The organism is Variovorax sp. GW823-FHT04B03, assembly GCF_058796495.1.
Genome location: NZ_JBXAIT010000006.1, coordinates 1 through 446,703, shown reverse-complemented (window position 1 = coordinate 446,703; position 446,703 = coordinate 1). Strand labels below are relative to the sequence as shown.

Genomic DNA, 446,703 nt, shown 5'->3' with positions numbered 1-446,703 from the left:
AGGCACCGAGCACCAAGGCCACGACGGTGCCGAAGCACATTGCTAGTACACGAAACGCCATTCCCACTCCTATCTGATTGCGAAAAACTCTAAGCAATAAATCCTAAATTGGGATATTCTAAAACGGGATGTACGTTCGGTCGCGTGTCGCGCGGCCTGCAATCTCCACCGTACAAGAAGCTTCGACGGCTTCTCGCGCAGTCGCGTGCCGATGCAGGGCTAACGCAGCTTCAAGTGGCCGAGCGAGTGAAGCGCCCGCAATCCTTCGTGTCGAAGTATGAGAACGGCGAGCGGCAGTTGGACGTGATCGAATTCGTCGCCGTGTGCAAAGCACTGGGAGTGTCTGCAGCTGAGCTCGTAGCGGATCTAAGCTAGTCTGATGACCTCACCGAGATCACGAGACTTGCCGCCATCATTCCAAGCCTAGGAACCAGCGCCCCTCAGCTGACAAGCTATCAACCTTGATGCCGAGCTGCTGTGCAACTTTCCTCAACACCGCCTTAGACCAGTCGGTGACACACGAGATGAGGTGATCCTGGTTAGCACAGAACTCATAGGCAGCACCATAGGCAGCCCGACGAGAAGCGAGTGAATTACCCAACCGCGTGATATCTAGGTTGCGTCTCTTGAGTTCATCCAGCGAACTCAAGGTGTAGAACCGATCCTTAATGGCATCCAACTGCTTCTGGCCAATTCGCACTTCATAGCGCCCGTTGGTAATCGGTGCAAGTTCGACACCCAAGAATTCGGCCGGCGCGGAAGGCGAGTAGATATGAGTCTTGGTGGCATCGGCGAGCTTGGGTATTGCCAGATTCAGCTTGGACAGCTCTGCGATGCAAAACTCTTCATAGCCCTTCGCTTCCGATTCGGTAGTCGCGAGGCATAACAAATCGTCGGCATAGCGAAGGACATGCAACCCCTTCTTCACACAAGCCCGATCAAAGTCGGCGAGAAAAAGGTTGGCGAAGAAAGGTGATAGCGGCATCCCTTGGCGAACTCCTCGCCCTTCGATGATGCCCATCTTCTTAATGCGCTCGACGTGACTGCTTCGTCTTGGCTTGATCTCACATGAGATAGCGGCGAGCAGCAAAGGGTGCACAGACTTCTGCCTGACCAATCTGGCAACACGCTCGCTCAAGAGTTGCCGATCAACTTGATCAAAAAATTTGGTGATGTCAGTCTTAAAAACCCAAGGTCTTAACCTTCTGAGCTTGACGGCCGCATCAGCCGCTCGCTCTACGCCGCCTTCCGCAACAAAGCCAAAGCTCACCGGGTTCGCCATCCAACGCTGACGAGCGGTGATGCTGTCCAACACAGCTCTCTGCACAACCCGATCAGCCACCGTCGGAACGCATATCACGCGGTACTTTCCATCCTGCTTGGGGATGAAGTACGGATCAAGCGGTGAAAACTGAAATGTTCCTTGGCTCAGCCGCCGCTCCAGGACGGCGAGTTCGTCATCAAGGCGACGCTGAAAACTCGCCAACGAATGGCCGTCTCCGCCGACGCGCTCGGCACTCAGCTTGCCAAGCTTCCCGCGCGAAACCTTGTTCCACGCGGCCTTAAGTGCCGAAAATCGGGCAATGTCACCGAGGGTGCTGCTACTCATACCCTGCGCATGCGAGTCGCTAAAAAGTCCCTGAACCTGCTCGCCTAGACAGTGCCACCAATGGCCATGACAGCGTCGAAACGCACATCAAGATTGCCGTTGAAGGTCCATGTGCTCGCCGCCGCGGGGCACGTAGCACATTGTGGCCGAGGTTCGCCGTTCTGCAACCGCCACGGGAACACCATGGAAGCCGCAATCGCGACCAAAACCGTAATGATTCGCATCCGCACTGTTCCGACTCCATTCTGAGTAATAGCAGGCGGCCGCGAGCTCAAAACCTCGGCCTGGGCGGCCTGGCTCTTCGAACCAGACCGCACCGTAGTCCCGCGACCTGCACCCCCGCTCTGGCGGACCACATCACAGCTTCTATCAGCCCGCCTAGCAATATCAGGGACGGAGGGCTGCACCTCAGTGCCACCAATGGCCATGACAGCGTCGAAACGCACATCAAGATTGCCGTTGAAGGTCCATGTGCTCGCCGCCGCGGCGGGGCACGTAGCACATTCGGGCCGAGGTTCGCCGTTCTGCAACCGCCACGGGAACACCATGGAAGCCGAACACTAGATATGGTACATGAACCCCCTACCGGACGCTACATGTGGTGTGTCAAGCCGCCTAGCAAACGCAATGCGTGCACGTAGCACCACATGTCACCCAGTCGCATATCAGAAGGATGGGTAAGCGGATGGGGGAAATATTCAGACTGCCCGAGAGCCCTTGGAAGACAAGGTTGGGCGGCGGAGAGTGTGAGATTCGAACTCACGGACGCTTTCACGTCGGCAGTTTTCAAGACTGCTGGTTTAAACCACTCACCCAACTCTCCGGAATCGTCGATTTTAAGCCGACAGCGCGGCCTTACTCGTCATCGGGCAGGAACAGCGTCTGCAGGTCGCTCAGGAAGTCGAGCCCTCGCTCGGTGGGCCACACGCGGAACAGGTCGCGCGCGACGAGCCCCTTGCGCTCGGCCTCTTCCAGGCCGCGTTGGATCGACGTCATCGCCAGGCCCGTGCGTTCGCTGAACTGGGGCAGCGTGAAGCCCTGCTTCAGCCGCAGCGCATTGAGCATGAATTCGAACGGCAGGTCGGCCAGCGCAACTTCGTCGCTCTGCGACACGGCCATGCCGGCGCGCGCGTTCTCCATGTACAGGCGCGGTTCGCGATAGCGCACCTGCCGCACGATGCGGTGCGCGAAGCTCAGCTTGCTGTGCGCGCCGGAGCCAATGCCGAGGTAGTCGCCGAACTGCCAGTAGTTGAGGTTGTGCGCGCACTGGTGCCCGTCGCGTGCATAGGCCGAGACCTCGTAGCGCGACATGCCGTTCGCGCCCGTGCGCTCGGTGATGCGGTCGAGCATCGCGTAGGCGATGTCGTCCTCGGGCAGCGTGGGCGGGAACTTGGCGAACCAGGTGTTGGGCTCGATGGTGAGGTGGTAGATCGAGATGTGCGGCGGCGCAAGCGCCAAAGCCTGGGTCAGGTCGGCGTCGAGGCCTTCCATGGTCTGGCCCGGCAGGGCGTACATCAGGTCGAGGTTGAAGGTGTCGAAGGCGCTCGCGGCCTCCTCCACCGCGGCGATGGCCTGGGCGCGGTCGTGCACGCGGCCCAGCGCCGTCAGGTGCTCGTCGTTGAAGCTCTGCACGCCCACCGACAGACGCGTGACGCCGGCTGCGCGGTAGGCGCGGAAGCGGTTGCGCTCGAAGGTGCCGGGGTTGGCCTCGAGCGTGATCTCGCACTCGGGCGCGAGCTTCAGGCGCGCGCGCACGTCGCCGAGCAACCGGTCGATGGCTTGCGGCGAGAACAGGCTGGGCGTGCCGCCGCCGATGAAGATGGTGTGGACGGTGCGGCCCCAGATCAACGGCAGCGCGGCGTCGAGGTCGGCGATCAACGCGTCGATGTAGGCGGCTTCGGGAAGGCCGTCGATGTCGGCCTCGCTCGTGGCGCGCCACTCGTGCGAGTTGAAGTCGCAGTAGGGGCACTTGCGCAGGCACCACGGCAGGTGGATGTACAGCGACAGCGGCGGCAGCGCGGCGAGTTGCAGCGGGCCGGGGCGCATCCAGTGCAGCACGTCATTGGCCTGGGGAGCGCCGCCGGCTTGGGCGGGCTGGATCGGGAAGACGGTGGCCATGGGTCAGAACCAGCGCTCGCGCATCAGGGCGAGCATGGCCTGCGCGGCGCGGCCGCGGTGGCTGTTGGCGTTCTTCACGTCGGGCGGCAACTGGGCGAAGGTCTTGCCGAAGGTCGGCAGGTACATGACGGGGTCGAAGCCGAAGCCGTTGTCGCCGATGGGCGCGGGCGCGATCTCGCCGACCACGCGGCCAACGGCAATGAGCGGCTCGGGGTCGTCGTGGCTGCGCAGCGCGACGAGCGTGCTGACGAGCGCGGCGCGGCGGTTGACCACGCCGTCGAGCTGTTCGAGCAGCGCCTTCACGTTGTTGGCGTCGCCCTTGGCGTAGCCGAACTGCGTGGCGTAATAGGCGGTGTCGACGCCCGGCAGGCCGCCGAAGGCATCGACGCACAGGCCCGCGTCGTCGGCAATGGCCGGCAGGCCGGTGGCGGCGCTGGCGTGGCGCGCCTTGGTGAGCGCGTTCTCGACGAAGGTGCGGAAGGGTTCTTCAGCCTCGCCCACGCCGAGTGCCGACTGCGGCACCAGGGTGACGGACAGCTCGGCAAACAGCTGCTGGAGTTCGGCGAGCTTGCCCGCGTTGTTGGAAGCCAGAACCAGTTTCATGGAAAGTCAAAGATGGCTGTGGCGCTCGATGAATGAACGGGCGCCAGTAGCTAGTGGTTGTGGTCGTCGTTCGTTCAGTTCGAAAGCAGAGCCTGCTGCTGCAGGCTCACGAGCTCGCCGATGCCCTTCTCGGCCAGGCCGAGCAGGAGGTTCATTTCTTCGCGCGTGAAGGCCACGCCTTCGGCCGTGCCCTGCACTTCGACGAAGTGGCCGGCGCCGGTCATGACGACGTTCATGTCGGTGTCGCAGGCAGAGTCTTCGGTGTACTCGAGGTCGAGCAGCGGCGTGCCTTCGACGATGCCCACCGAGATGGCGGCCACCTGGCCCTTGATGGGCGAGGTCTTGAGCGCGCCGGAGGCCAGCAGCTTGTCGACGGCGTCCTGTGCGGCCACGAAGGCGCCGGTGATGGCCGCAGTGCGCGTGCCGCCGTCGGCCTGCAGCACGTCGCAGTCGAGGTGGATGGTGCGTTCGCCCAGCGCGGCGAGGTCGAACACGGCGCGCATCGAGCGGCCGATGAGGCGCTGGATTTCCTGCGTGCGGCCGGTCTGCTTGCCCTTGGCGGCCTCGCGGCTGCTGCGGGTGTGGGTGGCGCGCGGCAGCATGCCGTATTCGGCCGTGACCCAGCCTTCGCCGCTGCCCTTCTTGTGCGGCGGCACCTTTTCTTCGACCGAGGCGGTGCACAGCACGCGGGTCTGGCCGAACTCGATGAGCACGGAGCCCTCGGCGTGGATGGTGAAACCGCGGGTGATGCGCACGGGGCGCAGCTGGTCGGCGGCGCGGCCGCCGCTTCGTGTGAAAGCAGTCATGTGTCTGGAGGAAACCGAAAAAGAAAAAGAAAAACCGCGAGACCCGATCAGGAGATCAGGTCTTGCGGGCGGCTGAGCGGCGGATGGCTTCGTTGATCTCGGCGATGGAGCGCTCGATGGCGTCTTCGTCGAGGTCGTCGATCTCGCTGTCGGACGGCATGCCGGCCTGGATGGTCGAGGCGAACACGCCGTCGTCGATGGTTTCGGTGGACACGCCCCGGTCGTCGCCGGGCGTCTCGGGCATTTCCCACTCGAGCGCGATCAGCGTCACGTTGTCGCTGTGGGCGCCGCCCTTGCGCAGCGCCATCTCGGCGAGGTCGGGCGCGGCGTCGGACACGGGCTTGCCTGACGACAGGGTGTGCACGATGACGGCGTCGTCGAGCACGCCCCAGACGCCGTCGGAGCACAGCATGAGGCGGTCACCGCGCTGCAGCGGCAGCGGCGCCGACACGTCGAACAGCGGCGTGGTCGGCGAGCCCAGGCAGGTCAGCAGCAGGTTGCGGTTGACCGGTGCGTCGGTGGCGCCGTGGGGCTTGGGGCGCTCGGCATGCGAGTGGTCGCGCGTGCGGGTCAGCAGGCGGCCGTCGCGCACGACGTACAGGCGCGAATCGCCGCAATGCAGCCAGGTGGCGGTGGCGTTCTGCAGCACGGCCGCGACGACGGTGGTGCGGGGCGTGTCGAGCATCGCCTTGTGGCTCGCGTACCGCATGATCTGCTGGTGCGCCGACATGGCCGATTCGGCCAGGAAGGCCTTCACGTCCTTCACGGTGGGGCGGGCCTCGCGCTGGTACAGCGCGGCGATGGTCTGCAGCGCCAGCTGGGCTGCCACTTCGCCTTCAGGATGGCCGCCCATGCCGTCGGCGAGCACGAACAGACCCGACTCCCGCGTGTAGCAGTAGCCCATGCGGTCTTCGTTCTTGAGACGGCCACCCTTGCGGCTGACCTGGAACACGGAGAACTTCATGTCGATCAGGCCGGACGGGTGGTGGGCGCGGCGGCGCGCGGCAGGCTCTTCTTGTCGAAGGAGCGGATGTTGTCGATCGACAGGCGCACCTTTTCGCCGACCGTGAGCTTGGTGTAGCGGCGCTCGCCTTCGCGGCTGAGTTCCTTTTGCAGCGCAAACACCGACTGCGGACGCGAGAGCGGGTCGAGCGACATGCACCACTCGACCACCTCGATGAGGTTGTCGGAATACACGCCGCGCAGGCGCGACAGCGACAGGCTCAGGCGGTCTTTCTCGATGCGCCGGGGCGCGTCGTTGGGCGGATAGCCCTGCATGCAGGCGTAGATGCAGGCGCCGATGGCGTAGATGTCGGTCCAGGGGCCCATCGACGAATCGCGCCGGTACATCTCGGGCGCGGCGAAGCCGGGCGTGTACATGGGGCGGATGAAGATGCCCTCTTTGCTGAGCACTTCGCGCGCGGCGCCGAAGTCGATCAACACGGCACGGTCGTCGTCGGTGACGAAGATGTTGGCGGGCTTGATGTCCAGGTGCAGCATCTTGTACTGGTGGACGATGCGCAGGCCGCGCAGGATTTCGTCGAACAGCGAACGGATGGTCGATTCGCGGAACACCTTCTGCCGCTTGAGGTCTCGTGCCGTGACCACGAAATCCTGCAGGGTCGCGCCCTCCAGGTAGTTCATGACCATGTAGACGGTCTCGTTTTCGCGGAAGAAATTGAGCACGCTGACAACCGACGCATGCGAAATCTGCGCGAGCGAGCGGCCTTCTTCGAAAAAGCTCTTGAGCCCCAGGCGGTACAGGGACAGCTTCTCGGGCGGCACCTGCGGCGCCAGCTCGCCGGGGCCCCGGGTGGCGAGCGACGAAGGCAGGTATTCCTTGACGGCGACCTGCTGGCCGTTCGGGTCGATCGCGAGGTAGACCACGCCGAAACCGCCCGCGGAAAGCCGGCGAACAACGCGATATCCGCCAATGACCGTATCGGGCAACAGGGGCGTAGGCTTGACCTTTGACATAATCCGGGAGTTTCGCCCGAAGGCGATGGTGCGGCAAGCGAACGCTGTACCGACGCCTCGGTGCTTGCAAGCAAAACCACAGTGAGGCGCAATGCCAGTTTACAGCATGACCGGCTACGCCAGCGGCCAGAACGGCCCCGCAGGCAGCCACTCCGAAGCCGATGCACGGCCCTCCGCCGCGGGCCGACTCGGGGTCGAAATCCGCTCGGTCAACAGCCGCTTTCTCGACCTCACCTTCAAGCTCCCCGAGGAGCTGCGCCAGCATGAGACTGCGCTGCGCGAGCTGCTCACGGGCAAGCTCAAGCGCGGCAAGGTCGAGGTGCGCGCAGCCATCGAGAACACGTCCCAGGCGGGCGTGGTCGAGCCCTCCGTCAAGCTGCTTCAGCGGCTGAACGGCGTGCAGGACGGCATCCGCGCCTGGCTGCCCGGCGCCCGCGAGCTCAGCGTGGCCGACGTGCTGCGCCTGGCCGGCAGCGACGGCGCCGCCCGCGGCGACTGGGGCCCCGACCTGCTCGACGTGGCAGGCAAGGCCCTGGAGGCCCTGATCTCCGCCCGCCAGCGCGAAGGCGCCCGGCTGGCCAAGATGCTAGAGGCGCACCTGGCGCAGCTGCGCACGCTGGTGCAGCAGGCCGGTCCGCTGGTGCCGCAGCTGGTCGAACAGCAGCGCACCCGTTTCCTGGAGCGCTGGCAGGAGGCCATGGGCCTGACCGCCGGCACGGGCGGCACGCTGCCCGAAGCCGCCCAGGACCGCGCCCTGACCGAAGCCACCGCCTTCGCGATCCGCATCGACGTGGCGGAAGAGCTCACGCGGCTGAATTCGCACCTCGACGAGATCGAGCGGCTGCTCAAGAAGGGCGGCGAGATCGGCAAGCGGCTGGATTTCCTGATCCAGGAACTGCACCGCGAAGCCAACACCCTGGGCTCCAAGTCGGCAGCCTTGGAACTCACGCGCATCGGCGTGGACATGAAGGTCCTCATCGAGCAGATGCGCGAGCAGGTGCAGAACATCGAATGACGACGAGCCTCCCCATGGACTACCCCGGCAATATCTTCGTGGTCGCTGCGCCCAGCGGCGCTGGCAAATCGAGCCTGGTCAAGGCGCTCATGGAGCTCGACTCGGCCGTTCAGCCCTCGGTCTCCCACACCACGCGCCCCCCGCGCGGACAGGAAAAGCACGGTCGGGAGTACTTTTTCGCCTCCCCGACCGAGTTCGACGCCCTCATCGCAGCCGACGGCTTCGTCGAATGGGCCCATGTGCACGGCCACCGCTACGGCACGTCGAAGAAGGCGGTCGAGGAGCGGGTGGCCCTGGGCACCGACGTGATCCTCGAAATCGACTTCCAGGGCGCGCTGCAGATCCGCAAGACCTTTGCCAATGCGGTCATGATCTTCATCCTCCCGCCCAGCTGGGAAGAGCTGCGCTCCCGCCTCGAGCGGCGCGGCGAAGACAGCGCGGCGGTGATCGAACTGCGCCTGAAGAACGCGGCCGAAGAGATGGCCCAGGCCGGAAAATTCGATTTCGTTATAATCAACGAGTTATTTGAGCGCGCGCTTTTCGATCTCAAGGCGATCGTCCACGCGCAGCGGCTGCGGTATTCCGCACAGCGCAGAGCCCGTGCCGATACGTTCGCCGCACTGAACATCCCTTGAAATCCCCGCTCACCGACCGAAAGAATTCATCATGGCCCGCATCACCGTCGAAGATTGTCTCGTTCAGATCCCGAACCGTTTCCAGCTCGTTCTCGCCGCCACATACCGTGCGCGCATGCTGAGCCAAGGCCACGCACCCAAGATCGAGAGCAAGAACAAGCCCGCCGTCACGGCCCTGCGCGAAATCGCCGAAGGCAAGATCGGCATCGAGATGCTCAAGAAAGTGCCGGGCTGATCTGACGCAGCCCCGCAACGAAAAGGCACCGCATTGCGGTGCTTTTTTTACGTCTGGACGCGTCCACAGAGCGGTCACGCTAAAGTGGTAGCCATGAGCGCGGTCGCCAAACCTCCGTCCCCCACGCCGAAACCGAGTCCGGCGGCGCTGAACGCGGCCGCCGCGAGTTTTGCCGCGCTGACGGCCCGCCTCGACTACCTCAGCCCCGAAGACACCGAGCTGGTTCGCCGGGCCTACCGCTTCGCCGACGAGGCCCACCTCGGGCAGTTGCGCAACAGCGGCGAGCCGTACATCACCCACCCCATCGCCGTGGCGGCGCAGTGCGCCGAATGGAAGCTCGACGCCCAGGCGCTCATGGCCGCGCTGCTGCACGACGCCATCGAGGATTGCGGGGTCACCAAGCCGGAACTCATCGAGCGCTTCGGCGCCCCGGTTGCCGAGCTGGTCGACGGGCTCACCAAGCTCGACAAGCTGCAGTTCAACACGCGCGAAGAAAACCAGGCCGAGTCCTTCCGCAAGATGCTGCTGGCCATGGCGCGCGACGTGCGCGTCATCCTGGTCAAGCTGGCCGACCGCACGCACAACATGCGCACGCTGGCCGATGCGCCGCGCGAGAAGTGGGCCCGCATCTCGCGCGAAACGCTGGAGATCTACGCCCCCATCGCGCACCGACTGGGCCTGAACCAGACCTACCGCGAACTGCAGGACCTGTCGTTCCGCCACCTCAAGCCCTGGCGCTACGCCACGCTGGCCAAGGCCGTCGCCAAGGCGCGCGGACGACGACGCGACCTGATCCAGAAGGTGCAGAAAGAGGTCGAGACGGCCTTCTCCGCCGCCGGCATGACGCTGCGCATCGCGGGCCGCGAGAAAACGCTCTATTCCATCTACCGCAAGATGGAAGAAAAACACCTGAGCTTCGCGCAGGTCACCGACATCTACGGCTTCCGGCTCATCGTGCCGAACGTGATCGCCTGCTACACCGGCCTGGGCATCCTGCACCAGATGTACAAGCCGCTGCCGGGCAAGTTCAAGGACCACATCGCGATCGCCAAGCTCAACGGCTACCAGTCGCTGCACACCACGCTGGTGGGCCCTGCGGGCGTGAGCGTGGAGTTCCAGCTGCGCACCGAGGCCATGCACGTCGTGGCCGAATCGGGCGTGGCAGCGCACTGGCTCTACAAGGCTGCCGAGCCCAATGCCGCGAGCAACGACCGGCTGGGCACCAAGTGGCTGCAGTCGCTGCTCGACATCCAGGATGAGACACGCGACGCCGCCGAGTTCTGGGACCACGTCAAGGTCGACCTGTTCCCCGACGCCGTCTACGTCTTCACGCCCAAGAGCCAGATCATGGCGCTGCCGCGCGGCGCCACGGTGGTCGACTTCGCGTACGCCATCCACAGCAACATCGGCGACCACACCTCGGCCGCGCGCATCAACGGCGACCAGGTCCCGCTGCGCACCGAGCTGAAGAACGGCGACGTGGTCGAAGTGATCACCGCCCCCGTGTCCACGCCCAATCCCGCGTGGCTGGGCTTCGTGCGCACCGGCCGGGCACGCTCCAAGATCCGCCACTACCTGAAGACGCTGGCGCATGCCGAGTCCGAAGGCCTGGGCGAGAAGCTGCTGGCGCAGGCGCTGCGCGCCGAAGGCCTGGGCAAGCTGCCCGAGGAAGACGACGAACACCAGGCGCTGTGGGAAAAGCTGCTGCGCTTCACCGGCAACCGCACCCGCGCCGAGCTGCTGACCGACATCGGCCTGGGCAAGCGCATCGCGAGCATCGTCGCCAAGCGGCTCATGGCGCTGCTGGCCGAGATCGGCGAGCGCCCCGACGCCCTGCTGCTCAGCCGCGAGCGCTTCACCTCGCACGAGGCGGTGTCGCAAGGCGCCGTCACGCTCGACGGCAGCGAGAACTCTTCCGTGCGCTTTGCGCAGTGCTGCCGACCCATTCCCGGTGACCAGATCGTCGGCTATCTCGGACACGGCGAAGGGCTGGTGGTGCACACCGACGACTGCGGCGTGGGCCAGCGCCTGCGCAACAAGGACAGCGAACGCTTCTTCGCCGTCGAATGGGCCGACGAGCCCACGCGTGCCTTCGAGACCGGCGTGGTCATCACCGTGCGCAACGACAAGGGCGTGCTGGCCCGCGTGGCGGCCACCCTGGCCGACGCCGAGGCCGACATCACGCACGTGGAAATGGCCGACGAGACCCCGCAGGATTCGACCGACCTGCGCTTCGTGATCGCGGTGCGCGACCGCACGCACCTCGATGCCGTGCTGCGCGCCGCGCGCCGGACCGCGTCGGTGCTGACCGCGGCGCGGACGATTCCGGCGCCCTGAGCTCGCTCGCCCGTCAGTTCGCCGGCGTGCGCGGCGCCGGATAGCTCACCGACAGAATCTCCACCTCGTGCGCCCCGCCGGGCGTCACGAGCTTCACCACGTCGCCTTCGCGCGCTTTCAGCAGCGCACGCGCGATCGGTGAAATCCAGCTGACCTCCGACTTGGCGCTCTCGGCCTCGTCGATGCCGAGGATCGTGACGCTGCGCTCCTCGCCGGTTTCGTCGGCGTAGCGGACCGTGGCGCCGAAGAAGACCTGGTCGCGGCCATGGTGCACCGACGGATCGGTGATCTCCGCGATCTCGAGCCGCTTGCCGAGGAAACGGATGCGCCGGTCGATCTCGCGCAGGCGCTTCTTGCCGTAGAGGTAGTCGCCGTTCTCGGAGCGGTCACCGTTCTTCGCGGCCCAGTGCACGGCCTCGACGACCTTGGGGCGCTCCTCGTCCATCAGCTGCAGCAGTTCGTCGCGCAGGCGCGCGTAGCCCTCGGGCGTGATGTAGTTCTTGCTGCCCGCCGGCAGCGCGGGTGCGGCGCCGCCTGCGCCGTCATCGTCGTCGTCCGCATCGGCGTCCGACTCCTTGGTGAATGCCTTGTTCAATGCAGAGCCCTTCAAATCGGAAATACTGGGCGCCCTTGCCGCGCCCTACAAGCCGGTGAGTTTGCCGCAACCGCAATGCCCAGGAGACAGGAGCCCCCGTGATCGCCACCGGACATTTCCCATACCGTCGCCATGTCTCGGCGGGGCTTCATTTGTACGCTCTCGCGGTCCTTGCTGCCGCACTGGGCTTTCTTCCCGTGGACACCCACGCCAGGACGCAGACCTGCTTCGTCGTGAGCATCCACAGCGGCGACACCCTCACCGCCCGCTGCGGCGACGCGGCCAGCGCCAGTGCGTGGCGCCGCGTGCGCCTGCAGGGCATCGAGGCGCCAAAGCCGGGGCAGCCCTTCGCCGAGCAGGCCCGACAGAAGATGCACGACATGGTCCGCCTGAAGCCAGCGAACGTCGACTGCGACGCGTCCACATCCCATGCCCGCGAGCGCATCTGCCGCGTGATGGTGACGCCGGACTCGGCACCCAACGGCCCGAGGACGCTCGACGCAGGCTTGGCATTGCTGACCGTCGGATTGGCGCGCTGGCAGCCCGCACAGGCGCAACGCCTGTCGCCCCAGGAGCGCGGGCAGTATGAATTCGCGGAGGAAGAAGCCAGGGCCAAGCGGGCCGGCCTCTGGAAGGACGTGCGACCGGCGCGTCCTTGATGCGGGCACGGTGCAATGACCGGCCAAAGAAAAAGGGTTAGCTCGAAAAACGAGCTAACCCTTGAAGAGTGGTGCGGCTGGCAGGAATTGAACCCACGACCCCTTGGTTCGTAGCCAAGTACTCTATCCAACTGAGCTACAGCCGCACAGCTTTCGATTATAGCGTGTTTTTTCGCCCGTCCCAACCTTTGTGATCGAAAGCTGAAAATACGGACAACGGCCGCCCGCAATGGGGCTTGTTGCAACGCATCCGGCCCGCGCCGCTCCAAAGTGACCCTTCCGACCCGGTACACTCCGCCCCGCCCGGAATAAGCCTGGGCCGCCGTAGGCAACACGGCGCCATACCATCCAAGGAATACTGAATGAACCGCATCGAACTGGTCGAGAAGATCGCCACCACCCACAACCTGAGCAAGGCCGAGGCCGCACGCGTCCTCGAAACGATCACCAGCAGCGTCGTCGCTGCCGTGAAGAAGGGCGATTCGGTCCAGCTGGTCGGCTTCGGTACTTTCAAGCAAGTCGCACGCGCTGCACGCTCGGGCTTCAACCCCCAGGCCGGCACCAAGATCAAGATCGCCGCCACCAAGGTGCCGAAGTTCGTCGCCGGCGCTGCCTTCAAGGCCGCCATCGACCCCAAGGCCGCCAAGCGCAAGGCTGAAAAGGCCGCTGCTGCACCCGCTGCCAAGAAGGCCGCCGCTCCGAAGAAGGCCGCCGTCACCAAGGCTGCTGTCACGAAGGCAGTCGTCGCCAAGGCTCCCGCCAAGAAGGCCGTCGCCAAGAAGAAGTAAGACGCATGGTGCGACGCTGCGCAGGCCCGGCCTGGCAGCTGTCCGTATCGACGTCAAAAAGCCGCCCTCGGGCGGCTTTTTTGTGGGCGCTTGCCGCGCAGCGAATGCGGGCAGCAAAACCCTCTGTGCGAGGGCCCCAAACGAAAATAGCCTGGAAGAGAAACTCTTCCAGGCTATTCGAGAGATGGTGCGGCTGGCAGGAATTGAACCCACGACCCCTTGGTTCGTAGCCAAGTACTCTATCCAACTGAGCTACAGCCGCGCAGCCTTGAATTCTACCCCGCCGAAAGCGCTGTTCCGGCGAGGCCTTCAAAAAAGCTTCACGGCCTTGTGATGCGACGGCCTCAGGCCACCTGTTCGCCGCCCTCCTGCGCCTTGCGCCCCATCAACCTTGCGGCCACGCGCTTCACCAGCAGGTAGAACAGCGGCACGAAGAAGATGCCCAGTGCCGTCGCCGCGAGCACGCCGCCGAACACGCCGGTGCCGATCGCGACCTGGCTGCCCGAGCCCGCGCCGGTGGCCACGGCCAGCGGGATCACGCCCGCCAGGAAGGCCAGAGAGGTCATCAGGATCGGCCGCAGCCGCAGGCGCGCGCCTTCGGCCACCGCTTCGAGCAGCGGCACGCCACGGCGCAGCGCGGCCTCCGCGAACTCGATGATCAGGATCGCGTTCTTGGCCGACAGCCCGATGGTCGCGAGCAGGCCGACCTGGAAGTAGATGTCGTTCGACAGCCCGCGCAGCGCTGCCGCGATCACCGCGCCGAGCACGCCCAGCGGAATCACCAGCATCACCGACACCGGCACCGACCAGCTCTCGTACAGCGCCGCCAGGCACAGGAAGACCACGAGGATCGACAGCGCGAACAGCAGCGGCGCCTGCCCGCCCGACAGCCGCTCCTGGTACGACAGGCCGCTCCAGGCCTGGCCCGTGCCGCTCTGCTTCTTCGCGAGGGTCTCGATGGCCGCCATGGCCGTGCCCGAGCTGGTGCCCTGCGCGGCCGCGCCCTGGATCTGCACCGCGGGCAGGCCGTTGTAGCGCTCGAGCTGCGACGCGCCCTGCGACCAGCGCGTGGTGGCGAAGGCCGAGAACGGCGTCATCGCGCCCGTGCTGCCGCGCACGAACCACTGGCCGATGTCGTCCGGCGCCGAGCGGTACGGTGCATCAGCCTGCACGTACACGCGCTTCACGCGGCCGCGGTCGATGAAGTCGTTGACGTAGCTGCCGCCCCAGGCAATGCCCAGCGTGGTGTTCACGTCGTCCAGCGACAGCCGCAGGGCCGAGGCCTTCAGCTGGTCGATGTCGACCTGCAGCTGCGGCGTGCCCGCCACGCTGTTGGCGCGCACCGACTGCAGGCGCGGGTCCTTGTTGGCCTCGCGCACCAGTTTTTCGCGTGCCTGCAACAGCCGCTCGGCGCCCATGCCCGAGGTGTCCTGCAGCCAGAACTCGAAGCCGTTCGATTCGCCCAGCCCTTCGATGGGCGGCGGCACCATGCCGAAGACCTCGGCGTCGCGCTGCTGCTTGGCCAGCGCCTTGCCGGCACGCTCGACGATGGCGTGCGCACGCTTGTCGGCGCTGGCGCGTTCGGACCAGTCCTTCAGCGAGACAAACGCCATGCCCATGTTCTGCCCCGAGCCGCTGTAGCTCCAGCCGGTGAGCGTGAAGATGGTGTCGGTCGTGTCCTTCTCGGTCTCGAGAAAATGCTTTTCGATGGCGCGGTTCACTTCGTCGGTGCGGCCCGAGGTGGCGCCGGCCGGCAGCGTCGCGATCACCATCACGCTGCCCTGGTCCTCTTCCGGCAGGAAGCCGCCGGGCAGGCTCAGGTACAGCAGGCCCATGCCGGCCACGATGGCGACGTACACGGCCGTGAAGCGCAGCGGCTTGCGCAGGATGCGGCCCAGCACGCCCACGTAGCGACCCTGCGCGGCGTCGAAGCGGCGGTTGAAGGCGCCCAGGAAGCCGCGCGTGCGCGGCGGCACACCGGCCTTCAGGAAGCGCGCGCACAGCGCCGGGATGAGCACGATGGCCACCACCACCGACAGCACCATCGACGCGATGATGGTCACCGAGAACTGCCGGTAGATCACGCCCACCGAGCCGCCGAAGAAGGCCATGGGCAGGAACACCGCCGATACCACCACCGCGATGCCGACCAGCGCGCCGGTGATCTCCTTCATCGATTTGATCGTGGCGGCCTTCGCATCGAGCCCCTCTTCGTGCATGACGCGCTCGACGTTCTCCACCACCACGATGGCGTCGTCCACCAGCAGGCCGATGGCCAGCACCATGCCGAACAGCGTGAGCACGTTGATCGAATAGCCGAAGGCCGCCAGCACGCCGAAGGTGCCCAGCAGCACCACCGGCACGGTGATCGCGGGGATCACCGTGGCGCGCCAGTTCTGCAGGAAGAGGAACATCACGACCACCACCAGCGCGATGGCCTCCAGCAGCGTCCGGATGACCGACTGGATCGAGATCTTGACGAAGCGGGTCGTGTCTTCCGCGTAGGCCACGCGCAGGCCCGCAGGCAGCGAGCGCTCGAGCTCGGCGATGCGCGCCTTCACCGCGCGGGCGGTGGTCAGCGCGTTGGCGCCGGGCGCCAGCATCACGGCCGAGCCCGCGGCCGGGTGCCCGTTCAGGCGTGTGGTCTCGGCATACGACTCGCTGCCGATCTCCACGCGCGCCACGTCGCCCAGCCGCACCACGGCGCCGTCGGCCTGCGTCTTGAGCACGATGGCCTTGAACTGGTCGGGCGTCTGCAGCCGCGACATCGCGGTGACAGTGGCGTTCAGGTGCTGCGTCGGCGCCGACGGCCGCGCGCCGATCTCGCCCACCGACACCTGCGTGTTCTGCGCGGTGATGGCGGCCGTGACGTCGGACGGCATCAGCTGGTAGCTGGCCAACCGGTGCGGGTCGAGCCAGATGCGCATGGCGTACGCCGCGCCGAAGGCCTGCACCGAGCCCACGCCGTCGACGCGGCTGATCGGGTCGCGCAGGTTGCTGGCCATCCAGTCGGCGATGTCGGTGTCGGTGCGCTGGCCGGTCTCGTCGTAGAGCGCCACGATCAGCAGGAAGTTGTTCTGCGACTTCGCGACCGTCACGCCCTGCTGCTGCACCGCCTGCGGCAGCCGGCTGGTGGCCTGGCTGACCTTGTTCTGCACCTGCACCTGCGCGGTGTCGGGGTCGATGCCCTGGCGGAAGGTGACGTTGATCTCGGCCCAGCCGGCGGCGCTGCTGGTCGACTTGAAATACATCAGGCCGTCGATGCCCTTGAGCTGCTGCTCGAGCACCTGCGTGACGCTGTTTTCCACCGCCTGCGCCGAGGCGCCGGGGTAGTTGGCCGACACGACCACGGTCGGCGGCGCGATGTCCGGGTACTGCGACACCGGCAGCGTGCGAATGGCCACGCCGCCGGCCAGCATGATGAGGATGGCAATGACCCAGGCGAAGACGGGCCGCTGGATGAAGAAATGAGCGATCACGGGAGGTTGCGATTTCTCGTCAATCGGCCGGGGAAGGCGCGGCGGCGGACGATGCGCCCGCCGTGGACACCGGCACCGGCTTCACTTTTTCGCCGGGGCGCGCGCGCTGCAGGCCGTCGACCACCAGGCGGTCGCCCTCGCGCAGGCCCCGGGTCACGACCCAGTGCTCGCCCTCGGTGCTGCGCACTTCGAGCGCGCGCAGCTCGACCTTGTTGTCGGCCGCCACCACCAGCGCGGTCGGCTCGCCCTTCTCGTTGCGGGCCACGCCGCGCTGCGGCGCCAGGATGGCCTGGCGCTCCACGCCAGACTCGACCTGCGCGCGCACGTACATGCCGGGCAGCAGCAGCCCTTGCGGGTTCGGGAATTCCGCGCGCAACGTGACCGAGCCGGTGGCCTCGTCGACGGCCACTTCAGAGAACTTCAGCGTGCCGGCATGCGGGTAAGGCAGGCCGTCTTCCATGCGCAGGCGGACCTGGGTGCTGGCGGGCGCCATGTCGCCCGAGATGAAGCGACGCTTGAGCTTCGTCAGTTCCAGGCTCGACTGCACCACGTCGACATAGATCGGGTCGAGCCGCTGGATCGTGGCCAGCGCCATCGCCTGGCCCGGCGCCACGAGCGCGCCTTCAGTCACGGCGGAGCGGCCGATGCGTCCCGCGATGGGCGCGGTGATGCGCGTGAAGTCGAGGTTGATGCGCGCCGCCTTCACGGCCGCCTGCGCGGCCGTCACGCCGGCTTGCGCCTGCACCAGCGTCGCCTGCGCCTCTTCGTGTTCCTGCCTGCTCACGGCATTGGCCTTGACCAGTTCGCCAAAGCGATCGGCCTTGCCGCGCAGGCTGGCGATGGTGGCCTGCGAGGTGGCCAGCGTGGCCTGCGCCTGCTCGTGCGCGGCCTCGAACGGGCCGGGCTCGATCTCGTACAGCACCTGGCCCGCGCGGACCATGCCGCCCTCTTCGAACAGCCGCTTGCGCACGATGCCGTTGACCTGTGGCCTCACCTCGGAGACGCGGTAGGCGGCCGTGCGGCCCGCGAGCTCGGTGTGCACAGCCACGTCGCTGGCGTGCAGCGCCACCACGCCGACTTCGGGCGGCGCGTCATCGGTGGTGGAAGCCTGCTTGGCGCCGCATGCAGCGAGCGCGAGCAGGGACATCGGAAGCAGGAGCTTGAAAAGCGGGGTCATGGCCATCGGGAATCGCAGTGCGGCGTGCGCAGGGATCACCCGGCTCGTTACATTTGCACTCAAATGGTGCATTCTGCCTTCGATGTTGCATTGCAACCTGAAGGAATCCTGTGTTTGCCGTAGGTGAAATCGGCGGCGGCCGGGAGCCTCACCTGCCCACGACACCGACAAAGAAAAAGGCCGCGCAATGCGGCCTTCGTCGGGGTGTCTACAGAGGGGGAATGTGTGGTGGTAGGCCGTGAGTGGCTTGAACACTCGACCAACGGATTATGAGTCCGCTGCTCTAACCAACTGAGCTAACGGCCCACGCGGGCCCGATTCTATGCGCCGCGCGCGGCCGCTTACTTGCGGTGGCTCAGCGCGTTACTCACCAGCCGCGACGTGATGTCCACGATCTGGATCATGCGGTCGTACGGCATGCGCGTCGGGCCGATCACGCCCAGCGTACCCACCACCTGGCCGTCGACCTCGTAGTTGGCGCTGACGATGGACAGCTCCTCGAACGGCACGACCTGGCTTTCGCCGCCGATGAAGATGCGCACGCCCTCGGCCTTGCTCGACACGTCGAGCAGCCGCATCAGCTGCGCCTTCTCCTCGAAGAGGTCGAACGCGCGCCGCAGCTGCCCCATGTCGCTGGAAAAATCGGTCACCGACAGCAGGTTGCGCTCGCCCGAAATCACGACGTCATCGGCCTGCGCATCGGTGAGCACTTCGGAGCTGACCTGCACCGCGGCCTGCATCAGCGCGGCGATTTCACCGCGCAGCTTCTCGACCTCGGACTGCAGCCGGTCGCGCACCTGCTCGATCGTCAGGCCCGCGAAATGCGCGTTGATGTAGTTCGAGGCTTCCACCAGCTGCGACTGCGAGTAGTCGGACTCGGGGAAGATCACGCGGTTCTGCACGTCGCCATCGGGCGACACGATGATCACCAGCAGCCGCCGCTCCGACAGGCGCAAGAATTCGATCTGCTTGAACACCGAGACGCGCCGCGGCGCCATCACGACGCCCACGAACTGCGACAGGTTCGACAGCAGGTGCGCGGCGTTGGCGATCACCTTCTGCGGCTGGTCGGCCGCCAGGCTCGGCGTGCTCATCTGCTCGCGCTGCGCGGTCAGCATGGTGTCGACGAAGAGCCGGTAGCCGCGCGTGGTCGGCACGCGTCCGGCCGAGGTGTGGGGGCTGGCGATGAGCCCCAGCGCCTCGAGGTCGGACATGACGTTGCGGATGGTCGCAGGCGAGAGATCCAGCCCTGCCGAACGCGAGAGCGTGCGCGATCCGACGGGTTGCCCATCGGCGATGTAACGCTCGACCAGCGTCTTCAACAGCAACTTGGCACGGTCGTCCAGCATTGCAAGATTTTAGTGTTGTAATTTGTGAGCTATGACCTCACGCTTTCGTCACGTCGCCCTGATCGGCAAATACCAGGCTTCCGGCGCCCGGGCGCAAGCCGATGCACGCGACGGCGTGATGGAAGGCATCGGCGCCTTCCTCGAATCGCAGGGTTGCACGGTGTTCGTGGAGCGTTCGTCCTGCGAGGACACCGACGCCCCGCCGCACCCGCGCTACCAGGCGCTGTCGGTCGAGGAAATCGGCCAGCGCTGCGACCTCGGCCTCGTGGTCGGCGGTGACGGCACCATGCTCGGCATCGGCCGGCAGCTCGCGTGCTACGGCATCCCGCTCATCGGCATCAACCGCGGGCGGCTCGGCTTCATCACCGACATCCCGCTGGACAACTACCAGGCCACGCTGATCCCGATGCTGGCCGGCGAATACGAAGAAGACCACCGCAGCCTGATGCATGCGCAGGTGCTCCGCGACGAGGCCGTGGTGTTCGACGCGCTCGCGATGAACGACGTGGTGGTCAACCGCGGCGCCACCTCGGGCATGGTCGAGATGCGCGTGTCGGTGGGCCGCCATTTCGTGGCCAACCAGCGCGCCGACGGGCTGATCATCGCCTCGCCCACGGGCTCGACGGCCTACGCGCTGTCGGCCGGCGGGCCGCTGCTGCATCCGGCGGTGCCGGGCTGGGTGATGGTGCCGATCGCGCCGCACACGCTGTCCAACCGCCCCGTGCTGCTGCCCGACGCCGACGAGATCGTGATCGAGCTGGTGAGCGGTCGCGACGCCAGCGCCAATTTCGACATGCAGTCGCTCGCCTCGCTCGCCATCGGCGACCGCGTGGTGGTGCGCCGCTCCGACTTCCGGGTGCGCTTCCTGCACCCGCGCGGCTGGAGCTACTTCGACACGCTGCGGAAAAAACTCCATTGGAACGAAGGGGGCTCCTGAATGAAGGACCACGCCCCCAGCTTGAGGACGAACTGAGATGGCTTTGCGACGCATCGCACTGCGCGACTTCGTGATCGTGCGGTCCCTTGAACTCGACCTGTCCGCCGGCTTCACGGTGCTGACCGGGGAAACCGGCGCCGGCAAGTCCATCCTGATCGACGCACTGCAGCTGGCGCTGGGCAACCGCGCCGACGCCGGCGCCGTGCGCGAAGGCGCCGAGCGGCTCGACGTGAGCGCCGAGTTCGACGCCGACCCGGCCTTGGCCGGCTGGCTCGACGAAGGCGGCTTCGAGGCGGGCGACGGCCTGCTGCTGCGCCGCACGGTCGACCTGCAGGGACGCAGCCGCGGCTGGATCAACGGCAGCCCCGCCACCGCCACGCAATTGCGCGAACTGGGCGACCGCCTGCTCGACATCCACGGCCAGCACGCCTGGCAGAGCCTGACCCGCCCCGAGGCCGTGCGCGGCCTGCTCGACGCCTACGCCGGCGCGCGCACCGACGCGCTCGACGCCGCCTGGCAGAGCTGGCGCCAGGCGCTCTCGGCGCTCGACCACGCACGCTCGGCGCAAGACTCGCTGCAGCGCGAGCGCGAGCGGCTGCAGTGGCAGATTTCCGAAGTCGCCAAGCTCGCGCCGGGCGCCGACGAGTGGGACGAGCTCTCGACCCACCATTCGCGCATCTCGAACGCGCAGGCCCTCATCGACGCCGCCCAGGGCGCGAGCCAGGCGCTCGAAGACGACGACAACGGCGCCCTCGCCGCCCTCACGCGCGCCGCGACGCTGCTGCAGAACTGCGAACACATCGAGCCTGAATTCCGCACGCTGGGCGAGGTGCTCGCCTCCTGCGTGGCGCAGGCCTCGGACGCGGCCCACTCGCTGCACGGCTACCTGCGCGACACCGACACCGATCCCAAGACCCTCGCCGAACTCGATGAACGCATGGGCCTGTGGATGTCGCTCGCGCGCCGCTACAAGCGCACGCCGGCCGAGCTGCCCGTGCTGCTGGCCGGCTGGCAGGCAGAGCTGCAGGCGCTCGATGCGCAAAGCGACCTCGAAGGTCTGGAGCGCGCCGAGCAGAACACGCAGCAGGCCTACATGAAGGAAGCCAAGGCCCTCGGCAAGATTCGCAAGCAGGCCGCGCCGCGCCTTGCGCAGGCCGTCACGCAGGCGATGCAGGGCCTGGGCATGCAGGGCGGGCGTTTCGACGTCGAACTGCAGCCGCTGGCACAGCCCGGCCGCGCCGGCCTCGAAGAAATTTCGTTCCTGGTGGCCGGCCACGCCGGCAGCACGCCGCGCGCCATCGGCAAGGTGGCCTCGGGCGGCGAGCTCTCTCGCATCGCGCTGGCCATCGCCGTGACGACCAGCGAACTGGGCGCCGCGCAGACGCTGATCTTCGACGAGGTCGATGCAGGCGTGGGCGGAGCGGTGGCCGAAACCGTCGGCCGCCTCATGAAGCAACTCGGCCGCGACCGCCAGGTGCTCGCCGTGACCCATCTTCCCCAGGTGGCAGCCTGTGCCGACCAGCACCTCGTGGTCGCCAAGCGCCAGACGACGGCGGCCGGCACGGACGGCCCGCGCACCGAAAGCGGCGTGTCGCGCCTGGCCGCCGACGACCGCGCCCGCGAAATCGCCCGCATGCTGGGCGGCGAAAAGGTGTCGGCCACCTCGCTGGCCCACGCGCGCGAAATGCTGGGCCACAAGACGCCGGCGACCGCCCCATGAACATGAATCTCGACCTCGTCCTCATCACCGGCATGTCGGGCTCCGGCAAGTCGGTGGCGCTGCACGCGCTGGAAGACGCTGGCTACTACTGCGTCGACAACCTGCCGCCCGAGCTGCTCACGGCCTTCATCGCGCTGCAGCACGAACAGCAGGCCACGCGCGTGGCGATCGCGATGGACGTGCGCAGCGGCGTGTCGCTGCCGATCGTGCCGCAGCAACTCGAGGCGCTGCGCGCCGACGGCGTCTCGCTGCGCTCGCTGTTCCTCGACGCGACCACTGACGCGCTGCTGCGTCGCTATTCGGAAACCCGCCGGCGCCACCCGCTCTCGCGCCAGGAAAGCCGCACCGATGTGCCCGAACAGCACCGCGTGCTGGTGCAAGCCATCGAACTCGAACGCGAACTGCTGGCCGACCTGCGCGATGGCGCCGACGTGATCGACACCAGCCTCATCCGCCCCGCGCAGCTGCAGAGCTACATCAAGGGGCTGATCTCGGCGCCGCAGAACGCGCTGACGCTGGTGTTCGAGTCGTTCGCCTTCAAGCGCGGCGTGCCGCTCGATGCCGACTACGTGTTCGACGTGCGCATGCTGCCCAACCCGCACTACGTGCCGGCGCTGCGTGCGCTGACGGGCCGCGACGAGCCGGTGATCGAATGGCTGCGCGAGCACGACGATGTGGCGCGCATGTTCGACGACATCGAGCAGTTCCTGACGCACTGGCTCGACGCACTGGCGCGCGACCACCGCAGCTACGTGACGGTGGCCATCGGCTGCACGGGCGGGCAGCACCGGTCGGTGTTCCTGGTCGAGCAACTGGCACGCGCCTTCGGTGCCCGCTGGGGCGCGCTCAAGCGCCACCGCGAACTCGACGCCTGACGGCGGCGAAGCCGGCCTACCGCCGGGAGCCGTTCAGGCCTCGGCGGTTTCCAGCAGCTTGCGCATCGGGGCAGGCAGCCCCAGCCGGCTCCACTCCTGCGCCTCGACCCAGCGCGCGCCCTCGCCTTGCGGCTGGACGCCCTGCAGCAGCACAGGGTGCAGGTGCAGGTCCTTGTGGGTCAGCACGTGCACGAAGGGCGGCAGTTCCTGCGTGTCGTGCGCCGCGCCCGACGGCAGGGCCGCGAGCAGGTCGTCGTGGCTGTCGAACACCGGCAGGCAATGCAGCCCCGCCCAGATGCCCTTGGCGGGCCGCTTCTCCAGCCACACGCGCCCTTGCGCGTCGCGCGCCAGCAGCACCCACAGCGACTGGGCGCTGCGCTTGAGCTTGCGCGTCTTCACCGGGTAGCGCTCGGGCGTGCCCTGGCGCAGGCCCACGCAGCTGGCGTTCACCGGGCAGATCATGCAGCTGGGCTTGCGCGGCAGGCAGACCGTGGCGCCCAGGTCCATCAGGCCCTGCGTGTAGTGCGCCACCGCCTCGCGCTGGCCGTCCGGCGGCAGCAGTTGCGTGGCGAGGTCCCACAGCGCGCGCTCCTGCGCCGCCGACGACATGTCGCCGTCGAAGCCGAGCACGCGCGTCAGCACGCGCTTCACGTTGCCGTCGAGGATGGCCACGCGCTCGCCGAAACAGAAGGCCGCGATGGCGGCCGCCGTCGAACGACCGATGCCGGGCAGGGTCACGAGTTCGGCGGCGGTGTGCGGAAAGGCGCCGCCGAAGCGCGCGACCACCTCCTGCGCGCAACGATGCATGTTGCGCGCGCGGCTGTAGTAGCCCAGCCCGCTCCACAGGCCGAACACCTCGTCCTCGGTGCCGGCGGCCAGCGCCGCCACGTCGGGAAAACGTTCGAGAAAGCGTGCGAAGTAGCCCAACACGGTCGTGACCTGGGTCTGCTGGAGCATCACTTCCGAGAGCCAGACGCGGTACGGATCGCGCGTGTTCTGCCACGGAAGCTCACTGCGCCCGTGGCTGCGCTGCCAGCGCACGATCTGTGCGGCGAAATCGGGAGGCAGCGACGGGGAAGTGGAAACAGCCGCCCGCGCGGCGGTGCGCTCAGGCCGCACGCAGTTGCTCGCCCGCGATGGCGGCGGCCGCGCCAGGCGGCTGGCTGCCGTGCTGCGCGATCAGCGAGGTGAACTCGTGCAGCCGCTCCTGCAGCGCGGCCAGGTGGCTTTCTTGCGCGGCGATCTCGGCCAGCCGGTCGTCGAGGCTGCCCGCGGCATTCTGGATGCGTTCGATCGCCTCGATGCGCTTGCTGAAATTGCGGCGGCGCTCCTTGAGCTGCGCATCGATCTGCGCGCTGGCGCCCTTGCTCCAGCGCTCGACCTCGGTCATGGCGGCTTCGTTGACAAGCCGCAACCGGCTGGCCAGCGCACGCACCAGCTTGTCGCAGAAGTCGGCCTGCGCGAGCTTGATCAGGTTGCCCACGCCCAGGTAGTGGATGTGGCTGCGCTCGATTTGGCCCAGCTCCTGCTCAAAGCCGCTCAGGTCGGGCTCGGCCGGCGCCTGCAGCGTGAAGCCCTGCTCGGCATTGAGCTGGCGGAAGGTGGCGTGCAGCATCGACTGGATCTCGGCCGTCGTCGCCTGCACTTCGCGCAGGTTGTTGCGCAGCGCATCGAAGGTTTCGCCGTACACCTTGCGCACGTTGAACTTGACGCCGGGGCGCTTGAGCGCCGCGGCCAGCTTGACCATGTCGGCCTTGAGCGCCGTGCGCCCGAGCACCGCGTACACCTCGCGCAGCAGCTTGCCCTGCACCGAGCGCAGCGCCAGGATGCGGGTGTTGCTGCCCTCGAATTCAGCGTGTTCCTGGTCGATGCGCGCGCGCATGTGGCGAATCACCGACACGTTCTTGCCGCGCAGGCCCTGCAGCTCCAGCGCCTGCTCCGACAGGTCGCGCTGGCGCACCTTCAGCAGGCGCTCGGCCTCGGTGCGCAGCGCGGTCATGCCGGCATCGACGGCGAGCCGCAGCATGGTCTCTCGCTTGCCGAGCACGCCTTCGCCGAGCAGCGCCTCGAGCGCCGGCAGCCGGCTGGCGTCGAGCAGGGCCGCGTCGTGACCGATCTTGGCCTGCAGGCCCTTCTGCGCGGACACCGGCAGCACCTGCGCCAGCGGCACTTCGAGCAGCCGGGCCGCGCCTTCGCGCTGGCGTTCGATCTGCTGCGCGATCTGCGTCGGGGTGCTCAGCGTGTCCCACAGCGTGTCGATCTTGTTGAGCACCACGAAGCGCGTGTCGTGGCTGTCGTCGCCGGTGATCAGGTGCTCGCGCCAGATGGACAGGTCGGAGCGGGTCACGCCGGTTTCGGCGCCCAGGATGAAGACAACGGCATGCGCCTGCGGGATCAGGCTCACGGTGAGTTCGGGCTCGGCGCCGATCGCGTTCAGGCCGGGCGTGTCGAGGATCACCAGCCCCTGCTCGAGCAGCGGGTGCGGCATGTTGAGCACCGCGTGGCGCCAGCGCGGAATCTCGACGCGGCCTTCGGCGTCCTGCACCGGGTTGTCGTCGGGCGTCTCGGGGTTCCAGAAGCCGAGCGCGCGGGCCTCGTCCTTGCTCACCCAGCGGACTTCGGCCACCTTGCCCATGGCCCGGGCCAGTTGCTCGGCGTCGCCCACCTCGATGGGCAATTCGGTCCAGCGCGTGGGCCGCTCGCGCCAGTGGGCGAGCGAATGCGGCTCCAGGCGGGTTTCGATGGGCAGCAGGCGCAGCTTGGGCGCCAGTGCGGCGTCGTAGCCCAGCTCGGTCGGGCACATCGTGGTGCGCCCGGCGCTGGCCGGCATGATCCGTCGCCCGTAGCCGGCGAAGAAGATCGCGTTGATCAGCTCCGACTTGCCGCGCGAGAACTCGGCCACGAAGGCCACCATGACCTTGCTGGTGCGGATCTGGTCTTCGAGGGCGCGCAGCCGTTCGGCCACGGCCTGGTCGAGCAGCTCGTTGTCGGTCAGCCAACGGGACAGCCACTGAAGGCGGCGGGCGAAGTTGCTCCGCCAGGCGCCATGCTGATCGAGCTGTTGGTTGAAAGAGCGGCTCAAGGGGAAGATGTAAGTAAGAATTTACAAATATAACATCGCCACATGGCGAACGGGGTACCGGCAGGAGTTTGCCCCGAAGCAGCCGCCATCGGGCGCACCGTCCCTAGGATTTCTGGCAATGAGGACAGTAATAAGTAGAGCGCTGCCCCTGTTTCAACAGCCGGATCGGCGTGCCGCACACCCGGCACGGCTCGCCCGCGCGGCCGTAGACGGTCGCTTCGAGCTGGAAATAGCCGCTCTGCCCATCCACGTTCGAGAAGTCGCGCAATGTGCTGCCGCCCTTCTCCACCGCCCGCGCCAGGATGTCGCGCACCGCCGCATGCAGCTTGGCCGCGCGCGGCCGGCTGATGCGCGCCGCCGACAGGGTCGGGCGGATGCCGGCCATGAACAGCGCCTCCGACGCGTAGATGTTGCCCACGCCCACCACCACGTCGCCCGCGAGCAGCACCTGCTTGATGGCCGTGCGGCGTTTCTTCAGCCCGGCATGGAAGGCGTCGAGGTCGAAGGCATCGCCCAGCGGCTCCATGCCCAGCCCGCCGAGCAGCTTGAGGGCCCAGGGCGCCTCTTCGTCGTCCACGTAGACCACGGCACCGAAGCGGCGCGGGTCGTTCAGCCGCAGCGTGCCAAGCTCGGTGACGAGGTCGAAGTGGTCGTGCACGCCGGGTTCGGGCAGATGGATGTCGAAACGCAGGCTGCCCGACATGCCCAGGTGCAGCAGCAGCAGCCCGCGGTCCAGGTCGATGAGCAGGTACTTGCCGCGGCGGCGCACCTCGCGCACGCGGCGCCCAACCAGCGCCTGCGGCACCACCATCAGCGCCCAGCGCAGCGGCTTGCCGATGCGCACGGACTCGATGCGCGCGCCGGCGATGCGGTCGGCAAAGCCGCGCCGGGTGACTTCGACTTCGGGTAGTTCAGGCATGAAAAGTAAAACTCCGGCAGCGACGAAGCCCCATGCGGCGCTCGTTCAAATGGCTGGATTATTATGGTCAGATGAACCCATCGCCCCGCCGTCACCGCCTTGCGGCGGCCGCGTCTCTCGTGCTGCTTGCCTACACAACGCACGCACAGTCTCTCGAACCCACCGCCGCCGGCAACCCGCCTCCCGCCATCGAGCGCACGGCACCGCCGAAGCCGCCGGTGCGCCCCCGGACGACCCCTGCGGCCGCCAAGCCGGCCGCCGAAGCCGCGCAGCCGTCGGCGCTGACCGCCGACCTGTTCTACGAAATCCTCATGGGCGAGATCACCGCCCGCTCGGGTGACCCCGGCTCCGGCTATTCGCTGGTGCTCGACGCCGCCCGGCGCCTGCGCGACGGCAAGCTGTTCCAGCGCGCGGTCGAAATCGCGCTGCAGTCGCGCTCCGGCGACGCCGCCATTTCCGCGGCACGCGCCTGGCAGGAAGCGCTGCCCAATTCGCGCGATGCCCGGCGCATCGAGTTGCAGATCCTGATCGCACTGAACCGCATCAGCGAAACCGTCGAACCGCTGCGCGCCGAAGTGGCCGCCACCTCGCAGATCGAACGGCCCCTGCTGATGGCGGTGATCGCGCGCACCTACGGCCGCGCCGCCGACAAGAAGCTGGCCGCCTCGGTGGTCGAACAGGCGCTGGTCGATGAACTCAAGAGCCCGACCACCGGCGGACTGGCCTGGGCCACCGTAGGCCGGCTGCGCCTGAACGCCGGCGACCCCTCGGGGGCGCTGGACGCCGCGCGCAAGGGGCAGGCCATCGATCCGTCGTCCGAGGCACCCTCGGCGCTGGCGCTCGAGCTCATCGACCCGGGCCAGCCGCTGGCCGAGCCGATCGTCACGCGCTACCTCGCCAACAACCCCAAGGCCTCGCCCGACCTGCGCATCGCCTATGCGCGCACGCTGGTCGAGAACCGCCGCTTCAGCGACGCCAGCACGCAGCTGCAGACCCTGACCGCCGCGCGCCCCGAGCTGGCGGAGCCCTGGCTGCTGCTCGGCAGCCTGCAGATGCAGGCCCGCCAGGAGGCGGCGGCCGAAACTTCGCTCAAGCGCTACGTCGACCTGATGACGGCACCAGGCCAGAGCCAGGACGCCGGTGACGTCGCCGACCGCAAGCGCGGGCTGACGCAGGCGTACCTCGTGCTGTCGCAGCTGGCGGAACGGCGCAAGGATTTCCAGGCGGCCGACCGCTGGATCACGCGCATCGACAGCACTGACAACCAGAGCGCCATCCAGGGCCGCCGCGCCAGCCTGCTCGCGAAGCAGGGCAAGCTGCCCCAGGCCCGCGAGCTGCTGCGCGCGCTGCCCGAGCGCACGGCGGAGGAGCGCAAGCAGAAACTGCTGGCCGAAACCCAGCTGCTGCGCGAAGCCAAGCAATACCAGGCCGCCTACGACCTGCTGGCTCAGGCCTCGGCCGCCGCGCCGGACGACGGCGACCTTGTCTACGACCAGGCCATGATGGCCGAGAAGCTCAATCGCCTGGACGACATGGAGCGGCTGCTGCGCCGCCTCATGACGCTCAAGCCCGAGAGCCAGAACGCGTACAACGCGCTGGGCTACTCCTTTGCCGATCGCAAGATCCGGCTCGACGAGGCCCGCACACTCATCCAGAAGGCCGTGCAGCTCGCGCCCGAAGACCCGTTCATCGCCGACAGCCTGGGCTGGGTCGAGTTCCGGCTCGGCAACACGGCGGAGGCGATCCGCATCCTCGAGGCGGCCTACAAGTCGCGGCCCGACCCCGAGATCGGCGCGCATTTCGGCGAAGTCCTGTGGTCGGTCGGCCAGAAGGACCGCGCGGTCGCGATCTGGAAAGAATCGCTGCTGACCGACGCCGAGAACGAGACGCTGCAGGAAACCCTCAAGCGCCTGCGCGTCAAACCCTGAATGGCATCGATCACGCACACGGCTCCCGCGCGGGGCGATGGGTCCTTCACCCGCCGCGCGGCGCTTGGCGCGGGCGGCGGCGCACTGCTGCTGTGGCTCTCGGGCTGCGCCCAGCTCTCGGGCGGCACCGCTGCCGCGCCCGGACGTTCGGCCAGCTGGAGCGGGCGCATGTCGCTGCGCATCGACAGCGAACCGGTCCAGACCTTTGCCGCACTGTTCGAGCTGCGCGGCTCGGCCGAAACCGGCGACCTGACGCTGACCACGCCCATCGGCAGCACGCTGGCCCAGTTGCACTGGGCGCCGGGTGAAGCCCTGCTGAAGAACGGCAGCGAGACCCGCCGCTACGACTCCGTCGACGCACTGATCGAAGCCGCCACCGGCGCCGCCATTCCGGTGGGCGCCCTGTTCGGCTGGCTCGACGGCCGCGCCGACCCCGTGCCCGGCTGGCGCGCCGACCTGGGCCAGCTGTCGAACGGCCGCCTGCAGGCCACCCGCGAATCCCCGGCACCTCGGGCCGACCTGCGCATCGTGTTCGAACGCTCATGAAGGCGATCTACGACCTTCCCGCGCCGGCCAAGCTGAATCTGTTCCTGCACATCACCGGGCGGCGCGACGACGGCTACCACCTGCTGCAGTCGGTCTTCATGCTGATCGACTGGTGCGACACGCTCCACGTCGAACTGCGCAACGATGGCCAGCTCAGCCGCGAAGACCTCACCACGCCGCTGCCGGCCGACGACCTCGTGCTGCGTGCTGCCCGTGCGCTGCAGACGCATGCCGCGCCCGGCCAGGGCGCGCACATCGGCATCGCCAAGCATGTGCCGGCGCAGGCGGGCATGGGCGGCGGGTCGTCGGATGCGGCCACTTGCCTGCTCGCGCTCAACCGCCTCTGGAACCTGAACCTGCCGCTGTCGCGTCTGGCGCAGATCGGGCTGAAGCTGGGTGCGGACGTGCCTTTCTTCCTCGGCGGACGCAACGCCTGGGTCGAAGGCATCGGCGAAGAAATCACACCGGTAAACTTGCCGCCGGCACGCTTCGTGGTGGCCAAGCCCCCCGAGGGACTTGATACCCGATTAATTTTTTCTGCGGATGATCTGGAACGGGCAACTCCTGTTGCTATAATCTCAGGCTTTGCTGCAGATAGCGAACAGCTAGAAGCCACAAACCTCGGCAACGGGGTTTACGACTTCGGTCACAACGACCTGCAGCCGGTTGCCCAACGGCTTTGCCCCGCAGTCACCGACGCCATCGAATGGCTCGGACTGCAAGGATTGAAGGCCCGGATGACCGGCTCCGGAAGTTCGGTGTTCGCGAAGATGCCGCAATTGCCGCAGGAAGCGGAACTGCTCGAAGCCCCCCGGGGATGGCAGGTTCGACAATGCGACAATCTGGCAGTTCATCCACTCTGGGGATGGGCAGCCTGAAGAGATAATCGGAACGCTCTGCGGTTCGATGCGACATATATCGGTGGGTGGTGCAAACCATCAACCTGTGTAGGGGAGTCGCCAAGCTGGTTAAGGCACTGGATTTTGATTCCAGCATGCAAAGGTTCGAATCCTTTCTCCCCTGCCAAATCTCTCAAACTGCGGCCTGATGGCCGCAGTGCTTCTTTTGCAGTCCACCGGCTGCAATAATCGGCGGCCCACACAGGCCGCCACGACTCGAAACCTTGGCGGCTTTCCCGCAAGCCCATTTGCACTGCCCGGACGCGCTCATGCAGGCCAATCACCCTGATTTCTTGGTTTTCACCGGCAACGCCAATCCCGGCCTTGCAGCGGAAATCGCGCACAACCTCGGCACCTCGCTGGGCGCCGCACGCGTCGGTCGCTTCTCCGACGGTGAAGTCACCGTCGAGATCAACCAGAACGTCCGTGCCCGCGACGTGTTCGTGGTGCAGTCGACCTGCGCGCCGACCAACGAAAACCTGATGGAACTGCTGATCATGGTCGACGCGCTCAAGCGCGCTTCGGCCGAGCGGATCAGCGCCGTGATTCCCTACTTCGGCTACGCCCGCCAGGACCGCCGCCCGCGCTCGAGCCGCGTGCCGATCTCGGCCAAGGTGGTGGCCAACCTGCTGGAAACCGTGGGCGTCGAACGCGTGCTCACCATGGACCTGCACGCTGACCAGATCCAGGGCTTCTTCGACATTCCGGTCGACAACATCTACGCCTCGCCCGTGCTGCTGGGCGACCTGCGCCAGAAGAACTACGAAGACCTGATCGTGGTCTCGCCCGACGTCGGCGGCGTGGTGCGTGCCCGTGCGCTGGCCAAGCAACTGAACTGCGACCTCGCCATCATCGACAAGCGCCGCCCGAAGGCCAACGTCAGCGAAGTCATGAACGTGATCGGCGAGATCGACGGCCGCAACTGCGTGATCATGGACGACATGATCGACACGGCCGGCACGCTGGTCAAAGCGGCCGAAGTGCTGAAGGAGCGCGGCGCCAAGAGCGTGTACGCCTACTGCACGCACCCGATCTTCTCGGGCCCGGCCATCGAACGCCTCTCCAAGGGCACGGCCCTGGACGAAGTGGTCGTCACCAACACCATCCCTCTTTCCGACGCGGCCGTCGCGTGCGGAAAGATCCGCCAGCTCTCCGTGGCACCGCTGATCGCCGAAACGATCCAGCGCATTGCCAAGGGCGAGTCGGTGATGAGTTTGTTCTCGGACCAGGACAACCTGTTCTGAGCTGAGAGCGAAAAAGCGGGCCTCCTACGGAGGCCTTTTTGAATCGGAGTCTCACTGGTCGCGGTGGACTCTCACAGGAGCTAGTTATGAAATTCGTCGCTTATGAGCGCGCAAAGCAGGGCACGGGTGCGAGCCGCCGTCTCCGCATCACGGGCAAGACCCCGGGCATCGTCTACGGTGGTGACACCCAGCCGCAACTGATCGAAATCGATCACAACGCGCTGTGGCACGCCCTGAAGAAGGAAGCCTTCCACTCGTCGATCCTCGAAATGGACCTCGCCGGCGCCGTCACCAAGGTGCTGCTGCGCGACGTGCAATACCACCCGTTCCGCCAGCTGGTGCAACACATCGACTTCCAACGCGTCGATGCCAAGACCCGCATGAACATGAAGGTGCCGCTTCACTTCAAGGGTGAAGAAGAGTCCGACGCCGTCAAGCTGGATCACAACCTCGTGAACCACGTGATGACCGAGCTGGAAATCAACTGCCTGCCCAGCGATCTGCCTGAATTCATCGAGATCGATCTCTCGGGCCTGAAGAAGAACGCCACGCTGCACGTCAACGACATCAAGCTGCCCAAGGGCGTGAAGTTCGTGAGCCACGGCAAGACCAACCCCGTCATCGTGTCGGCCGTGCCGCCGCTGGTCTCGGAAGAGCCCGCACCGGCCGCCGAAGGCGCTGCTGCCGAAGGCGCTGCTGCTGCCGCTGGCAAGCCCGCCGCCAAGACGGCCAAGAAGAAGTAATCCTCTTTCTTTCCGTCCGCGAACAGAAGGCCCGCCTCGTGCGGGCCTTTTGCTTTGTGGGGCGGCGAGATAATTCCCGCCATGATCAAGCTGTTTGTCGGCCTCGGAAACCCGGGCCCTGAGTACGAAGCCACGCGCCACAACGCCGGCTTCTGGTGGATCGACGCCCTCGCGCGCGACTGGAAGCTCAACCTCGTGCCCGAGCGCGGCTACCATGGCCTCGCGGCGCGCGCGAACATCGGCGGCCAGAGCATCTGGCTGCTGGAACCGCAGACCTTCATGAACCTGTCGGGCAAGTCGGTGGCCTCGCTGGCGCGCTTCTTCAAGATCGCCCCCGAGGAAATCCTCGTGGTGCACGACGAGCTCGACGTGGTGCCCGGCCAGGCCAAGCTCAAGTTCGGCGGCAGCCATGCGGGCCACAACGGCCTGCGCGACATCCACGCCCAGCTCGGCACCGGCGACTACTGGCGCCTGCGCCTGGGCATCGGCCATCCCGGCGTGAAGTCGGAGGTGGTCAACTGGGTGCTCAAGAAGCCGCTCAAGGAACAACGTGAAGCGATCGAAGACGCCATCGTGCGCACCTTGCATGCCGCCCCCGCGCTGGTGGCCGGCGAGATGGAAAAAGCCACGCTGATGATTCACACGAGCAAACCGCCGCGGCCCAAGCCGCCGAGGCGGGAGCCCGGCGACGGAGGCACAACGCCTGCCGCCACCTAGCCGGCCACGGGAGTGCAGGGAGGGAGAGCAAACAAGAAATGAGAAAAAGAAGAACGACGACAAAGAACAAGAAGACGGCTGGAACAGCGGCAATCGCTATATTTTCAATAGCACTGGCCGCCGCCTCCATGGGCGCTTCAGCCCAGACCTGGCGATGCGGCAACACCTACTCCGACCAGCCGTGCGAAGGCGGGCGGACCGTGAAGGTGGACGACCGGCGCAGCGATGCGGACCGCAAGGCGTCGGAAGACGCCACGCGCCGCAACGAGCACAGCGCGGGTCGGCTGGCACGCAACCGGGAGTCGCAGGAGCGGGAGGCGCTCGGCCGGCGCAGTCCCACGACCTTCGATGCCGGGCGCTTCGCCACGAACGCGCAACCACTCACGCCCGCCGAACAGGCCGCCCAGGCCCGTCAGCGCAAGCACACGGCCGAGCCCCGCCCGACGAGTGCGCGCTTCAACAGTCCTTCGACCGGCGACGAGGCGCCGAAGGACACAGGCAAGAAGAAAAAGAAGAAGAAACCCGGCTCAGAGGGCGCCGGCTGACGACGACGGCGAGGCGGCATCCGAAGCTGGCGCTGCCGCCTTGTCCGCCGTGAGGCGCACGTACTTCTGCATCAGCGTCTCGCGGGTCTCCACATGGTCCGGATTCACCGGGATGCAAGCCACCGGGCAGATCTGCACGCACTGCGGCTCGTCAAAGTGGCCGACGCACTCGGTGCACTTGTGCGGATCGATCTCGTAGAACTCGGCGCCCATGTAGATCGCATCGTTCGGGCACTCGGGCTCGCAGACATCGCAGTTGATGCATTCGTCGGTGATCATGAGGGCCATCCCCCGATTATCGGCGGACCGGGCGAAGGCCTCCCAGCAGACCCTGCGGAGCCCCCGCCGGCGTCAGGGCGGTCCGGCGAGGAGCGACAAAGTTCACAGCCAAGGCACGGTTGTTGCACCAGTCAGTTATGCTGCGGCCCGCCCCATGAGTCTGTTTCTATTCAAGCGCATCGCCACGCTGATCGGCACCCTGATCGGCGCCTCGGTCATCGTTTTCCTCGTCCTCGAGATCCTGCCCGGCAATGCCGCGCAGATGCTCATGGGCCCCGACGCCTCGCCCGACGCCGTCGCCGCCCTGGCCACCAAGCTCGGCCTCGACCAGCCCGCGTGGACCCGCTACTGGCACTGGATCGGCGGCCTGCTCACCGGCAACCTGGGCGACAGCTATGCCTACAGCTCGCCCGTCATCGACCTGATCCTGGAACGCTTAGCGCTCACCGTGCCACTGGCCGTGATGGCCATGGCCCTCACCGTCGTCATCGCATTGCTCGTGGGCGTGACGGCCGCGGCACGCCACAACAAGCTCGGCGACGTCGGCCTCATGGGCATGGCCCAGGTCGGCATCGCCATTCCCAACTTCTGGTTCGCGATCCTGCTGATCCTCGTGTTCTCGGTGCAGCTGCAGTGGTTCTCCGCCGGCGGCTTCGAGGGCTGGGGTGAAGGCATCTTGGCGGGATTGAAATCGCTGCTGCTGCCGGCGCTCTCGCTCGCAGTGGTGCAGGCCGCGATCCTCGCCCGCATCACGCGCTCGGCCGTGCTCGAGGTGATGCGCGAAGACTTCGTGCGCACCGCGCGCGCCAAGGGCGTGTCGCAGCGCATGGTGCTGTGGACCCACGTGCTGCGCAACGCGATGATCCCGGTCATCACCGTCATGGGCATGCAGTTCTCCGAACTGCTGGCCGGCACCATCGTGGTGGAGAACGTGTTCTACCTGCCGGGCCTGGGCCGGCTGATCTTCCAGGCCATCAGCAACCGCGACCTGATCGTGGTGCGCAACTGCGTGATGCTGCTCGCGGCCATGGTCGTCATCGTGAACTTCGTGGTCGACGTGCTGTACGCCGTGATCGATCCGCGCATCAAGGCGAGCGACGTATGAGCACGACCACCGTTACCAGCGCCGTCGTGCTCAAGGTGCCGGGCTTCTGGCGCCGCGCCCTGCACCACCGCAGCTTCGCGATCGGCGGCGTGCTAAGCCTGCTGCTGTTGATCGCTGCCGTGCTCTCCCTGGTCTGGACGCCGTGGTCGCCCTACGCGATGGACATGGCGAACAAGATGCAGGGCCCTTCGGCCACGCACTGGCTCGGCACCGACGCCTTCGGGCGCGACGTGGCCTCGCTGCTGCTGGTGGGCGCACGCGCCTCCATCCTCGTCGGCGTGATCGCCGTGGGCATCGGCCTCGTGGTCGGCACCGCGCTGGGCCTGCTCGCTGCTGCGAGACGCGGCTGGGTCGAAGAAGCGGTGATGCGCCTGTCGGACTTCACGCTCGCCTTCCCCGCGATCCTCTCGGCCATCATGATGACGGCCGTGTTCGGCGCCGGCATCGTCAACGCCATCATCGCGATCGGCATCTACAACATCCCGACGTTTGCACGCATCACGCGCGCCTCGGCCAACGCGATCTGGTCACGCGAGTACGTGGCCGCAGCACGCGCCTGCGGCAAGGGATCGCTCGCGATCACCATGCAGCACGTGCTGCCCAACATCTCGGCCGTGCTGATCGTGCAGATCACCATCCGCTTCGCCATCGCCATCCTGGCCGAGGCCGCCCTCTCCTACCTCGGCCTCGGCACGCAACCGCCGCAGCCCTCGTGGGGCCGCATGCTCAGCGAAGCCCAGACCCTCATGTTCCAACAGCCGCTGCTCGCGGTGTTCCCCGGCATGGCCATCGCCCTGGCGGTGCTCGGCCTGAACCTGATGGGCGACGGCCTGCGCGACCTGCTCGATCCGCGCCTGGCGCGCGCGAGGTAAACAAGCACGCCATGGCGCTTCTCGAAGTCAACGACCTCCACATCGGCCTGCAGACGCAACGCGGGCCGGCCGAAGCCGTGCGCGGCATTTCCTTCTCTCTGGAGCGCGGCGAAACGCTGGGCATCGTCGGCGAGTCGGGCTGTGGCAAGTCGATCACCGTCATGTCGCTCATGGGCCTGCTGCCGTCTACCGCGAAGGTCACGGGCAGCATCCGCTTCGACGGCACCGAGCTGGTCGGGCGCGACGAAAAGGACATGTGCCAGATCCGCGGCAACCGCATCGGCATGATCTTCCAGGAGCCGATGACGGCGCTGAACCCCGTGCACACCATCGCGCGCCAGGTCGGCGAGCCGCTGCGGCTGCACCGCGGCCTGTCGAAGGCCGAGGCGCGCAAGGAAGTGCTCGCGCTGCTCGACCGCGTCGGCATTCCCGACGCCGCCTCGCGCCTCGATGCCTACCCGCACCAGTTCTCGGGCGGGCAGCGCCAGCGCATCGGCATCGCGATGGCGCTGGCCTGCGGGCCCGACCTGCTGATCGCCGACGAGCCCACCACCGCGCTCGACGTGACGATCCAGAAGCAGATCCTCGAGCTCATCCAGGGCCTCGTGGCCGAGCGCGGCATGGCGCTGATCCTGATCTCGCACGACCTCGGCGTGATCTCGCAGACGGTCTCGAAGATGCTCGTGATGTACGGCGGCAGCGTGGTCGAGAGCGGCCCCACCGACGCCGTGTTCGCCAAGCGCGCCCACCCCTACACGCAAGGCCTGTTCGCCGCGCGCCCCGCCATCGGTGCGCCGCGCGGCCTGCGCCTGGCGACCATCCGCGGCAGCGTGCCCGAGCTGGTCGACCTGCCACCGGGCTGCCCGTTCGCGGGCCGCTGCGCGTACACGGTCGACGCCTGCCACACCACGCGGCCGTCCGCCACGGTGCTGCCGCCGGACCACGCGGTGCGCTGCATGCGTCTCGAAGAAATTGCAGCCGCGCAGGCTGTTGCGCCATGAATCCATCGACCCCGCTGCTGCAGGTGACCGACCTCGTGCGGCACTACGCATTGCCGCGCGAAAAGCTCTTCGGCCCGCCGCCCACCGTGAAGGCGCTCAACGGCGTGAGCTTCGAGGTGCAGGCCGGCAAGAGCGTGGGCATCGTCGGCGAATCGGGTTCGGGCAAGTCGACCATCGCGCGCCTCGTGATGGCGCTGGACACGCCCACCTCGGGCAGCGTCGCGCTCGAAGGCCGCAACCTGCACGCGCTCTCGAAGGCCGAGCTGCGCACCGCGCGGCGCGATTTCCAGATGGTGTTCCAGGACCCGTACGGCTCGCTCGACCCGCGCCAGACCGTCGCGCGCATCGTCGCCGAGCCGCTCGAAGCGCTGGCCGAAACGCGCCGCGCCGAGCAGCGCGAACGCGCCGCCGAAGCCCTCGCCGCCGTCGGCCTGCGCACCACCGACCTCGACAAGTACCCGCACGAGTTCTCCGGCGGCCAGCGCCAGCGCATCGCGATCGCACGCGCGCTCATCACGCGCCCCAAGCTCATCGTGGCCGACGAGCCCGTGAGCGCGCTCGACGTCTCGGTGCAGGCCCAGGTGCTCAACCTCATGCAGGACCTGCAGCAGCAGTTCGGCGTCAGCTACCTGCTCATCAGCCACGACCTCGCCGTGGTCAATCACCTGTGCGACGAGGTGTGCGTGGTGTTCAAAGGCCAGATCGTGGAGCAGGGGCCGCCGGCCGAGCTGTTCCATCACGCGCAGCATCCGTACACCCGCACCCTGCTGTCGGCGGTGCTGCACACGCCGCCCGGCGGCACGCTGCGCGCGGCCTGAAGTCCCCGGGGCGCGGCCTCGGACACATCGGTCATGAGCATCTGGTGGCGCAAGCGGTGGGCTTCGCGCAAGATCGCTCGCCCATCCGGGAACGTCCCGAGGAAAAACCGCCCGCGCTGGCGCGCACCGGAGGGCCTGCTGCGAGAGAATGATCCGCTGCACGTGGCATCTTTCGTGCTGTGTGTCTTTCTTTCGTGGCGCTGCGCTTCCCCCTGGGGCACGGTGCGCGCCGAAGCAGTCATTCGACACTGACCGTTTTCCGGAGATCACCCCGTATGTTGAACCGTCGCACGCTCCTTACCACCGCCGGCGCCACCGTCGCCCTGGCCACCCCGCTGGCCGGCATGGCGCAGGGCCGCAAGGACGCCATCGTGATCGGCATGGCCCTGGAGCCGCCGGGCCTGGACCCGACCACCGGCGCCGCCGCCGCCATCGCCGAGGTCGTGCAGTACAACATCCTGGAAACGCTGACCAAGATCAACGTCGACGGCAGCGTCACGCCGCTGCTGGCCGAGAGCTGGGAAATCTCGCCCGACCTGAAGACCTACACCTTCAAGCTGCGCAAGGGCGTCAAGTTCCAGAACGGCGAGCCCTTCAACGCCTCCACCGTCAAGTTCGCGTTCGACCGCGCCGGCGGCGAGAAGAGCACCAACAAGGACAAGCGCACCTTCGCCAACCTCGCCACGCAGGTGGTCGACGAGCACACGGTCGTGGTCATCAACAAGGAGATCGACCCCGACCTGCCCTTCGTGCTGGGCCAGGCCACGGCCGCCATCGTCGAGCCCAAGAGCGCCGAGGGCAACGCTACCAAGCCGATTGGCACCGGCCCCTACAAGCTGGACAACTGGGCCAAGGGCTCGTCGATCACGCTGAGCAAGTGGGAGGGCTTCCGCGCCCCCGCCGTCGCGAAGATCAACAAGGTCACCTTCCGCTTCATCTCGGACACCGCCGCGCAGGCCGCCGCCGTGCTCTCGGGCGATGTGGACGTGTTCACGCGCATCGGCACGCGCGCCGTGCCGCAGTTCCGCAACAACCCGCAGTTCCAGACCATCCTGGCCGGTTCGCGCGCCAAGACCATCCTCTCGATCAACAACAAGAAGAAGCCGCTCGACGACGTGCGCGTGCGCCGCGCCATCCTCGCGGCCATCGACCGCAAGGCCTTCATCGAGGGTGCGGCCGACGGCCTGGGCGTGCCGATCGGCAGCCACTACGTGCCGGGCGCTGCGGGCTATGTCGACACCACGGGCATCAACCCCTTCGACATCGAGAAGGCCAAGAAGCTGCTCGCCGAGGCCGGCGTGAAGACCCCGCTCGAACTGCGCATGACCCTGCCCCCGCCGCCGTATGCGCGCCAGGGCGGCGAAGTCATCGTGGCCCAGCTCGCCAAGATCGGCATCAACGTGAAAATCCAGAACGTCGAGTGGGCGCAGTGGCTCAGCGGCACCTACGGCAACAAGGACTACGACCTGTCGATCATTTCGCACGTCGAGCCCTTCGACCTGGGCAACTACGCCAAGCCCGACTACTACTGGGGCTACCAGTCGAAAGCCTTCGACACGCTGTTCGACAAGATCAAGTCCACCGGCAACGCGGCCGAGCGCAACAAGCTGCTGGGCGAGGCGCAGAAGCTGCTGGCCACCGACGCGGCCAACGGCTTCCTCTACCAGCCGCAGTTCCCCACCGTGGCCAAGAAGAACGTCAAGGGCCTCTGGAAAGAGAACCCGATCTTCGTGAACGACCTGTCGGCCCTGTCGTGGGGATGAGCCCCGCAGTGCCTGACGCTTCCCTGCCTTCGTTGAGCGACCTGTCGGCGCAGGAGCTCTCTGCGGCCTACCGCGAGAAGCGCCTGTCGCCGGTCGAGGTGACGCGCGCCGTCATCGCGCGCATCGAGCACTGCGAGCCCCGGCTGCAGGCCACATGGCTGTTCCGGCCCGAGGCCGCGCTGGAGCAGGCGCGTGCCTCGGAGCAGCGCTGGCAGCGCGGCGATGCGCGCGGTCCGCTCGACGGCGTGCCGACCACGATCAAGGAAAACATCGCCACGCGCGGCGACCCGCTGCCCGCGGGCACCGCCGCCATCGACCTCATGCCCGCCGCCGCCGACGCCCCGCCAGCCGCACGCCTGAAGGAGGCCGGCGCGGTCATCGTCAGCAAGACCACCATGCCCGACTACGGCATGCTGTCGTCGGGGCTGTCGAGCTTTCACACGCTGGCGCGCAACCCCTGGGACTTGAGCCGCACGCCGGGCGGTTCCAGCGCCGGCGCCAGCGCGGCTGCCGCCGCAGGCTACGGCCCGCTGCACCTGGGCACCGACATCGGCGGCTCGCTGCGGCTGCCTGCCAGCTGGTGCGGCATCTTCACGCTCAAGCCCAGTCTGGGACGCATCCCGATCGACCCGCCCTACATGGGCCGTGCCGCCGGCCCCATGACGCGCACCGTCGGCGACGCCGCGCTCATGATGCAGGCGCTGGCCCGGCCCGACGCGCGCGACAGCATGAGCCTGCCCGCGCAGGACATCGACTGGGCCGCGTTCGACGTCGCGCCCGACCACCTGCGCGGCCTGCGCATCGGGCTGCTGCTGGACGCCGGCTGCGGCCTCGCGGTCGAACCCGAGATCCAGGCCGCGGTCGAGCAGGCGGCGCGCCTGTTCGAAAAGGCCGGCGCCACCGTCGAGCCCATGCAGCCCTTCATGTCGCAGGCCCTGCTCGACGGCATGGACCACCTGTGGCGCATGCGCTCGCTCGTGGACCTGAAGGCCCTGCGCCCCGACCAGCGCGCCAAGGTGCTGCCCTACATCCGCGAATGGGCCGAGAGCGCCGCCGAGTTCAGCGGCGAGCACGTGTTCCGCAGCTTCAGCCAGTTCCACGCGACGCGCGTCACCACGGTGAACGCCTGCGCCCGCTTCGACTACGTGATCTCGCCGGTGTCGCCCAACATGCCGGCGGCGGCCGAGGCGCCCTCGCCCACCAACGACCCGCTGCGACCGCTGGAGCACATCGGTTTCACGGTGCCGTTCAACATGTCGGAGCAGCCTGCAGCGTCGGTGAACTGCGGGTACTCGGCCGGCGGTTTGCCGATCGGGCTGCAGATTGCGGGGCAGCGCTTCGACGACCTCGGCGTGCTGCGCGTGGCGCGCGCGTTCGAGCAGATCCGAGAAGTACAACGGCCCTGGCCGCAGCTCTGAGCACGGCCTTCAGGCCAGCTGCAACGACAGCATCTCCCGCGCCCGCGTCACGAACGCGGTCTCGCCCCGCCGCGCAGGCAACCACTGGAACGCCACGCGCGGCAGCGCCGGCAGCCCATGCGGCGGTGCGAGCCGTGCAATGCCTTCCCCGATCGCCGATTCGTTGAGGCAGGCCACGCCCAGGCCCGCGGCCAGGGCCGACTGCAGGCCCGCCACGCCTGACGCCACGTGCGCCAGCACATAGGGCACGCGGCGGCGGCGCAGCAGGGACACGGTGAACTGGTGCAGCGAACAGGTGTCGGGCAGCGCCAGCAGCCGCACCGGCTCGCCGCGCACCACGCGCAGGCCGGTCGCGCCGAGCCACGCCAGCGATTCGCGCCGCAGCACGGCACCGCTGCCGGCCGCTGCTGCATTGGCGCCCGCGATGTTCATCGCCAACCCCACGTCGAAATCGCCATGCGCATAGGCGGTGCGCAGCGCGTCGCTCTTCAGGATGGTCACGTGCAGCCGCACCTGCGGATAGCGCTCGCCGAGCCGGCCCAGCAGGCGGGTGAGGTCGCCGGGGCGGAAGTAGTCGGTCACGGCCAGCCGCAACTCGCCCTGCAGGGTTTCGCCGCGCAGGTCGCGAAAGGCCTCGTCGCTCAGCGCGAGGATGCGCCGCGCGTGCCCCAGCAATCGCAGGCCCGCCTCGGTGGGCGCCACGCCGGCCTTGCTGCGCGTCAGCAGCGACTGGCCGGCGCGCTCCTCGAGCTTGCGGATCTGCTCGCTCACCGAGGACTGCGACAGGTACACGCGCGGCGCCGCGGCCGTGAGGCTGCCGGCGTCGGCCACCGCCACCAGGGTGCGCAACTGTTCGAGGTCGAAGCCTTGCATGGTGCCTGCCTATCCATTCGCTGATCCGATGGATTCCATCATATCTTCCCGCTTTTCCGATGGCTAGGCGACGCCCACAATCACCCCATCGACCACCCGTTCTTCAACGCAAAAAGGAGTCCACCATGCCCCACATCGTCGTCCACCTCTCCGGCCAGCCTGACGCCGCCCTCACCCGCAAGACCGTCGACACGGTCGCCGATCTCACGCAGAGCGTGCTGGGCAAGGCGCTGCCGGTCATCGCCGTCACGGTGCAGTACATCGCCGCCGACAGCTGGTTCATCGGCGGCCAATCGCTGGCCGAACTCGGCAAGTCGGCCTTCCACCTGGACATCAGCGTGACCGACGAGACCAACACCAAGGCCGAGAAGGCGCGCTACCTGCGCGAGGTGCACGCGGCCATGGCGCGGCTGCGGCCCGACCTGCACGAGGTCTCGTACGTCCACGTGATCGACGCGCGCGCCGCGGCCTACGGCTACGGCGGCCAGACGCAGGAGTACCGCCACCAGCAAGCGGGTGTCTAGGGCGTCTCACAGGGACTTGAAAGACGCCGGGGGCGTGGCACCATGCCGCCATGCCCTCCCATGGAACCCCGCACGCCGCCGACAGCCTCGGCAATCCGCTCACGCTCGACGACGCCGCCAGCCTCGCTTTGGTCGACGACTTCGTCATGGGCTTCCTCTCGACCGAGGCGCGCGCCGTGAACCTGCTGGCGCTGGCCGAACGCGATGCCAGCCCCATCGTGCAGGCCTACTGCGCGACGCTGCACCTGTTCGCCGAATCGCGCGAGGCCGCGGCCAACGCCCGACCCTTCCTCGACAAGGCCCGCGCCGGTGCGGCGCGCGCCACGCCGCGCGAGCAGCGCTACATCGCCGCCGTCCAGGCCTGGGCCGACGGCGACATCGCGCGCGCCATCGCGCTGCATGCCGAGCAGGCGCGCGAGCATCCGCGCGACCTGGTGTCGGTGAAACTGGGCCAGTACCACTGCTTCAACACCGGCGACTGCCCCGGCATGCTGCGGCTCGCGCTCGCGGCGCTGCCGGCCGCGGCCGAGGTGCCCTACGTGCACGGCATGGCGGCCTTCGGCTACGAGCAGTGCCACCTGCTGCGCGAAGCCGAGGCCAGCGCGCGCCGCGCCATCGGCCTGTGCCGCAAGGAGCCCTGGGCGCACCATGCGCTGGCGCACGTGATGCTCACCGAAGGCCGGCTGGCCGAGGGGCTGGCGTTCATGCAGGGTGTGAGCGACACCTGGACCGGGCTCAACTCCTTCATGGTCACGCACAACTGGTGGCACGTGGCGCTGTTCCTCATCGACCTGGGCCGCGACGCCGAGGCGCTCGCGGTGTACGACGAGCACGCCTGGGGCGTGGTGAAGGACTACTCGCAGGACCAGATCGGCGCCGTGTCGCTGCTCGCGCGGCTCGAGCTGGCGGGCATCGACGTCGGCGCGCGCTGGGACGACGTGGCCGACCACCTGCGGCAGCGCCAGGCCGACCATGTGCTGCCCTTTCTCGACCTGCAGTACCTCTACGGCCTGGCGCGCGCCGGCCGGCCCGAGGCGCAGGTGCTGCTGCACAACATCGAGGCCTTCGCGCCCGTGGCGCCAGCGTCCACGCGCGCCGCCTGGCAGCGCGTGTGCGTGCCGGCCGCGCGCGGCCTCGTGGCCCATGCGCGCGGCGACGTGGCGGGCGCGGTCGAGGGCCTGGGCGTCGCGCTGCCGCGCATGATCGAAATCGGCGGCAGCCATGCGCAGCGCGACCTGTTCGAGCAGCTGTACCTCGATGCGCTGGTGCGCACCGGCACCGAGTCTGCGCTCGCGGGCGCGCAGGGCCTGCTGCAGCAGCAGCTCAACGGCCAGCCCGAATCGCTGCGGCTGCGGCGGCAGACGGATGCGGTCTACGCGCGACTGGGGCTCGGGCAGATCACGGCGCGCTGAGCGGCGCACGGCACCACCCATGCCTTCCGGTCATGGGGCGTGCCGCAAAAGGAATTAACGGCTGCGCGGGAGCGACTCCTAAACTGGCCGCTCCTCCCGCTCTCCTCCCGTTCGCCCATGCAGCGCTCCCTCGTCACGCTGGCCGTTCTCGCGGCCCTCGCCTCGCCCTTCCACGCCACCGCCGCTGAAGCCCCCGTCGCGCTCGACCTGCTGCTGCGCGGCGGCACCATCTACACGGGCGACAGCGACACGCCCGTGGTCGGCGACGTCGGCATCGCGGGCGACCGCATCGTGTTCGCGGGCCGCGCCATGCCGGCGCAGTTCAGCGCACGGCGCACCATCGACGCCACCGGCCTCGTGGTGGCGCCCGGCTTCATCGACGCCCACACGCACGCCGACGCCGACCTGCTCTCGAGCGACGCGCGCAAGCGCCTGAACATTCCTTTTCTCACGCAGGGCGTGACCACGGCCGTGATCGGCAACGACGGCTTCGGCGGCTACGACATCGCGGCGCAGACGCAGAAGCTGCGCGCCGTGCCGGTCGGCACCAACATCGCGATGTACGCGGGCTTCGGGCCGCTGCGCATCAGCCAGCTCGGCGAGGCCAACCGCGCCCCCACGCCCGCGCAGATGGACACGATGAAGCAGCACCTGAGCCGCGCGATGTGCGACGGCGCGCTCGGGCTGTCGACGGGCCTGTTCTACCCGCCGCAGAATTTCTCGAAAACCGAGGAAGTCATCGAACTGGCCAAGGTGGCGGCCGCGCACGGCGGCCTGTACGACAGCCACATCCGCGACGAGGCCATGTACAACGTCGGCCTCAAGGGCTCGATCGACGAGGTGATCCGCATCGGCCACGAGGCGAAGCTGCCGGTGCACGTGGCGCACATCAAGGCGTTGGGCGTGGCGGTGCAGGGCCAGAGCGGCGACATCATCCGGCGCATCGAGAAGGAGCGCGCCGCGGGCCTGGACATCACGGCCGACCACTACCCCTGGACCGCGTCGAGCACGCGCTTCTCGGCCGCGCTGCTGCCGCCCTGGGCCAACGAAGGCGGTCGCGCCGCGACGCTGCAGCGCTTCGACGACGCGGCGCAGCAGGAGCGCCTGCGCAAGGACATGCGCGAGAACCTGCGCTTGCGCGGCGGGCCCGAGGCCATCCTGTTCTCGGCCGGCAGCACGAAGTACGTGGGCAAGACGCTGGCCGACGTGGCCAAGGCCTCGAACGCCGACCCGGTCGACGCCGCCATCGCCGTGCTGCGCGACGGCGACCTGATGATCGCCTCGTTCAACATGAGCGACGACGACGTGCGCGCCTTCATGAAGCGGCCGTGGGTCATGACCTCGTCCGACTCGTCGCTGGGCCATCCGCGCGCCTACGGCACCTTCGCGCGCAAGTACGACCAGTACGTGGTGAAGGAGCGCGCGATCTCGCTGGCGCAGTTCATCCGCAGCAGCAGCGCGTACACGGCCGACACGCTGGGCCTCGTGCAGCGCGGCCACCTGCGCCCCGGCTACCACGCCGACGTGGTGGTGTTCGATCCGAAGCGCTTCGCGGCCAAGGCCACCTACACGCAGCCCACGCTGCTGTCCGAAGGCGTGGTCACGGTGCTGGTGAACGGCCGCCTCGCGGTGGACGGCGGCCAGCCCACGGGCGTGGGCGCCGGCGTGCCGCTGCTGCGCACGCCGAAGCCGGGCAGCTGCCCGGCCTGAACCGGAAGATCAGTCTTTCTTCAGGTGCCGCCGCTGGTCGTAGGTCGGCTGCGGCGGCAGGTCGGCGAGGTGGCGCGTGTCGGCCCACTCGACGATCTCGATGGCGTCCGGCGCGGCCGGGTCGGCGATGCGGATGCGGTTGAAGCCCGCGTTCGGGATCTCGCTCTGGCGCGGGCCGCTGAGGCTCAGGCCGCGCGCGGTGCGCCACACCATGTCGAGCACGCCGCCGTGCGTGACGACGATCAAGCGTTGCCCGCGATGTGCAGCGGCCACGGCGCCGAGCGCGCCGATCACGCGCGCATGGAACTCGCGCGCGCTCTCGCCCTGCGGCATGGCGTGGTCTTCGCGGAACTCCAGCCACTCTTCCCAGGCGCGCGGATGCTGGCTCTGAATCTCGTCGGCCCGCATGCCCTCGACCACGCCGAAATGCTGCTCGCGCAGCGCCACCGAGGTGACGACCGGCAGCGCCAGCTGCTGCGCCGCGGGCGCCGCGGTCTGCTGGGCGCGCATGAGGTCGCTGCTGATGAGGTGCCGTGCCGTCTCGCCCGCGAGCCGCAGGCCGAGGCGGCGCGCCTGCTCGTGGCCGATGTCGTTGAGCGGGACGTCCGCATGGCCCTGGAAACGCAACTCGCGGTTCCAGGCGGTTTCGCCGTGGCGGATCAGGATGAGGTCGGTGGGGGCGGAGTCGGGGGTGGTGGTGGACATTGCATGCATTGTCCCCCGAGTGCATGACACGGCGGCTTCGTGCCAACCCGCTGTTGCACGGTCGCCACCGCGTACGGGCCGTGCGCCGGGCGCGTCCGATCGCGCAAAATCGGCGCATGCCTCATCTTGTCCTGCTGCCCGGCCTTGCCTGCGACGAACGCCTCTGGGAGGCCCAGTTGCCCGCACTTCCCGCCGCCTTCGGCGCCCGCGTGAGCGACGTCCAGACGCGCCACGACACCATCGAAGGCATGGCCAGCGCCGTGCTGCGCGAGCACGACGGCCCGCTGGTGCTGTGCGGTGCCTCGATGGGCGGCATGGTCGCGATGGAGGCGGCGCGCCAGGCGCCCGAGCGCATCGCCGGGTTGATGCTGCTGGGCACCAGCGCGCGGCCCGAGACGCCCGACATGTTCGCGCTGCGCGAAGGCGCCATCGAGTGGTTCGAGCGCGGCGAGGTGCGCGAGATCATCGAGCCCAACGTCGCCTTCGCCTTCCATCCCGCGCAGGCCGCCAATCCGGCGCTGGTGCAGCGCTACCTGGACATCGTGCTCGGCGCCGGCGCGGCCCAGCTCATCCGCCAGAACCACGCCGTGATGCGCCGCCCCGATGCGCGCACGCACCTGGCCCTGCTGCGCGCGCCGGTGCTGCTGATGTGCGGCGACGACGACCGCCTCGCACCACCCGAATGCACGCGCGAGATGGCGGCGCTGCTGCCGCGCGCCGAGGTGGTGTGGGTGCCGCAATGCGGCCACATGCTGACGATGGAGAAGCCTGCGTTCGTCAACACGGCGCTCAACGCCTGGCTGGGCAAGCACTTCCCCCGCGCTTGAGAACCCCGGTCAGTGCAGCTGGCCGCCGGTTTCCGCGACGTCCTGCTTCACGGCCAGCGCGGTCTTCACGGTGATGCGCAGCGCATCGACCAGCGTCTCGAGCGACATGCTCGGCGCGCCCGGAAAGCGCGCCGCCTGCGCGGGCAGGTAGGGAATGTGGATGAAGCCCCCGCGCGCGCCCTTCGCCGTCGCGTGCGTCGCGATGCGGTGCATCAGCCCGTAGAAGAGGTGGTTGCACACGAAGGTGCCCGCGCTGTTCGACACCGAGGCCGGCACACCGCCCGCGCGCAGTTCGCGCACGATGGCCTTCACGGGCAGGCTCGAGAAGTAGGCCGCCGGCGCGCCGGGCACCACGGGCACGTCGATCGGCTGACGCCCAAGGTTGTCGGGCACACGGGCGTCGTCGACGTTGATGGCGATGCGCTCCGGCGTGAACTCGGCGCGGCCACCGGCCTGGCCGATGCAGATCACCAGCGTCGGCTGGAGTTCGTCCATCGCGCGGTCGAGCGCGGCGAGCGCCTCGCCGAAGACGCAGGGCACGAGGCGCGCATGCACGGTGGCGCGGCCGCACTTCCAACCGTCGAGTGAACGCACCGCTTCCCACGACGGGTTGAGCAGTTCCTGCTCGAAGGGCTCGAAGCCCGTCAGCAGAACCGTGGGAGAAGCGCGCTTTGCCGGCATCGCGTGGCCTGCGTTCAAGCCATCGCGCGAACGTCGATGCCTTCCTGCTGCAGCCGCTCGCGGATGCGCCGCGCGAAAGCCAGCGCATGCGCGCCGTCGCCGTGCAGGCACACGCTCTGGGCGTTGACGGGCACGGTGCTGCCGTCGATGGCGACCACGCGGTGGTCGCGCACCAGCGACAGGGTCTGCGCCAGCGACTGTTCTTCGCTCTCGATGAGCGCGCCGGGCTGGCTGCGCGGCACGAGGCTGCCGTCGGGCATGTAGCCGCGGTCGGCGAACACCTCTTCCACAGGCTGCAGGCCGGCGCGGCGGGCCGCATCGATCATGTTGCTGCCGGCCAGGCCGAAGAACTTGAGCGAGGGGTCGAAGCGACGCACCGCCTCGCACAGCGCCTCGGCCAACTCGGGCTCTTTCACCGCCTGGTTGTAGAGCTGGCCGTGCGGCTTCACGTGCGCGAGCCGGCCGCCCTCGGCCTTGACGATCGCGGCCAGTGCGCCGACCTGGTAGAGCACGTTCGCGACGATCTCCTCGGGCGGCAGGTGCATGGTGCTGCGGCCGAAATTCTCGCGATCGGGAAAGCTCGGGTGCGCGCCGATCGCCACGCCGTGCGCCATGGCCCAGCGCACGCACTGCTGCATGGTCCTGGCGTCGCCCGCGTGCCAGCCGCAGGCGATGTTGGCGGAACTCACGAGGCCGAGCAGCGCTTCGTCGCTGCCGGCGCCTTCGCCGAGGTCGGCGTTGAGGTCGATCTGCATGGGGTGTTCTCCGTCTCGGGGGCAGGTGCGGGAGCCACCTGCTTCAGGCCACAGTCTAGGCCGCGCCGGGCCAGCCCGCAGCGGCGAGCCCCTGCGCCACCTGCGCCAGGTAGCGCTGCTGCGCGGCCCAGGCCGCGAGCGCGTGCGACAGGTCGGTGCGCACCAGCCGCAGCCGGCCGCCGAGCGGCGCCTGCGCGAGCTTCCAGAGGTCAGCGCGGATCACCACGCCGATGCGCGGGTAGCCGCCGGTGGTCTGCGCGTCGCCCATGAGGATGATCGGCTGGCCCGAAGGCGGCACCTGGATCGTGCCGGGGATCACGCCCGAAGACAGCATGTCGCCGCCCGCCTTGCGCTGCAGCTCGGCGCCGGCGAGCCGGCTGCCCATGCGGTTGCTTTGCGGCGTGATGCGCCAGCGCTCGCTCCACAGCAGCGCCTGCGCGTCGGGCGTGAACAGGTCGAACTCGGGGCCGGGCAGCACGCGCAGCGCGAGCGCGCCGTCGGGCTCGGCCATGCCCCAGTCGGGCGCGCGCAGGCCGAAAGGACGGCGCGCGTTCTGGTCTGCACCGAGGCGCGAAGCCCCCAGCACGAGCCGGTCGCCCTTGCGCAGCGCGCGGCCCTCGTGGCCGCCGAAGCCGGCCTTGAGGTCGGTGCTGCGCGAGCCGAGCACGGGCGCCACGTCGATGCCGCCGGCCACCGCGAGCCAGCTGCGCAGGCCGGCCTTCGGCGTGCCAGGCGCGTTGGCACCGGCCAGGCGCAAGGTCTGGCCGGCGCGCACGGGCACGCTCCAGCAGGGCCACAGCGGCACGCCGTCGAGCGTGGCGCCGAAGTCGTCGCCGGTGAGCGCGATGCGGGTGTCGACTTCGAACTGCAGCTCGCAGCCGCCCATGGTGAATTCGATGCCCGCCGCCGCGTCGGCGTTGCCGGCCAGCCGGTTCGCCAGCGTGAGCGCGAGCATGTCGAGCGCGCCGCCCGGGCAGATGCCGAGCTGGCGCAGGCCGGGCCGCCCGAGGTCCTGCACCGAGGCATGCACGCCGGGTTTGCGCACGAGGATCATGTCTGCAGGCTTTCGACGACGAAGCGCACGCGGTCGCCCGGACGCAGCAAGGTGGGCGACTCGGCCGACGGGTCGAACAGTTCGAGCGGCGTGCGCCCGATGAGCTGCCAGCCGCCCGGCGACACCAGCGGATAGATGCCGGTCTGCTCGCCGCCGATGCCCACCGAGCGCGCGGGCACGGCGGTGCGCGGTTCGGCGCGGCGCGGTGTCGCGAGTTCAGGCGCCAGCCCGCCCATGAAGGCGAAGCCCGGCAGGAACCCAAGCAGGTAGACCACGTAGTCGCCGCCGCTGTGGCGGCGCACCACCTCGGCCGCCGACAGCCCGGTGTGGGCCACCACGTCGGCGAGGTCAGGGCCGTGCTCGCCACCGTAGGCCACGGGAATCTCGATGCGCCGACCCTCGGCGGCATGGGCCGCGAGCCCCGGCCAGGCCTGGAGCACGCGCGCCGCAAGTTCCTCGAACGCCACGGCGGTCGGGTCGAAGGTCAGCGTGAGGTTGTTCATGCCCGGCAGCGCCTCGCCGACGCCGGGCCAGGCCAGCACCTCGGCGGCCAGCGCCCAGATGCGCTGCTGCTGCGCCAGCGTGGCGGGCGCGGGCAGGTCGCACACCAACGCCGCATCGCCCAGCGGATGCAGGCGGGGCAAGGGGGTGGCGCTCACCTCAGCGCGAAGCCTGGGAGCGGGCTCATTCCCTACCGAGGCTGCGGACCTTGGCGGTCAGCTGCTGCTCGACGTTCGGCGAGACGAACTTGTTGACCTCGCCACCGAGCATGGCGATCTCGCGCACGAAGGTGCTGGAGATGAACTGGTACTTGTCGCTCGGGGTCAGGAACACGGTCTCGACGTCGGGCATCAGCGAGCGGTTCATGCCGGCGAGCTGGAACTCGTAGTCGAAGTCGGTCACGGCGCGCAGGCCGCGCACCATGGCCTTGCCGCCGCGCGCGACGACGAAGTCGCGCAGCAGGCCCGAGAAGCTCTCGACCGTCACCTGGTCGCTGTAGGGCTTCACCGCCTCGCGGGCCATGTCCATGCGCTCGGAGAGCGTGAACAGCGCCTTCTTGTGGTGGCCCGCCGCGACGGCGACGATCACCTTGGAGAAGAGTTGGGTTGCACGCCGCACCACGTCCTCGTGACCGAGGGTGATGGGGTCGAAAGTGCCGGGATAAACCGCGATCACGTTGCTGGCCATGGTTGCTTCTTCCTCATGCTGCCGGTGCGGCTTGTCCGGCGGATTATGCAGGCACGGACACGGCGCGGCGCAGCAGATGGGCATGCACGGCGCCGGCCTTCAGGTAGCGGAATTCGGCCAGGCCCAGCGCGGCGAGCTCCTCGGCGGCCCAGCGGCGCGGCGCCTCCAGGTAGATCGCGCCGTCGGCATGCAGCGCGCGCGCGGCGGCGCGCAGGGCCGGCTCGTACAGCGCGAGGTTGTCGAAGGGCGGGTCGAGAAACACCGCCTGCAGGCTGCCCGCTGCCGCGCGTTCGAGCGCGGTGACGCCGTTGCCGCGCTCCACGCGCACGGCCTCGGCCGAGAGCTTGGCCTTGGCGGCCTGCAGCTGGGCGACCAGCGCGGCGTCCTGCTCGCACAGCAGCACGTGGGCCGCGCCGCGCGAGGCGGCTTCGAGGCCGAGCGCGCCGGTGCCCGCGAAGGCATCGATGCAGTGCCAGCCCGGCAAGGCACCGCCGCCCACGCCGGCCAGGCTCGCGAGCCAGTTAAACAGCGTTTCGCGCACGCGGTCGGGCGTGGGGCGCAGGCCGGGCTTGTCGGCCACGGCCAGGCGGGTGCGCTTCCACTCGCCGCCGATGATGCGGACCTCGCTGGGCCGCGACGGGCGCTTGGCGGCGGGGGCACGCGAGACGGGCGCGGCGACGTTCTTCTTCGGGGGCTTCTGGGGCATGCGGCGAGCTTAACGCCGCAGCTGGCCCCCCTTCACTCAGTAGCCCATGAACGCGCGGCGGGCCAGCAGCGCGGCCAGCACGAGCATCGTGCCGCCGATGAGCGCATCGAGCATCTGCCAGGCGCGCGGGCGTGCAAACACCGGCGCCAGCAGCCGCGCGCCGAAGCCCAGCGCGGTGAACCACAGCACGCTGGCCAGCGTCGACCCGACCACGAACCAGGCCTTGAGCAGGCCCGGGTACTGCGCCCCGGCCGTGCCCACGAGCAGCACGGTGTCCAGGTAGACGTGCGGGTTCAGCAGCGTGAAGCCGGCGGCCTGCGCGACCACCGCGGCGCGCGAGCGCGAGGCGCCCTGCGACACCGTCTGCAACGCGCCCGGCTGGCGCGAGCGCCACAGCGCGCGCAGGCCGTAGCCGCAGAGAAAGGCCGCGCCGAAGCCCGCGAGCAGCGTTGCCAGCATCGGCCGCCCCTTCAGCGCCTGCGCCATGCCGGCCACGCCGGCGGCGACCAGCACCGCGTCGCAGACGGCGCAGAACAGCACCACCGCGCTCACGTGCTCGCGGCGCAAGCCCTGGCGCAGCACGTAGGCGTTCTGGGCGCCGATGGCGACGATGAGCACCAGGCTCATGAAGAGCCCGTTGAGGAAAGCGGTGGAGGCGTGAACGGCGGTCATGGTCCGAGCTTGCCGTCCGCAGCCGATTCAATCAAACTAAACTTTCTAACGCCGATTCAGTTTTACTTCATTCACAACCATGCTCGACTACGCCGCCCTGCACGCCCTTGCCGCCGTGGTGCGCGAAGGCAGTTTCGAGCGCGCCGCCCGCGCGCTGCATGTCACGCCCTCGGCGGTGTCGCAGCGCGTGAAGCTGCTCGAGGAACGCACCGGCGGCGCGCTGCTGGTGCGCGGCCAGCCCTGCGTGGCGACCGAGGCTGGCCTGCAGCTGTGCCGGCACGTCGAGCGCGTGGGCATGCTGGAGCACGAACTGCGCGAGGCCCTGCCCGCGCTGGGCATGGGCAGCGGCGAGGCGCACGAGCGGGTCACGGTGCGGGTGGCGGTCAACGCCGACAGCCTCGCGACCTGGTTCATGGCGGGTGCCGCGGCCTTCGCCGCGCAGGCGCCCGACGCCCTGCTCGACCTCACGGCCGACGACCAGGACCACACGGCCGAACGGCTGCGCAGCGGCGCCGTGCTGGCGGCCGTGACCGCGCTGGCCCAGCCGGTCACGGGCTGCAACAGCGAGGCGCTGGGCACGGTGCACTACGTGGCGGCCGCGAGCCCCGGTTTCGTGGAACGGTATTTCGCCAAGGGCGTGGGCGCACGCACGCTGGCCGCCGCGCCGAACCTGGTGTTCGACCGCAAGGACCGGCTGCAGGCGCGCTGGGTGCGCCGCATCTGCCACCGCAACGTGGAGACGCCGCGCCACTGGGTGCCCTCGCCCGCCGCCTTCGTCGAGGCGGCCTGCCGCGGCATCGGCTGGGGCATGCACCCGACCAGCATGGTGGCCGATGCGCTGCGCGACGGCACGCTGGTCGAACTGGTGCCCGGCGCGACGCTGCCGGTGCCGCTGTACTGGCAGCACGCCCGCGCGGCGCCGCGTCTGCTGGCGCAACTCGGTGCCGCGGTGCGCGAGGCCGCGCGCAGCGGGCCGCACGCGCTGGCCTGAGCTTTTCTTTTCTTCTTACTGCGCCGCGGCGGCCTGCTTGCCGCCCACGACCACCGTCACCATGCGCTGCGGCTGCAGCTTGCGGGCGAACGCGGCCTGGATGTCGGCGGCCGTGACCGCGTTCATGCGCGCGGTCCAAGTGTCGAGGTAGTCCAGCGGCAGGTCGTACCAGGCGATGTTGGCGACGTTGCCGATCAGCTTGCGGTTGCTGTCCAGGAGCAGCGGGAAGCCGCCGATCAGGTTGTCCTTGGCGGCCTTCAGTTCCTTCTCGGTCGGGCCTTCGGCCACGAACTTCGCGAGCACGTCGCGCGAGACCTTCGTCGCCGCCTCGGCCTGGTCGGGCCGGGTCTGGAAGCCGATGCGGAAGGCGCCCGCCTCGAGCCCCGGCGCAAAGCCGCTGTACACGCTGTAGGCCAGGCCGCGCTTCTCGCGCACCTCTTCGGTCAGCCGCGAGACAAAGCCGCCGCCGCCGAGCACGTAGTTGCCGAGCGTGAGCGCGAAGTGATCGGGGTCCTGGCGCGGGTAGCCGGGCTGGCCGATGAAGACGTGGGCCTGGGCCGAGTCGAACGCGATGCGCTCGTCCTTCGGTGCCGTGAGCGCCGCCACCGGCGCGATGCCCGGCAGCGGTGCGCAGGCGCCGGGACTGGGCAGGCGCGACAGCAGCGTGGTCGCCAGCGCCTCGGCCTCGGCGCGCGTGACCGCGCCCACGATGCTGAGCTTGGCGCGGCACGGCAGGATCAGCTGCTCGTAGCGCTGGCGCATGGCGGCGGTGTCGATGCGCGCCAGCGTGGCTTCGGTCACTTCCTGGCCGTAGGGGTGCGTGCCGTACACGGCCTGCGCGAAGGCGCGGCCGACGACGGTGGCGGGCTTGGTGTTGGCTTCCTTGATGGCGGCGTTGATGCGCTCGCGCTCGCGCGGCCAGATGTCGTCGGGGAACGAGGGCTCGCCGATCTCGCGCGCGGCCAGCGCCACGGCCTTGGTCAGCAGCGCCGGGTCGGACAGCGTGCGCAGCGTGTAGCTGGTGCGGTCGGTGCCGGCGCTCACGTCGAAGCTGGCGCCCAGGTCGGCCCAGGCCTCGCCCAGCGCATTCTGGTCGAGCGCGGGCTCGCCGTTGCGCCCGGCGCGCACGCCCTTCTCGACCATCGCGGCGCTGGTGCTGGCCAGCCCGGCCTGCGCGGCCGGGTCGCGCCGGCTGCCGGCGTCGAAGTCGATCTGCACGTCGACGATCGGCAATGCGTTGGTCGACACCAGGTACACCTTGGCGCCGTTGGCCAGCGTCCAGTGCTGGATGGGCAGCGCGGCCTGCGCGCTGCCCATGCCGAACAGCGCGGTGATGCCCGCCAGGAGGGCGGTGCTTGCAAATTTCTTGAGGTTCTTCATGAGGGGAATCCGGTGCCTTTCAGCGCATCTCGCCCACAGGGGCTGCGAAGCCGCGGCCGCGCTTGGGTTCGGGCGGCAGGGGCCGCAGCGTGGCGACCGTGAGCTGGTCATCGCCGAAGTACTTGGCGGCCACGGCCTGCACCTGCGCCGCCGTCACGGCCTGCAGCCGGGCGACGATGCGCTCGCTGGCGTCCAGCGGCAGGCCCTGGATCCAGTTGCTGCCGAGTTCGCGCGCCTGCGCCATCACCGAGTCGCGCTTGTAGGTCTCGCTCGCCACCCACTGCGTCTTGACGCGGGCCAGCTCGGCCTCGCCGACGCCCTCTTTCGCCACGCGCGCCACCTGGGCGCGCAGCGCGGCCTCGACGGTCTCGGCGGTCTTGCCGGCGGCCGGCACGCCGTCGAGCATGAACAACTGCGGACCGCGGCCGATGAAGCCCGCGTACGCGCCGGCCGAATCGGCCACGCGGCCGGGGCCCTGCGTGAGTGCGCGGTCGAGCCGCGCGCCGGCGTAGCCGTCGAGCACGGCCGAGAGCACCACCAGCGCCCAGGCGTCGCTGTTGGCGTCGTCGATGTTCGTGAGCTGCGGCACGCGGAAGGCGAGCGACACGTATGCCTGCTCGGCCGGGGCCTTGAATTCGAGGCGGCGGATGCCGCGCTGCGTGGGCTCGGTGCGCGGCTTGCGCTCCGGCACGGCGCGCGCGGGGATGCTGCCGTAGTACTTCTCGGCCAGCGCGCGCACGCGCGCCACGTCGACGTCACCGGCCACCACGAGCACGGCGTTGGCCGGCACGTACCAGCGCTGGAAGAAGGCGCGCGCGTCGGCGGGCGTCATCGATTCGAGGTCGCTCATCCAGCCCACCACCGGGCGGCGGTACGGCGACGCGGTGAAGACGGCCGCGCTCTGCTGCTCGCCGAGCAGGGCGCGCGGCTGGTCGTCGGTGCGCAGGCGGCGCTCTTCCTTGACCACCTCGATCTCGCGCTTGAACTCGTCGTCGGGCCACTGGTTGTTGGCGAAGCGGTCCGATTCGAGCTTCATCACCTGCTCGAGGCTGCCGACCGGGATCTGCTGGTAGTAGCCCGTGGCGTCGCGCATGGTGAAGGCGTTTTCCTGGCCGCCCAGCGCCGCCACGCGGCGCGAGAACTCGCCAGCCGGCACGCTCTTCGTGCCCTTGAACAGCATGTGCTCCAGCACGTGCGCCACGCCCGTGGTGCCATCGACCTCGTCCATGGAGCCGACCCGCACCCAGACCATCTGCACCGCCGTCGGCGAGCGCCGGTCGGTCTGCACGATCACGGTCATGCCGTTGGCGAGGGTGAATTGCTGGGGGCCCGGGGCCGCGGCGGCAGGGGTCGACGCGGCGGGAGCGGGGGTGGACTGGGCCTGCGCGGGCACGGTCCACAGCGCCGAAAGCGCCAGGGCCAGCACCGCACCAGACGCAGCGCGGCGTGGCGAGAGGTGTTTCATAGAATGGGTCGGATTGTAAAAAGCTCCCGATGTTCAGTTTCTTCAAGAAAAAACCACCTGCCGATGCCCCGGTGACACCGGCCCCGCCGCCGACCGCCGAACCCGCGCCCTCCCCGGCCGCGGAACCCGCACCGGCACGCTCGGTGTTCTCGCCGTCGAGCTGGTTCGGGTCGAAGCCTGCGGCGGAAGCGCCTGTTCCCGCACCCGCACCCACCCCTGCGCCGCCCCCCGAGCCGACACCGGCCGCGCCCGTGGTGGCGCCGGCGCCCGCGCCAGTTCCGGTCGCTGCACCAGCGCCGATCCCTGCGCCAGCGCCCGCCCCCATTCCCGCACCCGCTCCCGTCATCGCGCCACCGCCGCCCCCTCCGGCGCCCGTGCCCGCACCGCCTCCCGCGCCTGTCGCCGTCGTCGAGCCGGCCCCCATCGCCACCGAGCGCAAGAGCTGGTTCGACAAGCTCAAGACCGGCCTGCGCAAGACCGGCACCGGCATCCAGGCCGTGTTCGTCAACGCGCAGATCGACGACGCGCTGTATGAAGAGCTCGAATCGGCGCTGCTCATGGCCGACACCGGCGTCAAGGCCACCGAGTTCCTGCTCGACGACCTGAAGGTGCGCGTCAAGCGCCAGATGGCCACCGACGCCTCGCAGGTCAAGCGCCTGCTGGCCGACGCCGTCACCGACCTGCTCAAGCCGCTGGAGAAGCCGCTGGTCATCGGCGAATACACGCCCACCGTGATCATGGTGGCCGGCGTCAACGGCGCGGGCAAGACCACCTCCATCGGCAAGCTCACCAAGCACCTGGCCACCGAAGGCGCCTCGGTGCTGCTGGCCGCGGCCGACACCTTCCGGGCGGCGGCGCGCGAGCAACTGCTGGTCTGGGCCGACCGCAACACCGTCGAGATCGTCAGCAACGAAGGCGGCGACCCTTCGGCCGTGAGCTTCGACGCGGTGAACGCCGGCAAGGCGCGCGGCAAGGACGTGGTGCTGGTCGACACGGCGGGCCGCCTGCCGACGCAGCTGCACCTGATGGACGAGCTCAAGAAGATCAAGCGCGTCGTCACCAAGGCCGACGCCACCGCGCCGCACGAAGTGCTGCTGGTGATCGACGGCAACACCGGCCAGAACGCGCTGGCACAGGTCAGGGCCTTCGACGAGACGCTAGGCCTCACGGGCCTCATCGTCACCAAGCTCGACGGCACCGCCAAGGGCGGCGTGCTGTGCGCCATCGCGCGCGAGCGGCCGATTCCGGTGTACTTCATCGGCGTGGGCGAAAAGCTCGAAGACCTCGAGACCTTCAACGCCCGCGAGTTCGCGCAGGCGCTCCTTGGCTGACCGGCGCTTTCGTCGCCGTTCGCTTCGGTCAAAAAAAACGGTCCCCGACTCGCGCCGGGGACCGTCAGCTCCCTGTCTTTCTTTTTTCTCCCTTTGTATTTCCCCCTGCGTGTGTGCCTCTTCGGGAATCAGAAACCGAACAGTGACGTCGGGCCGCACACCGGGCTGGCGTTGCAGTTGGTCGACGTGAAGTAGTAGGCCTTCTGCTCGCTGGTGCCCAGCGCCAGGTGACCGAGCAGCGCCGCCTTCTTGGCCCCTTCGGCGTTCGCCTGCTGGATGAGGGCCGTGGTGTTGGTGCTCGGTGCGAGCGAATAGAAGTTGAAGGTCGCCGACTGCGACAGGTCCTTGGTGTAGACCACGCCGCCACCGTCCGAGAAGCCGAACTCCGTGCGGAAGCGGAAGCCGCGAGCGCCGCGCTCGTTGAACTGCGCGAGGTAGCCGGCGTGGTCGCCGATGGGATCGCCCAGTTCGTAGCCGAAGGTCGAGTTGCCCACCGAGCTCTTTTCGTAGACGGCCGCCGTGCCCGCCGAGTCGCCGGTCAGGAACGCGATGGTGCGGTTGTAGAAGCCGCTCGCGCCCTGGCTGTTCGCCTGCGCCAGGTAAGCCGCCTTGCTGGCGGGCTGCAGCTCGACACGGTAGCTGTAGGTGGCACTGTCGGCGCTGCTCTTGCGATAGACATTGAACATCTCGCCACCGATCGACTGGGCGCCCACCCACTGGAAGCCCCGCGCGCCGGCTTCGTTCAGCTGGTTCTGCAAGTCCGCGTTGGACGTGGCCGGGGCCTTCTTCTCGTAGCTGTAGGTGGCGTCGATCGTCTTCACGAACCCATCGATGTGCTCGAAGGTGGTGGGGCCGGTCGTGAAAGAGAAACCGCTCAGGAAACGGAACCCGCGCGCACCCTGCGCAGCGAGGCTGTCGAAGAAGGCCGACGCGGTGGTCGCAGCCGGCAGGCCCTCGTACAGGAAAGTGGTGGCACCCGGATTCGGTGCTGGTGCCGGGGCCGGTGCTGGTGTGGGCGCAGGCGCCGGGGCTGGCGCCGGTGCGGGCGGCGGCAACACGAAGCCACCGCCACCGCCACCACCGCCGCCTCCACCTCCGCACGCCGTCAGGGCCAGCAGCGCGGCCGTCGCGGCGGCCACTGCAGCAGGTTTGAAATTCATGGTCACTCCCTTGTCGATTCTTGTTCGGTGGCGACGCGGACCGCTGTCCGTCGACGCCGTGGAAACCCGAAATTACGACGGGGCCGATGTTCCCGGCAGTGCCAAAAGTCATTGCATGTGCGCCCATCCGGATCGATCGGCACGCAATGAACTACAACGTATTCACTTTCGATCGCAAGCTGTGTGCGAGACGCTACGGTGCCGTCGCGAGCCCCGCCATGGCCTGCAGCAGCGCATCGGGCGCCACGGGCTTGAACAGCACGGGCACGCCCGACTCGCGCACGCGCTGCAGGCGGTCGGGCGAGGTCTCGCCGGTGATCAGCAGCAGCGGCAGCTCGGTGCCCAGGTGCCGACTCAGGCGCAGGCCCACGTCGAGGCCGTCGACGCCGTCGGCCAGGCGGTAGTCGCACATCAGCAGGCCGAAGGGCCGGCCTTCGGCGCGGGCCTGGTGCAGCGCCTCGGCTGCGGCGGCCTCGTCGGCGACGGCGTGCGCATCGATCGCGTGCGAGCGCAGCAGGCCGGTCATGGCTTCGCGAATTTCAAGTTCGTCGTCCATCAACAGCACGCGACCGGGCAGCGTGGCCGCGCGCCGACGTGCAGCCAGTTCGACACTGCCGGCCGGAAACGGGCCCACGAGCGCGCTGACCTGCGGCGGCACGGTCGGCAGCACGACGCGGAAGTGCGTGCCGCGGCCCGGGCGCGAATGCATCTGCACCGGATGGCCCAGCAGGCGCGACAGGCGACGCACGATCGACAGGCCGATGCCCAGCCCGCGCGCGCGGTCCCGGCCGGGGTTATCGATCTGGTAGAACTCTTCGAAGATGCGGTGCGACTGCTCGGGCGCGATGCCGATGCCGGTGTCGCGCACCTCGATCCAGACGGTGTCGCCGCGGTCGCGCGCCGTCACGGTCACACCGCCTTGCACGGTGTACTTGAGGGCGTTGTCCATCAGGTTGGACAGCATGCGGTGCAGCAGCTGCGGATCGCTGCGCACCCACAGGCCGCTGGCGCGCACGCGCAGCTGCAGCTCCTTCTGCTCCGCCTGCGCCGAGAAGGTGTGGTTGAGCGGCAGGAACAGCGCATCGAGCTCCACCGGCTGCGGCGACGGCGTGATGACGCCGGCGTCGAGCCGGGACACGTCGAGCATGGTGTCGAGCGAGGCCCCCAGCGCGTTCACGGCGCGCATCAGGCGCTCGGCGTTGCGGCTCTCGGGACGGCCGCGCAGTTCGTTCTCGAGCGCAGCGCCGAACAGCGCGATGGCGTGCAGCGGCTGGCGCAGGTCGTGGCTGGCGGCGCCGAGGAAGCGGGTCTTTTCTTCGCTGGCACGCTCGGTGGCGGCGATCTGCTCGCCCAGGCGTGCGGCCAGCGCTTCGTTCTCGAAACGCAGCATGAGCGAGTCGGTCAGCAGCCGGTGCTGGCGCACGCCGGCGTGCAGGGTAAGCATCAGGTAGGCCGAGCCGGCCGCGGCCAGGAACAGGTGCAGGCCGTCGCCCTGCCAGGCCAGCGCGATGATCATGCCCAGCGACATGGGCAGCGTGTAGCCGAACAGCGCGGGCTTGAGCGGCCACAGCGACTGCGCGGCGCGCGCGCAGCTGCCGACGATCACGGCCATCAGCAGCGAGGTCATGGGCAGGTTCTCGTGCGGCACGATGAACCAGGGCACCACCGCCGTGATCATGCTCACCAGCGTGACCATGCGCGAGATCTTGCGCGCCCAGTACGGGCTCTCGGAGGCCGGCTTGTCGGGCGTCCAGCGCGGCGTGAAGAACACGTAGATGTCGACCGCCACCAGCGCCGCCATCCAGAACAGCAGGCGCGCATCGCTGAGCTGCGAGTAGATGATGCAGCCGAACACGATCACGAAGCCCAGGTGGGTCAGCGTGGAGATGCCGTAGGTGTCGTAGACCGAGCCGACGTGCTCGCGCAGCACGCGCTGGCCCAGCAGCTGGCCGGCGGCGGCGTCGCCGCGGCCCGCCAGCGTGGCGCCGCTCAACGCAGCATGCTGATCAGCTGGGCGCGCGAGCGCATGCCGAACAGCAGCAGGATGGTCGAGACATGGTTCTTCACCGTGCCCTCGCTCAGGTTGGCCAGTTGCGCGATCTCCTTGTTCGCCTTGCCTTCGAGCACCCACTGCAGCACCTGCATCTGGCGCGGCGTGAGCTCCTGCCAGGCACTGGCGTGCGCGAACTCCGCGTACCCCGACAGCGACTTGGGCAGCGACGCGGGCGGCAGCGGCTGCTGCGGCGTGCCGTCGGCCTCGAACAGGCCGCAGGCGCGGATGAAGCCCACCATCTCCTTCAGGTCGGCGGACTTGGGCAGGAAGGCGCTGGCCCCGAGTGCGAGCGCGCCCTGCGCCAGCGTGCTGTTGGCGGTGCCCGAGAGCACCACGACGCGCGCCGCCGGAAAGCGCAGCCGGAACTCGGCCAGGCCGCTGAGCCCGTGCGTGTCGGGCAGCGCGAGGTCGAGCAGCACGAGGCCGATGGCCGCCTCGTTCGCCGCGTAGAGCGCGAGCGCGTCGGCGATGTTGCCGGCCTCGAACACCGAGATGCGCGCGCCCGAGGTGGCGGCCTGGGCCTGCACCAGCGCGCTCACGCCCAGGCGCAGCAGGTCATGGTCGTCGACCACCAGGATCGCGCCGGACACGCCGGCGGGCACACCGATGTCGGTGGTGGGCGGCAGGGGTGCGGAGGGGGAGTCGAAAGAGGCCACGGATTTGATCTTAGCGGCGCAAGCCCCGCGCGACAGTGCCCTAAGTCATGGCGCCCGGCCCTCGTCCGCCCCCGGGACGACGCCACTTGCCATCGCCTGGCGCCGTGGGCACCATGAGACTCTTGCCGCAACGCACGGCGCCCCGGAGACCTGCCATGACCCACACTGCCGCCGCCCCGCTCGCCACCAGCGAGCGCAAGGTCGACCGCCTGCTCGCCCACTACGAGGAGAGCCACCGCCATCCGACCAACGAGCTGATCCACTTCGTGGCCATTCCCGCGATCATGCTGAGCATCGTCGGGTTGCTGTTCGCGATCCATCCGTGGGTGGCCTACGCCTTCGTGGCGGCCAGCCTCGTGTACTACGCCCTGCTGCGCTCGCCGGCCTTCCTCGTCACGATGCTGGCGCTCACGGTGCTGGCGCTGGTGGCGGTGCATGCGATGGGCACCGCGGTGGCGCCGGTGTCGGCGGCGATCTTCGTGGTGGCGTGGATCTTCCAGTTCGTCGGCCACAAGATCGAAGGCAAGAAGCCTTCGTTCTTCGAGGACATCCAGTACCTCTGGGTCGGCCCGCTGTTCGTGCTGTCGAAGCTGTTCGTCAAGCTCGGCATTCGCTGGTAGCCCCGCAGGCCCGGCCACGCCGGTGCGCAGCGTCCGCGCGCGGGGGTTCCTTCAAGGCGACACGAGCGGCTCGGCCTCATGGGCCCGGTGCAGCAGTTCCACGAAAGCCGGCGCTGGCGGCAACACCACGTCGCCGATGCGGTGCACCGCCACGCCCGGCGTCCACGAGTTCATGACCACGGCGCCGGCCAGCGCGGGCAGGTCGGCCATCCGCAGCACCTGGCTGCGCTGCGGGACACCGAGGCGTTCGAGCTGCCGGCGCACGATGCCCATCGTGGTGCCGACCAGGATCTCGGCCTCGGGCCACACCACCGCCTCGCCGTCCCAGAACGCCAGGTTCCAGATTGACGCCTCGCCGAGCCGCCCGTGCCGGTCGAGAAAGGCCGCGTCGTCGAAACCCTGCACAACGGCCTGGCGCAGCAGCTGGGTCTTGGCACCTTCGCCGACGTGCTTCACGGCCGGCAGGAAGCGCTCGTGCTCGATCGCGGCCAGGGTCAGCGGGCCGGCGGGGCCGTTGGAAGGCGGGCCGGTGCGGATCAGCACCTCGGGCACCGCGTCGGCCGCGGTGAACTCGCCGGCCGGGGAGTAGACGGTGGCCGTCAGCGACAGGTCCGTCGGACTGGCCGCGAGCGCCGCCCGCAGGTGGGCGCGCACCGTGTCGTCGGGCAGCGCCTGGCCGAACAGGGTCTGCGAGGCGAAGCGCAGCCGCGCCAGATGGAGGTCGAGGCCCCGCACCCGGCCGCCGCGCACCTGCATGGCCGTGAAATGCGCGTGGCCGGCGAAGGCGAGCGACGCCAGGTCCGCGCCGGGCACCGGCTGGCCGTTGCGCTGCACGACGAAGGAAGAGGGAGAAGGGACGCTGGCGGACATGGTTTCGTTGCTCCTGGAAGGGATCGATCATCAAGTTCCTGAACTATCCCGCGTTGACTTTTCCAAGAGAAACGAATAGTTTTTGGAAAATAATCAAAAACCATTTGAAGATCGATGCACCCCAAACTGCTCCCCGGCACCCGCGCCCTGCGCACCTTCGAGGCCGCCGGGCGGCACCTGAACTTCACGCGGGCCGCCGAAGAAGTCGGGCTGACGCCGGCGGCCGTGAGCCACCAGATCAAGGAGATCGAAGAGCAGCTCGGCGTGGTGCTGTTCACGCGCACCAGCCGCAGCATCCGCCTCACGCCAGCCGGCGCCGTGTGGTTCGAGGCCACCGCCGACGCGCTCGACACCCTGCGCCGCGCCGCCGGCCGCGCCCGGCGCATGGCGCGCGGGGCGGCGACGCTGCGCGTGTCGACCAGCGCCCGTTTCGCGACCAACTGGCTGCTGCCCCGGCTGCCGCAGTTCCGGGCCGCGAACCCAGGGCTGGAACTGGGTTTCGATATTTCCGACGCGCTGCGGGATTTCGACGCCGACGACATCGACGTGGCGATCCGCTTCGGCAACGGACAAGACCCGGGCACACGCGCGCAGCGGCTGTTCGACACCGTCATCGTGCCGGTCTGCAGCCCCAGGCTGCTGGCCAGCGGGCCCCCGCTGGCAACGCCGCGCGACCTGCTCCAGCACACGCTGTGCTACGTCGACTGGAAGACCGACGGCATGGTCTGGCCGAACTGGCCGATGTGGATGGCCGCGGCGGGCATCGAGGGCTTCGACGACAGCCGCTGCATCGGCTTCGCCGACTCGAGCGACGTGGTGCGCGCCGTCACCGAGAGCGGCATGGTCGGACTGGCCGACCTGGACATGATCGGCGCCGACCTCGCCCAGGGCCGGCTGGTGCGGCTGTTCGACATCGGCGTGCCCATGGCGGCGGGCTACGCCTACCACCTGGTCTACCCGGAAGGCAGCGCTGGGGACCCGCGCATCCTGGCGTTCCAGGACTGGCTGCTCGGGCAAGCGGCACGGACTTGAAAAACGCCAAACGGCATACAAATATCCAACAAATCGCGACAAAAGCTATCGCAACGATAGAAACCCAAGGGAACCCTTGGCTTAGCACTCCCTCTAACCGAGTGCTAATATGGCCAACACAAAGGAGTTTCCCCTGATGACAACGCTGTCTGGAGTCTCTGCCAACCAGCTGGCCGTCGCCAACCCCTGGTCGATGGTCCCCCCGCTGGGCAACCTGGATGCCTACATTTCGGCCGCCAACCGCCTGCCGCTGCTCACGCTCGAAGAAGAGCAGGGCTTCGCACGCAAGTTGCGCGACCAGAACGACCTCGAAGCCGCCGGTGCGCTGATCCTGTCGCACCTGCGCCTGGTCGTGTCCATTTCCCGCCAGTACCTGGGCTACGGGCTGCCGCACGGCGACCTGATCCAGGAAGGCAACGTCGGTCTCATGAAGGCCGTGAAGCGTTTCGACCCCGACCAGGGCGTGCGGCTGGTGAGCTACGCCATGCACTGGATCAAGGCCGAGATCCACGAGTACATCCTGAAGAACTGGCGCATGGTCAAGGTCGCGACGACCAAGGCCCAGCGCAAGCTGTTCTTCAATCTGCGCTCGATGAAGCAGGGTTTCAAGGCCGACTCGGCCGCGGCCGACAACGGCACGCACCGTGAGACGCTGAGCCCCGACGAGGTCTCGCAGATGGCCACGCGCCTGAACGTGAAGCCCGAGGAAGTGCTCGAGATGGAAACCCGCCTGTCGGGCGGCGACGTGCTGCTCGATCCGGGTCCGTCCGATGACGGCGACGAAGGCTTCGGCCCCATCGCCTACCTGGCCGACGCCACGCAGGAACCGACCGCCCTGCTCGAATCGCAGCAGCGCGACCGCCTGTCGAGCGACGGCATCGCCACCGCCCTGGAGGCGCTGGACGACCGCAGCCGCCGCATCGTCGAAGAGCGCTGGCTCAAGGTGAACGACGACGGCTCGGGCGGCATGACGCTGCACGACCTGGCCGCGGTGTACGGCGTGAGCGCCGAGCGCATCCGCCAGATCGAAGTGGCGGCGATGAAGAAGATGAAGAAGGCGCTGGCCGAGTACGCGTAAGCGTCACGACCGCCCTCCTCCACGAAAAAGCCCGGCAGCGCCGGGCTTTTTTCGTTCGGGGGCGCTTCAGGGCGTCGACTTGGTCAGCGTGCGCAGCGCCCGCTTCGCGATGTAGCGGGTCTCGGCGACCGGCGACTCGGCCACCCAGCGCGTGCACAGCGTCTCGACCCACTCGGGCTGCGTCTTGCTGGCGTCGTTGAGCCAGTTGGCGACCGAGTTCTGCACGTAGCGATGCGCGTCGGCGCGCAGCGGCTCCAGCAGCGGCAGCGCCAGCCAGGGCTCGGCCTTCAGCGCCTCGATCTGCGCGCACCACACGCCGCGCGGGCGCGTGAGCTCGCTGGCGAAGCGGCGCACGTTCGGATCGGCATCGGTCACCCAGGGCTGCAGCAGCGCCAGCGCTTCGTCGAGCGAATCGATGACGCTGTCGCGCACCGCCATCCAGGCGAACTCGCGCACGCCGAAATGCGGGTCGGCGGCGAAGCGGCGCACGGCGTTGAGCTGGGCCGCCAGCGGCAGGCCCGACAGCGTGATCCACTGCACCGCCCAGCAGCGCGCCACGTCGCTCGCGTGCGTGGCCAGCCGGTGTGCCACGGCGTCGCGCTCGGCGTGTTCGGCCGTCATGTCGTACAGCGCCCGCGCGATGTGGCTGTGGCGCTGCATGGGCTTGAAGGCGGCCAGCATGGCGAACGTGTCGTCCAGCCGTTCGTGCGTCGCGTCGAGGCCGACATGGCCCGCCACGCTGCGCGCGAGCAGCGGCAGTTCGAGCGCGAGGAATTCGTTGAGGTTGACGGTCTCGAGCAGCCCGCCGTTCAGCGCGCCCAGCACTTCCGGCGGAATGAGCGCGATGCGGAACGCGCCCTTGCGCGACTTCAGGTGCGCGACCGATGCGGCGTCCATGCCCCGGGCGCCCGGCTCAGGACGCAAGCAGCGTCTTCAGGTCCGACACCATCGCGGGCACGCCCGCGCCGTAGCGCGCGTAGAGCCGCAGGCGGCCCTGCGGGTCGTAGATGTAGCTGGCGGCCGAGTGGTCCATGGCGTAGCTGGTCGGCGTCTTGCCATCGACCTTCTTGTAATAGACCTTGAAGTCCTTCGCGACGGCGGCCAGCTGCTCGGGCGTGGGGATGAGCGCCACGAAGCTCGGGTCGAACGCGCCCATGTAGGCCTTGAGCACCTCGGGCGTGTCGCGCGCCGGATCGACGGTGACGAACAGCACCTGCAGCTTGCTGCCGTCGGCGCCGAGCTGCTGCTTGACCTGCGCCATCTCGGTCATGGTGGTCGGGCAGACGTCGGGGCACTGCACATAGCCGAAGAACAGCACGACCGCCTTGCCCTTGAAGTCGGCCAGCGTGCGCACCTTGCCGTCGGCGTCGGTGAGCGAGAAGTCTTTGGCGTAGTCGGCGCCCGTGATGTCGACCGCCTGGAAGCTCTGCTTCGGCTGCTCGCTGCAGGCCGAAAGGCCCAGGCCCAGCGTGGCCGAGGCGGCCACCCAGCCGGCCGTGGCGGCGATCGATTTCAGGGCATTGCGCTTGTTCATGGGCAGGTCAGGTCCGGTCAGCGGAGGTAATGGTCGACGAGCAGCGCCGCGAACAGCACGCTCAGGTGGATGAGCGAAAACCGGAAGGTCTTGCGCGCCAACGCGTCGGAGTAGTTGCGCCACAGCGCGAAGGCATAGCCGGTGAAGCCGATGCTCACGCCGATGGCCACCACGAGGTAGAGCCAGCCGCTCATGCCGTAGATGAAGGGCATCAGGCAGGCGGCGAACAGGATGAAGGTGTACAGCAGCACCTGCAGCCGCGTGAACTCGTTGCCGTGCGTCACGGGCAGCATCGGCAGGCCGGCCTTGCGGTAGTCCTCGACGCGGTACAGCGCCAGTGCCCAGAAGTGCGGCGGGGTCCACAGGAAGATGATGAGGAACAGGATCAGCGCCTCGGGACCGACGTCGCCCGTCATGGCCGACCAGCCCAGCACCGGCGGCATGGCACCCGAGGCGCCGCCGATCACGATGTTCTGCGGCGTCAGCGGCTTCAGGATGACGGTGTAGATCACCGCGTAGCCGACGAAGGTCGCGAAGGTGAGCCACATGGTCAGCGGGTTGACCGTGAACCACAGCAGCGCCGAGCCGGCCGCGCACAGCAGCGCCGAGAACACCAGCGCCTGCATGTCGCTGAGCTGCCCACGGGCCGTGGGGCGCCAGGCGGTGCGCTTCATCTTGGCGTCGATGCCCTTCTCGACCAGGCAGTTGAATGCGGCGGCCGCACCGGCCACGAGCCAGATGCCGATGCAGGCCAGCACGCCGCGCTGCACGTCGGCCCACGATGGCAGGCCGGGCACGGCCAGCACCATGCCGATGAGCGCGCAGAACACGATCAGCTGCACCACGCGCGGCTTGGTGAGCGCGTAGAACTGGCGCAGCACGTTGGCGGTGCTGGCGTGCTGAACAGGAATCGGGGTGCTCACGCGGTGGCTTTCTTCGGGTTGGGGGTGCCGCGCGCATTGTCGACGGCGCGCGGAATCGGTGCAGCGGCGGCGCTTTCGCGGCGGCTCTCGCACAGCGCCCAGGTCAGGACCACCGCCAGCGCCGCGGCGCCGCCGGTGTGGAGCACGGCGGCAGCCAGCGGCCAGCCGAGCAGCACGTTGCCCAGGCCGGTGGCCAGCTGCAGCAGCGCCAGGCCAGCCAGCCAGTGCGCCTGCGAACGCAGCGCTTCGAGGCGGCGCAGGCGCCAGGCCAGCAGGCCGAGCGCGACGAACACGGCATACGCCATGAGGCGGTGCGCGTAGTGGATGGCGGTGAGGGCGGAAAAGTCGAGCGGCTGGCCGTCGCCGGTCACGCCGAGGTGGCGCCAGATCTCGAAGCCCTGCGCGAAGTTCATCGGCGGCCACCAGCTGTCCTGGCAGGTCGGGAACTGCGTGCAGGCCAGCACCGCATAGTTGGTGCTGACCCAGCCGCCGAGCGCGATCTGCAGCACCAGCAGCACCGCCGTGGCGATCAGCCCGTTGCGCAGGGCCGGCGACACGGCCGTGGGCAGGCGCTGCGCCGCCACCTGGCGGTAGCGCACGGCCTGGATGCACAGCAGCGCGAGCAGCACGATGGCGCCCATCAGGTGCATCGTGACGATGGCGGGGAACAGCTTCCAGGTGACGGTCATGGCGCCGAAAGCGCCCTGCAGGCAGACCCAGACCAGCGTGGCCGCGGGCCACCAGGCGCTGAGCACGACGTGGTGGTGCGCGCTGTCGACCGGCGGCGCGGGCTGGCGCCGCTGGCGGCGGCGCACGATCCAGGTCGCGCCGGCCAGCGTGAGGATCAGCACCCCGACGCCGGTCGCGAGGTAGCGGTGGACCATCTCGATCCAGGCCTTGCTGTGCGTCACGGGGCCGGTCGGCTGGGCCGCCTGCGCCATCGCGATCTCGTGGCGTGCGCCGGCCGGGCTGGCGTTGCCGTAGCAGCCGGGCCAGTCGGGGCAACCCAGGCCCGAATCGGTGAGCCGCGTGAAAGCACCGAACAGCGTGAGGTCGAAGGTGAGGAACAGCGTGAGCACGGTCAGCGCATGCAGCCGCCGCGCGGGGCCGGAGCCGGCGTTGCGGCGCCACACCCAGACCAGCGGGCCGAGCGCGAGCAGCACGCCGGCGCCCATCATCCAGGCGATCGGCGTGAGGTCGTAGAGGGAGCTCGTGTCCATGAGGCGGTGGTGGTTCGCGCGGGCTCAGCGGCCCGCTTCGTCCCACGATGACGAGGCGCGCAGCAGGCGGTCGATGTCGCGCTTGGCGCGGCTCGCACCGGCGGCGTCCATGCGGGCCGGGAAACGCATCATCCAGTTGCCCATCGGATCGACCACGTAGAGGTGCTCGGACAGCGCGTGCCCTTGCACGGGCGCGAGCCAGCGGGCCAGCTGGTCGGCCGGCACGCGCAGCACGGTCGCGCCGTGCAGGCCGTTGGTCAGCCGCTCGGGCACGGGCGCCGCGTCGCTCACGAGCCAGACGCGGTCCAGGCGGTCTTTCTCGCGGCCCAGGCTCTCGCGCAGCTGGCGCTGCAGGTACAGCTGCTGCTCGCACAGCGCGTCGCAAGCCGCGTCGGCCACTGCCACCAGCAGCCACTGGCCCTTGAGCGTGGTCAGCTCGACCGGCGCGCCGTTGCGGTCGGTTGCCGTGAGGCGGGGCATCTCGTGCTGCGGATCGATCAGCTCGCCGTACACGCTGCGGCCCTCGGGCCGGATCACGTAGTAGGTGAAGTAGGAGGCGATCACGGGTGCCGCGCACATCAGCAGCACGGCGATCATCTTCCAGCGCCCGTGAACCGTGCGTCGGCTCTCGGCCTCGTCCAGCGCCTGGCCCGGCGACGGCATCGAGTGCACGGTCAGGCCCAGCGGCTCGTCAGAGGCTGCGGCCATCGCGTGCGCGGCGCCGCGCGCGCCGGAAGGGGGAGATGAATTGGAACCAGACATAGAGGATGACAACGAGGGCCGACAGGCCGAACCACTGGAATGCGTAACCGTAGTGCCTCTCGAGGCCCAACGCCGGGGCCGGCCAGTCGCGCTGCAGGCCCTCGGACGCCGGCCCGCTCTGCTGCAGCGACACGTCGGTGCGCAGCGGCAGTTGGGTCTCGGCGCGGAATGCCTCCAGGTCGAGATTTTGCCGGATGGGGGAAGACCCCTGAATGCCCGGTGCCGGAGCGCTGGCGCCGGCAGCCGAAGGGGCCGGTGCGGCGGCCGATGCCGCGGGTGCCGGTGCGGCCGCAGTCTTCGCGCCGAGTTCGAACAGATGGCTCGGCGGCGGCTCGATCAGCGCCGTGAGCTCGACGATGCCGGGCGGCGTCTCGACCACGCCGAGCTGCGTGCGGTCGACGAAATTGCGCTGCACCCAGCCGCGCTGGACCATCACGGTCTGCTCGCTGCCTTCGAGCGCGAACGGCGTCAGCACGTAGAAGCCCGGCGTGCCGTGCATCTGGCGATTGTCCAGGTAGACCGTCTGCGCCGTGAGCCACAGGCCGCGCAGGCGCACCGGCCGGTGCATCTCGCCGGCGGCTTCGCCCAGCGCCAGGAACTCGGCCTGCGACAGCGGGGCTTTCAGCTTCTGCGCATCGATGCGGGCCTGCAGCGCCTCTTTCTGCGCGGCGCGCGACAGCTGCCAGCGGCCCAGCGACACGGTGGCGGCCAACGCCAGCACGGCGGCCAGCGTGACGATCAGGAAACGGCCCCGGCCCGCGCGGCGGCGCGGCGTGGCAGAGGAAACGAGAGGCTCGGAAGGCTCGGGGGTCACTGGAGCGGACGGGGCGTGCGGCCGATAATGCGGGTCATGAAATATTTCGTCGCCCTGATCTTTCTGGGCATCTTCGCGAGCCTCGCTTTCGCGCTCTACTTCATGCTGAAGGACGGTCGCGACGGGCAGAACAAGCGCGGCGGCATGGCCCGCGCCCTCACCTTTCGGATCGGCCTGTCGGTCTTTTTGTTCCTGTGCATGCTGCTGGCCTGGAAACTCGGCTACATCCAGCCCACCGGGCTCCCGCTCGGGAAGTAACAGATGGTGCTCGTTCCACGAGAACCATGAAAAAGGCGCCTTACGGCGCCTTTTTTCTGGAATGCCGTGAGGTTCTTCGCTCAAAGCCAATAGACCAGCACGTACAGGCCCAGCCAGACCACGTCCACGAAGTGCCAGTACCAGGCGGCGCCTTCGAAGCCGAAGTGACGCTCGGCGGTGAAGTGGCCCTTCTGCAAGCGCAGCGTGATGAACAGCAGCATCAGCATGCCGATGAACACGTGCAGGCCGTGGAAGCCGGTCAGCATGAAGAAGGTCGAACCGTAGGTGCCCGAGCTGAGCTTGAGGTTCAGTTCGGTGTACAGGTGGAAGTACTCGTAGCCCTGCACGCCCAGGAAGATCACGCCCAGCAGCACGGTGAGCCACATGAAGCGGATGCACTGTGCGCGGTGGTCGGCGCGCAGCGCGTGGTGGGCGATGGTCAGCGTCACGCCCGAGCTCAGCAGCAGCGCGGTGTTGATGGTCGGCAGCCAGAACGGGCCGACGGTCTGGAAGGGCTCGATGATGCCGGCCGGCGAACCGGTGACACCGGCCGCAACGCTGGGCCACACGGCCTTGAAGTCGGGCCAGAGGATCGCGTTGTCCAGGCTGCCGAGCGTCGGCAGCGCGTGGGTGCGGGCCCACCACAGCGCCGTGAAGAAGGCGCCGAAGAACATCACTTCCGAGAAGATGAACCAGCTCATGCTCCAGCGGTACGAGAGATCGATCTTGTGACCGTACTGGCCGCTCTCGCTCTCGCCGACGGCAGCGCGGAACCACACGAAGAGCGTGCCGAGCCAGATCACCATGCCCAGCAGCAGCGACCAGGCGCCCCACTGGTGGCTGTTGATCCATTGCCCCGCGCCGAGGATCACGAAGAACAAGCCGATCGCGGACACGACCGGGTAGGCCGAGGGTCCGGGCACGAAGTAGTAGGGCGTGGTGCCGTGGGTGGTTGAACTCATATCAGCTCCTGGCTTTCTTTCTTCTCTCGATTCAATGATTCTGGAGATCGTGGTTTTTTGTCTTTGGCTCAGCAGGCAACGCTCAGGCGGCCGCGACCACATGCCGCACCAGCAGCACCAGCCCGACCACGAAGACGATCACTGCGGCAAACGCCACCACGATGACGTGCAGCGGATTGAGCTTGCCCAGGTCTTCCTTGTAGGCGCTGTTGCGACGCACCCCGAAGAACGACCAGCCCACCGCCTTCATCGTGTCCCACAGCGTGGGCTTGCGGCGCGGGGCTTCGGGCGGCAACGACGAGGTCACGAGCGCGGCTCATCGGCGACAGCATGCGAAACGGCGGCCACCGGGGCCGGAGGCGTCTTGCCGCCCACCTCGAAGAAGGTGTACGACAGCGTGATGGTCTTGACGTCCTTCGAGATCTTCGGATCGATCACGAAGGCGACCGGCCACTGCTTCTTCTCGCCCGCGTCGAGCGTGTACTGGTTGAAGCAGAAGCACTCGAGCTTGTTGAAATGCGCCGCGGCCTGCTGCGGCGCGTAGCTCGGGATGGCCTGCGCGGCCATGCGGCGGTTCTGCGTGTTCTGGAACTCGTACATCACCGTGTTCAGCTGGCCCGGGTGCACTTCGATGAAGCGCTCGGCCGGCTTGAAGTCCCACAGGCCGCCGCGCACGTTGGAGTCGAACTCGACCTTGATCGTGCGGGTCATGTCGACCTGCGTGTTGTCCGGCACGCGCACGTTCTTGGCGCCGCTGGCGCCGCCCGGCACCTGGAGTTCGGAGAGCGCGAGGATGTTGATGCCGGTCATCTCGCAGATGGCGCGGTACATCGGCACCAGCGCATAGCCGAAGGCGAACATGCCGCAGGTCACGACGGCCAGCTTGCCGACCATGCGGACATTGGCGCGGCGAATGCGTTGACCGAGGCTCATGCTGTTGCTTCCGTTCGGGGGTGCGATGCGGCGCGGTCAGCGACCGCTGAACCAGACCATGCGGACGATGAAGCCGATGAAGAAGATCACCGCGATGGAGGCCAGCGTGAGCCCCATGCGTCGGTTGTTCTTTCTTTGTTCGGGCGTCGTCATCGTCGTGCAGTCGTTGTGCTTGTGCGGCGTGCGCGGGTGATCAGCCGATCACCTTGGTGGCGGTCACGTCGAGCTTGGGCGGGTTCTCGAAGGTGTGGAACGGGGCCGGCGACGGCACTTCCCACTCGAGGCCTTCGGCCGCTTCCCAGGGCTTCTGGGCCGCTGCTTCACCCTTGCCGCGCATCGAAGGCAGCACGATGAACAGGAAGAAGTAGACCTGGGCGAAGCCGAAGAAGAACGCACCCACCGAGGCGATGGCGTTGAAGTCGGCGAACTGCATGGGGTAGTCGGCGTAGCGACGCGGCATGCCGGCCAGACCCAGGAAGTGCATCGGGAAGAAGGTGACGTTGAACGAGATCAGCGACCACCAGAAGTGAACCTTGCCGCGCGTTTCGTTGTACATCACGCCGGTCCACTTGGGCGCCCAGTAGTAGAAGCCCGAGAACATGGCGAACAGCGAGCCGGCCACCAGCACGTAGTGGAAGTGGGCCACCACGTAGTACGTGTCCTGCAGCTGCGTGTCGATCGGTGCGACCGCGAGGATCAGGCCGGTGAAGCCGCCCATCGTGAACACGAAGATGAAGCCGACCGCGAACAGCATGGGCGTCTCGAAGGTCATCGAGCCCTGCCACATCGTGGCGATCCAGTTGAAGATCTTCACGGCCGTGGGCACGGCGATCAGCATGGTCGCGTACATGAAGAACAGCTGGCCCGTGAGCGGCATGCCGGTCGTGAACATGTGGTGGGCCCACACGATGAACGACAGGATGGCGATCGACGAGGTGGCGTACACCATCGAGGCGTAGCCGAAGAGCTTCTTGCGGGCGAAGGCCGGGACCACCTGGCTGATGATGCCGAAGGCCGGCAAGATCATGATGTAGACCTCGGGATGGCCGAAGAACCAGAAGATGTGCTGGTACATCACCGGGTCGCCGCCGCCGGCGGGGTTGAAGAAGCTGGTGCCGAAGTGGCGGTCGGTCAGCGTCATCGTGATGGCGCCTGCGAGCACGGGCATCACGGCGATCAGCAGGTAGGCGGTGATGAGCCAGGTCCAGCAGAACATCGGCATCTTCATCAGCGTCATGCCGGGGGCGCGCATGTTGAGGATGGTGACGATGATGTTGATCGAGCCCATGATCGACGAGGCGCCCATGATGTGCATCGCGAAGATGCCGGCGTCCATCGAGGGGCCCATCTGCAGCGTGAGCGGGGCGTACAGCGTCCAGCCGGCCGCGGGCGCGCCGCCGGGCATGAAGAACGAACCGGCCAGCATGATGGCCGCCGGGATCAGCAGCCAGAAGCTGAAGTTGTTCATGCGCGCGAACGCCATGTCGGATGCGCCGATCTGCAGCGGGATCATCCAGTTCGCGAAGCCCACGAAGGCCGGCATGATCGCGCCGAACACCATGATCAGGCCGTGCATGGTGGTGAACTGGTTGAACAGCTCGGGGTTCACCATCTGCAGGCCGGGCTGGAACAGCTCGGCGCGGATCAGCAGGGCCAACACGCCGCCGATCATCAGCATCGTGAAGCTGAACAGCAGGTAGAGCGTGCCGATGTCCTTGTGGTTGGTCGCGAACACCCAGCGGCGCCAGCCGGTGGGCGCGTGGTGATCGTGATGGTCGTCGTGTGCGTGGCCGCCGGGGGCGTGACCGTGGGGGTCGAGGACTGCGCTCATGTCGTTGTTCCTTGCAATTTCTTCTTCGCGGGGCGCCGTCGGATCACTTGCCGCGCAGGGCCAGCACTTCGGCCGGTTGCACCAGCTGGCCCGTCTTGTTCGACCAGCTGTTCTTGGTGTACGTGGCCACGGCCGCGAGGTCGGTGTCGCTAAGCTGCTTCCAGGCAGGCATGGCACCGTTGTTCTGGCCATTGAGCAGCACCAGCAGCTGCACCTTGTGGTCGGAATCGGTCACCTTGGCTGCGCCGTCGAGCGGCTTGATCGGGCCTGCGCCCTTGCCGTTGGCCTGGTGGCAGGCCGCGCAGTTGGCGGCGTAGACCTTCTCGCCGCGTGCCAGCATGTCGGGCAGCGTCCAGACCTTGGTCGGGTCGTCGAGCTTGGCTGCGGCTTCCTTGCGCTTGGTGGCGACCCAGGCGGTGTAGTCGGCAGCCGACAGCACCTTCACGTGGATCGGCATGTAGGCGTGTTCCTTGCCGCACAGTTCCTGGCACTGGCCGTAGTAGTCGCCCACGGTCTCGGCGCGGAACCAGGTGTCGCGCACGAAGCCGGGAATGGCGTCCTGCTTGAGGCCCAGCTGCGGCACGGCGAAGGCGTGGATCACGTCGTTCGCGGTGGTGATGATGCGGACCTTCTTCTGCACCGGCACGACCATCGGGTTGTCGACCTTGAGCAGGTAGTCGTCGGGCATGGCGCCCTTGGCACCGGCGTCGGACATGGCGCGCTGCGAGCTGTCGAGCGTCGAGATGAAGGCCAGGCCCTCGCCTTCGCCGTTCAGGTAGTCGTAGCCCCACTTCCACTGGTAGCCCGTGGTCTTGATCGTGAGGTCGGCGTTCGTGGTGTCCTTCTGGGCCACGAGCACCTTGGTGGCGGGCAGCGCCATCACGATCACGATGAGGAAGGGCACGATGGTCCAGATGACCTCGACCACCACCGATTCATGGAAGTTGGCGGCCTTGTGGCCCACCGACTTGCGGTGCTTCCAGATGGAATAGAACATCACCGCGAACACGGCGACGAAGATGACCGTGCAGATGATCATCATGATCGTGTGGAGCAGATGCTGCTCCTGCGCGATCTTGGTCACGCCGACCGGAAGATTCAGCTGGCGCACCGCGGGGCCGCCGGGCAGATCGTTGACTGCGTGCGCCGCGTTGCTGAACGCCGCGCCGGCCGCCAGCAACAGATTCGCCGGCCTGTACTTATTGCGCCAAATGCTCTTCATCGTGTTCACGTTTCTTCAATTTTTCGAAAACCCAACCGTGCAGCACCGCGCGAGCCCCCTCAGGCGCCACGCAACGCCATGCGAATCTCGCGCGCCAGTGCGGCTCGCAACTCCGGGCGTACATAGCGCCCCACCCTGACCGATCGACCTTGCCCCGAGACCTCGATCAGCGAACGATCGCCGGTCTGCGGTTCGATCCGCACCTGGTGCGGAAGAAATTCCGTGCGTTCGTAGTGCCCACCGTTCTCGAGCTCCACGACGAGGCGTCCGCCCTGCAGCGCGATCCGTTCGCCATCGGTGGCATGCCGCGCGTACATCATGAACGCAAAGCCCACCGCGGCCAGTTCGAGCCAGGCGAATGGCAATACCAGCGGCGCACCGTGCAGCCAGAACACCATGCCCGTTCCCAGAGATACCACGCACAGCGAGGCGTAGAGCCAGCCCAGCTGGCTCGGCGTCACCGAGCAATTGCGTTTCAGGAACCAGTGGATGTTCTGGCCTGAGACGGTGGCAAAACGAAACACGGAATTCGACACGGGCGAGTTCAGCAAATCGGTGCGTCGATGGTGGCCAAACCCCTCGTACAAACAGGATCCGACACCCCTCGATCACGGGACAATACCCGCGAGTTTCACGCAACGGCGGATTGTAGCGGGTAGAGCGCGGGCCCCGCGCACCGAATGAGGGCTGCCGGGTCGCTCAGGCGCCAGGGCGGCCGCGCTGGAGCATCGATCGCATCTCGCGCAGCGAGACCGCGCTCTCGGGCGACAGCGCGACGCGCGGCGTCGGCTTGAAGGCGTGACCGTAGATGACCTCGAAGGTCAGCGCGATGCGGCCCTCGCCTTCCGCGGCCGGCGCCAGCTCGGGCAGGGCCTGCTTGAGCGCGCGGTGCCAGGCCTTGCCGCGCAGTGCGGGAAAGCGCGCCGGATGCAGGTTGCGCCCCAAGGTGCGCAGCTCGGCCAGGGCGGCCTCGGGGGTGGCCCAGGTGAGCACGATGCGCTCCATGTCCATCACGGGCTCGGCGAAGCCGGCGTGCACGAGCATGTCGCCCCAGTCGTGCATGTCGGTGTATTCATGGCCGGCGGCGGGCCAGCCGAGCCGGGCGTGCAGGGCGCGCAGCTCGCGCACCGTGTCCGGGCCGAGGCAGGAGAACATCAGGAAGCCGTTGGTCGCGACCAGCCGGTGCCACTGCGCGATCAGCGCCTCGGGGTCGGCCGCCATGTGCAGCGACATGTTGGCCCACAGCAGGTCCACGCCGTCTTCGGGCGTTGCGTCGAAGCGGGCCTTGCCGCCCTGCCAGCGGCGCGCGCTCCACCAGGGCGCGGTCAGCGCCTCGCCGGTCCGGTCGGCCAATGCGGGTTCGGATTCGATGACGAAGGCTTCGGCGTCGCGGTAGCGGCGGGCCAGCAGCGCGTGCGCTTCGAGGCCGCCGCGCAGCGGCGACCAGTCGGCCCAGGTGCGGGGCTGGGCCTTGATCCATTGCAGCCGGTCTTCCATCCGGCGGCCGATTTCCTCGTGCAGCCAGGGCGAGCCCTCGGCGGGCGCGAGCCGGCGCCAGCGGTCGGCCGCCGTGGGATCGATGGTCGGCGGTCTTCTTGCGGGGTCGGTGGCCATGGGGCCGTGAGTATATTGAGGCATGTACAACCGCCGGGCCCTGAGGCCTTTCACCTCGCTGCTCGCGCGGCTGCCCAGCCAGTGCGAGGTCTGCCGCGCCTGGCCGGCGCAGCGCGTGTGCGACGCCTGCGTGGCCCGCTTCGCGCCGCCGACCCCGCGCTGCGGCGGCTGCGCCCTGCCGATGCCCGAGGGCGTGGCGCGCTGCGGCGAATGCATCAAGCACCCGCCACCGCTCGACGCCTGCCTCGCCGCCTGCACCTACGCGTGGCCGTGGCCCGACTGCATCGCCCAGTTCAAGTTTCGCGGCGAGGCGGGCTGGGCCAGCCCGCTGGCCACCCTGCTGCGCAGTGCGCCGTGGGTGGAGCCGGCGCTGGAACAGTGCGACCTCGTGCTGCCGATGCCGCTGGCGCCCGGCCGCCTGGCCGAGCGCGGCTTCAACCAGGCGCACGAGCTCGCGCGCCGGCTGGCACCGGCCAAGACCGACGCCAGCCTGCTGCTGCGCACGCGCGACACGCCGGCGCAAAGCGGCCTGCCGCGCGCCGACCGGCTGCGCAACCTGCGCGGCGCCTTCGCCGTGGAGCCGCTGCGCGCCGACGGCCTGCGGGGGCGGCGCGTGGTGCTGGTGGACGACGTGATGACCAGCGGCGCCTCGCTGTTCGCCGCGGCCGCCACCTTGCGCCTGGCGGGCGCGGCGCACATCACCGGCGTGGTGCTGGCGCGGACCGACCCGCCGCGCTGAACCCGCCGGCGGCGCCCGCGACAATCGGCGCATGTTCCATATCGTCCTGGTCCACCCTGAAATTCCGCCGAACACCGGCAACGTGATCCGGCTCGCGGCCAACACCGGCTGCACGCTGCACCTGGTGGAGCCTCTCGGCTTTTCGATGGACGACCGCCTGCTGCGCCGCGCCGGGCTCGACTACCACGAGTACGCTGAGGTCAAGCGCCACGCCGACTGGGCCGCGCTGCTGGCCACGCAGCAGCCGCCGGCCGAGCGCATGTTCGCGCTGACCACGCGCGGCACCCGCCCGGTGCACGACGTGCGCTTCCAGCCCGGCGACTGGCTGGTGTTCGGCTCGGAAACCGCCGGCCTGCCGCCCGCGATCCGCGACGGCTTTGCCGAGCCGCAGCGCCTGCGGCTGCCGATGCGCACCGGCCAGCGCAGCCTGAATTTGTCGAACGCGGTGGCGGTCACGGTGTTCGAAGCCTGGCGGCAGAACGACTTCGCCTGACGGCCCTTCGCGCGGCAGGGGCACATCCGATCGGTGCTGCGCGGCGTATGGGAAGGCATGCCGGTGATTCACACCGGCATCCGCCCCTCAACGCCAACTGCCAAGGAGTCCCGCCATGCACACCACCCTGCACCTCATCACGATCGCCGCCCTCGCCTTCGCCGGCGGCGCCCATGCCTTCCAGGGCGAGCAGAACCCGCTGCCGCCCGCGCCCTTCCAGTCCTCGCTGACGCGCGCCCAGGTCCAGCAGCAAGCCCTGCAGCCGCTGCAGATCAGCAACGGCGGCACCGGCGTGGCCCGCCCGACCGCGGGCAATGTCGACCGCGCGGCGGTGCGTGCGAGCGCCATCGGCATCACCCGGCAGGGCGCCGCCACCTACGGCGAAGTCACCGACCGCCGGATGTAAAGAGAAGAAGAAAAAGTCCGCTCAGGGAAAACGGCGCACCACCGACTCGGCGACGCACGCCGGCTTGGCGGCGCCTTCGAGTTCGATGGTGGTTTCCCAGGTCATCTGCAGGCCGTTGTTGGGAATCGGCTCGGCGCTCAGCAGCTTCATGCGGGCGCGCAGGCGCTGGCCCACCGGCACCGGCGACATGAAGCGCACGCGGTTCAGGCCGTAGTTCACGCCCATGCGCGACTCGACCACGTCGATGGCCGTCTCGAAGAACTTCGGCAGCAGCGACAAGGTGAGAAACCCGTGCGCGATCGGCGCGCCGAAGGGGCCGGACTTGGCCCGCTCCACATCGACGTGGATCCACTGGTGGTCGCCCGTCGCCTCGGCGAACTGGTTGACCTGCTGCTGCGTCACGCTGATCCAGTCGCTCACGGCGACTTCCTGGCCGACGCAGGCGGCGAGATCCTGAAGGGTCTGGAATGTCTTTTTGGTCATGCGGGGCATTCTGGTGCCAAGGGCACAAGGCTGGCTGTCGGACTTGCGACAACCGGGATTCAGGGAAATCCGGGGGATCAGTTCAGGCGTCGAGCCATTCGCAGATCGGCGCCCACTGCTCCAGGTCGCGCTGCACGCGCCCCGGCGCGATGTCGAACAGCGTGAGGCCGCGCGCGGCCAGCTGCACGTAGTTCTGCGTGTCGCGCAGCTCGCCCAGCACCGGCACGCCCAGGCCGGCGATGAACTCGTGCAGCCGGTCGGCCGCCAGCGTGCGGGCGTTCACGCGCATGCCGACCAGGCCGATGCGGGTCTTTTCGGCGCGGCGGCTTTCCAGCAGGCGGTCGAGGAAATCGCGCGTGGCATAGATGTCGAAGATGCTCGGCTGCAGCGGCACGATCACGCGGTCGGCCAGCGCCAGCACCTCCTTGAAGCGCCAGCCGTGCAGGCCGGCTGGCGTGTCGAGCACCGCGTGGGTGGTGCCGCGCGGCGGGCGCACCACGGTGCTGTCGCCGGTGGCTTCCCAGGTGGCGATGGGGCGGGCCTGCGGCGGGCGCAGGCCGAGCCACAGCCGCGAGGACTGCTGGCGGTCCACGTCGCCGAGCATCACGGCATGGCCGCGGCTCGCGAAATAGCCCGCAATGTTCGTTGCAATCGTCGACTTGCCCACGCCCCCCTTGGGATTGGCGACCAGAACCACCGGCATGAGGATCTCCTCCAGAACGGGAACAGGGCTGGATGGTAGTCGCCCCGGGTTGCGCGTCGGCGACGGCGGGCCGTCTGCGTTATGTTCGCCACATGACGACAACAACATCCGCGGAGAACCCCGCCAGCAGCATCTATGTGCTGGCGGCCCACCCCCACTGGCGCGATTCGCGCGTGAACCGCCGGCTGTTCGCCGCGGCCCAGCGCGTGCCCGGCGCCGACGTGAACGACCTGTACGGCAGCTACCCCGATTTCGCCATCGACGTCGAGGTCGAACGCGAGCGGCTGGCGCGCGCGGACCTGGTGGTGCTGCTGCACCCGATCCAGTGGTATTCGATGCCGCCGCTGCAAAAGCTCTGGGTCGACGACGTGCTGGGCTACGGCTGGGCCTATGGCCCCGGCGGCACGGCCCTACAGGGCAAGGACTGCTGGCTGGTCGCCACCACCGGCGGCCCCGAGCCGAGCTACCACCCGCAAAGCTACAACCGCTACTTCTTCGACGCCTTCCTGCCGCCCTACGAGCAGACCGCCGCGCTGTGCGGCATGCGCTTTTTGCCGCCGCTGCTGCTGCACGGCGCGCGCCGCGCCAGCGAGGCCGAGGTGGCCGCGCATGTCGAGGTGTTCGTGCAGCGCCTGGAAAGCTACCCGGTGTGGCCGGAAATGGACGAGCTCGATGCCTGCATCGCCTGCCCGGTGCCCGAGACCGACCGCCCCGCGGAATCCGACGACGTGGGCCAGGTGATGGCCGGCGCGTTCCACAGCGCGATGACGCACGGCCTGGCCGTCGCCAACGGCAGCAGCAGCACCCACAAGGCGGCCTGAGCATGGAACACGCACCCGCCTGGCTGACCAGCAGCCTGATCTACCTGAGCGCCGCCGTGCTGGTGGTGCCGCTGTCCAAGGCCCTGGGCCTGGGTTCGATCATCGGCTACCTCGTGGCCGGCATCGCCATCGGCCCCTGGGGCCTGGGCCTCGTGTCCAGTGTCGAAGACGTGCTGCATTTCGCCGAGTTCGGCGTGGTGCTGATGCTCTTCCTCGTGGGCCTCGAACTCGAGCCCAAGCGCCTGTGGAGCCTGCGCCGCCCGATCTTCGGCTGGGGGTCTGCGCAGGTGCTCAGCTGCGCGGCGGTGCTGTTCGCCGTGGGCTGGGCCGTGGGCGCGCCGTGGCGCGTGGCGCTGGTGGCGGCGCTCGGGCTGGCGCTGTCGTCGACCGCCATCGCGCTGCAGGTGTTCGGCGAACGCAACCTGCTGAAGACGCCCAGCGGCCAGGCCGGTTTCTCGATCCTGCTGTTCCAGGACGTGGCGGCGATCCCGATCCTTGCGCTGCTGCCGCTGCTGGCCGGCGCCACCGCGGCCGAGCAGGCCGTGAGCGGGCTGGACCGCGCGCTCGAGGCGCTGAAGATCGTCGGCGTGATCGCCGGCATCATCCTCGGCGGCCGGCTGCTGCTGCGCCCGATCCTGCGCTGGATCGCGCGCAGCGACACGCCCGAGATCTTCACCGCCGCCGCGCTGCTGCTGGTGGTGGCCATCGCGGCGCTGATGCAGTTCGTCGGCCTGTCGATGGCGCTGGGCGCCTTCCTTGCCGGCGTGCTGCTGGCCGAGAGCGAGTACCGGCGCGAGCTCGAGACCGACATCGAGCCCTTCAAGGGCCTGCTGCTCGGGCTGTTCTTCATCGCGGTGGGCATGTCGATCAACTTCGGCGTGCTGCTGGCCAACCCAGGGGTCATGGCGTTGCTGGTGGTGAGCTTCCTGGTCATCAAGCTGGTCGTGATCTACGCGCTGGCCAAGGCCATGGGCCTGGCCTACCAGGAGCGGCCGGTGTTCACGCTGCTGCTGGCGCAGGGCGGCGAGTTCGCCTTCGTGGTGTTCCAGGCCGCCGGGCCCGACGTGCTGCCGCCGCAGACCACCTCGCTGCTGATCGGCGCGGTGGCGCTGTCGATGCTGCTGTCGCCGCTCTTGCTGGTGCTGCTCGACAAGTTCGTGCTGCCGCGCTACAGCCACGCCGGTGGGCCGCAGCTCGAAGAGATTTCGGAGCAGCAGGACGCCAAGGTGCTGATCTGCGGCTTCGGCCGCTACGGCCAGATCGTCGGGCGCCTGCTGATGTCGCAGGGCCTGCGCGTGACGGTGCTCGACCACGACGCCGACACCGTCGAAGGCCTGCGCCAGTTCGGCTTCCGGGTGTTCTACGGCGACGCCACGCGGCTGGACCTGCTGCGCACCGCGGGCGCCGGCACGGCGCGCGCCATCGTGGTGGCGGTGGACGACATCGAGCAGTCGCTGGACATCGTCGACCTGGTGCGCGAGAACTTCCCGCAGGCGCGCATCATTGCGCGCGCACGCAACGTGACCCATCTGTTCCAGCTGCGCGACCGCGGCGTGCAGGACATCGAGCGCGAGGTGTTCGAGTCGTCGCTGCGCAGCGCGCGCTCGGCGCTGGAGGCACTGGGCTGGCCGGCGGCCGAGGCGCGCGAGGCGTCGATGCGTTTCCGCCAGCGAAACCTCAAGCTCAGCGACGAGATCTACCCGCACTACAAGGACCGCGCCAAGCTGATCGCCGCCAACAAGGCGGGCCGCCAGCAGTTCGAGGAGCAGATGGCGCGCGAGCGCGAGGAGCGCAAGCTGCGTTCGGGCCAGGACTGGGACCGGCTCGGCGAGGACGAACCAGCAGGCGACGCGAAGGCGTCCTGAGGCCCCAGGTCAGACCGGCACGGTCAGGTACACGCCCTCGCGGCCGATCACTGGTGCGCGGGTCGGCATGAAGATCGTGCAGCCGTCGCAGGGCGAGCGGATCTCGCGCCCGGCCTGCACCGCGATCAGCTCACCCTGGTCGAAGGTCTCGAAGCCGAGCACGGGCCGCACGAAGGCGAAGTCGTCCGACGTGACCATGTGGACCTCGAGCAGCCGGAAGCGGCGCGCGACCACCGGCACGCGCGGCACCGGGTCGACGAGCCCGAGGTGGGCCAAAAAACGCAGCGACACGTCGGTGGCCAGGTCGGCCGCTGACTGCGCGAAGTGCTGGCCGCACTCGACCACCACCGCGCCGCCGTCGATGCCCGGCTCGCCGTGGCGGCTGTAGGCCGTGACGCCCGTGCCGGGCGCGGCGCCCACGGGCATCACGAGGTGCACCGCCGGGCCGCCGACGGCCTGCGCCAACCCTGCATTGCGTTCGAACTCCGGGTAGACCCAGAAGGGCTGCACGGGGGCGCGCGTCGAATGGATGTCCAGCACGTAGTCGGCCGCGTCGAGCACCGGCCGCAGCTCGCGCGCGCGGCGCAGCTCGGGGCTGTCTCCGGTGCCGTCGAGCAGCTCGGGCGACCAGATGCGGTTCAGGTTGTGCACCAGCTGGCGGTTCTCGTAGGGCCGGCCGATGTCGAAGGCCTCGTAGGCCTCGACGTTCGCGAAGCTCACGGTGAGCGTGCCGATCTTCGGGCGCACGCCGGTGTCGAGCAGGTGCGTGGCCGCGACCATGCCGCAGATCTCGTTGCCGTGCGTGAGCGCGTTGACGAGCACGTGCGGGCCCGGCTTGCCGGACGCGAAGCGGTGCACGTAGTCGATGCCGGTGTTGCCCTGGCGGTAGGCCGAGAGGTCGCGCGGCAGCACCTCCAAGGGTGCGGTGTCGGGAGCGAAAGTCGGCAGTGTCTGCGTCATGAAACCAGCCGCCCGCTCACTCGCCGCGGATGCCGGCGCGCTTGACCATCTCGCCGTACAGCGCGAGCCGCTCCGACATCATGGCCGTGAACTGCGCGGGCGACTGCGCCTCGGGCGCGAGCGAGCCGCGCGCCAGCAGCGCCTCGACCATCGTCGGCTGGTCGGCCACCGTGCGCACGGCCTTGTGCAGCGCGGCGATGACCTCGGGCGGCGTCTTCGCGGGCGCGGCCAGGCCGATCCACGAGGTGGTGTTCAGCACCGGATAGCCCAGCTCCGTGAAGGTCGGCACGTCGGGCAGCGCCGCGACGCGCGTGGGCGAGGCCACGGCCAGCGCACGCAGCTTGCCGGCCTGGATGTGCGGCAAAAAGGGCGCGAGGTTGTCCAAGCCGAACTGCACTTCGTTGGAGATCAGCGCGGTCACCAGCGGGCCGCCGCCGCGGTAGGGCACGTGCGTGGCGTTGAGCTGCAGCTGCGACTTCATCAGCTCCACGTTGAGCTGGCCCATGCTGCCCGGCCCGGCGCTGCAGAAGTTGAGCTCGCCCGGGCGCGACTTCACCAGCGCCACGAACTCCTTGAAGGTCTTGGCGGGCACGGCCGGGTTCACCAGCAACACGTTGATGGAGCGCGCGAGCTGGCTGATGGACAGGAAATCCTTGATCGGGTCGTAGCCCGGGTTGGCCTGCGTCAGCGGGTTGGCCAGGTGCGAGCTCTGCGACGACACCACGAGCGTGTAGCCGTCGGGCTTGGCGCGCGCCACCTGGGCGCTGGCGATGGAGCCGCCCGCGCCGGCGCGGTTGTCGATGACCACCGGCGTGCCCAGCGCCTTCGACAGCGGCTCGGCATACAGCCGCGCGATCAGGTCGACCGAGCCGCCGGCCGGGAACGGCACCACCAGCGTGACCGGGCGGGCCGGAAAGGCCTGGGCGCGCGCGGACAGGGGCAGCAGCGCCGCCGTCAGGCCGGCGCCGAGGATCTCGCGCCGACGCAGGGCGGGCACGGCGGGGGTGGTGGAACGCATGGCAAGGTCTTTCTGCAGAAGAAGCGGGCAATCGGGCGGACAGGTCCGGCCGAAATCGTGCATTCATTTTTGCAAGGAGGCCCTATTTTTGCAATACTCGTTGCAAACATGAGGTTTCTCCGATGCCGCACGCAGACACCCCCGCCGCCCCCAGCCTGAACCAGCGCATCTCGGGCTATGGCAAGAAGCTCACGAAAAGCGAGCGACGCCTGATCGAGGAATTGCAGGCGCACCACCCGCAGGGGCTGCTCGAATCTGCAACGAGCCTTGCAAGAAAGGTGGGCACCAGCGCCTCGACCGTGGTGCGGCTGCTCGCCAAGCTGGGCTACGAGAGCTACGCGCAGGCGCAGATGGAGGCGCGCGCCGAAGTCACCGCCCTGCTCGCCTCGCCCGCCACGCGCGCCGACGCGGTCATCGGCGACGACACCTCCGTGCGCAGCTGCCTGGACAACGCGCTGCTGCACGACCAGCACAACCTGGCCGCCACCTTCGCGGCGCTCGACGTGGGCGCGTTCGAGGCGGCGGTGAAGCTGCTCACGCAGCGCAAGGTGCGCGTGCACGTGCTCGGCCAGCGCAACGGCCTGCCGCTGGCCAGCCACCTCGCGCTGAACCTGAACCTGTGCCTGCCCGACGTGCGGCTGCTGGGCGGCGCGGGCGCGCTGCCGCTCGAAGACCAGCTGCTGCGCATCGACGACAACGACCTGCTGCTCACGCTCACCTTCCGCCGCCACTCGCTCGCGATCGCGCGCACGGCGGCCTACTTCCGCGAGAAGGGCGCGAAGGTCGTCATGGTCACCGACAGCCCCACGGCGCCCGCGGCGGCCTCGGCCGATCACCTGCTGCTGGTGCGCACCTCCAGCGCCTCGCCCTTCGATTCGTACACGGCAGCGCTGTCGGTCTGCAATGCATTGATCACGGCGGTGGCGCAGCGCCGCAAGAAGGAGCTGGCCGCCGTGTTCGAACGCGGCGCGGCGCTGTGGGAGCCGCACTGGAACGAAGCGGCGCCGCGCGCCGCCTGAGCCTCAGGCCGCCGGGGTTCCGAGCCCCAGCAAGCGCACCGCGTTGTCCTTGAGGATGCCGGGCATCACCTCGGGCTTGAAGCCGGCGGCCTCGAAGTCCTTCATCCAGCGGTCGGGCGTGATCAGCGGGTAGTCGCTGCCGAACAGCACGCGGTCCTTGAGCAGCGTGTTGGCGTACTGCACCAGCTGCTTCGGAAAGTACTTGGGGCTCCAGCCCGACAGGTCGATCCACACGTTGGGCTTGTGCGTGGCCACGCTCAGCGCCTCGTCCTGCCAGGGAAAGCTGGGGTGGGCCATGACGATCTGCATGTCGGGGAAGTCGATGGCCACGTCGTCCAGGTGCATCGGGTTGCTGTATTCGAGCCGCAGGCCACCGCCGCAGCGCATGCCCGAGCCGATGCCGCTGTGGCCGGTGTGGAAGATGGCCGGCAGCTTGTACTCGGCGATCACCTCGTAGATCGGCCAGGCCATGCGGTCGTAGGGGTGGTAGCCCTGCACGGTGGGGTGGAACTTGAAGCCCTTCACGCCGTGTTCCTCGATGAGCCGGCGCGCCTCGCGCGCGCCCATCTTTCCCTTGTGCGGATCGACGCTGCCGAAGGCAATCATGATGTCGCTGTTCTGCGCCGCGGCCTCGGCGATCTCCTCGTTCGGGATGCGGCGGCGGCCCATGTTCGACTCGGCGTCGACCATGAACATCACCAGCCCGATCTTCCTTTCACGGTAGTACGCCACGCTCTCGGCGATGGTGGGGCGGCGGTTCGAGCCGAAGAACTTGTCGGCCGCGCGGTCGTATTCCTCGCCGTAGTTGTCGAAAGGGTTCCAACAGCTCACTTCGGCGTGGGTGTGGATGTCGATCGCGATCAGGTTCCGTGGGTCCATGTCGTTGTCTCCGGTTCGGGTAAGTCCCTAGGTTTCGGGAGGCTCCAATGCCTTGAATTGATTATTTCTCATAACCATAATCCAACGCAACCCCGCACACCATCATGACCAATCCAGACCTCCACCTCGACATCCGCGACGACGTCGCCATCGTTCGTCTCACGCGCGGCGCCAAGCGCAACGCGCTGTCCGACGGCCTGATCCTCGCGCTGCGCGACACCTTCGAGACGCTGCCCGCCACGGTGCGCGCGGCCGTGCTCGACGGCGAGGGCCCGCATTTCTGCGCCGGCCTGGACCTGAGCGAGCTCAAGGAACGCGACGCCGGCCAGGGCATGCAGCACTCGCGCCTGTGGCACAGCGCGCTCGACCTGATCCAGCACGGCCCGGTGCCGGTGGTGGCGGCGCTGCACGGCGCGGTGGTCGGCGGCGGGCTCGAGCTGGCCAGCGCCTGCCACATCCGCGTGGCCGACCGCTCCACCTTCTACGCACTGCCCGAAGGCTCGCGCGGCATCTTCGTGGGTGGCGGCGGCTCGGTGCGCATCCCCAAGCTGATCGGCGTGGCCCGCATGACCGACATGATGATGACCGGCCGCGTCTACAACGCCGAAGACGGCGAGCGCGCCAACTTCGCGCAGTACCTGGTCGACGAGGGCACCGCCTTCGACAAGGCCCTGGAGCTCGCCAAGCGCATCGCCACCAACGCGCCGCTCACCAACTACGCGCTGATGCACGCCCTGCCGCGCATCTCCGAGCAGTCGGCCGACCACGGCTTCTTCACCGAGGCGCTGATGTCGGGCATCGTCCAGGCCGCGCCCGAAGCGAAGGCACGCGTGCGCGACTTCCTCGAAGGCCGCGGCGCGAAGGTGAGCAAGGGATGACCGCCGTCCGCTACCGCCCGCTGGCCTTCGGCGTGACGCGCGCGGTGCTGCGCGACGGCGCGCCGGGCACGCGCTACCTCACGGCCGAGACGCCGCTGCAGGCCTACCGCGAGCGCATGACCGACCGGCTCGCGCACTGGGCGCAGGTGGCGCCCGATCGCACCTTCATCGCGCGCCGCGAGCGCCTGCCCGACGGCCGCACCGGCGACTGGCTGCGCGTGAGCTACGCGCAGGCGCTGGAAGAAGCGCGCGGCATCGGACAGGCCCTGCTCGATCGCGGCCTGAACGCCGAGCGCCCGGTCGTGATCCTCAGCGAGAACGGCATCGAGCACGCGCTGCTCGCGCTGGGCTGCCTCTACGCCGGCGTGCCCTACTGCCCCGTGTCGCCGCCCTATGCGATCGTGAGTCAGGACTACGACAAGCTGCGCCACGTCATCGACACGCTCACGCCCGGCCTGGTGTTCGCGGCCGACGCCGCGCGCTTCGCCAAGGCCATTGCAGCCACCGTGCCGGCCGGCACCGAGGTCGTGCTCGCCGAAGGCACGCTCGAAGGCCGCGCCACCACGCGCTTCGACGTGCTCGCCGCCACGCCGGCCACGCCCGCCATCGACGCGGCGATGCAGGCCACCGGCCCCGACACCATCACCAAGTTTCTTTTCACCTCGGGCTCGACCAAGATGCCCAAGGCGGTGATCAACACGCACCGCATGTGGTGCGCCAACCAGCAGCAGCTGCGCCAGTCGATTCCCGCGCTGGGCGACGAGCCGCCCGTGCTGGTCGACTGGCTGCCCTGGAACCACACCTTCGGCGGCAACCACAACGTGGGCATCGTGCTGGACAACGGCGGCACGCTGTTCATCGACGACGGCAAGCCCACGCCCGCCGGCATGGCCGAGACGCTGCGCAACCTGCGCGAGATCGCGCCCACCATCTACTTCAACGTGCCCACCGGCTTCGAGGCGATTGCCAACGCGATGGAGAGCGACGCCGTGCTGCGCCGCAACCTGCTGTCGCGCGTGAAGATGTTCTTCTACTCGGGCGCGGCGCTTGCGCAGCCCGTGTGGGACAGCCTGCACCGCACGCAGGAATCGGAAGTCGGCGAGCGCATCGTGATGGGCACCGGCCTGGGCATGACCGAGTCGGGCCCCTTCGCGCTGTACGTGACCGGCCCCGACGTGAAGTCGGGCGACGTGGGCCTGCCGGCCGCCGGCATCGAGCTCAAGCTGATCGAGGTCGACGGCAAGACCGAGGTGCGCTACCGCGGCCCCAACATCACGCCCGGCTACTGGCGCGCGCCCGAAGCCACCGCCGAGGCCTTCGACGACGAAGGCTTCTTCTCCACCGGCGACGCGGTGAAGTGGATCGACGACCACGACATCCACCGCGGCCTGCGCTTCGACGGCCGCATCGCCGAAGACTTCAAGCTCGCCACCGGCACCTTTGTGAGCGTGGGCCCGCTGCGCGCGAAGATCATCGCGGCCGGCTCGCCCTATGTGCAGGACGCGGTGCTCACGGGCATCAACCTGAAGGAAGTCGGCGCGCTGATCTTCACTACGCAGAAGGTGCGTCAGCTCGCCGACCTGCCCGCCGACGCCCCGCTGCAGCAGGTGCTCGAAAGCGCTCCCGTGCAGGCGCACTTCCAGCAGGTGGTGGACACGCTCGCGGCCGGCGCCACCGGCAGCGCCAACCGCATCGCGCGGCTGCACCTGATGGCCGAGCCGCCGTCGATCGACAAGGGCGAAGTGACCGACAAGGGCTCCATCAACCAGCGCGCCGTGCTCAAGCACCGCGCCGCGCTGGCCGATGCGCTGCACGGCGACACGCTGCCTTTCACGCTCAAGCCCCGCTAACCCCATCCAGGAGACACACCCATGAAGATCGAAGGACAAGCCGCACTCGTCACCGGCGGCGCCTCGGGCCTCGGCGAGGCCACCGCGCGCGAACTCGCACGCCTGGGCGCCAAGGTCGCGGTGCTCGACCGCAACGCCGCACTCGCAGAGAAAGTGGCCGCCGAGATCGGCGGCGTCGCCTGCACCTGCGACATCACCGACACCGACAGCGTGAACGCCGCGCTCGACAAGGCGCAGGCCGCACACGGCCCCGCGCGCATCCTGATGAACGTCGCCGGCATCGGCAGCGCCAAGCGCATCGTCGGCAAGGACGGCAACCCCGCGCCGCTCGAAGACTTCGTGCGCGTGGTCAACATCAACCTGATCGGCGGCTACAACATGGCGCGCCTCTTTGCCGCGCGCTGCGCCAAGCTCGACGCGCTCGACAACGGCGAAAAGGGCGTGATGCTCTTCACCGCCTCGGTCGCAGCCTTCGACGGCCAGGTGGGCCAGCAGGCCTACAGCGCCTCGAAGGGCGGCCTCGTCGGCATGACCCTGCCGATGGCGCGCGACCTCGCGCAGCACGCCATCCGCGTGTGCACCGTGGCGCCCGGCCTCTTCGCCACGCCGCTGCTGCTGGAGCTGCCCGAGCCGGTGCAGCACTCGCTGGCCGCGTCGATCCCGTTCCCGCCGCGCCTGGGCAAGCCGTCGGAGTTCGCCGAGCTGGCCTGCCACATCGTGACCAACGGCCATTTGAACGGCGAAGTGATTCGCCTCGACGGCGCCCTCCGAATGGCGCCGCGCTGATTCCCGCCCCCGCAGACAACCAGGAGACAAGACCATGACCACCCGACGCCAATTCACGGCGGCGCTCGGCGGCACCGCCGCGCTCGCCGCATTGCATCCCCTTGCCGCACTCGCCCAGGCGGTGCAGCAGCAGGTGAAGATCTACTACGGCTTTCCCGCTGGCAGCGCGGGCGACAGCGTGGCACGCCGCGTGGCCGACAAGCTGGGCAACACGCCCTTCACCGCCACCAACCCGGTGGTCGAGAACAAGCCCGGCGCGGGCGGACGCATCGCGCTCGACACGCTCAAGACCTCGCCGGCCGACGGTTCGGTGCTGTGCCTCGCGCAGGCCTCGGCGCTGTCGATCTACCCGCACATCTACACCAAGCTCAGCTACGCCATCTCCGACTTCGCGCCCATCTCCATCGGCGCCGTCATGACGCACGGCCTGGCCGTCGGGCCGATGGTGCCGGCCAGCGTGAAGACGCTGAAGGACTACATCGCCTGGGCCAAGGCCAACCCCGGCCAGGCCAGCTACGGCTCGCCGGGCGCGGGCTCCACGCCGCACTTCCTGGGCGCGCTGCTGGGCCTGAGCACCGGCACCGACCTGCGCCACGTGCCCTACCGCGGCTCGCTGCCCGGCATCAACGACGTGGTGGGCGGCCAGATCGCCTCGTGCCTGACGCCCGCCGGCGACTGCCTGCCCTTCGCCAAGGCCGGCAAGCTGCGCGTGCTCGCCACCTCGGGTGCGCAGCGCCCGGCCTACCTGCCCGACGTGCCGACCTTCACCGAGCAGGGCTTCCCCGAGATCGTGGCCGACGAGTGGTTCGGCTTCTTCGCACCCGCGAAGACGCCGGCCGCGACCATCGCCGTCGCGAGCACCGCGATCCAGGCCGCGCTGAAGGACAAGGCCGTGGCCGACGGCCTGCTGTCGGTCGGCCTGATCGCGCACGGCTCCTCGCCCGAGGAGATGAAGAAGTCGCTGCAGTCCGAGTACGAACGCTGGGGCCCGCTGGTCAAGAAGATCGGCTTCACCGCCGAGTCCTGAACCCCATGCATTACCAGCCCCGCCCCGAAGACGTCTGCTTCCTGTTGAACGCGGTGCTCGATGCACCCACGCGCCTGCGCGCACTCGCGCCCTTCGCGGAGGTCGACGAGCCGCTGCAGTCGCAGGTGCTCGAAGAAGCCGCGCGCTTCGTCGGCGAGGTGATCGCGCCGCTGAACCGCGAGGGCGACGAGGTCGGCTGCCGCTTCGACAACGGCGAGGTCGTCACGCCACCGGGCTTTCGCGCGGCCTACCAGGCCTTCGTGGAAGGCGGCTGGCCTGCCCTTTCAGCCGCCACCGAAGACGGCGGCCAGGGCCTGCCCGCGGTGCTCGAGACCATCCTCTACGAATGGCTCAGCGCCGCGAACCACGGCTTCACCATGGCGCCGGGGCTGCTGCACGGCGCATACGCCTGCCTCAAGCACCACGGCAGCGACGAGCTGAAGAGCCGCTACCTGCAGAAGATCGCGACCGGCGAATGGCTCGCGACCATGTGCCTCACCGAAGCGCATGCCGGCAGCGACCTCGGCCAGGTGCGCACGCGCGCCACGGCGCAGGCCGACGGCAGCGTGCGCGTGAACGGCAGCAAGATCTTCATTTCAGGCGGCGAGCACGACCTCACGCCGAACATCGTGCACCTCGTGCTGTGCCGCCTGCCCGATGCACCGGCAGGGCCCAAGGGCCTGTCGCTGGCGCTCGTGCCCAAGGTGTTGCCCGACGGCGCACGCAACGCGGTGCACTGCGAGCGCATCGAGGAAAAGATGGGCCTGCACGGCAGCCCGACCTGCACCATGCGCTTCGACGACGCCACCGGCTGGCTGGTCGGCGAACCCGGTCGCGGGCTGGCCGCGATGTTCGTGATGATGAATGCGGCGCGCCTGCATGTGGCGCTGCAGGGCATCGGCCTGCTCGACGCCGCCTGGCAGAAGGCCGACGCCTACGCCGCCGAGCGCCGCCAGATGCGCGCACCCGGCGCCGCGCCCGCCAGCCGCGGCACGGAAGCGGCCGACCTGATCGCCGAGCATCCGGCCGTGCGCCGCATCCTCGACACCCAGCGCGCCTGGATCGAGGGCTCGCGCGCGCTGGCCTACCGCAGCGCGCTGATGCTCGACATCGCCACGCACGACAGCGACGCCAAGGCCCGCGAGCGCGCGCAGCGCTGGTGCTCGCTGGTCACGCCGGTGCTCAAGGCCGCCTGCACGCACCAGGCCTTCCACGGCGCGAGCGACTGCCTGCAGGTGCTCGGCGGCCACGGCTACGTGCGCGAATGGGGCGTGGAGCAGGTGGTGCGCGACGCGCGCGTGACCATGATCTACGAGGGCACCAATGAGATCCAGGCCATCGACCTGCTGGTGCGCAAGGTGCTGCCCGACGGCGGCGCGGCGCTGTCGGCCGTGCTGCTTGAGCTGCGCGACACGCTCGACGCCTCGCGCGAGGCCGATGCCGACGTGCAGCGCCGGCTGGCGCAGCTGCGTTACCTCGGCACCACGGTGGCGATGGCGGCGCATGCCAACCCCGTGCTGCCTTACGAGGTGGCGGACGACTTCCTGCGCGTGACCGCCCTCACGCTGATGGCATGGGCCTGGGCCCGCATCGAGGTGGCCGCGCCCGACGATGCGGATCGCCTTCGCGCCGCGGCGGCCTTCCGGCGCTGGGTGCTGCCCGAGTTCGAGATGCGCCTGGGCATCGTCAAGCGGGCTTGTGAGGGTGTCGCACTGGCGCATTCCGCACAAGAGGCGTCACGCTAGTTGTTCGAGAAAGCAACGCGCGGTTACGCTCGCCGCATGCCTCCTCCCGCGAAAACACCGTCCGCCAAAACCGAATCCGCCGCTGCGCCGTCGCCCCGCACGGACCGGCTCGACGCCCGCGTGCTCGAAGGGCTGGTCGGCTACAACGCCCGGCGCGCCTGGCTGATCGTGAGCACCGTGTTCGCCGACCGCATGGCGCCCTACGGCCTCAAGCAGATCGACTTCTCGGTGCTCTCGCTGCTGGCGCACAACCCGGGCGCCACCTCGCGGCAGCTGTGCAACACGCTGGACATCCTGCCGCCCAACCTCGTGAGCCTGGTGGCCACGCTGGATGGCCGCGGCCTCATTGAACGCCGCCCGCATCCGCACGACGGCCGCGCCGTCGGCCTGCACCTCACGCCGGCCGGCGAGACGCTGATCCGCGAGGCAGAGCAGGCCGTGGTGCAACTGGAAACCGAAGCCAGCAGCCGCCTGAGCACGCGCGAGCGCGAGACGCTCATCAAGCTGCTGCAGAAGATCTATCTCTGAGCACTGAGCGCCGCCGTTACAGGCCGCGTTCCACCATGTCGATCAGGCGCTGCCCCAGCGCGTGCGTGGCCGCCGCGTCGACGCCGCGCAGCGGGCCGTCGATGATGAGCAACGCCAGCCCGTGCACCGCCGACCACGCGAGGTATTCGGCGCCCGGGCGCCGCGCCGGGTCGAGCAGGCCCGCGTCCACGAGCCGGTCGACGGCCGCGCCCAGCAACTCGAACGGGTTCATGCCGCTGGCGCCCGCGCCGTCGGGACCGACGTCGCCCTGCGCGTCTTCCGACACCACGAAGGCCGTGCGAAACAGCCCCGGCTGCGCCTGCGCAAAGCGCAGATAAGCGGTGCCGATGGCGCGCACCTGGGCGCGCGCGAAGTCGGCGGGCGGCTGGTCGCAGGGCAGCACGGCGAGCTCGCCCTCCATCGCCTTGGCCGCCTCCGACAGCGCCGCGGCGCGCACCGCCAGCAGCAGGTCGTGCCGGCTCGCGAAGTGGCGATACGCCGCGTTCGGCACCACGCCCACGCGGCGCGTGGCCTCGCGCAGCACCACGGCACTGGGGCCCCCGTCCCGCGCCAGTTCGATGCCCGCATCCAGCAGCGCACGGCGCAGGTCGCCGTGGCGGTAGGTGCTGCGCGCGGGCGGCAGGCTTTCGGGAACGTTGTTGAGCTTCATCGCGACTCCATGTGGACACTGTCCATTATCTCTGCTATTCTTTGTGGACGGTGTACACAAAGTAATTCCATTGTTTTCGCGCAGACCCGTTGTGCCCGTGAACCAACCAAAAGGAAACGCCATGAAAGTCCAGTCTTACCTGTCCTTCGAAGGTCGTTGCGACGAAGCGATTGCCTTCTACAAGAAGGCGCTTGGCGCCGAAGTCGTGCAGCTGATGCGCTACAGCGAGGCGCCGGCCACCGGCGGCCCCGAGGGCAACCCCGACGCCGGCTGCGCCGGCGGCATGCCCGGCCCTGACAAAGTGATGCATTCGGTCTTGCGCATCGGCCAGACCGAGCTCATGCTGTCCGACGGACGCTGCTCCGGCCAAGCCGAGTTCAAGGGAATCATGCTGTCGCTGTCGGCCGACAGCGACGCCGACGCCCGCAAGTGGTTCGACGCACTGGCCGACGGCGGCCAGGTGATGCAACCGCTGATCCCGACCTTCTTCACCACCAGCTTCGGCATGCTCAGCGACCGCTTCGGCGTGGGCTGGCTGCTGGTGGCGGACCCGGCCGCCGCGTGATGCGCGAGGGCCTGCTCTTCACTCTTCCCACACGCTTTTTTTCATCATGCTCAAGACCATCGTCCTCGCCGTCCTCGCGCTGATTGCCGCGCTGCTCATCTACGGCGCCACACGGCCCGACAGCTTTCGCGTCGAGCGCACCACGCGCATCGAGGCGCCGGCCGAAAAAATCTTTCCGCTGATCGACGACTTCCACCGCTGGAGCGCGTGGTCGCCCTACGAGAAGCTCGACCCGGCCATGAAGCGCAGCTACGGCGGCGCCGCCAGCGGCAAGGGCGCCACCTACGCCTGGGAAGGCAACAGCAAGGCGGGCGCGGGCACGATGGAAATCACCGAGTCGCAGCCCTCGTCGAAGGTCGCGATCAAGCTCGACTTCGTGAAGCCCTTCGAAGGCCACAACACGGCCGAGTTCACGCTGCAGCCGCAGGGCGGCGCCACGCAGGTCACCTGGGCCATGTACGGCCCGAGCCCCTACATGGCCAAGCTCATGGGCATCTTCTTCGACATGGACCAGATGATCGGCAAGGACTTCGAGGCGGGCCTGGCCAATCTGAAGAGCGCAACCGAAAAGTAAACGCCTCCTTCCCTCATCGACTCACCTCACTCATTCAAGGAACTCTCATGTCCCCCATCAACGCTTACCTCACGTTCGACGGCAACGCCGCCGAGGCCATGCGCTTTTACGAGAAGACGCTGCGCGGCACCATGCAGATGATGATGACCGTCGGCGAAGCGCCCGACACCGAGCAGATGCCGGCCGAGGCCAAGAAGCGGATCATGCATGCGTCGCTCACCTACGGCGACGGCATCCTCATGGCCTCCGACACCATGCCGGGCCAGCCCTTCGAAGGCATGAAGGGCTTCGGCGTGGCGCTCACGCTCGACACCGTGGCCGAGGCGCGGCGCATCTTCGACGCCTTCGCCGACGGCGGCTCGATCGGCATGCCTTTCGAGAAGACCTTCTGGGTCGAAGGCTTCGGCATGGTGACCGACCGCTTCGGCACGCCGTGGCTCATCAACGGCGGCAAGGCGCTGGTCTGAGCACGGAGCCGCCTCTCTCTACTTTTCCCTTCTTCGCAGGAAGCACCTTCCATGACCGAAACCCTCGACAACCGAAAGCGCTGGCTCGCCCTGATGGTGCTGTGCCTGGGCGTGCTGATGATCGTGCTGGACACCACGATCGTGAACGTGGCGTTGCCTTCGATCCGCACCGACCTCGGCTTTTCCGAGACGTCTCTGGTCTGGGTGGTGAACGCCTACATGCTGACCTTCGGCGGCTTCCTGCTGCTGGGCGGTCGGCTGGGCGACCTGTACGGCCACCGCCGCGTGTTCCTCGCGGGCCTGGTGCTGTTCACGCTGGCCTCGCTGGCCTGCGGGGTCTCGACCTCGCAGGGCCTGCTGGTGGCGGCGCGCGCGGTGCAGGGCCTGGGCGGCGCGGTGGTGTCGGCCGTGGCGCTCTCGCTCATCATGAACCTGTTCACCGAGCCGGCCGACCGCGCCAAGGCGATGGGCGTGTACGGCTTCGTGTGCGCGGGCGGCGGCAGCATCGGCGTGCTGCTGGGCGGGCTGCTCACGAGCACGCTGAGCTGGCACTGGATCTTCCTGGTCAACCTGCCGATCGGCGTGGCGGTGTATGCGCTGTGCGTGGCGCTGCTGCCCAATGCACGCGGCCATGCGCACGGCGAGAAGCTCGACGTGGCTGGCGCCATCACCGTCACCTCGTCGCTGATGCTCGCGGTGTACGGCGTGGTCAACGGCAACGAAGCGGGCTGGGGCTCCACGCAGACGATGGGCCTGCTCGGCGCGGCCGTGGTGCTGCTGGCCGTCTTCATCGCCATCGAGGCGCGCGTGCAGCATCCGCTGATGCCGCTGGGCCTCTTCAAACTGCGCAGCGTGTCGGTGGCCAACGTGGTCGGCGTGCTGTGGGCCGCGGCCATGTTCGCGTGGTTCTTCATCTCGGCGCTGTACATGCAGCTGGTGCTGCAGTACACGCCGATGCAGATCGGGCTGGCCTTCCTGCCGGCCAACGTGATCATGGCGGTGTTCTCGCTGGGCCTGTCGGCCAAGATCGTGATGCGCTTCGGCATCCGCAAGCCGCTGGCGGCGGGGCTGTGGCTCGCGGCCCTCGGGCTGGCGCTGTTCGCGCGCGCGCCGGTCAACGGCAGCTTCGTGCTCGACGTGCTGCCCGGCATGGTGCTGCTCGGCCTGGGCGCGGGCATGGCCTTCAACCCGGTGCTGCTGGCGGCCATGAGCGAGGTCGACCCGGCCGACTCGGGCCTGGCCTCGGGCGTGGTCAACACCGCCTTCATGATGGGCGGCGCCCTGGGCCTGGCCGTGCTGGCCAGCGCCGCGGCGGCACGCACCACCGCCATGGCCACCGCCGGCGCGCAGATGCCGCTGGCGCTCACCGGTGGCTACAACCTGGCATTCCTGGTCGGCGCCGTGTTCGCGGCGGCGGCGGGTCTGATCGGGGTCTTGCTGCTTCGCCCGGCCTCGCCGGGACACACCCAAAACAACAACAACGAAGCAGCGTCGGCCCCGGGCGCGGCGGGCGAGACGGCGTCGCCGTGAACGCGACGGCGCCATGCAGCCCCCGCTTTTTCTTTTTCAACGTTTCTATCCCCTATTCAGGAGAACAGACATGGCTCGTTATGTAGACGGATTCATCGTCGCCATTCCCACCAAGAACGTCGAGGCCTACCGCAAGCTCGCGCGCAAGGCCGGCAAGGTCTGGATGGAGTACGGCGCGCTCGAGTACGTGGAGTGCATCGCCGACGACGTGAAGCCCGGCAAGCTCACGTCGTTCCCTCAAAGCGTGAAGCTCAAGGCCGACGAGACCGTGGCCTTCTCGTGGATCACCTACAAGTCGCGCAAGCACCGCGACACGATCAACAAGAAGGTCATGGCCGACCCGCGCCTGGAGGCCATGATGGACATGAAGAACCTGCCGTTCGACGGCAAACGCATGATCTTCGGCGGCTTCAAAAGTATTGTGGAACTCTGAACATGCTCAGGCCAGGAAGCCGTCGTAGACGAGCTTGAGGCCTGTCAGCAGCATGCCCAGATAGACGAAGCGATAGAACCACGTCGCATCGATGCGGCGTGCGATGCGGATGCCGATCCACACGCCCAGCGGTGCGATCGGCATCAGCACGAGCGAGGTGGCCAGCGTGCGAAAGTCGAGCAGGCCGAGCCACGCATAGGGAATCCACTTGCTGAGATTCACCACGAAGAAGAAGTAGGCCATCGTCGCCGTGAACACCACCGGCTTGAGCTTCAGCGGGATCACATAGGCATTGATCGGCGGCCCGCCCGCATGCGCGATGAAGCTGGTGAAGCCCGACACGGTCGTCAGCACCGCGCCCACCGCGCGCGACGGCAGCGGGTCGTTGGGCTTGGGCGGAAACAGCAGGCGCTGCGCCAGAAACACCAGCGTGAACACGCCCACGATGCCCGCCACCGTGTGGGCCGACAGCACGCGAAACAGCAGCGTGCCGATCACCGTGCCGACCAGCCCGAACGGAATCAGAAATTTGAGCAGCGAGCGGTCGAAGTCGCGCCGGAACGCGGCCAGGCCGAGCAGGTCCATGAGCAGCAGCAGCGGCATCAGGATGGCCGCCGCCTGCGGCACGGTGACGGCCAGCGCCATCATCGGCACGGCCAGCGACCCGAAACCGGCGCCGAAGCCGCTCTTGCTGATGCCGAGCAGCAGCACGGCGGGGACGGCGACCGCGTAGAACGACGGGTCGGTGATGAGGGGAAAAACCATGGGAAAACCAGCAGCGCAGAAAAAAGCCCGCCAGGGGCAGGCGGGCCGTCGGGGAGCGTAGCAGGAAGCCCGGATTCCTGCCGGCGGCCCGCCCGGCACACGCCTCACGGGACAACCCGCTTGACAGCGTTTTCGAGATTTATGACATTTATGATCATAAATAGACGGAACGCAGATGCCCCCTTCCCAACCCAAGCCTTCGCTCACGCGCGACAAGCGCGTGAAGCGCTCCGACCAGGTGGTCGACAACATCAAGCGCTGGGTCGTGCAGACCCAGCAGCAGGTCGGCAACAAGCTGCCGCAGGAGAAAGAGCTGATCGAGCAGCTCGGCGTGTCGCGCGGCACGGTGCGCGAGGCACTGGCCGCGCTGCAGGTGCAGGGGCTGGTCGCGATCAGCACCGGCCCCAACGGCGGCGCCACGCTCACGCAGGCCTCGTACGAGCAGTGCCTGCAGGCGGTGTCGAACTTCCTGTACTTCCAGCCCGTCGACATCACGATGCTGTACGCGCTGCGCCGCGTGGTCGAGCCCGAGCTGGCCGCCAACGTGGCCACGCGCCTCACCGAGGCCGACCTGGCCGCGCTGGAGGCGCTGATCGGCCACAGCCACCCGGCGCACGGCGGCAGCGCCGACTGGAACGAGCGCCGCGAGGCCGACCTGCTGTTCCATGACCGCCTGGCCGAGGCCTGCAGCAGTCCCTTCCTGGCGCTGGTGTGCCGCCTGCTCAACGACGTGATCCGCCGCGTGATCATCGTGCGCAACGCGCTCACCGAGTTCGACCAGTTCGACGAGGAGATCGTCGACAGCCACACCGAACTGCTCGACGCGCTGCGCGCCCGCGACCCCGCGCGTGCGCGCGAGGTCATGCGCGTGCACATGGAACACGCCGAAGCCCTGGCCCTGGAGGCCGAATCCCGCGTCGACCGCGGCAGCCTGCTCATGAAGAAACCGACCGGCTGACGCCCGCGCGGCGCGGGCTGACCCGCCGCTGCCCTCTTCTCCTGCTCTCTCTTGCCTTCACCCCGGTCGCGCCGGGGTGCGGGGTTTCCTTTGCCTGAACTTTCCTCGAGACCTCCCATGACTGCATCCCCCGCCCTCTGGCAGCGCAGCGCCACCGACCTCGCCGACGCCGTGCGCCGCCGCGAGCTGTCCTGCCGCGAAGTGACGACCAGCGTGCTCGCGCGCATCGCCGAACTCAACCCGCGCCTCAATGCCCTGGCCGAGGTGCTGGCCGACGAAGCCCTGGCCAGCGCCGACGCCGCCGACGCGCGCACCCTGCGCGGCGAGCCGCTGGGCCCGCTGCACGGCGTGCCGGTGAGCATCAAGGTCAACGTCGACCAGGCCGGCCACGCCACCACCAACGGCGTGATCCCGCTGAAGGACCACATCGCCCGCGAAGACGCGCCGGTGGTGGCGCACTGGCGCAGCGCGGGCGCCGTCATCGTGGGGCGCAGCAACACCGCGACCTACTCCTCGCGCTGGTTCACCGACAACGGCGTGCACGGCCGCACGCTGAACCCGTGGGACGCGGCCATCACCCCCGGCGGCTCCAGCGGCGGCGCGGCCGCGGCGGTGGCCGCCGGCATGGGCGCGCTGGCGCACGGCAACGACATCGGCGGCTCGATCCGCTACCCCGCGTACGCCTGCGGCGTGGCCGGCCTGCGCCCCACGGCCGGCCGCGTGCCGGCCTTCAACCCGAGCGCGACGAGCGAGCGCGGCATCACGCCGCAGCTCATGTCGGTGCAGGGGCCGCTGGCGCGCAGCATCGCCGACCTGCGACTGGGCTACGAGGCCATGGCGCGCCCCGACGCGCGCGACCCGAACTGGGTGCCGATGCCGCACGAGCTGCCGCGCTCCGCCGGCCCGATCCGCGTGGCGCTGTTCAAGCGCACGCCGGGCATCCCGGTGGACCCGGCCGTCACGCAGGCCCTGGACGACGCCGCGCGCTGGCTGCAGCAGGCGGGCTACGCGGTCGACGAAGCCGAGCTGCCCTTCTTCGGCGAAGCTGCGGCCCTGTGGCGCACGCTGATCGTGGACGACACCCGCCGCAACATCATCGCGGGCGTCGAGCAGCACGGCGACGACCTCATGCGGCGCAGCCAGCGCTACCTGCTCGAAGGCATGGCCGAGACCGACCGCGACGGTTTTCTCGACGCACTCGCGCGGCGCCAGGCGCTGCTGCGCAGCTGGTCGGTGTTCATGCAGACCCATCCGCTGGTGCTGATGCCCGTGTCGTGGCAGCGCCCCTGCCCGCAGGACGAAGACGTCGCCAGCCTGGAGCGCGCCCGCGCCCTCATCGACGCCCAGAGCCCGCTGCTCGCGACCGCCGCGCTGGGCATGCCCGGCCTCGCGGTGCCCACCGGCATGGCCGGCGGCGCGCCCATGGGCGTGCAGCTGCTGGCCTGGCGCTTCCGCGAAGACCTGCTGCTGGAGGCCGGCCAGGCGATCGAGGACGCGGCCCGCTTCACGCCACTGGTCGCGCAGTGACCTTTCCTTTCCTGTTCTTCCAACGATTCCAACCACCCGGAGACTTTCGATGACCCCCTTCACTTTCCCCACCGGCCCCGCGCTCTCGCGGCGCGGCCTCATCCGCGCGGCAGCGGCCACGGGCCTGGGCGGCCTGCTGCCGTACGGCGCGAACGCGCAGCCGGCGGTCAACCGCCTGATCGTGCCCTTCCCGGCCGGCGGGCCGGCCGACTTCATGGGCCGGCTGCTGTCCGAAAAACTCAAGGACGAGCTCGGCCGCCCGGTCATGGTCGACAACCGCCCCGGCGCCGGCACGCGGCTGGCGGCCGAGGTGCTGAAGAACAGCCCCGCCGACGGCACCACCATGCTGCTGGCGCCGGTCGACCCGATGTTCATCGGCCCCGCCATCTACGCCAACATGCGCTTCAACCCGGCCACCGACTTCAAGCCCGTGACCGACGTGAGCGGCATCCAGTTCGGCCTGGCCGTGAGCGCCGCCTCGCCGGTGAAGACGCTGGCCCAGTTCGTCCAGGCCGCCAAGGCCCACCCCGACCAGGGCTCGATCGGCATCACCACCGTGGGCTCGCTGCTGCACTTCCTGGCGATGGACTTCGTGGCCCTGTCGCGCAGCGGCGCCACCCTGGTGCCCTACCGCGGCGGTGCGGCCATGGTCACCGAGCTGATCGGCGGCCAGGTGGCCTCGGGCATGGACGCCACCACCACCCTCACCGAGTACCACCGCGCGGGCAAGCTGCGCGTGCTGGCCGTGGCCGGCGACAAGCGCGCCGACGGCCTGCCCGACGTGCCGACCTTCGCCGAGTCGGGCTACCCGACGCTGGTGGCCTCGTCGCGCTACGTGCTGTACGCCCACGCCAACACCGCGCCCGCCACGCTGGCGCAGTGGAACCGGGCCGTGCGCAAGGTGCTGGCCCTGCCCGACGTGCGCGAAAAGCTGGGCCGCGTGGGCTACGACCTGCTGCCCGGCGCGTCGACCGAAGAGGTGGTGCGCTACACCGACGCGCTGGCCGCACGCTGGCTGCCGGTGATCAAAGCCTCGGGCTACAAGGGCGACTGACGCCCGGCGGCGACCCAACCGCCGAAAAGTGTGCGTAAACGCACCGACCGGCGACGGCGGGGCTCTCACACTGGCATGGCAACCGCCGCAGTCCGCGGCGGCCTTCTTCCTTTTTTCTTCCACTCAAGGATTCGCCATGAACACCCAGGCTGCCCCGATCGCCTCCGCCGCTTCGGCGTCTTCCTCCTCGTCGTTCCTTGCCACGCCCGCCGCCCGCGACGACGCCGGCAAGCTGGTGCTGCGCGTGTCGGTCGGCGTGCTGATGCTGCTGCACGGCATCTTCAAGCTCTCGGCCGGCGTCGGCTTCATCAGCGGCATGCTGGCCAAGGCCGGCCTGCCGGGCGGGCTGGCCTACCTCGTGTTCGTGGGCGAGATCGTCGCGCCGCTCTTGATGATCGCGGGCCTGTGGACGCGCGCCGCCGCCGCCGTGGTGGTGATCAACATGCTCTTCGCCTTCGGCCTCGTGCACATGGCCGACCTGTTCGCGCTGACCAAGCAGGGCGGCTGGGCCCTGGAACTGCAGGGCCTGTACCTGTTCGGCGCGCTGAGCGTGGCGCTGATGGGCGCGGGCCGCTACAGCGTGGCCGGCTCCAACGGCCGCTGGAACTGATCTAGTCCCCGCGCACCTGCGACACCATCTGCGCCAGGCGCTCGGCGTCGGCCACCACCAGCGCCTTGCCGTCCTTGCGCAGCACGCCGCCGCGCACCAGCGTGTTGAGTTCGCGGGTCACCTGCTCGCGGTTGGTGCTGATCTGGCTGGCCAGCGCCGCGTGCTTGGGCGCGGGCTCCAGCCGGGCCTCGTTGCCGTCGATGCCCGCCTCGCGCGCCAGGCGCAGCAGCTCGGCATGCAGGCGGTTCTGCACGCCCAGCGTGCTCAGGTCGATCACCCGCTCCGACAGCTGCCGCACCAGCGCGGCCAGCCGTTGCATCACGCGCTCGGCCACCAGCGGCTCCTCGCGCAGCAGCGCCAGGAAGGCCGCACGGTCCAGGCTGGCGACCACGCAGGGTTCGAGCGTGACCACGTCGGCCGAACGCGGCCCGCCGTCCAAAGCGGCGATGTCGCCGAAATGCGCGCCGGCCTCCGAATCGCGGAACGTCACCTGCCGGCCGTTGGCCGCGTAGGTCGTCACCCGCACGCGGCCCGACACCAGCAGGAACACCTCGCCCTGCAGGTCGGCACGCAGCATCAGCGGCTTGCCGGCCGCCACGCTGTGCCACAGGCACTGTCGCGCCAGATGGTCGAAGCGGTCGTCGGAGAGGCCTTCGAGCAGCGCGATGCGGCGCAGCGCGAGGCTGGAGCGGGGGGTGGGTTCGGGTAGGGCCATGCCGGTGGTCATCGAGGCGCGCGCATTATGCTCGGGTGCCGCTTCGAACCCGTTCATGGACAGACGTTCCCCTCCTTCCCCTTTTTTGCTGAGAACGCCGACACGGCGCAACCTCCGCTGGGCGAGCGGGCTGGTGCTGATGGCCTACATCACGGCGCACCTGCTGAACCATTCGCTGGGCATCGTCTCCTTCGCCGCGGCCGAGACCGTGCTGCGCGGCGTGCAGAAGTTCTGGCACAGCCTGCCCGGCACCCTGCTGCTGTACGGCGCCGCCCTCACCCACCTCGTGCTCGCCGTAGCCGCCCTGTGGGACCGCCGCACCCTGCGCATGCCGCCGCTCGAAGCCCTGCGCGTGCTGCTGGGCTTTGCGCTGCCGCTGCTGCTGGCCACGCACCTCACCGCCATGCGCGGCGCCTGGCTGGCCTACGGCGTCGAGGGCTCGTACGTGCGCGTGGTCTGGGGCCTGTGGGACCTGGCCGGCGCGGGCGCGCAGCTGGGCATGATGCTCGCCGCCTGGGCCCACGGCTGCCTCGGCCTGCACTTCGCGCTGCGCGTGCGCCCGCTCTACCGGCGCCTGTTCGCGCCGCTGCTCGCGGTGGCCGTGCTGCTGCCGGTGACCGCCGCGATGGGCTTCGTGTCGATGGGGCGCGAGTTCCAGTGGACCGGCGTGCCGCCCGTCGTGCTGCCGACGCCCGAACAGGGCCGCGCGCTCAACACCGCCGAGACCAACATCAAGCTCTACTACGCCTTGGCGCTGCTGGCCCTGCTCGCGGCCTACGCGGCGCGCAGCCGCCTGGCCCGGCGCGCGCGCGGTGCCACCGTCGCGCTGCGCTACCCCGACCGCACGGTGCACGTGCCGCCCGGCTGGAGCGTGCTCGAAGCCAGCCGCTCGCACGGCATCGCGCACGTGTCGATCTGCGGCGGGCGCGCGCGCTGCTCCACCTGCCGCGTGCGCGTGAGCGGCGCACCCGAACACATCGGCACGCCCGGCCGTGACGAGCAGCGCACGCTCGAACGCGTGCGCGCCCCGCACGACGTGCGGCTGGCTTGCCAGCTGCGCCCGCGTGGCAGCATCGAGGTGACGCCGCTGTTCGCGCCGCTGCCGCGCGAGGGCCGGCCCGCGCCGGTCGGCCGCTTCGGGCACGAGCGCGACGTGGCGATCCTGTTCGTCGACCTGCGGCGCTGGTCGGGCCTCTCGGAGCGGCAGTGGCCCTTCGACCTGGCCTACGTGCTCGACCGCTACTTCGCCATCGTGGGCGCCGCCGTGCGCGAGAGCGGCGGCGTGCCCAACCAGTTCATCGGCGACAGCGTGATGGCCATCTTCGGCCTCGAGAGCGACCTGCCCACCGCCTGCCGTCAGGCCCTGCATGCCACCCAACTCATCGGCGAGCGCATGGACGCATGGAACGTCGACTTCCAGGCCCAGTTCGGCCAGCAGCTGGACTTCGGCATGGGCCTGCACGCCGGGCGCGCGGCCGTCGGCGAGGTCGGCTACCTCGAGACCACCACCTTCACCGCCATCGGCGAAGTGGTCAACACCGCGAGCCGCCTGCAGGACCATTCCAAGACGGCCTCGGCGCGGCTCGTGGTCTCGCAGTTCGCGGCGCAGCAGGCCGGCGCCGAAGCAACGCTGGGCCCGGTCGACACGCTGAACGTGCGCGGGCGCTCCGAACCACTGGCCGTGATGTATTCACGTGCCGGGAAAGCGCCCTGAGCATCACCTGCCGGATTCGGTGCGCAAACGCACAGCGCCTTCCGTGATGCGGTTTCACACTGCAGCTTGTGGCAACGACGACTGTCCGCCGCCCACAGACTCAAGGGAAATCTCATCATGAACAGCAAGCAACTCCTCGCCATTTCCGCCGCCGCCTTCGCCCTGCTGGGCACCGTGGGCGCGGCCCACGCCGAAACGTATGAAGGCGTGCACGCCATCACCTCGGCCGCCAGCCGTGCCGACGTGCGCACCCAGGCCGTCGCCGCCGCGCGCAATGGCAACGAATACTCCGACGCCGCCGCCGAAGGCACCGTCGCCGTGACCTCCACGCTCGACCGCCAGGCCGTGCGCGACCAGGCCGTGGCCGCTGCCCACAACCCGCTGCAAAGCCTGGACCGCCGCGCCTTCTACCGCGACGAAGTGCCCGCCGCCTACAAGAAGCCGGCCGTGAGCTTCACGCGCCAGGCCGGCCTGTAATCACGACGCCACCTGCACCCGCGCCGCGCGCGGGCCTGCGGCCTCGGTGATCGTGAAGCGCACCGGCAGGAAGCGCTCGATCACCGCGCAGTTCGTGCGCGTGTGCGGCGTCACTTCGCTGCAGGTGAACGCGCCCGACTGCCCCGGTTGCCGGAACACCGCCAGCGCCAGCAGCAGCGCCAGCTGATCGGCCAGGTGCGGCCCCACGGCCGCATCTTCATGCTTCTGGAACGCGCGCACCTCCTTCACGAGGCCGTGCGCCACCTGCTCCGCGCTCAGCGTCTTCTCGCCGAAGGCCGTGAACACCTCGGTGAGGTGGGCGTAGGCGAGCGTCACCAGCAGCGCATTGCCCGGCCCTTCGTTCTGGCGCGTCGGCACCGTGCGCAGCTGCTCGGCTTCCACCGACCAGCCCATCGCCGCCCCCACCGTCTCGAGTTCGCGCGCCGCCACATGGCGCGGCAGTCCGGGCGCCAGGCACTCGGCATGGCCCGCCAGCAGATGGCCGCGCGACAGCAGGTCGAAGGCCTGCAGCCGCGCGCCTTCCGCCGCCGGCACGATCGTCGCGTCCACCTCGCCGCCGCCGGCCGGATAGAAGCCGCAGCGGCGCAGCACCAGCTGCAGGTCGCCGCCAAGGCGACGCACCAGCGGCGCGAACGCACGCTCCAGGAAGTGGAACGGCGGCGCCATCGGGTTGTGCGTGCCACCGCTCAGCCGCAGCCGGCTCACCTGGCCCGCGGGTTGCAGCAGCAGCGGCGGCAGCACCGTCTGCAGCACCAGCATGCAGCTGCCCGCACCGGCGATCGCAAAACGGTAGTCGCCCGCGCGCACCGGCCCCGGCACGAAGCGCAGCGACTGCGAGCCCAGCTCGGCGCCTTCGACCTGCGCGCCGCTGATCTCCGCGGCCGCATGCACGCACGCCAGGTGCTGGCGCATCAGGCCCGGCTTGGCCCGGCCCGCGCGGATCTTCGCGATGGCCAGCGGCCGGCCCGTGACCATCGACAGCGCGAGGCCGGTGCGCAGGATCTGGCCGCCGCCTTCGCCTTGGGAGCCGTCGAGTTCGACGGCATCGAGTGCTCGTTGTTCTTCTTGTGCTTCCGTCATCGGGAAAGTCTTTCTCTCTTGTTCAGTCGTTTGTCGTTGTTCTTGTTCGCGTGGTTCCGAGCCGGCACGCGCGGCAGCGCACCGCCGTGCTGTGGATGCTGCCGAGCGCCACCTCGTACCACCACTTCTGCTGCTTGGCCGTCCACACTTCTTGTACCCCGCAATCGCGGCAGGTGAACGCCTTGTCGACGTAGAAGGTGGGCAACGGTCCGTAGGTGTTGTTGTGCGCGGCCAGCAAGGCCGTGTCGGCAGCAACCATGCCTTCGGCGCGAAGCAGGCGCGCATCGGCCTGGCGCTGCTGCAGTGCCACGGCACGCGCAGCGCGTTCGAGGCGGTGCGCCTTGATTTCGGCACGCCGTTGCTTGTTGCTCTTCATTTTTCTTTGAACCTCCGCAATACGTCGCTACGAAGGCAGGTCGGTCTTCCGATCCCCTCCTATAGCTCTTCCACTGTCACGATACCTTCGCCCGCAGCGAGTTGAACGATGCTGCCCAACACCTGTCGTGCAAAGTCGGTGTTCGCAAGCAGGCAGACCACAAAGCCATCGGCCTCGATGCTGACCACGGCCTGCGCCCATTCCGAAGGCGTCGACGGCGGCGCCAGATAGAAATCCGCGCGCTCGCCCTCGACGTTCAGATGGCCACCGATGCCTGCCTTCCTGCAGATGCCTTGCGCGACTTCGCGCGACGGCAATGCGACCTTGACGCGGTACTCGATGCCCACGGTCAACCCTTCACACACACCACCTGCTTGAGCGTGTAAACCACCTCCACCAGGTCCTTCTGCGCCTCCATCACCGCGTCGATGTCCTTGTAGGCCATCGGAATTTCGTCGATCACGTCGGCGTCCTTGCGGCATTCGACGCCTTCGGTCGCGGCGATCTGGTCGGCGACGGTGAAGAGCTTCTTGGCCTTGGTCCGGCTCATCTTCCGGCCCGCGCCGTGGCTGCAGCTCATGAAGCTCTCTGGGTTGCCCTTGCCGCGCACGATGTAGCTCTTGGCGCCCATGCTGCCGGGGATGATCCCCAGCTCGCCGAGCTTCGCGCTCACCGCGCCCTTGCGGGTCACGAGCACGTCTTGCCCGAAGTGCGTCTCGCGGCTCACGTAGTTGTGGTGGCAGTTCACCGCTTCCACGTGCGCCTCGAAGGGCTTGGTGATGACCTTGCGCGCGGCCGCGACCACGCGCTGCATCATCACTTCGCGGTTCGCACGCGCGAACTTCTGGGCCCAGCCCACCGCGCGCACGTAGTCGCCGAAGTACTGGGCGCCTTCCTCGAAGTACGCCAGGTCCTGATCGGGCAGGTTGCGCTGGTGCAGTTCGGCATCCTTCTTCGCGAGTTCGATGAAGTGCGTGCCGATGGCGTTACCCACCCCGCGCGAACCCGAGTGCAGCATGAACCACACGGCGCCCGCTTCGTCCAGGCACACCTCGATGAAGTGGTTGCCGGTACCCAGCGTTCCCAGGTGCTTGTGGTTGTTCGTGTTCTTGATGCGCGGGTGGTCCTCGCAGATCAGCTCGAACTCGTCCACCAGCTTGGCCCAGGCGGCATCGGTTTCGTCGGGCGGGGTTTCCCACGAACCCTTGTCGCGGCCCATGCGCTTAGGGTTCGATCCGTGGGGCACGGCCTTCTCGATCGCCGAACGCAGCGGGCCCAGGTTGTCGGGCAGGTCGCGCGCGTTGAGCGTGGTCTTGCAGGCCATCATTCCGCAGCCGATGTCCACGCCGACGGCGGCGGGAATGATGGCCTTGAAGGTCGGGATCACCGAACCCACGGTCGCGCCGATGCCGTAGTGCACGTCGGGCATGGCCGCGATGTGCTTGAACACGATGGGCAGGCGCGCGGCGTTCTCGAGCTGCTTTTGCGCTTCGTCTTCCACGGGCACGCCGTTCGTCCACATCTTCACGGGGACGCCGTTGGCCACTTCGTGCAGCTTGTAGTTCGTCTTCGTTTCCATAATTTCTTTCGTTTTCTTCTTCAATCGGCAATCAAATCAAACACCGAATCGAGTATTTCCTTGGGACCCATTCCTGCACCGCACCCGCAAGCGGAGTGCTGTTCGATCGTCGACATGTCCAAGGCCAGCATCTTCTTGGCAAAGAGATCGCGATGATGTGCATCCAAAAGCCATGACTTCATGGTTTCGCGAAATACGGGCCGGTCGTCGGCAAAGGCATTCTCAATTTCCCGAGCCTTCCAAAAGTCCCAGTAGCCGGCATTGGCGTAGTGCAACGTGGCACCGGGACTCTCTGCTTCTAGCCAATGCGCCAGCAAGGGTTCCAATCCGATGCCACCCAGATGGAACATCAGCAGGATGTCAAAGGCATTGCCTCCCATGAAGTGGTTGGATGCCTGTTCTTGCCAATGGTGCCGCCGCAGTCCTTCGGAAAAGAACACCAATGCGAATGCATCGATGACCGCACGCTCCTGCACTGAAAATGTTCCCGCCTCGCAGCGTCCCAGACGGTCCAGATAAAGCTCCGTCGAGTGGTGCAGCTCGGCGCCTTGACTCAACAAGTCGAACATTCGTGGCAAGAAGTACTTGATTTCGTTGCCGGGCTGCACTTCGCTTTTGGCAGAAGTGTTGTACTCATAAAAGTGTCTGGCTGTGAGTTGCAATAACGGCAGGCAACGCATCTCTTTCTCCAGCGCGTCGTCCATGCAACAGGAGATGCAGACGTCCAGCATGTAACTTGGCGCCCGGTACTTCTTGAACACGGCGTAGGCCTGCTCTACCGCTTGGCTCATCGCAAATGAAGGCTTCAACAGTTTTTTGTTCATTTTTTCCTGCTCCAACTTCAAGTTGGTGGACACGGCGGGATTCGAACCCGCATCAATACGGCGACCGTGGTGTTTGAATCCAGCGGCCCAGTCGACGATTGGAAACGCGCGCCAGTGACAGACCCGTCATCGGAGCCAGCACCTGCATCCTCAACCTTGCTCGTCAACCGACTTGCCCGCCGTACCTGGTCTTACCCAGGCTGCCGGCAATTTCAAACATTTTTGGCAGTGGCGCTCCCTTCTGTGCCTGCGTGCCCGTGTCTCTTTCTTTTCTCTACCGCTCAGGACCCGTTCGGCCGCAGCGTCACGAGCCCGTTGAGCACCTGGTCCAGACCGCCGACCACCGAGATCTTGTCGATGCGCTCGGCCACGCGTTCCAGCGTCTCGAGTTCCTTCATGCGCAAGGCGACGGGGTTGCCCTCCATCACCTTGGCGGTGTTCAGCAGCGAGCGCGTGGCCGCGGTTTCCTCGCGGCGGCGGATCACGTTGGCCTGGGCCGACTTCTCGGCCTCCACCACCTGCGCGAGGATGGTCTTCATCTCGCCCGGCAGGATGATGTCCTTCACACCCACGCTCTCCAGCACCAGGCCCGAACCCTCGAGCCGCTCACGCACCTGCGCCAGCACCGTCTGGTCGATGGCCGACTTGTTCTCCAGCAGGGCGTCGAGCGTCTGCTCGCCCACCGCCGCGCGCAGGCCGAACTGCAGCTCGCGGTACACATGCTCGGCCGGCTTGGGCATCTGCGCCAGGGCCTGGCGCACATCGGCAAAGCGCCACACCGCCGACAGGTTCAGCCGCAGCCCCACCTTGTCGCGGGTCAGGATTTCCTGGCCGCTCACTTCGGCGATCTGCGAACGCAGGTCCACGCTGGTCACGGCCACCTGCCGGTTGAAGCGCCAGAAGCCGTGGTTGCCCGGCGGCAGCAGCGCCTGCATCTGGCCTTCGAGGGTCAGCACGCCGGCGTGGAACTCGGGCACCTGCACCAGCAGCACGCCTTCGAGCCCCTGCACCGCACGCGGACGCAGCGCCACGCTCTGCAGCTTGGTCAGCAGCTCGGCCGGCAGGCGTGCATCGGCGGCCACGTCGATCACGTCGACGCGCTGCTCGCGCAGGCCGCGCCAGTAGAGCTTGCGGGTGGCGGGCGGCAGCACCTGCACCAGCACGCCGTCTTCATGGCGCAGGCCGACCTCGGTCTCGCCCAGCGACACCTGCACGAACTCGCGCTGCACCAGCTGCGGCTCGCGCGCCAGGAAGTAGTCGGCCAGCTCGTGGTCGAAGGCCGGCTCGGCCAGCGAGAAGCGCTCGAGCTGCACGGTGTCGAAGCCCGTGAACACACGGTACTTGCCGGCGGCGTACAGGCCCTCGAAATCGCCGTTGCGCAGCAGCAGCACGCGTTCGTTCTTCTTGACGGTGAATTGGGTGAATCCCAGCATTTTTTCTTCCTCTCTCTTCTTCTTCGTTGCGGTTGTCGTTTTGTTGTTCGTCTGTGTTTCGTATCGGGGCCCACGAAGGGCAGGCGGCGGGCACCGTGGCTTGCGAGGTCAGCAGTACAGCGGTCGACGGGTCGGTGCGGTGGCTGCGCCATCGCCTCCTTCTGCGTCGATGGCTGCATGCGGTTCCTTGCAGAACGCGCGATGCGCAAGCCGCCTGCACTGGCACGGTGTCGCTCGGCCGGGCCCTGCCCTGCGCCTCGCTCCGGTGTGCCGGGGCGGTGGGGCTTTCGCCCCCATCAAAGCGGCGGTGCGAACACCGCCGAAGGTTGTTTGCGGGAATCGAACCCGCCACGCCGTGTGGTTAGCACGGTGCTCCACCATGAGCAGACTGGAACAAGTCCAGTGACCAAAGCAGTTCAACAGCGGCATACCGCGGACCCAAGAACAGGTCTGGCCTGCGGCACCGGGCCGCTTTCATGCGGCACCTGGGAGCGGATGAACTGCATCCGGACCCTTTCTTTATTGCAGCGAGCGTGCCAACTTGCGCGCACGGCGCCCAAAAACAGGGCGATGGCGATGCAAGTCATTGACCGGCAAGGGAAATTTCTTCTTCGCCCTGTGTGACACGGTGCCGATCCCTTGCTAGCATTCGGATAATTTCTAGAAATTCAGCTAGTCTTTTATCCATGAAGCCCATCGTCGTCATCGGTTTCCTCGGCACCCAGCTCGATGCCGGCCAGGGCGCGGGCCGCTGGAACAAGTGGCGCCCCACGGTCTCGCTCGCGCAGCACGACGACATGGTGGTGGCGCGCATCGAGCTGCTGCACACGCGCAAGCACACGGCGCTGGCAGAGCTGGTGAAGGCCGACATCGCCGCCGTGTCGCCCGAGACACTCGTCAACCTCGTGCCCTTCGACCTCGAAGACCCGTGGGACTTCGGCGAGGTCTACACGCGCCTGTACGACTGGGCGCGCGCCTACCCCTTCCAGCCCGAGCGCGAGCAGTACTGGACGCACATCACCACGGGCACGCACGTGGCGCAGATCTGCATGTTCCTGCTGTCGGAATCGCGCGTGGTGCCCGGCGTGCTGGCGCAGACCTCGCCGCCGCGCAAGCAGCGCCAGGGCGACGCCGGCAAGGTCGCGCTCATCGACCTCGACCTGTCGCGCTACGACCCGATTGCGCGCCGCTTCGACGCCGACCAGCGCGACGCGGTCGCCTTCCTGAAGAGCGGCATCGCCACGCGCAACGCGCGCTTCAACGCACTCATCGACGAGATCGAGCGCGTGGCCGTGCGCTCGCGCGCGCCCATCCTGCTGGTGGGGCCGACGGGCGCGGGCAAGTCGTTCCTGGCGCGCCGCATGTTCGAGCTGAAGCAGGCGCGCCACCAGGTGACGGGGCCGTTCGTCGAAGTGAACTGCGCCACGCTGCGCGGCGACGGCGCGGCCTCCACGCTGTTCGGGCACAAGAAGGGCTCGTTCACCGGCGCGGCGAGCGACCGCGCGGGGCTGCTGCGCACCGCGCACCAGGGCGCGCTGTTCCTCGACGAGATCGGCGAGCTCGGCCTGGACGAGCAAGCGATGCTGCTCAAGGCCATCGAGGAAAAGCGCTTCTTCCCCGTGGGCGCCGACAAGGAAGTGGAGAGCGACTTCCAGCTCATCGCCGGCACCCACCGCGACCTGCGCCGCGACGTGGCGCAGGGGCGCTTTCGCGAAGACCTGTTCGCGCGCATCAACCTCTGGACCTACGACCTGCCCGGCCTCGCACAGCGACCCGAGGACATCGAGCCCAACCTCGACCACCTGCTGGCCCTGCACGCGGCCGAGAACCACCGCGTGGTGCGCTTCAACGCCGAGGCGCGCACGGCCTACCTGCGCTTTGCGCAGAGCAGCGAGGCGATCTGGCGCGGCAACTTCCGCGACCTGTCGGCGAGCGTGACGCGGCTTGCCACGCTGGCCGATGGCGGGCGCATTGCCGTCGCGCTGGTCGAGGCGGAGATCGCGCGGCTGCGCTGGCTGTGGAAGCACGAGGGCGTTGGCACATCGGCGGCGACAGGCGACGACATCGACCTGGAAGCCCTGCTCGGCGAAGAAAAGTTCGCCGCGCTCGACCTGTTCGATCGTCTGCAGCTCGAAGCGGTGGTGCGCGTGTGCCGGCCGGCACGCAGCTTGTCGGAGGCGGGGCGGCAGCTGTTCCAGGCCTCACGGACGCAGCGCAGCGTGGTGAACGATGCGGACCGGCTGCGCAAGTACCTGGCCAAGATGGGGCTGGACTGGGCGCGCGTTTCAGCCGATGCGCGCCCCTGAGGGCGTGGGCTATCCTCCGCCCGATGCCCATCTCCGCATTCGCCGTGAAGGTTCCCGCGGCTGAAACCATCGCCGCAGACCTTCGCCGCCGCTTCGATCCCACCGTGGCGCTCGGCGTGCCCGCGCACATCACGCTGCTCGTGCCCTTCATGGACCCCGCGCTGATCACCGAGGAGGTGCTCGCCCGCGCGCAGCGCGTGCTGCAACGCACGGTGCCGTTCTCGTTCGTGCTCGGCAAGGTCGGGCGCTTTCCCGAGACCGCCTACCTCGCACCGGAGCCCGCTGCGCCGTTCATCGAAATGACGCGCGCGCTGGTGAAAGAGTTTCCCGACTTCCCGCCGTACGACGGCGCGCATGACGACATCGTTCCGCATCTGTCGGTGGCGCACGGCAACGCGCTGCACGCGGAAGAAGCGGCCATCGAGTTGCAGGCCCGGCTGCTCGCATCGGGCGCGGTGCATGCAAATTGCATCGAGGTCGCGCTCATCGAAAACTCATCCGGCCGCTGGCAAGACTTCCATGTCTTCCCGTTGCCCCACAACGCCGCGGCCTGATTCACTCATTCATTCATGCGCAACGTCCTTTTCATCTGCAGCCGCAACCAATGGCGCAGCCCCACCGCGGAACAGCTCTGGCGACGGCATCCGCTGATTGCGGCGCGCTCTGCGGGCACCAGCCCCAATGCGCGGCACCGCGTGTCCGTCGACGACATCGACTGGGCCGACGTGATCCTCGTGATGGAAGAGAAACACAAGTCGCGGCTCGTGGCCGAGTTCACGCGGATGCTGGAGGGCAAGCCGATCCACGTGCTCGACATTACCGACGACTACAAGTACATGGACGCTGAACTGGTCGAAGAGCTCCAGCGATCGGTTCCGTCGATTCTCGGCATCGACTGACACCCACACCCATGAGCCTGCCGACCGACTTCTCTTCGCTCGACGATGCGGTCAGCTGGCTGCAGTCTCAGGGTCTTCATGCGTTCCGCAGGCATTGGAGCCTGGGTGATTCCGTGGGCGTTGCCGCATCGGTCTCGGACCATGAAGGCGTCACGGTGCTCAACCGGCTGGTGTTCATCTACCTCGACCAGAACCGCTGGTCCATGATGGACCTCGACGACCACAGCGCCACGCGATCGACGCATTTCGGTTCCATGGCGGAAGCCGTACGGGCGGCCAGAGACCGCACGCAAGAGAACGCCCAAACACAGACATTGAAGAATCAATGACCGAGATCTACATCAGCACCGACGTCGAAACCGACGGCCCCATCCCCGGCCCGCACTCGATGCTCAGCTTCGGCTCGGCCGCCTACACGGCCGACAAGCAGCTCGTGTCTACCTTCAGCGCCAACCTGCACACGCTGCCCGGCGCCGAGGCCGACCCCAAGACGGCTGCCTGGTGGCAGACGCAGCCCGAGGCCTGGGCCGCGTGCCGCAACGACCTGCAGGACCCGACGCACGCCATGAAGAACTACGTCGCGTGGCTCAAGGGCCTGAAGGCGCGGCCGGTGTTCGTGGCGTACCCGGCGGGCTTCGACTTCCTGTTCGTCTACTGGTACCTGATGCGCTTCGCGGGCGAGAGCCCCTTCAGCCATTCGGCGCTCGACATGAAGAGCTTCGCGATGGCCCTGCTGAAGATCGGCTACCGCGACAGCACCAAGCGCGCGATGCCGCGTCGCTGGTTCGACGCCGGGTTGCCGCACACGCACGTGGCGCTGGACGACGCCATCGAGCAAGGCGCCCTCTTTTGCAACATGCTCGCCGAAAGCCGGCGGGCCGGCGGACCGCAGGCATGACGACCACCACCACCGCACCCGCTCGCCGCTGGTGGATGTCGCTCGCCGCCCTGCCCCTCTTCCTGCTCGGCGGCTGCGTGCAGTCGATGTTCTATTACCCCGACCGCGTGCGCTACGAAACGCCCGACGCGCTGGGCCTGCGTTACGAGAACGTGCGCTTCACCAGCGCCGACGGCACGCGCCTGAGCGGCTGGTTCATTCCCGCCGCGGGCCGGACGGACCCGAAGGCGGCCAAGGGCACGGTGGTGCACTTCCACGGCAACGCGCAGAACATGAGCAGCCACTGGCGCTTCGTGGCGTGGCTGCCGGCGCAGGACTACAACGTCTTCGTTTTCGACTACCGCGGCTATGGCGAATCGGACGGCGAGCCCGAACCCCGCGGCGTGTTCGAGGATTCGAACGCCGCGCTCGACCATGTGCGCGCCCGCGCGGACGTCGATGCGTCGCGGCTGTTCGTCTTCGGGCAGAGCCTGGGCGGCACGAACGCGATCGCGGCCGTGGGCTCGGGCAACCGGGCCGGCGTGAAGGCGGTGGCGATCGAGTCGACCTTCTATTCGTACCGCTCGATCGCCAACGACAAGCTGCCGGGCGCCGGCCTGCTGGTGCGCGACGACTACGGGGCCTCGAAGTTCGTCGCGGCCATCGCGCCGATCCCGCTGCTGCTGATCCACGGCACGGCCGATGCGGTGATTCCGCACCACCACTCGCAGCGCCTGCTGGCCGATGCGAAAGAACCCAAGCAGCTGATCGAGGTGCCGGGCGCCGGCCACCTCGAACCGATGGCGGCGCCGCGCTTCGGCACCACCTACCGGCAAGCCCTCACCACCTTCTTCGACAGCGCCCCGGCGCTGCCTTCCCGCCCATGAAACACTTCGACGAAGCCGCCACCGCCGCACCCCTGGGTTTCGATCGGCTGGTGCCCGCGCTGCGCGCCGCCTTCGCGGCCGAGGCGCAGGTGCCGCCGCGCCACGTGCACAGCATCGAGACCGGCGGCGACGCGGCCACGCGCGGCACGGTGCTGATCATGCCGGCGTGGAGCGACGCGGGCTTCCTGGGCATCAAGACGATCAACATCTTTCCGGGCAACGGCGCGCGCGGCCTGCCGGGGCTGCACGCGACCTACGTGCTGTACGACGCGCGCACCGGCGTGCCGCTGGCGATGATGGACGGCAACGAGATCACGGCCCGCCGCACGGCGGCCGCCTCGGCGCTGGGCGCCTCGTTCCTGGCCCGCGCCGACGCGCGCAAGCTGCTGGTGCTGGGCACCGGCCGCATCGCGCGCATGCTGCCCGCCGCGCACGCGAGCGTGCGGCCCATCGACGAGGTGTGGGTGTGGAACCACCGGCCCGAGGGCGCCGAGGCGCTGGCCGAGCAATGGCGCAGTGACGGATGGAACGCGCAGGCGGCCGGCACCGACCTCGAAGCGGCCGTGCGCAATGCCGACATCGTGAGCTGCGCCACGCTGGCGACCACGCCGCTGGTGCGCGGCGAATGGCTGGCACCGGGCGCGCACCTCGACCTGATCGGCAGCTTCACGCCCGCGATGCGCGAAGCCGATGTGCAGTGTTTCGACGGCACGCGCACCTTCATCGACACGCCCGAGGCGCTGCAGAAGGCCGGCGACCTGCTCGACGCGATCGCGGCCGGCACCTTGCGCGCCGACGCGGTGCAGGGCACGCTCGCCGAGCTGTGCAGTGGCGCGCGGCCCGGGCGCACGGGCGATGCCGAGCGCACGGTGTTCAAGGCCGTGGGCAGCGCGCTCGAAGACCTGAGCGCGGCCACGCTGGTGTGGCAGGCGCGCACGGCCCCCTGAGGCCCACGCCGCCCGCCGTCAGCGTCAGAACGTCACGTTCGCCGACAGCCAGATCGTGCGTCCGGCCGGCGTGGTGCCCGCCACCGACGCACCGCCCTGGAAGTACTCGTTGACCCAGGCCGAGGTGCCCGCCAGGTTCACCTGCTGGAACTTGCGGAAGTCCTTGTTGAACAGGTTGTTGATGTTGGCGTTCAGGCGCACGTTCTTCGACACCTGGTAGGAGCCACCGAGGTGGAACAGGTGGTAGGCCTTGATGTCGCCCACCGCGCGGTAGATCGCCAGGTTGTTGCCCGTGAGGCGCGCCGGGTCGCCGGTGAAGCGCGGGCTCTTGCCGCGGTACTCGCCGCGCAGCCAGAAGCGCCACTTGGCGTCGGGGTTCCAGTCGAGCTGCGCATGCAGCAGGTGGCGCGCGGTGTCGGCCAGCTTGCCGTTCTTCACGCCGCCCTCGATCACTTCGCTGTCGGTCCAGGTGTAGCCCGCCTTCAGGCCCCAGGCCTTGGTCAGCTGCACGCGGCTGCTCAGTTCCATGCCCCAGGTCTTGGCCTGGTCGACGTTGACCGAGTAGTTGGCGGTCGGGTCGACCACGCAGCTGGAGATGCGCGCCACGCTGCAGTCGCCGCCGCTGGCGATCTTGTCCTTCACCTTGTTGTGGAACAGGGTCGCCGAGGCGGTCAGGCCCTTCTGGTTGTTGAACAGCGCCGACAGCTCGGTGCTGGTGCTGGTCTCGGGCTTGAGGTTCGGGTTGCCGATGTTGAGCGTGGCGCCCTGGCCGCTCACGCCGCTGATGCCGTCGATCAGCTGGTTCAGGCGCGGCGCGCGAAAGCCCTTGCTCACGCCGCCCTTGAAGGTCCACTGCGGCGTGGCGTCCCAGACCAGGTAGCCGCGCGGGCTCACGTGGCCGCCGAAGGCGCTGTGGTGGTCGTAGCGCCCGCCCAGCGTGGCGGTGAGGCCGGGCGCGAGGCGCCATTCGTCTTCGGCGAACAGCGCCCACATGGTCTGGCTCTGCGAGCGCGGCAGCAGGCCGTCGACCAGCTTGGCGTCCCACCACTGGCCGCCGACGGTGAGCACGTGGGCATCGCCCACGGGCGCGACGAGCTTGCTGTCGAGCACGAGGTTGGTGGTCTTGAGTTCGCGCGCGCGGCCGCGGTCGGCTTCGTTCAGCCAGTACACGGTGCGGCGGGCCGCGGCATTGCGCGGGATGGCACCGCCGGGAATCGTGCGGCCGACGGTCTCGGTGGTGGTGTGCATCAGGCTGCTTTCCACCGTGCCGAAGCCCAGGCGCCCGGTGTGGCCGATGGCGACCTGGTCGCGGTTGAAGCGCAGCGCGTCCAGGTAGCCCGGCGGGTTGTTGCCGGTGCGGTTGGGCGCGGCGGCGTCGCGCGTGCCCAGGCGGCCGTCTTCGTTGTCGTACCAGCTGCGGCCCGATTCCACGTCGAGCCAGATGTCGTGCTGGCGGTTGGGCGTGAGCATCAGGCGCCCGCCCACGCTGTGCTGGCGGCTCTCGGCGGGCGCCGGGTTGCGCGCCGTCGCGGGCTGCGCCTGGCCGGGGGCCAGCACCCAGTCGGCGGCTTCGCGGCGATAGATGTTGCCGCGCAGGGTCAGGCCCAACAGGTCGGTGGCCACGGGGCCGCTCAGGTAGACGCTGGAGCGCGTCTGCGAACCCCACTCGCTGTCCTGCGGGATGCCGGTTTCCATCGTGACCTGGCCACCCCATTCGCGCGCCACCTTGCGCGTGATGATGTTGACCACGCCGCCCATGGCGTCGGAGCCGTACAGCGTGGACATCGGGCCGCGGATGACCTCGATGCGCTCGATGGCCGCCAGCGGCGGCATGAAGCTGGTGTGCGCGGCGCCGAAGCCGTTGGGCGTGACGTCGCCGGCCACGTTCTGGCGGCGGCCGTCGATGAGGATCAGCGTGTAGTCGCTGGGCATGCCGCGGATCGAGATGTCCAGGCCCCCGGTCTTGCCGGTGGCGCCGCCCACGTCGATGCCTTCGACGTTCTGCAGCGCCTCGGCCAGGTCGCGGAACTGGCGCGTTTCCAGCTCCTGGCGCGTGATGACCGAAATGGAAGCGGGCGCGTCCTTGAGTTCCTGCTCGAAGCCGGTCGCGCTGACGACGACCTCGCGCAGTTGTTGTTCAGCGGGCGTCTGGGCGAACAGGGCGGGAGAAAAAAAAGATGCGGCGGCCAGCGCCAGCACCGACGGACGCGGCCGACGGCCGCAACGCGAAAACAACATGCAAAAACTCCACGGGAAACGGCAGGAAAAACAGGGCCGCTCTCGGGATGCGTTGTTGTTGCGTACCAACTGATCAGCATCAATTCTATTGAGAATGAAAACAAATATTATTTGCATCCAGAACCAACGAAGGGACATTGCGAGAGGCCGATGGCGCTTCGTGTAGGCCCTGCTTCCGGCCACTGTGACAAACCCCATGTCAGCTGAAAGTTCATCTTGAATTCGAGGGCGGATACGTCATCTGGCGAATGGCAGCCCGCGAAGGGCGCTGTTACTCTGGAACAAGAAAAAAGAGAGGTCCGCCATGCTCACCATCCTTCAGAAAGCCGTGATCCTCGGGAAGGCCGGCGTCGACGTACCGGCCCGTCCGATCGACGACCTGTCGACGCCGATGGCCACCGGCTCGCCGGTCAAGGCGGAAGGCGTGTCGCAGAAGGCGCACGAGTGGGCGCGGGCCGTCGAGACCCTGTACGTCAGCTACGTTGCGGCGCGCGCCGCGAAGAGCCTGCGCGACGCCGAAGAGGCGCGGCAGTCGGCCATGCTGCGGCAACTGTCGGCCGCGGTGCAGGCCTGAGCACCATGGGACTGTTCGATTTCCTGAAGAAGAAAAAGCAGCCGGAAGCGGACATGCCGTCGACGCTCGAGGCCGGCATGGCCTCGCAGGCGGAAGACTTCATCGGCGCCTTCTCGCAACCCGGCGCGCCCATCGACAGCGCGGCGCTCGACTACTCCGAAGCCTCGCTGGTCCTGGTCGACCAGGTGCTCGAAGACTTCTTCCAGCAGCAGGCGCCCTTGCCCGACGACCTGCACTTTCTGGCGTCGGCCTATGTTTTCGAAACCGCACGCCGCGAGTTCGGTGGACGCTACCTGCGCGGCGACGACGACAACCCCTTCGTGCTCGTGATCGGCCCCGACAGCGCACAGGTCGGCGTCTGTGCCATGGCCAAGGTGCGCGGGCGCGCCGTCAATGGCCCGGAAGACAGCCTGGCGTTCTTCTACGCCGGCATTGCGCCCGTGGTGCAGCGCGGCGTGAGCGCCACGCTGATCTGACACAGCGGCAGCAGCGGGCGCATCACGGCCCACTGCCGCCCTCTGCCACCTCCCCTTCAGTCGAACTGCGTGGCGACCTGCCGCTGGGTGCCCAACCCTTCGATGCCCAGCGTGACGACATCGCCGGGCTTCAGGTAGACCGGCGGCTTGAACCCCATACCCACGCCGGGCGGGGTTCCGGTGGAAATGATGTCCCCCGGGCGCAGGCTCATGAACTGCGAGAGGTAGGCAATCAGGTAACGCACGCCGTAGACCATGGTGGCCGTGGAGCCGCTCTGGCGCCGCACGCCGTTGACCTCCAGCCACATGTCCAGCTGCTGCGGGTCGGGCACTTCATCGGGCGTCACGAGCCAGGGCCCGATCGGTCCGAAGGTGTCGGCCGACTTGCCCTTGGTCCACTGGCCCTGGCGTTCGGTTTGAAACGCGCGCTCCGACACGTCGTTGATCAGGCAATAGCCCGCAACGTGGTCCATCGCGTCCGCTTCGCTGACGTACTTCGCGGTCTTGCCGATCACCACGCCCAGCTCCACCTCCCAATCGGTCTTGGTGGAACCACGCGGAATCTCGAGCACGTCGTTCGGTCCGCCGATCGCCGAGGTCGCCTTCAGGAAAACGATGGGCTCGGGCGGCACCGTGGCGCCCGTCTCGGCCGCGTGGTCCGAGTAGTTGAGCCCGATGCAGATGAACTTGCCCGAGCCGGCCACGCAGGCGCCGATCCGCGGGGCGCCTTCCACCAGCGGAAGGCTCTGCGGGTCCAGCGCGGCGAGGCGCGCCAGACCGGAAGGCAGCAGCACCTCGTGTGCGATGTCGTTCACGTGCATGGAGAGGTCGCGCAAGCGGCCTTCTGCGTCGAGCATCGCCGGCTTTTCCTGGCCGACGGCCCCGTAACGCAACAGCTTCATTCGTCATTCCTTGGTGGTTGGTTGGCTGGCTATCTGGCGGCGCTGCTGCGCGCCTTGCCGAGCTCGGAGAACAGTTCCTGGGTCAGCGCCGGATCGATCTGCCTGACATGCTTGTCCGTGACCGGCGCGAGCTTCTCGCGCAGGCGCTCGCGCTCGGCGGCGGGGAACTCGGTCAACACCATGCCCTGGCCCTTCAGGAACTCGGCGGCCCTGGCGTTGACGTCGCGGTTGGCGGCGCGCTGGAAGGGCTGCGTCTCCCGGGCCGCATCGAGAAGGATCTTGCGTTCGTCGTCCGACAGCTGCTCCCACCGCTTCTTGCTGAACAGCAGCACGACAGGGTTGAACACATGCCGCGTGTTGGAGCCGTACTTCTGGATCTCGTAGTACTTCGAGGCTTCCACCAGCGAGTACGGATTTTCCTGGCCGTCGACGGCCTTCTGCTCCAGCGCGGTGTAGACCTCGGGCAGCGGCAGCGGCGACGGGTTGGCGCCCAGCGCGCGGAAGGCATCGATCATCACGGGGATCTGCATCACGCGCAGCTTCAGGCCCTGCAGGTCTTCCATCTTCGCCACCGGCCGCCGGCTGTTGGTGACGTTGCGAAAGCCGTGCTCGAAGTAGGTGAGGCCGATCAGCCCCTTCTCGGGCAGCTTGTCCAGCAGCTTGCGGCCGACCGGACCATCGAGCACGAAGTCGGCCTCCCTCTCGTTGTTGAACAGGAACGGCAGGTCGAACAGCGAGAACTCCCTGGCCATGCCCGAGAGCAGGCCCGGAATCGCCATCGTCATTTCCACCGTGCCGCCCTGCAGCGAGGCAATGACCGAGGCATCGCCGCCCAGCACGCCCGAAGGAAAGAGCTTCACCTTCATCTTGCCGCCGCTCTTCTTCTCGACGATCTCCGAGAAGCGCTGCGCCCCCATGCCCTGCGGATGCTCCTTCTGGTTCACGAAGGCGAACTTGAAGGTGCGCTCCTGGATGTTCTGCGCAGCGGCGAGGCCGGCGGCCAGGAACGCGCTCAGGACGAGGCAGGTGGCGGCCAGGCGATGCGGCAATTTCTTGGGCATGGGCGTCTCGGTGAAAGGGTGTGGCGACCCGCGTGCGATCAGACCGCGACGCGTTCGAACTGGACGCTGCGGCAATCCATCTCGTACTCGAGATCGACCACCGGCGGGCGGTTGTAGTGCCAGGTCAGCCCGTGCCGCGCGGCACCGCGCTTGACGATCTCGTCGGCGATGAAGGGATGGATGTCGTGCACCGTGTACAGCTGCGAGCCCGTGGTGCTGGCCCAGGTGAAGCCCAGCGACGCCAGGCGGCGTTCCATTTCGTCGAGCACCCACTGCGCCTTCTTCAGGATGGCGGGCGGCGAGGTGTCGCCCAGGCGCACGGCATGGTCGCGGTAGTGCCCCTTGCCTTCCGGCGCTTCGGCGCTGCCCGCCACCACGAACGACGCCGCCGCCTCGGCGTCGGGCACGGTGTAGCTGAAGGCATGGAACGAGGGCTCCGACGGCGGCGACAGCGCGGGGCACACGTTGCTTCGCGCCACCGGATTCAGGTCGCCGATGAAGATCCCCCACTCCTTCAACGTGCCCACGTAGAGGTTGTTGAACTCGACGAAGCCCTGTTCGGTGAACGGTGCCGGGGACCGCAGTTCGCACGCGCAGAAGGCGGCCAGCGGACGCGAGGCCTCCTCCAGGATTTCCTTGATGCGACGAAAGCCCTGCTTCAGGGGCAGGGGCTCCAGGAAGCGCACGCGCTCGATGCGAAACCCAGGTTCGGCGGCCACGCCAGCCGAGTACTGCTGCACGCCCGGAATGAACCGATAGCCGCCTGGGAGGGAGAGTTGGAGTGCCGACACGTGATTTCCTTTTTTGGAGAGCGAGAGAAACAGAGAGAGAGAAAGAGCAGAGGAGCTCAGGGAATCTGGCTCCAGCGCTGGTTGGCCCCGCCATGGCAGGCGTAGGTGGACAGCGCCGTGCCCTGCGTGGTGGTCGAGCCGGGCACATCGAGGCACGCCCCCGAAGACACCCGGTTGCGCAGCGTCGCCCCGACCACGCTCCACTGCGTGGCCGCGCCCGCCGTGCACGCCAGCTGCACCACCGGGCCGCCGCCGACGTTGGTGTTGCCCTGCGCCAGGCACAGGCCGCTGTGCTTCGCGACGAACTGGCTGTAGCCGCCGCTGCTGTTGACGGTGAAGGTCTCGTTGGCGCCGTTGCCGCAGGCCCACTGCACCACCGTGGCGCCGCTGGCCGTCGAGCCGCCCGACACGTTGACGCACAGGTTGTTGACCTCCGAGCGGATGCGCGTGTCGATGGCCGGGGCGGTGTCGAACGACTTCACGTACTCGCCCAGCGCCAGCAGGTCGGCCGCCGGCAGGCCCGAGGCATTGCCGTGGCCGCTCGCGAGCACGTCCTGCAGCGTGGCCTTCTGGCCGTTGTGGAAGAAGCCCGGGTTGCTCCAGGTGCCGTAGAGCGTCGGGGTGTCGAAGCCCACGCCGGCCAGCGGCTGGTTGCTGCCCTTGCCCGACGAGAGCTGGATGGTGCCCACGTCGTGCCGCAGCCCGTCGCGCAGGCTGCCGGCCGTGTGGCAGGTCGCGCACTGCGCCGTGTTGAACACGGTCTGTCCGCGCACCGCGTCCACGCTGAGGTTGCCGTCCGCCGCGCGGGCCGGGCTGCGCATGTACTTGTTCAGCGAGTTCAGGTAGGCCGCGAGATCGTCGAGCTGCGCGTTGCGGCCGGCCTTCGGCACGCCGAGCGGGTCGCCCGTGGCCGAGAAGTCGGCGTTGGTCAGGAAGCCCGTGCCGCCGAATTCGTTGCGGATGTCGTGCTCGAAGTCCTGCACCTCGTCGAAGTTGGCGGTCCAGTGCAGCTTGCCGTGGCCCGTGCCGCGCCGCCCTTGCAGGCTGATGGTGCGGCGCAGGCCTTCGCCGCGCTGCGTGAAGTCCCACACCATGCCGTCGTCGCTGCCATCGGCATGGCAACTCGCGCAGGACATGTAGTTGTTCATGCTCATGCGCCGGTCGGACGCGTTGTAGAACACCTGCTTGCCGCGCAGTGCCGCGGCGGCCATCGGCTCCTGCGCGACCGTGGTGATGTTCTGCAGGAAGGCCGGAGCGGCCGACTCCGAAGACAGCACCTGCGCCACGTCGTGCACCGACACCGAGCGCGCCAGGAAGTTGTTGACGTACAGGCGCTTACGCGCCGCATCGAGGTACAGGCCGTGCGGCGCGCTGCTGGCGTTGATCTCGCCACGCACCGAGCGGTTGTAGGCATCGACGATGGCGATGCGGTTGCCTTCCATCTGCGCCACGAAGATGTAGTCGCCGGCCGGCGAGTACAGCGCGGCGCGCGCGGGGGCGCGGTCGTTGAAGTCGAGCTGTTCGCTGAACACTTCCGCGGCCGTCTGCAGGTTCACCTGCGACAGGATGGAGCGCACGGTCTTGTCGTGCTCCAGCGGCAGGCCGTCACGGAAGGTGCCGCGCACGATGTTGTCCTTCTTCGAAGGCAGGAGCGCACGCGCGCCGTCGGGCGAGATCACCACCTGGCTCAGGTAGTTGGGCACGCCGCGCGAGGCGGCCTCGGTGTCGACCGTGGTCGTGTCGACCGCCAGCGCGATCGGGGTGGCGGCGCTGAAGCTCTGCAGGTTCACCTTGTGCAGCTGGCCGCCCGTCATCTTCGACTTGAAGCGCGTCACGTAGGCCGACTGCGAGCTCGCATCGACCGCGATGCCGCGCACGCTGCCTTCCAGGGCGAGCGTGCCCGTGGCGGCGCCGGTGGTCGGGTCGAAGCTGACCAGGGCCGACTTGCTCTCGAGCGTCAGCAGGCCCTTCGCGCCATTGGGCGTGAAGACGACGCCGTACGGGCCGCTGCCGTAGGCCAGCGGCACCGTCGTCGACAGCGTGCCGTCGGCCGCGTTGAGCGCCACCAGCTTGTCCTCGCCCTGCACCGTGACCCAGATGCGACCGTCGGGGCCCACGGCCAGCGTCTTCGGTTCATCGCCCACGCGCACTTCCCAGCGCTTGGCGAAGGTCTGCGCGTCGATGGCGGCCACCGTGCCGCTGTCGGGGTTCACCGAGTACACCGCGTTCGCATCGCCCGCGATGTTGGTCGTGTGCGTCGGCGCCGCCGCCGTGACGGGTGCGATCACCGTGAGGTTGTAGGTGTAGAAGGTCTCCTGGCCGTTCGCGGCCTTCACCGTCAGCGTCACCGTGTAGTGGCCGGGGCTGCTGTAGGTGTGCGTGACGCCGGGCTGCGAGGCGTACGCGCTCTGCGTGCCGTCGCCGAAGTTCCAGCGGAACTGCGCGCCTGTGGCACCCAGCGTGGCCGGGTTGAAGTTCAGCTGGCCGTTGACGATCTTCGGTGCGCCCACGATGCCGGGATCGCCGATCACGGCCTGCGCCCGCAGCGCCGCCACGTCGGTGTCACCGAGCACACGGGCGTACACGCGCACCTCGGCCAGCGTGCCCTTGAAGAGCGCGGTGTTGCCCTGGATCTGCCCCATGAGCTGGAACTTGTTCGTCAGGCCCTTGGTGCCGGTGGGGCCGGTCGACGTGGTCTTCACGCCATCGACGTACACCGCCTGTGCGCCCGAAGCCGCGTCGCGCGTGAGCACCACGTGGTGCCAGTTGCCGTCGTTCACGGCGCTTTGCGAGCGCGTGCCTGCGTGGTCGCCCACCGACAGCTTGATGTTGCCGGTGCTGTCGAGCCAGCCCCAGAACACGTCGTCGACGCCCGGCGACTGGTCACGACCGAAGATGCCGGGCGCGGTCCACGAGTTCGCAGCGCCGGCCTGCGTGGTCTTCATGTAGAAGCTCAGCGAGGCGGTGCCGCCCAGCGTGGTGGACACGCTGTCGTTCTTCAGCTGCACGCCCGCGGTGCGGTTCGCGAAGTTCAGGCCGATGCTCTCGAAGGCATCGCCGGTGGCGGGCGTGCCGTTGTTGGCGCTGATCTGGTCACCCAGGTTGCCGGTCAGCGCCCAGTGGTGCATCAGATTGATGTCGTTGGCATTGCCGGTGTTGAAGGTCGAGCGGTAGTCGGCCGCGATGGCGTTGCCCGCATAGTCCTTCAGGCCGTTGGCGGGCAGGAACACCTCGTAGGCGGTGCCCGGCTGCAGCGGCTGTGCGGGGTGGAAGTTGACGATGCCCAGCTGCACGCTGTAGGTGCCCGCCAGCGTGTTGCCGCCCACCGGACGCACGATGAAGGTGTTGGCGTTCACGCTCTCCGGGCGGATGCTGTCGGTCATGCCCAGACCGATGCGCGAGGTGAGGGCCTGCTGCTTCGCACCGTTCACGGGCGAGACCTGCTTCACTTCGGGCTTGGTGGTGTCGGGGTCCACCGCATGCACGATGAAACCGCTGCCCGAGCCGTGGTCGTTGCCCACGTAGATCAGGTTGCCGAACGGCGACACCTGGCCATGGTCGGAGCTCGAGAAATCGGGATGCGTCGTTGCGAACAGTCCGCCGCGCCCGACCTCGACGTGGTTGAGCGGGTTGCTCACATCGACCTTGTGGATGTAGTTCTGCGCGCCCTGGAACACGAAGTTGTCCTGCGTGCTGCAGTACAGCTGCTGGTTGATCACCAGCCGGTTGTCCTCGGCCACGAAGCGCGAGCGGTCGCTCAGGTCGTAGCCGTACATCTTGCCGCCGCTCTCCTGCGCCGAGGCGTAGACCTTCTTGCCGTCGAAGCAGGTGGAGTAGTAGCTGGCGGTGGACCCGGAGACGGTGTCGAGCACCTTGGGATTCAGCGGGTCCGAGATGTCTAGGCTGGCGAAGCCGCTGGTGTTGGTCATGGACGTCAGCACCATGTGGTTGCCCATGGTGAAGATCGGCCCCACGCGAAAGCCGCCGAGCTCGCCGGTCGGTATCGGGTTGGGCTTGCCGGCGCCACGGTTCGCGAGCACTGCGTTCGCGGGGTCCGTGGCGTCGATGACGAACACGCCCTGCTCCGCCGCCGCCACGTACAGGTAGGGCGCCTGCCACCACAGCTGCCAGCTCACGTTGTTGTAGTCGCCCTTGTTGACGTTGGGCAGCACCAGCTTCTTCACCTGCTTGACGTCGTTGATGTCGGTGAAGTCCCAGAACTCCACGCCGAAGACGCTGGGCACGGCGACGTACTGCTTGCCGCCGATGCTGGCGATGCCGATGGAGTGCGGCTCCCTCAGTTCCTTGGTGCGGCCGTCCGGCTCGTAGATGCGCTTGACGAGCCGCAGGTTGCGCGGATCGGAGACGTCGTAGAGCAGGAAGCCACCGGGGCCCAGGCCGCCGTCGGGCGTGAACGTCGTCAGGAAGTAGCCGTTGATCATGAGGCCCACGTTCTGGCCGTAGTGGTACTTGGTGTACCCGGCGGTGGGGTGCGTCACGCTGCCCCCGGGGATCTTCGGCACGTCGGCGCCGGTGCCTGCGCCGACGCCGGTGTCGACCTCCTCCTTGATCATCGAGATGGGCTTGAACAGCTCGGCCTGCGTGTAGGTCAGGTTGCCCAGTCCGGGTCCTTGCAGCGGCAAGGGATCGGCCACCAGGTCAGCGGCCGCGGAGGCCATGCTGGTGGCGGCCTTCCTGATCGTGTCCAGGGGGTTCACCCCGGTGATCGCCGCATGCGTCAGCAGCGCACAGCCGAACAGAAAACCTACCGCAAGAACTTTCTTGGTGCTCATTTTCATCCTCGCAAATTCGATCGGACGCCATCTTTCGGTGGGAAAAGATTCGACCGGAATCTAGCAGCGGATGCGTGCGCGAACGGCATTGAATTTCGAAGGGAGAGTTCGAATATTTAGATCATTGCTCAGGGTAAATGGTGATGTTTTGGCATAGGTTGTGCTTCAAAGTTCGGGCCTGAAAAAGTGAATTCATTGCCCACCGATCGCCCATGAAGGAACACCCCATGTCTCACGCCGGTCTTGTTGTCCAGCGCCTGCCTCGTCTGTCGAAGCGCAGCCTGCTGGGCGCTTCGCTGCTCGCGATGCTGTGCACCACGCTGCCCCACCATGAAGCGCATGCGCAGGGCCCGCGCAACTTCGCCACGCTGGCGATGGTGGCCGAGCCGCAGACGCTCGACCCGATGGCCTCCACGGCCGACCTGGTCGGAACCATCATGCAGCACGTGTACGAGACGCTGTACACCTTCGACGCCAAGTGGAACGTGGTGCCGATGCTGGCCGAGGGCATGCCCAAGATCTCGGCCGACGGCAAGACCTACGCCATCACGCTGCGCAAGGGCGTGGCGCTGCACAACGGGCGCGAGCTCACGGCCGACGACGTGGTCGCCAGCCTGCAGCGCTGGATGGATCAGTCGCCGCGCGGCAAGGCCGTGGGCAAGGAAATCGAGAGTCTCAAGGCCAAGGGCCCGCTGGGCGTGGAGATCGTGCTGAAGGCGCCCTATGCACCGCTGCTGTCGCAACTGGCTTTGCCCAGCAATGGCACCGCCGCGATGATGGCCAAGGAATCGATGGCCTCGCCGCTGAAGGACTTCGTCGGCACCGGCCCCTACAAGTTCAAGGAGCGCCGTCCCGACCAGTTCGTGCTGCTCACGCGCTTCGACAAGTACAGCCCACGCAAGGAACCCGCGAGCGGCTACGGCGGCAAGCGCGAAGCGGTCATCGAAGAGCTGCGCTTCGTGCCCGTGCCCAACGCGAGCACGCGTGTCGAAGGTGCACTCGCGGGCCAGTACGACTTTGCCGACCTGCTGCCGGTGGAAGCCTTGCCGCGCCTGGAGAAGGCCAGTGGCAAGACGCTGCCGATCATCACGCCCGCCTTCGGTTTTCCGCTGGTGGTCTTCAACACCAAGGAAGGCCCGCTCGCCAGCCAGGCCGTGCGCCAGGCCTTGCAGACGGCGATGGGCCAGGGCGAGATGCTCGCGGCCGGCTTCGGCGACACGCGCTTCTTCATCGCGGAAGCGAACCACTTTCCCAAGAGTTCGCCGTTCTACTCGGCCGCGGGCACCGACCAGTACAACCAGCGCAACGCCACCAAGGCCAAGGACGCCGCCGCCAAGGCCGGCTACAAGGGCGAGCCGGTCCGCGTGCTCACCAGCCGCCAGTACGACTTCCACTACAACATGTCGCTCTTGATGGCCGAGCAGCTCAAGCGCGCCGGCTTCAAGGTCGACCTCAACGTGGTCGACTGGGCCACGCTCACCCAGCGCCGTAACGACCCGCGGCTGTGGGAAATCTTCATCACCCATTCGGGGCTGTTCCCCGAGCCGATGCTGTCGCCACCGCAACTGGGCGACGGTGCACCAGGCTGGTGGGATTCGCCCGCCAAGAAGGCCTCGCTCAGTGCGTTCAACACCGAGAGCGATCCGGCCAAGCGCGGCGCGCTGTGGGGCAAGGTGCAGCAGGTGGTGTACGACGAGGTGCCGTACATCAGCGTCGGCAAGTTCAACGCGCTCTCGGCCAAGAGCCCGGCACTGGACAACTACCAACCCACGAACTGGCCCTTCTTCTGGAATGTGAAGATCAAGTAGGAGGCGCGCTTGTTCCGTTTCATTGCCTCGCGCTTCGCCGGCATGCTCATCGTGCTGGCGCTGGTGGCCGTGCTGGTCTTCGTGCTCACACGCGCCGCCTCGGGCGACCCCATCTCCGTGCTGCTGGGCGACCAGGCCACCGCCGCCGACATCGCCCGCGTGCAGAAGGACTACGGCCTCGATAAACCCCTGCCCGTGCAGTTCGGCTACTGGCTGCGCGAAGTGCTGCAGGGCAACCTGGGCACCTCGATCTTCCTGCAGCGCCCGGTCACGCAGGCGCTGTGGGAGCGCGCCGAGCCCACCACCTTGCTCGCGCTGCTGGCCGTGGCCATCGCGGCGCTCATCGGCGTGCCCTGCGGCATCGTCTCGGCGGTGTTCCGCGGCCGCGCGGTCGACCAGTTCTTCACCGGCATCGCGATGCTGGGCGCCAGCATCCCCAGCTTCTGGCTGGGCATCGTGCTGATCCAGATCTTCGCGGTGTCCTTCGGGTGGTTCCCGGTGTCGGGCTACGGCGCGCCCGATGCGCCGTTTGCCGAGCGGCTGCACGCGCTGGTGCTGCCCGCCACCGTGCTGGGCCTGCTGAACTCCGCGCTCATCATCCGTTTCACGCGCGCCTCGATGCTCGACGTGCTCGGTGAAGACTACGTGCGCACCGCGCGCTCCAAGGGCCTGAGCGAGAAGGTCGTCGTCTTGAAGCATGCGCTGCGCAATGCCTTGGTGCCCATCGTCACGGTGATCGGCCTGACCGTCGCGCTCATGATCGGCGGCGCCGTCATCACCGAGACCGTGTTCGGCCTGCCCGGCGTGGGCAATTTGGTGGTCAACGCCGTGCTGCGGCGCGACTACCCGGTCATCCAGGGCGCGCTGCTTGTCATTGCCGCGATCTACGTGCTCATCAATTTCTCGATCGACCTGCTGTACGCGGTGGTCGATCCGCGCGTGAAGGTCTGAACGATGCGCATGCCTCGAATGCTCCGCCAGCTGATGCACCGCCGCATCGTGATGGTGTCCGCCCTGGTACTGCTGGTGATCGCCATCATGGCCATCGGCGCGCCACTGGTCGCCTCGGCCGACCCCAACGACACGGCCGTGCTGCAGCGCCTGAAGGCGCCCAGCGCCGAACACCTGCTGGGCACCGACGAACTCGGGCGCGACATGTATTCGCGCATCGTGCACGGCGCGCGCTACTCGCTGGCCATTGCGGCGCTCACCGCGCTGGGCGCGGTCATCGCCGGCACGGTGCTGGGTTTGATGGCGGGCTTCTTCCGCCGGCTCGACGCGCCGCTGATGCGCGTGGTCGACGCCATGATGTCCTTCCCCGACATCCTCTTGGCCATCGCGCTGGTGGCGATTCTCGGACCGTCGCTGATGAACACCGTGCTCGCACTGGTGCTGGTCTACACACCCCGCGTGGCACGCGTGGTCCGGGCCTCGACGCTGGTGGTGCGCGAACTGCTGTTCGTGGAGGCTGTGCGCGCCCTGGGCGTGCGCACCTCGCGCATCCTGTGGCGCCACATCCTGCCGAACCTGATGTCGCCGATCCTCGTGCAGGTGTCGTTCATCTTCGCCTACGCGATCCTGGCGGAAGCGGGCCTGTCGTTCCTCGGTGTCGGCGTACCGCCCGAGATCCCCACCTGGGGCACCATGGTCGCGGGCAGCCAGCAGTACGCGCACCAGGCCTTCTGGGTCGTGCTGTTCCCGGGGCTGGCGATCATCTTCACGGCGCTGTCGCTGCAGTTGCTGGGTGATGGCGTGCGCGACCTGCTCGATCCGAAGCTGAAGAAGACCTCGTGATGAACACCGCGAACACCACCCCACGCCTCACGGTCACCAACCTGAGCACCAGCTTCCCCACCGAGGACGGCCTGATCCGCTCGGTGGCCGATGTGAGCTTCTCGATTCAACCGGGCAAGACCACCGCGCTGGTGGGCGAATCGGGCTCGGGCAAGTCGGTCACCAGCCTCACGCTGATGCGCCTTCTGCCCAAGACCGCCAACGCGCAGGTCAGCGGATCAGCTTCCTTCGTCACGCGCGAAGGCAAGACACTCGACCTGCTGCAGATCGGCGAACGCGAGATGCGCTCGCTGCGCGGCAACCAGCTGTCGATGATCTTCCAGGAGCCCATGACCAGCCTGAACCCGGTCTTCACCATCGGCGAGCAGATTGCCGAGAGCGTGCGCCTGCACAAGGGGCTCGACCGCAAGGCGGCCTTGGCCCATGCGCTGCGCATGCTGGAGCTGGTGGAGATCCCGGCCGCCGCCCAGCGCATCCACGAGTACCCGCACCAGCTGTCGGGCGGCATGCGCCAGCGGGTGATGATCGCGCTGGCCATGGCCTGCGACCCGACGCTCTTGATCGCCGACGAACCCACCACCGCGCTGGACGTGACCATCCAGGCGCAGATCCTGGAGCTGATGCGCCGGCTGCAGGCCGAGACCGGCATGAGCATCCTGTTCATCACGCACAACCTGGGCGTGGTGGCGCACCATGCCGACGACGTGGTGGTCATGTACTCGGGCCGCGTGGTCGAGCGTGCGCCGGTGCGCCCGCTGTTCGCGCAGCCCGAGCACCCGTACACGCAGGGCCTCTTGGCCTGCCTGCCGGGCAAGGCACGGGTTCCTGGGCAACCCAAGCCCAAGCGCTTGTTTGCGATCCGCGGGCAGGTGTCGAGTCCATTGGCGCCGCCGCCGGGCTGTGCTTTCGAGCCGCGCTGCGACCAGGCGTTGCCCGAATGCCGAAGCGCTATGCCGCCGCTGATCGACATCCGGCAAGACCGCCAGGCGCGCTGTGTGCGCGTGCAGCCCGACCAACCGCTCGCGAGCGGCTGCATGATGACCACCGCTGTTTCTTCCTCGCCCCTCATCGAAGTCCGCGGGCTAAAAAAATACTTCGGCAGCAGCGAGCGCCCCGTGCGCGCGGTGGACGACGTGTCCTTCGCGATCCACCCCGGTGAGACCCTCGGCCTGGTCGGCGAGTCAGGCTCGGGCAAGAGCACCATCGGACGCACCGTGCTGCGCCTGGTCGAGCGCACCGAGGGCCAGGTGCTGTACCGGGGCGACGACATCGGCGGCCTCTCAGGCGAGCGCATGCGCAAGCTGCGCAGCAAGCTGCAGATCATCTTCCAGGACCCGTACGCCAGCCTGAACCCGAAGATGCGCATCAGCGCCATCCTGGGCGAGGCGCTGTCCACGCACGGCCTGCACAAGGGCGCGGCAGCGCGCGACAAGCGCATCGCCGAGCTGCTGGAGACCGTGGGCCTGCGCCCCGAGCACGCCAGCCGCTTTCCGCACGAGTTCTCGGGCGGCCAGCGCCAGCGCATCGGCGTGGCGCGCGCGCTGGCCGTGGAGCCCGAGTTCATCGTGGCCGACGAGCCGCTCTCGGCGCTCGATGTGTCGATCCAGTCGCAGGTCATCAATCTGCTGGCGGACCTGCGCGAGCGGCTGGGGCTGACCATGCTCTTCATCTCGCACGACCTCGATGTGGTCGAGTATTTGTGCGACCGCGTGGTGGTGCTGTACTTGGGCAAGGTGATGGAAGTGGCCACCACCGAGGAGCTGTTCGCGAACCCCTCGCACCCCTACACCCAGGCGCTGCTGGCCGCGAGCCCGAAGCCCGATCCCGAGATGGCCACCGAGCGCATCGCCTTGAAGGGCGACATTCCCAGCCCGATCTCGCCGCCCTCGGGCTGCGTGTTCCGCACGCGCTGCCCGCATGCCATCGAGGCCTGTGCGCAGACGGTACCCAGCCTGGATGAGATTTCCCCCGCACACTACAGCGCCTGCATCCGCAAAGAACTGCTCTCCCACATCGCCGTTGCACGACCATGACCGACATTTCCTCCTCGACACACGATTTCATCGACCCGCTGCTGAGCGACCGTTTCAAGGGCTACCCGCGCACCCAGCCGCCGCGCCTGCGCAGCGAAGTCGGCGCCGCCGGCTGGAACGTGCTGGCCGGCGACCTGCCACTGCCGCTGGCCGTGCTCAAGCGCGAGGCGCTCGAACACAACCTGGCGTGGATGCAATCGCGCGTGCGCGAATGGGGCATCGACCTGGCGCCGCACGGCAAGACCACCATGTCGCCGCAGCTGTTCCAGCGCCAGCTCGACGCCGGCGCCTGGGGCCTGACCTTTGCCACCGTCACGCAACTGGCCGTGGGCGTGGCCGCCGGCGCGCGCCGCACGCTGATCGCCAACCAGGTCGTGAGCGACGAAGACCTCGCGGGCATCCAGCTGCTGCTGGCAGACCATGCGGACCTGCGCGTCGTGTTCCTGGTCGATTCGATCGCACAGCTTGCGCTGATTGAAGACTGGTCGAAGCGCCATCCTGCGAGCGTGCCTTTCGAGGTCATGCTCGAGATCGGCATCGACGGCGGACGCACCGGTTGCCGCACACATGCGGAAGCGGTCGCCGTGGCGAGCGCGGTGCGTGCCAGCGGTGCCGCGAAGCTGGTAGGCATCGAGAGCTACGAAGGCCTGAATGCCACCGGGTCCACCGAACAGGACACCGCCTTTGCCACGGCACTGATGGACCGCATCGAAGCCGTGGCGCGCCACTGCGACACGCAGCAGTTCTTCGAGACCGACGAGGTGCTGGTCTCGGCCGGCGGCTCGGCCATCTTCGATCTCGTGGCCGGGCGCCTGAAGCCCGCACTGGGCTCGCCGGTGCGCGGCCTGCTGCGTTCGGGCTGCTATGTCACGCACGACCATGGCTTCTACAAGCGCATGGTGAACGTGGTCGACGAGCGCATGGGTTGCGAGTGCGGCGAAGGGCTGACGCCGGCGATGGAAGTTTGGGCCAACGTGCAGTCGCGGCCCGAGCCGGGCCTGGCGATCCTTTCAGTCGGCAAGCGCGACATCTCCTTCGACATGTCGATGCCCATTCCCATTGCGCACGCAGCACGCGGTGCATTGCAGTCGCATGCGGTGCCCGCCAGCTGGAAGGTCACGGCACTGAACGACCAGCATGCCTACCTGCGCTGGGACGCGAATGACGAAGCGCAGGCACCGGTCGTCGGCGACCGTGTGGGCCTGGGCATCTCGCACCCCTGCACGACCTTCGACAAGTGGCACTGGATGCCCGTGGTCGAGAACGACTACCGCGTGAGCGATGCGGTCGTGATCCATTTCTGAGCAAGGCAACGCATCCATCCATGAACACACAGAAGAACAGCGCGACGCTGCTCGAAGGCGGCCTCGTGGTCGACGGCTCGGGCGGCCCTTCGTGGCCCGGTGACGTGCTGCTGCAAGGCGACCGCATCGTGGCGCTCGGCGAAGGCCTGCGCGCGCGGCTGCCCGAAGGGCTAAACATCGCCGACGTCGACGTGGTCGACTGCCGAGGCAAGGTGATCGCGCCCGGCTTCATCGACGCGCACACGCACGACGACGCCATCGTGCTGCGCGATCCGCTGTGCCTGCCCAAGGTGTCGCAGGGCATCACCACCGTGGTCACGGGCAACTGCGGCATCTCGCTCGCGCCGTACCGCACGCCGCAGTCGAAGCCGCCGCTCACGCTGCTGGGCGCGGACTCGTTCAAGCACGCAACCATGGCCGAGTACCGCGCCGCCGTCGATGCGACGCAGCCCGCGCTCAACGTGGCCGCGCTCGTAGGCCACACCACGCTGCGCTTCGCGGCGATGCAGGCGCTCGACCGGCCCGCGAACAGCGATGAACTGGCACACATGGCCGCGTTGCTCGACGACTGCATGGCCGCAGGCGCGCACGGCCTGTCATCGGGCCTGTTCTACGAAGAGGCTTTTGCGGCGCCGGCCGAAGAGGTCACCGCGCTCGCGCGCGTCGTGGCGCGCCATGGCGGCGTGTACGCCACGCACCTGCGCAGCGAGATGCAGCAGATCATCGAGGCGATGCACGAGGCCGGCGACTCGGCGTTCGAGGCCGGCGTGCCCTTGATCATCTCGCACCACAAATGCGCAAGCCCCGCCAACTGGGGCCGCACCAAGGAGACGCTGCCGCTGATCGACGCCCTGTCGCAGCGCCAAGAGATCGCGATGGACGTGTATCCCTACGTGGCCGGTTCCACCGTGCTGCGCGAAGACATGGTGGACGGCGTCATCGACGTGCTGCTGACCTGGTCCGAGCCCCACCCGGAGATGACCGGCCGCCTGATCTCCGATATCGCACGCGAATGGGGCACGACGGAGAAGGAGGCCAGCCTGCGCCTGAAGCCCGGCGGTGCGTGCTATTTCCTGATGCAGGAAGAAGACGTGGAGCGCGTCATCGCGCATCCGCGCAGCATGATCGGCAGCGACGGCCTGCCGCACGACCGCCATCCGCACCCGCGGCTGTGGGGTGCGTTCCCCCGCGTGTTCGCGCGTTACTGGCGCCAGCGCAAGCTCTTCACGCTGGAGCAGGCGGTGCACAAGATGACGGGCATGACGGCGCGCAACCTGCGCATCGCCGATCGCGGCCTGCTGCGCGTCGGCACCATGGCCGACGTGGTGGTGTTCGACCCCGAGACCATCACCGACACCGCCACCTACGACCAGCCGCTGGGCGTGAGCGAAGGGATCGAGCGGGTGTTCGTGAACGGCGTGCTCGCGTACCGTGGTGCGAACGAGGCGCGCGTGCTCGCGCGCGCGGGGCGCATGCTGACACGGCAGCCACGCGCCGCGAACTGAGCGTCGCCGCGCCCCTTCCCCGCCATCCCGTAGAGTGCACGCATGATCGAATCCACCACCCTTCGGTACTTCTACGAGGTCGCGGCCTTCGGCTCCGTGCGCGTGGCGGCGGAAAAGCTCTTCGTCGCCCAGAGCGCCGTGAGCCGGCAGATCGCGCTGCTGGAAGACGAACTGGGCGTGCCCGTCTTCGAGCGCCACGCACGGGGCATGGCGCTGACCGCGGCCGGCGAACTGCTGCTGCGCTATGCGCAGGACAACAAGACGCAGCTGGCCGACCTGAAGGGCCAGATCCACGAGTACGAGACGCTGGCCAAAGGCCACGTGCGGGTGGGGTGCGTGGAAGGCATCCTGCACGGCCTGCTCACCAGCTTCATGCCGAGCTTCATCCGCACGCACCCGGGCATCACCTTCTCGCTCGATCTCATGGGCTCGCATGCGGTGGGCGAGTCGGTGGCGGAGCACAAGTACGACCTGGGCATTCTGTTCGGCGCCTCGCCGCGCCCCGACCTCATCGAGCTGCAGAAGATCGAGCAGCCGCTGTGCGTGATCGCTTCGACACAGCATCCCCTGGCACAACAGCGCAGCTGCACGCTCGCGGAAGTCGCCGACGCGCCGCTGGCGCTGCCCGACCGCTCCTTCGGCCTGCGCCAGCTGGTCGACCGCGTCAGCTCCAAAGGCAAGTTCAAGCTGAACATCGCGGTCGAGACGAATTCGCTGTCCTTTGCAAGCCGGCTGGTCGCGGAGTCGGACCTCATCACCTTCCAGCCGAGCGACGTGGTCGCGCCGCTGATCGAGGCCGGCAAGGTGGTGGCCATTCCGCTCACCGATGCGTCGCTGCGCTCGGCGCGCGCCACGCTGGTCGCGAGCTATTCCCGGCGGCTGTCGCTCGCGGCCAATCACCTGTCGCAGTCACTGATCGCCTACATGCAGGGGTGGCAGCGGCCCGTGAAGCCGGGGCGCGCCACCGCCGCTCGCACGCCCGCCAGGGGAAAGCCGGAATAGTTCCGGCGCGCGGGATCGTCGGCATCGAAAGGTTCAACCCGGCAGCGTGACCGTGATCATCTTGATCTCGGTCATCGCCTCCAGCGTGTGCATGCCGCCCAGCCGGCCGATGCCGCTTTTCTTGCCAGAGCCGCCGCCGAAGGGCAGGTGGATTTCCCACCAGGTGGTGCCCGCGTTGATGTTGACGATGCCGGCGGGGATCGCCTTGGCGAGGGCGATGCCGCGGCCGATGTCTTGGGTGAAGACGCCCACCGAGAGTCCGTAGTCGTTCTGCAAGGCCAGCGCCAGGGCCTGCGCTTCGTCCTGGAAGGCGATGACCGGCACGACGGGGCCGAAGGTTTCTTCGCGGCACAGCCGCATGGCGGGCGTGACGTCGCGCACCACGGTGGGCTCGAAGAAGAGGTCGCTGCCCAGGTCCGGCCGCGCGCGGCCGCCACACAGCACGCGTGCCCCCTGTTCAACGGCATCGTCCACATGCGCGCGCACCTTGGCCGCCACCTTGGCGTTGTTGAGCGGCCCCATGGTCGTGGCGGGATGCAAGGGATCGCCCAGCACCTGCTCCGCAGCCTTGGCGACCAGCTTGTCGCAGAGGCGGTCCACCACGCTGGCATGGGCCAGCACGCACCCTGTCGCCGCGCACACCTGCCCTGCATTGAAGAACGCGCCGCCTGCCGCTGCAGCGGCTGCCGCATCGAGGTCGGCATCTTCAAAGACGATCACAGGCCCATTGCCCCCAAGCTCGAGCAGCAGGGGCTTTCCGGCACCTCGCTCGGCGATGCGCTGGCCCGTCGCGGTGCTGCCGGTGAAGGCGATGGCGGTCACGTCCGGGTGCACGACCACCGCATCGCCCACGGTCGCGCCCTCGCCGATCACCAGGTTGAGAACGCCTGCGGGCAGGCCGGCCTTTTCGATGACTGCCATCAGCGCGCAGGCCACGAGCGCGGTGGACGGCGCAGGCACCCAGACGAGGGTGTTGCCGGTGGCGATGCCGGGGGCGATGTATTCCACCGGGATGTTGACCGGGAAGTTCCAGGGCGTGATGACGCCATACACGCCGCGCGGCTGCCGCAGCGTCATGACGAGCTTGCCCGGGTCTTCCGCCGGCAGCGTCTTGCCGCCCATCTGCTTGACGAGTTCGGCGGCGAGCCGGAAGCCGTCGGCGGCCTTGGCGACCTCGCCCAGCGCCTCGGCCAGGACCTTGCCCTGCTCGCACGACAGCGTGTGCGCGAGGGCCTCGCGCGCGGCATCGATCTCGGCCGCGATCGCCATGCACATCGCGGCGCGCTCGAACACGGGCGTGGCGGCCCACGCGTTGGCCGCGGCCTTGGCGGCGGCCACCGCCTCGCCCGCCGTCTCGCGGCCCGAACGGGGCACGGTGGCGAGGGTGTCGCCGTTGGCCGGGTTCACCACCGGCAGGGTGTCGACGGGGGTCGACCAGCGCCCGCCGATGTGGTTGCCCGTTTCGACTTCGGATATGCAGTGGTTGCGCATGGCCTAGCCGTACGAATACGCGATCGACGCGGCGTGGCGCTGGCCTTCGCTGCCGCCGGCACGCGCGTCCACGCTGGACGCGGACGGCCTGTACCCGGCCGGCGCCGGAGCTGCAACGCCCACATGGCGTTCGGTCTGCGCATCGAAGCAATGGGTCGATGCGGCCTCGCGGACCTGCAGGTGCACGAGGTCACCGGGCTTGAGGGCCACGCGATCGTGCACGGACACGCACCAGGGCGTCTCGCTGCCCGCCACGGTGCCGTAGATCTGCGTCTTGTCGCCCGTCGACTCCGTGAGGATCACGCGCAACGCCAGGCCTTCCGGGGCCAGCTGCAGGTGCTCGGGCCGCAGCCCCAGCAGCACGTGCTGTCCATCGGCCAGCAGGGGTGTGCACCCGGACGTGGGCAGGTCCCAGGCCTGGCCGTCGGGCAGCGCGAGCCAGGTGCGGCCGTGTGCGCGATGCACCTGTCCCTGCGTGAAGTTCATGGCGGGCGAGCCGATGAAGCCCGCCACGAAGCGGTTGACCGGGCGGTCGTAGAGCTCGAGCGGCGCACCGACCTGCTCCACCCGGCCCGCGCGCATCACGACGATGCGGTCGGCCATGGTCATGGCTTCCACCTGGTCGTGCGTGACGTAGACCATGGTGTTGCCCAGGCGCTGGTGCAGGGCCTTGATCTCGGCGCGCATCTGCACGCGCAGCTGCGCATCCAGGTTGGACAGCGGCTCGTCGAAGAGGAACAGCGCGGGCTCGCGCACCACGGCGCGGCCCATGGCGACGCGCTGGCGCTGTCCGCCCGAGAGCGCGCGCGGCAAGCGGTCCAGGTACGGGGTGAGGTTGAGCAGGCCGGCGGCTTTTTCGATGCGCGGGCGGAAGTCGCTTTCTGCCTCGCCGCGCGTGCGCGGGCCGAAGGCGATGTTCTCGTAGACCGACAGGTGCGGGTAGAGCGCATAGCTCTGGAACACCATCGAGATGTTGCGCTTTTGCGGCGACAGGTCGTTGGCCCGCGCACCGCCGATGCGCAGCTCACCGCCGCTGATGGGCTCCAGCCCCGCGATCATGCGCAGCAGCGTCGACTTGCCGCAGCCCGAAGGGCCGACGAGCACGACGAACTCGCCGTGGGCAATGTCCAGGTCGATGCCGTGCACGACGGGCACGCCGGCGAAATCCTTGCGCAGTTGCTTGAGTTGAACCTGAGCCATGGGGTCTCCTTGTCTTTGTGGAAGTGAGTCGCTGGCTCAGTAGTCTTCGACCGTGATCTCACGGGCCATGGGCAGGATGCCCGCCATGAGGCCCGCGTCCACCGGCAACGCCACGCCCGTGATGACACGCGCGGCGGGCGACGCCAGGAAGAGCACGGCATCGGCCACGTCGTCGGGTGTCGCGAAGTCGCCCAAGGGGTACCACTTCTTCAGCTGCTCGAACACCTGCGGGTTCTTGTCGGCGCGCGCCTGCCAGGCGGGCGTCTTGACGGTGCCCGGCAGCACGATGTTGGCGCGGATGCCATAGGCGCCCAGCTCCATGGCGAGCGAGCGGGTGTAGCTGACGAGCGCCGCCTTGGCCGCGCTGTAGGCCGGGTGGCCGAGCGTGGTCAGCGCGTTGACCGAGCCGATGAGCACCAGCTGCCCGCTGCGGCGCTCGACCATGGCGTGGCGCACCGCCTCCACGCAATGGAACGCGCCATTCAGGTTGAGCTGGATGTCGGCCTGCCAGTCCTGCGGCGTGGTCTTGCGCACCGTCGGCCCGCGCGCGGCGCCCACGTTCGACACCAGCACGTCCACCGGGCCGACAGCCGCAACGGCCGTGGCCACCTTGTCGCACAGGCCTGCGCAGTCGGTGACGTCCGCGACCAGGGGATGCAGCCGCGCCAGATCGTCGGCACTCACGCCCTGCCCGGCCAACACGGCCGCCAGGCGTTCCAGTGCGCCCGCGTCGTGGTCCAGCGCGATCAGCCGGTCGCCCGCCTGCAGCACGCGGCGGCACAGGGCCTGGCCGATGCCGCCCGCAGCGCCCGTGACCAGCGTCACGCGCCGGGACGGCGCGTGGGGATGAACCGAAGACGGAGTCGAAATTGATGTGTCCACGCAATGCGCCCTGTGAATTGCCAATACCTCTCCCGACCGGGCGGCAATGAATTACCGCGCGCAATTCGAGCTCGAATTTTGAAGCGTACAGGACGTCGCGGGAATTTGTCCTTCAATATTTCGCAGGCAGGGTTCTGTTTTTTAGAAATCGAGGGTTAGCTCTATCTATGGCGCCATTCGACCGACTCGTAAGATGAAAAAGCGCAAGCATTGACCACAGCAGATCCCGACGTGTATTCAATTAATTTTCAATCACTTCACGAGGAATTAAATATGAAAAAACAAAATACAACTCTATTGGCAGGCGCAATTCTTCTGGGTCTTTCCTCCCTCACGGCCCAGGCGGGAAATATCCGCATCGCCATGTCCAGCTACAGCGACAACACGCGCCCCTGGCTGGAGGCGCTGGCCCGGGACTACGAAAAGGCCAACCCGGGAGACAAGGTCAAGGTCGAGGTGGGAAGCTGGGAGAACATGCAGCAGAAACTGCAGGCGGAAATCGCCAGCAACAACCCGCCCGACCTGGCCCACGTCGCGACCCGCTGGGTGGGCGATTTCGTGAACGACGGCCTGGTGGAGCCGGTCGACAATTACGCCAATGCGGCGTTCAAGGACCAATTCATTCCGGCATTTTTGAAAGCCGGCAATATCAATGGCAAGCCTTATGCGCTGCCTATTGCAGCCAGCGTGCGCGCCATGTTCTATAACAAGGACATGCTGAGCAAGGCAGGCTTTCCCAATGGCCCCAAGACCTGGGACGACGTGATTGCCGCCGCGAAAAAGATCAAGGCCACGGGGGCCTACGGCTATGGCATCCAGGGCAAGGACCTGGATACCGACACTTATTTCTACTACGCGCTGTGGAGCATGGGGGGCGACGTGCTGGATGCGGGCAACAAGGCCGCCTTCAATTCGCCGACCGGTGTGAAAGCCGCCACGCTCTACAAGAGCATGATCGACCAGGGCCTGACCGAGCCCGGCGTGGCCGGCAACACGCGCTACGACCTGCACAACCTGTTCAAGCAGGGGCGTTTGGGCATGGTCATTTCACTGCCGCCGCTGGCCAAGGAAATCGCCAAGGACGCCCCGCAACTGAAATACGGCATCACCGGCGTGCCCAATGGCGGCAAGGACATCACCTTCGGCGTGACCGACTCGATCATGATGTTCAAGACCTCGAAGAACAAGGAAACCGCCCAGAAATTCCTGAGCTTCATGTTCTCGAAAACCGCGCGGCTGAAGTTCGACCAGGGCGAAGGCTTCATGCCCGTGACGCGCGAGGTGGCCAACGACCCCGTGTTCAAGGACGACCCGGTGCTCTCCGAGTTCGTGACCCTGCTGCCCAACGCGCGCTTCGCCCCGCTGGTCGCCGGCTGGGAAGACTCGGCGCAGGCCGTCACCAACGCGTTGCAGGCCATCTACCAGGGCAAGGCGGAACCGAAGGCGGCGCTGGACAAGGCCGCGGCCGAAGCCAACACCAAGCTCAACAAGAAGTAAGCAAGCAAGCCCCGGGGCGCAGCCGCTGGGCTGCGCCGGCTTTCCGCGTGTCGCACCACGCCTATCCGATCGAATTGCCCTATGCAGAATCCCGTTCGAGGCCCTGCCCTGGCTTGGGGGCTGATTGCGCCGAGCCTGTTGCTCACCCTCTTCATCCTGGCCTACCCGCTGTCCACCCTGGTGTTCCAGTCGGTGCACGACATCTCGCGCTTCGGCCTGCTGCGGGCCTTCAACGGCCTGGACAACTTTCGCACCGTGTTCACCGATCCGGTGTTCGTCCACGTGGTGTGGCGCACGGTGCAATGGACGGTGTGCGTGGTCGGCGGCGCGGTGCTGTGCGCTGTGCCGATCGCGCTCATCCTGCAGCAGGATTTCTATGGTCGGGGCGTGGCGCGCACGATCGTGATGCTGCCCTGGGCGGTGTCGCTGACCATGACGGCCATCGTCTGGACCTGGTCCTTCAACGGCCAGTACGGCATGGTCAATGCGAGCCTTGCCATGGTCGGGATCATCCGGGAGCCGATCAACTGGCTGGCCGACGGACAGCTCGCATTCTGGGTCGAGGTGGGCGTGGGCATCCTGGTGTCCATTCCCTTCACCGTCACCATCTTCCTGGGCGGGCTGTCGTCGGTGTCGCAGGACATCTACGAGGCGGCCGGCATCGAAGGCGCGTCGCGCTGGCAGCAGTTTCGCCGGCTCACGCTGCCGCTGCTCAAGCCCTTCATCCACATGGCGATCGTGCTGAACGTGATCTACGTCTTCAACTCGTTCCCCATCATCTGGATCATGACGCAGGGCGGGCCGGACAACGCCACGCACATCCTCGTCACCTGGCTGTACCAGCTGGGCTTCCGCCTGGGCCGCCCCGGCGAGGCAGCCGCCATTTCGCTCGTGATGCTGGCCTTGCTGCTGGCCTTCACCGTGTTCTACCTGCGCCTGCAAAAGCGCCAGTCCGCGAAGGCCGCCGCATGATCCGCCCCGACAAACTCGTGCGCAGCCTCTGGTGCTGGCTGCTGCTCGCGCCGCTGGTGGCCGTGGTCGTCTTTCCGCTCGCGGTGATGTTCTTCACGGCGCTCAAGCCCGCCTCGGAGATCTACGTCTATCCGGCCCGCTGGTTGCCGCAGCAGTGGCAGTGGAGCAACTTCTCCGCCATGTGGACCCAGACCGGGTTCGGGCGCGCGCTGCTGAACAGCCTGCTGGTGTCGCTCTCCGCCACGGTGCTGACGATTGCCGTCAGCGTGCCTTCCGCCTACGCGCTGGCGCGCCTGAAATTTCGCGGCCAGGGTGGCTACCGGCAGTTTTTGCTCATCACGCAGATGATCTCGCCCGTGCTGCTGGTGGTGGGCCTGTTCAAGATGGCGGCCAGCCTGCCGTGGTTCGAGGGCGGCAACATGACCGACTCGCGCCTGTCCGTGGTGATCGCTTATGGCGCCTTCGGCATTGCCTTTGCCGTCTGGATGATGACCTCGTACTTCGAGACCATTCCGCGCGACCTGGAGGAGTCGGCCTGGCTCGAGGGATCGGGCCCGGTGCGCACGGTCTGCAAGGTGTTCCTGCCGCTGGCACTGCCGGCGATGGCGGTCACGGCGCTGGTCACCTTCGTCAATGCCTGGAACGAGTTCGCGGTGGTCTACACGCTGATCCGCTCCACGGAAAAGCAGACGCTGACCGTGCTCGTCACCAACATGGTCGCGGGCCAGTACGTGGTGCAGTGGGAGCTGGTGATGGCCGCCGCCATCTGCGCCGTGGTCCCGGTCGCCATCCTGTTCGCGTGGATGCAGCGCTACATGGTGCAGGGCCTGACCGCGGGCTCGGTCAAATAGCGACCGCAGCGGCATCACAGCCCGCTGCTACCCGCTGCGCCCGCCCCCTTCGAATAATGCGGCGACGGCCGGCGCGCCCCCTGCGCTGGCCGGTTTCGCTACACCTCATCCGAAGGAGACAAACCCGATGGCTCGCAAGATCCTGATGCTCTGCGGCGACTACGCCGAAGACTACGAAACCATGGTGCCGTTCCAGACCCTGCTGGCCGTCGGCCACACCGTGCATGCGGTGGCGCCCGACAAGAAGGCCGGTGACTGGGTGCACACCGCCATCCACGACTTCGAGGGCGCGCAGACCTACAGCGAGAAGCCGGGCCACCGCTTCACGCTGAACGCAACCTTCGACGAGGTGCGTCCCGAGGCCTACGACGCGCTCGTGATCCCCGGCGGCCGCGCGCCCGAGTACCTGCGCATGCACCCCCGCGTGGTCGAGATCGCGCGCCACTTCCTGGCCACCGACAAGCCGGTGGCCGCCGTCTGCCACGGCGCGCAGCTGCTCGCGGCCACGGGCCTCATCAAGGGCCGCAAGGTGTCGGCCTACCCGGCCTGCCAGGTCGAGGTGGAACTGGCCGGCGCCGAGTACATGGGCATTCCAGTCGACCAGGCCGTGACCGACCGCAACCTCGTCACGGCACCGGCCTGGCCGGCGCATCCGGCGTGGCTGTCGCAGTTCCTCGTGGTGCTGGGCACCCGCATCGAACACTGATCGGACGGAAGTGCGTGGGCGGCGCTACAGTGCCGCGTCGCCCCGATTCATTCCGCCTCTCAAGGAGATGGCCCATGTGCGAAGTCTTCATCAGCGCCGATCCGCAAAGCTACGACGCGCGCACGCGCTCGGTGCGGCTGCACGGCGTGGTCACCAGCATCCGGCTCGAGAACCTGTTCTGGCAGGTGCTCGAAGAGATCGCGCAGCGCGACGGCATGGCCGTGGTGCAGCTCATCGAGCGGCTGTACGACGAGCTGGTGGCGGCACGCGGCGAGGTCGGCAACTTCGCGTCGTTCCTGCGCGTGTGCGCGCTGCGCTACGAGGCAATGGTGGCGCAGGGGCGGATTCCGGCCGACACCTCGGTCGCGATCCGCTCGCTCGATGCGAACGCCGTGCTGCATGAACTGCCGCAGGGATGGGGACGGCCATCGCCCGTGCCGCAGCCGGGCGAGGCCCGCGTGCACACGCTCCACACCGCCGCGCGGCGGCATGCGTAGACGCCGCCCTTGCGCGCCCCTTCACGAGATCACCAGCGCATCTTCACGCCGACGCTCGCGTTCACCCCGCTCTTGATGCGCGAGTCGCCGCCGGAGCCCGACCACAGCTTGCCCAGCTCCACATACACGCTCGTGTTCTCGGCCACCTGCAGCGTGGCCCCTGCCGCCAGCTCGGTGCTGCTGCCGCCGGTGCGCGTCGCGATGTCGGTGAAGCCGGCCGGGCCGACGAAGCGGGTGACGTCGGTGCCGCGGCTGCTGCGGTGGAAATTGACCCGCACATAAGGCTGCAGCACCCCGGCGCTGGTGACGAACTCGCCCTTCACGCGCACGCCGGCGCGTGCCCGCCAGCCGTTGTGGCTGTTCTGCTGCACGAGCGCGCCGGAGATGCCCGTGTCGCCCAGGCTCACCCGCTGGTGCACCAGCTGCACCTGCGGCTCGAGGGTCCAGTTCTGCGCGATGGGAATCGACTTCCCCACCTCGATGGACGCCAGCAGGCTGTTGCCCTTGCCGCCCCTGGAGAAGCCCAGCGTGGGCCTGGCGGTGTAGCGGTGGCGCCCGGCCTGCAGCACGCCGTCGACGTACACGCCGCTGGCGTGCTTCCAGGTGGCATAGGCGCCCAGGTACTCGCTCTTCTGGTTGTTGGTGCCCACGCCGAGGTTCGCCAGGCCGCTGGCAAAGCCGTTCACGCGCATGTCGCCGTCGAGCTGGCCGACGTACACGCCCGCGTGCCAGTCGGGGTTGGCCCACAGGTCGGTGCCGGCCTGGAAGCCCGTGAGGCGCCCCTTGCTCGTGGGGCTCACGGTGCCGCCCTGCGCGATGGTGCGCTCGGTGCTGATGATGCGCCCCCACGCCTCGCGGTAACCCTGCGTGGGCTTGGCCGGGTTTGCGCCCGCTACAAGGTCCTCACCCATGCGCAGGCGCCTGTTGCCGAGCATCGCGAAGCTGGACTGGCGCAGCTGCTCGGGCAGCGCGGCGTACAGCGGCACTTCGGCGCGGTAGGTGGGCACGGCAAGCACGGGCACGACGCCGGTGCCGCCAGTGCCCGAGCCGCCACCGCCGGCAGGCGGCGTGCCGGGCGGGACAGGCGTCACGGGCGTCACGGGTGCAGTGGTCGAGCGCAGGTACCAGTTCTCGCCCGCGCCGGCGGCGTCGGCCGCATGCAGCCGGTACTCGTAGGCGCCCGCATCGACGTGCGTGCCGGCCAGCACGAACGCGCTCTTGGTCGTCTGCGCGGTGGTGGTCGCGCCGTTGAGGGCGCTGATCACCTCGATGCCGTTGCCGGTGGTGAGCGCACCCAGGCCGCCCAGGTTGGTGATCTGCACATTCGTCGTGCCGCTGGCGACGGCGGTGGCGCCGCTCAGGACGAGCCGGTCGCTCGCGCTCGCGCTGCCGCCCAGCGCGGTCCCCAGTCGCAACGTGCCGCCGTTGCCCACCCAGGGGCCGTTGACGGTGAGCGTGGTGCCGGGCACCGCGCCCACCAGCGAGACGGTGCCGCTGTGGGCCATCGACGCGAGGGTCTGGCTGTTGCCGGCCAGGTCGAGCGTCGCGCCAGTAGCCACGGTGAAGGGGCTCACGCTGCTGAGCACGCTGGCGGCGCCCGCGCGCAGGGTGCCCGCCGCGACGTTGGTGGCGCCCGAGTGGGTGTCGGCACCGCTCAGCGTCAGCACGCCCGCGCCGATCTTCACGAGATCGCTGGCGCCGGAGATTGCGCCCGTCCACGTCAGGGCGTTCCCGTTGGTGTCGATGGTGCCCGTGCCGCCCAGCAGCAGGGCGTTGCTGACGGTGAGGCCGCCGGCGCCCGCGATGACGCTGGCGGTGGCGCCCGCGCCGATCGAAATCGCGCCCGTCATCGACGAGCCGGTGTTCAGCGTGAGGCTGTTGGTGCCGCCCGTGAATGCGACCGCCGCAGCGCGCGTGACGCCGTCGCCGCCCAGGCCGCCCGAGATGGTTCCGCCGTTGGTCAGCGCGAAGTTGGCGCCCGTCACCCCGACGCCGCCCACCCCGTTGGCACCGCTCGGTCCGCCGTTGCTGTTGGCCCCGCCAGCGCCGCCCGCCCCACCGGCGATGGTGCCGGTGTTGGTGAGGGTTGCGCCGGCGCCGGTCGATGCGAGGCCCGCCCCACCGGCGATGGTGCCGGTGTTGGTGAGGGTTGCGCCGGCGCCGGTCGATGCGAGGCCCGCCCCGCCGTCGCCGCCGCCGCCCGGTGAACCGGTGCCGCCCGCACCGCCGCCGGCCGCACCGCCCGCGCCCCCGGCACCGCCCGTGATCGCGCCGGAGTTGCTGACCGTGACCGCGACACCCGCCAGCGTTGCGCCGATGCCCCCTGCGCCGCCGCCGCCGCCCGAGGCGTTGGAACGGGCGGGCGCCAATTCGGCCCCGCCGGCGCCGCCCGCCCCGCCCGTGAGGGGACCGGTGTTGGTGAAGCTGAGCCCCGGGTTGGTCGCGTTCAGGTAGAAGCCGCCGCCCCCGCTGCCGCCGCCACCGCCCTGCGAGAAGGCGTCGCCGCCCTTGCCGCCGGCGCCGCCCGTGGAAGATCCCGTGGCCGTGTAGCTGCCGAGCGGGCCGCTGAGGATCGAACCGTAGCCGCCCGCACCACCGCCGCCCGCCGCCCAGTACCCGTTGCCGCCCGCGCCACCGATGCCGCCGGTGTAGCTGTCGGACGAATTGGCCACGTTGTTGGCGATCGACATCCCCTGGAAGCCGCCGCCGCCCCCACCGCCATAGCCGTTGCCGTTGCCCGGGTCGCCGGTCTGCGCCTGGCCCGCGCCGCCGGCATCGCCCTGGAACGCACCGGGGCCGGTGGGCGTGCTGGCCGCGCCGGCCGCGCCACCGGTGCCCGGCGTGGCACCGCCGAAGCCGCCGATGCTGGCGTTGGCCCCCGCCGTGACGCCGCCTGGCGTCGACGATCCGCCCGCGCCGCCGAAGGCATTGACCGTGGTGTCGTTGAGCCCGCCGCTGCCGCCCGTACCGTCGCTGCCGCCCGTGCCCGCGTTCAGCGACGCGTCACCGACCGGCTGGCCACCCGCACCGCCGGCCGCGAGCACCGGCACGACGCAGACCCACAGCGCCGCCGTTGCCGCCGCTGCAGCCACCGCGCGCACGCCGCCCCCGCTGCACGATCGCGCGTGGCCGCGCGCGATTTCCGGCGCGGCCACCCAGGTGCCGGCGGTGGGACTCCACAGGGTTCGGAAGATCTTGTTCATGACTCAACTCCCTCTTCGTTCACTGACTGGGCAGGTGGACCTCCGTGTGCAGCAGCAATGGCTTGCTCCTCCCCACGGCGACGATTTCGGATGTGCAAGTCAAAAATGTAAGAACGGGTGCCGGTTACGCGTATCCCTGCAAGGGGCTACCCTGAAACGGGAGCGACCGGCCCCATGCGGGGCCACTCCGCCTCTGTCAGGCCCTTCGGTAGACGGTCTACCCTGTCGCGTATCTATACGTAACATGTGACTTTTGGACAGCACAATCTCTCGCCCTGGGCGCGGCGCCCAAAAGAAAAGGCACCCTCGCGGGTGCCTTGTTCATTGCGGATGCGCCCTGGGCGCGCGCTGTCAGTCCAGCGACACGTTCGCCTTGCGGATCACGTCGGTGAAGCGCTTCGTTTCCGTTGCCACGAACTGGTCGAACTGCGGGCGCGTGGTCGGGAACGGCTCGTAGCCGAAGCTCTTGAACTTCTCCAGCACGTCGGGTTCGGCCAGGCCCTTTTCGATGTCGCGCTTGATCTTGTCGGTCACCGAAGCCGGCAGGCCCTTGGGCACGGCGATGGCGTTCCAGCCGATGACCTCGAAGCCCTTCGGGCCGCCCGATTCGCTCACGGTGGGCACGTCGGGGAAGGCGGCCACGCGCTGGGGCGCGGCAGCCGCCAGGAAGCGCAGCTTGTTGGCGCGCTGCAGCGGGCCGGCGGTGGCGCTGCTGCCCAGCGCAAAGGCCAGCTCGCCGGTGGCGACCGAGGTGTACAGCTGCGTGGTTTCCTTGTAGATCACGTGCTCCATCTGCGTACCGGTGGCCGACTCGAACAGTTCCGAGCCCAGGTGCACCGGGTTGCCGACCGACCACGAGCCGTAGTCGAGCTTGCCGGGGTTGGCCTTGGCGTCGGCGATGAGGTCGCCCACGGTCTTGTACTTGCTGTTGGTCGCGACGGTGAAGAAGAAATACGTCTTGAACAGCGGCAGCAGTGCGTCGAAGTCCTTCGATGCGTCGTAGGGCAGCTTCTTGAACAGCGCCGGATACGCGGCCAGGTGCACGTTGTCGAGCACGATGATGTCGTGGCCGTCTTTCGCACCGCGCTTGAAGGCGTCGATGGCGATGAAGCCGTTGCCGCCCGGGCGGTTCTCGACCACCACCGGCTGGCCCCAGGCGCGCGAGAGCTTGTCGGCCACGAGGCGGGCCACGCCGTCCGGACCACCGCCGACCGGGAACGGCGTGATGATGCGCACGGGCTTGGTCGGGAAGGCCGCAGGCTGCTGTGCCGAAGCGGTCAACGGCAGCAGGCCGCCGGCGGTCAGGGCCAGCACGGCCGCTGCGATGGCGCGGCGCGAAAGCGACGAACGGAAGAAGGACATGAGGGAAGTCTCCGGTTTGATGAATCGTTGATGGGTGGGAAGCGGTGCGTCGCCGCTCAGTCGACCGACGCGCCCGAGGCCTTGACGATGCCGGCCCACAGCGCGCTTTCCTTCGCGATGAGCGCGGCGTAGTCGGCCGGCCCGCCGAGCAGCGGCACGGCGCCTTCCACGTCCAGGCGCGACTGGAACTCGGCGCCGCCCGCCACCTGCAGCATCTGCGCCGACAGCGTCTTCACGAACGCATCGGGCGTGCCGCGCGGCGCGAGGATGCCGTAGGTGAGCGTGCTCTCGAAGCCCGCGAGTTCGCGCAGGCCCGACTCGGCCACGGTGGGCACGTCGGGCAGCGACGGCAGGCGCTTCGCACCCGTGACGGCAATGGCGCGCAGACGCCCACCCTTGACCAGCGCGAGCGCGGGCGGGATGACGCTGAACATCATCTGCACCTGGCCGCCCGCGAGGTCGGTGAGCGCGGGGTTGGTGCCCTTGTAGGGAATGTGATTGATCTTCGTGCCGGTGCGCTGCGCGAAGAGTTCGCCCGTGAGGTGGCCGCCGGTGCCGCTGCCACTCGACGCGTAGTCGAGCAGGCCCGGGCGCACCTTGGCCTCCTTGACGAGGTCGGCCACGCTGCGCACCTTCGAGGCCGCGGGCACCACGAGCACGAGCGCGGACGAGGCGAACATGGCCACGGGCACGAGGTCCTTGCGGGCGTCGAACTTCAGGCCCTTGTACAGCGCCGGGTTGATCGACACGGTGCCCGTGTGGCCCAGCAGCAGCGTGCTGCCGTCGGGCGTGCTGCGCACCACCTGCTCGGTGCCGAGGTTGCCGCCCGCACCGGGCTTGTTGTCGACGATGACGCCCGACTTGCGCACCTCGCCCAGGCCCTTGGCCATCTGGCGTGCGAACACGTCGTTGCCGCCGCCGGCCGCGAAGGGCACGACGATGCGGATCGGCTTGCCGTCGGCCTGCTGCGCGTGCGCAGGCAAACCTGCTGCCGCCAGCAGACCCAGCAGCAGCTCGCGTCGGGCGAGACCCATCAGACGCGTTCCAGGATCACGGCAATGCCCTGCCCCACGCCGATGCACATCGTGCACAGCGCGTAGCGGCCGCCGCCCTTGTGCAGCTGGTTCACCGCGGTGGTGGCCAGGCGTGCGCCGCTGGCGCCGAGCGGGTGGCCCAGTGCGATGGCGCCGCCGTTGATGTTCACGCGCGCGTCGTCGTCCTTCAGGCCCAAGAGGCGCAGCACGGCGAGGCCTTGTGCGGCGAAGGCTTCGTTGAGTTCGATGACGTCGATCTGGTCGAGCGTGAGGCCGGTGAGCGCCAGCACCTTCTGCGTGGCGGGCGCCGGGCCGATGCCCATGATGCGCGGCGCGACGCCGGCCGTGGCCATGCCGACCACGCGGGCGCGCGGCGTGAGGCCGTGCTTGGCGGCGCTGGCTTCATCGGCCAGCAGCAGCGCGCAGGCGCCGTCGTTCACGCCGCTGGCATTGCCGGCGGTGACGGTGCCGTCGGGGCGCACGATGGGCTTGAGCTTGGCCAGCGCCTCCAGCGTGGTGTCGCGCGGATGCTCGTCCTTGTTGACGATGAGGGCGTCGCCCTTCTTCTGGGGCACGCTCACGGGCACGATCTCGGCGTCGAAGAAGCCGGACTTCTGCGAAGCCACGGCGCGCAGCTGCGAGTTGAGCGCCATCAGGTCTTGCGCTTCGCGCTCGATCTTGTAGTCGGTGGCCACGTTCTCGGCCGTCTCGGGCATCGAGTCGACGCCGTACTGCGCCTTCATGAGCTTGTTGACGAAGCGCCAGCCGATGGTGGTGTCGTACACCGCGTTGTTGCGGCTGAAGGCGCTCTCGGCCTTGGGCATGACGAAGGGCGCGCGGCTCATGCTTTCCACACCGCCGGCGATCATGAGGCCGGCTTCACCGGCGCGGATGGCGCGCGCGGCGGTGCCCAGTGCATCGAGGCCCGAACCGCACAGGCGGTTGATGGTGCCGCCGCCCACTTCGATCGGCAGGCCCGCGAGCAGCGCCGACATGCGCGCGACGTTGCGGTTGTCTTCGCCGGCCTGGTTGGCGCAGCCGTAGAGCACGTCGCTCACGGCCTGCCAGTCGACGTTCTTGTTGCGCTCGATGAGTGCGCGCAGCGGCACGGCGCCGAGGTCGTCGGTGCGCACGCTGCTGAGCGAACCGCCGTAGCGGCCGAAGGGAGTGCGCACGGCGTCGCAGATGAAGGCTTGATTGGTCATGTGATGTGTCTCTCTCTGATTACTTGGATGGGATCAGGCGGCGATCGGAAGGCCGACCAGCGTCTCGAGCTCTTCGCGGCTCAGGCCCTCGACGGTGTCGACGAGCTTCAGGCCCTGCGGCGTGCATTCGAGCGTGGCGAGGTCGGAGTACACGCGCTTGACGCAGCCGATGCCGGTCAGCGGATAGGTGCACTGCTGCACCAGCTTGCTCGCGCCCTGCTTGGTGAGCAGATCCATCATGACCCACGTCTGCTTGGCGCCGATGGCCAGGTCCATCGCGCCGCCGACCGCGGGAATGGCGTCTTTCTCGCCCGTGTGCCAGTTGGCGAGGTCGCCGGTGGCCGACACCTGGAACGCGCCGAGCACGCAGATGTCGAGGTGGCCGCCGCGCATCATCGCGAAGCTGTCCGAATGGTGGAAGAACGAACCGCCCGGCAGCAGCGTGACGGGCTGCTTGCCGGCGTTGATGAGGTCGTAGTCTTCTTCGCCGGCCTCCGGCGCGGGGCCCATGCCGAGGATGCCGTTCTCGCTTTGCAGGATGACCTCGCGGCCCTGCGGCAGGTGGTTGGCCACCAGCGTGGGCTGGCCGATGCCGAGGTTGACGACGGCGCCGTCGAAGATGTCCTGTGCGACGCGGGCTGCCAGTTGGTCTTTGGTGCGACGTGTGTATGCCATGGTCATGCTGCCTTCTTGAAGCCACCCGCTTGCGTGGCGACACGTTCGATGCGCACCACCTGATGCACGAAGATGCCCGGGGTCACGATGGTCTCGGGGTCGAGGGTGCCGAGCTCGGCGATGTCGTGCACGGTGGCGATGGTCTTCTTCGCGGCCATGGCCATCACGGGGCCGAAGTTGCGCGCGGCCTTGCGGTAGACCAGGTTGCCCCAGCGGTCGCCGCGCTCGGCCTTGATGAGCGCCACGTCGCCGTGGATGGGGTACTCGAGCACGTACTGCACGCCGTCGATCTCGCGCGTTTCGCGGTTGCCGGCCAGTTGCGTGCCGTAGCCCGTGGGGCAAAAGAAGGCGCCGATGCCGGCACCCGCCGCGCGGATGCGCTCGGCGAGGTTGCCCTGGGGCACGAGTTCGAGTTCGATCTTGCCGCTGCGGTAGAGCCCGTCGAACACCTGGCTGTCGGCCTGGCGCGGAAAGCTGCAGATGATCTTGCGCACGCGCCCGGCCTTGAGCAGCGCCGCCAGGCCCGTCTCTCCGTTGCCGGCGTTGTTGTTGACGACCGTGAGGTCCTTGGCGCCCTGCTCGACGAGGCCGTCGATGAGTTCGCCTGGAATGCCGGCGGTGCCGAAACCGCCGATGAGCACCGTGGCGCCGTCTTGGATGCCTGCCAGGGCATCGGCGACCGAGCGCGCGATCTTGTTGATCATGAAGCCTGTCTCCGGGAGTGAAGAAAGAAACCGAACGGTGCGAACACCCTGCCGAATTCACGAACCCTCGCGAATCGCAATTTGTTCGCCTAAAGAACTTTTGTTCGTATAATGAATTTTAGAGAGGATCGCTCGCCATGGCAACCCACCCCGTTTCCGCTACGTCCACCGCCGACACGCCCGCTCCCGGCGACAGCTACGTGCAGTCTTTTGCGCGCGGCCTGCAGGTGATCCGTTCGTTCAGCGCGAGCGCACCGCACCAGACCCTGAGCGAAGTGGCGGCCGGCAGCGGCCTCACGCGTGCGGGGGCGCGGCGCATTCTTCTCACGCTGCAGACGCTGGGTTATGTGGTGACCGACGGCAAGCTCTTCACGCTCACGCCGCGCATCCTCGACCTGGGCTTTGCCTACCTGTCGTCGATGCCGATCTGGAACCGCGCCGAGCCCGTGATGGAGGCGCTGGTGCAGCAGGTGCAGGAGTCGTGCTCGGCCGCCGTGCTCGACGCGACCGACATCGTCTACGTGCTGCGCGTGCCGACGCAGAAGATCATGCGCATCAGCCTGGGCGTGGGCTCGCGGCTGCCGGCGTACTGCACCTCGCTGGGCCGCCTGCTGCTGGCCGACTTGAGCGACGACGAGGTGCGCGCGCGCCTCGAGGCCTCGAACCTCGAAGCGCTGACCAAGCACACCGTGACCGACATCGACGCGCTCATGGCCAAGGTGGCCCAGGCGCGCAAGCAGCAGTGGTGCCTGGTGAACCAGGAACTGGAAGAAGGCCTGATCTCCGTGGCCGCGCCCATCGTGAACCGGCAGGGCCGCATGGTGGCCGCACTGAACATCAGCGGGCAGGCGAACCGCACGAGTGCGAAGGTGATGCAGGAGACGATGCTGCCGGCGCTGATCGATGCGGCACGGCAGGTGTCGGCGCTGCTGTAGCCGCAGCGCGGTCGCCCTCGCGAAGGCTCAAGCCTCGGAGCGAATGCCCTTCATGAGGATCACGCCACCAAGGCGCGTGGTGTCGGCGCGCATGCGCTTGGCCAGCGTGTCGGGCGAACCGGGCTGCGCCTGCCAGCCGGTCTTGAGCAGCTCGCCGCTCACCTCGGGCGAACTGATCACCTCGACCAGCGCGGCGTTGAGCTTGGTCACAGCCGCCGGCTTCATGCTCGCGGGCGCGGCGAGCGCGGTCCAGATCTCGAGGTCGGCGCCACGCACGTCGGCGTCGCGGATCGTCGGCAGCTCGTTGACCAGCGGGCTGCGCTCGGGCGAGGTCACGCCGATGGCCTTGAGCTTGCCCGACTTCACGTGCGGCATCGCCAGGCCCGGCGGCAGCAGCGCCAGTTGGATCTCGCCCGCGAGGATGCCGGCGATCACCTGCGGGTTGCCGGTGTAGGGCTTGTGCTGCGCGGTGATGGCCGCGCGGCTCTTGAGCAGCTCCATGCCCAGGTGGCCCACGGTGCCCACGCCCGGCGTGCCGTACTTGCCGGCGCCGCCCAGGTTGCGCACCCACAGCAGCAGGTCGGCCGCAGACTTGCCCGTGGCGCTGCCCGACACCACCAGCACCAGCGGCGCGGTGCCGATCAGGCCGATGGGGGCGAAGTCTTTCTCGGGGTCGAAGTCGAGCGAGGGGTTCAGCAGCTTGGCGATCGTGAGGTTCCCGTTGATCAGCGCGCCGACGGTGTGGTCGTCCGTGGCCTTGGCCACTTCGGCGGCCACGAGGTTGCCGCTGGCGCCGGGCTTGTTCTCCACCGTCACCGGCTGGCGCAGGAGCTTCGAGAGCGGCTCCGCGATGGCGCGCGCCGCCAGGTCGGGCGAGGCACCGGCCGGAAAGCCCACAAGGATGCGCACGGGCTTGGTTGGCCAGGCGGCATCGCCGCCTGCTGCGCGCTGGGCCCACGAGGCCGGCGTGAACAGCGAGGTGGCAATGGCTGCAGCGCCGCCTTCGAGCAGGCGGCGTTTGGTGATCTTCAAAACGGACTCCGGAGGGTTGGAAAAATCAGGGTAAACACGTGCATTTTGCTTACGAGACGTTACATGATGATGCTGCAGCGCACAAGTTCGGCACAACTGTGAATAGGGCCATCGCAGGGCTCCGTCAGCTTGGTATCCAGAGGTGACGGGCGCATTTACAATGCCTGCCGCATTCCCCTTCCCCACCAACGAGGTCTTGTCCGCAATGCCCAAGAGCCCCCGGCCTCGCGCCCGCTTCAGCTTCTCTCCCACCGTGCGCGCCCTGTTCCTGGCCGTTGCGGCCTGCGGCGCCGCGCTTCCCGCGCTGGCCGCGACCGAGCACGAAGAGGTCGACCGCCTGATGCAGTCCGGCAAGCTCGACGAGGCCATGACCAAGGCCGAGGCCTTCCTCAAGGACAAGCCGCGCGATCCGCAGATGCGCTTCCTGAAGGGCGTGATCCAGCTCGACACCGGCAAGCGCGCCGAGGCCATCGCCGCCTTCACCCAGCTCACGCAGGATGCGCCCGAGCTGCCCGAGCCGTTCAACAACCTCGCCGTCATCTACGCGAGCCAGAACCAGTTCGACAAGGCCCGCAACGCCCTCGAAAGCGCGATTCGCACCAACCCCAGCTACGCCACCGCCCAGGAAAACCTCGGCGACGTGTACGCGCGGCTGGCCAGCCAGGCCTACAGCAAGGCGCTGCAGCTCGACCAGAACAACACCGCGGTGCAGCCCAAGCTGGCCGTGATCCGCACGCTCTTCACCGCACCGCCGGCGGCCGGCTCGAAGGGCTCGACCCTCGTGGCTTCGGCCACGACGACGCCCGCGCCGGCACCGGCTGCGAAGCCCGCCCCGGCGCCTGCGCCCGCACCGGTTGCCAAGGCACCTGCTCCGGCCCCCGTGCCCGCACCTGCGCCCGTCGCCAAGGCACCGCCTGCGCCCGCGCCGGCACCCGCCGCCGCGCCTGTCGCACCGCCCGTCAAGGTGGCCGCAGCGCCCGCGCCGGTTGCCAAGACGCCTGAGCCAGCACCAGCGCCTGCTGCAGCCCCGGCTTCCAACGCCGAGATCGAATCCGTCGTGCGCGGCTGGGCCTCGGCCTGGGCCAGCCAGGACATGGACCGCTACCTCGCCGCCTACGGCAGCGACTTCGTGCCCGCCGGCGGCCAGAGCCGCAAGGCCTGGGAAGAAGACCGCCGCGCGCGCATCGTCGGCAAGTCCAGCATCAGCGTGAACCTCGAGAACCTCGCGATCAAGGTCGACGGACAGACCGCCACCGCCAAGTTCCGCCAGGTCTACCGCGCCGACAACCTCAACATCGCGAGCCGTAAGACGCTCGAGCTGCAACGCTCCGGCAACCAGTGGCACATTCGCAAGGAAAGCGTCGGCGGCTAGTGGCAGACATCGTCCGGCACGGCCGGCTTCAGACCCTCCCGTTCCCGCTGCGGAGCGGGAAGCTGCTCGCGGCCTTGATGGCCGCTTCTGCGCTCCTGCTGGCCACGCCCGGCGCCGCGCTCGCAGCCAACAACAGCAACAGTTCCAGCAGCAAGTCGGCCAGCGCCAAAACCAGCGGCACCAAGGCCGCCAAGGCGGGCGGCAGCCGTGCGTCCGCCAAGGAAACCCGAGGCGCCAAAGCCGGCAGCGGCGCCAGCAAGACGCAGCTGCAAGCCAAGGGCAAGCGGTCCGCCGTCGCGGCAGACAACGCGGGCGCCACGCGCCCGGCGCGCAAGACCGCCAGAACCGCCGCGCCGCTGCAGGAAGCCAGCGGCGCCGAGGCCCGCCTGATCGGCGTCTACGAACTGTTCGGCCGCGGCAAGACCCGCGAGGCCTTGGCCAAGGCCCAGACCCTCGTGCGCGACCACCCGAACTTCCAGCTCGCGCAGCTCGTGTACGGCGACCTGCTCGCGGCGCAGGTGCCGCCGTCGAACGCCATGCCCGACACCGCCGGCATCGCGCGCCTGCGCGGCAACCCGGCCATGGTCGAACTGCACGAGGAATCGCGCCGCCGCCTGCAGGCCCTGCGCGAACGCCCGCCCGCCGGCACCGTGCCCTCGCAGTTCCTCGCTCTCTCGACCCGCAGCCGCTTCGCCATTGCCGTCGACGCTTCGCGCTCGCGGCTGTACCTGTTCGAGAACTCCGACAAGGGCTTGAAGCTCGTCGCCGACTACTACATCTCCGTCGGCAAGTCGGGCACCGACAAGGCCGTCGAAGGCGACGCGCGCACCCCGCTGGGCGTGTACTACATCACCAGCAGCCTCGACCCGCGCTCGCTGAAAGACTTCTACGGCGCCGGCGCCCTGCCCATCAACTACCCCAACCCGTACGACGTGCGGCGCGGCAAGACCGGCAGCGGCATCTGGCTGCATGGCACCCCGCCCCAGCAGTTCGCACGGGCGCCGCTGGCCAGCGACGGCTGCGTCGTCATGGCCAACCCCGACCTCAAGCAGTTGCTGCGCAAGGTCCAGATCGGCGCCACCCCCGTCGTCACCGCGCGCAGCCTGCAATGGATTTCGCAGCCGCAGGCCGAAAAAGAAACAAAGAAATTCGCCGATTCAATTGCCGCCTGGAAAGACGCGCGCGCCAGCGGCAATGAAGCGCAATTGAAAAAATTCTATTTGCCGGATTTCCAGCGCGCCAGCCGCAAGCCCGTCGACGCCGATGCGGTACTCCGCGACGAATTGACCTACGCACAAGGTAAACGAGTGCAAATCAAGGACACGTCGTACCTGCACTGGCGCGACACCGAGGACACCATGGTCGCCACCTTCGGCGAGGTGTTCGAGGGCGAGAAGAACGGCCGCACCCGCCGCCAGTACTGGCTCCGCCAGGGCGGCGAGTGGAAGCTCTTCCACGAAGAAATCCTCGGCTGAGCCCACATCACCGAAGGGGTCTCGGCCCCAAAAGTGTGATTTATTGCCCAAACGGAGCCGCCTTGTCGAGTGTTACAAATTGAACTCCTAGGTACCGCGCTACGTAACACGTAACGGGCATGTTCCCGTAACGCTCAACGTCCGGACGTTCCCACGCCCGTAACGTGTTCCCCTCGTCCGTGCAAGGCTGCATGCGGTTTACAGAGGGAAACGAACATCTCCAGACTGTGAATAAGTGACCTTTTCTGCCCCGTTGTGGGGGCCGAACGAGGCTGGCCGCCTTCCTGCTTTACCCCTCCGAGTAGCACATCCGGGACTCGATCCGGTGTGTTTCTCCTGTTGATACACGGAGTTACGCTGTATAACATCCACCGTGCCAGCCTTTGTTAACACTTCCTTTCAGGAGATCACCATGCTTAGTTCTATTACTCGTTTTCTGCGCGATGAAGAAGGTGCTACTGCAATTGAATACGGCCTTATTGCAGGTCTTATTTCCGTTGTAATCCTTGTATCCCTCACAGACATCGGAACTAATTTGAACGCTATTTTTGTAAAAGTCGCAGGCAAACTCGATATCACGCCATAACACGCGCCTTCTGGGAAATGGCATGGCGATAGCTTGTCTGTTCTGGTTGGTGCTTGTTGCGGTCTATGACTGCCGGCAGCGTCGCGTTCCCAACTGGCTTGTGCTTGCAGGGGCCCTCACAGCTCTTGCAGCGCTTGTGTTAGGAACCCAGCCTTTCGGAACTGACTGGCGGGCCGCGCTGCTCGGCATGCTGGCTGGCTTTCTGCTCCTCGCTTTCTACGCAACTGGACTGATGGGAGCAGGCGACGTGAAATTCGCTGGCGCCCTGGGACTATGGGTCGGCCTGTCGGCCCTGATACCGATCTGGATCGGCGCCAGCCTACTGGCCAGCGCCCACAGCGTCCTCTGGCTCGCGCTCAAGCGCTGGCCCTTTTTCCCGCGACTCGCCTTGATGCTTGCCGGCCCGTCGCGAACACCCGAATCCGGCGTTCCGACACGCCGGCTTCGCATCATTCCTTATGCGGCTTACCTAGCCCTAACCGCTGCGGCGTGGATGGTTTGGGGCCGACAGAGTTAGCAGCCAACTCTGCTTCGTCTCGCAGGCCCTTCATTTCTTTCCCTTGATCGCTTGCCCCCTTCCTTCAGTTCGCCGCCCATGATCAACCTCCCCAAAATCATCGCCGCCATCCTCGTGCTTCTGGCCCTCGCGCTCGGAGGCTATGCATGGGTTCTCAGCCGCAAGGCGCCGCCTCCGCCGCCAGCAGCAGCAAGCTCCGGCACAGCGACTGTCAAAACTTCACAGGCGCAGACCTTTCCCGTGGTCGTCGCTACCAAGGCACTGCTGGCCGGCCAAGCGATCCCCGCAGACGCGCTGCGTGTGGAACAACTGACGATCAATCCGACAGGGGCCTTCAAGGACACCGCGCCGCTCGCCGGCCGCGTTCCGGTGATTGATCTGAGCGAAGGTTCGCCCCTGCTCGAAGGCCAGTTGGTTTCCGGTCTCGCTTTGCGCGTTGCCGAAGGCGAGCGCGCTGTGGCGATCAAGGCCGACGAGGTCATGGGCGTGGGCAACAAGGTCCAGCCCGGCGACTTCGTCGACGTGTTCCTGATGCTGAAGTCCGACAGCAAGGACATCGACCGCAGCCAGGCGCGCCTGCTGCTGTCGCGCAAGCGCGTGCTGGCGTTCGGCAGTGCATCCGTCGACGGCCTGGCGTCTAAAGCCGACAAGAACGGCAACTCCCAATCACAGCAGCGCGCCGAAGCCGCGCGCACAGCCGTGCTTGCGGTACCGGTCGACGATGTCAATCGACTGGCGCTCGCAGAGAACAGCGGCCGCCTGCTGCTGGCCCTGCGCAATCCCACCGACATGTCGGAGCCCGATCCGAAGTTGTTTGCCGAATTGCCCACGGCCCTGCAGCCAGCACCACCGAAGCGCGGCGAACCGCCGCGCGCGCCGCTCGAAGGCCTGGACCGCGCCCAGGCCGGCCTGACGGCCGCCGACTTCGTGACCGGCGGCAAACCCGGCGCCCTTCGCGCCCCCACAGCCGCGGTGCGCGCCCCCGCAGCTACCGGCACCGGCGCCAGCCGCGGTGGACTCCAGGTCGAAGTCATCCGCGGCGATCGCAGCGAAACCATCCGTTATTGATCGGCGCCACGCCATGCATGCCCCGCACGAAAAACACACCACCATGACGCTCCCTCCCCGCACGAAGCCCAGCGCTCCGGCTCATGCCCTGCGTCCGACCCTCGTGGCGCTGTGCCTCCTGACGCCGAGCGCTTGGCCCATTGCGTCCTCGGTCGCCAATGCACAAGCCGTCGCTCCGGGCGCGTCGATCCCATTCCGCGTCGACGCTGGCACACAAAAGGAGCTGCTGATCCCGAAGGGCATCGAGCGCATGGCCATTGCCGACGAAGCGGTGGCTGGGGTGGCGCTCACCCGCCAAACGCCGAACTCCCCGGCTGCACGTCTGCTCGTGACCGGCAAGGCTGCAGGCCGCACCACACTGATGCTCTGGGAAAAGGGCCAGTCGACCGCCACGGTGTACACGCTCGAAGTACGCCGGCGCGCCTCCACACTCACCGGCTCGCTTGACAGCATGACTGCGCACCAGGACGCGCGAGACACGGCGCTTGCCGCTGGCGGAGAGAAATCCCCGCTGGTCGATCGCTCCGTCGTCAACGTGCGCAGCAACACTGTGCAGGTCGAAGTCAAGGTTGTCGAGTTCAACCGCAGCGTGCTCAAGCAGGCAGGCCTCAACATCTTCAGCACGCGCGCCAATTCCAACGGATTCAGCTTCGGCTCCTTCACGCCGTCGTCGCTGAAGTCCGCGTCTTTCGCGTCGGATGGAAGCATCAGCGGCGAATACAACAATCCCCTCGCCCAAGCCTTCAGCCTGTTGTTCAACTTCGGCAAGGCCGGCATCGGACTGAACGTCGGGTTTCTCGAAGGCAACGGCATGGCACGCGTGCTCGCCGAGCCCACGCTGGTGGCGCTGTCGGGCCAGAGTGCTAGCTTTCTGGCCGGCGGCGAATTACCGGTACCCGTGCCGCAGGGGCTGGGCACGACAAGCATCGAATACAAGCCTTTCGGCATCGGCCTCACGGTCACACCCACAGTGCTATCGAACGAGCGCATCGTGCTCAAGGTGGCACCGGAAGCCAGCGATCTCGATTACACCAACTCGCTGAGCATCAACGGCGTGGCCGTGCCGGCCATCACCACGCGCCGCGCCGACACCACGGTCGAACTCGGCGATGGCGAGAGCTTCATCATCGGCGGCCTCGTGAGCCGCACCACCACTTCGAATGCGGACAAGGTGCCGCTGCTCGGCGACATTCCGGTGCTCGGTACTTTCTTCAAACAGAACAGGTACCAGATGAACGAAAAAGAACTGGTAATTCTGGTCACGCCCCACCTAGTGAAGCCGATCGCGCGCAACACCGACCTCGCCCCGTACCTGCCCGGCGGCGCCGAGCAGCGCGATGGCCCTGTGTGGCGCGCCCATCTCCTAGGGCCGGCCTCTGGCACGACGGTGCCAGGCTTCTCCCGTTGATGGACACCAGCTACCGAACACCCGTGGCCGACGCCATGAATGCCCCACGCGACCCGCTTCCAGAGACTGGCGCAGAGACCTACCTCTTCGCCTCGCCTCACGACGGCCACATCACCTGGCTGACCGATGCGCTCGGCAGACAGGGTGCCGTGGTGGTTCTGCCGCCCGACACCAAGTTGGTCGGCGAGCGCATCGCCCTGCTCAGCCCCGCAGCCGTCTTTCTCGACTTCTCCGGCGACCACGCCCAGGCGGCGAGCGAGCTGCATCAACACCTCAAGCGAGACTGGCCCGAGCTGCCGGTATTGGCAACGGGCGTCTCGGTTGAGCCGGCCTCGATGCTGGCCGCGCTGCGTGCCGGTGTGGACGACTTCATCGACATGGCCGCACCGCAGACCGATGCGGCCAATACGCTGCGCAAGCTGCTCGACCGCCGCAGCACTCTGTCGAGCGGCACGCGCGGAAACACCATCGCGCTGCTCGGTGCCCGGCCGGGCATCGGCGTGACCACGCTTGCGGCCAGCTTGTCGATCGTGCTCCAAGACCAACTGGCACTGCCGACGCAAGCGGCAGCAAAGGCCCCGGGTCGCAGCGCGCGACACGGTGTGGCCCTGCTCGACCTGGGCCTGCCTGCACGCGACGGCTTGCTCTACCTCGACACGCAGAGCAGCTTCAGCTTCGTCGACGGCGTGCGCAACCTGCGCCGCCTCGACCAGACACTGCTGCACACCGCCCTCGCGCATCACGCCAGCGGCATCGCGGTGCTGCCGCTGCCGGCAAGCCTCGCCCAGGTGCGCGAGATATCGCACGCCGACTCGGTCGCCTTGATCAAGCGGTTGGGCGAGTTCTTCGACTATCAGATTGCCGACCTCGGCGGCTTCTCGACCATCGACTTCGTGGCGCAGACGGTAAAGGAATCCCAACGCGCCTGGGTCGTGTGCGACCAGAGTATCGGCGCGATCGTGTCCACCGCAACCATGCTCAAGGAATTGCGCACGCGCGGCATCGAGACCGGTCAGCTGTCGCTCGTGGTCAATAAGTTCGACAGCCATGTGGGGCTGTCGGCCAAGGACATCGCCGAGCGGCTCGAATTGCCGCTTCGCCACGTGTTGCCGGCGCGCAGCGCCCCATTGCTCGGCGCCGCGAGCCGCGGCGAGATGCTGGTGCGTATCGCACGCAACGACCCCTATTCGCAAGCCGTGGCCGGCCTCGCGCGCAGCCTGCAAGAGGAATGCACGACAGGCTCGGTGCCCACGCCAGCCGGCGCCACGCGCTGGACCTCGACGCTGATGTCGAAGATCACCGGCCTCCGGAAGAGCTCTACCCAAGGTTGAACAGCCCATGTCCACCGATATCGAATTCGCCGACGACGACCAGGCGTTCATCAACTCCCAGCAGTTCCAGGACATCAAGAGCTGGACGCACGACCATCTGCTGAGCCGCATCGAAGAGTTGGGCGCGGAGTTCGGCCGCTGGTCCCGTGCGTCGATCCAGCAGTTCGTCGAACTCGAAGTCGATAGCTTTGTGCGCCTTCGCCGCGTGCCGATCAACGACCGCGAGATGCAGCTCATCTCCAATGCGCTGACCAAGGAACTGGCCGGCTTCGGCCCGCTGGAAGATCTGTTGAACGATCCGGCCGTCGAAGACATCCTGATCAACGGCTACCAGAACGTCTATGTGTCGCGGCACGGCATGCTGGAGCGCGAGACGCTGCGCTTCGCCGATTCCGAGCACGTCATGCGCATCGTGCGTCGCATCCTCGCGCCGCTGGGCCGCCGGCTTGACGAGGCTAACCCGATGGTCGATGCACGGTTGCCCGATGGCGGCCGCATCAACGTGATCATCGAACCACTGGCGATTGACGGACTCTCCGTTTCGATTCGAAAGTTCCGCAAGGAGCCGCTCACACCGGCTGACTTGGTGAAGCTCGGCACTTTCGATGCCGGCATGGCCCAGTTGCTCGAGATCGCGGTACGCGCACGCTGCAACGTGCTCGTAAGCGGCGGCACCAGCTCGGGCAAGACCTCTCTGCTCAATGCACTGGCCAGCTTCATCCCCTCGCGCGAGCGCGTGATCACCATCGAAGACACAGCCGAACTCTCGCTGAGCACCAGCCACGTGGTGCGACTCGAAAGCCGCCCCGGCGGCTTCGATGGCACGGGTGTGGTCTCGATCCGGGACCTCCTGCGCAACAGTCTGCGCATGCGACCGGACCGAATCATCGTGGGCGAAGTGCGCGGCGCCGAAGTCATCGAGATGTTGCAGGCCATGAACACCGGCCACGAAGGCTCGATGGGGACAATCCACGCAAGCTCGCCGCGCGAATGTCTCTATCGCCTCGAAATGCTTGCGGGCTTTGCCGGCTACCAGGGCAGTGAAGTGAGCCTGCGGCGCCAAATCGCCAGCGCCATCGACTTCATCGTGCAGATCGGACGGATGTCGAATGGCCAGCGCCGCATCATTTCGCTGAGCGAAGTGACTGGCGTGAACGACAACGTGGTGGCGATGCAGGAGTTGTATCGCTACGAGCCGATTGTTTCGCCCGACGGCGAAGAACGCGACCGCTGGGTGTCGCTCGGCATCGCACCGCATTCGCCGAAGATCACGCGGTTCCGCCAATCGCTCGCACGCTCGCAGCAGGGAGAGCCCCGTGCGTGAGGTCGTGCTGCTCGGCATTGCAGTGGTCGCGCTGCTGCTGGCGGCGTGCGGGTTGTTCCTGTGGCAATGGGCAAAGAAGCGCCAGACGCAACACGCCGTGGGACGGCATCTCGACCAACAGATCCGGGCGGGTACGGGCGCGCCAGCACCAGCGGCCTTCTCCGCAGTGCCACCCGCGCGGGTGGCCGAGCCAATGAGCAGCGGCGTCTCCGGACTGACCGACCCGTGGCTCGAAACCGAGGCCACGGCTGCAGCGGCCGCTCGGCCTAAACGCTGGCTTGACCGGGCGATGCCCGGATGGCTGGTGGGCGTGGTCGAAGCTCGGGTGCTCGTTCTCGGCTTGATTGCCGCTGTGGCGCTGTCGCTCGTGGCCGGCTTGTTCGGTGGTTGGCTCGCCGCGTTCGCCGCGCTTCTGCTGCTCGCGCTGGCCGGCACTTTCGGTGTCTGGCTTCGATTGCAAAAGATGCGTCAGAAGCTGGTGAGCCAATTGCCCGGATACATCGACGCCATGGTTCGCCTGATCACCATCGGCAATTCGACGCAGGCTGCCTTCCAGCTTGCCATCGGCAGCACACAGGAGCCGCTGCGCGGCCATCTGGAACGCTCGGCCGCCTTGGTGCGTGCGGGTGTGGACCTGGACAAGGCACTGCACCAGACCGCCGCCACGGTGCGCGTCGAAGAGATGTTTCTTCTGGCCGCGATCCTTGGGCTGGGCGTGCGCTACGGCGGACGCGCCGACCTGTTGCTCGAACGCGTGAGCAACTTCATGCGCGATCGCGAACAAGCCGAGCACGAGCTGGTGGCGATGTCCTCGGAAACGCGGCTATCGGCTTGGATTCTCGGTTTGCTTCCGATAGCGGTGTGCGCCTTCATGATCATGAAAAACCCCGCCTACTTCCTGGGGATGTGGAACGATGACAGTGGCCGGATGCTCGTCCTCACGGGCGTTGGGCTTCAAGCGCTGGGTGGCCTGCTGCTGTACCGGCTTGCGAGGATCGCATGATGCTGACGTCCAGTGTATTGACGGTCATCAGCCTGGGACTGCTTGCGCTCGGCCTGCTTGTAGCGGCTGGTACGTTGATTGCGTCGGAACTGCGCCGTGCACGCAGCGGCCAGGCGATCGGCAAGGCGATTCACCAAGGCACGATGCCATCGGCCATGGGCACCACTGAAGTCGACACGGAGTTCGGGGGGCAATACAACCCCGACGTCGAGTTGCCATTTCATTGGCTGGATTCGCGCCTCGGACGGGCCTTCGTTGCCGACGAGGACCGCAACCTCATCGACCAATGTGGGCTGCCTTCTCAACGGGCCCAGTTGGTTTTTCTCGTCACTCGTGTACTGCTGGCGATCTTGCTGCCCTTGCTGGCCTTTACCTTCTGGAGCGAAGGGCACAAACAAAGCACGGTCATCCTCGTGCTTGCCATCCTCTTCGTGATCGGTTTCATGGGGCCGAAATGGGCGCTGAGCCGAATCGCCGCGGGTCGACGAGCGCAAGTCGCCAGAGAACTGCCGCTTTTCGTGGATCTTTTGAAATTGCTGCAAGGCGTAGGCATGAGCCTGGACCAGGGTTTGCAGGTCATGGCGAATGACTTCTCGCATGTACTGCGCGTTCTTGGGAACGAATTGACGTTGGCCAATCGGCAATACGCCCAAGGCCGCACCCGAGAACATTCGCTGCACCGCCTCGCCACGCTGCACAAGAATGAAAACCTGAGCAGCCTGGTCGCACTGCTGGTGCAGATTGACCGCCATGGCGGCGCGGTCCAGGAGCCGCTGCGCGTTTTCAGTGATCGCCTTCGCGAGCATCGTCGTTCGGAAATGAAGGAACGCATCGGAAAGATCACGGTAAAGATGACAGCGGTCATGGTCACCACGCTGCTTCCCGCACTGGTGATAGTGACGGCGGGCCCTGGTGTTATGGCCATCATTCGTGCCTTGGGGAGCGTCGGCAAATGAAAGCATCCTTCAATCCACTTGTACGCGTCGCATGGACCTCCGTGACTGCGGGGTTGGTTCTCGCAGTTTCCGGCTGTGCAACCACCAAGGACCACTATGCCGCCGGCGAGGACGCCCAGCAGCGGCAAGCCTTCGAGGCCGCCAGCGAAATGAAGACTGGCGCCAATATCGACACCCAGGCGACCTATCTCAAGGTCGTCGGCCAGATGCAGCAGCAGGGCCTGTGGTTCGCGTCGCTTGCGCACATCGACGCCCTGGAGCAGCGCTGGGGCATCACGCCCGACTCCACCCGTGTACGCGCCGACGCGCTGCGCCAGACTGGCCAGGCTGAGCCTTCCGAAGCCGCCTACAAACGCTTGCTGAACACGCCGCAGGAGAGCGCGGGCTACAGGGGCTTGGGCCTGCTGGCCGGTGCACGCGGCCACTACGCGGAGGCAGTGCAATTGTTCAAGCAGGCACAGCGCCGAACGCCGACCGACGCGTTGCTGCTGAGCGATCTGGGTTATGCGAGCCTGCGCGCCGGCCAGCTTGAGGAAGCACGGCTGCCCCTGATGCAGGCCCTGCAATTGCAGCCCGACAGCAAGCAGGCACAGGCCAATGTGACGCTCTACCTTGAGGCCACGCATCAGCCGGAACAAGCCACGGCCCTGATGGATGCGAACCGCATGCCTGAAGCCACGCGCGCCGCCGTGCGCGCGGCTGCATTGCAGATGCGCGCCACAGCAGGAAACTCCGCCGCCTCGGCACCTGCGTCCGCGAAGCTGCCGCGCGATGAGCCGATGGCGCCCTTGCCACTCGCACTCAAGCCCACCCGCTGGGCTGGCATGGGTGGCGTGCGCACCGCCACACAGCTGAACCCGTCCGTCTCGGCCGCAGACACACCTCTTTCACCGAACCCGACTTCACCACGAGGGACACCATGAACCACAACGAGCTTGCCCACCGGCTTTCCACACTGTCCGCCTGCACGCTGGCCGCGGCCTTTTGTTTCGTGACGGCGGCAGCCTCTGCGCAGACAGCCAGCGCAGGCGCCGCGCAAGGCGGCACCAGCAGCACCGCAGCAGCGGCCGCGGATGCTGCCGCCGCCGCTGCGAAGCCGGCCATGGAGGCCCCGGCCGTTGTGGCAGAGGAAGAAGAAACCTACAGCCTCCCGCTTCAGGTTGGCGATGCGACGTCGGGCCTTTTCGCCTGGCAGCGAAGCGGAGAGATCGCGTCGAAAACGCCCCGGCCTATCGCGGGAAGTGTCGCCAGCCGCAGCTACGAGCGCTACCTGAAGAGCTTCGAGCATCCCATTCCAGAGCACATGAGTTCGACGGTCAAGACGTCGACCGGCGGCGGCAGCAAGTAAGACGAGAAACAGCCGCTTTCGACACATCGCGCCGACGCACACCACACCATGCGGACGACCCGTGCACTCCCTTCGCCGCGCTGCCAGCGCGGTGTGTATGCGATCGAGTTCGCCATGGTGTTCCTGATTTTTTTCACCCTCCTCTACGCGGTCATCTGCTACGGCATGCTGTTCGCGTTTCGGCTGGGGTTGCAGAACGCGGCGGAAGATGGGGCGCGGGCGGCGCTGCAGTACCAGAGCAACCTCGGCGCTCGCGTACTCCGCGCACAGGATGTCACAAGAAATCGAAGCGAATGGATGCCTCAAGTGAAACTGCCGGCAGATGTTTCCATCTGCCGGGTAGAGGGCGCAGCGGGAGTTCCGCTGTGTCCAGCAGTCAGCTGTGGCCCCGCATGGAGCCAACGGTGCCAGGTCCACGTCGTCGTTGAAGCCGAGAACCTTGGATCGCTGTTGCCCCCCTTGCCGGGCTTTGCCGTTCCCGACCAGATCGCCGGCAAGGCAAGCATGCTGCTGGAACTGAGGTAGGAACCATGTTCGTCCTCAACACCCAGCCGCGGCGCCCCCCCCATGCAGGCAGACGTCAACGCGGCATTGCCGCCATTGAGTTCGCTTTTGTCTTCTTGCTGCTGTTCATTGCGATGTACGGCGTGGTGACCTTCGGTGCAGTTTTTTATGCGCAGCAAGCCATCTCGCGTGCGGCAGAGGATGGGGCTCGGGCGGCCAGGTTGCTGCCGCAACCGCCGTCGCTGGCCAGCGTGTGCCAAGCCGTTTCAAACTCGCTGGCAAGCTCGGTTGTGCCACCGCTCACCTGCCCAAGCAGCGCCTCAGACCTGACCTCCGTCTCGCTCACCGGATGCTCACCGGCTGACGCAAGTTGCGCAGTGACCGTCACCTATCGCTACGGGGACAACCCCATCCTACCTTTGGTGTCGTTGTTCGATACCAGTTGGGTTCCGCCCAAGTTGCAAAGCCGCGCAACTGTGGCGCTCAAGGCTTCATGAAATGGCTCTCGGCATGAACACGACACCGACACGCCCCATTCGATCCCCCGCGCGACGGCTTGCGCGCGGGTCGATCGTCATCAATACGGCCATTGCGCTAAGCCTCATCGTGATCACGCTTGTGGGCGCGGAACTGGGATACCAGTTCTACCTGAAGCGAGAGCTTCAGAAAACCGCAGACCTCGCCGCCCTTGCTGGAGCGCAGAAGCTGGGGCAGCCAGGGGGAACCAGTGCATGCGACTCTGCAGAGCTAGCCGCGCGCGCAAACGCAGTAAAGAACTTCGCCGGCATTGTTCTTACAGAAGCAATATGCGGGCACTGGGACCCGACGAAAGTCACGCCAGCCAGCACGGACTGCTTTGCTGGCACCGATGACCACTTTTCTCCCCTTGCCCCGCCAGAGAACGCATTTCGCGTGCGAATCAAGCCCCCGTCTTCTACTTTGCTTCCTTTCTTTGCAGGCAATCGGACGATATGTGTTCAAGCAGTTGCGGCTCAACGGCAGCCCCTAGCGTCACTGACGATACGCAGCACTCTGCTGACAGTCGACCCGACCCAGGTGTCCCTGCTGAATGCTGTCTTTGGCGGGCTGCTCGGCGGCTCGCTGTCGCTCGATATCGCGGGCTGGCAGGGGCTCGTCAACACCAACATCAAGCTGCTCAGCTTCCTCGACCAGCTCGGCATCGACCTGGGGATAGGGGCCGGGAAGTACGACCAGGTGCTGGGAACCGACGTCAGTGTCGGGGTATTGATCCAAGCCATGATCAACGCGCTGCAGAAAAGCGGGGCGACTGCCACCGCCGCCATCCAGGCACTGGGCTTGATACAGGCGGCCGCGGAGATCTCGCCGACCGTCGTGAAGCTGGGCGATCTGCTCGGTGTCCAGACCGGATCGGATGCGGCGGGGCTGAACCTCGATCTTCAGCTGTTCCAGCTGCTACAGGGCGTGGTCCAGGTAGCGAACGGCAAGAACGCACTGGTCGCTAGCGTCCCGCTCACGGTTCCCGGCGCGCTGTCGGTCACGGCGAACATCCAGGTCATCGAGCCTCCGCAGATTTCCGCCGTCGGCGATCCGAGGCTGGCCAAGCTCGATCCGACCGGGCCCAACCAGATCTACGTGCGCACCGCGCAGATCCGGACCTTGATCTCCGTGGAACTGCCTGCGTTGAACGGGGTGACTAGCCTGCTCAATGCCGTAACAACACTGCTGTCGCCGGTGACCACTCTTCTCAACGATCTGCTGAGCTTCAAGCTGAATCTTCTCAGCGACGTTCTGGGTTGCTTGATCGCCTGTACGAAGGATGTCACCGACGTGGACATCCTGCCCGCCCCGATTCGTCTCGACATCAACCTCGATGCGGGCGGCGGCGAATCGCGCGTGAACAACTTCAGTTGCCCGGCGGACGCGAAGACCCTGTCGGTACAGACCTCCACGGCAGCCGCTCAACTGCGAATCGGCAAGATGGGGACCTCCACGGCCGATGCGAAGAGCAAGGTGTTCGCCTCGAACGCGCCACCTGCGGTTGCTCCCGTCCCCGTGATCGACATCGGTTTACTCAAATGCACGCGCCTGCTGCTCGGACTGATCCCCGTCGAGTGCGACGAGGCGCATCGCAAGGCCTTCTACGGTGGCGGCTTGGGCCTCAAGGCCGACGTGCCGGTCGCCAAGTCCAGCGCATCGCAGACCTTCGTCAATCCGCCCGATCTTGCCGACCTTGAACAGGAAACACCCTTCCTGCCCGTCACTTCGCTGAACATCATCAATAGCCTGACTTCGACGCTCGACGGACTCAACATGCTGAGCGTCATCACGCCGACGGGCAGTCCCAACGGAGGACTGCAGAACGTGCTCACCGCCCTGACGAATACCCTGGGCACCGTCATCGGCGTCCTCCAGGACGTTGTCGGCGGCGTTCTCGCGCCGCTGCTCGACCCTCTCGTGAACACTTTGATCCGCGACGTGCTCGGTGCCAATCTCGCTCAGACGGAAGTCGGCGGGCGACTCACATGCGACGGGAGCGCGGAGCTTGTTTATTGAAATGCTGATTCCCTAGATGAGCGCCCCCTCCAACTTCGACGAACTCGACCTCTTTGTCTGGGAAGGCAAAGCCGACATCCTCGACCGCATTGCGCGGTGCATGGCGAGCTTCGACGTGGAAGTCATCCGGGCCGATGGCCTGCCGCCGCCCCAGCAGGACCGCGGTGTCGCGCTGCGCCCTTCCGTCGCGATCATCAGCGTCACCGTGATCGACGGCGGCGGGCTTCCTCATGCCACCGAGCTGCTGCAAGGCATGCCCGTGATCTGGGTCGCTGCGGCCTCGCGCGAGCGCGATTCGCGCACGTATCCGCCCGAGTACCTGCACGTTCTTCCCTACGACTTCACCTGCGCCGAGTTGCGCACGATGGTGGCCAAGCTGGTGCGCCAGCTGCGTGCGCGCGATGTCGCGCCGCAGGCGCCCGACGTGCTGGTGGCGCATTCCGATGCAATGAAAGGGCTGCTCGCCGAAGTGGGCGCCTTTGCGGACTGCAACCATCCGGTGCTGGTGCGCGGCGAGACCGGCGTGGGCAAGGAGCGCATTGCGCAGCAACTTCACATCGGGCACCAGCAGTACGGCAAGGGCGCGTTCGTGGCGGTGAACTGCGGTGCGATTCCCGATGGGCTGTTCGAGTCGCTGTTCTTCGGCCACACGAAGGGCTCGTTCACGGGCGCGGTGCACGCGCACCGCGGGTACTTCGAGCAGGCCACGGGCGGCACGTTGTTTCTCGATGAGATCGGTGACTTGCCTCGCTATCAGCAGGTGAAGCTGCTGCGCGTGCTTGAAGACAGCGCGGTCACGCGGCTGGGTGCAACGTCGCCGATCCGTGTCGACTTCCGGCTCGTGGCGGCGACGAACCGCAACCTGCGCGAGATGGTGGCGAGCGGCGAGTTCCGGGCCGACCTGTTCTACCGGCTCGCGGTGATCGAGCTGCATGTGCCGAGCCTCGAAGAGCGCGGCGAGATCGACAAGATCGCGATCTTCAAGGCACTGCTGGCGAACGTGCTCGGCGACGAGCTCGAGGCCTTGGGCGAAACACCGCACTGGCTCAGTGATGCGGTGGCCGAAACCTATTTCCCCGGCAACGTGCGGCAGCTGCGCAACCTCGCGGAGCGCGTGGGCGTGATCGCGCGGCAGTTGCACAGCTGGGACCAGAACCTGATCCAGCGCGCGATCGCGCTCACGCGCGGCACGCCGGCGCCCGCGGCGCTGGCCACCGACCGCAACGGCACGGGGGTCCCGCTCGACGCGAACGGCGATCGCAAAGGCTGGAACAGCAGCGAGCGCAACCGCATCATCGCGGCGCTCGAGATCAACGACTGGAAGCGCCAGGACACGGCGCAGCACCTGGGCATCAGCCGCAAGGTGCTGTGGGAAAAGATGCGCAAGTACCAGATCCTCGACGGCGAGCCTGGCATCCCCGAAGAGACTTAGCTCGCCCCCAGGCTGCGCGGCACTTCGTGTCCGCTTCTCCTTCCCCCTACCGGGGGCAACACCTGAGGCCCGGCAAAGCCGGTTCCTCGGTGTTTCGCGAAGGGGCTTCGCTGCGCTTGCCTCTGAAGGCTACTGGGTTCCGAGGCGCATCGCCCGGCGCAGCGGCGGGTTCGCAATCGATGCGCCCGGCGCGCGGTCGACCAACGGTTCGCTCGCGCAGGTCGTGTTGCTCGAGATGCACAGCGCGCCCAGCAGGCCGTCTTCGGTCAGGACGTTCCGGCTCGGGGGCCCGAAGATGCGGTCGATCCAGTTGTTGGCGCCGATGGGGTCGATGCGCAGTTCGCCGGTGGTGCGCGCCAGGCGCAGTTCCGAAATGCGCAGGTCGAACACGCCGTCGATGTAGTCGAACAGCAGGGTGTAGTAGTCGAGCTGGGCATCGAGCACCTGGGGCAGGGTCTCGCGGCCGAACTCCATGAGGCGGCGGCGGCCGCGGAAGGCCTGGCCCGAGGTGCTGACAGCCTCCATCAACTGGCGCTCGCGTTCGCGGCCGGCCACGGTGCGGGACCACGACGACGCGGTGAGCTCCATCAGGTTGAGCTTCACGCCCTCCATCTTGGCTTCCTGGTTCGCCACTTCGGCCAGGGCGCCCTTGAGTTTCAGCTGGCGGTCGAAGCCGTTGCCGAAGTTCCAGTTCAGTTCAAACGCGGCGCGCGTGGGGTCTTGCGGCGACACGCCGCGCGGGTCCTTGCTCTTCACGACGACGGCGTCGAGCGTGGGGTACAGGCTGGCTTCGGTCTGGTCGACCAGCGCGCGCGCACGCGCCACGCGGCCCTGGGCTTCGGCCAGTTCGGTGCTGCGCGCTTCGGCGCGGCGCAGCGCTTCTTCCTGCGAGCCGATGCGCCAGTGCGCCGGCGCGGCGAGCACGGGCAGCGATTCGGGGGCGGGCGAGAACTTGAAGTAGTTGCGGAACTTGGCCAGCGCCTCGTCGCGCTGGGCCTCGAAGTCGGACTCGCGCGCGGCCACGAGGGCGCGGCGCGAGGCGGCCATGTTGAGGTCGTTGTCGCCGCTCACACCGAGCGCGACGCGGCGCGCCTCGGCCTTCGACAGGTCGGCCACCACTTCGGTGGCGCGGTGCGCGATCTGTTTCTTCAGGTCGAAGCGCTGCACTTGCAGGTAGGCGGTGAGCGCGTCGAGCACCACTTTCTGCGAGGTGGTGGTGACAGCTTCGTCGTCGGCCTGGTTGCCGAATTCGGCGGCGCGCTGCGCCGCGCTCATGGCGCCGCCGTCGATCAGGCTCACGCGCGCTTCGGCGGTGAGCACGGTGTAGTTCTCGCTCTTCGCATCCTTGGCGCCGCTGCTGTAGGTGCCCGACGACGTGCCGACCTTGAAGCGCGGGTAGCGCGCCATGCGGGCCGCGTCGACGCCGAAGCTGCTGGTGTTGGCCGCGGCCTGCGCAGTCAGCACTTCGGGGTACTCCTGCGACAGCGCGATGAGCGCCTGCTTCACGCGCTGTGCGTAGCTGGCGGCGCCGAGGGACGGTGGCGACAGGCGGCGCGACAGTGCCAGCGCTGCAGGCGGCCCCTCCTGCTCCGGCGACGGTTGGGCATACGCGGTGGGCGGCAGCGCCATGCTGACGCACAAGGTCGCGCAGAGCACGCCCGGGGCGATGCGCGCGCGCCGGCCCGGCAACACGGGCTTGCTCATGGTTCGCGGAAGGCTTCGCGCCGAAGTTTGAGCACAGGCCGCAGGATGTACCAGATGAACGGATCGGTCCCCACGCGCAGGTCGACTTCGGACTCCATGCCGGCGGTGACGCGGTTTTCCGGCCGTCCCACGTGCGACTGCGACATGCTGATGAGCAGCCGGTAGTACGGCGCGCCGCTGGCAATGGCGGCATCGCGATCGGCGTCGGCTGCCACGAGCTTGACCTTGCCGTCGACGGCGCCGTAGCGCAGGTAGTCGTAGGCGGTGATCTTCACGCGCGCCTCCTGCCCCACTTCGACAAAGCCGCGGTCGTTCGGATTGAGGCGCGCCTCGACCATGATCTCGTCCTCGTCGGGCACCACCTCCAGGATGGATTCGCCGGGCTTCACGACCCAGCCGGCGCTGGAGCTGCGCAGGCCCTTCACGATGCCGTCGGCCGGCGCCTTCACCACCGTGCGCGAGCGCTGGGTGCGGGCGCGCGCGAGGTCTTCGCTCAGGCTGGCGAACTGGCGCTCGACGGTGGCGAGTTCGTCCGATGCGCGGCGGCGAAAGCGACCTTCGGCCTCGGCCATCTTGGCCTGAGCCTCGGTGATGGCGGCCTGCGCCGAGATCACGCCCTGGCGCGCCACGGCGAGTTCGCTGCGCACGCCTTCGGCCTGGCGGCGCTTCTCGAGCACCTCGACCTGGCCGACGAGTTTTTCGCTCAGCAGCTGTTCGGAGATCTCCAGCTCTTTCTGCATCAGCGCGAGCCGGTCGTTCAGGCCCTTGGCCTTGGCCTGCTGTTCGAGCTGCTTGCTGCGCGCCTGCTCCAGGCCCGACACGGCGCCGGCCATGACGCCGCGCTGCTCGAGCGCGCGCGCCTGGTAGGCACCGATCTCGCCTTCGAGTACGGCTTCGTCGATGTCGGCATCGAACGAATCGCGCTTGAGCGGCTGGCCGCGGCTCTCGGCAATGAGCCGCACGCGCGTGGCCTGCGTGGCGGCGTAGCGCGCGGTGAGCTCCTCGAAGTTCAGGCCGCTGCCGCCCAGGTCGATCTCGACCAGCGACTGGCCCTGCTTGACCTTGTCGCCTTCTTTCACGAGCACGTTGCTGACGATGCCGCCTTCCAGATGCTGGATCGACTTCACGCGGTCGGAGGGGATCACGCGGCCCGGTGCGACGACCACGGTTTCCATCGGAAAGCCGAGCCCCACCGCCGCCAGCACCGCGACCGCGCCGCCGATGATCCACTGGCGCCGCCGGCCTTGCGGCGTGGTCTGCGCCGCCTGTTTCTCGCTCTCGCCCTGAAGCACCTGCGGCAAGTCTGGTTTCAAAATCCCGTTCCCCTGTCTCTGTCTGTCAGTCGGTCGATCCGTGACAACCACGAATCACGCATCGCGTGGCCCTTCTTGCTCACGCCATCGAGCGCGAGGCGGCCGGGACGCCTGCATTGTTGTTGCTGCTGCCGTTGCCGTCGTCGGTGCTGTCGCCCAGCGCCACCAGCGGCTTCTTCACGCCGAAGAGCTTGGGCACCATGACGGCGGCGGAGCCGATTTCCACGTTGCCCTGGCCGGTGACGTGATAGACGGCGGAGGCCGCCGACACGATGCGCAGCGAGTGCGTGACCACGACCACGGTACGCACCTTGGCCACCGCGAGCATGGTCGCGAGCAGGTTGCGCTCGCTTTGAAAGTCGAGGTCGTTGCTGGGCTCGTCGAGCACCAGCACCGAGGGCTTGCGCAGGAAGCTCATGGCCAGCGCGAGCTTGCGCCGCTCGCCCACCGAGAAGCCGGTGCCGCCCTCGCCCACCACGGTGCGGTAGCCATCGGGCAGGCGCGAGATGAAGTCGTGCGCGCCCGAGAGCTTGCAGGCCGCGACGATCTGCTCGTCGCTCTGGCCCGGCGCGCCGCGACGCATGGTGTCGACCAACGGGCCGCCGAACCAGTACACCTCCTGCGAGAGATAACTGATCCAGCGCGACAGCTCTTCGCGGCCGAACTGCGACAGGTCGTACTCGCCGATGCTCACCACGCCGTGCGTGGGCGTGTACAGGCCCGACAGCAGCTTCACCAGCGTCGACTTGCCCGCGCCGTTGCGCCCGACGATCACATGCAGGCCGCCGGGGCCGATGTCGAGGTCGACGTTTTCGAGTACGGGCTGCGGCGCGTCTTCGGTGAAGCTGAAGCTCACGTCTTTCAGCGTGACGCGGCCCAGCGGCTGCGGCAGCGCCATGCCGGTGGGCGCCTTCTCGACCGGCTCGCCGAGCACGGTCTCCAGGCGCTTGGCGGCTTCCTTGGCGGTGGCCAGCGCGCGCCAGTTCGACACCAGCCCGGCCACCGGCTGCAGCGCCTTCAGCGCGAGCATGTTGGAAGCGACGAGGCCGCCCACCGTCATCCACTGCTGCATGACGGCGATGGCGCCGACGGTGACGACGATCACCGAGAACACGGTGAGCAGCACGGTGGTGCCGTCGCGCGCGGTTTCGATCTGGCCGTTCTTGCCGAAGCTCTCGCTGAGCCAGGCGTTGTAGGTCTGCTGCCAGACCTCGATGGTCGGGCCGTCGTTCGACTGCGCCTTGAGCGTCTCGCGCGCATGGCAGATCTCGGAGGTGATGCGATCGAGGCCGCGCCCGCGCAGCACTTCTTCGACGCGGCCGGCGCGCACTTCGTCGGCCCACCACCAGGCCAGGAACGCCATGATGGCCAGGAAGGCCGCCACCACGGGCAGCACCGGCAGCGCGACGATGCCGATCACGATCAGCGCGAAGATCGCCATCGGCAGGTCGAAGATCGATTGCGCGAGCCCGCCGGTGACGGTGCCGCGCACCGCGCCCACGTCGCGAAAGAACAGCTGCCAGGACGAGGCCGGCCGCGCCTCGAGCGCGCGCAGCGGCCGCCCGAGCATGGAGTGCAGCAGCGCGCCCGACACGCCGTGGTCGACGGTGGCGCCCGCGTTGCGTAGCAGGCGCGAGCGGCGCGTGCGCAGCCAGAACTCGATGCACAGGAAGAACAGGATGCCGCTCACCAGCGCGGCGAGCGTGGAGACGCCGCTGCGCGAGAGCACGCGGTCATACACCTGCAGCAGGAAGATCGAAGGCAGCAGCCCGAACAGGCTGATGGGCAGCGACAGCCAGGCCGCGCTCTTGACGAGCGGGTAGGCCGCGCGAAACGCATCGTTCAGCGCACCGGCATACGGACTGGCGCCGGGGACTTCCGGCCTGTCGGCAACCAGCTGGCTGGGCAAGAGGAACTTGATCATGGAAAAAGACCGATCCGTCGGGCAACGACGCCTGCATCATTATCAACTGTTACCCGACTGTTACAAGGCAAAAATTCGCCTCTGACGCCTCTCAGCATCGGTGGGTGCGAACCTGCGCCGGACCGGTCGTTTCCGCGCCGCGCGCTCCTTGCGGCGCGGCGTTTTCCCTGAGCGTGCAATTCATCGTTTTGTGGGCATGGCTGTGGGTCGCGGTGCGGCCGGACGAGCCCGGCAGGCCTTCGGCAAAAACGAGGGCGATGTTGGCGCACAGCAGCATGAGCAGCACCCAGGCGCACAGCAGCTGCAGCCAGCCCAGCCACCAGCGCCGCGGGGGTACCTCGCGTTCGGATTCATAGGGGATGTGGACCAATGCGTTCCATCTCATGGCAGTGCTTTCAAGACCCGGGCCAGCCGGGAAAGACCGACACCCGCGGAGCTTTTCGCCAGCACCCAGTCGCCTGGTTGCAGCAGCCCGCCGAGTGCGGTGGAGAGGTCGGACACATCGACAAACCAATGGGAGCGGACCTTGGTGCGGATGCGCGTGTGAAGCGCCCGCATCAAAGGTCCGCACAGGAGCACGCGGTCAGGTTGCGACGCCAGCAACTCGGCCTCCAGATCGAGGTGATGGCGTTGCGCCGCGGGCCCCAGCTCCTGCATGTCGCCCAGGATGGCCACCCGGCGCGCAGGCTCGCAGGGGGCTTGTGACAGCAACTCAAGCGCCGCCCGCATCGAACTCGGGTTGGCGTCGTAGGTTTCATCGATCAGCTTGAAGCTCCCGCCGCCGATGTGAATGGTGTGCAGCGCACCGCGTCCGCCCGGCGGCTCGAAGTGCGCAAAGGGTTCGACGGCCGCGGCCAGCGGCAGGCGCAGCGCCTGCAGCGCGGCCAGCGCGGCTACTGCACTCGCGCCCATGTGGCGGCCCGGCGCGTTCAGGCGCAGCTGGAAGGGCTCGCCGGCCACCTCGGCCTGCACCTCGCCGTGGTCGAAAGCGAGCAGGCGCACGTCGGCGTCCTTGTGCTCGCCGTACGTCACGATCTGCAGCTGGTGCGCCATCGCGGCTTCGGCGAAGGTGGCGAACTCGGGCATGTCGCGGTTGAGCACCACGCGGTCGCCCGCAGCCATGGCCTGGAACATGCGGCAATCGAGCCGCGCGGCGGCCTCCGACGGGCCGCGGTGTTTCTGCGACGCGGCCGACAGCCCCGTCACCACGATGAGCGACGGCCGCATCAGCTGCGCCGAGGCCGGCATGTGCGAGGTCCCCATTTCGAGCACCCAGTACGCGGCATGGCGCGGCATGCAGGTGAGGTTCCATGCGATGCCCGACGGCAGGCTGATGTTGCCTTCGGGCTGCGCCACCTCGCCCCACACGGTGAGCGCGCCGGCCAGCATGGCGGCCACGGTGCTGCTGCCCGCGCCGCTGCCCAGCACGCCGCACACGCGGCCGGTGAACTCGGTGCGCGCGTGGTCGCCCAGCTCGAGCACGGCCTGCAGCACGTTGGGCACCTGCAGCACGGGCACGCGCTTGTCCAGGTGCGGCTTGGGGTCGGTGCACAGCACGGCCGCGGCCGGCTGCAGCACGCCCTTGAGCGTGACGGCGGCCAGCGGCGTCTTCGAGGGCCGGGCCTGGTGTTCGAACACGACGCGGCCCTTGCGCATGAAGGTGCGCTGGGTCACGCCGGTGGCGCGCCAGCCGTCTTCGGGCTTGACCACCCACTCGCCGCCGGTCACGCGCGCCATCTCGCTGGCCGTCCAGACCGCGCCGTCGTCGCGCACGCCACCACCACCGCCGCCGGGGCCCGCGCCGCCGGGCTGGCTGCGCCGGTCGAGCAGGTAGCGGTGGTAGGCCGCGAAGCCCGTCACGTACTGCTCGACGTCGTCGATGCGCACGCGGAACGAGTGGTGCCGCACGAAGAAGGCGCCGACGACCGTGGACGGCCGGCGGAAGTACATCGCCATCTCGGGCCAGAAGAAGCCGTTGAGCAGGTAGTGCGCGCGGTAGTCGAGCGCGCGGTAGAACTTCTCGGTGTCCAGCTCGTCGAGCAGGTGCCGCATGGCGGGCATGCTCTCCAGCCGCTGCAGCATCTGCTGCGCCGCCAGCATGAGGCTGAGCAGCGTGGGAAAGGTGGTCTTGCGGTCGAGCACGAAGTCCAGGTAGCCCGCCACGTTCTGCAGCCCGAAGCGGAAGTAGCGCTCCTGCGGGCTCCACTGCGTGAGCTCGTTCACGCAGCCGCTGAGCCAGTGGTCGTGCGACTGCCAGTGCTGGCTCGCAATGAAGTGGTCGAAGGCTTTCTCGACCGCGGCCAGCCAGCGCGGATCGCGCGTGAGGCCGTACAGGCGCATGAGGCCGAAGGCCGCTTCGCCGTCGTAGAAGATGACGCGCGAGGCCTGCTTGAGCGACAGGTCAGCCGCGTGCAGCACGTGGTCGAAGCGCCCGCTGGCCGGGTCCTGCAGCGCCACGATGCCCAGCGCGAGCTTCTCCAGCAGCGGCAGCCAGTGGCGCGTTTCCATCAGCTCGCAGTAGCGCACGAACATGCGCACGCAGGCCGCGTTGCCGCCCAGTCGGATCTCGCCGCCGGTGTCGACCAGGTAGGCCACCTCGCGGCCGTCGGGCAGCGTGTAGTCGCGGATCAGCGCGTCGGTGAGGTGGTCGATGGCGCGGTCGATGGCCGCGCGCAGCGTGTCGTCGCGCGTGAGCTCCCAGGCCTCGAGCATGGCATGCACGGTGCCCGCGTGGCGCATCGCGTCGTAGGTCGGGATGCGGCGGTCGAAGCACGGGAAGTAGCCGTACACGAACAGGCCGTCGCTTTGCATCTGGCGCGCCAGGTACGACGAGCCGCTGCGCACCAGCTCGAGCACCGCCTGCGGGTTGAGCGCCGGCAGCTGGCGGCGGCCCGCGTCGAGCCCCGTGCCCACGAGCTTGTGCACCACGCCGTCGGGCTGGCAGAACACGCCGACCGTGGCCAGCAGGTACACGGTGCGCTCCGACGACTCTTCCAGCGGCAGCGTGCGCTCGAAGCGGGCCTGCGCATAGACGTCGAAGTTGCGCACGTTCACCACCGAATGCGCGATGGTCGAATCGCCGCACAGCATGGCGTTGGCGTTGAGTTCCTGCTCGGTGAAGGCGAAGCCGAAGTCCTGGTCGAAGGCCAGGCCGAGCCGGAAGTAGTTGCGCTTGACCGCGGTGAGCTGGGTCTTGAACTGCGTCCAGTCCATGGGACTGGCGCCCTCGACCCAATCGATGCGCAGCCAGGGCGAGACGATGCCGCGCTCGCGCACCCATCGCTCGACGAGGTCGGCGCCTTCGCGCCAGGCGGTCTCGAAGTCGTCGGCCCGCGCATGCACGACGTGCGCACGCTGGGAGCCGTCGCTCACCGAGAAGAAGAGCGTGAAGGCCGGGTACGGGGCAGGCAACGCCGCGCACACGGACACCAGGCGCTCGTGGCAGGCGTGGAGCTGGTCTGAGAAGGACATCATTCGGCCCCGGTCGAATGCGGGCGAAGGCCGGTCGCGTCCGTCATCTGCTCTCGCTTGAATGACGTGATCGCGGACCGGAAGCCGCCCGTGAAATCATCGCGTGCTCCCGATTCAGCGGTAGCTGAACTCGGCGCGACGATTGAGCTGATGGCCCTCCTCGGTGGTGGCAAGCGATGCGGGCTTTTCAATGCCCCAGCTGACGGCTTCGATGCGTTCGCCCGGCACGCCCATCTGCGTGAGCATGCGCTGCACAGCCTCGGCGCGGCGCTGGCCGAGCGCGAGGTTGTACTCGCGGCCGCCGCGCAGGTCGGTGTGGCCTTCGATCACGACCCGGCTCGCCGGCCGGTTGCGCATGTAGCCCGCGTGCGCCTCGACGATGCTGCGGTCGCCCGTTCTGACGTCGTACCGGTCGAAGTCGAAGTAGACGATCTTGGCCGGTGTGTTCGGCGGCGGCGGCGGGGGTGCCGGCTCCACCTTGGGCACTTCGCGCACGCTCTTGTTGGAGTAGTAGTAGGTCGCGTCGTCGCGACCGCCCTTGGGCGGCACACCGCAGGCAGCGAGGCTTGCGCCCATTGCCACGAGGGCCAGTATCCGGAAATTCTTGTTCATGACGGTCCTTTCGCGGGACGGGCCGCTGACGGCCCGTCCCTGTCTGCTTGCTATCGAGGTTTCCCTTCCTCCTTCTTCGTGTCCTTGGATCAGCCCAGCAGGCCGTGCAGGATGTTCGTCACGGGTGCCAGGGCACCGCCGGCCGGGCTCTGGTCGAGCAGGCTGGTGATCGGGGTGAGCACGTTGTCGAGCACCGGGGCCACCGTGTGTTCGACGGTGTCCAGCACACCGGTCACGACCGCGGCCACCGGGGCTGCCGGCGTGCCGGCGAGGATGTCGGTCACCGGTTCGACTGCGTTGGTCACGGTTTCGACCACCGTCGAGACCACCGAGCCGGCCGAGCCGTCGAGGATGCTCGTCACCGGTTCCAGGATGCCGGCCACCGGTTCGGCGCCACCCGTCAGGCCGCCGAGCAGGCCGCCCACGAGGCCATCGGCACCGAGCAGGCTGCCGACCAGGCCGTCGTCACCGAGGACGCCACCGAGCAGACCGCCTTCGCCGCCGCCGAGCACGCCGCCCAGGAGGCCGCCGTCACCGCCGAGGACCCCACCGAGCAGGCCGTCGTCGCCCAGCACGCCGTCGAGCAGGCCACCGGCGTCGCCGCCGGTCACACCGCCGAGGACACCGCCCAGCAGGCCGTCGTCACCGAGGACGCCGTCGAGCAGGCCACCGGCGTCGCCGCCGGTCACACCGCCGAGGACACCGCCCAGCAGGCCGTCGTCACCGAGGACGCCGTCGAGCAGGCCACCGGCGTCGCCACCGGTCACACCGCCGAGGACACCGCCCAGCAGGCCGTCGTCACCGAGGATGCCGTCGAGCAGCCCGCCAGCGTCGCCGCCGGTCACGCCGCCGAGGACACCACCGAGCAGGCCGTCGTCGCCGAGGATGCCGTCGAGCAGGCCGCCAGCGTCGCCGCCGGTCACGCCGCCGAGGACACCGCCCAGCAGGCCGTCGTCACCGAGGATGCCGTCGAGCAGGCCGCCAGCGTCGCCGCCGGTCACGCCGCCGAGGACACCACCGAGCAGGCCGTCGTCGCCGAGGATCCCGCCGAGCAAGCCGCCGTCGCCACCGAGGACGCCGCCCAGGAGGCCGTCATCACCCAGCACGCCGCCGAGCAGGCCACCGTCACCGCCGAGGACGCCACCCAGAAGGCCGTCGTCGCCGAGGATGCCGCCGAGCAGGCCACCGTCGCCGCCGAGGACGCCACCCAGGAGGCCGTCATCACCCAGCACGCCACCGAGCAGCCCACCGTCACCGCCGAGGACGCCGCCCAGGAGGCCGTCGTCGCCCAGCACACCGCCGAGCAGACCACCGTCGCCGCCGAGGACACCACCCAGAAGGCCGTCGTCGCCGAGGATGCCGCCGAGCAGGCCGCCGTCGCCACCGAGGACGCCACCCAGAAGGCCGTCGTCACCCAGCACACCGCCGAGCAGACCACCGTCGCCGCCGAGGACACCGCCCAGGAGGCCGTCGTCACCCAGCACACCGCCGAGCAGACCACCGTCACCGCCGAGCAAGCCGCCCAGCAGGCCGTCGTCACCCAACACGCCGCCAAGCAGACCACCTTCACCGCCGAGGACGCCACCCAGGAGGCCGTCGTCACCCAGCACGCCACCGAGCAGACCGCCTTCACCGCCGAGCAAGCCGCCCAGCAGACCGTCATCACCCAGCACGCCGCCGAGCAGGCCACCTTCGCCGCCGAGGACACCACCCAGGAGGCCGCCCTCGCCGAGCACGCCACCCAGCAGACCGCCTTCGCCGCCGAGCAAGCCGCCCAGCAGGCCGTCATCACCCAGCACGCCGCCGAGCAGGCCACCGTCGCCGCCGAGGACACCGCCCAGCAGGCCGCCGTCGCCACCCAGCACGCCACCCAGCAGGCCATCGCCACCGATCAGGTTGGCCACGCCGTCGGTCACGAAGTCGACCTGCGTGTCCACCGCGTTCAGCAGGCCGTTCGTCGCGCCGGCGCCGAGCAACTGGTCGACCACCGGGCTGACCAGGCCGCCCACGCCGTCCGTCACGTCGTCGACGAGGCTGTCGGCCGGGTCGAGCACGTTCGGGTCGTTCGGCGTGAAGCTGGAACCGAGCACCGGGGCCAGCAGGCCGTCGACCGTGTCGGTCAGGCTGTCGGTCAGTTGCGAGACCGGGGCCAGCACGTCGCCCAGGCCGAGGTCGCCGAGCACGCCGTTGTTCAGGCCGTTCACCAGCCCGGCCACCACGCTGTCGGCCGGGTCGAGCAGGGCCGCGCCGGTGCCGGGGGTGCCGCCACCGCCGATGCCGCCGAGCACGCCGCCCAGCAGACCGCCGACGAGGCCTTCTTCACCGAGCAGGCCGCCCACGGGGCCGTCTTCGCCCAGCAGGCCACCGACCACGCCGTCCGGTCCGAGCAGGCCGCCGACACCGTCGCCGCCGAGCAGGCCACCCAACGGGCCGTTGTCGCCCAGCAGGCCGCCGAGCAGGCCGTCGTCACCGAGCAGGCCACCGATGGGGCCGGTGCCGCCGAGCAGACCGCCGACCAGGCCGTTGTCGCCGAGCACGCCGCCCAGCACGCCGTCGCCGCCGAGCAGGCCGCCGATGGGGCCGGCATCGCCGAGCAGGCCACCGACCAGGCCGTCGTCACCCAGCAGGCCGCCCAACGGGCCGTCGCTGCCGAGCACACCGCCCAGCAAGCCGTCGTCGCTCAGCAGGCCGCCGACGAGGCCGTCGTTGCCGAGCAGGCCGCCGATGGGGCCGCCTTCGCCGATGACACCACCGAGCACGCCGCCCAGCAGGCCGTCGTCGCCGCCGAGCAGGCCGCCCAGCGGGCTGTCGGCGAGCAGGCCGGAGATCGCGCCGTCCTGGCCGAGCAGGTTGTCGATGAGGCCGCCCTGGCCGAGCAGTTCGCCGGTGAGGCCTTCCGAGCCAGCCAGGCCGGCCAGTGCGCCGTCGCCGCCGAGCAGGCCGCCCACGAGGCCGTTGTCGCCCAGCAGGCCGCCGATCGCGCCGTCGTCGCCGAGCAGACCGCCCAGCAGGCCGTCCGCGCCGAGCAGGCCGCCGGTCAGGTTGCCGACGGCGCCGTCGCCGAGCAGGCCGCCGACGAGGCCGTCTTCGCCGAGCACGGTGTCGAGCAGGCCACCGACGGCGGTGTCTTCACCCAGCAGGCCACCGACCAGGCCGTCCGGTGCCAGCAGGCCACCGACCAGGCCGTCTTCGGCCAGCACGCCGGCCACGAGGCTGCCTTCGCCGAGCACGTTCTCGAGCAGGCCGCCGAGCGCGCCGTCGTCGCCCAGCAGCTGGTCGGTGACAGCGCCCAGGCCGAGCGCGTCGGTGAGGCCGCTGACGATGCCGTTGTCGCCGACGAGGTTCTCGAGCCCGTTGTTGAGCGCGTCGGTCACGTAGTCGACCTGGCCGAGCAGGCCGTCCAGGATGGCACCGGCGGCGCCGGCACCGAGCAGCGGATCGAGCACCGGGCTCAGCGCTTCGCCGAGCGGGTCGGTGATGCTGCCAACGGTGTCGTCGATCGGGTCGAGCTGGTTCGGGTTGTTGGCCTGGAACTCTTCGCCGAGCAGCGGAGCGAGCACGTCGTCGACGACGTCGGTCAGGTCATCCACCACCCCCGCCACCGGGGTCAGCGAGCCACCAAGGCCGAGCGCGTCATCCAGGCCGTCGACCACGCCACCCACGATGCCGTCGGCTGGGTCGAGGAGGTGGTCGGCGTCTGCGTCGGAGTCGCTGTCAGAGTCGGAGTCGGAGTCGCTATCCGAGTCCGAATCAGAGTCGCTGTCCGAGTCAGAGTCTGAATCCGAGTCACTGTCCGAGTCGGAATCAGAGTCGCTATCCGAGTCGGAGTCAGAGTCGCTGTCCGAATCCGAATCCGAATCCGAGTCAGAGTCCGAATCAGAGTCGCTGTCCGAATCCGAGTCGCTATCGCTGTCGGAGTCGCTGTCCGAGTCGGAGTCAGAGTCCGAATCGCTGTCCGAGTCCGAATCGGAATCCGAGTCGCTATCCGAATCCGAATCCGAATCCGAATCCGAATCCGAGTCAGAGTCGCTGTCCGAATCCGAGTCGCTGTCCGAATCCGAGTCGCTGTCAGAGTCCGAGTCGGAATCCGAATCCGAATCAGCGTCCGCATCGGACTCACCGCCCGGGCCGCCCACGAACAGCGGGAAACCGGTGGTGCCACCGTCGCCGCCACCGCCGCTCAGTGCAGCACCCAGCGCCGCGGCGCCCAGGGCGCCCAGGGCGAATTCACCGAGGCCGATGCCGCTGCCGGCCGCGGTCTTCTTGGTCACTGCCAGAGCGGCCGCATCGGCGTCGCTGTCCGGCGGGGTCACCTGCAGGTCGCCCGAGGCGACGTCCACATTCACTTGTTCGAGGCCGCCGGGCAGCTTGGTCGAGCCGATGGTCGCATCGGTGCCACCGGTGAAGACGCCGGCCAGCGGCGCCTTGTTGGAGGCCGATCCGGGGAACAGCACGTTGGCCTGGCCGCCGTCCGGCACGATCACGCGGTCGCCGGCCATCAGGGTCTGATTGCCGTCCACCGGAATGCGGACACCCTCGCGCATCACTGCAACGCCGGGCGTAGCATTGGACAATGTGCCCACGCTGGGCGACGCCACGGCCGCAGGCGCGGCGGAGGCGCCGGCGCTGATGCCCGGCGTGCCGAGCGGCGTGACGGTGGCTTGGGCGAGAACCACGGGCGCGCCAGTGGCGGCGAGCCCTTCGGTCGAAACGGTCGATGCTTGTGGAGCGGTCATGGCAGCCTCTGTGACAAAAGATGCATCTACAGGGGCAACTTGCGTGCCGCTTTTCCGCCGCCGTGCCAACGCCGCGCCATCGGCGCTTCAAGTGATTGATTTGTATGGATATTTTTCTGAAAACCGCGCAGCGCACCGACCTCCGAAACAGCCCGTAAGGAGGTCAATTCGCGATTCGTTACGTAACGATGTAACGCCTCGTACCCGGAACGCCGGGCATGTCGCGCGCACTTTCCACAGCCCTGGCGCCCACGCCGCGCCACCCGCTTTTTCTCTTTCCTTCTTCTCTCTTCTATATATGTTCAATCCCTCCCAGGAAGACGTGCGCCGCTTCTTCTGCGACGTGTACGCCAAGCACCGGCAGGGCCTGCCGATGGAGCCGCTGGAGACCATCGCGGCCGGCTGGATCGACGAGCACCCCGAGTACCACGAGGACCTGGTCGACGCCGATGCGGCGGTGGCGCGGGTCTACGACGGATCGAACGGCCGCGAGAACCCGTTCCTGCATCTGTCGATGCACCTGTCGATCAGCGAGCAATGCTCCATCGACCAGCCGCGCGGCATCCGCCAGGCCGTCGAACTGCTGGCCGCGCGCCGCGGCTCGCTGCTGCATGCGCACCACGAGGCGATGGATTGCCTGGGCCAGATGATGTGGGAGAGCCAGCGCGCGGGGCGCCCGCCGGACGGCGATGGCTATGTGGCCTGCGTGCAGCGTCGCGCAACGAAGGACTGACGAACTGTCAGCCGGTCGCGCGCGGGGTGGTTCCCTTTCGCGCCGGCAACGCCCCCTGCGCCTTCGCCGCTTCGCGCAGCAGCCCCGCCATCGCGGCGCGCAGCGGCGACGGCTCGGCCTCGCTGCGCTGCAGGAGGCCGACCGGCTCCTCGGTGCCGGTGGTGTCGATCGGTAGCCGCACCAGGCGGCCGTCGGCCAGCTCGCTGCGGGCAGCGCCCAACGGCGTGATCCACACCGCATCCGACACCGCCACCAGCGCGCGCGCCACCGCCACGTCCAGCGTCTGCAGGGCATTGCGCGGCAGCGCGAGGCCGCGCGCCGACAAAAAGCTCTCGGTGTTGTGGCGCGGGATCGTGCCCTCGCCGTACACGACCAGCGGATAGTCGAGCACCGCCTGCACCGGCGCCGGCTTGAGCGCGAGCGGGTGGCCGGCGCGCACGGCGAACACCAGCGGCTCGGTGTGCAGCAGCTCGAAGCTCAGGCCGCCCATGAGACGCGGATCGCTCATGCGGCCGACCACGAGATCGAGTTCACCGGCGCGCAGCTCGTCGAGCAGCACGGCGTTGGCCGCGCTCTTCACCAGGATCTGCACCGCCGGCCAGCCCTCGCGCAGCCGCGCCAACGCCACCGGCAGCAACGCGGGCGCCACGCTCGGCAAGGCGCCGATGCGCAGGCGCTCGATGCGCCCGCCCGCGGCCGGCGCCACGGCCTGGGCGCTGGCGTCGAGCGCTTCGAGCACGCGCAGGGCGTGGGCCAGCAGCTGTTCGCCCGCCGGCGTGAGGCCCTGCACGCCGCGGCGACCGGCCTGGCTGCGTTCCACCAGCCGGGTACCGACCACGGCCTCGAGCTCCGACAGCGTCTTGGACACCGCCGGCTGGCTCAGCGCCAGCCGCTCGGCCGCGCGCGCCAGGTGGCGCTCCTGCGCGACCGCGACGAAGGCGCGCAGGTGCCTCAACTGCACGTTGCGCACGAAATCCTGGCGAAGCTCGGCGGGAGAATTTTTCAATGCCTTCTGGTTATTGAAACTGGAACAATCTTCAATTTACATCATTGATTGCGACTTCTACAGTGCGGGCTTCGGATTCGTCCCACGACAGGAGACAACGTACATGACCAAGACCAGCGGCGTTCAGCCCACCCTCACCCCGCGCGACTGGGACGCCCATCCCAGCTACATCTACCCCGGCTACAAGTCGACCGGCAAGCGCGGCCCGCAGAAGCCGCTCATTCCGCTGAAGGCCTCGCTCGGCGAGCTGCAGCAGCCGGTGTACGGCCACGACAGCATCGGCGAGTTCGACCACGACCTCACGCGCAACGCGCGCGTCAACGGCGAGCCGCTGGGCGAACGCATGATCCTCACGGGCCAGGTGCTCGACGAGCGCCGCCGTCCGGTGGCCAACACGCTGGTCGAGCTGTGGCAGGCCAACGCCTCGGGCCGCTACGTGCACAAGGTCGACCAGCACGACGCCCCGCTGGACCCCAACTTCCTGGGCGCGGGCCGCTGCCTGACCGACAGCGAAGGCCGCTACCGCTTCCTCACCATCAAGCCCGGCGCGTATCCCTGGGGCAACCACCCGAACGCCTGGCGCCCGCAGCACATCCACCTGTCGCTGTTCGGCCAGAGCTTCGCCAGCCGCCTCGTGACGCAGATGTATTTCCCTGGCGACCCGCTGCTGCAGTACGACCCGATGGTCACCGGCACGCCCGAGCGCTACCGCAACCGCCTCATTGCCGACTTCAGCCTCGACATCACCGAGGAAGGCTACGCGCTGGGCTACCAGTTCGACATGGTGCTGCGCGGCGCCGATGAAACGCCGTTCGAGAACCGCTGAAAGGAATTCCCCATGCCATTGATGACCGCACAGGAAGCCGACTTCGGCCAGACCCCCTCGCAGACCGTGGGCCCCTACTTCGCCTACGGCCTCACCGCCACGCAGTACGGCTACAACTTCAACCAGCCCTTCGACGCCGTGCTGGCGCTGGACACCGCCAGCGGCCAGCGCATCCGCCTCGAAGGCCGCGTGATCGACGGCGACGGTAACCCGATCAATGACGCGCTGGTCGAGATCAGCCAGCCCGACGGCGAAGGCCGCTACCCGCAGACGCCCGACGAGGCGCGCGCCCTGGGCTTTCGCGCCTTCGGCCGCGTCGGCACGGGCACCGACGCGCAGAACCGCTTCGTGTTCCACACCGTCAAGCCCGGCGCCGAAACGCCCGGCGAAGCCCCGCACATCAACGTGATCGTGCTGATGCGCGGCCTGCTGCTGCATGCCTTCACGCGCGTGTACTTCAGCGACGAGGCCGAGGCCAATGCGAAGGACGCCGTGCTGCAGAGCGTGCCGGCCGATCGCCGCCACACGCTGATCGCCGAGCGCGTGGAGCAAGGCGGCGCGGTGACGTACCGCTTCGACATCCGCATGCAGGGCGCGGACGAGACGGCCTTCTTCGACGTCTGACCCCCGGGAAAATCCGGACGAAAAAAAGCCCGCATCAGCGGGCTTTTTCTTTGGAGCACCAGTCTTGCGGACTGGCCCTGCTTACTGGGGCGCGTGATGCAGACGCGATTCAGGCACGACCTTCAGTTCGCCGGGCAGCGAGCTGATGTAGGTGGCCAGCGTCTTCAGCTCGGCGTTGGTGAACTTCTTGGGTTCGACCTGCGCGGCCATCACGGCGTTCGAACGGCCCAGGTGGGGGTTGTTCTTCACACGGTACGACTTCAGCGCCACGAACAGGTAGTCGGCGTGCTGGCCGGCCAGCTTGGGCACGGTGCCGTCGTTCGGCGTGTTGAAGTTGGCGCCGTGGCACTTGGTGCAGCTGTTGTCCTTGTCGCGCGCGATGAGCGCCTGGACGTTCTCGGACGCGGCCTTGGCCGGTGCGGCCGGCGGTGCATCGCCTTCCTTCACGCCCAGCTGGCTGTAGTAGGCCGAGAGGTCGGCGATGTCCTGTTCGGTGAGGCTGTCGGCGATGGCGCGCATCGTCGGGTGCTTGCGGTCACCGCCCTTGTATGCGGTGAGCGCGGCCGAGATGTAGGTGGCGCTCTGGCCCGCGATCATCGGCACCTTGTGGATCTCGGGGAAGCTCGCCTGGTAGCCGATGATGCCGTGGCAACCCACGCACATCTGGACCTTCTTGGCTCCGTCCTGGGCCTTGCCAGTGACTTGTTGGGCTTGGGCCGAGACCGTCACGCAAGCGACAGCAAGGGCAAACATCGTGGTCAACAACTTGTTCATTTTGCGCGCACAATCTCGTGGAGATACAGTTTTTCGAATCAACATTCGATTATATGCAAGGGTCCCACGGGAACCTCGCGCGGGCTGCACAAGAGACTGCGCAATGCAGATCGAGTGTGTTCTTTTCTCCACCCTGCCTCCGCTCCACTCATGAAATTCAAGGGCTCAGACAACTACGTCGCCACTCAGGACCTGATGCTGGCGGTCAATGCGGCCATCACACTCCAGCGCCCCCTGCTCGTCAAGGGCGAGCCCGGCACCGGCAAGACCATGCTGGCCGAGGAAGTGGCGCAAGCGCTCGACATGCCGCTGCTGCAGTGGCACATCAAGTCGACCACCAAGGCGCAACAGGGCCTGTATGAATACGACGCCGTGAGCCGCCTGCGCGACTCGCAGCTGGCCGACGTGGACGGCGGCCAGCGCGTCAAGGACATCCAGAACTACATCGTCAAGGGCGTGCTGTGGCAGGCCTTCACGGCCGACAAGCCGGTCGCGCTGCTGATCGACGAGATCGACAAGGCCGACATCGAATTCCCGAACGACCTGCTGCGCGAAATCGACCGCATGGAGTTCTACTGCTACGAGACGCGCGAACTCATCCGCGCCAAGCACCGTCCGCTGGTGTTCATCACCTCGAACAACGAGAAGGAACTGCCCGACGCCTTCCTGCGCCGCTGCTTCTTCCACTACATCAAGTTCCCCGATGCCGAGACGATGAAACACATCGTCGCCGTGCATTTCCCGGGCCTGAAGCAGGAGCTGCTCACGTCCGCGATGAAGACCTTCTACGACGTGCGCAACCTGCCCGGCCTGAAGAAGAAGCCCTCGACCTCCGAGCTGCTCGACTGGCTCAAGCTGCTGGTGGCCGAAGACATTCCGCTCGAAGCCCTGCAGAGCAAGGACGACAAGGTCGCCGTGCCGCCGCTGGTGGGCGCGCTGCTCAAGAACGAGCAGGACGTGACCCTGTTCGAGAAGCTCGTCTTCATGCAACGCAACAACCGCTAGGCCATGAGCCGGCAACCGCATTCCACCCGACAGCTGATGAAGCTGGGCATCGCCCAGGCGGTGCTGTTCGTGGTGGGCGCGCTGATCGGGCGCGGGATCGGGCTCTTGCTCGGACTCGACGCCTTCGGCACCGACAGCAAGTACGGCACGCGCGAGATCGTCGGCATTGCGCTGATCGGCCTGGGCGGCGGCGCCGGTGCGCAGGCCGCGCGCGCGTGGTACGTGCACAAGTACGGCGACCCGCGCGGCTGAGCCCCAGATCCCCCGAGACCTGCACGGAGACACGGAGAGTTTGCACATGGCGTTCGTCGAACCCGTCACGCTGAAGGCCCGCGGCCTCGCGCTGGTGCCGCTGGCACTCACCCACGAAGACGGCCTGCGCGCCGCGGCCGCCGATGGCGCGCTGTGGAAGCTGCGCGTCACCTCCGTGCCCGAGCCGCAGGACACGCGTGCCTACATCGAGACCGCCCTGAAGACGGCCGACCGCTTCGCCTTCGCCGTCACCGACGAAGCCACCGGCACCGTGCTGGGCAGCACGAGCTTTCACGACATCCTTCCGGGCGTGAAGCGCGTCGAGATCGGCTACACCTGGTACGCCGAGCGCTGCCAGCGCACCCACGTCAACACCACCTGCAAGCTGCTGATGCTCACGCACGCGTTCGACACGCTGGGCTGCAACGTGGTGGGCTGGCGCACCGACAACTTCAACTTCGCCTCGCAGCGCGCCATCGAGCGCCTGGGCGCGAAGAAAGACGGCGTGATCCGCGGCCACGTGATGCGCCGCGACGGCACCATCCGCGACACCGTCATGTACAGCCTGCGCGCGGGCGAATGGCCCGAGGTGAAGGCCCAGCTGCAGTACCTGCTCGACAAGCCGCGCGGCTGAACGAAACACAAGGAGCGCTCCATGCTCATCGACTTCTTCTACACCCTGCGTTCGGCCAAGCTGCCAGTGTCGGTCAAGGAATACCTCACGCTGCTCGAGGCGCTCAAGTCCGACGTGGTGGGGCCGAACTCCGACGGCGCCTACGGCATCGACGACTTCTACTACCTCTCGCGCACCGCGCTCGTGAAGGACGAGAAGCACTACGACAAGTTCGATCGCGCCTTCGCCGCCTACTTCAAGGGCGTCGAGATGCTCACCGACTTCACCAAGGAAGTGCCGCTCGACTGGCTCAAGAAGACGCTGGAGCGCGAGTTCACCGCCGAAGAAAAAGCCAAGATCGAGAAGATGGGCTGGGACGAGCTCATGGAAACGCTCAAGAAGCGCTTCGAAGAGCAGAAGGAGCGCCACGAAGGCGGCAGCAAGTGGATCGGCACCGGCGGCACCTCGCCCTTCGGCAACGGCGGCTACAACCCGCAGGGCATCCGCATCGGCGGCGCGGGCAAGAACCGCAGCGCCGTGAAGGTGTGGGACCAGCGCGCCTACAAGGACTACGACGACACGCAGGAACTGGGCACGCGCAACATCAAGGTCGCGTTGCGGCGCCTGCGCAAGTTCGCGCGCGAAGGCCACGAGGAAGAGCTGGACCTGGACAACACCATCCACTCGACCGCCGCCAACGCCGGCTACCTCGACATCAAGATGCGGCCCGAGCGCCACAACAACGTCAAGGTGCTGCTCTTGATGGACGTGGGCGGCACGATGGACGAGCACATCCAGCGCGTCGAAGAACTGTTCTCGGCCGTGAAGACCGAGTTCAAGCACCTGGAGTTCTACTACTTCCACAACTGCGTCTACGACTTCATGTGGAAGAACAACAAGCGCCGCTTCTCCGAGAAGTTCGCGACCTGGGACATCCTGCGCAAGTACAACAAGGACTACAAGCTGATCTTCGTGGGCGACGCCACGATGAGTCCTTACGAAATCTTGCAACCTGGCGGCAGCGTCGAATACAACAACGAAGAGGCCGGCGCCGAGTGGATCCAGCGCCTCACGCACACCTTCCCCAAGTTCGCCTGGATCAACCCCGAGCCCCAGGGCGTGTGGCAGTACCGCCAGAGCATCGCGGTGATGCAGCAGCTCATGTCCAACCGCATGTACCCGCTCACGTTGCGCGGCCTCGAAGAGGCGATGCGCATGCTGTCCAAGTAACCCGCGGCCCCGCACAAGTGGGGGGCAGCCGCCACACGGGTGCTGTCAGAATGCCCCCATGGTCAGGGTGGCATCCGTTCTTTCGCCGGCGTTGTGGCCGGCTTTGCTTTTTTCCGGCGTCCTGCTTTTGCAAGGCTGCAGCCTGCTGCCTAAAAAAGAGGCGGCGGACACGGGTGCGTCCACCGCGGGCGTGGTGCGCAGCGGCGACAGCAACGGAGACACCGCCAAGGACGACGACAAGGCCAAGGCCGACGGCCGGCGCAACGCCTTCACGGTCGACGTGCGCGGCCCCGAGACCGAGCGCGACTACCTGGCGCGCCACCTCGAAATCCAGCGCTACCGCGAGCTCGACGACCTGGGCGTGACCGAGGTCTCGCGCCTCATGGTCGCGGCCGAGGCCAATGCGCGCGAACTGCTGGGCACGCTGGGCTACTTCACGCCCACGCTCACGCTCGAACTCAACGAAACACCCGACAGCACCGAGGCCCCGCGCGAGGTCGTCATCACCGTGGCGCCCGGCGAGCGCACCAAAGTGTCGACCGTGCAGATCCGCTACGCCGGCCAGATCGCCAACGACCCCAGCGCCGAAGCGCAGCGCGACGCCATCCGCACCGGCTGGGCGCTGCGCGCCGGCGAGCCCTTCACGCAAGGGGCATGGGACGACGCCAAGACCACCGCGCTGCGCAGCCTCACGGCCAAGCGCTTTCCCACCGGCAGCGTGGAGATCAGCCGCGCCGAGATCGACGCCGACCGCCACGAGGCCCGACTCGGCGTGACCTACCAGTCGGGCCCGGCCTACAAGTTCGGCCCGCTGGTGCTGCGCGGCGTGGAGCGCTACGACGCCGACGCCGCGCGCCGCATCGCGCGCCTGCCCACCGGCACCGACTACGACCAGCAGAAGCTGCTCGACGCCCAGCAGCGCCTGGCCAGCAGCGGCTACTACGACTCGGTGTTCCTCACGCTCGACACCGACAGCCACACCCCGCTGGCCGCGCCCGTGATCGCGCAGCTGCGCGAGGCGCCGCTGCAGAAAGTGGTGATGGGCGTGGGCTTCACCACCGACAACGGCCCGCGCCTGTCGATCGACCACACCCACAACCGCATGCCGCTGCTCGGCTGGCGCGCGGTGTCGCGGCTCTCGCTGGACAACGACATCCAGTCGCTGGGCACCGAGTGGAACGCCGTGCCCGACGACCGCGGCTGGCGCTGGTTCGCCGGCGGCGAACTCAAGAGCGAGCAGTCGGGCAGCTACGTGGTCGACAGCGGCCGCCTGCGCGGCGGGCGCAACAAGTCCAGCGACCACATCGATCGCAGCTACTTCCTGCAGTACGACTACGCCCACAACCGCGGCACCGACGCGCCGCCCTCGGCCTCGGCCGTCACCGCCAACTGGGGCTGGACCGGGCGCTACTTCGACGACAACTCGGCGCCCTCGCGCGGCTACGGCCTGGCGCTCGAGGTGGCCGCGGGCTACACGCTCACCGGCCAGCAGGTGCCCTTCACGCGCACCTACGCGCGCTGGCTCGGCGTGCTGCCGCTGGGCGCGGCCGAGGACAAGAACGCCCGCGCGCGCCGCAGCCGGCTGCAGATGCGCCTGGAGGCCGGCGCCGTCGCGGCCAAGGACAGCGCGCAGATCCCGTCCACGCTGATGTTCCTCACCGGCGGCGACACCACCGTGCGCGGCTACAGCTACAAGCAGATCGGCACCGTGCGCGCCGACGGCAAGACTGTGTCGGGCCGCTACCTCGGCGTGGCCAGCCTCGAATGGCAGCGCCCCTTCGTCTACAAGGACAAGCTCACCGAATGGGAGAGCGTGGTGTTCGTGGATGCCGGTGCCGTGGCCGACAAGCCCGGCGAGCTCAAGCCCAAGGTCGGCGTGGGCGTCGGCGCGCGCTGGCGCAGCCCGGTCGGCCCGGTGCAGGCCGACCTGGCCTACGGCGTCGACTCGAAGAAATTCCGCCTGCACTTCCGTCTCGGCTTCACCTTCTGACCCGCTTCATGCCGTCCACGCCCACCACAGCCACGCCCCGTCCCCGCTCGCGCACCCGCCGCGTGCTGCGCGCGCTGGGCTGGACGCTGACGGGCCTGTTGCTCGTCGTGCTGCTACTCGCCGCAGGCACGTGGTGGTGGCTCGGCTCGAACAAATCATTGGCCTTCGCGCTCGCCCAGGCCGCACAGCGCCTGCCCGCGGGCCAGACGCTCGAGAGCCGCGACGTCACCGGCTCGCTGCGCACCGGCGGGCGCATCGGCTGGCTCAAGTGGCAAAGCGAGAGCCTCGCGGTCGAGGTGAACGACGCCACGCTCGGCTGGCAGCTTGCCCCGCTGTTCCAGCGCAAGGTGCAGCTCGGCGAGATCCACGCGGCGAGCCTGTCGATCGAGCGCCGCGGCCCGCCCAGCGACGCGCCGACCGAGCCGCTCACGCAGGTCGCGCTGCCCGTCGAAGTGGCCGAGGTGCCCTTCCGCATCGACGAGGTGCGCTGGGCCGGACCGCCCGCGCTGGAAGCCAAAGGCCTCGCGGGCCGCTACAGCTACCTCGGCGCGCAGCACGCGCTGAACATCGAAGGCGTCGACATCGCCGACGGCCACTACAGCGCCCGCCTGCGGCTGCAGGGCCCTGCGCCGATGGCGCTCGACGCGACGCTCGACGGCCGCGTGAAAGCCCCGCTCGCCGAAGACCGCCACATCGAGGTGCAGGCCAAGGCCTCGGTGAAGGGCACGCTGGCCGGCCCCGAGGCGCGCCTGCAGGTGGCCGCCGACCTGCAGCCCACCGAACCCGACGCCGAAGCGCCGATGGAAGCCAAGCTGCGCGCGCAGATCGCACCCTGGCTGCCGCAGCCCGTGGTCGACGCCAAGGCCGACCTGCGCAACGTCGACGCCGCCAGCCTCTGGCCCGGCGCGCCCCGGACCCGGCTCACCGGCACCGTCGAACTCGCGCCCGATGCCGCCACCGGCCCCGCCGCGTGGAAGGCCTCGGCCGACATCCGCAACGCCGTCGCCGGCCCGTGGGACGAACAGAAACTGCCAGTCGAGCAGGTCCAGGCCCAGGTCGGCTTCGACGGCACGACCTGGACCGTGCCCGAAGCCACCGTGCGCGCGGGCGGCGGCCGCATCGACGCCGAAGGCAGCTGGAGCCCCGCGCCCTCGCCCTGGCAGGTGCGCGCCACCGTGCGCGGCGTGCGGCCCGGCGCGCTGTACAGCGAGCTGTCGGGTGCGCCCGTCGGCGGGCAGATCAGCGCACGGCAGGCCGAAGATTCCGACACCCTCGTCTTCGATGTGGCCCTTCGCGCCGAAGGCAACGGCGGCGCCGGCAGCAAGGCGCTGCCCGGCTTCGGCCTGGACCGCGCGCTGGCGCAGGGCCAATGGAAAGATCAGGTGCTCGACCTGCGCACGCTGCGCGTCGAAGCGATGCGCGCCAGCATCGACGGCAAGCTGCAGGTGCGCGTGGCCGAGCAGGCCGCCAACGGCAAGCTCGCCCTCTCGCTGCCGGGCGGCAGCGCGCAACTCGACGGCCGCATCGCGCCCACCACCGGCGGCGGCGACCTCCAGGCACGCATCGACGACGCCGAAGCCATGCAGCGCTGGGTGCAAGGCCTGCCGGGCCTGTCAGCTGTGTTCGCGAACGCCAGTGCCAAGGGCAGCGCCCGGCTCGACGCCAGCTGGCAAGGCGGCTGGCAGACCGTGCAGCGCCGCATCGAGAACCCCGGCGCTGCCGCGCGCGGCAACGCCGAGCCCAGCCTCAAGGCCGCGCTCGCCGTGCCGCGCCTCGATCTGACCCTGCCCGCTGCCCAGCCCGGCGGCGCGGCCACCAATGTGCAATTGCGCGCACTGCAAGCCGACCTCGCCGGCAGCATCGCCCAGGCCACGCTGACGCTCAAGGGCGAAGCCACCACCGGCACGCAGAAGCTGGCGCTCGACACCCGCGCCAGCGGCGGCCTCGCCAGTGCCAACCAGTGGCGCGCCACCCTCGCCAGCCTGCGGCTTCAAGCGCAGGACACCGCCACCGCGCGCCCCGGCCAGGGCCCCTGGGTGCTGGAACTGGGCCGCGAAGTCACGGCCACCGTGCGCGCCGCCGACAACCGCCTCGACGTCGAAGCCTCCGCCGCCGACGCCACCCTGCGCGGCCCGCTGCCCGGCACCGTGCGCATCGACTGGCAGCCGCTGCGCTTCAACCAGAGTGGCGCCGCGCCCAACCGCGTGTTCCGCCTGCAGTCCAAGGGCCAGATGCAGGGCCTGCCGATGGCCTGGGCCGGCGTGTTCGGTGCCAACGCCACGCTGAGCGAACTCGGCATCAGCGGCGACCTGCTGTTCAACGGCGACTGGGACATCGACGCCGGCGACACCCTGCGCGCCAAGGCCCGGCTCGCGCGCCAGAGCGGCGACATCCGCGTGCAGGCCGGCGAGGCCGCACTCGTCACCCGCATCACCAGCACCGGAACCGGCACCGCGAGCGAACGCACCATGAGCTCGGCCAGCGGCAAGAACGAGGTCAACGGCGTCGACGTCACCGCCACCCCGGCCGGCCTGCGCCGCGCCGAACTGCAGCTCGACGCGCAAGGCGACGCCGTGCGCGCCACCCTGGCCTGGGACAGCGAACGCGCCGGCTGCCTCGACGCCGAACTCGGCACCCGCATGCAGCAGCGCAGCGGCGGCTGGCAATGGGCCCCCGACGCGCCCCTGAACGGCACGCTGCGCGCCGCGCTGCCCAACCTGGGCGTGTGGTCCATGCTCGCGCCGCCCGGCTGGCGCATCGCCGGCACGCTCGACGCCAACGCCACCCTGTCGGGCAGCCGCACCGCGCCGCGCTGGAACGGCACGCTCGGCGCCGACCAGCTCGCGCTGCGCGCCCCGGTCGAAGGCCTCGACCTGCGCGACGGCCGACTGCGCGCCTCGCTCACCGGCGACCGCCTGGAAATTACCGAGTTCACGCTCAAGGGCGGCGCCGGCAGCAACGCGCGCATCGGCGGCCAGAGCGGCAACCGCAGCACCGCCGCCAGCGAAGCGCGCACCGACGGCGGCTCGCTCACCGCGCGCGGCGACCTCAGCTGGGGCAGCAACAACAGCACGACCAGCACCGGCATCCGCATGGCCCTGCAGGCCGAGCTGCGCGCCCTGCGCGTGCTGGTGCGCACCGACCGCCAGGTGTCGCTGTCGGGCAACCTGCAGGCGCGGCTGGACGACGGCCAGTTCAACGTGCGCGGCAAGCTCAAGACCGACCGCGCCGTCATCATCCTGCCCGACGAGACCGCGCCCAGCCTGGGCAGCGACGTCGTCGTGCGCTCGGCCGCCAAGGACAAGGCCGCCGCCGAGGCCGCGCAGCGCGAGTCCGCCAAGGCCGACGCCCAGGCGGCCAAGGCCGCCAAGCCCCAGACCGCCAAGCCGCCCGACATCGTCGTCACCTTCGACCTCGGCGACGACTTCGCCGTGCAGGGCCGCGGCATCACCACGCGGCTCGAGGGCGAACTCGAGATCCGCAGCACCCGCCTGGACGCCCCGCCGCGCATCACCGGCGAAGTGAAGACCGTCAAGGGCCAGTACCGCGCCTACGGCCAGCAGCTCGACGTCGAGACCGGCATCGCGCGCTTCAACGGCCCCTTCGACAACCCCGCGCTCGACATCCTGGCCATCCGCCCGAACATCGCGCAGCGCGCCGGCGTGCAGATCACCGGCTCCGCGCAGTCGCCCCGCGTGAAGCTCTATGCGGAGCCCGCGCTGTCCGACGCCGAAACGCTGTCATGGGTCATCCTGGGCCGCGCCTCGGCCACCAGCGGCGGCGAGTCGGCCCTCTTGCAGCAGGCCGCCCTGTCGCTGCTCGGCAAGATCGGCGGCACCACCACCGGCGGCAGCCTGGCCAGCCGCTTCGGCCTGGACGAACTCGGCTTCAAGGGCCCCGGCAACGGCGGCGACCTGCGCGAGTCGGCCGTCACGCTGGGCAAGCGGTTGTCCAAAGACTTCTACATCACCTACGAACGCAGCCTGGGCGGCACCTTCGGCACCCTCTTCATCTTCTACGACCTGACCAAGCGCCTCACGCTGCGGGGTCAGGCGGGGCAGACGAGCGGGGTGGACCTGATCTATACGGTGAAGTACGACTGAGGGCCGGGACACCCCAAGCTGGTAAAGTGCGGGCCGCGCTGCAGCAGCAGCGGCGCACACCGTCTTCGTAGTTCAATGGATAGAACGGGGTCCTCCTAAGACTCAGATACAGGTTCGATTCCTGTCGAAGGCACCAAGGGCCCCGGTTCACGGCGTCTCACCCGCCAGCGTGCCATTGGCGAGCAGCACACGACAGGCCGTACCTTCTCCTCCTTGAGCGCCGCCGCGGGCTAGCGGAGCTCGACTTGAACTTCTTCGAGCGTCTGCCTGATCACGCCGACTTACCGCAGAAGCCCAGAATTGCGGCGGCAACATCCGCAGCAGCTTCGCGTTGGGGAAAGTGTCCCACCCCCGGGAGCACGATGCGCTCATAGCGCCCCTGGAAGAACCTCTCCTTGCCAACGGATGTGTCCGGGTGATTGCATCTATCGGCTCCGCCATGCAGCACCAACGTCGGCAGCGAGAGCAAGGGCGCCGGATTCAGCACCTGCTGATCAGCTAGATAGGCTGGGGCACCGTCAGCAAAACCCCAACGATGCCGGTAGGAATGCAGAACTACAGCGCTCCAGTCTGGATTCTCGAATGCCGCGACAGCTTCCTCGAACTCCGGGTCGCTATACCAGCCCTCTGGAGACCATGTGTCCCACATCAGCCGAGTGAACGCGCGTGCATCTTGCTCGACCGCCTGCTGTCCACGAGGGGTTGCCATGAACCAGTGATACCAATAGTTCTGCGCCTGCGTGTAGCTGATCGTTTGCTTCGGATCGTTGGTGCCGTAGCCAACGGAAAGCAGCACCATCTCCGATGCGGCGTCAGCGCGCAGACCGCAGGCATTGGCCACGGCGCGTGCGCCCCAATCGTGGCCCACGAGTACAGGACGATCGACGCCGAGCGCGTCAATAAAGTCCAACAGATCTCGACCAAGTGCCGCAAGCTCGCCGCTGCGCTGCGTCTCCGGATCCAGGAAGCGCGTTGGACCGAATCCGCGTAGAGCGGGACAGAGAACGCGAAAGCCTTTATCGGCGAGCCGTTTGGCCACGATGGACCAAGTCTCTGGACAGTCGGGCCATCCGTGCACAAGCACGGCGGTTCGACTGCCAGCAGGGTTCCACTCTAAAAACCCGATTTCCAGCGTTGGCGTTCTAACCAGTGAGTATCTGTTCATCTTGCGTGTCCTGTGGGGTGGCGAAGCCCAAGGCTAGTTCCTCCTGACTTTCTGATTTGCAAATAATCATCTGGTATTGATCAAGATTTGCGATGAATCTAAAGTGCCGCAATGAACAACACTGCGCCCGTTTTCGACATCACGCTGCTCCGAACCTTCCTCGAGGTTGTCGACTGCGGCGGGTTTGGGTTGGCGGCCGAACAGCTGTCCTTGACACCCTCCGCCGTTAGTGGACACATCAAGCGTCTGGAGGTCTCGGCGTCAAGCTTGCTCCTCAAGCGCACCACCCGCAGCCTTCAGCTCACTCCTTCGGGGCATCTTCTCCATGCCTATGCTCGAAGCATCGTAGGTTTGGAGCGTGAAGTCCGAGCGAGGTTGAGCAGCCCCGCGGCTGGGAGGTTGAGGGTCGGGGCCAGCGAGGACTTCGCAGGCACCTGGCTAGCGGACGTGCTCCAGACCTACAAGCGTTGGAATCCCGGTTCATCGATCGAGCTGAAGGTCGGCATTACTTCGGACCTTGTGAAGTTGCTCAATCGAGGACGCCTCGACGTTGTATTCGGCAAGCAATGTGCCGACATCGGGGAGACGGGTAGCTTGCTGTGGGAAGAGGAACTCGTTTGGGCGTACTCATCGGATGAAGTGTTCGACTCCGAGCTCGACCTGGTGCTGGCCATGTTTCCCGAACCATGTGTGTATCGCGATGCCGCGATCACTGCCCTTACCAAGGCGGGGAAGACCTGGAGCGTGGGGTTTGAAAGCAGCAGCATGGCTGGGTGCCTCTCTGCCGCAAAGGCGGGATTCGCGGTGACGCCCGTTGCACTCAGCCAACTCCAAGACGGCCTACGCGCGTTGGGCGGTCCAGACGGTCTTCCCGCGCTCCCGCAAGTCCAGTTCTACGCCTTCACAAGGGCTGCGTCATCGGTTGCCGATGACCTGATCGCCTCGGTCACCTCGACCGGCAAGCGCCACCGCTTCTCTTCGTCTTTTCGACGGTAACGAGTGAGTCAGAGTTCGTCGGTGCTCCTGCGGAGGTAGCGTCAGGAAGCTTCCAGCCCGGCTTTCCTACGCGGTCGGCAACGCAGTGGCGGCGATGGCGAATGCGTACGAGCGAATGGCTCTGGGTGACATGGTCCGGTGTTCCCTGGTCTTGTGGTGGTGCCGCGCGATGCCAAGGCAGCAGCGCACTGCGTACGCCCCGCCCCGCGCAGGAAAAAGGCGCCCCTCTACGCCCCAACGGCGCGCCGGACTACTTTTGGATGCACCGTGTAACGGCATGCTGTCCTTCGTAGCAAGAGACAAGCAACAGGGGGCAAGCGATGAACAAGACCGAGGCCTTGGCGGCCATGGTGGAAGTGGCACGGATCGGGCGCGGCATGACGCCTGCCGATGCACTCACGCAGCTGGGCGAGCTGATCGCGCAGGAGTCGCCGGACGATCCGGCGCATGACGTGAAGGTCGAGAAGCTGCTGCGCCTCGGCGCCTGCATCTGGTCGCTGCGGCGCGGGGTGTTCCTGCCCGAGCCGCCCGGGCGCAGCGACGAAGCGGAGGCTGCGCCGGTGCCACGACCCCGCGAGATCGCACCCATCGGCACGGTGCCCGCGCGCGCATCGCACCCTGTCTCGCACCACCCGGTGATCCCGGCCCTGAGCACCTCGGTGCACTACGGGCTCGCGTCGGCCTTCACACCACCCGAAACTCCTCCACCACAAAGGCCGTGATCTCCGCCAGGAAGGTCTTGGCGTGCGCCATCGTGCGCTGGCCTTCGGGCGAGGCGAACGCGGCGTTCAGCGTGTCGGGGTTCTCGAACCACAGCTCGACGATGCCGTCGATCGGCAACTCGGCGTAGCCGCAGGGCGTGCCCTTCTCGAACTCGCGCGCAACCACCACGTTCTGGCGGTAGCCGGCCACGCCGGGCATGCGGCGCACGTGGTCGGCGTGCACCTTCCATTCGCGGCGGAAGTCTTCTTCCGACTGCGCGACCGGGCGTCGCAGGGTCGAGATGCGCTTGAGCATCGCCGGCCCCGCCGACGATGCGGGCGACGGCGGCGCGATGACCTCGGTCTGCTCGACCGTCACGATGTGCAGCCCGCCCAGGAAGTGGCGCTCGTCGGCGCGAATCTCCGCCGCCAGCTCGCCGGTGTTGAAGGCCGCGTCGGCCTGCGCCGCCGCATCGAACTGCAGCTGCGAGAAACCATCGAAGTCCCACGGTCCGCGTGCGAAGTCGATGCCGCGCTGCAAGCGGTCGGTCACGCGGTTCTGGCGGTAGGCGCGCAGCGTGGGCAGCCGCGCGACGAGCGGGCCGTGGCGTTCGCGCCAGTGGCGGCTGAAGGCCTCGTCGGTCCAGCCGGGCTGCTTGCGGATCAGGCCCATGCGCAGGGTCGTCGTCGTGGGTTCGGTCATCGGTCGGTCTCCTTGTGGGGTTGCGCGGTCTGCGCTTCGGCGCGCGCACGCGCCAGGCCGGGCGCACGCTTGGCGAGCCACACGCCGTGGCGCACGGGCCAGCGCTGGTACTGCGGATCGGCGCCGAGCGCGGCGGCCGCGTGGTGCGGCCAGTAAGGGTCGAACAGGGCTTCGCGGCCGAGCGCGACGAGGTCGGCCTGCCCTGCGGCGAGCACGGCCTCGGCCTGTTGCGCGTCGACGATCATCCCGACGGCCTGCGTGACCACGCCGGCCTCGCGCCGGATGCGTTCAGAGAAGGGCACCTGGAAGCCCAGGCCGCGCGGCACGGGCAGCGCGCGCGTCTCTTCGGTGAGGCCGCCGGACGAGCAATCGATCACGTCGACGCCGCAGCGCTTCAGCTCGCGCGCAAGCACCACCGAGTCGTCGAGACTCCAGCCGTCGAGCGTGCCGTCCACGGCCGAGAGGCGGCAGAACAGCGGCTTGCCGGTGGGCCATGCGGCGCGCACGCGCTGCGCGATCTCCAGTGCGAGCGACATGCGGTTCTCGCGGCTGCCGCCGAGCGCGTCGTCGCGGTGGTTGGCGTTGGGCGACAGGAAGCTCGCCACCAGGTAGCCGTGGCCGAAGTGCAGCTCGACCACGTCGAAGCCGGCCTGGTCGGCGCGCACGGTCGCATCGACAAAGCGTTGCACGACCTCGGCCATGTCCGCCGCATCGAGTGCGCGCGGGGCCGACCAGCCGGGGCCGGCCGCGAGCGCGCTGGGGCCCAGGCGCTCCCAGGGCTCTTCATCGGCCGCCATGCGCGCCGGGTCGATGGCCGCCCCGCCCTCCCACAGCGGCTCGCTGCCGGCCTTGCGGCCCGCGTGCGCGAGCTGCACGCCGATGGCGCTGCCTTGCGCGTGGACGAAGTCGACCACGGCCTTCAGCGGCGCGATCTGGCTGTCGTTCCACAGGCCGAGGTCGGCGGTGCCGATGCGCCCGCGCGGATCGACGGCGGTGCTCTCGGTGAGGATCAGGCCCGCGCCGCCGAGCGCGAACTTGCCCAGGTGCACCAGGTGCCACGGCGTGGCATGGCCGCGCTCGGCGGCGTGCTGGCACATGGGCGAGATGACGATGCGGTTGGCCAGCGTGAGCTCGCGCAGCTGCAAGGGCTGGAACAGCAGGGGAAGAGAAGAGTCAGGCATGTGAAGGAATCAAGGGGCCGGCGCAGCCACGGGCCGCGTGCCGAGCCAGGTGCCGCTCATCACCGCGGCAAAGCCGAACAGGTGCCACCAGGTGAGCACCTCGCCCAGCAGCAGCGCCGCGAACAGCACGCCGAACACCGGCACCCAGTAGAGAAAGACGGCCGTGCGCGCCACGCCGATGACGGAGATCGCACGGTTCCAGATGAGGTTGCCCGCGGCGGTGGCCGCGATGCCCGAGAACAGCACCAGTGCCCACGGCCACAGGCCGGGAAAGAGCTGCGCCGTGCCGAGCCGCGACGGCCCGAGCAGGGTGTGCATCACGAGCATGAACGTGCCGATGAGGTAGATGACCCAGCTGATCGACAGCGGATCGATCTGCCGCGCCAGCCGCTGCACGCCCACGCCGCCGACCGCGAAGCTCACCACCGACAGCGCGAGCATCAGGTCGCCGATGCCGGCGCTCGACAGCCCCGCGCCCGGGTGGCTCAGCACCACCGCAGCCACGCCCGCGAAGCCCAGCGCCACGCCCACCATGCGGCGCGCCGTGAAGCGCTCGCCGAAGACCAGCGCGGCCATCAGCGCCGACACCAGCGGGCTCAGCGCCATGATGAGCGCGCCGTTGGTGGCGGTGGAACGCAGCAGTCCCTGCGCGAACAGGATCTGGTTGCCGTAGACCATGAGGAAGGCGCAGCCCGCCGTCACCGCGAGCTGCCGCACCGTGAGCTTGGGCACGCCGCCGCGTCGCCACAGCACGATGGCACTCAGCGCGCAGCACGCCACGCCCATGCGCAGTGCTGCGAGCGGCAGCGTCTCGAAGGACGCGGTGAGCGCCTTCACGGCCGAGACGTTCACGCCCCACACCAGCATCGCGAGCAGCATCCAGCCCTGCACGGACGCAGGCGTGGCGCCGTGCGAGGGCGCGGGTTGGTTCACCTCAGCTCTCGAGCGCGTTCCACATTTCGATGTCGCGCTCCGCGGTCCAGATGCGCGGGTGCACATGGCCGGTGGCCTCGTCGTAGGCACGGGTCACGTCGAAGGGCATGCAGTGGTCGAAGATCACCCAGTGGCCGTAGGTCGGGCGCAGCGCGGCCACGGTTTCCTTGTAGATCACGTTGAGCGACTTGCCCTCGGCCACGCCGTTGTTCACCAGCGTGTAGACGTCGGAGATGAAGGCGCGCGTGGAGGCAATCGCCTTGCGCACGTCGGCGGCGTTTTCCAGCGCGGCGCCGCGGCCGGGCACCAGCTTCTCGAAGCCGAAGCCGGCCAGGCGGTCCAGCGTGGCGGGCCAGTCGCGGAAGTAGCAGTCGCCCGCGTAGGCGGTGCTCTGGTATTCGACGAGGTCGCCGGCAAAGCAGATCTTCTGGTCTTCGAGGTAGGCGATGGTGTCGCCCTTGGTGTGGCCGCGGCCGACCTGCGCGATCTTCACTTCGAGCTTCTTGCCCAGCCACACGCTCATCGTGCCGTCGAAGGTCATGGTGGGCCAGGTGAGGCCAGCGGGCACCGACTCGACGTTGCGGAACAGGCGCGGGAAGCGGCCGATCTCGCTGGCCTTGTCCTGCTCGCCGCGCTCGACGATCAGGTCGTAGGTGTCGCGGCTGGCCAGGATCTGCTCGGCGCCTTCCTTGAAGTACGCCGACGCGCCCAGCACGCGCACCGCGTGGTAGTGGCTCAGCAGCACGTACTTGATGGGCAGCGGCGTGACTTCCCGGATGCGGCGAATCACGTCCTGCGCCATCGCGGGCGTGGCCTGGGTGTCGACCACCATCACGGCCTCGTCGCCGATGAAGACGCCGGTGTTGGGGTCGCCCTCGGCGGTGTAGGCATAGGCGTTCTCCGAGAGGCGGGTGAACGAGACCTTCTTTTCTTCGAGGTCGGCCTGGCTGGCGAATTTCTTGGTGGTCATGAGTGGTCCTTTGATGTGAGCGATGAATTCAATGCGTACCGAGGTACGCGGACTTCACCTTGGGGTTGTCGAGCAGCTCGCGGCCGGAGCCTTCGAGCGTGATGCAGCCGGTTTCGAGCACGTAGGCGCGGTCGGCCACGCCCAGCGCCTGCTTGGCCATCTGTTCCACCAGCAGGATCGTGAGACCCGAGCTGCGCAGCTGGCGGATGGCGTCGAAGATGTCCTTGATGATGAGCGGCGCCAGGCCCAGCGAGGGCTCGTCGAGCAGCAGCAGGCGCGGCTCGCTCATGAGCGCGCGAGCGATCGCGAGCATCTGCTGCTCGCCGCCCGACAGCGTGCCGGACAGTTGATGCTCGCGTTCTTTCAAGCGCGGGAAGCGCGCGAACTCGCGCTCGATGGCGCGCTCCACGAAGGCCTTGTCGTTGCGGCGCGAGTAGGCGCCCAGCATCAGGTTCTCGCGCACGGTCTGGTCGGGGAACACGCCGCGCCCCTCGGGCGACAGCGCCACGCCCAGGCCCACGCGCTGGTGCGCGGGCACGTGCGTGCAGTCCTTGCCGTCGATGAGCACGCGGCCTTCGGCCACGGGCTCCAGCCCGACGATGCTCTTGAGCAGCGTGCTCTTGCCGGCGCCGTTGGCGCCGATGATGGTGACGACCTCGCCCGCGCGCACTTCCAGGCTCACGCCCTTGACGGCCTCGATGGCGCCGTACGAGACCTTCACCGATTCGATTTTCAACATGATGGTTTCGGTCCTTTGGCTCAGGCGGGCACGGCGGCCATGTCTTCTTCGTCGTCCACGCCCAGGTAGGCCTCGACCACGCGCGGGTTCGACTGCACCTCGGCGGGCTTGCCTTCGGCGATCTTCACGCCGTAGTCGAGCACGATCACGTGGTCGGAGATCGACATCACCAGGTCCATGTGGTGCTCCACCATCAGGATGGACACGCCGCACTTGCCGATGCGCACCAGCAGTTCGCCGAGCTCGGCGGTTTCCTGCGGGTTGAGGCCGGCGGCGGGCTCGTCGAGCAGCAGCAGCTGCGGCTCGGTGGCCAGCGCGCGCGCCAGTTCCACACGGCGCTGCAGGCCGTAGGGCAGGCTGCCGGCGGGCCAGTGCGCCAGGTGGCCCAGGCCCACGAGGTCGAGCAGCTGCAGCGCGCGCTCGCGCGTGGCGCGCTCCTGCTTGCCGGCCGTGGGCCAGGCCACGAGCGACGACAGGAAGCCGTTGCTCATGCGGCTGTGCCGGCCGAGCATCACGTTGTCGAGCACCGAGAGGTCGGCGAACAGGCGCAGGTTCTGGAAGGTGCGGCCCATGCCCAGGCAGCAGATGGTGTGCGCCGGCTGGCCCACGATGTTGCGGCCCAGGAAGCGGATCACGCCCGCGTCGGGTTCGACCACGCCGGTGAGCATGTTGATCATGGTGCTCTTGCCGGCGCCGTTCGGGCCGATGAGCGCATGGATGTGGCCGCGCTGCAGGCGGAACGACACGTCCTGCGCCGGCTTCACGCCGCCGTACGACTTGGTCACGCCCTGCACCACCAGCAGCTCGCCTTCGCCGCCGGGACCGATCCGGCCCGGCACGCCGTTTCCGGCCGCCCCTTCGCCGCGGTGGCGCGACTTGAGGAACCACTTGTTGAACAGGCCCACCACGCCGCCCGGCATCACGTACAGCGCGAACAGCAGCAGGAAGCCGTACAGGAAGTGCTGCGCCGAGGGCCAGCGCGCGAGCAGCGCGTCGGTCGCCGTGAGCAGCACCGCGCCCACGATGGGACCGTACATCGAGCCTGCGCCGCCGAACAGCACCAGGAGCAGGATGAAGATCGACAGGTGGAAGGTGATGAAGTCGGAGTTGATGTACTGGTTCTGCTGCGCCACGAGCGCGCCCGCGATGCCGCAGGTGACGGCCGCGACCACGAAGGCCATGACCTTGGCGCGGTACACGCGCACGCCCACCGACGACGAAGCGATCTCGTCCGCCTGCAACGACAGCAGCGCGCGGCCGAAGCGGCCCTGCAGCAGGTTGCGCAGCAGCAGGTGCAGCGCGGCGCTGAGCACGATGCCCAGGATCACCCATTGCACGCTGCTCAGCGGCTGGCCGTTCCAGGTCAGCGGGCGGATGCCGTAGATGCCCTGCGCGCCGCCGAACACGTCGGTCCATTCGCCCACGAGCTTCTCGACCACGATGCCGAAGGCCAGCGTGACCATCGCAAGGTACGGGCCCTTCACGCGCAGCGAAGGCAACGCGATGAGCACGCCGCACACGCCAGAGACAACCGCCGCGATCACCAGCGCGAGCCACGGGCTCAGCTCGGTGCGCGAGGTGATGAGCGCGACCGCGTAGGCACCGGCTGCGAACAGGCCGGCCTGGCCCAGCGATTTCTGTCCTGCATAGCCGACCAGCACGTTCATGCCGGCGGCGCACAGGTAGTAGACGCACATCATGAAGGCGATGCGCAGGTAGTAGTCGTTGCCGGACAGCGAGACCAGGCCGCACAGCACGGCCGCCACCAGCACCACGGCGGCGGGATGGGCGAGGCGCTTCATACCTTCTCCACCGTCGAGCGGCCGAACAGGCCCGTGGGCCGGAACGCCAGCACCAGGATCACGAGCGCGAACACCGCGACCTCGCGCCACTGCGCCTGCCACAGGTTCACCATCGACTCGAGCACGCCGAGCAGGAAGCCGCCGATGACGCAGCCGCGCGGGTTGCTCAGCCCGCCGATCATGGCGCCCGAGAAACCCTTGAGCCCCACGGTCAGCCCCATGAAGAGCGAAGCCTGCGCGATGGGCGCGAGCAGGAAGCCCGACAGCCCCGCCAGCGCCGAGCTGACGACGAAGGCGCCGATCATCATGGCGTTGGTGTTGATGCCCATGAGGCTGGCGACGTTGCCGTTCTGTGCGACGGCGCGCATGGCCTTGCCGATCATGGTGCGGTTCATCACGCGGTCGAAGCCGATCATCACGACCACGGCCACGCCCAGCGTGAGCAGTTCCTGCGGGCGCACGCCCACGCCGAACATGCGGATCACGGTGTCGCCCACGGGCGCGGGCACCACCACGGGCTTCGGGCCCCAGATGGCCAGGCCCACGCTCTGCAAAATCACGCCGAAGCCCAGCGTGCTCATGACCCACGCCATGCCCGGGCGGCCCGCGAACGGGCGCACGCCGAGCACGTAGAGCAGCCAGCCCAACAGGCCCATCACGCCGAGCGCGGCGACCAGCGCGAACAGCTGCGCGCCCGCGCCGGGCACGGCGTCGCCGAAGGTGGTGGAACTGAGCGGCTTGCCCAGCACGAGGAACAGCGCGCTCATGCCGATGAACGCGCCGGCCGAGACGAACTCGCCGTGCGAGAAGTTCAGCGTCTTGGTCGTCGTGAACGTGATGCTGAATCCGAGCGCCACCAGCGCATAGGCACCGCCGACGGCGAGCCCGCTGATGAGCGCCTGCAGGAGCGCTTCAACCATGGTGTGTATCTCCGTTGCGGAACGAGGCCGTGCCCCGTTCCTTTGTCTCAGACGTTTATTGCTTGAAGTCGGCCGGCTTGAGCGCACCGATCAGCGCGTCGCTGTAGGGCAGCAGCTTGCCGTCCTTCCAGCGGATCCAGACCAGGTCCTTGGCCGTCAGGGCTTCGTGGTTGGTCTTGCTGAAAGGCTTCTCGTAGGTCTTGAGCACCCCCTGCACCGGCGTCTTCAGGTCTTCGAGCGCGGCACGCACGGCGGCGCCGTCGGTGCTGTTGGCCTGCTTCATGGCCTGGGCCAGCAGCAGCACCGAGTCGTAGCCGTGCAGCGCGAACGAGAACGAGCCCGGTGCCTTCAGCTTGCTGCCGATGCGGTCGAACAGCTTCTGCTGCACGGGCGTGCGCGTCTCGCTCACGGTGCGCATGAAGATCGGCTTCTCGGCCAGCGCCTTGCCGGCCGCGTCGTAGAAGGTGATGTTGTCGGCCGCCCACGAGGTGAGCGTCAGCGGGAAGTAGTTGATCTTCTCCATGCTGCGCACCAGCTGCGCGATGGGCGTGCCCTGCGCCCACACCACCACGGTGTCGACGTTGGCGGCCTTCATCTTGCTCAGCTGCGAGGTCATGTCGGTGTCGCCGACGCCGAAGCGCTCGGTGGCCGCGATCTTGATGTCCTGCAGCTTGGCGATTTCTTCCATGTCCTTCAGGCCGCCCTGGCCGTAGCCGGTGGTCTCGGCCATCAGGCCCACGACCTTGGAGCCGGCCGTGTTGCGCTTCACGTAGGCCATGAGCGCGGCGACCTGTTCGCGGTCGACCATCGAGACGCGGAACATGTAGTTGTCGGCGCCGGCGCTCATCGGCTTGGTGATGTCGGTGCCCGAGCCCACGTTGCCCAGCACCGGAATCTTCTTCTGGTTGGCGATGTGCTTCCAGGCCATGGCGTTGCCCGAGTTGGTGGGGCCGAACACGGCGACGACCTTCTCGTTGTCGACGAGGTCGCTCATGTTCTGGATCGACTTCGGCGGCGCCGAGACGTCGTCGCGCGTGACCAGCGTGAACTTCCGTCCGAGCGCGCCGCCGGCGGCGTTCAGGTCGGCAATGGCCGCTTCCATGCCCAGCACCGCGGCCTGGCCGCTCTGCGCCGAGGGCGAGGCCGAGAGGTCGCCGTTGTAGCCGAGCTTGATGTCTTGCGCGTAGGCGCCTGCCGAGAACGCAGCGAAGGCCGCGGTCGCGAGCAAGGTCTTGTACAGACGGATCGTTTTCATTCTTTGTCTCCTGAAGGGTTGACGGACGGGGAACGGGAAATCGAAAAGGAAGAGCCGTGGCTCAGACGGCGAGGAAGCCGCCGTCCACCGGCAGCGTGATGCCGGTGACGTAGCGCGACATGTCGCTGGCCAGGAAGATCACCGGGCCCACCAGGTCTTCGGTCTGGCCGACGCGGCCCAGCGGGATGCGCGTCATGAACGACTCGAGGCGCTGCGGGTTCTCGCGCGTGGCGGCGGTCATGGGCGTCTCGATCACACCGGGTGCCAGTGCGTTCACGCGCACGCCGGCCGGCGCGAGCTCCTGCGCCAGCGACTGCGTGAGCATCTTGATGGCGCCCTTCGAGGGCGAGTAGCCCAGGCTCGCGGCCTGCCCCGCGTAGGCGGCGATGGAGGCGATGTTGATGATCGAGCCCTTCGTCTGCTTGAGCACGGGGATGAAGGCCAGCGTGGTGTTGAAGGTGCCATGCACGTTCACGTCGATGGTCTTCTTCCAGTTGGCCGCGGCGTTCGGGCTGCTGGTGGTCTCGCGGATGATGATGCCGGCGTTGTTCACCAGCAGGTCGACGTGGCCGACCTCTTGCGCCACGCGCGCGGCCAGCGCCTGGCAGGCCTCGGGCGCGGTGACGTCGAGCACGAACGACCAGGCCTCGCCGCCTTCGGCGCGCACCAGTTGTGCGGTCTCGGCCACGGTGGCTTCGTTCATGTCGGTGACGACAACGCGCGCGCCCGCCTGGGCCAGGCCGAGTGCAAGCGCGCGGCCGTTGCCCTGGCCGGCGCCGGTGATCAGCGCGAGGCGGCCTTCGAGCAGGCGCGGTGCGACGTGAGGAGGAAAGGGCATGGTCGGCTCCTTGGGTTGAATATCGGAACGGGGTCAGGCGCCGCGCGGCACGGCCACGGCTTCGCGCTGTTCGACGTGCAAGGGCACGGCCACTTCGGCCTGCGCGACCTGCAGGCCCGCGACATAGCCGAAGGTGAGCGCCGGCCCGAGCGTGATGCCCGCGCCGGGGTAGTTACCGCCCATCACGCTGGCCGCGTCGTTGCCGACGGCGTACAGGCCCTTGATCGGCTGGCGGTCGGCGTCGAGCACGCGGGTCTTCTCGTCGGTGACGAGGCCGGCGAAGGTGCCGATGTCGCCGATGACCAGCTTGATCGCGTAGTACGGGCCGTTGTCCAGCGGTGCCACGCAGGGGTTGGGCGTGACGTTGGCGTCGCCCTGGTAGCGGTTGTAGGCCTTGCTGCCCTTGCCGAAGGCGGGGTCGTCGCCGGTGCGCGCGCCCTGGTTGAACTCCTGCACGGTGGCTTCGAGCGCGGCGGGGGCGATGCCGATTTCCTTGGCCAGTTCGCCGATGCTCGCGCCGCGCTTGAGGTAGCCGGTCTTCAGGTGGCGGCCGATGGGCAGCGGTGCGGGCGCGACGCAGCCCAGGCCGTAGTCGCGCAGCGCCTTGTGGTCGCACAGCAGCCAGGCCGTGACCTCGGGCTCGCCCTCGCAGGCCTTGACCATCGCCTGCACGAAGTCGTGGTACGAGTTGCCTTCGTTGGCAAAGCGCTTGCCCTTGGGCGTGACCGCGATCACGCCGGGCTTGGCGCGGTCGATGAAGTGCGGCATGACACCCTTGCTGCCGTCGGGCCGCGTGGTGACCGAGGCCGGCACCCAGGCCGCGGCGTGCGGGATGGTGCCGTCGACGCGGCCGCCCACGGCTTCGGCCAGGCGCAGGCCGTCGCCGGTGTTCGTGGAAGGCGACGGCGAGTAGTGCTCCTTGCCGGTCGGTGCGTGCGGGAACAGCTGCTTGCGGCGCTCCACGTCGTAGGGGAAGCCGCCGCAGGCCAGCACCACGCCACGTTTGGCGGTGATGCGCACCAACTTGCCTTCGTGCTGCACCACGGCGCCCGAGACGCCGTCGTACTCGACCACGAGCTTCTTCACGGGCGACGAGAGCCACACGGGAATGTCCAGATCCATCGCGGCCTTGGCCAGGCGGCCGGCCAGCGCGTTGCCGTTGGTCAGCGTCATGCCGCGGCCGTGGCGCACCACGTCCAGGAAGTGGCGGGTCAGGCGCTTGGTCACGTACCAGAACGAGGTCGGCGACTTGAAGGCCCGCATGAAGTGTTTGATCTCGGGGCCCGAGCCCAACATCATCCCGAACACCGTGAGCTCGGGCAGCGGCGGCGCCAGGTGCTTGATGCGCGCGCCGAGCTCGCGACCGTCGAACGGGCGCGTGACCATCGAACGGCCGCCGGGCTGGCCGCCGGGCGCTTCGGCGTGGTAGTCGGGGAAGACGGCCGGCATGTCGAACTGCACGCAGGTGTTGCGCGTGAAGAAGTCGATGGCCTTGGGGCCCATGTCGAGGAAGGCGCCCACGCGCGCCGCGTCGAAGTGCGTCGTGGTCTCGTGCTTCATGTAGTCGAGCGCCGCGCCGGGCGGCTCATGGATGCCCTGCTCCGTGGCCAGGCGCGTGCCCGGAATCCACAGCCAGCCGCCCGAGCGCGCGGTGGTGCCGCCGAAGCGCGGCTCTTTCTCGACCACCAGCACCTTCAAACCCTGCGACGCCGCCGTGACGGCGGTGGCCATGCCCGACGCGCCGCTGCCGACGACGAGGACATCGCATTCCCACGTGTTCTGTTCCATCTCTGCCTCTGTTCGCTCTCGTGTTGTGTGTACGACTTAAGTTGCGGCGGAGTGTAGGCAGCGATGTTGATATGGTCAAGTCGTTTAGTTACTATCAGATGATCAGTCATCGTCGATTGAACACGACAATATCAGTAGAAACCCTGATGGCTATACTCGCTCCCACTCTCAACCCCCACGCCGGGCGCCCCATGGAAAAGCCAAGACGTGGCATTCAATCCGTCGAAATCGGAACGCAATTGCTGGTCGCGCTCGGCCGGCACGTGGCGCCCATGGCGCTGCGCGATCTCGGCAAGGCCGCGGGCGTGCCGGTCGGCAAGGCGCACCCCTACCTGGTGAGTTTTCTGAAGGTCGGCTTCGTGGTGCAGGACGGCACCGGCCGCTACGAGCTGGGCCCGCTGGCCCTGCAGCTGGGCCTGGCCAAGCTGCAGCGACTCGACCCGATCAAGGAAGCGTCGCCCCTCATCGAAGCGCTCGCCTCCGAGACCGAACAGAGCATCGCGGTCGCGGTCTGGGGCAACTTCGGGCCGACCGTGGTGCGGCTGGAAGAACCGATCCACCCGCTGCACGTGAACCTGCGCACCGGCACCGTGATGTCGCTGGCCTACACGGCCACGGGCCGGCTGTTCGCGGCCTACCTGCCGCCGAAGGTGGTGGAAAAAATGATGCTCGAAGACCTGGCGCGCACGCGCCCGGCCGACGGGCGCGGCGCCAGCGAAGAGCTGTCGAAGTCGCAGATCGAGGCGCTCCTGGTCGAGACGCGGTTGCACGGCATCTCGCGCACGCTGGGCCAGCCGATTCCGGGCATCGACGCCTTCTGCGCGCCGGTGTTCGACTCGACCAACAACCTGGTGCTGGGCATCACGGCCATGGGCCCCGAGGCCACCTTCGACAGCGACTGGAACGGCCGCGTGGCCGTGCCGCTGAAGGCCTGCGCACTCGAAATCTCGCGCCGCCTGGGCTTCGTGCCCACCGACGAAGCGGGCTGAACCGCTGGCCCGTGCCATGTAGGCAGGCGCTCACGCGCTTGGTTTGCCTTATCCCGCACGCGCGGGCCGCAGACGCGGCCACCGTAGAGGCCTACCTACCTCACGGAGACCGGTCATGAAGAGCATCATCCTTTGGCTCTGCGGCGTCCCGCTGATCGTGATCATCGGGCTGAAGGTGTTCGGCATTCTCTGACCGGCCACGCGCCACGACGAACGATCCCGCTTCCTCCTCACGGCGCTTCTTGCGTCGTTACAGCGCCCCTCCCGGGGCGCTTTTTTTGCGGATCGATCCGGTCAGTGCCGCTCAGTGGGTATCGCGGCGCAGTTGCTGCACGTCTTCATGCAGCGCATGCGCCCAGCTGCGGCGTTCGCGGCTGTACGAAGGCTGCGGCTCGCCGAAGCGCACGATGGCCAAGAGCGGCGGCGCGCGCAGCGTGTTCCACACCGAGGCCAGCAGGCTGTCGTCGTCGATGTAGCGCGGCGCCTGGCTGGTCTCGCCGGTGGCGGCATCGGCAAAGCGCAGCGCGGCCGGAATCACCGGCGCACCTGAGGAAATCGCGGCCTGCAGCAGGTTGGCGTGGAACGGCAGCAGCCCGCGCCCGTCGCTCGTGGTGCCTTCGGGGAACACGCCGATCAGGTCGCCGCCGCGCAGCGCTTCGGTCATGTGGTGCACGACGCGCATGGCGTCGCGCCGGCGCTCGCGCTCGATGTAGAGCGTGCCCGAGCCGGTGGACAGCGTGCCGATCACCGGCCACTGCTTGACGTCCGACTTCGACACGAAGCGCACATGGCGCGCCGCATGGATGGCGGTGATGTCGAGCCATGAGAGGTGGTTGCAGATGAGCAGCGCCGGCCCGTGCGCGGGCGGCTCGCCCTGCACGCGCAGCGTGACGCCCATGATCTGCAGCATGCGCGCCGACCAGGCCTGCACGCGCGCGTTGCGCTCGTCCTGCGGCAGGCGGGGGAAGGTGAAGCGGATCGTCCACCAGCCCGACAGCGCATGCGAGGCCGCATGCAGCAGGCGCCAGCCGGCCTTCAACGAGTGCAGCATCTGGACGCGGGCCCTCTTCTTCTTTTTGATGGCGTGCTGTGTGGCGGGCGGCTGTCGCTCAGCCGTGCACGACGCGACCGGCCACCAGCGTGTGGCGCGCGCGCCCTTGCATCGGGTAGCTGGAGAACGGCGTGTGCTTGCCCTGGCTGCGCAGCGCCTCGGGCACCACCTGCCATTCGAGCGACGGATCGGCGATGCACAGGTCGGCCACGCCGCCCTCGGCGATGCGGCCGATGCCGCTGGCCGCGTCGGCCGCGTTCAGCAGGCGCGCCGGCGCCGAGGTGACCACCTCGATGGCGCGCGCCAGGCCCGCGCCGCTGCGCTCGCCCCACTGCAGCGCGAGCGGCAGCAGCAGTTCGAGTCCGGTGGCGCCGGGTTCGGCTTCGGCAAAAGGCAGGGTCTTGGCGTCGGCCTCGACCGGCGTGTGGTCGGACACCAGCGCGTCGATGGTGCCGTCGGCCAGCGCGGCCGAGAGCGCGTCGCGGTCGCCCTGCTGGCGCAGCGGCGGGTTCAGGCGCGCGCGGCTGTCGAAGAAGCCGATGTCGGTGTCGGCCAGGTGCAGCGAGTTGATGCTGACGTCGCAGGTGATCGGCAGGCCCTGCGCCTTGGCCTCGCGCACCAGCGCCACGCCGCGGGCGCTGGAGATGCGGCACAGGTGCACGCGCGCGCCGGTGCTCTTCATAAGCTCGATGATGGTGAAGATGGCGATGGTCTCGGCCGCCACCGGCACGCCGCCCAGGCCCAGGCGCGTGGCGAGCGCGCCGCTGGCGGCCACGCCCTTGCCGAGGTCGCGGTCCTGCGGGCGCAGCCACACGGTGTAGCCGAAGGTGCTGGCGTACGACAGCGCGCGCTGCAGCACCTGCGTGTCGGCCAGCGGCACGTCGGCCTGGCCGAAGCCGATGCAGCCGGCCTCGGTGAGCTCGGCCATCTCGGTGAGCACGCCACCGGCCAGGTTGCGCGTGAGCGCGCCGAGCGGGAACAGGCGCGCGCACTGCAGTTTTTCGGCGCGGAACTTGAGCATCTCGACCAGACCGGGCTCGTCGAGCACGGGGTCGGTGTCGGGCGGGCACACGAGGCTGGTCACGCCGCCCGCGATGGCCGCGGCCATTTCGCTTTCGAGCATGCCTTCGTGCTCGTAGCCGGGCTCGCGCAGGCGCGCGGCGAGGTCGACGAGGCCGGGGGTGACGATGCAGCCCGTGGCGTCGAGGGTGCGCTCGGGCTTGAAGCCCGCCGGTGCGCGTCCGATGCCGGCGATCTTGCCGTCGGCGATGGCGATGTCGATTTGTTTGTCGGTGCTCGAGGCGGGGTCGACCACGCGGCCGTTGGTGATGAGGATGTTCATGCTTCGTTACCTGCCACGATGCTCATCACGGCCATGCGGACCGCGATGCCGAAGGTGACCTGCGGAAGGATCACGCTCTGCTTGCCGTCGACCACGGCGGAGTCGATCTCCACGCCGCGGTTGATCGGGCCCGGGTGCATCACGATGGCGTCGGGCTTGGCCAGCTGCAGCTTTTCCTGCGTGAGGCCGAAGGTCTTGAAGAACTCCTGCGACGAGGGCAGTAACGCGCCGCTCATGCGCTCGTTCTGCAGGCGCAGCATGATGACGACGTCGCAGTCCTTGATGCCTTCTTCGAGCGTGTGGCACACGCGCACGCCCATGCCGGCCATGTCGGCGGGCACCAGCGTCTTGGGGCCGACCACGCGCACTTCGGCGCAGCCGAGCGTGGTGAGCGCATGGATGTCGGAGCGCGCCACGCGCGAATGCAGCACGTCGCCGACGATCGCGACCGTGAGGTTCGAGAAGTCCTTCTTGTAGTGGCGGATCGTGTACATGTCGAGCAGCCCCTGCGTCGGGTGCGCGTGGCGGCCGTCGCCGGCGTTCACCACGTGCACGTGCGGCGCGACGTGCTGCGCGATCAGGTAGGGCGCGCCCGACTCGCTGTGGCGCACCACGAACAGGTCGGCGGCCATGGCGCTCAGGTTGGCGATGGTGTCCAGCAGCGACTCGCCCTTGGTGGCCGAAGAGCGCGCGATGTCGAGGTTGATGACGTCGGCCGACAGGCGCTTGGCCGCGATCTCGAAGGTGGTGCGCGTGCGCGTGCTGTTCTCGAAGAACAGGTTGAACACGCTCTTGCCGCGCAGCAGCGGCACCTTCTTCACCTCGCGGTCGCTCACGCTCGTGAAGTTGGCGGCCGTGTCGAGGATGTGCGTGACGATGTCCTTGGGCAGGCCCTCGATCGACAGCAGGTGGATCAGCTCGCCGTTCTTGTTGAGCTGCGGATTTCGCTTGTAGAGCATTACTTGTTGTCCTCCACCTTGAGGCTGAAGGCGCCGTCGTCGGCGCGCGCGAGGGCTAGCAATTGGGTGTCGGGCAGCTTGAGCGTCGTTGCCGCGAAGTCGGCTGCGACGGGCAGTTCGCGGCCACCGCGATCCACCAGCACGGCCAGGCGCACGCAGGCGGGGCGCCCGAAGTCGAACAACTCGTTGAGCACCGCACGAATCGTGCGGCCGGTGTAGAGCACGTCGTCGAGCAGCAGCACGTCGGCGCCGTTCACGTCGAAGGGCAGCGCGGTCTGCGCGCTGGCCGAGAGGCCGCGGCGCGCGAAGTCGTCGCGGTGCATGGCCGACGAGATGATGCCTGGGGCACCGGCCAGGCCCAGGTCTTTTTGCAGGCGCTCGACCAGCCAGGCGCCGCCGGAGGTGATGCCCACCAGTTTCGTCTCGGGGCGCATCAGCGCCTTCACGCCGGACAGCAGCGTCGTGTAGAGCGCTTCGGCATCGGGGATTGAACTCACGGGAGACTCCTCAAAAACTGTTCCAGGATGATGCAGGCGGAGGCGGCGTCGGCGTCGCGGGCGCCGGACGACAAGGCTTCGGTGGTGCTGTAGCGCTCGTCGACCTCGAACACCTGGAGATTGAAACGGCCGCGCAGCTGGCGCGCGAACTTCTGCGCGCGGCGGGTGTTCTCGTGCGGAGCGCCGTCGGGGTGGTAGGGCACGCCGACCACCAGGGCGTCGGGCTGCCATTCCTTGATGCGCGCCTCGACCTGCGCAAAGCGGGCGTCGGCGCCCTCGGCCTTGATGGTGGCCTGCGGGGTCGCCGTGCGCAGCAGCCGGTTGCCGCTGGCCACGCCGGTGCGCTTGGCGCCGAAGTCGAAGGCCAGGAAGCTCTGGAAATGCGCGGGAACGGCGGCGGGGTCTGGAACAGGAGCGGATGCAGGCGCGTCGGACATGACGTCGCTCATGCGTGGCCCGCGTCGGGAGACAAGGTCCAAGCCTCGAGCCCCAGCAGCATCAACGCCTTGTCGTAGCGCTTTTCCACCGGCGTATCGAAGATCACGGCCGGGTCGGCCAGCACGGTGAGCCAGCTGTTCTCGGCCAGTTCGGACTCCAGCTGGCCCTCGCCCCAGGCCGAATAGCCCAGCGAGACCAGCACCTTGCGCGGGCCGGCGCCGGTGGCCAGGGCCTCCAACACGTCCTTGGAGGTGGTCATTTCGAGCCCGCCGGGGATGGTCATGGTCGAGGCGTAGACCGATTCCTCGGGTTTCTCGGCCTGGGTGAACACCGGCTCGTGCAGCACGAAGCCGCGCTCGGTCTGCACCGGGCCACCCTGGAAAACGGGGGCCTCGCCCAGCTCGGGGCGGGCCAAGTGCAGCTCGATCTTCTCGAACAGCACCTTGAGGTTGATGTCGCTGGGTTTGTTGATCACCAGCCCGAGCGCACCGCGCTCGCTGTGTTCGCAGAGGTAAACGACGCTGCGGTTGAAAGTTTTGTCTTCCATCCCCGGCATCGCGATCAGAAAGTGATGCGTCAGGTTCATCGGGGCAGAATCGGCAGCCATATGCCCCCGATTTTACTGGCCGTCGACAAGACCTATCCCAAAGGGCTCATGTGGTTTCGCCGGGACCTGCGGGTGGACGACAACGCGGCGCTGTACCGGGCCCTGCGGGCCTGCCGGCAGGTGGTGTGCGTTTTCGTGTTCGACCGGGCGATCCTGGACGCCCTGCCCCGGGCGGACCGGCGGGTCGAATTCATCCGCGAATCGCTGGTGGAGCTCGAAGCCGAGCTGCGCGGCCTGGGCAGCGGGCTCATCGTGCGGCACGCGGTGGCCGCCGAAGAGATTCCGGCGCTGGCCCACACGCTCGACGTGCAGGCGGTGTTCGCCAACCGCGACGACGAGCCCGACGCCCTGGCGCGCGACGCCCGCGTGCTCGGCGCGCTGGCCAACACGGGCATCAGCTTCCACACCTTCAAGGACAGCACCGTCTTCGACCGCGACGAGGTCATGACCAAGGCCGGCCTGCCCTACACGGTGTTCACGCCGTACAAGCGGGCCTGGCTGGCGAAGGTGGATTCGTTCTTCCTGAAGCCGTACCCCGTGCGCAGCCACGCCGACGCGCTCGCCCCGCCGCCCCCGGCCCTGGGCGGGCCCGTGCCCACGCTGGGCGAGATCGGCTTCGAAAGCACCAACCTCCAGACGCTGGAGATTCCCACCGGCACGCGCGGCGCGGGCGCACTGTTCGAAGACTTTTTCGAGCGCATCGACCGCTACGACGAGGCGCGCAACTTCCCCGCCGTGCGCGGGCCCAGCTACATGGGCGTGCACCTGCGCTTCGGCACGGTGTCGATCCGGCAACTGGCCAGCGTGGCGCACCAGCTGGCGCTGCAGGGCAACAGCGGGGCCGCGACCTGGCTCAGCGAGCTGGTCTGGCGCGACTTCTACTTTCAGATCCTGGCGCACTTTCCGCATGTGCACGCGAACGGCGAGTCGAAGAGCTTTCGCCCCGAGTACGACAAGATCCAGTGGCACCACGGCAAGCACGCCGACCAGCTGTTCGACGCCTGGTGCGAGGGCCGCACCGGCTACCCGCTGGTCGACGCCGCGATGCTGCAGATCCGGCAGAGCGGCTACATGCACAACCGGCTGCGCATGGTGGTGGCGAGCTTCCTGTGCAAGGACCTGGGGCTGGACTGGCGGCGCGGCGAACGCTACTTCGCGCTGCACCTGAACGACTTCGAGCTGGCCTCGAACAATGGCGGCTGGCAGTGGGCCAGCTCGACCGGCTGCGACGCCCAGCCCTACTTCCGCATCTTCAACCCGGTGACGCAGAGCGAACGCTTCGACCCCGAGGGCAAGTTCATCCGCCGCTACCTGCCGCAGCTGGCGGGCCTGTCGAACGTGGCGATCCATGCGCCGTGGCTGGCCTCGCCGGTCGAGCTGGAGGCGGCGGACGTCAGGCTGGGCGAAAACTACCCGAAGCCCGTGGTGGACCACGCCGAGGCGCGGGAGAAGACCATGCAGCGCTATGCGGCGGCGCGGGCCAAGGCCCTGCAAAAGCCGTAACCAAGAAAAAAGGGCCCCGAGGGGCCCTTTTCTTTTGCGCGCCGATTGCCGGCGCTGCCGAAGCCGGTCAGGCCACCGCCAGCGCGGCCGGCTCGCTCGTGTAGGCACGCACCAGGCGCAGCAGTTCCTCTTCCGAGTACGGCTTGCCCAGGTAGTGGTTCACGCCCAGGTCGCGGGCGTACTCGCGGTGCTTCTCGGCGATGCGCGAGGTGATCATGATGATCGGCAGCTCGGCCAGGGCCACGTCGGCGCGGATGTTGCGGGCCAGGTCGAAGCCGTCCATGCGCGGCATCTCGATGTCCGACAGCACCACGGCCGGGCGCTCCTGCTGCAGCCGCTCGAGCGCCTGCAGGCCGTCGGCCGCGAGCGACACGCGATAGCCTTCGCGCTGCAGCAGGCGCTGCGTGACGCGGCGCACGGTGATGGAGTCGTCCACCACCAGCACGAGCGGAATTTGCGGCACCACCGGGGCAAAGGCGGCCGGCGTCTGCGGCGCGCCGGTGTCCACCGAAGCGGCATGCGTCGGCGCGGCCAGCGCGGCGGTCTGGCGCGCACGCGCCTGGTCGCCGTGCACCGCGGCCAGCGCCACCGGGTTGTAGATCAGCGCCACCGCGCCCGAAGCCAGCACCGAGATGCCGGCCAGGCCGGGCAGCCGCGCGAGCTGCGGGCCGAGGTTCTTCACCACGACTTCCTGGTTGCCCAGCACTTCGTCCACGTGCAGGGCCACGCGCTGCGCCGCGCTTCGCACGATCACCAGCGTGTTGTTCTTGGTGGCGGCGTGCTCGCTGCGGATGGAATGCTGCAGCAGCGCGCCGGCCCAGTAGAACGGCACCTGCTCGCTGCCGAAGGCGAAGCTGTGGTTCAGGTAGGCGGCCTCGAGGTCGGCACCGCTCACGCGCTGCACCAGTTCCACGAGGTTCGACGGCACGCCGATCGACACCTCGCCCGCGCGCAGCATCACCACGTGCGTCACGGCGGTGGTCAGCGGCAGCACCAGCTTGAAGGTGGTGCCCTGGCCCGGCGTGCTGTGCGTTTCGATGCGGCCGCCGAGCGCGGCGATCTGCGCGCGCACCACGTCCATGCCGATGCCGCGGCCGGCCAGTTCGGACACCTGCCCTGCCGTCGAGAAGCCGGGCTTGAAGATCAGCTCGGTGGCTTCCTCGGGCGACAGGTCCTGGTCGGGGCCGAGCAGGCCGAGGGCGCGGGCGCGTTCGGCGATGCGCTTCTGGTCGAGGCCGGCGCCGTCGTCGCGGAAGCTCACCGACACGTCGTTGCCTTCGTGGTGCAGGTCGATGACGATGAGGCCGCTGGCGTCCTTGCCGGCCTTCTCGCGCGCCGCCACATCCTCGATGCCGTGCGCCACGCAGTTGCGCAGCAGGTGTTCGAAGGCGGGCGTCATGCGGTCGAGCACGCCGCGGTCCATTTCGATGGAGCCGCCGACGATGTCCAGGCGCACCTGCTTGCCGGTGTCCTTCGAGGCCTGGCGCACCACGCGGTACAGGCGGTCGGAGATGCCTTCGAACTCCACCATGCGCGTACGCAGCAGGCCGCGCTGCAGTTCGCGCGTCTGGCGTGCCTGCACGCTCAGGTCGTCTTCCGTGGCCTGCACGGTCTTTTGCAAGGTGCGCTGCACGGTGGCCACGTCGTTCACCGACTCGGCCATCATGCGCGTGAGTTCCTGCACGCGGGTGAAGCGGTCGAACTCGAGCGGGTCGAAGCTCTGCTGCGAATCCTTGGCCTGTGCCAGGCGCGACTGCATCTGGCTTTCGGCCTGCACTTCGATGTCGCGCAGCTGCTGGCGCAGGCGGTCGAGGTTGCCCGTGAGGTCGGCGAGCGAGCCGCGCAGTTGGCCCAGTTCGGCCTCCAGGCGCGAGCGCGTGATGATGACCTCGCCGGTCTGCGCGACCAGGCGGTCGAGCAGCTGGGTGCGGATGCGCACGGCCTGGCCCGACGCTGCACGCAGCGGCGCGAGCAGGGCCGGCGCGGGGCGCGGCAGCAGGGACGACGGGGCTTCAGCGGCGGCTTCGGCGGAAGCCGCTTCGGCCTGGTCGTCGTTCGCCGACTCGCGAACCTCGGGCGCCGCCTGCACGCGCTGGATGGCGGGTGCGGTCGGGCTGGCGGTGGCGATCAGCTGGGCCACTTCGACCTGGGCGGCGTCGTCGGCCGCGCGCAGGGCGTCGAAGGTGTGTTGCAGCGTGTCCAGGCGGGTGAGCAGCTTCTCGATGTCGGCCCGCTCCGCCCCCTGGGAGCCCAGCAGTTCGATCTCGGACTCCATGCGGTGCGCGCGCTCGCCCAGGCGCATGGCGCCGGCCAGCCGGGCACTGCCCTTGAGCGTGTGCAGCGTGCGCAGCACCGAGGCGCGCGGCGCGGCGTCGTCGGGGTGGTGCGACCACTGGCGCAGCGCCTCGCCCAATTGCGGCATCAGTTCGGCAGCCTCTTCCTCGAAGATCGGGAACAGGTCGACGTCGACCGCATCGGCCAGGTCGATGGCGTCTTCGTTGTCGTCCAGTACCACGTCGGCAAAGGCGTCGTTGGCAACGACCTGCTTGGGCAGCAGCGTCTCGAAACGGGCCGCGGCGATCTCGGGCGGCATCGGTGCAGCGGCGATCTCGCGCAGCGCCTGCAGCGTGGCTTCGGACGGGTCGCGCAGGAAGCCGACCGCGAACTGGTGCAGCAGGCGACGCAGCTCGTCGGCCGCGGCGACCAGCACGACGCCCTGTTCGCGCGTGCCGCTGCCCTGCATCTGCAGGTGCTGCAGCGCCGATTCGAGCAGGCGGGCCATGCCCGACAGGCTGTGGAAGCCGACGGTGGCCGAGCTGCCGGCCAGCGAGTGGGCCAGCGCGATGGTCGAGTCGGGCAGGCGCTCGTGGGTTTCGAGCGCCCATTCGCCGACATCGGTCGCCAGCTGGCGGGACCATTCGTCAGCTTCGTTGAGGTAGACGTTGTACAGCGCGATGCCGATGCGCAGCGGGCCGATCACCTTGACCTGGTCTTCGGCGCTCGGCGCGATGGAAGACTCGGGTTCAGGAATGGCCTCGGCCAGCACGGGCTCAGGCTCCGACACGGGCTCCGGTTCGGCCATGACGGCGGCTGGCAGCTCTTCGACGACAACGGGGGCTGGGGCTTCGGGGGCGACTTCGATGGTCGCCGACACAGGATCCGGCTCCGGCTGCACTTCGACCGGCACGTCCAGCGCTGGCAGTTCTTCGGCCGCTTCGATGACCTCGACAGGTGCCATCGTCTCGGCGACAGGTTCTGCGGCAGCCAGCGGCAGCGGCTCGGGCGCCCATTCGAGATCGGGCAGGCCCGACGCGGTCGGCACCGTCGCTGCGATTTCCGGCGCGGGCTCGGGCTCGGCGTGCGACACGGCGGGCTCGGCCGGTGCATGCGTCTTCGGGGGCGCGAGGAAATCGAAATCGTCGCCGCTGGGCAGCACGTCGAGCGGCGCGGGTGCGGTGCTCTGCTTGCCTTCGAAGTCGAGGAAGTCGGTGGACGCGAAATCGTCGTCGGGCTCGGGTGTGACAGGCTTGGTCGGTGCGTGTGGCGCTTCTTGCGCCTGCTGCCAATCGGAGAAGTCCAACGTGGCGTCAGGGGCTGCGACATCTTGCGGCGTCAGCGACAGGTCGGGGAGCTCAGGCAGCTCCGGCAGCGCGATCGGCGCCGGCTCGGCGGCGATGTGGCGTGCGGCCACCGCGAGTGCTTCGGCATCGGCCACGCGCACCGGTGCGGGCACGGGCTCGCCAGCCAGCAGCGCGTTGGCCACGCGGCTGAACGGTGCCGAGTGCCAGGTGCCCGCATCGCCGGCAGCGATGGCTTCGACCCACTGGCTGAAATCGCGCAGCATGCGCTCGGTGCTCGACAGCAGCTCGGGCGTGGCATCGCGCTGGTCGGCCAGCCAGGTGTTGAGCACCTGTTCGAGCGACCAGGCGGCATCGCCGAAGTCGGTGAGGCCGACCATGCGCGAGCTGCCCTTGAGCGTGTGGAACGCGCGGCGCAGGATGGTGAGTTCTTCGGTGTCGCCGGGACGGTTGCCGAGCGCGGCGATGGCCGCCAGGCCGTTGCCCACCACTTCGCGGGCTTCGTCCAGGAAGATGTTCTGCAGGTCGTCTTCTTCGAGCTCGGTGACCTCGGTGTCGGGCAGCGCCGACGGGCCCGTGATCTTGGTGGTCCAGCTCTCGGCCTTGCGGCTGAATTCCTCCAGCGGCGACGGCTTGGTCTTGCGGTTGGGCGTGGCCAACGCGGCGAGCTTGGAGGCGATCTGCGCGTCGACCTCCTCGATGCTGAGCACGGGCTCGGCGGCCGGTGCGGCGGCGCCTTCGGCCGGGGCCGCGGCATCGATGGCCTGGCGGCCCATCAGCGGCTTGAGTTCACCGGCTTCGGCGTCGAACACGAACAGGCGCTTGGCCAGTGCGGGCTGGTAGCCCAGCATGTCGATGAGGAAACCGAGCGCGCCCAGGTTGTTGCCGAGCGCGTCGAAGGTGGCCATTTCCTCGACGGGCGAGCGGTTGACCTGCAGCATCTGCTCGACGTCGTCGCGCATGCGTTGCACGGTGTGCGCGGCCTGCTCGAGCCCCAGCACCGAGAACACGCCGCGCATCTGCATGAGCTGCGTGGGCACGGTGCGCAGCAGCGGCTTTTCGGCCGGGCGGCGGAAGTACTGGTCGAGCGACTTCTCGAGTTCGCTCAGGTGGCTGCGCAGCTCGTCGACCACGGTGCCCATGGTCTGGCGGTCGCTGACGCGGCGGTACAGGTCCTCCATCCACGGCTCGAGCGGCTCGGAACGGCCGCCGTCGCGCACGCGTTCGATGCGGCCGGCCAGCTGCAGCGTGCGGGCCGTGAGTTGCGGGTCGCTGGGGTCGAGGTCTTCGAGCGCGGCTTCGAGGTACAGCACCGAGGTGGCGACTTCCATCGCCAGTTCGGTGTCGGGCGGCTGGCCGGAACGCACCGAGGCGTCCACGGCGTGCGTCAGCGCCTGCACCATCGGCTGGCTCGGCGGGTGCAGCTTCAGCAGCGATTCGCCGAGTTGCGCGAAGGTGTCGGCCACCTGCCGCGTGCGCGTGATGTCGCCGCCCGAGAGCGCCGACCACATTTCCTTGGCGGTCTCGATGCGCTTGCGGGCCTGCGAGAGCACCAGCGGGTCGAAGCGGCCGAACTGCACCACGGTGTAGTCGACGCGCGGCTCCTGCGTCACGCCCCAGGCGCTGCGCACGGTGCGCAGCGTGGCGGCGTCGTCCTGCGCGCCGGGCACGGCCTGGGCGCAGAAGAAGAGCAGGTCCTGGCCGAGGCGATCAGATACGACGCTGTCGCCGCGCGCCAGCGTGGCGTACTGCAGCAGCACGCGCGAGGCGGCGCGCTTGACGTAGGTGTCGGCGGGAATCAGGCCGAGCGCAAGGGCTTCGAAAAAGCCCGCGGCCAGCGTCCAGAAGCTCGCGACGCGCGGCAGCAGCGCACCGCGCCCGAGCCCCAGGCACAGCGCATGCAGCCGCCGCGCGGCCTGCGCGTCGCCGCTCTTGACCAGCTGCAGCACCTCGCGATCGAGCCGCGAACGCACGGCCGGGTCATAAGCGAGCGCGGCTTGCGTGAGGGCAGGCTTGACCTCGACCCAGCGCCAGGCGGTGCTCCACAGGTCCGCCGGATGGACGCGCTCATTGCCGCCCAGCTCCAGCACGTCGCGGTACTGCGGGAACAGCGCCACCGACGACACGGCCTTGCCGGCCAGCAGTGCGCTGAGGAAATCGGTGACGGCAAAGCCGGCACGCTCGATCTTGTGCACGGCACTCTCGGTGCAGCGCTGCGGTTCGGCGATGAAGCCCTGCACCGCGAATTCGATGGTGCCGAGCACCAGGGCAGGCGAGCTGTGGCCGACCATCTGCAGCGCGCCGACGGCCTGGTGCAGTTGCTGGCGGGCCATCTGCAGCGGACCGCTCTCGGGCTCCGTGGCACTGCCCACGTCGCGCACGAAACGCCGCAGCGACTTGCCGACACCGTCGAGGGACTTCTGGATTTCTCCCAGCACCCAGGCCAGCGGCCCGAGGTCTTCGGTGGCCGGCATGTTGCCGGCAAGGGGGGCCGTGGCAGGGGTTTGAATCGACACGTGGTTGCTCGCCGTTCTTATCTATCTGTTGTCACGCGATCTTGAAACGGGCCACCGAGCGACGCAGTTCTTCGGCCATCTGCGAGAGCTCGCGCACCTGCTGGGCCGTGGTCCGCGTGCCTTCTCCGGTCTGTTCCGTCACCGCAAAAATGTGCTGGATGTTGGCGGCCACCACGTTGGCCGAATCGGCCTCGCGGGAGGCGGACTGCGAAATCTGCTCGATGAGGTCAGCGAGTCGGCGCGACACGCGGTCGATCTCGGACAGCGCGGTACCCGCGTTGTCGGACAGCTTGGCCCCTTCGACCACACCCTGCGTGGAACGCTCCATGGCGCCCACCGCATCCTGCGTGTCGGTCTGAATCGCCTTCACCAGCGCCGAGATCTGGCGCGTGGCGTCTGCGGAGCGTTCGGCCAGTCGCTGAACTTCTTCCGCCACCACCGAGAAGCCTCGGCCGGCTTCACCGGCGGATGCCGCTTGAATGGCGGCGTTCAGGGCCAGCACGTTGGTCTGTTCGGTAATGTCCGAGATCAGCTCGGTGATTTCGCCAATCTCTTGCGACGATTCGCCCAGGCGCTTGATCCGCTTGGAAGTTTCCTGGATCTGGTCGCGGATCGAGTTCATACCGCCGATGGCGTTCTGCACGGCCTGCAGGCCCGACGATGCGGCTTGCAGCGACTGGCGCGCCACCGTGGCGGACTCTTGCGCTTGCGAGGACACGCCGTTGATTCGCTCGGCCATGGTCAGCACCGACTGGCCGGTTTCGCGAATTTCGCGCAGCTGCTCGGTCGAGGCGGCGAGCAGTTCAGTCGAGGTGTTTTCCACCTGCGACGTCGTCTGCGCCACGCGGGTTGCCGTGTTCTGCACGTTGCCCACCAGCAAACGCAGTTCTTCCACCGTGTAGTTCACCGAGTCGGCGATGGCGCCGGTGATGTCCTCGGTCACGGTCGCTTCCTGCGTCAGGTCGCCTTCGGCCACTGTCTGCAGTTCGTTCATCAGCCGAAGAATGGCGGCCTGGTTGGCGTTGTTCACGCGGCCGGCTTCTTCAGACGCCTGCTCGGCAGCCAGACGCTCGCGTTCGGCGACGGCGGCACGTTCGCGGCCTTCGCGCACCTGCACGAAACCGATGGCGCCGGCCAGAGCCAGGGCGGCCAGCGACAGCACGAACAGCAGCACGATGGTGCCGGCGCCCAGGCCGGTGCGTGCCGAGAGCTTCTCTTGCAGTTCGCCCAGCGACTTACGCAGCGGCTCGCTGTCGGTCAGGATGGACGCCTGTGCTTCGCGCGCGGCCACCAGGCCTTGCAGGTTGCCCAGAATGGCCGAGGCCTGTGTACGCATCTGCTCGTAGGTCTTCAGGATGGCTTCGAGCTGCTGGCGCGTCTGCGGGTCTTTCGAGCCGGGGAAGCGCTGTTGCGCGTTGCCGTCGAGAAGGCCGCGGGTGGTTTCCTGGAAGGTGTTCAGGTCCTTGCCCAGCAGGAACACGGCGTCGGGGTTCACACCCTCGACCGTGAAGAACTCGTTGGTCGACTTGCCGATGCGCTGCGTCAGCATCACGAGCTGGCCGGCGGCCGAGATTTCGGGCAGCGTGGCGTTCTGCTGCATCTTGAGCGACGCGACGGTTTCCGTCATTTCGAGCAGCGTGGACGACTGCTGGTTGATGTCGCGCAAGGCGGCGCCCACCTGCGTCAGGATCTGGCGCTGGGCCAGCACGGCCTTGGCGCTCGCGTCGGCGCGGGCGACCAGCGGGTTGATCTTGTTCATCTCCTCGTCGTACTGGTTGCCGACGGCTTCCAGGCGCAAGGCGTCGTCGCCGGTGGTCAGGCCCTGCACGCGGCGCGAGAGGTCGTCGGCGCTGTCCTTCACTTCGACGAACGCCGAGGCGCTGCCGACGAGGGCCTGCGAGATCGACTTGGCCAGGCGCTGCGACTGCATCAGCGATTGGCCGGTGGCCGCCACCTGCTGCGCCAGGCGTTCCGCGCGAAGGATCGCGGAGCCGGCCACCAGCAACAGCGCCAGCACCACGATGGCCAGCATGATCGCCAGCACGCGCTGCTGCTTGGCGGGGTTGGCGCCCATGCCGCCGCCCGCGGCGGGGGCCAGCGGCACCGCTTCGAGCGTGGCCGCGTTGGCAGCCTCGACGGACGCCGGATCGCCCAGCGCGTCGATGCCGCCGAAGCCGGTGTCGGCTGTGGCGGCGGATGCGCCCTCGCCCTTCTTGGCGAGGCGGATCGTTTTTTCGTCCGGAACCTGAACCGTGTCGACATCGTCGAGCGATATCGAACCGGAGCCGTCGACGCGGGCCTTGTCGTTCCCGTTGGTCGCGGGGAGTAATTTCTTGAACTTGTCGGCGATCGAGCTCACGGTCGGTCCTTCAGGTGGTTGCCAGTGCCATGTGCCGAAGCACTACGCACCAATACTCAAAAACTGGGGTTGCTGCGAAAGCGCCTGCAGGTTGACTTCCTGCCAGCGCTCTCCTGCTGCGTCGGTGTACAGATGCCCGTGCCAGGCCGGGGCCTCTGCGCCCGGGGCGTCGGCGGCCGTGAAGGCCTCCGCACCCCGCAACCCCGCCAGTCGATCGACCAGCAAAGCGCAGTTGACTTCGAGCAGCTCGTTGAATGCCACGAGCCGCGATTGGATGCGTGCCGCCTCGGTGGCGGCGGGGGCGCCCGGCGCACCGGACGCAAACGCCGACAGCTGCACGACGCCGTACAGGCCGCCGCGCAGGTTGGCGACGCCGAGGAACCAGGGCTCCGTGTAGGGCACGGGCTGGGGCGGCGTCCAGGGAAAGATTTCGCCGGCGTGCGCCAGCGGAAAGAGGTACTTGCCCTCACCCGCCTCGACCGCCAGCCAGCTCGCGGCCACGCCCGTGGTGCGCGCGGCCTGGAGGCGGCTCGCAAGCCGGGACTGGAAGGCGCGCAGCGCGTCGCGATTCGCCATGGAGTGCGCAGGTTCCCGCTCAGGCGAGCGCGCTGATCTTGGACATCAGATCGGCCGCGTTGACCGGCTTCACGATGTAGTCGCGTGCGCCCTGGCGCATGCCCCAGACACGATCGGTTTCCTGGTTCTTGCTGGTGCACAGGATGATCGGAATGGCGGCGTACTTCGGGTCGCGGGCGATGGCGCGCGTGAGCTGGAAGCCGTTCTGGCCGGGCATGACCACGTCCATGAGGATCAGGTCGGGGTGGTCTTCCTCGAGGCGGCGCATCGCGTCGTCGGCGTTTTCGGCCGTCTTCACGGAGAAACCGTTCTTCTGGAGGAGGTCGGTCAGGAACACCAGTTCCGTCTTGGAGTCGTCGACGACGAGGATTTTTCGAATGGGCATTACTGCACTTCCTGTTGAACAATGCCAAACTGCTGCACGGCCTGCAGCAGCTGGTCTTTGGTGAATGGCTTGGTGAGATAGTCCTGGGACCCGACCATGCGGCCGCGGGCCTTGTCGAATACGCCATCTTTCGAAGACAGCATGACGACCGGGACATTGGAGAAATGCGCGTTGCGCTTGATGATGGCGCAGGTCTGATAGCCGTCGAGGCGAGGCATCAGGATGTCGCAGAAAATCAGGTGAGGCTTGTGGTCGTTAACCTTGGAGAGCGCGTCGAAGCCGTCTTCCGCGAGAAGAACCTCGTGCCCACCCTGCTTCAGAAAAATCTCGGCACTGCGCCGGATGGTGTTGCTGTCATCGATGACCAGCACCTTGTAACCAGATCCATTCGGGCCCATTGCAAACGCTCCTGCTCATGAGACTTGGATGCCCGCCGCGCCGAACATCGACGCAGATCGCGTAGCCCTATGCCATGCTTGTCAGATCTCAACCATTTCGAAGTCTTCCTTGCGCGCACCGCACTCAGGACAGGTCCAGTTCATCGGCACATCGGCCCAGGCCGTGCCTGCCGCGATGCCGTCTTCCGGTACACCAACCGCTTCGTCATAGATCCACCCACAAATCAGGCACATCCAAGTTTTCGTGTTCATCGGAGCTTAAAGTCCTTGTTCATTAAATGCAACGAGTGTATCTATGCGTATCTCACTGGCAGACCGTAAACGTCGCGCCTATGCCACCATCCAGGGGATTTCGCTAGGCGTATGACCATCTACTTACATCCAGACGAGAACGCCCGCAAACCGGGCAATCTTAACGACCCCTCGCAGGACGACGAGGCGCTGAGCGAACGCGACCTGAATCCCCCCTGCGTGCTGGTGTTCAATGCCAGCGATCCGAGCGGCGCGGGCGGCCTGGGCGCGGACGCGTTGGCCATGGGATCGGTGGGCGCTCACATCCTGCCGGTGGTGACGGGCGCCTATGCGCGCGACACGGCCGAGATCTTCGACCACTTCGCCTTCGAGGAAGAGGCCGTGGCCGAGCAGGCGCGCGCCATCCTGGAAGACGTCGAGGTCCAGCTGATCAAGGTCGGCTTTGCCGGCACCCCCGAGGCGCTGAGCACCATCGCCGAGACCGCCGCCGACTACCCGGACGTGCCCGTGGTGGCCTACATGCCCAACCTGTCGTGGTGGGACGAGAACCTCATCGAGGCCTATCTCGACGCTTTCCGCGACCTCGTGCTGCCCCAGACCACGGTGTTGGTTGGAAACCACAGCACCCTGTGGCGCTGGCTGCTGCCCGACTGGAGTGGCGAGCGCCCGCCCGGCGCGCGCGACATCGCCAAGGCCGCCGGCGAGTTCGGCGTGCCCTACACCCTGGTCACCGGCATGGTCTTGCCCGACCAGTTCATCGACAACGTGCTGGCCTCGCCGCAGTCGGTGCTGGCCAGCGAGAAGTACGAACGGCTCGAAGCCGTCTTCGCCGGCGCGGGCGACACGCTCTCGGCCGCGCTCGCCGCCCTGCTGGCCAGCGGCACCGACCTGGTCGCCGCCACGACCGAAGCGCTCGCTTACATGGACCGCTGCCTCGACGCGGGCTTTCGCCCCGGCATGGGCCACGTGCTGCCCGACCGCCTGTTCTGGGCCGAGCCCGAGGACGACGAAGACGATGACGACGCGCCCGACACCCCTCCCGATTTCGCTTTACCCCCGCACGACACGCGACACTGATGACTGACCAGAACGACATTCTTTTCGAGCGCGCCCGCGCCGTGATCCCCGGCGGCGTGAACTCGCCCGTGCGCGCCTTCAAGGCCGTCGGCGGCACGCCCCGCTTCATCCAGCGCGCGCAAGGCGCCTATTTCTGGGACGCCAACGACAAGCGCTACATCGACTACATCGGCTCCTGGGGTCCGATGATCCTGGGCCACGGCCACCCCGCCGTGGTCGAGGCGGTACAGAAGGCCGTGCTCGAAGGCTTCTCGTACGGCGCGCCGACCGAGCGCGAGATCGAGTTGGCCGAAGCCATCCTGGCCCTGGTGCCGTCGATGGAGATGGTGCGCCTCGTGAGCTCGGGCACCGAAGCCGCCATGAGCGCGCTGCGCCTGGCGCGCGGCGCCACCGGCCGCAAGACCATCGTCAAGTTCGAAGGCTGCTACCACGGCCATGCCGACGCGCTGCTGGTGAAGGCCGGTTCCGGCCTCGCCACCTTCGGCAACCCGACCTCGGCCGGCGTGCCGCCCGAGGTGGTGCAGCACACGCTGGTGCTCGAGTACAACAACCTGCAGCAGCTCGAGGAAGCCTTCGCGCTGCACGGCAAGGACATCGCCTGCCTGATGATCGAGGCGATCGCCGGCAACATGAACTTCGTGCGCGCCACGCCCGAATTCGCCAAGCGCTGCCGCGAGCTGTGCACGCAGCACGGCGCGCTGCTGATCTTCGACGAGGTGATGACGGGCTTCCGTGTCGGCCTGCACGGCGCGCAGGGCGTGCTGGGCATCACGCCCGACCTCACGGTGCTCGGCAAGGTCATCGGCGGCGGCATGCCGCTGGCGGCCTTCGGCGGCCCGCGCGCCATCATGGAGCAGCTCGCGCCGCTGGGCCCGGTCTACCAGGCCGGCACGCTGTCGGGCAACCCGGTGGCCACCGCCTGCGGCCTGGCCACGTTGAAGGAAATCTCAAAGCCCGGCTTCTACGAAGCGCTGGCCAAGAAGACCCGCACGCTGGTCGACGGCCTGAAGGCCGCCGCGGCCGCCGAGGGCCAGCCCTTCAACGCCGACAGCGAAGGCGGCATGTTCGGCTTCTTCCTGATGAACGAACTGCCGCAGAACTACGCGACGGTGATGACCACCGACAACGCGCAGTTCAATGCGCTGTTCCACGGCCTGCTCGACCGCGGCGTGTACATCGCGCCGGCACTCTATGAAGCAGGCTTCGTGAGCGCCGCGCACAGCGAGGACGACATCGCGGCCACCATCGAGGCGGCGCGCGACATCTTCCGCAAGCGCTGACGCGCGCCCTCCCCGCTCAGGCGGGGTCGATCGCCGCCACCGGCCCGGCCTCGGCCTCGGCTTCGAGCACTTCGGCCGCGGCCAGGCAGAGGTCTTCCCGGAAGCGGTCGCTCACGAGCTGCACGCCCGTGGGCAGCCCGTGGCGCAGCCCCATCGGCACCGACAGCCCTGGCAATCCCAGGATCGCGGTGGACAGCAGCGGGCTCTGCGCATCCAGGATCTCCCGCATCGCGGCGCTGCCACGCTGGTCGGCGTCGACCGGGAACGGATGGCGCCACGACACCGGCATCAGCAGCAGCGGATGGCGCTGCAGGAACAGCGCCCATTCGCGCATCAGGCCCGTGCGCGCGGCCAGGGCACGCATGTAGCCCACGGTGTCGAATTGCGGCGCGTGCGCGTCCATGGCGCGGTAGGCCTGGCGGATGGTGTCGTCGCCGTCACGCATCAGCGCCTCTTCCACCAGCAGCCGGCTGTCGGCCATCGTCAATGACAGCCAGAGGTCGGCCGTCTCGCGCAGACGCGGCGGCTGCGCAGGCTCGACGCGGTAGCCGGCGCTCTCCAGGCGGCGCGCCGCGCGCTGCAATGCATCGGTCACCTCGGGATCGCAGGCGTAGCCGGGCAGCTCGGTGCACAGCGCCACGCTGACGGGGCTGCCCGACGCGGCCGATTCCAGCGGCGCGGGCGCCCACCAGGGATCACGCACATCGCGCTGCGCCATCGCGGCAAAGGCCAGCCGCAGGTCGCGCACGCTGCGCGCCAGCGGCCCCTGTACCGACGTGAGCTGGACCACCATCGGCCGCTCGCCCGCCCCTGACGGGTTGAAGGCCGGCACGCGCCCGAAGCTCGGGCGCAGGCCGTACACGCCACAGGCGTAGGCCGGGTAGCGGATCGATCCGCCCTGGTCGTTGCCGTGCGCGATGGCGCCGATGCCGACCGCGACCGCCGCCGCCGCGCCGCCGCTCGAGCCGCCCGGCGTGACGTCGGCGTTGTGCGGATTCAGCGTGCGCCCATGGGCTGCGTTGTCGGTGAACCAGCGCATCGAGAACGCGGGCGTGTTGGTGCGGCCGACCACGATCGCGCCGGCGCGCTGCAGGTTCGCGACCACGGGGCTGTCGTCCTTCGCCACGACGCTGCGGTAAGCCTCCACGCCGTTGGTGGTGGCGTGGCCGCGCTGGTCCACATTGACCTTGATGGTGACGGGCACGCCGTGCAGCGGCCCGGTCGCTTCACCGCTCGCCAGTGCCGCGTCGGCCTGCGCCGCCGCGCCCAGCGCTTCGTCGGCGCAGCGGTCGACCACGGCGTTCAGCTGCGGGTTCACCGCGTCGAGCCGCGCCAGGCTGCTGCGCACCGCCTCGACGCACGAGACCTCGCGCGCCTTGATGCGCTGCGCCAGGTCGGCGGCTTCCAGTTGCCAGAGTTGCATGCGTTGTCTCCTTGAGAAAAATGAAATCGATCGATCGGCCGTCCGTCAGTCGCCCTTGACGCCCGCGCGCCGCACCGCGTCGGCCCAGCGCGGCTTCTCGCGCTTCATCAGCGCGCTGAGTTCCTCGGGGCTCGAGGGCAGCGCCTCGATCGACAGCGCGGCGTTGGCGCGCACCACGGCCGGGTCGGCCAGCGCGGCGCGCAGCGCGGTGTTGAGCCGGTCGACCGTCTTGCGCGGTGTGCCTGCCGGCGCCATGAGTGCGCCCCAGGCCACCACATCGAAGCCCGGCACGCCGCTTTCGGCCACCGTCGCCACCTCGGGCAGCACGCCGGCGCGCTTCGCGCTGGTCACGGCGATCGCCTTGACCCGGCCCTGCTGGATGAACGGCAGCACCGCCGAGATGTTCTCGATGGTCACGTCGAGCTGGCCGTTGACCATGTCGCCGACCGCCTGCGTGCCGGTCTTGTAGGGCACCTGCACCATCGTCAGCCCGGTCTCGGCCTTGAGCAGCTCGCCGGTCAGGTGGCCCGCGCTGCCGATGCCGGGCGAGCCGGCCGAGAGCTTGCCGGGGTGCTCGCGGCCGTAGGCGATGAGCTCCTGCAGGTTGCGCACCGGCAGGTCCTTGCGCACGATCAGCACGTAGGCGTTGCTCGAGATCAGGCCGACCGGCACCAGGTCTTTCTCGGGCGCGTAGGGCAGCTTCGAGAAGAAGGCGGGGTTGATGCTCAGCGTGACGAGGTTGCCGTAGCCGACCGTGTAGCCGTCCGGTGCGGAGGTGGCCAGCGCCTGCGTGCCGACGATGCCGCCGGCGCTGGGGCGGTTGTCCACCGCCAGGGCCTGGCCCAGCTCGCGCCCCATGGCGTCGGCCACCGGCCGCACCGCCACGTCCACGCCCGACCCGGCGGCGTAGGGCACGATGAATTTCAACGGGCGCTCGGGAAACTGGGCCGAGGCGCCCAGGGCAACGGCGGCCAGTCCGGCCAGGACGGTGCGGCGGGTCCACGCGAATGACAGTGCAGGCACGAAGCGATCTCCTGTGAGAGTCCCGCCGCTCACCATGAGACGACCGGTGCGCAAAGTCTAGAAATCGGCCGCGCGCCGGAAAAGACAATCGCTTGTCGCGATGACAACCTGCGTTTGTCTGGGGATCACCCGGTGGCGCCGGGCGGCAGAATGCGCCGCATGAAGGACCACCAGCTCAAGGCCTGGCTGCGGCTGGCCGACACCGGCAGCATCCGCGCCGCCGCGCGCAGCCTGCACCTGAGCCAGGCGGCCGTGACCAAGGCGATCCGCGAACTCGAGGCCGAGGTCGACGCCCAACTGGTGCTGCGCAGTTCGCGGGGCATCGAGTTCACCGAGTGCGGCCGCCAGCTCACCGTGCGCGCGCGGCTGGCGCACCAGCAGCTCGAACTCGCGCGCCAGGACATCCGCATCCTGCAGGGCAGCCAGCACGGGCGCGTGGCCGTCGCGGTGACGCCGATGGTGTTCCTGGGCGTGCTGCCCGAGGTGGTGCGCGCCTTTCGCAAGGCCATGCCGCATGCGCAGCTCAAGCTCTTCGATGGCCTGATTCCCCAGGTGCTGCCGCTGCTGCGCGAAGGCACGATCGACTTCGCGGTGGCCGGCCCGGTGGCCGCGGCGCTCGACGCCGACTTCGCGTTCGAACGGCTCGACATGATCGAGATGGCGGTGCTCTGCCGGCGCGGCCATCCGCTGAACCGCGCCACCCGATGGGAAGAAGTGGCGGGCGCCGAATGGCTGATGCACCTGGCGCCGGGCAGCCAGCACACCTTCCTGCTCGAACAGTACGCCGCGCAGGGCCTGCCGCTGCCGGAGCACCGCATCGAGGTGGCGTCGTTCGGCGTGAGCTGGGGCCTGCTGACCCGCAGCGACGCGCTGATGGTCGGGCCGGCCGGCATGCTCACCATGCCGCCGTATGCCGACCTGGTGGAGCGCGTGCCGCTCGCGATGCCGGTGCCGCCGCTGGAACTTGGCATCGTCTCGCCGCGCGGCAAGCCGCTGTCGCTGGCGGCGCTGCGGCTGGCCGAGCTGTTCCGCAAGTACCTGGCGCGGCCCGCCTGAGCGATGTCATCGTTTTCGCGATGGCCGCGTGTATATTGCGCCGGCGTTCGCGGGGCCGTGCCCCCGCGCGCAGACCCAAGGGAAGCCGTCATCGCAGCCACCATCGAAGCCGCGAGACAGACCAATTTCAGGATGCCCCGCCCATGACCCCCTTGCGCATGCTGCCGCTGCTGAGTGCCCTTCTTTTGCCGGGCCTCGCGCTGGCGCAGTCCTTCGAGCCGAAGAACATCTGGGTCAACCCCGGCTTCTACTCGGCCCACTTCGACAGCGGCAAGGGCCTGGAAAACGCCAACCCGGGCCTGGGCTTCGAGTACCCGCTGAACGACACCTACCGCGTCACGGCCGGCACCTTCCACAACAGCAACCGGCGCCAGTCGCACTACGTCGGCCTGTACATCCTGCCCTTCGAGTTCTACGGCGTGAAGTTCGGCGCGGTGGTGGGCGGCTTCGACGGCTACCCCGACTACCGCAACGGCAACTGGTTCCCCGCCATCATTCCGACGGCCGCCATCGAGGGCAAGAACTGGGGCCTGAACATCGCCTACGTGCCGACGATCAGGAACCGGTTGTACGGCGCGATCAGCTTCCAGCTCAAGTACCGCTTCGGCACGCACGAGTAGCGGCCACAACAAAAAAAGCCAGGGCCGCGTGAGCGACCCTGGCCTTGTTCGGGCCCCGCAGGGCCGCAGACTCAGTGCCGGAAGTGGCGCACGCCCGAGAACACCATCACCACGCCGCGCTCGTCGGCCGCGTCGATCACTTCCTGGTCGCGCATCGAGCCGCCCGGCTGGATGACGCAGCCCGCGCCCGCATCCACCACCACATCGAGGCCGTCGCGGAACGGGAAGAAGGCGTCGCTCGCCACGGCCGTGTCCTTGAGCGACAGGCCCGCGTGCTCGGCCTTGATGCTGGCGATGCGCGCGGAGTCGAGGCGGCTCATCTGACCGGCGCCCACGCCCATGGTCATGCCGTCGGCGCAGAACACGATCGCGTTGCTCTTGACGTACTTCGCAACCTTCCAGGCGAACAGCAGGTCTTGCAGCTGCTGCGGCGTGGGCTGCTTCTTGCTGACCACCTTGAGGTCGGCCAGCGCCAGCTCGTGGTTGTCGGCGGTCTGGATCAGGAGGCCCGAGCCGACGCGCTTGACGTCCATCGCATTGCGGCCGTTGTCCCAGTCGGTGGCGCCGCCCTTGGGCAGCGCGATCTCGAGCACGCGCACGTTGAGCTTGGCCTTGGTGGCCTGGAACACTTCCAGCGCCTCGGGCGTGTAGCCCGGTGCCATCAGCACTTCGACGAACTGCTTGTTGACGGCCTGCGCGGTGGCCAGGTCGACCGGGCGGTTGAAGGCGATGATGCCGCCGAAGGCCGAGGTCGGGTCGGTCTTGAAGGCCTTGCTGTAGGCCTCGAGCGCGTCGGTGCCCACGGCCACGCCGCAGGGGTTGGCGTGCTTCACGATCACGCAGGCCGGCACGTCGAAGCTCTTCACGCATTCCCACGCGGCATCGGCGTCGGCGATGTTGTTGTAGCTGAGCTCCTTGCCTTGCAATTGCTTGGCCGACACGAGCGAACCGGGCGCCGGGTACAGGTCGCGGTAGAACGCGGCCTGCTGGTGCGGGTTCTCGCCGTAGCGCAGGTCCTGCACCTTCACGAAGCGGCCGTTGCTCTGCGCGGGGAAGAGCGAGCGCGTGGGGGCGGGCTGGCCGATGCTGGCGTCGAAGTCGATGGCCGAGAGGTAGTCGCTGATCGCGCCGTCGTAGTCGGCGATGCGGTTGAACGCGGCCACCGAGAACGCGAACTTGGTCTTGTCGCTGAGCTTGCCGTCGGCCTTGAGTTCGGCCAGCGCCACGGCGTACTGCGAGGCGTCGGTGAGCACGCCCACGTCCTTCCAGTTCTTGGCCGCGCTGCGCACCATGGCCGGGCCGCCGATGTCGATGTTCTCGATGGCGTCCTCGAGCGTGCAGCCGGGCTTGGCCACGGTGGCTTCGAACGGGTACAGGTTGACCACCAGCAGGTCGATGGTGTCGATGCCGTGCTCTTTGATGGCGGCGACGTGCGCGGGCAGGTCGCGGCGCGCCAGCAGGCCGCCGTGGATCTTCGGGTGCAGCGTCTTCACGCGACCGTCGAGCATTTCGGGAAAGCCGGTGTGGTCGGCGACCTCGGTCACCGGCAGGCCGGCATCGGCCAGCAGCTTGGCGGTGCCGCCGGTGGACAGCAGCTTGACGCCCAGGCCATGCAGGGCCTGCGCGAATTCAAGGATGCCGGTCTTGTCGGAAACGGAAAGGAGTGCGGTCTGAGCCATGGGATATGCCGTGGAGTTATTTCAAAAGTTTGTGCTCGACCAATTTCTTGCGGAGCGTGTTGCGGTTCAGGCCCAGCCATTGGGCGGCCCGGGACTGGTTGCCTTCGGCGCGCGTCATGACGACGTCGAGCAGGGGTTTCTCGACCACGCGCACGAGCATCTCGTACATGCCGTCGGGTTCGGTTCCCCGCAGATCGCGAAAGTAGCTGTCCAGACTGCTGCGAACGCAGTCCTCGATGTGTTTCTTGCTCATTGCTTGCTTCTTCTCTTTTTGTCTTCGCTCAATCGACGGCGCAGGCCGTCTCCTCTTCTCCCGCCGGCTCCTCGTCTGCCGTCGGGGCGGGCATGCGGTCCATGCGGTCCGCAAGCCCCTGGAAATAGTCGTCGACCGCGCGCAGCTGGCCGGCGCAGTCTTCGATGGCGTTCATGCGTGCGCGGAACGCCTCGCCGTCGGGCAGCGCACGCACATACCAGCCGATGTGCTTGCGCGCCGTGCGCACGCCGCTGAACTCGCCGTACAGCGCGTAGTGCTCCACCAGGTGGTCGAGCAGCAGCCGGCGCACCTCCGCCACCAGCGGCGGCGCCAGGTGGGTGCCGGTGTCCAGGAAATGCGCGATCTCCCGGAAGATCCACGGCCGGCCCTGCGCGGCGCGGCCAATCATCACGGCGTCGGCGCCCGTGGCCGCGAGCACGTCGCGTGCCTTCTCGGGCGAGCGGATGTCGCCGTTGGCCACCACCGGCACGCGCACCGCGGCCTTCACGGCGGCGATGGTGTCGTACTCGGCGTGGCCCTTGTAGCCCTGCTCGCGCGTGCGCCCGTGCACGGTGAGCATCTGCACGCCGGCCGATTCGAAGTCGCGTGCGAGCTTCACCGCGTTGCGGTGGTCTTCGCTCCAGCCGGTGCGCATCTTGAGCGTGACCGGCACGTTGAATGGTTGCGCCGCGTCGACCACGGCCTGCACGATTTCCAGGGCCAGCGGCTCGTCGCGCATCAGCGCCGAGCCGGCCCACTTGTTGCAGACCTTCTTGGCTGGGCAGCCCATGTTGATGTCGATGATCTGCGCGCCGCGCTCGATGTTGTAGACCGCGGCCTCGGCCATCATGGCCGCGTCGGTGCCGGCGATCTGCACCGCAATGGGGCCCGGCTCGCCGTCGTGGTTGGCGCGCCGCGACGTCTTCAGCGTGTTCCAGAGTTCCTTGCGCGAGGTGACCATCTCGCTGACCGCATAGCCCGCGCCGAGTTCGCGGCACAGCATGCGGAAGGGCCGGTCCGTCACGCCGGCCATGGGCGCGACGAACAGCCGGTTTTCCAGCGTGTGGGTGCCGATCTGCAAGGTCATGGGAAGGAGTGCTGTGCGGGTCGGCTGCTGAAAAATGAGGCACGATTGTAGCCACGTGGCATTTCAGCGACTGAAACGATTTACGCCTTTTTGCGCTTGCGACACAGGCGTAAACACCAGTATTTCGCGGGGCCTTCTCCCACGCGCTTGCGACGTGAGCGCTGCCTATACTTCGCCGACCTTATGCAAGCCTGGCTCGACGCACTCCTGGCGCTCCTCGCGCTCCCCCAGTACGGACTTTCGACGCTGTTCATCGCGGCCTTCGTATCGGCCACGCTGCTGCCGGTGGGCTCCGAACCGATCTTGTTCGGCCTGCTGAAACTCAACCCCGAGATGTTCTGGCAGGCCATTGCCGTGGCCACCATCGGCAACACGCTGGGCGGCGCGGTCGACTGGTGGATGGGCTACGGCGCGCACAAGGTGGCCGACAAGTACTCGCACTCGAAACACCACCTGCGCGTGCTCGGCTGGCTCGAGCGGCTGGGCCCGAAGGCCTGCCTGCTGAGCTGGCTGCCGATCGTGGGCGACCCGCTGTGCGCGGTCGCCGGCTGGCTCAAGCTGCCGTTCTGGCCTTGCGTGGGCTACATGGCGATCGGCAAGTTCCTGCGCTATGTGACGATGACCTACGCGCTTCTATACGTCTTTCCGTCATGAAGCGCGCGGTCGAAAAAACTCAGCTCAGCAGCTCGTAGGGGCCACCGCGCTCCAGCGCGCGCTGGTAGGCCGGGCGCGCATGGATGCGCTCCAGGTAGGCCATGAGCTTGGGCCGCCGCGCATCGAGCCCGCCGCGCGCCTGCGAGGCTTCGACCACGAAACTCATCTGGATGTCGGCGCCCGTGAATTCATTGCCCGCGAACCACTCGCTGCGGCCAAGTTCGGCCTCCATGAAATTCAGATGGCCTGTGATGTTCGGATGAATGAAGGCCGACTTCGCCTTCGCCGCGATGGCCTTGGCGATCGGCTTGGCGAAGAAGGGCATCTTGCTCGTCTCGATGCGGTCGAACACCAGCTTGAGCAGCAGCGGCGACATCGCCGTGCCTTCGGCGAAGTGCAGCCAGTAGCGGTAGCGCAAAGCCTCGGGCGAACCCGGCGCGGGCGCGAGCCGGCCCTGGCCGTAGCGTTCGATGAGCGACTCGATGATCGCGCCCGATTCCGCCAGCGTCGCGCCGTCGTCGGTCGTCACCACGGGCGACTTGCCCAGCGGATGCACGGCCTTCAGCGAAGCGGGCGCCAACATGGTCTTGGGGTCGCGCTGGTAATGGACGATCTCGTAGGGCAGCTCGAGTTCTTCGAGCAGCCAGAGCACACGATGCGAGCGCGAGTTGTTCAGGTGGTGGACAGTGAGCATGGCGAATGAAGGCCTTCCGGCAGAGGATGCAGCGGGCGCGCAGTCTAACCACAACACGCGCGGGCTTCAGGCGCCCGCTGCGACAGCGTCATCGCCTACGGCAAACCGTAGGGCCGCTTCCTACACTGACCCGGATGGCCCCTCACTTCACGCGGCACCGCCGCACCTCGCTGCTCATCACCGGACTCTGGCTCGGCCTTGCGGCCTGCCAGGCTTGGGCACTCACGCCCGAGGAGGTGTTCCGCAAGGTCGCGCCCGCGGTCTGGACCGTGAAGGGCGAGCGCGGCAACAACCAGACCGCCATCGGCAGCGCGGTGGCTGTGACCCCGGGCGCGCTGGCCACGGCCTGCCACGTGGTCGACGGCGCCATCGCCGTCACCGTGGTGCAAGGCCCGACCACGCTGCGCATCGCCCGCATCGTGCGCGACCCCGATCCGTCGCGCGACCTGTGCGTGCTCACGAGCGAAACGCCGCTGCAGCTGCCCGCCGTGCAGATCGTGCCCGCCGCCGAGTTGCGCGTCGGCCAGCGCGTGTTCGCCGTCGGCAGCCCGCACGGCCTCGAACGCACGCTGAGCGAAGGCCTGATCTCGGCGCTGCGCCCGCGCGCGCCCGGGCAACTGCCGATCGTGCAAACGTCGGCGCCCGTATCTTCAGGCTCCAGCGGCGGCGGATTGTTCGACACCGAAGGCCGGCTGGTCGGCGTGACCGACAGCGTGGCGCCCGGCGGCGCGAACCTCGGCTTTGCCTACCCGGCGCAATGGGTGATGGAACTGCCGCAGCGCGTGACCACGGAGCTGGCGACATGGCGCGATTTGCTGAAAAGCACCGGCGTGGTGTTCGGTCCCAACGGGGAACCCGCGCCCTCCGGCCACGCCGAGCTGGCGGACCTGCAGGCCCTGCCCTCCATCGGCGCCGACCCGAGCCCGGTGCGCAATGCGTACCGCCAGTTCCTGCTGCAGGCCCGGCCCCGGATCTTCCTGATCACCGGCGATCAGAAGTTCGGCACCGCCACCAGCTCGGCCGCGCTGACCGAGCATCTGAAAGGCTGCACCGAACGCAAGGTGACGTGTGCGGCCTATGCGGTGGACGACACGGTGGTGTGGGGCAAGCAGAAAACCAACTGATCGACGAGGCAAGCGACAGCGAAGCCCCTTCGTGAAACACCGAGGAACCGGCTTCGCCGGGCCTCAGGTGTTGCCCCCGGCAGGGGGTTGGCGTAGCGACACGAAGTGCGCGCAGCCTGGGGGCGAGCTCAATTACGAACTGAACAGGAAGTTCATCACGTCGCCATCCTTGACAACGTATTCCTTGCCTTCCGAACGCATCTTCCCCGCGTCCTTCGCACCTTGCTCGCCCTTGAAGGCGATGTAGTCGTCGAACGCGATGGTCTGGGCGCGGATGTAGCCCTTCTCGAAGTCGCCGTGGATCACGCCGGCAGCTTGCGGGCCGGTGTCGCCGATGTGGATGGTCCAGGCGCGCACTTCCTTCACGCCGGCGGTGAAGTAGGTCTGCAGGCCCAGCAGCTTGAAGGCGGCGCGGATCAGGCGGTTCAGGCCCGGCTCTTCCTGGCCGATTTCGGCGAGGAACATCTTCTTGTCTTCGTCGTCCATCTCGGCCAGGTCGGCTTCGATCTTGGCGCAGATGGCGACCACGGGCGCGCCCTGCTTGGCGGCGTACTCGCGCAGGCGGTCCAGGTAGGGGTTGTTCTCGAAGCCGTCTTCCGACACGTTGCCCACGAACATGGCGGGCTTGGCGGTGATGAGCGTGAAGCTCTTCACCAGCGGCAGCTCTTCCTTCGTGAACTCGAGCGCGCGCACCGGCGTGTTCTCGTTCAGCGCGGCCTGGCAGCGTTCGAGCAGGCCGACGAGCTTCTGCGCGTCCTTGTCGCCCGAGCGGGCGACCTTGGTGTGGCGGTGCAGCGCCTTCTCGACCGTGGCGAGGTCTGCCAGGCACAGTTCGGTCTGGATCACCTCGATGTCGGAGATCGGGTCGACCTTGCCTGCCACGTGGATCACGTTCTCGTCGTCGAAGCAGCGCACCACGTTGACGGTGGCGTCGGTCTCGCGGATGTGCGCCAGGAACTTGTTGCCCAGGCCTTCACCGGTGCTGGCACCGGCCACCAGGCCGGCGATGTCGACGAACTCGACGATGGCGGGCACCACGCGCTCGGGCTTGACGATCTCGCTCAGCTGATCGAGCCGCGGATCGGGCACTTCCACCACGCCCACGTTGGGCTCGATGGTGCAGAACGGATAGTTTTCCGCTGCGATGCCGGCCTTGGTCAACGCATTGAAAAGGGTGGATTTACCGACGTTGGGCAGGCCGACGATGCCGCATTGCAAACTCATGGGAGGTCCTCTTGGGTAACCCCCGATTTTAGGCTGACCGGGTTCTCCCCCGGGTCGGGCGCCCTTCCCACCACGCCGGCGCGTCCTTTTCCAAGGCGCTCGACTCCGCACGAAAGCCCTCTGGCAGAGGCTTCGAGGGCTGAAAGGCTCAGGGTTTGACCCGACTGGCAAACGTTTGCGCAAACGTTTCCCTCGATTAACATCGGAGCCCCCCGGCACAGACCGGCGTTCCGCTCTGACCCCTCATTTCAGGAGACATCCACCATGAAGTTCACCCGCCGTACCCTGCAAAGCGCTGCCGCACTGACCTTGCTGGGCGCCATCGCCGGAACGCCCGCCTTCGCGCAGGACAAGCCGAAGGTCGCGCTGGTCATGAAGTCGCTGGCCAACGAGTTCTTCCGCACCATGGAAGACGGCGCCAAGGCGCACCAGAAGGCCAACGCCGCGCAGTACACGCTGGTGGCCAACGGCATCAAGGACGAGACCGACACCGCCGCCCAGATCAAGATGGTCGAGCAGATGGTGGCGCAGAAGATCAACGCGCTGGTCATCGCGCCCGCCGATTCGAAGGCGCTGGTGCCGGTGATCAAGGCCGCCATCGACAAGGGCATCCTGGTCGTGAACATCGACAACCGGCTGGACGCCGACGCCCTGAAGGAAAAGGGCATCCAGGTGCCCTTCGTCGGCCCCGACAACCGCGCCGGCGCCAAGCTGGTGGGCGATGCGCTGGCCAAGGAGCTGAAGTCGGGCGACAAGGTCGGCATCATCGAAGGCGTGTCGACCACCTTCAATGCACAGCAGCGCACGCTGGGCTACCAGGACGCCATGAAGGCCGGCGGCATGACCGTGGTCGGCGTGCAGTCGGGCCAGTGGGAAATCGACAAGGGCAACACCGTGGCCGCCGGCATGATGCGCGAGCACCCCGACCTGAAGGCCCTGCTGGCCGGCAACGACAGCATGGCGCTGGGCGCCGTGGCCGCCGTCAAGGCCGCGGGCAAGACCGGCAAGGTGCTGGTGGTGGGCTACGACAACATCGGCGCCATCAAGCCGATGCTGAAGGACGGCCGCGTGCTCGCCACCGCCGACCAGTTCGCCGCCAAGCAGGCGGTGTTCGGCATCGAGACCGCGCTGAAGGCCATCGCCGACAAGAAGAAGCAATCGGAAATGCCGGCCGAAGTGAAGACCGACGTGGTGCTGGTCACCAAGTCGTCCAAGTAAGCCCTCCGCTCCCCTCAACAAGAAGAAGACTCCGTTTTGACTGCCGCCACCGACGCCGCCCTGCACCCGCCCTTACCCACCGCGGTGCTCTCTTTGAGCACCGTGGGCAAGGACTACGCGGCGCCGGTGCTCGACGGCGTCTCGCTTGAGCTGCGCGCCGGCGAAGTGCTCGCGCTCACGGGTGAAAACGGCGCGGGCAAGAGCACGCTGTCGAAGATCGTCTGCGGGCTGGTGCAGCCCACGCGCGGCGGCATGCTGCTCGATGGCCAGCCCTTCGCGCCGGCCTCGCGCCGCGATGCCGAGCGCCTGGGCGTGCGCATGGTCATGCAGGAACTCGGCCTCGTCACCACGCTGTCGGTGGCCGAAAACCTGCTGCTCGACCGCCTGCCGCACAAGAGCGGCTGGATCCGCCGCGCCACGCTGCACGAGCTGGCCGAGCGCCAGCTCGCCAAGATCGGCCTGGACGGCATCGACCCGGCCACGCCGGTGGCGCGGCTGGGCATCGGCCAGCAGCAGATGGTGGAGATTGCGCGCAACCTGCAGGACGACACGCGCGTGCTGGTGCTCGACGAGCCCACTGCCATGCTCACGCCGCGCGAAACCGCGCACCTGTTCGAGCAGATCGAGCTGCTGAAGCTTCGCGGCGTGGTGATCGTCTACGTGTCGCACCGCCTCGAAGAGCTGCAGCGCATCGCCGACCGCGTGGCGGTGCTGCGCGACGGCAAGCTGGTCGACGTGCGCGCCATGGCCGGCGTGCGCGAATCCGAACTGGTGCAGCGCATGGTCGGGCGCGCGGTGCACGAGCACGAAGGCCGCGCGCGCCGCGTGGCGGGCCCTGTGCTGCTGAGCGCGCGCGGCATCGGCCGGGCGCAGGTGGTGCGCGACGTCGATCTCGAACTGCGCGCGGGCGAAGTCATGGGCCTGGCCGGGCTGGTCGGCTCGGGCCGCACCGAACTCGTGCGGCTGCTGTTCGGCGCCGACCGCGCCGACCGCGGCGAGGTCGTGCTGCACGACGGCACGCCCGCCGCACAACCCGTGCGGCATGCGCGCAAGGGCTGGCGCTCGCCGATGCAAGCCATTCGCGCGGGCATCGGCCTCGTGACCGAAGACCGCAAGTCGCAGGGCCTGCTGCTCACGCAGCCGATCCGCGTCAACGCCACGCTGAGCGACCTCGGCGCGATCTCGCACGCCGGCTGGCTGCGCCGCGCCAAGGAGCGCCAGATTGCCCGCCGGCTGGTCGAGCTGCTGCGCATCCGCTCGCGCAGCATCGAACAACCCGTGTCCACGCTCAGCGGCGGCAACCAGCAGAAGGTGGTGTTCGCCCGCTGGCTGCACCGCGAATGCAGGGTGCTGCTGCTGGACGAACCCACGCGCGGCGTGGACGTGGGCGCGCGCGCCGACCTGTACGCCGAACTCGACCGCATGACCGACGCCGGCAAGGCGCTCCTGATGGTGTCCAGCGACCTGCGCGAGCTGATGGCCATGTGCGACCGCATCGGCGTGATGAGCGCCGGCCGGCTGGTCGCGGTGTTCGAGCGCGGCGAGTGGAGCGAACAGTCGCTGCTCGCCGCCGCCTTCAGCGACGCCACGGGCCGCGTGCCCGGTTCCCCGGCGGATTCCGCCCCTTCCGCATCCGCCCCGACTTCCGCCGACGCCTGACGACCATGAACGCAGCCTCTCCCTCTTCTCCTGCTTCCGCCGCCGCCGGCAAGCCGCCGTCCGCACTCAAGGGCCAGCTCGGCACCTACCTGGGCCTGACGGTCGTGCTGCTGGGCATGATTGCGCTCTTCGGCTCGATGAGCGAATACTTCCTCACGCGCGAGACCTTCATCTCCATCGCCAACGAGATCCCGGCGCTGGCCGTGATGGCGGTGGGCATGACCTTCGTGCTGATCATCGCGGGCATCGACCTGTCGGTGGGCTCGGTGCTCGCGCTGAGCGCGGCCGTCACGGCCGCCGCCATCCTCGAATGGAAGCTCTCGGTGCCGCTGGCCGCCCTGCTGGGCCTGGCCACCGGCCTCATTTGCGGCACGGTGACGGGCGCGGTGTCGGTCGCGTGGCGGCTGCCCAGCTTCATCGTCTCGCTGGGCATGCTCGAGGCCGTGCGCGGCGGCGCCTACCTGGTCACCGACTCGCGCACGCAGTACGTGGGCGATGCCATCTCGGGCCTGGCCGCGCCGTGGATCGGCGGCATCTCGGCCGCCTTCGTGCTCGCCGTGGTGCTGGTGGCCGTGGGGCAGCTGGTGCTCACGCGCTCCGTGTTCGGCCGTCATGTCGTGGGCATCGGCACCAACGAGGAAGCCATGCGCCTGGCGGGCATCGACCCGCGACCGATCCGCATCATCGTGTTCGCCGTGACCGGCCTCTTGGCCGGGCTCGCGGGCCTGATGCAGTCGGCCCGCCTCGAAGCGGCCGACCCGAACGCGGGCGTGGGCATCGAGCTGCAGGTGATCGCGGCCGTGGTCATCGGCGGCACCAGCCTCATGGGCGGGCGCGGCTCGGTGGTCAACACCTTCTTCGGCGTGCTGATCATCGCCGTGCTCGAGGCCGGCCTGGCGCAGGTGGGCGCGAGCGAACCGAGCAAGCGCATCATCACGGGCGCGGTGATCGTGGTGGCCGTCATCATCGACACCCTGCGCCAGCGCCGGGCCGATCGTCGACTGGCCTGAGCTTCCACAGGAACAAAGACAACCATGGCCACCATCAAGGACGTCGCACTCCAGGCGGGCGTTTCCGTCACCACCGTGTCGCACGTCGTCAACGACACGCGCCACGTGAGCGCCAAGGTGCGCGAGCGCGTCGAGCTGGCGATCCGCGAGCTGGGCTACGTGCCCAACGCGATGGCGCGCAGCCTCAAGAGCAACACCACCTCGACGCTGGGCATGCTGATTCCCAACAGCTCGAACCCCTACTTCGCCGAGATCGTGCGCATCGTGGAAGACCGCTGCTTCGGCGCCGGCTACACGCTGGTGCTGTGCAACACCGACGACGAGCCCCGGCGCCAGAGCGTGTACCTGCAGGTGCTGGCCGAGCGCCGCATCGACGGGCTCATCGTGGTGTCGACCGGCGCCGACGAGGACGACTCGCTCGCCACCCAGCTGCGCGGCCTGCGCATTCCCACCGTGCTGGTCGACCGCGAGATCGCCGACCCGGCCTGCGACCTGGTGGAAACCGCCCACATGCAGGGCGGCCTGCTCGCGGTGCGGCACCTGCTGTCGCTGGGCCACAAGCGCATCGCCTGCATCGGCGGTCCGCTGGGCGTGACCTCGAGCGAGCAGCGCATCGAAGGCTGGCGCATGGCGCTGGCGGAGACCGGCTCGGCGCCGAACGCCGATGCGCTGCTGTGGCGCGGCGGCTTCACCAGCCAGGGCGGCTACGAGGCGATGCACGCCATCCTGCGCACCGAGCAGAAGCCCTCGGCCGTGTTCGTGTGCAACGACCTGATGGCCATCGGCGCGCTGCGCGCCGCGCATGAAAGTGGCGTGCGCGTGCCCGACGAACTCTCCATCGTGGGCTTCGACGACATCGAACTGTCGGCCTACACCAGCCCGCCGCTCACCACCGTGGCACAACCCAAGGAGCGCATCGGCGCGCTGGCGGTCGACATGCTGCTGGAGCGCATGGGCGGCAAGCGCCGTGACGCACGCAAGGTCGTGCTGCAGCCCGAGCTGCGCGTGCGCGCCTCGACCGCGCGCCACGCGGGCTTTCGCGAAACCGGCGTGACGCCTGCCCCTTCCCCCACCACCGCCACACCTTCCAAGTCCCGCAGCTCGTGAGCCTTCAGCCTCTTTCTTCCTCCAAGCCGCCGCGCATCGTGGTGCTCGGCAGCCTGAACATGGACATCGTGCTGCGCGTGCCGCACGCGCCGGCCGCGGGCGAAACCCTGCTGGGCCGCTCGATCGACGCCATCCCCGGCGGCAAGGGCGCCAACCAGGCCGTGAGCTGCGCGCGCGAAGGCGCGCAGGTGCAGATGATCGGCTGCGTGGGCGACGACGCGCATGGCACGGCCCTGCGCGATGCGCTCGCGCGCGACGGCATCGACACCGCCGCGCTGCGCACCGTGGCGGGCGAGCCGACCGGCACGGCGCTGATCCTCGTGGAAGACAGCGGCCAGAACCGCATCGTGATGATTCCCGGCGCCAACGCGCGCGTCGCCATCGACGAGACCTCGCTGACGCAGCAGGTGCAGGGCGCGGCCTTCCTCGTCGCGCAGTTCGAGACCCCGATGGACCAGGTGGCACGCGCCATCAACGCCGCGCACGACGCGGGTTGCGCGGTGATGCTCAACCCCTCGCCGGTGCAAGCCATCGCCGAGGCGCTCTGGCCCCGCATCGACACGCTGGTGGTCAACGAGATCGAGGCGCAGACCCTGTCGGGCCAGAACGCCGACAGCCCCGAAGAAGCCGCGCAGGCCGGTCAGGCGCTGCGCGCGCGCGGCATCGCCCGCGTGGTCGTGACGCTGGGTTCGCGCGGCGCCGTGGCGGTCGACGCCGACGGCGCGCGCCACCATCCCGCGCCGAAGGTGCAGGCGGTCGACACCACCGCCGCCGGCGACACCTTCCTGGGCGCGCTCGCCGTGGCGCTGGGCGAAGGCCAATCCTTCGACGAGGCCGTGCGCCTGGGCATCCGCGCCGCCGCGCTGTGCATCCAGCAGCCCGGCGCCCAACCCTCCATCCCGCTGCGCGACGCCGTGCTGCGCAGCCCCCTGCCTCCCGACTGGATCACGCTGTGAAACGCTCTCCCCTGCTGCACGCCGAACTCTCCCACGTGATCGCCTCGATGGGCCACGGCGACATGCTGGTGATCGGCGACGCCGGCCTGCCGATTCCCGACGGCCCGCGCCGCATCGACCTGGCCGTGGCGCGCGGCGTGCCGGGGATCACCGATGTGCTGAAGGCGGTGCTGTCCGAGATGCAGGTCGAAGCCATCGTGGTGGCCGACGAAGCGCTGCAAGGCGATGCGAAGGCGCTGCCGGGTTGGTACCCGCAGTCGCTGGGCATCGCGCCGCAGACGGTGTCGCATGAAGAATTCAAGCACCGCAGCGCGAAGGCCCGCGCCATCGTGCGCACGGGCGAATGCACGCCCTACGCGAACATCATCCTGATCGCCGGCGTGAAGTTCTGAGGCTCTGAGCGACTGCCCACGGTCTGCCTCCCCCTTGATTTCGCTGCGCAAGGCACCCCATCAGCGTGAGCGTTGTTCGCAGCAGTCGTTGATCGCCCGCAAACGCAGAGCGTGCCCTCGTGCGCAGGGCATCGGGGGCTCCCCGCAGCGAAATCAAGGAGGAGGCCGCAGGCCGGGGGACATTCGCGGAGGGGAGTACCCGGTGTCCTGTGCACGCACCCCGAGTTGACAGCACACCACTCAGGCGTGCGGCATGCCCTTCACTCGAAGCGGTAGTTCGCGCCGACGGACTGCCCCACCTTGAGCATGTGCTCCACGCCCTGCACCACGATGCAGTTCATCCCGAAGGTGATGCCGCCGTCCACGCGCGCGTCGGCGCGGTAGGTGCGCAGCATGTCGCCGACCTCGGGGCTGCTGAGGGCGGTGGCCGGGTCGATGTCGGGAATGGGGCAGCGCGTGCAGGGCTTGACCGGGCGCAGCTCGGCCTCGCCTTCGCTGGTGGTGACGTGCAGCGCGTCGACCCGGTCTTCGTCGTGCGACTCGATGCCGGCCAGCACGATGTTCGGGCGGAAGCGCTCGATGCCGACCGGGCCGTGGCCCGCCGCTGCCAGGCGCTCGTTGAGTTCGGCGATCGAGCCTTCGCTGGCCACCAGCAGCGGAAAGCCGTCGGCGAACTGGTTCAGCGCCTCGACGCCGTCGGTCCACTTCAGGCTCGACAGGCGCTGGTGCTCGGGGTCGAAGCGCACCAGGCGCAGCGTCTGCGGCTTGCCGGGCTCCGAGAGGAAATCGCTGAACCACTGGGCGGCGATGTCGCCCATGTCGTAGGCAGCGACTTCGTCCTTCCACACGCGCACGCGCACCGGCTGCTCGACGCGGTCGAAGGCCAGGTGCAGCGCCAGCATGCCGGGCGCGCGCAGCACGACCTCGGTGTGCTTCATCTGCGGCTGGATGAGCGCCATGCGCGGCAGCTGCCGCTGGGTGACGAACTCGCCCTGCGCATCGACCACCATCCAGGCGCGGTCGAATTCCAGGCCGGTTTCGGTGAGCAGCATCTCGTCGAGCTCGACGCCGGCGCACGACTTGACGGGGTACACAAACAGGCGGGCGATGGTGGCCTGGAGATCGAAAGCGGGCGGCTGCGACACGGTGGGGGGTTCCTTTGAAATCGCTGGCCATTCTCCCGCATGAACGGGTATCGGCGCCCGCGCGCGAGGCAACTCCTACAATCATCCGATGGCTCTTTCTCCCGAAGTTTGTATCCGCGGCGCCGGCATCGTCGGCCGCACGCTGGCGCTGCTGCTGGCGCGCGAACGCGTGCGTGTCGCGCTGGTGGCGCCGCCGGCCCCTGCGGGCAAGGAAGACATCCGGGCGTACGCGCTCAACGCGGCGTCCCGCACCCTGCTCGAATCGCTGCGCGCCTGGCCCGACACGGCCCATGCCACGCCGGTGCACGAGATGCAGGTGCATGGCGACGACGGCGGCCGCGTGCAGTTCAGCGCCGCGCGTCAGAAGGTCGAGGCGCTGGCCTGGATCGTCGACGTGCCCGCGCTCGAGCAGCAACTGGCCGACGCGGTGCGCTTCCAGCCCCTGATCGACGTGGTGACCGAGCCCGTGGCCGCGCCGCTCACGGTGGTGTGCGAAGGCAAGGCCAGCGCCTCGCGCGCGGCGCTGGGCGTGAGCTACGAGGTCACGCGCTACCCACAACACGCCATTGCCGCGCGGTTCGAGGCCGCGCACACGCACGACGGCATCGCACGCCAGTGGTTCAACGACCGCGGCGAGGTGTTCGCCCTGCTGCCGCTGGGCGGCGTGCACGGCAAGACGCTGGCGCTGGTGTGGTCGGTCGACCAGCTGCGCGTGCCCGAGCTGGTCGCGCAAGGCGTCGACGCATTCAGCGCCGCCGTGAGCGAGGCCAGCCACGGCGAGCTGGGCTCGCTGCGGCTCACGAGCGAACGCGCCGTGTGGCCGCTGTCGCGCGCCATCGCCGACCGCTGGTCGGGCGCGATGCCGGGCCAGCCCACCCAGTCCTGGGTGCTCGCGGGCGACGCCGCGCACACGGTGCATCCGCTGGCGGGCCAGGGCCTGAACCTCGGCCTGGCCGATGCGGCCGCGCTGGCCGACGTGATCCGCACCCGCGACTACTGGCGCAGCGTGGGCGACGCCCGGCTGCTGCGCCGCTACGAACGCGCCCGCCGCGCCGACGTGCTGCAGATGAGCCTGGCCACCGACGGATTGCAGCAACTTTTCTCGCACAACCTGGGTCCACTTCCTGCGTTGCGCAACTGGGGCATGCGCGGTTTCGACCGCACGCGCTTCGTGAAGCACTGGATCACCGCACAAGCCATGGGCCTGAAGGCCTGACGCCCCGCGCCCACCAGCCCTCCACCTTTTTCCCGAAACCTTCCCGATGACCTTCGCCCGCCACCTTCTCGTTGCCGCCTGCGCGCTGCTCACGCTCTCCACCGCCGGCGCGGGCGAGGCCGAGATCCGCAAGAACCTGCCGACGCACATCCCGCAGCTGCCGCCCATCGAGGAAGTCACCAAGACGCCCGTGCCGGGCCTGTACGAAGTGCGCGTCAACGGCAGCCAGATCCTGTACACCGACGAGCAAGGCGGCTACCTGCTGCAGGGCAGCCTGATCGACGCCAAGACCCGCCGCAACCTCACCGAAGAGCGCGTCGAGAAGCTCACCGCCGTCGCCTTCGACAAGCTGCCGCTGAAAGACGCCATCAAGATCGTGCGCGGCAACGGCAAGCGCAAGGTCGCGGTCTTCGAAGACCCGAACTGCGGCTACTGCAAGCGCTTCGAGAAGGACATGAAGAAGGTCGACAACGTGACCGTCTACATGTTCCTGTACCCCGTGCTCGGCCCCGATTCGACCGCCAAGTCGCGCGACATCTGGTGCAGCAAGGACCCGGGCAAGGCCTGGGCCGACTGGATGGAAGGCAACGTCAAGCCCGCCGCCGCAGCCACCAGCTGCAACGTGACGGCGCTGGAGCGCAACGTGGAGTTCGGCCGCAAGTACAACATCACCGGCACGCCCACGCTGATCTTCACCGACGGCAGCCGAGTCCCCGGCGCAATTCCCGCCGAACAGGTCGAGAAGCAGCTCGCCGCCGCCAACTGATCCGATGGCGACGACTTCCGCTTCCCGGCGCGCAGCCGCGGCTGCAACCGCCGCGCCCGCTGTGCATTGCCGCGTCGAGTGCGCCGACCTGCATGCGCGCCTGTTCGCCGTCACGCTGACCATCGCCGCGCCCGCCGCGCAGCAGCGCGTGGCGCTGCCGGTGTGGATTCCGGGCAGCTACCTCGTGCGCGAGTTCGCCAAGAACCTGCAGGGCCTGCGCGCCACGCAGGGCCGCCGCAAGCCGGTGCTGACGCAGCTCGACAAGTGCAGCTGGCAGATCGACTGCGTGCCGGGCCAGCCGCTGGTGCTGCATTACCAGGTGTGCGCCTACGACAACTCGGTGCGCACCGCCTGGCTCGATGCCACGCGCGGCTTCTTCAACGGCACCAGCGTCTGCCTGCGTATCGAGGGCCAGACCGACGCGCCGCATGCGCTGGAGATCGTTCCGCCCGCGCTGCCGGCCGAAGCCGCGCGCTGGTCGTGCGCCACCGCGCTCGTGCCGACGAAGGCCGACAAGCACGGCTTCGGCAGCTACCGCGCCGCCGGCTACGACGAGCTGGCCGACAGCCCGGTCGAGATGGGCGCCTTCTGGAGCGCCGAGTTCGACGCCTGCGGCGTGCCGCACCGCTTCGTGATCGCGGGCGCCGCGGCCTCGTTCGACGGCGAGCGTCTCATTGCCGACACCAAGGCCATCTGCGAAGCCGAGATCCGCTTCTGGCACGGCGACAAGGCCGGCAAGCGCGGCGGGCCGAAGCTGCCGATCGACCGCTACGTGTTCATGCTCAACGCGGTGGACGACGGCTACGGTGGGCTCGAGCATCGCCATTCCACCGCGCTCATCTGCAACCGCCGCGACCTGCCGCTGCGCGGCGAAAAGAAGAAGCAGCCCGAGGGCTACACCACGCTGCTGGGCCTCATCAGCCACGAGTACTTCCACACCTGGAACGTCAAGCGCATGCGCCCGGCGGAGTTCGCGAGCTACGACTACAGCCGCGAGAACTACACGCAGCTGCTGTGGTTCTTCGAGGGCTTCACGAGCTACTACGACGACCTGCTGCTGCGCCGCGCCGGCCGCATCGACGACGCGGCGTACCTGCGCCTGCTCAACAAGACCATCAACCAGGTGCTGCAGACGCCCGGCCGGCTCGTGCAGCCGGTGGCCGACGCGAGCTTCGACGCCTGGGTCAAGTACTACCGCCAGGACGAGCAGACGCCCAACAGCACCGTCAGCTACTACACCAAGGGTGCGCTGGTGGCGCTGTGCTTCGACCTCACGCTGCGCCAGGAAGGCAAGGGCACGCTCGACGACGTGATGCGCCACCTCTGGACGCAAGGCAACGGCGGCCCGATCAGCGAGGCCGACATTGCCGCCGCGCTCGAAGCCGTGGGCGGACGCTCGTACGCCCCCGAGCTCGCGCGCTGGGTGCATTCGACCGACGAACTCCCGCTGGCCGATTTGCTGCGCGCGCACGGCGTGGCCACGCTCGACGACCCCTCGCAACCCGCGCAGGCGCTCGGCCTGCGCGTGGCCGAAACCGGCGGCAGCGTGCAGATCAAGGTGGTGCTGCGCGGCGGCGCCGCCGAAAAGGCCGGCTTCTCGGCCAACGACGAATGGATCGGCATCGAGCTGCCGGCCGTCGGTGGTCGCGGCAAGGGCACGTCGCAACCCGCGCAGGCCTGGCGCCTCACGAAGCTCGACGACCTGGCGCTGTACCTCGGCGATGCCACCAAGTGCACCGCCCTCGTCGCGCGCGACCGCCGGCTGCTGCGCCTGCCGCTCACGCTGCCGACAGGCTCGACCACGTGGCGGTTGTTCTCGCACGACGCGGCCAAGATCACGGCCTGGCTCGCCGCCAAGCCTTGATTTCTTCCGTTCAGGCCGGGTGATCGACGGCCGCCGCCAGCGGCGGCCGCACGAACAGCATCGGCTGCGGCTCGCCCACCAGCACGCAGGGCTTGCCGGTGCGGCGGCAGTGGTCCTGCACGCGCCAGTAGGCGCCGTGGCTCACGCAGCCGGTCTGGCAGATCACGAGGTCGGCGGCGCGCAGGCCCGCCTCGAGCGCCGCGGGGTCGTCGGCCTCGTCGCCGCCGTCGTGGTGCAGGTAATGGCCACCGGCAATCTCCACGAGCTGGCGCGCCAGCGAAGGCGCCTCGGGCGTCGCTTCCGAACGGCCCACGCACAGCACCGACTTGGCCCGCAGGTCGGCCGGCACCTGCGGCCCCGGCGGCAAGGCATGGTGACGTCGGCCGCCCGGCGCCAGCAGCGCATGCAGGCGCTGGGGCAAGGCGCTGCCCCTGGCCGCGCGGGCCGCCAGTTCCTCGCGCACGATGGCAATCGCCGAGTCGCGCGCCACCAGCGCACCGCGCAGCCGCACGATCTGCGCCTCGAGCCGCTCGACCCGGGCGGCCTGCTCCACCAGCAGGCGCGAGCAACGCTCCTGCACCCGGGCATAGGCCCGCAGCAACACGGCATGTTCTTGCATCGGGAAGTCCATGGCGGCCATTCTAGATGAGAACAATTCTCAAATGAAACACCCGCGCGTCAGCGGGCCCGAAGCCTGGCTGGGTATAGTGGGACGCGTTTTTTTCCCCACCTCCCCCGGAGACAGCGACACCATGAGCTACGAAAACATCGACGTGCGGACCGAAGCAGGCAAGGTCGGCATCATCACCCTCAACCGCCCCAAGGCCCTCAATGCGCTGAACGACGCGCTGATGACCGAGCTGGGCCAGGCGCTCAAGGCCTTCGACGCCGACGACGCCATCGGCTGCATCATCCTCACGGGCAGCGAGCGCGCCTTCGCGGCCGGCGCCGACATCGCGGCGATGGCCAAGTACAGCTTCATCGACACCTACAAGGGCGACTACATCACGCGCAACTGGGAAACCATCCGCTCGATCCGCAAGCCCGTCATCGCGGCCGTGAGCGGCTTCGCGCTGGGCGGCGGCTGCGAACTCGCGATGATGTGCGACTTCATCATCGCGGCCGACAACGCCAAGTTCGGCCAGCCAGAGATCAAGATCGGCGTGATCCCCGGCGCCGGCGGCACGCAGCGCCTGCCGCGCGCGGTGGGCAAGAGCAAGGCCATGGACATGGCGCTCACCGCCCGCATGATGGACGCCGCCGAAGCCGAGCGCGCGGGCCTCGTGAGCCGCGTGGTGCCTTTTGAAAAGCTGGCCGACGAAGCGCTGGGCGCTGCGCTGATCATCGCGGGCTTCTCGCAGATCGCCGTGATGGCGGCCAAGGAATCGGTCAACCGCGCCTTCGAGAGCGGCCTGAGCGACGGCGTGATGTTCGAACGCCGCCTGTTCCACGCGCTGTTCGCCACGCAGGACCAGAAGGAAGGCATGGACGCGTTCCTGGCCAAGCGCCAGCCGGACTTCAAGAACGCCTGATCCGCCGGATCGTCGCGGGCCCGGCGGCCGCAGCAGCGGTTGCCGTCAGCGGGCTCGCGACACCGCCGTGCGCAGCGCCTCGAGTGCCTGCGCCGGCGGCGTGCCGATGAAAGCGGGGCCGCCCGGCTGCGGCGTCCACCGCACCTGGTCGCCTGCGATCTCGAGCACGGCCAGCAACGCGCCGTCGCGTCGCAGTTCGATCCGCGCCTCGACCGGCGCACCCAACTCCCCGCCCGACACGGTGGCCGCGCGCGCCACGGTGTTCACCAGCGCCGCGAGGCCTTCGGTGTCGCCGCGCGCCTGGCGCGTGGTGGTGCCGGCGCGCGTGATGTCGAGGGCGGTCCAGCGGTCCAGTGCCGTGAAGCCGCCGCTCACCACGGCTTCGGTGGCCGCGCGCGGCGCCGCCTTGGCGGCGGCCGACGGAGCCGGCGCGGCTTGCACGGGAGCGGCCCGACGCTGCGCGCCGGCGACATTCGCGCTGGCACCGCCTTGCGCGGCAAGCGACGGGGCCGTGTCTGCGGACTCGCGCTGCATCGGCGCTGGCGCTGCAGGCGCTACAGGTGCTACGGCCGGCGCCGGCGGTGCGGCTGCGTAGGGCATCGGACTCTGGCCGACATCGGCCATGGGCGGCGCGGCCGGCATGGGCGCGGACGCGATGGCCGGTGCGGCGGGTGCAGGCACGGGCGCCGGGGCTTGCACCACCGGGGCCGCGGGCGCCGCCTTTTCCATCGTCCGTGCTTCGTCCTTCTGGACCGACGCCGCCGCCGCAGGGGCTTCGCGCCGCCGCGATGCTTCACGCGCTTCCTGCGTCTCGCGCTGCTTCAGGGTTTCTTTCGCATCGCGCGCCGCTTCGCTGCGCTGCACTGCGGGCGGTGTCATGTCCGCCGTTGCGGCCGGTTCAGCGGCTGGCGCAGGCGCAGGCGCAGGCGGTGCCGATGCTGGCGCGGGCGCCCCGGCCACTTGCGCCTCGCCATCGAGCCGCGCGTCGGGCACCGGCTCGCGATGCCACAGCACGGTGACGAAGGTCGCCACGAGCACGGTCGCGAAGGCCGCGTTCCATGGCATGCGCGAGCGGGGACTGCCACCGCCGAGCAGGCGTCGCCACCACGGCGCGGCCTGAACCGCAGGGCCGGCCGCCGGCGCGGAGGCCGCGGCGAGGTTGTGCGCCATCTTCAGGATCGCCTCGCGCGTGTGGGCCGCGGGCACGGCGTCGCGGTCGGGCGCGTGATCCAGCGCGCGACGCAGCCGCGCGTCGTGCAGGTCGTCGTCGTCCATGCCGGTGCTCATGCCCGCTGCTCCAGCACCGACAGGTAGCGTTCCATGCAGCCGCGCAGCTTCTGCAGCCCGTAGCGCAGGCGGCTGCGCACGGTCTCGAAGCCGATCTCCAACCGGGCCGCGAGCGCGTCGACGGTGAGGCCGTCTTCATGGTGCAAGAGAAAAGCCGCGCGTTGCTCGGCCGGCAGTTCGTCCAGACAGGTCAGCAGCCGGCGCCCGGCGGCGCGCCAGAACGCCAGCTCTTCGGCCGAGGGATGCGCCGACAAGTCGGTGGCCCCGTGCACGCCGCGGTCAAGCGCGGGCACGGCGTCGCCATCGTCGTCGGTCGCATGGCCATCGAGCGTCACCTCGCGCCCACTCACGCGCAGGCGGTCCATCGCGAGGTTGTGCGCGATGGTGAAGGCCCAGGTGCGCCAGGTGGCGCCCTGCGGCGAGAAGCTGTCGCGCGCCGAGATGATCCGCACCCAGGTGTCCTGGAACACCTCGTCGGCCTGCGCGGCCAGCCGCGCGCCGAGCAGGCGCTTGACGAAGCGGAACAGGCCGCCTTCGTGGCGCGCATAAAGCACGTCGAAGGCGGCGGCATCGCCGTGGGCGTAGGCCAGCATCAACTGATCGTCGGGCATGGCGTCGCGCTCGGTGGCGGTGCGGGCAGCAGCAGAAGGGGCGCGTGGCAGCGCAGACATCGCAGGATTGTCACCCGAGCTTGTACGGCGCACGGAGGCGATCGGGGTTAGGTCGAAACGCGATCCGACGCATTCGATCGCAGAAAAATCGACCTGAAAACGCCGGGAGTTGAACTGGGCCCAAAGCCTGGGCTATAATTTTGGGCTCGGTGCTGAATTGCACTGACGGCTCTTTAGCTCAGTCGGTTAGAGCGATGGAATCATAATCCACAGGTCCGCGGTTCGAGTCCGTGAAGAGCCACCAACACAGCCTCCCCGCCCCGGCGGAATGGCTCAAAAAGCCCTAAGTTTTCAACGACTTAGGGCTTTTTTCGTTCAGGCCTGCAATGGGGTCTCACCCACCGGCACCCGGTCCAGCCGGAACGCCTCGGGCTCGCAGTGCACCAGGCGCCAGCCGTGCGCGCCGTGCAACTGCAGTTCGTCCACCACGTCCGTCAGCGTGCCGATGAGTTCGTTGCCCCAGAACCTGCGCGCGCCGCGCACGGGGTTGAGCATTTGCCGCAGCCGCGGAATCGACAGCACGCGCTCCGCGTTGAAGAAGAACTCCAGCGCCAGGTCGAAGGTGACCGGGTCGACGCGCTGCGTGCGGCCCGGGAAGCTCACGCTGCGGTCCATCGGCTGGAAGCTGTAGGCGCCCCACACGAGCGGCGTTGGCATCGCGCACGCCAGGCCGCGCGTTCGCAGCGACAGCAGGATGGTGCGGTAGAAGTCGTCGAACGCCGGTGCCGCTACGGGCGGGCGCCCCCGCAGGTGCCGCGTGGGCGCGGGCGCCTCCTGCGCCAGTGGAACGACCTTCGTCCCCATCAACGACAGCACGTCCGGCGCCTCCTCGCTCGCTGCCTCGGGCACGTCGGCCAGGAACAGCAGGTTCAGGCGGTCGCCCAGCGTCGCCAGTTCGTCGATGCTGGTGAAGACCAGCGGCGCCACGCCCAGTGCGCGCAGCACGCGCCGCGCGTACTCGCGCTCGCGCAGCGCATGGCCGAGCACGCCGATGCGTCGGGCGGGGCGCGCCAGGGGCTCCGAAGGTGCGGCGAAGAAGCGGCTCATGCGGGAGCCCCTTCACAGTCCGCTGCGGCAACAACATGCCCGAGGCAATGCGTTCGGGGGCTCGGGCCGCGGTTCGCGACCCCGGTGATCAGGACCGGCATGGGTGCTCGAAATTCTCAAAAGAATGAATGAAGCCGCGTCCGCTGCGCCCGCGCTTCATGCCGCATGCGATGCGGCACAAGGCAGCGGGCCCACTGAGGCAACCCGGCGCTCACCCATCCTAGGAAGGCCCGCACGGCCCGTACATAGGACTGTTCCGAAAAGCCCCGCCTTTCGCGCCCCTCAGAGCACCTTTGCGCCGCGCAGCCAGTCCAGCAGCATGGCCGAGTCGGCGCGCATGCGCAGGTCGGCGGCCTCGGCGTCGAAGCGCGTCGTCACCTGGGCCGACTGGTTGTTGTAGTGATCGCTCTCGGCCGTGAGCACGTCCAGCAGCGTGCGCTTGCCCAGGTGGTACCACTGCTCGTAGAAGATCTTGCGCACGCGGTCGGTTTCCTGGATCAGCTCGGTGTATTCGCCGGCCCGGCTGGCCGCCGCGTCGCGCTGCTCGGCGGACGTGCGCAGCCGGTAGGCCAGGTCGCGCGCCGAGGCCTCGGCCTTTTCCTCGCCGGCCGCCGCGCGCTCGAAGGCCGCGCGTTCCGACGCCCGCCCCGAGCCGCCCTGGAACGCGTTCCACTGCAGCGACAGGCCCGTGGACCACGGCTGCTTGTTGCCCGCCGAATCTTCCTGCGTGCTCTTGCCGACCACCCAGTTCAGCTGCGGCAGGCGCCCGGCCTTCACCGACTCCGCATACAGGCCCGCGGCCTTCGCCTCGGCCCGCGCCTGCTGCATGGCCGGATGCTCGGCGCCCGCAATCAAGGCGTCCTGCAGCGCGACCGGGCGGATCTCCCATGCCAGGTCGGCCGGCCACTGCACCTCTTCGCCGACCAGCTTCACGAGGTTCACCTGCACCTCGCGCAGCTTGGCCACGATGGCGTCGCGGCCGGTCACGGCCTGCAGGCGGCGTGCGCGTGCCTGCGTGAGTTCGCTGGCGCGGCCACGGTCGCTCTGCACGATCTGGCTCAGCATGTCGACCAGCTCTTCCATGCGCTTCACATAGCCCTGGCTGGCCTCGAGCGCCGCCTGGTGGCGCCGCTGTTCGAGCAGCGCCGACACGGTGTCGTACGCGATCTTCTGGCGGACCTGCTGCGCCGCCTGGTAGGCCGCCTTCGAGGTCTCGGTGCGGCTGTCGATGGTGGCGCTCAGGCGACCCCAGTCGTACACCGGCGTGGTGATCGCGAGGTTGCCCGCCGCGCTACGCGTGCCGCTGTTGGCGCCGCCGCCGAAGGTCGCGGAAGGCGACGACACGCCCACCTGCACCTGCGGCCAACGCTGGCCCTTGGCCTGGTCGATGCCGGCTTGGTCGACCACCTCGGTGGTGAAGGCGTGGTCGCCACTGAGCAGCGGGTCGGTGGGCGTGAAGCTCCAGTTGCCGTTCTCGTCCACCGGCGCTTCGCCGATCTTGGTGCCGTTGTCGTACACGTTCACGGTGGCGCCCGGCTCGGCCTTGCCGCTGAAGGTGGGACGGTCGTCGTCGGTGGTTTCGCCGTCCTTCAGCGGACCCTGCTTGCCGCCCACGTCGTCGGTGACGACGAGGTCGGTGACCTGGCCCGGCGGCGTGGCGTCGACCACGAAGTTCCAGATGCCGGTGGCGTCGCTGGTCTGGCCCACGGGGTTGGTGGCCGTGGCGGTGATGTTGTGCGTGCCGTCGGCCAGGTCGGCTTCAGGCGTGATGCTCCACTTGCCGTTGGCGTCGGCCACGGTCTGGCCCAGCAGCTTCGTGCCGTCGTAGACCTTGATGGTGTTGCCCGCTTGCGCGGTGCCGATGATGGTCGGCCGGGCGTCGTCGGTGACCTGGCCCTTCTGCAGCATGCCCGTTTGCGGGCCCACGTCGTCCTGCACGTTCTGGATCACCGGCACGCTCGGCGGCACGCTGTCCAGGATCACGGTGTAGGGCGCGGTGGGCGCGGTGTGGTTGCCCGTGGGGTCCATCTCGATGGCGGTGAACTCGTTCTTGCCTTGCAGCAGCGGCGTGCTCACTTGCAGCGTCCACTTGCCGTCGGCCTCCACGATCGCGCGGCCGAGCTCGCGGCTGCCCGTGCTGTCCTTGACGGTCACGATGATGGTGTCGCCGGCCGTGCCGGTGCCGCTGAGCAGCGGACGGCTGTCGTCGGTCTTGCCGCCCGAGGCCACGTTGCCCGTGACTTCGCCCACGTCGTCGGCCACGCCCGTGATGGCCAGCTTGCTGGCATCGGGCGGGGTCACGTCGATCTCGAAATCGAAGGGGTCGGAGGGCTTGCTCTCGTTGCCGGCCGGGTCGCGCGCGATGACGGTGATGGAGTGGTCGCCCTCCTTCAGGTCGGTCGAGGGCGTGAAGATCCAGGCGCCGTTCTCGTCCACTTCGGTGGTGCCGATCACGGTGTCACCGTCCTTGATGACGATGGTGTCGCCCGGCGTGCCTTCGCCATGGAACTCGGGCTGGCGGTCGTCGGTGACGCCGCCCGGGGTGATGGGGCCCTGGTACTCGCCCATGTTGTCGTTGGCGCCGCCCACCTGGGGCTGCGCGGGCGGGGTGATGTCGACGACGAAATCGAACGGGTCGGAGGGCTCGCTCTCGTTGCCCGCGGGGTCGCGCTCGACGATGGTGATGGAGTGCTCGCCCTCGCTCAGGTCGGTCGGCGGCGTGAAGGTCCACACGCCGTCCTCATCCACTTCGACGCGGCCGATTTCCTTGCCGTGGTCCTGCACGATGATGGTGTCGCCCGGGGTGCCCTGGCCGTTGAACTCGGGACGCTGGTCGTCCGTCGCGCCGCCCGGGGGCACGCGGCCCTTGATGGGGCCCACGTCGTCGATGACGGCGCCGGGGCCTTCGCTGCTGCCGCCGTCCCACTCGGGCTTGGGCGGCGGGGTGGTGTCGACGGCGAACTCGAACGGGTCCGAAGGCTCGCCTTCACGGCCGGCCGGATCGCTCTCGGTGATGGTGATGGAATGGTTGCCCTCGCTCAGGTCCTTCGGTGGCGTGAAGTGCCACGCGCCGTTGCCGTCCACGAGGGTCTTGCCGATTTCTTTGCCGTTGTCGTACATGGTGATGGTATTGCCGGGGGTGCCGGTTCCGAAAAAATCAGGTCGCGTGTCGTCGGTCTGGCCGCCGGGTTGGATCTGGCCCTTGATGGGGCCGACGTCGTCGTAGGCACCGCCGATGCCGTCGAAGCCGGGCTTGCCGGGGGGACGCACGTCGGGCGGAGGCATCACGGGCGGAAGGCTCGGCGCGGTATCACCGTCGCTGCCGCTGGCCGCGGCGATCGCGCCGAGGCCGAGCACAGCCAGGCCACCGGTCATCAGCAGGGGCAGCATGCCGCCGAAGAAATCGTTGCCACCGGCCGCTTCGGTGCCGGCCAGGTACGGCGCGCCGGACCCGTACGAATCACCGCCCAGCGCCACGGGCGCCGACTGGCCTTCGGCCAGCGCGTAGATGTCGCCCGCGCCATCGGTGCGCGCATACGCATACAGCTGGCCGTCTTCGGCCACGCCGTACAGGCCCACGGGTTCCGATTGCGCGTAGTAGCCCTCGAGCACCAGGCCCGGGCTCGTCTCGCCTTCGAGCGTGATCTGCAGGTCGTTGCCCACGCGCGTGAGCGTCACGTTCTCGGGCGCGAAACCGTCGTCGCCCTTGAGCAGGTATTTCGCGCCCTTCTGGACCTTGATGCGGACCGGCGCCTTGCCGTTGGTTGCCGCTTCCACCGTGTGATCGATGTTCCTGCCGTTGCTGTTGACGACGACCTTCGTCTTCTTGGTTGCCATGAGATTCCTAGTGCTTGCTGAATGAAAAACGGGACCGCAGCGGCACGCGCACGCGCGGCGCCAGCTCATACGGTTTGTTGACCGATGACTTTAGGAAGACGGTCCCGTTCCATCCATCGGACGAGTCCGAAAGCGGGGGCGGCAGACATAGGCTCAGGGCGAAACTGTGAACAAAGCCCCCAGGAGTTCGTACAAAGCACAAGGCCCTCGCGAGTCAGCGACTCGCAAGGGCCTTGAAGAAGACAGCGCCGCAGCGCGAAGCGGTCAGCGTCCGAGGTCTTTGGCGGACACGCCGCCGATGCCCCAGTTTTCCTTGGGCATGTCGTGCAGCCACACGCGCACGTTCTCCTTCGGCGCGTCGACGGCCTCGACGATGGCGCGCGTCACTTTCTCGATCAGCGCGCGCTTCTGTTCTTCGGTGCGGCCTTCGATGAGGTAGATCTGTGCAAAGGGCATTCGTGTACTCCTGCTGTGTGCTTCAGTGGTTGATGCAGATCAGACGAAGCGCAGGCCCACGCTGCCCATGCCCTGCACCTTCAGCGTGACGGCATCGCCGGCCTGCACGGCCACGGCCTCGGTGATGCCGCCCGAAAGAATCAGCGTGCCCGCCGGAATCTCCTCGCCGCGCGCGCCCAGGTGGTTGGCCAGCATCGCAATCGCCGCGGCCGGGTGGCCGAGCACGGCGGCGCCCGCGCCGAAGGCCACGGGCTGGCCGTTCTTCTCCAGCACGATGCCGACGGTGCGCAGGTCGACCTCGCTCGCGGACACGGCGCGACCGCCCACCACGAAGCGCGAGGCCGAGGTGTTGTCGGCCACCACGCTCTTGAGGTCGAACTTGAAGTCGCGGTAGCGGCTGTCGATCACCTCGATGCCCGGCAGCACGAAGTCGGTGGCCGCGAGCACGGCGCCGATGTGGCAGCCCGGGCCGCTGAGCGCGCGCTTGGTGACGAACGCGATCTCGGGCTCGACCTTCGGGTGGATGAGCTCGCTCACCTTGCATTCGCCGCCTTCGGGCAACGCGTAGTTGTCGGCCATGAAGCCGAAGACCGGCGTGGTCACGCCCATCTGCTTCATCTTGGCGTGCGAGGTGAGCCCGGCCTTCAGCCCGATGATGCGGTGGCCGCGCGCGAGCTTGCGGCGGCGGATCTCGTTCTGGATGGCGTAGGCATCGTCCCAGTCCATCTCGGGATGTTCGTCGGTGATCTTGGGCGTGTCGCGCGCTTCCAGCTCGCAGGTCTCCAGGTGCTCGGCGAGCGCGGCGATGGTGTTCTTGTCGAGCTTCATGCCGCCACTCCTTCCTGTTGCTGCTGCACAGCCTGGCGTGCGCGGGCCAGCGTGATGGCCGTGTCTTCGATCATGTCTTCCTGCCCGCCGACCATGCCGCGCCGCCCCAGCTCCACCAGGATCTCGCGCGCGGGCACGCCGTATTTCTTCTCGGCGCGCTTGGCGAACAGCAGGAAGCTCGAATACACGCCCGCGTAGCCCAGCGTGAGCGAGTCGCGGTCGACGCGGATCATGTGGTCCATGATCGGCACGACGCGGTCCTCGGCCACGTCCTGGATGCGGAACACATCGACACCGGTCTCGATGCCCATGCGGTCGCACACCGCCACGAACACCTCCATCGGCGTGTTGCCCGCGCCCGCGCCCAGGCCTGCGGCGGCAGCGTCGATGCGGTTGGCGCCGGCCGCAACGGCCGCGACCGAATTGGCCACGCCCATCGCGAGGTTGTGATGGCCATGAAAGCCCAGCTCGGTGTCGGCCTTGAGCGCCGCGCGCACCGCGCCGATGCGCGCCGTGACATCGTCCGGCAGCATGTGGCCGGCCGAGTCGGTCACGTAGATGCAGTTGGCGCCGTAGCCTTCCATGAGCAGCGCCTGGCGCACCAGCGTCTCGGGCGAGGCCATGTGGGCCATCATGAGAAAGCCCACCGTGTCCATGCCGAGCCGGCGCGCCATCGTGATGTGCTGCTCGGACACGTCGGCCTCGGTGCAGTGCGTGGCCACGCGCACGGTGTGCACGCCCAGGCCGTGCGCCATGCGCAGATGGTCCACGGTGCCGATGCCGGGAATCAAGAGCGCCGACACCTTGGCCTGCTTCATCAGCGGGATCACGGCGCCCAGATACGCCTCGTCGGAATGCGCGGGAAAGCCGTAGTTGACCGAGCTGCCCCCCAGGCCGTCGCCGTGCGTCACCTCGATCAGCGGCACGCCCGCTTCGTCGAGCCCGCTGGCGATGTGCGTCATCTGTTCGAGCGTCATCAGGTGGCGCTTGGGGTGCATGCCGTCGCGCAGCGTCATGTCGTGCAGGGTGACGCGGCGGCCCTGCAGGTGGGTGTTGGTGGAGGTGGTCATGGGGGTGCTCCTAGGCCACGGCGGGCTCGGGTTGCGGGAGGCTGGCGAGCATCGCTTCGGCGAACATTTCCGCCGTGCGCGCCGCGGCGGCGGTCATGATGTCGAGGTTGCCGGCGTACTTGGGCAGGTAGTCGCCCAGGCCTTCCACCTCCAGGTAGATCGACACGCGGTGGCCGTCGAACACCGGCCCGTTCACGAGTTTGTAGCCCGGCACGTACTTGCGCACCTCGGCGATCATCTCGTGCACCGAGGCCGTGATGCGCGCCTCGTCGGGTGGGCCTTCGGTGAGGCAATGCACCGTGTCGCGCATGATCAGCGGCGGCTCGGCCGGGTTGACGATGATGATCGCCTTGCCCTTCGCAGCGCCGCCCACGCGCTCGACCGCACCGGCCGTGGTGCGCGTGAACTCGTCGATGTTCTTGCGCGTGCCCGGGCCGACCGAGCGGCTCGACACGGTGGCCACGATCTCACCGTAGGCCACCGGCTGCACGCGCGACACGGCCGCCACCATCGGGATGGTGGCCTGCCCGCCGCAGGTGACCATGTTGACGTTGGCCGGCCGTGCACCGCCCGCCATGAGCAGGCTCTTGAGGTTGACCGGCGGCACGCAGAACGGGCCGATGGCCGCGGGCGTGAGGTCGATCATGAGCACGCCGAGTGCGTTGAGCTTGGCGCTGTTCTCGGCATGCACATAGGCGCTGGTGGCGTCGAACGCGATCTGCACGCCGTCGGCCTGCACATGCGGCAAGAGGCCGTCCACGCCCTCGGCCGTGGTCTTCAGGCCCATCTCGCGGGCACGCTTCAGGCCGTCGGATTCGGGGTCGATGCCCACCATCCACACGGGTTCGAGCACAGGGCTGCGCTGCAGCTTGGCGAGCAGGTCGGTGCCGATGTTGCCGGGGCCGATCAGCGCGCACTTGATCTTCGTTGTTGTCGTCATGGGGTTGTCTCCTTCAGTGGAAGCGCACCGAGCAGCCGCCGAGGCCGCCGATCGAGACGCGGAAGTTGTCGCCGGCCTTGGCGGGGAACATGGCGGCGAGCGCGCCCGACAAAATCACCTCGCCCGCCTTGAGCCCGATGCCCAGCGCGCCCAGCGTGTTGGCCAGCCACGCGACCGCGTTCACCGGCGAGCCGAGCGCGGCGGCGCCCGCGCCGGTGGCGATGATTTCGCCGTTCTTCTCCAGCACCATGCCGCAGGTGGCCAGGTCGATGCGGCGCGGATCGACCGCGTGGTCGCCCAGCACGAACACGCCGCAGGAGGCGTTGTCGGCCACGGTGTCGGCGATCTGGATCTTCCAGTCGCGGATGCGCGAGTCGACGATCTCGAAGCAGGGCATCACGCATTCGGTGGCAGCCAGCACGTCGGCGTTGCCGATGCCGGGGCCCATGAGGTCGCGCTTGAGCAGGAAGGCGATCTCGCCCTCGGCCTTGGGCTGGATGAGCGTGCGGCTGTCGATCGACTCGCCCTCGCCGACGACCATGCCGTCGAGCAGGTAGCCGAAGTCGGGCTGGAACACGCCCAGCATGTTCATCACGGCGCGCGAGGTCACGCCGATCTTCTTGCCGACGACGCGCTCGCCGGTGTCGAGTCGACGCGCGATCATGCGTTGCTGCACGCCGTAGGCGTCGGCGATGGTGATGCCTGCGTGCCGGCTGGTGAGCGGCTCCACGACGCTGCGCTCGCGCAGCGCGTCGTAGAGCTCGTCGCCGAGCCGCTGGATGAGGGTGGGGTCCATGGTGGGTTCTGTCCTTTGCTCTGTCTCGGGTGAATCAATCAATCGGTCGATCGGCTTCGTTCAGGAAGTCGCCGACCAGGCGGGCGAAGCGCGCGCTGTGCTCGATCTGCGTCCAGTGGCCGCAGCGGCCGAACACATGCAGCTGGCTGCGGGGAATCCACTGGCTCAGCGTGAGCGAGGTGGCCAGCGGAATCACCTGGTCTTCGCGGCCGTGGATCAGCAGCGTCTCGTGCGGCAGTGCGCGAATGGCGGCCTCCGGGCTCGCCATGGCATCGACCCAGCGCTGGCGCGGCGCCGGGAACATCGCGCCGAAGGTCTCCTGGAAGCCGGGTCGCATGCTGGCCTCGTAGCGCAGCTGCGCGAGCTCGTCGGTGACGAGGGCGCGGTCGAACGCGAACACGTCCATGATCCGGCGCATGTTCGCGAACGAGGGCGTGTAGCCCCACACCGCGTCGAGCCCCGGCGTGATCGCGAAGGGCACGCCCACGCTGCCCATGAGCACCAGCCGGCGCACGCGGTGCGGCGCGCGGATGGCCAGCGCCAATGCCAGCGCGCCGCCGAAGGAGTTGCCCACCACGTCGGCGCGTTCGATGTCGAGCGCGTCGAGCAGGTCGAGCGCCTGCTGCACCCAGGCGTCCATCGTGTAGGCCGCGCCGGGCACGCGCTCGGTGAAGCCGAAGCCGGCCATGTCGGGCGCGATCACGCGGCGTGTCTGCGCGAGCACCGGCAGCACCAGCCGCCAGTTGGCCCACGCACTCACGCCCGGGCCCGAGCCGTGGATGAAGAGCACCGGCGCGCCCTCGCCCAGGTCGTGCACGTTGGTGTGGAACGCACCCGTGCGGATGCTGTTCGCGATTTCGGGGTTGCTCACCGCCGGGCCCTCACAGCTTGATGCAGACGTTGCGAAGTTCTGTGTAGAACTCGAGCGAATGCACGCCGCCTTCGCGGCCGATGCCCGACGACTTGGCACCGCCGAAGGCCGTGCGCAAATCGCGCAGGAACCAGCTGTTGACCCAGCAGATACCGACCTGCACCTGCTTGGCCACGCGGTGGGCGCGGCCCAGGTTCTCGGTCCACACGGTGGTCGCCAGGCCGTAGTCGGTGGCGTTGGCCAGCGCGATGGCTTCTTCCTCGGTGTCGAAGGGCGCGATGTGGCAGCAGGGGCCGAAGATTTCCTCGCGGATCACCGAGGCCGTCTCGGGCAGGCCGGTCCAGATGGTGGGCTGCACCCAGTGGCCCTCGGCCAGCGCGCCGGGCATCGAGGGCACGCCGCCGCCGGTGACGACGGTGGCGCCTTCCTTCACGGCCTTCGCGTAGTACGACAGCACCTTCTGCTGGTGCTCGCGCGAGATCAGCGGGCCGATGCCCACGCCGGCTTCTTCCGACGGGCCCGGCTTCAGCGCCTCGGCCCTGGCCTTGAGCGCCGCGACGAACTTCTCGAAGATCGGCCGCTGCACGTAGACGCGCTCGGTGCCCAGGCACACCTGGCCGCAGTTCTCGAAAGCCGAGCGCGTGATGCCGGCCACGGCCTTGTCGAAATCGGCGTCGGCGAACACGATGCCGGCGTTCTTGCCGCCGAGTTCGAAGGACACGGGCCGCACGCCCTTGGCGGCCGCGCCCATGATGGCCTCGCCGGTGCGCGTCTCGCCGGTGAAGGTGATGCCGTTCACGCCCGGGTGCGTGGTGAGGAACTCGCCGGCCGAGTCGGGCCCGAAGCCGTGCACCACGTTGTAGACGCCGGGCGGCATGCCGACCGCGTTCATCACCTCGCCCAGCAGCGTGGCGGTGGCCGGCGTTTCTTCCGAGGGCTTGACCACCACGGTGTTGCCGCAGGCCAGCGCGGGGCCGACCTTCCAGGTCATGAGCAACAGGGGCAGGTTCCACGGGCACACGACGCCGATCACGCCCAGCGGCGAGCGCACCGCGTAGTTCAGCGCCTGCCCACCGTCGGGCGTGGCCATCTCGAAGCTCTCGGTGGGCACGTTCTTCACGATGTCGGCAAACACCTTGAAGTTGGCCGCGCCGCGCGGGATGTCGACGTGCGAGGCCAGCGCGTGCGGCTTGCCGGTGTCGGCCATCTCGGCCGCCAGGAAGTCGTCGAAGCGCCGGTTGATCTCGTCGGCCACGGCATGCAGCAGCTCGACGCGGCGCGCGACGCTCATGCGGCCCCACTCGCCGTTCAATGCCGCGCGCGCGGCGCGCACGGCCGCATCGACCTCATCCTTGCCGGCCTCGTGCACCTTGCCGATGACGCGGTTGTCCACGGGCGCGCGGTTGTCGAAGGTCTTCGTCGTGGCGACGAACTCGCCGCCGATGAAGTTCATGAACTGTTTCATCGCACCGTCTCCTTCAGGTCACCACGCTCAGGAAGTTCTCGTTGAGCTTGCGGTCGTGATAGAAGATCGCGCGCCCGAGTTCGTCGTCGGTCCACACCAGCGGCGGCTTGTCGGGGTAGAAGATGTAGCCGCCCGAGAACACCTCGTTGCGGTTGCCGCTCGGGTCGAAGAAGTAGATGGTTTCACCGCGCGTGATGCCGTGGCGCGTGGGGCCGATGTCCAGCGACACGCGCTTCTTGGTGATGATGTCGGCCGCCTTGAGCACTTCGCCCCAGTTGTCGAGCAGGAACGAGGCGTGGTGGAACTTGTTCTTCTCGGGATGGCGGATGAACGCGATGTCGTGCGGCTTGGTCGAGCAGGTGAGAAAGGCCGCGATGTGCATGCGCTCGGGGCCGGCCACCACGCTCTCGGCCAGCTGGAAGCCAAGCACCTCGGTGAACAGCTTCATGGTGCCGTCGAGGTCGTCGCCGTACAGCAGGCAGTGGTCGAAGCGCGAAGGCGCCATGCCCTTGAGGTCGTCGGGGTAGACCTCGGGGTTTTCATACGGCATGCCGTTGCCGACTTTCTCTTTCTCGGCGAAGAGCTCGATGGCGTGGCCGGTGGGCACGGTGAAGCGAAAGCGCTGGCCGGTGCGCAGGTGCTCGCCGGCGTCGATCCATTGCATGTCGGTGGCCAGGCCGCTGGCCTTCAGGTCGGCCGCGAGCCGGTCGAGCGTGGCGGGCGAATCGACGCGAAAGCCCATGAAGTCCATGCCGGCCTCGTCGGCTTCGCGCAGCACGACGCTGTGGTGGTCGTGCTCGTCCCAGGCCTTGAGGTAGATGCGGCCCTGCGCATCGCGCCCGGTTTCGATCAGGCCCAGCACGTCGCGGTAGTGCGTGAGGGCGGCCCCGAGGTCGAGCACGCGCAGTTGCACGTGTCCGGGGCGAATGACGCCAGTGAGTGCCATGGAAGTCTCCTTTGGTGGGTGAGGGAAAAGTTCAGGTGGGGGAACGGGGTACGGCGGGCTGCGACGCGAGCAGTCGCCGCTCGATGCAGCGCGCCAGCTTCTCGACAGCGCGCAGGGCCAGGTCGCTCTGCGGGTACGCGCGGCACGCCAGCACGTAGCCCTGGGCTTCTTCTTCGGCGCTGACGTGGCAGCGGCTCATGCGCTCGCGGCGCACGGCGCCCGACTCGATGCGCACCTTGCACACGCCGCAGCCGCCGCCCCGACAGCCGACCGGGATGCCCTTGCGGCCGAGCTGCTCCATGCCGCCGAGCAGGGTCTGGTCGGCGCGGCACACGTAGTGCTCTTGGGTGTTGCCGATGGCGACGGAAAAGCGCATGGCCGGCTCCACGTCACAGCGCCTTGAAGAGCGGGCTGCGCGGCGCCGCAGAGGCCGCATCGGCAGCGGTGAAGAATTTCTCGGTGTAGATGTCGCGCTCGAACAGGCGCCCCTGCATCAGCGTGGCGATGCAGGCCTCGGTCATCGGCGGCGGCCCGCACAGGTAGGCCTTGTGGCCGCGGAAGTCGTTCGCGAAGTGGGCCTTCAGCGCCTCGTGCGCAAAGCCGCGCGCCCCATGCCAGTCGCTGTCGGCCGGCAGGTCGGACAGCACGGGCACGTAGGTGAAGTTGGGGTGCTGTTCGGCGAGCTGCTCGAAGAGCGCGCGGTAGTACAGCTCTTCGGCATTGCGCGCGCCCTGCACGAGCGTCATCGGCAAGGTGCAGCCTTCGGCCAGCAGGTCGAGCACCATCGACTTCGGGCTCGACAGGCCCGAGCCGCCGGCCACGAAGATCATCGGCAGCCCCGCCGACTTGCGCACGAAGAAGCGGCCGTTGGGCGCGGTGAAGCGCAGCCGCTGGCCCACCTGCAGCTCGTCGTGCAGCCAGCCCGTGGCGCGGCCGTTGGGCACGCGGCGGATGTGCAGCTCGACGAGGTGGTCGTCGGGTGCGTTGGCGATCGAGAAGGCGCGCGCGCCCTCCACGCCCGGCACGTGCAGCATCACGTACTGGCCGGCCTGGAACGGCGCCGGCCGGTCGGTGCGCAGCCACAGGCCGCGGATGGTGGGCGTGAGCATGCGGGCCTCGACCAGCTCGGCGTCGAAGTCTTCCAGCGGCAGGAACTGCGCGTCGGGGTCTTCGTCGATCTCGGCCTCGATGACCAGGTCGGCCTGCGCCATCGCGCAGCACGCGAGGATCTTGCCGTCGTCGCGCTCGAAGTCCATCAGCGCGAAGTTGGACGCATCGCCATGCTCGCATTCGCCCTCGAGCACCTGCACCTTGCAGGTGCCGCACACGCCGTGGCCGCAGGCGTGGGGCAGCCACACGCCGGCGCGCAGGCAGGCATCGAGCACGGTCTGCCCGTCGCGCACCGCCACGGCCTGGCCGAGCGGCTCGATCATGATCTGGAAGCTCATGGCAAGGCCCTCCTTCCTGTGCTCAGCTGAACGAGCCGCCGATGCCCGTGAGCCCGGGCGTGCGAAAGCGAAGCGCCGACTTGTGGACCAGGCCGTTGTCGGCCAGCGACTTCGACGCATCGGGCGCGAAGGGCTTGCCGGAGTCGAACCATTCGACCTTCGACCAGTCGACCTTTTCGAAGTCGGGGTGGCTGCCGTACACGCCGGGCAGCACGTCGCTGATGAGCGCGCCGAAGGGCATGGCCGCGGGCAGCGGCAGGCACACGGGGGCGCAGAAGAGCAGGTGGTCTTCCCAGCCGATGTAGAGCAGGCGGTTGCCGTGGAAGCGGTCTTCGCTGTCCATGACGGTGCCGGTGTAGCCGGGGGCGAGTGCAACAACAGACATGTCGGTCTCCTTTTTTGGGGTGAGCGCCGCCCGCGCCGTGCGTGGGGCACGGCGGGAGCGCGGGGGTCGATGGGGTGGTGGGGCCTGGGTGCTCAGGCCACCTTGGGCTCGGCCGCCGACAGGTCCTGCCCTGTCCAGCGTTCCCAGTTGGCCTTGTCGGGCGAGGTGTTGAACTCGCCGTTGTCGGCGCCGACGTTGATGTGGTAGTAGTCCAGCACGGCCGCCAGCGGGTTGAAGCCTTCCACCGTCGGGTCGGTGCCCTCGGGGAAGCAGTTGCCCTGGTAGATCTGGTGCACCGGCAGCCAGGCCTGCACGTACTTCTCGGGCTCGCCGTCGAACACGTCCTTGCAGCCGTCGGAGCAGAAGTGGTACTTCATGCCGTGGTAGCTGCTCTCGCGATAGCAGATCTTGGTCGGGTCGTCAGGCTCGGTGAAGGCCATCGGGATCTGGCAGGTCTGGCACAGCATGGGCAGCGTGTTGTTGAACCAGCGCTTGCCCTGCTTCTCCTGCTCGGCCAGCCACTCGAAGCGCGGGCGGTACAGGCTGTCGAAGGTCTCGGGGTACTTCTCGGCCAGCCAGGTCATCTCGTCGGGCTTGGGTGCCCAGACGTTGAAGTTGGCGGCGTGGCCGTAGTTGTTGAAGATGGCCCAGGCCTCGTGCGAGATGCGGCTCTTTTCCTTCGACGCGACCTCGTGGTACTTGGGCATGCGGATGCCGTAGCGCGCCAGGTCCTCGAACAGCGCGCCGCCGTTTTTCTCGAAGTACATCTCCCAGGCCTCGGACCAGCTCATGACGCGCTTGGGCAGCATGTAGTCCATCATCATCGCCACCAGCGTGAGCAGGCGGTAGCCGCGCCAGAACCACTTGTCGACCCACTTCTGCACGATGGGCACGTTGTCGGGGTCCTGCTCGAGGATGAACTTCACCACCTCCAGGCCCAGCGTCATGTGGCGCGACTCGTCGCTCTGCGCCGAGAAGCCGAAGGTGACGGTGGCCATGTCGCCGTTGTAGGCGGCGCCGCTCATGAAGGGCATGAACAGCAGGTTGGTCAGCACGTACTCGAACGAGAACGAGATGGCGGTGATGAACTCGAAGGGCCCCGCGCTCATCGCGTCTTCGAAGTAGCTCTTGGGCACCGACAGGTACCACACGCGGTCGTGCATGTGCTGCGGGTCGTGCAGGCCGTGGAAGTACTTGTTGAAGTGGCTGATGGTGTGGAACTGCGTCTGCGCATGGCGCAGCTCGTCAATCGACTGCATCTGGCAGGCCACGCGCGCGCCCACGCCGCGCAGCGAACGCCCGGCCATGGCATAGCCGCGGTGCGCCGCGTACTCCAGCGGTGAGACGCCGGTGAGGAACAGCTTGAGCGTGTTCAGGTAGCGCGGGTCGCTGATGTTGAACTGGCCGTTGTTCTGCTGGAACGCATCGATGATGGCGTAGAGCTTTTTCTCCTTCTCGCCCTGGAACTTCCAGTAGGCGTCCATCGTGAGGCGGAACGGGTCTTCCCACTTATCCCAGTCGTGGATCTTGATGCCCTCGAACTTGTCGAAGGGAAACACGTCGTCCATCGACTGGTAGGTGGTCTCCCAGCCGAGGCCGCGCGTCATCATGGCGTAGCGCTCCTTCAGGCCGAGGCGCGGGGTGGTGGAGGTCTTTGCTGCTGCTTGGGTGGTCATGGCGTTGTCCTTGGTCGTGGTCCGGTGGGGGCTGGGCTCAGGCCCCCCAATGGAGGGTGAATTCGTCGTCGGTTTCCTCGATGCTTCCGGACAGCGAGATCAGGCTCAGGTGCAGTTCCTGCAGGTCCCAGCGGCGCCCGACCAGGGCCTCGACGCTCTCGCGGCGGATCACGAGGCGGCCGGGCGCGTCGATCTTCACCATCGCGGGGTACTCGGTGACGGTGGCCCCGGGGTTGTCGGCCACGATGGCCTCGACGATGGCGCGCGCGGCCTCGCCGGTCTGCAGGGCGATGAAGACGGGCGGTCGGGACACTTCGGCGGTGGCGGTGGTCATGGGAGGGTCTCCTTGGTTCGATCGATTCGGTCGTCAGGCGGCGGCGCCCGTGCGCACCAGCCGGGCCACGCGCGCATCGAGCGCGGCGTGCAGCGTCTTGAGCACCTCGGCGCCCTGTGCGCCCAGGGCCAGCGCGGCCAGCGGCGCCAGCGCCTGCACGGCCTGGTCGCGCCAGCTCGCGTACCACTGCGCGAGCAGCTCGGCGTTGGCGGGCGACTCGTCGGCGGCGGTCTTCAGCGTGGCGTCGACCCAGCGCACGTTCTCGTCGAACCACTCGTTCATGAACTCGGTCAGCATCGCCAGCGCGTTGCCGGTGGCGGCGCTGTGCGCGTTCACGTAGTGGCGGTAGACCAGCGGGTACAGCAGGCCGTCGAGCACGAGGTTCTGGGCCACGAACACCTCGAACCAGTCCTTGGTGACGAACAGGTTTTCCATCAGGCGGCGCACGCCCTGCCAGGCCGGGTGCGCGAGCCAGGCTTCCTTGCCGGCGTCCAGCGCGCGGCCCGAGTTGGCGTCGATCTGCAGGCCGACGCGCGAGAGGTACTGCGCGATGCCCAGGCGGTCCATGGCCGCGTAGATGAAGGGCTGCGTGATGGCCGTGCCGTAGCCGTAGCCGCAGCAGTAGCTGTGGTTCATGTTGGCGCCCCACTCGTAGTGGCGCAGCGGCACCAGCACCTGCTGCAGCGACTCGCGCACGCCGGCATCGGCCTGGGCCAGCAGCTGGCGCTTCTCGGCGAACTCGAACTGGCGGTCGGCGCCTTCCCCCTGGCGCGCGCGGGTCATCGTGTACACGCCGTAGTAGTAGTGGCGCGGGTCCTTGAAGCTGTACCAGTCGGCCATCACGATGGCTGTGCGGCGCTTGTCGTACAGCGCGTGCTGCGGGTCCCACAGCGGCCGGTAGTGGAAGTTGGCGGTGGGCTGCATGTCCAGCGTGGCCTCCTGGTAGCGCGAGGCCGGCTTGTCGCCGAGCCGCCGCGCCACATGCGAGAAGGTCTGGCGGATCGGCCGGATGTCCGAGGTCTTGATGTCGACTTGCACGGGGTGTCTCCTTGGTTGTCGCGGGAAAAAAATGGGGGGCGTGTCAGTGGTCGATGCCGGGCGCGCCGAAGCGCCACTTCATGCGCTCGAAGTCCAGCCGCGCGCCCTCTTCGGTGCTCAGGTGGCGCACCGCGTGGCGCGCGCAGAACTCGCGGAACTGGTCGAACTGCAGCACCAGCTCCACGGCCAGCTCGGGGTCGCCGATGGCGAACTCGAACTCCACGAAGCGCGTGCCGCGCGTGCCGGTCACGCGCACGAAGCACGGCTGGCCGGTCATCTGTGCGGCGCTGCCGCTGCGGGGGTCGGGCTGCATCGAGGGCATCACTTGTTCAATCCATCAACAGGTGGACGGCACCAGCGCCGCCCGGCCTGATAAGGGCAACGGGCGTGCCAGCGTGGCTAAGTGATTGATTTGCATGGGCCCGCTGCGCCTGCGGGCCCGAAGCACCGGGAAGTCCCGGATGCTGGTTTGATCATTTGCTGCGGTGCAGCTTGATCAAATGGTGAAAACCGGAAAACGCCGGCCGGCGTCCGCTCAGGACGTCGGCAGGCCTTCCTTTTTCAGACGGTAGGCCAGCTGCGGGCGCGTGATGCCCAAGAGGCGCGCGGCCTGCGACAGGTTGCCCTTGGCGCGCTGCATCGCGGTCTGCATGAGGCGCTGCTCGAGCGAGGCGATGTCGATGTTCTGCTCGAGCACGCGCTGGCACAGCGCGTCCAGTTCGCTCGCGTCGGCACCCGACGCCGAGGCCCCCGTGGCGACCTTGCCGCTGGCGTCGAGCTGGTTGTCGGGCGGCGCGCCCGGCGGCTGCATCCACAGGTGGCAGGCCTCGATGTCGCCGTGGTCGGGCGCCAGCAGCACGGCGCGCTCGATCACGTTCTCGAGCTCGCGGATGTTGCCGGGCCAGGCGTGCTTGTGCACGTCGAGCGCGGCCTTGTCGGTGAGGCCGCGCAGCTTCTTGCCGTACAGCGCGCTGTACTTCTCGACGAAGCGCGCCACCAGCGCCGGAATGTCGGCGGTGCGCTCGCGCAGCGGCGGAATCTGGATCGGGAAGGTGTTGAGCCGGTAGAACAGGTCGGTGCGGAACTTGCCCGCCTGCATGGCCTGCTGCAGGTTGACGTTGGTGGCGGCCACGATGCGCACGTCGACCTTGGTCGGCTGCTCGGCGCCCAGGCGCTCGACCTCGCCGGTCTGCAGCACGCGCAGCAACTTGACCTGCGCAGCCAGCGGCAGGTCGCCCACCTCGTCCAGGAACAGGGTGCCGCCGTGGGCGCGCTCGAAGCGCCCGGCGCGCGCATGGTGGGCGCCGGTGTAGGCGCCCTTTTCCACGCCGAACAGCTCCGCCTCGATCAGGTCGGCCGGGATCGCCGCGCAGTTGACGGCAATGAAGGGCTGCTTGCCGCGCGGCCCGTTGTCGTGCAGCCAGCGAGCGAACACTTCCTTGCCGACGCCGGTCTCGCCGAGCAGCAGCACGGTGATGGCGCTGTCGACCGCGCTGCGCATGAGCTCGAAGGCGGCACGAAAACCCGGCGACACGCCGACCAGCTTCTGGTCGTACTCGCGGCGCGGCTGCAGGCGGCGCAGGTGCTGCAGGCCGAGGTTGAAGTCGATGAGCTTCTCGGCCACGTGGTGCTGGCGGAAGTACTCCAGGTAGTGCTCGTCGTTCCACGCCTCGGCGGCCTGGCCGACGATGCGGCAGCGGCTGTCGCCCATGCTGGTGCATTCGACTTCCTTGAACACCACGAGCCGCCCCATGAAGGCGGTGGTGTAGCCCGAGGCATAGCCGATCTGCGACCAGCACTGCGGATCTTCCCCGTAGCCGAAGTCGGCCACGTGGGCTTCGCATTCCCAGGAGTTCTCCCAGAGGAATTCGCCGTAGAAATGCTTGGTGGCCACGTCGAGGTCGACCTGCACCTTCTGCACCGAGACGATGCCCTCGATGGAATGCAGGCGCGGCCCGAGCATGAAGGCGTCTTCGGCGCGCATGCCGGCAAGGCGCTCGCGCACGGCCACCTCGCCGTCGCGCAGGCCGGAAGCAAAACCCATGCGCACCAGCAGGCCGCGCGCACGCTCGATGCCCAGCGAGTCGAGCAGTTCGCGGCGCAGTTCGGCGAAGGCCCGGGCATGCATGAGCAGCATGCGCTGCTCGTCCAGCCAGATGTGGCCCGAGCCGGCGCTGAAGCGCAGGAGAGAAAGAAGTTCTCCCACCATGTCCCCTTTACTTGTCTGGAATCCGTTCCTCCTACATTCTCCTGCAAGGACGGACGACAAGGCTGCTCAATCAACAGGCAACGTGGTGCGAAGCCGCGCCAATGCTCGCTTTGCCTTCCGACTTCCTCAGACAACCCACAGAGTTATGCACAGAAAGCCGGAACAACTGTCATCAAGTTGACTTGGCCGCGACGTAGCCCTTGAACTGCTCGCGCAGCTTGGTCTTCAGCAGCTTGCCGGTGGCTGTATGCGGCAGGCTGTCGACGAAAGCCACGTCGTCGGGCAGCCACCACTTGGCCACGCGCTGCGAAAGAAAAGTGAGCAGTTCCTCGCCCGTGACCTCTGCGCCTGCACGCTTCACGACGATCAGCAGGGGCCGCTCCTGCCACTTCGGATGCGCGATGCCGATCACCGCCGCCTCGGCCACGGCCGGGTGCGCGCTGGCGGCGTTCTCCAGGTCGATCGACGAGATCCACTCGCCACCCGACTTGATGACGTCCTTGGCGCGGTCGACAAGTTGCACATAACCGTCGGCGTCGATGTTGGCCACGTCGCCGGTCGGAAAGAAGCCCTCGGCGTCGAGCACGTCGCCGCCTTCGCTACGGAAGTAACCGCTCGCAATCCACGGACCGCGCACATGCAGGTGGCCGAAGGCCACGCCGTCGTGCGGCAGGCGCTGGCCGTTCTCGTCGACGATCTTGAGCTCCACGCCCCACACGCCGCGGCCCTGGCGCATCTTGACCATCGTCTGCTCTTCTTTCGGGAGCGCGAGGTGCTTGGGCAGCAGGTTGCCGATCACGCCGATGGGGCTGGTCTCGGTCATGCCCCAGCCTTGCACGAAGTCGGCGCCGAAGTCGCGCTCGAAGCGCTCGATCATGGCGCGCGGCGTGGCGGCGCCGCCCACGCCGATGCGCTTGAGGCCGATGGCGCGGGTGTCGATCTCGGGGTGGGCGTCGAAGTACTGGAACAGCATGAGCCACACGGTGGGCACCGCCTGCGAGAAGCTCACCTTCTCGTCGCGCATGAGTTCGTACAGGCTCTGGCCGTCCAGGTGCGGGCCGGGCATGACGAGCTTGGCGCCCACCATCGGCGCCGAATACGGCATGCCCCAGGCGTTGGCGTGGAACATGGGCACAGCCAGCAGCAGCGTCATCTGCGAGCACACGCCGAAGGTGTCGGGCGCGCATTCCATCAGCGAATGCAGCACGGTGGAGCGGTGCGAATACAGCACGCCCTTGGGGTTGCCCGTGGTGCCCGAGGTGTAGCACAGCGACGAGGCGGTGCGCTCGTCGAACTCGGGCCAGTTGTAGTCCTCGCTCTGCGCGCCGATGAGCTCGTCGTAGCACAGCAGGTTGGGCACGTCGATGCTCGGCATGTGGGCGCGGTCGGTCATGGCGACGAAGGCGCGCACGCTCTTGAGCTTGGGCGCGAGCTTCTCGACCAGCGGCGCGAAGCTGGTGTCGAAGAACAGCACCTTGTCTTCGGCGTGGTTGACGATGTAGTCGATCTGCTCCGGAAAGAGGCGCGGGTTCACCGTGTGCAGCACCGCGCCCGAACCCGACACGCCGTAGTACAGCGCCAGGTGCCGGTACGTGTTCCACGCCAGCGTGCCCACGCGGTCGCCGGGCGCCACGCCCAGCGCCTTCATCGCATTGGCCACCTGCTTGGAACGCCGCTGCACCTCGCGGTAGTTGGTGCGGTGCACCGGACCTTCGACGGTGCGCCCGACGATCTCGACGTGGGGGTGGAAGGTGGCCGCGTGGTCGATCAGCGACGAGATCAGCAGCGGGCGGTCCTGCATCAGTCCGAACATGGTGTGTGTCTCCTGTGGTTCTTTTGAGCGTGCGTCTGCGAAGGCTACTTCACGGCAATCGAATCGCCCATGGGCTCGAACTCCTTGCCGTTGAACTGCACCAGCTGCAGCGTGTTGAACGGAAAGTAGTCGGTGGCCGAGGTGTTCAGCGCGATGCCCGGCAGCAGCATGCCGGTGCGCATGTTCTTCAGCGTGGTGGCCTGCTTGAGCACGTTCTCGCGCGTGAGGTTGTCGCCCGAGGCCTTGAGCACGGTCTCCATGGCCTGCGCCACGCCGTAGCCGTACACGCCGGCGGCGTTGTTCACGTCTTCGTTGGGGGCGTACTTCTTCATGAAGGCCAGGAACTCCTGCGTGGCCGGGTCGTTGGCCCAGCGCGGCTGCGCGGCGTCCTTGAAGAAGGCCATGGCCATGATGCCCTTCGACTTCTCCAGGCCCGCGGGCTCCAGCGTCATCTTCACGTAGGCCGACACGTAGGTGAGGTACTGCTGCTTCGGTTTCCAGCCGATGTCCCAGGCCTTGCGGATGGCCTGCGCGGCGAAGCGCGCGGTGGCGAAGTTGACGAACACGTCGGCGCCCGACGACTGCAGCTTGATGATCTGCGAATCGACCGTCGGGTCGGCCACCTCGAACGAGGCCTCGGCCACCACCATTGAGGCCTTGTCGCCCAGGCCCTTCTTCAGGCCCTTGAGCAGGTCCTTGCCGAAGTCGTCGTTCTGGTAGAGCACGGCGATCTTCGCGTTGGGCATCGTCTTGAGGATGTTCTTCGCGTAGAGGCTGCCCTCGCCCTCGTAGCTGGGCATGTAGGGCGTGGTCCAGGGGTAGGCCTTGGGGTCGTTGAAGCGGTCGGCGCCCACGCCCAGGAACAGGTGCGGCACCTTCTTGGCGTTCATGTAGCGCTGGATCGCGGCATTCGATGCCGAGCCCAGGTTGCCGTACACGGCGAGCACTTCGTCCTGCTCGACCAGCTTGCGCACCACCTCGGTGGTGCGCGGCGGCGTGTACTGGTCGTCGTAGCTGATGAGCGTCACCTTGCGGCCGTTGATGCCGCCCTTGTCGTTCACCATCTTGAAGTACGCCTCGTTGACCTTGCCGACGATGCCGTACGACGACACGGGGCCGCTGTAGGGCATGGCCATGCCGAGCTTGATCTCGGTGTCGGAGGCGCCGGTGTCGTACTTCTTCTGCGCGAGGGCCGCGCCGGCGGTGAACAGGAGGGCCGCGCCGCCCAGGGCGGCGGCCAGTCGAACGATGGAGGTCATGGAAGCTTCAGTGGAAACAAAAAGGGGAAATGAATGGCGGGCCGACAGCGCGGCCCGCGTGACGTCGATCAATCGCCGAGCACTTTGCCGAACGGCTCGTAGCGCGTGCCGTTGAAACGCACCAGCTGCATGCGCTCGATCGGGTAGAAGTCGGTCGGCGAGGTCTTCACCTCGATGCCCGGGTAGAGCATCGGCGGGCTGTACTGCAGGTTGGCCGCCACCTTCATGATGTTGGCGCGCGTGAGGTCGTCGCCCGCCTTGCGCAGCACCTGCTCCAGCGTCTGCGCCGACGAGTAGCCCAGCACGTTGAGCGAATCGCTCAGGTCGCCCGAGGGGTAGTACTTGCTGAACCAGGTCTTGTAGTCCTCGTACTCCTTGGCGCCCTTCCACATGTCGTCGGCCGGGTCGCGCAGGTAGGTGGCCGAGATCACGCCCACCGCGTTCTCGGGGCCGGCCGGCTTGATCACCGCCGACACCGACACCGACACGCTCGACAGGTACTGCGTGGGCTTCCAGCCGATGTCGGCCGCCTTGCGGATCGCCTGCGCCGCGAACTTGGGCGTGGTGATGCTGAAGAAGGTGTCGGCACCCGAGGCCTTCAGGTTGACCATCTGGCTGTCGATGGTCGGGTCGGTCACCTCGTAGGTCGACTGCGCCACGATCATCGTCTTGGCCTTGTCGCCCAGCGCTTCGAGAAAGCCCTTCAGGAAGTCCTTGCCGAAGTCGTCGTTCTGCATGAGCACGGCGATCTTCGCGTTGGGCTTCGTGGAGAGGATGTGCTGCGCGTAGATCTTGCCTTCGGTCTGGTACGTGGGCTGCCAGCCCATGGTCCACGGGAAGGCCTTCGGGTCGCCGAAGCGCGTGGCGCCCGTGGCCACGAACAGCTGCGGTACCTTCTTGGCGTTCATGTAGCGCTGGATCGCCAGGTTGTGCGCCGTGCCCAGCGGGCCGAAGAGCACCAGCACCTCGTCTTGTTCGACCAGCTTGCGCGCCTGCTCCACCGTCTTGGAGGGGTTGTAGGCATCGTCCAGCGAGATGAACGTGACCTTGCGGCCGTTGATGCCGCCCTCGGCATTGACCTTGGCGAAGTAGCCCGCCGCCGCCTTGCCGATGGTGCCGTAGGCCGAGACCGGGCCCGAGTACGGGACGATGTGGCCGATCTTGATCTCGGTGTCGCTTGCGCCCGGGTCGTAGCGCTTCTGGGCCTGCGCCGTGAAGGCCGTGGCGAGGCCGAGCGTGGCGGCGAGGCCGGCGCCCAGCAGGCGGCGGCGCGTGCCGGGGCAGGCGGAAATGAGGGAACGTGTCATGGTGTTGTCTCCGTCGTTCTCGTGAAAAAGAAGCTGCGGCCGCGGGCCTCTTGCCGGCCTCGCATCGGTCTCTTGCGGACCTCGTGCGGCGTTCGGGCTGGATGGTAGGCAGCGCCTCCTGCGCGTCACATCGTCGGAACGGACGATTGAGAGCGGCTGAGGGTTGCCCCTAGCATGGACCTCGACACGGAGACACACCCACCGCCGCGCAACGCGGCGCGCACCGAAGGCAAGCACCGCATGGACCTCACGCTCAATCCCCGCTACGAAGCCTTTCGCGACGAGCTGCGCGCGTTCCTGGCCATGCACGGCCACCGCTCGGCCTTCGCGCGCACCGCCGAACGCCCCGACGCCGACGCCCTCGCGTGGCAGCGCCTGCTGCTGGACCACGGCTACGCCGGCCGCACGGTGCCGCGTGAGTACGGGGGCCACGGCGCGGCGCCCGACGTCATGGAGTCGCACCTCATCACCGAGGAGTTCGCGCGCGCCGGCGTGGCGCCGCCGCTGGGCAACCAGGGCATCTCGATGCTGGTGCCCACCCTGCTCGAGCTGGGCACCGAGGCGCAGCGGCGCGAATGGATCGGCCCCACGCTGCGCGGCGAGGTGGTCTGGTGCCAGGGCTACTCCGAGCCCGGCGCGGGCTCCGACCTGGCCTCGCTGCAGACGCGCGCCACCGAAGACGGTGGCGACTTCGTCATCAACGGCCAGAAGATCTGGACCTCGACCGCGCACGTGGCCGACATGATCTTCTGCCTCGTGCGCACCGAGCCCGGCGCAGCGAAGCACGCCGGCATCAGCTACCTGCTGTTCTCCATGAAGACGCCCGGCATCGAGGTGCGCCCGCTCAAGACCATGACCGGCCACGCCGAGTTCAACGAGGTCTTCTTCACCGACGTGCGCGTGCCGCAGCACCAGATCGTGGGCCAGCGCGGCGACGGCTGGAAGGTGGCCAACGCCACGCTCAAGCACGAGCGCGGCTCGCTCGGCAACCCCAACCTCACGACCCAGCGCTACCAGGAGCTCGCCACGCTGATGCAGTCCGAGACGGTGGACGGCACGCGCCTCATCGACCAGCCCGTGCTGCGCGACCGCCTGATGCGGCTGCAGGGCCAGGTGCTGGCGCAGAAGTGCCACGGCCTGCGACTGCTCACGGCCGCGGCCACCGGCGAAGACCCGGGCCTGGCCGCGCTGGTCGTGAAGCTGCAGGGCTGCGAGCTGCGCCACCAGCTGGCCGCGCTCGCCATCGACGCGCTGGGCGAACTGGGCCTGCTGATGCCCGGCAGCGCGCACCTGCGCGCACAGGCGCTCTGGCAGGAGCGCTACATGTTCGACCTGGGTTTGATCATCGGCGGCGGCACCGCGCAGATCCAGAAAAACATCATCGCGGAACGCGGGCTCGACATGCCGCGCGAACCCCGCCTGGCCTAAGAAGGTGCGAACGAACCCGACATGTCCGCTCATCCCGCCCAGGCACACCCACTCTGCGTTGCAAATGCTCGCCATAGCCCGAGCTATGGCTGCGCTTTGCGCCTTGATTGGGCGCGCCTGGACGGGCTGCTCGGCCACGCCGGATTCATTCGCACCTTCTGATCACTCGGAAGAAAGCACCCCATGGAATTCGCCCTCTCCGCCGACCAGAAGCTGCTGCAGGACAGCCTGCGCCGCGCGCTCGAACGCGCCTGTCCGCTCGACCGTGTGCGCCGCGTCGCGGCCGACGACCTGCCGCTGGACCGCGAGGTCTGGCGCACGCTGTGCGAGGTCGGCGTGCCGGCCCTGCTCGTGCCCGAGGCCTTCGGCGGGCTCGGCCTGTCGCTGCTCGACGCCGCGCTGGCCGCCGAGGAGCTGGGGCGCCATGTCGCGCCCACGCCCTTCCTCGGCACCGCCGTGCTCGCACCGCTCGCGCTGCGCGAAGCCGGCAGCGCCGCGCAACAGGATGAATGGATGCCGCGCCTGGCGGCCGGCGAATGCATCGCCGGCGTGGCCATCGCCGAGGCCGTGGCCGGCGCGCGCGATGGCGCGGGCGTGACGGCCAATGCCAACGGCACGCTCGACGGCAGCGCACTCTTCGTGCTCGACGCGGGCGCGGCCGATGTGTTCATCGTGGCCGACCGCGCGGGTGGCCTGTACCTCGTGCGCGCCGATGCACAGGGTCTCACGCGCGGCGCGCTGCGCAGCATCGACGCCACGCGCCCGCTCGGCGAACTGCACTTCGCGCAGGTGAAGGCCGAGCGGCTTCCCAACGCCAGCCCCGCCACGCTCGCGCGCCTGCGCAGCGCGGGCTGGGCCCTGCTCGCCGCCGACACGCTCGGCGCGGGCGAAGCCATGATCGGCCAGGCCGTGGCCTACGCCAAGGAGCGCCGCCAGTTCGGCCGCGTGATCGGCTCCTTCCAGGCCGTGAAGCACCTGTGCGCCGAAATGGCCGCCGCGCTGGAGCCCGGCCGCGCGCTCGTCTGGTACGCGGCGCATGCCTTCGACGCATTGCCCGAAGAAGCCGCGCTGCTCGCCGCGCACGCCAAGTCACACCTGAGCGAAACCGGCACCTTCGTCGCCCGCACCGCCACCGAGGTGCACGGCGGCATGGGCATCACCGACCTGCTGGGCCTGCATTACTGGTTCAAGCGCATCGGCTTCAACCGCCAGCTGCTCGGCGGGCCCGAGCGCGTGCGCCACCTGGCCGCCGAAATGCAGGGCCTCGTCGCCGCATGACCTCCCATCCCATGACCACACCATCCACCGCCCCCCGCATGCTCGAAGGCCTGCGCATCGTCGACCTCACCACGGTGATCTTCGGCCCCTACTGCACGCAGATCCTCGCGGACCTCGGCGCCGAGGTGGTCAAGGTCGAGCCGCCCGAAGGCGACAGCATCCGCATCATCGGCACGCCGCCCGTCACGCCGCTGATGAGCCCCGTGCACCTGCGGCTGAACCGCGGCAAGCGCTCGGTCGACTGGGACCTGAAGCGCGAGGACGGCCGCGCCGCGATGCGCCGCCTCATCGAGACCAGCGACATCTTCATCCACAACGTGCGCAGCGACGCCATCGCGCGCGCGGGCCTCTCGTACGACGACGTGCGCGCCATTCGCCCCGACATCGTCTACGTGCACTGCACCGGCTTCGACCAGCGCGGGCCGTACGCCGCGCTGCAGGCCTACGACGACATCATCCAGGCCGCGTCGGGCATCGCTTCGCTGCCGCCCAAGGTCGACGGCAACCCGCAGCCGCGCTACGTGCCGATGACCATGGCCGACAAGGTCTCGGGCCTGCACGCGGCGTACGCCGTGCTCGCCGCCGTGGTGCACCGGCTGCGCACCGGCGAGGGCCAGCAGGTGGAGGTGCCGATGTTCGAGTCGCTCGCCAGCTTCAACCTCGTGGAGCACCTGTGCGACAAGACCTTCGTGCCGCCCACCGGCCCCGCGCTGTACCCGCGCCAGATCGACCCCATGCGCCAGCCCATGCGCACGCGCGACGGCTACATCGCCATTGCGCCCTACCTGGACGACCGCTGGCTGCGCTTCTTCGAGGCCACCGGCCACCCCGAGGTGCTCGAGGCGCCCGAGCTGGCCGACAAGGCGCTGCGCCGCAAGCACATGAGCCGCATGTACGAGGCCGCCGCCGCCATCCTGCCCGAGCGCACCACGGCCGAGTGGCTCGACATCTTGAAGAAGGCCAACGTGCCCGCGATGCGCGTGAACGACATCGCCGACCTGCCCGACGACCCGCAGCTGCAGGCCGCCGGCCTTTTCCGACAGCGCACGCATCCGACCGAAGGCGCGTATCTTGAGGTGCGCCCGCCGGTGCGCTTCTCGGGCTATGCCTACGCCGACCTGTCGCACGCCGCGACGCCCGGCCAGCACAGCGCCGAAGTGGCACGCGAGCTGGGCGTGACCCTCATGAACGAACGAAAGAACGCCGCATGACCATGACTGTCTACGACGCCGTCGCAAGCCGCCGCTCGGTGCGCGAATTTCTCGACCGCCCCGTGCCCGCCGACACCCTCCGCCGCGTGCTGCAGGCCGCGCTGCGCGCGCCCTCGGGCGGCAACCTGCAACCGTGGCACCTGCACGTGGTGGGCGGCGAGCGGCTGGACGAACTCAAAGCCCTCATGCGCACCCGCGTGCAGGAAACACCCGGCGGCGAAGGCAGCGAGTACGACATCTATCCGCGCGAGCTGGTCGCGCCCTACCGCGACCGCCGCTTTGCCGTGGGCGAAGCGATGTACGCGCGCCTGGGCATTCCGCGCGAGGACAAGGCCGCGCGTTTGAAATGGTTTGCGCGCAACTTCCAGTTCTTCGGCGCGCCGGTCGCGCTCTTTTGCACCGTCGACCGCCGCATGGGCCCGCCGCAGTGGTCCGACCTCGGAATGATGTTGCAGAACGTGATGCTGCTGCTGCGCGCCGAGGGCCTGGACAGCTGCCCGCAGGAATGCTGGGCCATCTACCCGCAGACCATCGGCCGCTTCATCGACCTGCCGCCCGAACGCATGCTCTTCACCGGCATGGCCATCGGTTATGCCGACCGCGACAAACCCCTCGACGCCCTCGAGACCGAGCGTGCGCCGCTCGCCGACGTGGCCGAGTTCATCGGCATCTGAAGAAAGCAGTTGCACATGGACGATTGGGAAAACGCCTGGGCGCCGATGGTGGCGCGCGTGGGCGAAGACTTTGCGAACGGCGTGATCCGCTGGGGCGCCGACGTGATCGAGGCCGGCGCCGTGCGCCGCTATGTCGAGGTGCTGGAGTTCGACTGCCCGCTGCACCAGGGGCCGGATGCAGTGGCGCCATCGACCAGCCTCGCCAGCCTCACGCTGCCGCCCATGTGGGCCCCGGGCCAGCCGCCCGTGTTCACCAGCGACGCGCGCAACGCCGAACCCGAGCGCAGCCCGCTCAAGGGCACGCGCCCCGAGGGCATGCCGCCCACCACCGCCTACATGGCGACCGACTACGAGGTCGACTACCTGCAACCCGCCCGCCTGGGCGACCGCCTGGGCCGGCGCGGCAACCGGCTCGTGCGTTGCGAACCCAAGGCGACCAAGGTGGGAAAGGGTGCCTTCACGACGTGGGAGTACGACATCGTGAACCAGCGCGAGGAGGTGGTGGCCCGCTGCCGCTTCGGCATGTACCACTACCTGCCGCACTAGAGAACAGACGCCCGACGCCATGCGGCCTCCCGCACTGGCGCGCTGCGTCCCGTGCGCAGGGCATTGGGTGCTCCCCGCAGCGAAATCAAGGAGGAGGGGCGAAGCCCCGGGGGACATTCGCGGAGGGGAGTACCCGATGTCCTGTGCACGCGCCCTGAACCACAACGCTTCATGAGCAAAGCAACAAGATGAACTGGCAAACACAACGCCGCTGGGAAGAAGTCAACGAGGGCGACCCCTTGAACTCTGTGCCCTTCCCCCTCACCGTCTACCGCCTCGTGATGGCCGCCGGCGCCAACCGCGACTTCAACGCCATCCACCACAACACCGAACACGCCCAATCGACCGGCGCCCCCGAGATGTACGCCAACGTGATGCTGCTGCAGGGCATGTGGGAGCGCGCGATTCGCGAGTACATCGGCACGGCCGGCGTGCTGCATGCCATCCGCGGCTTTCGCATGAAGTCGTTCAACACCGCGGGAGACACCGTCACCGTGCGCGGCCAGGTCGAGCGCAAGTGGATCGACGACAGCGCCGACGCCGCGCACCGCCACCGCCTCGACCTGCGCCTGTGGAGCGAGAACCGCCACGGTGTGTCGGTCGGCCCCGGCCTGGCCGTCGTGAGCCTGCCGCCCTGACATCGCACCCAGACAGAAAAACCATCGGAGACAAGACAGACATGCACAGCAGCAGATTCACCCGCCGCCACGCCCTCGCGCTGGCCGCCGCCCTGGCCACGAGCAGCGCCTTCGCGCAGCAACCAACCTGGCCCGACAAACCCATCCGCATGATCGTGCCCTACGCGGCAGGCGGTGGCACCGACGTGTTCGCGCGCATCGTCGCCGAGGGCCTGGGCAAGCGGCTCGGCCAGAGCGTCATCGTCGACAACCGCCCCGGCGGCAACGGGCAGATCGGCATCACCGCCGTGCAGCGCGCACCGGCCGACGGCTACACCGTGCTGTTCTCGCTCACCTCCATCATCCAGAACCCGCTGCTGTACCCCAACGCCGGCTTCGATCCGTTCAAGGACTTCGTGCCCGTGTCGGAAGCGGGGCGCCTGCCCATCGTCTTCACCGTGAGCAACAAGCTCGGCGTCGACACCCTCGACGGCTTCGTCAAGCTCGCGCGCGCCGCGCCCGGCAAGTACTCGTACGGCTCCTACGGCAACGGATCGAGCGCGCACCTGTACGCCGAGGTGCTGCAGGACGCCGCGGGCATCCAGCTGCTGCACGTGCCCTACAAGGGCGAGGCGCCGGCCATCACCGACCTGCTCGGCGGCACCGTCGATGCCGTGTTCGTCTCGGCCAAGGGCGTGGGCCCGCACGTCGCGGCCGGCAAGGCGAAGTCGATCGCCGTGGTCGGCACCGCACGCGCCCCGCTCGCGACCGGCGTGCCCACCTTCAAGGAACAGGGCTTCGCCGGCATGGAGTCGGTCGGCTGGTTCGGCATCTACTTGCCCGCCGGCACGCCGCAGCCCATCGCGCAGCGCCTGTCGACCGAAGTGGCCCAGGTGGTGCAAAGCCCCGAACAGGCCGCGCGCATCGAAGGCCTGGGCGTGATCCCGGTCGGCAGCACGCCCGCGCAGCTCACCGCCACCATGCGCGCCGACCACGCGCGCTGGAAGCAGGTGATCCAGGCCAAGAACATCAAGCTCGATTGAGACCGCACGCCATGACACGTCTTTCCTCCACGCTCGGCCTCGGGCTCGCATTGGCCGCCTTGTTCGCGCTGCCCGCCGCCGCGCAACAGCCACCGGCCGACTACCCCTCGCAACCCGTCACGCTCGTCGTGCCCTTCCCTGCCGGCGGCATCACCGACAACATCGCGCGGCTGGTCGCGCAGGAACTCGGCACCGCCTGGGGCAAGCCCGTGGTCGTCGACAACCGCGTGGGCGCCAGCGGCACCATCGGCGCCGCTGCCGTCGCACGCGCCCCGAAGGACGGCCACACCGCCCTCTTCACCATCACCACCCACGTGCAGATGCCCGCGCTGCAGCGCAAGCTCTCGTACGACGCGGTGAAAGACTTCGCGGCCGTGTCGCAGATCGGCATCTCGACCTCGGCCCTGGTCGTGACGCCCGACGTGCCCGCCAGGACGCTGGCCGAACTCGTCACGCTGCTCAAGGCCGAGCCCGGCAAGTACTCGTACGGCTCGACCGGCGTGGCGACCACCTCGCACATCTACGGCGAGCTGTTCAAGAAAGAAGCTGGCGTCGACATGCCGCACGTGCCCTACAAGGGCGCCGCGCCCATGGTGACCGACCTGCTCGGCGGCCACATCCGCGTGGCCGTGCTCGACACCGGCACTGCCCTGCCCTACCTGCAAAGCGGCAAGCTGCGCGCGCTGGCGGCGCTGGGCACGCAGCGCTCGGCCACGCTGCCGCAGGTGCCGACCTTCCAGCAGGCGGGTTACGCGGGCTTCGAGCCCTATGCGTGGATTGCGCTGTTCCTGCCGGCCGGCACGCCGCAGCCGCGCGTGGACAAGATGTCGAAGGCCGTCGCCGCCATCATCGCCAAACCCGAGGTGCAAAAGAAGATGCGCGACATGAACATCGAGCCCGTGGGCAGCACGGCCGCCGAGTTTGCCGTGGTGCTGCGCCAGGACGCCGACACCTGGAAGCGCGTGATCGACAAGACCGGCATCCGCCTGGAGGACTGACCGATGACGCCCCCTCCCCTTTTTCGCGGCGCCCTCGAAGGCGTCAAGGTGCTCGACCTGTCGTCCGTGGTGCTCGGCCCGCTGGCCAGCCAGATGCTCGCCGACATGGGCGCCGACGTCATCAAGGTCGAGGCGCCGCAGGGCGACCTGGCCCGCTCGGTCGGGCCCGCGCGCCACAAGGGCATGTCGTCGCTGTACCTGTCGTGCAACCGGAACAAGCGCAGCCTCGTGCTCGACCTGAAGCAGCCCGCCGCGCGCGAGGTGCTCGACACGCTGGTGCGCGGCAGCGACGTGCTCGTGCACTCGGTGCGCACCGACGCAGCGGCACGCATCGGCATCGACGCGGCGCGGCTGCATGCGCTCAACCCGCGGCTGGTGAGCGCGCACGTCAAGGGCTTCTCGGACGAGGGGCCGTACGCGGGCCATCCGGCCTTCGACGACATCATCCAGGCCGCCTCGGGCCTGGCGCAGCTGCAATCAATCTACACCGGCGAGCCGCGCTACATGCCCGCGCTCGTGGCCGACAAGACCACCGCGCTGTACGCGGCGTATGCCATCGTCACCGCGCTGTTCCACCGCGAACGCAGCGGCCAGGGCCAGGCGGTCGACGTGCCGATGTTCGAGACCATGACCGCCTTCAACATGGTCGAGCACCTGTGGGGCCACACCTTCCAGCCGCCCATCGACGACATGGTGTACGGCTCGATTCGCTCCGGCGTGCGCAAGCCCTTTCGCACGGCCGACGGCTACATCGCACTGGTGCCCTACACCGACGCGCAGTGGCTGCGCTTTTTCGAGGTCGTGGGCCGGCCCGAGCTGCGCGAAGACGAACGCTTTGCCACGCTGGCCGCGCGCGTGCGCAACCACACGGTGGTGTTCGGCGAACTCGAACGCGCCACCGGCGCGCGCACCACGGCCGAATGGGTGGCAGCCTTCCGCCAGGCCGACATTCCGGCGATGCCGATCCAGACACTGCAGCAGCTGCCCGACGATCCGCAGCTGAAAGCCAGCGGCCTGTGGCACGACGCCGAGCACCCGACCGAAGGCACGCTGCGTTTTCCCGGCGTGCCGTTCACGCTCTCGGCCACGCCGGGCGGCGTGCAGCGGCTCGCGCCGTCGCTGGGGGAGCACACGGACGAAGTGCTGGGGGAGTTCGGGTTCGAACGCGCGGCGGTCGATGCACTGGTGACCGCCGGCGTGGTGGCGCGGGCCTGAGGTCTATTCGAGCTTCAGGTTCATATCCTTGATGAGCCGCGACCACAGCAGGTTCTCGCGCCGCACCGCCGCCATCAACTCACCCGGCCCTTCACCCGAAGGCTCCAACCCCAAACCGATCATCCGTTCCTGCAGATCGGGCTGCGCCACGGCCAAGCGCACCGCGCCGGCCAGCTTGTCGATCGCCGGTTGCGGCGTGCCCGTGGGCGCGAAGAAGCCCCAGAAGCCGCCGTGCTCGTAGCCCTTGAAGCCCTGCTCGGTGAAAGTGGGAATCTGCGGCGCGAGCGGCATGCGGCGCGTGCCGAACACGCCCAGCAATTTCGCGCGGCCCGACTTCGCGTGCGGTAGCGCCTCGCCCATGGTGACGAAGCCGCCCTGCACCTGGCCGCCGAGGATGTCGATCATCAGCGGCGCGCCACCCTTGTAGGGCACGTGCGTCATCTGCAGGCCCTCGTCGCGCATGAGCTTCTCGCCGTAGAGGTGGCCCGACGAGCCCTGCCCCGCCGAGCCGAAGCTCAGCTTGCCGGGCTGCGCCTTGGCCATGGCGACGAACTCGCGCATGCTCTTCGCAGGCACGCTCTCGCCCACCGCGAACACGAGCAGGCCGTAGTTCGACAGCGACACGGGCGCGAAGTCCTTGAACACGTCGTAGCCGGGCTTGGCCATCAGCAGCGGCGCGAGCACGAAGGAGTTGACGGCGAACAGCAGCGTGTGGCCGTCGGCCGGCGCCTTCGCCACGAAGGACGCGGCAATGGCACCGTTCGCACCGGGCTTCGGGTCGATCAGCACCGGCTGGCCCAGCGGCTTGGCGATGCGTTCGCCGATGGTGCGCGCGATGCCGTCGACCAGCCCGCCGGCCGCCGACGACACGATCACCTTGATCGGCTGGGTCGGGTAGGCGTCGGCCGCCTGCGCCTTCGGCAAGGCACCGAGCGCGGGGGCCAGCAGTCCGCTCGCGCCCCATTGCGCGAATCGACGTCGTTGCAGCATGGAAGAAGTCTCCTGTTCGTTTTCTTGACGATGAAAGCGGTTCAGCCCGCCGCGCCCCACACGGCCAGCGCATCGAGCGCCTCGACCGTGCGGCCGTCCACCCGCAGCGGGTTGACTTCGAGCGAGACCAGCTCGGGCCCGAGCGCGAGCGCCGCGTTGCCGATGGCGGCCACGGCTTCGGCGATGGCGTCGCGGTCGGCCGCGAGCGCGCCGCGCCAGCCGTCGAGCAGGCGCGCACCGCGCAGCTCGGCCAGCATGTCCTTCACCTCGGCGGGCGTCACGGGCAGCAGGCGCAGGCTGGTGTCGCGCAGCGCCTCGACCCAGATGCCGCCGAGCCCCACGGCCAGCGCCGGGCCCCACTGCGGATCGCGCACGGTGCCGACGAAGAGCTCGAGCCCGCCCTGGCGCATCGGCGCGACGAGGATGCCGTCGATCTCGGCCTCGGGCCGCGCGGCACGCACGCGCGCGTCCATCGCCAGCCAGGCCGCGCGCACCGCGTCGGCGCCCTGCAGGTTCAGCGCCACGCCGCCGACCTCGGTCTTGTGCGCGATCTGCGCCGAGGCGATCTTCAGCACGACCGGGCCGCCCAGCTCTTCGGCAAAGCGCGCGGCCTCGTCGGCGCTGCGCGACAGCCGCACGGGCACGACCGGCACGCCGCGCTGCGAGAGCCACTCGAGCGTCTCGCGCTCGGAACGCAAGGGCTGCGTGGGTGGCGTGGCCGGCACCGCAGCAGCGACACCTTGCGCTTGTTGACGCCGGCGCAGCGTTTCCGACCAGCGACGCACCGCACCCGCCGCGCTCATCGCGTGGTGGATGCCGCAGGCGATGTGGCGGATGCCGGTCTCGGCGATGAGCTCGCGCGACCGCTCGCTCACCTGCATCACGTAGTGGCTGCAGACGATGGCGGGCACCGGGCTGGCCGACAGTCCGCGCGCCACCTGTGCCAGCACGGCGCGGTTGAGCGGCGTGTCGTTGGCCGGCGCGTTGGGCACGTCGGCCACCACGATGGCGGCGCCCAGCGCGGGGTCGCGCACCAGCGCTTCGAGCGCGTTGCCGAACAGCTCGGGCTGCAGCATGGCGGCGCCGGTCACGTCCAGCGGGTTCTGCGGCGTGCCGTAGCCCGGCAGCACCTCGCGCAGCGCGGCCTCGGTGCTGGGCGCAAGCGGCGTGAGTGCCAGGCCTTCTTCCTCGGCGCGCTCGGCAAAGATCTCGCACATGCCGCCCGACATCGACACCGCCGCCAGCCCGCCGGCCGCGAAGGGCCCGGTCATGCTGGCGAAGGCGGCGGTGAACACCAGGTCTTCGATGGAACGCACGCGCATCAGGCCCAGGCGCTGGCACATGGCGTCGAACACGCGGTCGTCGCCCACCAGCGAGCCGGTGTGGGCCTGCGCGGCCTGCGCCGTGATCTCGCTGCTGCCCATCTTCAGCACGACGATGGGCTTGGCCACGGCCAGCGCGCGCTCGGCCGCGGCGGCAAAGCGCTGCGGGTCGCGCACGGTCTCGGCGAACACGGCGATGGAACGCGTGTGCTCGTCGTCCACCAGGTAGTCGATGACCTCGGCGATGTCGATGTCCGACTCGTTGCCGGTCGACACCATGCGGCTCAGGCCGATGCCGTGCACCTGCGCCATGAACGACAGCTGCCCCGCCAGCGCGCCGCTTTGCGACACGATGCCCAGCGTGCCCGCCGGCAGCGGCTCGCGCAGCGAGGCGGTCCACACGGCCGAGCGGTCGACGAAGTTGACGAAGCCCAGGCAGTTCGGCCCGAGGATGCGCAGGCCGCGCGATCGCGCCTTGGCCGTGAGCTGGCGCTGGCGCTCGCGGCCTTCCTCGCCGGCCTCGGCGAAGCCCGAGCTCAGCAGCACGGCGTTGCCGATGCCCGCGCGCTGCAGGTCGGTCAGTGCATCGTCGAGCGCGTCGGCCGGCACCATGAGCAGCGCCGTGTCGACCGGCTCGCCGATGGCCTCGGCCGAAGTGGCCGCCGCCATGCCATGAAAGCTGCCGCCGCGCCGGTTGACCGGGTAGAGCTGGCCCGCGTAGCCCAGCGTGCGCAGGCTGGCGAGCGCCGCGTTGGACCACACCGAGCGCTCGGTGGCGCCGACGAAGGCGATGGCCTTGGGGTGGAGGAAGCAGTGAAGAGAAGAAGAGGAGGAAGAAGTCATGGCAGCAGGAAGGAAGGTCGGGTTCAGTCGTCGAGCTTGATGCGCAGGTCGCTCACGAAGCGCTTCTCGTCGGCGTAGGTCTTGTGCGCCCAGGCCGTGTAGGCGGGGCTGTCCATGTAGAACCGGACGTAGTCGTTCAAGTCGAGCGTGCGCAGGAACTCGGGGTCGTCCACAGCCTTGCGGAAGGCCTCCTGCAGCGCCTGCACCACCTTCGGGTCCATGCCGCGCGGGCCGGCGATGCCCCACGAGCCGTTGGCCACCACGTCGTAGCCGAGTTCCTTCACGGTCGGCACGTTCAGCCGCGTGGGCGAGCGCGCTTCGTTGAAGGTGGCCAGCAGGCGCACGCGCCCGCCCGCCACGGCGGCGCCGAAGCCGGCCTCGGAGACCGCGTCCACATGGCCGCCCATGAGCGCGTTGTACAGCTCGGCCGCGCCCTTGAAGGGAATGAAGTTGAACTTCACGCCGGCCAGCGCGGCCAGCCGCTCCATCGACACGTGCGAAGTGCCGCCGCGCCCCGTGGTGCCGTACGACACCTCGCCCGGTTTGGCCTTGGCCGCGGCCAGCAGCGCGTTCAGGTCTTTCCACGGCGCCTCCTGGCGCACCGTGATGCCCAGCGTGGCGGCCGTCACGTTGGCCACGTAGGTGAAGTCGGTGGCGGGGTCGTAGCTCACCTTCTGCAGGTGCGGCAGCCGGTACAGCGAACTCAGCATGAGCGACAGCGTGTAGCCGTCGGGCGCGGCCTTGCGCGCCATGGTGGTCGGCGCCAGCGTGGCGGCCACGCCGGGCTGGTTGAGGATCACGATCTGCTGCTTCAGCTCGCGCGAGGCCGCCAGGGCCAGCGCGCGCGCCTGCACGTCGGTGGCGCCGCCCGCGGGGTACGGCACCAGCAGCGTGATCGGCTGCTTGCCGAACAGGCCCTGGGCGCGCGCCAGGAAGGGCAGCGCGGTGCCCGCGGCGGCGAGCGCGGCGCCGTGGATCAGGCGGCGGCGCGCCGGGTCGGTCGGGAAGGAATGCATGGCTTGTCTCCGGTCGGTCGAACAGTCGAATCGTTCGTTCTGCGGCGATGGTCGCGCGCAGCCCTTGGCCGGTCACCGTCGCTTCGGACGACTTTGGCCGCCACGGCACTTCCGATCCCGTCGCTTCCGACGATGCCGGCGTGGCGCGCGCCATTCCATACTCGGCGCACAACAACGCATCGACCGACGGAGACCGCAGTCCATGGACCTCACCCAGCCCCTGCACAAGGCCCTGCAGGAACGCCCCGGCGCCACCGCCCTCGTGTGCGGCGAGCGCCGCAGCACCTTCGCCCAGTTCGTCGACCGCGTGGCGCGGTTGGCGGCCGTGCTGCAGTCGCTGGGCCTGCAACCCGGCGACCGCGTGGGCCTGCTGGCGCTGAACTCCGACCGCTATGTGGAGTACCTCTACGCCACCTGGTGGGCGGGCGGCGTGATCAACCCCGTCAACATCCGCTGGAGCGCGCGCGAGGTCGCGTACTCGCTGGACGACTGCGACACGCGCATCCTGCTGTCCGATGCGCACTTCGGCGCCGTGGCGCAGCAGCAGCGCGAACTCTCGCGTTCGCTGAAGACGCTGGTGCACTTCGGCGACGGCGCCGCGCCCGACGGCATGGCCGACGCCGAAGCCCTCATGGCGCAGGCACAGCCCGTGCCCGACGCGCGGCGCGGCGGCGCCGACCTGGCCGCCGTGATGTACACCGGCGGCACCACCGGCCTGCCCAAGGGCGTGATGCTCACGCACGGCAACCTCTACACCGGCCAGCTCTCGGCCAACATGGCGGCCACGCGCCCCGCCGAGGCCGTGGGCCTGAACATGGCGCCCATGTTCCACGTGGGCGGCACCGGCCTCACGCTGCAGCTGATGATGCGGCTGTGCACGCAGGTCATCATTCCGGCCTTCGACGAAGTGAAGGTGCTCGAGGCGATCCAGAACGAGCGCGCCAGCGAGACCTTCATGGTGCCCACCATGCTCAAGCGGCTCATCGAGCACCCGCGCTTCGGCGAGTTCGACACCACGCCGCTGCAGCTGGTGCTGTACGGCGCCGCGCCCATCGACGACGCGCTGCTGCTGCAGGCCATCGACAAGCTGCCGCGCGCGGGCTTCTGCCAGCTCTACGGCATGACCGAGCTGTCGCCCGTGGTCACCGTGCTGCCCACCTGGTGCCACCAGCCCGACCAGCCGGCCGCGCGCCGCCGCTCGGCCGGGCGGCCCGTGCCCATCGCCGAAGTGCGCATCGTCGATGCCGAAGGCCGGCCCGTACCGAACGGCACCGTCGGCGAGATCGCCGCGCGCGGGCCGATGGTGATGGCCGGCTACTGGAACAAGCCCGAGCAGACCGCCGAGGTGCTGCGGGGCGGCTGGATGCACACCGGCGACGGCGGCGTGATGGACGCCGACGGCTTCGTCTACGTGGTCGACCGGCTCAAGGACATGATCGTGAGCGGCGGCGAGAACATCTACTCGGCCGAGGTCGAGAACGCCATCACCCAGCTGCCGCAGGTCTCGATGTGCGCCGTGGTCGGCGTGCCCGACGACCAGTGGGGCGAGCGCGTGCATGCCGTGGTCGTGCTGCGCGCCGGCGAGGCCCTGAGCGCCGAGGCGCTGGTGGCGCACTGCAAGACGCTGATCGCCGGCTACAAGTGCCCGCGCAGCGTGGAGTTTCGCGAAGAGATTCCGCTGTCGCCGGCGGGGAAGATGCTCAAGTACAAGCTGCGCGAGCCGCACTGGGAAGGGCGCGCGCGCAAGGTGGGGTGACGCGCCGGCGGGTGTGTCTGGGTGTGTACGGGTGTGTTTCACCTGCTTGGGGTATGGTGGCGGGCCGCCACCTGCACCCACTGCGACATGCACCGCCGCCTCCTCGCTCTCGCCCTGCCCTGCTTTCTGCTCCTTGGCCTGTCGCCCGCCTTTGCGAACGGCAGCCTGCAGTGCGACGGCCGGCCGTACGCGGTCGAGATCCAGTTCAGCCTCTCGACCGGCCAGCTGACCGAGCTGATCGTGGCGAACACCGCCTCCGGTGCAGACGAAACCGAGCGCTTCAGCCTGCAGCAGCGCTTCGTCGACCATCGCCGCCAGTTCATGCGCGCGCGCGGCACCGGCCTGGACCGCCCGCAGGTGGCCGTGGCGCTGCGCGTGGCCGGCGCGACCGGCACGCTCAGCTACCGCGGCACGCAGTACGAGCTGCGCTGCAACTGGACCGCGCTGGGCTGACCCACTCTGTCGTGCGTTCACGCTTCGCATGCCGCAAGACCGCACCCTTCTCTATGCCGGACGCGGGTTCGAGGTGGCGCATGTGCGCCTGCACGCGCCACAGGGGCCGGCGTGGAGCGACCTGTACACCGTGGCCTCGCCGCGCGTCGTCTTCCCCATCGGCCGCACGCGGCTCGACGTGCGCTCGGGCGAGCACACCTGGCTGACCGACGCGCTCACCGCCATCCGCTTCGGCGACGCCACCGCCTACCGGCTGCGGCCCGAGACCGCGACCGTGCGGCACAGCCTCGTGGTCAGCGGCCAGGCATCGGTGAGCCCGGCCCACGGTGAAAGCGCGGCGGGCGTGAGCGTCTGCCTGCTGACCCCGCAGGCGCTGTACCGCATGCACGCGGCACGGCGCCAGCTGCCGGACACCGACGGCGCACAGGCCGCGGCCCTGGTGGCCGCGCTCGTCGCCGAGCTGGGCAGCGCGCCGCACCAGGCGCCCTGGCACGGCGCCGTCGCACGCGCACGGCAGTTGCTGCTGTCCGAAGGCAGCGGCCCGGGCGCGCGGCCTGCTCTCTCGCTGGACGAACTGGCCGAGGCCGTGTCGCGCTCGCCCTTTCACCTGGCGCGGCGCTTTCGCCAGCAGACCGGCCTGAGCCTGCACCAGTACCGCCAGCACCTGCGGCTGGCGGCGGCGATGGAGCGGCTGGCCGACGGCGAGCGCGACCTGGCGGGCCTCGCGCACGACCTGGGCTACTGCAGCCAAAGCCACCTGGGCGCCGTGTTCCGGCGCGGCGTGGGCGTCACGCTCGGCGAGGCCCGCCGCGTGCTCGGGCCGGCCGGCGCAGCAGGCGCACGAATCTGATAGCTTTCGCGCCGGCCGGACCACAGACTGGCCCGATGACGACATCGCCTCGCACCCTCTGGACCGGCGCACTCGCCGCGCTGGCCGCCGCCCTCATCGGCAGCGCCTGGCAGCTGCTGTCGCGCCACGGCGTGACCGCCACCGCGCTCGGCCCGATGGACCTCGCCCTGCTGCGCTACGGCATTCCCGCGCTGCTGCTCAGCCCGCTGTGGCTGCGCGGCAGGCTCGTGCCGCCGGGTGCGTCGCGCGGCGCGCTCGTGCTGCTCGTCGTCGGCAGCGGCCTGCCCTTCGGCCTGCTGGTGCTGGCCGGCGCGCAGTGGGCGCCCGCCAGCCACATGGGCATCTTCATGGCCGGCAGCCTGCCGCTGTTCACCGCGCTGGGCGCGTGGGTCTACCGGGGCGAGCGCGTGCACGGCCTGCGCCTGCTCGGGCTGGCCGCCATCGCCGTCGGCATGGCCGTGTTCGCGGCGGGCAGCTTCGGCGAGGGCCTGCGCCAGCAGCACTGGCGCGGCGACCTGCTCTTTCTGCTGGCGGCCTTGCTGTGGACCGTCTACTCCCTGGCCTTCGGCCGCTGCGGCATGAGCGCGTGGCAGGGCGCGGCCTTCGTCAACGGTGCGTCGACCCTGCTGCTGTTGCCGCTGCTCTGGCTCGCCGGCCCGCCGCGACTGTTCGCCGCGCCATGGACCGACATCGCGATGCAGGCCGCAGGCCAAGGCGTGGTCGCCGGCCTGCTGGGGCTGGTGGTCTACGGCGTGGCGATCACGCGGCTGGGCGCCGCACGCGCCGCGCTGTCGTCCGCGCTGGTGCCTGTGCTCACCACGCTCGGCGCGGCGTGGTGGATGAACGAGCCCGTCACGCGCCCCGCGCTGCTGGCGCTGTCGTTCGTCGTGCCCGGCGTCGTGCTCGCGAGCGGCGCGCTGCGGTGGCGGGTGCCGGCGCCACGCGACAGCGAGCGGCAGGCCCCGGGGCAGAATGCGGCGGCGTCCTTGCCCACTTCCGAAAGCACTCGCCCATGAAGAAAAAGATGAATCGCCTTCGCACCGCCGCGCTCGTTGCCGCCTCGTTCGCGTCGCTGTTCGCCTTCTGTGGCGCGGGGTGGGCGCAGCAACCGGAGCCGCAGCAACAGCCGCAAGCACAGCAGCAGCCCCCGGCATCGCCACTGCAACGCAGCGTCGTGCGCGTGCCCACGCCCTTCGTCGAGAACGGCGCGCCCGTCACGCTCGAGATGGTCATCTACAAGCCCGATGGCGCCGGCCCGTTCCCCACCGTCGTGTTCAACCACGGCTCCACCGGCATCGGCAACGACCCGGCCTTGTTCAAGCAGACCTGGGCCCCCGAGCGAACCGCCCGCTGGTTCACGCAGCGCGGCTGGCTCATCGCCTATCCGCAGCGGCGCGGACGCGGCCAATCGGACGGCCTGTACGACGAAGGCTTCACTGCGAAGCGCGAGCACTACAGCTGCGAGCCCGCCATCGCCCTGGCCGGCTTCGACCGCGCCGTGGCCGACCTCGATGCCGCCGTCGCATGGCTGCAGCGCGACCCCGACGTCGACACCCGCCGCATGGAAATCGCCGGCCACTCGCGCGGCGGCATCCTTGCCGTGGCCTATGCGGGCCTGCACCCCGACATGTTCCAGGGCGTCATCAACTTCGTCGGCGGCTGGATGGGCGACAAGTGCCCCGGCAACGCCGCCGACGCCATCAACCCCGCCACCTTCCGCCGCGGCGCGGCCTTTGCCAAGCCCACGCTGTGGCTCTACGGCGAGAACGACCCGTTCTACGCGATGTCGCACAGCCGCAAGAACTTCGAAGCCTTTCGCGACGCAGGCGGCAAGGGGCGCTTCGAGAGCTTCACGCTGGAGGCCGGCATGAACGGGCACGGGCTGATTGCGCAGCAGGGGCTGTGGGGGAAGACGGTCGAGGCGTATCTGGCGGCACCGTGAAGTAGTGCGCCAGCGGTGATCGGGAGCGCCTGCGCTGCGGCCATGTCCGTGGCTATACTGCGCCGGTCACGTCCACACAGGGCGTGATCGGGATTGGCGTCCCGATGAAATCACTGCGACGTAAAAGCCGCAGCCACCCCGCAGGGTCTGCGGCTTTGTCGTTCGTGCCTCCTTCCTGTTTAGGCGGCTCGATGGGCGGGCGCGAGCCCGGCCGGTTTCACGCAAGTGGTTTCCCGGTACGCCAACCCGTCGAGCTGCCGCCCTCAATTGGCGTTGGGTGCGTCGGTTTCAGCAAACCGAAACCCTTGGAGGCCATTCATGGCTGCATCTGCATCTCCCCGCGCGTCCGCGCACGCGTCTTCGCTTCCTGCGTCTTCTGAAGAAACCGCCAGTGCCGAATCGCTCGCGCTGCAGGCGTGTGATGACGTCGACAGTCTTCATGCGGTGCAGCGGGCCTACGCGTGCATCGAGAAGCTCATCGTTCCGCAGCGTGTGGGGGATACGGAAGAAGTCTTTCCGACGCGTACGGAATTGGGGGCGTTGGTGCGGCTGGTGAATGAGGAGTTGCTGCGGCGGATCGAAGCCGCCGATGCAACGACTCAGTCACTGCGTGCCGTTGTTGAAGGCGGTGTGCGATAGGCCGCTTCGCCCCCCAGCATGGGATCTCCTGCGAGATGGCCCTAATCTTTAAGGCGAGGCACCCCTGTTCGGCTGGTCAAAATCTAGCACTCAACAATGGAAACGGGCATATCGCATTTCGAGTTGGGAAGGCAGAATCCGGCCAACACTGAGGATTCGAACCAGGGACCAGTCTCAGCCACAATCTTCTTGGTGCAAGCAGTGCCTCCGATGCTGACGAATCGACACTCGAAGCAACGCGCGTTTGAAGTACTTGATCCCCTTTTGAAATAGTTCGATCCACCCCATGCCCGTTCGATATCGACTTGCGTTGTGCTGTGTTGCAGCGCTTTCCGCTGGATGCTCCTCCATCCCGGACTATCAGCAACCCGAGGGAGAAAGTGCAGCCAAGTTGCGCGTGGTCGTTCCCAATCCGGAGCAGTTTGCGCTTCGTCTTGCAACGGTCGATCTAACTGCATGCAAGCCCGCCGCCGATATCGGCTGGGTTAGCGGAGGCGCAAGGGTTGATACGGCACGATTGGGCATGCTCGACACTACGATGCCGCGAGATGGCGTCCTTGAGAGACGAGTTGCACCAGATCGTCCGATGGCGGTCATGCCATGGATGACCGTTGCGCTGTTCGATGCAGCAACAATCCTCTTCTCGATGAATCCGGCTACGCACGGGGCTATTCAGAAAGCCCAGGCAGGCGTCTGCGCAGTGCCGGTCTTTTCCCCAAAGCCTGGCGAAGAATATGAGTTGTCGATCAAGATGGCAGCGGGCGCTAGCTGCGCCATAACGCTCAGCTTGCTCTCGATCGATGAAGGAAAAGTCTCACGCACCCCTGTGAAGGAGACGGGCTGGGTATCGCTCCCAGCGGGAATGGTTCCAGTAGAGAAAAAACTGATGGAATGCGACAAAAATCAACCGCAAGCCACTGCATCGTCGGCATCACGAGCTGCTTAGTGAACGACTGCTCTGTGGCAATGTGTACTGCCGCTACGGGCCCATTGCCGACCTTGAGGCCTCTTAAAGGCGGTCACTAGAAGCCGTAGTCAGCCTTGCCAAAGCAGCCAGCCATGGGGCATCGGTCGAGCGGTTAGTAGTTGTTTGAAATCAAGAATCGAACACACGTGAAGTACTCTTCTGATGGTGATCGGTACTCTATGCTCCTAGTTGCGATTCTTGACTTGGTGTCCTTGGGCCAATAATTAATCTTGGCGACACCGTCTTTCCAGTTGAAAGAAAGGCCGACTATGCAGATCGCGCCCGAAGCCGTCACAACCTCTTGAAAATAATCTGCCTCACACGGCTGCCGGTCACGCCAGCGATCAGTTGCCGTCAGAAATAGCTCGGTGACATCAACAAAATTTTCAATAGCGCCGACTTCTGGTATGTGATAGTCGTGCTCAACTTCATTTCGTAGGCTGTTTAGGCGATTTAGAACATTTGGTGCAACGATGCCACATGACCGTACATAACCAAGGAGCGCTGGAGAACGTTTCAGCTTCGTTAGGTCCCTCGATCCGAAACCCAAACATAGGTCTTCCAATCGGAGATGGAGTGCACGCTTGGCGTTCGAGATAGAGTTAACCAAGTTGCGCTGCTCCTTGCCATCCTGCAAATCCTGTTTTGCAAAGTACAAGTAGTCATATGACGATGGATTCATGCGAACCCGCATGGACCCCCATGTGTATTGGTCTACAGCGTCTGCAGAAAGCGATGTGGGGAGAAAATCCAGCATGCAGTGCAACTCCTAATCTTGTATGAAACGCCCAGTCTTGGCCGAATTCCGCCGCAGCGGCGAGCAGCTGTCGCGAAGGGACCCTAACCGGCTGTACAGTTTTCTCCGAAGTGGCATTTAGTGTCGAGGCTCAAAAGCCAACCCGGTGATATTTTCGATTTGCACCTTCAAGGCCTATCCAGACACCGTAGTCGGGATTCTCTCCAAGGTCTTCGACATAGACAGAAACCTCTTTCTCTGACTCTCTAAAACGTGCAACGTAGACGTGCCGCGGCTTCATGTCTTTGATCTCAACCTCTAGGTTTGCTTTTCGATAGTTCACGAAAGGCGGTGCGAGGTACATGTCCGTGGCATAGCGCACCGAAAACTTGTGGGTTCCCGGCAAGACACGGGCCCAGATTGGGCACCCGACCTGCCAGCACGAAGGTTCCTTTCCGTCGATCAGCTGAATTTCAACGACTGTCTGTTTCTTTTGCCTATCGTCGACCGCAGAGAAAACGGAAGTATCGGCAAGCTCAGGTGCTCCCTCATACATCGCATATGGAGCGTGGTGGTACGCGCAACCTGAAAGTACCAAGAACATCAATGCGGAGGAAAAACTGCGAATCATTGCTGGTAGCGTCTTTTGCATGAGGGTCTGTATCAGTATGAACTTGCAACGGACGACCGCAATTGGCCGAGTTCGGTTCCTTGTCTCCAATTCGCACATCATAGTTTTGGCCGCAACGTGACGAACAATCGTGGCGGCACATTTCCATTTACGTCGATCGGGAGCACTTCGGTCTTGATCAGCGCGCGGCGTGCAGCAGCGTCCCAGGCAGGGTAACCACTGGACTTGGTCAATTCCACGTTCGTAATCCAGCCATCAGGCCGAACGCTGACGGCAAACTCCACGCCGGGATTACCTGGAAGCTGGGCAGCGTCCGAGAAAGTCAAATGCGGACGAACAGCGGCAGCGATCCTCTCTCCGTATGTTGGGGCACTTAACCTGTCCGAGCGATGCCCCGAATCATTGGCCGCAAGCACAAAGTTCACCGGGAATTCCGTCCACATAGCGCCCGGCACCCCACCAATGGTTCCGGGCTCGTAGTGCTGACACTTCGCTGCTTCCAGTGCCGCACGATCTAAGGCTTGAGAGCCACTGGTTTGACCAAGCTCGACCGTGGAGACGGTTCCCGTTGGCTCGACCATCACACGCACGACTACTTTCCCCTGCAACCCGTAGCGCTTTGCTTCCAGCGGGTAGCGAGGGACGCAGCTCGATGCAGCAGCTAAAACAGGCTTGGTTGCGAGCTGCTGCGAAGCGCATCCGAAGAGAGCTACCGCCGCTATGAGAGCAAATGCCGATAATTTCATGAGTTCCAAAAACAAACGATTCAGACACCGGGTCGAGCGACGGCTTTTGGCCGATAGTGCTACCCCGAATGCTCGCACAAAGCCTCTCAACCTGATAAGCGCAGGTTTGGAAAAACGCCGCGGCAAGCATCCATCGAGAGCGGGAATTCGGGGTTCAACAAAGAAATCCGTAGCTCATCGAGGCTCAAACATCTGTTGCCCCATAAACGACGGCATCCGCCTACAGCGCACCCCCTCCATTTGTGTCCCCAAATTGAGCACAATCCCCCCATGCCAAACATCGCATCCATCCTCAAAGCCGAAATCTCCCGTGTCGCTCGCAAGGAAGTGCGAGCGGAAATCGAAACACTCAAGAAGGCCTCCGTCGCGCACCGGGCATCGATTGCCGACTTGCGCCGTCAGGTGAGCGCGCTTGAAAAGGAATTGCGCAAGGTCGCCAAGGGCTCCGCGCGTCAAGCACCCGCCGCAGCCGGTGCTGCAGGCGACGACGCCGACGCAGGCGGCCCGAAGCGCCGCTTCAGTGCCAACCGGCTGGCCGCGCACCGCGCCAAGCTCGGGCTGTCCGCGGCGATCTATGGGCAGCTGGTCGGCGTGTCGGGCCAGACGATCTATCACTGGGAACAAGGCAAGGCGCGCCCGCGCGCGGCGCAGCTGGAGCGACTGGCCACGGTGCGGGAACTCGGGGCGCGCGAGATTGCCGAGCGGCTGGAAGCACAGTAACTAAGTCACCCTCCGCACAGCATGAAACTCGGCTACACCATCGTCTACGTTCCCGACGTCGCCCAATCGCTGAAGTTCTTCGAGCAAGCCTTCGGTCTGCCCACGCGCTTCCTGCACGAATCGGGCACTTATGGCGAGCTCGAAACTGGCGAGACCACGCTGGCGTTCGCCGCGCACGCGCTCGGTGATTCCAACTTTCCGGGCGGGCATGTCGCCGCTTCGGATTCCGCCCAACCGCTGGGCATGGAGCTGGGCCTCGTGACGCCCGACGTGCCCGCCGCGCACAGCCGTGCGCTCGCGGCCGGCGCCACACAGCTGTCGGCGCCGGTGACCAAGCCCTGGGGGCAGGTGGTCTCGTACGTGCGCTGCCCCGACGGCACGCTGGTCGAGCTGTGCTCGCCCATCGGCGGCTGACGGGCGCTCTGCCCTGCACCAGCCGGTTCGCTACCGGCTAGTCGATCAACGCCACCGCCCGCCGCGCAAACCCCGCGGCCTGCGCGCCCACCTGCACCGCATCGGCCGCCGCCGCGCTGCCGCTCTTCGCACGCGCCGCGATGCCTTCAAGGATCACGGCGAAGCGGAACAGCGAGAACGCCAGGTGGAAGTTCGTCACCGGCTCGGCGCAGCCGCCGGCCCGCTGGTAGTGGGCGATGTACTCGGCCTGCGTGGGAATGCCTTCGGCCGCGAGGTCGATGCCCTGCATGCCTTCGAACTCGTCGGTGCCGGTGTGCCAGGCCATGCAGTTGTAGGCCACGTCGGCCAGCGGGTGGCCCAGGGTGGACAGCTCCCAGTCGAGCACGGCGATCACGCGCGGCTCGGTGGGGTGGAACATGAGGTTGCCGAAACGGAAGTCGCCGTGCGCGATGGTGGTCTGGTCGCCCGGCGGCAGGTTGGCGGGCAGCCAGGCGATGAGGCGCTCGATGTTGGCGTCTTCGCGCGTGCGCGAGGCCTCCCACTGCCGGGTCCAGCGCGCGATCTGGCGCTGGAAGAAGTTGCCGGGGCGGCCGTAGTCGGTGAGGCCGACGGCGGCAAGGTCGACCGCATGCAGGCGCGCCAGGGTCTCGGCCATGGCGAAGTAATACGCGCGGCGCTCGGCGGGCGCGATGCCGGGCAGCGCGTAGTTCGACAGCACGCGGCCTTCGAGCTTCTCCATCACATAGAAGGGCGTGCCCACCACGGCGCGGTCGTCGCAGTACAGCACGGTGCGCGGCACGGGCACGTCGGTGGCGGCCAGTGCGCGCAGCACGCGGTACTCGCGGTCGACCGCATGGGCCGAGGGCAGCAGTTCGCCGGGCGGCTGCTTGCGCAGCACCAGCGCGCGGTTGTCGAAGTCGACGAAGAAGGTAGGGTTCGACTGCCCGCCGCCGATGCGCGCCAGGCGCATCGGGCCTTCAAGCGCGGGCAGTGCCTGCCGCAGGTGGCGCTGCAGGCGGTCGGCGTCGAACTCGATGCCTGCGGTGGCGGTGTCTGCAGCTGTGCTCATGGCCGGCGGAACACGGGCTCGCGTTTTTCCAGGAAGGCTTTCACGCCTTCGGCGAAGTCGGGCCGGTCGATCAGCTCGCGCTGGCGCTCGGCCTCGTGGCGCATCTGGCCGACAAGCGACTGGCTCGCAGCCGACTCGTACACGGCGCGGATCTCGTGCGCCGCGTGCGCAGGCAGGCGCGCGAGCCGCTGCGCAACGGCCACGGCCTGGGCGCGCAGTTCGGCGTCGTCCACGCAGGCCCACACGAGGCCCCATTGCGCGGCCTGTTCGCCCGACAGGCGCTCGCCGAGCAGCGACATGCCAATGGCTCTTGCGCGGCCCACGAGCCGCTCGAGGAACCAAGTGGTGCCCAGGTCGGGCACGATGCCCAGGCGCGGCATGAAGGGCAGGTAGAAGTAGGCCGATCGCGCCACCAGCACCACGTCGGCCGCCAGCGCCACGCCCACGCCGGCGCCCGCGGCGGGGCCGTTGACGGCGTTCACCACCGGGAAGGGCATGCTGCGCAGGTCTTCGATGAGGCGGTTCGACATCGCCTCCATCGCGTCGGCCGTGCGCTGGCCCAGGCTGCCGGGCGCGGTTGCGTCCATGCTGCCCAGGTCGGCGCCCACGCAGAACGATTTGCCGACGCCGGTGAGCACCACGGCGCGCACCTCGCCTTCGTCGCGCAGCTGCGCGAGCCGCTGGCGCAAGGCCTCCTGCAGCGGCTGGGTGAGCGGGTTGAGCCGCTTGGGAATGTTGAAGCTGAGGATGGCGACGTCGCCGTCTCGCTCGCACAGAAGGGGGTCCTGGTCGTCAGGCTGGCTCATGGGTGGGCTCCGAAGGGCGTGAGTAGATAAAGGGGTTCACTTCATGTTCAGCGCGGGCCCGACCGGGTCGAGGTCCACGCCGTTGAAGCGCACGGGCTGCATCGACGCATAGGCGTGCAGGTCGGCGGCCGAATTGGCCATGGCCACGCCGGGCAGCAGCATCGAGATGCGCGGGCTCTTGAGGGTGCTGGCGGCCACGCGCACGCTCTCGCGCGTGGGGTTGGCGCCGGCCTCGCGCAGCACGTGCGCCATGAGCTGCGCCACGATGTAGCCCGACACGCCGCTGCCGTTGCTCGGGTCGACGCCGCTGGCGTGGGTCTTGAGCAGCTCGAGGTACTCGAGCACCTCGGGGTCGCGGCTCCAGCGCGGGCTCATGGGCTCCTTGTAGACGGCGAGCGCGACCACGCCCTTGGCCTTGTCGGCGCCCGCGGGCTCGAAGGCCATCTTGACGGAGGCGGCGGCAAAGTTGAGGTAGCGGTCGGGCGTCCAGCCCACGTCGGCGACCTTGCGGATGGCCTGCGCGGCGGTGCGCGCGGTGGCGGCCATCACGAGCACGTCGGCGCCCGACGACTTGAGCTGCACCACCTGCGAGTCGACGGTGGGGTCGGTCACCTCGAAGGTGGCCTGCGCCACGATCCTGGCCTTGCCCTGCTTCGACAGGCCTTCCTGCAGGCCCTTGAGCACTTCGCGCCCGAGGTCGTCGTTCTGCATGAGCACGGCGATCTTCGCGTCGGGGCGGTTGTCGATGATGTGGCGCGCGAACACGCGGCCCTCGCCCTGGTAGCTGCCGAGAAAGGGCACGGTCCACGGGTACTTGGCGGCGTCGTCGAACTGCGAGGCGCCCGACTGCACGAACAGCTGCGGCACCTTCTTGGCGTTCATGTAGCGCTGGATCGCCATGTTGGGCGCGGTGCCCAGGTTGCCGAAGATGGCGAGCACCTGGTCTTCCTCGACGAGGCGGCGCGCCACCTCGACGGTCTTGGGCGGCGAATACTGGTCGTCGTAGATCAACAGGCGCACCTTGCGCCCGTGGATGCCGCCCTGCTCGTTGAGTTTCTTGAAGTAGGCCTCGGCCACCTTGCCGACCACCGAGTAACCCGACACGGGCCCCGACAGCGGCATGGGCATGCCCAGCACGATCTCGGCGTCGCTCACGCCGGCTTCGGGCTTCTTCTGGGCCAGGGCCGGCAGGCTGATGCAGAGCGTGGCAAGGCCGGCCACCAGGGCGGTGCGGCGGGAAAGCGGATGAACCATGTCGCGTGTCTCCTTCTGTGTTGCTGAGTGGCCGGGTGGCCTGTGTCGTCAGTCGTCGTCGGAAAGCGGTTCAGGCCGTGGCCCGGTTCGGCCCCATGTAGCCGAAGAGGTGGCCCGCCACCTTGCGCATCTGGATCTCTTCGGAGCCCTCGGTGATGCGGTAGCGGCGGTGGTGGCGGTAGATGTGTTCGAAGGGCTTGTGGCGCGAGTAGCCGATGCCCCCGTGCACCTGCATCGCGCGGTCGGCGGCCTCGCACACGAGGCGGTTGGCCCAGTAGTTGCACATCGAGACCTTGTCGGACAGCTGCTTCTCGACCTGCGGCTTGGGCATCTGGTCCATCTGCCACGCGGTCTTTCGGATCAACAGGCGCAGCATCTCGACCTGCGTGGCCAGTTCGACCAGCGGAAACTGGATGCCCTGGTTGCGCGCCAGCTCTTCGCCGAAGGGCTTGCGCTCGCGCGCGTACTTGACGCTCTCGCGCACGCAGTAGTCGGCGGCGCCCAGGCTCGATGCGGCCTGGCGGATGCGGTTCTCGTGCACGAAGTGCTGGGCAATGGCCAGGCCGCCGTCGAGCGGGCCGAGCACGGCGTCTTCGGGCACCCACACGTTCGTGAAGCTCACGCGCGGGTGGTCGGTGGGCATGTTGAAGGTCCAGAGGTACTCCTCGATCTTCACGCCCTCGGCCTGGGCGGGCACGAGCAAGGCGCTGATGCCGCGCGCATCGCCGTCGCGCCCATTGGTGCGCGCGAACAGCACGCAGTGCGTGGCGGTGTGCATGCCGGTGGTCCACATCTTTTCGCCGTCGATGCGAAAACCGGCGCTGCCGTGGCGTGCTTCGGGCACGGCGCGCGTTGCCATGTGGGTGGCGTCGGAACCGTGCTGCGGCTCGGTGAGGCCGAAGGTCAGGCGCACGCGCTCGTCGAGCATGCCCTGGATGAGTTCGTCGCACTGCGCGGGCGTGCCGAAGTCACGGATGGCCAGCACGAAGGGGTTGTTGGCGACGATGGAATGTTCGTTCTGCAGGTCGTTGTGCAGGCCCAGGCCGCGTGCGGCAAAGTGCTCGCGGATCACGGCCATCCAGAGGTTGCTGCCGTCGCGCCCGCCGAATTCGGCGGGCAATGCAAAGCGCAGGTGACCCGCGCGGTCGGCGCGGTGGCGCGCCTCGGCCAGCAGCGCTTCCCACTCGGGGCGCGGCAGGCCGCCGTTCTCGAAGTCGGTGCGGGCCCATTCGCGGCGGTGGTCGAAGAAGCGCTCGTTGTCGTCCTGCGCCTGCAGCGGCGCGATCTCGCGGTCGATGAAGGCGTCGAGTTCCGCGAGGTAATCGACGAGGTCGCGGGGCAGGTCGAAGTCCATGGCTCAGTCTTTCTTCTTCGTGCCGGCGGCATAGCCGGGCTGGTCGATGGCGAGCTTGTCGCGCGTGGTCTGGCGCAGGTGGTCGATCAGGCCGGGGGAGGCGGCGTCGAGTTCGCCTGAGGCGATGCGGGTGCAGAGCAGGCGATTGGCATCGGCCAGGTCGGTGGGTGCGCCGGGGCCCAGTAGTGCGACCAGCCGCGCCAGTTCACTTGCTTGCGCCGTGGGGCCGAGTTGCACTTCGCGCCGCACGATGTCGAGCGTGTTCGCGGCCACGCGCGCATGGAAGGCGACCTGCCCTTCGGTGGCCGGCACCACCTGCTCGCGCAGGAAGGCTGCGACGGCCTCGAGCAGTTCGGCGATGTCGGGGCGGTCCTGCATCAGGCGGCCTCTGCCTCGGGTGCGAGCAGCGCCAGCAGGTCCGACTCGGCCTCCGACGCGCGGCGGCCGATGGCGGCCTTCTCCACGTCGCGCTCGCGGCCGCTGAGCCAGGCATGCACCATGGCTTCGCAGACGATGCCCCACTTGAGCGTGCCCAGCACCTCCCACCAGCGCACGCGATCGGCATCGACCTGCCCGCCTTCGGCCGTGTAGCCCTCGAAGAGTTGCTCGCGCGTGCCGAAGCCGCCCACGGGCAGCGCGCCGTGGCCGAAGCGCCAGGAGCGCACGCACATCCAGCCGAGGTCTTCCATCGGATCGCCGAAATGCGCGAGCTCCCAGTCGAGCACGGCGCGCAGGCCCTCCTCGCCGACCATCAGGTTGCCGTTGCGGAAGTCGCCGTGCACGAGCACCGGCGCGGGCACGTCGGCCGGCGCGTTTTCGCGCAGCCAGCGGAACGCGAGTTCGAACACGAGGCGCGCGGTGCCATGGCTGCGGCGCAGGCCGATCTGGAAGTCGAGCTCCGCGCGTGCGGCGGCCGTGCGCAGCGGCGGCAGGTGGTGTGCGGGCAGGCGGTGGATGCGCGCCATGGCCGCGCCGCACTGGCGCGCGAGCACGCGGCGCGCGCCGGCCAGGCGTTCGTCGCGCACGATGCGCCGGCCCAGGGTCTCGCCTTCGATGCGGTCCATGACGAAGCCTTCGCCGAGCCCGTCGGCCGGCTGCAGCACATGGCGCACGCCGGGCACGGGCACGCCGCCTGCGCGCGCAGCCTCGATGAGCTGCGCCTCGGCCGCGAGGCCCGCGGTGCCCAGGGCGCGCGCGCCGCTGGCATCGGCCGCGCGGCGCAGCACCAGCGGCTGGGCATGGCCCGTGCCGCCGGTCGTCACATCGAAAGCCCAGGTCTGCTGGCTGGCGCCGCCCGAAAGCCGGCGCACGGCCTGCACCGCATGGCCATCGGGCACGAGCCGCCCGGCCAGCCGCTGCAGTGCGTTCGCGATCAGCGTCGCGTCATCGTGCACGGGCGACGCGTGCCTGGAGCTTGCGCAGCAGCCCGACCACGCCGCCGGGCATCGCGAACATGAAGGCGATCAGCACCACGCCGTACACCGCCCAGGGCGCGGCCTTGGAGACCTTCTCGGCCAGCGAAGGCACGAACATGATGAAGATGGCGCCGAAGATCGCGCCGTACAGCGTGCCCACGCCGCCCACCACGATGCCCACCAGCAGCGAGATCGACAGGAAGAGCGTGAACGAATCGGGCGCCACGAACTGCACCGCAATGGCCGACAGCGCACCGCCCACGCCGGTGTACGCGGCCGAGACACCGAAGGTCATGGCCTTGTAGTGGCTGTTGTCCACGCCCATCGCCTCGGAGGCCATGGCGTGGTCGCGGATGGCGCGCATGGCCCGGCCGCTGCCGCTTTGCAGCAGGTTGTGGGCAATGAAGAACATCACGACCGCGACGAACAGCGAGAACAGGTAGAGCCACTGGTCTTCGTTGAGCGGCAGGCCGAAGGGCGCAGCAGGCTTCATGAGCACGATGCCCTGCACGCCGCCGGTCCAGGCCTCGAGGTGCTTGTACTTAAGCAGCTGCGGCATCGCCACGCCGAGCGCAAAGGTGGCCAGCGCCAGGTACAACCCTTCGAGCTTGAGCGCGGGCCGCCCGAACAGGTAGCCGACGATCAGGCACACCACGGCCGCCGCCGGCACCGTGAGCCAGTACGGCACGCCCGCGTGCTCCATGAGGATGCCGGTGGTGTAGGCGCCAATGGCATAGAAGGCGCCGTGACCCAGCGAGATCTGGCCGTTGTAGCCCGTGAGGATGTTCAGGCCCAGCAGCGCGATCGCGTACGAGATCACCATCGTCGCCTGAAACAGCTGGTAGCCGCGCGCCACGAAGGTGATGCCGATGGCCAGCACGATCAGCAGGCCGACCCACATGAGTGGAGAGCGCGAGGGCTTGGCAGCGCGTGCGCTGGCCGATGTAGCGAGCGGAGCCATGGCGGTCGGCAGGGAGGAGGCTTGGGGAGAGTTCATGCGATCAGACCCGGGTGACCAACTTGCGGCCCATGAGGCCGGAAGGCTTGACGATGAGCACGCCGACGATCAGCACCAGCGCCACCGACAGCTTGAGTTCGGTGCCCACCACGTAGGTGCCGATGAGGTTCTCGAGCACGCCGACGATGAAGCCGCCGAGCACCGCGCCCACGGGGCTGTCGATGCCGCCGATGAGCGCACCGGCAAAGGCGTAGAGCAGCACGCCGGTCATCATGTGCGGATCGAGGAAGACCACGGGCGCGACCATCATCCCGGCCACCGCGCCGATGGCGCCGGCCAGGCCCCAGCCCAGCATCAGCATGCGCCCGACGTTGATGCCCACCAGCCGCGACGAGGCCGCGTTCTGCGCCGCGGCGCGCATGGCCAGGCCCAGCGGCGTGAAGCGGAAGAACGCGAACAGCAACAGCACCACCAGCAGCGTGACGCCGATGGCGCCCATCTCGTGCGCCGACATCATGGCGCTGCCGAACCACGCGTCCGACGGGAACGGGCTCGGGAACTGCTTGATGGTGTAGCCGAAGAGCCAGCCCGCCAGGCTGTGGAAGATCACCAGCAGGCCGATGAACACCACCACCACCGACAGCGCCGGCTTGTCGTGCATGGGCCGGATGACGGTGAACTCCACCACGGCCGCGAGCACGAAGGACAGGGCTACGGTCGCGACGAAGGCGGCCCAGTACGGCAGGCCGGCCTGCATGAGGCTCCAGGCGATGAAGGTCGAGAACATCGCCATCTCGCCCTGCGCGAAGTTGATGTGGTGCGTGGCCTGGTAGATCATCACCAGCGCCAGCGCAACGCTGGCGTAGATGCCGCCGGTGGCCAGGCCCGCCAGCAGTTGGTGCAGGAATGCGTTCATCGGTGTGTGGCCCTTATTCGCCGAGGTACGCCTTGCGGACGGCGTCGTTGCGGCGGATGTCGGCGGCGGTGCCCGAGAGCACGATGCGGCCGGTTTCCAGGAGGTAGGCCGAGTCGGCCAGGTCGAGCGCGAGCTTGGCGTTCTGCTCCACCAGCAGGATCGACACGCGCTCTTCCTTGTTGATGCGCCGCATGATCGAGAAGATGTCCTTCACGATGAGTGGCGCGAGCCCGAAGGAGGGCTCGTCGAGCAGCAGCAGGCGCGGCTTGCCCATGAGCGCGCGGCCGATGGCGAGCATCTGCTGCTCGCCGCCCGACAGCGTGCCGGCCTGCTGGGCGCGGCGCTCGCGCAGGCGCGGGAAGTAGTCGAACACGCGCTCCATGTCGGCGTCGATGCCGTCCCTGCTGGCACGGGCGTAGGCGCCCAGCCGCAGGTTCTCTTCGGTCGTGAGGCCCAGGAAGGTGCCGCGCCCGTCGGGCACGTGGCCCACGCCGGCCTTGGCGATCTGCTCGGTGGAGCGGCCGTCGATGCGCTGGCCGGCCAGCATGATGCGGCCCTCGGTGCTCACCATCATCTGGCACAGCGCGCGCAGCGTGGTGGTCTTGCCGGCGCCGTTGGCGCCCAGCAGCGCCACGACCTGGCCGGTGGGAATGTCGAGGTCGATGCCCTGCAGCACGCGCGTCGGGCCGTAGGCCGCGTGCAAGCCGCGCACTTCGAGAATGTTCGTCGTCATGCCATCGCCTCCGCTTCTGCCTCTTCGCCCAGGTAGGCGCGGATCACCTCGGGGTGCGCGCGCACCTCGGCCGGTGTGCCCTCGGCGATCTTCTTGCCGAAGTTCAGCGCCACTACCTTGTCCGACACGCCCATCACGAGGCTCATGTGGTGTTCGACCAGCAGCACCGTCACGTTCAGGCGGTCGCGGATGTCGCGGATCAGCGTGCCCAGGCTTTCGAGTTCTTCGTGGTTCAGGCCGCAGGCCGGTTCGTCGAGCAGCAGCAGTTGCGGCTCGGCCGCCAGTGCGCGTGCCAGCTCGACGCGCTTCTGTGTGCCGAAGGGCAGGTCGGCCACTTCGCGTTCGGCCACGGCCTCGAGGTCGAGAAAGTGGATCAGCTGGTCGGCCCGCGCCCGCGCCTGCGACTCGATGGCCGCCACGCCGGGCAGCCGGAAGGCGTTGCGCAGAAAGCCCGCGTGGTGCTTGCTGTGGCAGCCCACCAGCACGTTGTCGCGCACGGTCATCGTGCGAAACAGCGCCAGGTTCTGGAAGGTGCGCCCGATGCCCAGGCCCGCCATGCGGTGGCGCGGCAGGCGCGTGAGCGGATGGCCGTCGAACTCGATGCGGCCGGCGCTGCACTCGTACAGGCGCGAGAGACAGTTGAACAGCGTGCTCTTGCCCGCCCCGTTCGGCCCGATGAGGCCGCAGATCTGGCCCCGCCGCACGTCGAACGAGACGCCGTCGAGCGCCACGATGCCGCCGAAGCGCACCGACACCGCGTCGATGCGCAACAGGGGGGTGTTCTCTTTGTCTCCGCGATCGGTGTCATGAATCATGCGTCGATCTCTTTTTTTGAGGGAACGGAAAAGGTCAGCGCCGCCCCCGCGGGCGCTGCCAGGTTGGCGGCGCAAGGGCCGCCCGGCTTCGTCAGAGCCGTTCGATGATGGTCACATTCGCCATGCCGCCGCCTTCGCACATCGTCTGCAGGCCGTAGCGCTTGCCGCGCTGGCCCAGGGCGTTCACCAGCGTGGTCATCAGCTTGGTGCCCGAGGCGCCCAGCGGGTGGCCCAGCGCGATGGCGCCGCCGTTCACGTTGATGCGGGCCGGGTCGGCGCCCAGCGCCTTGAGCCAGGCGATGGGCACGGGCGCGAAGGCTTCGTTGACTTCGTACAGGTCGATGTCCTCGATCTTCATGCCGGCCTTTTGCAGCGCGCGCTGCGTGGCGGGCAGCGGGGCCTCGAGCATGATGACCGGGTCGTGGCCCAGCACGCTCATGTGGTGGATGCGCGCCAGCGGCTTCACGCCCAGCGTCTTCAGGCCGCGCTCGTTCACGACCATGAGGCCGCTGGCGCCGTCGCAGATCTGGCTGGCGGTGGCCGCCGTGCAGCGCCCGCCTTCGGCGATGAGCTTGACGCCGGCGATGCTCTCCAGCGTGGCGTCGTAGCGGATGCCTTCGTCGGTGGTGTGCAGCTCGCCGGTCTCGGTGCCGTCGGCCATGCGCACGGCCACGGGCACGATCTCGCGCTCGAAGTGGCCGGCCTTCGTGGCGGCGATGGCGCGGTGGTGGCTTTCGAGCGCGTAGCGGTCGAGCGCGTCCTTCTCGATCCCGTAGTTGCGCGCGATCATCTCGGCGCCCGTGAACTGGCTGAACTGGATGCCGGGGTAGCGCTTTTCCATGCCGGGGCTCACGTAGAAGCCCAGGTTGTTCTTCAGCGGCAGCGTGGTGGGCAGGCCCATGGGCACGCGGCTCATGCTCTCGACGCCGGCGGCGATCACGATGTCCATCGTGCCCGACATCACGGCCTGCGCCGCGAAGTGCAGCGCCTGCTGCGACGAGCCACACTGGCGGTCGACCGAGGTGGCGGGCACCGACTCGGGCAGGCGCGAGGCCAGCACCGCGTTGCGCGCCACGTTGGAGGCCTGCTCGCCGGCCTGGCCGACGCAGCCCATGATGACGTCCTCGATCAGGGCGGGGTCGGCGTCGGTGCGCTCCACGAGGGCGTTGAGCACCTGTGCGGCCAGGTCGGCCGGGTGCCATCCGGCGAGGCGGCCGTTGCGGCGGCCGCCGGCGGTGCGCGCGGCGGCGACGATATAGGCTTCGGGCATGTGAAATCTCCGGTGATGGGTTCGGTTCGGCAGTCCAGCGCATTGTTGGCGCCGCGCCGCCGCACAGCGTCGTCGGAACCGACGATTTTGGGCGGCAGCCTTTGCGGGCTCAGAAGGTGTGAATGAATCCGGCGTGGCCGAGCAGCCCGTCCAGGCGCGGCCCCTCAAGGCGCAAAGCGCAGCCATAGCTCGGGCTATGGCGAGCATTTGCAACGCCGAGGGGGCGTGTCTGGGCGGGATGAGCGGACATGGCGGGTTCGTTCACACCTTCTCAAGCCTTGGCGAGGCGCTTGGCCATGCTCCAGCGGTGCACCTCCGAGGGGCCGTCATAGATCCGGAAAGCCCGCATGTCGCGGAAGATGCGCGCGGCCACGGTCTCGTCCGACACGCCGCTCGCACCCAGGATCTGCACCGAGCGGTCGACCACGCGCCACTCGGCCTCCGAGCACAGCACCTTGGCCACGCTCGACTCGTGCCGGCCCTTGCCGCCCTGGTCGAGCACCCACGCGCAATGCCAGATGGTCAGGCGCGAGACGTGCAGGTCCATCTCGTTGTCGGCCAGCATGAAGCCCACGCCCTCGTGCTCCACCAGCGCATGGCCGAAGGCCTGGCGGCGGCGGGCGTAGTCGGCGGCGAGCTCATGCACGCGGCGCGCGGCGCCGAGCCAGCGCATGCAGTGCGTGAGGCGCGCGGGTGCCAGCCGCACCTGCGCGTAGCGAAAGCCTTCGCCGATGGCGCCCAGCACGTCGGTGGCCGGCACGCGCAGGCCGTCGAAGCGCACCACGCCGTGGCCGCCGGTGAAGCAGCTGTCGAGCGCGTCGATCTGCCGTTCGATCACGATCTCGGGCTGGTCCATGTCGGCCAGGAACATGGTCGACGAGCCGTCTTCCATGCGCGCCATGATGATCGCGAAGCCCGCGCCGGTGGCGCCGGTGATGAACCACTTGCGCCCGGTGATCACATAGTGGTCGCCGTCGCGCACGGCCACGGTCTGCATCATCGACGGGTCGGAGCCGGCGCCGGGTGGCGGCTCGGTCATGCAGAAGCACGAGCGCACGTGCCCGTCGATGAGCGGCTGCAGCCAGCGCGCCTTCTGCGCCGGCGTGGCCACCACCTCCATCAGGTGCACGTTGCCTTCGTCGGGCGCGTGGATGTTGAGGGCCACCGGGCCGAGCGGCGAGTAGCCCGCCTCCTCGAACACGATGGCCTTGTCGACGTGCGACAGGCCCAGCCCGCCGTGTTCCTTCGACGCGTGCGGCGTGAGCAGGCCGGCGCGGCGCGCGCGCGCCACCAGCTCGTCGCGCAGCGCCTCGGCGGGGCCGTGCGAATCCTGCCGGGGGTCGGATTCGAGCGGAATCACCTCTTCGGCGATGAAGCGGCGCGTTCGTTCCTGCAGGTCGAGCTGGGCCGGGGTGAGGCTGAAGTCCATGGGGACGCTCCTTCTTTCTCTCTCAAATTCAAGGATGGACGGATTGAAGACAATGCGGCGCATGGTGCCGACGCGGGCGCGGGTTTCGAGTCGTGAGCGGGACAAGCCCGCCGGATTCGTCCGTTCCGACGATGCCGCGGCCCGGCCTGCGCCCAACACTGACACGCCATGAACACACCTGCAACCGACCACGACGCCGACAACATCCTCCTGCTCACCCGTCCGCAGGACGGCTGCGCCTGCCTCACGCTGAACCGCCCGCAGGCGATGAACGCCCTGTCGCTCGCGCTGCGACGCGCGCTGGTGCGCACGCTCGACACGCTCGCGCGGGACGACAGCGTGCGCGTGCTGATCGTCACCGGCGCGGGCCGCGCCTTCTGCGCCGGCCTGGACCTGCGCGAGATCGACCCCGGCGCCATCACCGGCGACGCCGGCACCGACGTGGCCACCGCGCTCGCGAACTTTCCGCGCCCGGTGATCGGCGCCGTGAACGGCGCGGCCATCACCGGCGGCCTCGAGGTGGCGCTGGCCTGTGACCTGCTGATTGCCTCGAGCGAGGCGCGCTTTGCCGACACCCACGCGCGCATCGGCGTGATCCCGGGCTGGGGGCTGTCGCAGCGGCTGTCGCGGCTCATCGGCATTGCGCGCGCCAAGGAGATGGCCTTCAGCGGCAACTTCGTCGGCGCCGAGCAGGCCGAGCGCTGGGGGCTGGTCAACCGCGTGACCACGCCCGAGCAGCTGATGCCCGAGGCGCTGGCCCTGGCCGCCGACATCGCGAGCGCGCTGCCCGAGATGCTGCCGGTCTACAAGCGCCTGATCGACGACGGCCATGCGCGCAGCTTCGCCGAAGGCATGGCGCTGGAGCAGGCCTCCACGCGCGACTGGGCCGCGTCGCTCACGCCCGAGGTGCTGCGCGCGCGGCGCGAGGCGGTGCAGGCGCGGGGGCGTGCGCAGAAGGGCTGACGACGGCCCTTCGCCCTGGCGTCAGCGCGGCGCCATCCGGATCGCGCCGTCCAGCCGCACGCTCTCGCCGTTGAAGTAGCCGTTGGTGATCATCAGTTCGGCCAGCGTCGCGTACTCGGCCGGGTTGCCCAGGCGCTTGGGGAAGGGCACCGAGGCGGCCAGCGCGGCCTTCACGTTGTCGGGCGCGCCCTGCAGCAGCGGCGTGTTGAAGATGCCCGGCAGGATGGTGTTCACGCGGATGCCCTCGCCCATGAGGTCGCGCGCGATGGGCAGCGTCATGCCGACCACGCCGGCCTTCGAGGCGGTGTAGGCGGCCTGGCCCATCTGGCCGTCTTGCGCGGCGACCGAGGCGGTGTTGACGATGGCGCCGCGCTCGCCGTCTTCCAGCGTAGCGAGCGTGAGCATGCCGGCCGCCGACTTGGCGATGCAGCGGAAGGTGCCCACGAGGTTGATCTGGATGATGCGGTCGAAGTTGGCGAGCGGAAAGTGCTTGATCTCGCCCGAGGCCTTGTCGCGGCTCGCGGTCTTCACCGCGTTGCCGGTGCCGGCGCAGTTGACCAGCACGCGCTCCTGGCCGTGCGCGGCGCGGGCCTTGGCGAAGGCCGCGTCGACCTGCTCTTCCGACGTGACATCGACCTTGCAGAACACGCCGCCCAGTTCCTTGGCCAGGGCCTCGCCCTGCTCCACGTTGAGGTCGAACAGCGCGACCTTCACGCCGTGGCTGGCCAGGCGGCGCGCGGTGGCGGCCCCGAGGCCCGAGGCGCCGCCCGTGACGACGGCGGCAATGCTGGAATCGAGTTGCATCTCTTGTTGTCCTTGGATAGAGAGAGAAAGGAAGAAAGAAAGAAAACCGAAAACGCCTGCCGTTCAGACCGGGTAGTAGCGCAACTTGCGCGCCGCCATCTCGCGCATGCGCGCCGTGGGCACATACGGCGCGCCGAGCGCCGCATGTTTGTCGCACAGCGCGACCACGCGGTCCAGCCCCAGCCAGTCGGCGTACTTGAGCGCGCCGCCCGCATAGGCCGGAAAGCCCACGCCGAGCAGCAGCGCCATGTCGAGCTCGGCCGGCGTGGCGACCACGCCGTCTTCGAGCGCGTGCGCGGCCTCGACCACCATCGGCAGCATCATGCGTTCGACGATCTCCGCGTCGGCGAAGTCGCGCCGCCCTTGCGGCTGCAGCGTGGCGACCAGCGCATGCGCCTCGGGCGCGGCCGACTTGCGCGGGCGGCCCGTGGGGTCGTTCTCGTAGCGGTAGAAACCGGCGCCGTTCTTCTGGCCGTAGCGCTTGTTCGCCACCATCAGCTTCACGGCGTTGCGTTCGAGGGCCGGCATGCGCTGCGGGTAGCCCGCGGCGATCACGTCGCCCACGTGCGCGCCCACGTCCATGCCCACCACGTCCTGCAGGTAGGCCGGGCCCATGGGCCAGCCGAAGGCTTCCATCGCGCGGTCGACCGCCTCGAAGTCGGCGCCATCGGCCACCAGCTGCACGAAGGCGTTGATGTACGGCGTGAGGATGCGGTTGACCAGGAAGCCCGGGCAGTCTTTCACCACGATGGGCGTCTTGCCCATGGCCACGGCATAGCCCACGGCGGTGGACACGGCGGCGTCGCGCGTCTTCGCGCCCTGGATCACTTCCACCAGCTGCATCACCGGCACGGGGTTGAAGAAGTGCATGCCGACGAAGTCCTCGGGCCGCGCGAGCGGCTGGGCGATGTCGTCGATGCGCAGGCTTGAGGTGTTCGAGGCGATCACGGTGCCGGGCTTGACGCTGCCTTCCAGCGCGGCCAGCACCTTGCGCTTGACCTCGAGGTTCTCGACCACGGCCTCGACCACGCAGTCCACGCTGTCGAAGCCGGCCTCGTCGAGCTGCGGCACGATCGAGGCTTGAATGGCATCGGCCTTGGCCTGCGCGAGCCGACCGTTCTTCACCTGCTTGGCGAGCTGCTTGCCGGCCTCGGCCATGCCCAGGTCGAGCTGCGGCTGCGCGATGTCCTTCATGCGCACCGGCGTGCCGCGCAGCGCGCTGGTGTAGGCGATGCCGCCGCCCATGATGCCGGCGCCGAGCACGGCCGCCTGCTTCACCGGACGGCCTTCGCGCGCGTGGCGCTTGTAGAGCTTCTTGAGCGCCTGGTCGTTGAGAAAGGCCTGCACCAGCGAGGCGGCGGCCTGCGTCTTCGCGACGCGGCCGAAGGCGGCCGACTCGAGGTCGAGCGCGCCCGCGCGGTCGCGGCCGGCGGCCTCGGCCATCATTTCGAGCGCGATGAGGGCAGCGGGCTGGTGCTTGCCGCTGCGCGCCGCCACCTGCGTGCGCGCGGCCTCGACCAGCGCGCCGGCCTCTTGCTTCGGCAGCGCCAGCGGCGCGCGCTTGCGCTGCTGCGCCGCCTGCCAGTCGATCTCTCCGCGCACCGCGCGCTGCAGCAGCGCGAGCGCGCGTTCGCGCAGGGCCTCGGGCGCGGCGACCTCGTCGGTCACGCCCGCGGCCAGCGCGGCCGGCGCCTTGGCCGGCTTGCCGCTCGCCACCCAGTCGATGGCCGTGGCCAGGCCCGCCAGGCGCGACAGCCGCACCGTGCCGCCGAAGCCGGGGAACAGGCCCAGCTTCACCTCGGGCACGCCGACCTGCGCCGTGTCGGCCATCACGCGCAGCGGCGCGAGCATCGCCAGCTCCAGCCCGCCGCCGAGCGCGAAGCCGTTGATGGCGACCACGCTGGGCACGGCCAGGTCTTCGAAGGCGTTGAACAGCTCGTTGCTGGCACGCACGCCGCGCGCGATGTCGGCCTCGGCCTGCTGGAAGGTGGCGCCGAACTCGGTGATGTCGGCGCCGACGATGAACACGTCTTTCGCGCTCGTCACCAGCACGCCGCGCACATCCGGCGAGGCCACGATGCGTTCGGTGGCCTGGCGGAACTCGTCGACGGTGCGCGCGTCGAGCTTGTTGATGGCCTCGCCGCGCCGGTCGAAGCGCAGCTCCACCAGCCCGTCCTGCAAGGGCAGGACTTCGATACTTTCGCCTTGAAACAAAGGGGGTCTCCTCGCGGCCGGCGACGCGCCAGCCTGTGGGAAAAAGTTTAGGGACGCGCCCTGCGCGCAGGCATCGTCCGAAGCGACGATTACAGGCGGCCGCGCGCCTGCAGGTAGTCGCGCACCGCCTCGGCGGCGGGGTCGCCGACCACGGCGAATTCGTCGGTGAAGAAGATCGGCGAGGCCGCCAGGTCGATGAAGCGGCGCTCGTCCGCGAGCAGCTCGGCGCTCGCGCGGCGGGCTTCCTCGCGCCGCGCGCCGGTGCGCGCCTCGAGGCTGTCCCACCACAGCTCGGCCACGCCGTCGAAGGGCGCGGGGCTGCCGCGCGGCACGGCCAGCGGCTGCACGAGTACATCGTCGAGCGTGTGCGACTGCACGTAGCGCCTCAGGCCCAGCGCCTCGGCGCGCTCGGCGACGAGCGGCGCGTGCACGTGTCGCCAGTGGTGCTGGAACTGCGCGCGGTCCAGGTGCGGCAGCCGCCGCAGGCAGAAGACGAGCTTGATCATCGGCGCACCCGGATCAGCCCTTCCTGCGCGACCGAAGCCACGAGCCGGCCGGCGCGATCGAACAGCGCGCCGCGGCAGAAGCCCCGCGCATGCTCGGCCGAGGGCGAGTCGGCGTCGTACAGCAGCCAGTCGTCGCAGCGGAAGTCGCGGTGGAACCACATCGCGTGGTCCAGGCTCACGCCCTGCACGCCGGGTTGCTGAAACGCCAGGCCGTGCGGCTGCATCGCCACGCCCATGAAGCTGTAGTCGGAGGCATAGGCCAGCATGGCCTGGTGCAGCAGCGGGTCGTCGGGCAGCGCGTCGGCGGTGCGCAGCCAGAGCTGGCTGTGCGGCGGGCGCGGGCCGGCCGTGACCGGGTCACGCGGGTCGACGTAGCGGAACTCGATGGGCCCTTCCACGCGCACGCGAGGGCCGGCGCGGGGCGTGAGGTCTTCGGGCGGCGGCGCCTCGGGCATGGCGCACTGGTGCGACACGCCCTCCTCGCGCCGATGGAACGAGGCCGACATGTGGAAGATCGGCTCGCCATGCTGGATGGCGACCACGCGCCGCGTCGTGAAGCTCGCGCCGTCGCGGATGCGATCCACGTCGTAGACGATGGGCGCGGCCTTGTCGCCCGCGCGCAGGAAGTAGCCGTGCAGCGAATGCGCCGCATGCCCGTCGACCGTGCGGGCTGCGGCCATCAGCGCCTGACCGAGCACCTGGCCGCCGAAGACGGCGGGCGCGCCGATGTCGGTGCTGGTGCCGCGAAACAGGTTCTTCTCGAGCTGTTCGAGCTGCAACTGGGCGACCAGCGACTGCAGCGCTTGCGCGCGGCCTGAGGTCACGCGACCTGCTCCGTGAGATAGAACGAGGTGTTCGATTGCGCGCGCTGGCGCAACGCATCCGTGGGCTTGAAGCGCTCGCCGTGGCGCTGTGCGAGTGCGTCGCAGCGCGCGACGAAGGCCGGGAGGCCAACGGTCTCGATGTACGAGAGCGTGCCGCCGGTCCAGTCGGGATAGCCCAGCGCGAGCACGGCGCCGAGGTCGGCCTCGACCGGTTGCTTCAGCACGCCTTCTTCGAGGCAACGCGCCGCTTCGAGCGCGAGCAGCGACAGCAGGCGCTCGCCGACGGCGCGTGCGTCGGGCTGCGATGCAGTGGCTTGTCCCGGCGTTGCATCGGCAACCAGCGGACTCTCGCCCAGCCCGGCCTGCCGCGCGGCGTTCGCGATCAGCGCAGGCGACACGCCCTCGCTCAACAGCGCCGCACCCTCACTGCGGTACAGCTGCCGCAGCCGCTCGACATACGCAACGTTGACCGCACTCAAGTCGCCCTTGCGCCGCAGCGCCGCGCCCCGGTTCACGAACAGCGTGCGCATCAGGTTGCGCGCCACCGGGCCGGCGAGCAAGGGGCCGAAGCACTGCGCCTCGACCGCCAGGCCCGCGTCCATCGGCAGCTGCGTGCCTTCGTACACGGCCGACAGGATGGCCAGCGGCGCGGGCAGCTGGTCGTGCGTGTCGCGCCGCACCTGCGCCAGCGTCGCGCCGAAGCTCGCGCCCGCATGCGGCGCCAGTGCACCCGCGCCGCCCGGCACCTGGAAGCCCTTCACGTCCCACGGCTGCTGGCCGGCGTCGGGGTGGTCGAGCACCCAGCGACGGGCCACGGCCACGAGCTGGTCGGCCGGCGCGAGCGCATCGACCATGCCCAGCGCCAGCGCCTCGGCCGGCGCCACATGCCGGCCCGACAGCAGCAGCGGCAGCGCACGCGCAATGCCGATCAGGCGCGGCAGCCGTTGCGTGCCGCCGCCCACGGGCAGCAGGCCGACCGTGACCTCGGGCAGACCGACCACCGCGCGCGGTTCGTCGAGCAGCACGCGGTGATGGCAGGCCAGCGCGAGTTCGAAACCGCCGCCCAGCGCCACGCCGTTGATGGCCACCGCCACCGGCTTGCCGCAGCGTTCCAGCTCTCGCAGCGCGCGCCCGCCGGGTGCGATCGCCTCGATGGCCTCGGCCGCGCCGCCGCCCGTGGCATGAAAGCCCACGAGGTCCTTCAGGTCGGCCCCGGCCATGAAGCCGCTGGCCTTGCCCGAGGTGATGACCGCGCCGCGCACGTCGGCGCGCTGCGCGATCTGCGCCACGGCCTCGCGCAGCGCGGCCGTGAAGCCGGGCGTGAACACGTTCATCGGCCGCTCGGGCACGTCGAGGGTGAGGAGCGCGACGCCGTCGGCATCGACCTCGAATCGGATGTGGGAAGGCATAGGAAAAAAGGAAAGAGAAGACGTGCTGCTCAGACGCGCTCGATCACCAGCGCGGTCGACTGCCCCGCCGCGGCGCACAGCGTGACCAGGCCCAGGCGGGCGTCGCGCCGCTCCAGCTCGTCGAGCAGCGTGCCCGTGAGGATCGCGCCGGTCGCGCCCAGCGGGTGGCCCAGCGCGATGGCGCCGCCGTTCACGTTGATGCGCGCGGGGTCGATGTCGAAGTGGCGCGCATAACGCATCGGCACCACCGAGAAGGCCTCGTTCACTTCGAACAGGTCGATGTCGCCGATGCTCAGGCCGCAGCGCGCCAGCAGGCGCTCGGTGGCGGGCATCGGGCCGCCCAGGCTCAGCAGCGGCTCGTCGGCGCACGAGGCGCTGCCGACGATGCGCGCGCGCGGCTTCAAGCCGTTGCGCGTGCCGTAGTCGCGGTTGCCCAGCAGCACCGCGCAGGCGCCGTCGACGATGCCGCTCGAGTTGCCGCCCGTGTGGATCGCGTCGATGTGCGACAGCTGCGGATAGCGCTGCAGCAGGATCGCTTCGTAGCCCTGCGCGGCCACGCCCGCGAAGGCGGGCTTGAGCTTGGCCAGGTCGGCCATCGTGGTGCCGGGGCGGTTGGCCTCGTCTTTCGCGAGCACGGTGCGGCCGAGCCGGTCGCGCACGGGCACGAGCGAGCGGTCGAAGCGGCCCTCGGCCTGCGCCACGGCGGCGCGGCGCTGGCTTTCGACGGCGTAGGCATCGACCGCCTCGCGGTCCACGCCGTCGAGCATGGCCATGAGGTCGGCCGCCACGCCGTTGGGGATGTAGGGGTAGCGCTGGCCCACGGCGGGGTCGGTGTAGACCGCACCGCCGTCGCTGCCGATGGTCACGCGCGACATCGACTCCACGCCGCCGCCGATCACCGCGTCGGCCTGGCCCGAGGCCACGAGGCCGAAACCCATCTTCAGCGTGTCGAGCGCCGAGGTGCAGAAGCGGTTGAGCTGGAAGCCCACCACGCTGTCGCCGTAGCCCGCCGACAGCAGCGCGACGCGCGCGATGTCGGCGCCCTGCTCGCCCACCGGCATCACCACGCCCAGGCCCACGTCCTCGATCTGCGTGGGGTCGAGTGCATGGCGTTCGCGCAGCGCCTGCAGCACCTGCGTGGCCAGCTGCACCGGCGTGATGGGGTGCAGCGCGCCGTCGGCGCGCCCCTTGCCGCGCGGCGTGCGCACGTGGTCGTAGATGAAGACGTCGTGGGTCATGGGCAAGGCGCCGCCCGGGTGCGCAAGGCCACCGGATGCAGGGGAATTCAGTTTGTCTGCGGCCAGTTTAGGAAGCAGAATCGGTTGCCGGAATCGTCGGAAGCGACGGAATTTCCAGGCACTCACTCCCCCTTCGCGATGCCTGCTCCAGCCCCCGTTCCCCCTTCTTCGCTCCGGATTCTCGAGACCAAGCTGAACCCGCCGGCCTTCGTGGCCACGCAGGTGCCGCGCACCGCCATCAGCGAAGAGATCGCCGCCGCCACCGTCAAGCTCGTGCTGGTGCGCGCGCCCGCCGGCTTCGGCAAGACCACCGCCATGGCGCAGATCCGCGAGCGCATGGACGCGCAGGGCATCGCCACCGCCTGGCTCACGCTCGACCGCGCCGACAACGACGTGTCGCGCTTTCTCAACTGCCTGGCCGAGGCCGTGCAGCGCATCGGCGTGGACGAGCCCGCGAGCCACGCGCCCTTCGACGCCGTGGCCGCGCTGGCCGCGCACGACTCGCCCTTCACGCTGTTCCTGGACGACTTCGAGGTGGTGCAGGAGCCCGCCGTGCTGGGCCTCGTGCGCGAGCTGGTGGAGCACCTGCCGCGGCGCGGACAGATCGTGATCGGCTCGCGCAGCCTGCCCGACCTGGGGCTGGGCCGGCTGCGCGCGCGCGGCCAGCTCATCGAGATCGACACCGACCGCCTGCGCTTCTCGCTGGAAGAAACCAGCGCCTTCATCGGCCTGCGCCAGGCCCATGCGCCGCACGCCGCCGCGCAGCCGCCGCAGGCGTTGCCGGCCGACCTGCTCTCGCAGCTGCACCGCAAGACCGAAGGCTGGGTCGCGGCCATCTGGCTGGCGTCGATGGCGCTGGAGCGGCACGGCATCGAGACCGGCTTCATCGAACGCTTCTCGGGCTCCGACCGCGCCGTGGCCGACTACCTGGCCGAAGACGTGCTCGCGCACCAGCCGCCCGAGATCCACGACTTTCTGCTGCGCACCAGCATCCTGCGCCAGCTCGACGCCTCGGTGTGCCAGGCGCTCAACCCGCGCGGCGACAGCGCCGTCATCCTCGAGCAGCTGGCCGCCGCCAACCTGTTCCTCACGCCCGTGAGCGGCGATGCCGGCGGCGAGGTGCGCGCGTGGCGCTACCACAGCCTCTTTGCCGACTTCCTGCGTGCGCAGCTGGCGCGCGAGCGGCCCGGCGAACTCGCGCGGCTGCACCTCGCGGCCTCGGGCTGGTACGAGTCGCATGGCCGGCCCGTGCCCGCCATCGACCATGCCATCGAGGGCGGCGACCACCCGCACGCGCTCACGCTGCTCGACAGCTACGCCGAGCAGTTCCTCGAGCAGGGCCGCATGCGCATGCTGGCGCGCTGGTTCTCGGCCATCCCTGAACATCAGTTGCGCGAACATCCGTTCTTGCAGCTCATCGCGCTGTGGGCCACCTGCTTCACGCACGGCCCGTGGGACGCGATGCGCCTGCTCGAACAGTCGGGCTGCCTCGACAGCCCCATTCCCGAGGTGCGCGCCAACGCCCACACGCTCATTCCGCTGCTGCTGGCCATGGAAGACCAGCACGACGCCGCCTACGAAGCCGGCCGCGAAAGCCTCGCACGCCTGCCCACCGGCCTGGCCTTTGCCGAGGGCGTGCTGCTCAACGCCATGGCCCACATCCTCGCGGTGCGCGGCGACCAGCGCGAAGCGCAGCGCCTGCTCGAGGCCGCGCGGCGCGAGCAGGGCAACAGCACCTTCAACCGCATGTACACCGAGTCGCTGGCGGGCCTGTTCGACCTCACCGAAGGCCGGCTGCGCCAGGCCACCGCGCGGCTGCGCATGGCGGTCGATTCCACGCATGCCGTGTCGTACAACCACAGCCACGGCAACGCCTGGGCCGGTGTGCTGTACGCGGGCGCCGTGTACGAGACCAACCAGCTGGTGCAGGCCGAGCACCTGCTGAACGTGTACCTGCCGCTGGCGCGCGACGTGGGCCTGCCCGATCACATGATCCTGAGCCACGTCATGCGCTCGCGCATCGCGTTCCACGCGGGCGACATCGACGCCGCATTCCAGGCCCTGACCGAACTCGAGTACCTCGGCCATCACCGCCAGCTGCCGCGCGTGGTCGCGGGCGCCAAGCTGGAGCGCGCCCACATGCTGCTGCTGCAGGGCAACGGCCCCGCCTCGCGCGACGAACTGCAACGCGCCGACGACCCCGAGCTGTGGGAGCGCGAGCGCCGCCAGCGCCTGCCCGCGCACGACCTCGACTACCTCGCGCTCGCGCGGGCGCGCTGGGACATCGCCTTCGGCGACGCGCGCGCGGCCCTCACCGTGCTCGACGCCGAACTGCACGCGGCCGTGGCCGCCAACCGCAACCGCCGCGCCCTCAAGCTGCGCGTGCTGCGTGCGCTGGCGCTGCAGCGCGCGGGCGACCTCGCCACCGCCATCGAAGAAATCGGCGCCGTGCTGCAGGCCGCGAGCCAGGAAGGCTTCGTGCGGCTGATCCTCGACGAAGGCCCGGCCGTGGGCACGCTGGTGCACCGCTATGCCGCTGCCATGCAGCAAGAAGCCGGTGCCGTAGCGCCCGTGCTGCGCAGCGACCCGATCCTGGCCGACTACCTGCAGCGGCTGCTGCAGGTGCTGGGCCCGCCGCCCTCGCCGATCGACGCCGAGGCGCCCTCGGGCGACGCCACCAAGGAGCCGCTCACGCGCAAGGAGATCCGCGTGCTGCAGCTCTTGGCCGAGGGCTACTCGAACAACGCGATGGGCGAGAAGCTGTTCGTGTCGGAGAGCACAGTGCGCACGCACCTGCGCAACATCCACATGAAGCTGGGTGCGAAGCGGCGCACGGAGGCGGTGGCGATTGCGCGCAAGCTGGGCGTGATCCGCTAGCCCAAAAAAAAGGGCCCGCCCGCCGACACATGGCAGACGGGCCCCAACCCTCGCCTTTCGTCAGAACGACACGTTCAGATTCGCCTTCACCGACTGGTCGCGCGCCTTGCCGCCGAACTGGCCGCCGTACGACACACCGAAGGTCGCGCGCGGCGAGAACGCGAAGTCCATGCCGAGTTGCAGCACCGCCGCGTTCTTCGCCACCGCGACGCCCGCGATGTCCGAGAAGCCGGTGGCGCCCGGCAGCGCAACGCTGGTGAAGGGCGTCAGGTCGCCGTAGGCGCGGCGCCAGCCGACCATGCCCTTGAGCGTGGCGTCGACGCTGCCCAGGCGCAGCGCGGTCGATGCGCGCAGGCCCAGCGTCGACAGGCCGACGTTCGCGCTGCTGCTGCGCGCCTGCAGCGCCGCCCACGTGCCGCGCTCCGAGAACGCGTCGGTGTGCAGCGTGACGTGCGCCAGGTTGGCGAAGGGCTCCAGCGCCACGTCGCCGGCCGCCAGGCTGTAGCCCACTTCGCCGAAGACCTGCGTGGTCGATGCGTCGTGGTTGCTCTTGAGCGAATCCGCCAGGCCCGCCACGCGCGCCTGGCGTGTGGTGTCCACGTCGTGCCGCGCATAAGCTGCGCCGGCGCGCAGGGCCCACGGACCGAGCGTGGTGCCGCCGTACAGGCCCAGGTGATAGCTGGTGGCATCGCCCGAGGACGAGCGCGCGTCGACGTCGACCTTGCTGCGGCTGTAGCCGCCGGTCACGCCCAGGCGCACGTTGTCGCCCACGCGGGTGTCGCCGCCCATCAGCAGGCCGTCGACCGAGCGATCGAGCCGCGCGGCGTTGCCGTCGCCGCGCGCATGGCCGGTCGAATGCAGGGCCTGGCTCCAGAAGACGGTCTCTCCCGTGGTCGGGGCGGCCATGTGCGACTGGCCGGCGCCGTCGTTGACCTTGACCGGCGCCGTGGATGCGCCCGCCGTGCCGGCCGAGGCACGCAGGCGCTCCATCGCGGCCTCGCGCACGAAGCGGCTGTCTTCGATGAGCGCGGTCTTCGCGGAGGCATGCACTTCGCCCGACAGACTGTCGAAGGCCGTGCGTGCGGCCGGCACGCTCTCCAGCTGCAGCGCGGCGGCCAGCGCCGGGCTCCAGGCGGCCGCGCCATCGAGGTTCACGCCCATCGCACGCTGGTTGCCCGACTGCGCGACCGACGCGAACGACACGCTGTTGCGCATGGCTTCCGTGTAGACCTGTGTCGCGGTATAGCCCAGCTTCGGCGAAAGGAAGAGGTAGTCCTTGGCCACGCTGAAGTCGGCGAAGGTGCCGCTCACGCCGCCCTCGGCGTTCAGCAGCGTGTAGCGCGTGCCGAGGTTGTAGCCGCCGAGCACGCGCACCGTGCCGCCATCGAGCGTGGCGTGGCCGCTGACGTCGAGCCGGTCGGCCTGCGCGTCGGTGCCGCTCAGTTCGGCTTCGAAGGTCGCGCCCGGCGCGAAGCGCGCGTTGCCGGCCACGTGCAACGTGCCGATGGAGTTGCCCGGCGCCACGACACCGCCGGTGGCGACGGTGGTGCTGCCGACCGTGCCGGTGCCCTGCAGGCGACCGCCCGACCACACGGCCATCGTGCCGCCCAGCGTGCCGTTGACCGACAGCGTGCCCTGCGCCACCGAGGTCTTGCCGGTGAAGGCGCCGGAGTCGCCGGTGAGCTCGAAGCGGCCCGCGCCCGCCTTGACGAGACCGCCGCTGCCGCTGAAGCGGCCCGCGAACTGCGTCGAACGGTCGTTGCCGCCGGTGGTCAGCGTGCCGGTGCCCACGGCGACGTCGCCCGCGCCGGCCAGCGAGCCGATGGTGGCGTCGAAGCCGTTGAGGTCGAGCTTCGCCTTGCCGGCCACCGTGAACGCGCTGGCGCTCGACAAACCGGTGGCCGAGCCCGCGCGCAGCGTGCCGCCCTGGACCCAGGTCGCACCGCTGTAGTTGTTGGCGCCGCTCAGCGTGGTGACGCCTTCGCCGGTCGTGCCGCCCGTGGTGCGCAGGTCGCCCGCGCCGGTGATGTTGTAGGTGAAGTCGTAGGCATCGCTTCGGTCGATGGCGAAGCTGGCGCCCGCGTCGATGGCCACGTGGCTGGTGATGGAGCCGGTGGTGCCGCCCTCGCCCAGCGCGAGCTCACCCGCCTGGACGTGCGTGTCGCCCGAGTAGGTGTTGGTGCCGGTGAGCACCAGCCGCCCGGCGCCGGCCTTCACGAGGCTGCCGCGGTAGTCCTCGTCGGTCTTGCTGCGCAGGTGGGTCAGGCGCTCCCAGTCGACGTTGATCGCCATCGCCCGGTCCTCGACCGCCGTCATGATGTCGTCTACGGGAACCACCAGGTACGCCGATATCTCGGCCCATTGGGGATCTCCCGGGCCGGCAAGCCGGCGAAAGATTTCAAACCGCCCGGCGGTGCCCTTCGCCAGGGGATTTGCCTTTGCGGCGGCCAGCGCCTGGGCGTAGTCACCACCCGACAGCATGGCCGTGCGCAGGGCCTGGAGCAACGCGACGGCCTCCTCGCCCTCGGGCCTGAAGGTATCCAGGGCCACCGGTCCCTTCATGAGCGCGCCCAGGCGTGCGATCTCGGCGGCCTCTTCCTGCTTGCGCTGGACCAGCCCCGTTTCCGAGATGTCGTGGCGCCACGTATCGGCCATCCCGCCAGGCATGTCGATGACCGTGCGCTTGAGCAGCTGGCCCGGCCCCTTCATGGCGTTCTCGAGGTTGACGAGGCCCCAGCCGATCACCTCGTCGGGCGCCGTCTGGCGCGTGCCGTCGAGCTTCGTGGCCGTGGTGAGCAGCACCTGCAGCGCCTGCTCGTTGGTCATGTACGGAAAGCGCTCCATGATGATGCCCAGGGCCCCCGTGGCATGCGGCGCCGCCATCGAGGTGCCGGTGTAGGTCCCGTAGGCCCCATCGAACACCGTGCTCGTGATGCCGGACCCGGGGGTGGCCACGCACCAGTACTTGGCGATGCCGCACTTGTTGAGGGAGCCGTTCTGCAGGTAGCCCTTCTTGTCCCACCTTTCCATGGCGCCCGTCACCGTCAGCCAGTGCCCCTCCACGTCGGGCCTGAAATACGGCAGCGCCCCGCGCGCCGCCGGATTGGCCTGCCCCTGGTTGTCGGCGGCGAACACCTGGATGACCCCTTCCTTGCCATCGGCCTGGGGCTTCGTGGCGTCGATCGCGGCGTCGACCCAGGACGGCCCGCGCAGGTACTGCAGGTAGTCGGCGGTGACCGCATTCTGTGTGCTGAAATTCCGATTGCTCGGATTGCCCCAGCTGTTGTTGATGACCCGCACGCCCGCGTCGCGCATGCCCTGGTAGAGGTTGCGGAAGTTCTCGGTCGTGGCGAGGGGGTAGCTGTCCGGACTCAACCCGGCACTCGAACTCAGCGCGTCGGGCGCATTGGTGTTGCCCACGACCACGTGGGCATTGAACGCTACGCCGTGCATGTTGTTCTTGACGTCCTGCCCGTCCCGGCTGGCGCCCACGGTGCCGGACACGTGGGTGCCGTGGAAACCGTAGCCCACGTCTTTGCCGTTGAGCACGGACCCATCCGCCGCGAACTCGCTGTACGCCCCGTTGGACGTCGCCGTCACCAGCGCCGTGAAGCGCGTGAGCGGCAATTCGCGCGTGTGGCGCACGTCGAAGCCCGAGTCGATCACGCCCAGCTTCACGCCCTTGCCGGTGAAGCCCGCCGCATAGGCGTACTCGGTCTTCATCGCCCCGAGCCCCCAGTCGGCCAGGAACTCCTTCGTGCGCCAGCTGGCCGGGTCGCCGATCATGCCGGGGTCTCCCGGATAGGCCTGTGCGCCGGCCGCGGTGGCCAGCATCGAACCCCACACGCACACGGCGGCGCGGGCCACGGCCCTGCGCTTGAACTTCGGTGATCTCGTCATGACGGAACGAACCCTCTTTTGTCTTGGAATGGAATGAAAAGACCGTCGCCCTGCCGGTGAAGCCACGTCGTGAAGACGTCGCGCACGGGCCGGTTAACGGTCGTTAAATTCTGGAAAGAGGGGGCGTTCTTTGTGATCTCGTCGGGGCTTGTTCCGATACTTTGGAATCCTGACGCTGAAGTTTTTCCCTAGGTTGCGGCGTTTCAGGCCGCCAGCCGCTGCCGCTTGTCCTGCGCGTCGCGCCCCGCAATGTGCTCGCGCGCGCGCTTCCAGTCCTCGTCCTGCCACTGCGACATGCGCGAGAAATTCCCGCCCGTGGCCTGGAACTGCGCGCCGTCGATGGCGATGGTCTGGCCGTTGACGTACTCCGAGCCCGGGCCGAGCAGGTAGGCCGCGAGGTTGGCCAGCTCGGGCATGCGGCCGTTGCGCTCCATCGGGTTGCGCTCGGCCTTGTGCTCGCCGCCGCCGGGGTTCAGGCGTGCGCTCATGCCCTCGGTGGGGAACAGGCCCGGCGCGATGGCGTTGAAGCGGATGCCGCGCCCGGCCCACTCGACCGCGAGCGACTGTGTCATGGCGTGCAGCCCGGCCTTCGACATGGCCGAGGGCACGGTGAAGGGCGAGCCGTTCCACACCCAGGTGGTGAGGATCGACAGCACCGACGCGGCCTTGCCCTCTGCGAGCCAGCGTTTTCCGCATTCGAGCGTCATGCAGAAGCTGCCACGAAAGACGATGCTCGAGATGGCGTCGAAGGCGCGCGGCGACAGGTCTTCGGTGCGGCTCACGAAGTTGCCCGCGGCGTTGTTGACGAGGCCGTCGAGCGCGCCGCCGTCGGCCCAGATTTCATCGAGCATCTCGGTGATCTGCGTGTCGTGGCGGATGTCGCAGGTCTTGGGTGTCACGCGCCCGCCGTGCAGGTGCATCAGCTCGGCGGCGGTTTCTTCGAGCACGGGCGCGCGGCGCCCGCAGATGTACACGTGGGCGCCGAGCAGCAGCAGCGCCTCGCTCATCACGCGGCCCAGGCCGCTGCCGCCGCCGGTCACGAGGTAGCGGCGGCCGGCCAGCAGGCCGGGCTTGAACATCAGGTCGTCGAGGGTCATGGGAATCCTTGTGTGCGGTCCGTTGAAGTTCGGGATGAAGCTCAGCGCCCCGTGTAGACGGGCGCGCGCTTCTCGAGGAAGGCGTTCATGCCTTCGCGGAAATCGCGGGTCTGGGTGCACAGCACCTGGTTGCGGTCTTCCATGGCAATCACCGCTTCCATGCTGCCGGCGTCCACGGCAATGCCGAGCGCCTCCTTGGTCAGGCGCAGCGCCACGGGCGTCGCGTTGAGCATGTCGTCGGCCAGCGCCTGCGCCTCGGCCTGCAGCGAGGGCAGCGCGTCGACGCGGCTCACGAGGCCCAGTGCGTAAGCGCGCTGCGCGTCCATGAAGCGGCCGGTGAGCATGTACTCGGCCGCCACCGAGCTGCCGACCATGCGCGGCAGGAAGTAGCTCACGCCCACGTCGCAGGCCGACAGGCCGATGCGGATGAAGGCGGCGTTCATGCGCGCGTCGGGCGTGGCCAGACGCACGTCCGACGCCAGCGCGAGCGCAAAGCCGCCGCCGCTGGCCGCGCCCTGCACCACGCTGACGATGGGCTGCGGGCAGCGCCGCATGGCCAGCATGATGTCGCGGATGCCCTTCTGCTGTTCGAGCATGTCGGCCACGCCGAGGTCTTCGCCGCCCACCTGCTCCTTCAGGTCGAGCCCGGCGCAGAAGGCGCGGCCCGCGCCCTGCAGAACGATCACGCGCTCGGGGCTGCGCGCGTTCAGGCCTTCGAAGTAGTCGCGCAGCGCGCGCACCAGCGCCGGGTCGAGCGCGTTGAGGCGCTCGGGGCGGTTCAGCGTGAGCCAGGCGACCTCGCCGCGCCGCTCGATCTGCAGCACCTCGTTCATCGCCGTCACAGCGCGCGCGAGATCACTTCTTTCATGATCTCGTTGGTGCCGCCGTAGATGCGCTGCACGCGCCCGTCGGCGTACATGCGCGCCACCATGTACTCGGTCATGAAGCCATAGCCGCCGAACAGCTGCAGGCACTCGTCGACCACGCGGCCCTGCGTCTCGGAGGCCCAGAGCTTGGCCATGGAGGCGGTGGCGGTGTCGAGCTTGCCGGCCACGAGGTCTTCCACGCAGCGGTCGATGAAGGCACGGCCGACCTTGATCTGCGTGGCGATCTCGGCCAGCTTGAACTTGGTGTTCTGGAACTCGGCGATCGGCTTGCCGAAGGCCTTGCGGTCGCGCACGTAGTCGAGCGTGGCCTGGTAGGCGCCTTCCATGGTGGCCAGCGCATTCACGCCGATGATGGTGCGCTCGTACGGCAGATCGCTCATGAGCTGGAAGAAGCCCTGCCCTTCCTGGCCGCCGAGCAGCGCATCGGCCGGCACGTGCACGTCGTCGAAGAAGAGCTCGGAGGTGTCCTGCGCCTTCATGCCGATCTTGTCGAGCACGCGGCCCACGCGGTAGCCCTCGCAGCCCTCGGTCTCGACGATGAGGATCGAGGTGCCCTTGGCGCCCTGCGTCGGGTCGGTCTTGGCCACGACCAGCACCACGCCCGCGAGAAAGCCGTTGGTGATGAAGGTCTTGGAGCCGCGGATGCGGTAGCTGCCGTCGGGCTGCTTCTCGGCGCGCGTGCGCACGCCCTGCAGGTCGGAGCCGGCGCCGGGCTCGGTCATGGCGATGGCGCCGACCAGCTCGCCGCGAGCCATGCGCGGCAAATAGCGCTGCTTCTGTTCCTCGGTGCCGTGGTTCAGGAAGTAGTGCGCCACGATGGTGTGCACCGAGCTGGCCATGCCGCTCAGTGCGCGGCGCGCCTTCTCTTCGTAGAACACGGCCTCGTGGCGGAAGTCGCCGCCCGCGCCGCCGTAGGCCTCGGGAATGTCGGAGCACAGCAGGCCGAGGGCGCCGGCCTTGCGCCAGACCTCGTGGCCGACGTGGCCGCGCTTGCGCGCCTCTTCGTCGTGCGGCACGACTTCGGTCTCGACGAAACGCACCACGTTGTCGCGGTACAGCTCCAGTTCTTCGTCGCTCCACGAGCGGCGGAAATCGATGGGCATGGGGTGTCCTTCAGTGTCTTGGAATGAGGGGAATGGGGTCAGCCGACGCGGCGTTCCTTGCCGGCCCAGAAGGGTTCACGCAATTGGAATTTCTGCAGCTTGCCGGCGGCCGACAGCGGCAGCGCATCGCGGAACTCCACGCTGCGCGGGCACTTGTAGTTGGCGATCTGGTCGCGGCAATGGGCGATGACGTCGTCGGCCGTGAGCGGCATGCCTTCGCGCAGCACGATCACGGCATGCACGCGCTCGCCCCACTTGTCGTCGGGCACGCCGATGACGGCGGACATGAGCACCTGCGGCATCTGGGCGATGGCGTTCTCGACCTCGGCCGAGTACACGTTCTCGCCGCCGCTCACGATCATGTCCTTCATGCGGTCGACCACGAACAGCAGGCCGTGCTCGTCCATGTAGCCGCCGTCGCCGGTGTGCATCCAGCCACCGCGCAGCGCGGCCTCGGTCTCGGCGGGCTTGTTCCAGTAGCCCTTCATGACCATCGGGCCGCGCGCGACGATCTCGCCGACCTGGCCGGGGGACAGCTCGTTGTCCTCGCTGTCGACGATGCGGATCTCTGCCACGGGCACCGGCGTGCCGGCCGCGCGCAGCAGGCGGTTGCGGTCGGGGCCGGGCAGATGGAAGTGCGGCATCAGCACGGCGACAGTGGGCGACAGCTCGGTCATGCCGTAGGCCTGCGAGAAGCTCGTGGCGGGCAGCGCGGCCATGGCCTGCTCGAGCAGCGCCACGTCGATCGGCGCGGCGCCGTACAGCAGCATCTGCAGGCTCGACAGGTCGAACTCGGCAAAGCGCGGGTGCTCGATCACGCGCTTGATCATGGTGGGCACCAGGAACATCTCGGTGGCGCGCGCGGCCTGGATGGCCTGCAGGATCGCCACCTCGTCGAACATCGGCACCACGTGCTGGGGCACCAGCCGCAGGATGCTCTGCAGCGACAGCCCGCAGCCGGCCACGTGGAACATGGGCACGGCGATGACCACGGCGGCGTTGCGCGTCTCGCGCGGCACCGCGGCCACCGAACTCAGCGCGTTGATGTAGAGGCTGCCATGCGTGAGCATCACGCCCTTGGGCCGCCCGGTGGTGCCGCCGGTGTACATGATGGCGGCCAGCTCGTCGGCGCTGTGCGGCGCATCGTCGATGGGCTGCGCGTCGGCCAGGAGCGCCTCGTAGCCGACCATGCCCTCGGGCACGGAGCCGTCGCCGCAGTACACCACGGTGCGCAGCGAGGTCGAGAGCTTGCGCAGCTCGCCGGCCATGGGCGCGAACAGGTCGTCCACCAGCAGGATGCGCGTGTCGCAGTCGTCCAGCGAGTAGGCGACCTCCTTCGGGTTCCAGCGGATGTTCACCGGGTTGATGACGCCGCCGCCCCACCAGGTGCCGAAGAAGAACTCGACGAAGCGGTGCGAGTTCAGGCTCATCATGCCGACGCGGCCGCCGCGCGCCATGCCGAGCTGCTGCAGCACGGCGCCCAGGCGCGCCACGCGGTCGGTGAGGGTCGCGAAGTCCAGGCGCTGGCCGCCGCAGACCACGGCGGTCTCGCGGGCCTTCTCGCGGCGGCCCTTGTGCAGGGGCTGGGTGAGGAACATGGTGTCGTCTCCTTGGTGGTTTTTTTCGTCAGGCAACCCGGCGTGCGTGGCCGGCCCAGTGCGGCTCGCGCAGGCGGTACTTCATGACCTTGCCGGCGCCCGAGATCGGCAGCGCGTCGACGAACGCGACGCTGCGCGGGCACTTGTAGCCGGCGATCAGTTCGCGGCAGTGGGCGATGAGCGCGTCGGCATCGGCATCGCTGCCCGGCTTGCGCACCACCACCGCATGCACGGCCTCGCCCCAGCGCTCGTCGGGCACGCCGATGACGGCGGCGGCTGCCACGACGGGGTGGCGCGCGAGTGCGCCCTCGACCTCGGCGCAGTAGATGTTCTCGCCGCCGCTCACGATCATGTCCTTGTAGCGGTCGACGATGAAGACGAAGCCGTCGTCGTCCATGCGGGCGGCGTCGCCGGTGTGCATCCAGCCGTCGCGCAGCGCGGCGGCCGTCTGCTCGGGCAGGTTCCAGTAGCCCTGCATCACGCACGGGCTGCGCACGGTGAGTTCGCCGACGGTGCCGCGCGGCACCTCGCGGCCGTCGCTGTCACACACGCGCAGGTCGATGCCCGAGAGCGCCTGCCCGGCCGAGGCCAGCTTGCCGAGCTTGCGGCCTTCGGGCGAGTGGTAGTGGCGCGTGAGGTAGCTCACGCCGGCCGACAGCTCGGTCATGCCGTAGCCCTGCGCGAACTCGGCCTGCGGGAAGGTGGCGAAGGCGCGCTCCAGCAGCGCCTCGGTGATGGGCGAGGCGCCGTAGCCCACGAAGCGCACGCTCGACAGGTCGGCCTGCGCGGTGCGCGGGTCGTCCACCAGCATCTGCAGCATGGCGGGCACGGCCATGAGGTTGGTGGCGCGGTCGCGTTCGATGGCGGCGAGCATGCCGTCCACCGAGAAGCCCGGCAGGATGATCTGCGCGCAGCCCATGAGCACGCCGCGCAGCAGGAAAGACAGCCCCGCCAGGTGAAAGAGCGGCGCCACCTGCAGCAGCCGCGCGCTGTCGTCGAAGAAGGCGCCGAGCATCGACACCTGCGCATTGATCACCAGCGCCGCGTGGCTGAGCATCACGCCCTTGGGCCGGCCGGTGGTGCCGCCGGTGTAGAACACGCCGGCCAGGTCGTCGCCGCCGCGCAGTGCGTCGGGCACGGGCTCGCTCTCGCGGACCAGCGCTTCGCAATCGGTCATGCCCGTGGGCGCCTGGCGCTCGCCCATGTAGACCCAGGTGGTGACGACGCGCGCGGCGGCGCGCAGTTCGTCCGCCGTCGCCAGGAACTGGTCGTCGACGAACAGGATGTGCGTCGCGCAGTCGTCGAGCGAATGCGCCATCTCGGCCACGCTCCAGCGCGTGTTGACCGGGTTGACCACGCCGCCGGCCCACCACACGGCCAGGTAGTACTCCAGCGTGCGGTCGGCGTTGAGCGCAAGCACGCCCACGCGGTCGCCGGGCTGCATGCCCAGGCGGCGCAGCCCGCCCGCCAGGCGCGCGACGCGCTCGCCGAGTTCGCCGTACGTGCGCGTGCGGCCCTGGAACACGGTGGCGACGGCGCGCGGGCTGCACTGCATGGCGCGGTGCAGGGCCTGCGTGAGGTACAGCGGCGGTGGCGTGGTGGGCATGGACAAGGCTCCTGTCGGTGCGGTGCGGAAATGCCATGCATGCGCGAACGCGCATGCCCGGAAAACAAGGACGTCAGCGTGCTTCGGCCACGGGCGCTGCCGCGCCCCAGCGCTTGAGCAGCGCGGGCCCGTCGTCGGGCGACACGGCCGGCGGAACGACCGGCGCGGTGCGGCTGAAGCGCGGCGCGGGCGCGGGCTGCACCACGCCGCCCACGGTGGCGAAGGTGCCGCGCGCCACGTTGTGCGGGTGCTGCGGGGCTTCGTCCCAGTCGAGCACGGGCGCGAAGCAGGCGTCGCTGCCTTCGAGCAGCACGCACCACTCGTCGCGCGTGCGGGTGCGGAACACGTCGGCCAGGCGCAGCTTGAGCAGCGGCCAGCGGTCGGCGTCCATCTGGGCGTCGAAGGCGGGGTCGTCGACCAGGCCGCAGCGCTCGCGCAGCAGGGCGTAGAACTGCGGCTCGATGGAACCGATGGCCACGTACTTGCCGTCGGCGCAGGCGTAGGTGTCGTAGAAGTGGGCGCCGCCGTCGAGCAGGTTCTCGCCGCGCTGGTTGCTCCACTGGCCGGCCGACTTGAAGCCGTACATCATGGCCGACAGCAACGCAGCGCCGTCGGTCATGGCGGCGTCGACCACCTGGCCCTGGCCCGAGGCCTTGACCTCGTGCAGCGCAGCCAGCAGGCCGAAGGCCAGCAGCATGGCGCCGCCGCCGAAGTCGCCCACGTAGTTCAGCGGCGGCACGGGCGCCTCGCCCGAGCGGCCGATGGCGTGCAGCGCGCCGCTGATGGCGATGTAGTTGATGTCGTGGCCGGCCGCGTGCGCCAGCGGGCCGTGCTGGCCCCAGCCGGTCATGCGGCCGTAGACCAGGCGCGGGTTGCGCGCCAGGCATTCGGTCGGGCCCAGGCCCAGGCGTTCCATCACGCCGGGGCGGAAGCCCTCGATGAGGATGTCGGCGCGCGCGATGGCGTCGAGCACCGGCGCGGCGGCGTCGGGGGCGCGCAGGTCGACCTCCCAGGTGCTGCGCCCGCGCGCGAGGATGTCGTGGGGGTCGCGCCGCGTGCCGGGGCGCGCGATGCGCAGCACCTCCGCGCCCATGTCGGCGAACAGCATCGCGCAAAAGGGGCCGGGGCCGATGCCGGCCATCTCGACGACCCGAAGTCCTTTCAGGGGTCCTGCCATGTGTGTCTCCTCTGGCGCGCACCCGGCGGCCTGTTGTGTGAAGGCATCTTGGCGCGCGGGCGCCGCCGTCGCATCGTCGGAAGCGACGAAAGCGCGGAAAGACCGTTCAACGCCCCGTGAAGACGGGCGCGCGCTTGGCCGCAAAGGCGGCGGCGGCCTCGCGGAAATCCTCGGTTTTCAGCGCCAGCACCTGGGCGCGGTTCTCCACCTCGAGCGCGGCATCGAGGCTCGGTGCTTCGAGGTTGGCCCACATGAGCTGCTTGGTGTGGCGCGTGGCGTAGGGGCTGTTGCGCAGCACGTCGGCGGCCAGGGCGAGCGCGCGCGGCAGCAGGGCTTCGTCGTCGACCAGCGCGGCGACGAGGCCGATGCGCTCGGCCTCGTCGGCCGGCACGGGGCGGCCCGTGAGCATGAGCTCGAAGGCGCGCGAGGCGCCCACCAGGCGCGGCAGGTGGTAGCTGATGCCGCACTCGCCGGCCGTGAGGCCGATGCGCACCGCGCCCACATGGAACGACGCCGAGCGCGCGGCCACGCGGATGTCGGCGCCCAGCGTGAGCGCAAAGCCCGCACCCACGGCCACGCCGTTGACGGCGGCGATCACCACCTTGTCGAGCGCGCGCAGCCGCCGCACCATGCCGGCGAACAGCTCCTGCCCCGCCATCAGGTCGGCCACCGAGGGCTCGCCGTCGAGCGGCTGGTCGTCGCGGCGCGTGAGCGGCGTCGTGAGGTCCCAGCCGGCGCAGAAGCCGCGACCCGCGCCGGTGAGCACCAGCACGCGCACGCTGTCGTCCTGCGCCAGTGCGTCGAGCGCGGCGCACAGGCGCCGCACGGTGGGCTGGCTCAGTGCGTTGAGGCGCGCGGGGCGGTTCAGCGTGAGCAGTGCGATGCCTGCGCGGCTGCGGTCGAGGAGGATGTCGTCTGCTTCGCTGTCGGACATGGCGGCCTCTTCCTTGTTCAGCGACCAGTCCAACGCGGCGCGCGCTTTTCGATGAAGGCGCGCGGGCCTTCCTTGAAGTCTTCGCTCGCGGCCACGCGCTCGAAGGCGTCGCGCGTGAGGGCGCGCAGCGCGGCCTCGTCGAGCCCGCTGTTCGCCTCGCGCACCACGCGCAGGCTCTGGCGCACCGCCACGGGGCCGTTGCGCGCGATCTCGGCGGCCAGCACCAGCGCGGCTTCGCGCAGCGCGTCCACATCGGCCACGAGGCGGTTGACCAGGCCGAAGCCATGCGCGCGCTCGGCATCGAGCTGGCCGGCCGTGAGGATCAGTTCGAGCGCGATGTTGGGCGGAATGGCGCGCGGCAGCCGGTACAGCCCGCCCGCCGCGGCGATCAGCCCGCGCAGCACCTCGGGCAGGCCGAAGGCGGCCTGCCGCACGGCCACGACGAGGTCGCAGGCCAGCACGAGCTCGGTGCCGCCGGCCAGCGCCTTGCCGTTGACGGAGGCGATCCACGGCTTGCTGCGCTCGCGGTACACGAAGCCCGCGAAGCCGCCGCGCTCGGTGCGCAGCGCACTGCCGCGCCCGGCCGACACTTCCTTCAGATCGGCGCCCGCGCAGAAGGCTTCGCGGCCGGCGCCGGTGAGCACGACGGCGCGGATGTCGTCGTCGGCCTCGGTGGCATCGACGGCGGCTTCGAGGCCCGACGCCACGTCGCCGTTGACGGCGTTGCGCGCCTCGGGGCGGTCGATGGTGACGAGGGCGACGTGGCCCGGCAGGCGTTCGACGGTGACTGCGCTCATGACACGCTCCAGTTCAAGAGATCGTCCGCACCGGCCGTCACCGTGCCGCTGCAGCCGACAGGGCTGCGGTCGAGGTCGGTCAGCACCTTCAGCGAAGCCGCATCCGTGGCCTCGACGCGCGCCATGAGCCGTTCGCCGGCCGGCGTGCGCGCGATCACGATGCCCTGCGAAGGCTGGCCGTCGCGGCCGTAGACCACGGTGAAAGTCTCCAGCGTGGCGGCGCCCGCGTACTGCAGCACCAGCGGCGGCACCGGGCCGCGCCGCGCATCGGCGGCGGCCTGCACGTCGTAGCCGGGCTTCGGAAGCCCCTGCGGCGGCGGGCTGGAGCCCAGCACCAGCGCGTGGTGCTTGGTGACGTACTCACCCTGTCCGTAGAGCAGCGCCGCCTTGCCCTTCGGCGCGGCGCGCAGTGCGCGCACCAGGCCGGCGGCGGCGTGCGTCATGTAGTCGTTGAGCGGCGCGCCGAAGAAGCTCAGGCCGCCGGTGGAGGTCATGCGCGCCTCGGGCGCCAGGCCCAGCGTGCGGCGCGCCATCTTGGGCACGATGGGGAAGCAGCTGTACAGCTCCAGCATCTCGAAGGCCGAGGCGTCGCCGCCGACCTGCGCGAGCACGGTTTCCATCACCAGGTCCTGCGCGTGCGAGCGGTGGTACTGGTCGCGCTGCAGGTAGTCGCGCGGCTCGCGCGCGGCAGCGCCGTCCCACACATAGACCCAGCGGTCTTCGGGAATGCCGAGTTCGCGCGCATGGCCCACGCTGGTGAGCAGCACGGCCGCGCCCATGTTGACCAGCGGGTTGGCCACCATGTGCTTGGTGTAGGGCCAGGCGATGAGGCGGTTGGCCGCGTCGACGCGCGCGATGTCTTCGGGTGTGAAGGGCTTGCGCAGCCAGGCATAGGGGTTGGCGGCGGCCACTTCGGAATAGCGCGCCCACAGGCGCGACGACTCGTCCTGCGCCTGGCGCGGCGTCTGGCCCCAGTGCGCGAGCGCGGCGTTCTCGTAGAACGGGTAGATGGTGGTCGGCATGGCCGCGCCGAGCTGGATCGCCACGGGGTGACAGATGTCGGTGCCGCGCACCAGCTTCACGCTGTCGTCGCGCGGGGTCCAGGCCAGCGGAATGCCGAGCTTGGCGGCGGCGTCCACCGTGTAGCGCGCCTCGGCGCCGGTGATGGCCGCCACCTTGCTCTCGCCGCGCGCGATGCGCAGCGCGGCCTCGTGGATGTAGCGCACCGGCGCTTCGCCGCCGGTGACGCCGTAGACGCTGCGCGCCGGGCTGCAGCCCAGCCGCGCGTTGAGCAACGCGGGCGCGTCGGTGTAGGGCCACGAGTACTCGCAGACGACGTCGAGCGAGTCGAGGTCGGCCAGCAGCGCGGCGGCGCCGCTGTCCTGTGCGGCGGCGCGCATGGCGCGCGCCATCAGCTCGATGGGTTCGAGGCCTTCGGCGGCCTCCTTGGTGCGGTGCGTGATCTCGCCGACGCCGACGATGACCGGCGTGCGGTCGTCCAGTGCTGTCATGGGGTTAGTGCTGTGAGAAGGGTTGTTGTTGCTGCAGCTGCGCCACGCGGCGAAGGTGCCACGCGGGCGGGCCGAACTGGCCTTCGATGAGGGTGGCGCGGCGCACGTAGTGGCCGACGGCGAGTTCTTCGGTCATGCCCATGCCGCCGTGCAGCTGCACCGCGCCCTGCCCCACGGCGCGGCAGGCCTTGGCGACCGCGACCTTGGCGGAGGACACGGCACGTGCGCGCGAGGCCGCATCGGCCCCCGCGGCCAGTGCCTCGCCCACGCTGGCGGTGAGCGCGTCGGCCTGCTCGAGCGCTATGTGCATGTCGGCGAGCCGGTGCTGCAGCACCTGAAAGCTGGAGATCGGCACGCCGAACTGCTTGCGCTGGCGCACGTAGTCGAGCGTGTCGCGCATCAGCCGGCGCAGGATGCCGATGGACTCGGCGCAGACCGCGAGCGTGGCTTCGTCGAGCGCCTGCTCGATCTGCGGCAGCGCAGTGCCTTCGGTGCCGAGCAGCGCGTCGGCGCTCAAGCGCACCGCCTCGAAGGCGATGTCGGCCGCGCGGCCGCCGTCGCGCGTGCGGTAGGCGCGCAGCTGCACGCCGGGCGCGTCCTTGGGCACGACCAGCAACGACAGGCCCTTGTCGCTGCGCGCCGTGACGATGAAATGGCTGGCCCACGGCGCGGCCTGCACCACGGCCTTGCGGCCGTCGAGCCGCAGCCGGCCGTCGGCCTCGCGCACGAGCGTCGTGCGCACATCGTCGCGCGCATGGCGGCCGTGCGGCTCGTCGTGCGCGAAGGCCAGCACGGCCTGCCCCGCGACGACGCGCGCGAGCAGCGCATCGGCCTGCGCGCCCGGATGGCGCTGCAGCAGGCCGGCGCCGATCACCAGCGTGGACACGTAGGGCTCGGCCGCGAGCGCGCCGCCCAGCGTGGGCATCAGCGCAAGGTGCGCGGCCAGGCCGAGGCCCAGCCCGCCCTGCGATTCGGGCAGCGCCGCGCCCAGCAAGCCGAGGTCACTTGCCAGGCCTTGCCAGAACGGCGGCGGCGCATCGTCGGCGGCGGCCAGCGCATGAAGTCGCTGCTCGAAGCCGTGCTGGTCGTCGAGGTAGCGCGCGAGGCTGTCGCGCAGCATCGCGAGGGTGTCGTCTTGTTCGGTGAGGGTGGTCATGAAAAACGGGCCTCAGCGTGATTGCAGCAACTGGGCCGCGATGATGTTGCGCTGCACTTCGTTGGAGCCGGCGTAGATCGACGCGGCGCGGTCGTTGAGGTAGGCGGACATCGAGAACACCGCCTCCTCGGGCACGGCCAGCGCGCCCTGCAGGCTGTCGTCCAACGGCAGGTCGGCCGCCGCGTAGTGCGCGGCAATCTCCACACCGAGTTCCGTCAGGCGCTGGCGCAGCTCGGAGCCCATCACCTTGCCCATCGAGGGCCGGATGCCGTGCGGCTCGCCACGCGCCTGGGCGCGCAGCGACTGCAGCTCGGTGGCCTCGACCGCGTCGATGGCGCAGTCCATCTCGGCCAGGCGCAGCGCCATCTCGCGCGCCTCGTCGGCGGCGGTGTCGCCTGCGGCAGCAAAGGCGCTGTCGGCAGCGGCGCGCAGCCGGCGCAGGCGCGCGCGCAGCATCGGCGCCCAGGCCCCGCCGCGCTCGTGCTGCAGCAGGTACTTGGCCACCGTCCAGCCCTGGTTCTCCTCGCCGATAAGGCCGCTGGCCGGCACGCGCACGTCGTCGAAGAACACCTGGTTGAGCTCGTGGTCGCCCGAGATGCTGATGATCGGGCGGATCGTCAGGCCGGCCTGGGGGATGTCGAAGCACAGGAAGCTGATGCCCTGCTGCGCCTTGCCGCCCGAGGCCGTGCGCACAAGGCAGAACATGCGGTTGGCGTACTGCGCGTGGGTGGTCCAGATCTTGGTGCCGTTGATGACGTAGTCGTCGCCGTCGCGCACCGCCTTGCACTGCAGCGAGGCCAGGTCGGAGCCCGACTGCGGCTCGGAGTAGCCCTGGCACCAGTAGTCCTCGCCCGAGCGGATGCCCGGCAGCCAGGCCTGCTTCTGCGCCTCGGTGCCGAAGGCGATGATCACCGGCGCGACCATGCCGGGCCCCATGGGCGCGCGCGGCGGCGCGTCGGCCGCGGCCAGCTCGCTCGCGAAGAGGTAGTGCTGCATCGGCGTCCAGCCGGTGCCGCCGTGCTCCACCGGCCAGTGCGGCACGCTCCAGCCGCGTTGGGCCAGCACGCGGTGCCAGCGGTTGCCGTCGGCGTAGTCAGTGAAGATGCCGGAGCAGCGACGCCCTGCGGCGCGCAGCTCAGGCGTCAGCTCGCGCGCGAGAAAGTCGCGAACCTCGTCGCGAAACGCGGTCTCCGCCGCGCTGAGGGTCCAGGCCATGGTGTTGTCTCACAGGGTTCACACCCGGCAAGTGTGCGGCGCGCGCGCCGGCGCGGCATCGTCGGATCGGACGAACGTGGGCGCCCCACCATGGCGGTGAGCGCTTTTTTCTTCAGTTCTTCCGTCGGGGCCCGTGCAGGGCCGGACGTTCAGGCCGCGACCGCTTCGCGTGCCGGCACCGCTTGCGTCCCGACGGGCATGTGCTGCGCCCAGTCGATGATCTCGAGCGTGCCGTCGGCATGCTCGGCCAGCGCGGTGAGGCTTTCCACCCAGTCGCCGTCGTTGCAGTACAGGATGCCGTCGATGTCGCGCATCTCGGCGTGGTGGATGTGGCCGCACACCACGCCCTGCGCGCCGCGGTTGCGGGCCTCTCGGGCCACGGCGTTCTCGAAGTCGCCCACGTAGCTCACGGCGCGCTTGACCTTGCCCTTGAGGTACTTCGAAAGCGACCAGTACGGCAGCCCCATGCGCGCGCGCAGCGAGTTGAGGTGGCGGTTGAGCTTGAGCGTGAACTCGTAGAGCGAGTCGCCCACATAGGCCAGCCACTTGGCGCACTGGATCACGCCGTCGAACAGGTCGCCGTGGATGATCCACAGCTTGCGGCCGTCGGCGGTTTCGTGAATCCATTCGTCGGCCACGTCGATGCCGCCGAAGTTGTGGTTCAGGTACTTGCGGGCGAACTCGTCGTGGTTGCCCGGAATGAAGATCACGCGCGTGCCCTTGCGCGCCTTGCGCAGCAGCTTCTGGATCACGTCGTTGTGCGCCTGTGGCCAGTACCAGTGGCGCTTGAGCTGCCAGCCGTCGATGATGTCGCCGACCAGGAACAGGGTCTCGCACTCGGTGTGCTTGAGGAAGTCGAGCAGCGCCCGGGCCTGGCAGCCGGGCGTGCCCAGGTGCAGGTCGGAGATCCAGAGGGTGCGATAGCGCAGCGCCGGACGCGCCGCATCGTCGTCCTCCGGCTCGGGAGGCTGGATCGCGGTGTCGCGCCAGGCGCGAAGGAAAGCGTCGTCGCGTTGCATGGTCCGGCAGGTTCGCAGCCGCGCGTGACCGCACGATGGCGACTCCGTGACATCCCGGTGACGCGTGGCACCGGGGCAACGCCACAATCGGACGATGCGCTCTGGCCAGATCATCGTTCTCGTGTCCCCCGTGTTCTTCCTGCTGATCGCGATCGAGTTCGCGGTCGGCCGCGCGCGTGCCCGGCGCGGCACCGGGCAGGACACCTACCGCCTGGCCGACGCCGTGAACAGCATCGGGCTGGGCATGCTGAGCCAGATCAGCGCGGTGCTCACGGGGCTTCTGCGCATCGGCATCTACACGGCCGTGTATTCGGCGGTGGCGCTCTTTCCGCAAGAGGCGGCGCGCGAGTTCTGGACCACCTGGTACGGCTGGCTGCTGGCGCTGGTGTTCTACGACTTCTGCTACTACTGGCTGCACCGCATGGGCCACGAGTCGGCCGTTCTGTGGGCCGCGCACGTGGTGCACCACCAGAGCCAGCACTACAACCTGTCGACCGCGCTGCGCCAGACCTCGAGCGGCGCGCTGCTGGGCTGGCTCTTCTACCTGCCGATGGCCGTGGCCGGCGTTCCGCCGCTGGTGTTCGTCGTGGTGGCGCTCATCGACCTGCTCTACCAGTTCTGGGTCCACACCGAACAGGTCGGCAAGCTGGGCTGGTTCGACCGCTGGTTCTGCTCGCCCTCGAACCACCGCGTGCACCACGCGGTGAACGACACGTATCTGGACCGCAACTACGGCGGCGTGCTGATCGTGTGGGACCGCCTCTTCGGCACCTTCCGCGAGGAGGACGAGCGCTGCGTATACGGCACGCGCGGCGAGCTGAAAAGCTGGGACCCGCTGTGGGCCAACGCCGAGGTCTACTGGGCGCTCGCGAAGGATTCATGGCACGCGCGCCGCTGGTCCGACAAGCTGCGCGTGTGGTTCAAGCCGCCCGGCTGGCGCCCCGACGACGTGGCGGCGCGCTACCCGAAGCCCGCCTTCGACATCGCGAAAGTCACGCGCTACGAGCCCGTGGTGAGCCAGGGCGTGCAGTGGTTCGCGGGCCTGCAGTTCCTCGCGCTGCTGGCCGGCGTGACGGTGTTCCTCTGGTACTCCGACGCCGTGCCGCTGCCGCAGGCCGCCGTCTGGCTGGCCGCGCTCACGGCCGGGCTGTGGGCCGTGGGCGCAGTGCTGCAGGGCCGGCTGTCGGTCACCGAGGTGCTGCTGGTCGAGGCCGCCGCGCTGGCCACGGCGAGCGCGGCCTTGGGCATCGGCTGGCTGCACCTCCTCTTCAAGCCATTGGCGCTGGGGATCGCCATCGCCTTCGCGGCCCGCCGCGCGCAACGCCAGCCCGGCGGCCTCACGCGCTTCGATGCACTGCTGCTGACCGGCCTGGTCTTCTCGCTCGCGGGCGACGTGCTGCTGATGGGGCCGGCCAACCTCTTCGTGCCCGGGCTCGTGTGCTTCCTGCTCGCGCACCTGGCGTACATCGCGCTGTTCCGCATCGGCGTCGGGCTGTTCCCGCGGCCCCGCGCGCTGGCAGCCACCTTGCTGATCGGCGCGGGCATGTACGCCTTCCTGTGGCAGGGCGGCCTGCCGGTGGCGCTGCGCATTCCGGTCGGCTTCTACGTGGTGGTGATCGCCTGCATGGCGGCGCAGGCCATCGGGCGTGCGGCGGTGCTGCGTTCAAGCGACCCGGCCGCGCTGTGGGTGGCTGTGGGCGCCTGCTTCTTCATGCTGAGCGACGCGCTGCTGGCGATCAACCGCTTCGTGTCGCCGCTGCCGCTGGCGTCGCTGTGGGTGCTGGCGACGTACTACACGGCGCAGATGCTGATCGTGCGGCATGCGAAATCTCCTCGAAGTGGGTAGATTTCGCTCGCCCTATCAGAAGCGACCATCTGTTGCATTGCGGCGCAAGGGAAGCCGATGTGCGTTTTTTCCGGCGTTCGGATCGCAGTCCAGAATCGACTCCACGGCGGCGACTGGCCCCGTCGTCGAGGTCTCGCGCAAGTCGAGTGGCCGCTCGAGCTGACGCTTGCGGCAAGCGTCCTCAGCCTCTTTCTCTCGGCGCCGCTTCTCCACCAGTTCCGCCACTTTTTCGTGGTCGATATCGACGACCCAGCGACCTTCCTTCGTGCGACGCCAGCTGGCAAAGGTGTTGAACCACGGCGTCCAGGCATCGTTGAGGGGAGATGCATCGTCGTAGAGCAGTGGATCCAACTTGGTGAACGGCATCGTTTCACCGTCTTTGTCGACGACGGTGAGAGCGCCTTTTTTCTCCCCTGATGAGAACAGATAGGAGAACCAAGCTGCCGTGCTGTTGTCAGGCGACACCGAAACGATTTCGTCCAGATCGAAATCCACCCCGGGAATCGATTGAAGCGGCAGCAACTGAATCTGGAGCGAGCGCTCATCGAGAATTCGCCCCGTGTATGGCGGCGCTCTTCCATTCGTCAGCTCATGCGTTCTGGCGTCGTGAACAAACCAACGGCCCGCATCGAGTCGGGTGGTGGCAATTCCGTTGGCGATCCATGCGTTCGGTATCGCCCTTGCCGTGGTCGGAAGCGGAGTGACCGCAACCGAACCATCCGATGCTTCCTTGAGGAAATAGAAGTTGGAAGCACTGCTCACAAGCCATGTTGGATGGGGGCCCGCCAAACGTGCTTCGATCGCGATGAACCGACCTGTCTCATCAGGCGCCTTCACCTCCTTCGGGAAAAGGCGGCCATGGCGGACGATGAGGTACGAGGGATCGGCCGGACGCAAGTAGCCGGTGAAATCCACGTACTGGAACTGGAAATTGCCGATGCGCTCTTCAGGCGAATCCTTGCGGACGCTGCAGCCCGAAAGGCTGAAAAGAAACATGGCGCCGAGAACGACCCAGGTGCTGTTTCGTGACTTGCGCGCTTTTCCGATGCCTGTCCTGGCGCAAGAAGCATCAAGGAAGCTCATGCAGCGCCGCCGATTTGCGTTCGCTCACGGCAAACGGGTCCACGTGAATTTCTGAAGCAAGCCGGAGCCATCGTTCTCATGGATAGACAGGAGATGGCTGCAACAGCGGAACCCTTCCTCTACTCAGCGCAGCGCTGGATCTCCACCGTCGAGTGCCGGATCTCCTCGTGCATCGAGAAGCACGCCCGCACCTGATCCGCCGTGAGCGTGGCCGAATGCGTCACCACCGTGAGCGCGCAGGCGTACGCATCGCGGCCGACGCGCCAGACGTGCAGGTCGGCCACGCGGGTTTCGGAATCGGCCAGCATCGTCTCGACGCCTTCGCGGATTTCGGCGGTGACGGGGTGGTCCATCTCGCGGTCGAGCAGGACCTTGCCGGTTTCCTTCAGCAAGCCCTTGGCCCAGACGGCGACGAGCACGGCGCCGACGATGCCCATGGCCGGGTCGAGCCAGGACCAGCCGTAGAACCAGCCGCCCAGCAGCGCCGCGATGGCGAGCACCGAGGTGGCGGCGTCGGCCACCACGTGCAGGTAGGCGGAGCGCAGGTTGAGGTCGTGGCCGTGTGCGTGGTCGTGGCCGTGGTGGTGGTCATGGCCGTGCCCGTGGTCATGGCCGTGATGGTCATGCGAATGCCCCAAGAGCCGCGCGCAGACCAGGTTCACCACCAGGCCCAGCACCGCGATCGAGATGGCCTCGGGGTAGTGGATGGCCACGGGCGACCACAGCCGCTCCAGCGAACCCACCACCATGAGCGCGGCGACGCCGAGCAGCAGCAGCGCGCTCGCGAAGCCGCCGAGCACCTCGATCTTCCAGGTGCCGAAGGCAAAGCGCGGGTCGCGGGCGTAGCGCCGCGCGGCGGCGTAGGCAAAGGCGCTCAGGCCGATGGCCAGCGCGTGCGAACTCATGTGCCAGCCGTCGGCCAAAAGCGCCATGGAGTTGAACCACCAGCCGGCGCCGATCTCGACCACCATCATGGCGGCGGTGATCCACATCACGAGGCGGGTGCTGCGTTCGGCGGCGGCATTGCCGGCGCCGAAGTGGTGGTCGTGCTGCCAGGCGCTCAGGTCGTGGGTGTGCATGGTTTTCTCTTCAGGCGCCGAACAGGTCCGAGCCGTCGGCGCGGCCCGAGGGCGGCACCACGCCCAGGTGGCGGTAGGCCGCGAGCGTGGCGATTCGCCCGCGCGGCGTGCGTTGCAGGTAGCCCTGCTGGATGAGGTAGGGCTCGATCACGTCTTCGATGGTGTCGCGCTCTTCGCCGATGCTGGCGGCCACGTTGTCCAGGCCGACCGGACCGCCGTCGAAGCGGTGGATGACGGCCTCGAGCAGCTTGCGGTCCATGAGGTCGAAGCCCTGCGGGTCGACGTCGAGCATGGCCAGCGCCTTGTGCGCGATGTCCTCGGTGATGCGGCCGTTGCCCTTGACCTCGGCGTAGTCGCGCACGCGGCGCAGCAGGCGGTTGGCGATGCGGGGCGTGCCGCGCGAACGGCGCGCGATCTCGAAGCCGCCGGCAGCGTCGGTCTCGACCTTGAGCAGGCCCGCGCTGCGGCGCACGATGAGCGCCAGCTCCTCGGGCGTGTAGAACTCCAGCCGCGCCACGATGCCGAAGCGGTCGCGCAGCGGGTTGGTCAGCATGCCGGCGCGGGTGGTGGCGCCCACCAGCGTGAAGGGCTGCAGGTCGAGCTTGATGCTGCGCGCCGCGGGGCCCTCGCCGATCATGATGTCGATCTGGTAGTCCTCCAGCGCGGGGTACAGGATTTCCTCGACGACCGGGCTCAGGCGGTGGATCTCGTCGATGAAGAGCACGTCGTTGGGCTCGAGGTTGGTCAGCAGCGCCGCCAGGTCCTTGGGCTTTTCGAGCACGGGGCCCGAGGTCTGGCGCAGGTTGACGCCCAGTTCGGCCGCGATGATGTGCGACAGCGTGGTCTTGCCCAGGCCCGGCGGGCCGAACAGCAGCACATGGTCGAGCGCCTCTTTGCGCTTGCGCGCGGCGCCGATGAAGATCTCGAGCTGCTCGCGCACCTTGGCCTGGCCGACGTACTCGTCGAGCAGCTTGGGCCGCAGGGCCCGCTCGATCGCCTCCTCGTTGGGCGAGGTGGGGGCGGCGGACACCACGCGTTGCGGGGCGGGGGCGAAATCGTCGGTCTGGATGGTCATTTGGAATGGGGCTGCGGCGATGAGTTTAGTCCTTGGCCACACTGGCAGAATGCTTGGAGAACATAACAAGAGAGGGAAGTCAGAACGTGTCCATCTACGAACTGAAACCGCGTTTCCAGGCCTTGCTGCGGCCGCTCGTGGTCCGGCTGCATGCGATGGGCGTGACGGCCAACCAGGTGACGCTGGCGGCCTGCGCGGTGTCGGTCGGGCTCGGGCTCTGGCTGTTCTTCGCCGCCCCCTCGCTGGCGGCCTTCGGCCTGATCCCCGCCTGGATGTTCCTGCGCATGGCCTTCAACGCCATCGACGGCATGCTGGCGCGCGAACACCACCAGCAAAGCCGGCTGGGCGCCTTCCTCAACGAACTCACCGACGTGGTCTCCGACGCCGCGCTCTACCTGCCCTTCGCGCTGGTGGCGCCGTTCGCGCCGTTCTGGGTCGGCACGGTGATCGTGCTGGCCGGGCTGAGCGAATTCGCCGGCGCGCTGGGCCCGACGGTGGGCGCCTCGCGCCGCTACGACGGACCGATGGGCAAGAGCGACCGGGCCTTCGTGTTCGGCGCGCTCGGGTTGTATGTCGCCCTCGGCGGGCCGCTGCCGGGCTGGACCGCCCTGCTGATGCCGCTCTTGGCCGCGCTGGTGGCCTGGACGGTCGTCAACCGCATCCGCCGCGCCCTGGCCGAGGCCGAGGCGCCTGCCGCCTGAAACAACCCCATACAAATAAATAAAGAAGACCCTTCTTCATGACCCTTTCCACACCCCGCGTCGCCGCCGAACACCACTTCCGCACGCACGACGGCGAATCGCTGTTCTACCGCCACTGGCCGGCCACGGGCGCCGCGCGGCGCGGCGCCGTGCTGCTGTTCCACCGCGGCCACGAGCACGGCGCGCGCATGGCGCACCTGGTGGACGAGCTGGACCTGCCCGACTTCGACTTCTTCGCCTGGGACGCGCGCGGCCACGGCCTGTCGCCGGGCCAGCGCGGCTACAGCCCCAGCTTCGGCACCTCGGTGCGCGACGTGCAGACCTTCGTGCAGCACATCGCCGCCGCCCACGGCGTGCCCGAGCACGACATCCACGTGGTGGCGCAGAGCGTGGGCGCGGTGCTGATCGCCACCTGGGCGCACGACTACGCGCCCAAGGTGCGTGGCCTCACGCTGGCCTCGCCGGCCTTCAAGGTCAAGCTCTACGTGCCGTTCGCGCGGCCGGGGCTGGCGCTCATGCACAAGCTGCGCGGGCTGTTCTTCGTGAACAGCTACGTGAAGCCGAAGTTCCTCACGCACGACCCCGCGCGCATCGAGAGCTATAAGAACGACCCGCTGATCTCGCGCCCGATCGCCGTCAACATCCTGCTGGGCCTGTACGAGGCGGCCGACCGCGTGGTGGCCGACGCCAACGCGATCACGCTGCCGGTGCAGCTGCTCATCTCGGGCGCCGACTGGGTGGTGCACCACAAGCCGCAGCACCAGTTCTTCGATCGGCTGGGCAGCGCGGTGAAGACGAAGACGGTGCTGCCGGGCTTCTTCCACGACACGCTGGGCGAGAAAGACCGGGCGCCCGCGGTGGCGTCGATCCGCGAATTCATCCTGCAGCGCTTCGACGAGCCGGCCGTGCCGGTCGACCTGCGCGAGGCGCACCTGCGCGGCAACACCGCCGACGAATCGCGCGCGCTGGCCGAACCACTCTCGCCCCTGTCGCCGCGCGGCGCCTACTGGGCGATCACGCGCGGCGGGCTGCGCGTGGGCGGCGCGCTGTCCAGCGGCATCGCGCTGGGCCACGCCACGGGCTTCGACTCGGGCAGCACGCTCGACTACGTCTACCGCAACCAGCCGCAGGGCAAGGGCGCGCTGGGCCGCTCGGTCGACCGCACCTACCTGGACTCCATCGGCTGGCGCGGCATCCGCCAGCGCAAGATCCACGTGGAAGAGCTGCTGCGCATCGCGATGGAGCGGCTGGTCGAGATGCACCGCGAGGTGCGGCTCATGGACATCGCGGCCGGCCACGGCCGCTACGTGCTCGACGCGGTGCTGGCCAGCCCGGTGAAGGCCAGCTCGATCCTGCTGCGCGACTACAGCGACATCAACGTGCGCGACGGCACGGCCCTGATCGCCGAGAAGGGCCTGGAAGACGTCGCCCAGTTCGTGCAGGCCGACGCCTTCGACCGCATCAGCCTGGCGAGCGTGACGCCGCGGCCCACGCTGGCCGTGGTGTCGGGCCTGTACGAGCTGTTCACCGACAACGAGATGGTGCGCCGCTCGCTGGCGGGCGTGGGCGACGCGGTGGAAGACCGGGGCTACCTGGTCTACACCGGCCAGCCCTGGCACCCGCAGCTCGAAATGATCGCCCGCGCGCTCACCAGCCACCGCCAGGGCGAAGCCTGGGTGATGCGCCGGCGCACGCAGGCCGAGATGGACCAGCTGGTCGAAGAGGCGGGCTTCCGCAAGATCGACCAGCGGGTGGACGAGTGGGGCATCTTCACGGTGTCGCTGGCGGTGCGCGTCGCGCAATGACCGCCCGGCGCGCGCCCCGGCCGTGGAAACGCGCCGCCGCGTGGCTGGTGTTTCTGGGGCCGCTGTTCTATGCGACCTACGGCTTCGCCAACTGGTGGGCCACCACGCGCGCCAGCGTGCCCTCGATGGCCTTCGACTGGGAGCGGCAGGTGCCCTTCTGGGCCTGGACGATCTTTCCGTACTGGACCATCAACGTCTTCTACGCGCTGTCGCTGTTCCTGGCGCGCGACCGCCACACGCTCGACCGGCATGCGCTGCGGCTCGTGAGCGCCACGCTCATCGCCTGCACCTGCTTCATCCTCTGGCCGCTGCACTTCAGCTTCGGCCAGCCGCCGGTGGAGGGCGCGCCGGCCTTCCTGTTCAACGCGCTGCGCGGCTTCGACCAGCCCTACAACCAGGCGCCCTCGCTGCACATCGCGCTGGCCGTGATCCTGTGGGACTGGTACCGGCGCTTCATCCGGCCGCTGTGGGCGCGGCTCGTGCTGCATGTGTGGGCTTTTGCGATCTGCGCCTCGGTGCTCACGACCTGGCAGCACCACTTCATCGACATCCCGACCGGCGCGCTGCTGGGCATCTTCTGCGTGTGGCTGTGGCCGATGGCGCGCCGGGTGTCGATGCTGCGCGCGTGGCGCCTGGCGCGCGATCCGCAGCGGCTGAAGCTCGCGGGCTTCTACGCCGTGGGCGCGGCGCTGTGCCTGTTCGCGGCGCTGGCGACCGGCGGCGTGGCGCTGTGGCTGGCCTGGCCGGCCGCTGCGCTCGCGCTGGTGGCGCTCAATTACCTCGGCTTCGGCGCGCGCGGCTTCCAAATGGACGGCCACGGCCGCATGGGCTGGGCGGCGCGCTGGCTGTTCGCGCCCTACCGCCTGGCCGCGGCCTTCAATGTGTGGCTCTGGACGCGCAAGCTGCCGGCCTCGGTCGAGGTGGTGCCCGGCCTGCGCCTGGGCCGCCGCCCCACGCAGGCCGAATGGCTCGCCGCCGGCCAGCCCCGGCTCGTGAGCCTGTGCGCCGAGCTGCAACTGCCGGTCGGCGTGTCGCCCGACCGTGCGCGCTGCGTGCCGCTGCTCGACCTCGTGGTGCCGCCGCCCGTGCGCCTGCGCCGCGCCGCGGCCGTCATCGAAGGCCAGCGCCGCGCGGCGGCGGCCGACGGTTCGGCCGTGTGGGTCTGCTGCGCGCTGGGCTTCTCGCGCAGCGCCGCCGCCGTGATCGCCTGGCTGGGCCGCGACCACGGCCTGGCACAGGCCGAAGACGCCGTGCGCCGCGCCCGTCCGCAGATCGTGCTGCACGCCGCCTGGCGTACCGCACTCGAACCCCTTGGAACACCTTCGCGCCATGACTGACAACGAACGCGCCACCTGCACCACCCTGGCCGGCCTGCTGCGCGCGGCGGCCATGCTCGCCCTCTGGGGCTTCGCGCTCACCTGCATCGCCGCCCTGGTGCTGGCGCTCACGCTGCGCGGGCTCTCGAACACCGCCATCCTGGCTTTTGCCGCGGTGATGGTGCTGGGCGTGCTCGAACGCTACTTCGCCTTCCGGCTGCGGCTGGACCAGGCGCTGTTCGAAGGCCTGGCCAACGGCCAGATCGCCTCGCTGGGCGCGATGGACAACGCCCTGTCGGTGCTCGGGCTGCGCGACCCGCCGCCGCAGCCCAACGCCCGCGCGCTCGCCGACCGCGTGCAGGGAACCCGCCAACTGATGCAGCGCCACGCCATCGTGATCGCCTGCCAGAACGCGCTCTTCCTGCTCGCCCTCATGACACAGGAACTCGCTTGAACAACGACAACGGCAACAACAAGAACGACAGCAGCAGCGACGACGGCGCCCGGCCAAGCGCCATCGTGCGCCGCGGCCTCGCGGTGGTGGCGGGCCAGCTCATCATCGGCGCGGCCGGCCTCCTGACCGGCGTGCGCGCCATCTGGTCGGGCACCACGCCCAAGGCCGAGCAGACGCTGTACTTCGCCAACCACACCAGCCACGGTGACTTCGTGCTCTTGTGGGCCACGCTGCCCTCCGACCTGCGCGCGCTCACGCGGCCCGTGGCCGGGCAGGACTACTGGGAGGCCTCGAAGCTGCGCAACTTCATCGGCAAGGACGTGTTCAACGCGCTCATGATCCGCCGCGACGGCTCAGGCCAGGGCGGCAACCCGGTCGACCAGATGAAGGAGGCGCTGGAAGGCGGCGACTCGCTCATCATGTTCCCCGAGGGCACGCGCAACACGGGCGACGACATCCTGCTGCCGCTGAAAAGCGGCCTCTTCCACCTGGCACGCGCCTGCCCCACCGTGCGGCTGGTGCCGGTGTGGATCGAGAACCTCAAGCGCGTGCTGCCCAAGGGCACGCTGGTGCCGATCCCGCTGGCCTGCACGGTGCGCTTCGGCGCGCCGATCCGGCTCGAGGAAGGCGAAGACAAGGTCGCCTTCCTTGCCCGCGCACGCACGGCCATGCTCGACCTGCGCCCCGAGTACGACCGCATCGAACAAAACGGAGGGACCGCCTCGTGATCGAAATGTCCCCCTTCGCCTGGACCACCTTCAAGCTCTTCGGCGGCGTCTTCGGCGTGCTCGTGCTGGCCTCGGCCATCGGTGCGCTGCTCAAGTGGCGCGTGGCGCACGGCCAGCCGCACTCGGTGATCGACAACCTCAACTCGCGCGTCAACGCGTGGTGGGTGATGGTGGCGGTGATCGGCCTGGCCTTTGCCTTCGGCAAGGGCGGCGTGATCGTGCTGTTCTACCTGATCTCGTTCTATGCGCTGCGCGAGTTCATCAGCCTGGCCTACACGCGGCGCGGCGACCACGGCGCGATCGCGCTGGCCTTCTTCGTGGCGCTGCCGGGCCAGTACTTCCTGATCTGGATCGACTGGTACGGGCTGTATTCGATCTACATCCCGGTCTACGCCTTCCTGCTGCTGCCGATCTTGGCGGCCGTGGGCGGCGACACGCAGCGCTTCCTGGAGCGCACCTCGAAGATCCAGTGGGGCCTGATGGTGTGCGTGTTCTGCATCAGCCACGTGCCGGCGCTGCTCACGCTGCAGATCCCGGGCTTCGAGGGCCGCAACCTGCTGCTGATCGCCTTCCTGGTGATCGTGGTGCAGGGCAGCGACGTGCTGCAGTATGTGTGGGGCAAGCTCTTCGGCAAGCGCAAGGTGGCGCCCGAGCTGTCGCCGTCGAAGACCTGGGAAGGCCTGATCGGCGGCGTGGCCAGCGCCACCGCCATGGGCGCGGCGCTGTATTGGGCCACGCCCTTCAACCCGTGGCAGGCGGCGCTCATGGCCTTCATGATCTGCCTCTTGGGCTTCTTCGGCGGGCTGGTGATGTCGGCCATCAAGCGCGACCGCGGCGTGAAGGACTGGGGCTCCATGATCGAAGGCCACGGCGGCATGCTCGACCGGCTCGACTCGGTGATCTTCGCGGCGCCGATCTACTTCCACGCGCTGCGCTACTGGTGGGTGCCATGAGCCCGGCGGCGAAGAAGACCGCGGTCAAGACCGACCGCATCGTCGACGACACGCCGCTGGAATGCGCCGACGCCGCCGCGCTGCTGCGTTGGTACAAGAAACACCATGCGAGCCACGCCGGCGTCTGGCTGCGCATCGCGAAGAAGGCCAGCGGAATCGCCTCGGTCGACCACCCCGAGGCGCTGGAGATCGCGCTGTGCTTCGGCTGGATCGACGGCCAGCGCAAGAGCCTGGACGCGCAGTTCTTCCTGCAGCGCTTCACGCCGCGCACCGCGCGCAGCATCTGGTCGAAGATCAACCGCGACAAGGCCCTGAAGCTCATCGACGAGGGCCGCATGCAGCCCGGCGGCCTGGCCGAGGTGGAGCGTGCCCGCGCCGATGGCCGCTGGGAGGCGGCCTACGACGCCCCGAGCGTGGCCACCGTGCCGCCCGACCTGCAGGCCGCGCTCGACGCCAACCGCAAGGCCAAGGCCTTCTTCGCCACGCTCGACGCGCGCAACCGCTTCGCCGTGCTGTTCCGCACGCAGGGCGCGAAGAAGCCCGAGACGCGCGCCCGGCGCATCGCGCAGTTCGTCGAGATGCTCGCCAAGGGCGAGAAGATCCACCCCTGAGCCTGCGCGCTGCGGTGCGCGCCGCTCACTGCGGCCCGGTGCCCGTCGCGATGACCGCGAGCTGGTCGGGGTCCACGATGCGGATGCGCTTGTAGCTCATGTCGATCACGCCTTCCGCGACCAGCCGCCCCAGCTCCTTGTTGATGGTCTGGCGCGACAGCCCCAGCATCGCCGCGAGGTCGTTCTGCGACAGCCGCACCGGCAGGCTCGCGGCGGCCTCCACCTGCATGCCGTAGAAGTGGATCACGCTCATCAGCGTGGCGGCCACGCGCCCGCGCACCGAGTTCAGCATCTGGTTCTGCAGCAGCACCACGCTCAGCCGCTGGCGCTTCAGGCCCAGCCGGGCCACGCCGCGCCACAGCGCGGGCTCGGCGTCGAGCACCGCGATCACGGCGTCGCTGGGCAGGTGGACGATCACCGAGTCTTCGTGCGCGTGGTAGTCGTAGGGCAGCGGCACGTCCTCGAGCAGGCGCACCAGCGGCGCCACCTGGCCGGGCCCGAGCAGCGCGTTGACGTACTTGCGCCCCTGCGGGCTCATGCTGCTGATTTCCAGGCAGCCTGACACCACCGCCAGCAGCTCGCGCTTGTGGCGGTCGCGCGCCAGCACCTGCGTGCGGCGGCGGTAGCGCACCAGCCGCGCCGACTTCATGAGCTCGGCGCGGCGCGCGTCGGGCCATTGGGAGAACAGCTCGTTCCAGCGCAGCGCGCGGTCGAGCAGCTCGGCGCTGTCTTCGGCGTCGGGAGGGGGGGTTGCAGGTGGTCGGGTCAGCGGGTTCTCCCTGCCCTGGTGTTCACGAATCTGTCAAAGCGTTGACAGATTCGGGGGCCCTTCATTTCTATCGTAAGCCCCGGACATCGACAAGCACACAGGCGGCACCGCCTAGCGGCTCGCCACACCGGAGACAACCCAAATGAAGAAGACAGCCACCGCGGCCCTCGCGCTCGCGGCCTGCGCCCTTGCGTCCGCGCAAAGCACCGTGAGCGTCTACGGCACGCTCGACCTGTACGTGGCGCACGCCAGGTCGGGCCCCGCCTCCTCCACGCGGCTGGAGGACGGCGGCCAGACCGCCTCGCGCATCGGCTTTCGCGGCACCGAGGACCTGGGCGGCGGCCTGGGCGCGCACTTCACGCTGGAGAGCGGCTTTGCGCCCGACACCGGCAACGGCACGCTGCCCGGCCCCGCGATGTCGTTCAGCCGGCAGTCCTTCGTCGGGTTCTCGGCGCCGTGGGGACAGATCGACGCGGGCCGCATGTACACGCCGATGTTCTACGCGCTGTTCAAGGCCGACCCCTACGGCCTGAACTCGGTGTTCTCGCCCATCAACCTGGTGGCGGCCACCGACGCGCAGCCGGGCCTCACGCCCTTCGCGGCCCGCGCCAGCAACATGGTGCGCTACCGCACGCCGGCCAGCATGGAGTTCTTTGCCGACCTGGCCTACGCGCCGGGCGAATCGAGCGCGCCGAGCCACCAGAGCGGCAACGTCTACGGCGGCAACATCGGCTGGGCGCGCAAGCCCTACTACATCGCCTACGCCTTCCAGCGCGCGCGCTCGGGCTCGGCGGCGGCGCCCGTGGCCTCGCCCGCCACCACGACCTACCAGGCGCTGACCGGCTCCTACGAGCTGCCCTCGATCGGTCTGCAGCTGTACGCCAGCTACGTGCGCAACGCCTCGAGCCTGCCCAACGTGCCGACCGCGAAGCTCGTGAACCTGGGCGCCACCTACAACGTGACGCCGGCCTCGAACCTGATCTTCGGCGCCACGCAGCGCAAGGTGGCCGAGAGCGAACGCTCGCAGCTGGCCTGGACGCTGGGCTACGACTACTACCTGAGCAAACGCACCGTGGTCTATGCGCGCTGGCTGCGCCTGCTGAACCGGCACGGCGCCTCGGCCTCGCTCGCGACCATCCCGGTGGTGGCCAACAGCGGCAACGACGTGCGCGTGCTCGCCACCGGCATCCGCCACAACTTCTGACTTCCGAACCCTCCGCCATGCCCATGGACTTCTTTTCTTCGCAAGCCGAATCCCTCTCAGCGCTGTTCGCGCCGCGTGCCATCGCGGTGGTCGGCGCCTCGTCCAACGCGCAGAAGATCGGCGGCATTCCCGTCGACTACCAGCGCCGCTTCGGCTTCGAGGGCGCGCTCTACCCGGTCAACCCGAACGCCGACCGCATCCAGGACCTGCCGGCCTTCCCCAGCCTGCGCGCCATCGGCCAGCCGGTGGACCTGGCCATCCTCGCGGTGCCGTCGGCGCTGGTCGACGGCGCGCTCGACGACGCCATCGCGGCGGGCGTGAAGGGCGTGGTGCTGTTCTCCTCGGGCTTTGCCGAAGTGGGCGCCGAGGGCGCCGCGGCGCAGGCGCGGCTGGGCGACAAGGCGCGTGCCGCGGGCGTGCGGCTGGTCGGCCCCAACTGCCTGGGCTTCATGAACATCGCGCGCCACGTGTACGCCACCTTCTCGCCGGCGCCCGGCGTGGGCCGCGTGATGCCGGGACGCATCGGGCTGGTGAGCCAGTCGGGCGCGTTCGGCGCCTATGCCTACGCGATGGCGCGGGCGCGCGGCGTCGGCCTGTCGCTGTGGGCCACCACCGGCAACGAGGCCGACGTGCAGGTTGCCGACTGCCTGGCCTGGCTCGCGCAGGACCCCGACACCGACGTGATCATGGCCTACATGGAAGGCTGTCGCGACGGCCCCCGCCTGCGCGCGGCGCTGGCCCTGGCGCAGGCCAACGGCAAGCCGGTGGTGATGGTCAAGGTCGGGCGCACCGCGCTGGGCGCCGAGGCCGCGGCCTCGCACACCGCCGCGCTGGCGGGCGACGACGCGGTGTACGACGCGGTGTTCCGCCAGTACGGCGTGCTGCGCGCGCGCAACCTCACGGAGTTCTTCGACCTGGCCCACAGCGCCGCCGTGGCGGGCCGCCCGCGCGACCGCTCGATCGGCCTGTTCACGCTCTCGGGCGGCGTCGGCGCGCTGATGGCCGACGAGGCCTCGGCCCAGGGCCTGGACGCCCGGCCGCTGAGCGAGGCTGCGCAGGACACGCTGCGCCGTTGGGTGCCCTTCGCGGCGCCGCGCAACCCGGTCGACATCACGGGCCAGGTCACCAACGACATGACGCTGATCGATCGCACGGCGCGCGTGATGCTGGACGACCAGGGCTTCGCCTCGTGGATGGGCTTCCTGGCCGCCGCGGGCGCGTCGGACGCGTTCTGGCCGGTGCTGCGCTCGTTGGTGGCGTCGTTGCGCGAGGCCTATCCCGACACGCTGCTGGCGGTGAGCACGCTGCTGACGCCACAGCGCCGCGCCGAACTCGAGGCCATGCGCTGCCTGGTGTTCGCCGACCCGTCGGACGGCATCCGCACGATCGCCGCGCTGGCGGGGCTGAAGCCTGCGGCTGCGGTGGCTGCAACGCCCGCATCGACCAAGGCGCCTTTGACGCTCGCGCCCGGCACGATGTCCGAGCCCGACGCGCTCGCGCTGCTGGCCGGCGCCGGCGTGCCCGTGGTCGCGCACCGCGTGGTGCGCAGCGCCGACGAAGCGGCGGCCGCCGCCGAGGCGCTCGGCGAGGCGGTGGTGGTGAAGATCGTCAGCGCCGACATCCCGCACAAGTCGGACGTCGGCGGCGTGGCGCTCGGGCTGCGCGGCGCGGCGCAGGCGCGCGCGGCCTTCGAGCGCACGCGCGACCTCGCACTCACGGCACGGCCCGAGGCGCGGCTCGACGGCGCGCTGGTGGCGCGCATGCTGAGCGGCGGCGTCGAGTGCATCGCGGGCGTGCACCGCGACCCGGTGTTCGGGCCGGTGCTGATGTTCGGCCTGGGCGGCATCCACGTCGAGACGCTGCGCGACGTGTCGCTGCGCGCACTGCCGATCACGCGCGACGACGCACTGGCCATGGTGCGCGAGCTGCGCGCCTTCGCGATCCTGAACGGCGCACGCGGCCGGCCGCCGGTCGACCTCGATTCGATCGCCGACGCGCTGTGCGCGCTGGCCGACTTCGCGCAGCGCGCAGGCGACTCGCTCGACAGCGCCGAGATCAACCCGCTGATCGCGCGCCCGCAGGCCGAGGGCGGCTGCGTGGCGGTCGACGCGCTGGTCGTCGGCCGCGCACGCTGAAGAACGACAACAACCACCGGAGACATCGCATGACGACGACATCGAAGAACGGACTCGGGCGCGCACTCGGCGCGGGCGCGGCACTGGTGCTCGCCGCAAGCGCGGCGGCGGCAGCCACGGAGGCGCCCTTCCCCTCCAAGCCCGTGCGCATCATCGTGCAGTACCAGGCGGGCGGCTCGACCGACATCCTCGCGCGGCTCGTGGCCGAGGGCCTGTCCAAGCGGCTGGGCCAGCCGGTGGTGGTCGAGAACCGCAGCGGCGCGGGCGGCATCATCGGCACCGACTACGTCGCCAAGAGCCCGCCCGACGGCCACACGCTGCTGCTCACGGTGCCGGGCCCCGTCACGGCGAACCTGGTGCTCTACAGCAAGCTGCCTTACGACCCGCGCACCGACCTGCGCATGGTGTCGGACATCGCCACCACGCGCACCGTGCTGGCGGTGCACCCGTCGGTGCCGGCCACCGACTTCAAGAGCCTGATCGCCGCCGCGAAGGCCGCGCCCGGCAAATACTCGATGGGCTCGTGGGGCCCGGGCACGCAGCCGCACCAGGTGCAGGTCTACATGGACAAAGCCTACGGCCTGCAGACGATGCACGTGCCCTACAAGGGCGAGAGCCCGATGGCGATCGACCTGATCGGCGGCGTGATCCAGATGACCGTGGGCTCGGTCACCACGCTGCAGCCGTACATCAAGGCCGGCAAGCTGCGCCCGCTGGCCGTGGCCGGCCCCCGGCGCGCCCGCGCGCTGCCCGACGTGCCCACCTTCGCCGAGCAGGGCTATGCCGACGAGGTCTACGCCATGACCGGCCCGACCTCGCTGATGGCGCCGGCCAAGACGCCCGACGCCATCGTCGAGCGCCTGGGCCGCGAGGTCAGCGCGGTGGTGCGCCAGCCCGAGGTGAGCCGGCGCATCGAGGAGCTCGGCGCCGAGCCCGTGGGCAACCTGCCGCCCGAGGCCGCCGCGGCCTACAAGGCCTTCCTGCCCGTGACGCTGAAGCTCACGCAGGCCACGGGCGTGAAGCTCGACTGAACCGCCTTCCCCCTCCCCTTTTTTTCGAACCCCGAGGTCTTTCCCATGAACGCTCCCGCTCCCGTGCCCGACATCGCCGCCGCCCGCAAGGCGCTCGCCCGTTCCATCGGCCTGGCCGCCTTCGTCTACGGCTATCCGCTCACCGAGACCTACCGCACCTGCGCCATGCAGACCGCGCCGCGCGCCGAACGCCGCAGCGGCGCCTCGGCCGGCTCCGATGTGCGCGCGCCGCTGAACACGCTGCACCACGCGCCGCGCCCGTCCACCCACGAAGACCGCGACGTGGTCACGCCCGCCAACGACCTGCTCTACACCATGGCCTGGCTGCACCTGGCGCACGGGCCGATGCTGCTCACCGTGCCCGCGTCGGCGCGCCACCCGGGGCGCTACTTCGTGCTGCCGCTGTACGACGCCTACACCGAGAACTTCGAGAACCTGGGCCCGCGCAACTGCAACCCCGAGGGCGAGACCGTGGTGCTCGTGGGCCCCGGCGGCACCGTGCCGGAATCGCTTGCCGGCCACCGCGTGGTGCGCTGCCCGACCGACCTGGTCTGGCTCATCGGCCGCATCCTGGTGGGCGACGAGAGCGACTGGCCGGCCGCGCGCGCGCTGCAGGCGGAGATCCAGCTGACACCCGCGCCCGGCACCGTGCTGCAGGGCCGCCCGTCCGCCATCGAGCAGTGGGCCGGCCCGCACGAGGACGCCATGGCCGCCGCCTTCGAGCACGGCGAGCCGGCCGCAGACGTGGCGCCGCGCTTCTTCACCAACGTGTGCCATGCACTGGCCGAGGCGCCGGGCCGCGTGGAAGACCGCGGCCTCGTGGCGTGGTTCGGCCAGGGCGGGCTGCTGGCGAACGCCGCGTTCTCGTGGGACGCACTCGAAGCGCCGCTGCGCGAAGGCCTGATCGAAGGCTTCGCCGAGGGCGTGCAGCTGGTCGGCGCGGTGGGCCGCAACCGCCGGCCCAAGCCCTGGTCGATGACGCCGGCCACCGGCCGCTACGGCAACGAGTTCCTCGGCCGCGCACGCACCGCCTACCTGGGCCTGGGCGCGCTGGCCACCAGCGAGGCGGTGTACGCCGCCGCACACCACGATGCCACGCAGGAACCGCTGGACGGCCAGCGCCGCTACACGATGCGCTTCGAGGCCGGCGACCTGCCGCCCGCCGACGCCTTCTGGTCGGTCACGCTGTACGACAGCGACCGTTTTCTCTACCCCAACGACATCCGCCGCCACGCCATCGGCGACCGCACGCCCGGGCTGAAGCGCAACGCCGACGGCAGCCTCGAGCTGGCGGTGAGCCACGCACGCCCCGCCGACGCCGCCAACTGGCTGCCCGCGCCGGCCGGGCGCTTCTACCTGATCCTGCGCATGTACTACCCGCGCGAGGGCGTGCAGGGCTGGCGCATCCCGGCGCTGCAGGCACAACAGGGCTGAGCACGATGCAACCGCACACCGACACCCTTCACGCCCTGGCCGAAGAGGCCGTGGTCTACGCCTACCCGCTGTACGAGATGTGCCGCATGCGCGCGGCCACCTCGCCGCAGCGCACCGACACCGCCGGCGAAGCGCCCAAGCCGCTGCGCTGGTGCAACGTGTTCACGCACGCGCGCCAGCTGCTGGGCGCGGGCAAGAGCCGCGTCGTCACGCCGAACAACGACACGCTCTACACCAACGCCTGGCTCGACCTGGGCGAGGGCCCGCTCGTGATCGACGTGCCCGACACGGCCGGGCGCTACTACGTGCTGGGCCTGCTCGACTTCTTCACCAACCCCTTCGCCCACCTGGGGCAGCGCCTCACGGGCACGGCGGCGCGCGCCTTCGTGGTCACGCCGCCGGGATGGCGCGGCACGCTGCCCGCGGCCTTCGACGCGCCGGGCGCGCGCATCGAGGCGCCCACGCGCTGGCTGTGGATCATCGGGCGCCTGCTGGTCGACGGCCCGCAGGACGTGCCCGCCGTCAACGCCTTGCAAGACGGCTTTCTCGTGCGCACGCTGGCCGACTGGGAGGCCGGCCGCCGCTCGGCGCCGCGCGCCTTCGACCCGGCCTGCGATCCGAAGGCACCGCTCACCGCCGAGCACTTCGCCGCGCAGGTGAACGCGGCGCTGCGCGACAACGCACCGCCGGCTGACGATGCCGCGCGGCTCGCGCGCTATGCATCGCTCGGCATCGGGCCCGGCGCGAGCCCACTCGACGACGGCCAGCGCGCCGCACTGCAGGCCGCGCTCGACACCGTGCTGCCACGGCTGCGCGAGGCGCAGTCGGGCCGCACCACGGCCTCGGGCTGGGTGCAGATGCCGCTCGTGGAAGGTTCCTTCGGCGACGACCACCTGGCGCGCGCGCTGATCGCGCTCAAGTACATCGGCATGCTCGAAAGCCGCGAGGCCACCTACCCGATGGCCTGGCACGACGCCGCCGGCGAGGCCCTCACCGGCCAGCGCCGCTACACGCTGCGCTTCGCGCCCGACGCACTGCCGCCGGTCGACGCCTTCTGGTCGCTCACGATGTACGACACGCGCGACTACATGCTGGTCGACAACCCGATCGACCGCTACGCCGTCGGCGACCGCACGCCGGGGCTGCGGCGCGACGCGGACGGCGGGCTCACGCTGCACATCCAGCACGCACGCCCCGAAGGCGAGGCCGCATTCGCCAACTGGCTGCCGGCGCCCGAAGGCAGCTTCTACCTGTGCCTGCGCGCCTACGTGCCGCGCGCCGACCTGCTCGACGGCCGCTACCAGCTGCCGCCCCTCACCGTCACCAAGGATTCCGCATGAGCGCCACCGCTGAAAAACCAAAAGCAACCGAAGAAGAAAAGCCCTTCCTCATCGTCGGCACCGGCACCGAGACCGTGGCGCCCGGCCTGCACATCCTGCGCGGACAAGGCCAATCGTTCGTGGCCGAGACCAACGTGGGCCTGGTCGTGATCGACGCCGGCCCGGGCGGCTCGGTGACGCAGGGCATGATCGACGCGCTGCGCCAGCTCAGCGACGCGCCGGTGCATGCGCTGTGCTTCAGCCACGGCCACATCGGCTACAACGCCGGCGTGCCGATGTGGCTGGCCCATGCCGCCGCGCGCGGCGATGCGCCGCCGCGCATCATTGCGCACCGCAACGTGCCGCGCCGCCTGGCGCGCTACCGCGAGACGCTGGCCCTGCAGCACCGCATGGCCGAGATCCAGTTCAACCGCCCCGCCGGCTTCTTCGACCACCGGCTGGTGACGCACCCGCCCACCGAGACCTTCGACGACGTGCTGCAGATCGGCAGCGGCGAGCGCCGCATCGAGCTGCGCTGGGCGCCCTCGGAAACCGACGACGCGATCGCGCTGTGGAGCCCGGCGCAGCGCGTGCTGTACGGCGGCGCGGCGCTGATCGACTCCATTCCCAACATCGGCACGCCCTTTCGCACGATGCGCGACACGGTGCGCTGGGCCGACACGCTGGAGACGCTGGCGGCATTGAAGCCGCGCAAGGCGGTGCGCGAATTCGGCGCCACGCTCGAGGGCGAAGACCAGGTGCAGCACGTGCTCGTGCACACGGCCCGTGCGCTGCGCTGGGTGCGCGCCGAGGTGGTGCGGCTCATGAACGAGGGGCTCAACGAGCGCGACATCCTGGCGCGCATCCGCTTTCCCGACGAGCTGTTCGCGGTCGAGTGGATGAAGCCCACCTACGGCGACCCGGGCTACATCGTGCGCGACATCTACCGCTCGGAGAACGGCTGGTGGGACCGCAACCCGACCTCGCTGCACCCGGCCGCGCCCGAGGCCATCGGCCGCGCGGTGGCCGACGCCATCACCGACAAGCGCGGCGTGATCGACCAGGCACGCGCGCTGGCTGCGGCCAAGCAGTGGCAGCTCGCGCTGCACGTGATCGACCTGCTGGCCACCGCCGAGGGCGAGGCCAGCGAGATCGCCGAGGCGCGCTCGCTCAAGGCCGAATGGCTGCGCGAGCGGGCACGCGAAGTGCCCAGTTACGTCTCGCGCAACCTGTATCGCGTGGGCGCGGACATGATCGAACAAGGCACGCAGGCGCGCTTCGGCATCCGCTGAAGCCTTTCCATCGGAGACACGGACCATGACAACGACAACACCATTCCGCTTCGGCCTGCGCACGCTGCTGGCCGCCTGCTCCCTGGCCGCACTGGCAACGGCCAGCCACGCACAACAGACCGACAGCTACCCCGACAAGCCCGTGACGCTGGTGGTGCCCACCGCGGCGGCCGGCGGCACCGACACCATCGCGCGGCTGATCGGCGACGGCCTCGGCAAGATCCTGAAGCAGCCCTTCGTGGTCGACAACCGCCCGGGCGCCAACGGCATCCTCGGCAGCGAGGTGGTGGCGCGTTCCACGCCCGACGGCTACCGGCTGCTGTTCACCTACGCCGCGACGATGGTGGTGAACCCCAGCCTCTACAAGAAGCTGCCCTACGACCCGCTGAAGGACTTCGTGCCCATCGCCCAGGTCGGGCGCGGCGGCAACCTGCTGCTGGTGCGCAAGGACCTGCCGGTGAAGACGATCCAGGAGTTCGTCGCCTACGCCAAGGCGCGGCCCGACAAGCTCAGCTACTGCTCGTGGGGCAACGGCTCGGGCGGCCACCTGGCGATGGAAAGCCTGAAGAAGCAGGCCGGCCTCGTCATGACGCACGTGCCCTACAAGGGCAGCGGCCCCTGCGTGCAGGACCTCGTGGGCGGCCAGGTCGATGCGGCCTTCGCCGACATCTCCTCGACCGTGGAGATCGTGCGCGCCGGGCGCATCCGGGCGCTGGCCAACAGCGGCCCCTCGCGCATCCCGATGCTGCCCGACGTGCCGACCATGACCGAGAGCGGCTACCCCTTCACCACATACGCCTGGTACGGCCTGCTGGCACCGGCCAAGACGCCGCCGGCCGTCGTGAAGAAGCTCAACGAGGCCGTGAACCAGGTGCTGCGCGACCCCGCGGTGGTGCGCCGCATGTACGAGCTGAACTTCAACGACCTGCCGCAGAACACGCCCGAGCAGTTCACCGCCACGATCCGCAGCGACCTGCGCGACTGGGGCGCGCTGGTGAAGGACATCGGCCTGACGCTCGAATGACCGCCTGAGCGGCCCTGACCAAGGGTAAGCAACATGGTCGGCCGGCGGCGCTTCCCACACACTGCGCCGTGACAGGCACGGTTTCTGCTCATCGGCTGCGCGATGGCGACTGCGCCAGCGCGCACCATGACCGAGCTTCTTCACTTCAGCCGACAACTCACCGCCGAAGCCCAGGCGCAGGCCTCGGGCGTGGGCGCCTGGGACCAGCACTACGAGCAGCTGTCCAACGGCCGCTTCGAGGGGCTGGCCGAAGACCTGCACCTGGACTTCGTGCAGGTCTTCCACGAGCGCGCCAACCAGACCGTGCTGCAGCGCGGCCGGGGCCGCCCCGGCGCCATCGCCTTCGCGCTCACCGAGACGGCCGCCCCGGGCAGCTGGTACTGCGGCCACGACCTGGGCGGGCGCCAGCTCAGCGCGCTGCCGCCGCGGGGCGAGTTCGAGCTGCTGGCCGGCGCCGGCATGGACCTGATGGCCGTGTGCGTCGACACCGAACCGCTGGCGAAGCTGGCCACCACCCTGTTCGGCCCCGACTTCGAGCTGCGCATGCCGGCGCCCGCGCCGGTGCAGCACCCCGGCTTCGACGAAACCGCCTTCACCCGCCTGCTGGGCGCCGCCCTGTCGCTGGCGCGCGACAACCTCGCGCAGCTCGAACAGCCGGCCGCGCGCCACATGCTGTCGCTGTCGCTGGCCGACGCGGTGCTGCAGTGCATGGGCTCGAAGGCCTTCGAGGCCCGGCTGCCCGCCAGCACGGCGGCGCGGCGCCACATCGTGGCCAAGGCGCGCGAGTACATGCAGGCGCACGCCGACGAGCCCATCAGCGTGCCCGACCTGTGCGCGGCCACCGGCGTGTCGCGCCGCTCGCTGCAGTACGCCTTCGAGGACGTGCTGCACCTGAGCCCCGTCACCTACCTGCGCGTGATGCGCCTGAACCGCGTGCGCTGCGAGATGCAGGCCTGCCGCGACGACACCATCGGCGACATCGCCGCGCGCTGGGGCTTCTGGCACCTGTCGCGCTTTGCCATCGACTACGCGCGCCTGTTCGGCGAGCTGCCGTCCGCCACGCGCGCGCGGTGGTTTGCCAAATCTTGATAACGCCCGCGCCGGCGGCGCTCTTACCTTCGCGGTTGTCCACCACAACACGCGAAGAAGGATGCAGCCATGCGCAGCAGCTACCACCGAACGCCCGGCCGCGGCGCCGCACGGCGTCTCCTGGGCACCGCCCTGGCCTCTGCCCTGGCACTCGCCCTCGGCCCCCTGAGCACTGAGCCGGCCCGGGCCCACGGCGGCGCAGCCCACATGGTGCCGCTGAAGAAGACGGTGGAAGACTTCGGCGGCACACTGCGCTGGGACAGCTTTGCCAACGTGTTCACCGTGGCGCGCAACGGCACGCTGGTGCGCCTGAAGCCCGGCTCGAAGACGGCGCTGGTCAACGGCCAGCCGATGCAGCTGGACGTGCCCGTGGTCATGCGCAAGGGCGCGGCCTACGTGCCGCACGATTTCGTGAACCAGGTGTTCCAGTCCAGCCTGGACAAGACCTTCGTGGTCGAGCGCGTGCCCAACCCGCTGAACCCGCTCACCGAGGCCGAGATCCAGGCCACGCTCGAGGTGCTCAAGGCCTCGGGGCGCCACAAGGCCGGCCTGCGCTTCACCGAGATCAGCGTGAAGCGCCCGCCCAAGGACGAGGTCTGGAACTTCGCGCTCACCGGCCAGCCCGTGCGCGCGCCGCGCCAGGCGGCCTTCGTGGCGCTGGACGGCAAGAAGGTCATCGAGGGCACGGTCGATCTCGCGGCGCGCACGCTCACCGCGTGGAAGCCGATCGAGGGCGCGCACGGCATGGTGCTGCTGGACGACTTCGCCACCGTGCAGAGCGCCATCGAGGCCAGTCCCGACTACGCCAAGGCCCTCGCCACGCGCGGCATCGCCGACGTGAAGAAGGTGGTCGCCACGCCGCTCACCGTGGGCTACTTCGACGGCAAGGATTCGCTGCGCCAGGAAGACCGCCTGCTGAAGGTGGTGAGCTACCTGGACGTGGGCGACGGCAACTACTGGGCGCACCCCATCGAGGGCCTGGTGGCGGTGGTCGACCTGGAACAGAAGAAGGTCATCAAGATCGAGGACGGCGGCCTGGTGCCCGTGCCGCTCAAACCCACGCCCTACGACGGGCGCGACCGCGCGGCCACGCCCGCGCCCAAGCCGCTGGAGATCACCGAGCCCGAGGGCAAGAACTACACGATCACCGGCCACACGATGCACTGGCGCAACTGGGACTTCCACGTGCGGCTCGACTCGCGCGTGGGCCTGGTGCTCTCCACCGTCACCTACAACGACAAAGGCACGAAGCGCAAGGTGATGTACGAAGGCTCGCTGGGCGGCATGATCGTGCCCTACGGCGACCCCGACACCGGCTGGTACTTCAAGGCGTACCTCGACTCGGGCGAGTACGGCATGGGCACGCTCACCTCGCCCATCGAACCCAACAAGGACGCGCCGCAGAACGCCGTGCTGCTGGACGCCACGCTGGCCGACTACACCGGCGCGCCCACCAAGGTGCCGCGCGCCATCGCCGTCTTCGAACGCTATGCCAACCCCGAGTTCAAGCACCAGGAAATGGGCAAGCCCAACATCAGCACCGAGCGGCGCGAGCTGGTGGTGCGCTGGATCAGCACGGTGGGCAACTACGACTACCTGTTCGACTGGGTGTTCGCCGAGAACGGCACCATCGGCATCCACGCGGGCGCCACCGGCATCGAAGCGGTGAAGGGCGTGAAGGCGCGCACCATGCAGGACCCCACGGCCGCCGAGGACACGCGCTACGGCACGCTGCTGGACCACCACATCGTCGGCACCACGCACCAGCACATCTACAACTTCCGCCTCGACCTCGACGTGGACGGCGAGCAGAACACGCTCACCGAGGTCGACCCGGTGGTGCTGCCCAACACGCGCGGCGGTCCGCGCACCAGCACCATGCAGACGGTGCAGCGCACGGTGCGCACCGAGCAGCAGGCGGCGCAGAAGTTCGACCCCTCGACCATCCGCCTGCTGAGCAACCCGTCGCGCAACAACAAGGTCGGCAACCCGGTGTCGTACCAGCTGGTGCCGTACGCGGGCGGCACGCACCCGATTGCCAAGGGCGCCAACTTCGCGAAGGACGAGTGGATCAACCACCGCCTGAGCTTCATGGACCGCCAGCTCTGGGTGACGCGCTACGACCCCGAGGAGCTGTTCCCCGAAGGCAAGTACCCGAACCGCTCGAACAAGGACACGGGCCTGGGCCAGTTCACGGCCGACAACCAGGAGATCGTGAACACCGACAACGTGGTGTGGCTCACCACCGGCACCACGCACGTCGCGCGCGCCGAGGAATGGCCGATCATGCCGACCGAGTGGGTGCATGCGCTGCTCAAGCCCTGGAACTTCTTCGACGAGACGCCGACGCTGGGGCTGAACCGGCCTGCTGCGAAATGAGTGCGTCCGACGAGGCCATCGGCCGCTACGAAGACCTGATGACGCTGGCGCCCGCGCTGCAGGCGCCGACCTACCGCCAGATGGACCGGCTCTACGCGACGCGAGCGATCCGGCGCGGCACGCAGGTGCTTCCGCTGCCCGAGGGCACACCGGTCGATGCGCAGCGCTTCGGCATCGACGGCTTCATGGCGCGCAACCACACGGCCGGCCTGCTGGTGATCAAGGACGACCACGTCGTGCTCGAGCGCTACGCCATGGGCAACGACGCGACGACGAAGTGGCTGTCGTTCTCGGTCGCGAAGTCGCTGACCTCCACGCTGGTCGGCGCGGCCGTGCAGGACGGCCACATCGCCAGCCTCGACGACCCGGTGGTGCGCTACCTCCCCGCATTGAGTGGCTCGGCGTATGACGACGTGACGGTGAAGCAGGTGCTGCAGATGAGCTCGGGCGTGGCCTGGAACGAGGACTACCTCGACGCCGACTCCGACCGGCGCCAGCTGATGCGCGTGCAGCTCACGCGCGAAAAAGGCGCGGTGCTGAAGTTCATGGCGCAGCGCCAGCGCGTGGCACCGGCGGGCACGCGCTTCAACTACAGCACCGGCGAGACCTGCCTGGTCGGCGAGATCCTGGCCAGCGCGATCCGCCGGCCGATCAGCGACTACCTCTCGCAAAAGATCTGGGCGCCCTTCGGCATGGAGGCCGATGCCTACTGGCAGCTCGATGCGGTCGACGGCCAGGAGTTCACCGGCAGCGGCGTGAACGCCACGCTGCGCGACTTCGGGCGCTTCGGCCTTTTCGTGCTCGGCGGCGGCATGGCCGGCGGCCAGAAGGTGCTGCCCGACGGCTGGGTGGCCGATGCCACGCGCGTCGATGCATCGAGCCACCTCGCACCCGGCACGCTCGCGGGCTTCGAACCGATGGGGTACGGCTACCAGTGGTGGACCTTCCCGACCGGCGCGAAGGCGCTGCCCGAACTCGACGGCGGCCTGTTCGCCGCGCTCGGCATCTTCGGCCAGCAGGTCTACATCCATCCGAAGGAACGGCTCGTGGTCGCGATCCACAGCACGTGGCCCGCGCCGATCCATCCGCCGAGCCTGGTCGAGACCGATGCGCTGCTCGGCACGCTGACCGCCGCGCTGCGCACCTGAACAGAGCGTGGCGCACGCCACGCTCTGCAATGCATCAGGAGAAGATCACCTGCGCGTCGGTGTACTCCTTCAGCCCTTCTTCCGCGAACTCCACACCGAGCCCCGAAGCCTTCACGCCGCCGAAGGGCGCGTTGGGCTGGATGGCGCCGTGCTTGTTGATCCACACCGAGCCGCATTCCAGGCGCGAGGCGATGCGCTTGGCGTGCTCGATGTCCTTGGACCACACGGAACCGCCGAGGCCGTTCTCGCTGTCATTGGCGGCGCGGATGGCCTCTTCGACGTCGGTGTAGCGGATGACGGGCAGCGCGGGCCCGAACTGTTCTTCGTCGACCAGCGCATCGCCGTTCTTCAGGCCCGCGACGATGGTCGCGGGGAAGAAGAGGCCCTCGCCCGGCTCGCCGCCGGTGAGCACCTGGCCCTTCTTTTTCGCGTCGGCCACGAGCCGCGCGACCTTGTCGAACTGCATGCGGTTCTGCACCGGGCCGAGCACGTTCTTCTCGTCCATGCCGTCGCCCATCGGCACCTGCCTGGCAAAGGCCGCGAGGTGCTCGCACACCTCGTCGTGGATGCTGGCGTGCACGTACAGGCGCTTCATGGCCGCGCAGGTCTGGCCGTTGTTGAGGAACGCGCCCCAGAACAGGCCTTCGGCGATGGCCTTGGGGTCGGCGTCGGGCAGCACGATGCCGGCGTCGTTGCCACCGAGCTCGAGCGTGAGCCGCTTCATGGTGCTGGCGGCCGACTGCATCACCTTCTTGCCGGTGGCGCAGGAGCCGGTGAACACGATCTTGCGGATGACGGGGTCGCTCGCCATGTCGGCGCCGAGGTTGGAGGTGCGGTCGTCGCAGCTCACGCTGTTGACCACGCCTTCGGGCAGCACTTCGTTGAGCAGCTCGACAAAACGCAGCGTGGCCAGCGGCGTGTACGGCGAGGGCTTGATGACGACCGTGTTGCCCGTGCGCAGCGCCGGCAGCACGTGCCACACGGCGATCAGCACGGGGAAGTTCCACGGCGTGATCGAGCCCACCACACCCACAGGCTTGCGGAAGATCTCGACGTGGCCCTGCGCGTTGTCCTGCAGCACGCGCGGCGGCAGCGACAGCGCCGCGGTGGCGCCGGCCCAGGCCGCGGCGCCGCCCAGTTCCCAGCGCGAGCCCAGGCCGTTGAGCGGCTTGCCCTGCTCCAACGTGAGCAGGCGCGCGAGCTCTTCGGCGTGCGCGCCGATCTTCTCGGTCACGGCGCGGCAGGCGGCGGCCAGTTCGTCGTCGGACTTGCGCGACCAGCTCGTGAAGGCCTTCTGCGCGGCGGCCACGGCGGCGGCGAGGTCGTCGCGCGAACCGTTCGGCGCGGTGCCGATCACCTGGCCGTTGGCGGGGTTGCGCACTTCGAAGGAGGCCGTGCCTGGCACCGCGCGACCGCCGATCGTCATTCTTGTCTCTTGCATTGCTTTGTCCTGGTTGGGTTGACGCTGGCGCGCGCCGCCGCAGGGCGGGCGCGCCAGGTCACTGTAGGAAAAGCAGGGGCCGGCGTCTTGGAGCCAGGCGTCAGCGAATGGACTCAGGCGTCAGTCAGTGCGTCAGGGGTCCAAGTGCCAGGCGTCCCGGCGGCACGCCGTAGCGCTTGCGGAACTCGCGGTAGAAGAACGACAGGTCGTTGAAGCCGCAGTCGTAGGCGACCACCGCGATGGCCGGCGCGGGGCCGCCCTGCCGCGCCGCCGCATCGAGCGCGGCGCGCGCCGCCGCCAGCCGGGTGTCGAGGATGTGGCGACTCGGCGAAACGCCCAAGGCCTCGAAGGCCCGCTGCAGCAGCCGCGGCGACACGCCCAGGTGCCGCGCCAGTTCGCCCGCGTGGAAGGCCGGGTCGTGGAACTGCAGCGCCACGTGGTCCATCGCGCGGCGCAGCACGCCCTCGCCCGCGTTGCGCGACAGCAGCGCCGGCGCCTGCCGCGCGCGCTCGACCAGCACCGAGCCGAACACGCCGAGAAAGGCCTCGACCAGGTGCGCGTCGTCGGACTGCCCGCTGTCGAGCAGGCGCGCGAGGATGGCGCGCATCGCGAAGCCCAGCGCGTCGCCGCGTCGCACGCACACGCCGCCCTGCAGCGTGGGGCCGAAGCGCGCGAGCATGTCGGCGCGCGGCAGGTGCACCGACACCTGCTGCGAGCTGGCGCCGTCGTAGACGAACTCCGAGGGCCGCGCCGAATCGATCAGCACGATGTCGCCGGCCTGCACCGCGATCTGCTGCGCGCCCTGGCACATGAGCGCGCCGCCGTGGTCCTGGAACACGAGGAAGAAATGCTCGCGGTCGTCGCGCCGGATGGCCTGCGCATCGCGGTGCACGCGCTGCAGGTTCTGGCCGATGAGCGCCACGTCGACACCGCCGGCGCGCCGCACCTCGATACCGCCCGACACGGTCTGCTGGCGCGGCATGGGCACGGGCGTGAAGTTGCCGCACACGGCCTGCAGGCGCGGGCCGACGAGCTCGAACGGCATCTCGGCGCGCATCCGCGGCGTCAGGGGGCCGCCGCTCAGGTGCGCGGGCGAATCGAAGAAAGAAGCGCTCACAGAGGGTGTCTCCTTGCAGGGCGCCGGGCCAGCGCTCAGTCCTCGTCCATGACCCGCGAGCGGCCGAACCAGAAGCCAAGCACCAGGCCGACCGTGCCGGCACCGATGCCGCCCCACAGGCTCAGGAAAGTGTAGACGTTGTAGCGCCCCGGATGCTGCGCGAGCGCACTCGCCAGTGCGGGTTCGTTCAATCCGCCGAGCCCGCGCGCAGCGGCGTAGTCGAAGCCCGCGGCGCCCAGGAAATGCGGCGCCACGAGGATCGGCAGCGCCGTGAAGAACGGAAACCAAGCGCCGCGCATCCGGCGCCAGCGCATGAAGATCGCCGCGACGAGCAGCACCGCGCCGACCGCGACGGTGCCCAGCGCGAAGGGCTGGCGCGCCAGCGGCAGCAGCCAGGGCCAGATCCACGGCAGCGGGTACAGCGGCCACTCGGCGCGCGGCGCCAACCCACCCGGCCGCGCGACGACCGACCAGCCCAGCGTGTCGAGGCCGCTGAACACCAGTGCCGACACGCAGGCCACGGCCGCGACGATCAGGCACACGCTGCGAAACGGGGACGCGCTGCCTTGCAGGAAGCCGGGCGATGGCTCCGGTGGCAACGCCGGCGACCGGGGCCAGCCCGACTGCCAGTGCCGCACGACGATCGACGTCGGCACCGGCGGTGGCGCCACGTCGCCGCGCACCAGCCAGTCGATGAACAGGATGCCGACCGCGTACGCCATGACCGCCGTGAGCCACGCGCAGACGCCCGGCATGTCGACGAAGCCGGCCGGCGTCAGCATCGGCAGCTGGCCGTAGGCCACGCCCGCAAAGCCGTAGAGCCAGATGATCGGCACCGACAAGGCCATGGCCGTGTGCATCAGCACGGCGTCGGTCTCGGCCGACTCGTGGCGCAGCGCCTGCGCGCGCGACCACGCCTCGCGCCAACTCACTTCGCCAGGGCTTTCAGTGCCATCTTGATGCCGTCGCTCACGCTCGCGTCCTTCGGCAGTGCCTTCAGCGCCAGCGCGGCTTCCTTGTCGCTGTAGCCCAGCGCCACCAGCGCCTGCAGGATGTCGGCCTGCGCGTCGGACGCGGCATGCGCCGGCAGGCCGATGTCGGCGCCCAGCTTGCCCTTGAGCTCCAGCAGCAGCCGCTCGGCGGTCTTCTTGCCGATGCCCGGGATCTTCACGAGCCGGCCCAGCTCCTGCGTGGTGATGGCCTGCGCCAGCTCGCCCACGCTCATGCCCGAGAGCAGGCCCAGCGCGGTGCGCGGGCCCACGCCGGTGATCTTGATGAGCTGGCGGAACGCCGCCCGCTCCTCGGCGGTGCCGAAGCCGTAGAGAATCTGCGCGTCCTCGCGCACGACGAAGTGCGTGAGCAGCGACACCTTCGCGCCGACGTTGGGCAGGTTGTAGAACGTGCTCATCGGCACGTCGACCTCGTAGCCGACGCCGTTGCAGTCCACCACCACCTGCGGGGGGTTGCGCTCTGCGAGCGTGCCGGTCAGTTTGCCTATCATGGGTGCCCTTTTTCCTTGAAATGTCCGGCGTGATTCTGCGACACACCTTTACCCCCCTGAACAATTCGCGCCTCGGCCACCTGTGCGGCCCGCTGGATGCGCACCTGCGCCGCATCGAGGACGCCCTGGGCGTGAAGATCGCGCACCGCCACGAGCAGTTCAAGGTCGACGGCCCCAAGGCCCCGGCGCAGCGCGCCATGGAGGTGCTGCAGGCGCTGTACGAGATCGCCCAGCGCGCCATCGACCCGGCCGTGGTGCAGCTCACGCTGGCCGGCGACGGCTCGATGAGCGACGAGGACGCGGCCATGCTCGTCACGCGCCGCGCCGACCTGCGCGCGCGCACGCCCACGCAGGCGCTGTACCTGGACAACATCGCCAAGCACGACATCACCTTCGGCATCGGCCCGGCCGGCACCGGCAAGACCTACCTGGCGGTGGCCTGCGCGGTCGATGCGCTGGAGCGCGCGGCGGTGCAGCGCATCGTGCTCACGCGCCCGGCCGTGGAAGCGGGCGAGCGCCTGGGCTTCCTGCCGGGCGATCTGACGCAGAAGGTCGACCCCTACCTGCGCCCGCTGTACGACGCGCTGTACGACCTCATGGGCTACGAGAAGGTGCAGAAGGCCTTCGAACGCAACGTGCTCGAGATTGCGCCGCTGGCCTTCATGCGCGGGCGCACGCTGAACAACGCCTTCGTGATCCTCGATGAAGCGCAGAACACCTCGGTGGAGCAGATGAAGATGTTCCTCACGCGCATCGGCTTCGGCGCCAAGGCGGTGGTGACGGGCGACGTGAGCCAGATCGACCTGCCCAAGCAGCAGCTCAGCGGACTGATCGACGCCGAGCGCGTGCTCAAGCGCGTGGCCGGCATCGCGACCACGCACTTCACGAGCGCCGACGTGGTGCGCCATCCGCTGGTAGCGAAGATCGTCGATGCCTACGACGGGCAGCGCAAGCGCTCGGGAGGCCACTGACATGGCGGCCTCTCTGCTTCCGGCCCTGTCGCTGTCGCTGCAGTTCGGGCGCTTCAAGGGCGTGGAGCGCCACCGCGCCGCGCTGCCGCGCCACAGCGTGAACCGCTGGATTCGTCATGCGCTGGACATCGACGGAGAGATCACCGTGCGCATCGTCGATGCCGAGGAGGGCCAGCGCCTGAACCGCGAGTTCCGCGGCAAGGACTACGCCACCAACGTGCTCACCTTCGACTATGCGCAGGGCCCGGTCGTGATGGCCGACCTGGTGCTGTGCGCGCCCGTGGTGGCACGCGAGGCCAAGGAAAACCGCAAGACCCTCGCCGCGCACTACGCGCACCTGCTGGTGCATGGCACGCTGCACGCGCAGGGCTGGGACCACGAGACCAGCGAAGCCGACGCGGACGAGATGGAAGCGTACGAAATCGAGATCCTCGCGGGCCTGGGCATCCGCAGCCCGTACGGGCGCTGACAGGGGGCCTCGGCCGTGCAGGACACCGATCCCTGGCTGGCGCGCTGGCTGCCGCTGCTGCGCGCATGCGCCGGCGACGGGCCGGTGCTTGAACTGGGCTGTGCGGCCGGTCGCGACACCGCCACGCTGGTCGAGGCCGGCTTGCGGGTGGTGGCGGTCGAGCTGTCGTCTGACGCCCTGGCGCAGGCGCGGCAACGCGTGCCCGCAGGGGCCGAATTTCACTGCGGCGATTTCCGCGACGCGTGGCCGCTGGCGGAGGGCGCCACGGTCGGCGCCGTGCTCGCGAGCCTGTCGTTGCACTACTTCGCGTGGGACGAGACGCTGGCACTGGTGCGGCGCATCCACCGCGTGCTGCGGCCGGGTGGCGTGCTGCTGTGCCGCCTCAATTCGGTCAACGACCGGCACCACGGCGCGCGCGGCCCGTCGGCCAGCGGGCGGGACGAAGATTTTTTCTACACGGTGGACGGTTTCCCCAAGCGCTTCTTCGACCGCGCCGCGGTCGAGCGGCTGTTTGCCGACGGCTGGCAACTGCAGCACCTCGAGGAGGTGCGCGTGCTGCGCTACGACGAACCGAAGGTGGCGTGGGAAGCGGTGATCCGCCCCGCGCCGTTCACGCCGTCATCTGCAGCGGGATCGTGACCGGCCCGTCGTTCAGCAGGTGCACCTGCATGTCGGCGCCGAACTCGCCCGTCGCCACCACCGGGTGCGCGCCGCGCGCCTGCGCCACGAAGTACTCGTAGAGCCGGCGGCCCTCGTCGGGCGGCGCCGCGAGCGTGAAGCTGGGGCGGTTGCCGCCGCTCACGTCGGCGGCCAGCGTGAACTGGCTCACGACCAGCAGGCCGCCGCCGATGTCCTGCACGCTGCGGTTCATCTTGCCGGCCTCGTCCGAGAAGATGCGCAGCTTGAGGATCTTGGCGAGCAGGCGGTCGGCCACGCTGTCGGCGTCGCCGCGTTCGGCGCACAGCAGCACCAGCAGGCCGGCCTCGATGGCGCCGACGGTCTGGCCCGCGATGTCGACGCGGGCGTGGGCGACGCGCTGGAGCACGGCTTTCATGAATGGTGGTCCTCGAGTCGGGTGGCGCGCGCTTCCATGGTGAGCGGCAGCAGTTGGATGGTCACGCGCAGGCCGGGCACGGCGTCCATGAGCGCCTGCTCCAGTTCGTCGCGCAGGTTGGCGGCGCGCTGCAGGGTCCAGTCGCCGGGCACGTGCATGTGCAGGTCGGCAAAGCGGCGCTGGCCGGCGCCGCGCGTCACCATGTCGTCGAAGCGCAGGCGGTCGCCCTCGGCATGGTTGGCGGCGAACGCGTCGAGCGTGGCGCGCACGGTGGCGAGCGTCTCGGCATCGAGCGCCTCGTCCATCAGGCCCTGCGAGGAGCGCCACACGAGCTTGAAGCCCTCGCGCACGATGTTGAGCGCCACGCCGATGGCGATCAGCGGGTCGAGCCAGAGCCAGCCGCTGAAATGCACGGCCACGATGCCGACCAGCACGCCGACCGAGGTCCACACGTCGGTCATCAGGTGGCGCCCGTCGGCCTCCAGCGCGATGGAGCGGTGCGCGCGCGCCGCCCGGAACAGCACGAACGCCAGCGCCGCGTTGAAGCCCGAGCTGAGCACCGACAGCGCCAGGCCCCAGCCCAGCTGCTCCAGCGGCTGCGGCGACAGCAGCCGCAGCACCGACACCCACAGGATGGCGACGGCGGCGGCCACGATCAGCAGGCCCTCGAAGCCGGACGAGAAGTACTCGGCCTTGTGGTGGCCGTAGGGATGGTCCTCGTCGGCCGGGCGCTCGGCGATGGTCACCATGGCCAGCGCGAACATGGCGCTGGCGAGGTTGACGCAGGACTCCATGGCGTCCGAAATCAGGCCCATCGAGTTCGTCAGGTAGCCGGCCCATCCCTTCAGGAGGATGGTGATCAGGGCCACCGCGACAGAGACGCGAAGCAGCGTTTTAGGGGTCAACGTCATGCAGAAAGAACAAGATCAGGTAAAAAGGGCCTGTGCGGGCGGGCATTACGTCGCAGGAATCGGCTGAATTATCAGCCGCGTGACCATATGTAACGCCTTCGCCTTAATATTTGCGCTCATTGCGAAGCAATCAGTCACAGAGAGGCAAATGATGAAGAAATTTTTGACCGCCGCCCTCGGGCTCGCCATCGTCGGCGCAGCCACCCTGGCCCAGGCCCAGGCACCCGCTGCGGCGTCCGCAGCAGCAGCCGCGCCCCAGCAGGCCGGGTTCGTGAAGACGGTGCGCGGCAACGTCCAGCTGCTCGACGGCGCCGGTGCCACCCGCAACGCCGCTCCCGGCGACGCGCTGGGCGCGGTCGACCGCATCGTGACCGGCCCGGACTCGTCGGCGGCCGTCGTACTGCGCGACAACACCACGCTGATGGTCGGCCCGTCCTCGCGCATGGACCTGAAGGAATTCCACTTCGACGGCACCACCCGCGACGGCGGCATGCTCGTGTCGCTGCTGCGCGGCTCGATGCGCATGATCACGGGCCTCATCGGCAAGACCAACCCCGACGCCGTGCGCGTCGAAACCCAGACCGCCACCATCGGCATTCGGGGCACGGACTTCATCGTGCAGACCGACGGCCAACCCTGAAAAGATGCAGACACTGTTACGCCGCTCCTCCCTTCTTCTCGCGACCACGATCGCCCTGTTCCTGGCCGCCTGCTCCTCGCCGGGCACGCGCGTGGTGCTGCTGCCCCAGGCCGACGGCACGCCCTCCGCCGTGGTGGTGCGCGCCAAGGACGGCGAAGAAGTGCTCTCCAAGCCCTACCAGCGCGCCACGGCCGCGGTGGGCGCGAGCGGTGCGCCGGTGGTCGACCAGGCCGACGCGGCCAAGGTCCAGGCCGAGAACAAGCCCCTGTTCGACATGCGCCCGCCGCTTCCGCAGCGCTACACGGTGTTCTTCGAAGTGGGCACCACCACGCTGACGGCGGCGTCGCAGCAGATCATGACCGAGGCGCTGGCCGCCGCGCTGGCCCGCAGCGGCGGCGACATCGTGGTGACCGGCCACACCGACACCAAGGGCGCCGGCGAGCAGAACGACCAGCTGTCGCGCCGCCGCGCGCAGGAAGTGGTGCAGCTGTTCGTGGAGCGCCAGTTCCCGGCGAACCGCATCGAGGCCGTCGGCCGCGGCGAACGCGACCTGGCCGTGCCGACCGCCGACGAGGTGGACGAGCCCCGCAACCGGCGCGTGACCATCGAGGTCCGCTGAGCCCTCACGCGAGCGCCCATTGAAAAAGGCCCCGAGGGGCCTTTTTTTGCGATCAGCTCAGGGTCACTCGCGCAAACTTGCGCTTGCCGACCTGCACCACGTAGCTGCCCGCGGGCAGCTTCAGCCCCTTGTCGGACACCACGACCGAATCGATGCGCACGCCGCCGCCATCGATCAGGCGATTGCCCTCGCCCGACGAAGCCGCCAGGTTGGCCTGCTTGAGCAGCTGGCCGATGCCCAGCGGGGCGCCGCTGAGCGCCACCTCGGGAATCTCGTCGGGCACGCCGCCCTTGCTGCGGTTGATGAAGTCCTGCTCCGCCGCATCGGCCGCCGCCGCGCTGTGGAAGCGTGCGGTGATTTCCTTGGCCAGCGCCACCTTGGCGTCCTTCGGGTTGCGCCCGGCCGCGATCTCGGCCTTCAGCGCCTCGATCTGCGCCACCGACTGGAAGCTCAGCAGCGTGTACCAGCGCCACATCAGCGTGTCGGAGATCGACAGCACCTTGGCGAACATGCTGTTGGCGTCCTCGCTGATGCCGATGTAGTTGCCCTTGCTCTTGGACATCTTCTCGACGCCGTCGAGCCCTTCGAGCAGCGGCATAGTGAGTATGCACTGCGGCTCTTGTCCGTATTCCTGCTGGAGATGGCGGCCGACGAGCAGGTTGAACTTCTGGTCGGTGCCGCCCAGTTCGAGGTCGCTTTCGAGCGCCACCGAGTCGTAGCCCTGCATCAGCGGGTACAGGAACTCGTGCACCGAGATCGACTGGCCGGCCTTGAAGCGCTTGTTGAAGTCGTCGCGCTCCATCATGCGCGCCACCGTGTACTTGGCCGCCAGCTGGATCATGCCGCGCGCGCCCAGCGGGTCGCTCCACTCTGAGTTGTAGCGGATCTCGGTCTTCGATTCGTCCAGCACCAGCTTGGCCTGGGCGAAGTAGGTCTCGGCGTTGGCGCGGATCTGCTCGGCCGTGAGCGGCGGGCGGGTGCTGTTGCGGCCCGAGGGGTCGCCGATCAGGGAGGTGAAGTCGCCGATCAGGAAGATCACGCGGTGCCCCAGGTCCTGGAGCTGGCGCATCTTGTTGAGCACCACCGTGTGTCCGATATGAATATCCGGTGCGGTCGGGTCCAGGCCCAGCTTGATGCGCAGCGGCTTGCCGCTGGCTTCCGCCTTCTGGAGCTTCTTGACCCACTCGTCCTGCGGCAGCAGCTCGTCAGCGCCGCGGAGGGAGATTTCGAGGGCTTGTCTTACACCATCGGAGAGGCTGGTGGATGTAACAGATTCGGCGTTCATGGGCTTTTTTGGCGGTTTTTCCGGTGGCCGAAGCTATACTCAGCCCGACTTTTCAAGCGCCGGATTCTAAGCGGCGCTTTTTTTCCGCACCGTCTCCTGCCGCCCTGAACGCACTGGGCCTTGCAGCACGGACCTGCAGAACCTGAGTTGGAATCCACAGTTTGATCAACGGCATCCTTGCCGCCGAGGAGCTTCTCGCTTCCCGCGTGGCGTACACATTCCGGACGTACCCCAAGCAGATCACCGCAGCGATCGCTGCGATGCTGCTCAGCGCCGGCACCCTCGCGGTCGCCTCGCTCGGTCCCGACGCGTCCGACCTCCCCATCCAGCAAGTGCTCGAAGCCACCGCGCCGGTGTCTTTCGCCGACCAGTCGGCGTCGCTTGAGAACTTCAGCTTCACGCTGTTCCGCACCGACGTCTCGCGCTCCAGCGACACGGCCGAGGCGCTGATGAAGCGCCTGGGCATTTCCGACCCCGCCGCCACCGCCTTCGTGCGCGGCAACGCCGAGGCGCGCATGGCGCTGTTCGCGCGCGTGGGCCGCACCGTGACGGCCGAAGCCACGCAGGAAAACCAGCTACAGAAGCTGAGCGCCCGCTGGATTCCCGACGCCGACGGCGGCTTCAAGCGTTTCGTCGTCGAGCGCACGCCCACCGGTTTTGTCGCCCGCACCGAGCGCGACATGCTGACGCCGGGCACGCGCCTGGCCAGCGGCACCATCCGCAGCTCGCTGTTCGCCGCCACCGACGACTCGCGTATTCCCGACGCCGTGGCGAGCCAGCTGGCCGACATCTTCGCGGGCGACGTCGACGTGCGTTCGCTGCGCAAGGGCGACCGCTTCGCCGTGGTCTACGAGACCTTCGAAGCCGACGGCCAGGCGCTGCGCAGCGGCCGCGTGCTCTCGGCCGAGTTCGAGAACAACGGCAAGGTCCACCAGGCCGTCTGGTTCCAGCCCCCGGGCGCGGGCCAGAAGGGCAGCTACTACCGCCCGAACGGCGACAGCCTGCGCAAGGCCTACCTGGCGTCGCCGGTCGAGTTCTCGCGCGTGTCCAGCGGTTTCGCGATGCGCATGCACCCGATCCTGAACAGCTGGCGCCAGCACAACGGCATCGACTACGCGGCGCCCACGGGCACCGCGGTGCGCACGGTCGGCGATGGCACGGTCGATTTCGCCGGCACGCAAAGCGGCTACGGCAACATCGTCATCATCAACCACCGCAACAACCAGCAGACGGCCTACGCCCACCTGAGCCGCATCAACGTGAAGGCCGGCGAGAGCGTGAGCCAGGGCCAGACCATCGGCGCCGTCGGCTCCACCGGCTGGGCCACCGGCCCGCACCTGCATTTCGAATACCGCGTCGCCGGGGCCTACCAGGACCCGACCACGATCGCGCAAGAAGGCGGCGCACCGATCACCGCGGCCCTGCGCCCGGCCTTCGAACGCATCGCCGTGGGCGCCCGCACCGAGCTGGCTGCCGCCTTCTCGGTGATCCAGGCCAGCGCCGACTGAGCCTCGCTCCCCTGGGCATGGCCGCCACATCGCAGCCGCCGCAGCAACGCTTCATCGGCCTGATGTCGGGCACCTCGCTCGACGGGGTCGACGGCGTCATTGCCGATTTCTCCGACGACGGCCACCTCGCGGTGATCGGCCACGCCAGCGCCGACTTTCCCGCCCCGCTGCGCGCCGAGCTGCTGGCGCTCAACACCCCCGGCGACAACGAACTGCACCGCGCGGCCCTGGCCGGCAACGGCCTGGCGCGGGTGTATGCCGACGTGGTCGCGCAGCTGCTGGCCCGCACCGGCACCGCCCCGACAGCCGTCACCGCCATCGGCGCCCACGGCCAGACCGTGCGCCACCGGCCGCTCGAGTTCGACGGCACGGGCTACACGCTGCAGGTCAACAACCCCTCGCTGCTGGCCGAACTGAGCGGCATCGACGTGGTCGCCGACTTCCGCAGCCGCGACCTCGCGGCCGGCGGCCAGGGCGCCCCACTGGTGCCGGCCTTTCACCAGGCCTTGTTCGCCCGGCCCGACGCGCCCGTCGCCGTGCTGAACCTCGGCGGCATCTCCAACCTGAGCCTGCTGCCCGCCGCGAACGCGCCTGCTGGCACTGCCTCCCTGCTGGGCTTCGATTGCGGCCCCGCCAACGCGCTGATGGACCACTGGTGCCAGCGCCACCTCGGCCAGCCCTTCGACCGGGGCGGCCAGTGGGCGGCCAGCGGGCGCGTGCTGCCCGAGCTGCTGGCCCGGCTGCAGGCCGAACCGTATTTCGCCAAGGCGCCGCCGAAGAGCACGGGGCGCGATTTATTCCATCCGGACTGGCTGGCCAGCCACCTGGGCACGGCCACCTGGGCGCCTGTCGACGTGCAGGCCACGCTGGCCGAGCTGACCGCCAGCACCTGTGCGGCAGCGCTGAGAAGCTATCAAAAAGAGAGCGCCTTGCTGATCGTCTGCGGCGGCGGCGCACTCAACGACCACCTCATGGCCCGCCTGCGCGCCCTGCTGCCTGGCGTGCAGGTGCAGGCGTCGTCGGAACACGGCCTGCCGCCCCAGCAGGTCGAGGCGGCCGCCTTCGCGTGGCTGGCCCGGCGCACCGTCCGGCGCGAACCCGGCAACCTCGCGAGCGTGACCGGCGCGCGCCGGGCGCGGGTGCTCGGCGCGATCTACCCCGCCTGAATTGCGTCAGCCCTGGCCGGAAACCTCCGGCTGCGCAGGTTGCGCCGCCCGTACTTCTGCCGGCAGATGCCAGAAGATCAGGGCCGAAGCCACCGTGATGAGCCCCATCGTCGCGAACGTGGCCTGGAACGCATCGAGCGTCTGCACCGCCGTGGCCGTGCCGAACACGCCGTTGTAGCCCGCCAGCACTGCGCCGGCGGCGGCCACGCCCAGGCTCATCGCCAGCATCTGCACCATCGACAGCAGGCTGTTGCCGCTGCTGGCCATGCCGCCGTCGAGGTCCTTCAGGGTGATGGTGTTCATGGCCGTGAACTGCAGCGAATTGACCGCGCCGAACACCAGCAGCTGCAGCAGGTGCAGCGCCACCGGCTGCCCCGGCGCCGTGAGGCCGAAGCTGGCCATGGTGCAGCCCACCAGCACCGTGTTGGCCACGAGCACGCGGCGGTAGCCATGGCGCGTGATCAGCGGCGTGGCAAAGCGCTTCATCGCCATGCCGGCCAGCGCGACCGGCAGCATCATCAGCCCCGCGCGCACCGGCGAATAGCCCATCGACACCTGCAGCAGCAGCGGCACCAGGAAGGGCATGCAGCTGCTGCCCAGGCGCGAGAACAGGTTGCCCAGCAGGCCGATGCTCAGCGTCGGGATGCCGAACAGCGCGGGCGAGAACAGCGGCTCGGGCGTGCGCGCCGCGCGCAGCCAGTAGGCGACCACGCTGGCGAAGCCGAAGATCAGCACCGCCATCACCCCGCCCTGGCGCAGCCCGAGCCCCGACACGCCATCGACCGCCAGCGAGATCGCCACCATGCCGAAGGCCAGCAGCGCGTAGCCCACGCCGTCGAAGCGCTTCTGGAGGGCGCCGCGCAGGTCCGGCATGTAGCGCAGCGTGGCGATGCAGCCCGCCAGCCCCACCGGCACGTTGATCAGGAAGATCCAGTGCCAGGAGGCGTACTGCACCAGCCAGCCGCCGAGCGTGGGGCCCAGCAGCGGCCCGATGAGCCCCGGGATGGCCACGAAGCTCATTGCCTGCAGGAACTCGCCGCGCGGCACCGTGCGCAGCAGCGCCAGGCGCCCCACAGGCAGCAGCAGCGCCCCGCCCAGGCCCTGCACCACCCGCGCCGCCACGAGCTGCCCCAGCCCCTGCGAGAGCGCGCACAGCACCGAGCCGGCCGCGAACAGCACGATGGCGCAGAAGAAGACGCGCCGCGTGCCGAAGCGGTCGGCGATCCAACCCGAGGCCGGGATCAGCATCGCCATCGTGAGCGCGTAGGCCACCACCACCGACTGCATGCGCAGCGGGCTCTCGCCCAGGCTGGCGGCCATGGCGGGCAGCGCCGTGTTGATGATGGTCGCGTCGAGCGTCTGCATGAAGAAGCCGACGGCCACGAGCCACAGCAGGCTCTTGCGGGCGGGATCGACGGGGACGGCGGTGTCGGGGCTCATCGGGAAGGCGTGGACTCAGCAGGAAAACGACGGGCAGCAAAAAGCCGCCCGGAGGCGGCTTTTTCGAGGGGGCTGGTCAGCAGCATCCAGGCATCAGGCCGAGAAGCTGGAACCGCAGCCGCAGGTGCTGGTGGCGTTCGGGTTCTTGATGACGAACTGGGCGCCCTGCAGGTCTTCCTTGTAGTCGATCTCGGCGCCGAGCAAGTACTGGTAGCTCATGGCGTCGATCAGCAGCGACACACCGTTCTTGGTCATGGTGGTGTCGTCTTCGTTGGTGATCTCGTCGAAGGTGAAACCGTACTGGAAGCCCGAGCACCCGCCGCCCTGCACGAACACGCGCAACTTCAGGTCGGGATTGCCCTCTTCGGCGATCAGGTCGGCGACCTTGGCGGCCGCGCTGTCGGTGAAGACGATCGGCTCGGGCATCTGGGTCTGGATGTTTTCGGCAACAGCGCTCATGGGGTGAAACTCCTTGGGGGGCCGCTTGGGCGGCCAATGGGACGGATGCTACTGCAATGCCGCATTTTCGGCAGGCCGACTGTGGCGAGCACCCATCGCAAGTGGGGTCGGGCGCCGCATCCACCAGGGGCACCCGGGGGACGCGGCCACGAAAAAGCCGCCCGAGGGCGGCTTCTTGTCTCGCAACGAGCAGGGGATCAGCGCTTGCTGAACTGCTTGCGGCGACGGGCGGAGTGCAGACCGACCTTCTTACGCTCGACTTCACGTGCGTCGCGCGTCACGAAGCCGGCTTGGCTCAGGACGGGCTTCAGCGAAGCGTCGTAGTCGATCAGGGCACGGGTGATGCCGTGGCGCGTGGCGCCGGCTTGACCCGATTCGCCGCCGCCGTTCACGTTGACCATCACGTCGAAAGCTTCGAGGTTGTTGGTCAGCGCCAGGGGCTGCTTGGCGATCATGATCGAGGTTTCACGGCCGAAGAACGCTTGGATGTCCTTGCCGTTGACCGTGATCTTGCCGGTGCCTTTTTTCAGAAACACGCGGGCGACGCTGGATTTGCGACGGCCGGTGCCATTGTTCCATTCACCAATCATTCTCAAGGCTCCTTACAGTTCCAGCACTTTGGGCTGTTGGGCGGTATGCGGGTGCTCGGCACCACCGTACACCTTGAGTTTCTTGATCATCGCGTAACCAAGCGGGCCCTTGGGCAGCATGCCCTTGACAGCCTTTTCCAGGGCGCGGCCCGGGTGCTTGTTCTGCATGTCGCGGAAGTTCGTCGCCGTGATACCGCCCGGGTAGCCCGAGTGACGGTAGTACACCTTGTCGATCGACTTGGCGCCGGTGACGCGCAGTTGCGCGGCGTTGATGATGACGATGTAGTCACCGGTATCGACGTGAGGCGTGTAAATGGCCTTGTGTTTGCCGCGCAAACGGAGAGCAACTTCGCTGGCTACTCGTCCGAGGACCTTGTCGGTCGCGTCAATCACAAACCACTCGTGCGTCACGTCAGCGGGCTTGGCGCTGAACGTTTTGGTCATGAGTTTTTCTCTTGAAAGAGGGTTTGGCGAGCCCTTTTCCACGGTCGGCGTTCCTCTGATGGGAATCTCTTAGGTGGGTTTTCACGCCTTTCGCCCAATGAAAGGGCAGCTGGCATGCCTTCGCCGCGGGGCTACAAAAACGCTGCGAAGCCCGCGATTATATGAAGAAATGGCCAAACGGCCAATTTTCGGGCTTCCGGCGGCCTCAGCGCTGGATGCGGACCAGCTCCAGGCTCTCGTTGGCCCCCGAGGAGACCCCGCGCTGGTATTCGCCCTCGAAACGGACGACCCGGCCCAGCTCGGGGCTGTACCAGGCGGCGCCCCGAAAGCGCGTGCTGGCGCCGGTCAGCGGCAAGCTGGTGGTGCTGGAGGCGAAGATCCAGCCCTCGTAGCCGATGCGCATCACGTTCAACTCCACCCCGTCCACACGCATCGTCTGCTCGCCGCCCACCGAGGCGGTGAGTTCATGCCGCAGCCGGTCGCCGGTGGTCGTCACGTAGTCGAGCTGCCAGCGCATGCCGGGCTGGATGTCGTCCTTGCGCAATGCCCAGCCGCCCGGCGGCGACGCGGTGTCGAACAGGCCGCCGGCCGGCGACGTGATGGAGACCACCTGCCCGTTGGTCTTCTCGATCCGGCTGCCGGCATTGAACGACACCTCGTCGCCGCTGACCCGGTCCACCCGGTAGATCACCGGCGCCCGGTTGCCCGTCAGCCGGTCCGTGCGCACGTACTCGAGCGCGTCGCCGGCGCGCAGCGGCTCGGTCAGCGGGATGCCCGCCCCACCGGCGTCGGCCACCCGTCGGGCGGCAGCGCCCGCAGGCTCCCGGGCCCGTGCCGCCAGTTGCGCCTGGGCGCGGGCTGGCAGTTCCGCCAGGAACTCGGCCGGCATGGCGAAATTCAGGTTGCCGCCGTCGCGGGCGGCGAAGGTGGTGATGCCCAGCAGGCGGCCGTCGCTGTCGAACAGCCCGCCGCCGCTCGACCCGGGCGCGATCGCCGCCGTGGTCTGCAGCAGCCGCGCCTCCCCGTCGCCGCCGCGCAGGCCCGACAACAGGCCTTCGCTGAGCGTGTTTTCCAACCCGCGCGGGTTGCCGATGGCGTACACGCGCTGCCCCACCCGCGCGGTGCCAGCAGGCGCCAGCGCCACCGGCGGCGCCGTGAAGTTGGCGACCTTGATCTGGCACAGGTCGCGCCCCGGGTCCGGGTATTCGAGCGTGGCGCCGTAGGTGACGTTGTCGCGCTTGACCACGAAATTGCTGGCCTTGGCGAGCACGTGGCAGTTGGTGACGAGCCGGCCGGGTGCGATCACCACGGCGCTGCCGGCGCGCAGCGGACGCTCCTGCGCGTCGAAGGTGCGCACGGCCCAGACGCTGCCGGTCAGCTTGGCGAACAGGGCGTCGGGCTCCAGCGCGGCGGCCGGGCCAGCGGCCAGCAGGGCGCCCGCGGCGCACAGCCACGGCGCGGCGTTCTTCCACATCGGCTTCACGGCTTGGCGGGCAGCAGGCCGCGCAGATCGTCCATCGAGACGCGGGCGTCGGGCGCGGCGGACGGTGCTGCGGGCGCGGGGCGCGCCGGAGCGGGCGGCGCAACCGCCACGGGAGGCGGCGGTGGCGCGACCACGGCCGGCGCGGGCGCAGGCGCAGGCACTGCTGTGGCCGTCTTCGGCGCCGGTGCGGCCGCCATCTCGGTCGTGCCGATCTTCATGCCGGTCGTCGCCTCGTCGCCGGTCTGCGCGCTGCGGTCGAAGCTGCGCACCTCGCCGAAGATCAGCTGGATCCAGCTCGGGTAGTTGAAGCCCGCGCCGGTGCCGGTGTCGATCGCCACGCCGACCAGGCCGCCGATCATCACGTTGCCGACCAGGCCCACGTTGACGCGCGAAATCGCCTGGCCGCGGGCCGGCGGCAGGCCGGACTGGGTGCATTCGATGTTCAGGTTCTCGCCCGAGCGCCGCACCGGCAGGGTCAGGCCCGAGCGCACCACCGCATCATTGCGGTCGTTCGAGACCCGGCAGCGGGCGCCGTCGACCACCTTGCCCTCGGGCGACAGGGTCTCGACCTTCACGTTCTGCGTGGTGCCGTGGGTCACGGAGGCGCAGCCCGTCAAAATAGACAAAACACCCGCGCCGACGCACAGGCCCCAAAATCGCCATCCGGCTCCTCGCATTGCTGCCCCTCGTTGTGTTTTGTAAATCAATGTAGCGCCGCGCGAGTCTAGCGCTCCCCTTTCCACTTTTTCAGGCCTCATTCCATGTTCAGTTACCGCCACGCGTTCCATGCCGGCAACCACGCCGACGTGCTCAAGCACACGGTCCTGATTGCCACCCTCGACCACCTGCTTGAAAAAGACGCCGCGCTGACCGTCGTCGACACCCACGCCGGCGCCGGCCTGTACCGGCTCGACGGCGACTACGCCGGCACCAGCGGCGAAGCGGCCGACGGCGTGCTGCGCTTCTTCGCCGAACCGGAAAAAGCCCCCGCCACACCCGCCCCCGCCGCCAAGTCGACGGGCAAGAAGCCCGCAGCCCCCGCCGAGGACAAGCCGGTCGCCGAAGCCATCGCCCGCTACCTGAGCGTGATCCACGACTTCAACCCCAAGGGCGGCGCGCGCGTCTACCCCGGCTCGCCGTTCATCGTGCAGCACCTGCTGCGTGACCACGACAAGCTCAAGCTGTTCGAGCTGCACCCGACCGACGCCCGCACGCTGGACGCCAACATCGCCCAGCTCGAGGCCGGCCGCCGCATCGCCGTGCTGCGCGACGACGGCTTCGGCAGCGCCACCAAGTTCCTGCCGCCGCCCTCGCGCCGCGCGCTGGTGCTGATGGACCCGAGCTACGAAATGAAGACCGACTACGGCCGCGTGCTCGACTTCGCGGCCGAGGCGCTCAAGCGCTTCGCCACGGGCACCTACGCCGTCTGGTACCCGATCATTCCGCGCCCCGAGGCGCACGATCTGCCGCGCCGCCTGAAGACGATGGCGACCAAGGCCGGCAAGCCGTGGCTGCACGCCACGCTGACGGTCAAGTCGAGCAAGATCACGAAGGACGCCGCCTCGGGCGAAACGCAGCGCCCGGGCCTGCCGGCCAGCGGGATGTTTTTGATCAACCCGCCCTACACGCTGAAGGCGCAACTGGCCGAGGCACTGCCCCAGCTGGCCGAGCGCCTGGCCCAGGACCGCAACGCCGCCTACTCGCTCGAGAGCGGCGGCTGAGGCAGGCCGCTCAGCGGCGCTTGCGCGGCGGCACGATCACCCGCTTGCGCGCGGGTGCCGGCGCGCGCACGCGCGAGGTCGGCGCCTCCGGCAACAGCGCGGGCTGCAGATCTTCCGCCGCCACGGCCTGGCCGCCGCAGCGCATGCCCTCGCGGTCGATGACCGACAGCGCCACCTGCTTGATGCCCATGCTCGTGAGACCGATGCGGTCGGCCGCGGCGCGGCTCAGGTCGATGATGCGGCCCGGCGTGAAGGGCCCGCGGTCGTTGACGCGCACCAGCACCTCGCTGCCGTTGACCAGGCTGCGCACGCACACGCGCGTGTTGAAGGGCAGCGTCTTGTGGGCCGCCGTCATGGCACCCATGTCGAAGCGCTCGCCGTTGGCGGTCTTGCGCTGGTGGAACTGGATGCCGTACCACGAGGCGCCGCCGCGCTCGAAGATCTCGCGCGGCTCATCGCCGGGTACGCCGTCGTCCAGCGATTCGCCGGTGCCCGACACCGCGAGGTCGTAGCGCACCGACGGCACGGCCGAGCGCGGGGCGGCACCGGGCGGCACGGCCAGGCCGCGTCCCAGCGGCTGCAGCCGCTTGCCGGACGCCGCCGGCGCGGCGGCGGTGTCCGCGTCTTTCTCCTGCGTGGCAGGCGGCATGGTGCACCCTGCGAGCACGCAGGAGACCGCGACGGCGACCGCGCGCAGCCCTCTCAATCCAGGCGCTCCAGGATCGCCAGCGTGGCCGCCGACTGGTTCATCGTGTAGAAGTGGATCGCGGGTGCGCCGCCCGCTTGCAGGCGCGCGCACAGGTCGGTCACCACGTCCAGGCCGAAGGCCTTGATGGAGGCCGTGTCGTCGCCGAAGCCCTGCAGGCGCAGGCGGATCCAGCGCGGAATCTCGGCGCCGCAGGCGTCCGAGAAACGCATGAGCTGCGTCGAGCTCGTGATGGGCATGATGCCCGGCACGATCGGCGTGTCGAGCCCCAGCTTGCGCGCGTCGTCGACGAAGCGGAAGTAGGCCTCGGGGCTGAAGAAATACTGCGTGATGGCCGAGTCGGCGCCGGCCTTCATCTTGGTCGCGAAGGCCTGCAGGTCGGCTTCGGGCGAGCGCGCCTGCGGATGCACTTCGGGGTAGCAGGCCACCTCGATGTGGAAGTCGCGGCCGGTCTCCTCGCGGATGAAGGCGACGAGGTCGCTCGCGTACTGGAACTCGCCGCCGATGCCGTAGCCGCTGGGCAGGTCGCCGCGCAGCGCGACGAGGCGCTTCACGCCCATGGCCTTCAGCTCGGCCAGCTGCTCGCGCACCGTGGCGCGCGTGGCGCCGATGCACGAGAAGTGGCTGGCGGCGTCCACGCCCTCGGCCAGGATCTCCTGCACCGCACCGAAGGTGCCCTGGTGCGTGGAGCCGCCCGCGCCGTAGGTGACGGAGCAGAACTGCGGCTTGCGCGCATACAGCTGCTGGCGCACGGCGCGCAGCTTGACCGCGCCTTCGGGCGTCTTGGTCGGGAAGAATTCGAAACTCAGCGGAAGGCGCACCTGCGTCTCCTTAGGAACCGTCGCCCGCCTTGGCAGCAGCACGAACGGCGTGAATGAAAAACTCGCGGTTGCCGTCGCCCCCGGCGATCGGGCTGTCGAACCAGCGCAGCACCTTCAGCTCGAGCGCCGCGCAGGCGTCGTGCAGGCGCTTCTCGACCACAGGGTACATCGCCTCGTCGCGCACGATGCCGCCCTTGCCGACCTGGCCGGGCTGCAGCTCGAACTGCGGCTTGACCAGCATCAGCAACTGGCCGTCGTCGGCCAGGAACTGCACCACGGCCGGCAGCACCAGCGTGAGCGAGATGAACGACAGGTCGCCGACGATGAGGTCGAAGCGCGGCTCGGCCGGGGCTTCGACAACTTCGAGCGCCTCACCAACCTCGTCGTCCTCGCCATCGTCCACCTGCAGATCGGCCGGCGACAACGCCCGCGCATTGACGCCTTCGATGGCGACCACGCGTTCGTCCTCGCGCATGCGCGCATGCAGCTGCCCATGGCCCACGTCGACGCCCACCACCTTGGCGGCGCCGTGCTGCAGCAGGCAATCGGTGAAGCCGCCGGTCGACTGGCCGACGTCCAGGCAGAGCTTGCCGGTCGGGTCCACGCCGCTGGTCTTCAGCGCACCTTCGAGCTTGAGGCCGCCGCGCGACACGTAGCGTGCCTCGGCGGCGTCGGCGAGCTCGAGCTCGGCCGACTCGGGCACTTCGTCCTTGTTCTTGGCGACGTTGCGCCACGCGTCGCTCGTGCCCGCGTCACGCCAGCGCATGCCGCCGGCGATGAGCCGCACGGCTTGCGAACGCGACGCGGCCAGGCCGCGCTCTACCAACAGTTGATCGGCGCGCACGCGGATCAATAGCGGTAGGTGTCCGGCTTGTAAGGGCCGTTCTTGTCCACGCCGATGTAGGCGGCTTGCGAGTCGGTCAGCTCGGTGAGCATGGCGCCGACCTTCTTCAGGTGCAGGCGCGCGACCTTCTCGTCCAGGTGCTTGGGCAGCACGTAGACCTTGCCGGCCTGGTAGGCGTCGGGCTTGGTGAACAGCTCGATCTGGGCGATGGTCTGGTTGGCGAACGACGACGACATCACGAAGCTCGGGTGGCCCGTGCCGCAGCCCAGGTTCACGAGGCGGCCCTTGGCCAGCAGGATGATCTTCTTGCCGTCCGGGAAGGTGATGTGGTCGACCTGGGGCTTGATCTCTTCCCACTCGTACTTCTCGATCGACGCGACGTCGATCTCGTTGTCGAAGTGGCCGATGTTGCAGACGATGGCCTGGTCCTTCATGGCGGCCATGTGCTCGTGGCGGATCACGTCGCGATTGCCGGTGGTGGTCACGAAGATGTCGGCCTTGTCGGCGGCGTACTCCATGGTCACGACCTTGTAGCCTTCCATCGCGGCCTGCAGGGCGTTGATCGGGTCGATTTCAGTCACCCACACTTGCGCCGACAGTGCACGCAGCGCCTGGGCCGAGCCCTTGCCCACGTCGCCGTAGCCGGCCACGCAGGCCACCTTGCCGGCGATCATCACGTCGGTGGCGCGCTTGATGCCGTCCACCAGCGATTCGCGGCAGCCGTACAGGTTGTCGAACTTGCTCTTGGTGACCGAGTCGTTCACGTTGATGGCGCGGAACAGCAGCGTGCCCTTGGCGCTCATCTCGTTCAGGCGGTGCACGCCGGTGGTCGTCTCTTCGGTCACGCCGATGATCTCGGCCGACTTGCGGGTGTACCAGGTGTCGTCCACGGCCAGCTTGGCCTTGATGGCGGCGTAAAGAATGCGTTCTTCTTCGCTGGTCGGGTTGGCGAGCACGCCCAGGTCTTTTTCAGCGCGCTGGCCCAGGTGCATGAGCAGCGTGGCGTCGCCGCCGTCGTCCAGGATCATGTTCGGGCCTTCGCCCTTCGAGCCCTTGGGACCGAAGTCGAAGATGGCGTGGGTGTAGTCCCAGTAGTCCTTCAGCGACTCGCCCTTGATGGCGAACACCGGCGTGCCGGCGGCGGCGATGGCGGCGGCGGCGTGGTCCTGCGTCGAGAAGATGTTGCACGAGGCCCAGCGCACTTCGGCGCCCAGGGCTTGCAGCGTCTCGATCAGCACGGCCGTCTGGATGGTCATGTGCAGCGAGCCCGTGATGCGCGCGCCCTTCAGGGCCTGGCCCTTCGAGAACTCTTCACGGATGGCCATCAGGCCGGGCATCTCGGTTTCGGCGATCTTGATTTCCTTGCGGCCCCAGGCGGCAAGGGACAGGTCGGCAATCGCCTGGTCGGCGGTCGAGACGGGGGTGGGCTTGAGTACAGCGCTCATGTGAACTCCAAAACTGGTTTGAAAGATGCCACTGCGTACGGGGAAGAAAGACTCACCGCGAGAACAGCGGGTGAGCGTGGTTGCGATGTGGTCCGAGCCTCACGCCTGACGGCGCTGCAACGCTCCTCGGAGCGCCGGATTGTAGTCGCGGCCGCCCGGCCCGCCAATCGACCGGGGCATCCCACATCACGGAAAGCGCGGGCGCCCGCCAGGCCGGGCCGTGCGGCGCGGGCCACCCCGGGAAACTCCGCAGGCAAATCCGCGCTTGGAGCGCCCTGGGCCGCGCCGGCCCGGCGTATCGTGGCGGCGGGCCCCGGCCGCCCGGCCGCTGCCTGCATCCACCCGTTCGATTGTTTTCATCACCCGACACAGGAGATTCCGCACCATGGCCACTGCCAAGAAAGCCGCCGCGAAAAAAACCACCGCCAGCAGCGCCGGCGCGAAGCAGGCGGCGCCGTCCGCCGCGGACATGCTCGATCCGATGAAGAACCTCAAGGGCATGGCCGAGCGCCTGCAGAACCTGAACCTGACCGGCGGCGCCGGCAAGCTGCTCGACAGCGGCCGCAAGGACTTGCAGGCGCTGATGCAGGCCAACGAGAAGTCCTACCAGGGCCTGCAGACCGTGGTGCAGCGACAGACCGAAATGATCAAGACGGCCATCGCCGAATGGCAGACCGCCGCCAAGGCGATGCCGGGCAAGGACCCGAAGGAAAACCTCGCCAAGCTCGACGAGCTGGGCCGCCAGTCGTTCCAGCGCGCGGTCGACGACATCAAGGAACTGGCCACCCTGGCCGCCAAGTCGCAGGCCGACGCCTTCGACGTGGTGCGCCAGCGCATCCAGGCCAACGTGGACGAGGTCACGAAGCTGCTGCAGCGCAAGTAACAAGAAGCAAAGAAAGGCCCGCATGACCGCCGTCGCGCCCCGCACCGAACGGCGCACCCGCGCCAACGGCATCGAACTGGCCTGGGACAGCTTCGGCGACCCCGAGGCGCCGCCGCTGTTGCTGGTCATGGGCCTCGGCGCCCAGATGGTCGCCTGGGACGACGCGTTCTGCGCCGCCCTGGCGCAGGCCGGCGGCCACCATGTGATCCGCTTCGACAACCGCGACATCGGCCACTCGACCCACCTGCCGCACGCCGGCGTGCCCGACATCCAGGCGCTGATGCTGCAGGCCATGGCGGGGCGGCCGCTGCAGGTGCCCTACACGTTGCGCGACATGGCCGATGACTGCGCCGGCCTGCTCGACGCGCTGGGCATCGCGCGCGCCCACGTCGTGGGCGCGTCGATGGGCGGCGCCATCGGGCAGGAGATGGCCATCCACCACCCGGGCCGGATGCGCTCGCTCACCAGCATCATGTCGAGCACCGGCGACCCGGCCCTGCCGCCGCCCACGCCCGAGGCGCTGGCGGTGCTGTTCGCGCCCGCGCCGACCAGCTTCGAGGCCTACCTGCCGCACCACGCCAAGCTGTGGCGCGTGCTGCGCGGGCCCGACGCCTTTCCGCTCGACGAGGCGCGCGACGCCGGGCGCGCGCAACTGGCCTTCCTGCGCGGCCTCAACCCGGGCGGCGTGGCGCGCCAGCTGGCGGCCGTGTTCGCGTCGGGCAACCGCAAGCCGGCGCTGCGCGCGGTGCAGGTGCCCACGCTGGTGATCCACGGCGACGTCGATCCGCTGGTGCCCGTGGCCTGCGGCATCGACGTGGCCGAGGCCATTCCCGGCGCGACGCTGTTGCGCATCCCGCGCATGGGCCACGCGCTGCCGATCGCGATGTGGCCGCAGATCATCGAGGCCATCGCCGCGCACACCGCACGGGCGGCGCGGCGCGACGATCACTGAAGAAAAAAGAGACACGACAACGAACCCAGACGGAGGTGTTTTCATGAGCCAGTTTCCGTCCCTCGATCCCATGGCCCTGTGGCGCGAGCTCACGGCCCAGTGGGAAAAAAGCACCAACGAATTCGCCAACGAAGCCATGGCCTCGGACCCGTTCCGCCAGGGCATGCACGGCGGCATGAACGCCTCGCTCACCGCGCAGAAGGCGGTGGGCGACCTGATGGCGCGTTACCTCACGCTGCTGAACCTGCCGACGCGCGGCGACCTGCAGGCGCTGGGCGAACAACTGCACCGCATCGACGACCACCTGGCGGGCATCCGCCGCGCGCTGGAAGGCGGGGCCGGCCCTGCCGCGCGGACCGCCGACGCGGCCACCGCGCCGCCCCGGCCGCGCCGCACCAAGCAGCCGCCCGCGGCGGCGGCAGCGCCTGCCCCGGCCGCCAAGACCGCCGCCGCAAAGAAACGCCCCGCCGGAAAGCGCCGCTCATGAGCGCGCCGCCCGACACCTTCCAGCTGCCCGACATCCGCGGCGAGATCGAGCGCACGATCCAGCGCAACATCAAGGGGTTGGACTTCCTGACCTCGACCGCGCCCGCCGTCGGCCTCACGCCCAAGGACGAGATCCACCGGCGCGGCACGCTGAGCCTGTACCACTACCGCCCGATGGTCGACGAGATCTACCGCGTGCCGGTGCTCATGGTGATGGCCACCACCAACCGCGCCTACATCTTCGACCTCGCGCCGGGCCAGAGCATGGTCGAGTACTTGCTGCTCAAGGGCTACGACGTCTATGTGATGGACTGGAACGCACCGCGCCCCGACGAGAAGCGCCTGCGCATCGAGGACTACGTGCTCGATTTCATTCCCGATTCGATCCGCCGCGTGCAGGAAGACTCGGGCGAGGAAGACGTGACCATCGCCGGCTACTGCATGGGCGGCGTGCTCTCTACGTTGTACGCGGCGCTGCACCCCGGCGGGCCGATGAAGAACCTCGCGCTCTTCACCACGCCGATCGACTTCAGCCGCATGAAGCTGTTCCACGCGTGGTCCGACCGGCGCTACTTCGACGTCGACCGCCTCATCGACACCGTGGGCAACGTGCCGCCCGAGATGCTGTTCGCCTCCTTCGACATGCTGCGCCCCGCCGGGCGCGGCGCCGGGCTGGTGCAGCTGTGGGACAACATGGCCAACGACGAGTTCGTCAAGTCGTACCGCATGTTCGACCGCTGGGGCGCCGAGATGCTGCCGCTGGCCGGCGAGTACTTCCGCCAGACGGTGAAGGAACTCATGTGGGACAACAAGCTGCACAAGGGCGAGCTGGTGCTCGGCGGGCGCCCCGTGCTGCTGAAGAACATCACCGTGCCGGTGCTGCACGCGCTGGCGCAGCACGACCACATCGTGCCCTACGAGGCGGGCCAGCCGCTGATCGCCGGCATCGGCTCCACCGACAAGGAAGAGGTGGTGCTCAAGGGCGGCCACGTGAGCCTGGCGGCCGGCACCAACGCCGTGCGTCGGCTGTGGCCCAAGCTCGACGAGTGGCTGGGCGTGCGCTCCACCTGACGAAGACAACCATCGAACACCCTCCCATGACCGCATCTTCTTCCCGCACCTACCCGCGCACCGTCGCCCACGCGGACGGCGACATCGCCCTGCGCCTGATGACCGGCGCCGACGCCCCCGCCGTCCTGGCCTTCGCGCAGGCGCTGCCGGCGCACGACCTGCTCTTTCTGCCGCGCGACATCACCGAGCCCAAGGTGATGGCCGCCTGGGTCCGCGCCATCGAGCGCGGCGACATCGACAGCGTGCTCGCCGTGCGCGACGGCGCCGTGCTGGGCTGCGCCGCCGTCATCCGCGACCCGCACTCGTGGTCGGGCCACGTGGCCGAACTGCGCGTGCTGGTGTCGCCCGCGCTGCGCGGCGGCGGCCTGGGCCAGCAGCTGGCGCAGGAGGGCTGCGCGCTGGCCTTCGCGCACGGGCAGGAAAAGATCGTCGCCCAGATGACCGTCGACCAGCGCGGCGCCATCGCCGTCTTCCAGGCCCTGGGCTTCCGGCCCGAGGCCCTGCTCACGCGCCACGTGAAGGACCGCGAGGGCAAGGCGCACGACCTCGTGGTGCTGAGCCAGGACGCGGCGCAGGTCGAGGCGCAGATGCGGGCGTACGGGGTGACGGAGGCGTTTTAGGCCTACAGCCCGGGGTTGGCGGGGCGGCCTCCTAAAATCGGGGGATTCCCCTGCAGATTGCCCACCTTGTCTTTTCTCGCCGAAACCCGCCGCCGTCGCACCTTCGCGATCATTTCCCACCCTGACGCCGGCAAGACCACGCTGACCGAAAAATTGCTGCTGTTCTCGGGCGCGATCCAGATCGCCGGCTCGGTGAAGGCGCGCAAGGCCTCGCGCCACGCCACCTCCGACTGGATGGAAATCGAGAAGCAGCGCGGCATCTCGGTGGCCTCGTCGGTGATGCAGATGGTGTACCGCGAGCACGTCATCAACCTGCTCGACACGCCCGGCCACAAGGACTTCTCGGAAGACACCTACCGCGTGCTCACGGCCGTCGACTCGGCGCTGATGGTGATCGACGCCGCCAACGGCGTGGAAGCGCAGACGCGCCGGCTGATCGAGGTCTGCCGCCAGCGCGACACGCCCATCATCACCTTCGTCAACAAGATGGACCGGGAAGTGCGCGAGCCGCTGGACATCCTGGACGAGGTGGAGCGCGAACTCGGCATGCCCTGCGTGCCCATGACCTGGCCCGTGGGCCAGGGCAAGAGCTTCCGCGGCATCATGAACCTGCGCACGCAGGCGATGACGGTGTTCGAGTCGGGCAGCGAGCGGCTGCCGCACGACTTCGAGACCATTCCGCTGAGCGAACGCGACACGCTCGTCAAGCGCTTCGGCGCCGACTTCGAGCACGCCATGGAAAGCATGGAACTGGCCACCGGCGCCTCACCCACCTGGGACCGCGAGGCCTTCCTGGCCGGCAAGCAGACGCCCGTGTTCTTCGGCTCCGGCGTGAACAACTTCGGCGTGATGGAAGTGCTCGACGCGCTGGTCGACCTGGCGCCCTCGCCGCAGTCGCGCACCAGCACCACGCTGGTCAACCGCCAGCCGGTGGTGAAAGAGATCCAGCCCGAAGACAAGGACTTCGCGGGCGTGGTCTTCAAGGTGCAGGCCAACATGGACGCCAACCACCGCGACCGCATCGCCTTCGTGCGCATGGCCTCGGGCAAGTACACGCCGGGCATGAAGCTGAAGGTGCAGCGCACCGCGAAGGAGCTGCGCCCCACCAGCGTCGTGACCTTCATGAGCCAGCGCCGCGAGGCGGTGGAAGAGGCCTACGCGGGCGACATCGTGGGCTTCACCACGCACGGCGGCGTGCAGCTGGGCGACACGATCACCGACGGCGCGAACCTGCAGTTCACCGGGCTGCCCTTCTTCGCGCCCGAGCTGTTCATGACCGTGATTTTGAAGAACCCGCTGCGCACCAAGCAGCTGCAGCAGGGCCTGGCCCAGCTGGGGGAAGAAGGCGCGATCCAGGTGTTCCGCCCCGAGGTCGGTGGCCCGATGCTCCTGGGCGCCGTCGGCCAGCTGCAATTCGAAGTGGTGCAGCACCGCCTGAAGGCCGAGTACGACGCCGACGTGCGCCTCGAAGGCTGCCAGTACACGGGCGCGCGCTGGATCACGGCCGACACCCCGGCCGAGCTGCGCGAGTTCGTCCACGCCTACCCGGTTCGCATGGCGAAAGATGCGGCCGACACGCTGGCCTTCCTGTGCACCTCGCCGTACGACGTGCGGCTGGCGCAGGAGCGTTTTCCGAAGATCCACTTCCATCCGCTGCGCGAGCACGCGGGCCTGGCGCTGCAGAGCGCCGGCTGATCGGCTAGCTGCCCGACGAGGTGTAGTGGCGCAGCCCGAGGCGCCACGCACCGAATGCCGCCGCGAGGAACACGAAGCCCGCGAGCGGCGACACCCACCCCACCCAGGCCGGCGCGCCCAGCGGATCGGGCTTGCCCAGGATCGCCAGCACCGGGTAGTACGCCACGCACGCCAGCGGCACGATGAAGGTCAGCACGCGGCGGAACCACTGCGCATAGAGCGCCAGCGGGTACTGCGCCGCCTGCACGCCGCCGTAGGTGAGCACGTTGGCGATCTCCAGGCTCTCGACGGTCCAGAACGACAGCGTGCCCTGCAGCACGAGGATGCCGAGGAACAGCGCGATGCCACCGGCCAGGGCGAACAGCGCGACGGCCACGGCGCTGGGCGTCCATGCGATGTCGGCCTGCACGGTCGCAAAGGCCAGCACGAGCAGGCCCTGCAGCAGACGGCCCAAGCGGCTGATGCGCACGTCGTGGCCCATGAGCTGCAGCGCAAGCGGGCGCGGGCGCAGCAGCAGCCGGTCGAAGGTGCCGGTGCGCAGGAACTCGGTGCCCAGCACGTCGAAGCCGCGGCCCAGCGCATCGGCAAGGGCGAACATGCAGTTCACGAGGCCGTAGAACAACGCGACTTCGCCGATGCCCCAGCCCTGCACCTCGCCGAAGCGATGGAACAGCGCCCAGACGGCGACGACCTCGATGCCTGTGCCGAGGAACTGGCCGAGGGTCAGCAGCAGTGCGGACGCGGGGTACCTGGCCTGGCCGCTGATGGAAGCGGCCATGAGGCGGAGGAAAAGGGGAAGTGCGCCCATCTTCAGTGGCCCTCGCCGCTGTTCAGGGCGCGTGCACAGGCCACCGGGTACTTCCCTCCGCGAATGTCCCCCGGGCTTCGCCCTCCTCCTTGATTTCGCTGCGGGAAGCACCCAGTGTCCTGCGCACACCGAGCGCGGTCGTGGTGCGGGTCGATCCACCGCTGTGCGGATTGCGTCATGCCACTCATTGCTCGTAGCAGATGTCGAGCCTGATCAATGCGCCGCGCGCATCGATGCGATCGGCGCGGAAATAGAAGCGGCCGCGGTAGCTGTCGAGGTGAAGGGGCACGGTGACCGGGTCGCCCCAGCTCGTCACCGAGAAGCCCTGCCCTTGCAGCCATCGCAGCAGGGCGTCCAGGCGCTGCGGGTCGGCGTCGACGCGGATGTCGGCGTCTGCGGGCGGCGTGCCCTGTGGGTCCTGCTGCCAGCGCGCGAAGCTGCCGAACAGCGTGAAGACGTGTCCTTCTTCGCGCATCGCATCGAGCAGCGCGGCCGTGGCCGGCAGGTCGATGCGCTCGCGCTGCTTGCGAAAAACCAGCGCGTGTTCGTGGCGCCGGTCGGTGCGGGCATCGGTGTCGTTGTCTGCCGCGTCGTGCGAATAAACCAGCACGCGCTCCTCCTCCATCGTGAAGAGCGAACCCAGGATGCGGGCGAGATCGAAGGCCAGCGGCAGCACGCGATCGCCGAGCCGCAGGTTCTCCACCATCGCGATGCAGGCACCGCCCTCGCGCAATCCGGCGCGCACGCGGTGGAAGACGTTGCGCAGGCCATCGAGGTGCTGCGCGTAGCTCGGGCTGTCGTAAAGCTGGGAGGTTGCCTGCGCACCGGTCCAGCGGCAACCGAAGTAGGGCACGTTCGTCAGGCACAGGTCGAAGGGCGGGAGCGCGGCGTCTTCGAGCGCATCGCACGAGGCGTGCAGGAGCGTCGTGCCGTGGGCGAGGCCGTGGCGCGCCAGCCGCTCGCGGATGAGGTCGATGCGGCCTGCATCGACTTCGCAGCCCAGGGCCCGTCGGTCCTCGAGGCGTGCCGCGAGCAGCGTCGTGCCGAAGCCGGCGAAGGGGTCGAACACCGTCTCGCCCGGTTGCGAGAACCGGCGCACGAAGGGCAGCATCTGCTCGAGCCATCCGCAATCGCGCCCGCCCATCGGGTCGCGCGCGCGCAGGTCGTCCGGCAGCCGGTAGCGCGGCGATTCATGGTCGAGCATCAGCCAGCTGTGACTGCTCATGGGCAGGCCTTCGCGGTGCGCGTGTCGAGCAGCACGTCGTGCCCCGGCTCCCAGCCGGCGCACAGCTGTCCGTCGGCAAAGTAGACGAGCTTGTAGACATCGCCGGTCGCGTGGCGCGCGTGCATGGCGCCGTAGTCGGCGCTTTCGAAGACGACCGTCAGGCCGCTGTCGGTGCGCAGGCGCAGGTTCCAGAAGTAGTAGCCCTCGGTGAGGCTTTCGAGGGTCCACCCGCGCGAGATGTCGGGGTCGTCGAGGCAGGCCGTCAGCAGCGCGTCCATCGAGACCCGCTGCGTGCGCAGATAGCGCGCGGTGGCGTTGTCGCGATAGCCGTCGTCGAGCCGCGAGAACTCCCGGAAGACGACGGTCCCGGCGCCGCATTGCCGTGCCCACGCGAGGTACGCGGCCACGTCGGTCGGCTGCGCGACGCCGCCGCGCTGGAGGATGCACACGAGCCGCAGCGCCACCGCATCGGCGAGCTGGCGCGCGGTGCGTTCGAACACGGCGGCATCGCCGATGGCCACCTCGGGCCGGAACCGCATGATGGCCTGGTTGACCGCGCCGTCGTGGTGGTGGCGGGACAGCTCCAGCCAGCTCATTTCGAAGCGTTGCAGCGCGCGCCGCAGCGCCTCGCCCTGCGGGCCGGCAAAGCCTGCGCCGTTGGTGTAGAGCACACGGTCCTCGACCACCGGGCCTTCGCTTTCGCCCGCGGCCAGCGTGTGCAGCAGCCGGAGCATCCAGTCGGCGTCGTCGCTCGTTTCCAGGCCCGAGAGCGACCACGACAGCGGCACGCCGCGCAGGGCCCGCAGCGCACGGGACAGGCCGTCGAAGTAGTCGGGCGCCGGACGCAGCCGGGACGCCGAGGTTCCGCCGTCGGTCTTGCGCAGGTTTTCCGAGCAGAAGCCGCAACGTGCCGAGCAAGGCTTCACGGAGGCGTATGGCGTGAACGTGAGGGGCTGCGCAAAGCGCCGCGCGACGCCGCCGATCGTGTGCGTGTGCCAGCGCGCGGCCTCGTTCGAAGGCGGCGTGCGAAGGGTCACCCCGCGCACGGAGCGGCGAAGGCGTTCGAAGAGCGGGGAACTCGCGCTGCGCGGCAGATCGGCCACGGCGATCTGGTCGATCGCGCAGGTCACGGCCCGCACGGCGAGGGGCGTCGGCGCATCGGCTTCAACGGGAATGACGGAGCGCATGGCAGGGGCGGGGTTGTCGCACCCGCCACCATACGACAGTGCTGCCTCCGAGGGCGGGAGTGGCTCCCTGCGCGCGCCCGTCACCCTAGCCACCTTGCACCTGCAGACTGCGCATCGTGCGCCCCATCGCCATCCGCCCGAACGCGACCAGCGCGACGCTCCAGAAGCACTGCAGCCCCAGCGCGCCCAGCGCATGCCAGCCGCTCAGGTGCCCGAAGTACAGCCGCGCCGGAATATCGAACAGCCCCGCCAGCGGCTGCACCAGCAGCGCGGTCTGCCAGGCGTCGGGCAGCAGTGCCAGCGGCAGCAGGTTGCCCGAGAACACGATGACCACGGGCGTCGCCACCGCCTGGATGCCGCGCTCGTTGAGCGCCGCCGTGGTCGCCACGTTGAGCAGCATCACCATCGCAGTCGAAAGCAAGAGGCCCAGCCCCACCGACAGCAGGAACGCCGCGCCGGCCACCGCGTTCGCGGGCAATTGCCAGGCCCAGTCGCCCAGCCCCACCAGCGGCAATGCGACCGCGGCGAAGGCCGCCATCAGTGCCACGCGCGGCAGCAGGCGCGCCGCGATCCAGCCTGCGGTGCGCGCGAACCACAGCGCGTAGGCGTCCACCGGGCGCAGGCGGTCGTAGGCCACCGCGCCGGTGCGCGCGGCCTGCGCCACCTCCGGGTCGCCGAGCCAGGGCATGAGCACCAGCAGGCCCTGCGCGAGCCAGGTGTAGGTGATGGCCTGGGCCAGCGACATCGACGAGGCCGCGCCCGCGATGGCGCTGCCGCTGTAGAACGCGGCGAACACCATCACCTTGATGCCGCCCCACCAGCACTGCGTGGCAAAGCCCGCGAGCGCCGCGGTGCGGTACTGCAGCATCTGCAGGAAACGTGAGACGAACGCCGCGACATACGGCCGGGCGAGGTCGCGCGGGCCCATGGCCGGCCTCACGCCTCGGCCGCTCCGTGCATGGCGTAGAAGCGCGCGATCACGGCTTCGATCGCGAGGCCTTCGAGGCGGATGTCTTCCACGGCGTGCGCGCCGGCGATGCGGGCGATGAGCGCGGGCGCGGGGGTCTGCTTGGGATCGAAGTCGAGCACCAGCGTCTGGCCGTCGCGCGAATGCACGGTGGCGCCGTCGACCTGCGCAGGCAGCGTGGCGTCTTGCGCAAAGTCGACCACCAGCCGGCGCTCGGCCATCACCTGCGCGCGCAATGCCTCGACGGGGCTGTCGGCCAGCACGCGGCCGTGGCCGATGACGATCACGCGCTGGGCCAGGGCCTCGATGTCGTGCATGTCGTGCGTGGTCAGCAGCACGGTGGTGCCGCGCTCGCGGTTGGCGCGGCGCACGAAGTCGCGCACGGCGAGCTTCGAAGGCGCGTCGAGGCCGATGGTCGGCTCGTCGAGGAACAGGATGTCGGGCTCGTGCAGCAGCGCCGCCGCGATCTCCGCGCGCATGCGCTGGCCCAGCGAGAGCTGGCGCACCGGCTGGTCGAGCACACGCTCCAGGTGCAGCAGCGCGACCAGCTCGTCGCGTGTGCGGCGGTAGCGCTGCGGGTCGACGCGGTAGATGTCACGCAGCAGGTCGAAGCCGTCGCCCACGGGCAGGTCCCACCACAGTTGCGTGCGCTGGCCGAAGACCACGCCGATGCGCGCCACGTGCCGTTCGCGGTCGGCAAAGGGGTCGCGGCCGTCGACTTCCACGCGCCCGCCGTCGGGCCGCAGGATGCCCGAGAGGATCTTGATGGTGGTCGACTTGCCCGCGCCGTTCGGCCCGATGAAGCCCAGCAGCTCGCCGCGCTCCAGCGCGAACGACACACCCGACAGCGCCTCCACCGTGCGGTGGCGGCGCTGCAGCAGGCCGCGCAACGCGCCGCGCAGGCCGGGGTCGCGCTCGGACACACGGTAGGTCTTGCGCAGGTGGTCGACGAGGATGTGAGGCATGGTGGAAGGTGCCACGCCGGCCCGAAAGCGCGGCGGGGGCGGGATGCTACACGAAAGCGCCGGTACGATCACAGGCCCTTTCGAGAATCCTGTCCATGTCTTCGCCTCCCCTGCCCGCCTCGCCCCACCACCTGCTGCCGCTCGCGCGCTGGCCCGCCGACGCGCGCGCGGCGCTGGTCGGCGTGTTCACCGACATCGATGACACGCTCACCACCGACGGCGCGATCACGCCCGATGCTTTGAAGGCGCTGGCCGACCTGAAGGCCGCCGGCCTGGCGGTGGTTGCCATCACCGGCCGGCCCGTGGGCTGGAGCCTGCCCTTCGTGAACAGCTGGCCGGTCGACGCCATCGTGGCCGAGAACGGCGCGGTGGCGCTGCGCCCGGCGGCCGATGGCGGCGTCGAGAAGCGCTACCAGCAGGACGCCGCCACGCGCGCCGCCAACTTCGCGCGCATGCAGGCCGTGCTGGCGCGCATCGAGCGCGAGATTCCGGGCGCCGGCCGCGCCACCGACTCGCCGGGGCGCGAGACCGACATCGCCATCGACCACAGCGAGTTCGTGACGCTCGACGACGACACCATCGCGCGCGTCGTCGCGCTGATGCGCAGCGAAGGCATGCACGCCACCGTGAGCAGCATCCACATCAACGGCTGGTACGGCGACAACGACAAGCTCGAAGGCGCGCGCTGGATCGTGCGCGAGCTCTGGGGCCGCACGCTCGACGACGAGATGGACCGCTGGGCCTACGTGGGCGATTCCACCAACGACCAGCTGATGTTCCGCAGCTTCGCGCACAGCATCGGCGTGGCGAACGTCGCGCGCTTCGTGCCGCAGCTGGAGCACCTGCCGCGCTACGTGACGCAGGGCGAGCGCGGTGCGGGGTTCGCGCAGGCCGCGCACGCGGTGCTGTCGGCGCGCTGAGCCAAGCGCGCCACGCGGGCGCCGCGCACGAAAAAAAGGCCCGCGCAGGGCGGGCCGAATGGACCGGTTGAACGACCCTTGGAGAAACTTGCAGGGGTGAGGGTCGCGCGATGCGCGACCCTTCAGGACATCAGAACGTGTGGCGGATGCCGAACTCGTAGCCCATCGAGCTCTTGGCCTGCAGCGCGGTGCGGTTGAACGTGGTGGCGTACGACGGTCCTGCACCCACCGTGAGCGCCGCGCCGTTCTTGTTGCTGACGCGCGCGACCGTGCCGTACAGCGCGGTGCGCTTGGACAGGTTGTGCACGTAGCCCAGCGCGAGCTTGTTGGCCTTCGGATCGGCATTGTTCACGCCGAACACGGGCACGCGGTTGAAGTCGTACTTGACCTGCGAATACGACGCGCGGATCACGCCCGGGCCGACCGGCACGGTCACGCCCAGCAGGTAGCCGGTGAGGTCCACGTCCTGGCCGGGCGTGAAGATGTTCAGCGCGTTGCGCTCGTCCTTCGAACGCGAGATTTCGCCGAACAGCTTGGCCACGCCGAAGTCGTAGGTCGCGCCGAGGTTGAAGGTCTTGACCTTGCCCGGGCGTGCCACGGCGGCGGCGCCGCTGCCGGTCGTGAAGCTGGTGTCGTTCTGTGCGTAGCTGGCAGCGATGTCGAACGGGCCCGTCGTGTAGCCCAGGCGACCGCCGATGTGGCGGCCGGTGTTGGTGCTGGCGGCGGTGTCGGGCGACAGGCGCGTCTGCTCGGCCAGGCCGTAAGCCACGTTGCCGTAGAAGCCACCCAGGCGCGGCAGGAAGTACTGCACCATGTTGCTGGCGCGCTTGTAGGTGCCGTTGCTGCCGTAGCCGCTGCCCGGCACGCTGGCTTCGTTGGCGTCGATGATCAGCGAGCCGCCGATGCCGGTGTCGCCGAACGGGTCGAACTGTTCTTCGTTCATCACCGTCGCGGTCTTGTCGCGGCCCAGGCGCAGTTCGCCGAAGCTGCCTGCCAGGCTCACCGTCGAACGGCGGGTGAAGTTCGAGACGCCGGTGGCGCCGTCGTCATTGGTGATCGGGGCTTCGAGCCAGAAGCTGGCCGACAGGCCGCCGCCCAGGTCTTCCACGCCGCGGAAACCGAGGCGGCTCGAGCTCAGGCCCGAATTCGCCAGCTCGCTGCGGCTGGCCTTCACGCTGTAGGCGGGACCGAAGGGGGTGGTCGAAACGCTCTTGTTCGCTACGTTGCGGTAGGCGGCATCGACCACGCCGAACAGGGTCACGGTCGATTGCGCCGACGCGGCGCCGCAGGCTGCGATGGCAGCCAGAACAAGCAGGGATTTTTTCATTGGTGTCACTCCAGGAGGGGGATGCCGCTGCGCCGAGAACGGGCGCGACTTTGGGACGTCCGGGCCTTGTTGCCGCGAGACTGGGTCCGAGTTTTCCTTCACTGGAAGACAAAGGGATTACATAGGGTTAACGCCTAGATTACGGAGGGATATAGGGGGTGAGTTCAGGACAACGGTCGCGGATCGGGGTAGGCGCCGCGCACGCCTCCCCTTTTCCGGCGGGCGCTTACTTCTCTTTCGCCAACCCCAGCTTGTCGATGATCACCTTCTCGCGCACCACCGTGTCCTGCGCGAACTTGGTGTACGTGGCCGAGCTCATGTAGTTGGGCAGCATGTCGTAGCGGCCGAGCGAGGCGACGTAGCTGGGCTCTTCCATCGCCTGCTTGAAGGCGTCGTGCAGCTTCTTCACGACCTCGGGCGGGGTGCCCTTGGGGGCGCCGATGCCGAAGGGCGAGTTCTGCACCACGTCGTAGCCCAGCTCCTTCAGCGTGGGCGCGTCGGGGAACTTGGCCAGGCGCTTCTCGCCCCAGGTGTTGAGCACGCGCAGCTTGCCGGCCTCGACCTGCGGCGCGAAGCCGGTGCTGTCGGCCGCCGCCATGAGCTGGCCGCTGACCACGGCCAGCATCAGGTCGGCGCTGCCCTTGTAGGGCACGTGCTGCAGCGTGATGCCGGCCTTCTGCGCCACGATCTCGGTCGTGAGGTGCGGGCTGGTCAGGTTGCCGGTCGAGCCGTAGGTGAGCTTGCCGGGGTTGGCCTTGGCGTAGGCGACGAAGTCGGCCCAGGTCTTGAAGGGGCTGTCGGCCGGCACGACGATGCCGAAGGCATAGCCGGTGACGTTCAGCACGTAGCTGATGTCCTTGAGCGGGTCCCAGTTGATCTTGGTGGTGTAGCCCAGGCGGAACACGCCCAGCGGAATCTGCGCGACGGTGTAGCCGTCGGGCTGCGCGGTCTGCAGCGCCTGCGCGGGCAGCGTGCCGCCGGCGCCGGGCTTGTTGTCGATGATCACGGGCTGGCCCAGGATCTTGCTGGCGTTGTCGGCCAGCTGGCGCATGGTGATGTCGGTCGGGCCGCCCGCGGGAAAGGCGATCACGAGCTTGATGGGCTTCGCGGGAAAGGCCTGTGCAAGCACCGCCAGCGGCGCAGCGAGGCCGCAGGCGGCCAGCGTGGCGGCACGGAGAAGGGAACGGCGAAACATGACGGAAGGCTCCTGAAGCGTGGATCGAGCCGCGCATTGGGCCCTGCCCCGTCCGGTGCAGCAATCGGGGCTCACCCGACTGCTGTCGCCGAAGCAACTCCGCCTTCAGCCCGCGGCTTGCGCGAAGCCTTCGAGAACGTTGACCGCGTTCACACCCACCTCGGCCACCGCATAGCCGCCCTCGAACACGAACACCGTCGGCAGGCCGGCGCGCGCGAGGTCTTCGCCCATGCGCAGGTAGTCGTCGCTCTTCAGCTTGAAGCCCGAGATCGGGTCGCCCTCGAAGGTGTCGACGCCCAGCGAGACCACGAGCGCGCCGGCCTTGACCTTCGCGATGCCGTCGAGCGCTGTGCGCAGCGCCGTGCGCCAGGCCGTGAAGTCGGTGCCGCGCGGCAGCGGCAGGTTGTGGTTGAAGCCCTCGCCCGCGCCCGCGCCGCGCTCGTCGGCATGGCCCAGGTAGTACGGGTAGTCGGTCAGCGGGTCGCCGTGCAAGCTGGCGAAGTGCACGTCGCTGCGTTCGTAGAAGATGGCCTGCGTGCCGTTGCCGTGGTGGTAGTCGACATCGAGCACGGCCACGCGTTCGACGCCCGCATCGCGCAGCGCCTGCGCGGCGACGGCGGCGTTGTTGACGAAGCAGTAGCCGCCGAAGAAGTCGGCGCCCGCGTGGTGGCCGGGCGGGCGCGTGAGCGCGAAGGCGCTGCGCTGGCCGCCGATGACGCGCTGCGTCGCCGTCCACGCGCAGGCGGCGCCGTGGCGCGCAGCGGCCCAGCTGCCCGCCATCAGCGGCGTGCCGGCGTCGAACGAAAAAAGGCCCAGGCGCGCGGGAAAGCTCTTCGGCAGCACGTCGGTGCGCATGCCGCGCGTGGGCCAGTACGAGGGCAGCGCGTCGCGCGTGGCGTTGGCGGCGTCGAGCGCCACCCATTCGTCCCAGGCATGGGCGATGAAGTCGAGGTAACGCGGTGCGTGCACCTTCGCCAGCAGCGCCTCATCGAATGCATCGGGCGCCTGCAGCGGGCCGAGGCCGCGCCGCTCGAGCTCGTGCCTCACATGGTCGACGCGGGCGGGCACCTCGAAGCAGGGCACCAGCTCGCCCCGGAACATTTCGACTTTGCCTTGGTGCAGGGCGTGCTGGTCGTTGTAGATGGTGAGCATGAAGCGGCGAAGGGCGTGACGACAGGGCCTGCCATCATGCCGCACGCCGCAGCACCGCCCGGCGCCGCCCCGAGGCGGTGAGACCGAACAGGTCCTTCGGATCGTCGAGCTCGGGCACCAGCGCGATCTGCCGGCCCACGCCACGCTCCAGCGCCAGCTGCTGAATGCAGCGCAGCGCCGTGTAGTCCTCCAGCGCGAAGCCGACCGAGTCGAACACCGTCACCTGCTCCGGCCGCTCGCGGCCCGGCACTTCGCCCAGCAGCACGCGCCACAGCTCGTGCACCGGGAAGTCGGGCGCCAGCTGCTGGATCTCGCCCTCGATGCGGGTCTGCGGCTCGTACTCGACGAACACGCGTGCGCCGCGCAGCACGTCGGGGTGCAGCTCGGTCTTGCCGGGCGAATCGCCGCCCACGGCGTTGATGTGCATGCCGGGCTCGATCATGTCGGGCGTGAGCACGGTGGCGTGGCCCTGGTAGGCGGTGATGGTGGTCACGATGTCGGCGCCGCGCACCGCCTCGGCGGTGGAGTCGGCGCGCACGATCTCCATCGGCGTGCAGGCCGCGAGGTGGCGCACCAGCTTGTCGGTGGCGCGCGGGTCGATGTCGAACACGCGCACCTGCTCGATGCCCAGCAGCGCATGGAAAGCCAGCGCCTGGAACTCGCTCTGCGAACCGTTGCCGATGAGCGCCAGGCTGCGCGCGTCGGGCCGCGCCAGCGCCTTGGCGGCCATGGCCGAAGTGGCGGCCGTGCGCAGCGCGGTGGTGAGCGTGAGTTCGGACAGCAGCACGGGGTAGCCCGTGTCGACCTCGGCCAGCACGCCGAAGGCCATGACCGTGGGCAGGCCGACCTGCGTGTTGTGCGGGTGGCCGTTGACGTACTTGAAGGCGTAGGCGCCGTCGTCGGCCACGGGCATGAGCTCGATCACGCCCAGGTGCGAATGGCTGGCCACCCGCGCCTTCTTGTCGAACTCGCGCCATCGCAGGAAGTCGTCGCGCAGCGCGTCGGCCAGCGTGACGAGGAATTCCGGGACGCCGGTCTCATCCACCAGGCGAACCAGGCTGTGAACATCGATGAAGCGGGTCATGGCGCGGCTCCTTGCGTAGCCCCCGGCACGGCGCTTCATCCGTTCACACGGTCTCCACCATGGCTGATTCAGGATGCGCCTGCGCCAAGGGTTGAGGCCATTGTGCGCCTGTGCGCGTCAACGTGCCAACACGGCCTTTAGAGCTACGCCAGTGTGCGTACCCAATCGCACCACCTCCTCCGGCGGCGCCGCCGCCACGATGCGTCCGCCGGCGTTGCCGCCCTCGGGCCCGAGGTCGAGGATCCAGTCGGCTTCGGCGATCAGGTCGAGGTCGTGCTCGATCACCACCACGCTGTGGCCGCCGTTCACCAGCCGGTGCAGCACGTGGATCAGCTTCTCGACGTCGGCCATGTGCAGGCCCACGGTCGGCTCGTCGAGCACGTACAGTGTGTGCGGCGCCTTCTGGCCGCGGCGCGTGATGTCGTCGCGCACCTTGCTCAGCTCGGTCACCAGCTTGATACGCTGCGCCTCGCCGCCCGACAGCGTGGGTGACGGCTGCCCCAGCGTGAGGTAGCCCAGGCCCACGTCCTTCAGCAGTTGCAGCGGGTGCGCGATGTTGGGCATGCTGGCGAAGAACTCCACCGCCTCGTCGACCTCCATCTTCAGCACGTCGCCGATGCTCTTGCCGCGCCAGCTCACGGCCAGCGTCTCGGGGTTGAAGCGCGCGCCGTGGCAGACCTCGCAGGGCACCTTCACGTCGGGCAGGAAGCTCATCTCGATGGTGCGCACGCCCGCGCCTTCGCAGCCCGGGCAGCGGCCTTCGCCGGTGTTGAAGCTGAAGCGCGCCGGGCCGTAGCCGCGCGCCTTGGCTTCGAGCGTGTCGGCGAAGAGCTTGCGGATGGTGTCCCAGAAACCGATGTAGGTGGCGGGGCAGCTGCGCGGCGTCTTGCCGATGGGCGTCTGGTCGACCTCGAGCACGCGGTCGATGACCTCGTAGCCGTCGACGCCGCGGCAGCCGACCCAGGCCGGGCGCTTGCCCGCGGCATCGGCGTCGCGGCCGGCCTTGGTCATGCGCTGCACCACGATGCCCTGCACGCTGGCCAGCAGCACGTCGCGCGCGAGCGTCGACTTGCCCGATCCGCTCACGCCCGTGACCACCACGAGGCGGTGCAGCGGCAGCGTGGCGGTCACGTCCTGCAGGTTGTGCAGGTCGGCGCCGTGCACGGTGAGCCAGTTGCCGCTGTCTTCCGCCTTCGGGTCGGGCGAGGGAATGAGGCGGCGCGCCTGCAGCGGGTGCTTGATGGCATCGCGCAGGTAGCGGCCGGTCTGCGAATCGCCGGCCTTCTGGATGTCGGCCACCGTGCCTTCGGCCACGAGGCGCCCGCCGCGCTTGCCGGCACTGGGGCCGATGTCGATGATGTGGTCGGCGCGGCGGATGGTGTCTTCGTCGTGCTCCACCACCACCAGCGTGTTGCCCTTCTCGCCGAGCTTGTGCAGCGCGTTCAGCAGGATCTGGTTGTCGCGTGCATGCAGGCCGATGGTCGGCTCGTCGAGCACGTAGCACACGCCCTGCAGGTTGCTGCCCAGCTGCGCCGCCAGGCGGATGCGTTGCGCCTCGCCGCCCGAGAGCGTGGGCGCGCCACGGTCGAGCGTCAGATACCCCAGGCCCACCTCTTCGAGGAATTCGAGGCGGCTCTTGATCTCGGGCACGAGGTCGCGCGCGATCTCGGCTTCGCGGCCGGTGAGCACCAGCCCTTCGAACCACTGGCGCACCTCGGTCACGCTCATGCGCGCCAGCTGCGTGATGCCGATGCCGCCCGAGCCGTCGGCCGCGGTGCCGAAGCCCACGGCGCGCGCGGTGGCGTTCAGGCGCGTGCCTTCGCAGGTCGGGCAGGCCACGTCGGCGAGGTCTTCGACCTCGGGCTCGGCAAAGGTCTGTTCACGGCCCTTGCTGTCGTCGTCGCGGATCGAATCGTCGAAGACCTTGCGCTGGTCCTTGCTGAGCTTCACGCCCGTGCCCACGCAGTCGGGGCACCAGCCGTGCTTGCTGTTGTAGCTGAACAGGCGCGGGTCGAGCTCGGCGTAGCTGGTGCTGCACACCGGACAGGCGCGCAGCGTGGAGAACACCTGCACGCGGCCGATGCCCACGGCGGACACGCCGGCCATCATGGCGGCGCGCAGGCCGTCGAGCTCGCTCAGCACATGGACCACGCCCTTGCCGTGCTCGAGCGCCTTGGTGAGCGCCGCGCGCAGTTCGTTCTCCTGCGAGGGCAGCACGTCGAGGCTGGCGACGGGCAGCTCGATGCTGTGTTCCTTGAAGCGGTCGATGCGCGGAAAGCCCGTGGTCGGCAGGAAGTCGCCGTCCACGCGCAGGTGCGTGAAGCCGCGCGGGCGCGCCCAGTCGGCCAGCTCGGTGTACACGCCCTTGCGGTTGCTCACCAGCGGCGCGAGCAGGCCGATGTGCTGGCCCTTGAAGTTGCGCATGAGCTGCGCGGCGATGCTGTCGGGCGTCTGCGGCTGCACGGCCGCGCCGTCGTGCACGCAGTGCTGGATGCCCAGCTTCACGTACAACAGGCGCAGGAAGTGCCACACCTCGGTGGTGGTGCCCACCGTGCTCTTGCGGCCGCCGCGCGACAGGCGCTGCTCGATGGCCACGGTCGGCGGAATGCCGTACACCGCGTCCACCTCGGGCCGGCCCGCGGGCTGCACGATGCTGCGCGCGTAGGCGTTGAGCGATTCGAGATACCGGCGCTGGCCTTCGTTGAAAAGAATGTCGAACGCGAGCGTCGACTTGCCCGAGCCGCTCACGCCCGTCACCACGCTGAACTTGCCGCGCGGAATGTCCACGCTGAGATTCTTCAGGTTGTGCTCGCGCGCGTTGACGATCTCGATGGCGTTGCCGCCGGGCGCCGTCTTGGCGTTGGCGATGTAGCGCCGCGCGGCGCGCTCGGCCACCTTGTAGGCGCCCGGTCCGACGGCGAGTTCGTAGTCGGCCAGCGCCGCGCCGGTGAGCGAGGCGCGGTTCTCGCGCAGCTGCTCGGGCGTGCCTTCGGCCACCACCTGGCCGCCGCCCTCGCCGCCTTCGGGGCCGAGGTCGATCAGCCAGTCGCTGGCGCGGATCACGTCCAGGTTGTGCTCGATGACGATGAGCGAATGGCCCGCGTCGAGCAGCTTGCGCAGCGCGCGCATCAGACGCGCGATGTCGTCGAAGTGCAGGCCCGTGGTCGGCTCGTCGAACAAAAACAGCGTGCCCTTGCGCGCCACCATCTGGCGGCTCGCGGTCGCGCTCTTGGCCGCCTCGGCCAGGAAGCCCGCGAGCTTCAGGCGTTGTGCCTCGCCGCCCGAGAGCGTGGGCACGGGCTGGCCGAGCTTCACGTAGTCCAGGCCCACGTCGACGATGGGCTGCAGCACGCGCAGCACGTCGCGGTCGGTGTCGAACAGCGCCGCGGCCTCGGCCACGGTGAGCTCCAGGATGTCGGCCACGTTGTAGCCGCGGCCCTTGCGCTCGATCTTCACTTCGAGGATCTCGGGCCGGTAGCGCTTGCCGTCGCAGTCGGGGCAGCGCAGGTACACGTCGGACAGGAACTGCATCTCGACGTGCTCGAAGCCCGAACCGCCGCAGGTCGGGCAACGCCCGTCGCCGGAATTGAAGCTGAACTTGCTCGCGGTGTAGCCGCGCTGGCGCGACAGCGCCGCGGTGGCGAAGATTTCGCGGATGGCGTCCCACGCGCCCACGTAGCTCGCGGGGTTGGAGCGCGCGGTCTTGCCGATGGGCGACTGGTCGACGAAGACCACGTCGCCCAGGTGATCGGCGCCGAGCATGCGGTCGTGCGCGCCCGGCGTCTCGGTGGCCTTGCCGAAATGGCGCATGAGCGCGGGCGCCAGCACGTCCTGGATGAGCGTGGACTTGCCCGAGCCGCTCACACCGGTCACGCACACGAGGCGCGCGAGCGGAAAGTCGACCGTGATGTTCTTCAGGTTGTGCTCGCGCACGCCTTCGAGGATGAGCCGGTGCGTGTTCTCGCTCACGAGCCGCTTGAAGCCCATGCCGATCTTCTTGCGTCCGCCCAGGTACTGGCCGGTGAGCGTGTCGGCGTCGCGCAGCTGGTCGGTGCCGCCATCGAACACGATCTGCCCGCCGCGCGCGCCGGGGCCGGGGCCCATGTCGATCACGCGGTCGGCCGCGAGCATCACGGCCGGGTCGTGCTCGACCACCACCAGCGTGTTGCCGGCATCGCGCAGGCGCAGCATGGCCTCGGTGATGCGGTTCATGTCGCGCGGATGCAGGCCGATGCTGGGCTCGTCGAGCACGAACAGCGTGTTCACCAGCGAGGTGCCCAGCGCCGTCGTGAGGTTGATGCGCTGCACCTCGCCGCCGCTGAGCGTGCGGCTCTGGCGGTCGAGCGTGAGGTAGCCGATGCCCACGTCGTGCAGGTAGCGCAGGCGCGTGGTGATCTCTTCGAACAGCAGCTTCAGCGCTTGGGCTTCCCCTTCGCTCGCGGGGCTGCCGTTGCCGTGGTGCTCCACGCGATCGAAGAACTTGCGCAGCCGCTCGATGGGCAGCAGCATCAGGTCGTGCAGGCACAGGCCGGGCAGCGCCTCGAGCTGCGCGCGGCTCCACTTCGCGCCGGTGGGCAGGAAGCGCTTTTCAGGCGGCAGCACGGCGTCGGCGTCGTCCTTGCTGCCGATGCGCCACAGCAGCGGATCGAGCTTCAGGCGCGCGCCGCTGCACACGGGGCACGGCGTGTAGCTGCGGTACTTCGACAAGAGCACGCGGATGTGCATCTTGTAGGCCTTGCTCTCCAGGTAGCCGAAGAAGCGGCGCACGCCGTACCACTGCTTGTTCCAGTTGCCGTCCTTGTAGTTGGGCGTGCCCTCGATCACCCAGTGCTTCTGCTCCTCGGTGAGCTTGTTCCACGGCGTGTCGCGCGGAATGCCGGCGGCCTCGGCGTGGCGCATGAGGTCGTCCTGCGCCTCTTTCCACGCGGGCGTCTGGATGGTCTTGATGGCGCCGGCGCGCAGCGTGAGCTTGTCGTTCGGGATCACGAGCCCCAGGTCGACGCCGATCACACGGCCGAAGCCGCGGCAGGTGTCGCAGGCGCCCACCGCCGAGTTGAACGAGAACATCGACGGGATGGGGTCGGTGTAGCGGATGTCGCTTTCGGGGCAATGCAGGCCGGTGGAGAACTTCCAGACGTCGGTCGGTGCGTTTTCTTCGGCGCCCGTCGCATGCACGGTGACGCGCCCGCTGCCGCGCTTGAGCGCCACCTCGATCGCCTCGACCACGCGCGCGCGCTCCGCGCTCGAGATGCGGAAGCGGTCGGCCACCACGTCGAGCACCTTGCGCGGGCCGGTGGGCGTGGCCACCTCGCGCTCGGCCTGCACGCGCGTGAAGCCGCTGGCCGACAGCCACTGCGTCACTTCGTCCGCCGTGGTGCCGGCCGGCAGCTCGACCGAGAAGGTGATGACGATGCGCGGGTCGCCCGCGGCCGCCGCGCGCTCGGCGATCTGCGCATAGATGCTGTCGGGCGAGTCGTGACGCACCGGCAGCGCGGTCTCGCGGTCGAACAGCTGGGCCGCGCGCGCGTAGAGCAGCTTCAGGTGGTCGTTCAGCTCGGTCATCGTGCCGACCGTGGAGCGCGAGGAGCGCACCGGGTTGGTCTGGTCGATGGCGATGGCGGGCGGCACGCCCTCCACCTTGTCGACGGCGGGCTTGTCCATGCGGTCCAGGAACTGGCGCGCGTAGGCGGAAAAGGTCTCCACGTAGCGGCGCTGGCCTTCGGCGTAGAGGGTGTCGAACACGAGGCTCGACTTGCCCGAGCCGCTGGGCCCGGTGACCACGGTCATCTCGCCGGTGCGGATGTCGAGGTCGAGGTTCTGGAGGTTGTGCTGGCGCGCGCCGCGAATCCGGATGGAGCCCTGTGTCATGAGTGCCTTGGGGGGTGGGGCAAACATTCTAGGGAGTGCTTCGTGACGCTTCGGCCCACGCCGGCGCATGGGCGGCGCCCGCGCAGGGGTTTGTCTGGATGCGTCCAAAGACACTTTATGAAACAAATGCGACATTTGTTTTCACAATTGTTCAGCGAGTCTCCCGAAGGCTCCGAAAGGCTTTCATGACGAAGAAGAAAGTGGCAGGTTCACGGCACGCGCTCGGCGTGGCCGCCCTGCTGGCGCTGTACGCGATGGGCGCCTCGGCCCAGATCGTGATCGGCCAGACCGCGGGCATGACCGGCTCGGTAGCCGCCAGCGTGAACGAGACCATCGGCGGCGCGCAGCTGGTGATCGACGCGGCCAATGCCCAGGGCGGCATCCACGGCGAGAAGATCGAGGTCATCCGCATGGACGACGCCTTCGACGTCAAGCGCGCGGGCGATAACGCGCGCGTGCTGATCGAGGACAAGAAGGTGCTCGCGCTCTTCATGAGCCGCGGCACGCCGCACTCGCAGGCCATCATCCCGTACCTGGACAAGAACGAGGTGGCGCTCATCGGCCCCTCGACCGGCGCGATGGTGCTGCACAAGCCGCTGCAAAAGCATGTGTTCAACGTGCGCGCCACCTACCAGCGCGAAGCCGAGAAGGCGGTGCAGCACCTGCTGACCATCGGCCTGACGCGCATCGCCGTGGTCCACGTGACCGACTCGTTCGGCGCCGACGCGCTGCAGGGCGCGATGAACGGCTTCACCAAGGGCAAGGCCCAGCCGATCGCGACCGTGCCGGCCGACCGCGAGAAGCCCGACTACAAGACCATCGTGCCCGCCATCATGAAGGCCGACGCGCAGGCGGTGGTGTGGATCGGCTCGGGCGTGGCGGTGGTCGACGGCATCAAGGCGCTGCGCGCCGCAGGCTCGGCGGCGCAGGTGGTCACGCTGTCGAACAACGCCTCGTCGGGCTTCATCAAGCAGCTGGGCGACGCCAGCCGCGGCGTGATCGTGACGCAGGTGTTCCCCAGCGAACGCTCGATGGGCCAGCCGATGGTGAAGGAGGCGCTGACGCTCGCCCGCGCCAAGGGCCAGGGCGAGCTGTCACCGGCTGCGCTCGAAGGCTTCGCCTCGGCCAAGGTGCTGGTGGAGGCATTGCGCCGCGCGGGCCCCAAGCCCACGCGCGCCAAGGTGCTCGCGGCGCTCGAAAGCCTCAAGGGCTACGACCTGGGCGGCGGGCTCGAGGTGAGCTACTCGCCGCAGGACCACAGCGGCATCGACTTCGCGGACCTCGCGATCATCAGCGAAGGCCGCTTCAAGCGCTGACGCGCGCCCCGTTGCGTTACTTCGCGGCGGAGGCCGCGGCGGCCGGTGCCGACGCGCCAGGCGCCGGCGTGGCCGCCGGTGCGGGGGCGTGCGTCGTGTCGCCGCCGTGCTTCTCGCCGGACATGTCGATCTTGTCGCCGCCCATCGAAATCACATACAGGGCAATGGCGGCGAAGATGACGAAGCCGACTACGATTTTCCACATGGGTACTGTCTCCTGAGAAGGTGAAAAGGGGGACGAAGAGGGTTCAAGAAAAAGGCCTCATGCCGCGGGGCATGAAGCCTCTTTGTTGAACGGAGGGCAGCCGCCGCGCGGCCCCCTCCAGATGCCACCGATCAGTCGTTGGCGTAGATGTCCACGTCCTTGGTCTCGCGGATGAACAGCGTGCCGATCACCAGCGTGATGCCCGCGATGATGATCGGGTACCACAGGCCGTTGTACATGTTGCCGGTCGAGGCCACGATGGCGAAGGCGGTGGTCGGCAGCAGGCCGCCGAACCAGCCGTTGCCGATGTGGTACGGCAGGCTCATCGAGGTGTAGCGGATGCGCGTGGGGAACATCTCGACCAGCATCGCGGCGATCGGGCCATAGACCATGGTCACCAGCAGCACCAGCCAGAACAGCAGCACGATGGTCAGCACCTTGTTGATCTTGGCGGGATCGGCCTTGGACGGGTAGCCGGCGACCTTCAGGTCTTCGGCCACGCCCTTCTTGAAGGCGGCGATGGCCTTGACGCTGGTCTCGTCGAACTTGGAGTTCGCGACCACGCCGGTGGGCGCCTCGACGGTCTTGTCGCCGATCTTCACGACGGCCGCGGAGCCGGGCGCGCCGGCCACGTTCTCGTAGCTCACCGAGTTCTGCACGAGGTAGCGCTTGGCGATGTCGCACGAGCTCTTGAAGTCGATCTCGCGGGCCACGGGGTTGCCCTGGAACGAGCAGGTCTTCGGGTCGGCCGTCACGGTGACGCCGGCCGTGGCTTGTGCGCGGGCCAGGTCAGGGTTGGCGGCTTCGGTCAGCATCTTGAAGACCGGGAAGTAGGTGACCACGGCCAGCAGGCAACCGGCCATGATGATCGGCTTGCGGCCGATCTTGTCGGACAGCGTGCCGAACACCACGAAGAAGGGCGTGCCCAGCAGCAGCGCGGCGGCGATCATCAGGTTGGCGGTGGTCGCATCGACCTTGAGCTGCTGCGTCAGGAAGAACAGCGCATAGAACTGGCCCGAGTACCAGACCACGGCCTGGCCGGCCGTGAGGCCGATCAGCGCCAGGATCACGATCTTCAGGTTCTTCCACTGGCCGAAGGATTCGGCGAGCGGCGCCTTCGAGGTCTTGCCCTCGGCCTTCATCTTCTGGAAGGCGGGCGACTCCGACAGCGTCAGGCGGATCCACACCGAGATGGCCAGGAGCAGGATGGAGACCAGGAACGGAATGCGCCAGCCCCACTCGCCGAAGGCCTGCTCACCGAGCCAGGTGCGCACGCCCAGGATCACGATCAGGCTCAGGAACAGGCCGAGCGTGGCCGTGGTCTGGATCCACGAGGTGTAGGCACCGCGCTTGCCGTGCGGCGAGTGCTCGGCCACGTAGGTGGCGGCACCGCCGTACTCGCCGCCGAGCGCCAGGCCCTGCAGCATGCGCAGCGCGATCAGGATCACCGGCGCCGCGACGCCGATGGTCGCGTAGCTGGGCAAGAGGCCGACGATGAAGGTCGACAGGCCCATGATCAGGATCGTCACCAGGAAGGTGTACTTGCGACCGATCATGTCGCCCAGGCGGCCGAACACGATGGCGCCGAATGGACGCACCAGGAAGCCGGCGGCGAAAGCCAGCAGCGCGAAGATGAAGGCCGCGCCCGCATCCAGGCCGCTGAAGAACTGCTTCGCGATGATCGCGGCGAGCGAACCGTACAGATAGAAGTCGTACCACTCGAACACGGTGCCGAGCGAGGAGGCGAAGATGACCTTCTTCTCCTCCGCGGACATGGGCCGGGGGGCCGGATGCGGCACTCCCCTTGAATCTAGCGTGGCTGCCATCGTCGTCTCCTGGTGTGTATGTATGCGTCCATCGGTTCCCGGCATTCGGGACCGTGGGGCATTCTTGGAGGCGCGACTGACCCGAGGCTTTCGCGAAACTGAACGGGCGCTTACGGTTTAGGGTGAAACCCGCGCTGCTCGTTTCAGCTTGTAAGAAACAAGGACCCTGCGCGGGTTTGTCCTCAGTCCTTGCTGCGAAGCAGCAAAAAGCCTCAGCTCTTGCGCAGCAACGAGGGGCGCTGGTCGGCACCGGTCCATTGCGGACCGTCGAACCAGGCGTCGCCCTGCAGGTAGGCGCGCAGCATCGCCAGGCCGTCGAAGCCCCAGAACAGGCGCCCGTCGACCACGTAGCAGGGCACGCCGAACACGCCCTGCGCCACGGCTTCGTCGGTGTTGCGCTTGAGCAGGGCCTTGTTCTCGTCGCCGTTCACGTCGCGCTTCGGCTGCAGCTGCGCCGTGAGCGCGGCCAGCCGCGTGGCATCGCCCGCCTCTTCGCCGCCGCGCCACACATGGCGAAAGAGGGTTTCGGCCGCAAGGCGGCTGATGCTGCCGTCGTCGCCCGTGGCCACGGCCAGGCGCAGGTGCGGCAGCGGGTTGTAGGGGTGCGAGGCCGGCATCTCGATGGGGATGCCGTGCGCCTGGCCCAGCCACAGCACGTGGCGGTAGGTCCAGCTGCGCTTGGAGGGAATCTCCGCCGGCCCGAGCTGGCCGTGGTGCTTGAGCAGCGCGCCCAGCAGCACCGGCTTGTAGGCCACGCTCACGCTCAGGCCTTCGAGCGCCTCGGGCAGCTGCTCGAACGCCAGGTGCGCGTAGGGTGAGATGAAATCGAGATAGAAGTCGATGTGCTTCATGCGTCGTGGTCTCCTGTGGTGGGTTCTGGCACGCGCCAGATGCCGGCCTGGGCCCGCAGTTCGATCGCGCGCCACACCTGGCGGCGGCTGTCGTCTTCCATCTTGCTCCAGCCGGCGATCTCGGGAATGGTGCGCAGGCACCCTTCGCAGAAGCCGCTCAGGCGGTCCATGCGGCACACCGACGAGCACGGCGAAGGCACCTCGCCGTCCATGCGCTGCACGGTCCCGGCGCGCTCGGCGAGCGCATGCGCTTCGTCGAAGTTCACACCACGTCGGCCACCGGCGCGCCGGTGAGCTTCTCGAGATCGTTCGGGTGCAGCTGGAACACCGCGTGCGGATGGCCCGCGGCGGCCCAGATCTCCTCGAAGCGGAACAGCTCGCGGTCGATCAGCACCACGGGCTTGGTCACATGGCCCACCGGCGACACGCCGCCGATGGTGAAGCCGGTGCGCGCCTTCACGAAGTCGGCGTCGGCGCGGCCGGTCTTGCCGACGATGGCGTCGACCTTCTTCTCGTCGACGCGCTTGTCGCCCGAGGTGATGACCAGCACCGCCGCCTCGTCGCTCTTGCGGCGGAAGATGATGCTCTTGGCGATCTGCCCGACCGAGATGCCGAGCGCGTCGGCGGCCTGCTGCGCGGTGCGGCAGGCGTCGTCGAGCATGCGGGGTGCATGGGGATGGCCGGCGTCCTGCAGCACGCGGGAGACGCGCTGGACACCTTCAGGGAGGGAATGGAGTTCGGAGCCGCACATGGCAAGTTCTTCGGGGTTCGTGGGGGCGTTCGCCCTGCGTTGCAAGGCCCCGAGCATACGGAAAAGCCCCGCGCACCGACGCCACCGCCCGCATCCGCCCCTCCACCCCGGCGCACCAATGCGGAGAGCGCCGGCGCACGACGCCCGTGCGTGCCCCGTCGCGCCCGGTCCGGTTTCGGTGCGCCACGGGCCGGTGAGGCCCGCCGCACGGGCTTTTGAGCGCGGCACGCTTATTGCTGAACACGGTGGCGACCCACCGGCCTCTGCGGCGGGTTCGCAATGCCTCCGCTAACGACGGCGGGGTTCAAGCGCACCGATGGCCGCCCGCCGCCGGTTCGTCTGCTCCAACCCATTTCGCATCCGTTCCGTCGCGGGGGCCCCAACGACGCTGTCTGTTCGACAGCGGCTGCGGGGGCGCCTTCCAGGGCCGGTTGCGTGCAGGACCCCCAATGAAGATCGCAGTCATCGGCCACGGCATGGTCGGCCACAAGTTCCTCGAGCAACTCCACACGCTCGGCATTCCCGACGCACAGGTCACCGTGCTGTGCGAAGAGCCACGCCCGGCCTACGACCGGGTGCACCTGTCCGAGTACTTCTCCGGCAAAACGGCCGACGACCTGTCGCTGGTCGAGCCCGGCTTCTTCGAGCGCAGCGGCTTCACGCTGCGCCTGGCCGCGCGGGCCGTGGCCGTCGAGCGGCGCAACAACACCGTGACCACGGCCGACGGCGAGGTGATCGCCTACGACAAGCTGGTGCTGGCCACCGGCTCCAACCCCTTCGTGCCGGCCGTGCCGGGCCGCGACCGGCCGAACTGCTTTGTCTACCGCACCATCGAGGACCTCGACGCCATGAAGGCCTGCGGCGCCAGATCGCGCAGCGGCGTGGTGGTGGGCGGCGGCCTGCTGGGCCTGGAATGCGCCAAGGCGCTGCGCGACATGGGCCTGGAAACGCACGTCGTCGAGTTCGCACCGCGCCTGATGGCGGTGCAGGTCGACGAAGGCGGTGGCCGTGCATTGCGCGGCAGCATCGAGGCGCTGGGCCTGCACGTGCACACCGGCCGCAACACGGTGGAGATCGTCGACGGCGCGAGCGCACGGCACCGCATGGTGTTCGCCGACGGCACGCACCTGGAGACCGACATGATCGTGTTCTCCGCCGGCATCCGCCCGCGCGACGAACTGGCGCGCCAGAGCCTGCTGGCCGTGGGCCCGCGCGGCGGCGTGGCGATCGACAGCCACTGCCGCACCAGCGACCGCAACGTCTACGCCATCGGCGAATGCGCGTCGTGGAACGAACAGACCTTCGGCCTCGTCGCGCCGGGCTACGACATGGCCCGCGTGGCCGCGCGCCACATCGCCGGCCAGGACGACGCCGCCTTCACCGGCGCCGACCTGAGCACCAAGCTCAAGCTGATGGGCGTCGACGTGGCCAGCATCGGCGACGCGCACGGCAAGACGCCGAAGTCGCGCGCCTACCAGTACATCGACGAGCGCAAGCAGGTCTACAAGAAGATCGTGGTCAGCGAAGACGGCAAGCAGCTGCTGGGCGCGGTGCTGGTCGGCGACGCCGGCGAGTACGGCACGCTGCTGCAGCTGGCGCTCAACGGCATCGCGCTGCCCGACGAACCCGAGTTTTTGATCCTGCCGTCGAGCGACGGCAAGGCGAAACCGGGCCTGGGCGTCGAGGCCCTTCCCGACACCGCACAGATCTGCTCGTGCAACAGCGTCACCAAGGGCCAGATCTGCGAAGCCGTGGGCCAGGGCGTGTGCACGCCCGCCGAGATGAAGGCCTGCACCCAGGCCGGCGCCACCTGCGGCGGCTGCGTGCCGCTGGTCACGCAGGTCATGAAGATGGAAATGGCCAAGCGCGGCATGGCCGTGAACAACCACCTGTGCGAGCACTTCCCCTACTCGCGCCAGGAGCTGTACCACCTCATCCGCGTGGGCGAGATCCGCAGCTTCGCCGACCTGCTCGCGAAGCATGGAAAGGGCCTGGGCTGCGACATCTGCAAGCCGACCGCCGCGAGCATCTTCGCCTCGTGCTGGAACGAGTTCGTGCTCAAGAAAGACCTGGCCGGCCTGCAGGACAGCAACGACTACTTCCTGGGCAACATCCAGAAGGACGGCACCTACTCCGTGGTGCCGCGCATGCCCGGTGGCGAGGTCACGCCCGAGGGGCTGATCGCCGTGGGCCAGGTCGCGAAGAAGTACGGCCTGTACACCAAGATCACCGGCGGGGCACGCGTGGACATGTTCGGTGCGCGCGTCGAGCAGCTGCCGTCCATCTGGGAAGAACTCATCGCCGCCGGCTTCGAGTCGGGCCATGCCTACGGCAAGTCGCTGCGCACGGTGAAGAGCTGCGTGGGCTCGACCTGGTGCCGCTACGGCGTGGACGACAGCGTCGGCCTGGCCGTGGAACTGGAGAACCGCTACAAGGGCCTGCGCGCGCCGCACAAGATCAAGTTCGGCGTGTCGGGCTGCACCCGCGAATGCGCCGAGGCGCAGGGCAAGGACGTCGGCATCATCGCCACCGACAAGGGCTGGAACCTCTATGTGTGCGGCAACGGCGGCATGAAGCCGCGCCATGCCGAGCTGCTGGCGAGCGACCTGAGCAAGGCCGACCTCATCCGCATGATCGACCGCTTCCTGATGTTCTACGTGCGCACGGCCGACCGCCTGCAGCGCACCAGCACCTGGCGCGAGAACCTCGAGGGCGGCCTCGACTACCTCAAGGGCGTGCTGCTGCAGGACACGCTGGGCCTGGGCGCCGAGCTCGAGGCGCAGATGCAGCACGTGGTCGACACCTACCAGTGCGAATGGAAGACCGCGGTGAACGACCCCGCCACGCGCCAGCGCTTCCGCTCCTTCGTGAACAGCGAGAAGCCCGACGAGCACATCGTCTTCGTGCAGGAGCGCGGCCAGAACCGTCCCGCACGCCCCGAAGAGCGCCGCGAAACCAGCGAAGCCTGAGCCAACGACAAGGAAGAAAGCCCACCATGACCACAGACACCCAGACCTGGACCGCCGTGTGCGCCGCCGGCGACATCCTCCCCGATACCGGCGTGTGCGCGCTGGTCGACGGCGTGCATGTCGCGATCTTCCGCGTCGGCCAGGAGCCGTCGCTCTTCGCCATCGACAACGTCGACCCGAAGGCCGGCGTCAGCGTGCTCTCGCGCGGGCTGGTCGGCAGCCTGGGCGAGCGCATCGTCGTGGCCTCGCCGCTCTACAAGAACCACTTCGACCTGCGCAGCGGCGAATGCCTGGAGGCGCCCGAGCACTCGGTGCGCGCGCATGCGGTGCGCGTCGAGGACGGCCGCGTGCTCGTCGCGCTGGCCTGACGCCGCTTCGCCCTCTTCCGTTTTTTCAGCCTCTCTCCAAGGACCCCGAATGGCCTACCTCGCCCCTGCCGAATTCGTGACCAAGATGGTCGACGCCGGTGAATCCAAGCTGCTGATGTCCACGCGCGACACGCTGATCCGCTCGTACATGGCCGGCGCCATCCTCGCGCTGGCCGCCGCCTTCGCCGTGAGCATCACCGTGAACACCGGCAATGCGCTGGTCGGCGCCATGCTGTTCCCGGTCGGTTTCATCATGCTGTACCTGCTGGGCTTCGACCTGCTCACCGGCGTGTTCACGCTGGCGCCGCTGGCCGTGCTCGACAAGCGCCCCGGCGCCACCTGGGCCGGCGTGATGCGCAACTGGAGCCTGGTGTTCGTGGGCAACTTCGCCGGCGCGCTGACGGTGGCGGTGTTCATGGCGATCATCTTCACCTTCGGCTTCAGCGAAGCGCCCAACGCCATCGGCGAGAAGCTCGGCCACATCGGCGAAGGCCGCACCGTCGGCTATGCGGCGCACGGCGCGGCCGGCATGCTCACGCTGTTCATCCGCGGCGTGATGTGCAACTGGATGGTCTCGACCGGCGTGGTCGCGGCCATGATGTCGACCACCGTGTCGGGCAAGGCCATCGGCATGTGGATGCCCGTGATGGTCTTCTTCTACATGGGCTTCGAGCACTCCATCGTCAACATGTTCCTGTTCCCCGCCGGCCTGATGCTGGGCGGCAAGTTCACCTTCATGGACTACCTGATCTGGAACGAACTGCCCACCGTGATCGGCAACCTCGTCGGCGGCCTGACCTTCGTGGGCCTCACGCTGTACGCCACGCACTACAAGACGGCGGCCAAGCGCGTCGCCGGCTGAGCCACCGCATCGTTCGCATGCCCGCGCCGCCGCGCAAGCAGCTGCGCGTGACGCTCGGCCAGCATTCGCTGGCGGGGCTTCACGCGCCGGTCAACCAGGACTTCCACGGCGCCATGCTGCCCGAGGGCGCGCTGCTTCTTTCCAAGGGCATCGCCGTGGCGCTGGCCGACGGCATCGGCTCCAGCCGCGTGAGCCAGGTGGCGAGCGCGGCGGCCGTGCGCGGCTTTCTCGACGACTACTACGCGACCTCCGACACCTGGTCGGTGCAGCGCGCGGCGCAGCGCGTGCTGGGCGCCACCAACGCCTGGCTGCATGCGCAGACGATGCGCAGCGACGCGCGCTTCGACAAGGACAGCGGCTACGTCTGCACCTTCAGCGCGCTGATCCTCAAGGGCCGCGACGCGCACCTGCTGCACGTGGGCGACGCGCGCATCCACCGGCTGCATGCCGGCGCGCTCGAACAGCTCACCGAGGACCACCGCGTGCGCGTGTCGTCGGCCGAGTCGTACCTCGGGCGCGCGCTGGGCGCGGGCGCCCATGTCGAAATCGACCACCGTTGCTGGCAAGCCGAGGTGGGCGAGGTCTACCTGCTGGCCACCGACGGCGCCTACACGCACCTGGACGCCGCCGCCGTGCACGAAGCGCTGGCGCTGCATGCCGACGACTTCGACGAAGCAGCACGCTGGCTCGCGGAAACCGCGCGCACCCGGGGCAGCACCGACGACATCACGGTGCAGCTGCTGCGCATCGACGAACTGCCCGACGCCGCCGCGCCGCCCGCGCAGCTGCAGCGCGAAGGCCTGGCGATGCCGCCGGCGCTGGCGCCGCGGGCGCGCTTCGAGGGCTTCAGCCTCGTGCGCGAGCTGCACATGAGCGCGCGCAGCCACGTCTACCTGGCCACCGACGACGCCACCGGCCAGCCCGCCGTGCTGAAACTGCCGTCGGTCGACCTGCGCGACGACCCCGGCTACCTCGACCGCTTCGTGCTCGAGGAGTGGGTGGCGCGGCGCATCGACAGCCCGCACGTGCTCAAGGCCAGCGCCGTCGAGCGCCCGCGCGCGCACCTGTACGTGGCCATGGAGTACGTCGACGGCCACACGCTCGCGCAGTGGATGGTCGACCACCCCCGGCCCGACCTGGACAGCGTGCGCGGCATCGTCGCGCAGCTGGCGCGCGGGCTGCAGGCGCTGCACGGCAAGGAGATGCTGCACCAGGACCTGCGGCCCGAGAACGTGATGATCGACCGCGCCGGCACCGTGAAGATCATCGACCTGGCCGCGACCCACGTGGCCGGCCTGGCCGACGGCAGCGGCGAGGCCCGCGCGCTCGCCATCGAAGGCACGCTGCAGTACACCGCGCCCGAGTACTTCACCGGCCACGGCGGCAGCGCGCGCTCCGACCTGTTCTCGCTGGCCGCGATCGTCTACCAGATGCTGTGCGGCCAGCTGCCCTACGGCCTGCAGGTGTCGCGCATCCGCACGCAAGCCGACGTGGGGCGGCTGCGCTACGTGCCCGTGCGCCACCTGCGGCCCGAGCTGCCCGCGTGGGTCGATGCCGTGCTGCAGAAGGCGCTGCACCCGCAGGCCGCGAAGCGGCAGCAGGCGGTGTCGGAGTTCGCGCACGACCTGCGCACGCCGGGCCCGGAGTTCTGGAGTGCGCGGATGCCGCCGCTGATCGAGCGCCGCCCGGTGCTCTTCTGGCAGTGCACCACCGTGCTGCTGGCCGCCGCGGTGGTGGTGCTGCTGGGGCTGCGCGCCTTCGGGCGCTGAGAAGAAAGAAGGAAGGCTCAGCCCGCGCGCTTGGTGCGGATCGCCTTCGAGGCGCGCGAGTTCGGCTCGCGCCCCAGCGCTTCGCTGATGTACACGCCCGCGTCGATGAGCTTGTCCAGGTCGATACCGGTGGCGATGCCCATGCCGTGCAGCATGTAGACCACGTCTTCGGTCGCGACGTTGCCCGTCGCGCCCTTGGCGTAGGGGCAACCGCCGAGACCCGCCGAGGACGACTGGAAGTTCCACACGCCGAGTTCGAGCGCCGCCAGCGTGTTGACCAGCGCCTGCCCGTAGGTGTCGTGGAAGTGGCCGGAGATGGCGTCGACATCGAAGTGCGCCAGCGTGGCCTCCATGGCCGCCTGCACCTTGCGCGGCGTGCCCACGCCGATGGTGTCGGCCACGTCCACGCGCTGCACGCCGATGCCCTTCATCAGTTGCGCGAGGTAGCCGACCTTGGACGGATCGATCTCGCCTTCGTACGGGCAGCCCACCGTGCACGACATCGCGCCGCGCACGGCGATGCCCTTCGCGCGCGCCGCCTCGACCACGGGCGCGAAGCGCTCGATGCTCTCGGCGATCGAGCAGTTGATGTTCTTCTGGCTGAAGGCCTCGCTCGCGGCGCCGAACACCACGATCTCGTCGGGCCACTCTTCGCGCGGCGCGGCAATGGCGGCCTCGAAGCCCTTCATGTTGGGCGTGAGCACCGAGTAGAGGACGCCCGGCTTGCGCGTGATGCCGTGCATCACTTCGGCGTTGTCGGCCATCTGCGGCACCCACTTGGGCGAGACGAAGCTGGTGACCTCGATCTCCTTCAGGCCGGCGTCCTGCAGGCGGTGCACGAGACCGATCTTGACCTCGGCGGAGACGGGTTGCTTTTCGTTCTGGAGGCCGTCGCGCGGACCGACGTCGACGAGCTTGACCTGGGTGGGGAGTTTCATGGGATGTCTCTGGTGTCGCTGTCGCGGGAGGGGGATGAAAAACCGGCTTCGATTGTCTGACACATGGGCTTTCGCTGCTTGGTACACAAGTCGCGGAAGGTAGCAATGCGCGCCTGTGGGGTTGCAAATGGTGCCAACCGGTCGGCCCCGCAGGAAAACAGCCGCTAGACGGTTTCGCGCTGCACGAAGCCGTCGGGCAGATCGCCCGTGGCGTCGGCCTCGCTCACATCGACCGCCTCCACGCGCGCACCGGCCGGCCCCTGGCGCGCCCAGTGCACCAGCGCCTCGACCGCATCGGCCTCGCCGGCCACGAGCGCTTCGACCTTGCCGTCGCGCCGGTTGCGCACCCAGCCGCGCACGCCGAGCCGCTGCGCGGCCTGCACCATCGACCAGCGATAACCCACGCCCTGCACGAGGCCGTGGACGACGAGATGGCGGGTGATGGTGGCGTGTGGGTTCATGGGCAGTGGTCAGTACGACTTCGGCAGCCCCAGTGCCTTCTCGGCGATGAAGTTCAGGATCATCTGCGGGCTGACCGGTGCGATGCGCGGGATGTAGCTCTCGCGCAGCAGGCGCTCGACATGGTATTCCTTCGCGTAACCCATGCCACCCAGCGTGAGCACGGCGTTCTGGCAGGCGTCGTGCGCCGCCTCAGCCGCCAGGTACTTGGCGGCATTGGCTTCGATGCCGCAGGGCTCGCCCGCGTCATAGAGCGTGGCGGCCTTGAGCATCATGAGGTCGGCCGCCTCCAGGTTGGCCCAGGCGCGCGCGAGCGGATGCGCCACACCCTGGTTCTGGCCGATGGGCCGGCCGAACACGACGCGCTCCTGCGCGTACTGCGAAGCGATGCGCAGCGCGGCGCGGCCGATGCCGATGGCTTCGGCGGCGATCAAGATGCGCTCGGGGTTCAGGCCGTGCAGGATGTATTCGAAGCCCCGGCCTTCCTCGCCGATGCGGTCTTCTTCGGGCACCTCGAGGCCGTCGATGAAGAGCATGTTGGAGTCGACCGCCGCGCGGCCCAGCTTGTGGATCTCGCGCACCTCGACCTTGCTTCGGTCCAGCGCCGTGTAGAACAGCGTGAGGCCTTGCGTGGGCTTCTTCACCTGATCCAGCGGCGTGGTGCGCGTGAGGATCAGCATGCGGTCGGCCACCTGCGCGGTCGAGATCCAGATCTTGCGGCCGTGCAGCACATAGCTGCCGTTCGGCTGGCGCACCGCCTGCGTCTTGAGGCTTGTGGTGTCGAGCCCCGCGTCGGGCTCGGTCACGGCGAAGCAGGCCTTCTCGGTGCCCGCGATCAGCGGCGGCAGGAAGCGCTGGCGCTGCGCCTCGGTGCCGAACACCACCACCGGGTTGAGGCCGAAGATGTTCATGTGCACCGACGACGCACCCGACATGCCCGCGCCCGACGCGCTGATGGCACGCATCATCAGCGCCGCCTCGGTGATGCCCAGCCCCGCGCCGCCCTGCGCTTCGGGCATGGCGATGCCGAGCCAGCCGCTGTCGGCGACGGCGCGGTGGAATTCGTGCGGGAACACGGCGCGGTCGTCGTGGTCGCGCCAGTAGTCGATGGGGAAGTCTTCGCACAGGCGCTCGATGGCCGCGACGAGCGAACGCTGGTCTTCGTTCAGGGAGAAATTCATTCGCTCTTGCCTTTCATGGGTTCCGGCTGCAGCGTGACGCCGCGCGCGAGCATGTCGGCTATGGCTTCTTCCGCGTAGCCCGCTTCGCGCAGCAACTCCACGCTCTGCTCGCCGATGCGCGGTGCAGGCCGGCGGATGGCCGCGGGCGTGGCGCTGTAGCGGCCGACGGGCGCGAGCGTGCGGATGCGGCCTTCGCTCGGGTGGTCGAACTCGGGGAAGAAATCGACGGCGCGCAGGTGCGGGTCGTCGAGCAGGCTCTCGGTGGTGTGCAGGCGCGCGACCGGAATGTCGGCGGCTTCGAGCAGCACCATCCATTCGTCGCTGCCGCGCGTGGCCATCACCTCGGCCACGAACGCATAGACCGCGCCGATGTTCGCGGCGCGCGCCGTGTGCGTGCCGAACATCGGCGAGCTGCGCAGCTCGGGCCGGCCGATCACGTCGAAGAAGGCCTGCCAGTGCTTGTCGTTGTAGATGAGCACGCCGAGGTAACCGTCGGCCGTGGCGTAGGGCTTGCGGTGCTCCGCGAGCAGACGCGCGTAGCCGATGGGCCCGAGCGGCGGCTCGAAGCTGTGGCCGCCGAGGTGGTCGCCCATCACGAACTGCGAGAGCGCCTCGAACATCGGCACCTCCACGGCCTGGCCTTTGCCGGTGCGCTGCGCGCTCAGCACGGCGGCGAGCAGCGCGATGGCGGCCTGTAGCCCCACGGCGCGGTCGGCCAGCGTGACGGGCGCGTAGCGCGGTTCCCCACCGCTTTGCTGCGCGAAGAGCAAGGCCACGCCGGCCGCGCCCTGGATCAGGTCGTCGTACGCAGGCTTGCCGGCATAGGGGCCTTCTTCGCCGTAGCCGAAGGCGCCGAGGTACACGATCTTCGGATTGACCGCGGCCACGGCCTCGTAGCCGAGCCCCAGCCGCGCCATCGCCTGCGGGCGCGTGTTGTAGATGAGCGCATCACAGCCCGCCGCGAGCCGCAGGCAGGCCTCGCGGCCTTCGGGCTGCTTGAGGTCGAGCACGATGGAGCGCTTGTTGCGGTTCAGGTGCATCGCCATCGCGCCCATGCCCGCATGGCGCATCGGGCCGACCGCGCGCAGGTTGTCGCCCGACGGCGGTTCGACCTTGATGACGTCGGCGCCGAGGTCGCCGAGCGTCTGCGTGGCGTACGGGCCCATCACCACGGCCGTGAGGTCGAGGATGCGGATGCCTTCGAGGGGGCCGGTCGCGCCGCTCATTCGGGTTGGATGCCCGCGGCCTGGATCAACTTCTTCCACTTCGCCAGTTCGGACACGGTGAACGCCCCGAGTTCTTCCGGCGTGCTGCCGAACGCATCGAAGCCCAGCTTCGTCACGCGCTCGCGAAACGCCGCGCCGTTCGCCATCTCCGACAGCGCCTTGTTGAGTTTCAGCACGACATCGCGCGGCGTGCCGGCCGGCGCGAACACGCCGTTCCACGAGGTGATGTCGAAGCCCTTGAGCTCGGGCGTGTCGGCCAGCGGCGGCAGCTCGGGAAAGAGCTTGGTGCGCTCCTGCGTGGTGACCGCAATCGCGCGCATCTTGCCGGCCTTGACCGTGGCGAGCCCCGCGGCGAGGTCGACCACCATCATCGACACCTGCCCGCCGATGAGGTCGGCGATGGCCGGCGGCGTGCTCTTGTAGGGCACGTGCAGCATCGGGATGCCGCTCATGCGCGACAGCGTGGCGCCGCTCACGATGCCGGTGCTGTTGCCGCTGGCGTAGGTCAGCTTGCCCGGATGCGCGCGGCCCCAGGCCAGCAGCTCGGCCACGCTCTTCACGGGCAGATCGTTGTTCACCACCAGCATGAACGGCAGGTTGCCCATGCGGCTGACGGGCGCGAAGTCTTTCACCGGGTCGTAGGGCAGCGACTTCATCAGGCTCGGGTTGGCCGAGTGCGTGGTGTTGGTCGTCATGAAGAGCGTGTAGCCGTCGGGCGGCGCCTTGGCCACCAGCTCGGCCGCGATCACGCCGCTGGCGCCGGCCCGGTTGTCGACGATCACCGAGGCCTTGAGCGCCTCGCCCAGCATCTGCGCGGTGATGCGCGCCACCGCGTCGGTGCCGCTGCCGGCCGCGAAGGGCACGACGAGCTTGATCGGCTGCTTCGGGTAGCCGCCGTCCTGCGCGAAGGCCCAGGGCGCGGCGCCCGCCAGGCCCGCCGCAGCACCGATGGAAATGAAACGGCGGCGGCTTTCCACCGCGACTGTTTCTGTCGCGTTCTTCGTCTGCATGGGTGTGTCTCCGGGGTTGTCGTTCAGGGCCGGATCACGCGCTCCGGCGATTCCTCGTACGGCGGGCTGTAGATCACCAGCACGCGCACCGGCTCGTCGCTCACCACCGTGAAGGTGTGCATCGCGTCGGCCGGAAAAAAGCAGCTGTCGCCAGGGTGCAACTCCTGCCGCTGGCCGCCCACCTCGGCGACCGCGCGGCCTTCGAGCATGTAGCAGACCTGTTCGATGCCCGGGTGCGCATGCGGCAGCGCGCCCTTGCCCTTCTGGATGTGGCCCACCAGCACCTCGAGCTGCTTTGCGCCCACCGTCTCGGGACCGATCAGGCGCTTGTTCAGCGTGCCGGTGTGGTTGGCAGGGTGGTAGCCGGTGATCTCGTCCTCGCGGACGAAGTAGCGCGCAGCGGTGGCAGTCATCGGGGGTTCTCTGTCTTGGGTTCGATCGCCAGGCAGGCCGAGCGCAGCATCGCGGCGATGTCGTCGATGCGCGCTTCCATGCGGTAGCGCGGGCCGGCCACCGAGATTGCGTAGGCCTCGCCGCCGATGCGCAGCGGCCAGGCCAGGCCGATCAGGTCGGGAATGCTTTCGCCGAGGTTGCCGTACCAGCCGCGCGCGGCGCCGCGCTGCAGCTCGGCCTCGATGGCGTCGGCGGTGGTGAGCGTGGCGTCGGTCAGCGGCGCGAGCGTCATGCCCTCGAGCAGCTTGCGGCGCGCTTCGGGCGCGAGCGTGGACAGCAGCGCGCGGCCCAGCGAGTTGGCGTACGCGGGGCGCGTTTCGCCCGACTCGGCCGTGTAGCGGATGCGCTGCGGCGCGCTCAGCACGTCGAGGTACACGACGTGCTCGGCATCGCGGAACTTGCCGAACACCACCGTTTCGCAGGCGGCGTCGCGCAGTTCCTCGAGCGTGGCCTTCACCCGGTCGAGCACCGGGTCGTGCGCGGCGATGACCTGCGCCATGGCCAGCAGCCGGCCCGTGGGGTAGTAGCCCTGGCGGCGGCCGGTCTCGTACATGTAGCCCTGCTCTTCGAGCGTGCGGATCAGGCCCAGGCAGCTGGACACCGGCATGTCGAGCAGCCGCGCCATCTCGGACAGGGCCAGCGGCTGCTTCTCCCGGGCAAAGAGCTCGACGATCTCGATCACGCGGAACGCTGTTTTCACAACCATGAAGAAATTTTCTCGTATGTGAAAAACAAAAGCGTCGGGGTTTTCCCCCGCCGGCCGCGTGTCAGCCGGTTCGTCGTCGTCGGCGCCGGGCCGTCAGTAGCCGCGGACGGGATCGACGATGCCGGCGATCGGCAGCCCCTGCTCCATCGCGCGGATCTTCCCGGCGATCTGGGCGATGGACTCCTCGCGCAGCGTGCGCGCCGAGCCGTGCGGCGTGACGGTGATCTTCGGGTGGCGCCAGAAGGCGTGGTCGGCCGGCAGCGGCTCGACCTGGAACACGTCGAGCGTCGCGCCCGCGAGCTGGCCGGCGTCGAGCATCGGGATCAGGTCGTCTTCCACCAGGTGGCCGCCGCGCGCGATGCTGATGAGGTAGCCCTCGGGCTTGAGCTTGCCCAGCGTGGTGCGGTTCAGGATGCCGCGCGTGGCCTCGGTCAGCGGCAGCAGGTTGACCAGCACGCGCGTGGAGGCCAGGAACTCGTCGAACTGCGCCTCGCCGCTGAACACCTGCACGCCGTCGATGGCCTTGGCAGAGCGGCTCCAGCCGAGCACCGGAAATTCGAACTGCGCCACGGCCTTGGCCACGCGCTCGCCGAGCACGCCCAGGCCCATGATGCCTACGGGGAAGTCGCGCCGCAGCTTCGGCTTGCGGTAGCTCCACTTGCCCTCGCGCGCATCCGCTTCGTACACGTCGAACTCGCGGAAGTGGCGGATGAGCGTGTGGCACACGTATTCGGCCATCTGCACCGACATGCCCGCGTCGTCCAGGCGCACGATGCGCGTGTGCGCCGGCACCTTGAGCTTGAGCAGCGCATCGACGCCCGCGCCGATGTTGAACAGGCCGCGCAGGTCGGGCTGCTCGTCGAGGAACTGCTGGGGCGGCGCCCACACCACGCCGTGGTCGGCCTGCGGCGCGCCGGGCGTCCAGGCTTCGATGGTGGCTTCGGGGAGTTCGGCCTTCAGGCCATCGATCCAGGGATCGGGACGGTTGTCGGTGAGGTAGACGGAGATTCGCATGGGCGCCATCTTAGAAGGCGCCGGCTTGTTGCGTCGCGCGCCATCTCCTATGCTCGACCGCATTCAGCCACCCAGGAGACACCTTCCATGATCAAAGTCAGCGTGATGTACCCCCACACCCCCGGCGCGCGGTTCGACCACGACTACTACCGCGACCAGCACATGCCGATGCTCAAGGCCCGCATGGGCGACGCCTGCCTCTCGTACACCATCGACAAGGGCCTGGGCGGCGGCGCCCCGGGCTCGCCGCCCACCTACGTCGGCATGTGCCACGTGTTCGCCGAATCGGTCGAGTCCTTCCAGAAGGCCTTCGGCCCGCACGTGAAGGAGATCATGGGCGACGTGAAGAACTACACCGACATCGCGCCGGTGATGCAGATCAGTGAAGTGGTGGTGGGCTGACGGGCGCTTGCCCCAGGTCCGTCGGAACGCGGGCCATCAACCCCACGCCCGGCGCGTAACCCCGGTCCGGTTCGTCGAACTGCGTGGGGTCGACACTCCACGCACCGGCGAGCGCCGTGACGTCTTCTTCGCCGGGCATGACGCTGCGGCCAGTCGGACGGACCTGGCGGTCGGCGTCGCGCCGCGACATGCCTGAGGCGACCAGCGCTGCCTCCCGTGCGAATTCATCCTCGAGCAGGTCCGAGAGCCGATCGCGCGCATCGACCGGCGACAGTCCGCTGAGCACGGCAAAGCCCAGTGCGGCTTCCTCGGCGCTCTGTGCGCCCACGTTCGCATACACCTCGCCGCTGCTGCCTGCATAGCAGAACTGCCGCCCGGGCTCGCCGCGGCGTGCGCGCGCCCAGGTGACGAAGTCGGCGACACGGTGGCTGCCGAAGAACTGCGCTTCGCCGAAATGGTCCTTCAGGCGCGTGAAGATCACGTCGAAGGCCTGCCCGATGCCTTCGAGGCGGTCCTCCGGGTACACGGCGGGATACGGCAGGCCGTCCCCCACGAGCAACACCCAGCCGTCGACGGGCGGTGATGCGAACACCCAGGGGGCCTGTCCGCCAGACGTCCGGCGGTAGGCCGCCGCGATGCCGGTGTGCCAGTTGGCCGGCCCTTCGGACGCCCACCCGAGGGCATCGAGCACTTGTGCGGGGTCCGAGGCTTGCACGGCAAACCAGCAGACCTTGTAGCCGAAGGGCTCCGGCAGGTCCGGGGTCGCGTCGAACTGCGGCGGAGGTGCCTCGACGGGTGGCGCGGGCGGGTTCCGTGGTGGGCGCTTCAAGGGCTTCGGCGGCGTCGGGGGCGCCGAGGCCCACGGGGCGGCAATCAACCGTTCCATGGGCTGGGCAAGTTTGACGTCGAAGGTGTAGCGCAGTGCAGGGGGCGCTGCGGGCGGTGGCGCCGGTTCAGGCGCACCTGGCACGGAGGCAGGCACCGCCCCATCGTCCTGCGCCTTCCCCAGGCCCAGCCCCGCAAGAAACTTCCAAAATCGACCCGCCATGCGGCCCCTCCTTCTTGTCGTGCGGCCGCGCTGTGTCGGGCGCGGCCGGCGCGCAGTGTCTCACGCCACCTTGGCGCGGCGACGACGCCACAGCACCCGCACCAGCCACCCCACGGGCAGCACCACCAGCAGCAGCCACGGCAGCGCCGCGGCCACGAAGGTGATGAGCGCACCCACGCTTTCGGCCAGCACGTCGCCGGCGTTGCGCAGCGCGTGCGCCATCGGGCTGTAGCCGTCGCTGCCGCTGACCAGCGCGCGCTTGGGCGTGAACTGGATCTGGATGTGCTGCTTGCTGGTCTGCTGCGCCAGCACCTTGCGCTGGGTGGCGATGGCGTCGAGCTCGGCCTGGGTGTCCGACAGCATGCGCTGGATCGCCAGCAGGTCGGCCATGGTGCGCTTGGTGACGGTGTCGCGCAGCATCACGCGCAGGCTGTCGCGGAACTCGGTGCGGTTCTTGATGCGGGCCTCGACGTCGATCACCTCGGAGGTCTTGTCCTCGCTGGTGGTGGTGTGTGAGACCACGTTCGCCACGCCGGCCAGGCCGCCGAGCAGCTTGTCGACGTCGGCGGGTTCCACGCGCATCTCGAGCAGGGCATTGCCCGGCTGCTGCGGCGTCTCGCGCAGCAGCGAAGACGACAGCAGCTCGCACTTCAGCGTGCCGCACAGGTCGCGCACCTTGCCCCAGGCATCGGCCAGCTGTTCAGCCGGCACTTCGACATTCAGGTCCTGCCGCACGGCCAGAAAGCGCTGCAGCGCGGTCTCGCCACTGCCGCCCCGCGCCTCGTCGGACTGCGACGCGGCGATCTCGGCCTGCGGTGCGCTCGCCCGCTGTGCTTTCATGGCACCGCCATAGCCCATCGGCGGCGCCGGCATGGACGCGGAGGCCGGCGCGGCCGACTCGGCACTGCGCTGGCGGTCGCAGCCGGCCAGCGACAGGGCGGCCGCCAGGGCCAGCAGGACAGCGCCTGCGCGGTGGCGCACGGCGGCGCGAGGTGTCGACAGGGAAAGGGTGCGGCGGCTCATCAGGACTCCTTGAAAAGAATGACTACCACCGCTGATACGGGCGAGCGCCCGGATCGGGGTTAAGCGGCAGCCGCCATTCGCAACAATTCGTCGCCCTCCGCCACCTGCTCGCCCGGCGAGAACATCAGTTCTTCCACCGTGCCGTCGGCCGGCGCGGCGATGGTGTGCTCCATCTTCATGGCTTCCATCACGGCCAGCGGCTGGCCGCGGCTGACCTTGTCGCCAGCCTTGACCGCGAAGGACACGACCTTGCCGGGCATCGGCGCCGTGAGGCGGCCGCCTTCGGCGTGGGTGTCGCCCGCATGGGCGAGGCGGTCGATGGCGGTGAGGCGCGTGGCGCCCTTCGCGGCGAACACGTGGGCGGTGGCGCCGTCCAGGTGCACGTCGAGGGTCTGGCGCGTGCCGGCGAACTCGAGCTCGAACTCACCCGAGGGAAAGCGACCGATGGTGAGCGGGCCTTCGACACCGCCCACGGCGAGGTGCAGGCCGCCGTCGCGGCGGTAGGTCAGCAGTGCGCTGTGCTCGGCACCACGGAACTCGAAGTCGAAGCGGCGCTTGTACTCGCCATGTGCGCGCCAGCCGTCGCGGCGCTCGAAGGGGTCGGGCAGTTGCGTCGGCCACTCGGTGACCAGCGTGCGCGTGATGGCGGCGGCCGCGGCCAGCGGCAGGCCCAGTGGCTCGCGGTCGAACAGCACGGCGCGCTCGCGCTCGATGAGCGCGGTGTCGAGGTTGGCCTTCGAGAACGACTCGGTCGCCAGGATGCCGCGCAAGAACTGCACGTTGGTCGACACGCCCACGATCTGCACCTGGGCCAGCGCGGCATCGAGCCGGGCCAGCGCCTCGGCGCGCGTGCTGCCGTGCACGATGAGCTTGGCGATCATCGAGTCGTAGAAGGGCGAGATCTCGCCGCCCTCGCGCACGCCGTCGTCGATGCGCACGCGGCTGCGCTGGAAGGCGGTGGCCTGCGGCTTGCGGTACACGCGCAAGGTGCCGGTGGCGGGCAGGAAGTTGTTGTCGGGGTTCTCGGCGCAGATGCGCGCCTCGATGGCGTGGCCGTGGATCTGCAGCTCCGATTGCTTGGCGGGCAGCGGTTCGCCCGAGGCCACGCGCAATTGCCACTCCACCAGGTCGAGGCCGGTGATGGCTTCGGTCACCGGGTGCTCCACCTGCAGGCGCGTGTTCATCTCCATGAAGAAGAAGTTCATCTCGCCGCCTTCGCGCTGCTCGACGATGAACTCCACCGTGCCCGCGCCCACGTAGTTCACGGCACGCGCCGCGGCCACGGCCGCATCGCCCATCTGCTTGCGCATCGCCTCGGTCATGCCGGGCGCGGGCGCTTCCTCGAGCACCTTCTGGTGACGGCGCTGCACCGAGCAGTCGCGCTCGAACAGGTAGACGTAGTTGCCCTGCGTGTCGCCGAACACCTGGATCTCGATATGGCGCGGGCGCTGCACGTACTTCTCGATCAGCACCGCGTCGTCGCCGAAGCTGTTGATGGCTTCGCGCTTGCACGAGGCCAGCGCGGCTTCGAAGTCGGCGGCCTTGTCGACCGCGCGCATGCCCTTGCCGCCACCGCCGGCGCTGGCCTTGATGAGCACCGGGTAGCCGATGCGGTCGGCCTCGCGCTGCAGCAGCGCCGGGTCCTGGTCGCTGCCGTGGTAGCCGGGCACGAGCGGCACGCCGGCCTTTTCCATCAGCTGCTTCGACTCGGCCTTCAGGCCCATGGCCTTGATCGCCGAGGGCGGCGGGCCGATGAAGGCCAGCCCGGCGTCGGCGCAGGCCTGCGCGAACTCTTCGTTCTCGCTGAGGAAGCCGTAGCCCGGGTGCACGGCTTCAGCGCCCGTGGCCTTGGCGGCCTCGAGGATCTTTTCCCAGCGCAGGTAGCTGTCCTTCGGGGCGCTGCCGCCGAGGTACACCGACTCGTCGCAGGCGCGCACATGGTTGGCGTGCGCGTCGGCATCGGAGTACACGGCGACGGTGCGAACCGCCATGCGACGAGCGGTTGCGGCCACGCGGCAGGCGATCTCGCCACGGTTGGCGATGAGGATCTTCTTAAACATTCGGAGTGTCTCCCGGAGGATTCTTTTTCAGTTGAAAGGCGGACGTGACGCCCGGATCGGGCCGGCCACTGAAGATGCGTGCCACGCGGCTGAACAGCGCGCGCAGAAAACGCCAGCTCTTGCGGATGAGCCACACGCTGAGCACGAGCACGAAGACGAACAGCACCAGAAAGACCAGCGGATGCGCGACCGCGAGCCACAACCCGGCCGGCACCATCGAGTCTTCGACCAGCGACGCACCGACGTTCGAGAACGGCTCGGGCGAGGTGTTGATGGCCGCGCGCGTGGTGGCCTTGGCCGCATGCGCCGTGGCCGCGAAGCCGCCACCCAGCAGCGCCGCGACGACGGCCATGGCGCCATGGTCGGCACCGAACACGCTGGCCGCGAGCGCCGCGCCGGCGGGGATGCGGATGGCGGTGTGCACCACGTCCCACAGCGAGTCCAGGCCCGGGATCTTGTCGGCGAAGAACTCGACGAACACCATGAAACCGCTGACCGCGAGCACGATCGGATGCGCAAGCATCTGCAGCCCCGAAGGCAGCGGCACCCAGCCGAAGTAGCCGACCAGGCCGGTCAGCAGCACGACGAGGTACAGGCGCACGCCGCTGGCCCAGCCGATGGCGGCGGCCAGTGCGAGCAGTTGCGGCATGTCGAGTGCGTTCATGGCGGTCCTTGGTTGGCTGTCAGCCGGCGAGCCAGGACGGCTTGCGCTTCTGCAGGAAGGCCTGCACGCCCTCGCGGCCTTCGTCGCTGGCGCGGATGTCGGCGATGCCTTCGACCGTCTTGGCGATGAGCGCGCCGTCGATCTCGCGGCCGGCCACGTCGGCGATCAGCTGCTTGCAGGCACGCACGGCGGCGGGGCTGGCGCCGGTGAGGGCCTTGAGCAGCTCGTCGACCTTGGCGTCGAGCGCGTCGGCAGCCACCACCTCATGCACGAAGCCGATGCGGTGCGCCTCGGCGGCGGTGAAGCGCTCGGCCGTGAGGAAGTAGCGCTGCGAGGCGCGCGGGCCCATCGCACGCAGCACGTACGGGCTGATGGTCGCGGGCACGAGGCCGATCTTCACTTCGCTGAGGCAGTACCACGCGGTGTCCACGCTCACGGCCATGTCGCAGGCCGCGACCAGCCCCATGCCGCCCGCGTACACGTCGCCCTGCACGCGCGCGATGGTGGGCTTGGGGCACTCGGCGATGGTGCGCAGCATGTCGGCCAGCTTGCCCGCGTCGGCGAGGTTCTCGCCCCGCGTGTAGTCGGCCATGCGGCGCATCCAGTTGAGGTTGGCGCCCGCGCAGAAGGCCGGGCCGTTCGCGCCGAGCACGATGGCTTTCACCTGCGGCGCGGCGCCAGCTTCGGTGAAGGCCTGCGTGAGCTCGGCGATGACGATGTCGTCGAAGGCGTTGCGTGCGTCGGGCTGGTCGAGCCAGATGCGGGCCACCGCGCCGTCGATGGCGAGGTTCAGCTTGGTGAAGGTGCTGCTCATGCGGTGCCCCTGGTCACATGCGGAAGATGCCGAACTTGGGTTCGGGGATCGGCGCGTTGCGCGAGGCGGCCAGGCCCAGTGCGAGCACGCGGCGCGTGTCGGCCGGGTCGATGATGCCGTCGTCCCACAGGCGCGCGGTGGCGTAGTAGGGGTGGCCCTGGTCTTCGTACTGCTGGCGGATCGGGGCCTTGAAGGCTTCTTCTTCGTCGGCGCTCCAGCTGCCGCCCTTCAGTTCGATGCCGTCGCGCTTCACGGTGGCCAGCACGCTCGCGGCCTGCTCGCCGCCCATCACGCTGATGCGCGCGTTGGGCCACATCCAGAGGAAGCGCGGGCTGTACGCGCGGCCGCACATGCCGTAGTTGCCGGCGCCGAAGCTGCCGCCGATGATGATCGTGAACTTGGGCACGTTGGCCGTGGCCACAGCCGTCACCATCTTGGCGCCGTGGCGCGCGATGCCTTCGTTCTCGTACTTGCGGCCCACCATGAAGCCGGTGATGTTCTGCAGGAACACCAGCGGGATCTTGCGCTGGCAGCACAGCTCGATGAAGTGCGCGCCCTTCTGTGCCGACTCGCTGAACAGGATGCCGTTGTTCGCGATGATGCCCACGGGCATGCCCTCGATCTCGGCAAAGCCGCAGACCAGCGTGGCGCCGAAACGGGCCTTGAACTCGTGGAACTCGCTGCCGTCGACGATGCGCGCAATGATCTCGCGCACGTCGAAGGGCTTGCGCGTGTCGGTGGGGATCACGCCGTACAGCTCTTCGCGCGGAAAGTCGGGCGCGCGCACCGCGGTGCCTTGCGGCGTGTCGGCGGCCTTCGCGTTGAGGTTGGCCACCGCCGAGCGTGCCAGCGCCAGCGCGTGCAGGTCGTTCTGCGCCAGGTGGTCGACCACGCCCGACAGGCGCGTGTGCACGTCGCCGCCGCCCAGGTCTTCGGCCGACACGACCTCGCCGGTGGCCGCCTTCACGAGCGGCGGGCCACCCAGGAAGATGGTGCCCTGGTTCTTCACGATGATCGACTCGTCGCTCATCGCCGGCACGTACGCGCCGCCGGCCGTGCACGAGCCCATGACCACCGCGATCTGCGGGATGCCCTGGGCGCTCATGTTGGCCTGGTTGTAGAAGATGCGGCCGAAGTGATCGCGGTCGGGGAACACCTCGTCCTGGTTCGGCAGGTTGGCGCCGCCCGAGTCCACGAGGTAGATGCAGGGCAGGCGGTTCTGCTCGGCGATCTCCTGCGCGCGCAGGTGCTTCTTGACCGTCATCGGGTAGTAGGTGCCGCCCTTCACGGTGGCGTCGTTGCACACGATCATGCAGTCCACGCCGTTCACCCGACCGATGCCCGCGATGATGCCGGCGCCCGGTGCCGACTCGGCCCCCTTGGCATCGAGGTACATCGCATGCGCGGCCAGCGGCGCGATTTCGAGGAAGGGCGTGCCCGGGTCGAGCAGCTCGGCCACGCGGTCGCGCGGCAGCAGCTTGCCGCGCGCCGTGTGCTTGGCGCGCGCGGCCTCGCCGCCGCCCTGCTCCACTTTCGCGAACTGCTGCTGCAGGTCGTCGACCAGCGCGCGCATGGCGGCAGCGTTCGCCTGGAAGTCTGCGGACCGTGCGTTGAGTTTGGTTTCGAGTTTGCTCATGCTGTCTTTTCTTGGCTGAGACCGAGCTGCTCGGTCATGGCGTCGCGGATCTTGAATTTCTGGATCTTGCCGGTCACCGTCATCGGGAACTCGGAAACGAACTGGATGTACTTGGGCACCTTGTAGTGCGCGATCTGGCCCTTGCAGAAGTCGCGGATCTCGGTGTCGGTGGCCGTCTGGCCGGGCTTGACGATGATCCAGGCGCACAGCTCTTCGCCGTACTTCTTGTCGGGCAGGCCGACCACCTGCACGTCCTGCACCTTCGGGTGGCGGTACAGGAACTCTTCGATCTCGCGCGGGTAGATGTTCTCGCCGCCGCGGATCACCAGGTCCTTGATGCGCCCGACGATGTTCACGTAGCCCTCGGCATCCATCGTGGAGAGGTCGCCGGTGTGCATCCAGCGCTCGGCGTCGATGGCCTCGCGCGTCTTGGGCTCGTCCTCCCAGTAGCCGTGCATCACCGAGTAGCCGCGCGTGCACAGCTCGCCCGACTGGCCCGGCGGCATGATCGCGCCGGTCTCGGGGTCGATGATCTTCACCTCGAGGTGCGGCTGCACCGTGCCCACGGTCGACACGCGGCGGTCCAGCGGCGTGTCGGTGCTGCTCTGGCAGCTCACGGGGCTGGTCTCGGTCATGCCGTAGGCGATGGTGATCTCGCCCAGGTGCATCTCGTTGACCACGCGCTTCATCACCTCGATGGGGCACGGCGAGCCGGCCATGATGCCGGTGCGCAGCGTGGACAGGTCGAACTCCTTGAAGCGCGGATGGTCCAGCTCGGCGATGAACATCGTGGGCACGCCGTGCAGGCCCGTGCACTTCTCGGCCTGCACGGTCTCGAGCACCGTGAGCGGGTCGAAACCGTCGTTCGGATACACGATGGCCGAGCCGTGCGTGAGGCAGGCCAGGTTGCCCAGCACCATGCCGAAGCAGTGGTACAGCGGCACCGGAATGCACAGGCGGTCGGCCGGCGTGAGCTTCATGCACTCGCCGATGAAGAAGCCGTTGTTCAGGATGTTGCGGTGCGTGAGCGTCGCGCCCTTGGGAAAGCCCGTGGTGCCGCTGGTGAACTGGATGTTGATCGGGTCGGTGGCCTTCAGCGTCTTCTGCGTGGCGGCCACGCGCGCGTCGGCCGCATCGCCGCCGGCCAGCAGTTCGCTGAAGCGGCGCATGCCGGGCTGCTCGTCGCCCTGGCCGGGCTTGTCGATCCAGAAGGTGTGCTGCAGCAGCGGCAGCTTGGCCGGGCCCAGCTCGCGCAGCATGCCCAGGTAGTCGCTGGTCTTGAACTGCGCCATCGTCACCAGCGCCTTGCAGCCGACCTTGTTGAGCGCGTACTCGAGCTCCGAGGTGCGGTAGGCGGGGTTGATGTTCACGAGGATCAGGCCGACCTTGGCGGTGGCGATCTGCATCAGCACCCAGGGCACGTTGTTGTGTGACCAGATGCCCACGCGGTCGCCGGGCACGAGCCCCAGGCCCAGCAGTGCGCTGGCCAGCTTGTTCGACGCGGTCTGCAGTTCGCGGTAGGTGAAGCGCTGGCCTTCGTGGCGGCTGACGAGGGCTTCGCGGTCGGGCTGCTTCTCGACCATGTCGTCGAAGAAGTCGCCGATGGCTTGCTCGATGAGGGGGACGTCCGTGGCGCCTTGGGCCAGGCTCTGCGTCAGTGGCATCGTCTTGTCTCCTTGTCTGGCGCCCTCTCCCTGCGGGGAGAGGGTGGGGTGAGGGTGTGCAGCGCGGCTTATGCGGTTTCGGAGAACAGCTCGCGACCGATCAGCATGCGCCGCACTTCGCTCGTGCCCGCGCCGATCTCGTACAGCTTGGCGTCGCGCCACAGCCGCTCGACCGGGAAGTCCTTGGTGTAGCCCACGCCGCCCAGCGTCTGGATCGCCTCGCCGGCCATCCAGGTCGCCTTCTCGGCCGAGTACAGGATGGCGCCGGCCGCGTCCTTGCGGAAGGTGCGCGCATGGTCGTTGCGGTCGCAGGCCTTGCCCACGGCGTACACGTAGGCGCGGGTGGCCTGCCAGGTCGAGTACATGTCGGCGATCTTGCCCTGCATCAGCTGGAACTCGCCGATGCTCTGGCCGAACTGCTGGCGCTCGTGGATGTAGGGGATCACGGCGTCCATGCAGGCGGCCATGATGCCCAGCGGGCCGCCCGAGAGCACGGCGCGCTCGTAGTCCAGGCCGCTCATCAGCACCTTGGCGCCCATGCCTTCGCCGCCGAGCACGTTCTCTTCGGGCACTTCGCAGTTGTCGAAGAACAGCGGGAAGGTGTTGGAGCCGCGCATGCCGAGCTTGTCGAGCTTGGTGCCGGCCGAAAAACCTTTGAAATTCTTTTCGACGATGAAGGCCGTCATGCCGCGCGCGCCCATCTCGGGTTCGGTCTTGGCGTAGATGACCAGCGTGTCGGCGTCGCCGCCGTTGGTGATCCACATCTTGCCGCCGTTGAGCACGTAGTAGCCGTCCTTCTTGTCGGCCTTGAGCTTCATGCTCACCACGTCGGAGCCGGCGTTGGGCTCGCTCATGGCCAGCGCGCCCACGTGCTCGCCGCTCACCAGCTTGGGCAGGTATTTCTTCTTCTGCGCTTCGCTGCCGTTGCGGTGGATCTGGTTCACGCACAGGTTGGAGTGCGCGCCGTACGACAGGCCCACCGAGGCCGAGGCGCGCGAGACTTCTTCCATGGCCACGATGTGGGCCAGGTAACCCAGCTCGGTGCCGCCGAATTCTTCCTTCACCGTCATGCCGTGCAGGCCCAGTTCGCCGAGCTTTTGCCACAGGTCGTGCGGGAACAGGTTGTCGCGGTCGATCTCGGCGGCGCGGGGCGCGATTTCGTTGGCGGCGAAGTCCTGGATCGCGCTGCGCAGCGCGTCGATGTCGTCGCCCAGATCGAAGTTGAGGCCGAAATCGTGCATGAGTCTTGTCTCCTCTGAAGGGGTCGGCGCGCAGGGCTGCCCGCGCGGATGGCGCTTGAAAAAACGCAGCTTACGCCTCGTGGCGCCGCAATTGGCGCCACAATGGTTGCAAATTGCGCCACGACCGATGCCCTCCACCACGTCGTCCCCCGCCTTCCTGCGACCCGCCCGCGCCGTCACGCCGATGGCCTTCGTGCGAGCCATCGTGCAAGGATATGCCCGCTACGGCAAGGACCCGGCGCAGGCCCTGCAGGCGGCACAGATCGCGCCGCGCGAGCTGGCCCGCCCGGGCGCCCGGGTGACGGCCGCGCAGTTCGAGGCGCTGTCGGGCCACGCGATGCAGGAGCTGGACGACGAGGCGCTGGGCTGGTTCTCGCGCCGCCTGCCCTGGGGCAGCTACGGCATGCTGTGCCGCGCCTCGCTCACCTCGCCCGACCTGGGCGTGGCCATGAAACGCTGGTGCCGCCACCACCGCCTGCTGACCGAGGACATCACGCTCGCGCTGGACGTGACCGGCGGCGTGGCCACGCTGCGCATCACCGAGAACCGCCCGCTCGATCCGGCGTTCCGCGAGTTCTGCCTGGTGACGAGCCTGCGTTTCATGCACGGCTACGTGTGCTGGGCGATCGACTCGCGCATCTCGCTGCGCCAGGCCACCTTTCCGTTCGCGGCGCCGCCGCACCGCGACGCCTACCCGCTGATGTTCACGCCCGACGTGCACTTCGACGCGCCGCAGGCCAGCATCAGCTTCGACGAACGCTACCTCGCGCTGCCGCTGCTGCGCGACGAGCGCGCGCTGCGCACCATGCTCAAGCGCGCCCTGCCGCTCACGGTGCTGCAGTACCGCCGCGACCGCCTGCTGGGGCAGCGCGTGCGCGAACTGCTGCGCGCGCGTGCCGGCGAGGCGACCACGGCCGAGGCGCTGGCGGGGCTGCTGAACGTGTCGGGGCGCACCTTGCATCGGCAGCTGCATGAGGAAGGCACCTCGCTGCAGGTGCTGAAGAACGAGGTGCGGCACGAGCTGGCGGTGGAGCAGCTGCGCCGGACCACGCGGCCGATCAAGCAGGTGGCGCTGGCGGTGGGCTTTCGCAACGAGAAGAGCTTTTCGCGCGCGTTCCTGCAGTGGACGGGGCACGCGCCTCGGGATTTTCGGCAGCTGGGGTTGTAAGGCGCTTGTTCAGGGCGCGTGCCCAGGCCACCGGGTACTTCCCTCCGCGAATGTCCCCCGGCCTGCGGCCTCCTCCTTGATTTCGCTGCGGGA

The 446,703-nt window shown here is 68.8% G+C and carries 408 protein-coding genes, 7 tRNA genes, 2 pseudogenes and 1 riboswitch (1 of these 418 only partly in view); of the genes and pseudogenes, 187 read left to right on the top strand and 230 right to left on the bottom strand.

Annotation, left to right across the window (positions count from 1 at the left end; genetic code table 11):
- On the bottom strand, positions 1–61 hold the start of the coding sequence (locus AC1RAD_RS26075; RefSeq protein WP_492737981.1) for a lysozyme inhibitor LprI family protein. 905 nt of this gene lie to the left of the window's left edge; only the first 61 of its 966 coding nucleotides appear in the window; it begins with the start codon at positions 59–61; its stop codon lies beyond the left edge, outside the window.
- Between the two features lie 83 nt (positions 62–144).
- Here AC1RAD_RS26075 and AC1RAD_RS26070 point away from each other — a divergent pair, with 83 nt between their 5' ends.
- Positions 145–375 (top strand): helix-turn-helix domain-containing protein, encoded by a 231-nt coding sequence (locus AC1RAD_RS26070; RefSeq protein ID WP_492738100.1) that lies wholly within the window; start codon positions 145–147, stop codon positions 373–375.
- Between the two features lie 37 nt (positions 376–412).
- On the opposite strand, the gene AC1RAD_RS26065 is transcribed toward AC1RAD_RS26070, so the two are convergent.
- The 7 genes from AC1RAD_RS26065 to AC1RAD_RS26035 form a co-directional block, all read right to left on the bottom strand.
- Entirely contained in the window at positions 413–1,609 is a 1,197-nt protein-coding gene (locus AC1RAD_RS26065; RefSeq protein ID WP_492737979.1) for a reverse transcriptase domain-containing protein, read from the bottom strand.
- A 738-nt stretch (positions 1,610–2,347) separates the two neighbouring features.
- Positions 2,348–2,432, bottom strand: a tRNA-Ser gene (locus AC1RAD_RS26060).
- A 32-nt stretch (positions 2,433–2,464) separates the two neighbouring features.
- Entirely contained in the window at positions 2,465–3,727 is a 1,263-nt protein-coding gene (hemW, locus tag AC1RAD_RS26055) for a radical SAM family heme chaperone HemW (protein WP_492737977.1), read from the bottom strand.
- A gap of 3 nt (positions 3,728–3,730) precedes the next feature.
- Positions 3,731–4,330 carry a non-canonical purine NTP pyrophosphatase gene (locus AC1RAD_RS26050; RefSeq protein ID WP_062476318.1) on the bottom strand — a complete coding sequence of 200 codons (600 nt, stop codon included), beginning with the start codon at positions 4,328–4,330 and terminating at the stop codon, positions 3,731–3,733.
- Between the two features lie 74 nt (positions 4,331–4,404).
- Positions 4,405–5,136: a ribonuclease PH gene (gene rph / locus AC1RAD_RS26045; RefSeq protein WP_070062008.1), complete on the bottom strand. Its 732-nt coding sequence runs from the start codon at positions 5,134–5,136 to the stop codon at positions 4,405–4,407.
- 55 nt (positions 5,137–5,191) lie between these two features.
- The gene (locus AC1RAD_RS26040) at positions 5,192–6,100 is read right to left on the bottom strand and encodes a PP2C family protein-serine/threonine phosphatase (protein ID WP_062476311.1); all 909 of its coding nucleotides are present in this window, start codon (positions 6,098–6,100) and stop codon (positions 5,192–5,194) included.
- Between the two features lie 5 nt (positions 6,101–6,105).
- Positions 6,106–7,113 carry a serine/threonine protein kinase gene (locus tag AC1RAD_RS26035; protein ID WP_056573330.1) on the bottom strand — a complete coding sequence of 336 codons (1,008 nt, stop codon included), beginning with the start codon at positions 7,111–7,113 and terminating at the stop codon, positions 6,106–6,108.
- Between the two features lie 91 nt (positions 7,114–7,204).
- Here AC1RAD_RS26035 and AC1RAD_RS26030 point away from each other — a divergent pair, with 91 nt between their 5' ends.
- From AC1RAD_RS26030 to AC1RAD_RS26015, 4 genes are all read left to right on the top strand, one after another.
- Positions 7,205–8,128, top strand: coding sequence for a YicC/YloC family endoribonuclease (locus AC1RAD_RS26030; RefSeq protein WP_492737975.1), 924 nt, complete (start codon positions 7,205–7,207; stop codon positions 8,126–8,128).
- Positions 8,129–8,142: 14 nt separating this feature from the next.
- Entirely contained in the window at positions 8,143–8,763 is a 621-nt protein-coding gene (gmk, locus tag AC1RAD_RS26025; protein ID WP_056573336.1) for a guanylate kinase, read from the top strand.
- 31 nt (positions 8,764–8,794) lie between these two features.
- Complete coding sequence (rpoZ, locus tag AC1RAD_RS26020; RefSeq protein ID WP_013543330.1) at positions 8,795–8,998, top strand: DNA-directed RNA polymerase subunit omega; 204 nt, start codon at positions 8,795–8,797, stop codon at positions 8,996–8,998.
- A 93-nt stretch (positions 8,999–9,091) separates the two neighbouring features.
- A complete protein-coding gene (locus AC1RAD_RS26015) occupies positions 9,092–11,335 on the top strand; it encodes a RelA/SpoT family protein (RefSeq protein WP_095746649.1) in 2,244 nt (747 codons plus the stop codon).
- 13 nt (positions 11,336–11,348) lie between these two features.
- Here AC1RAD_RS26015 and greB read toward each other — a convergent pair whose 3' ends face one another.
- Positions 11,349–11,930: a transcription elongation factor GreB gene (greB, locus tag AC1RAD_RS26010; RefSeq protein ID WP_062476302.1), complete on the bottom strand. Its 582-nt coding sequence runs from the start codon at positions 11,928–11,930 to the stop codon at positions 11,349–11,351.
- A 98-nt stretch (positions 11,931–12,028) separates the two neighbouring features.
- On the opposite strand from greB, the gene AC1RAD_RS26005 reads away from it, so the two are divergent.
- The gene (locus AC1RAD_RS26005) at positions 12,029–12,589 is read left to right on the top strand and encodes a thermonuclease family protein (protein ID WP_307637499.1); all 561 of its coding nucleotides are present in this window, start codon (positions 12,029–12,031) and stop codon (positions 12,587–12,589) included.
- Positions 12,590–12,658: 69 nt separating this feature from the next.
- On the opposite strand, the gene AC1RAD_RS26000 is transcribed toward AC1RAD_RS26005, so the two are convergent.
- Positions 12,659–12,735 (bottom strand) — tRNA-Arg (locus tag AC1RAD_RS26000).
- 216 nt (positions 12,736–12,951) lie between these two features.
- Between AC1RAD_RS26000 and AC1RAD_RS25995 the strand changes: the two genes are divergently transcribed.
- A complete protein-coding gene (locus AC1RAD_RS25995; RefSeq protein WP_062476298.1) occupies positions 12,952–13,377 on the top strand; it encodes an HU family DNA-binding protein in 426 nt (141 codons plus the stop codon).
- Positions 13,378–13,562: 185 nt separating this feature from the next.
- Here AC1RAD_RS25995 and AC1RAD_RS25990 read toward each other — a convergent pair.
- The 5 genes from AC1RAD_RS25990 to hrcA form a co-directional block, all read right to left on the bottom strand.
- Positions 13,563–13,639, bottom strand: a tRNA-Arg gene (locus tag AC1RAD_RS25990).
- Between the two features lie 82 nt (positions 13,640–13,721).
- Positions 13,722–16,856, bottom strand: coding sequence for an efflux RND transporter permease subunit (locus tag AC1RAD_RS25985; protein ID WP_139702656.1), 3,135 nt, complete (start codon positions 16,854–16,856; stop codon positions 13,722–13,724).
- A gap of 19 nt (positions 16,857–16,875) precedes the next feature.
- Entirely contained in the window at positions 16,876–18,033 is a 1,158-nt protein-coding gene (locus AC1RAD_RS25980) for an efflux RND transporter periplasmic adaptor subunit (protein ID WP_492737974.1), read from the bottom strand.
- A 229-nt stretch (positions 18,034–18,262) separates the two neighbouring features.
- Positions 18,263–18,339: transfer RNA gene (locus AC1RAD_RS25975), tRNA-Ile, on the bottom strand.
- 35 nt (positions 18,340–18,374) lie between these two features.
- A complete protein-coding gene (hrcA, locus tag AC1RAD_RS25970; protein ID WP_062476292.1) occupies positions 18,375–19,382 on the bottom strand; it encodes a heat-inducible transcriptional repressor HrcA in 1,008 nt (335 codons plus the stop codon).
- A 31-nt stretch (positions 19,383–19,413) separates the two neighbouring features.
- On the opposite strand from hrcA, the gene AC1RAD_RS25965 reads away from it, so the two are divergent.
- The 3 genes from AC1RAD_RS25965 to rapZ are packed head-to-tail and all read left to right on the top strand — an operon-like array spanning position 19,414 to position 22,914.
- Positions 19,414–20,319 (top strand): NAD kinase, encoded by a 906-nt coding sequence (locus AC1RAD_RS25965; RefSeq protein WP_062476290.1) that lies wholly within the window; start codon positions 19,414–19,416, stop codon positions 20,317–20,319.
- Positions 20,320–20,356: 37 nt separating this feature from the next.
- On the top strand, positions 20,357–22,039 hold the full coding sequence (gene recN / locus AC1RAD_RS25960; RefSeq protein WP_492737973.1) for a DNA repair protein RecN: 1,683 nt from the start codon (positions 20,357–20,359) through the stop codon (positions 22,037–22,039).
- A 2-nt stretch (positions 22,040–22,041) separates the two neighbouring features.
- The gene (gene rapZ, locus AC1RAD_RS25955) at positions 22,042–22,914 is read left to right on the top strand and encodes an RNase adapter RapZ (RefSeq protein WP_062476353.1); all 873 of its coding nucleotides are present in this window, start codon (positions 22,042–22,044) and stop codon (positions 22,912–22,914) included.
- Between the two features lie 33 nt (positions 22,915–22,947).
- Here the strand turns inward: rapZ and mutY are convergent, their stop codons facing one another.
- The 3 genes from mutY to mutM all read right to left on the bottom strand — a co-directional run bounded on the left by mutY (position 22,948) and on the right by mutM (position 26,915).
- The gene (gene mutY / locus AC1RAD_RS25950) at positions 22,948–23,982 is read right to left on the bottom strand and encodes an A/G-specific adenine glycosylase (RefSeq protein WP_492738099.1); all 1,035 of its coding nucleotides are present in this window, start codon (positions 23,980–23,982) and stop codon (positions 22,948–22,950) included.
- 40 nt (positions 23,983–24,022) lie between these two features.
- On the bottom strand, positions 24,023–25,996 hold the full coding sequence (locus tag AC1RAD_RS25945; protein WP_492737972.1) for a dynamin family protein: 1,974 nt from the start codon (positions 25,994–25,996) through the stop codon (positions 24,023–24,025).
- A gap of 103 nt (positions 25,997–26,099) precedes the next feature.
- Positions 26,100–26,915 carry a bifunctional DNA-formamidopyrimidine glycosylase/DNA-(apurinic or apyrimidinic site) lyase gene (mutM, locus tag AC1RAD_RS25940; RefSeq protein ID WP_354342281.1) on the bottom strand — a complete coding sequence of 272 codons (816 nt, stop codon included), beginning with the start codon at positions 26,913–26,915 and terminating at the stop codon, positions 26,100–26,102.
- A gap of 71 nt (positions 26,916–26,986) precedes the next feature.
- On the opposite strand from mutM, the gene AC1RAD_RS25935 reads away from it, so the two are divergent.
- The 8 genes from AC1RAD_RS25935 to AC1RAD_RS25900 all read left to right on the top strand — a co-directional run bounded on the left by AC1RAD_RS25935 (position 26,987) and on the right by AC1RAD_RS25900 (position 33,537).
- Entirely contained in the window at positions 26,987–28,843 is a 1,857-nt protein-coding gene (locus AC1RAD_RS25935; protein ID WP_369630042.1) for a tetratricopeptide repeat protein, read from the top strand.
- Positions 28,844–29,389 carry a lipoprotein insertase outer membrane protein LolB gene (locus AC1RAD_RS25930; protein ID WP_492737971.1) on the top strand — a complete coding sequence of 182 codons (546 nt, stop codon included), beginning with the start codon at positions 28,844–28,846 and terminating at the stop codon, positions 29,387–29,389.
- Positions 29,386–30,267: a 4-(cytidine 5'-diphospho)-2-C-methyl-D-erythritol kinase gene (ispE, locus tag AC1RAD_RS25925; RefSeq protein WP_492737969.1), complete on the top strand. Its 882-nt coding sequence runs from the start codon at positions 29,386–29,388 to the stop codon at positions 30,265–30,267. The genes AC1RAD_RS25930 and ispE overlap by 4 nt, the downstream gene beginning before the upstream one ends.
- Before the next feature lie 71 nt (positions 30,268–30,338).
- Positions 30,339–30,415, top strand: a tRNA-Gln gene (locus AC1RAD_RS25920).
- Positions 30,416–30,557: 142 nt separating this feature from the next.
- Positions 30,558–31,532 carry a ribose-phosphate pyrophosphokinase gene (locus AC1RAD_RS25915; RefSeq protein WP_062476346.1) on the top strand — a complete coding sequence of 325 codons (975 nt, stop codon included), beginning with the start codon at positions 30,558–30,560 and terminating at the stop codon, positions 31,530–31,532.
- An 86-nt stretch (positions 31,533–31,618) separates the two neighbouring features.
- Complete coding sequence (locus tag AC1RAD_RS25910; RefSeq protein WP_062476274.1) at positions 31,619–32,275, top strand: 50S ribosomal protein L25/general stress protein Ctc; 657 nt, start codon at positions 31,619–31,621, stop codon at positions 32,273–32,275.
- Between the two features lie 81 nt (positions 32,276–32,356).
- Positions 32,357–32,992 (top strand): aminoacyl-tRNA hydrolase, encoded by a 636-nt coding sequence (pth, locus tag AC1RAD_RS25905; protein ID WP_101488766.1) that lies wholly within the window; start codon positions 32,357–32,359, stop codon positions 32,990–32,992.
- A gap of 128 nt (positions 32,993–33,120) precedes the next feature.
- Complete coding sequence (locus AC1RAD_RS25900; RefSeq protein ID WP_492737968.1) at positions 33,121–33,537, top strand: hypothetical protein; 417 nt, start codon at positions 33,121–33,123, stop codon at positions 33,535–33,537.
- Here AC1RAD_RS25900 and AC1RAD_RS25895 read toward each other — a convergent pair.
- Positions 33,520–33,825, bottom strand: coding sequence for a YfhL family 4Fe-4S dicluster ferredoxin (locus AC1RAD_RS25895; RefSeq protein ID WP_095949170.1), 306 nt, complete (start codon positions 33,823–33,825; stop codon positions 33,520–33,522). The two genes, AC1RAD_RS25900 and AC1RAD_RS25895, sit on opposite strands and share 18 nt — an antisense overlap.
- 145 nt (positions 33,826–33,970) lie before the next feature.
- Here AC1RAD_RS25895 and AC1RAD_RS25890 point away from each other — a divergent pair, with 145 nt between their 5' ends.
- The 6 genes from AC1RAD_RS25890 to AC1RAD_RS25865 all read left to right on the top strand — a co-directional run bounded on the left by AC1RAD_RS25890 (position 33,971) and on the right by AC1RAD_RS25865 (position 40,793).
- Positions 33,971–34,921: an ABC transporter permease gene (locus AC1RAD_RS25890; RefSeq protein WP_447746890.1), complete on the top strand. Its 951-nt coding sequence runs from the start codon at positions 33,971–33,973 to the stop codon at positions 34,919–34,921.
- Complete coding sequence (locus AC1RAD_RS25885) at positions 34,918–35,793, top strand: ABC transporter permease (RefSeq protein WP_492737967.1); 876 nt, start codon at positions 34,918–34,920, stop codon at positions 35,791–35,793. Before AC1RAD_RS25890 ends, AC1RAD_RS25885 begins: the two co-directional genes overlap by 4 nt.
- An 11-nt stretch (positions 35,794–35,804) precedes the next feature.
- Positions 35,805–36,794: an ABC transporter ATP-binding protein gene (locus AC1RAD_RS25880; RefSeq protein WP_307694998.1), complete on the top strand. Its 990-nt coding sequence runs from the start codon at positions 35,805–35,807 to the stop codon at positions 36,792–36,794.
- Complete coding sequence (locus AC1RAD_RS25875) at positions 36,791–37,612, top strand: ATP-binding cassette domain-containing protein (protein WP_492737965.1); 822 nt, start codon at positions 36,791–36,793, stop codon at positions 37,610–37,612. The genes AC1RAD_RS25880 and AC1RAD_RS25875 overlap by 4 nt, the downstream gene beginning before the upstream one ends.
- Before the next feature lie 275 nt (positions 37,613–37,887).
- Positions 37,888–39,375: an ABC transporter substrate-binding protein gene (locus AC1RAD_RS25870; RefSeq protein WP_139706421.1), complete on the top strand. Its 1,488-nt coding sequence runs from the start codon at positions 37,888–37,890 to the stop codon at positions 39,373–39,375.
- An 8-nt stretch (positions 39,376–39,383) separates the two neighbouring features.
- The gene (locus tag AC1RAD_RS25865) at positions 39,384–40,793 is read left to right on the top strand and encodes an amidase (RefSeq protein ID WP_492737963.1); all 1,410 of its coding nucleotides are present in this window, start codon (positions 39,384–39,386) and stop codon (positions 40,791–40,793) included.
- A gap of 9 nt (positions 40,794–40,802) precedes the next feature.
- Here AC1RAD_RS25865 and AC1RAD_RS25860 read toward each other — a convergent pair whose 3' ends face one another.
- Positions 40,803–41,666, bottom strand: coding sequence for a LysR family transcriptional regulator (locus AC1RAD_RS25860; RefSeq protein WP_159273005.1), 864 nt, complete (start codon positions 41,664–41,666; stop codon positions 40,803–40,805).
- A 125-nt stretch (positions 41,667–41,791) separates the two neighbouring features.
- On the opposite strand from AC1RAD_RS25860, the gene AC1RAD_RS25855 reads away from it, so the two are divergent.
- The 3 genes from AC1RAD_RS25855 (at position 41,792) to AC1RAD_RS25845 (ending at position 45,312) form a co-directional block, all read left to right on the top strand.
- Positions 41,792–42,190, top strand: coding sequence for a tautomerase family protein (locus AC1RAD_RS25855; protein ID WP_492737962.1), 399 nt, complete (start codon positions 41,792–41,794; stop codon positions 42,188–42,190).
- Between the two features lie 50 nt (positions 42,191–42,240).
- Positions 42,241–43,602, top strand: coding sequence for a tetratricopeptide repeat protein (locus AC1RAD_RS25850; RefSeq protein ID WP_492737961.1), 1,362 nt, complete (start codon positions 42,241–42,243; stop codon positions 43,600–43,602).
- A 117-nt stretch (positions 43,603–43,719) separates the two neighbouring features.
- Entirely contained in the window at positions 43,720–45,312 is a 1,593-nt protein-coding gene (locus tag AC1RAD_RS25845; protein WP_492737959.1) for an N-acyl-D-amino-acid deacylase family protein, read from the top strand.
- A gap of 9 nt (positions 45,313–45,321) precedes the next feature.
- Here AC1RAD_RS25845 and AC1RAD_RS25840 read toward each other — a convergent pair whose 3' ends face one another.
- Positions 45,322–46,017 (bottom strand): histidine phosphatase family protein, encoded by a 696-nt coding sequence (locus AC1RAD_RS25840; RefSeq protein ID WP_139706433.1) that lies wholly within the window; start codon positions 46,015–46,017, stop codon positions 45,322–45,324.
- A 116-nt stretch (positions 46,018–46,133) separates the two neighbouring features.
- Between AC1RAD_RS25840 and AC1RAD_RS25835 the strand changes: the two genes are divergently transcribed.
- The gene (locus AC1RAD_RS25835) at positions 46,134–46,844 is read left to right on the top strand and encodes an alpha/beta fold hydrolase (RefSeq protein ID WP_185993669.1); all 711 of its coding nucleotides are present in this window, start codon (positions 46,134–46,136) and stop codon (positions 46,842–46,844) included.
- A gap of 9 nt (positions 46,845–46,853) precedes the next feature.
- Here the strand turns inward: AC1RAD_RS25835 and pcp are convergent, their stop codons facing one another.
- The 7 genes from pcp to AC1RAD_RS25800 are packed head-to-tail and all read right to left on the bottom strand — an operon-like array spanning position 46,854 to position 51,900.
- A complete protein-coding gene (gene pcp / locus AC1RAD_RS25830; RefSeq protein WP_492737957.1) occupies positions 46,854–47,525 on the bottom strand; it encodes a pyroglutamyl-peptidase I in 672 nt (223 codons plus the stop codon).
- 14 nt (positions 47,526–47,539) lie between these two features.
- Positions 47,540–48,280, bottom strand: coding sequence for a 5-oxoprolinase subunit PxpA (gene pxpA, locus AC1RAD_RS25825; protein WP_070061982.1), 741 nt, complete (start codon positions 48,278–48,280; stop codon positions 47,540–47,542).
- Positions 48,281–48,335: 55 nt separating this feature from the next.
- Positions 48,336–49,334 carry a 5-oxoprolinase subunit C family protein gene (locus AC1RAD_RS25820; protein ID WP_492737955.1) on the bottom strand — a complete coding sequence of 333 codons (999 nt, stop codon included), beginning with the start codon at positions 49,332–49,334 and terminating at the stop codon, positions 48,336–48,338.
- Positions 49,331–49,978 (bottom strand): 5-oxoprolinase subunit PxpB, encoded by a 648-nt coding sequence (gene pxpB / locus AC1RAD_RS25815; protein WP_492738098.1) that lies wholly within the window; start codon positions 49,976–49,978, stop codon positions 49,331–49,333. Before pxpB ends, AC1RAD_RS25820 begins: the two co-directional genes overlap by 4 nt.
- 40 nt (positions 49,979–50,018) lie before the next feature.
- Complete coding sequence (gene coaD, locus AC1RAD_RS25810; RefSeq protein ID WP_062481439.1) at positions 50,019–50,522, bottom strand: pantetheine-phosphate adenylyltransferase; 504 nt, start codon at positions 50,520–50,522, stop codon at positions 50,019–50,021.
- 43 nt (positions 50,523–50,565) lie between these two features.
- Complete coding sequence (locus tag AC1RAD_RS25805; RefSeq protein ID WP_095746681.1) at positions 50,566–51,228, bottom strand: RsmD family RNA methyltransferase; 663 nt, start codon at positions 51,226–51,228, stop codon at positions 50,566–50,568.
- 36 nt (positions 51,229–51,264) lie between these two features.
- Entirely contained in the window at positions 51,265–51,900 is a 636-nt protein-coding gene (locus AC1RAD_RS25800) for a LysE/ArgO family amino acid transporter (RefSeq protein ID WP_095746682.1), read from the bottom strand.
- Positions 51,901–51,979: 79 nt separating this feature from the next.
- Here AC1RAD_RS25800 and AC1RAD_RS25795 point away from each other — a divergent pair, with 79 nt between their 5' ends.
- Positions 51,980–52,891: a LysR family transcriptional regulator ArgP gene (locus AC1RAD_RS25795; RefSeq protein WP_070061978.1), complete on the top strand. Its 912-nt coding sequence runs from the start codon at positions 51,980–51,982 to the stop codon at positions 52,889–52,891.
- Positions 52,892–52,906: 15 nt separating this feature from the next.
- On the opposite strand, the gene AC1RAD_RS25790 is transcribed toward AC1RAD_RS25795, so the two are convergent.
- Together AC1RAD_RS25790 and AC1RAD_RS25785 are read right to left on the bottom strand one after the other, a co-directional pair.
- Positions 52,907–54,271 (bottom strand): M16 family metallopeptidase, encoded by a 1,365-nt coding sequence (locus AC1RAD_RS25790; protein WP_492684809.1) that lies wholly within the window; start codon positions 54,269–54,271, stop codon positions 52,907–52,909.
- A 19-nt stretch (positions 54,272–54,290) separates the two neighbouring features.
- Entirely contained in the window at positions 54,291–55,736 is a 1,446-nt protein-coding gene (locus AC1RAD_RS25785; protein WP_159272995.1) for a M16 family metallopeptidase, read from the bottom strand.
- Between the two features lie 29 nt (positions 55,737–55,765).
- Between AC1RAD_RS25785 and ftsY the strand changes: the two genes are divergently transcribed.
- Positions 55,766–57,067 carry a signal recognition particle-docking protein FtsY gene (gene ftsY / locus AC1RAD_RS25780; protein WP_492737954.1) on the top strand — a complete coding sequence of 434 codons (1,302 nt, stop codon included), beginning with the start codon at positions 55,766–55,768 and terminating at the stop codon, positions 57,065–57,067.
- 128 nt (positions 57,068–57,195) lie between these two features.
- On the opposite strand, the gene AC1RAD_RS25775 is transcribed toward ftsY, so the two are convergent.
- The 3 genes from AC1RAD_RS25775 to AC1RAD_RS25765 all read right to left on the bottom strand — a co-directional run bounded on the left by AC1RAD_RS25775 (position 57,196) and on the right by AC1RAD_RS25765 (position 60,936).
- Positions 57,196–58,227 (bottom strand): hypothetical protein, encoded by a 1,032-nt coding sequence (locus AC1RAD_RS25775; protein WP_492684812.1) that lies wholly within the window; start codon positions 58,225–58,227, stop codon positions 57,196–57,198.
- Positions 58,228–58,420: 193 nt separating this feature from the next.
- Entirely contained in the window at positions 58,421–60,220 is a 1,800-nt protein-coding gene (locus tag AC1RAD_RS25770) for an ATP-binding response regulator (RefSeq protein ID WP_307695010.1), read from the bottom strand.
- Positions 60,217–60,936 carry a response regulator transcription factor gene (locus AC1RAD_RS25765; RefSeq protein WP_095746686.1) on the bottom strand — a complete coding sequence of 240 codons (720 nt, stop codon included), beginning with the start codon at positions 60,934–60,936 and terminating at the stop codon, positions 60,217–60,219. Before AC1RAD_RS25765 ends, AC1RAD_RS25770 begins: the two co-directional genes overlap by 4 nt.
- A 155-nt stretch (positions 60,937–61,091) precedes the next feature.
- On the opposite strand from AC1RAD_RS25765, the gene AC1RAD_RS25760 reads away from it, so the two are divergent.
- Positions 61,092–61,556, top strand: a complete 465-nt coding sequence (locus AC1RAD_RS25760; protein WP_144004491.1) for an Mpo1 family 2-hydroxy fatty acid dioxygenase — start codon at positions 61,092–61,094, stop codon at positions 61,554–61,556.
- Between the two features lie 51 nt (positions 61,557–61,607).
- Here the strand turns inward: AC1RAD_RS25760 and AC1RAD_RS25755 are convergent, their stop codons facing one another.
- Positions 61,608–62,426 (bottom strand): aminotransferase class IV family protein, encoded by an 819-nt coding sequence (locus AC1RAD_RS25755; RefSeq protein ID WP_492737952.1) that lies wholly within the window; start codon positions 62,424–62,426, stop codon positions 61,608–61,610.
- 114 nt (positions 62,427–62,540) lie between these two features.
- On the opposite strand from AC1RAD_RS25755, the gene AC1RAD_RS25750 reads away from it, so the two are divergent.
- Complete coding sequence (locus tag AC1RAD_RS25750; protein WP_492737950.1) at positions 62,541–63,458, top strand: LysR substrate-binding domain-containing protein; 918 nt, start codon at positions 62,541–62,543, stop codon at positions 63,456–63,458.
- 136 nt (positions 63,459–63,594) lie between these two features.
- Positions 63,595–64,536 carry an RNA polymerase sigma factor RpoH gene (gene rpoH, locus AC1RAD_RS25745; protein ID WP_056577975.1) on the top strand — a complete coding sequence of 314 codons (942 nt, stop codon included), beginning with the start codon at positions 63,595–63,597 and terminating at the stop codon, positions 64,534–64,536.
- 66 nt (positions 64,537–64,602) lie between these two features.
- Here rpoH and AC1RAD_RS25740 read toward each other — a convergent pair whose 3' ends face one another.
- The 6 genes from AC1RAD_RS25740 to AC1RAD_RS25715 are packed head-to-tail and all read right to left on the bottom strand — an operon-like array spanning position 64,603 to position 69,789.
- Positions 64,603–65,433, bottom strand: coding sequence for a DNA alkylation repair protein (locus tag AC1RAD_RS25740; protein WP_492737948.1), 831 nt, complete (start codon positions 65,431–65,433; stop codon positions 64,603–64,605).
- Positions 65,434–65,449: 16 nt separating this feature from the next.
- Complete coding sequence (locus AC1RAD_RS25735; protein WP_095950891.1) at positions 65,450–66,070, bottom strand: SCO family protein; 621 nt, start codon at positions 66,068–66,070, stop codon at positions 65,450–65,452.
- Between the two features lie 17 nt (positions 66,071–66,087).
- Positions 66,088–66,993 (bottom strand): heme o synthase, encoded by a 906-nt coding sequence (gene cyoE / locus AC1RAD_RS25730; RefSeq protein WP_492737946.1) that lies wholly within the window; start codon positions 66,991–66,993, stop codon positions 66,088–66,090.
- On the bottom strand, positions 66,990–68,213 hold the full coding sequence (locus AC1RAD_RS25725) for a COX15/CtaA family protein (protein WP_492680300.1): 1,224 nt from the start codon (positions 68,211–68,213) through the stop codon (positions 66,990–66,992). The genes cyoE and AC1RAD_RS25725 overlap by 4 nt, the downstream gene beginning before the upstream one ends.
- A gap of 24 nt (positions 68,214–68,237) precedes the next feature.
- A complete protein-coding gene (locus tag AC1RAD_RS25720; RefSeq protein ID WP_492737944.1) occupies positions 68,238–68,921 on the bottom strand; it encodes a redox-active disulfide-containing membrane protein in 684 nt (227 codons plus the stop codon).
- On the bottom strand, positions 68,905–69,789 hold the full coding sequence (locus tag AC1RAD_RS25715) for an SURF1 family protein (RefSeq protein ID WP_492737942.1): 885 nt from the start codon (positions 69,787–69,789) through the stop codon (positions 68,905–68,907). Before AC1RAD_RS25715 ends, AC1RAD_RS25720 begins: the two co-directional genes overlap by 17 nt.
- 27 nt (positions 69,790–69,816) lie before the next feature.
- Here AC1RAD_RS25715 and AC1RAD_RS25710 point away from each other — a divergent pair, with 27 nt between their 5' ends.
- Complete coding sequence (locus AC1RAD_RS25710) at positions 69,817–70,047, top strand: twin transmembrane helix small protein (protein WP_062481367.1); 231 nt, start codon at positions 69,817–69,819, stop codon at positions 70,045–70,047.
- Positions 70,048–70,127: 80 nt separating this feature from the next.
- Here AC1RAD_RS25710 and AC1RAD_RS25705 read toward each other — a convergent pair whose 3' ends face one another.
- The 8 genes from AC1RAD_RS25705 to AC1RAD_RS25670 form a co-directional block, all read right to left on the bottom strand.
- Positions 70,128–71,009: a cytochrome c oxidase subunit 3 gene (locus AC1RAD_RS25705; protein ID WP_062481365.1), complete on the bottom strand. Its 882-nt coding sequence runs from the start codon at positions 71,007–71,009 to the stop codon at positions 70,128–70,130.
- An 82-nt stretch (positions 71,010–71,091) separates the two neighbouring features.
- Positions 71,092–71,259 carry a DUF2970 domain-containing protein gene (locus AC1RAD_RS25700; protein ID WP_082818316.1) on the bottom strand — a complete coding sequence of 56 codons (168 nt, stop codon included), beginning with the start codon at positions 71,257–71,259 and terminating at the stop codon, positions 71,092–71,094.
- A gap of 53 nt (positions 71,260–71,312) precedes the next feature.
- Positions 71,313–71,942 carry a cytochrome c oxidase assembly protein gene (locus AC1RAD_RS25695; RefSeq protein ID WP_056577955.1) on the bottom strand — a complete coding sequence of 210 codons (630 nt, stop codon included), beginning with the start codon at positions 71,940–71,942 and terminating at the stop codon, positions 71,313–71,315.
- 36 nt (positions 71,943–71,978) lie between these two features.
- Positions 71,979–72,095, bottom strand: coding sequence for a cytochrome oxidase small assembly protein (locus AC1RAD_RS25690; protein ID WP_217493469.1), 117 nt, complete (start codon positions 72,093–72,095; stop codon positions 71,979–71,981).
- A gap of 40 nt (positions 72,096–72,135) precedes the next feature.
- Positions 72,136–73,773 (bottom strand): cytochrome c oxidase subunit I, encoded by a 1,638-nt coding sequence (gene ctaD, locus AC1RAD_RS25685; protein ID WP_062481356.1) that lies wholly within the window; start codon positions 73,771–73,773, stop codon positions 72,136–72,138.
- A gap of 43 nt (positions 73,774–73,816) precedes the next feature.
- Positions 73,817–74,995: a cytochrome c oxidase subunit II gene (gene coxB, locus AC1RAD_RS25680; RefSeq protein WP_062481354.1), complete on the bottom strand. Its 1,179-nt coding sequence runs from the start codon at positions 74,993–74,995 to the stop codon at positions 73,817–73,819.
- Between the two features lie 59 nt (positions 74,996–75,054).
- The gene (locus tag AC1RAD_RS25675; RefSeq protein ID WP_056578078.1) at positions 75,055–75,531 is read right to left on the bottom strand and encodes a DUF2244 domain-containing protein; all 477 of its coding nucleotides are present in this window, start codon (positions 75,529–75,531) and stop codon (positions 75,055–75,057) included.
- A gap of 163 nt (positions 75,532–75,694) precedes the next feature.
- Positions 75,695–76,609, bottom strand: a complete 915-nt coding sequence (locus AC1RAD_RS25670; protein ID WP_062481352.1) for a class I SAM-dependent methyltransferase — start codon at positions 76,607–76,609, stop codon at positions 75,695–75,697.
- Between the two features lie 22 nt (positions 76,610–76,631).
- Between AC1RAD_RS25670 and AC1RAD_RS25665 the strand changes: the two genes are divergently transcribed.
- The 3 genes from AC1RAD_RS25665 (at position 76,632) to AC1RAD_RS25655 (ending at position 78,247) form a co-directional block, all read left to right on the top strand.
- The gene (locus AC1RAD_RS25665; RefSeq protein WP_492737939.1) at positions 76,632–77,348 is read left to right on the top strand and encodes a ComF family protein; all 717 of its coding nucleotides are present in this window, start codon (positions 76,632–76,634) and stop codon (positions 77,346–77,348) included.
- A 31-nt stretch (positions 77,349–77,379) separates the two neighbouring features.
- Positions 77,380–77,841 carry a tRNA (uridine(34)/cytosine(34)/5-carboxymethylaminomethyluridine(34)-2'-O)-methyltransferase TrmL gene (trmL, locus tag AC1RAD_RS25660; RefSeq protein ID WP_492737937.1) on the top strand — a complete coding sequence of 154 codons (462 nt, stop codon included), beginning with the start codon at positions 77,380–77,382 and terminating at the stop codon, positions 77,839–77,841.
- 115 nt (positions 77,842–77,956) lie between these two features.
- Positions 77,957–78,247, top strand: coding sequence for a DUF4148 domain-containing protein (locus AC1RAD_RS25655; RefSeq protein ID WP_492737935.1), 291 nt, complete (start codon positions 77,957–77,959; stop codon positions 78,245–78,247).
- A gap of 21 nt (positions 78,248–78,268) precedes the next feature.
- Here the strand turns inward: AC1RAD_RS25655 and AC1RAD_RS25650 are convergent, their stop codons facing one another.
- Entirely contained in the window at positions 78,269–78,739 is a 471-nt protein-coding gene (locus AC1RAD_RS25650; RefSeq protein WP_062479484.1) for a MaoC family dehydratase, read from the bottom strand.
- 73 nt (positions 78,740–78,812) lie between these two features.
- Positions 78,813–79,433 carry a nucleotide-binding protein gene (locus AC1RAD_RS25645; protein WP_307637534.1) on the bottom strand — a complete coding sequence of 207 codons (621 nt, stop codon included), beginning with the start codon at positions 79,431–79,433 and terminating at the stop codon, positions 78,813–78,815.
- 92 nt (positions 79,434–79,525) lie between these two features.
- On the opposite strand from AC1RAD_RS25645, the gene kefF reads away from it, so the two are divergent.
- Both kefF and kefC read left to right on the top strand, forming a co-directional pair.
- Entirely contained in the window at positions 79,526–80,254 is a 729-nt protein-coding gene (gene kefF, locus AC1RAD_RS25640; protein WP_492737932.1) for a glutathione-regulated potassium-efflux system oxidoreductase KefF, read from the top strand.
- Between the two features lie 2 nt (positions 80,255–80,256).
- Complete coding sequence (gene kefC, locus AC1RAD_RS25635) at positions 80,257–82,119, top strand: glutathione-regulated potassium-efflux system protein KefC (RefSeq protein ID WP_062479493.1); 1,863 nt, start codon at positions 80,257–80,259, stop codon at positions 82,117–82,119.
- Positions 82,120–82,128: 9 nt separating this feature from the next.
- Here kefC and AC1RAD_RS25630 read toward each other — a convergent pair whose 3' ends face one another.
- Together AC1RAD_RS25630 and AC1RAD_RS25625 are read right to left on the bottom strand one after the other, a co-directional pair.
- Complete coding sequence (locus tag AC1RAD_RS25630) at positions 82,129–83,079, bottom strand: M14 family metallopeptidase (protein ID WP_492737930.1); 951 nt, start codon at positions 83,077–83,079, stop codon at positions 82,129–82,131.
- Positions 83,080–83,095: 16 nt separating this feature from the next.
- The gene (locus tag AC1RAD_RS25625; RefSeq protein ID WP_062479498.1) at positions 83,096–84,097 is read right to left on the bottom strand and encodes a Bug family tripartite tricarboxylate transporter substrate binding protein; all 1,002 of its coding nucleotides are present in this window, start codon (positions 84,095–84,097) and stop codon (positions 83,096–83,098) included.
- A 122-nt stretch (positions 84,098–84,219) separates the two neighbouring features.
- On the opposite strand from AC1RAD_RS25625, the gene AC1RAD_RS25620 reads away from it, so the two are divergent.
- Entirely contained in the window at positions 84,220–85,116 is an 897-nt protein-coding gene (locus AC1RAD_RS25620) for a MurR/RpiR family transcriptional regulator (RefSeq protein ID WP_159275422.1), read from the top strand.
- Between the two features lie 3 nt (positions 85,117–85,119).
- On the opposite strand, the gene AC1RAD_RS25615 is transcribed toward AC1RAD_RS25620, so the two are convergent.
- Positions 85,120–85,995, bottom strand: coding sequence for an amidohydrolase family protein (locus AC1RAD_RS25615; protein ID WP_070061956.1), 876 nt, complete (start codon positions 85,993–85,995; stop codon positions 85,120–85,122).
- Between the two features lie 104 nt (positions 85,996–86,099).
- Here AC1RAD_RS25615 and AC1RAD_RS25610 point away from each other — a divergent pair, with 104 nt between their 5' ends.
- From AC1RAD_RS25610 to AC1RAD_RS25585, 6 genes are read left to right on the top strand one after another with little or no spacing between them, the layout of a single operon-like run.
- Positions 86,100–86,873 (top strand): crotonase/enoyl-CoA hydratase family protein, encoded by a 774-nt coding sequence (locus AC1RAD_RS25610; RefSeq protein WP_062479508.1) that lies wholly within the window; start codon positions 86,100–86,102, stop codon positions 86,871–86,873.
- Positions 86,870–88,723, top strand: coding sequence for a feruloyl-CoA synthase (locus AC1RAD_RS25605; protein WP_492737928.1), 1,854 nt, complete (start codon positions 86,870–86,872; stop codon positions 88,721–88,723). Before AC1RAD_RS25610 ends, AC1RAD_RS25605 begins: the two co-directional genes overlap by 4 nt.
- Before the next feature lie 21 nt (positions 88,724–88,744).
- The gene (locus AC1RAD_RS25600) at positions 88,745–89,509 is read left to right on the top strand and encodes an SDR family NAD(P)-dependent oxidoreductase (protein WP_492737926.1); all 765 of its coding nucleotides are present in this window, start codon (positions 88,745–88,747) and stop codon (positions 89,507–89,509) included.
- 34 nt (positions 89,510–89,543) lie between these two features.
- Positions 89,544–90,536 carry a Bug family tripartite tricarboxylate transporter substrate binding protein gene (locus AC1RAD_RS25595; RefSeq protein WP_492737924.1) on the top strand — a complete coding sequence of 331 codons (993 nt, stop codon included), beginning with the start codon at positions 89,544–89,546 and terminating at the stop codon, positions 90,534–90,536.
- 5 nt (positions 90,537–90,541) lie between these two features.
- Complete coding sequence (locus tag AC1RAD_RS25590) at positions 90,542–92,281, top strand: acyl-CoA dehydrogenase family protein (protein ID WP_492737922.1); 1,740 nt, start codon at positions 90,542–90,544, stop codon at positions 92,279–92,281.
- Between the two features lie 36 nt (positions 92,282–92,317).
- A complete protein-coding gene (locus AC1RAD_RS25585; protein WP_062479522.1) occupies positions 92,318–92,809 on the top strand; it encodes a MarR family winged helix-turn-helix transcriptional regulator in 492 nt (163 codons plus the stop codon).
- Between the two features lie 16 nt (positions 92,810–92,825).
- On the opposite strand, the gene AC1RAD_RS25580 is transcribed toward AC1RAD_RS25585, so the two are convergent.
- Positions 92,826–93,479, bottom strand: coding sequence for a TetR/AcrR family transcriptional regulator (locus AC1RAD_RS25580; RefSeq protein ID WP_095951005.1), 654 nt, complete (start codon positions 93,477–93,479; stop codon positions 92,826–92,828).
- Between the two features lie 121 nt (positions 93,480–93,600).
- Here AC1RAD_RS25580 and AC1RAD_RS25575 point away from each other — a divergent pair, with 121 nt between their 5' ends.
- From AC1RAD_RS25575 to AC1RAD_RS25555, 5 genes are all read left to right on the top strand, one after another.
- On the top strand, positions 93,601–94,044 hold the full coding sequence (locus AC1RAD_RS25575) for a VOC family protein (protein ID WP_139699950.1): 444 nt from the start codon (positions 93,601–93,603) through the stop codon (positions 94,042–94,044).
- A 46-nt stretch (positions 94,045–94,090) separates the two neighbouring features.
- Positions 94,091–94,618 (top strand): SRPBCC family protein, encoded by a 528-nt coding sequence (locus AC1RAD_RS25570; protein ID WP_492737919.1) that lies wholly within the window; start codon positions 94,091–94,093, stop codon positions 94,616–94,618.
- 47 nt (positions 94,619–94,665) lie between these two features.
- The gene (locus AC1RAD_RS25565; RefSeq protein WP_062479535.1) at positions 94,666–95,085 is read left to right on the top strand and encodes a VOC family protein; all 420 of its coding nucleotides are present in this window, start codon (positions 94,666–94,668) and stop codon (positions 95,083–95,085) included.
- A 51-nt stretch (positions 95,086–95,136) separates the two neighbouring features.
- Entirely contained in the window at positions 95,137–96,615 is a 1,479-nt protein-coding gene (locus AC1RAD_RS25560; RefSeq protein WP_492737917.1) for a DHA2 family efflux MFS transporter permease subunit, read from the top strand.
- Positions 96,616–96,685: 70 nt separating this feature from the next.
- Positions 96,686–97,048 carry a DUF1428 domain-containing protein gene (locus AC1RAD_RS25555; protein WP_062479540.1) on the top strand — a complete coding sequence of 121 codons (363 nt, stop codon included), beginning with the start codon at positions 96,686–96,688 and terminating at the stop codon, positions 97,046–97,048.
- A 6-nt stretch (positions 97,049–97,054) separates the two neighbouring features.
- On the opposite strand, the gene AC1RAD_RS25550 is transcribed toward AC1RAD_RS25555, so the two are convergent.
- A complete protein-coding gene (locus AC1RAD_RS25550; protein ID WP_062479543.1) occupies positions 97,055–97,813 on the bottom strand; it encodes a sulfite exporter TauE/SafE family protein in 759 nt (252 codons plus the stop codon).
- 175 nt (positions 97,814–97,988) lie between these two features.
- Between AC1RAD_RS25550 and AC1RAD_RS25545 the strand changes: the two genes are divergently transcribed.
- From AC1RAD_RS25545 to AC1RAD_RS25530, 4 genes are all read left to right on the top strand, one after another.
- The gene (locus AC1RAD_RS25545) at positions 97,989–98,771 is read left to right on the top strand and encodes a FadR/GntR family transcriptional regulator (protein ID WP_070061946.1); all 783 of its coding nucleotides are present in this window, start codon (positions 97,989–97,991) and stop codon (positions 98,769–98,771) included.
- Between the two features lie 117 nt (positions 98,772–98,888).
- Positions 98,889–100,298, top strand: a complete 1,410-nt coding sequence (locus tag AC1RAD_RS25540; RefSeq protein ID WP_492737915.1) for an amidase family protein — start codon at positions 98,889–98,891, stop codon at positions 100,296–100,298.
- Positions 100,299–100,347: 49 nt separating this feature from the next.
- Complete coding sequence (locus AC1RAD_RS25535; protein ID WP_492737913.1) at positions 100,348–101,352, top strand: tripartite tricarboxylate transporter substrate-binding protein; 1,005 nt, start codon at positions 100,348–100,350, stop codon at positions 101,350–101,352.
- 136 nt (positions 101,353–101,488) lie between these two features.
- Positions 101,489–101,962 carry a DoxX family protein gene (locus AC1RAD_RS25530; RefSeq protein WP_139699963.1) on the top strand — a complete coding sequence of 158 codons (474 nt, stop codon included), beginning with the start codon at positions 101,489–101,491 and terminating at the stop codon, positions 101,960–101,962.
- A gap of 1 nt (position 101,963) precedes the next feature.
- On the opposite strand, the gene AC1RAD_RS25525 is transcribed toward AC1RAD_RS25530, so the two are convergent.
- Positions 101,964–102,689: a Crp/Fnr family transcriptional regulator gene (locus AC1RAD_RS25525; protein WP_354342819.1), complete on the bottom strand. Its 726-nt coding sequence runs from the start codon at positions 102,687–102,689 to the stop codon at positions 101,964–101,966.
- Positions 102,690–102,732: 43 nt separating this feature from the next.
- On the opposite strand from AC1RAD_RS25525, the gene AC1RAD_RS25520 reads away from it, so the two are divergent.
- Positions 102,733–104,391: an adenylate/guanylate cyclase domain-containing protein gene (locus AC1RAD_RS25520; protein WP_492737911.1), complete on the top strand. Its 1,659-nt coding sequence runs from the start codon at positions 102,733–102,735 to the stop codon at positions 104,389–104,391.
- A gap of 117 nt (positions 104,392–104,508) precedes the next feature.
- Positions 104,509–104,868, top strand: a complete 360-nt coding sequence (locus AC1RAD_RS25515) for a hypothetical protein (protein WP_062479876.1) — start codon at positions 104,509–104,511, stop codon at positions 104,866–104,868.
- On the opposite strand, the gene rtcA is transcribed toward AC1RAD_RS25515, so the two are convergent.
- From rtcA to AC1RAD_RS25485, 6 genes are all read right to left on the bottom strand, one after another.
- The gene (gene rtcA, locus AC1RAD_RS25510) at positions 104,869–105,969 is read right to left on the bottom strand and encodes an RNA 3'-terminal phosphate cyclase (RefSeq protein ID WP_492737910.1); all 1,101 of its coding nucleotides are present in this window, start codon (positions 105,967–105,969) and stop codon (positions 104,869–104,871) included.
- 22 nt (positions 105,970–105,991) lie between these two features.
- Positions 105,992–106,345, bottom strand: coding sequence for a zinc-ribbon domain-containing protein (locus AC1RAD_RS25505; RefSeq protein WP_492737908.1), 354 nt, complete (start codon positions 106,343–106,345; stop codon positions 105,992–105,994).
- 59 nt (positions 106,346–106,404) lie between these two features.
- Positions 106,405–106,692 (bottom strand): hypothetical protein, encoded by a 288-nt coding sequence (locus AC1RAD_RS25500; RefSeq protein ID WP_492737906.1) that lies wholly within the window; start codon positions 106,690–106,692, stop codon positions 106,405–106,407.
- Between the two features lie 2 nt (positions 106,693–106,694).
- A complete protein-coding gene (locus AC1RAD_RS25495; protein ID WP_492737904.1) occupies positions 106,695–107,924 on the bottom strand; it encodes an RtcB family protein in 1,230 nt (409 codons plus the stop codon).
- A 20-nt stretch (positions 107,925–107,944) separates the two neighbouring features.
- Positions 107,945–108,781 (bottom strand): hypothetical protein, encoded by an 837-nt coding sequence (locus AC1RAD_RS25490; RefSeq protein ID WP_492737902.1) that lies wholly within the window; start codon positions 108,779–108,781, stop codon positions 107,945–107,947.
- A 248-nt stretch (positions 108,782–109,029) separates the two neighbouring features.
- On the bottom strand, positions 109,030–110,181 hold the full coding sequence (locus AC1RAD_RS25485) for a slipin family protein (RefSeq protein ID WP_492737900.1): 1,152 nt from the start codon (positions 110,179–110,181) through the stop codon (positions 109,030–109,032).
- Between the two features lie 686 nt (positions 110,182–110,867).
- Here AC1RAD_RS25485 and rtcR point away from each other — a divergent pair.
- From rtcR to lhpI, 7 genes are read left to right on the top strand one after another with little or no spacing between them, the layout of a single operon-like run.
- The gene (gene rtcR / locus AC1RAD_RS25480; RefSeq protein WP_492737898.1) at positions 110,868–112,487 is read left to right on the top strand and encodes an RNA repair transcriptional activator RtcR; all 1,620 of its coding nucleotides are present in this window, start codon (positions 110,868–110,870) and stop codon (positions 112,485–112,487) included.
- Between the two features lie 23 nt (positions 112,488–112,510).
- Positions 112,511–113,041: a 2'-5' RNA ligase family protein gene (locus AC1RAD_RS25475; RefSeq protein WP_492737896.1), complete on the top strand. Its 531-nt coding sequence runs from the start codon at positions 112,511–112,513 to the stop codon at positions 113,039–113,041.
- A 15-nt stretch (positions 113,042–113,056) separates the two neighbouring features.
- Complete coding sequence (locus AC1RAD_RS25470) at positions 113,057–113,386, top strand: low molecular weight protein tyrosine phosphatase family protein (protein WP_492737895.1); 330 nt, start codon at positions 113,057–113,059, stop codon at positions 113,384–113,386.
- 11 nt (positions 113,387–113,397) lie between these two features.
- Positions 113,398–113,715: a hypothetical protein gene (locus tag AC1RAD_RS25465; protein ID WP_070061933.1), complete on the top strand. Its 318-nt coding sequence runs from the start codon at positions 113,398–113,400 to the stop codon at positions 113,713–113,715.
- Entirely contained in the window at positions 113,712–114,284 is a 573-nt protein-coding gene (locus AC1RAD_RS25460; RefSeq protein ID WP_492737893.1) for a 3'-5' exonuclease family protein, read from the top strand. The genes AC1RAD_RS25465 and AC1RAD_RS25460 overlap by 4 nt, the downstream gene beginning before the upstream one ends.
- Positions 114,281–115,150, top strand: coding sequence for an alpha/beta hydrolase (locus AC1RAD_RS25455; RefSeq protein WP_492737891.1), 870 nt, complete (start codon positions 114,281–114,283; stop codon positions 115,148–115,150). Before AC1RAD_RS25460 ends, AC1RAD_RS25455 begins: the two co-directional genes overlap by 4 nt.
- Positions 115,147–116,097, top strand: coding sequence for a bifunctional Delta(1)-pyrroline-2-carboxylate/Delta(1)-piperideine-2-carboxylate reductase (gene lhpI, locus AC1RAD_RS25450; protein ID WP_492737889.1), 951 nt, complete (start codon positions 115,147–115,149; stop codon positions 116,095–116,097). Before AC1RAD_RS25455 ends, lhpI begins: the two co-directional genes overlap by 4 nt.
- Before the next feature lie 24 nt (positions 116,098–116,121).
- On the opposite strand, the gene AC1RAD_RS25445 is transcribed toward lhpI, so the two are convergent.
- A complete protein-coding gene (locus tag AC1RAD_RS25445; protein WP_492737887.1) occupies positions 116,122–118,335 on the bottom strand; it encodes a TonB-dependent receptor domain-containing protein in 2,214 nt (737 codons plus the stop codon).
- Between the two features lie 304 nt (positions 118,336–118,639).
- On the opposite strand from AC1RAD_RS25445, the gene AC1RAD_RS25440 reads away from it, so the two are divergent.
- Together AC1RAD_RS25440 and AC1RAD_RS25435 are read left to right on the top strand one after the other, a co-directional pair.
- The gene (locus AC1RAD_RS25440; protein WP_095746723.1) at positions 118,640–118,909 is read left to right on the top strand and encodes a hypothetical protein; all 270 of its coding nucleotides are present in this window, start codon (positions 118,640–118,642) and stop codon (positions 118,907–118,909) included.
- A gap of 5 nt (positions 118,910–118,914) precedes the next feature.
- Positions 118,915–119,385 (top strand): hypothetical protein, encoded by a 471-nt coding sequence (locus AC1RAD_RS25435; protein WP_492737885.1) that lies wholly within the window; start codon positions 118,915–118,917, stop codon positions 119,383–119,385.
- A gap of 56 nt (positions 119,386–119,441) precedes the next feature.
- Here the strand turns inward: AC1RAD_RS25435 and AC1RAD_RS25430 are convergent, their stop codons facing one another.
- Genes AC1RAD_RS25430 through AC1RAD_RS25415 form a run of 4 tightly spaced genes read right to left on the bottom strand, consistent with a single transcriptional unit; the run spans position 119,442 to position 126,932 of the window.
- Positions 119,442–120,287 (bottom strand): fumarylacetoacetate hydrolase family protein, encoded by an 846-nt coding sequence (locus AC1RAD_RS25430; protein WP_492737883.1) that lies wholly within the window; start codon positions 120,285–120,287, stop codon positions 119,442–119,444.
- A gap of 29 nt (positions 120,288–120,316) precedes the next feature.
- On the bottom strand, positions 120,317–121,348 hold the full coding sequence (locus tag AC1RAD_RS25425) for a TRAP transporter substrate-binding protein (protein ID WP_492737881.1): 1,032 nt from the start codon (positions 121,346–121,348) through the stop codon (positions 120,317–120,319).
- Positions 121,349–121,386: 38 nt separating this feature from the next.
- Positions 121,387–122,139, bottom strand: coding sequence for a 2-amino-5-chloromuconate deaminase CnbZ (gene cnbZ, locus AC1RAD_RS25420; protein ID WP_062479841.1), 753 nt, complete (start codon positions 122,137–122,139; stop codon positions 121,387–121,389).
- 56 nt (positions 122,140–122,195) lie between these two features.
- On the bottom strand, positions 122,196–126,932 hold the full coding sequence (locus tag AC1RAD_RS25415) for an Ig-like domain-containing protein (protein ID WP_492737879.1): 4,737 nt from the start codon (positions 126,930–126,932) through the stop codon (positions 122,196–122,198).
- Between the two features lie 227 nt (positions 126,933–127,159).
- Here AC1RAD_RS25415 and AC1RAD_RS25410 point away from each other — a divergent pair, with 227 nt between their 5' ends.
- The 8 genes and pseudogenes from AC1RAD_RS25410 to AC1RAD_RS25375 all read left to right on the top strand — a co-directional run bounded on the left by AC1RAD_RS25410 (position 127,160) and on the right by AC1RAD_RS25375 (position 136,378).
- Entirely contained in the window at positions 127,160–128,740 is a 1,581-nt protein-coding gene (locus tag AC1RAD_RS25410) for an ABC transporter substrate-binding protein (RefSeq protein WP_492737877.1), read from the top strand.
- A 9-nt stretch (positions 128,741–128,749) separates the two neighbouring features.
- Complete coding sequence (locus AC1RAD_RS25405) at positions 128,750–129,691, top strand: ABC transporter permease (RefSeq protein ID WP_492737875.1); 942 nt, start codon at positions 128,750–128,752, stop codon at positions 129,689–129,691.
- A gap of 3 nt (positions 129,692–129,694) precedes the next feature.
- Positions 129,695–130,534, top strand: coding sequence for an ABC transporter permease (locus tag AC1RAD_RS25400; protein WP_095746729.1), 840 nt, complete (start codon positions 129,695–129,697; stop codon positions 130,532–130,534).
- A pseudogene (locus AC1RAD_RS25395) lies at positions 130,534–131,532 on the top strand (ABC transporter ATP-binding protein); the annotation flags it as partial. The gene AC1RAD_RS25400 and the pseudogene AC1RAD_RS25395, both read left to right, overlap by 1 nt.
- A 39-nt stretch (positions 131,533–131,571) precedes the next feature.
- The gene (locus tag AC1RAD_RS25390) at positions 131,572–132,567 is read left to right on the top strand and encodes an ABC transporter ATP-binding protein (protein WP_492738097.1); all 996 of its coding nucleotides are present in this window, start codon (positions 131,572–131,574) and stop codon (positions 132,565–132,567) included.
- Complete coding sequence (locus AC1RAD_RS25385) at positions 132,564–133,871, top strand: alanine racemase (protein ID WP_492737873.1); 1,308 nt, start codon at positions 132,564–132,566, stop codon at positions 133,869–133,871. Before AC1RAD_RS25390 ends, AC1RAD_RS25385 begins: the two co-directional genes overlap by 4 nt.
- Positions 133,872–133,891: 20 nt before the next feature.
- The gene (locus tag AC1RAD_RS25380) at positions 133,892–135,376 is read left to right on the top strand and encodes an N-acyl-D-amino-acid deacylase family protein (RefSeq protein WP_492737871.1); all 1,485 of its coding nucleotides are present in this window, start codon (positions 133,892–133,894) and stop codon (positions 135,374–135,376) included.
- 42 nt (positions 135,377–135,418) lie between these two features.
- The gene (locus AC1RAD_RS25375; RefSeq protein ID WP_062481526.1) at positions 135,419–136,378 is read left to right on the top strand and encodes a LysR family transcriptional regulator; all 960 of its coding nucleotides are present in this window, start codon (positions 135,419–135,421) and stop codon (positions 136,376–136,378) included.
- A gap of 33 nt (positions 136,379–136,411) precedes the next feature.
- Here the strand turns inward: AC1RAD_RS25375 and AC1RAD_RS25370 are convergent, their stop codons facing one another.
- The 3 genes from AC1RAD_RS25370 to AC1RAD_RS25360 are packed head-to-tail and all read right to left on the bottom strand — an operon-like array spanning position 136,412 to position 139,894.
- Positions 136,412–137,869: an aldehyde dehydrogenase family protein gene (locus tag AC1RAD_RS25370; RefSeq protein WP_492737869.1), complete on the bottom strand. Its 1,458-nt coding sequence runs from the start codon at positions 137,867–137,869 to the stop codon at positions 136,412–136,414.
- A gap of 3 nt (positions 137,870–137,872) precedes the next feature.
- On the bottom strand, positions 137,873–139,069 hold the full coding sequence (locus tag AC1RAD_RS25365) for an ABC transporter ATP-binding protein (RefSeq protein ID WP_492737867.1): 1,197 nt from the start codon (positions 139,067–139,069) through the stop codon (positions 137,873–137,875).
- Between the two features lie 36 nt (positions 139,070–139,105).
- Complete coding sequence (locus AC1RAD_RS25360; RefSeq protein WP_492730967.1) at positions 139,106–139,894, bottom strand: SDR family oxidoreductase; 789 nt, start codon at positions 139,892–139,894, stop codon at positions 139,106–139,108.
- Positions 139,895–140,224: 330 nt separating this feature from the next.
- On the opposite strand from AC1RAD_RS25360, the gene AC1RAD_RS25355 reads away from it, so the two are divergent.
- The 5 genes from AC1RAD_RS25355 (at position 140,225) to AC1RAD_RS25335 (ending at position 144,474) form a co-directional block, all read left to right on the top strand.
- Entirely contained in the window at positions 140,225–141,448 is a 1,224-nt protein-coding gene (locus AC1RAD_RS25355) for an ABC transporter substrate-binding protein (protein ID WP_492737865.1), read from the top strand.
- A gap of 81 nt (positions 141,449–141,529) precedes the next feature.
- On the top strand, positions 141,530–142,420 hold the full coding sequence (locus AC1RAD_RS25350) for a carbohydrate ABC transporter permease (protein WP_492737863.1): 891 nt from the start codon (positions 141,530–141,532) through the stop codon (positions 142,418–142,420).
- Positions 142,417–143,271, top strand: coding sequence for a carbohydrate ABC transporter permease (locus tag AC1RAD_RS25345; RefSeq protein WP_062481535.1), 855 nt, complete (start codon positions 142,417–142,419; stop codon positions 143,269–143,271). The genes AC1RAD_RS25350 and AC1RAD_RS25345 overlap by 4 nt, the downstream gene beginning before the upstream one ends.
- 127 nt (positions 143,272–143,398) lie before the next feature.
- On the top strand, positions 143,399–143,977 hold the full coding sequence (locus AC1RAD_RS25340; RefSeq protein WP_099792797.1) for a DJ-1/PfpI family protein: 579 nt from the start codon (positions 143,399–143,401) through the stop codon (positions 143,975–143,977).
- Positions 143,978–144,051: 74 nt separating this feature from the next.
- Positions 144,052–144,474 carry a ribbon-helix-helix domain-containing protein gene (locus AC1RAD_RS25335; protein ID WP_369645131.1) on the top strand — a complete coding sequence of 141 codons (423 nt, stop codon included), beginning with the start codon at positions 144,052–144,054 and terminating at the stop codon, positions 144,472–144,474.
- Between the two features lie 29 nt (positions 144,475–144,503).
- Here the strand turns inward: AC1RAD_RS25335 and AC1RAD_RS25330 are convergent, their stop codons facing one another.
- From AC1RAD_RS25330 to AC1RAD_RS25305, 6 genes are all read right to left on the bottom strand, one after another.
- Entirely contained in the window at positions 144,504–147,677 is a 3,174-nt protein-coding gene (locus AC1RAD_RS25330; RefSeq protein WP_492737861.1) for an autotransporter outer membrane beta-barrel domain-containing protein, read from the bottom strand.
- A 351-nt stretch (positions 147,678–148,028) separates the two neighbouring features.
- Positions 148,029–149,039: a Bug family tripartite tricarboxylate transporter substrate binding protein gene (locus AC1RAD_RS25325; protein WP_062482455.1), complete on the bottom strand. Its 1,011-nt coding sequence runs from the start codon at positions 149,037–149,039 to the stop codon at positions 148,029–148,031.
- Between the two features lie 56 nt (positions 149,040–149,095).
- Positions 149,096–150,073 (bottom strand): Bug family tripartite tricarboxylate transporter substrate binding protein, encoded by a 978-nt coding sequence (locus tag AC1RAD_RS25320; RefSeq protein ID WP_492737859.1) that lies wholly within the window; start codon positions 150,071–150,073, stop codon positions 149,096–149,098.
- Positions 150,073–151,278: a 3-oxoadipyl-CoA thiolase gene (gene pcaF, locus AC1RAD_RS25315; protein WP_070062661.1), complete on the bottom strand. Its 1,206-nt coding sequence runs from the start codon at positions 151,276–151,278 to the stop codon at positions 150,073–150,075. The genes AC1RAD_RS25320 and pcaF overlap by 1 nt, the downstream gene beginning before the upstream one ends.
- Before the next feature lie 33 nt (positions 151,279–151,311).
- Entirely contained in the window at positions 151,312–151,959 is a 648-nt protein-coding gene (locus AC1RAD_RS25310) for a 3-oxoacid CoA-transferase subunit B (protein WP_062482449.1), read from the bottom strand.
- Entirely contained in the window at positions 151,956–152,657 is a 702-nt protein-coding gene (locus AC1RAD_RS25305; RefSeq protein WP_062482447.1) for a 3-oxoacid CoA-transferase subunit A, read from the bottom strand. The genes AC1RAD_RS25310 and AC1RAD_RS25305 overlap by 4 nt, the downstream gene beginning before the upstream one ends.
- Positions 152,658–152,794: 137 nt before the next feature.
- Here AC1RAD_RS25305 and AC1RAD_RS25300 point away from each other — a divergent pair, with 137 nt between their 5' ends.
- Entirely contained in the window at positions 152,795–153,592 is a 798-nt protein-coding gene (locus AC1RAD_RS25300) for an IclR family transcriptional regulator domain-containing protein (RefSeq protein ID WP_447747034.1), read from the top strand.
- Between the two features lie 27 nt (positions 153,593–153,619).
- On the opposite strand, the gene AC1RAD_RS25295 is transcribed toward AC1RAD_RS25300, so the two are convergent.
- A complete protein-coding gene (locus tag AC1RAD_RS25295; protein WP_492737857.1) occupies positions 153,620–154,624 on the bottom strand; it encodes a Bug family tripartite tricarboxylate transporter substrate binding protein in 1,005 nt (334 codons plus the stop codon).
- Positions 154,625–154,829: 205 nt separating this feature from the next.
- Here AC1RAD_RS25295 and AC1RAD_RS25290 point away from each other — a divergent pair, with 205 nt between their 5' ends.
- The 16 genes from AC1RAD_RS25290 to AC1RAD_RS25215 all read left to right on the top strand — a co-directional run bounded on the left by AC1RAD_RS25290 (position 154,830) and on the right by AC1RAD_RS25215 (position 171,483).
- Complete coding sequence (locus tag AC1RAD_RS25290; protein WP_492737855.1) at positions 154,830–155,996, top strand: nuclear transport factor 2 family protein; 1,167 nt, start codon at positions 154,830–154,832, stop codon at positions 155,994–155,996.
- Between the two features lie 77 nt (positions 155,997–156,073).
- On the top strand, positions 156,074–157,471 hold the full coding sequence (locus AC1RAD_RS25285; protein ID WP_492737853.1) for a L,D-transpeptidase family protein: 1,398 nt from the start codon (positions 156,074–156,076) through the stop codon (positions 157,469–157,471).
- 412 nt (positions 157,472–157,883) lie between these two features.
- On the top strand, positions 157,884–158,057 hold the full coding sequence (locus AC1RAD_RS25280; RefSeq protein WP_153282113.1) for a Flp family type IVb pilin: 174 nt from the start codon (positions 157,884–157,886) through the stop codon (positions 158,055–158,057).
- Positions 158,058–158,079: 22 nt separating this feature from the next.
- On the top strand, positions 158,080–158,574 hold the full coding sequence (locus tag AC1RAD_RS25275; protein WP_492737851.1) for an A24 family peptidase: 495 nt from the start codon (positions 158,080–158,082) through the stop codon (positions 158,572–158,574).
- 78 nt (positions 158,575–158,652) lie between these two features.
- Entirely contained in the window at positions 158,653–159,642 is a 990-nt protein-coding gene (gene cpaB / locus AC1RAD_RS25270) for a Flp pilus assembly protein CpaB (protein WP_492737849.1), read from the top strand.
- A gap of 139 nt (positions 159,643–159,781) precedes the next feature.
- Positions 159,782–161,050: a type II and III secretion system protein family protein gene (locus tag AC1RAD_RS25265; RefSeq protein ID WP_492738096.1), complete on the top strand. Its 1,269-nt coding sequence runs from the start codon at positions 159,782–159,784 to the stop codon at positions 161,048–161,050.
- The gene (locus AC1RAD_RS25260; RefSeq protein WP_492737847.1) at positions 161,050–162,381 is read left to right on the top strand and encodes a CpaE/TadZ family protein; all 1,332 of its coding nucleotides are present in this window, start codon (positions 161,050–161,052) and stop codon (positions 162,379–162,381) included. Before AC1RAD_RS25265 ends, AC1RAD_RS25260 begins: the two co-directional genes overlap by 1 nt.
- Before the next feature lie 7 nt (positions 162,382–162,388).
- Positions 162,389–163,705, top strand: a complete 1,317-nt coding sequence (locus AC1RAD_RS25255) for a TadA family conjugal transfer-associated ATPase (protein ID WP_492737845.1) — start codon at positions 162,389–162,391, stop codon at positions 163,703–163,705.
- Complete coding sequence (locus tag AC1RAD_RS25250) at positions 163,698–164,708, top strand: type II secretion system F family protein (RefSeq protein ID WP_492737843.1); 1,011 nt, start codon at positions 163,698–163,700, stop codon at positions 164,706–164,708. The genes AC1RAD_RS25255 and AC1RAD_RS25250 overlap by 8 nt, the downstream gene beginning before the upstream one ends.
- Positions 164,708–165,664 carry a type II secretion system F family protein gene (locus tag AC1RAD_RS25245; protein WP_492738095.1) on the top strand — a complete coding sequence of 319 codons (957 nt, stop codon included), beginning with the start codon at positions 164,708–164,710 and terminating at the stop codon, positions 165,662–165,664. Before AC1RAD_RS25250 ends, AC1RAD_RS25245 begins: the two co-directional genes overlap by 1 nt.
- Complete coding sequence (locus tag AC1RAD_RS25240; RefSeq protein ID WP_492737841.1) at positions 165,661–166,587, top strand: tetratricopeptide repeat protein; 927 nt, start codon at positions 165,661–165,663, stop codon at positions 166,585–166,587. The genes AC1RAD_RS25245 and AC1RAD_RS25240 overlap by 4 nt, the downstream gene beginning before the upstream one ends.
- Positions 166,584–167,012 carry a DUF3613 domain-containing protein gene (locus AC1RAD_RS25235; RefSeq protein WP_492737839.1) on the top strand — a complete coding sequence of 143 codons (429 nt, stop codon included), beginning with the start codon at positions 166,584–166,586 and terminating at the stop codon, positions 167,010–167,012. Before AC1RAD_RS25240 ends, AC1RAD_RS25235 begins: the two co-directional genes overlap by 4 nt.
- A gap of 48 nt (positions 167,013–167,060) precedes the next feature.
- Positions 167,061–167,537 (top strand): TadE/TadG family type IV pilus assembly protein, encoded by a 477-nt coding sequence (locus tag AC1RAD_RS25230; RefSeq protein ID WP_492737837.1) that lies wholly within the window; start codon positions 167,061–167,063, stop codon positions 167,535–167,537.
- Between the two features lie 5 nt (positions 167,538–167,542).
- Positions 167,543–168,013, top strand: coding sequence for a TadE/TadG family type IV pilus assembly protein (locus AC1RAD_RS25225; RefSeq protein WP_492737835.1), 471 nt, complete (start codon positions 167,543–167,545; stop codon positions 168,011–168,013).
- 13 nt (positions 168,014–168,026) lie between these two features.
- Positions 168,027–170,051 carry a TadG family pilus assembly protein gene (locus AC1RAD_RS25220; protein ID WP_492737833.1) on the top strand — a complete coding sequence of 675 codons (2,025 nt, stop codon included), beginning with the start codon at positions 168,027–168,029 and terminating at the stop codon, positions 170,049–170,051.
- Between the two features lie 16 nt (positions 170,052–170,067).
- Positions 170,068–171,483, top strand: a complete 1,416-nt coding sequence (locus AC1RAD_RS25215) for a sigma 54-interacting transcriptional regulator (protein WP_492737831.1) — start codon at positions 170,068–170,070, stop codon at positions 171,481–171,483.
- A gap of 129 nt (positions 171,484–171,612) precedes the next feature.
- On the opposite strand, the gene AC1RAD_RS25210 is transcribed toward AC1RAD_RS25215, so the two are convergent.
- From AC1RAD_RS25210 to AC1RAD_RS25180, 7 genes are all read right to left on the bottom strand, one after another.
- Positions 171,613–173,187 carry a TolC family protein gene (locus tag AC1RAD_RS25210; RefSeq protein WP_492737829.1) on the bottom strand — a complete coding sequence of 525 codons (1,575 nt, stop codon included), beginning with the start codon at positions 173,185–173,187 and terminating at the stop codon, positions 171,613–171,615.
- On the bottom strand, positions 173,184–174,479 hold the full coding sequence (locus tag AC1RAD_RS25205; RefSeq protein ID WP_492738094.1) for an HlyD family type I secretion periplasmic adaptor subunit: 1,296 nt from the start codon (positions 174,477–174,479) through the stop codon (positions 173,184–173,186). Before AC1RAD_RS25205 ends, AC1RAD_RS25210 begins: the two co-directional genes overlap by 4 nt.
- Positions 174,480–174,579: 100 nt before the next feature.
- Positions 174,580–176,424: a peptidase domain-containing ABC transporter gene (locus AC1RAD_RS25200; protein WP_492737828.1), complete on the bottom strand. Its 1,845-nt coding sequence runs from the start codon at positions 176,422–176,424 to the stop codon at positions 174,580–174,582.
- A 91-nt stretch (positions 176,425–176,515) separates the two neighbouring features.
- Positions 176,516–176,794, bottom strand: a complete 279-nt coding sequence (locus tag AC1RAD_RS25195; protein ID WP_492737826.1) for a hypothetical protein — start codon at positions 176,792–176,794, stop codon at positions 176,516–176,518.
- 11 nt (positions 176,795–176,805) lie between these two features.
- A complete protein-coding gene (locus AC1RAD_RS25190) occupies positions 176,806–179,898 on the bottom strand; it encodes a glutamate ligase domain-containing protein (protein ID WP_492737824.1) in 3,093 nt (1,030 codons plus the stop codon).
- A gap of 111 nt (positions 179,899–180,009) precedes the next feature.
- Positions 180,010–180,507, bottom strand: coding sequence for an OmpA family protein (locus tag AC1RAD_RS25185; protein WP_062479666.1), 498 nt, complete (start codon positions 180,505–180,507; stop codon positions 180,010–180,012).
- 89 nt (positions 180,508–180,596) lie between these two features.
- Positions 180,597–185,243, bottom strand: a complete 4,647-nt coding sequence (locus AC1RAD_RS25180; protein WP_492737822.1) for a hypothetical protein — start codon at positions 185,241–185,243, stop codon at positions 180,597–180,599.
- A 298-nt stretch (positions 185,244–185,541) separates the two neighbouring features.
- Here AC1RAD_RS25180 and AC1RAD_RS25175 point away from each other — a divergent pair, with 298 nt between their 5' ends.
- Positions 185,542–185,976, top strand: a complete 435-nt coding sequence (locus tag AC1RAD_RS25175; RefSeq protein ID WP_492730930.1) for a DUF1841 family protein — start codon at positions 185,542–185,544, stop codon at positions 185,974–185,976.
- A gap of 7 nt (positions 185,977–185,983) precedes the next feature.
- Here AC1RAD_RS25175 and AC1RAD_RS25170 read toward each other — a convergent pair whose 3' ends face one another.
- Positions 185,984–186,982, bottom strand: coding sequence for a LysR substrate-binding domain-containing protein (locus tag AC1RAD_RS25170; protein ID WP_492737820.1), 999 nt, complete (start codon positions 186,980–186,982; stop codon positions 185,984–185,986).
- 103 nt (positions 186,983–187,085) lie between these two features.
- On the opposite strand from AC1RAD_RS25170, the gene pcaH reads away from it, so the two are divergent.
- Positions 187,086–187,808, top strand: coding sequence for a protocatechuate 3,4-dioxygenase subunit beta (gene pcaH, locus AC1RAD_RS25165; RefSeq protein WP_062482599.1), 723 nt, complete (start codon positions 187,086–187,088; stop codon positions 187,806–187,808).
- Positions 187,809–187,820: 12 nt separating this feature from the next.
- The gene (gene pcaG, locus AC1RAD_RS25160) at positions 187,821–188,432 is read left to right on the top strand and encodes a protocatechuate 3,4-dioxygenase subunit alpha (protein WP_159279303.1); all 612 of its coding nucleotides are present in this window, start codon (positions 187,821–187,823) and stop codon (positions 188,430–188,432) included.
- A gap of 81 nt (positions 188,433–188,513) precedes the next feature.
- Here the strand turns inward: pcaG and AC1RAD_RS25155 are convergent, their stop codons facing one another.
- Positions 188,514–189,206, bottom strand: coding sequence for a c-type cytochrome (locus AC1RAD_RS25155; protein ID WP_095948066.1), 693 nt, complete (start codon positions 189,204–189,206; stop codon positions 188,514–188,516).
- 150 nt (positions 189,207–189,356) lie between these two features.
- On the opposite strand from AC1RAD_RS25155, the gene AC1RAD_RS25150 reads away from it, so the two are divergent.
- From AC1RAD_RS25150 to AC1RAD_RS25120, 7 genes are all read left to right on the top strand, one after another.
- Positions 189,357–190,211, top strand: coding sequence for an AAA family ATPase (locus AC1RAD_RS25150; RefSeq protein ID WP_095746764.1), 855 nt, complete (start codon positions 189,357–189,359; stop codon positions 190,209–190,211).
- A 3-nt stretch (positions 190,212–190,214) separates the two neighbouring features.
- Entirely contained in the window at positions 190,215–190,463 is a 249-nt protein-coding gene (locus tag AC1RAD_RS25145; RefSeq protein WP_159279304.1) for a hypothetical protein, read from the top strand.
- Between the two features lie 46 nt (positions 190,464–190,509).
- Positions 190,510–191,097, top strand: coding sequence for a GNAT family N-acetyltransferase (locus tag AC1RAD_RS25140; protein WP_159279305.1), 588 nt, complete (start codon positions 190,510–190,512; stop codon positions 191,095–191,097).
- Positions 191,098–191,118: 21 nt separating this feature from the next.
- The gene (locus tag AC1RAD_RS25135) at positions 191,119–192,306 is read left to right on the top strand and encodes a vWA domain-containing protein (protein ID WP_062482585.1); all 1,188 of its coding nucleotides are present in this window, start codon (positions 191,119–191,121) and stop codon (positions 192,304–192,306) included.
- A gap of 58 nt (positions 192,307–192,364) precedes the next feature.
- On the top strand, positions 192,365–194,296 hold the full coding sequence (locus tag AC1RAD_RS25130; RefSeq protein ID WP_492737818.1) for an autotransporter assembly complex protein TamA: 1,932 nt from the start codon (positions 192,365–192,367) through the stop codon (positions 194,294–194,296).
- Positions 194,297–194,304: 8 nt separating this feature from the next.
- On the top strand, positions 194,305–198,399 hold the full coding sequence (locus AC1RAD_RS25125) for a translocation/assembly module TamB domain-containing protein (RefSeq protein WP_492737816.1): 4,095 nt from the start codon (positions 194,305–194,307) through the stop codon (positions 198,397–198,399).
- 61 nt (positions 198,400–198,460) lie between these two features.
- Positions 198,461–198,535 (top strand) — tRNA-Arg (locus tag AC1RAD_RS25120).
- 135 nt (positions 198,536–198,670) lie between these two features.
- Here the strand turns inward: AC1RAD_RS25120 and AC1RAD_RS25115 are convergent.
- A complete protein-coding gene (locus tag AC1RAD_RS25115) occupies positions 198,671–199,564 on the bottom strand; it encodes an alpha/beta fold hydrolase (RefSeq protein WP_492737815.1) in 894 nt (297 codons plus the stop codon).
- Positions 199,565–199,675: 111 nt separating this feature from the next.
- Here AC1RAD_RS25115 and AC1RAD_RS25110 point away from each other — a divergent pair, with 111 nt between their 5' ends.
- Together AC1RAD_RS25110 and AC1RAD_RS25105 are read left to right on the top strand one after the other, a co-directional pair.
- Positions 199,676–200,560 carry a LysR family transcriptional regulator gene (locus AC1RAD_RS25110; protein WP_492737813.1) on the top strand — a complete coding sequence of 295 codons (885 nt, stop codon included), beginning with the start codon at positions 199,676–199,678 and terminating at the stop codon, positions 200,558–200,560.
- A gap of 320 nt (positions 200,561–200,880) precedes the next feature.
- On the top strand, positions 200,881–201,282 hold the full coding sequence (locus tag AC1RAD_RS25105) for a hypothetical protein (RefSeq protein WP_206167807.1): 402 nt from the start codon (positions 200,881–200,883) through the stop codon (positions 201,280–201,282).
- Here the strand turns inward: AC1RAD_RS25105 and AC1RAD_RS25100 are convergent.
- From AC1RAD_RS25100 to AC1RAD_RS25055, 10 genes are all read right to left on the bottom strand, one after another.
- Positions 201,245–201,964, bottom strand: a complete 720-nt coding sequence (locus AC1RAD_RS25100; protein WP_492737812.1) for an EthD domain-containing protein — start codon at positions 201,962–201,964, stop codon at positions 201,245–201,247. The genes AC1RAD_RS25105 and AC1RAD_RS25100 overlap by 38 nt on opposite strands.
- Positions 201,961–203,145: an NADH:flavin oxidoreductase/NADH oxidase gene (locus AC1RAD_RS25095; protein WP_492737811.1), complete on the bottom strand. Its 1,185-nt coding sequence runs from the start codon at positions 203,143–203,145 to the stop codon at positions 201,961–201,963. The genes AC1RAD_RS25100 and AC1RAD_RS25095 overlap by 4 nt, the downstream gene beginning before the upstream one ends.
- Before the next feature lie 9 nt (positions 203,146–203,154).
- Positions 203,155–204,078 carry a DMT family transporter gene (locus AC1RAD_RS25090; protein ID WP_492737810.1) on the bottom strand — a complete coding sequence of 308 codons (924 nt, stop codon included), beginning with the start codon at positions 204,076–204,078 and terminating at the stop codon, positions 203,155–203,157.
- A 1-nt stretch (position 204,079) separates the two neighbouring features.
- Positions 204,080–205,048 (bottom strand): MBL fold metallo-hydrolase, encoded by a 969-nt coding sequence (locus AC1RAD_RS25085; protein ID WP_307637995.1) that lies wholly within the window; start codon positions 205,046–205,048, stop codon positions 204,080–204,082.
- 28 nt (positions 205,049–205,076) lie between these two features.
- Complete coding sequence (locus tag AC1RAD_RS25080; RefSeq protein WP_159272909.1) at positions 205,077–205,787, bottom strand: ABC transporter ATP-binding protein; 711 nt, start codon at positions 205,785–205,787, stop codon at positions 205,077–205,079.
- Between the two features lie 20 nt (positions 205,788–205,807).
- Positions 205,808–207,589, bottom strand: a complete 1,782-nt coding sequence (locus AC1RAD_RS25075) for a branched-chain amino acid ABC transporter ATP-binding protein/permease (protein WP_492680158.1) — start codon at positions 207,587–207,589, stop codon at positions 205,808–205,810.
- Positions 207,586–208,509, bottom strand: a complete 924-nt coding sequence (locus AC1RAD_RS25070; RefSeq protein WP_062469725.1) for a branched-chain amino acid ABC transporter permease — start codon at positions 208,507–208,509, stop codon at positions 207,586–207,588. The genes AC1RAD_RS25075 and AC1RAD_RS25070 overlap by 4 nt, the downstream gene beginning before the upstream one ends.
- 55 nt (positions 208,510–208,564) lie before the next feature.
- Positions 208,565–209,764 carry an ABC transporter substrate-binding protein gene (locus AC1RAD_RS25065; RefSeq protein ID WP_062469728.1) on the bottom strand — a complete coding sequence of 400 codons (1,200 nt, stop codon included), beginning with the start codon at positions 209,762–209,764 and terminating at the stop codon, positions 208,565–208,567.
- 61 nt (positions 209,765–209,825) lie between these two features.
- Positions 209,826–210,602: an SDR family NAD(P)-dependent oxidoreductase gene (locus AC1RAD_RS25060; protein ID WP_062469731.1), complete on the bottom strand. Its 777-nt coding sequence runs from the start codon at positions 210,600–210,602 to the stop codon at positions 209,826–209,828.
- Between the two features lie 33 nt (positions 210,603–210,635).
- Complete coding sequence (locus AC1RAD_RS25055; protein WP_492737808.1) at positions 210,636–212,390, bottom strand: FAD-dependent oxidoreductase; 1,755 nt, start codon at positions 212,388–212,390, stop codon at positions 210,636–210,638.
- A 191-nt stretch (positions 212,391–212,581) separates the two neighbouring features.
- On the opposite strand from AC1RAD_RS25055, the gene AC1RAD_RS25050 reads away from it, so the two are divergent.
- Positions 212,582–213,379 (top strand): IclR family transcriptional regulator, encoded by a 798-nt coding sequence (locus AC1RAD_RS25050; RefSeq protein WP_070062752.1) that lies wholly within the window; start codon positions 212,582–212,584, stop codon positions 213,377–213,379.
- A gap of 304 nt (positions 213,380–213,683) precedes the next feature.
- Here the strand turns inward: AC1RAD_RS25050 and AC1RAD_RS25045 are convergent, their stop codons facing one another.
- From AC1RAD_RS25045 to AC1RAD_RS25020, 6 genes are read right to left on the bottom strand one after another with little or no spacing between them, the layout of a single operon-like run.
- A complete protein-coding gene (locus tag AC1RAD_RS25045) occupies positions 213,684–214,430 on the bottom strand; it encodes a lysophospholipid acyltransferase family protein (RefSeq protein ID WP_492737806.1) in 747 nt (248 codons plus the stop codon).
- Positions 214,431–214,488: 58 nt separating this feature from the next.
- Positions 214,489–215,772 (bottom strand): dihydroorotase, encoded by a 1,284-nt coding sequence (locus tag AC1RAD_RS25040; protein WP_159272907.1) that lies wholly within the window; start codon positions 215,770–215,772, stop codon positions 214,489–214,491.
- Positions 215,769–216,731 (bottom strand): aspartate carbamoyltransferase catalytic subunit, encoded by a 963-nt coding sequence (locus AC1RAD_RS25035; RefSeq protein WP_056577783.1) that lies wholly within the window; start codon positions 216,729–216,731, stop codon positions 215,769–215,771. Before AC1RAD_RS25035 ends, AC1RAD_RS25040 begins: the two co-directional genes overlap by 4 nt.
- On the bottom strand, positions 216,731–217,228 hold the full coding sequence (pyrR, locus tag AC1RAD_RS25030; protein ID WP_095948043.1) for a bifunctional pyr operon transcriptional regulator/uracil phosphoribosyltransferase PyrR: 498 nt from the start codon (positions 217,226–217,228) through the stop codon (positions 216,731–216,733). Before pyrR ends, AC1RAD_RS25035 begins: the two co-directional genes overlap by 1 nt.
- Complete coding sequence (gene ruvX, locus AC1RAD_RS25025; RefSeq protein ID WP_492737804.1) at positions 217,225–217,677, bottom strand: Holliday junction resolvase RuvX; 453 nt, start codon at positions 217,675–217,677, stop codon at positions 217,225–217,227. Before ruvX ends, pyrR begins: the two co-directional genes overlap by 4 nt.
- Positions 217,674–218,273: a YqgE/AlgH family protein gene (locus tag AC1RAD_RS25020; RefSeq protein WP_062479100.1), complete on the bottom strand. Its 600-nt coding sequence runs from the start codon at positions 218,271–218,273 to the stop codon at positions 217,674–217,676. The genes ruvX and AC1RAD_RS25020 overlap by 4 nt, the downstream gene beginning before the upstream one ends.
- Between AC1RAD_RS25020 and AC1RAD_RS25015 the strand changes: the two genes are divergently transcribed.
- Complete coding sequence (locus AC1RAD_RS25015; RefSeq protein WP_492737802.1) at positions 218,274–219,776, top strand: cryptochrome/photolyase family protein; 1,503 nt, start codon at positions 218,274–218,276, stop codon at positions 219,774–219,776.
- Between the two features lie 67 nt (positions 219,777–219,843).
- Here the strand turns inward: AC1RAD_RS25015 and AC1RAD_RS25010 are convergent, their stop codons facing one another.
- From AC1RAD_RS25010 to AC1RAD_RS24985, 6 genes are all read right to left on the bottom strand, one after another.
- The gene (locus AC1RAD_RS25010; RefSeq protein ID WP_492737801.1) at positions 219,844–225,870 is read right to left on the bottom strand and encodes a hybrid sensor histidine kinase/response regulator; all 6,027 of its coding nucleotides are present in this window, start codon (positions 225,868–225,870) and stop codon (positions 219,844–219,846) included.
- Positions 225,871–225,901: 31 nt separating this feature from the next.
- A complete protein-coding gene (locus tag AC1RAD_RS25005) occupies positions 225,902–228,229 on the bottom strand; it encodes a methyl-accepting chemotaxis protein (protein WP_492737799.1) in 2,328 nt (775 codons plus the stop codon).
- Positions 228,230–228,271: 42 nt separating this feature from the next.
- Positions 228,272–228,805 (bottom strand): chemotaxis protein CheW, encoded by a 534-nt coding sequence (locus AC1RAD_RS25000; RefSeq protein WP_062479111.1) that lies wholly within the window; start codon positions 228,803–228,805, stop codon positions 228,272–228,274.
- A gap of 19 nt (positions 228,806–228,824) precedes the next feature.
- Complete coding sequence (locus tag AC1RAD_RS24995; RefSeq protein ID WP_062479114.1) at positions 228,825–229,190, bottom strand: response regulator; 366 nt, start codon at positions 229,188–229,190, stop codon at positions 228,825–228,827.
- Positions 229,190–229,588, bottom strand: a complete 399-nt coding sequence (locus tag AC1RAD_RS24990; RefSeq protein ID WP_021012487.1) for a response regulator — start codon at positions 229,586–229,588, stop codon at positions 229,190–229,192. Before AC1RAD_RS24990 ends, AC1RAD_RS24995 begins: the two co-directional genes overlap by 1 nt.
- Before the next feature lie 81 nt (positions 229,589–229,669).
- Complete coding sequence (locus AC1RAD_RS24985) at positions 229,670–229,840, bottom strand: rubredoxin (RefSeq protein WP_007838397.1); 171 nt, start codon at positions 229,838–229,840, stop codon at positions 229,670–229,672.
- A gap of 111 nt (positions 229,841–229,951) precedes the next feature.
- Here AC1RAD_RS24985 and thiD point away from each other — a divergent pair, with 111 nt between their 5' ends.
- Complete coding sequence (thiD, locus tag AC1RAD_RS24980) at positions 229,952–230,917, top strand: bifunctional hydroxymethylpyrimidine kinase/phosphomethylpyrimidine kinase (RefSeq protein ID WP_062479115.1); 966 nt, start codon at positions 229,952–229,954, stop codon at positions 230,915–230,917.
- Positions 230,917–232,197 (top strand): glutamate-1-semialdehyde 2,1-aminomutase, encoded by a 1,281-nt coding sequence (gene hemL / locus AC1RAD_RS24975; protein WP_492737797.1) that lies wholly within the window; start codon positions 230,917–230,919, stop codon positions 232,195–232,197. The genes thiD and hemL overlap by 1 nt, the downstream gene beginning before the upstream one ends.
- Before the next feature lie 16 nt (positions 232,198–232,213).
- Here hemL and AC1RAD_RS24970 read toward each other — a convergent pair whose 3' ends face one another.
- Together AC1RAD_RS24970 and AC1RAD_RS24965 are read right to left on the bottom strand one after the other, a co-directional pair.
- Positions 232,214–233,620 (bottom strand): amidase family protein, encoded by a 1,407-nt coding sequence (locus AC1RAD_RS24970; RefSeq protein ID WP_492737795.1) that lies wholly within the window; start codon positions 233,618–233,620, stop codon positions 232,214–232,216.
- 45 nt (positions 233,621–233,665) lie between these two features.
- Entirely contained in the window at positions 233,666–234,643 is a 978-nt protein-coding gene (locus AC1RAD_RS24965; RefSeq protein ID WP_492737794.1) for a Bug family tripartite tricarboxylate transporter substrate binding protein, read from the bottom strand.
- Positions 234,644–234,802: 159 nt separating this feature from the next.
- On the opposite strand from AC1RAD_RS24965, the gene AC1RAD_RS24960 reads away from it, so the two are divergent.
- A complete protein-coding gene (locus tag AC1RAD_RS24960; protein WP_062479122.1) occupies positions 234,803–235,699 on the top strand; it encodes a LysR substrate-binding domain-containing protein in 897 nt (298 codons plus the stop codon).
- A gap of 143 nt (positions 235,700–235,842) precedes the next feature.
- Positions 235,843–236,319, top strand: a complete 477-nt coding sequence (locus tag AC1RAD_RS24955) for a hypothetical protein (protein ID WP_062479124.1) — start codon at positions 235,843–235,845, stop codon at positions 236,317–236,319.
- A 71-nt stretch (positions 236,320–236,390) separates the two neighbouring features.
- On the opposite strand, the gene purH is transcribed toward AC1RAD_RS24955, so the two are convergent.
- Genes purH through dusB form a run of 3 tightly spaced genes read right to left on the bottom strand, consistent with a single transcriptional unit; the run spans position 236,391 to position 239,338 of the window.
- Positions 236,391–237,998 (bottom strand): bifunctional phosphoribosylaminoimidazolecarboxamide formyltransferase/IMP cyclohydrolase, encoded by a 1,608-nt coding sequence (gene purH / locus AC1RAD_RS24950; protein WP_492737792.1) that lies wholly within the window; start codon positions 237,996–237,998, stop codon positions 236,391–236,393.
- A gap of 16 nt (positions 237,999–238,014) precedes the next feature.
- Positions 238,015–238,251 carry a Fis family transcriptional regulator gene (locus AC1RAD_RS24945; protein ID WP_056577757.1) on the bottom strand — a complete coding sequence of 79 codons (237 nt, stop codon included), beginning with the start codon at positions 238,249–238,251 and terminating at the stop codon, positions 238,015–238,017.
- A 28-nt stretch (positions 238,252–238,279) separates the two neighbouring features.
- On the bottom strand, positions 238,280–239,338 hold the full coding sequence (gene dusB / locus AC1RAD_RS24940) for a tRNA dihydrouridine synthase DusB (protein WP_070062764.1): 1,059 nt from the start codon (positions 239,336–239,338) through the stop codon (positions 238,280–238,282).
- A 183-nt stretch (positions 239,339–239,521) separates the two neighbouring features.
- Here dusB and AC1RAD_RS24935 point away from each other — a divergent pair, with 183 nt between their 5' ends.
- Positions 239,522–239,992, top strand: coding sequence for a YqaA family protein (locus AC1RAD_RS24935; RefSeq protein WP_056577751.1), 471 nt, complete (start codon positions 239,522–239,524; stop codon positions 239,990–239,992).
- A 19-nt stretch (positions 239,993–240,011) separates the two neighbouring features.
- On the opposite strand, the gene AC1RAD_RS24930 is transcribed toward AC1RAD_RS24935, so the two are convergent.
- The gene (locus AC1RAD_RS24930; RefSeq protein WP_492737790.1) at positions 240,012–240,686 is read right to left on the bottom strand and encodes a glutathione S-transferase; all 675 of its coding nucleotides are present in this window, start codon (positions 240,684–240,686) and stop codon (positions 240,012–240,014) included.
- A 134-nt stretch (positions 240,687–240,820) separates the two neighbouring features.
- Here AC1RAD_RS24930 and AC1RAD_RS24925 point away from each other — a divergent pair, with 134 nt between their 5' ends.
- Complete coding sequence (locus AC1RAD_RS24925; RefSeq protein WP_492737788.1) at positions 240,821–241,810, top strand: trypsin-like peptidase domain-containing protein; 990 nt, start codon at positions 240,821–240,823, stop codon at positions 241,808–241,810.
- Between the two features lie 132 nt (positions 241,811–241,942).
- On the opposite strand, the gene ychF is transcribed toward AC1RAD_RS24925, so the two are convergent.
- Positions 241,943–243,034, bottom strand: coding sequence for a redox-regulated ATPase YchF (ychF, locus tag AC1RAD_RS24920; protein WP_062479140.1), 1,092 nt, complete (start codon positions 243,032–243,034; stop codon positions 241,943–241,945).
- A 264-nt stretch (positions 243,035–243,298) separates the two neighbouring features.
- Here ychF and AC1RAD_RS24915 point away from each other — a divergent pair, with 264 nt between their 5' ends.
- From AC1RAD_RS24915 to rbsD, 6 genes are read left to right on the top strand one after another with little or no spacing between them, the layout of a single operon-like run.
- Complete coding sequence (locus AC1RAD_RS24915; RefSeq protein ID WP_062479141.1) at positions 243,299–244,252, top strand: sugar ABC transporter substrate-binding protein; 954 nt, start codon at positions 243,299–243,301, stop codon at positions 244,250–244,252.
- A 36-nt stretch (positions 244,253–244,288) separates the two neighbouring features.
- Positions 244,289–245,911 carry a sugar ABC transporter ATP-binding protein gene (locus AC1RAD_RS24910; RefSeq protein ID WP_492737786.1) on the top strand — a complete coding sequence of 541 codons (1,623 nt, stop codon included), beginning with the start codon at positions 244,289–244,291 and terminating at the stop codon, positions 245,909–245,911.
- A 5-nt stretch (positions 245,912–245,916) separates the two neighbouring features.
- Positions 245,917–246,921 (top strand): ABC transporter permease, encoded by a 1,005-nt coding sequence (locus AC1RAD_RS24905; protein ID WP_062482008.1) that lies wholly within the window; start codon positions 245,917–245,919, stop codon positions 246,919–246,921.
- Between the two features lie 24 nt (positions 246,922–246,945).
- Positions 246,946–248,028, top strand: coding sequence for a LacI family DNA-binding transcriptional regulator (locus tag AC1RAD_RS24900; protein WP_492737784.1), 1,083 nt, complete (start codon positions 246,946–246,948; stop codon positions 248,026–248,028).
- The gene (gene rbsK, locus AC1RAD_RS24895; RefSeq protein WP_492737782.1) at positions 248,025–248,984 is read left to right on the top strand and encodes a ribokinase; all 960 of its coding nucleotides are present in this window, start codon (positions 248,025–248,027) and stop codon (positions 248,982–248,984) included. Before AC1RAD_RS24900 ends, rbsK begins: the two co-directional genes overlap by 4 nt.
- Complete coding sequence (gene rbsD / locus AC1RAD_RS24890; RefSeq protein WP_492737780.1) at positions 248,981–249,376, top strand: D-ribose pyranase; 396 nt, start codon at positions 248,981–248,983, stop codon at positions 249,374–249,376. The genes rbsK and rbsD overlap by 4 nt, the downstream gene beginning before the upstream one ends.
- A 260-nt stretch (positions 249,377–249,636) precedes the next feature.
- Here rbsD and AC1RAD_RS24885 read toward each other — a convergent pair whose 3' ends face one another.
- Positions 249,637–250,521: an MOSC domain-containing protein gene (locus tag AC1RAD_RS24885; RefSeq protein WP_492737778.1), complete on the bottom strand. Its 885-nt coding sequence runs from the start codon at positions 250,519–250,521 to the stop codon at positions 249,637–249,639.
- A gap of 88 nt (positions 250,522–250,609) precedes the next feature.
- Between AC1RAD_RS24885 and AC1RAD_RS24880 the strand changes: the two genes are divergently transcribed.
- Genes AC1RAD_RS24880 through AC1RAD_RS24870 form a run of 3 tightly spaced genes read left to right on the top strand, consistent with a single transcriptional unit; the run spans position 250,610 to position 254,367 of the window.
- On the top strand, positions 250,610–251,737 hold the full coding sequence (locus AC1RAD_RS24880; protein WP_492737776.1) for an FAD-dependent monooxygenase: 1,128 nt from the start codon (positions 250,610–250,612) through the stop codon (positions 251,735–251,737).
- Between the two features lie 46 nt (positions 251,738–251,783).
- Entirely contained in the window at positions 251,784–252,503 is a 720-nt protein-coding gene (locus AC1RAD_RS24875; protein WP_492737774.1) for a DsbC family protein, read from the top strand.
- 4 nt (positions 252,504–252,507) lie between these two features.
- Positions 252,508–254,367 carry a M61 family metallopeptidase gene (locus AC1RAD_RS24870; protein ID WP_492737772.1) on the top strand — a complete coding sequence of 620 codons (1,860 nt, stop codon included), beginning with the start codon at positions 252,508–252,510 and terminating at the stop codon, positions 254,365–254,367.
- 10 nt (positions 254,368–254,377) lie between these two features.
- Here AC1RAD_RS24870 and AC1RAD_RS24865 read toward each other — a convergent pair whose 3' ends face one another.
- Positions 254,378–254,986, bottom strand: coding sequence for a DUF2325 domain-containing protein (locus AC1RAD_RS24865; protein WP_492737770.1), 609 nt, complete (start codon positions 254,984–254,986; stop codon positions 254,378–254,380).
- A 133-nt stretch (positions 254,987–255,119) separates the two neighbouring features.
- Between AC1RAD_RS24865 and AC1RAD_RS24860 the strand changes: the two genes are divergently transcribed.
- The gene (locus AC1RAD_RS24860) at positions 255,120–255,899 is read left to right on the top strand and encodes an enoyl-CoA hydratase (RefSeq protein WP_062481985.1); all 780 of its coding nucleotides are present in this window, start codon (positions 255,120–255,122) and stop codon (positions 255,897–255,899) included.
- A gap of 45 nt (positions 255,900–255,944) precedes the next feature.
- On the opposite strand, the gene AC1RAD_RS24855 is transcribed toward AC1RAD_RS24860, so the two are convergent.
- Together AC1RAD_RS24855 and AC1RAD_RS24850 are read right to left on the bottom strand one after the other, a co-directional pair.
- A complete protein-coding gene (locus AC1RAD_RS24855; protein ID WP_492737768.1) occupies positions 255,945–257,186 on the bottom strand; it encodes a hypothetical protein in 1,242 nt (413 codons plus the stop codon).
- Positions 257,183–257,857 carry a sigma-70 family RNA polymerase sigma factor gene (locus AC1RAD_RS24850; protein ID WP_095948024.1) on the bottom strand — a complete coding sequence of 225 codons (675 nt, stop codon included), beginning with the start codon at positions 257,855–257,857 and terminating at the stop codon, positions 257,183–257,185. Before AC1RAD_RS24850 ends, AC1RAD_RS24855 begins: the two co-directional genes overlap by 4 nt.
- Before the next feature lie 167 nt (positions 257,858–258,024).
- Here AC1RAD_RS24850 and AC1RAD_RS24845 point away from each other — a divergent pair.
- A tRNA-Met gene (locus AC1RAD_RS24845) sits at positions 258,025–258,101 on the top strand.
- Between the two features lie 71 nt (positions 258,102–258,172).
- Here the strand turns inward: AC1RAD_RS24845 and AC1RAD_RS24840 are convergent.
- The 21 genes and pseudogenes from AC1RAD_RS24840 to AC1RAD_RS24740 all read right to left on the bottom strand — a co-directional run bounded on the left by AC1RAD_RS24840 (position 258,173) and on the right by AC1RAD_RS24740 (position 281,582).
- A complete protein-coding gene (locus tag AC1RAD_RS24840) occupies positions 258,173–258,904 on the bottom strand; it encodes a hypothetical protein (RefSeq protein ID WP_492737766.1) in 732 nt (243 codons plus the stop codon).
- Positions 258,905–259,186: 282 nt separating this feature from the next.
- Positions 259,187–262,741 carry an Ig-like domain-containing protein gene (locus AC1RAD_RS24835; protein WP_492737764.1) on the bottom strand — a complete coding sequence of 1,185 codons (3,555 nt, stop codon included), beginning with the start codon at positions 262,739–262,741 and terminating at the stop codon, positions 259,187–259,189.
- Between the two features lie 264 nt (positions 262,742–263,005).
- A pseudogene (gene thmT / locus AC1RAD_RS24830) lies at positions 263,006–263,203 on the bottom strand (2-hydroxymuconate tautomerase); the annotation flags it as partial.
- A 33-nt stretch (positions 263,204–263,236) separates the two neighbouring features.
- On the bottom strand, positions 263,237–264,025 hold the full coding sequence (gene dmpH, locus AC1RAD_RS24825; protein ID WP_492737762.1) for a 2-oxo-3-hexenedioate decarboxylase: 789 nt from the start codon (positions 264,023–264,025) through the stop codon (positions 263,237–263,239).
- The gene (gene dmpG / locus AC1RAD_RS24820; protein ID WP_492737760.1) at positions 264,022–265,095 is read right to left on the bottom strand and encodes a 4-hydroxy-2-oxovalerate aldolase; all 1,074 of its coding nucleotides are present in this window, start codon (positions 265,093–265,095) and stop codon (positions 264,022–264,024) included. The genes dmpH and dmpG overlap by 4 nt, the downstream gene beginning before the upstream one ends.
- A 10-nt stretch (positions 265,096–265,105) precedes the next feature.
- Positions 265,106–266,035, bottom strand: coding sequence for an acetaldehyde dehydrogenase (acetylating) (locus tag AC1RAD_RS24815; protein ID WP_492737758.1), 930 nt, complete (start codon positions 266,033–266,035; stop codon positions 265,106–265,108).
- A gap of 13 nt (positions 266,036–266,048) precedes the next feature.
- On the bottom strand, positions 266,049–266,831 hold the full coding sequence (gene dmpE, locus AC1RAD_RS24810; RefSeq protein WP_492737756.1) for a 2-oxopent-4-enoate hydratase: 783 nt from the start codon (positions 266,829–266,831) through the stop codon (positions 266,049–266,051).
- Between the two features lie 34 nt (positions 266,832–266,865).
- Complete coding sequence (locus AC1RAD_RS24805; RefSeq protein WP_492737754.1) at positions 266,866–267,702, bottom strand: alpha/beta fold hydrolase; 837 nt, start codon at positions 267,700–267,702, stop codon at positions 266,866–266,868.
- A gap of 10 nt (positions 267,703–267,712) precedes the next feature.
- Positions 267,713–269,167 carry a 2-hydroxymuconic semialdehyde dehydrogenase gene (locus tag AC1RAD_RS24800; RefSeq protein ID WP_492737752.1) on the bottom strand — a complete coding sequence of 485 codons (1,455 nt, stop codon included), beginning with the start codon at positions 269,165–269,167 and terminating at the stop codon, positions 267,713–267,715.
- A gap of 13 nt (positions 269,168–269,180) precedes the next feature.
- Positions 269,181–270,113 (bottom strand): catechol 2,3-dioxygenase, encoded by a 933-nt coding sequence (locus AC1RAD_RS24795; RefSeq protein WP_492737750.1) that lies wholly within the window; start codon positions 270,111–270,113, stop codon positions 269,181–269,183.
- A 31-nt stretch (positions 270,114–270,144) separates the two neighbouring features.
- The gene (locus tag AC1RAD_RS24790; protein ID WP_492737748.1) at positions 270,145–270,489 is read right to left on the bottom strand and encodes a 2Fe-2S iron-sulfur cluster binding domain-containing protein; all 345 of its coding nucleotides are present in this window, start codon (positions 270,487–270,489) and stop codon (positions 270,145–270,147) included.
- Positions 270,490–270,502: 13 nt separating this feature from the next.
- Positions 270,503–271,561, bottom strand: a complete 1,059-nt coding sequence (locus tag AC1RAD_RS24785) for an NADH:ubiquinone reductase (Na(+)-transporting) subunit F (protein ID WP_492737746.1) — start codon at positions 271,559–271,561, stop codon at positions 270,503–270,505.
- 22 nt (positions 271,562–271,583) lie between these two features.
- Complete coding sequence (locus AC1RAD_RS24780) at positions 271,584–271,946, bottom strand: phenol hydroxylase subunit P4 (RefSeq protein ID WP_492737744.1); 363 nt, start codon at positions 271,944–271,946, stop codon at positions 271,584–271,586.
- A gap of 92 nt (positions 271,947–272,038) precedes the next feature.
- Positions 272,039–273,622: an aromatic/alkene/methane monooxygenase hydroxylase/oxygenase subunit alpha gene (locus AC1RAD_RS24775; protein WP_492737742.1), complete on the bottom strand. Its 1,584-nt coding sequence runs from the start codon at positions 273,620–273,622 to the stop codon at positions 272,039–272,041.
- Between the two features lie 37 nt (positions 273,623–273,659).
- Entirely contained in the window at positions 273,660–273,956 is a 297-nt protein-coding gene (locus tag AC1RAD_RS24770; protein WP_174250302.1) for an MmoB/DmpM family protein, read from the bottom strand.
- A 33-nt stretch (positions 273,957–273,989) separates the two neighbouring features.
- Positions 273,990–274,994: an aromatic/alkene monooxygenase hydroxylase subunit beta gene (locus AC1RAD_RS24765; RefSeq protein WP_492737740.1), complete on the bottom strand. Its 1,005-nt coding sequence runs from the start codon at positions 274,992–274,994 to the stop codon at positions 273,990–273,992.
- 43 nt (positions 274,995–275,037) lie between these two features.
- Entirely contained in the window at positions 275,038–275,307 is a 270-nt protein-coding gene (locus tag AC1RAD_RS24760; RefSeq protein ID WP_174250303.1) for a phenol hydroxylase subunit, read from the bottom strand.
- Positions 275,308–275,529: 222 nt separating this feature from the next.
- Positions 275,530–277,203: a sigma-54-dependent Fis family transcriptional regulator gene (locus AC1RAD_RS24755; protein ID WP_062475161.1), complete on the bottom strand. Its 1,674-nt coding sequence runs from the start codon at positions 277,201–277,203 to the stop codon at positions 275,530–275,532.
- 172 nt (positions 277,204–277,375) lie between these two features.
- Positions 277,376–279,016, bottom strand: coding sequence for a 3-(methylthio)propionyl-CoA ligase (locus tag AC1RAD_RS24750; protein WP_492737738.1), 1,641 nt, complete (start codon positions 279,014–279,016; stop codon positions 277,376–277,378).
- A 44-nt stretch (positions 279,017–279,060) separates the two neighbouring features.
- A complete protein-coding gene (locus AC1RAD_RS24745; RefSeq protein ID WP_062475166.1) occupies positions 279,061–280,275 on the bottom strand; it encodes an ABC transporter substrate-binding protein in 1,215 nt (404 codons plus the stop codon).
- A gap of 68 nt (positions 280,276–280,343) precedes the next feature.
- On the bottom strand, positions 280,344–281,582 hold the full coding sequence (locus AC1RAD_RS24740; protein WP_492737736.1) for an ABC transporter substrate-binding protein: 1,239 nt from the start codon (positions 281,580–281,582) through the stop codon (positions 280,344–280,346).
- Between the two features lie 174 nt (positions 281,583–281,756).
- Here AC1RAD_RS24740 and AC1RAD_RS24735 point away from each other — a divergent pair, with 174 nt between their 5' ends.
- The 9 genes from AC1RAD_RS24735 to AC1RAD_RS24695 all read left to right on the top strand — a co-directional run bounded on the left by AC1RAD_RS24735 (position 281,757) and on the right by AC1RAD_RS24695 (position 290,592).
- Positions 281,757–283,010 carry an acyl-CoA dehydrogenase family protein gene (locus AC1RAD_RS24735; RefSeq protein ID WP_492737734.1) on the top strand — a complete coding sequence of 418 codons (1,254 nt, stop codon included), beginning with the start codon at positions 281,757–281,759 and terminating at the stop codon, positions 283,008–283,010.
- Between the two features lie 183 nt (positions 283,011–283,193).
- Positions 283,194–284,288, top strand: coding sequence for an acyl-CoA dehydrogenase family protein (locus AC1RAD_RS24730; RefSeq protein ID WP_492737733.1), 1,095 nt, complete (start codon positions 283,194–283,196; stop codon positions 284,286–284,288).
- An 11-nt stretch (positions 284,289–284,299) separates the two neighbouring features.
- Positions 284,300–285,499 carry a CaiB/BaiF CoA transferase family protein gene (locus AC1RAD_RS24725; protein WP_492737731.1) on the top strand — a complete coding sequence of 400 codons (1,200 nt, stop codon included), beginning with the start codon at positions 284,300–284,302 and terminating at the stop codon, positions 285,497–285,499.
- Between the two features lie 2 nt (positions 285,500–285,501).
- Complete coding sequence (locus AC1RAD_RS24720) at positions 285,502–286,173, top strand: nitroreductase (protein WP_492738093.1); 672 nt, start codon at positions 285,502–285,504, stop codon at positions 286,171–286,173.
- Positions 286,174–286,188: 15 nt separating this feature from the next.
- The gene (locus AC1RAD_RS24715) at positions 286,189–286,719 is read left to right on the top strand and encodes a hypothetical protein (RefSeq protein WP_492737729.1); all 531 of its coding nucleotides are present in this window, start codon (positions 286,189–286,191) and stop codon (positions 286,717–286,719) included.
- A 188-nt stretch (positions 286,720–286,907) separates the two neighbouring features.
- On the top strand, positions 286,908–287,357 hold the full coding sequence (locus AC1RAD_RS24710; RefSeq protein ID WP_492737727.1) for a hotdog family protein: 450 nt from the start codon (positions 286,908–286,910) through the stop codon (positions 287,355–287,357).
- A 41-nt stretch (positions 287,358–287,398) separates the two neighbouring features.
- On the top strand, positions 287,399–288,379 hold the full coding sequence (locus tag AC1RAD_RS24705; protein ID WP_492737725.1) for a Bug family tripartite tricarboxylate transporter substrate binding protein: 981 nt from the start codon (positions 287,399–287,401) through the stop codon (positions 288,377–288,379).
- A gap of 11 nt (positions 288,380–288,390) precedes the next feature.
- Positions 288,391–289,377, top strand: coding sequence for a Bug family tripartite tricarboxylate transporter substrate binding protein (locus AC1RAD_RS24700; protein ID WP_492737723.1), 987 nt, complete (start codon positions 288,391–288,393; stop codon positions 289,375–289,377).
- Positions 289,378–289,380: 3 nt separating this feature from the next.
- The gene (locus AC1RAD_RS24695) at positions 289,381–290,592 is read left to right on the top strand and encodes a CaiB/BaiF CoA transferase family protein (protein ID WP_492737721.1); all 1,212 of its coding nucleotides are present in this window, start codon (positions 289,381–289,383) and stop codon (positions 290,590–290,592) included.
- A gap of 3 nt (positions 290,593–290,595) precedes the next feature.
- Here the strand turns inward: AC1RAD_RS24695 and AC1RAD_RS24690 are convergent, their stop codons facing one another.
- Genes AC1RAD_RS24690 through AC1RAD_RS24680 form a run of 3 tightly spaced genes read right to left on the bottom strand, consistent with a single transcriptional unit; the run spans position 290,596 to position 294,763 of the window.
- The gene (locus tag AC1RAD_RS24690; RefSeq protein WP_492737720.1) at positions 290,596–291,582 is read right to left on the bottom strand and encodes a Bug family tripartite tricarboxylate transporter substrate binding protein; all 987 of its coding nucleotides are present in this window, start codon (positions 291,580–291,582) and stop codon (positions 290,596–290,598) included.
- A gap of 41 nt (positions 291,583–291,623) precedes the next feature.
- Positions 291,624–293,747, bottom strand: a complete 2,124-nt coding sequence (locus AC1RAD_RS24685) for an acetate--CoA ligase family protein (RefSeq protein ID WP_492737719.1) — start codon at positions 293,745–293,747, stop codon at positions 291,624–291,626.
- Between the two features lie 23 nt (positions 293,748–293,770).
- Positions 293,771–294,763 carry a tripartite tricarboxylate transporter substrate binding protein gene (locus AC1RAD_RS24680; protein WP_159279359.1) on the bottom strand — a complete coding sequence of 331 codons (993 nt, stop codon included), beginning with the start codon at positions 294,761–294,763 and terminating at the stop codon, positions 293,771–293,773.
- Positions 294,764–294,965: 202 nt separating this feature from the next.
- Between AC1RAD_RS24680 and AC1RAD_RS24675 the strand changes: the two genes are divergently transcribed.
- From AC1RAD_RS24675 to AC1RAD_RS24645, 7 genes are all read left to right on the top strand, one after another.
- Entirely contained in the window at positions 294,966–296,519 is a 1,554-nt protein-coding gene (locus AC1RAD_RS24675) for a long-chain-fatty-acid--CoA ligase (protein WP_492737717.1), read from the top strand.
- A gap of 87 nt (positions 296,520–296,606) precedes the next feature.
- Positions 296,607–296,972 carry a hypothetical protein gene (locus AC1RAD_RS24670; protein WP_354344656.1) on the top strand — a complete coding sequence of 122 codons (366 nt, stop codon included), beginning with the start codon at positions 296,607–296,609 and terminating at the stop codon, positions 296,970–296,972.
- Between the two features lie 28 nt (positions 296,973–297,000).
- On the top strand, positions 297,001–297,822 hold the full coding sequence (locus AC1RAD_RS24665) for a helix-turn-helix transcriptional regulator (protein WP_492737716.1): 822 nt from the start codon (positions 297,001–297,003) through the stop codon (positions 297,820–297,822).
- A gap of 35 nt (positions 297,823–297,857) precedes the next feature.
- Positions 297,858–298,838, top strand: coding sequence for a DMT family transporter (locus tag AC1RAD_RS24660; RefSeq protein WP_492737714.1), 981 nt, complete (start codon positions 297,858–297,860; stop codon positions 298,836–298,838).
- Positions 298,839–298,846: 8 nt separating this feature from the next.
- On the top strand, positions 298,847–299,764 hold the full coding sequence (locus AC1RAD_RS24655) for an alpha/beta hydrolase family protein (RefSeq protein WP_492737713.1): 918 nt from the start codon (positions 298,847–298,849) through the stop codon (positions 299,762–299,764).
- Between the two features lie 318 nt (positions 299,765–300,082).
- Entirely contained in the window at positions 300,083–300,403 is a 321-nt protein-coding gene (locus AC1RAD_RS24650) for a hypothetical protein (RefSeq protein ID WP_070062804.1), read from the top strand.
- A gap of 286 nt (positions 300,404–300,689) precedes the next feature.
- Positions 300,690–301,349 (top strand): hypothetical protein, encoded by a 660-nt coding sequence (locus AC1RAD_RS24645; protein ID WP_492737711.1) that lies wholly within the window; start codon positions 300,690–300,692, stop codon positions 301,347–301,349.
- A gap of 133 nt (positions 301,350–301,482) precedes the next feature.
- Here AC1RAD_RS24645 and AC1RAD_RS24640 read toward each other — a convergent pair whose 3' ends face one another.
- The 3 genes from AC1RAD_RS24640 to AC1RAD_RS24630 all read right to left on the bottom strand — a co-directional run bounded on the left by AC1RAD_RS24640 (position 301,483) and on the right by AC1RAD_RS24630 (position 303,483).
- Positions 301,483–302,127 carry a hypothetical protein gene (locus AC1RAD_RS24640; RefSeq protein ID WP_492737709.1) on the bottom strand — a complete coding sequence of 215 codons (645 nt, stop codon included), beginning with the start codon at positions 302,125–302,127 and terminating at the stop codon, positions 301,483–301,485.
- Between the two features lie 130 nt (positions 302,128–302,257).
- Positions 302,258–302,758, bottom strand: a complete 501-nt coding sequence (locus AC1RAD_RS24635; RefSeq protein WP_492737708.1) for a hypothetical protein — start codon at positions 302,756–302,758, stop codon at positions 302,258–302,260.
- A gap of 77 nt (positions 302,759–302,835) precedes the next feature.
- Entirely contained in the window at positions 302,836–303,483 is a 648-nt protein-coding gene (locus AC1RAD_RS24630) for a TonB family protein (protein ID WP_492738092.1), read from the bottom strand.
- A 270-nt stretch (positions 303,484–303,753) separates the two neighbouring features.
- Here AC1RAD_RS24630 and AC1RAD_RS24625 point away from each other — a divergent pair, with 270 nt between their 5' ends.
- Both AC1RAD_RS24625 and AC1RAD_RS24620 read left to right on the top strand, forming a co-directional pair.
- Positions 303,754–304,203, top strand: coding sequence for a helix-turn-helix domain-containing protein (locus AC1RAD_RS24625; protein ID WP_070062806.1), 450 nt, complete (start codon positions 303,754–303,756; stop codon positions 304,201–304,203).
- 21 nt (positions 304,204–304,224) lie between these two features.
- On the top strand, positions 304,225–304,617 hold the full coding sequence (locus tag AC1RAD_RS24620) for a VOC family protein (protein WP_159272848.1): 393 nt from the start codon (positions 304,225–304,227) through the stop codon (positions 304,615–304,617).
- A 37-nt stretch (positions 304,618–304,654) separates the two neighbouring features.
- Here AC1RAD_RS24620 and AC1RAD_RS24615 read toward each other — a convergent pair whose 3' ends face one another.
- From AC1RAD_RS24615 to AC1RAD_RS24560, 12 genes are all read right to left on the bottom strand, one after another.
- On the bottom strand, positions 304,655–305,686 hold the full coding sequence (locus AC1RAD_RS24615; RefSeq protein WP_492737706.1) for a phosphotransferase: 1,032 nt from the start codon (positions 305,684–305,686) through the stop codon (positions 304,655–304,657).
- Entirely contained in the window at positions 305,683–306,492 is an 810-nt protein-coding gene (locus AC1RAD_RS24610) for an enoyl-CoA hydratase-related protein (protein ID WP_492737704.1), read from the bottom strand. The genes AC1RAD_RS24615 and AC1RAD_RS24610 overlap by 4 nt, the downstream gene beginning before the upstream one ends.
- Before the next feature lie 36 nt (positions 306,493–306,528).
- A complete protein-coding gene (locus AC1RAD_RS24605; protein WP_492737702.1) occupies positions 306,529–307,746 on the bottom strand; it encodes an ABC transporter substrate-binding protein in 1,218 nt (405 codons plus the stop codon).
- A 70-nt stretch (positions 307,747–307,816) separates the two neighbouring features.
- A complete protein-coding gene (locus tag AC1RAD_RS24600; protein ID WP_492737700.1) occupies positions 307,817–309,100 on the bottom strand; it encodes an acyl-CoA dehydrogenase family protein in 1,284 nt (427 codons plus the stop codon).
- A gap of 3 nt (positions 309,101–309,103) precedes the next feature.
- Positions 309,104–309,478, bottom strand: a complete 375-nt coding sequence (locus AC1RAD_RS24595) for a DUF6285 domain-containing protein (RefSeq protein WP_492737698.1) — start codon at positions 309,476–309,478, stop codon at positions 309,104–309,106.
- A complete protein-coding gene (locus AC1RAD_RS24590) occupies positions 309,478–310,494 on the bottom strand; it encodes a phosphotransferase family protein (RefSeq protein ID WP_492737696.1) in 1,017 nt (338 codons plus the stop codon). Before AC1RAD_RS24590 ends, AC1RAD_RS24595 begins: the two co-directional genes overlap by 1 nt.
- Positions 310,484–311,476: a branched-chain amino acid ABC transporter permease gene (locus AC1RAD_RS24585; protein WP_492737694.1), complete on the bottom strand. Its 993-nt coding sequence runs from the start codon at positions 311,474–311,476 to the stop codon at positions 310,484–310,486. Before AC1RAD_RS24585 ends, AC1RAD_RS24590 begins: the two co-directional genes overlap by 11 nt.
- 40 nt (positions 311,477–311,516) lie before the next feature.
- On the bottom strand, positions 311,517–312,389 hold the full coding sequence (locus AC1RAD_RS24580; RefSeq protein ID WP_056577629.1) for a branched-chain amino acid ABC transporter permease: 873 nt from the start codon (positions 312,387–312,389) through the stop codon (positions 311,517–311,519).
- A gap of 13 nt (positions 312,390–312,402) precedes the next feature.
- Positions 312,403–313,122: an ABC transporter ATP-binding protein gene (locus AC1RAD_RS24575; protein ID WP_007834335.1), complete on the bottom strand. Its 720-nt coding sequence runs from the start codon at positions 313,120–313,122 to the stop codon at positions 312,403–312,405.
- Positions 313,119–313,937, bottom strand: a complete 819-nt coding sequence (locus AC1RAD_RS24570) for an ABC transporter ATP-binding protein (RefSeq protein ID WP_062478152.1) — start codon at positions 313,935–313,937, stop codon at positions 313,119–313,121. Before AC1RAD_RS24570 ends, AC1RAD_RS24575 begins: the two co-directional genes overlap by 4 nt.
- A gap of 91 nt (positions 313,938–314,028) precedes the next feature.
- Positions 314,029–315,207, bottom strand: coding sequence for an acetyl-CoA C-acetyltransferase (locus tag AC1RAD_RS24565; RefSeq protein WP_095746834.1), 1,179 nt, complete (start codon positions 315,205–315,207; stop codon positions 314,029–314,031).
- A gap of 271 nt (positions 315,208–315,478) precedes the next feature.
- A complete protein-coding gene (locus AC1RAD_RS24560; RefSeq protein WP_062478158.1) occupies positions 315,479–316,636 on the bottom strand; it encodes an acyl-CoA dehydrogenase family protein in 1,158 nt (385 codons plus the stop codon).
- Between the two features lie 168 nt (positions 316,637–316,804).
- Between AC1RAD_RS24560 and AC1RAD_RS24555 the strand changes: the two genes are divergently transcribed.
- Positions 316,805–317,599 (top strand): enoyl-CoA hydratase, encoded by a 795-nt coding sequence (locus tag AC1RAD_RS24555; protein ID WP_492737692.1) that lies wholly within the window; start codon positions 316,805–316,807, stop codon positions 317,597–317,599.
- A gap of 21 nt (positions 317,600–317,620) precedes the next feature.
- Here the strand turns inward: AC1RAD_RS24555 and AC1RAD_RS24550 are convergent, their stop codons facing one another.
- The 6 genes from AC1RAD_RS24550 to AC1RAD_RS24525 form a co-directional block, all read right to left on the bottom strand.
- A complete protein-coding gene (locus tag AC1RAD_RS24550; RefSeq protein ID WP_492737690.1) occupies positions 317,621–318,403 on the bottom strand; it encodes an SDR family NAD(P)-dependent oxidoreductase in 783 nt (260 codons plus the stop codon).
- 63 nt (positions 318,404–318,466) lie between these two features.
- A complete protein-coding gene (fadB, locus tag AC1RAD_RS24545) occupies positions 318,467–320,617 on the bottom strand; it encodes a fatty acid oxidation complex subunit alpha FadB (protein ID WP_492737688.1) in 2,151 nt (716 codons plus the stop codon).
- An 89-nt stretch (positions 320,618–320,706) separates the two neighbouring features.
- Complete coding sequence (locus tag AC1RAD_RS24540) at positions 320,707–321,123, bottom strand: EthD domain-containing protein (protein WP_492737686.1); 417 nt, start codon at positions 321,121–321,123, stop codon at positions 320,707–320,709.
- On the bottom strand, positions 321,120–321,947 hold the full coding sequence (locus AC1RAD_RS24535) for an acyl-CoA thioesterase (protein ID WP_492737684.1): 828 nt from the start codon (positions 321,945–321,947) through the stop codon (positions 321,120–321,122). Before AC1RAD_RS24535 ends, AC1RAD_RS24540 begins: the two co-directional genes overlap by 4 nt.
- On the bottom strand, positions 321,944–323,356 hold the full coding sequence (locus AC1RAD_RS24530; RefSeq protein ID WP_492737682.1) for an enoyl-CoA hydratase-related protein: 1,413 nt from the start codon (positions 323,354–323,356) through the stop codon (positions 321,944–321,946). Before AC1RAD_RS24530 ends, AC1RAD_RS24535 begins: the two co-directional genes overlap by 4 nt.
- A gap of 29 nt (positions 323,357–323,385) precedes the next feature.
- Entirely contained in the window at positions 323,386–324,594 is a 1,209-nt protein-coding gene (locus AC1RAD_RS24525) for an acetyl-CoA C-acetyltransferase (RefSeq protein WP_492737680.1), read from the bottom strand.
- A 138-nt stretch (positions 324,595–324,732) separates the two neighbouring features.
- On the opposite strand from AC1RAD_RS24525, the gene AC1RAD_RS24520 reads away from it, so the two are divergent.
- Complete coding sequence (locus tag AC1RAD_RS24520; protein WP_062478179.1) at positions 324,733–327,471, top strand: winged helix-turn-helix domain-containing protein; 2,739 nt, start codon at positions 324,733–324,735, stop codon at positions 327,469–327,471.
- Between the two features lie 60 nt (positions 327,472–327,531).
- Here AC1RAD_RS24520 and AC1RAD_RS24515 read toward each other — a convergent pair whose 3' ends face one another.
- The 13 genes from AC1RAD_RS24515 to AC1RAD_RS24455 form a co-directional block, all read right to left on the bottom strand.
- Entirely contained in the window at positions 327,532–331,371 is a 3,840-nt protein-coding gene (locus AC1RAD_RS24515; RefSeq protein WP_492737678.1) for an autotransporter domain-containing protein, read from the bottom strand.
- 203 nt (positions 331,372–331,574) lie between these two features.
- Entirely contained in the window at positions 331,575–332,468 is an 894-nt protein-coding gene (locus AC1RAD_RS24510; protein WP_095746851.1) for an SDR family oxidoreductase, read from the bottom strand.
- A gap of 41 nt (positions 332,469–332,509) precedes the next feature.
- Positions 332,510–333,301 carry an enoyl-CoA hydratase/isomerase family protein gene (locus tag AC1RAD_RS24505; RefSeq protein ID WP_492738090.1) on the bottom strand — a complete coding sequence of 264 codons (792 nt, stop codon included), beginning with the start codon at positions 333,299–333,301 and terminating at the stop codon, positions 332,510–332,512.
- A 5-nt stretch (positions 333,302–333,306) separates the two neighbouring features.
- Complete coding sequence (locus AC1RAD_RS24500) at positions 333,307–334,458, bottom strand: acyl-CoA dehydrogenase family protein (RefSeq protein ID WP_307638055.1); 1,152 nt, start codon at positions 334,456–334,458, stop codon at positions 333,307–333,309.
- A 38-nt stretch (positions 334,459–334,496) separates the two neighbouring features.
- A complete protein-coding gene (locus AC1RAD_RS24495) occupies positions 334,497–336,056 on the bottom strand; it encodes a long-chain-fatty-acid--CoA ligase (protein ID WP_492737675.1) in 1,560 nt (519 codons plus the stop codon).
- 28 nt (positions 336,057–336,084) lie between these two features.
- Positions 336,085–337,662: an acyl-CoA synthetase gene (locus AC1RAD_RS24490; protein ID WP_492737673.1), complete on the bottom strand. Its 1,578-nt coding sequence runs from the start codon at positions 337,660–337,662 to the stop codon at positions 336,085–336,087.
- A 73-nt stretch (positions 337,663–337,735) separates the two neighbouring features.
- Entirely contained in the window at positions 337,736–338,839 is a 1,104-nt protein-coding gene (locus AC1RAD_RS24485; protein WP_095746855.1) for a CaiB/BaiF CoA transferase family protein, read from the bottom strand.
- Positions 338,840–338,945: 106 nt separating this feature from the next.
- On the bottom strand, positions 338,946–339,773 hold the full coding sequence (locus AC1RAD_RS24480) for an enoyl-CoA hydratase/isomerase family protein (protein WP_492737671.1): 828 nt from the start codon (positions 339,771–339,773) through the stop codon (positions 338,946–338,948).
- A 17-nt stretch (positions 339,774–339,790) separates the two neighbouring features.
- Entirely contained in the window at positions 339,791–340,570 is a 780-nt protein-coding gene (locus tag AC1RAD_RS24475) for an enoyl-CoA hydratase-related protein (RefSeq protein WP_492737669.1), read from the bottom strand.
- Entirely contained in the window at positions 340,567–342,081 is a 1,515-nt protein-coding gene (locus AC1RAD_RS24470; RefSeq protein ID WP_492737667.1) for an acetyl-CoA acetyltransferase, read from the bottom strand. Before AC1RAD_RS24470 ends, AC1RAD_RS24475 begins: the two co-directional genes overlap by 4 nt.
- 4 nt (positions 342,082–342,085) lie before the next feature.
- The gene (locus AC1RAD_RS24465) at positions 342,086–343,237 is read right to left on the bottom strand and encodes an acyl-CoA dehydrogenase family protein (RefSeq protein WP_492737665.1); all 1,152 of its coding nucleotides are present in this window, start codon (positions 343,235–343,237) and stop codon (positions 342,086–342,088) included.
- Positions 343,238–343,249: 12 nt separating this feature from the next.
- Positions 343,250–344,452 (bottom strand): acyl-CoA dehydrogenase family protein, encoded by a 1,203-nt coding sequence (locus AC1RAD_RS24460; RefSeq protein ID WP_307696413.1) that lies wholly within the window; start codon positions 344,450–344,452, stop codon positions 343,250–343,252.
- A gap of 149 nt (positions 344,453–344,601) precedes the next feature.
- A complete protein-coding gene (locus AC1RAD_RS24455) occupies positions 344,602–345,471 on the bottom strand; it encodes a UDP-2,3-diacylglucosamine diphosphatase (protein ID WP_062482079.1) in 870 nt (289 codons plus the stop codon).
- A 94-nt stretch (positions 345,472–345,565) separates the two neighbouring features.
- On the opposite strand from AC1RAD_RS24455, the gene AC1RAD_RS24450 reads away from it, so the two are divergent.
- Positions 345,566–347,317, top strand: a complete 1,752-nt coding sequence (locus tag AC1RAD_RS24450; protein WP_492737663.1) for a lysoplasmalogenase family protein — start codon at positions 345,566–345,568, stop codon at positions 347,315–347,317.
- Positions 347,318–347,332: 15 nt separating this feature from the next.
- On the opposite strand, the gene AC1RAD_RS24445 is transcribed toward AC1RAD_RS24450, so the two are convergent.
- From AC1RAD_RS24445 to ruvB, 3 genes are all read right to left on the bottom strand, one after another.
- Positions 347,333–348,400, bottom strand: coding sequence for a hypothetical protein (locus AC1RAD_RS24445; protein ID WP_492737662.1), 1,068 nt, complete (start codon positions 348,398–348,400; stop codon positions 347,333–347,335).
- 119 nt (positions 348,401–348,519) lie between these two features.
- Positions 348,520–349,479: a CDF family Co(II)/Ni(II) efflux transporter DmeF gene (gene dmeF, locus AC1RAD_RS24440; RefSeq protein ID WP_159279394.1), complete on the bottom strand. Its 960-nt coding sequence runs from the start codon at positions 349,477–349,479 to the stop codon at positions 348,520–348,522.
- Positions 349,480–349,489: 10 nt separating this feature from the next.
- On the bottom strand, positions 349,490–350,554 hold the full coding sequence (ruvB, locus tag AC1RAD_RS24435) for a Holliday junction branch migration DNA helicase RuvB (protein ID WP_492737660.1): 1,065 nt from the start codon (positions 350,552–350,554) through the stop codon (positions 349,490–349,492).
- A gap of 86 nt (positions 350,555–350,640) precedes the next feature.
- Between ruvB and AC1RAD_RS24430 the strand changes: the two genes are divergently transcribed.
- The 7 genes from AC1RAD_RS24430 to AC1RAD_RS24400 all read left to right on the top strand — a co-directional run bounded on the left by AC1RAD_RS24430 (position 350,641) and on the right by AC1RAD_RS24400 (position 357,122).
- Positions 350,641–351,255: a CDP-alcohol phosphatidyltransferase family protein gene (locus tag AC1RAD_RS24430; RefSeq protein WP_095947964.1), complete on the top strand. Its 615-nt coding sequence runs from the start codon at positions 350,641–350,643 to the stop codon at positions 351,253–351,255.
- A 38-nt stretch (positions 351,256–351,293) separates the two neighbouring features.
- Entirely contained in the window at positions 351,294–353,060 is a 1,767-nt protein-coding gene (locus AC1RAD_RS24425; RefSeq protein WP_492737658.1) for a bifunctional alpha/beta hydrolase/class I SAM-dependent methyltransferase, read from the top strand.
- Positions 353,057–354,397, top strand: coding sequence for a phosphatase PAP2/dual specificity phosphatase family protein (locus tag AC1RAD_RS24420; protein WP_492737656.1), 1,341 nt, complete (start codon positions 353,057–353,059; stop codon positions 354,395–354,397). Before AC1RAD_RS24425 ends, AC1RAD_RS24420 begins: the two co-directional genes overlap by 4 nt.
- A complete protein-coding gene (locus tag AC1RAD_RS24415) occupies positions 354,390–354,830 on the top strand; it encodes a hypothetical protein (protein ID WP_062482724.1) in 441 nt (146 codons plus the stop codon). The genes AC1RAD_RS24420 and AC1RAD_RS24415 overlap by 8 nt, the downstream gene beginning before the upstream one ends.
- A 62-nt stretch (positions 354,831–354,892) precedes the next feature.
- Positions 354,893–355,558, top strand: a complete 666-nt coding sequence (locus tag AC1RAD_RS24410; protein WP_101491258.1) for a lysophospholipid acyltransferase family protein — start codon at positions 354,893–354,895, stop codon at positions 355,556–355,558.
- A 5-nt stretch (positions 355,559–355,563) separates the two neighbouring features.
- Positions 355,564–356,511: a phosphatidate cytidylyltransferase gene (locus tag AC1RAD_RS24405; protein ID WP_172438312.1), complete on the top strand. Its 948-nt coding sequence runs from the start codon at positions 355,564–355,566 to the stop codon at positions 356,509–356,511.
- Positions 356,508–357,122 carry a YdeI/OmpD-associated family protein gene (locus AC1RAD_RS24400; protein ID WP_492737654.1) on the top strand — a complete coding sequence of 205 codons (615 nt, stop codon included), beginning with the start codon at positions 356,508–356,510 and terminating at the stop codon, positions 357,120–357,122. Before AC1RAD_RS24405 ends, AC1RAD_RS24400 begins: the two co-directional genes overlap by 4 nt.
- 25 nt (positions 357,123–357,147) lie before the next feature.
- Here the strand turns inward: AC1RAD_RS24400 and AC1RAD_RS24395 are convergent, their stop codons facing one another.
- Complete coding sequence (locus tag AC1RAD_RS24395) at positions 357,148–357,771, bottom strand: Crp/Fnr family transcriptional regulator (protein WP_223301435.1); 624 nt, start codon at positions 357,769–357,771, stop codon at positions 357,148–357,150.
- A gap of 262 nt (positions 357,772–358,033) precedes the next feature.
- On the opposite strand from AC1RAD_RS24395, the gene AC1RAD_RS24390 reads away from it, so the two are divergent.
- The 10 genes from AC1RAD_RS24390 to AC1RAD_RS24345 all read left to right on the top strand — a co-directional run bounded on the left by AC1RAD_RS24390 (position 358,034) and on the right by AC1RAD_RS24345 (position 371,946).
- A complete protein-coding gene (locus AC1RAD_RS24390; protein ID WP_139704412.1) occupies positions 358,034–359,095 on the top strand; it encodes a porin in 1,062 nt (353 codons plus the stop codon).
- 23 nt (positions 359,096–359,118) lie between these two features.
- Positions 359,119–361,230 carry an acetate--CoA ligase family protein gene (locus AC1RAD_RS24385; protein ID WP_492738088.1) on the top strand — a complete coding sequence of 704 codons (2,112 nt, stop codon included), beginning with the start codon at positions 359,119–359,121 and terminating at the stop codon, positions 361,228–361,230.
- Positions 361,231–361,259: 29 nt separating this feature from the next.
- Positions 361,260–362,261, top strand: a complete 1,002-nt coding sequence (locus AC1RAD_RS24380) for a Bug family tripartite tricarboxylate transporter substrate binding protein (protein ID WP_492737652.1) — start codon at positions 361,260–361,262, stop codon at positions 362,259–362,261.
- A gap of 45 nt (positions 362,262–362,306) precedes the next feature.
- Complete coding sequence (locus tag AC1RAD_RS24375) at positions 362,307–363,695, top strand: DUF1254 domain-containing protein (RefSeq protein WP_492737650.1); 1,389 nt, start codon at positions 362,307–362,309, stop codon at positions 363,693–363,695.
- 5 nt (positions 363,696–363,700) lie between these two features.
- On the top strand, positions 363,701–365,035 hold the full coding sequence (locus AC1RAD_RS24370; RefSeq protein WP_492737648.1) for a DUF1254 domain-containing protein: 1,335 nt from the start codon (positions 363,701–363,703) through the stop codon (positions 365,033–365,035).
- Positions 365,032–366,306, top strand: coding sequence for an alkyl sulfatase dimerization domain-containing protein (locus AC1RAD_RS24365; protein WP_492737646.1), 1,275 nt, complete (start codon positions 365,032–365,034; stop codon positions 366,304–366,306). The genes AC1RAD_RS24370 and AC1RAD_RS24365 overlap by 4 nt, the downstream gene beginning before the upstream one ends.
- Before the next feature lie 25 nt (positions 366,307–366,331).
- Complete coding sequence (locus AC1RAD_RS24360; protein WP_492737644.1) at positions 366,332–367,330, top strand: Bug family tripartite tricarboxylate transporter substrate binding protein; 999 nt, start codon at positions 366,332–366,334, stop codon at positions 367,328–367,330.
- Positions 367,331–367,456: 126 nt separating this feature from the next.
- Positions 367,457–368,419, top strand: a complete 963-nt coding sequence (locus AC1RAD_RS24355; protein WP_062479263.1) for a helix-turn-helix domain-containing protein — start codon at positions 367,457–367,459, stop codon at positions 368,417–368,419.
- A 69-nt stretch (positions 368,420–368,488) separates the two neighbouring features.
- The gene (gene tynA / locus AC1RAD_RS24350; RefSeq protein ID WP_492737642.1) at positions 368,489–370,798 is read left to right on the top strand and encodes a primary-amine oxidase; all 2,310 of its coding nucleotides are present in this window, start codon (positions 368,489–368,491) and stop codon (positions 370,796–370,798) included.
- Positions 370,795–371,946: a serine hydrolase domain-containing protein gene (locus tag AC1RAD_RS24345; RefSeq protein WP_492737640.1), complete on the top strand. Its 1,152-nt coding sequence runs from the start codon at positions 370,795–370,797 to the stop codon at positions 371,944–371,946. Before tynA ends, AC1RAD_RS24345 begins: the two co-directional genes overlap by 4 nt.
- A gap of 34 nt (positions 371,947–371,980) precedes the next feature.
- Here the strand turns inward: AC1RAD_RS24345 and AC1RAD_RS24340 are convergent, their stop codons facing one another.
- The 4 genes from AC1RAD_RS24340 to ruvA all read right to left on the bottom strand — a co-directional run bounded on the left by AC1RAD_RS24340 (position 371,981) and on the right by ruvA (position 376,005).
- Positions 371,981–373,387, bottom strand: coding sequence for an aldehyde dehydrogenase family protein (locus tag AC1RAD_RS24340; RefSeq protein WP_216360064.1), 1,407 nt, complete (start codon positions 373,385–373,387; stop codon positions 371,981–371,983).
- Positions 373,388–373,511: 124 nt separating this feature from the next.
- Positions 373,512–374,504 carry a helix-turn-helix domain-containing protein gene (locus AC1RAD_RS24335; RefSeq protein WP_095947951.1) on the bottom strand — a complete coding sequence of 331 codons (993 nt, stop codon included), beginning with the start codon at positions 374,502–374,504 and terminating at the stop codon, positions 373,512–373,514.
- Between the two features lie 35 nt (positions 374,505–374,539).
- Positions 374,540–375,436, bottom strand: coding sequence for a hypothetical protein (locus AC1RAD_RS24330; protein ID WP_492737638.1), 897 nt, complete (start codon positions 375,434–375,436; stop codon positions 374,540–374,542).
- Complete coding sequence (ruvA, locus tag AC1RAD_RS24325) at positions 375,433–376,005, bottom strand: Holliday junction branch migration protein RuvA (RefSeq protein WP_056577514.1); 573 nt, start codon at positions 376,003–376,005, stop codon at positions 375,433–375,435. The genes AC1RAD_RS24330 and ruvA overlap by 4 nt, the downstream gene beginning before the upstream one ends.
- Positions 376,006–376,025: 20 nt before the next feature.
- Here ruvA and AC1RAD_RS24320 point away from each other — a divergent pair, with 20 nt between their 5' ends.
- From AC1RAD_RS24320 to AC1RAD_RS24310, 3 genes are read left to right on the top strand one after another with little or no spacing between them, the layout of a single operon-like run.
- Entirely contained in the window at positions 376,026–376,976 is a 951-nt protein-coding gene (locus AC1RAD_RS24320) for a PhoH family protein (protein WP_172438305.1), read from the top strand.
- Position 376,977: 1 nt separating this feature from the next.
- Positions 376,978–377,445 carry an rRNA maturation RNase YbeY gene (ybeY, locus tag AC1RAD_RS24315; RefSeq protein ID WP_062479245.1) on the top strand — a complete coding sequence of 156 codons (468 nt, stop codon included), beginning with the start codon at positions 376,978–376,980 and terminating at the stop codon, positions 377,443–377,445.
- 15 nt (positions 377,446–377,460) lie between these two features.
- Entirely contained in the window at positions 377,461–378,084 is a 624-nt protein-coding gene (locus tag AC1RAD_RS24310) for a class I SAM-dependent methyltransferase (protein ID WP_492737636.1), read from the top strand.
- On the opposite strand, the gene dtd is transcribed toward AC1RAD_RS24310, so the two are convergent.
- The gene (gene dtd, locus AC1RAD_RS24305) at positions 378,056–378,499 is read right to left on the bottom strand and encodes a D-aminoacyl-tRNA deacylase (RefSeq protein ID WP_099793121.1); all 444 of its coding nucleotides are present in this window, start codon (positions 378,497–378,499) and stop codon (positions 378,056–378,058) included. The two genes, AC1RAD_RS24310 and dtd, sit on opposite strands and share 29 nt — an antisense overlap.
- Entirely contained in the window at positions 378,496–379,410 is a 915-nt protein-coding gene (locus AC1RAD_RS24300) for a cation diffusion facilitator family transporter (RefSeq protein ID WP_492737634.1), read from the bottom strand. Before AC1RAD_RS24300 ends, dtd begins: the two co-directional genes overlap by 4 nt.
- Before the next feature lie 148 nt (positions 379,411–379,558).
- On the opposite strand from AC1RAD_RS24300, the gene AC1RAD_RS24295 reads away from it, so the two are divergent.
- Both AC1RAD_RS24295 and AC1RAD_RS24290 read left to right on the top strand, forming a co-directional pair.
- Complete coding sequence (locus tag AC1RAD_RS24295) at positions 379,559–380,050, top strand: FecR family protein (RefSeq protein WP_070062875.1); 492 nt, start codon at positions 379,559–379,561, stop codon at positions 380,048–380,050.
- Positions 380,051–380,054: 4 nt separating this feature from the next.
- The gene (locus AC1RAD_RS24290) at positions 380,055–380,669 is read left to right on the top strand and encodes an OmpA family protein (RefSeq protein ID WP_492737632.1); all 615 of its coding nucleotides are present in this window, start codon (positions 380,055–380,057) and stop codon (positions 380,667–380,669) included.
- Between the two features lie 52 nt (positions 380,670–380,721).
- On the opposite strand, the gene tyrS is transcribed toward AC1RAD_RS24290, so the two are convergent.
- The gene (gene tyrS, locus AC1RAD_RS24285; protein WP_159272807.1) at positions 380,722–381,954 is read right to left on the bottom strand and encodes a tyrosine--tRNA ligase; all 1,233 of its coding nucleotides are present in this window, start codon (positions 381,952–381,954) and stop codon (positions 380,722–380,724) included.
- 161 nt (positions 381,955–382,115) lie between these two features.
- Between tyrS and AC1RAD_RS24280 the strand changes: the two genes are divergently transcribed.
- Together AC1RAD_RS24280 and AC1RAD_RS24275 are read left to right on the top strand one after the other, a co-directional pair.
- Positions 382,116–383,462 (top strand): M23 family metallopeptidase, encoded by a 1,347-nt coding sequence (locus AC1RAD_RS24280; RefSeq protein ID WP_492737631.1) that lies wholly within the window; start codon positions 382,116–382,118, stop codon positions 383,460–383,462.
- Between the two features lie 17 nt (positions 383,463–383,479).
- Positions 383,480–384,628 (top strand): anhydro-N-acetylmuramic acid kinase, encoded by a 1,149-nt coding sequence (locus AC1RAD_RS24275; protein ID WP_492737629.1) that lies wholly within the window; start codon positions 383,480–383,482, stop codon positions 384,626–384,628.
- Between the two features lie 6 nt (positions 384,629–384,634).
- Here AC1RAD_RS24275 and mdtD read toward each other — a convergent pair whose 3' ends face one another.
- From mdtD to AC1RAD_RS24245, 6 genes are all read right to left on the bottom strand, one after another.
- Positions 384,635–386,068 (bottom strand): multidrug transporter subunit MdtD, encoded by a 1,434-nt coding sequence (mdtD, locus tag AC1RAD_RS24270; RefSeq protein WP_307638086.1) that lies wholly within the window; start codon positions 386,066–386,068, stop codon positions 384,635–384,637.
- 93 nt (positions 386,069–386,161) lie between these two features.
- Positions 386,162–386,527 (bottom strand): iron-sulfur cluster insertion protein ErpA, encoded by a 366-nt coding sequence (gene erpA, locus AC1RAD_RS24265; RefSeq protein ID WP_056577477.1) that lies wholly within the window; start codon positions 386,525–386,527, stop codon positions 386,162–386,164.
- Positions 386,528–386,724: 197 nt separating this feature from the next.
- Positions 386,725–387,117, bottom strand: a complete 393-nt coding sequence (gene rpsI / locus AC1RAD_RS24260; protein WP_062479216.1) for a 30S ribosomal protein S9 — start codon at positions 387,115–387,117, stop codon at positions 386,725–386,727.
- A gap of 12 nt (positions 387,118–387,129) precedes the next feature.
- On the bottom strand, positions 387,130–387,561 hold the full coding sequence (rplM, locus tag AC1RAD_RS24255) for a 50S ribosomal protein L13 (RefSeq protein ID WP_062479213.1): 432 nt from the start codon (positions 387,559–387,561) through the stop codon (positions 387,130–387,132).
- Between the two features lie 205 nt (positions 387,562–387,766).
- Positions 387,767–389,035, bottom strand: a complete 1,269-nt coding sequence (locus tag AC1RAD_RS24250) for a S1C family serine protease (RefSeq protein ID WP_492738086.1) — start codon at positions 389,033–389,035, stop codon at positions 387,767–387,769.
- Between the two features lie 5 nt (positions 389,036–389,040).
- The gene (locus AC1RAD_RS24245; RefSeq protein WP_492737628.1) at positions 389,041–389,643 is read right to left on the bottom strand and encodes a hypothetical protein; all 603 of its coding nucleotides are present in this window, start codon (positions 389,641–389,643) and stop codon (positions 389,041–389,043) included.
- Positions 389,644–389,805: 162 nt separating this feature from the next.
- Between AC1RAD_RS24245 and AC1RAD_RS24240 the strand changes: the two genes are divergently transcribed.
- The gene (locus AC1RAD_RS24240; RefSeq protein ID WP_492737627.1) at positions 389,806–390,765 is read left to right on the top strand and encodes a 23S rRNA (adenine(2030)-N(6))-methyltransferase RlmJ; all 960 of its coding nucleotides are present in this window, start codon (positions 389,806–389,808) and stop codon (positions 390,763–390,765) included.
- Positions 390,766–390,775: 10 nt separating this feature from the next.
- Here the strand turns inward: AC1RAD_RS24240 and AC1RAD_RS24235 are convergent, their stop codons facing one another.
- The 4 genes from AC1RAD_RS24235 to ahcY are packed head-to-tail and all read right to left on the bottom strand — an operon-like array spanning position 390,776 to position 394,581.
- Positions 390,776–391,414: a septal ring lytic transglycosylase RlpA family protein gene (locus tag AC1RAD_RS24235; RefSeq protein WP_095746890.1), complete on the bottom strand. Its 639-nt coding sequence runs from the start codon at positions 391,412–391,414 to the stop codon at positions 390,776–390,778.
- Positions 391,415–391,467: 53 nt separating this feature from the next.
- Positions 391,468–392,292, bottom strand: a complete 825-nt coding sequence (metF, locus tag AC1RAD_RS24230) for a methylenetetrahydrofolate reductase [NAD(P)H] (RefSeq protein ID WP_062482359.1) — start codon at positions 392,290–392,292, stop codon at positions 391,468–391,470.
- Between the two features lie 10 nt (positions 392,293–392,302).
- Positions 392,303–393,136 carry a TlyA family RNA methyltransferase gene (locus tag AC1RAD_RS24225; RefSeq protein ID WP_492737626.1) on the bottom strand — a complete coding sequence of 278 codons (834 nt, stop codon included), beginning with the start codon at positions 393,134–393,136 and terminating at the stop codon, positions 392,303–392,305.
- A 5-nt stretch (positions 393,137–393,141) separates the two neighbouring features.
- Positions 393,142–394,581: an adenosylhomocysteinase gene (gene ahcY, locus AC1RAD_RS24220; RefSeq protein ID WP_070062885.1), complete on the bottom strand. Its 1,440-nt coding sequence runs from the start codon at positions 394,579–394,581 to the stop codon at positions 393,142–393,144.
- Positions 394,582–394,646: 65 nt separating this feature from the next.
- Positions 394,647–394,715, bottom strand: a riboswitch (S-adenosyl-L-homocysteine riboswitch).
- Positions 394,716–394,966: 251 nt separating this feature from the next.
- On the opposite strand from ahcY, the gene phaP reads away from it, so the two are divergent.
- The 6 genes from phaP (at position 394,967) to AC1RAD_RS24190 (ending at position 400,288) form a co-directional block, all read left to right on the top strand.
- Positions 394,967–395,464, top strand: coding sequence for a TIGR01841 family phasin (gene phaP, locus AC1RAD_RS24215; protein WP_062482351.1), 498 nt, complete (start codon positions 394,967–394,969; stop codon positions 395,462–395,464).
- A gap of 22 nt (positions 395,465–395,486) precedes the next feature.
- Complete coding sequence (locus AC1RAD_RS24210) at positions 395,487–396,416, top strand: alpha/beta fold hydrolase (protein WP_492737625.1); 930 nt, start codon at positions 395,487–395,489, stop codon at positions 396,414–396,416.
- Positions 396,417–396,459: 43 nt separating this feature from the next.
- The gene (locus tag AC1RAD_RS24205; RefSeq protein WP_492737624.1) at positions 396,460–396,903 is read left to right on the top strand and encodes a hypothetical protein; all 444 of its coding nucleotides are present in this window, start codon (positions 396,460–396,462) and stop codon (positions 396,901–396,903) included.
- Positions 396,900–397,973 (top strand): alpha/beta fold hydrolase, encoded by a 1,074-nt coding sequence (locus tag AC1RAD_RS24200; RefSeq protein ID WP_307584315.1) that lies wholly within the window; start codon positions 396,900–396,902, stop codon positions 397,971–397,973. The genes AC1RAD_RS24205 and AC1RAD_RS24200 overlap by 4 nt, the downstream gene beginning before the upstream one ends.
- 26 nt (positions 397,974–397,999) lie before the next feature.
- Positions 398,000–398,593 (top strand): GNAT family N-acetyltransferase, encoded by a 594-nt coding sequence (locus AC1RAD_RS24195; protein WP_390348412.1) that lies wholly within the window; start codon positions 398,000–398,002, stop codon positions 398,591–398,593.
- A 66-nt stretch (positions 398,594–398,659) separates the two neighbouring features.
- Positions 398,660–400,288, top strand: coding sequence for a peptide chain release factor 3 (locus AC1RAD_RS24190; RefSeq protein ID WP_062482912.1), 1,629 nt, complete (start codon positions 398,660–398,662; stop codon positions 400,286–400,288).
- Between the two features lie 4 nt (positions 400,289–400,292).
- Here AC1RAD_RS24190 and AC1RAD_RS24185 read toward each other — a convergent pair whose 3' ends face one another.
- From AC1RAD_RS24185 to AC1RAD_RS24165, 5 genes are all read right to left on the bottom strand, one after another.
- Positions 400,293–401,096: an ABC transporter permease gene (locus tag AC1RAD_RS24185; protein WP_492698794.1), complete on the bottom strand. Its 804-nt coding sequence runs from the start codon at positions 401,094–401,096 to the stop codon at positions 400,293–400,295.
- Between the two features lie 184 nt (positions 401,097–401,280).
- Positions 401,281–402,321 carry a DNA methyltransferase gene (locus AC1RAD_RS24180; protein WP_492737622.1) on the bottom strand — a complete coding sequence of 347 codons (1,041 nt, stop codon included), beginning with the start codon at positions 402,319–402,321 and terminating at the stop codon, positions 401,281–401,283.
- On the bottom strand, positions 402,318–403,508 hold the full coding sequence (locus AC1RAD_RS24175) for a hypothetical protein (protein WP_492737621.1): 1,191 nt from the start codon (positions 403,506–403,508) through the stop codon (positions 402,318–402,320). The genes AC1RAD_RS24180 and AC1RAD_RS24175 overlap by 4 nt, the downstream gene beginning before the upstream one ends.
- Before the next feature lie 85 nt (positions 403,509–403,593).
- Complete coding sequence (locus AC1RAD_RS24170) at positions 403,594–404,436, bottom strand: ABC transporter permease (RefSeq protein WP_492737619.1); 843 nt, start codon at positions 404,434–404,436, stop codon at positions 403,594–403,596.
- 8 nt (positions 404,437–404,444) lie between these two features.
- On the bottom strand, positions 404,445–405,440 hold the full coding sequence (locus tag AC1RAD_RS24165) for an ABC transporter ATP-binding protein (RefSeq protein WP_390348404.1): 996 nt from the start codon (positions 405,438–405,440) through the stop codon (positions 404,445–404,447).
- Between the two features lie 95 nt (positions 405,441–405,535).
- Here AC1RAD_RS24165 and AC1RAD_RS24160 point away from each other — a divergent pair, with 95 nt between their 5' ends.
- A complete protein-coding gene (locus AC1RAD_RS24160) occupies positions 405,536–406,360 on the top strand; it encodes an HAD-IIB family hydrolase (RefSeq protein WP_492737617.1) in 825 nt (274 codons plus the stop codon).
- A 130-nt stretch (positions 406,361–406,490) separates the two neighbouring features.
- Here the strand turns inward: AC1RAD_RS24160 and AC1RAD_RS24155 are convergent, their stop codons facing one another.
- The 5 genes from AC1RAD_RS24155 to uvrA all read right to left on the bottom strand — a co-directional run bounded on the left by AC1RAD_RS24155 (position 406,491) and on the right by uvrA (position 416,986).
- Entirely contained in the window at positions 406,491–407,687 is a 1,197-nt protein-coding gene (locus AC1RAD_RS24155; protein ID WP_095746903.1) for a porin, read from the bottom strand.
- A gap of 226 nt (positions 407,688–407,913) precedes the next feature.
- Positions 407,914–408,882: a Bug family tripartite tricarboxylate transporter substrate binding protein gene (locus AC1RAD_RS24150; RefSeq protein WP_095947927.1), complete on the bottom strand. Its 969-nt coding sequence runs from the start codon at positions 408,880–408,882 to the stop codon at positions 407,914–407,916.
- Between the two features lie 105 nt (positions 408,883–408,987).
- The gene (locus AC1RAD_RS24145) at positions 408,988–410,034 is read right to left on the bottom strand and encodes a histone deacetylase family protein (RefSeq protein ID WP_492737614.1); all 1,047 of its coding nucleotides are present in this window, start codon (positions 410,032–410,034) and stop codon (positions 408,988–408,990) included.
- Positions 410,035–410,068: 34 nt separating this feature from the next.
- Positions 410,069–411,118 (bottom strand): ornithine cyclodeaminase, encoded by a 1,050-nt coding sequence (gene ocd, locus AC1RAD_RS24140; protein ID WP_062477364.1) that lies wholly within the window; start codon positions 411,116–411,118, stop codon positions 410,069–410,071.
- A gap of 117 nt (positions 411,119–411,235) precedes the next feature.
- Positions 411,236–416,986 (bottom strand): excinuclease ABC subunit UvrA, encoded by a 5,751-nt coding sequence (gene uvrA, locus AC1RAD_RS24135; protein WP_492738085.1) that lies wholly within the window; start codon positions 416,984–416,986, stop codon positions 411,236–411,238.
- Between the two features lie 185 nt (positions 416,987–417,171).
- On the opposite strand from uvrA, the gene AC1RAD_RS24130 reads away from it, so the two are divergent.
- Positions 417,172–418,302 carry an ABC transporter substrate-binding protein gene (locus AC1RAD_RS24130; protein ID WP_139701371.1) on the top strand — a complete coding sequence of 377 codons (1,131 nt, stop codon included), beginning with the start codon at positions 417,172–417,174 and terminating at the stop codon, positions 418,300–418,302.
- Positions 418,303–418,318: 16 nt separating this feature from the next.
- On the opposite strand, the gene AC1RAD_RS24125 is transcribed toward AC1RAD_RS24130, so the two are convergent.
- From AC1RAD_RS24125 to AC1RAD_RS24105, 5 genes are all read right to left on the bottom strand, one after another.
- The gene (locus AC1RAD_RS24125; protein WP_056577413.1) at positions 418,319–418,507 is read right to left on the bottom strand and encodes a hypothetical protein; all 189 of its coding nucleotides are present in this window, start codon (positions 418,505–418,507) and stop codon (positions 418,319–418,321) included.
- 131 nt (positions 418,508–418,638) lie between these two features.
- The gene (locus tag AC1RAD_RS24120; protein WP_062477354.1) at positions 418,639–420,333 is read right to left on the bottom strand and encodes an MFS transporter; all 1,695 of its coding nucleotides are present in this window, start codon (positions 420,331–420,333) and stop codon (positions 418,639–418,641) included.
- Between the two features lie 212 nt (positions 420,334–420,545).
- Positions 420,546–421,184 carry a 2-hydroxychromene-2-carboxylate isomerase gene (locus tag AC1RAD_RS24115; protein ID WP_369645298.1) on the bottom strand — a complete coding sequence of 213 codons (639 nt, stop codon included), beginning with the start codon at positions 421,182–421,184 and terminating at the stop codon, positions 420,546–420,548.
- A complete protein-coding gene (locus tag AC1RAD_RS24110; protein WP_082818188.1) occupies positions 421,181–421,450 on the bottom strand; it encodes a DUF1289 domain-containing protein in 270 nt (89 codons plus the stop codon). Before AC1RAD_RS24110 ends, AC1RAD_RS24115 begins: the two co-directional genes overlap by 4 nt.
- A complete protein-coding gene (locus AC1RAD_RS24105; RefSeq protein WP_056577405.1) occupies positions 421,447–421,935 on the bottom strand; it encodes a YbaK/EbsC family protein in 489 nt (162 codons plus the stop codon). Before AC1RAD_RS24105 ends, AC1RAD_RS24110 begins: the two co-directional genes overlap by 4 nt.
- 449 nt (positions 421,936–422,384) lie before the next feature.
- On the opposite strand from AC1RAD_RS24105, the gene nirB reads away from it, so the two are divergent.
- From nirB to AC1RAD_RS24085, 4 genes are read left to right on the top strand one after another with little or no spacing between them, the layout of a single operon-like run.
- Complete coding sequence (nirB, locus tag AC1RAD_RS24100) at positions 422,385–424,904, top strand: nitrite reductase large subunit NirB (RefSeq protein ID WP_492737612.1); 2,520 nt, start codon at positions 422,385–422,387, stop codon at positions 424,902–424,904.
- Between the two features lie 26 nt (positions 424,905–424,930).
- Complete coding sequence (gene nirD, locus AC1RAD_RS24095) at positions 424,931–425,272, top strand: nitrite reductase small subunit NirD (RefSeq protein ID WP_492737610.1); 342 nt, start codon at positions 424,931–424,933, stop codon at positions 425,270–425,272.
- Between the two features lie 49 nt (positions 425,273–425,321).
- Positions 425,322–426,134, top strand: coding sequence for a formate/nitrite transporter family protein (locus AC1RAD_RS24090; protein ID WP_369645300.1), 813 nt, complete (start codon positions 425,322–425,324; stop codon positions 426,132–426,134).
- A 17-nt stretch (positions 426,135–426,151) separates the two neighbouring features.
- Complete coding sequence (locus AC1RAD_RS24085; RefSeq protein ID WP_492737608.1) at positions 426,152–427,903, top strand: bifunctional protein-serine/threonine kinase/phosphatase; 1,752 nt, start codon at positions 426,152–426,154, stop codon at positions 427,901–427,903.
- Positions 427,904–427,920: 17 nt separating this feature from the next.
- Here the strand turns inward: AC1RAD_RS24085 and AC1RAD_RS24080 are convergent, their stop codons facing one another.
- From AC1RAD_RS24080 to AC1RAD_RS24045, 8 genes are all read right to left on the bottom strand, one after another.
- Positions 427,921–428,841: a hydroxymethylglutaryl-CoA lyase gene (locus AC1RAD_RS24080; protein WP_492737606.1), complete on the bottom strand. Its 921-nt coding sequence runs from the start codon at positions 428,839–428,841 to the stop codon at positions 427,921–427,923.
- 164 nt (positions 428,842–429,005) lie between these two features.
- Positions 429,006–429,302, bottom strand: a complete 297-nt coding sequence (locus AC1RAD_RS24075) for an acylphosphatase (RefSeq protein ID WP_492737604.1) — start codon at positions 429,300–429,302, stop codon at positions 429,006–429,008.
- A gap of 9 nt (positions 429,303–429,311) precedes the next feature.
- On the bottom strand, positions 429,312–430,481 hold the full coding sequence (locus AC1RAD_RS24070; protein WP_159272784.1) for an acyl-CoA dehydrogenase family protein: 1,170 nt from the start codon (positions 430,479–430,481) through the stop codon (positions 429,312–429,314).
- Positions 430,478–431,707: a CaiB/BaiF CoA transferase family protein gene (locus AC1RAD_RS24065; protein ID WP_159272783.1), complete on the bottom strand. Its 1,230-nt coding sequence runs from the start codon at positions 431,705–431,707 to the stop codon at positions 430,478–430,480. The genes AC1RAD_RS24070 and AC1RAD_RS24065 overlap by 4 nt, the downstream gene beginning before the upstream one ends.
- The gene (locus AC1RAD_RS24060; protein ID WP_492737602.1) at positions 431,704–432,717 is read right to left on the bottom strand and encodes a Bug family tripartite tricarboxylate transporter substrate binding protein; all 1,014 of its coding nucleotides are present in this window, start codon (positions 432,715–432,717) and stop codon (positions 431,704–431,706) included. Before AC1RAD_RS24060 ends, AC1RAD_RS24065 begins: the two co-directional genes overlap by 4 nt.
- 23 nt (positions 432,718–432,740) lie before the next feature.
- Positions 432,741–433,130, bottom strand: a complete 390-nt coding sequence (locus tag AC1RAD_RS24055; RefSeq protein WP_095746917.1) for a cupin domain-containing protein — start codon at positions 433,128–433,130, stop codon at positions 432,741–432,743.
- On the bottom strand, positions 433,127–433,876 hold the full coding sequence (locus AC1RAD_RS24050; RefSeq protein WP_062477316.1) for an IclR family transcriptional regulator: 750 nt from the start codon (positions 433,874–433,876) through the stop codon (positions 433,127–433,129). Before AC1RAD_RS24050 ends, AC1RAD_RS24055 begins: the two co-directional genes overlap by 4 nt.
- A gap of 93 nt (positions 433,877–433,969) precedes the next feature.
- Positions 433,970–434,890, bottom strand: coding sequence for a 2-hydroxyacid dehydrogenase (locus AC1RAD_RS24045; RefSeq protein WP_062477390.1), 921 nt, complete (start codon positions 434,888–434,890; stop codon positions 433,970–433,972).
- A gap of 87 nt (positions 434,891–434,977) precedes the next feature.
- On the opposite strand from AC1RAD_RS24045, the gene AC1RAD_RS24040 reads away from it, so the two are divergent.
- On the top strand, positions 434,978–435,292 hold the full coding sequence (locus AC1RAD_RS24040; RefSeq protein WP_062477314.1) for an EthD family reductase: 315 nt from the start codon (positions 434,978–434,980) through the stop codon (positions 435,290–435,292).
- On the opposite strand, the gene AC1RAD_RS24035 is transcribed toward AC1RAD_RS24040, so the two are convergent.
- From AC1RAD_RS24035 to AC1RAD_RS24000, 8 genes are all read right to left on the bottom strand, one after another.
- Positions 435,270–436,121, bottom strand: a complete 852-nt coding sequence (locus tag AC1RAD_RS24035) for a hypothetical protein (protein ID WP_492737600.1) — start codon at positions 436,119–436,121, stop codon at positions 435,270–435,272. The two genes, AC1RAD_RS24040 and AC1RAD_RS24035, sit on opposite strands and share 23 nt — an antisense overlap.
- A 279-nt stretch (positions 436,122–436,400) precedes the next feature.
- The gene (locus AC1RAD_RS24030; protein WP_492737598.1) at positions 436,401–437,363 is read right to left on the bottom strand and encodes a DUF4349 domain-containing protein; all 963 of its coding nucleotides are present in this window, start codon (positions 437,361–437,363) and stop codon (positions 436,401–436,403) included.
- Between the two features lie 59 nt (positions 437,364–437,422).
- A complete protein-coding gene (locus AC1RAD_RS24025) occupies positions 437,423–439,423 on the bottom strand; it encodes an acetyl/propionyl/methylcrotonyl-CoA carboxylase subunit alpha (protein WP_492737596.1) in 2,001 nt (666 codons plus the stop codon).
- A complete protein-coding gene (locus tag AC1RAD_RS24020; RefSeq protein ID WP_062478695.1) occupies positions 439,416–440,087 on the bottom strand; it encodes a DUF4126 domain-containing protein in 672 nt (223 codons plus the stop codon). The genes AC1RAD_RS24025 and AC1RAD_RS24020 overlap by 8 nt, the downstream gene beginning before the upstream one ends.
- Before the next feature lie 19 nt (positions 440,088–440,106).
- Complete coding sequence (locus AC1RAD_RS24015; protein ID WP_492737594.1) at positions 440,107–440,901, bottom strand: enoyl-CoA hydratase/isomerase family protein; 795 nt, start codon at positions 440,899–440,901, stop codon at positions 440,107–440,109.
- A gap of 13 nt (positions 440,902–440,914) precedes the next feature.
- Positions 440,915–442,537: a carboxyl transferase domain-containing protein gene (locus tag AC1RAD_RS24010; RefSeq protein WP_095746923.1), complete on the bottom strand. Its 1,623-nt coding sequence runs from the start codon at positions 442,535–442,537 to the stop codon at positions 440,915–440,917.
- Positions 442,534–444,201, bottom strand: coding sequence for an AMP-binding protein (locus tag AC1RAD_RS24005; protein WP_492737591.1), 1,668 nt, complete (start codon positions 444,199–444,201; stop codon positions 442,534–442,536). The genes AC1RAD_RS24010 and AC1RAD_RS24005 overlap by 4 nt, the downstream gene beginning before the upstream one ends.
- 68 nt (positions 444,202–444,269) lie before the next feature.
- The gene (locus tag AC1RAD_RS24000; protein ID WP_062478706.1) at positions 444,270–445,442 is read right to left on the bottom strand and encodes an isovaleryl-CoA dehydrogenase; all 1,173 of its coding nucleotides are present in this window, start codon (positions 445,440–445,442) and stop codon (positions 444,270–444,272) included.
- Positions 445,443–445,569: 127 nt separating this feature from the next.
- Here AC1RAD_RS24000 and AC1RAD_RS23995 point away from each other — a divergent pair, with 127 nt between their 5' ends.
- Positions 445,570–446,610 (top strand): AraC family transcriptional regulator, encoded by a 1,041-nt coding sequence (locus AC1RAD_RS23995; protein WP_492737589.1) that lies wholly within the window; start codon positions 445,570–445,572, stop codon positions 446,608–446,610.
- Positions 446,611–446,703 lie beyond the last annotated feature (93 nt).

Excerpts from the sequence above, each read along its gene's own strand:
- AC1RAD_RS26065 (WP_492737979.1), bottom strand. The coding sequence starts at position 1,609 with ATGAGTAGCAGCACCCTCGGTGACATTGCCCGATTTTCGGCACTTAAG.
- hemW (WP_492737977.1), bottom strand. The coding sequence starts at position 3,727 with ATGGCCACCGTCTTCCCGATCCAGCCCGCCCAAGCCGGCGGCGCTCCC.
- AC1RAD_RS26050 (WP_062476318.1), bottom strand. The coding sequence starts at position 4,330 with ATGAAACTGGTTCTGGCTTCCAACAACGCGGGCAAGCTCGCCGAACTC.
- rph (WP_070062008.1), bottom strand. The coding sequence starts at position 5,136 with ATGACTGCTTTCACACGAAGCGGCGGCCGCGCCGCCGACCAGCTGCGC.
- AC1RAD_RS26040 (WP_062476311.1), bottom strand. The coding sequence starts at position 6,100 with ATGAAGTTCTCCGTGTTCCAGGTCAGCCGCAAGGGTGGCCGTCTCAAG.
- AC1RAD_RS26035 (WP_056573330.1), bottom strand. The coding sequence starts at position 7,113 with ATGTCAAAGGTCAAGCCTACGCCCCTGTTGCCCGATACGGTCATTGGC.
- AC1RAD_RS26030 (WP_492737975.1), top strand. The coding sequence starts at position 7,205 with ATGCCAGTTTACAGCATGACCGGCTACGCCAGCGGCCAGAACGGCCCC.
- gmk (WP_056573336.1), top strand. The coding sequence starts at position 8,143 with ATGGACTACCCCGGCAATATCTTCGTGGTCGCTGCGCCCAGCGGCGCT.
- rpoZ (WP_013543330.1), top strand. The coding sequence starts at position 8,795 with ATGGCCCGCATCACCGTCGAAGATTGTCTCGTTCAGATCCCGAACCGT.
- AC1RAD_RS26015 (WP_095746649.1), top strand. The coding sequence starts at position 9,092 with ATGAGCGCGGTCGCCAAACCTCCGTCCCCCACGCCGAAACCGAGTCCG.
- AC1RAD_RS25995 (WP_062476298.1), top strand. The coding sequence starts at position 12,952 with ATGAACCGCATCGAACTGGTCGAGAAGATCGCCACCACCCACAACCTG.
- AC1RAD_RS25980 (WP_492737974.1), bottom strand. The coding sequence starts at position 18,033 with ATGACCCCGCTTTTCAAGCTCCTGCTTCCGATGTCCCTGCTCGCGCTC.
- hrcA (WP_062476292.1), bottom strand. The coding sequence starts at position 19,382 with ATGCTGGACGACCGTGCCAAGTTGCTGTTGAAGACGCTGGTCGAGCGT.
- AC1RAD_RS25965 (WP_062476290.1), top strand. The coding sequence starts at position 19,414 with ATGACCTCACGCTTTCGTCACGTCGCCCTGATCGGCAAATACCAGGCT.
- recN (WP_492737973.1), top strand. The coding sequence starts at position 20,357 with ATGGCTTTGCGACGCATCGCACTGCGCGACTTCGTGATCGTGCGGTCC.
- rapZ (WP_062476353.1), top strand. The coding sequence starts at position 22,042 with ATGAATCTCGACCTCGTCCTCATCACCGGCATGTCGGGCTCCGGCAAG.
- mutM (WP_354342281.1), bottom strand. The coding sequence starts at position 26,915 with ATGCCTGAACTACCCGAAGTCGAAGTCACCCGGCGCGGCTTTGCCGAC.
- AC1RAD_RS25935 (WP_369630042.1), top strand. The coding sequence starts at position 26,987 with ATGAACCCATCGCCCCGCCGTCACCGCCTTGCGGCGGCCGCGTCTCTC.
- AC1RAD_RS25930 (WP_492737971.1), top strand. The coding sequence starts at position 28,844 with ATGGCATCGATCACGCACACGGCTCCCGCGCGGGGCGATGGGTCCTTC.
- ispE (WP_492737969.1), top strand. The coding sequence starts at position 29,386 with ATGAAGGCGATCTACGACCTTCCCGCGCCGGCCAAGCTGAATCTGTTC.
- AC1RAD_RS25915 (WP_062476346.1), top strand. The coding sequence starts at position 30,558 with ATGCAGGCCAATCACCCTGATTTCTTGGTTTTCACCGGCAACGCCAAT.
- AC1RAD_RS25910 (WP_062476274.1), top strand. The coding sequence starts at position 31,619 with ATGAAATTCGTCGCTTATGAGCGCGCAAAGCAGGGCACGGGTGCGAGC.
- pth (WP_101488766.1), top strand. The coding sequence starts at position 32,357 with ATGATCAAGCTGTTTGTCGGCCTCGGAAACCCGGGCCCTGAGTACGAA.
- AC1RAD_RS25900 (WP_492737968.1), top strand. The coding sequence starts at position 33,121 with ATGGGCGCTTCAGCCCAGACCTGGCGATGCGGCAACACCTACTCCGAC.
- AC1RAD_RS25895 (WP_095949170.1), bottom strand. The coding sequence starts at position 33,825 with ATGGCCCTCATGATCACCGACGAATGCATCAACTGCGATGTCTGCGAG.
- AC1RAD_RS25890 (WP_447746890.1), top strand. The coding sequence starts at position 33,971 with ATGAGTCTGTTTCTATTCAAGCGCATCGCCACGCTGATCGGCACCCTG.
- AC1RAD_RS25885 (WP_492737967.1), top strand. The coding sequence starts at position 34,918 with ATGAGCACGACCACCGTTACCAGCGCCGTCGTGCTCAAGGTGCCGGGC.
- AC1RAD_RS25880 (WP_307694998.1), top strand. The coding sequence starts at position 35,805 with ATGGCGCTTCTCGAAGTCAACGACCTCCACATCGGCCTGCAGACGCAA.
- AC1RAD_RS25875 (WP_492737965.1), top strand. The coding sequence starts at position 36,791 with ATGAATCCATCGACCCCGCTGCTGCAGGTGACCGACCTCGTGCGGCAC.
- AC1RAD_RS25870 (WP_139706421.1), top strand. The coding sequence starts at position 37,888 with ATGTTGAACCGTCGCACGCTCCTTACCACCGCCGGCGCCACCGTCGCC.
- AC1RAD_RS25860 (WP_159273005.1), bottom strand. The coding sequence starts at position 41,666 with ATGCAAGGCTTCGACCTCGAACAGTTGCGCACCCTGGTGGCGGTGGCC.
- AC1RAD_RS25855 (WP_492737962.1), top strand. The coding sequence starts at position 41,792 with ATGCCCCACATCGTCGTCCACCTCTCCGGCCAGCCTGACGCCGCCCTC.
- AC1RAD_RS25850 (WP_492737961.1), top strand. The coding sequence starts at position 42,241 with ATGCCCTCCCATGGAACCCCGCACGCCGCCGACAGCCTCGGCAATCCG.
- AC1RAD_RS25845 (WP_492737959.1), top strand. The coding sequence starts at position 43,720 with ATGCAGCGCTCCCTCGTCACGCTGGCCGTTCTCGCGGCCCTCGCCTCG.
- AC1RAD_RS25840 (WP_139706433.1), bottom strand. The coding sequence starts at position 46,017 with ATGTCCACCACCACCCCCGACTCCGCCCCCACCGACCTCATCCTGATC.
- AC1RAD_RS25835 (WP_185993669.1), top strand. The coding sequence starts at position 46,134 with ATGCCTCATCTTGTCCTGCTGCCCGGCCTTGCCTGCGACGAACGCCTC.
- pcp (WP_492737957.1), bottom strand. The coding sequence starts at position 47,525 with ATGCCGGCAAAGCGCGCTTCTCCCACGGTTCTGCTGACGGGCTTCGAG.
- pxpA (WP_070061982.1), bottom strand. The coding sequence starts at position 48,280 with ATGCAGATCGACCTCAACGCCGACCTCGGCGAAGGCGCCGGCAGCGAC.
- AC1RAD_RS25820 (WP_492737955.1), bottom strand. The coding sequence starts at position 49,334 with ATGATCCTCGTGCGCAAACCCGGCGTGCATGCCTCGGTGCAGGACCTC.
- coaD (WP_062481439.1), bottom strand. The coding sequence starts at position 50,522 with ATGGCCAGCAACGTGATCGCGGTTTATCCCGGCACTTTCGACCCCATC.
- AC1RAD_RS25805 (WP_095746681.1), bottom strand. The coding sequence starts at position 51,228 with ATGCCCCAGAAGCCCCCGAAGAAGAACGTCGCCGCGCCCGTCTCGCGT.
- AC1RAD_RS25800 (WP_095746682.1), bottom strand. The coding sequence starts at position 51,900 with ATGACCGCCGTTCACGCCTCCACCGCTTTCCTCAACGGGCTCTTCATG.
- AC1RAD_RS25795 (WP_070061978.1), top strand. The coding sequence starts at position 51,980 with ATGCTCGACTACGCCGCCCTGCACGCCCTTGCCGCCGTGGTGCGCGAA.
- AC1RAD_RS25790 (WP_492684809.1), bottom strand. The coding sequence starts at position 54,271 with ATGAAGAACCTCAAGAAATTTGCAAGCACCGCCCTCCTGGCGGGCATC.
- AC1RAD_RS25785 (WP_159272995.1), bottom strand. The coding sequence starts at position 55,736 with ATGAAACACCTCTCGCCACGCCGCGCTGCGTCTGGTGCGGTGCTGGCC.
- ftsY (WP_492737954.1), top strand. The coding sequence starts at position 55,766 with ATGTTCAGTTTCTTCAAGAAAAAACCACCTGCCGATGCCCCGGTGACA.
- AC1RAD_RS25775 (WP_492684812.1), bottom strand. The coding sequence starts at position 58,227 with ATGAATTTCAAACCTGCTGCAGTGGCCGCCGCGACGGCCGCGCTGCTG.
- AC1RAD_RS25760 (WP_144004491.1), top strand. The coding sequence starts at position 61,092 with ATGACCCACACTGCCGCCGCCCCGCTCGCCACCAGCGAGCGCAAGGTC.
- AC1RAD_RS25755 (WP_492737952.1), bottom strand. The coding sequence starts at position 62,426 with ATGTCCGCCAGCGTCCCTTCTCCCTCTTCCTTCGTCGTGCAGCGCAAC.
- AC1RAD_RS25750 (WP_492737950.1), top strand. The coding sequence starts at position 62,541 with ATGCACCCCAAACTGCTCCCCGGCACCCGCGCCCTGCGCACCTTCGAG.
- rpoH (WP_056577975.1), top strand. The coding sequence starts at position 63,595 with ATGACAACGCTGTCTGGAGTCTCTGCCAACCAGCTGGCCGTCGCCAAC.
- AC1RAD_RS25740 (WP_492737948.1), bottom strand. The coding sequence starts at position 65,433 with ATGGACGCCGCATCGGTCGCGCACCTGAAGTCGCGCAAGGGCGCGTTC.
- AC1RAD_RS25735 (WP_095950891.1), bottom strand. The coding sequence starts at position 66,070 with ATGAACAAGCGCAATGCCCTGAAATCGATCGCCGCCACGGCCGGCTGG.
- AC1RAD_RS25725 (WP_492680300.1), bottom strand. The coding sequence starts at position 68,213 with ATGGACACGAGCTCCCTCTACGACCTCACGCCGATCGCCTGGATGATG.
- AC1RAD_RS25720 (WP_492737944.1), bottom strand. The coding sequence starts at position 68,921 with ATGGCCGCAGCCTCTGACGAGCCGCTGGGCCTGACCGTGCACTCGATG.
- AC1RAD_RS25710 (WP_062481367.1), top strand. The coding sequence starts at position 69,817 with ATGCGGGTCATGAAATATTTCGTCGCCCTGATCTTTCTGGGCATCTTC.
- AC1RAD_RS25705 (WP_062481365.1), bottom strand. The coding sequence starts at position 71,009 with ATGAGTTCAACCACCCACGGCACCACGCCCTACTACTTCGTGCCCGGA.
- AC1RAD_RS25700 (WP_082818316.1), bottom strand. The coding sequence starts at position 71,259 with ATGAAGGCGGTGGGCTGGTCGTTCTTCGGGGTGCGTCGCAACAGCGCC.
- AC1RAD_RS25695 (WP_056577955.1), bottom strand. The coding sequence starts at position 71,942 with ATGAGCCTCGGTCAACGCATTCGCCGCGCCAATGTCCGCATGGTCGGC.
- AC1RAD_RS25690 (WP_217493469.1), bottom strand. The coding sequence starts at position 72,095 with ATGACGACGCCCGAACAAAGAAAGAACAACCGACGCATGGGGCTCACG.
- ctaD (WP_062481356.1), bottom strand. The coding sequence starts at position 73,773 with ATGAGCGCAGTCCTCGACCCCCACGGTCACGCCCCCGGCGGCCACGCA.
- coxB (WP_062481354.1), bottom strand. The coding sequence starts at position 74,995 with ATGAAGAGCATTTGGCGCAATAAGTACAGGCCGGCGAATCTGTTGCTG.
- AC1RAD_RS25670 (WP_062481352.1), bottom strand. The coding sequence starts at position 76,609 with ATGGCCACCGACCCCGCAAGAAGACCGCCGACCATCGATCCCACGGCG.
- AC1RAD_RS25665 (WP_492737939.1), top strand. The coding sequence starts at position 76,632 with ATGTACAACCGCCGGGCCCTGAGGCCTTTCACCTCGCTGCTCGCGCGG.
- trmL (WP_492737937.1), top strand. The coding sequence starts at position 77,380 with ATGTTCCATATCGTCCTGGTCCACCCTGAAATTCCGCCGAACACCGGC.
- AC1RAD_RS25655 (WP_492737935.1), top strand. The coding sequence starts at position 77,957 with ATGCACACCACCCTGCACCTCATCACGATCGCCGCCCTCGCCTTCGCC.
- AC1RAD_RS25650 (WP_062479484.1), bottom strand. The coding sequence starts at position 78,739 with ATGCCCCGCATGACCAAAAAGACATTCCAGACCCTTCAGGATCTCGCC.
- AC1RAD_RS25645 (WP_307637534.1), bottom strand. The coding sequence starts at position 79,433 with ATGCCGGTGGTTCTGGTCGCCAATCCCAAGGGGGGCGTGGGCAAGTCG.
- kefF (WP_492737932.1), top strand. The coding sequence starts at position 79,526 with ATGACGACAACAACATCCGCGGAGAACCCCGCCAGCAGCATCTATGTG.
- kefC (WP_062479493.1), top strand. The coding sequence starts at position 80,257 with ATGGAACACGCACCCGCCTGGCTGACCAGCAGCCTGATCTACCTGAGC.
- AC1RAD_RS25630 (WP_492737930.1), bottom strand. The coding sequence starts at position 83,079 with ATGACGCAGACACTGCCGACTTTCGCTCCCGACACCGCACCCTTGGAG.
- AC1RAD_RS25625 (WP_062479498.1), bottom strand. The coding sequence starts at position 84,097 with ATGCGTTCCACCACCCCCGCCGTGCCCGCCCTGCGTCGGCGCGAGATC.
- AC1RAD_RS25620 (WP_159275422.1), top strand. The coding sequence starts at position 84,220 with ATGCCGCACGCAGACACCCCCGCCGCCCCCAGCCTGAACCAGCGCATC.
- AC1RAD_RS25615 (WP_070061956.1), bottom strand. The coding sequence starts at position 85,995 with ATGGACCCACGGAACCTGATCGCGATCGACATCCACACCCACGCCGAA.
- AC1RAD_RS25610 (WP_062479508.1), top strand. The coding sequence starts at position 86,100 with ATGACCAATCCAGACCTCCACCTCGACATCCGCGACGACGTCGCCATC.
- AC1RAD_RS25605 (WP_492737928.1), top strand. The coding sequence starts at position 86,870 with ATGACCGCCGTCCGCTACCGCCCGCTGGCCTTCGGCGTGACGCGCGCG.
- AC1RAD_RS25600 (WP_492737926.1), top strand. The coding sequence starts at position 88,745 with ATGAAGATCGAAGGACAAGCCGCACTCGTCACCGGCGGCGCCTCGGGC.
- AC1RAD_RS25595 (WP_492737924.1), top strand. The coding sequence starts at position 89,544 with ATGACCACCCGACGCCAATTCACGGCGGCGCTCGGCGGCACCGCCGCG.
- AC1RAD_RS25590 (WP_492737922.1), top strand. The coding sequence starts at position 90,542 with ATGCATTACCAGCCCCGCCCCGAAGACGTCTGCTTCCTGTTGAACGCG.
- AC1RAD_RS25585 (WP_062479522.1), top strand. The coding sequence starts at position 92,318 with ATGCCTCCTCCCGCGAAAACACCGTCCGCCAAAACCGAATCCGCCGCT.
- AC1RAD_RS25580 (WP_095951005.1), bottom strand. The coding sequence starts at position 93,479 with ATGAAGCTCAACAACGTTCCCGAAAGCCTGCCGCCCGCGCGCAGCACC.
- AC1RAD_RS25575 (WP_139699950.1), top strand. The coding sequence starts at position 93,601 with ATGAAAGTCCAGTCTTACCTGTCCTTCGAAGGTCGTTGCGACGAAGCG.
- AC1RAD_RS25570 (WP_492737919.1), top strand. The coding sequence starts at position 94,091 with ATGCTCAAGACCATCGTCCTCGCCGTCCTCGCGCTGATTGCCGCGCTG.
- AC1RAD_RS25565 (WP_062479535.1), top strand. The coding sequence starts at position 94,666 with ATGTCCCCCATCAACGCTTACCTCACGTTCGACGGCAACGCCGCCGAG.
- AC1RAD_RS25560 (WP_492737917.1), top strand. The coding sequence starts at position 95,137 with ATGACCGAAACCCTCGACAACCGAAAGCGCTGGCTCGCCCTGATGGTG.
- AC1RAD_RS25555 (WP_062479540.1), top strand. The coding sequence starts at position 96,686 with ATGGCTCGTTATGTAGACGGATTCATCGTCGCCATTCCCACCAAGAAC.
- AC1RAD_RS25550 (WP_062479543.1), bottom strand. The coding sequence starts at position 97,813 with ATGGTTTTTCCCCTCATCACCGACCCGTCGTTCTACGCGGTCGCCGTC.
- AC1RAD_RS25545 (WP_070061946.1), top strand. The coding sequence starts at position 97,989 with ATGCCCCCTTCCCAACCCAAGCCTTCGCTCACGCGCGACAAGCGCGTG.
- AC1RAD_RS25540 (WP_492737915.1), top strand. The coding sequence starts at position 98,889 with ATGACTGCATCCCCCGCCCTCTGGCAGCGCAGCGCCACCGACCTCGCC.
- AC1RAD_RS25535 (WP_492737913.1), top strand. The coding sequence starts at position 100,348 with ATGACCCCCTTCACTTTCCCCACCGGCCCCGCGCTCTCGCGGCGCGGC.
- AC1RAD_RS25530 (WP_139699963.1), top strand. The coding sequence starts at position 101,489 with ATGAACACCCAGGCTGCCCCGATCGCCTCCGCCGCTTCGGCGTCTTCC.
- AC1RAD_RS25525 (WP_354342819.1), bottom strand. The coding sequence starts at position 102,689 with ATGACCACCGGCATGGCCCTACCCGAACCCACCCCCCGCTCCAGCCTC.
- AC1RAD_RS25520 (WP_492737911.1), top strand. The coding sequence starts at position 102,733 with ATGGACAGACGTTCCCCTCCTTCCCCTTTTTTGCTGAGAACGCCGACA.
- AC1RAD_RS25515 (WP_062479876.1), top strand. The coding sequence starts at position 104,509 with ATGAACAGCAAGCAACTCCTCGCCATTTCCGCCGCCGCCTTCGCCCTG.
- rtcA (WP_492737910.1), bottom strand. The coding sequence starts at position 105,969 with ATGACGGAAGCACAAGAAGAACAACGAGCACTCGATGCCGTCGAACTC.
- AC1RAD_RS25505 (WP_492737908.1), bottom strand. The coding sequence starts at position 106,345 with ATGAAGAGCAACAAGCAACGGCGTGCCGAAATCAAGGCGCACCGCCTC.
- AC1RAD_RS25495 (WP_492737904.1), bottom strand. The coding sequence starts at position 107,924 with ATGGAAACGAAGACGAACTACAAGCTGCACGAAGTGGCCAACGGCGTC.
- AC1RAD_RS25485 (WP_492737900.1), bottom strand. The coding sequence starts at position 110,181 with ATGCTGGGATTCACCCAATTCACCGTCAAGAAGAACGAACGCGTGCTG.
- rtcR (WP_492737898.1), top strand. The coding sequence starts at position 110,868 with ATGAAGCCCATCGTCGTCATCGGTTTCCTCGGCACCCAGCTCGATGCC.
- AC1RAD_RS25475 (WP_492737896.1), top strand. The coding sequence starts at position 112,511 with ATGCCCATCTCCGCATTCGCCGTGAAGGTTCCCGCGGCTGAAACCATC.
- AC1RAD_RS25470 (WP_492737895.1), top strand. The coding sequence starts at position 113,057 with ATGCGCAACGTCCTTTTCATCTGCAGCCGCAACCAATGGCGCAGCCCC.
- AC1RAD_RS25465 (WP_070061933.1), top strand. The coding sequence starts at position 113,398 with ATGAGCCTGCCGACCGACTTCTCTTCGCTCGACGATGCGGTCAGCTGG.
- AC1RAD_RS25460 (WP_492737893.1), top strand. The coding sequence starts at position 113,712 with ATGACCGAGATCTACATCAGCACCGACGTCGAAACCGACGGCCCCATC.
- AC1RAD_RS25455 (WP_492737891.1), top strand. The coding sequence starts at position 114,281 with ATGACGACCACCACCACCGCACCCGCTCGCCGCTGGTGGATGTCGCTC.
- lhpI (WP_492737889.1), top strand. The coding sequence starts at position 115,147 with ATGAAACACTTCGACGAAGCCGCCACCGCCGCACCCCTGGGTTTCGAT.
- AC1RAD_RS25445 (WP_492737887.1), bottom strand. The coding sequence starts at position 118,335 with ATGTTGTTTTCGCGTTGCGGCCGTCGGCCGCGTCCGTCGGTGCTGGCG.
- AC1RAD_RS25440 (WP_095746723.1), top strand. The coding sequence starts at position 118,640 with ATGCTCACCATCCTTCAGAAAGCCGTGATCCTCGGGAAGGCCGGCGTC.
- AC1RAD_RS25435 (WP_492737885.1), top strand. The coding sequence starts at position 118,915 with ATGGGACTGTTCGATTTCCTGAAGAAGAAAAAGCAGCCGGAAGCGGAC.
- AC1RAD_RS25430 (WP_492737883.1), bottom strand. The coding sequence starts at position 120,287 with ATGAAGCTGTTGCGTTACGGGGCCGTCGGCCAGGAAAAGCCGGCGATG.
- AC1RAD_RS25425 (WP_492737881.1), bottom strand. The coding sequence starts at position 121,348 with ATGCCCAAGAAATTGCCGCATCGCCTGGCCGCCACCTGCCTCGTCCTG.
- AC1RAD_RS25415 (WP_492737879.1), bottom strand. The coding sequence starts at position 126,932 with ATGAGCACCAAGAAAGTTCTTGCGGTAGGTTTTCTGTTCGGCTGTGCG.
- AC1RAD_RS25410 (WP_492737877.1), top strand. The coding sequence starts at position 127,160 with ATGTCTCACGCCGGTCTTGTTGTCCAGCGCCTGCCTCGTCTGTCGAAG.
- AC1RAD_RS25400 (WP_095746729.1), top strand. The coding sequence starts at position 129,695 with ATGCGCATGCCTCGAATGCTCCGCCAGCTGATGCACCGCCGCATCGTG.
- AC1RAD_RS25390 (WP_492738097.1), top strand. The coding sequence starts at position 131,572 with ATGACCACCGCTGTTTCTTCCTCGCCCCTCATCGAAGTCCGCGGGCTA.
- AC1RAD_RS25385 (WP_492737873.1), top strand. The coding sequence starts at position 132,564 with ATGACCGACATTTCCTCCTCGACACACGATTTCATCGACCCGCTGCTG.
- AC1RAD_RS25380 (WP_492737871.1), top strand. The coding sequence starts at position 133,892 with ATGAACACACAGAAGAACAGCGCGACGCTGCTCGAAGGCGGCCTCGTG.
- AC1RAD_RS25375 (WP_062481526.1), top strand. The coding sequence starts at position 135,419 with ATGATCGAATCCACCACCCTTCGGTACTTCTACGAGGTCGCGGCCTTC.
- AC1RAD_RS25370 (WP_492737869.1), bottom strand. The coding sequence starts at position 137,869 with ATGCGCAACCACTGCATATCCGAAGTCGAAACGGGCAACCACATCGGC.
- AC1RAD_RS25365 (WP_492737867.1), bottom strand. The coding sequence starts at position 139,069 with ATGGCTCAGGTTCAACTCAAGCAACTGCGCAAGGATTTCGCCGGCGTG.
- AC1RAD_RS25355 (WP_492737865.1), top strand. The coding sequence starts at position 140,225 with ATGAAAAAACAAAATACAACTCTATTGGCAGGCGCAATTCTTCTGGGT.
- AC1RAD_RS25350 (WP_492737863.1), top strand. The coding sequence starts at position 141,530 with ATGCAGAATCCCGTTCGAGGCCCTGCCCTGGCTTGGGGGCTGATTGCG.
- AC1RAD_RS25345 (WP_062481535.1), top strand. The coding sequence starts at position 142,417 with ATGATCCGCCCCGACAAACTCGTGCGCAGCCTCTGGTGCTGGCTGCTG.
- AC1RAD_RS25340 (WP_099792797.1), top strand. The coding sequence starts at position 143,399 with ATGGCTCGCAAGATCCTGATGCTCTGCGGCGACTACGCCGAAGACTAC.
- AC1RAD_RS25335 (WP_369645131.1), top strand. The coding sequence starts at position 144,052 with ATGTGCGAAGTCTTCATCAGCGCCGATCCGCAAAGCTACGACGCGCGC.
- AC1RAD_RS25330 (WP_492737861.1), bottom strand. The coding sequence starts at position 147,677 with ATGAACAAGATCTTCCGAACCCTGTGGAGTCCCACCGCCGGCACCTGG.
- AC1RAD_RS25325 (WP_062482455.1), bottom strand. The coding sequence starts at position 149,039 with ATGTCCTTCTTCCGTTCGTCGCTTTCGCGCCGCGCCATCGCAGCGGCC.
- AC1RAD_RS25320 (WP_492737859.1), bottom strand. The coding sequence starts at position 150,073 with ATGGGTCTCGCCCGACGCGAGCTGCTGCTGGGTCTGCTGGCGGCAGCA.
- pcaF (WP_070062661.1), bottom strand. The coding sequence starts at position 151,278 with ATGACCAATCAAGCCTTCATCTGCGACGCCGTGCGCACTCCCTTCGGC.
- AC1RAD_RS25310 (WP_062482449.1), bottom strand. The coding sequence starts at position 151,959 with ATGACCATGGCATACACACGTCGCACCAAAGACCAACTGGCAGCCCGC.
- AC1RAD_RS25305 (WP_062482447.1), bottom strand. The coding sequence starts at position 152,657 with ATGATCAACAAGATCGCGCGCTCGGTCGCCGATGCCCTGGCAGGCATC.
- AC1RAD_RS25300 (WP_447747034.1), top strand. The coding sequence starts at position 152,795 with ATGGCAACCCACCCCGTTTCCGCTACGTCCACCGCCGACACGCCCGCT.
- AC1RAD_RS25290 (WP_492737855.1), top strand. The coding sequence starts at position 154,830 with ATGCCCAAGAGCCCCCGGCCTCGCGCCCGCTTCAGCTTCTCTCCCACC.
- AC1RAD_RS25285 (WP_492737853.1), top strand. The coding sequence starts at position 156,074 with ATGGCCGCTTCTGCGCTCCTGCTGGCCACGCCCGGCGCCGCGCTCGCA.
- AC1RAD_RS25280 (WP_153282113.1), top strand. The coding sequence starts at position 157,884 with ATGCTTAGTTCTATTACTCGTTTTCTGCGCGATGAAGAAGGTGCTACT.
- AC1RAD_RS25275 (WP_492737851.1), top strand. The coding sequence starts at position 158,080 with ATGGCGATAGCTTGTCTGTTCTGGTTGGTGCTTGTTGCGGTCTATGAC.
- cpaB (WP_492737849.1), top strand. The coding sequence starts at position 158,653 with ATGATCAACCTCCCCAAAATCATCGCCGCCATCCTCGTGCTTCTGGCC.
- AC1RAD_RS25260 (WP_492737847.1), top strand. The coding sequence starts at position 161,050 with ATGGACACCAGCTACCGAACACCCGTGGCCGACGCCATGAATGCCCCA.
- AC1RAD_RS25255 (WP_492737845.1), top strand. The coding sequence starts at position 162,389 with ATGTCCACCGATATCGAATTCGCCGACGACGACCAGGCGTTCATCAAC.
- AC1RAD_RS25245 (WP_492738095.1), top strand. The coding sequence starts at position 164,708 with ATGCTGACGTCCAGTGTATTGACGGTCATCAGCCTGGGACTGCTTGCG.
- AC1RAD_RS25240 (WP_492737841.1), top strand. The coding sequence starts at position 165,661 with ATGAAAGCATCCTTCAATCCACTTGTACGCGTCGCATGGACCTCCGTG.
- AC1RAD_RS25235 (WP_492737839.1), top strand. The coding sequence starts at position 166,584 with ATGAACCACAACGAGCTTGCCCACCGGCTTTCCACACTGTCCGCCTGC.
- AC1RAD_RS25230 (WP_492737837.1), top strand. The coding sequence starts at position 167,061 with ATGCGGACGACCCGTGCACTCCCTTCGCCGCGCTGCCAGCGCGGTGTG.
- AC1RAD_RS25225 (WP_492737835.1), top strand. The coding sequence starts at position 167,543 with ATGTTCGTCCTCAACACCCAGCCGCGGCGCCCCCCCCATGCAGGCAGA.
- AC1RAD_RS25220 (WP_492737833.1), top strand. The coding sequence starts at position 168,027 with ATGAACACGACACCGACACGCCCCATTCGATCCCCCGCGCGACGGCTT.
- AC1RAD_RS25215 (WP_492737831.1), top strand. The coding sequence starts at position 170,068 with ATGAGCGCCCCCTCCAACTTCGACGAACTCGACCTCTTTGTCTGGGAA.
- AC1RAD_RS25210 (WP_492737829.1), bottom strand. The coding sequence starts at position 173,187 with ATGAGCAAGCCCGTGTTGCCGGGCCGGCGCGCGCGCATCGCCCCGGGC.
- AC1RAD_RS25200 (WP_492737828.1), bottom strand. The coding sequence starts at position 176,424 with ATGATCAAGTTCCTCTTGCCCAGCCAGCTGGTTGCCGACAGGCCGGAA.
- AC1RAD_RS25190 (WP_492737824.1), bottom strand. The coding sequence starts at position 179,898 with ATGATGTCCTTCTCAGACCAGCTCCACGCCTGCCACGAGCGCCTGGTG.
- AC1RAD_RS25185 (WP_062479666.1), bottom strand. The coding sequence starts at position 180,507 with ATGAACAAGAATTTCCGGATACTGGCCCTCGTGGCAATGGGCGCAAGC.
- AC1RAD_RS25180 (WP_492737822.1), bottom strand. The coding sequence starts at position 185,243 with ATGACCGCTCCACAAGCATCGACCGTTTCGACCGAAGGGCTCGCCGCC.
- AC1RAD_RS25175 (WP_492730930.1), top strand. The coding sequence starts at position 185,542 with ATGTTCAATCCCTCCCAGGAAGACGTGCGCCGCTTCTTCTGCGACGTG.
- pcaH (WP_062482599.1), top strand. The coding sequence starts at position 187,086 with ATGACCAAGACCAGCGGCGTTCAGCCCACCCTCACCCCGCGCGACTGG.
- pcaG (WP_159279303.1), top strand. The coding sequence starts at position 187,821 with ATGCCATTGATGACCGCACAGGAAGCCGACTTCGGCCAGACCCCCTCG.
- AC1RAD_RS25155 (WP_095948066.1), bottom strand. The coding sequence starts at position 189,206 with ATGAACAAGTTGTTGACCACGATGTTTGCCCTTGCTGTCGCTTGCGTG.
- AC1RAD_RS25150 (WP_095746764.1), top strand. The coding sequence starts at position 189,357 with ATGAAATTCAAGGGCTCAGACAACTACGTCGCCACTCAGGACCTGATG.
- AC1RAD_RS25145 (WP_159279304.1), top strand. The coding sequence starts at position 190,215 with ATGAGCCGGCAACCGCATTCCACCCGACAGCTGATGAAGCTGGGCATC.
- AC1RAD_RS25140 (WP_159279305.1), top strand. The coding sequence starts at position 190,510 with ATGGCGTTCGTCGAACCCGTCACGCTGAAGGCCCGCGGCCTCGCGCTG.
- AC1RAD_RS25135 (WP_062482585.1), top strand. The coding sequence starts at position 191,119 with ATGCTCATCGACTTCTTCTACACCCTGCGTTCGGCCAAGCTGCCAGTG.
- AC1RAD_RS25130 (WP_492737818.1), top strand. The coding sequence starts at position 192,365 with ATGGTCAGGGTGGCATCCGTTCTTTCGCCGGCGTTGTGGCCGGCTTTG.
- AC1RAD_RS25125 (WP_492737816.1), top strand. The coding sequence starts at position 194,305 with ATGCCGTCCACGCCCACCACAGCCACGCCCCGTCCCCGCTCGCGCACC.
- AC1RAD_RS25115 (WP_492737815.1), bottom strand. The coding sequence starts at position 199,564 with ATGAACAGATACTCACTGGTTAGAACGCCAACGCTGGAAATCGGGTTT.
- AC1RAD_RS25110 (WP_492737813.1), top strand. The coding sequence starts at position 199,676 with ATGAACAACACTGCGCCCGTTTTCGACATCACGCTGCTCCGAACCTTC.
- AC1RAD_RS25105 (WP_206167807.1), top strand. The coding sequence starts at position 200,881 with ATGAACAAGACCGAGGCCTTGGCGGCCATGGTGGAAGTGGCACGGATC.
- AC1RAD_RS25100 (WP_492737812.1), bottom strand. The coding sequence starts at position 201,964 with ATGACCGAACCCACGACGACGACCCTGCGCATGGGCCTGATCCGCAAG.
- AC1RAD_RS25095 (WP_492737811.1), bottom strand. The coding sequence starts at position 203,145 with ATGCCTGACTCTTCTCTTCCCCTGCTGTTCCAGCCCTTGCAGCTGCGC.
- AC1RAD_RS25085 (WP_307637995.1), bottom strand. The coding sequence starts at position 205,048 with ATGACCACCAAGAAATTCGCCAGCCAGGCCGACCTCGAAGAAAAGAAG.
- AC1RAD_RS25080 (WP_159272909.1), bottom strand. The coding sequence starts at position 205,787 with ATGTTGAAAATCGAATCGGTGAAGGTCTCGTACGGCGCCATCGAGGCC.
- AC1RAD_RS25075 (WP_492680158.1), bottom strand. The coding sequence starts at position 207,589 with ATGAAGCGCCTCGCCCATCCCGCCGCCGTGGTGCTGGTGGCGGCCGTG.
- AC1RAD_RS25070 (WP_062469725.1), bottom strand. The coding sequence starts at position 208,509 with ATGGTTGAAGCGCTCCTGCAGGCGCTCATCAGCGGGCTCGCCGTCGGC.
- AC1RAD_RS25065 (WP_062469728.1), bottom strand. The coding sequence starts at position 209,764 with ATGAAAACGATCCGTCTGTACAAGACCTTGCTCGCGACCGCGGCCTTC.
- AC1RAD_RS25060 (WP_062469731.1), bottom strand. The coding sequence starts at position 210,602 with ATGCCCTTTCCTCCTCACGTCGCACCGCGCCTGCTCGAAGGCCGCCTC.
- AC1RAD_RS25055 (WP_492737808.1), bottom strand. The coding sequence starts at position 212,390 with ATGGAACAGAACACGTGGGAATGCGATGTCCTCGTCGTCGGCAGCGGC.
- AC1RAD_RS25050 (WP_070062752.1), top strand. The coding sequence starts at position 212,582 with ATGGAAAAGCCAAGACGTGGCATTCAATCCGTCGAAATCGGAACGCAA.
- AC1RAD_RS25045 (WP_492737806.1), bottom strand. The coding sequence starts at position 214,430 with ATGCTGCACTCGTTGAAGGCCGGCTGGCGCCTGCTGCATGCGGCCTCG.
- AC1RAD_RS25040 (WP_159272907.1), bottom strand. The coding sequence starts at position 215,772 with ATGAACATCCTCATCACCAACGGCCGCGTGGTCGACCCCGCCTCGAGC.
- AC1RAD_RS25035 (WP_056577783.1), bottom strand. The coding sequence starts at position 216,731 with ATGCTCTACAAGCGAAATCCGCAGCTCAACAAGAACGGCGAGCTGATC.
- ruvX (WP_492737804.1), bottom strand. The coding sequence starts at position 217,677 with ATGAGCGACGTCATGTCCGACGCGCCTGCATCCGCTCCTGTTCCAGAC.
- AC1RAD_RS25020 (WP_062479100.1), bottom strand. The coding sequence starts at position 218,273 with ATGGCTGCCGATTCTGCCCCGATGAACCTGACGCATCACTTTCTGATC.
- AC1RAD_RS25015 (WP_492737802.1), top strand. The coding sequence starts at position 218,274 with ATGCCCCCGATTTTACTGGCCGTCGACAAGACCTATCCCAAAGGGCTC.
- AC1RAD_RS25000 (WP_062479111.1), bottom strand. The coding sequence starts at position 228,805 with ATGGCGAATCGCGACGCGCTGCGCGCCTTCCAGTCCCGGCTTGCGAGC.
- AC1RAD_RS24995 (WP_062479114.1), bottom strand. The coding sequence starts at position 229,190 with ATGCCCATTCGAAAAATCCTCGTCGTCGACGACTCCAAGACGGAACTG.
- AC1RAD_RS24990 (WP_021012487.1), bottom strand. The coding sequence starts at position 229,588 with ATGGGCCCGAATGGATCTGGTTACAAGGTGCTGGTCATCGATGACAGC.
- AC1RAD_RS24985 (WP_007838397.1), bottom strand. The coding sequence starts at position 229,840 with ATGAACACGAAAACTTGGATGTGCCTGATTTGTGGGTGGATCTATGAC.
- thiD (WP_062479115.1), top strand. The coding sequence starts at position 229,952 with ATGACCATCTACTTACATCCAGACGAGAACGCCCGCAAACCGGGCAAT.
- hemL (WP_492737797.1), top strand. The coding sequence starts at position 230,917 with ATGACTGACCAGAACGACATTCTTTTCGAGCGCGCCCGCGCCGTGATC.
- AC1RAD_RS24970 (WP_492737795.1), bottom strand. The coding sequence starts at position 233,620 with ATGCAACTCTGGCAACTGGAAGCCGCCGACCTGGCGCAGCGCATCAAG.
- AC1RAD_RS24960 (WP_062479122.1), top strand. The coding sequence starts at position 234,803 with ATGAAGGACCACCAGCTCAAGGCCTGGCTGCGGCTGGCCGACACCGGC.
- AC1RAD_RS24955 (WP_062479124.1), top strand. The coding sequence starts at position 235,843 with ATGACCCCCTTGCGCATGCTGCCGCTGCTGAGTGCCCTTCTTTTGCCG.
- purH (WP_492737792.1), bottom strand. The coding sequence starts at position 237,998 with ATGGCTCAGACCGCACTCCTTTCCGTTTCCGACAAGACCGGCATCCTT.
- AC1RAD_RS24945 (WP_056577757.1), bottom strand. The coding sequence starts at position 238,251 with ATGAGCAAGAAACACATCGAGGACTGCGTTCGCAGCAGTCTGGACAGC.
- dusB (WP_070062764.1), bottom strand. The coding sequence starts at position 239,338 with ATGACCTTGCAGATCGGCACCCACACGCTGGAAAACCGGCTGTTCGTC.
- AC1RAD_RS24935 (WP_056577751.1), top strand. The coding sequence starts at position 239,522 with ATGCAAGCCTGGCTCGACGCACTCCTGGCGCTCCTCGCGCTCCCCCAG.
- AC1RAD_RS24930 (WP_492737790.1), bottom strand. The coding sequence starts at position 240,686 with ATGCTCACTGTCCACCACCTGAACAACTCGCGCTCGCATCGTGTGCTC.
- AC1RAD_RS24925 (WP_492737788.1), top strand. The coding sequence starts at position 240,821 with ATGGCCCCTCACTTCACGCGGCACCGCCGCACCTCGCTGCTCATCACC.
- ychF (WP_062479140.1), bottom strand. The coding sequence starts at position 243,034 with ATGAGTTTGCAATGCGGCATCGTCGGCCTGCCCAACGTCGGTAAATCC.
- AC1RAD_RS24915 (WP_062479141.1), top strand. The coding sequence starts at position 243,299 with ATGAAGTTCACCCGCCGTACCCTGCAAAGCGCTGCCGCACTGACCTTG.
- AC1RAD_RS24905 (WP_062482008.1), top strand. The coding sequence starts at position 245,917 with ATGAACGCAGCCTCTCCCTCTTCTCCTGCTTCCGCCGCCGCCGGCAAG.
- AC1RAD_RS24900 (WP_492737784.1), top strand. The coding sequence starts at position 246,946 with ATGGCCACCATCAAGGACGTCGCACTCCAGGCGGGCGTTTCCGTCACC.
- AC1RAD_RS24880 (WP_492737776.1), top strand. The coding sequence starts at position 250,610 with ATGGCTCTTTCTCCCGAAGTTTGTATCCGCGGCGCCGGCATCGTCGGC.
- AC1RAD_RS24875 (WP_492737774.1), top strand. The coding sequence starts at position 251,784 with ATGACCTTCGCCCGCCACCTTCTCGTTGCCGCCTGCGCGCTGCTCACG.
- AC1RAD_RS24870 (WP_492737772.1), top strand. The coding sequence starts at position 252,508 with ATGGCGACGACTTCCGCTTCCCGGCGCGCAGCCGCGGCTGCAACCGCC.
- AC1RAD_RS24865 (WP_492737770.1), bottom strand. The coding sequence starts at position 254,986 with ATGCAAGAACATGCCGTGTTGCTGCGGGCCTATGCCCGGGTGCAGGAG.
- AC1RAD_RS24860 (WP_062481985.1), top strand. The coding sequence starts at position 255,120 with ATGAGCTACGAAAACATCGACGTGCGGACCGAAGCAGGCAAGGTCGGC.
- AC1RAD_RS24855 (WP_492737768.1), bottom strand. The coding sequence starts at position 257,186 with ATGAGCACCGGCATGGACGACGACGACCTGCACGACGCGCGGCTGCGT.
- AC1RAD_RS24850 (WP_095948024.1), bottom strand. The coding sequence starts at position 257,857 with ATGTCTGCGCTGCCACGCGCCCCTTCTGCTGCTGCCCGCACCGCCACC.
- AC1RAD_RS24840 (WP_492737766.1), bottom strand. The coding sequence starts at position 258,904 with ATGAGCCGCTTCTTCGCCGCACCTTCGGAGCCCCTGGCGCGCCCCGCC.
- AC1RAD_RS24835 (WP_492737764.1), bottom strand. The coding sequence starts at position 262,741 with ATGGCAACCAAGAAGACGAAGGTCGTCGTCAACAGCAACGGCAGGAAC.
- dmpH (WP_492737762.1), bottom strand. The coding sequence starts at position 264,025 with ATGAAGCTCGACAAGAACACCATCGCCGCGCTCGCCGAGCACCTGGAG.
- dmpG (WP_492737760.1), bottom strand. The coding sequence starts at position 265,095 with ATGACCACCTCCACCAACACCCACCTGCAGGGCCGCCGCGTCACCCTG.
- AC1RAD_RS24815 (WP_492737758.1), bottom strand. The coding sequence starts at position 266,035 with ATGACGACAACAACGAAGATCAAGTGCGCGCTGATCGGCCCCGGCAAC.
- dmpE (WP_492737756.1), bottom strand. The coding sequence starts at position 266,831 with ATGGACCCCACCCTCATCCAGCGGCTCGGCGACGAGCTCTACGACGCG.
- AC1RAD_RS24800 (WP_492737752.1), bottom strand. The coding sequence starts at position 269,167 with ATGAAACAGTTCATGAACTTCATCGGCGGCGAGTTCGTCGCCACGACG.
- AC1RAD_RS24795 (WP_492737750.1), bottom strand. The coding sequence starts at position 270,113 with ATGGCACTCACTGGCGTCATTCGCCCCGGACACGTGCAACTGCGCGTG.
- AC1RAD_RS24790 (WP_492737748.1), bottom strand. The coding sequence starts at position 270,489 with ATGCGCTTTTCCGTCGCCATCGGCAACACCCAAGAGCACTACGTGTGC.
- AC1RAD_RS24785 (WP_492737746.1), bottom strand. The coding sequence starts at position 271,561 with ATGAGCTTCCAGATCATGATCGAGCCGCTCGGCCAGGCCGTGGCGGTG.
- AC1RAD_RS24780 (WP_492737744.1), bottom strand. The coding sequence starts at position 271,946 with ATGTCTGTTGTTGCACTCGCCCCCGGCTACACCGGCACCGTCATGGAC.
- AC1RAD_RS24775 (WP_492737742.1), bottom strand. The coding sequence starts at position 273,622 with ATGACCACCCAAGCAGCAGCAAAGACCTCCACCACCCCGCGCCTCGGC.
- AC1RAD_RS24770 (WP_174250302.1), bottom strand. The coding sequence starts at position 273,956 with ATGACCACCGCCACCGCCGAAGTGTCCCGACCGCCCGTCTTCATCGCC.
- AC1RAD_RS24760 (WP_174250303.1), bottom strand. The coding sequence starts at position 275,307 with ATGCAGCCCGACCCCCGCAGCGGCAGCGCCGCACAGATGACCGGCCAG.
- AC1RAD_RS24755 (WP_062475161.1), bottom strand. The coding sequence starts at position 277,203 with ATGGTGGGAGAACTTCTTTCTCTCCTGCGCTTCAGCGCCGGCTCGGGC.
- AC1RAD_RS24750 (WP_492737738.1), bottom strand. The coding sequence starts at position 279,016 with ATGTTCGGACTGATGCAGGACCGCCCGCTGCTGATCTCGTCGCTGATC.
- AC1RAD_RS24745 (WP_062475166.1), bottom strand. The coding sequence starts at position 280,275 with ATGACCTCCATCGTTCGACTGGCCGCCGCCCTGGGCGGCGCGGCCCTC.
- AC1RAD_RS24740 (WP_492737736.1), bottom strand. The coding sequence starts at position 281,582 with ATGACACGTTCCCTCATTTCCGCCTGCCCCGGCACGCGCCGCCGCCTG.
- AC1RAD_RS24735 (WP_492737734.1), top strand. The coding sequence starts at position 281,757 with ATGGACCTCGACACGGAGACACACCCACCGCCGCGCAACGCGGCGCGC.
- AC1RAD_RS24730 (WP_492737733.1), top strand. The coding sequence starts at position 283,194 with ATGGAATTCGCCCTCTCCGCCGACCAGAAGCTGCTGCAGGACAGCCTG.
- AC1RAD_RS24725 (WP_492737731.1), top strand. The coding sequence starts at position 284,300 with ATGACCACACCATCCACCGCCCCCCGCATGCTCGAAGGCCTGCGCATC.
- AC1RAD_RS24720 (WP_492738093.1), top strand. The coding sequence starts at position 285,502 with ATGACTGTCTACGACGCCGTCGCAAGCCGCCGCTCGGTGCGCGAATTT.
- AC1RAD_RS24715 (WP_492737729.1), top strand. The coding sequence starts at position 286,189 with ATGGACGATTGGGAAAACGCCTGGGCGCCGATGGTGGCGCGCGTGGGC.
- AC1RAD_RS24710 (WP_492737727.1), top strand. The coding sequence starts at position 286,908 with ATGAACTGGCAAACACAACGCCGCTGGGAAGAAGTCAACGAGGGCGAC.
- AC1RAD_RS24705 (WP_492737725.1), top strand. The coding sequence starts at position 287,399 with ATGCACAGCAGCAGATTCACCCGCCGCCACGCCCTCGCGCTGGCCGCC.
- AC1RAD_RS24700 (WP_492737723.1), top strand. The coding sequence starts at position 288,391 with ATGACACGTCTTTCCTCCACGCTCGGCCTCGGGCTCGCATTGGCCGCC.
- AC1RAD_RS24695 (WP_492737721.1), top strand. The coding sequence starts at position 289,381 with ATGACGCCCCCTCCCCTTTTTCGCGGCGCCCTCGAAGGCGTCAAGGTG.
- AC1RAD_RS24690 (WP_492737720.1), bottom strand. The coding sequence starts at position 291,582 with ATGCTGCAACGACGTCGATTCGCGCAATGGGGCGCGAGCGGACTGCTG.
- AC1RAD_RS24685 (WP_492737719.1), bottom strand. The coding sequence starts at position 293,747 with ATGACTTCTTCCTCCTCTTCTTCTCTTCACTGCTTCCTCCACCCCAAG.
- AC1RAD_RS24680 (WP_159279359.1), bottom strand. The coding sequence starts at position 294,763 with ATGCATTCCTTCCCGACCGACCCGGCGCGCCGCCGCCTGATCCACGGC.
- AC1RAD_RS24675 (WP_492737717.1), top strand. The coding sequence starts at position 294,966 with ATGGACCTCACCCAGCCCCTGCACAAGGCCCTGCAGGAACGCCCCGGC.
- AC1RAD_RS24670 (WP_354344656.1), top strand. The coding sequence starts at position 296,607 with ATGCACCGCCGCCTCCTCGCTCTCGCCCTGCCCTGCTTTCTGCTCCTT.
- AC1RAD_RS24665 (WP_492737716.1), top strand. The coding sequence starts at position 297,001 with ATGCCGCAAGACCGCACCCTTCTCTATGCCGGACGCGGGTTCGAGGTG.
- AC1RAD_RS24660 (WP_492737714.1), top strand. The coding sequence starts at position 297,858 with ATGACGACATCGCCTCGCACCCTCTGGACCGGCGCACTCGCCGCGCTG.
- AC1RAD_RS24655 (WP_492737713.1), top strand. The coding sequence starts at position 298,847 with ATGAATCGCCTTCGCACCGCCGCGCTCGTTGCCGCCTCGTTCGCGTCG.
- AC1RAD_RS24650 (WP_070062804.1), top strand. The coding sequence starts at position 300,083 with ATGGCTGCATCTGCATCTCCCCGCGCGTCCGCGCACGCGTCTTCGCTT.
- AC1RAD_RS24645 (WP_492737711.1), top strand. The coding sequence starts at position 300,690 with ATGCCCGTTCGATATCGACTTGCGTTGTGCTGTGTTGCAGCGCTTTCC.
- AC1RAD_RS24640 (WP_492737709.1), bottom strand. The coding sequence starts at position 302,127 with ATGCTGGATTTTCTCCCCACATCGCTTTCTGCAGACGCTGTAGACCAA.
- AC1RAD_RS24635 (WP_492737708.1), bottom strand. The coding sequence starts at position 302,758 with ATGCAAAAGACGCTACCAGCAATGATTCGCAGTTTTTCCTCCGCATTG.
- AC1RAD_RS24630 (WP_492738092.1), bottom strand. The coding sequence starts at position 303,483 with ATGAAATTATCGGCATTTGCTCTCATAGCGGCGGTAGCTCTCTTCGGA.
- AC1RAD_RS24625 (WP_070062806.1), top strand. The coding sequence starts at position 303,754 with ATGCCAAACATCGCATCCATCCTCAAAGCCGAAATCTCCCGTGTCGCT.
- AC1RAD_RS24620 (WP_159272848.1), top strand. The coding sequence starts at position 304,225 with ATGAAACTCGGCTACACCATCGTCTACGTTCCCGACGTCGCCCAATCG.
- AC1RAD_RS24615 (WP_492737706.1), bottom strand. The coding sequence starts at position 305,686 with ATGAGCACAGCTGCAGACACCGCCACCGCAGGCATCGAGTTCGACGCC.
- AC1RAD_RS24610 (WP_492737704.1), bottom strand. The coding sequence starts at position 306,492 with ATGAGCCAGCCTGACGACCAGGACCCCCTTCTGTGCGAGCGAGACGGC.
- AC1RAD_RS24605 (WP_492737702.1), bottom strand. The coding sequence starts at position 307,746 with ATGGTTCATCCGCTTTCCCGCCGCACCGCCCTGGTGGCCGGCCTTGCC.
- AC1RAD_RS24600 (WP_492737700.1), bottom strand. The coding sequence starts at position 309,100 with ATGGACTTCGACCTGCCCCGCGACCTCGTCGATTACCTCGCGGAACTC.
- AC1RAD_RS24595 (WP_492737698.1), bottom strand. The coding sequence starts at position 309,478 with ATGCAGGACCGCCCCGACATCGCCGAACTGCTCGAGGCCGTCGCAGCC.
- AC1RAD_RS24585 (WP_492737694.1), bottom strand. The coding sequence starts at position 311,476 with ATGGCTCCGCTCGCTACATCGGCCAGCGCACGCGCTGCCAAGCCCTCG.
- AC1RAD_RS24580 (WP_056577629.1), bottom strand. The coding sequence starts at position 312,389 with ATGAACGCATTCCTGCACCAACTGCTGGCGGGCCTGGCCACCGGCGGC.
- AC1RAD_RS24575 (WP_007834335.1), bottom strand. The coding sequence starts at position 313,122 with ATGACGACGAACATTCTCGAAGTGCGCGGCTTGCACGCGGCCTACGGC.
- AC1RAD_RS24570 (WP_062478152.1), bottom strand. The coding sequence starts at position 313,937 with ATGATTCATGACACCGATCGCGGAGACAAAGAGAACACCCCCCTGTTG.
- AC1RAD_RS24565 (WP_095746834.1), bottom strand. The coding sequence starts at position 315,207 with ATGCCCGAAGCCTATATCGTCGCCGCCGCGCGCACCGCCGGCGGCCGC.
- AC1RAD_RS24560 (WP_062478158.1), bottom strand. The coding sequence starts at position 316,636 with ATGGACTTCAGCCTCACCCCGGCCCAGCTCGACCTGCAGGAACGAACG.
- AC1RAD_RS24555 (WP_492737692.1), top strand. The coding sequence starts at position 316,805 with ATGAACACACCTGCAACCGACCACGACGCCGACAACATCCTCCTGCTC.
- AC1RAD_RS24550 (WP_492737690.1), bottom strand. The coding sequence starts at position 318,403 with ATGCAACTCGATTCCAGCATTGCCGCCGTCGTCACGGGCGGCGCCTCG.
- AC1RAD_RS24540 (WP_492737686.1), bottom strand. The coding sequence starts at position 321,123 with ATGATCAAGCTCGTCTTCTGCCTGCGGCGGCTGCCGCACCTGGACCGC.
- AC1RAD_RS24530 (WP_492737682.1), bottom strand. The coding sequence starts at position 323,356 with ATGCCTTCCCACATCCGATTCGAGGTCGATGCCGACGGCGTCGCGCTC.
- AC1RAD_RS24525 (WP_492737680.1), bottom strand. The coding sequence starts at position 324,594 with ATGACCCACGACGTCTTCATCTACGACCACGTGCGCACGCCGCGCGGC.
- AC1RAD_RS24520 (WP_062478179.1), top strand. The coding sequence starts at position 324,733 with ATGCCTGCTCCAGCCCCCGTTCCCCCTTCTTCGCTCCGGATTCTCGAG.
- AC1RAD_RS24515 (WP_492737678.1), bottom strand. The coding sequence starts at position 331,371 with ATGACGAGATCACCGAAGTTCAAGCGCAGGGCCGTGGCCCGCGCCGCC.
- AC1RAD_RS24510 (WP_095746851.1), bottom strand. The coding sequence starts at position 332,468 with ATGACCCTCGACGACCTGATGTTCAAGCCCGGCCTGCTGGCCGGCCGC.
- AC1RAD_RS24505 (WP_492738090.1), bottom strand. The coding sequence starts at position 333,301 with ATGAACGAGGTGCTGCAGATCGAGCGGCGCGGCGAGGTCGCCTGGCTC.
- AC1RAD_RS24500 (WP_307638055.1), bottom strand. The coding sequence starts at position 334,458 with ATGCCCATCGATTTCCGCCGCTCGTGGAGCGACGAAGAACTGGAGCTG.
- AC1RAD_RS24495 (WP_492737675.1), bottom strand. The coding sequence starts at position 336,056 with ATGTTCCTCACCCAGCCCCTGCACAAGGGCCGCCGCGAGAAGGCCCGC.
- AC1RAD_RS24490 (WP_492737673.1), bottom strand. The coding sequence starts at position 337,662 with ATGCCCACCACGCCACCGCCGCTGTACCTCACGCAGGCCCTGCACCGC.
- AC1RAD_RS24485 (WP_095746855.1), bottom strand. The coding sequence starts at position 338,839 with ATGGCAGGACCCCTGAAAGGACTTCGGGTCGTCGAGATGGCCGGCATC.
- AC1RAD_RS24480 (WP_492737671.1), bottom strand. The coding sequence starts at position 339,773 with ATGTCCGACAGCGAAGCAGACGACATCCTCCTCGACCGCAGCCGCGCA.
- AC1RAD_RS24475 (WP_492737669.1), bottom strand. The coding sequence starts at position 340,570 with ATGAGCGCAGTCACCGTCGAACGCCTGCCGGGCCACGTCGCCCTCGTC.
- AC1RAD_RS24470 (WP_492737667.1), bottom strand. The coding sequence starts at position 342,081 with ATGACAGCACTGGACGACCGCACGCCGGTCATCGTCGGCGTCGGCGAG.
- AC1RAD_RS24465 (WP_492737665.1), bottom strand. The coding sequence starts at position 343,237 with ATGACCACCCTCACCGAACAAGACGACACCCTCGCGATGCTGCGCGAC.
- AC1RAD_RS24460 (WP_307696413.1), bottom strand. The coding sequence starts at position 344,452 with ATGGCCTGGACCCTCAGCGCGGCGGAGACCGCGTTTCGCGACGAGGTT.
- AC1RAD_RS24455 (WP_062482079.1), bottom strand. The coding sequence starts at position 345,471 with ATGCAACGCGACGACGCTTTCCTTCGCGCCTGGCGCGACACCGCGATC.
- AC1RAD_RS24450 (WP_492737663.1), top strand. The coding sequence starts at position 345,566 with ATGCGCTCTGGCCAGATCATCGTTCTCGTGTCCCCCGTGTTCTTCCTG.
- AC1RAD_RS24445 (WP_492737662.1), bottom strand. The coding sequence starts at position 348,400 with ATGAGCTTCCTTGATGCTTCTTGCGCCAGGACAGGCATCGGAAAAGCG.
- dmeF (WP_159279394.1), bottom strand. The coding sequence starts at position 349,479 with ATGCACACCCACGACCTGAGCGCCTGGCAGCACGACCACCACTTCGGC.
- ruvB (WP_492737660.1), bottom strand. The coding sequence starts at position 350,554 with ATGACCATCCAGACCGACGATTTCGCCCCCGCCCCGCAACGCGTGGTG.
- AC1RAD_RS24425 (WP_492737658.1), top strand. The coding sequence starts at position 351,294 with ATGACCCTTTCCACACCCCGCGTCGCCGCCGAACACCACTTCCGCACG.
- AC1RAD_RS24420 (WP_492737656.1), top strand. The coding sequence starts at position 353,057 with ATGACCGCCCGGCGCGCGCCCCGGCCGTGGAAACGCGCCGCCGCGTGG.
- AC1RAD_RS24415 (WP_062482724.1), top strand. The coding sequence starts at position 354,390 with ATGACTGACAACGAACGCGCCACCTGCACCACCCTGGCCGGCCTGCTG.
- AC1RAD_RS24405 (WP_172438312.1), top strand. The coding sequence starts at position 355,564 with ATGTCCCCCTTCGCCTGGACCACCTTCAAGCTCTTCGGCGGCGTCTTC.
- AC1RAD_RS24400 (WP_492737654.1), top strand. The coding sequence starts at position 356,508 with ATGAGCCCGGCGGCGAAGAAGACCGCGGTCAAGACCGACCGCATCGTC.
- AC1RAD_RS24395 (WP_223301435.1), bottom strand. The coding sequence starts at position 357,771 with ATGAAGTCGGCGCGGCTGGTGCGCTACCGCCGCCGCACGCAGGTGCTG.
- AC1RAD_RS24390 (WP_139704412.1), top strand. The coding sequence starts at position 358,034 with ATGAAGAAGACAGCCACCGCGGCCCTCGCGCTCGCGGCCTGCGCCCTT.
- AC1RAD_RS24385 (WP_492738088.1), top strand. The coding sequence starts at position 359,119 with ATGGACTTCTTTTCTTCGCAAGCCGAATCCCTCTCAGCGCTGTTCGCG.
- AC1RAD_RS24380 (WP_492737652.1), top strand. The coding sequence starts at position 361,260 with ATGACGACGACATCGAAGAACGGACTCGGGCGCGCACTCGGCGCGGGC.
- AC1RAD_RS24375 (WP_492737650.1), top strand. The coding sequence starts at position 362,307 with ATGAACGCTCCCGCTCCCGTGCCCGACATCGCCGCCGCCCGCAAGGCG.
- AC1RAD_RS24370 (WP_492737648.1), top strand. The coding sequence starts at position 363,701 with ATGCAACCGCACACCGACACCCTTCACGCCCTGGCCGAAGAGGCCGTG.
- AC1RAD_RS24365 (WP_492737646.1), top strand. The coding sequence starts at position 365,032 with ATGAGCGCCACCGCTGAAAAACCAAAAGCAACCGAAGAAGAAAAGCCC.
- AC1RAD_RS24360 (WP_492737644.1), top strand. The coding sequence starts at position 366,332 with ATGACAACGACAACACCATTCCGCTTCGGCCTGCGCACGCTGCTGGCC.
- AC1RAD_RS24355 (WP_062479263.1), top strand. The coding sequence starts at position 367,457 with ATGACCGAGCTTCTTCACTTCAGCCGACAACTCACCGCCGAAGCCCAG.
- tynA (WP_492737642.1), top strand. The coding sequence starts at position 368,489 with ATGCGCAGCAGCTACCACCGAACGCCCGGCCGCGGCGCCGCACGGCGT.
- AC1RAD_RS24345 (WP_492737640.1), top strand. The coding sequence starts at position 370,795 with ATGAGTGCGTCCGACGAGGCCATCGGCCGCTACGAAGACCTGATGACG.
- AC1RAD_RS24340 (WP_216360064.1), bottom strand. The coding sequence starts at position 373,387 with ATGCAAGAGACAAGAATGACGATCGGCGGTCGCGCGGTGCCAGGCACG.
- ruvA (WP_056577514.1), bottom strand. The coding sequence starts at position 376,005 with ATGATAGGCAAACTGACCGGCACGCTCGCAGAGCGCAACCCCCCGCAG.
- AC1RAD_RS24320 (WP_172438305.1), top strand. The coding sequence starts at position 376,026 with ATGTCCGGCGTGATTCTGCGACACACCTTTACCCCCCTGAACAATTCG.
- ybeY (WP_062479245.1), top strand. The coding sequence starts at position 376,978 with ATGGCGGCCTCTCTGCTTCCGGCCCTGTCGCTGTCGCTGCAGTTCGGG.
- dtd (WP_099793121.1), bottom strand. The coding sequence starts at position 378,499 with ATGAAAGCCGTGCTCCAGCGCGTCGCCCACGCCCGCGTCGACATCGCG.
- AC1RAD_RS24300 (WP_492737634.1), bottom strand. The coding sequence starts at position 379,410 with ATGACGTTGACCCCTAAAACGCTGCTTCGCGTCTCTGTCGCGGTGGCC.
- AC1RAD_RS24295 (WP_070062875.1), top strand. The coding sequence starts at position 379,559 with ATGATGAAGAAATTTTTGACCGCCGCCCTCGGGCTCGCCATCGTCGGC.
- AC1RAD_RS24290 (WP_492737632.1), top strand. The coding sequence starts at position 380,055 with ATGCAGACACTGTTACGCCGCTCCTCCCTTCTTCTCGCGACCACGATC.
- tyrS (WP_159272807.1), bottom strand. The coding sequence starts at position 381,954 with ATGAACGCCGAATCTGTTACATCCACCAGCCTCTCCGATGGTGTAAGA.
- AC1RAD_RS24275 (WP_492737629.1), top strand. The coding sequence starts at position 383,480 with ATGGCCGCCACATCGCAGCCGCCGCAGCAACGCTTCATCGGCCTGATG.
- mdtD (WP_307638086.1), bottom strand. The coding sequence starts at position 386,068 with ATGAGCCCCGACACCGCCGTCCCCGTCGATCCCGCCCGCAAGAGCCTG.
- erpA (WP_056577477.1), bottom strand. The coding sequence starts at position 386,527 with ATGAGCGCTGTTGCCGAAAACATCCAGACCCAGATGCCCGAGCCGATC.
- rpsI (WP_062479216.1), bottom strand. The coding sequence starts at position 387,117 with ATGATTGGTGAATGGAACAATGGCACCGGCCGTCGCAAATCCAGCGTC.
- rplM (WP_062479213.1), bottom strand. The coding sequence starts at position 387,561 with ATGACCAAAACGTTCAGCGCCAAGCCCGCTGACGTGACGCACGAGTGG.
- AC1RAD_RS24250 (WP_492738086.1), bottom strand. The coding sequence starts at position 389,035 with ATGTGGAAGAACGCCGCGCCGTGGCTGTGCGCCGCGGGCGCCCTGCTG.
- AC1RAD_RS24240 (WP_492737627.1), top strand. The coding sequence starts at position 389,806 with ATGTTCAGTTACCGCCACGCGTTCCATGCCGGCAACCACGCCGACGTG.
- AC1RAD_RS24235 (WP_095746890.1), bottom strand. The coding sequence starts at position 391,414 with ATGCCGCCTGCCACGCAGGAGAAAGACGCGGACACCGCCGCCGCGCCG.
- ahcY (WP_070062885.1), bottom strand. The coding sequence starts at position 394,581 with ATGAGCGCTGTACTCAAGCCCACCCCCGTCTCGACCGCCGACCAGGCG.
- phaP (WP_062482351.1), top strand. The coding sequence starts at position 394,967 with ATGGCCACTGCCAAGAAAGCCGCCGCGAAAAAAACCACCGCCAGCAGC.
- AC1RAD_RS24210 (WP_492737625.1), top strand. The coding sequence starts at position 395,487 with ATGACCGCCGTCGCGCCCCGCACCGAACGGCGCACCCGCGCCAACGGC.
- AC1RAD_RS24205 (WP_492737624.1), top strand. The coding sequence starts at position 396,460 with ATGAGCCAGTTTCCGTCCCTCGATCCCATGGCCCTGTGGCGCGAGCTC.
- AC1RAD_RS24200 (WP_307584315.1), top strand. The coding sequence starts at position 396,900 with ATGAGCGCGCCGCCCGACACCTTCCAGCTGCCCGACATCCGCGGCGAG.
- AC1RAD_RS24195 (WP_390348412.1), top strand. The coding sequence starts at position 398,000 with ATGACCGCATCTTCTTCCCGCACCTACCCGCGCACCGTCGCCCACGCG.
- AC1RAD_RS24185 (WP_492698794.1), bottom strand. The coding sequence starts at position 401,096 with ATGGGCGCACTTCCCCTTTTCCTCCGCCTCATGGCCGCTTCCATCAGC.
- AC1RAD_RS24180 (WP_492737622.1), bottom strand. The coding sequence starts at position 402,321 with ATGAGCAGTCACAGCTGGCTGATGCTCGACCATGAATCGCCGCGCTAC.
- AC1RAD_RS24175 (WP_492737621.1), bottom strand. The coding sequence starts at position 403,508 with ATGCGCTCCGTCATTCCCGTTGAAGCCGATGCGCCGACGCCCCTCGCC.
- AC1RAD_RS24170 (WP_492737619.1), bottom strand. The coding sequence starts at position 404,436 with ATGGGCCCGCGCGACCTCGCCCGGCCGTATGTCGCGGCGTTCGTCTCA.
- AC1RAD_RS24165 (WP_390348404.1), bottom strand. The coding sequence starts at position 405,440 with ATGCCTCACATCCTCGTCGACCACCTGCGCAAGACCTACCGTGTGTCC.
- AC1RAD_RS24160 (WP_492737617.1), top strand. The coding sequence starts at position 405,536 with ATGTCTTCGCCTCCCCTGCCCGCCTCGCCCCACCACCTGCTGCCGCTC.
- AC1RAD_RS24155 (WP_095746903.1), bottom strand. The coding sequence starts at position 407,687 with ATGAAAAAATCCCTGCTTGTTCTGGCTGCCATCGCAGCCTGCGGCGCC.
- AC1RAD_RS24150 (WP_095947927.1), bottom strand. The coding sequence starts at position 408,882 with ATGTTTCGCCGTTCCCTTCTCCGTGCCGCCACGCTGGCCGCCTGCGGC.
- AC1RAD_RS24145 (WP_492737614.1), bottom strand. The coding sequence starts at position 410,034 with ATGCTCACCATCTACAACGACCAGCACGCCCTGCACCAAGGCAAAGTC.
- ocd (WP_062477364.1), bottom strand. The coding sequence starts at position 411,118 with ATGACCCGCTTCATCGATGTTCACAGCCTGGTTCGCCTGGTGGATGAG.
- uvrA (WP_492738085.1), bottom strand. The coding sequence starts at position 416,986 with ATGACACAGGGCTCCATCCGGATTCGCGGCGCGCGCCAGCACAACCTC.
- AC1RAD_RS24130 (WP_139701371.1), top strand. The coding sequence starts at position 417,172 with ATGACGAAGAAGAAAGTGGCAGGTTCACGGCACGCGCTCGGCGTGGCC.
- AC1RAD_RS24125 (WP_056577413.1), bottom strand. The coding sequence starts at position 418,507 with ATGTGGAAAATCGTAGTCGGCTTCGTCATCTTCGCCGCCATTGCCCTG.
- AC1RAD_RS24120 (WP_062477354.1), bottom strand. The coding sequence starts at position 420,333 with ATGGCAGCCACGCTAGATTCAAGGGGAGTGCCGCATCCGGCCCCCCGG.
- AC1RAD_RS24115 (WP_369645298.1), bottom strand. The coding sequence starts at position 421,184 with ATGAAGCACATCGACTTCTATCTCGATTTCATCTCACCCTACGCGCAC.
- AC1RAD_RS24105 (WP_056577405.1), bottom strand. The coding sequence starts at position 421,935 with ATGTGCGGCTCCGAACTCCATTCCCTCCCTGAAGGTGTCCAGCGCGTC.
- nirB (WP_492737612.1), top strand. The coding sequence starts at position 422,385 with ATGAAGATCGCAGTCATCGGCCACGGCATGGTCGGCCACAAGTTCCTC.
- nirD (WP_492737610.1), top strand. The coding sequence starts at position 424,931 with ATGACCACAGACACCCAGACCTGGACCGCCGTGTGCGCCGCCGGCGAC.
- AC1RAD_RS24090 (WP_369645300.1), top strand. The coding sequence starts at position 425,322 with ATGGCCTACCTCGCCCCTGCCGAATTCGTGACCAAGATGGTCGACGCC.
- AC1RAD_RS24085 (WP_492737608.1), top strand. The coding sequence starts at position 426,152 with ATGCCCGCGCCGCCGCGCAAGCAGCTGCGCGTGACGCTCGGCCAGCAT.
- AC1RAD_RS24080 (WP_492737606.1), bottom strand. The coding sequence starts at position 428,841 with ATGAAACTCCCCACCCAGGTCAAGCTCGTCGACGTCGGTCCGCGCGAC.
- AC1RAD_RS24075 (WP_492737604.1), bottom strand. The coding sequence starts at position 429,302 with ATGAACCCACACGCCACCATCACCCGCCATCTCGTCGTCCACGGCCTC.
- AC1RAD_RS24070 (WP_159272784.1), bottom strand. The coding sequence starts at position 430,481 with ATGAATTTCTCCCTGAACGAAGACCAGCGTTCGCTCGTCGCGGCCATC.
- AC1RAD_RS24065 (WP_159272783.1), bottom strand. The coding sequence starts at position 431,707 with ATGAGCGGCGCGACCGGCCCCCTCGAAGGCATCCGCATCCTCGACCTC.
- AC1RAD_RS24060 (WP_492737602.1), bottom strand. The coding sequence starts at position 432,717 with ATGCAGACGAAGAACGCGACAGAAACAGTCGCGGTGGAAAGCCGCCGC.
- AC1RAD_RS24055 (WP_095746917.1), bottom strand. The coding sequence starts at position 433,130 with ATGACTGCCACCGCTGCGCGCTACTTCGTCCGCGAGGACGAGATCACC.
- AC1RAD_RS24050 (WP_062477316.1), bottom strand. The coding sequence starts at position 433,876 with ATGGTTGTGAAAACAGCGTTCCGCGTGATCGAGATCGTCGAGCTCTTT.
- AC1RAD_RS24045 (WP_062477390.1), bottom strand. The coding sequence starts at position 434,890 with ATGCGAATCTCCGTCTACCTCACCGACAACCGTCCCGATCCCTGGATC.
- AC1RAD_RS24040 (WP_062477314.1), top strand. The coding sequence starts at position 434,978 with ATGATCAAAGTCAGCGTGATGTACCCCCACACCCCCGGCGCGCGGTTC.
- AC1RAD_RS24030 (WP_492737598.1), bottom strand. The coding sequence starts at position 437,363 with ATGAGCCGCCGCACCCTTTCCCTGTCGACACCTCGCGCCGCCGTGCGC.
- AC1RAD_RS24025 (WP_492737596.1), bottom strand. The coding sequence starts at position 439,423 with ATGTTTAAGAAGATCCTCATCGCCAACCGTGGCGAGATCGCCTGCCGC.
- AC1RAD_RS24020 (WP_062478695.1), bottom strand. The coding sequence starts at position 440,087 with ATGAACGCACTCGACATGCCGCAACTGCTCGCACTGGCCGCCGCCATC.
- AC1RAD_RS24015 (WP_492737594.1), bottom strand. The coding sequence starts at position 440,901 with ATGAGCAGCACCTTCACCAAGCTGAACCTCGCCATCGACGGCGCGGTG.
- AC1RAD_RS24010 (WP_095746923.1), bottom strand. The coding sequence starts at position 442,537 with ATGAGCAAACTCGAAACCAAACTCAACGCACGGTCCGCAGACTTCCAG.
- AC1RAD_RS24005 (WP_492737591.1), bottom strand. The coding sequence starts at position 444,201 with ATGCCACTGACGCAGAGCCTGGCCCAAGGCGCCACGGACGTCCCCCTC.
- AC1RAD_RS24000 (WP_062478706.1), bottom strand. The coding sequence starts at position 445,442 with ATGCACGATTTCGGCCTCAACTTCGATCTGGGCGACGACATCGACGCG.
- AC1RAD_RS23995 (WP_492737589.1), top strand. The coding sequence starts at position 445,570 with ATGCCCTCCACCACGTCGTCCCCCGCCTTCCTGCGACCCGCCCGCGCC.